Annotated in this window: 388 protein-coding genes, 3 tRNA genes and 10 pseudogenes (2 of these 401 only partly in view); 205 read left to right on the top strand and 196 right to left on the bottom strand. The window is 67.2% G+C overall.

Annotated elements, in window-relative coordinates:
• Positions 1-334, bottom strand: the start of a protein-coding gene (gene wecB, locus ACFPFG_RS05290; RefSeq protein ID WP_183019031.1) for a non-hydrolyzing UDP-N-acetylglucosamine 2-epimerase. It extends 869 nt beyond the left edge of the window; 334 of the gene's 1,203 nt are visible here — the first part of the coding sequence; the start codon lies at positions 332-334; its stop codon lies off the left edge, out of view.
• A gap of 619 nt (positions 335-953) precedes the next feature.
• Positions 954-1,043 (bottom strand) — tRNA-Ser (locus tag ACFPFG_RS05285).
• A gap of 470 nt (positions 1,044-1,513) precedes the next feature.
• Here ACFPFG_RS05285 and ACFPFG_RS05280 point away from each other — a divergent pair.
• Positions 1,514-2,572: a hypothetical protein gene (locus ACFPFG_RS05280; RefSeq protein ID WP_374618030.1), complete on the top strand. Its 1,059-nt coding sequence runs from the start codon at positions 1,514-1,516 to the stop codon at positions 2,570-2,572.
• A 70-nt stretch (positions 2,573-2,642) separates the two neighbouring features.
• Here ACFPFG_RS05280 and ACFPFG_RS05275 read toward each other — a convergent pair whose 3' ends face one another.
• Positions 2,643-3,860 (bottom strand): MFS transporter, encoded by a 1,218-nt coding sequence (locus tag ACFPFG_RS05275; protein ID WP_380105405.1) that lies wholly within the window; start codon positions 3,858-3,860, stop codon positions 2,643-2,645.
• Between the two features lie 106 nt (positions 3,861-3,966).
• On the opposite strand from ACFPFG_RS05275, the gene ACFPFG_RS05270 reads away from it, so the two are divergent.
• From ACFPFG_RS05270 to ACFPFG_RS05255, 4 genes are all read left to right on the top strand, one after another.
• A complete protein-coding gene (locus ACFPFG_RS05270; protein ID WP_013803067.1) occupies positions 3,967-4,923 on the top strand; it encodes a LysR family transcriptional regulator in 957 nt (318 codons plus the stop codon).
• Positions 4,924-5,043: 120 nt separating this feature from the next.
• A complete protein-coding gene (locus ACFPFG_RS05265) occupies positions 5,044-5,592 on the top strand; it encodes an RNA polymerase sigma factor (protein WP_183019036.1) in 549 nt (182 codons plus the stop codon).
• Positions 5,582-6,541, top strand: coding sequence for a FecR family protein (locus tag ACFPFG_RS05260; protein ID WP_183019037.1), 960 nt, complete (start codon positions 5,582-5,584; stop codon positions 6,539-6,541). Before ACFPFG_RS05265 ends, ACFPFG_RS05260 begins: the two co-directional genes overlap by 11 nt.
• A gap of 212 nt (positions 6,542-6,753) precedes the next feature.
• Positions 6,754-9,132, top strand: coding sequence for a TonB-dependent siderophore receptor (locus ACFPFG_RS05255; RefSeq protein WP_380105402.1), 2,379 nt, complete (start codon positions 6,754-6,756; stop codon positions 9,130-9,132).
• A 78-nt stretch (positions 9,133-9,210) separates the two neighbouring features.
• On the opposite strand, the gene ACFPFG_RS05250 is transcribed toward ACFPFG_RS05255, so the two are convergent.
• Positions 9,211-9,474 carry a hypothetical protein gene (locus ACFPFG_RS05250; protein ID WP_063327954.1) on the bottom strand — a complete coding sequence of 88 codons (264 nt, stop codon included), beginning with the start codon at positions 9,472-9,474 and terminating at the stop codon, positions 9,211-9,213.
• A gap of 206 nt (positions 9,475-9,680) precedes the next feature.
• Between ACFPFG_RS05250 and ACFPFG_RS05245 the strand changes: the two genes are divergently transcribed.
• Together ACFPFG_RS05245 and ACFPFG_RS05240 are read left to right on the top strand one after the other, a co-directional pair.
• Complete coding sequence (locus ACFPFG_RS05245) at positions 9,681-9,974, top strand: DUF2789 domain-containing protein (RefSeq protein ID WP_183019039.1); 294 nt, start codon at positions 9,681-9,683, stop codon at positions 9,972-9,974.
• A gap of 86 nt (positions 9,975-10,060) precedes the next feature.
• The gene (locus tag ACFPFG_RS05240; RefSeq protein ID WP_183019040.1) at positions 10,061-12,007 is read left to right on the top strand and encodes a hybrid sensor histidine kinase/response regulator; all 1,947 of its coding nucleotides are present in this window, start codon (positions 10,061-10,063) and stop codon (positions 12,005-12,007) included.
• A gap of 4 nt (positions 12,008-12,011) precedes the next feature.
• Here ACFPFG_RS05240 and ACFPFG_RS05235 read toward each other — a convergent pair whose 3' ends face one another.
• The 3 genes from ACFPFG_RS05235 to ACFPFG_RS05225 form a co-directional block, all read right to left on the bottom strand.
• Complete coding sequence (locus ACFPFG_RS05235; protein ID WP_259649177.1) at positions 12,012-13,115, bottom strand: GGDEF domain-containing protein; 1,104 nt, start codon at positions 13,113-13,115, stop codon at positions 12,012-12,014.
• Between the two features lie 229 nt (positions 13,116-13,344).
• Complete coding sequence (locus ACFPFG_RS05230) at positions 13,345-13,467, bottom strand: hypothetical protein (RefSeq protein WP_013803059.1); 123 nt, start codon at positions 13,465-13,467, stop codon at positions 13,345-13,347.
• A 108-nt stretch (positions 13,468-13,575) separates the two neighbouring features.
• Positions 13,576-15,525 (bottom strand): sigma-54-dependent Fis family transcriptional regulator, encoded by a 1,950-nt coding sequence (locus ACFPFG_RS05225; protein ID WP_312375153.1) that lies wholly within the window; start codon positions 15,523-15,525, stop codon positions 13,576-13,578.
• A gap of 320 nt (positions 15,526-15,845) precedes the next feature.
• Between ACFPFG_RS05225 and ACFPFG_RS05220 the strand changes: the two genes are divergently transcribed.
• Complete coding sequence (locus ACFPFG_RS05220; RefSeq protein WP_183019043.1) at positions 15,846-17,648, top strand: NAD(P)/FAD-dependent oxidoreductase; 1,803 nt, start codon at positions 15,846-15,848, stop codon at positions 17,646-17,648.
• A 69-nt stretch (positions 17,649-17,717) separates the two neighbouring features.
• Complete coding sequence (locus ACFPFG_RS05215) at positions 17,718-18,785, top strand: 2,3-butanediol dehydrogenase (protein WP_013803056.1); 1,068 nt, start codon at positions 17,718-17,720, stop codon at positions 18,783-18,785.
• A 128-nt stretch (positions 18,786-18,913) separates the two neighbouring features.
• On the opposite strand, the gene ACFPFG_RS05210 is transcribed toward ACFPFG_RS05215, so the two are convergent.
• Both ACFPFG_RS05210 and ACFPFG_RS05205 read right to left on the bottom strand, forming a co-directional pair.
• Positions 18,914-19,003, bottom strand: a tRNA-Ser gene (locus ACFPFG_RS05210).
• A gap of 13 nt (positions 19,004-19,016) precedes the next feature.
• A complete protein-coding gene (locus ACFPFG_RS05205; protein WP_197956707.1) occupies positions 19,017-19,994 on the bottom strand; it encodes a LysR substrate-binding domain-containing protein in 978 nt (325 codons plus the stop codon).
• A 185-nt stretch (positions 19,995-20,179) separates the two neighbouring features.
• On the opposite strand from ACFPFG_RS05205, the gene ACFPFG_RS05200 reads away from it, so the two are divergent.
• Positions 20,180-20,584: a tautomerase family protein gene (locus ACFPFG_RS05200; protein ID WP_312375159.1), complete on the top strand. Its 405-nt coding sequence runs from the start codon at positions 20,180-20,182 to the stop codon at positions 20,582-20,584.
• Positions 20,585-20,629: 45 nt separating this feature from the next.
• Here ACFPFG_RS05200 and ACFPFG_RS05195 read toward each other — a convergent pair whose 3' ends face one another.
• Both ACFPFG_RS05195 and ACFPFG_RS05190 read right to left on the bottom strand, forming a co-directional pair.
• Complete coding sequence (locus ACFPFG_RS05195; protein ID WP_183019047.1) at positions 20,630-21,547, bottom strand: SPFH domain-containing protein; 918 nt, start codon at positions 21,545-21,547, stop codon at positions 20,630-20,632.
• 100 nt (positions 21,548-21,647) lie between these two features.
• Positions 21,648-22,073: an NfeD family protein gene (locus tag ACFPFG_RS05190; RefSeq protein WP_197956706.1), complete on the bottom strand. Its 426-nt coding sequence runs from the start codon at positions 22,071-22,073 to the stop codon at positions 21,648-21,650.
• Positions 22,074-22,223: 150 nt separating this feature from the next.
• Between ACFPFG_RS05190 and ACFPFG_RS05185 the strand changes: the two genes are divergently transcribed.
• Positions 22,224-24,827 carry an Orn/Lys/Arg family decarboxylase gene (locus tag ACFPFG_RS05185; RefSeq protein WP_374618034.1) on the top strand — a complete coding sequence of 868 codons (2,604 nt, stop codon included), beginning with the start codon at positions 22,224-22,226 and terminating at the stop codon, positions 24,825-24,827.
• Positions 24,828-24,923: 96 nt separating this feature from the next.
• On the opposite strand, the gene ACFPFG_RS05180 is transcribed toward ACFPFG_RS05185, so the two are convergent.
• From ACFPFG_RS05180 to ACFPFG_RS05170, 3 genes are all read right to left on the bottom strand, one after another.
• Complete coding sequence (locus ACFPFG_RS05180; protein WP_380105397.1) at positions 24,924-25,979, bottom strand: Bug family tripartite tricarboxylate transporter substrate binding protein; 1,056 nt, start codon at positions 25,977-25,979, stop codon at positions 24,924-24,926.
• A 145-nt stretch (positions 25,980-26,124) separates the two neighbouring features.
• A complete protein-coding gene (locus tag ACFPFG_RS05175; RefSeq protein WP_380105395.1) occupies positions 26,125-27,390 on the bottom strand; it encodes a CaiB/BaiF CoA transferase family protein in 1,266 nt (421 codons plus the stop codon).
• A gap of 39 nt (positions 27,391-27,429) precedes the next feature.
• Positions 27,430-28,383 (bottom strand): hydroxymethylglutaryl-CoA lyase, encoded by a 954-nt coding sequence (locus ACFPFG_RS05170; protein WP_380105393.1) that lies wholly within the window; start codon positions 28,381-28,383, stop codon positions 27,430-27,432.
• Positions 28,384-28,541: 158 nt separating this feature from the next.
• Here ACFPFG_RS05170 and ACFPFG_RS05165 point away from each other — a divergent pair, with 158 nt between their 5' ends.
• Positions 28,542-29,273: an IclR family transcriptional regulator gene (locus tag ACFPFG_RS05165; RefSeq protein ID WP_034392130.1), complete on the top strand. Its 732-nt coding sequence runs from the start codon at positions 28,542-28,544 to the stop codon at positions 29,271-29,273.
• Positions 29,274-29,297: 24 nt separating this feature from the next.
• On the opposite strand, the gene ACFPFG_RS05160 is transcribed toward ACFPFG_RS05165, so the two are convergent.
• From ACFPFG_RS05160 to fabI, 4 genes are all read right to left on the bottom strand, one after another.
• Complete coding sequence (locus tag ACFPFG_RS05160; protein WP_183019054.1) at positions 29,298-30,218, bottom strand: ZIP family metal transporter; 921 nt, start codon at positions 30,216-30,218, stop codon at positions 29,298-29,300.
• 35 nt (positions 30,219-30,253) lie between these two features.
• Complete coding sequence (locus ACFPFG_RS05155) at positions 30,254-30,889, bottom strand: superoxide dismutase (protein ID WP_312375182.1); 636 nt, start codon at positions 30,887-30,889, stop codon at positions 30,254-30,256.
• A gap of 61 nt (positions 30,890-30,950) precedes the next feature.
• The gene (locus tag ACFPFG_RS05150; RefSeq protein ID WP_183019056.1) at positions 30,951-31,463 is read right to left on the bottom strand and encodes a hypothetical protein; all 513 of its coding nucleotides are present in this window, start codon (positions 31,461-31,463) and stop codon (positions 30,951-30,953) included.
• Positions 31,464-31,674: 211 nt separating this feature from the next.
• On the bottom strand, positions 31,675-32,475 hold the full coding sequence (gene fabI / locus ACFPFG_RS05145) for an enoyl-ACP reductase FabI (RefSeq protein ID WP_012204820.1): 801 nt from the start codon (positions 32,473-32,475) through the stop codon (positions 31,675-31,677).
• A 124-nt stretch (positions 32,476-32,599) separates the two neighbouring features.
• Here fabI and ACFPFG_RS05140 point away from each other — a divergent pair, with 124 nt between their 5' ends.
• The 4 genes from ACFPFG_RS05140 to ACFPFG_RS05125 all read left to right on the top strand — a co-directional run bounded on the left by ACFPFG_RS05140 (position 32,600) and on the right by ACFPFG_RS05125 (position 38,498).
• Positions 32,600-34,417 carry an extracellular solute-binding protein gene (locus ACFPFG_RS05140; protein ID WP_183019057.1) on the top strand — a complete coding sequence of 606 codons (1,818 nt, stop codon included), beginning with the start codon at positions 32,600-32,602 and terminating at the stop codon, positions 34,415-34,417.
• Between the two features lie 96 nt (positions 34,418-34,513).
• Positions 34,514-35,542 carry a microcin C ABC transporter permease YejB gene (locus tag ACFPFG_RS05135; protein ID WP_380105389.1) on the top strand — a complete coding sequence of 343 codons (1,029 nt, stop codon included), beginning with the start codon at positions 34,514-34,516 and terminating at the stop codon, positions 35,540-35,542.
• Between the two features lie 131 nt (positions 35,543-35,673).
• A complete protein-coding gene (locus ACFPFG_RS05130) occupies positions 35,674-36,813 on the top strand; it encodes an ABC transporter permease (RefSeq protein ID WP_097202741.1) in 1,140 nt (379 codons plus the stop codon).
• A complete protein-coding gene (locus ACFPFG_RS05125) occupies positions 36,810-38,498 on the top strand; it encodes an ABC transporter ATP-binding protein (protein WP_380105387.1) in 1,689 nt (562 codons plus the stop codon). Before ACFPFG_RS05130 ends, ACFPFG_RS05125 begins: the two co-directional genes overlap by 4 nt.
• An 18-nt stretch (positions 38,499-38,516) precedes the next feature.
• Here ACFPFG_RS05125 and ACFPFG_RS05120 read toward each other — a convergent pair whose 3' ends face one another.
• Positions 38,517-39,143: a lipocalin family protein gene (locus ACFPFG_RS05120; protein ID WP_183019061.1), complete on the bottom strand. Its 627-nt coding sequence runs from the start codon at positions 39,141-39,143 to the stop codon at positions 38,517-38,519.
• 245 nt (positions 39,144-39,388) lie between these two features.
• Between ACFPFG_RS05120 and ACFPFG_RS05115 the strand changes: the two genes are divergently transcribed.
• Entirely contained in the window at positions 39,389-39,550 is a 162-nt protein-coding gene (locus ACFPFG_RS05115) for a hypothetical protein (RefSeq protein WP_012204826.1), read from the top strand.
• Between the two features lie 88 nt (positions 39,551-39,638).
• Here the strand turns inward: ACFPFG_RS05115 and ACFPFG_RS05110 are convergent, their stop codons facing one another.
• Positions 39,639-39,974 carry a chaperone modulator CbpM gene (locus ACFPFG_RS05110; protein WP_183019062.1) on the bottom strand — a complete coding sequence of 112 codons (336 nt, stop codon included), beginning with the start codon at positions 39,972-39,974 and terminating at the stop codon, positions 39,639-39,641.
• The gene (locus ACFPFG_RS05105; protein WP_183019063.1) at positions 39,971-40,966 is read right to left on the bottom strand and encodes a DnaJ C-terminal domain-containing protein; all 996 of its coding nucleotides are present in this window, start codon (positions 40,964-40,966) and stop codon (positions 39,971-39,973) included. The genes ACFPFG_RS05110 and ACFPFG_RS05105 overlap by 4 nt, the downstream gene beginning before the upstream one ends.
• Before the next feature lie 168 nt (positions 40,967-41,134).
• On the opposite strand from ACFPFG_RS05105, the gene ACFPFG_RS05100 reads away from it, so the two are divergent.
• The 9 genes from ACFPFG_RS05100 (at position 41,135) to typA (ending at position 52,225) form a co-directional block, all read left to right on the top strand.
• Positions 41,135-41,971, top strand: coding sequence for a c-type cytochrome (locus tag ACFPFG_RS05100; RefSeq protein WP_183019064.1), 837 nt, complete (start codon positions 41,135-41,137; stop codon positions 41,969-41,971).
• Positions 41,968-43,311, top strand: coding sequence for a c-type cytochrome (locus ACFPFG_RS05095; RefSeq protein WP_380105384.1), 1,344 nt, complete (start codon positions 41,968-41,970; stop codon positions 43,309-43,311). The genes ACFPFG_RS05100 and ACFPFG_RS05095 overlap by 4 nt, the downstream gene beginning before the upstream one ends.
• A gap of 9 nt (positions 43,312-43,320) precedes the next feature.
• Positions 43,321-43,722: a thioredoxin family protein gene (locus ACFPFG_RS05090; RefSeq protein ID WP_380105382.1), complete on the top strand. Its 402-nt coding sequence runs from the start codon at positions 43,321-43,323 to the stop codon at positions 43,720-43,722.
• 266 nt (positions 43,723-43,988) lie between these two features.
• On the top strand, positions 43,989-44,567 hold the full coding sequence (rimP, locus tag ACFPFG_RS05085) for a ribosome maturation factor RimP (RefSeq protein ID WP_380105380.1): 579 nt from the start codon (positions 43,989-43,991) through the stop codon (positions 44,565-44,567).
• Positions 44,568-44,654: 87 nt separating this feature from the next.
• Positions 44,655-46,142 (top strand): transcription termination factor NusA, encoded by a 1,488-nt coding sequence (gene nusA, locus ACFPFG_RS05080; RefSeq protein ID WP_012204833.1) that lies wholly within the window; start codon positions 44,655-44,657, stop codon positions 46,140-46,142.
• 23 nt (positions 46,143-46,165) lie between these two features.
• The gene (gene infB / locus ACFPFG_RS05075) at positions 46,166-49,027 is read left to right on the top strand and encodes a translation initiation factor IF-2 (RefSeq protein WP_183021749.1); all 2,862 of its coding nucleotides are present in this window, start codon (positions 46,166-46,168) and stop codon (positions 49,025-49,027) included.
• 6 nt (positions 49,028-49,033) lie between these two features.
• On the top strand, positions 49,034-49,405 hold the full coding sequence (rbfA, locus tag ACFPFG_RS05070) for a 30S ribosome-binding factor RbfA (RefSeq protein WP_012204835.1): 372 nt from the start codon (positions 49,034-49,036) through the stop codon (positions 49,403-49,405).
• 4 nt (positions 49,406-49,409) lie between these two features.
• The gene (truB, locus tag ACFPFG_RS05065) at positions 49,410-50,375 is read left to right on the top strand and encodes a tRNA pseudouridine(55) synthase TruB (protein WP_183021750.1); all 966 of its coding nucleotides are present in this window, start codon (positions 49,410-49,412) and stop codon (positions 50,373-50,375) included.
• A 23-nt stretch (positions 50,376-50,398) separates the two neighbouring features.
• The gene (gene typA / locus ACFPFG_RS05060; RefSeq protein ID WP_183021751.1) at positions 50,399-52,225 is read left to right on the top strand and encodes a translational GTPase TypA; all 1,827 of its coding nucleotides are present in this window, start codon (positions 50,399-50,401) and stop codon (positions 52,223-52,225) included.
• Between the two features lie 154 nt (positions 52,226-52,379).
• Here typA and ACFPFG_RS05055 read toward each other — a convergent pair whose 3' ends face one another.
• Positions 52,380-53,267: a LysR family transcriptional regulator gene (locus ACFPFG_RS05055; protein WP_183021752.1), complete on the bottom strand. Its 888-nt coding sequence runs from the start codon at positions 53,265-53,267 to the stop codon at positions 52,380-52,382.
• Positions 53,268-53,350: 83 nt separating this feature from the next.
• Here ACFPFG_RS05055 and ACFPFG_RS05050 point away from each other — a divergent pair, with 83 nt between their 5' ends.
• The 4 genes from ACFPFG_RS05050 to ACFPFG_RS05035 all read left to right on the top strand — a co-directional run bounded on the left by ACFPFG_RS05050 (position 53,351) and on the right by ACFPFG_RS05035 (position 57,354).
• Positions 53,351-54,547 carry a CaiB/BaiF CoA transferase family protein gene (locus ACFPFG_RS05050; protein WP_183021753.1) on the top strand — a complete coding sequence of 399 codons (1,197 nt, stop codon included), beginning with the start codon at positions 53,351-53,353 and terminating at the stop codon, positions 54,545-54,547.
• 1 nt (position 54,548) lies between these two features.
• Positions 54,549-55,046 carry a MaoC family dehydratase gene (locus ACFPFG_RS05045; protein WP_013803034.1) on the top strand — a complete coding sequence of 166 codons (498 nt, stop codon included), beginning with the start codon at positions 54,549-54,551 and terminating at the stop codon, positions 55,044-55,046.
• Positions 55,047-55,088: 42 nt separating this feature from the next.
• Positions 55,089-56,120: a Bug family tripartite tricarboxylate transporter substrate binding protein gene (locus tag ACFPFG_RS05040; RefSeq protein WP_380105376.1), complete on the top strand. Its 1,032-nt coding sequence runs from the start codon at positions 55,089-55,091 to the stop codon at positions 56,118-56,120.
• A gap of 142 nt (positions 56,121-56,262) precedes the next feature.
• Positions 56,263-57,354 (top strand): enoyl-CoA hydratase/isomerase family protein, encoded by a 1,092-nt coding sequence (locus ACFPFG_RS05035; protein ID WP_374618045.1) that lies wholly within the window; start codon positions 56,263-56,265, stop codon positions 57,352-57,354.
• Between the two features lie 73 nt (positions 57,355-57,427).
• On the opposite strand, the gene ACFPFG_RS05030 is transcribed toward ACFPFG_RS05035, so the two are convergent.
• Positions 57,428-58,105 carry a TetR/AcrR family transcriptional regulator gene (locus ACFPFG_RS05030; RefSeq protein ID WP_380105374.1) on the bottom strand — a complete coding sequence of 226 codons (678 nt, stop codon included), beginning with the start codon at positions 58,103-58,105 and terminating at the stop codon, positions 57,428-57,430.
• A 155-nt stretch (positions 58,106-58,260) separates the two neighbouring features.
• Here ACFPFG_RS05030 and ACFPFG_RS05025 point away from each other — a divergent pair, with 155 nt between their 5' ends.
• Complete coding sequence (locus ACFPFG_RS05025) at positions 58,261-58,956, top strand: DAPG hydrolase family protein (protein ID WP_183021757.1); 696 nt, start codon at positions 58,261-58,263, stop codon at positions 58,954-58,956.
• A 24-nt stretch (positions 58,957-58,980) separates the two neighbouring features.
• Here the strand turns inward: ACFPFG_RS05025 and ACFPFG_RS05020 are convergent, their stop codons facing one another.
• The 4 genes from ACFPFG_RS05020 to smpB form a co-directional block, all read right to left on the bottom strand.
• Entirely contained in the window at positions 58,981-59,820 is an 840-nt protein-coding gene (locus ACFPFG_RS05020) for an anti-sigma factor family protein (protein WP_183021758.1), read from the bottom strand.
• Between the two features lie 10 nt (positions 59,821-59,830).
• Complete coding sequence (locus ACFPFG_RS05015; protein WP_183021759.1) at positions 59,831-60,379, bottom strand: RNA polymerase sigma factor; 549 nt, start codon at positions 60,377-60,379, stop codon at positions 59,831-59,833.
• Between the two features lie 30 nt (positions 60,380-60,409).
• Positions 60,410-60,826 carry a hypothetical protein gene (locus ACFPFG_RS05010; protein WP_380105372.1) on the bottom strand — a complete coding sequence of 139 codons (417 nt, stop codon included), beginning with the start codon at positions 60,824-60,826 and terminating at the stop codon, positions 60,410-60,412.
• Positions 60,827-60,935: 109 nt separating this feature from the next.
• Entirely contained in the window at positions 60,936-61,409 is a 474-nt protein-coding gene (gene smpB, locus ACFPFG_RS05005; RefSeq protein WP_013803027.1) for an SsrA-binding protein SmpB, read from the bottom strand.
• Between the two features lie 168 nt (positions 61,410-61,577).
• On the opposite strand from smpB, the gene ACFPFG_RS05000 reads away from it, so the two are divergent.
• Together ACFPFG_RS05000 and ACFPFG_RS04995 are read left to right on the top strand one after the other, a co-directional pair.
• Positions 61,578-62,030 (top strand): type II toxin-antitoxin system RatA family toxin, encoded by a 453-nt coding sequence (locus ACFPFG_RS05000; RefSeq protein WP_183021761.1) that lies wholly within the window; start codon positions 61,578-61,580, stop codon positions 62,028-62,030.
• On the top strand, positions 62,023-62,367 hold the full coding sequence (locus tag ACFPFG_RS04995; protein ID WP_380105369.1) for an RnfH family protein: 345 nt from the start codon (positions 62,023-62,025) through the stop codon (positions 62,365-62,367). The genes ACFPFG_RS05000 and ACFPFG_RS04995 overlap by 8 nt, the downstream gene beginning before the upstream one ends.
• Positions 62,368-62,400: 33 nt before the next feature.
• Here the strand turns inward: ACFPFG_RS04995 and ACFPFG_RS04990 are convergent, their stop codons facing one another.
• Positions 62,401-62,955 carry a DUF4124 domain-containing protein gene (locus tag ACFPFG_RS04990; protein ID WP_183021763.1) on the bottom strand — a complete coding sequence of 185 codons (555 nt, stop codon included), beginning with the start codon at positions 62,953-62,955 and terminating at the stop codon, positions 62,401-62,403.
• 136 nt (positions 62,956-63,091) lie between these two features.
• Here ACFPFG_RS04990 and guaB point away from each other — a divergent pair, with 136 nt between their 5' ends.
• Positions 63,092-64,567 (top strand): IMP dehydrogenase, encoded by a 1,476-nt coding sequence (guaB, locus tag ACFPFG_RS04985; protein WP_183021764.1) that lies wholly within the window; start codon positions 63,092-63,094, stop codon positions 64,565-64,567.
• 89 nt (positions 64,568-64,656) lie between these two features.
• On the opposite strand, the gene ilvD is transcribed toward guaB, so the two are convergent.
• Positions 64,657-66,354, bottom strand: coding sequence for a dihydroxy-acid dehydratase (ilvD, locus tag ACFPFG_RS04980; RefSeq protein WP_380105366.1), 1,698 nt, complete (start codon positions 66,352-66,354; stop codon positions 64,657-64,659).
• A gap of 103 nt (positions 66,355-66,457) precedes the next feature.
• Here ilvD and ACFPFG_RS04975 point away from each other — a divergent pair, with 103 nt between their 5' ends.
• On the top strand, positions 66,458-67,384 hold the full coding sequence (locus ACFPFG_RS04975) for a LysR family transcriptional regulator (protein ID WP_183021766.1): 927 nt from the start codon (positions 66,458-66,460) through the stop codon (positions 67,382-67,384).
• Positions 67,385-67,404: 20 nt separating this feature from the next.
• Here the strand turns inward: ACFPFG_RS04975 and ACFPFG_RS04970 are convergent, their stop codons facing one another.
• The 9 genes from ACFPFG_RS04970 to ACFPFG_RS04930 all read right to left on the bottom strand — a co-directional run bounded on the left by ACFPFG_RS04970 (position 67,405) and on the right by ACFPFG_RS04930 (position 76,152).
• Positions 67,405-67,860 carry a RidA family protein gene (locus ACFPFG_RS04970; protein WP_183021767.1) on the bottom strand — a complete coding sequence of 152 codons (456 nt, stop codon included), beginning with the start codon at positions 67,858-67,860 and terminating at the stop codon, positions 67,405-67,407.
• A gap of 24 nt (positions 67,861-67,884) precedes the next feature.
• On the bottom strand, positions 67,885-69,210 hold the full coding sequence (locus ACFPFG_RS04965; RefSeq protein WP_380105363.1) for an OprD family outer membrane porin: 1,326 nt from the start codon (positions 69,208-69,210) through the stop codon (positions 67,885-67,887).
• Positions 69,211-69,432: 222 nt separating this feature from the next.
• Positions 69,433-70,101 carry a TetR family transcriptional regulator C-terminal domain-containing protein gene (locus ACFPFG_RS04960; protein WP_183021769.1) on the bottom strand — a complete coding sequence of 223 codons (669 nt, stop codon included), beginning with the start codon at positions 70,099-70,101 and terminating at the stop codon, positions 69,433-69,435.
• A gap of 5 nt (positions 70,102-70,106) precedes the next feature.
• The gene (locus tag ACFPFG_RS04955) at positions 70,107-71,075 is read right to left on the bottom strand and encodes a PDR/VanB family oxidoreductase (RefSeq protein ID WP_380105361.1); all 969 of its coding nucleotides are present in this window, start codon (positions 71,073-71,075) and stop codon (positions 70,107-70,109) included.
• A 53-nt stretch (positions 71,076-71,128) separates the two neighbouring features.
• Positions 71,129-72,169 (bottom strand): ABC transporter substrate-binding protein, encoded by a 1,041-nt coding sequence (locus ACFPFG_RS04950; RefSeq protein WP_183021771.1) that lies wholly within the window; start codon positions 72,167-72,169, stop codon positions 71,129-71,131.
• Between the two features lie 50 nt (positions 72,170-72,219).
• Entirely contained in the window at positions 72,220-73,605 is a 1,386-nt protein-coding gene (locus ACFPFG_RS04945) for an FAD-binding oxidoreductase (protein ID WP_380105358.1), read from the bottom strand.
• The gene (locus ACFPFG_RS04940; RefSeq protein WP_197956689.1) at positions 73,595-74,500 is read right to left on the bottom strand and encodes an ABC transporter permease; all 906 of its coding nucleotides are present in this window, start codon (positions 74,498-74,500) and stop codon (positions 73,595-73,597) included. Before ACFPFG_RS04940 ends, ACFPFG_RS04945 begins: the two co-directional genes overlap by 11 nt.
• Entirely contained in the window at positions 74,478-75,302 is an 825-nt protein-coding gene (locus tag ACFPFG_RS04935) for an ABC transporter ATP-binding protein (protein WP_197956688.1), read from the bottom strand. The genes ACFPFG_RS04940 and ACFPFG_RS04935 overlap by 23 nt, the downstream gene beginning before the upstream one ends.
• Positions 75,303-75,330: 28 nt before the next feature.
• A complete protein-coding gene (locus ACFPFG_RS04930; protein WP_380105355.1) occupies positions 75,331-76,152 on the bottom strand; it encodes a creatininase family protein in 822 nt (273 codons plus the stop codon).
• 308 nt (positions 76,153-76,460) lie between these two features.
• Between ACFPFG_RS04930 and ACFPFG_RS04925 the strand changes: the two genes are divergently transcribed.
• Genes ACFPFG_RS04925 through guaA form a run of 3 tightly spaced genes read left to right on the top strand, consistent with a single transcriptional unit; the run spans position 76,461 to position 78,818 of the window.
• A complete protein-coding gene (locus ACFPFG_RS04925; protein WP_183021892.1) occupies positions 76,461-76,739 on the top strand; it encodes a type II toxin-antitoxin system Phd/YefM family antitoxin in 279 nt (92 codons plus the stop codon).
• Positions 76,736-77,170 (top strand): type II toxin-antitoxin system VapC family toxin, encoded by a 435-nt coding sequence (locus tag ACFPFG_RS04920; protein WP_183021893.1) that lies wholly within the window; start codon positions 76,736-76,738, stop codon positions 77,168-77,170. Before ACFPFG_RS04925 ends, ACFPFG_RS04920 begins: the two co-directional genes overlap by 4 nt.
• A 31-nt stretch (positions 77,171-77,201) precedes the next feature.
• Positions 77,202-78,818 (top strand): glutamine-hydrolyzing GMP synthase, encoded by a 1,617-nt coding sequence (gene guaA, locus ACFPFG_RS04915; protein WP_183021894.1) that lies wholly within the window; start codon positions 77,202-77,204, stop codon positions 78,816-78,818.
• Positions 78,819-78,836: 18 nt separating this feature from the next.
• Here guaA and ACFPFG_RS04910 read toward each other — a convergent pair whose 3' ends face one another.
• A complete protein-coding gene (locus ACFPFG_RS04910; protein ID WP_183022067.1) occupies positions 78,837-79,061 on the bottom strand; it encodes a hypothetical protein in 225 nt (74 codons plus the stop codon).
• A gap of 25 nt (positions 79,062-79,086) precedes the next feature.
• Here ACFPFG_RS04910 and ACFPFG_RS04905 point away from each other — a divergent pair.
• Positions 79,087-79,358: pseudogene (locus tag ACFPFG_RS04905) on the top strand (tyrosine-type recombinase/integrase); the annotation flags it as partial.
• 1 nt (position 79,359) lies between these two features.
• Here ACFPFG_RS04905 and ACFPFG_RS04900 read toward each other — a convergent pair.
• Positions 79,360-80,297 (bottom strand): annotated as a pseudogene (locus ACFPFG_RS04900) (IS3 family transposase); the annotation flags it as partial.
• Between the two features lie 187 nt (positions 80,298-80,484).
• Between ACFPFG_RS04900 and ACFPFG_RS04895 the strand changes: the two are divergent.
• Positions 80,485-80,757 (top strand): annotated as a pseudogene (locus ACFPFG_RS04895) (IS3 family transposase); the annotation flags it as partial.
• Positions 80,758-81,011: 254 nt separating this feature from the next.
• Here ACFPFG_RS04895 and ACFPFG_RS04890 read toward each other — a convergent pair.
• Positions 81,012-81,329 (bottom strand): hypothetical protein, encoded by a 318-nt coding sequence (locus tag ACFPFG_RS04890; protein WP_183021907.1) that lies wholly within the window; start codon positions 81,327-81,329, stop codon positions 81,012-81,014.
• 186 nt (positions 81,330-81,515) lie between these two features.
• Between ACFPFG_RS04890 and ACFPFG_RS04885 the strand changes: the two are divergent.
• Positions 81,516-81,806: pseudogene (locus ACFPFG_RS04885) on the top strand (IS3 family transposase); the annotation flags it as partial.
• 203 nt (positions 81,807-82,009) lie between these two features.
• Here ACFPFG_RS04885 and ACFPFG_RS04880 read toward each other — a convergent pair.
• Positions 82,010-83,059 (bottom strand): IS110 family RNA-guided transposase, encoded by a 1,050-nt coding sequence (locus tag ACFPFG_RS04880; protein ID WP_197956682.1) that lies wholly within the window; start codon positions 83,057-83,059, stop codon positions 82,010-82,012.
• 98 nt (positions 83,060-83,157) lie between these two features.
• Here ACFPFG_RS04880 and ACFPFG_RS04875 point away from each other — a divergent pair.
• Together ACFPFG_RS04875 and ACFPFG_RS04870 are read left to right on the top strand one after the other, a co-directional pair.
• A pseudogene (locus ACFPFG_RS04875) lies at positions 83,158-84,072 on the top strand (IS3 family transposase); the annotation flags it as partial.
• A 271-nt stretch (positions 84,073-84,343) separates the two neighbouring features.
• The gene (locus tag ACFPFG_RS04870; protein WP_197956681.1) at positions 84,344-85,126 is read left to right on the top strand and encodes a hypothetical protein; all 783 of its coding nucleotides are present in this window, start codon (positions 84,344-84,346) and stop codon (positions 85,124-85,126) included.
• On the opposite strand, the gene ACFPFG_RS04865 is transcribed toward ACFPFG_RS04870, so the two are convergent.
• Positions 85,119-85,526, bottom strand: a complete 408-nt coding sequence (locus ACFPFG_RS04865; RefSeq protein WP_183018887.1) for a hypothetical protein — start codon at positions 85,524-85,526, stop codon at positions 85,119-85,121. The two genes, ACFPFG_RS04870 and ACFPFG_RS04865, sit on opposite strands and share 8 nt — an antisense overlap.
• Positions 85,527-85,803: 277 nt before the next feature.
• A pseudogene (locus ACFPFG_RS04860) lies at positions 85,804-86,232 on the bottom strand (ATP-binding protein); the annotation flags it as partial.
• Positions 86,233-86,361: 129 nt separating this feature from the next.
• Between ACFPFG_RS04860 and ACFPFG_RS33585 the strand changes: the two are divergent.
• Positions 86,362-86,833: pseudogene (locus ACFPFG_RS33585) on the top strand (integrase core domain-containing protein); the annotation flags it as partial.
• Here the strand turns inward: ACFPFG_RS33585 and ACFPFG_RS04850 are convergent.
• A complete protein-coding gene (locus ACFPFG_RS04850) occupies positions 86,810-87,241 on the bottom strand; it encodes a WapI family immunity protein (protein WP_380105350.1) in 432 nt (143 codons plus the stop codon). The pseudogene ACFPFG_RS33585 and the gene ACFPFG_RS04850 sit on opposite strands and share 24 nt — an antisense overlap.
• A 144-nt stretch (positions 87,242-87,385) precedes the next feature.
• The gene (locus ACFPFG_RS04845) at positions 87,386-87,775 is read right to left on the bottom strand and encodes a YybH family protein (RefSeq protein ID WP_380105348.1); all 390 of its coding nucleotides are present in this window, start codon (positions 87,773-87,775) and stop codon (positions 87,386-87,388) included.
• Positions 87,776-87,864: 89 nt separating this feature from the next.
• Between ACFPFG_RS04845 and ACFPFG_RS04840 the strand changes: the two genes are divergently transcribed.
• The 4 genes from ACFPFG_RS04840 (at position 87,865) to ACFPFG_RS04825 (ending at position 90,214) form a co-directional block, all read left to right on the top strand.
• The gene (locus ACFPFG_RS04840) at positions 87,865-88,251 is read left to right on the top strand and encodes a winged helix-turn-helix transcriptional regulator (RefSeq protein WP_380105346.1); all 387 of its coding nucleotides are present in this window, start codon (positions 87,865-87,867) and stop codon (positions 88,249-88,251) included.
• A 185-nt stretch (positions 88,252-88,436) separates the two neighbouring features.
• On the top strand, positions 88,437-88,694 hold the full coding sequence (locus ACFPFG_RS04835) for a type 2 periplasmic-binding domain-containing protein (protein WP_380105344.1): 258 nt from the start codon (positions 88,437-88,439) through the stop codon (positions 88,692-88,694).
• A 12-nt stretch (positions 88,695-88,706) separates the two neighbouring features.
• A complete protein-coding gene (locus tag ACFPFG_RS04830) occupies positions 88,707-88,853 on the top strand; it encodes a LysR substrate-binding domain-containing protein (RefSeq protein ID WP_380105342.1) in 147 nt (48 codons plus the stop codon).
• A 74-nt stretch (positions 88,854-88,927) separates the two neighbouring features.
• Entirely contained in the window at positions 88,928-90,214 is a 1,287-nt protein-coding gene (locus ACFPFG_RS04825; RefSeq protein ID WP_374618325.1) for a M16 family metallopeptidase, read from the top strand.
• A 141-nt stretch (positions 90,215-90,355) separates the two neighbouring features.
• Here the strand turns inward: ACFPFG_RS04825 and ACFPFG_RS04820 are convergent, their stop codons facing one another.
• A complete protein-coding gene (locus ACFPFG_RS04820; RefSeq protein ID WP_380105340.1) occupies positions 90,356-92,437 on the bottom strand; it encodes a TerD family protein in 2,082 nt (693 codons plus the stop codon).
• A 427-nt stretch (positions 92,438-92,864) separates the two neighbouring features.
• Between ACFPFG_RS04820 and ACFPFG_RS04815 the strand changes: the two genes are divergently transcribed.
• The 6 genes and pseudogenes from ACFPFG_RS04815 to ACFPFG_RS04790 form a co-directional block, all read left to right on the top strand.
• The gene (locus ACFPFG_RS04815; protein WP_380105339.1) at positions 92,865-93,845 is read left to right on the top strand and encodes a CbrC family protein; all 981 of its coding nucleotides are present in this window, start codon (positions 92,865-92,867) and stop codon (positions 93,843-93,845) included.
• A gap of 39 nt (positions 93,846-93,884) precedes the next feature.
• Entirely contained in the window at positions 93,885-94,907 is a 1,023-nt protein-coding gene (locus ACFPFG_RS04810; protein WP_380105337.1) for an ankyrin repeat domain-containing protein, read from the top strand.
• Between the two features lie 79 nt (positions 94,908-94,986).
• A complete protein-coding gene (locus ACFPFG_RS04805; protein ID WP_380105335.1) occupies positions 94,987-96,402 on the top strand; it encodes an SWIM zinc finger family protein in 1,416 nt (471 codons plus the stop codon).
• An 8-nt stretch (positions 96,403-96,410) separates the two neighbouring features.
• Positions 96,411-99,014, top strand: a complete 2,604-nt coding sequence (locus tag ACFPFG_RS04800; RefSeq protein WP_380105333.1) for a DUF6493 family protein — start codon at positions 96,411-96,413, stop codon at positions 99,012-99,014.
• Complete coding sequence (locus tag ACFPFG_RS04795) at positions 99,011-101,434, top strand: DUF6493 family protein (RefSeq protein WP_380105331.1); 2,424 nt, start codon at positions 99,011-99,013, stop codon at positions 101,432-101,434. Before ACFPFG_RS04800 ends, ACFPFG_RS04795 begins: the two co-directional genes overlap by 4 nt.
• 23 nt (positions 101,435-101,457) lie before the next feature.
• Positions 101,458-101,658, top strand: a pseudogene (locus tag ACFPFG_RS04790) (dihydrofolate reductase family protein); the annotation flags it as partial.
• A gap of 37 nt (positions 101,659-101,695) precedes the next feature.
• Here the strand turns inward: ACFPFG_RS04790 and ACFPFG_RS04785 are convergent.
• The 5 genes from ACFPFG_RS04785 to ACFPFG_RS04765 all read right to left on the bottom strand — a co-directional run bounded on the left by ACFPFG_RS04785 (position 101,696) and on the right by ACFPFG_RS04765 (position 109,183).
• The gene (locus tag ACFPFG_RS04785) at positions 101,696-103,096 is read right to left on the bottom strand and encodes an efflux transporter outer membrane subunit (RefSeq protein ID WP_374618086.1); all 1,401 of its coding nucleotides are present in this window, start codon (positions 103,094-103,096) and stop codon (positions 101,696-101,698) included.
• On the bottom strand, positions 103,093-106,275 hold the full coding sequence (locus ACFPFG_RS04780; RefSeq protein WP_380105330.1) for an efflux RND transporter permease subunit: 3,183 nt from the start codon (positions 106,273-106,275) through the stop codon (positions 103,093-103,095). The genes ACFPFG_RS04785 and ACFPFG_RS04780 overlap by 4 nt, the downstream gene beginning before the upstream one ends.
• 12 nt (positions 106,276-106,287) lie before the next feature.
• Positions 106,288-107,532: an efflux RND transporter periplasmic adaptor subunit gene (locus ACFPFG_RS04775; RefSeq protein ID WP_380105329.1), complete on the bottom strand. Its 1,245-nt coding sequence runs from the start codon at positions 107,530-107,532 to the stop codon at positions 106,288-106,290.
• A 54-nt stretch (positions 107,533-107,586) separates the two neighbouring features.
• Positions 107,587-108,264, bottom strand: a complete 678-nt coding sequence (locus ACFPFG_RS04770) for a hypothetical protein (protein ID WP_380105328.1) — start codon at positions 108,262-108,264, stop codon at positions 107,587-107,589.
• A gap of 400 nt (positions 108,265-108,664) precedes the next feature.
• Complete coding sequence (locus tag ACFPFG_RS04765) at positions 108,665-109,183, bottom strand: MarR family winged helix-turn-helix transcriptional regulator (protein ID WP_183018899.1); 519 nt, start codon at positions 109,181-109,183, stop codon at positions 108,665-108,667.
• A 230-nt stretch (positions 109,184-109,413) separates the two neighbouring features.
• On the opposite strand from ACFPFG_RS04765, the gene ACFPFG_RS04760 reads away from it, so the two are divergent.
• Positions 109,414-109,542, top strand: coding sequence for a hypothetical protein (locus tag ACFPFG_RS04760; RefSeq protein ID WP_374618090.1), 129 nt, complete (start codon positions 109,414-109,416; stop codon positions 109,540-109,542).
• 29 nt (positions 109,543-109,571) lie between these two features.
• Here the strand turns inward: ACFPFG_RS04760 and ACFPFG_RS04755 are convergent, their stop codons facing one another.
• The 3 genes from ACFPFG_RS04755 to ACFPFG_RS04745 form a co-directional block, all read right to left on the bottom strand.
• The gene (locus ACFPFG_RS04755; protein WP_183018900.1) at positions 109,572-110,522 is read right to left on the bottom strand and encodes a LysR family transcriptional regulator; all 951 of its coding nucleotides are present in this window, start codon (positions 110,520-110,522) and stop codon (positions 109,572-109,574) included.
• A gap of 141 nt (positions 110,523-110,663) precedes the next feature.
• Positions 110,664-112,178, bottom strand: a complete 1,515-nt coding sequence (locus ACFPFG_RS04750) for a 4-hydroxyphenylacetate 3-hydroxylase family protein (RefSeq protein ID WP_312378644.1) — start codon at positions 112,176-112,178, stop codon at positions 110,664-110,666.
• Positions 112,178-113,326: a branched-chain amino acid ABC transporter substrate-binding protein gene (locus tag ACFPFG_RS04745; RefSeq protein ID WP_380105325.1), complete on the bottom strand. Its 1,149-nt coding sequence runs from the start codon at positions 113,324-113,326 to the stop codon at positions 112,178-112,180. The genes ACFPFG_RS04750 and ACFPFG_RS04745 overlap by 1 nt, the downstream gene beginning before the upstream one ends.
• A gap of 279 nt (positions 113,327-113,605) precedes the next feature.
• Between ACFPFG_RS04745 and ACFPFG_RS04740 the strand changes: the two genes are divergently transcribed.
• The 7 genes from ACFPFG_RS04740 to ACFPFG_RS04710 all read left to right on the top strand — a co-directional run bounded on the left by ACFPFG_RS04740 (position 113,606) and on the right by ACFPFG_RS04710 (position 119,822).
• On the top strand, positions 113,606-114,523 hold the full coding sequence (locus ACFPFG_RS04740; protein WP_380105323.1) for a branched-chain amino acid ABC transporter permease: 918 nt from the start codon (positions 113,606-113,608) through the stop codon (positions 114,521-114,523).
• On the top strand, positions 114,523-115,704 hold the full coding sequence (locus ACFPFG_RS04735) for a branched-chain amino acid ABC transporter permease (RefSeq protein WP_380105321.1): 1,182 nt from the start codon (positions 114,523-114,525) through the stop codon (positions 115,702-115,704). The genes ACFPFG_RS04740 and ACFPFG_RS04735 overlap by 1 nt, the downstream gene beginning before the upstream one ends.
• Positions 115,694-116,521: an ABC transporter ATP-binding protein gene (locus ACFPFG_RS04730; RefSeq protein WP_380105319.1), complete on the top strand. Its 828-nt coding sequence runs from the start codon at positions 115,694-115,696 to the stop codon at positions 116,519-116,521. The genes ACFPFG_RS04735 and ACFPFG_RS04730 overlap by 11 nt, the downstream gene beginning before the upstream one ends.
• Positions 116,514-117,212, top strand: coding sequence for an ABC transporter ATP-binding protein (locus ACFPFG_RS04725; RefSeq protein WP_197956667.1), 699 nt, complete (start codon positions 116,514-116,516; stop codon positions 117,210-117,212). The genes ACFPFG_RS04730 and ACFPFG_RS04725 overlap by 8 nt, the downstream gene beginning before the upstream one ends.
• A 116-nt stretch (positions 117,213-117,328) precedes the next feature.
• Positions 117,329-118,603: a flavin-containing monooxygenase gene (locus ACFPFG_RS04720; protein ID WP_183019159.1), complete on the top strand. Its 1,275-nt coding sequence runs from the start codon at positions 117,329-117,331 to the stop codon at positions 118,601-118,603.
• Between the two features lie 53 nt (positions 118,604-118,656).
• Positions 118,657-119,091: a RidA family protein gene (locus ACFPFG_RS04715; protein WP_183019160.1), complete on the top strand. Its 435-nt coding sequence runs from the start codon at positions 118,657-118,659 to the stop codon at positions 119,089-119,091.
• 53 nt (positions 119,092-119,144) lie between these two features.
• Positions 119,145-119,822 carry a DUF1028 domain-containing protein gene (locus ACFPFG_RS04710; RefSeq protein WP_160855681.1) on the top strand — a complete coding sequence of 226 codons (678 nt, stop codon included), beginning with the start codon at positions 119,145-119,147 and terminating at the stop codon, positions 119,820-119,822.
• A 67-nt stretch (positions 119,823-119,889) separates the two neighbouring features.
• On the opposite strand, the gene ACFPFG_RS04705 is transcribed toward ACFPFG_RS04710, so the two are convergent.
• Both ACFPFG_RS04705 and ACFPFG_RS04700 read right to left on the bottom strand, forming a co-directional pair.
• The gene (locus tag ACFPFG_RS04705; protein WP_380105316.1) at positions 119,890-122,952 is read right to left on the bottom strand and encodes a diguanylate cyclase; all 3,063 of its coding nucleotides are present in this window, start codon (positions 122,950-122,952) and stop codon (positions 119,890-119,892) included.
• 251 nt (positions 122,953-123,203) lie between these two features.
• Positions 123,204-124,151 (bottom strand): LysR family transcriptional regulator, encoded by a 948-nt coding sequence (locus ACFPFG_RS04700; RefSeq protein WP_312378628.1) that lies wholly within the window; start codon positions 124,149-124,151, stop codon positions 123,204-123,206.
• Positions 124,152-124,269: 118 nt separating this feature from the next.
• Here ACFPFG_RS04700 and ACFPFG_RS04695 point away from each other — a divergent pair, with 118 nt between their 5' ends.
• Both ACFPFG_RS04695 and ACFPFG_RS04690 read left to right on the top strand, forming a co-directional pair.
• On the top strand, positions 124,270-125,520 hold the full coding sequence (locus tag ACFPFG_RS04695) for a serine hydrolase domain-containing protein (protein ID WP_380105313.1): 1,251 nt from the start codon (positions 124,270-124,272) through the stop codon (positions 125,518-125,520).
• Positions 125,517-126,689 carry an MFS transporter gene (locus ACFPFG_RS04690; protein WP_380105311.1) on the top strand — a complete coding sequence of 391 codons (1,173 nt, stop codon included), beginning with the start codon at positions 125,517-125,519 and terminating at the stop codon, positions 126,687-126,689. Before ACFPFG_RS04695 ends, ACFPFG_RS04690 begins: the two co-directional genes overlap by 4 nt.
• Positions 126,690-126,717: 28 nt before the next feature.
• On the opposite strand, the gene ACFPFG_RS04685 is transcribed toward ACFPFG_RS04690, so the two are convergent.
• The 6 genes from ACFPFG_RS04685 to ACFPFG_RS04660 all read right to left on the bottom strand — a co-directional run bounded on the left by ACFPFG_RS04685 (position 126,718) and on the right by ACFPFG_RS04660 (position 132,571).
• Entirely contained in the window at positions 126,718-128,994 is a 2,277-nt protein-coding gene (locus ACFPFG_RS04685) for a putative bifunctional diguanylate cyclase/phosphodiesterase (protein WP_312378625.1), read from the bottom strand.
• Between the two features lie 28 nt (positions 128,995-129,022).
• Positions 129,023-129,763, bottom strand: coding sequence for a GGDEF domain-containing protein (locus ACFPFG_RS04680; RefSeq protein ID WP_183019165.1), 741 nt, complete (start codon positions 129,761-129,763; stop codon positions 129,023-129,025).
• Complete coding sequence (locus ACFPFG_RS04675) at positions 129,763-130,164, bottom strand: DUF1987 domain-containing protein (protein ID WP_183019166.1); 402 nt, start codon at positions 130,162-130,164, stop codon at positions 129,763-129,765. The genes ACFPFG_RS04680 and ACFPFG_RS04675 overlap by 1 nt, the downstream gene beginning before the upstream one ends.
• 68 nt (positions 130,165-130,232) lie before the next feature.
• Positions 130,233-130,805 carry a SiaB family protein kinase gene (locus tag ACFPFG_RS04670; protein ID WP_013802972.1) on the bottom strand — a complete coding sequence of 191 codons (573 nt, stop codon included), beginning with the start codon at positions 130,803-130,805 and terminating at the stop codon, positions 130,233-130,235.
• A 9-nt stretch (positions 130,806-130,814) separates the two neighbouring features.
• Entirely contained in the window at positions 130,815-132,047 is a 1,233-nt protein-coding gene (locus ACFPFG_RS04665) for a SpoIIE family protein phosphatase (protein WP_380105308.1), read from the bottom strand.
• Between the two features lie 260 nt (positions 132,048-132,307).
• Entirely contained in the window at positions 132,308-132,571 is a 264-nt protein-coding gene (locus ACFPFG_RS04660; protein WP_183019168.1) for a DUF2789 domain-containing protein, read from the bottom strand.
• A gap of 211 nt (positions 132,572-132,782) precedes the next feature.
• Between ACFPFG_RS04660 and ACFPFG_RS04655 the strand changes: the two genes are divergently transcribed.
• The 11 genes from ACFPFG_RS04655 (at position 132,783) to ACFPFG_RS04605 (ending at position 146,998) form a co-directional block, all read left to right on the top strand.
• A complete protein-coding gene (locus ACFPFG_RS04655; RefSeq protein ID WP_380105306.1) occupies positions 132,783-133,823 on the top strand; it encodes a ligase-associated DNA damage response exonuclease in 1,041 nt (346 codons plus the stop codon).
• Positions 133,820-135,511: an ATP-dependent DNA ligase gene (locus ACFPFG_RS04650; RefSeq protein ID WP_380105304.1), complete on the top strand. Its 1,692-nt coding sequence runs from the start codon at positions 133,820-133,822 to the stop codon at positions 135,509-135,511. The genes ACFPFG_RS04655 and ACFPFG_RS04650 overlap by 4 nt, the downstream gene beginning before the upstream one ends.
• A 45-nt stretch (positions 135,512-135,556) precedes the next feature.
• Positions 135,557-138,475: a ligase-associated DNA damage response DEXH box helicase gene (locus ACFPFG_RS04645; RefSeq protein WP_380105302.1), complete on the top strand. Its 2,919-nt coding sequence runs from the start codon at positions 135,557-135,559 to the stop codon at positions 138,473-138,475.
• A 16-nt stretch (positions 138,476-138,491) separates the two neighbouring features.
• A complete protein-coding gene (gene pdeM / locus ACFPFG_RS04640) occupies positions 138,492-139,223 on the top strand; it encodes a ligase-associated DNA damage response endonuclease PdeM (protein WP_380105300.1) in 732 nt (243 codons plus the stop codon).
• A 122-nt stretch (positions 139,224-139,345) separates the two neighbouring features.
• Positions 139,346-139,963 carry a hypothetical protein gene (locus tag ACFPFG_RS04635; RefSeq protein ID WP_374618105.1) on the top strand — a complete coding sequence of 206 codons (618 nt, stop codon included), beginning with the start codon at positions 139,346-139,348 and terminating at the stop codon, positions 139,961-139,963.
• Between the two features lie 145 nt (positions 139,964-140,108).
• Positions 140,109-141,152, top strand: a complete 1,044-nt coding sequence (locus ACFPFG_RS04630; RefSeq protein ID WP_380105298.1) for a transporter — start codon at positions 140,109-140,111, stop codon at positions 141,150-141,152.
• Between the two features lie 90 nt (positions 141,153-141,242).
• Positions 141,243-142,166 carry a LysR family transcriptional regulator gene (locus ACFPFG_RS04625; RefSeq protein ID WP_380105296.1) on the top strand — a complete coding sequence of 308 codons (924 nt, stop codon included), beginning with the start codon at positions 141,243-141,245 and terminating at the stop codon, positions 142,164-142,166.
• 137 nt (positions 142,167-142,303) lie between these two features.
• The gene (locus tag ACFPFG_RS04620; RefSeq protein ID WP_380105294.1) at positions 142,304-143,311 is read left to right on the top strand and encodes a tripartite tricarboxylate transporter substrate binding protein; all 1,008 of its coding nucleotides are present in this window, start codon (positions 142,304-142,306) and stop codon (positions 143,309-143,311) included.
• 5 nt (positions 143,312-143,316) lie between these two features.
• On the top strand, positions 143,317-143,715 hold the full coding sequence (locus ACFPFG_RS04615; RefSeq protein WP_380105292.1) for a Zn-ribbon domain-containing OB-fold protein: 399 nt from the start codon (positions 143,317-143,319) through the stop codon (positions 143,713-143,715).
• A complete protein-coding gene (locus ACFPFG_RS04610) occupies positions 143,712-144,875 on the top strand; it encodes a thiolase (protein ID WP_380105290.1) in 1,164 nt (387 codons plus the stop codon). Before ACFPFG_RS04615 ends, ACFPFG_RS04610 begins: the two co-directional genes overlap by 4 nt.
• A 59-nt stretch (positions 144,876-144,934) precedes the next feature.
• The gene (locus ACFPFG_RS04605; RefSeq protein WP_380110231.1) at positions 144,935-146,998 is read left to right on the top strand and encodes a 3-hydroxyacyl-CoA dehydrogenase NAD-binding domain-containing protein; all 2,064 of its coding nucleotides are present in this window, start codon (positions 144,935-144,937) and stop codon (positions 146,996-146,998) included.
• Between the two features lie 112 nt (positions 146,999-147,110).
• Here ACFPFG_RS04605 and ACFPFG_RS04600 read toward each other — a convergent pair.
• A pseudogene (locus ACFPFG_RS04600) lies at positions 147,111-147,474 on the bottom strand (tripartite tricarboxylate transporter permease); the annotation flags it as partial.
• 354 nt (positions 147,475-147,828) lie between these two features.
• On the opposite strand from ACFPFG_RS04600, the gene ACFPFG_RS04595 reads away from it, so the two are divergent.
• Entirely contained in the window at positions 147,829-148,779 is a 951-nt protein-coding gene (locus ACFPFG_RS04595) for a transglutaminase-like domain-containing protein (protein WP_013802957.1), read from the top strand.
• A gap of 36 nt (positions 148,780-148,815) precedes the next feature.
• On the opposite strand, the gene ACFPFG_RS04590 is transcribed toward ACFPFG_RS04595, so the two are convergent.
• From ACFPFG_RS04590 to msrB (ACFPFG_RS04560), 7 genes are all read right to left on the bottom strand, one after another.
• Complete coding sequence (locus ACFPFG_RS04590) at positions 148,816-150,975, bottom strand: TonB-dependent siderophore receptor (protein WP_380105288.1); 2,160 nt, start codon at positions 150,973-150,975, stop codon at positions 148,816-148,818.
• Positions 150,976-151,295: 320 nt separating this feature from the next.
• Positions 151,296-151,982, bottom strand: coding sequence for a B3/B4 domain-containing protein (locus ACFPFG_RS04585; protein WP_380105286.1), 687 nt, complete (start codon positions 151,980-151,982; stop codon positions 151,296-151,298).
• Positions 151,983-152,066: 84 nt separating this feature from the next.
• Positions 152,067-152,894 (bottom strand): AraC family transcriptional regulator, encoded by an 828-nt coding sequence (locus tag ACFPFG_RS04580; RefSeq protein WP_380105284.1) that lies wholly within the window; start codon positions 152,892-152,894, stop codon positions 152,067-152,069.
• Positions 152,895-152,907: 13 nt separating this feature from the next.
• Entirely contained in the window at positions 152,908-154,266 is a 1,359-nt protein-coding gene (gene chrA, locus ACFPFG_RS04575) for a chromate efflux transporter (protein WP_312378597.1), read from the bottom strand.
• Positions 154,267-154,361: 95 nt separating this feature from the next.
• Positions 154,362-155,111 carry a peptide-methionine (S)-S-oxide reductase MsrA gene (msrA, locus tag ACFPFG_RS04570; protein WP_312378595.1) on the bottom strand — a complete coding sequence of 250 codons (750 nt, stop codon included), beginning with the start codon at positions 155,109-155,111 and terminating at the stop codon, positions 154,362-154,364.
• 34 nt (positions 155,112-155,145) lie between these two features.
• Positions 155,146-156,975: a cytochrome c biogenesis protein DipZ gene (locus tag ACFPFG_RS04565; protein ID WP_374618110.1), complete on the bottom strand. Its 1,830-nt coding sequence runs from the start codon at positions 156,973-156,975 to the stop codon at positions 155,146-155,148.
• A 16-nt stretch (positions 156,976-156,991) separates the two neighbouring features.
• Entirely contained in the window at positions 156,992-157,492 is a 501-nt protein-coding gene (gene msrB / locus ACFPFG_RS04560; protein WP_183019290.1) for a peptide-methionine (R)-S-oxide reductase MsrB, read from the bottom strand.
• 168 nt (positions 157,493-157,660) lie between these two features.
• Here msrB (ACFPFG_RS04560) and ACFPFG_RS04555 point away from each other — a divergent pair, with 168 nt between their 5' ends.
• The 6 genes from ACFPFG_RS04555 (at position 157,661) to ACFPFG_RS04530 (ending at position 164,082) form a co-directional block, all read left to right on the top strand.
• The gene (locus ACFPFG_RS04555; protein WP_012204915.1) at positions 157,661-158,377 is read left to right on the top strand and encodes a response regulator transcription factor; all 717 of its coding nucleotides are present in this window, start codon (positions 157,661-157,663) and stop codon (positions 158,375-158,377) included.
• A gap of 2 nt (positions 158,378-158,379) precedes the next feature.
• Positions 158,380-159,885 (top strand): sensor histidine kinase, encoded by a 1,506-nt coding sequence (locus ACFPFG_RS04550; protein WP_183019363.1) that lies wholly within the window; start codon positions 158,380-158,382, stop codon positions 159,883-159,885.
• An 87-nt stretch (positions 159,886-159,972) separates the two neighbouring features.
• Positions 159,973-161,691, top strand: coding sequence for an FMN-binding glutamate synthase family protein (locus tag ACFPFG_RS04545; protein ID WP_374618111.1), 1,719 nt, complete (start codon positions 159,973-159,975; stop codon positions 161,689-161,691).
• Positions 161,692-161,802: 111 nt separating this feature from the next.
• Entirely contained in the window at positions 161,803-162,081 is a 279-nt protein-coding gene (locus ACFPFG_RS04540; RefSeq protein WP_016448165.1) for a hypothetical protein, read from the top strand.
• 17 nt (positions 162,082-162,098) lie between these two features.
• A complete protein-coding gene (locus tag ACFPFG_RS04535; protein WP_380105279.1) occupies positions 162,099-163,772 on the top strand; it encodes a PepSY-associated TM helix domain-containing protein in 1,674 nt (557 codons plus the stop codon).
• Positions 163,765-164,082: a DUF3325 domain-containing protein gene (locus ACFPFG_RS04530; RefSeq protein ID WP_183019293.1), complete on the top strand. Its 318-nt coding sequence runs from the start codon at positions 163,765-163,767 to the stop codon at positions 164,080-164,082. Before ACFPFG_RS04535 ends, ACFPFG_RS04530 begins: the two co-directional genes overlap by 8 nt.
• A gap of 34 nt (positions 164,083-164,116) precedes the next feature.
• Here the strand turns inward: ACFPFG_RS04530 and ACFPFG_RS04525 are convergent, their stop codons facing one another.
• Positions 164,117-166,306 (bottom strand): Ig-like domain-containing protein, encoded by a 2,190-nt coding sequence (locus ACFPFG_RS04525; RefSeq protein WP_232245865.1) that lies wholly within the window; start codon positions 166,304-166,306, stop codon positions 164,117-164,119.
• Positions 166,307-166,753: 447 nt separating this feature from the next.
• Here ACFPFG_RS04525 and ACFPFG_RS04520 point away from each other — a divergent pair, with 447 nt between their 5' ends.
• The 6 genes from ACFPFG_RS04520 to ACFPFG_RS04495 all read left to right on the top strand — a co-directional run bounded on the left by ACFPFG_RS04520 (position 166,754) and on the right by ACFPFG_RS04495 (position 177,476).
• On the top strand, positions 166,754-169,138 hold the full coding sequence (locus ACFPFG_RS04520; protein WP_380105276.1) for an ATP-binding protein: 2,385 nt from the start codon (positions 166,754-166,756) through the stop codon (positions 169,136-169,138).
• Between the two features lie 4 nt (positions 169,139-169,142).
• Positions 169,143-170,354, top strand: a complete 1,212-nt coding sequence (locus ACFPFG_RS04515) for an EAL domain-containing protein (protein WP_183019294.1) — start codon at positions 169,143-169,145, stop codon at positions 170,352-170,354.
• A 20-nt stretch (positions 170,355-170,374) separates the two neighbouring features.
• Positions 170,375-173,623, top strand: coding sequence for a hybrid sensor histidine kinase/response regulator (locus ACFPFG_RS04510; RefSeq protein ID WP_380105274.1), 3,249 nt, complete (start codon positions 170,375-170,377; stop codon positions 173,621-173,623).
• A gap of 18 nt (positions 173,624-173,641) precedes the next feature.
• Complete coding sequence (locus ACFPFG_RS04505; RefSeq protein WP_183019296.1) at positions 173,642-174,295, top strand: response regulator; 654 nt, start codon at positions 173,642-173,644, stop codon at positions 174,293-174,295.
• A 621-nt stretch (positions 174,296-174,916) separates the two neighbouring features.
• The gene (locus ACFPFG_RS04500; protein WP_380105272.1) at positions 174,917-177,076 is read left to right on the top strand and encodes a methyl-accepting chemotaxis protein; all 2,160 of its coding nucleotides are present in this window, start codon (positions 174,917-174,919) and stop codon (positions 177,074-177,076) included.
• Positions 177,077-177,191: 115 nt separating this feature from the next.
• Complete coding sequence (locus tag ACFPFG_RS04495) at positions 177,192-177,476, top strand: immunity protein Tsi6 family protein (protein WP_380105270.1); 285 nt, start codon at positions 177,192-177,194, stop codon at positions 177,474-177,476.
• A 39-nt stretch (positions 177,477-177,515) separates the two neighbouring features.
• On the opposite strand, the gene ACFPFG_RS04490 is transcribed toward ACFPFG_RS04495, so the two are convergent.
• Together ACFPFG_RS04490 and ACFPFG_RS04485 are read right to left on the bottom strand one after the other, a co-directional pair.
• Positions 177,516-178,238: a hypothetical protein gene (locus ACFPFG_RS04490; RefSeq protein WP_380105268.1), complete on the bottom strand. Its 723-nt coding sequence runs from the start codon at positions 178,236-178,238 to the stop codon at positions 177,516-177,518.
• 34 nt (positions 178,239-178,272) lie between these two features.
• Entirely contained in the window at positions 178,273-178,860 is a 588-nt protein-coding gene (locus ACFPFG_RS04485) for a hypothetical protein (RefSeq protein ID WP_380105266.1), read from the bottom strand.
• A gap of 948 nt (positions 178,861-179,808) precedes the next feature.
• Here ACFPFG_RS04485 and ACFPFG_RS04480 point away from each other — a divergent pair.
• Positions 179,809-180,162, top strand: coding sequence for a hypothetical protein (locus ACFPFG_RS04480; RefSeq protein ID WP_380105264.1), 354 nt, complete (start codon positions 179,809-179,811; stop codon positions 180,160-180,162).
• A gap of 272 nt (positions 180,163-180,434) precedes the next feature.
• On the opposite strand, the gene ACFPFG_RS04475 is transcribed toward ACFPFG_RS04480, so the two are convergent.
• Both ACFPFG_RS04475 and ACFPFG_RS04470 read right to left on the bottom strand, forming a co-directional pair.
• A complete protein-coding gene (locus ACFPFG_RS04475) occupies positions 180,435-181,022 on the bottom strand; it encodes a midcut-by-XrtH protein (RefSeq protein ID WP_183019300.1) in 588 nt (195 codons plus the stop codon).
• A 108-nt stretch (positions 181,023-181,130) separates the two neighbouring features.
• Complete coding sequence (locus tag ACFPFG_RS04470) at positions 181,131-181,370, bottom strand: hypothetical protein (RefSeq protein WP_197956646.1); 240 nt, start codon at positions 181,368-181,370, stop codon at positions 181,131-181,133.
• Positions 181,371-181,445: 75 nt separating this feature from the next.
• Between ACFPFG_RS04470 and ACFPFG_RS04465 the strand changes: the two genes are divergently transcribed.
• Positions 181,446-181,637 (top strand): hypothetical protein, encoded by a 192-nt coding sequence (locus ACFPFG_RS04465; RefSeq protein WP_380105261.1) that lies wholly within the window; start codon positions 181,446-181,448, stop codon positions 181,635-181,637.
• Between the two features lie 285 nt (positions 181,638-181,922).
• Here the strand turns inward: ACFPFG_RS04465 and ACFPFG_RS04460 are convergent, their stop codons facing one another.
• The 7 genes from ACFPFG_RS04460 to ACFPFG_RS04430 all read right to left on the bottom strand — a co-directional run bounded on the left by ACFPFG_RS04460 (position 181,923) and on the right by ACFPFG_RS04430 (position 189,346).
• On the bottom strand, positions 181,923-182,690 hold the full coding sequence (locus ACFPFG_RS04460; RefSeq protein WP_183019302.1) for an IPTL-CTERM sorting domain-containing protein: 768 nt from the start codon (positions 182,688-182,690) through the stop codon (positions 181,923-181,925).
• Between the two features lie 39 nt (positions 182,691-182,729).
• Positions 182,730-185,204 (bottom strand): IPTL-CTERM sorting domain-containing protein, encoded by a 2,475-nt coding sequence (locus tag ACFPFG_RS04455; protein WP_380105259.1) that lies wholly within the window; start codon positions 185,202-185,204, stop codon positions 182,730-182,732.
• 45 nt (positions 185,205-185,249) lie between these two features.
• Complete coding sequence (locus ACFPFG_RS04450; protein WP_380105257.1) at positions 185,250-186,539, bottom strand: InlB B-repeat-containing protein; 1,290 nt, start codon at positions 186,537-186,539, stop codon at positions 185,250-185,252.
• A gap of 185 nt (positions 186,540-186,724) precedes the next feature.
• A complete protein-coding gene (locus ACFPFG_RS04445) occupies positions 186,725-186,967 on the bottom strand; it encodes a hypothetical protein (protein ID WP_197956642.1) in 243 nt (80 codons plus the stop codon).
• A gap of 187 nt (positions 186,968-187,154) precedes the next feature.
• A complete protein-coding gene (locus tag ACFPFG_RS04440) occupies positions 187,155-187,592 on the bottom strand; it encodes a helix-turn-helix domain-containing protein (protein WP_374618126.1) in 438 nt (145 codons plus the stop codon).
• Positions 187,593-187,950: 358 nt separating this feature from the next.
• A complete protein-coding gene (locus ACFPFG_RS04435) occupies positions 187,951-188,931 on the bottom strand; it encodes an AraC family transcriptional regulator (RefSeq protein WP_197956641.1) in 981 nt (326 codons plus the stop codon).
• Positions 188,932-189,022: 91 nt separating this feature from the next.
• Positions 189,023-189,346, bottom strand: coding sequence for a winged helix-turn-helix transcriptional regulator (locus tag ACFPFG_RS04430; protein WP_013802924.1), 324 nt, complete (start codon positions 189,344-189,346; stop codon positions 189,023-189,025).
• A 149-nt stretch (positions 189,347-189,495) separates the two neighbouring features.
• Between ACFPFG_RS04430 and gstA the strand changes: the two genes are divergently transcribed.
• The gene (gene gstA / locus ACFPFG_RS04425) at positions 189,496-190,128 is read left to right on the top strand and encodes a glutathione transferase GstA (RefSeq protein ID WP_183019307.1); all 633 of its coding nucleotides are present in this window, start codon (positions 189,496-189,498) and stop codon (positions 190,126-190,128) included.
• A gap of 95 nt (positions 190,129-190,223) precedes the next feature.
• Here gstA and ACFPFG_RS04420 read toward each other — a convergent pair whose 3' ends face one another.
• Positions 190,224-190,766: a MarR family winged helix-turn-helix transcriptional regulator gene (locus ACFPFG_RS04420; RefSeq protein ID WP_380105254.1), complete on the bottom strand. Its 543-nt coding sequence runs from the start codon at positions 190,764-190,766 to the stop codon at positions 190,224-190,226.
• 109 nt (positions 190,767-190,875) lie between these two features.
• Between ACFPFG_RS04420 and ACFPFG_RS04415 the strand changes: the two genes are divergently transcribed.
• The 3 genes from ACFPFG_RS04415 (at position 190,876) to ACFPFG_RS04405 (ending at position 192,990) form a co-directional block, all read left to right on the top strand.
• Positions 190,876-191,727, top strand: a complete 852-nt coding sequence (locus ACFPFG_RS04415; protein ID WP_380110229.1) for an EamA family transporter — start codon at positions 190,876-190,878, stop codon at positions 191,725-191,727.
• Positions 191,728-191,801: 74 nt separating this feature from the next.
• The gene (locus tag ACFPFG_RS04410) at positions 191,802-192,401 is read left to right on the top strand and encodes a dihydrofolate reductase family protein (protein WP_380105252.1); all 600 of its coding nucleotides are present in this window, start codon (positions 191,802-191,804) and stop codon (positions 192,399-192,401) included.
• Entirely contained in the window at positions 192,394-192,990 is a 597-nt protein-coding gene (locus ACFPFG_RS04405) for a TetR/AcrR family transcriptional regulator (protein WP_380105250.1), read from the top strand. Before ACFPFG_RS04410 ends, ACFPFG_RS04405 begins: the two co-directional genes overlap by 8 nt.
• Here ACFPFG_RS04405 and ACFPFG_RS04400 read toward each other — a convergent pair.
• Positions 192,987-193,658: an ArsR/SmtB family transcription factor gene (locus tag ACFPFG_RS04400; protein WP_063326451.1), complete on the bottom strand. Its 672-nt coding sequence runs from the start codon at positions 193,656-193,658 to the stop codon at positions 192,987-192,989. The two genes, ACFPFG_RS04405 and ACFPFG_RS04400, sit on opposite strands and share 4 nt — an antisense overlap.
• Positions 193,659-193,772: 114 nt before the next feature.
• Between ACFPFG_RS04400 and ACFPFG_RS04395 the strand changes: the two genes are divergently transcribed.
• Complete coding sequence (locus ACFPFG_RS04395) at positions 193,773-194,273, top strand: DUF2938 domain-containing protein (protein ID WP_013802911.1); 501 nt, start codon at positions 193,773-193,775, stop codon at positions 194,271-194,273.
• A 19-nt stretch (positions 194,274-194,292) separates the two neighbouring features.
• On the opposite strand, the gene ACFPFG_RS04390 is transcribed toward ACFPFG_RS04395, so the two are convergent.
• A complete protein-coding gene (locus ACFPFG_RS04390) occupies positions 194,293-195,180 on the bottom strand; it encodes a LysR family transcriptional regulator (protein ID WP_310889392.1) in 888 nt (295 codons plus the stop codon).
• A gap of 139 nt (positions 195,181-195,319) precedes the next feature.
• On the opposite strand from ACFPFG_RS04390, the gene ACFPFG_RS04385 reads away from it, so the two are divergent.
• The gene (locus ACFPFG_RS04385) at positions 195,320-196,873 is read left to right on the top strand and encodes an MFS transporter (RefSeq protein WP_374618131.1); all 1,554 of its coding nucleotides are present in this window, start codon (positions 195,320-195,322) and stop codon (positions 196,871-196,873) included.
• On the opposite strand, the gene ACFPFG_RS04380 is transcribed toward ACFPFG_RS04385, so the two are convergent.
• On the bottom strand, positions 196,866-197,225 hold the full coding sequence (locus ACFPFG_RS04380) for a hypothetical protein (protein ID WP_183019313.1): 360 nt from the start codon (positions 197,223-197,225) through the stop codon (positions 196,866-196,868). The two genes, ACFPFG_RS04385 and ACFPFG_RS04380, sit on opposite strands and share 8 nt — an antisense overlap.
• 247 nt (positions 197,226-197,472) lie before the next feature.
• On the opposite strand from ACFPFG_RS04380, the gene nikR reads away from it, so the two are divergent.
• The 3 genes from nikR to ACFPFG_RS04365 all read left to right on the top strand — a co-directional run bounded on the left by nikR (position 197,473) and on the right by ACFPFG_RS04365 (position 200,828).
• Positions 197,473-197,949 (top strand): nickel-responsive transcriptional regulator NikR, encoded by a 477-nt coding sequence (nikR, locus tag ACFPFG_RS04375; protein WP_380105246.1) that lies wholly within the window; start codon positions 197,473-197,475, stop codon positions 197,947-197,949.
• Positions 197,950-198,076: 127 nt separating this feature from the next.
• A complete protein-coding gene (locus tag ACFPFG_RS04370; RefSeq protein ID WP_380105245.1) occupies positions 198,077-200,101 on the top strand; it encodes a TonB-dependent receptor in 2,025 nt (674 codons plus the stop codon).
• A 10-nt stretch (positions 200,102-200,111) separates the two neighbouring features.
• Entirely contained in the window at positions 200,112-200,828 is a 717-nt protein-coding gene (locus ACFPFG_RS04365) for a DUF4198 domain-containing protein (protein WP_380105243.1), read from the top strand.
• Between the two features lie 43 nt (positions 200,829-200,871).
• Here ACFPFG_RS04365 and ACFPFG_RS04360 read toward each other — a convergent pair whose 3' ends face one another.
• Together ACFPFG_RS04360 and ACFPFG_RS04355 are read right to left on the bottom strand one after the other, a co-directional pair.
• Positions 200,872-201,894, bottom strand: a complete 1,023-nt coding sequence (locus ACFPFG_RS04360) for a tripartite tricarboxylate transporter substrate binding protein (protein ID WP_380105241.1) — start codon at positions 201,892-201,894, stop codon at positions 200,872-200,874.
• Positions 201,891-203,213 carry an arylsulfatase gene (locus tag ACFPFG_RS04355; protein ID WP_197956624.1) on the bottom strand — a complete coding sequence of 441 codons (1,323 nt, stop codon included), beginning with the start codon at positions 203,211-203,213 and terminating at the stop codon, positions 201,891-201,893. Before ACFPFG_RS04355 ends, ACFPFG_RS04360 begins: the two co-directional genes overlap by 4 nt.
• Before the next feature lie 150 nt (positions 203,214-203,363).
• Here ACFPFG_RS04355 and ACFPFG_RS04350 point away from each other — a divergent pair, with 150 nt between their 5' ends.
• On the top strand, positions 203,364-204,260 hold the full coding sequence (locus ACFPFG_RS04350) for a LysR family transcriptional regulator (RefSeq protein ID WP_197956623.1): 897 nt from the start codon (positions 203,364-203,366) through the stop codon (positions 204,258-204,260).
• Positions 204,261-204,317: 57 nt separating this feature from the next.
• Here the strand turns inward: ACFPFG_RS04350 and ACFPFG_RS04345 are convergent, their stop codons facing one another.
• Positions 204,318-205,616 (bottom strand): D-amino acid dehydrogenase, encoded by a 1,299-nt coding sequence (locus ACFPFG_RS04345; RefSeq protein ID WP_197956622.1) that lies wholly within the window; start codon positions 205,614-205,616, stop codon positions 204,318-204,320.
• Between the two features lie 114 nt (positions 205,617-205,730).
• On the opposite strand from ACFPFG_RS04345, the gene ACFPFG_RS04340 reads away from it, so the two are divergent.
• Together ACFPFG_RS04340 and ACFPFG_RS04335 are read left to right on the top strand one after the other, a co-directional pair.
• On the top strand, positions 205,731-206,216 hold the full coding sequence (locus ACFPFG_RS04340; protein ID WP_012204957.1) for a winged helix-turn-helix transcriptional regulator: 486 nt from the start codon (positions 205,731-205,733) through the stop codon (positions 206,214-206,216).
• Between the two features lie 547 nt (positions 206,217-206,763).
• Positions 206,764-207,777 carry a DUF11 domain-containing protein gene (locus ACFPFG_RS04335; protein ID WP_380105238.1) on the top strand — a complete coding sequence of 338 codons (1,014 nt, stop codon included), beginning with the start codon at positions 206,764-206,766 and terminating at the stop codon, positions 207,775-207,777.
• Between the two features lie 25 nt (positions 207,778-207,802).
• Here ACFPFG_RS04335 and ACFPFG_RS04330 read toward each other — a convergent pair whose 3' ends face one another.
• From ACFPFG_RS04330 to ACFPFG_RS04300, 7 genes are all read right to left on the bottom strand, one after another.
• Positions 207,803-208,393: an HD domain-containing protein gene (locus ACFPFG_RS04330; protein WP_380105236.1), complete on the bottom strand. Its 591-nt coding sequence runs from the start codon at positions 208,391-208,393 to the stop codon at positions 207,803-207,805.
• A gap of 48 nt (positions 208,394-208,441) precedes the next feature.
• On the bottom strand, positions 208,442-209,311 hold the full coding sequence (locus ACFPFG_RS04325; RefSeq protein ID WP_380105234.1) for a phosphodiesterase: 870 nt from the start codon (positions 209,309-209,311) through the stop codon (positions 208,442-208,444).
• Positions 209,298-210,359, bottom strand: coding sequence for an ABC transporter ATP-binding protein (locus tag ACFPFG_RS04320; RefSeq protein WP_197956619.1), 1,062 nt, complete (start codon positions 210,357-210,359; stop codon positions 209,298-209,300). Before ACFPFG_RS04320 ends, ACFPFG_RS04325 begins: the two co-directional genes overlap by 14 nt.
• Positions 210,349-211,116 carry an ABC transporter permease gene (locus ACFPFG_RS04315; RefSeq protein WP_183019367.1) on the bottom strand — a complete coding sequence of 256 codons (768 nt, stop codon included), beginning with the start codon at positions 211,114-211,116 and terminating at the stop codon, positions 210,349-210,351. Before ACFPFG_RS04315 ends, ACFPFG_RS04320 begins: the two co-directional genes overlap by 11 nt.
• Before the next feature lie 119 nt (positions 211,117-211,235).
• Entirely contained in the window at positions 211,236-212,093 is an 858-nt protein-coding gene (locus tag ACFPFG_RS04310; RefSeq protein WP_197956618.1) for an ABC transporter permease, read from the bottom strand.
• Positions 212,090-213,139, bottom strand: coding sequence for an ABC transporter substrate-binding protein (locus tag ACFPFG_RS04305; RefSeq protein WP_197956617.1), 1,050 nt, complete (start codon positions 213,137-213,139; stop codon positions 212,090-212,092). The genes ACFPFG_RS04310 and ACFPFG_RS04305 overlap by 4 nt, the downstream gene beginning before the upstream one ends.
• Before the next feature lie 79 nt (positions 213,140-213,218).
• Positions 213,219-214,208: a LacI family DNA-binding transcriptional regulator gene (locus ACFPFG_RS04300; protein ID WP_183019328.1), complete on the bottom strand. Its 990-nt coding sequence runs from the start codon at positions 214,206-214,208 to the stop codon at positions 213,219-213,221.
• 319 nt (positions 214,209-214,527) lie between these two features.
• On the opposite strand from ACFPFG_RS04300, the gene ACFPFG_RS04295 reads away from it, so the two are divergent.
• Together ACFPFG_RS04295 and infA are read left to right on the top strand one after the other, a co-directional pair.
• On the top strand, positions 214,528-215,916 hold the full coding sequence (locus ACFPFG_RS04295; RefSeq protein WP_197956616.1) for a GntP family permease: 1,389 nt from the start codon (positions 214,528-214,530) through the stop codon (positions 215,914-215,916).
• Positions 215,917-216,416: 500 nt separating this feature from the next.
• A complete protein-coding gene (gene infA, locus ACFPFG_RS04290; protein WP_012204971.1) occupies positions 216,417-216,680 on the top strand; it encodes a translation initiation factor IF-1 in 264 nt (87 codons plus the stop codon).
• A gap of 161 nt (positions 216,681-216,841) precedes the next feature.
• On the opposite strand, the gene ACFPFG_RS04285 is transcribed toward infA, so the two are convergent.
• The 3 genes from ACFPFG_RS04285 to ACFPFG_RS04275 form a co-directional block, all read right to left on the bottom strand.
• Complete coding sequence (locus tag ACFPFG_RS04285) at positions 216,842-217,126, bottom strand: pentapeptide MXKDX repeat protein (protein ID WP_380105230.1); 285 nt, start codon at positions 217,124-217,126, stop codon at positions 216,842-216,844.
• A gap of 105 nt (positions 217,127-217,231) precedes the next feature.
• The gene (locus ACFPFG_RS04280; RefSeq protein ID WP_183019331.1) at positions 217,232-218,023 is read right to left on the bottom strand and encodes a molybdopterin-dependent oxidoreductase; all 792 of its coding nucleotides are present in this window, start codon (positions 218,021-218,023) and stop codon (positions 217,232-217,234) included.
• The gene (locus ACFPFG_RS04275) at positions 218,020-218,673 is read right to left on the bottom strand and encodes a cytochrome b/b6 domain-containing protein (protein ID WP_380105228.1); all 654 of its coding nucleotides are present in this window, start codon (positions 218,671-218,673) and stop codon (positions 218,020-218,022) included. Before ACFPFG_RS04275 ends, ACFPFG_RS04280 begins: the two co-directional genes overlap by 4 nt.
• A gap of 200 nt (positions 218,674-218,873) precedes the next feature.
• Between ACFPFG_RS04275 and ACFPFG_RS04270 the strand changes: the two genes are divergently transcribed.
• Positions 218,874-219,086, top strand: a complete 213-nt coding sequence (locus ACFPFG_RS04270; protein ID WP_374618332.1) for a hypothetical protein — start codon at positions 218,874-218,876, stop codon at positions 219,084-219,086.
• Here the strand turns inward: ACFPFG_RS04270 and ACFPFG_RS04265 are convergent.
• Positions 219,061-219,609 carry a hypothetical protein gene (locus tag ACFPFG_RS04265; protein WP_380105226.1) on the bottom strand — a complete coding sequence of 183 codons (549 nt, stop codon included), beginning with the start codon at positions 219,607-219,609 and terminating at the stop codon, positions 219,061-219,063. The two genes, ACFPFG_RS04270 and ACFPFG_RS04265, sit on opposite strands and share 26 nt — an antisense overlap.
• Between ACFPFG_RS04265 and ACFPFG_RS04260 the strand changes: the two genes are divergently transcribed.
• The 3 genes from ACFPFG_RS04260 to ACFPFG_RS04250 all read left to right on the top strand — a co-directional run bounded on the left by ACFPFG_RS04260 (position 219,608) and on the right by ACFPFG_RS04250 (position 222,305).
• Positions 219,608-219,907, top strand: coding sequence for a hypothetical protein (locus ACFPFG_RS04260; protein ID WP_016448111.1), 300 nt, complete (start codon positions 219,608-219,610; stop codon positions 219,905-219,907). The two genes, ACFPFG_RS04265 and ACFPFG_RS04260, sit on opposite strands and share 2 nt — an antisense overlap.
• A gap of 71 nt (positions 219,908-219,978) precedes the next feature.
• Complete coding sequence (locus ACFPFG_RS04255; RefSeq protein ID WP_380105224.1) at positions 219,979-221,613, top strand: ATP-binding protein; 1,635 nt, start codon at positions 219,979-219,981, stop codon at positions 221,611-221,613.
• Positions 221,610-222,305, top strand: coding sequence for a response regulator (locus tag ACFPFG_RS04250; RefSeq protein ID WP_183019336.1), 696 nt, complete (start codon positions 221,610-221,612; stop codon positions 222,303-222,305). The genes ACFPFG_RS04255 and ACFPFG_RS04250 overlap by 4 nt, the downstream gene beginning before the upstream one ends.
• A 27-nt stretch (positions 222,306-222,332) precedes the next feature.
• Here ACFPFG_RS04250 and ACFPFG_RS04245 read toward each other — a convergent pair whose 3' ends face one another.
• Both ACFPFG_RS04245 and ACFPFG_RS04240 read right to left on the bottom strand, forming a co-directional pair.
• Positions 222,333-223,643: an NtaA/DmoA family FMN-dependent monooxygenase gene (locus tag ACFPFG_RS04245; protein WP_197956612.1), complete on the bottom strand. Its 1,311-nt coding sequence runs from the start codon at positions 223,641-223,643 to the stop codon at positions 222,333-222,335.
• Positions 223,644-223,662: 19 nt separating this feature from the next.
• Positions 223,663-225,612 (bottom strand): TonB-dependent receptor, encoded by a 1,950-nt coding sequence (locus ACFPFG_RS04240; protein ID WP_380105221.1) that lies wholly within the window; start codon positions 225,610-225,612, stop codon positions 223,663-223,665.
• A gap of 358 nt (positions 225,613-225,970) precedes the next feature.
• Here ACFPFG_RS04240 and ACFPFG_RS04235 point away from each other — a divergent pair, with 358 nt between their 5' ends.
• Entirely contained in the window at positions 225,971-226,762 is a 792-nt protein-coding gene (locus tag ACFPFG_RS04235; RefSeq protein WP_312378519.1) for an IclR family transcriptional regulator, read from the top strand.
• 30 nt (positions 226,763-226,792) lie between these two features.
• On the opposite strand, the gene ACFPFG_RS04230 is transcribed toward ACFPFG_RS04235, so the two are convergent.
• On the bottom strand, positions 226,793-227,608 hold the full coding sequence (locus ACFPFG_RS04230; protein WP_380105219.1) for an ABC transporter ATP-binding protein: 816 nt from the start codon (positions 227,606-227,608) through the stop codon (positions 226,793-226,795).
• A gap of 119 nt (positions 227,609-227,727) precedes the next feature.
• Between ACFPFG_RS04230 and fepB the strand changes: the two genes are divergently transcribed.
• From fepB to ACFPFG_RS04215, 3 genes are read left to right on the top strand one after another with little or no spacing between them, the layout of a single operon-like run.
• Entirely contained in the window at positions 227,728-228,711 is a 984-nt protein-coding gene (gene fepB, locus ACFPFG_RS04225; protein ID WP_183019341.1) for a Fe2+-enterobactin ABC transporter substrate-binding protein, read from the top strand.
• 3 nt (positions 228,712-228,714) lie between these two features.
• On the top strand, positions 228,715-229,785 hold the full coding sequence (locus tag ACFPFG_RS04220; RefSeq protein ID WP_380105217.1) for a FecCD family ABC transporter permease: 1,071 nt from the start codon (positions 228,715-228,717) through the stop codon (positions 229,783-229,785).
• Positions 229,782-230,822: a FecCD family ABC transporter permease gene (locus ACFPFG_RS04215; RefSeq protein ID WP_380105215.1), complete on the top strand. Its 1,041-nt coding sequence runs from the start codon at positions 229,782-229,784 to the stop codon at positions 230,820-230,822. Before ACFPFG_RS04220 ends, ACFPFG_RS04215 begins: the two co-directional genes overlap by 4 nt.
• A gap of 46 nt (positions 230,823-230,868) precedes the next feature.
• On the opposite strand, the gene ACFPFG_RS04210 is transcribed toward ACFPFG_RS04215, so the two are convergent.
• Entirely contained in the window at positions 230,869-230,991 is a 123-nt protein-coding gene (locus ACFPFG_RS04210) for a hypothetical protein (RefSeq protein ID WP_380105213.1), read from the bottom strand.
• Between the two features lie 182 nt (positions 230,992-231,173).
• Between ACFPFG_RS04210 and ACFPFG_RS04205 the strand changes: the two genes are divergently transcribed.
• Both ACFPFG_RS04205 and ACFPFG_RS04200 read left to right on the top strand, forming a co-directional pair.
• Positions 231,174-232,151 carry an AraC family transcriptional regulator gene (locus ACFPFG_RS04205; RefSeq protein WP_183019344.1) on the top strand — a complete coding sequence of 326 codons (978 nt, stop codon included), beginning with the start codon at positions 231,174-231,176 and terminating at the stop codon, positions 232,149-232,151.
• 117 nt (positions 232,152-232,268) lie between these two features.
• Positions 232,269-233,453 carry an FAD-dependent oxidoreductase gene (locus tag ACFPFG_RS04200; protein ID WP_380105211.1) on the top strand — a complete coding sequence of 395 codons (1,185 nt, stop codon included), beginning with the start codon at positions 232,269-232,271 and terminating at the stop codon, positions 233,451-233,453.
• Positions 233,454-233,484: 31 nt separating this feature from the next.
• Here ACFPFG_RS04200 and ACFPFG_RS04195 read toward each other — a convergent pair whose 3' ends face one another.
• Positions 233,485-233,886, bottom strand: coding sequence for a hypothetical protein (locus tag ACFPFG_RS04195; protein ID WP_380110226.1), 402 nt, complete (start codon positions 233,884-233,886; stop codon positions 233,485-233,487).
• Positions 233,887-234,240: 354 nt separating this feature from the next.
• On the bottom strand, positions 234,241-235,176 hold the full coding sequence (locus tag ACFPFG_RS04190; RefSeq protein WP_197956606.1) for a LysR family transcriptional regulator: 936 nt from the start codon (positions 235,174-235,176) through the stop codon (positions 234,241-234,243).
• Positions 235,177-235,329: 153 nt separating this feature from the next.
• Between ACFPFG_RS04190 and ACFPFG_RS04185 the strand changes: the two genes are divergently transcribed.
• The 3 genes from ACFPFG_RS04185 to ACFPFG_RS04175 all read left to right on the top strand — a co-directional run bounded on the left by ACFPFG_RS04185 (position 235,330) and on the right by ACFPFG_RS04175 (position 238,445).
• A complete protein-coding gene (locus ACFPFG_RS04185; protein ID WP_197956605.1) occupies positions 235,330-236,304 on the top strand; it encodes an alpha/beta hydrolase in 975 nt (324 codons plus the stop codon).
• Between the two features lie 46 nt (positions 236,305-236,350).
• On the top strand, positions 236,351-237,355 hold the full coding sequence (locus tag ACFPFG_RS04180; RefSeq protein ID WP_141833273.1) for a tripartite tricarboxylate transporter substrate binding protein BugE: 1,005 nt from the start codon (positions 236,351-236,353) through the stop codon (positions 237,353-237,355).
• A gap of 175 nt (positions 237,356-237,530) precedes the next feature.
• Positions 237,531-238,445, top strand: a complete 915-nt coding sequence (locus tag ACFPFG_RS04175) for a LysR family transcriptional regulator (RefSeq protein WP_065348146.1) — start codon at positions 237,531-237,533, stop codon at positions 238,443-238,445.
• A gap of 27 nt (positions 238,446-238,472) precedes the next feature.
• Here ACFPFG_RS04175 and ACFPFG_RS04170 read toward each other — a convergent pair whose 3' ends face one another.
• The 6 genes from ACFPFG_RS04170 to ACFPFG_RS04145 all read right to left on the bottom strand — a co-directional run bounded on the left by ACFPFG_RS04170 (position 238,473) and on the right by ACFPFG_RS04145 (position 247,085).
• Positions 238,473-239,450, bottom strand: a complete 978-nt coding sequence (locus ACFPFG_RS04170) for a Bug family tripartite tricarboxylate transporter substrate binding protein (RefSeq protein ID WP_012205004.1) — start codon at positions 239,448-239,450, stop codon at positions 238,473-238,475.
• Between the two features lie 52 nt (positions 239,451-239,502).
• A complete protein-coding gene (locus tag ACFPFG_RS04165; RefSeq protein WP_380105207.1) occupies positions 239,503-241,008 on the bottom strand; it encodes an acyl-CoA synthetase in 1,506 nt (501 codons plus the stop codon).
• Positions 241,005-241,910, bottom strand: a complete 906-nt coding sequence (locus tag ACFPFG_RS04160; RefSeq protein WP_183019352.1) for an SDR family oxidoreductase — start codon at positions 241,908-241,910, stop codon at positions 241,005-241,007. The genes ACFPFG_RS04165 and ACFPFG_RS04160 overlap by 4 nt, the downstream gene beginning before the upstream one ends.
• A gap of 221 nt (positions 241,911-242,131) precedes the next feature.
• On the bottom strand, positions 242,132-243,574 hold the full coding sequence (locus tag ACFPFG_RS04155; RefSeq protein WP_380105205.1) for a c-type cytochrome: 1,443 nt from the start codon (positions 243,572-243,574) through the stop codon (positions 242,132-242,134).
• Between the two features lie 5 nt (positions 243,575-243,579).
• A complete protein-coding gene (locus tag ACFPFG_RS04150; protein WP_380105203.1) occupies positions 243,580-244,167 on the bottom strand; it encodes a (2Fe-2S)-binding protein in 588 nt (195 codons plus the stop codon).
• The gene (locus tag ACFPFG_RS04145; RefSeq protein WP_380105201.1) at positions 244,164-247,085 is read right to left on the bottom strand and encodes a xanthine dehydrogenase family protein molybdopterin-binding subunit; all 2,922 of its coding nucleotides are present in this window, start codon (positions 247,083-247,085) and stop codon (positions 244,164-244,166) included. The genes ACFPFG_RS04150 and ACFPFG_RS04145 overlap by 4 nt, the downstream gene beginning before the upstream one ends.
• 433 nt (positions 247,086-247,518) lie before the next feature.
• On the opposite strand from ACFPFG_RS04145, the gene ACFPFG_RS04140 reads away from it, so the two are divergent.
• From ACFPFG_RS04140 to ACFPFG_RS04120, 5 genes are all read left to right on the top strand, one after another.
• Complete coding sequence (locus ACFPFG_RS04140; protein ID WP_012205010.1) at positions 247,519-248,565, top strand: methionine ABC transporter ATP-binding protein; 1,047 nt, start codon at positions 247,519-247,521, stop codon at positions 248,563-248,565.
• Positions 248,566-248,568: 3 nt separating this feature from the next.
• The gene (locus ACFPFG_RS04135; RefSeq protein ID WP_012205011.1) at positions 248,569-249,234 is read left to right on the top strand and encodes a methionine ABC transporter permease; all 666 of its coding nucleotides are present in this window, start codon (positions 248,569-248,571) and stop codon (positions 249,232-249,234) included.
• A gap of 70 nt (positions 249,235-249,304) precedes the next feature.
• Positions 249,305-250,114: a MetQ/NlpA family ABC transporter substrate-binding protein gene (locus ACFPFG_RS04130; RefSeq protein ID WP_197956598.1), complete on the top strand. Its 810-nt coding sequence runs from the start codon at positions 249,305-249,307 to the stop codon at positions 250,112-250,114.
• Positions 250,115-250,118: 4 nt separating this feature from the next.
• Positions 250,119-250,649, top strand: a complete 531-nt coding sequence (locus ACFPFG_RS04125; protein WP_183019356.1) for a cupin domain-containing protein — start codon at positions 250,119-250,121, stop codon at positions 250,647-250,649.
• Positions 250,646-251,746, top strand: coding sequence for a DUF6817 domain-containing protein (locus ACFPFG_RS04120; RefSeq protein WP_380105198.1), 1,101 nt, complete (start codon positions 250,646-250,648; stop codon positions 251,744-251,746). Before ACFPFG_RS04125 ends, ACFPFG_RS04120 begins: the two co-directional genes overlap by 4 nt.
• 59 nt (positions 251,747-251,805) lie before the next feature.
• Here ACFPFG_RS04120 and ACFPFG_RS04115 read toward each other — a convergent pair whose 3' ends face one another.
• Positions 251,806-252,849 carry a bile acid:sodium symporter family protein gene (locus ACFPFG_RS04115; protein WP_380105196.1) on the bottom strand — a complete coding sequence of 348 codons (1,044 nt, stop codon included), beginning with the start codon at positions 252,847-252,849 and terminating at the stop codon, positions 251,806-251,808.
• Between the two features lie 118 nt (positions 252,850-252,967).
• Between ACFPFG_RS04115 and ACFPFG_RS04110 the strand changes: the two genes are divergently transcribed.
• Positions 252,968-253,885: a LysR family transcriptional regulator gene (locus tag ACFPFG_RS04110; RefSeq protein ID WP_183019358.1), complete on the top strand. Its 918-nt coding sequence runs from the start codon at positions 252,968-252,970 to the stop codon at positions 253,883-253,885.
• A gap of 18 nt (positions 253,886-253,903) precedes the next feature.
• Here the strand turns inward: ACFPFG_RS04110 and ACFPFG_RS04105 are convergent, their stop codons facing one another.
• The 5 genes from ACFPFG_RS04105 to ACFPFG_RS04085 form a co-directional block, all read right to left on the bottom strand.
• Positions 253,904-254,308 carry a type II toxin-antitoxin system VapC family toxin gene (locus ACFPFG_RS04105; RefSeq protein ID WP_374618155.1) on the bottom strand — a complete coding sequence of 135 codons (405 nt, stop codon included), beginning with the start codon at positions 254,306-254,308 and terminating at the stop codon, positions 253,904-253,906.
• Between the two features lie 9 nt (positions 254,309-254,317).
• Positions 254,318-254,548 carry a ribbon-helix-helix domain-containing protein gene (locus ACFPFG_RS04100; RefSeq protein ID WP_380105193.1) on the bottom strand — a complete coding sequence of 77 codons (231 nt, stop codon included), beginning with the start codon at positions 254,546-254,548 and terminating at the stop codon, positions 254,318-254,320.
• A 96-nt stretch (positions 254,549-254,644) separates the two neighbouring features.
• A complete protein-coding gene (locus tag ACFPFG_RS04095) occupies positions 254,645-254,842 on the bottom strand; it encodes a class II D-tagatose-bisphosphate aldolase non-catalytic subunit (protein WP_380105191.1) in 198 nt (65 codons plus the stop codon).
• Positions 254,843-254,867: 25 nt separating this feature from the next.
• Positions 254,868-255,599 carry a type 1 glutamine amidotransferase gene (locus tag ACFPFG_RS04090; RefSeq protein ID WP_197956594.1) on the bottom strand — a complete coding sequence of 244 codons (732 nt, stop codon included), beginning with the start codon at positions 255,597-255,599 and terminating at the stop codon, positions 254,868-254,870.
• 150 nt (positions 255,600-255,749) lie between these two features.
• The gene (locus ACFPFG_RS04085; protein WP_312377451.1) at positions 255,750-256,661 is read right to left on the bottom strand and encodes a DMT family transporter; all 912 of its coding nucleotides are present in this window, start codon (positions 256,659-256,661) and stop codon (positions 255,750-255,752) included.
• A gap of 14 nt (positions 256,662-256,675) precedes the next feature.
• On the opposite strand from ACFPFG_RS04085, the gene ACFPFG_RS04080 reads away from it, so the two are divergent.
• From ACFPFG_RS04080 to ACFPFG_RS04055, 6 genes are all read left to right on the top strand, one after another.
• On the top strand, positions 256,676-257,245 hold the full coding sequence (locus tag ACFPFG_RS04080; RefSeq protein ID WP_183019187.1) for a helix-turn-helix domain-containing protein: 570 nt from the start codon (positions 256,676-256,678) through the stop codon (positions 257,243-257,245).
• A 120-nt stretch (positions 257,246-257,365) separates the two neighbouring features.
• Entirely contained in the window at positions 257,366-258,976 is a 1,611-nt protein-coding gene (locus tag ACFPFG_RS04075; protein WP_380105188.1) for an acyl-CoA carboxylase subunit beta, read from the top strand.
• 103 nt (positions 258,977-259,079) lie between these two features.
• Positions 259,080-260,246, top strand: a complete 1,167-nt coding sequence (locus ACFPFG_RS04070) for an acyl-CoA dehydrogenase family protein (protein ID WP_183019189.1) — start codon at positions 259,080-259,082, stop codon at positions 260,244-260,246.
• 14 nt (positions 260,247-260,260) lie between these two features.
• Positions 260,261-262,327, top strand: a complete 2,067-nt coding sequence (locus tag ACFPFG_RS04065; RefSeq protein ID WP_380105186.1) for an acetyl/propionyl/methylcrotonyl-CoA carboxylase subunit alpha — start codon at positions 260,261-260,263, stop codon at positions 262,325-262,327.
• Positions 262,324-264,204 (top strand): acyclic terpene utilization AtuA family protein, encoded by a 1,881-nt coding sequence (locus tag ACFPFG_RS04060; protein WP_380105184.1) that lies wholly within the window; start codon positions 262,324-262,326, stop codon positions 264,202-264,204. Before ACFPFG_RS04065 ends, ACFPFG_RS04060 begins: the two co-directional genes overlap by 4 nt.
• 12 nt (positions 264,205-264,216) lie before the next feature.
• Positions 264,217-265,266, top strand: coding sequence for a Bug family tripartite tricarboxylate transporter substrate binding protein (locus tag ACFPFG_RS04055; protein WP_380105182.1), 1,050 nt, complete (start codon positions 264,217-264,219; stop codon positions 265,264-265,266).
• A gap of 24 nt (positions 265,267-265,290) precedes the next feature.
• Here ACFPFG_RS04055 and ACFPFG_RS04050 read toward each other — a convergent pair whose 3' ends face one another.
• Entirely contained in the window at positions 265,291-266,139 is an 849-nt protein-coding gene (locus tag ACFPFG_RS04050) for a LysR family transcriptional regulator (protein ID WP_380105180.1), read from the bottom strand.
• A 103-nt stretch (positions 266,140-266,242) separates the two neighbouring features.
• Here ACFPFG_RS04050 and ACFPFG_RS04045 point away from each other — a divergent pair, with 103 nt between their 5' ends.
• Positions 266,243-267,106 (top strand): enoyl-CoA hydratase/isomerase family protein, encoded by an 864-nt coding sequence (locus tag ACFPFG_RS04045; protein ID WP_232245851.1) that lies wholly within the window; start codon positions 266,243-266,245, stop codon positions 267,104-267,106.
• 20 nt (positions 267,107-267,126) lie between these two features.
• Positions 267,127-268,338, top strand: coding sequence for a CaiB/BaiF CoA transferase family protein (locus tag ACFPFG_RS04040; protein WP_380105177.1), 1,212 nt, complete (start codon positions 267,127-267,129; stop codon positions 268,336-268,338).
• Here ACFPFG_RS04040 and ACFPFG_RS04035 read toward each other — a convergent pair.
• Both ACFPFG_RS04035 and ACFPFG_RS04030 read right to left on the bottom strand, forming a co-directional pair.
• The gene (locus ACFPFG_RS04035) at positions 268,253-268,789 is read right to left on the bottom strand and encodes a hypothetical protein (RefSeq protein ID WP_380105175.1); all 537 of its coding nucleotides are present in this window, start codon (positions 268,787-268,789) and stop codon (positions 268,253-268,255) included. The two genes, ACFPFG_RS04040 and ACFPFG_RS04035, sit on opposite strands and share 86 nt — an antisense overlap.
• Before the next feature lie 79 nt (positions 268,790-268,868).
• Positions 268,869-269,582: a TetR/AcrR family transcriptional regulator gene (locus ACFPFG_RS04030; RefSeq protein ID WP_380105173.1), complete on the bottom strand. Its 714-nt coding sequence runs from the start codon at positions 269,580-269,582 to the stop codon at positions 268,869-268,871.
• A gap of 169 nt (positions 269,583-269,751) precedes the next feature.
• Here ACFPFG_RS04030 and ACFPFG_RS04025 point away from each other — a divergent pair, with 169 nt between their 5' ends.
• From ACFPFG_RS04025 to fahA, 3 genes are read left to right on the top strand one after another with little or no spacing between them, the layout of a single operon-like run.
• Positions 269,752-271,002, top strand: a complete 1,251-nt coding sequence (locus ACFPFG_RS04025; protein ID WP_197956586.1) for an MFS transporter — start codon at positions 269,752-269,754, stop codon at positions 271,000-271,002.
• Between the two features lie 43 nt (positions 271,003-271,045).
• Positions 271,046-271,855, top strand: a complete 810-nt coding sequence (locus tag ACFPFG_RS04020; protein ID WP_183019198.1) for a cyclase family protein — start codon at positions 271,046-271,048, stop codon at positions 271,853-271,855.
• Between the two features lie 8 nt (positions 271,856-271,863).
• Positions 271,864-273,192, top strand: a complete 1,329-nt coding sequence (gene fahA / locus ACFPFG_RS04015; protein ID WP_183019199.1) for a fumarylacetoacetase — start codon at positions 271,864-271,866, stop codon at positions 273,190-273,192.
• A gap of 33 nt (positions 273,193-273,225) precedes the next feature.
• On the opposite strand, the pseudogene ACFPFG_RS04010 reads toward fahA, so the two are convergent.
• The 6 genes and pseudogenes from ACFPFG_RS04010 to ACFPFG_RS03985 form a co-directional block, all read right to left on the bottom strand.
• Positions 273,226-273,471, bottom strand: a pseudogene (locus ACFPFG_RS04010) (amidohydrolase family protein); the annotation flags it as partial.
• A 191-nt stretch (positions 273,472-273,662) separates the two neighbouring features.
• Positions 273,663-273,992 carry a hypothetical protein gene (locus ACFPFG_RS04005; RefSeq protein WP_197956585.1) on the bottom strand — a complete coding sequence of 110 codons (330 nt, stop codon included), beginning with the start codon at positions 273,990-273,992 and terminating at the stop codon, positions 273,663-273,665.
• Positions 273,993-274,015: 23 nt separating this feature from the next.
• Entirely contained in the window at positions 274,016-275,026 is a 1,011-nt protein-coding gene (locus tag ACFPFG_RS04000) for a tripartite tricarboxylate transporter substrate binding protein (RefSeq protein ID WP_183019201.1), read from the bottom strand.
• Positions 275,027-275,073: 47 nt separating this feature from the next.
• On the bottom strand, positions 275,074-275,967 hold the full coding sequence (locus tag ACFPFG_RS03995; protein ID WP_183019202.1) for an NAD(P)-dependent oxidoreductase: 894 nt from the start codon (positions 275,965-275,967) through the stop codon (positions 275,074-275,076).
• Between the two features lie 14 nt (positions 275,968-275,981).
• Positions 275,982-277,433, bottom strand: coding sequence for an aldehyde dehydrogenase (locus ACFPFG_RS03990; protein ID WP_380105170.1), 1,452 nt, complete (start codon positions 277,431-277,433; stop codon positions 275,982-275,984).
• Between the two features lie 241 nt (positions 277,434-277,674).
• Positions 277,675-278,397 (bottom strand): IclR family transcriptional regulator, encoded by a 723-nt coding sequence (locus ACFPFG_RS03985; RefSeq protein ID WP_380105168.1) that lies wholly within the window; start codon positions 278,395-278,397, stop codon positions 277,675-277,677.
• A gap of 190 nt (positions 278,398-278,587) precedes the next feature.
• On the opposite strand from ACFPFG_RS03985, the gene ACFPFG_RS03980 reads away from it, so the two are divergent.
• The gene (locus ACFPFG_RS03980) at positions 278,588-279,808 is read left to right on the top strand and encodes an MFS transporter (protein WP_183019205.1); all 1,221 of its coding nucleotides are present in this window, start codon (positions 278,588-278,590) and stop codon (positions 279,806-279,808) included.
• A 175-nt stretch (positions 279,809-279,983) separates the two neighbouring features.
• Here the strand turns inward: ACFPFG_RS03980 and ACFPFG_RS03975 are convergent, their stop codons facing one another.
• From ACFPFG_RS03975 to ACFPFG_RS03930, 10 genes are all read right to left on the bottom strand, one after another.
• Positions 279,984-284,303: a DUF4347 domain-containing protein gene (locus ACFPFG_RS03975; RefSeq protein ID WP_380105166.1), complete on the bottom strand. Its 4,320-nt coding sequence runs from the start codon at positions 284,301-284,303 to the stop codon at positions 279,984-279,986.
• Complete coding sequence (locus ACFPFG_RS03970) at positions 284,300-285,157, bottom strand: sulfotransferase family protein (protein WP_183019207.1); 858 nt, start codon at positions 285,155-285,157, stop codon at positions 284,300-284,302. Before ACFPFG_RS03970 ends, ACFPFG_RS03975 begins: the two co-directional genes overlap by 4 nt.
• An 83-nt stretch (positions 285,158-285,240) precedes the next feature.
• Entirely contained in the window at positions 285,241-285,699 is a 459-nt protein-coding gene (locus ACFPFG_RS03965; protein ID WP_380105164.1) for a phage tail protein, read from the bottom strand.
• 9 nt (positions 285,700-285,708) lie between these two features.
• Entirely contained in the window at positions 285,709-286,236 is a 528-nt protein-coding gene (locus ACFPFG_RS03960; RefSeq protein WP_380105162.1) for a phage tail protein, read from the bottom strand.
• A gap of 22 nt (positions 286,237-286,258) precedes the next feature.
• Entirely contained in the window at positions 286,259-286,780 is a 522-nt protein-coding gene (locus tag ACFPFG_RS03955; RefSeq protein WP_183019210.1) for a phage tail protein, read from the bottom strand.
• An 18-nt stretch (positions 286,781-286,798) separates the two neighbouring features.
• Positions 286,799-287,335 (bottom strand): GNAT family N-acetyltransferase, encoded by a 537-nt coding sequence (locus ACFPFG_RS03950; protein WP_183019211.1) that lies wholly within the window; start codon positions 287,333-287,335, stop codon positions 286,799-286,801.
• A complete protein-coding gene (locus ACFPFG_RS03945; protein ID WP_197956582.1) occupies positions 287,325-288,506 on the bottom strand; it encodes a sulfotransferase family protein in 1,182 nt (393 codons plus the stop codon). The genes ACFPFG_RS03950 and ACFPFG_RS03945 overlap by 11 nt, the downstream gene beginning before the upstream one ends.
• Positions 288,499-289,134 carry an aspartyl/asparaginyl beta-hydroxylase domain-containing protein gene (locus tag ACFPFG_RS03940; protein ID WP_183019213.1) on the bottom strand — a complete coding sequence of 212 codons (636 nt, stop codon included), beginning with the start codon at positions 289,132-289,134 and terminating at the stop codon, positions 288,499-288,501. The genes ACFPFG_RS03945 and ACFPFG_RS03940 overlap by 8 nt, the downstream gene beginning before the upstream one ends.
• Positions 289,131-289,817 (bottom strand): adenylyl-sulfate kinase, encoded by a 687-nt coding sequence (cysC, locus tag ACFPFG_RS03935; RefSeq protein ID WP_380105158.1) that lies wholly within the window; start codon positions 289,815-289,817, stop codon positions 289,131-289,133. Before cysC ends, ACFPFG_RS03940 begins: the two co-directional genes overlap by 4 nt.
• 2,160 nt (positions 289,818-291,977) lie before the next feature.
• Complete coding sequence (locus ACFPFG_RS03930) at positions 291,978-292,112, bottom strand: hypothetical protein (protein ID WP_259649190.1); 135 nt, start codon at positions 292,110-292,112, stop codon at positions 291,978-291,980.
• A 172-nt stretch (positions 292,113-292,284) separates the two neighbouring features.
• Between ACFPFG_RS03930 and ACFPFG_RS03925 the strand changes: the two genes are divergently transcribed.
• Positions 292,285-292,515 carry a hypothetical protein gene (locus ACFPFG_RS03925; protein WP_380105156.1) on the top strand — a complete coding sequence of 77 codons (231 nt, stop codon included), beginning with the start codon at positions 292,285-292,287 and terminating at the stop codon, positions 292,513-292,515.
• Positions 292,516-292,664: 149 nt separating this feature from the next.
• On the opposite strand, the gene ACFPFG_RS03920 is transcribed toward ACFPFG_RS03925, so the two are convergent.
• Entirely contained in the window at positions 292,665-292,862 is a 198-nt protein-coding gene (locus tag ACFPFG_RS03920) for a hypothetical protein (RefSeq protein ID WP_197956580.1), read from the bottom strand.
• Between the two features lie 116 nt (positions 292,863-292,978).
• Positions 292,979-293,131, bottom strand: coding sequence for a hypothetical protein (locus tag ACFPFG_RS03915; RefSeq protein ID WP_183019217.1), 153 nt, complete (start codon positions 293,129-293,131; stop codon positions 292,979-292,981).
• Positions 293,132-293,319: 188 nt separating this feature from the next.
• Here ACFPFG_RS03915 and ACFPFG_RS03910 point away from each other — a divergent pair, with 188 nt between their 5' ends.
• Complete coding sequence (locus tag ACFPFG_RS03910) at positions 293,320-293,598, top strand: hypothetical protein (protein ID WP_183019218.1); 279 nt, start codon at positions 293,320-293,322, stop codon at positions 293,596-293,598.
• 309 nt (positions 293,599-293,907) lie between these two features.
• Here the strand turns inward: ACFPFG_RS03910 and ACFPFG_RS03905 are convergent.
• From ACFPFG_RS03905 to ACFPFG_RS03875, 7 genes are all read right to left on the bottom strand, one after another.
• Positions 293,908-293,983 (bottom strand) — tRNA-Thr (locus ACFPFG_RS03905).
• 26 nt (positions 293,984-294,009) lie between these two features.
• Positions 294,010-295,017, bottom strand: a complete 1,008-nt coding sequence (locus ACFPFG_RS03900; RefSeq protein ID WP_183019219.1) for a class 1 fructose-bisphosphatase — start codon at positions 295,015-295,017, stop codon at positions 294,010-294,012.
• Positions 295,018-295,216: 199 nt separating this feature from the next.
• A complete protein-coding gene (gene pepN, locus ACFPFG_RS03895) occupies positions 295,217-297,943 on the bottom strand; it encodes an aminopeptidase N (RefSeq protein WP_380105152.1) in 2,727 nt (908 codons plus the stop codon).
• Positions 297,944-298,020: 77 nt separating this feature from the next.
• A protein-coding gene (prfB, locus tag ACFPFG_RS03890) for a peptide chain release factor 2 (protein WP_013802816.1) occupies positions 298,021-299,125 on the bottom strand; the annotation gives its coding sequence in 2 pieces (ribosomal slippage) (positions 298,021-299,043 and positions 299,045-299,125; 1,104 coding nt in all).
• Entirely contained in the window at positions 299,042-299,239 is a 198-nt protein-coding gene (locus ACFPFG_RS03885; protein WP_183019248.1) for a hypothetical protein, read from the bottom strand. The genes prfB and ACFPFG_RS03885 overlap by 84 nt, the downstream gene beginning before the upstream one ends.
• Before the next feature lie 202 nt (positions 299,240-299,441).
• Positions 299,442-301,301, bottom strand: a complete 1,860-nt coding sequence (locus ACFPFG_RS03880; protein WP_312377510.1) for a methyl-accepting chemotaxis protein — start codon at positions 301,299-301,301, stop codon at positions 299,442-299,444.
• Between the two features lie 232 nt (positions 301,302-301,533).
• Positions 301,534-304,122, bottom strand: a complete 2,589-nt coding sequence (locus tag ACFPFG_RS03875; protein ID WP_197956576.1) for a sensor domain-containing protein — start codon at positions 304,120-304,122, stop codon at positions 301,534-301,536.
• 227 nt (positions 304,123-304,349) lie between these two features.
• Here ACFPFG_RS03875 and ACFPFG_RS03870 point away from each other — a divergent pair, with 227 nt between their 5' ends.
• The 9 genes from ACFPFG_RS03870 to fhuE all read left to right on the top strand — a co-directional run bounded on the left by ACFPFG_RS03870 (position 304,350) and on the right by fhuE (position 316,917).
• The gene (locus tag ACFPFG_RS03870; RefSeq protein WP_312377513.1) at positions 304,350-304,880 is read left to right on the top strand and encodes a sigma-70 family RNA polymerase sigma factor; all 531 of its coding nucleotides are present in this window, start codon (positions 304,350-304,352) and stop codon (positions 304,878-304,880) included.
• Positions 304,877-305,887 (top strand): FecR domain-containing protein, encoded by a 1,011-nt coding sequence (locus tag ACFPFG_RS03865; protein ID WP_380105149.1) that lies wholly within the window; start codon positions 304,877-304,879, stop codon positions 305,885-305,887. Before ACFPFG_RS03870 ends, ACFPFG_RS03865 begins: the two co-directional genes overlap by 4 nt.
• 95 nt (positions 305,888-305,982) lie before the next feature.
• The gene (locus tag ACFPFG_RS03860; protein ID WP_380105147.1) at positions 305,983-308,478 is read left to right on the top strand and encodes a TonB-dependent siderophore receptor; all 2,496 of its coding nucleotides are present in this window, start codon (positions 305,983-305,985) and stop codon (positions 308,476-308,478) included.
• A 119-nt stretch (positions 308,479-308,597) separates the two neighbouring features.
• Positions 308,598-309,104: a sigma-70 family RNA polymerase sigma factor gene (locus tag ACFPFG_RS03855; RefSeq protein ID WP_012205109.1), complete on the top strand. Its 507-nt coding sequence runs from the start codon at positions 308,598-308,600 to the stop codon at positions 309,102-309,104.
• Entirely contained in the window at positions 309,083-310,096 is a 1,014-nt protein-coding gene (locus tag ACFPFG_RS03850) for a FecR domain-containing protein (RefSeq protein ID WP_380105145.1), read from the top strand. The genes ACFPFG_RS03855 and ACFPFG_RS03850 overlap by 22 nt, the downstream gene beginning before the upstream one ends.
• An 89-nt stretch (positions 310,097-310,185) precedes the next feature.
• Positions 310,186-312,660: a TonB-dependent siderophore receptor gene (locus tag ACFPFG_RS03845; protein WP_380105143.1), complete on the top strand. Its 2,475-nt coding sequence runs from the start codon at positions 310,186-310,188 to the stop codon at positions 312,658-312,660.
• Positions 312,661-312,748: 88 nt separating this feature from the next.
• Complete coding sequence (locus ACFPFG_RS03840; protein WP_197956571.1) at positions 312,749-313,252, top strand: sigma-70 family RNA polymerase sigma factor; 504 nt, start codon at positions 312,749-312,751, stop codon at positions 313,250-313,252.
• A 5-nt stretch (positions 313,253-313,257) separates the two neighbouring features.
• A complete protein-coding gene (locus tag ACFPFG_RS03835) occupies positions 313,258-314,241 on the top strand; it encodes a FecR domain-containing protein (protein ID WP_380105141.1) in 984 nt (327 codons plus the stop codon).
• A gap of 141 nt (positions 314,242-314,382) precedes the next feature.
• Entirely contained in the window at positions 314,383-316,917 is a 2,535-nt protein-coding gene (gene fhuE / locus ACFPFG_RS03830; protein ID WP_380105139.1) for a ferric-rhodotorulic acid/ferric-coprogen receptor FhuE, read from the top strand.
• A 103-nt stretch (positions 316,918-317,020) separates the two neighbouring features.
• On the opposite strand, the gene ACFPFG_RS03825 is transcribed toward fhuE, so the two are convergent.
• Positions 317,021-317,401 (bottom strand): hypothetical protein, encoded by a 381-nt coding sequence (locus tag ACFPFG_RS03825; RefSeq protein WP_380105137.1) that lies wholly within the window; start codon positions 317,399-317,401, stop codon positions 317,021-317,023.
• Positions 317,402-317,871: 470 nt separating this feature from the next.
• Between ACFPFG_RS03825 and ACFPFG_RS03820 the strand changes: the two genes are divergently transcribed.
• The 8 genes from ACFPFG_RS03820 to ACFPFG_RS03785 all read left to right on the top strand — a co-directional run bounded on the left by ACFPFG_RS03820 (position 317,872) and on the right by ACFPFG_RS03785 (position 329,215).
• Positions 317,872-319,236 (top strand): sigma-70 family RNA polymerase sigma factor, encoded by a 1,365-nt coding sequence (locus ACFPFG_RS03820; RefSeq protein WP_380105135.1) that lies wholly within the window; start codon positions 317,872-317,874, stop codon positions 319,234-319,236.
• A gap of 132 nt (positions 319,237-319,368) precedes the next feature.
• Positions 319,369-321,864, top strand: coding sequence for a TonB-dependent siderophore receptor (locus ACFPFG_RS03815; RefSeq protein WP_380105133.1), 2,496 nt, complete (start codon positions 319,369-319,371; stop codon positions 321,862-321,864).
• 204 nt (positions 321,865-322,068) lie between these two features.
• Positions 322,069-322,404 (top strand): DUF3649 domain-containing protein, encoded by a 336-nt coding sequence (locus tag ACFPFG_RS03810; protein ID WP_374618211.1) that lies wholly within the window; start codon positions 322,069-322,071, stop codon positions 322,402-322,404.
• A 1-nt stretch (position 322,405) separates the two neighbouring features.
• Positions 322,406-324,121, top strand: coding sequence for a PepSY-associated TM helix domain-containing protein (locus tag ACFPFG_RS03805; protein WP_312377686.1), 1,716 nt, complete (start codon positions 322,406-322,408; stop codon positions 324,119-324,121).
• Positions 324,118-324,495, top strand: a complete 378-nt coding sequence (locus ACFPFG_RS03800) for a DUF3325 domain-containing protein (RefSeq protein WP_312377534.1) — start codon at positions 324,118-324,120, stop codon at positions 324,493-324,495. The genes ACFPFG_RS03805 and ACFPFG_RS03800 overlap by 4 nt, the downstream gene beginning before the upstream one ends.
• Before the next feature lie 49 nt (positions 324,496-324,544).
• On the top strand, positions 324,545-325,732 hold the full coding sequence (locus ACFPFG_RS03795) for an efflux RND transporter periplasmic adaptor subunit (protein WP_312377536.1): 1,188 nt from the start codon (positions 324,545-324,547) through the stop codon (positions 325,730-325,732).
• Complete coding sequence (locus ACFPFG_RS03790; protein WP_046986457.1) at positions 325,732-327,726, top strand: ABC transporter permease; 1,995 nt, start codon at positions 325,732-325,734, stop codon at positions 327,724-327,726. Before ACFPFG_RS03795 ends, ACFPFG_RS03790 begins: the two co-directional genes overlap by 1 nt.
• A gap of 1 nt (position 327,727) precedes the next feature.
• Positions 327,728-329,215, top strand: coding sequence for an efflux transporter outer membrane subunit (locus tag ACFPFG_RS03785; RefSeq protein WP_380105130.1), 1,488 nt, complete (start codon positions 327,728-327,730; stop codon positions 329,213-329,215).
• Positions 329,216-329,285: 70 nt separating this feature from the next.
• On the opposite strand, the gene ACFPFG_RS03780 is transcribed toward ACFPFG_RS03785, so the two are convergent.
• The 4 genes from ACFPFG_RS03780 to ACFPFG_RS03765 form a co-directional block, all read right to left on the bottom strand.
• Entirely contained in the window at positions 329,286-330,560 is a 1,275-nt protein-coding gene (locus ACFPFG_RS03780; protein WP_183019239.1) for an acyl-CoA dehydrogenase family protein, read from the bottom strand.
• Between the two features lie 78 nt (positions 330,561-330,638).
• The gene (locus ACFPFG_RS03775) at positions 330,639-331,724 is read right to left on the bottom strand and encodes a phosphotransferase (RefSeq protein ID WP_183019240.1); all 1,086 of its coding nucleotides are present in this window, start codon (positions 331,722-331,724) and stop codon (positions 330,639-330,641) included.
• A 151-nt stretch (positions 331,725-331,875) separates the two neighbouring features.
• Positions 331,876-332,595 (bottom strand): Crp/Fnr family transcriptional regulator, encoded by a 720-nt coding sequence (locus ACFPFG_RS03770; protein WP_012205125.1) that lies wholly within the window; start codon positions 332,593-332,595, stop codon positions 331,876-331,878.
• A gap of 170 nt (positions 332,596-332,765) precedes the next feature.
• The gene (locus tag ACFPFG_RS03765) at positions 332,766-334,304 is read right to left on the bottom strand and encodes a 3-hydroxyacyl-CoA dehydrogenase (protein ID WP_380105127.1); all 1,539 of its coding nucleotides are present in this window, start codon (positions 334,302-334,304) and stop codon (positions 332,766-332,768) included.
• A gap of 121 nt (positions 334,305-334,425) precedes the next feature.
• On the opposite strand from ACFPFG_RS03765, the gene ACFPFG_RS03760 reads away from it, so the two are divergent.
• A complete protein-coding gene (locus ACFPFG_RS03760) occupies positions 334,426-337,041 on the top strand; it encodes a type IV pilus assembly protein FimV (RefSeq protein ID WP_380105125.1) in 2,616 nt (871 codons plus the stop codon).
• 58 nt (positions 337,042-337,099) lie between these two features.
• Here ACFPFG_RS03760 and thiE read toward each other — a convergent pair whose 3' ends face one another.
• The 4 genes from thiE to ACFPFG_RS03740 all read right to left on the bottom strand — a co-directional run bounded on the left by thiE (position 337,100) and on the right by ACFPFG_RS03740 (position 340,312).
• Entirely contained in the window at positions 337,100-338,023 is a 924-nt protein-coding gene (gene thiE / locus ACFPFG_RS03755) for a thiamine phosphate synthase (RefSeq protein ID WP_380105123.1), read from the bottom strand.
• An 11-nt stretch (positions 338,024-338,034) separates the two neighbouring features.
• The gene (locus ACFPFG_RS03750; protein ID WP_183020401.1) at positions 338,035-338,844 is read right to left on the bottom strand and encodes a thiazole synthase; all 810 of its coding nucleotides are present in this window, start codon (positions 338,842-338,844) and stop codon (positions 338,035-338,037) included.
• A gap of 32 nt (positions 338,845-338,876) precedes the next feature.
• Complete coding sequence (gene thiS, locus ACFPFG_RS03745; RefSeq protein ID WP_183020402.1) at positions 338,877-339,074, bottom strand: sulfur carrier protein ThiS; 198 nt, start codon at positions 339,072-339,074, stop codon at positions 338,877-338,879.
• A gap of 119 nt (positions 339,075-339,193) precedes the next feature.
• Positions 339,194-340,312, bottom strand: a complete 1,119-nt coding sequence (locus ACFPFG_RS03740) for an FAD-dependent oxidoreductase (RefSeq protein WP_380105121.1) — start codon at positions 340,310-340,312, stop codon at positions 339,194-339,196.
• Positions 340,313-340,666: 354 nt separating this feature from the next.
• Here ACFPFG_RS03740 and thiD point away from each other — a divergent pair, with 354 nt between their 5' ends.
• On the top strand, positions 340,667-341,548 hold the full coding sequence (thiD, locus tag ACFPFG_RS03735; protein WP_034392653.1) for a bifunctional hydroxymethylpyrimidine kinase/phosphomethylpyrimidine kinase: 882 nt from the start codon (positions 340,667-340,669) through the stop codon (positions 341,546-341,548).
• A 34-nt stretch (positions 341,549-341,582) separates the two neighbouring features.
• On the opposite strand, the gene ACFPFG_RS03730 is transcribed toward thiD, so the two are convergent.
• Entirely contained in the window at positions 341,583-342,059 is a 477-nt protein-coding gene (locus ACFPFG_RS03730) for an SH3 domain-containing protein (protein WP_380105119.1), read from the bottom strand.
• A gap of 195 nt (positions 342,060-342,254) precedes the next feature.
• Here ACFPFG_RS03730 and ACFPFG_RS03725 point away from each other — a divergent pair, with 195 nt between their 5' ends.
• Both ACFPFG_RS03725 and ACFPFG_RS03720 read left to right on the top strand, forming a co-directional pair.
• Positions 342,255-343,019, top strand: a complete 765-nt coding sequence (locus ACFPFG_RS03725; protein WP_197956555.1) for an ankyrin repeat domain-containing protein — start codon at positions 342,255-342,257, stop codon at positions 343,017-343,019.
• Positions 343,020-343,133: 114 nt separating this feature from the next.
• Positions 343,134-345,329 (top strand): TonB-dependent receptor, encoded by a 2,196-nt coding sequence (locus ACFPFG_RS03720; RefSeq protein ID WP_380105117.1) that lies wholly within the window; start codon positions 343,134-343,136, stop codon positions 345,327-345,329.
• Between the two features lie 178 nt (positions 345,330-345,507).
• Here ACFPFG_RS03720 and ACFPFG_RS03715 read toward each other — a convergent pair whose 3' ends face one another.
• The 6 genes from ACFPFG_RS03715 to ACFPFG_RS03690 form a co-directional block, all read right to left on the bottom strand.
• Complete coding sequence (locus tag ACFPFG_RS03715) at positions 345,508-346,293, bottom strand: foldase protein PrsA (protein ID WP_183020407.1); 786 nt, start codon at positions 346,291-346,293, stop codon at positions 345,508-345,510.
• Between the two features lie 81 nt (positions 346,294-346,374).
• Entirely contained in the window at positions 346,375-346,656 is a 282-nt protein-coding gene (locus tag ACFPFG_RS03710; RefSeq protein ID WP_183020408.1) for a BolA family protein, read from the bottom strand.
• Positions 346,653-347,252, bottom strand: coding sequence for a septation protein A (locus ACFPFG_RS03705; protein ID WP_183020409.1), 600 nt, complete (start codon positions 347,250-347,252; stop codon positions 346,653-346,655). The genes ACFPFG_RS03710 and ACFPFG_RS03705 overlap by 4 nt, the downstream gene beginning before the upstream one ends.
• Positions 347,253-347,371: 119 nt before the next feature.
• Positions 347,372-347,785 (bottom strand): peptide-methionine (R)-S-oxide reductase MsrB, encoded by a 414-nt coding sequence (gene msrB, locus ACFPFG_RS03700; protein WP_012205139.1) that lies wholly within the window; start codon positions 347,783-347,785, stop codon positions 347,372-347,374.
• The gene (locus ACFPFG_RS03695) at positions 347,782-349,320 is read right to left on the bottom strand and encodes a protein adenylyltransferase SelO (RefSeq protein WP_380105113.1); all 1,539 of its coding nucleotides are present in this window, start codon (positions 349,318-349,320) and stop codon (positions 347,782-347,784) included. Before ACFPFG_RS03695 ends, msrB (ACFPFG_RS03700) begins: the two co-directional genes overlap by 4 nt.
• A 69-nt stretch (positions 349,321-349,389) precedes the next feature.
• Positions 349,390-350,406 carry an AraC family transcriptional regulator gene (locus ACFPFG_RS03690; RefSeq protein ID WP_312377558.1) on the bottom strand — a complete coding sequence of 339 codons (1,017 nt, stop codon included), beginning with the start codon at positions 350,404-350,406 and terminating at the stop codon, positions 349,390-349,392.
• 190 nt (positions 350,407-350,596) lie between these two features.
• Between ACFPFG_RS03690 and ACFPFG_RS03685 the strand changes: the two genes are divergently transcribed.
• The 12 genes from ACFPFG_RS03685 (at position 350,597) to ACFPFG_RS03630 (ending at position 368,340) form a co-directional block, all read left to right on the top strand.
• Positions 350,597-352,309 carry a carboxylesterase/lipase family protein gene (locus ACFPFG_RS03685; protein WP_197956552.1) on the top strand — a complete coding sequence of 571 codons (1,713 nt, stop codon included), beginning with the start codon at positions 350,597-350,599 and terminating at the stop codon, positions 352,307-352,309.
• A 58-nt stretch (positions 352,310-352,367) separates the two neighbouring features.
• Positions 352,368-354,203, top strand: a complete 1,836-nt coding sequence (locus tag ACFPFG_RS03680) for a CocE/NonD family hydrolase (RefSeq protein ID WP_183020413.1) — start codon at positions 352,368-352,370, stop codon at positions 354,201-354,203.
• Between the two features lie 111 nt (positions 354,204-354,314).
• Positions 354,315-355,952: a 3-(methylthio)propionyl-CoA ligase gene (locus ACFPFG_RS03675; RefSeq protein WP_183020414.1), complete on the top strand. Its 1,638-nt coding sequence runs from the start codon at positions 354,315-354,317 to the stop codon at positions 355,950-355,952.
• A 169-nt stretch (positions 355,953-356,121) separates the two neighbouring features.
• On the top strand, positions 356,122-357,357 hold the full coding sequence (locus ACFPFG_RS03670) for a branched-chain amino acid ABC transporter substrate-binding protein (protein ID WP_183020415.1): 1,236 nt from the start codon (positions 356,122-356,124) through the stop codon (positions 357,355-357,357).
• A 388-nt stretch (positions 357,358-357,745) separates the two neighbouring features.
• Positions 357,746-358,981 carry a branched-chain amino acid ABC transporter substrate-binding protein gene (locus ACFPFG_RS03665; protein ID WP_183020416.1) on the top strand — a complete coding sequence of 412 codons (1,236 nt, stop codon included), beginning with the start codon at positions 357,746-357,748 and terminating at the stop codon, positions 358,979-358,981.
• A 52-nt stretch (positions 358,982-359,033) separates the two neighbouring features.
• A complete protein-coding gene (locus ACFPFG_RS03660; protein WP_183020417.1) occupies positions 359,034-359,987 on the top strand; it encodes a branched-chain amino acid ABC transporter permease in 954 nt (317 codons plus the stop codon).
• A 4-nt stretch (positions 359,988-359,991) separates the two neighbouring features.
• A complete protein-coding gene (locus tag ACFPFG_RS03655) occupies positions 359,992-361,356 on the top strand; it encodes a branched-chain amino acid ABC transporter permease (RefSeq protein WP_183020418.1) in 1,365 nt (454 codons plus the stop codon).
• 3 nt (positions 361,357-361,359) lie between these two features.
• Positions 361,360-362,184, top strand: coding sequence for an ABC transporter ATP-binding protein (locus tag ACFPFG_RS03650; RefSeq protein ID WP_183020419.1), 825 nt, complete (start codon positions 361,360-361,362; stop codon positions 362,182-362,184).
• A 10-nt stretch (positions 362,185-362,194) separates the two neighbouring features.
• Entirely contained in the window at positions 362,195-362,902 is a 708-nt protein-coding gene (locus ACFPFG_RS03645) for an ABC transporter ATP-binding protein (protein ID WP_183020420.1), read from the top strand.
• 150 nt (positions 362,903-363,052) lie between these two features.
• Complete coding sequence (locus ACFPFG_RS03640) at positions 363,053-365,152, top strand: 3-hydroxyacyl-CoA dehydrogenase NAD-binding domain-containing protein (protein ID WP_380105107.1); 2,100 nt, start codon at positions 363,053-363,055, stop codon at positions 365,150-365,152.
• A 59-nt stretch (positions 365,153-365,211) separates the two neighbouring features.
• Positions 365,212-366,387: an acetyl-CoA C-acyltransferase gene (locus ACFPFG_RS03635; RefSeq protein ID WP_183020422.1), complete on the top strand. Its 1,176-nt coding sequence runs from the start codon at positions 365,212-365,214 to the stop codon at positions 366,385-366,387.
• A 108-nt stretch (positions 366,388-366,495) separates the two neighbouring features.
• Positions 366,496-368,340 carry an acyl-CoA dehydrogenase gene (locus tag ACFPFG_RS03630; RefSeq protein ID WP_197956551.1) on the top strand — a complete coding sequence of 615 codons (1,845 nt, stop codon included), beginning with the start codon at positions 366,496-366,498 and terminating at the stop codon, positions 368,338-368,340.
• Between the two features lie 69 nt (positions 368,341-368,409).
• Here ACFPFG_RS03630 and ACFPFG_RS03625 read toward each other — a convergent pair whose 3' ends face one another.
• From ACFPFG_RS03625 to ACFPFG_RS03615, 3 genes are all read right to left on the bottom strand, one after another.
• On the bottom strand, positions 368,410-368,874 hold the full coding sequence (locus tag ACFPFG_RS03625) for a GNAT family N-acetyltransferase (protein WP_183020424.1): 465 nt from the start codon (positions 368,872-368,874) through the stop codon (positions 368,410-368,412).
• 167 nt (positions 368,875-369,041) lie between these two features.
• Positions 369,042-369,275 carry a hypothetical protein gene (locus ACFPFG_RS03620; protein ID WP_183020425.1) on the bottom strand — a complete coding sequence of 78 codons (234 nt, stop codon included), beginning with the start codon at positions 369,273-369,275 and terminating at the stop codon, positions 369,042-369,044.
• A 14-nt stretch (positions 369,276-369,289) separates the two neighbouring features.
• Positions 369,290-370,144 (bottom strand): hypothetical protein, encoded by an 855-nt coding sequence (locus ACFPFG_RS03615; RefSeq protein ID WP_380105104.1) that lies wholly within the window; start codon positions 370,142-370,144, stop codon positions 369,290-369,292.
• Between ACFPFG_RS03615 and ACFPFG_RS03610 the strand changes: the two genes are divergently transcribed.
• Positions 370,143-371,174, top strand: a complete 1,032-nt coding sequence (locus ACFPFG_RS03610; protein ID WP_197956549.1) for a P-loop nucleotide/nucleoside kinase family protein — start codon at positions 370,143-370,145, stop codon at positions 371,172-371,174. The genes ACFPFG_RS03615 and ACFPFG_RS03610 overlap by 2 nt on opposite strands.
• Before the next feature lie 86 nt (positions 371,175-371,260).
• Here the strand turns inward: ACFPFG_RS03610 and ACFPFG_RS03605 are convergent, their stop codons facing one another.
• Together ACFPFG_RS03605 and ACFPFG_RS03600 are read right to left on the bottom strand one after the other, a co-directional pair.
• On the bottom strand, positions 371,261-373,336 hold the full coding sequence (locus tag ACFPFG_RS03605; RefSeq protein ID WP_380105102.1) for a 2Fe-2S iron-sulfur cluster-binding protein: 2,076 nt from the start codon (positions 373,334-373,336) through the stop codon (positions 371,261-371,263).
• Between the two features lie 46 nt (positions 373,337-373,382).
• Entirely contained in the window at positions 373,383-373,994 is a 612-nt protein-coding gene (locus ACFPFG_RS03600; protein WP_380105100.1) for a glutathione S-transferase family protein, read from the bottom strand.
• A gap of 211 nt (positions 373,995-374,205) precedes the next feature.
• On the opposite strand from ACFPFG_RS03600, the gene ACFPFG_RS03595 reads away from it, so the two are divergent.
• On the top strand, positions 374,206-375,105 hold the full coding sequence (locus ACFPFG_RS03595) for a LysR family transcriptional regulator (protein WP_380105098.1): 900 nt from the start codon (positions 374,206-374,208) through the stop codon (positions 375,103-375,105).
• 161 nt (positions 375,106-375,266) lie between these two features.
• Positions 375,267-375,656, top strand: coding sequence for a hypothetical protein (locus ACFPFG_RS03590; protein WP_380105096.1), 390 nt, complete (start codon positions 375,267-375,269; stop codon positions 375,654-375,656).
• Positions 375,657-375,725: 69 nt separating this feature from the next.
• Here ACFPFG_RS03590 and ACFPFG_RS03585 read toward each other — a convergent pair whose 3' ends face one another.
• Positions 375,726-377,738, bottom strand: a complete 2,013-nt coding sequence (locus tag ACFPFG_RS03585) for a TonB-dependent receptor domain-containing protein (protein ID WP_380105094.1) — start codon at positions 377,736-377,738, stop codon at positions 375,726-375,728.
• A gap of 272 nt (positions 377,739-378,010) precedes the next feature.
• On the opposite strand from ACFPFG_RS03585, the gene ACFPFG_RS03580 reads away from it, so the two are divergent.
• From ACFPFG_RS03580 to ACFPFG_RS03565, 4 genes are all read left to right on the top strand, one after another.
• On the top strand, positions 378,011-378,709 hold the full coding sequence (locus tag ACFPFG_RS03580; protein WP_183020432.1) for a response regulator transcription factor: 699 nt from the start codon (positions 378,011-378,013) through the stop codon (positions 378,707-378,709).
• Positions 378,690-380,048, top strand: a complete 1,359-nt coding sequence (locus tag ACFPFG_RS03575; protein ID WP_312377587.1) for a sensor histidine kinase — start codon at positions 378,690-378,692, stop codon at positions 380,046-380,048. The genes ACFPFG_RS03580 and ACFPFG_RS03575 overlap by 20 nt, the downstream gene beginning before the upstream one ends.
• Before the next feature lie 44 nt (positions 380,049-380,092).
• Positions 380,093-381,427 (top strand): sigma-70 family RNA polymerase sigma factor, encoded by a 1,335-nt coding sequence (locus ACFPFG_RS03570; RefSeq protein WP_380105091.1) that lies wholly within the window; start codon positions 380,093-380,095, stop codon positions 381,425-381,427.
• Between the two features lie 180 nt (positions 381,428-381,607).
• Positions 381,608-383,941 carry a TonB-dependent receptor gene (locus ACFPFG_RS03565; RefSeq protein ID WP_232245848.1) on the top strand — a complete coding sequence of 778 codons (2,334 nt, stop codon included), beginning with the start codon at positions 381,608-381,610 and terminating at the stop codon, positions 383,939-383,941.
• A gap of 13 nt (positions 383,942-383,954) precedes the next feature.
• Here ACFPFG_RS03565 and ACFPFG_RS03560 read toward each other — a convergent pair whose 3' ends face one another.
• Complete coding sequence (locus ACFPFG_RS03560) at positions 383,955-385,487, bottom strand: MFS transporter (RefSeq protein WP_380105088.1); 1,533 nt, start codon at positions 385,485-385,487, stop codon at positions 383,955-383,957.
• A 117-nt stretch (positions 385,488-385,604) separates the two neighbouring features.
• Here ACFPFG_RS03560 and ACFPFG_RS03555 point away from each other — a divergent pair, with 117 nt between their 5' ends.
• The gene (locus ACFPFG_RS03555) at positions 385,605-386,576 is read left to right on the top strand and encodes a LysR family transcriptional regulator (protein ID WP_312377596.1); all 972 of its coding nucleotides are present in this window, start codon (positions 385,605-385,607) and stop codon (positions 386,574-386,576) included.
• A 55-nt stretch (positions 386,577-386,631) separates the two neighbouring features.
• On the top strand, positions 386,632-387,135 hold the full coding sequence (locus ACFPFG_RS03550; protein WP_380105086.1) for a flavodoxin family protein: 504 nt from the start codon (positions 386,632-386,634) through the stop codon (positions 387,133-387,135).
• A 291-nt stretch (positions 387,136-387,426) separates the two neighbouring features.
• On the opposite strand, the gene ACFPFG_RS03545 is transcribed toward ACFPFG_RS03550, so the two are convergent.
• From ACFPFG_RS03545 to ACFPFG_RS03505, 9 genes are all read right to left on the bottom strand, one after another.
• On the bottom strand, positions 387,427-387,558 hold the full coding sequence (locus ACFPFG_RS03545; protein WP_269670920.1) for a hypothetical protein: 132 nt from the start codon (positions 387,556-387,558) through the stop codon (positions 387,427-387,429).
• Positions 387,559-387,769: 211 nt separating this feature from the next.
• Positions 387,770-387,991, bottom strand: coding sequence for a hypothetical protein (locus ACFPFG_RS03540; RefSeq protein WP_380105083.1), 222 nt, complete (start codon positions 387,989-387,991; stop codon positions 387,770-387,772).
• A complete protein-coding gene (locus ACFPFG_RS03535) occupies positions 387,981-388,553 on the bottom strand; it encodes an RNA polymerase sigma factor (RefSeq protein WP_380105082.1) in 573 nt (190 codons plus the stop codon). Before ACFPFG_RS03535 ends, ACFPFG_RS03540 begins: the two co-directional genes overlap by 11 nt.
• Positions 388,550-388,771 carry a YgaP family membrane protein gene (locus ACFPFG_RS03530; protein ID WP_197956539.1) on the bottom strand — a complete coding sequence of 74 codons (222 nt, stop codon included), beginning with the start codon at positions 388,769-388,771 and terminating at the stop codon, positions 388,550-388,552. Before ACFPFG_RS03530 ends, ACFPFG_RS03535 begins: the two co-directional genes overlap by 4 nt.
• Positions 388,772-388,887: 116 nt before the next feature.
• Positions 388,888-390,096, bottom strand: a complete 1,209-nt coding sequence (locus ACFPFG_RS03525; RefSeq protein ID WP_380105078.1) for a tetratricopeptide repeat protein — start codon at positions 390,094-390,096, stop codon at positions 388,888-388,890.
• 140 nt (positions 390,097-390,236) lie between these two features.
• Positions 390,237-390,698, bottom strand: coding sequence for a hypothetical protein (locus tag ACFPFG_RS03520; RefSeq protein ID WP_312377605.1), 462 nt, complete (start codon positions 390,696-390,698; stop codon positions 390,237-390,239).
• Between the two features lie 3 nt (positions 390,699-390,701).
• Positions 390,702-391,310 (bottom strand): peptidoglycan recognition protein family protein, encoded by a 609-nt coding sequence (locus tag ACFPFG_RS03515; RefSeq protein ID WP_380105076.1) that lies wholly within the window; start codon positions 391,308-391,310, stop codon positions 390,702-390,704.
• Between the two features lie 245 nt (positions 391,311-391,555).
• Positions 391,556-392,023, bottom strand: a complete 468-nt coding sequence (locus ACFPFG_RS03510; protein WP_312377610.1) for a hypothetical protein — start codon at positions 392,021-392,023, stop codon at positions 391,556-391,558.
• Positions 392,024-392,119: 96 nt separating this feature from the next.
• Positions 392,120-393,058: a DMT family transporter gene (locus tag ACFPFG_RS03505; RefSeq protein ID WP_380105074.1), complete on the bottom strand. Its 939-nt coding sequence runs from the start codon at positions 393,056-393,058 to the stop codon at positions 392,120-392,122.
• A gap of 145 nt (positions 393,059-393,203) precedes the next feature.
• Between ACFPFG_RS03505 and ACFPFG_RS03500 the strand changes: the two genes are divergently transcribed.
• Positions 393,204-394,136 (top strand): LysR family transcriptional regulator, encoded by a 933-nt coding sequence (locus ACFPFG_RS03500; protein WP_183020572.1) that lies wholly within the window; start codon positions 393,204-393,206, stop codon positions 394,134-394,136.
• Here ACFPFG_RS03500 and ACFPFG_RS03495 read toward each other — a convergent pair.
• From ACFPFG_RS03495 to ACFPFG_RS03485, 3 genes are read right to left on the bottom strand one after another with little or no spacing between them, the layout of a single operon-like run.
• Complete coding sequence (locus ACFPFG_RS03495; RefSeq protein ID WP_380105072.1) at positions 394,133-395,698, bottom strand: PhnE/PtxC family ABC transporter permease; 1,566 nt, start codon at positions 395,696-395,698, stop codon at positions 394,133-394,135. The two genes, ACFPFG_RS03500 and ACFPFG_RS03495, sit on opposite strands and share 4 nt — an antisense overlap.
• Positions 395,689-396,513, bottom strand: a complete 825-nt coding sequence (locus ACFPFG_RS03490) for a phosphonate ABC transporter ATP-binding protein (RefSeq protein ID WP_380105070.1) — start codon at positions 396,511-396,513, stop codon at positions 395,689-395,691. The genes ACFPFG_RS03495 and ACFPFG_RS03490 overlap by 10 nt, the downstream gene beginning before the upstream one ends.
• A 19-nt stretch (positions 396,514-396,532) precedes the next feature.
• Positions 396,533-397,417, bottom strand: coding sequence for a putative selenate ABC transporter substrate-binding protein (locus ACFPFG_RS03485; RefSeq protein WP_380105068.1), 885 nt, complete (start codon positions 397,415-397,417; stop codon positions 396,533-396,535).
• A 586-nt stretch (positions 397,418-398,003) separates the two neighbouring features.
• On the opposite strand from ACFPFG_RS03485, the gene lldP reads away from it, so the two are divergent.
• From lldP to dld, 4 genes are all read left to right on the top strand, one after another.
• Positions 398,004-399,698 (top strand): L-lactate permease, encoded by a 1,695-nt coding sequence (lldP, locus tag ACFPFG_RS03480; protein ID WP_374618275.1) that lies wholly within the window; start codon positions 398,004-398,006, stop codon positions 399,696-399,698.
• Between the two features lie 185 nt (positions 399,699-399,883).
• Positions 399,884-400,645: a transcriptional regulator LldR gene (lldR, locus tag ACFPFG_RS03475; RefSeq protein WP_380105066.1), complete on the top strand. Its 762-nt coding sequence runs from the start codon at positions 399,884-399,886 to the stop codon at positions 400,643-400,645.
• A gap of 198 nt (positions 400,646-400,843) precedes the next feature.
• A complete protein-coding gene (gene lldD / locus ACFPFG_RS03470) occupies positions 400,844-401,983 on the top strand; it encodes an FMN-dependent L-lactate dehydrogenase LldD (protein WP_374618277.1) in 1,140 nt (379 codons plus the stop codon).
• Positions 401,980-403,740 carry a D-lactate dehydrogenase gene (gene dld / locus ACFPFG_RS03465; RefSeq protein WP_380105064.1) on the top strand — a complete coding sequence of 587 codons (1,761 nt, stop codon included), beginning with the start codon at positions 401,980-401,982 and terminating at the stop codon, positions 403,738-403,740. Before lldD ends, dld begins: the two co-directional genes overlap by 4 nt.
• A gap of 43 nt (positions 403,741-403,783) precedes the next feature.
• On the opposite strand, the gene ACFPFG_RS03460 is transcribed toward dld, so the two are convergent.
• From ACFPFG_RS03460 to ACFPFG_RS03445, 4 genes are all read right to left on the bottom strand, one after another.
• Complete coding sequence (locus ACFPFG_RS03460) at positions 403,784-405,292, bottom strand: aldehyde dehydrogenase family protein (RefSeq protein WP_380105062.1); 1,509 nt, start codon at positions 405,290-405,292, stop codon at positions 403,784-403,786.
• A 44-nt stretch (positions 405,293-405,336) separates the two neighbouring features.
• Positions 405,337-406,227: a transporter gene (locus tag ACFPFG_RS03455; RefSeq protein ID WP_380105060.1), complete on the bottom strand. Its 891-nt coding sequence runs from the start codon at positions 406,225-406,227 to the stop codon at positions 405,337-405,339.
• 120 nt (positions 406,228-406,347) lie between these two features.
• Positions 406,348-408,471 (bottom strand): PQQ-dependent dehydrogenase, methanol/ethanol family, encoded by a 2,124-nt coding sequence (locus ACFPFG_RS03450; protein WP_380105058.1) that lies wholly within the window; start codon positions 408,469-408,471, stop codon positions 406,348-406,350.
• Positions 408,472-408,614: 143 nt separating this feature from the next.
• Positions 408,615-410,825 carry a TonB-dependent receptor domain-containing protein gene (locus ACFPFG_RS03445; RefSeq protein ID WP_380105056.1) on the bottom strand — a complete coding sequence of 737 codons (2,211 nt, stop codon included), beginning with the start codon at positions 410,823-410,825 and terminating at the stop codon, positions 408,615-408,617.
• A gap of 125 nt (positions 410,826-410,950) precedes the next feature.
• Here ACFPFG_RS03445 and ACFPFG_RS03440 point away from each other — a divergent pair, with 125 nt between their 5' ends.
• Positions 410,951-412,105 (top strand): helix-turn-helix domain-containing protein, encoded by a 1,155-nt coding sequence (locus ACFPFG_RS03440; RefSeq protein ID WP_232245846.1) that lies wholly within the window; start codon positions 410,951-410,953, stop codon positions 412,103-412,105.
• Between the two features lie 42 nt (positions 412,106-412,147).
• On the opposite strand, the gene ACFPFG_RS03435 is transcribed toward ACFPFG_RS03440, so the two are convergent.
• The 3 genes from ACFPFG_RS03435 to ACFPFG_RS03425 all read right to left on the bottom strand — a co-directional run bounded on the left by ACFPFG_RS03435 (position 412,148) and on the right by ACFPFG_RS03425 (position 415,311).
• Entirely contained in the window at positions 412,148-413,185 is a 1,038-nt protein-coding gene (locus ACFPFG_RS03435) for a hypothetical protein (protein WP_380105054.1), read from the bottom strand.
• A 314-nt stretch (positions 413,186-413,499) separates the two neighbouring features.
• Positions 413,500-414,441 carry a class I SAM-dependent methyltransferase gene (locus ACFPFG_RS03430; RefSeq protein WP_380105052.1) on the bottom strand — a complete coding sequence of 314 codons (942 nt, stop codon included), beginning with the start codon at positions 414,439-414,441 and terminating at the stop codon, positions 413,500-413,502.
• Between the two features lie 75 nt (positions 414,442-414,516).
• Positions 414,517-415,311: a PaaX family transcriptional regulator gene (locus ACFPFG_RS03425; protein ID WP_380105050.1), complete on the bottom strand. Its 795-nt coding sequence runs from the start codon at positions 415,309-415,311 to the stop codon at positions 414,517-414,519.
• Between the two features lie 118 nt (positions 415,312-415,429).
• On the opposite strand from ACFPFG_RS03425, the gene ACFPFG_RS03420 reads away from it, so the two are divergent.
• Together ACFPFG_RS03420 and ACFPFG_RS03415 are read left to right on the top strand one after the other, a co-directional pair.
• Positions 415,430-416,206, top strand: coding sequence for a crotonase/enoyl-CoA hydratase family protein (locus ACFPFG_RS03420; RefSeq protein WP_380105048.1), 777 nt, complete (start codon positions 415,430-415,432; stop codon positions 416,204-416,206).
• Between the two features lie 17 nt (positions 416,207-416,223).
• Complete coding sequence (locus ACFPFG_RS03415) at positions 416,224-417,792, top strand: class I adenylate-forming enzyme family protein (RefSeq protein ID WP_183020465.1); 1,569 nt, start codon at positions 416,224-416,226, stop codon at positions 417,790-417,792.
• A gap of 54 nt (positions 417,793-417,846) precedes the next feature.
• On the opposite strand, the gene ACFPFG_RS03410 is transcribed toward ACFPFG_RS03415, so the two are convergent.
• Positions 417,847-418,161 carry a hypothetical protein gene (locus ACFPFG_RS03410; RefSeq protein ID WP_013802728.1) on the bottom strand — a complete coding sequence of 105 codons (315 nt, stop codon included), beginning with the start codon at positions 418,159-418,161 and terminating at the stop codon, positions 417,847-417,849.
• Between the two features lie 165 nt (positions 418,162-418,326).
• Between ACFPFG_RS03410 and ACFPFG_RS03405 the strand changes: the two genes are divergently transcribed.
• The 5 genes from ACFPFG_RS03405 (at position 418,327) to ACFPFG_RS03385 (ending at position 422,564) form a co-directional block, all read left to right on the top strand.
• Positions 418,327-419,046: a methylated-DNA--[protein]-cysteine S-methyltransferase gene (locus ACFPFG_RS03405; RefSeq protein ID WP_183020466.1), complete on the top strand. Its 720-nt coding sequence runs from the start codon at positions 418,327-418,329 to the stop codon at positions 419,044-419,046.
• Between the two features lie 137 nt (positions 419,047-419,183).
• Complete coding sequence (locus tag ACFPFG_RS03400; protein ID WP_183020467.1) at positions 419,184-419,975, top strand: SDR family oxidoreductase; 792 nt, start codon at positions 419,184-419,186, stop codon at positions 419,973-419,975.
• Between the two features lie 118 nt (positions 419,976-420,093).
• Positions 420,094-420,516 (top strand): PaaI family thioesterase, encoded by a 423-nt coding sequence (locus tag ACFPFG_RS03395; protein ID WP_016446794.1) that lies wholly within the window; start codon positions 420,094-420,096, stop codon positions 420,514-420,516.
• Positions 420,517-420,613: 97 nt separating this feature from the next.
• Positions 420,614-421,630, top strand: a complete 1,017-nt coding sequence (locus ACFPFG_RS03390; protein WP_380105044.1) for an NADP-dependent oxidoreductase — start codon at positions 420,614-420,616, stop codon at positions 421,628-421,630.
• Positions 421,631-421,658: 28 nt separating this feature from the next.
• Positions 421,659-422,564, top strand: coding sequence for an SDR family oxidoreductase (locus tag ACFPFG_RS03385; RefSeq protein WP_183020469.1), 906 nt, complete (start codon positions 421,659-421,661; stop codon positions 422,562-422,564).
• A gap of 3 nt (positions 422,565-422,567) precedes the next feature.
• Here the strand turns inward: ACFPFG_RS03385 and ACFPFG_RS03380 are convergent, their stop codons facing one another.
• On the bottom strand, positions 422,568-423,278 hold the full coding sequence (locus ACFPFG_RS03380) for an Lcl C-terminal domain-containing protein (RefSeq protein WP_374618292.1): 711 nt from the start codon (positions 423,276-423,278) through the stop codon (positions 422,568-422,570).
• A gap of 226 nt (positions 423,279-423,504) precedes the next feature.
• Here ACFPFG_RS03380 and ACFPFG_RS03375 point away from each other — a divergent pair, with 226 nt between their 5' ends.
• The 6 genes from ACFPFG_RS03375 to ACFPFG_RS03350 all read left to right on the top strand — a co-directional run bounded on the left by ACFPFG_RS03375 (position 423,505) and on the right by ACFPFG_RS03350 (position 432,748).
• Positions 423,505-424,743, top strand: coding sequence for a multidrug effflux MFS transporter (locus ACFPFG_RS03375; RefSeq protein ID WP_183020471.1), 1,239 nt, complete (start codon positions 423,505-423,507; stop codon positions 424,741-424,743).
• On the top strand, positions 424,740-426,164 hold the full coding sequence (locus ACFPFG_RS03370; RefSeq protein WP_183020472.1) for an MFS transporter: 1,425 nt from the start codon (positions 424,740-424,742) through the stop codon (positions 426,162-426,164). The genes ACFPFG_RS03375 and ACFPFG_RS03370 overlap by 4 nt, the downstream gene beginning before the upstream one ends.
• Before the next feature lie 166 nt (positions 426,165-426,330).
• A complete protein-coding gene (locus tag ACFPFG_RS03365) occupies positions 426,331-427,686 on the top strand; it encodes an efflux RND transporter periplasmic adaptor subunit (protein WP_183020473.1) in 1,356 nt (451 codons plus the stop codon).
• Positions 427,687-427,704: 18 nt separating this feature from the next.
• Positions 427,705-430,902: an efflux RND transporter permease subunit gene (locus ACFPFG_RS03360; protein ID WP_183020474.1), complete on the top strand. Its 3,198-nt coding sequence runs from the start codon at positions 427,705-427,707 to the stop codon at positions 430,900-430,902.
• Entirely contained in the window at positions 430,899-432,368 is a 1,470-nt protein-coding gene (locus tag ACFPFG_RS03355; RefSeq protein ID WP_380105040.1) for an efflux transporter outer membrane subunit, read from the top strand. Before ACFPFG_RS03360 ends, ACFPFG_RS03355 begins: the two co-directional genes overlap by 4 nt.
• 50 nt (positions 432,369-432,418) lie before the next feature.
• Positions 432,419-432,748 (top strand): antibiotic biosynthesis monooxygenase family protein, encoded by a 330-nt coding sequence (locus ACFPFG_RS03350; protein WP_016446802.1) that lies wholly within the window; start codon positions 432,419-432,421, stop codon positions 432,746-432,748.
• Here ACFPFG_RS03350 and ACFPFG_RS03345 read toward each other — a convergent pair.
• On the bottom strand, positions 432,733-433,845 hold the full coding sequence (locus tag ACFPFG_RS03345; protein ID WP_380105038.1) for a DUF72 domain-containing protein: 1,113 nt from the start codon (positions 433,843-433,845) through the stop codon (positions 432,733-432,735). The two genes, ACFPFG_RS03350 and ACFPFG_RS03345, sit on opposite strands and share 16 nt — an antisense overlap.
• Positions 433,846-434,133: 288 nt before the next feature.
• Here ACFPFG_RS03345 and ACFPFG_RS03340 point away from each other — a divergent pair, with 288 nt between their 5' ends.
• The 4 genes from ACFPFG_RS03340 (at position 434,134) to ACFPFG_RS03325 (ending at position 440,435) form a co-directional block, all read left to right on the top strand.
• Positions 434,134-435,261 (top strand): RCC1 domain-containing protein, encoded by a 1,128-nt coding sequence (locus tag ACFPFG_RS03340; protein WP_380105036.1) that lies wholly within the window; start codon positions 434,134-434,136, stop codon positions 435,259-435,261.
• A gap of 23 nt (positions 435,262-435,284) precedes the next feature.
• A complete protein-coding gene (locus ACFPFG_RS03335) occupies positions 435,285-437,021 on the top strand; it encodes a multicopper oxidase family protein (protein WP_380105034.1) in 1,737 nt (578 codons plus the stop codon).
• 180 nt (positions 437,022-437,201) lie between these two features.
• Positions 437,202-439,562, top strand: a complete 2,361-nt coding sequence (locus tag ACFPFG_RS03330) for a Tex family protein (RefSeq protein ID WP_183020479.1) — start codon at positions 437,202-437,204, stop codon at positions 439,560-439,562.
• A 33-nt stretch (positions 439,563-439,595) separates the two neighbouring features.
• Positions 439,596-440,435, top strand: coding sequence for an HDOD domain-containing protein (locus tag ACFPFG_RS03325; protein WP_183020480.1), 840 nt, complete (start codon positions 439,596-439,598; stop codon positions 440,433-440,435).
• 20 nt (positions 440,436-440,455) lie between these two features.
• Here the strand turns inward: ACFPFG_RS03325 and ACFPFG_RS03320 are convergent, their stop codons facing one another.
• The 4 genes from ACFPFG_RS03320 to ACFPFG_RS03305 all read right to left on the bottom strand — a co-directional run bounded on the left by ACFPFG_RS03320 (position 440,456) and on the right by ACFPFG_RS03305 (position 444,611).
• The gene (locus tag ACFPFG_RS03320; protein WP_380105031.1) at positions 440,456-441,688 is read right to left on the bottom strand and encodes an SEL1-like repeat protein; all 1,233 of its coding nucleotides are present in this window, start codon (positions 441,686-441,688) and stop codon (positions 440,456-440,458) included.
• A 39-nt stretch (positions 441,689-441,727) separates the two neighbouring features.
• Positions 441,728-443,365 carry a DUF4384 domain-containing protein gene (locus ACFPFG_RS03315; protein WP_034392811.1) on the bottom strand — a complete coding sequence of 546 codons (1,638 nt, stop codon included), beginning with the start codon at positions 443,363-443,365 and terminating at the stop codon, positions 441,728-441,730.
• A gap of 239 nt (positions 443,366-443,604) precedes the next feature.
• A complete protein-coding gene (locus tag ACFPFG_RS03310; protein WP_012205216.1) occupies positions 443,605-444,027 on the bottom strand; it encodes a hypothetical protein in 423 nt (140 codons plus the stop codon).
• A gap of 98 nt (positions 444,028-444,125) precedes the next feature.
• On the bottom strand, positions 444,126-444,611 hold the full coding sequence (locus ACFPFG_RS03305) for a hypothetical protein (protein ID WP_183020482.1): 486 nt from the start codon (positions 444,609-444,611) through the stop codon (positions 444,126-444,128).
• Positions 444,612-445,269: 658 nt separating this feature from the next.
• On the opposite strand from ACFPFG_RS03305, the gene ACFPFG_RS03300 reads away from it, so the two are divergent.
• From ACFPFG_RS03300 to ACFPFG_RS03290, 3 genes are all read left to right on the top strand, one after another.
• A complete protein-coding gene (locus tag ACFPFG_RS03300; protein ID WP_012205218.1) occupies positions 445,270-446,049 on the top strand; it encodes a LuxR C-terminal-related transcriptional regulator in 780 nt (259 codons plus the stop codon).
• A 75-nt stretch (positions 446,050-446,124) separates the two neighbouring features.
• Positions 446,125-447,048: a sensor histidine kinase gene (locus tag ACFPFG_RS03295; protein WP_380105028.1), complete on the top strand. Its 924-nt coding sequence runs from the start codon at positions 446,125-446,127 to the stop codon at positions 447,046-447,048.
• A gap of 145 nt (positions 447,049-447,193) precedes the next feature.
• On the top strand, positions 447,194-448,968 hold the 5' portion of the coding sequence (locus tag ACFPFG_RS03290) for an AI-2E family transporter (protein ID WP_380105026.1). Its footprint extends 859 nt past the window's final position; only the first 1,775 of its 2,634 coding nucleotides appear in the window; it begins with the start codon at positions 447,194-447,196; its stop codon lies off the right edge, out of view.

The raw sequence follows: 448,968 nt of genomic DNA, 5'->3' as shown, positions 1-448,968 counted from the left end.
GAATGCGGCGGTGAAACGCCGCCAGCGCGCAGGCCGTGGCCGTGCTGGTGTCGCCGTGCACCAGCACGTAGTCGGGCCTTTCCTGCTCCAGCACGCCATCGGCACCTGCCACCACGCGGGAGAACAGGCCGTTGAGCGTCTGGCTGGGCTGCATGACGGCGAGATCGTGCTGCGCCCGCAGGCCGAACAGATCCATCACCTGGTCCAGCATCTGCCGGTGCTGGCCGGTGACGCACACCACGCTCTCGATGCCCCGCGTCTGCGACAGGGCCGTGACCAGTGGCGCCATCTTGATGGCCTCGGGACGGGTCCCGAAAAACGAAAGAATCTTCATGCCAACCCCTTTTGCGTTTTCCCGTGCTCTTCGCTTGTGCGTTCTTGTGCTGCGCTGTACCCGGCAGGGACGGGACCCGTCTCAGCCCGAAGACGGGCCGGGCAGGCTGCAAAGCGGTGTGAAATATACGGCGGGTTTTTGGAATTCTCGATCGATTGGGTGCAGTCGATTGAAAACTATCGTCAATTGAGAGAAATTGACGGAAGTTAAGAGGACTTGAGGGAGCTTGATGACCTTGCTTTCCATTGGGAACCTCCGTCGAATCTCAAGCGCCGCAAGCCATGCGCGCCATGGGGCTGGATGCACTTTCGCGCTCCGGTGCTGTTGCACAAAGCTGCGCGCCTGGGTGCTTTGTTGCAGCTAGTACATCACCGAAACAAGGGTGTGCTTGTCAGACGCTTGCCTATTGCTGCCAACTGCTGCCTATTGCAAGCCCTGCCGCGGGTCTGCGCAAGGCTTGGAGCGGGCGCCTGTCCTGTCGCTTTCCCTGATGTGCGGCCGGTGCGCGAGGCAGGGGCAGGGGTGGGCGCGGCGGGCGCAAGCCTGGGCATGAACCTTGCCGCAAGCAGGCCCGGAAACGAAAACGGGCCCCGTGTAGGGGCCCGTTTTGCTGGGTGCATGGCGGAGAGGGCGGGATTCGAACCCGCGGTGGGGATTAGCCCACACACGCTTTCCAGGCGTGCGACTTAAACCGCTCATCCACCTCTCCGAAGCCAGCGATTGTAGCAGTGATTTCGGGTGGCCTCGGTAAGAAGCTGGAACCGGCTGCGATGGGGGGCGCCCGGGTGCGCCTCGCAGGTGCAACCGGGCAAGGCAGCGCCCGGTCGTTCAGCGGGGAGTCAATTGGGGTGGTGAATGGTTGCAATATCGTGAAATCCGGCGGGCTTGTGATGCGGGTCCATCAAGAAACTACTCTGTGCACACTATTGGCACTTGGCAAACCATGGCGTATCCGCATTGATTCAGCTTTTCCTCAGCCCGTGCATTCGATGGATGCAGATGCCGGGGGCTGCCATGTATACAAGAAGGTATTTTTCTTGCGCTGTGGAATTGGGGTAAATTTCATGTAAGTCATTGATATGATTGATTTTTGTGCAAATGAATTTATCTTCGGCTGATCCCTCCCGTATTGCGGCGTATCGACAGCCCAGCCCCAATCCATAGAAACCCGCTATCACCATGGCTCACCATTCAATGCGCTCCGATTTTCCCAGCGGCGGGGCGCTGCCATGGCGGGCACCGGCCTTCAGCCTTGTGGCTGTGCTGGGCGCCGCGGCGGCGCTCGCTGCCGGGCCGCAGCGGCAGGTGCTGGAAAGCCTGCCTTCGGGCACGGCCAAGGGAGCGCCTGCCTATGAGTTGTCGCTGCCCGCCTGCGCGGCGGCGCCTTGTCCCTTTGAGCTGAGGCTGGTGCGTGCCGGTGTGCAGCAGGGCCAGCCAGCGGCGCTGTCCTGGCCTGCGTCCAGGGGGCCGGCGCAATTGGCGCAGCCCGATCCGCTGTACGGCGTGGGTGATCCGCTGTCTGCGGCAGCAGGGGTCCAGCACCTCGAGCGCGTGTGGACGACTGGAGAGGAAGAAGACACCGTCACCGCTGCCGTGCGCAGCTTGCGCCTGCCCGCAGTGCAGGGCGGCTCGCGTGCGCTGCTGGTCACGCAGATGGGGGGTTTTGACCACCCCAAGCGCCGCCATGCGCTGTATGTCGCCACCGCCCAGGGCCCGCACCTGGCCTGGCAGTACGACGAGCCCCAGGGCAACTACCAAAGCTGGGTGCTGGCGCCCACGGGCCGGATTCCGGTGTTGCTGGTGCGCTATGCATCACCGCAGGACGATGCGCCCGACCAGATCGAGACCCGCAGCCTGCGCTGGAACAAGGGCCGGCAGGTGTTTGCCGAGCAGGCCTCGGCAGCACCGGCCGCCGTGCAGGCCGTGGTGGCGGCGCGCTATGCCAGCGTGGCCGCAGCGCGTGCCGCACGCGCGCAGCAGTCCGACTGCCTGGGCGCCTATTCGGTCGTGCGCACACGCCCCGCAGGCGCTGCGCCCCACCACGCCCTGGTGCAGGTGGCGGCGGATATGGCGCAGGCGCATGCCGAATCACTGCGGCTGCGTGCCTGCTCGGCCAGTCTGCAGCCGCGCACCGTGCCATTGGTGCACCTGCTGCCGGATGCCGGCCTGAAGCCCGGCAACAAACCCGACCGCAAACCGGACCGCAAACCGGACCGCAAACCCGAGCCCGCCCGCTGAGCCGGTGCTGCGGGCCACATCGACAACCGGAAAGAGGGGAGCTATATGCCTGCCAACGGCCCGCAGAAGTTCAGCGGTTGCGGCCCGCCAGCCGCACGGCCAGTGCTGCCGCCGAAGCCGTGCAGGCCAGGGCCACCACCCCGCTCCAGCCCCACTGTCCCAGGGCCAGGGTGCCCAGCGCCGAGCCCGAGGCCATGCCGATGAACACGCCCGTGAACAGCAGCGCATTGAGCCGGCTGCGGGCAGCCGGGTCCAGGCCATACACCAGGGTCTGGTGCGCCACCAGCGTCGCCTGGATGCCGAAGTCGAAACCGATGGCGCTGGCCACCAGCAGCGGCAGCCGGGCCGCAGCCGGCAGCCAGGGCGACAGTGCCAGCAGGGCAAACGACGCCAGGGCCAGGCCCGCACCCAGGCAGGTCACGCGCTGCGGACCGCTGCAGTCGGCCAGCCGGCCTGCCAGCGGCGCGGCCAGCGCACCGGCGGCGCCCGCCAGGCCCAGAGCGCCGGCTGCGGCGCTGCCCATGTGGAACTGCTGGTGCAGCATCACGGCCAGCGTGGACCAGAAGGCGCTGAAGGCCACCGACAGCAGGCCCTGGGCCAGGGCCGCACGGCGCAGCGCGGGCTGGCCGCGCCACAGCTGCACCATGGAGCCCAGCAGCGCGCCATAGCCCAGTTGCGTGGTGGGCCTGAAACTGGGCAGCCCGCGCCACAGGGCTGCCCCCAGCACAGCCATGGCAGCGGCGGCCAGCAGGTAGACGCTGCGCCAGCCGCCATGCTCGGCCAGCAGCCCGCTGACCACGCGCGACAGCAAAATGCCCAGCAGCAGCCCCGTCATCACCGTGCCCACCACCTTGCCACGCTGGTGCGCGGGCGCCAGCGTGGCGGCGGCCGGCACCACATCCTGCGCCAGGGTGGCGGCCAGGCCCACGGCCAGGCTGGCGGCCAGCAGCGGCGCCAGGCCCGGGGCCAGCCCGCTGGCCAGCAGGGCCAGCATCAGCGCGGCGGTCTTGGCCAGGATGATGCGCCGGCGGTCCATGCGGTCGCCCAGCGGGGCCAGCAGCAAAATGCCCAGCGCATAGCCCAGCTGGGTCAGCGTGGGCACGAAGCCCACGGCGCGCTCGCCCGCGTCCAGGTCGGGGCCGAGCACGCCCAGCATGGGCTGGCTGTAGTAGAGCGAGGCCACGCCCACGCCCGCCGTGGTCGCCATCAGCAGCACCAGCGAGCGGGGCACGCCGGACGCCTTTTCGCCGTTGGCCGCTTGGTTATGCGTAGATTGAATGCAAGACATGTTGATCCGCCGATACGGCGTGTTTGAGAAGCGATGGCCGTAGTGTGGTGCGATGCAGCAACCCACGGTAGTGGCTGCGTCCGCAGAATCGATATACGCTTTGCGTATGACAATCGCCGACCTCTCCCTGCCTTCGGGCGCAGACCGCATCGAACTGCTGCAGACCTTTGTGCGCATCGTCGAAAGCGGCAGTCTCTCGGCCGCCGCGCAGCAGATGTCCACCACCCAGCCCACGGTCAGCCGGCGTCTGCAGACGCTGGAGCGTGCGCTAGGCCTGCGCCTGCTGCGGCGCTCCACCCACGCCATGGCGCTGACCGACGACGGCGAGCGCTGCCTGGCCCACGCACGCGAACTGCTCGATACATGGCGGGCGCTGGAGTCCGACCTGCGCGGCGCCCAGGACACGCCGCGCGGCCTGCTGCGCGTGGTCGCGCCCCACGCCTTCGGCCAGGACCAGCTCATGGCGCCGCTGCTGCAGTTCCTGGGCCGCCATCCGGCCGTCAAGGTCGAGTGGCTGCTGCATGACCGCCAGCCGGACTTCATTGCCGAGGGCATCGACTGCGCCGTGCAGGTGGGCGCCGTGGTCGATCCGTCGGTGGTCGCGCTGCGCGTGGCCGAGGTGCCGCGCATTGCCGTGGCCGCGCCTGCCTTGCTGGGGCAGGGCAGCGTGCCCCAGCACCCGCGCGAGCTGCAGGGGCTGCCCTGGATTGCGCTGCGCACTTTCTACCAGCGCGAGCTGGAGCTGCACCGCGTGGGCGATGAGCGGGTGTGCAAATCCTGGCGCCTGCAGTTCGAGCCCCGGCTCAGCACCGACAGCCTTTATGCGTTGCGCAACGCCGCCCTGGGCGGGCTGGGCGCGGCCCTGGCCTCGGCCTGGATCGTGCGCGACGATCTGGAGGCGGGCCGCCTGGTGCACCTGGCCCCGGACTGGCAGGCCGCGCCGCTGCCCGTGCACCTGGTGTATCCGCCGGCGCGCCACCAGCCGGCGCGCCTGCGCGCCTTCATCGCGGCCATGCGGGAGGTCATGCCGGGACTCACCGGAATGCGCGCGCCGCTGCCCTGAGCCGTTCGCCCGCCGCTGTTGCGGCGGCGCGTCACCGCCCGGTTTGCCAACGGTAAGCATGGCAACTGCATAGGATAATAAGAATCATTTGCGATCTTCTTCGCGATTGACTTTTCCTCCATGCCGTCCCCCTCCACGCTACAACCGCCCGCCGAGCCCCTGCTGGCCCAGCTGGTGCAGCACTATGACGAACTGGTCGGTTTCCTGCGCCACCGCTTCGGCGATGAATGCCAGCCCCGTGAAATCGTCAACGAGCTGTGCCTGCGGTTGATGGAGCGGCCCGTTCCCCAGGGCATTGCCAACCCTCTGGCCTTTCTGCGCCATCTGGCGCGCGACCTGGCCATAGACCGCCATCGGGCCCAGGCGCGCCGGCCCGAAACGCCCTTCGATGGCGCCGAGCTGGAAGAGCGCCTTGCCCCCACCGCAGCCATGCCGCTGTCCCCGCCCGAGCTGGCCGTGGCCGCCGCCCAGCGCCAGCGCGCGCTGCTGGTGGCCATAGAGCAGCTGCCCCAGGCCAGCCGCGAGGCCTTCATCCTCACCAAGCTCTACGGCATGCCGCAGGAAGAGGCCGCACAGCGCATGGGCATCTCGCGCGGCATGGTGGCCCGCCATCTGGCGCGTGCACTGCGCGATGTGCAGCCCGTGCTCACGGCCGACCATGCCGCCTGAGATCACGCGCAGCACAGGCGGCACGCGCAGCGCGCGCCAGGGTGCTTCTGCGCAGTCTTCGGGGCGCAGCGCCCATCTGCCCGTGGATGACGCCCTGGCCCCCTTTGCCGACATGCTGCGCCGGCACCTGCCCACGCCCGAGGAAATCGAGCAGGCCGCCGCCCAGCGCCAGAAACTGCGCCAGCGCAGGGCGCTGCGCGCAGGCACGGCTGCGGCCCTGGCGGCGCTGGCGCTGCTGCTCTGGGTCGACCCCGCGCTGCAGCGCCAGACCCTGGCCACGGCCATGGGCCAGCGCCAGAGCTGGCAACTGGCCGATGGCAGCGAGGTGCGGCTGAACACCGGCTCGCGCGTGCAAGTGGCGCAGCACCTGCGCTCTCGCCGCCTGGTGCTGGACCAGGGGGAGGCGTCCTTCGAGGTATCCCATGCCTTCTGGCACGGCTGGCTGCCCTGGCTGCAGCGGCCCTTCACCGTGCAGGCCGGCGGCGTGGTGGTGCAGGACATCGGCACCGTGTTCGGCGTGCACCGCCATGACGATGGTGCCGACATCACCGTGCTGCAGGGCAGGGTGCGCGTGCATTCCATGGATGGTGGCGGCGCGCCCGTGCAGCTGTCCACCGGCCAGCACCTGCGCACGCGCGCCGGCCGGCCGCTGCCGCAGCTCGTGCTGGCAGAGGCGGGCGACGGCGCCGCTGCCCTGGCCGCCCTGGCCTGGCGGGAGGGCCGCCTGGTGCTGGACGGCACGCCGCTGTCCGAGGCCGTGGCGCAGATGCAGCGCTACCGCAGCGCACCCATCGTGCTGGCCGACCGGCATGCGGCGCAGCTGCGCATCTCGGGGCAGTTCGACCTGGACCGCATCGACCAGCTGCTGGACCTGCTGCCGCGCCTTGCGCCCGTGCAGGTGCGGCATGAGGACGACGGCCGCGTGCTGATCTCCACGCGCCACAGGTAGGCGCAGGTAGGCGCAGGTAGGCCGCCCGGCAGTTGTCCCTGCAGCCGCTGGCCTGATCCAGAAATTTTCCGTGGCCATGTGTACAAACCTGCGCGCTGCAGCGGCTTACAGGCAGACCGGCATCGCGCCCGGGGCCGATCAGGCCCTGGAGGGGCCTGCCGCCACCGCCGTACCCCGTATTCCGTACCCAACGCCTCAGGAGAGATGTCGCCATGAACCCTTCCCCTACCGTCACCGGCCTGCCGCGCCTTCGCATGGCGGCCCTGGCCGCCGCACTGTGCATTGCCGGCCTGGCCCATGCCCAGCCCCTGGCCGTGGACCTGCCGGCCCAGCCGCTGGCCCAGTCGCTGAACGCGCTGGCGCGCCAAAGCGGCGCCCAGATCATCTTCCTCACCGATGTGGCCCAGGGCCTGCAGGCGCCCGCGCTGCGCGGCACGCTGGAAGTGCGCGAGGCCCTGCAGCGCCTGCTGGCCGGCAGCGGCCTGCAGGTGCGTGCGCAGGATGAGCGCACCTTCACCGTGGAGCGCAGCGGCGGCCCGGCTGCCGGCTCCGGCGCGGCGGGCGCCGTCATGGCAGAAGTGCGCGTGCTGGCCTCGCGCGCGGAGGACACGGCCTACTACGCCCCCTCGGCCGCCAGTGGCACCAAGACCGAGGCGCCGCTGCGCGACGTGCCCCAGACCATCAATGTGATCCCCCAGCAGGTCATGCGCGACCAGGCCGCCACCTCGCTGCAGGACACGCTGCGCAACGTGGCCGGCATCGGCCTGTCGCACGGCGACGGCCAGCGCGACCAGGTCAGCATCCGCGGCTTCACCAGCATCGGCGACCAGTTCGTGGATGGCTTCCGCGACGATGCGCTGTATTTCCGCGACCTCTCCAACATCGAGCGCGTGGAAGTCGTCAAGGGCCCGGCCGCCGTGCTCTATGGCCGGGGTTCCTCGGGCGGCCTGGTCAACCGCGTGACCAAGAAGCCGGGCGTCAATGTCTCCGACGTGGCCGTCAGCGTGGGAAGCTGGGCCGACAAGCGTGCCGAATTCGACGTGGGCCGCGCGCCCGAGGGCAGCGACTGGTCCTGGCGCGTCACCGGCGCCGCCGAAGACGCCAACAGCTACCGCAGCCAGCAGTTCCTCAAGCGCGAGACCATCGCCCCCTCCGTCATGTGGAAGCCGGACGGCAACACCTCGCTGACGCTGCAGGCCGAGCTGCTGCGCGACAAGCGCGTCACCGACTTCGGCATTCCCGCCTACCGCGGCCGCCCCGTGGATGTGGCGCCCGGCACCTACTACGGCTCGGCCAATGCGCGCGATGCGGACACCTCCGAATCCACCGTGGGCTCCTTCACCGCCACCTTCAACCACCGTTTCTCGGACACGCTGCGCGTGCGCAACGCGCTGCGCTACTACCACTACGAGCTGGACCGCCAGAACACCTTGCCGGCCGGCACCACCAACGAGGCGGCCGGCACCGTGGCGCTGACCCGCTCGGGCGTGGACCGCAACGAGCACGGCATCTTCAACCAGACCGAGCTGATCCAGAATTTCAGCACCGGCAGCGTGCAGCATGAAGTGCTCTACGGCCTGGAGCTGGGCCAGCAGAACAAGGATGCGCTGTCCTACAGCGGCGGCACCCTGGCCAACGTGAACCTCTGGAACCCCGTGCTGCCCGTGGCCCCGCTCAACGGCGGCGGCACCTTGAGCGGCAGCACGCTCAACCGCTACCTCACGCGGGCCCTGTACCTGCAGGACCAGGTCACGCTGTCGCCGCAGTGGAAGCTGCTGGTGGGCCTGCGCCATGACCGCTTCGGCCAGGAAACCGACAACCGCCTGGCCGGCCAGAGCGACTTCAACCGCACGGACTCCACCTGGAGCCCACGCGCCGGCCTGGTGTGGCAGCCCGATGCCGTGCAGTCCTATTACCTGTCGGTCAGCCGCTCCTACCAGCCTTCGGCCGAGATGTTTGCGCTGTCGGCCATCAATGCCGCCATCAAACCGGAAAGCACCACCAACCATGAAGTGGGCGGCAAATGGGACCTGATGGACGGCAAGGCCATGGCGACGGCATCGCTGTTCCAGCTGGAGCGCACCGACATCAAGACCACCAACCCGGCCCAGCCCACCCAACTGATTCCCATCGGCACGCAGCGCACGCGCGGCCTGGAGCTGTCGCTGTCCGGCGAACTGCGCCCCGGCACCCAGGCCACCTTCAGCTACGCCTACCTGGATGCCGTGGTCACCGAATCCACCACCGTGGACGCCGGCCAGCCCGTGCAGGGCAAGCGCGCCACCATCACGCCCAGGAACTCCTTGTCTGTCTGGCTGACCCAGCGCCTGGGCGATGCCTGGACCGTGGGCGGCGGCCTCAACTACGTGGGCGACCGCTTTGCCAACCCCGGCAACACCGTCACGCTGCCCGCCTACACGGTGGTGGATGCCATGGCCCAGTACCGCATCGGCCGTGCCACCACGGTGCAGCTGAACCTGCGCAACCTGTTCGACCGCCGCTACATCGTCTCGGCCCACGGCACCAGCCCCAACCTGAACCTGCCGGGTGCGCCGCGCAATGTGATGGTGACGCTGCGGCACAGCTTCTGAGGCCGCGCCGGCAGCGCCGGCCTCTGCAAAAGACAAAGGCCCACGCAAGTGGGCCTTTGTCCATCCGGGCCGTGCCGTTTACTCGGTCGCCTTCTTCAGCGATTCCTTGGCGTTGTCTGCCGACTGCTTGGAGCGCTTCTTGTGGTAGTCCGACTTGACGTTGTTCACGGCCTTGCCGACCGGCCCGCTGTCCTTGGCCTTGGCGTCGGCCTGCTTTTCCTTCACCTTGTGGTCCGCGGCGTCGGCTGCCTCGGAGGCGGCCTTGCCCACCTGGGCATGGGCGGGCGACAGGCCTGCGGCGAAGGCAAGGGAAATGGCGGTGGCAAGCAGCAGTTTTTTCATGGAATAGGTGTCCTGTGATGAGGTGGCTGCATGGTGCGCCAGTCCGCTGGTGCCGCCTTGTAGGAGCAGGGCTGTGCTGCGCGCGGGCACTGCGGCCCAAGCGCAGAAGGGCTTCCGACGGCAGCTTGCTTCGGTGTCCGACATGGGGCTGCCGGCCGAGCTTCTAGCCTTGGACCAACCCCCGCCACACCCAAGAAGGACACACCATGATCACAGCCGAACCCACCATGACCAACCTCTTCGATCAGCTGGGACTGGACTCCAGCCCGGAGGGTATCCGTCAGTTCATTCTTTCGCACCGCCTGGAGAAAAATACGCTGCTGGTGGACGCGCCGTTCTGGACCGATGCGCAACGCGCCCTGTTCTCGCAGCAGTGGCATGCCGATGCGACATGGGCGTTGGTGGTGGACCAGCTCAGCGAGGCCTTGCATTCCGAGCCCGACCTGGACGCCGTGCCTGTCCCAGCGGCTTCCGAGCACGAGCAGGAAGCGCGTCCCTGATCCTGTGATGCAACCGCTTGCGATGAATCCGTGCTGCTTACAATTTTCGCGGCGCATTCAACCCATTTGCCTACGGAGTCGCTCACATGCTGACCTCGAATGGTCTGGCGTCTGCCTCTCCAGGCTCCGACGCTCTCTTGCCCCTTGACCCGGGCCACGCCGTTCTGGATGCGTTTCCCGATGCCGTCTTTGTCGTTGGGCTCGATGGTCGTCTGGCCCACTGCAACCGCCAGGCCCGCAGCCTGCTGGACCACTCGGGAGATGCGCTGGAGGGCTGCGTTTTCGAGGAGCGTTTCGTTGCCCAGGCTGCGCGTGCAGGCTGGGCAAGCCGCCAGTGGGAGCCGGCCCAGGCCGCACAGCCCCGGCAGGCCAACTGCTGGCCGCTGCTGACCTGTTCAGGGCACGAGCGGCCCGTGGCTTCGAGCGCATCGCGCATACGGCTGCTGGACGGCAGCCCGGCGTTGCTTTTGTGCGTGCGCGAGGCCGATGCGCACCGGCCTGCAGCGCCGCCGTCCTCCCCGCCGTCCTCCCCGTTGCCCAGCCCGCTTTCCAGCGCCGAGCGCAGCTTTGCCTTGCTGGTGCAAAGCGTGACCGACTATGCGATCTACATGCTCGACCCCGAAGGCCGCATCGTGAGCTGGAACCTGGGCGCCAAGCGCATCAAGGGCTATGAAGAGGACGAGGTCCTCAACACCCATTTCTCGCGCTTTTACACGCCGGAAGACCGGCAGGCCGGCCTGCCGCAGGCGGGGCTGCGCACGGCGGTCAGCGCGGGCCGCATGGAGGCCGAAGGCCTGCGCGTGCGCAAGGATGGTTCGCGCTTCTGGGCCTCGGTGGTCATCGATGCCATCTACGATGACGGCCGGCTGACCGGCTTTGCCAAGGTCACCCGCGATGTGACCGAGCGCAAGGCTGCCGAGGCCCAGCTGCGCCAGGCCTTGAAAATGGAGGCCATTGGCCGCTTCACGGGTGGCGTGGCCCATGACTTCAACAACCTGCTGATGGCGGTGCTCAGCAGCCTGGAGCTGCTGCGCAAGCGCATGCCGCCCGACGAGCGGCTGCGCGCGCTGGTGGAGACCGCCACGCGCGGCGCCCAGCGTGGCGCCTCGCTGACCCAGCGCATGATGGCTTTTGCGAGGCAGCAGGAATTGAAGACGGAGGCCGTGGATGTCGCCGTGCTGCTGACCGGCCTGCAAGGCCTGCTGCAGCAGGCAGCGGGCCCGCATATCTTTCTCAAGATGGCCCTGGCCGCCAACCTGCCGCGCATCCTCACCGACCCCGGCCAGTTCGAGAGCAGCCTCCTCAATCTGGTGGGCAATTCGCGCGATGCCATGCCGGGCGGCGGTGTCATCAAGATCACGGCTGCCGTGGAAACGACGCTGCCGCGCCAGCTTGCGGGCCTTGCCGCAGGCTCGTATGTCTGCGTGCGCGTGGAGGACACCGGCGAGGGCATGGACGAGCAGACGCTGTCCCGCGTGGTCGAGCCCTTCTTCACCACCAAGGGCGTGGGCAAGGGCACCGGCCTGGGCCTGGCCATGGTGGACGGGCTGGTGGCCCAATCCGGCGGCAAGCTCGTGCTGCACAGCACACCGGGCAACGGCACCACGGTGGAGATGTGGATGCCCGTCTCCAAGGACGAGAGCACGGCCTGCCACCTGGGCTCCCAGCGCATGCAGGACGTGGGGCCCATGCACGTGCTGCTGGTGGACGACGACCCGCTGGTGCTGGCCAACGCCTCGGCCCTGCTGGAGGACCTGGGCCACCATGTCACGGCCCTCAGCGCCGGGCAGGAGGCCGTCGACCTGCTCGCCCGCCAGGCACGCTTTGACGTGGTCATCTCCGACTACGCCATGCCGGGCATGAATGGCGTCGAGCTGGCCGAACACATTGCGCAGCGGTACCCGGGCTTGAATTTCATCCTGGCCAGCGGCTTTGCAGACATCCCGGCGCTGCCCCCTGGAATGGCGCGGCTGGCCAAGCCGTATTCGCAGGAAGATCTGAGCCAGTTGCTGCATCAGTTGGTGAGGGCGTGAGCCTTCAGCCGACATGAACCCGGTTGCGGCCCTTCGCCTTGGCGGCGTACAGGGCCGCATCCGCCTGCGATATCAGTTCATCCACCGTGGTGTCGCCGGGCTGGATGGTGGTCACTCCGATGCTGACGGTGCAATGCGGCATATCCGAGGACGCGGGCGATGCGTCCAGCGCGGCCCGCATGCGTTCTGCCAGGGCGCTGGCACCTTCGGCATCGGTCTCGGGAAGCAGCACGATGAATTCCTCGCCGCCGTAACGCCCGAGCCGGTCCGCCGATCGCAGTTGCGATTGCATGAGTCTGACGAAATGGGACAGAACGCGGTCTCCCGTCAAATGCCCATGCCCGTCGTTGATGCGCTTGAAGTGGTCGATATCGAGCATCAACAGTGAAAAGGGCTTGCCATAGCGGTTCCAGCGGGCCAGTTCCTCGGAGCAGGCCGCCAGTGTCGATCGACGCGTCTGCGCCCCTGTCAGTGCGTCGTGCGTGGCCAGGTACTCGAACTCGGCGCGCACCCGTTCACCGGCCATCAGCAAGGCACCGATGCTCACCAGCAGGACCGAGAAGCTGAAAGTGGCAATGTAGAGGGTCTGGACCGTGGACTGCGCAAACCTGTGGGTATCCGCCTGATCCAGCCAAAGGGTGGAAACGGCCCGGCCCATCAGCACCAGGGCCTGCACCCACAGCACTGCGGCGGTGAAGCGTGTGGCGAATCCCTTGCCATGCTGTCCCAGCAGGCGTGCGTGCTCGATGACGATGGCGGCCAGGCAACCGCTGAAAATCAGCACGCGCACGCGGTAGTCCGGGTAGACATGGGTGAGCAGGGCCAGCAGCACCAGGACCCCGGCAATCACCGCGGTCCATTTGCGTGCCGAAGAGGGGCGGCCCAGCGAACGCTCGCTTCCAAGCAGGAAGAGGGTGACGCCCGCCAGCAGCAGCCCGTTGCCGACAGAAGCCACCAGTGCGGTCGGCAGTACGCCATCCAGACCGTAGAAGAGGGTGGAGGCCGCACACAGCAAGGGTGCCGCACCCCAAAGGCCCATGCCTCTTATCGATGGCGGGTAGGTCCGGCGCAGACCCAGGAGCACAACACCCATGACCATGCCGATCATTCCCGCCATGACGGCCAGGGAGCGAAGGTCAAGATGGGGCATCGAGCTCCTCTGGCTTGGGTGTGCGCCTGCGTGGGGTGCCTGTGGGTCTTGGGGCGCGCGGGCTGGGCGATCGGCTCCCCGTCCACGCTGGTCTGTTGCGATTCTAGTGGTGTGCCGAACGGCCGCGATGCCGTCCGCGGGTCAAGGCAACGGCGCCGCGCATGCCGGGCGCGGCGATCTGTCTGGCTCAGACACCTGCCTTCTCGAACAGCCGGCGCAATACCTGCATGGGCAGGAACCTGACCTTTCGCCGTTTCAGTTCCCGCCGGAACAGGCGCTCGCGTTCAATGAAGTTGATCTTGGGTTTCATCTTGTTTTGGGGCTGCAATGGACGAAGCGCAACAATCTACTGGCGAACGCCACCGCTGCTGTAACACCGTGTCAGCGATGCGGCGGGCTTTCCGGTTGCCGCTCGGCCCTATGGCCCGCGCCATTGGGCATGCCGCACGCCAAGCTGCAGCTGCTGGATGCGGCGGTGGATGGTGGAGCGGCTGACGCCGAGCTGGCGTGCGGCCTCTGAGACGTTGCCCTGGCATTGGGCAAGCAGTTGCTCCAGCGCCTGTGCGGCGGGCTCGCTGGTGTTGTGGGCCAGGGTGGCGGTGCAGGGCGGGGTGCCGTGCAGCGCATCGGGCAGGTGGTCGGGCTCGATGCTGCCGTCGCCATCGTGCCCGCACAGGGCTGCGGCGTAGCGCAGCGCGTTGTGCAGCTCGCGCAGGTTGCCGGGCCAGGCGTGCGCGGCCAGCAGGGCGCGGGCCGCATCGCCCAGGTGCAGATGGCTGGCCAGTGTGGCCAGCATCTGGTCGGCAATGGCCTGCAGGTCGCTGCGCTGGCGCAGCGCGGGCAGGTGCAGCTCGGCGGCGTTGAGGCGGTAGAGCAGGTCTTCGCGGAAGCTTGCGCGCCGCACCAGCTCTGCCAGCGGCCGGTGCGAGGCGGAGATGAAGCGCACGGACACCGCGCGTGGCGAGCGGGCGCCCAGCGGGGTGATTTCGGATTCGGACAGGACACGCAGCAGCTTGGCCTGCAAGGCCAGGGGCATGTCACCGATCTCGTCAAGAAACAGCGTGCCTTCGTGCGCCGCGGCGATCAGCCCTTCGCGGCCCTTGCTGGCGCCGCCGGTCCAGGTGCCGGGCAGGTAGCCGAACAGCTCGCTTTCCAGCAGTGCCTCGGGAATGGCTGCGCAGTTGATGGCGATGAAGGCACCGCTGCGGCCGCTGCAGGCATGCAGCGCGCGGGCCAGGTATTCCTTGCCTGCGCCGGTCTCCCCCTGCACCAGGATGGGCAGCGTTTGCGGCGCGAGCCGTGCGGCCTTGCGCAGCAGCGTCTGCAGCTTGGCATCGCCCGTGTCCAGCGCCTGCAGTGCTGCCGGCAGCGGGGGCTGCGCGGGCGTTGCCTGCGCGCGCAGGCGGCGCGTCGGGTGCTGTGGCTCCATGGCATGGGCGAAGAGGATGCTGCCGTCGCGGGCGCGGATGATGCGCTCCTGCGCCGGGCGATGGCGGCGCAGCTCGGGCAGGTGGCGCAGGTCCACGTCGAAGAAGCGCTCCAGCGGCTGGCCGATGAGCTTCTGGCGCTGGCGCCAGTCCAGCTGCGCGGCGGCCACCAGCAGGCGGGCGCCCGCGTGGGTCATGGCGCGAATGCGGCCCCGTGCGTCCACGCTGATGGAGGCGTCGGGATCGACGTCGAGGAAATCGGGCGACTGCGCCAGGCGCACCACCCAGTCCTGGCCGGACTGGGCCATCAGGTTGGCCTGCTCCACGCGCCGCGCGGCGGCCACGACGAGGTTCAGCGCCAGGTTCTGGCTGGCCCGCTCGGCGGGCGAGCGCAGCAGCGACAGGTCCAGCACCGCTGCGAGTTCACCGTGCATGTCGTAGATGGGCGCGGCCGTGCAGGACAGGCCGGTGTGGGTGAAGTCGAAATGGTCGCTCTGGTGCACGGTCAGCGCCTCGCCCGTTTCCAGGCAGGCCCCCACGGCCGAGGTACCCGAGTGGTCCTCACGCCACTGCGCGCCCAGGTACAGGCCTGCGCGGCGCAGGTCGCCGGCGTCGGCCTCGTGCCCGAGGAAGTCCACGGCCACGCCGTGCCGGTCTGCCAGCAGCAGCACGTAGTCCAGGCCCTTGAGCTGCTGGTACAGCCGCTCCAGCGCATGGCGGGCAATGTGGATCAGCGGCTCGGATTCCTCGCGGTGTGCGCGCAACTGGCCATCGGTGACGATGTGGGCTTCGCTGGTATGCGCCGGGTCGAGCCGATGGGAGTCGATGCAGCGGCGCCAGCTGCGCAGCACGGCGCGGTCGCGCTCTTGCCCGCGGTTGGAGTAGCCCAGGCCGAAGGCTTCGATTTCCTGGATGTGCGAGGCGTAGGACTGCAGGGGCATGGCGTGGAGTCGATGCGGGCTTTGAACGTGCCGCAGACGATTCTGTGCCCTGTGCGGTGCAGCGCCAATCAAGACTTACCCACTGCTCCTGTTGCGCTGCAGCACGCCTGGTGCGACAGGTGTCGCATGACTGCCCCACCTGTCGCGGGCGGCAACGCCGGGCAGCGGGGCGCAAGGCGCAGGGTTTGTACCGGAGGGACGCCGGCAACCCCTTGATTTGTCTGGCGCCTCCTGCCGCCAGGTCTGTCTGGCATGGTGATTGCGTAAGAGGGCCTGCCCGAAGAAAAACCAGCGGGCATGACCGCATCAAGGAGACAACCATGACCGATACGACAGCCAACGCCCGCGCCCAGGCGCTGCTTGACCAACTCAACCATGCCCTGGGGGACCGCGACTTCGCGGCCGCCAGCGGCCTGTTCGCCGACGAGTGCTACTGGCGCGATCTGGTGCTGCTGACCTGGAACATCAAGACCATGGAAGGGCGCAGCCAGATCGCCGACATGCTGGCCGCGCAACTGGATGCCGCGGCGCCCGTGCGCTTTTCGCTGGACGAGCGCGAAGCGGTGGAGGAGGCCGATGGCGTGGTGTCCGCCTGGATCGTGATCGACACGCGCCATGCGCGCGGCGGCGGCCATGTGCGCATCAGGGACGGGCGCATCTGGACGCTGCTGACGGCCGCCCAGGAGCTCAAGGGCCATGAGGAACCCATGGGCACGCGCCGCCCGATGGGTGCCGAGCACGGCATCCGGCGCGGCCGCCAGACCTGGCTTGAGCGCCGCCAGCAGGAGGCCGAGGAGCTGGGCCGCGACAGCCAGCCTTTCGTGCTCGTCATCGGCGGTGGCCAGGGCGGCATTGCGCTGGGTGCGCGACTGCGCCAGCTGGGGGTGTCGCACATCGTCATCGACCGCCAGGCGCGCCCTGGCGACCAGTGGCGCAACCGCTATAAATCGCTGTGCCTGCACGATCCGGTCTGGTACGACCACCTGCCGTACATGCCATTCCCGGACAACTGGCCCGTGTTCGCGCCCAAGGACAAGATCGGCGACTGGCTGGAGATGTACACCAAGGTGATGGAGGTCAACTACTGGCCCTCCACCGATTGCCTGAATGCCCGCTTCGATGAGGACAGGCAGGAATGGGAAGTCACCGTGGAGCGCAACGGCGAGACGCAGGTGCTGCGCCCCAGGCATGTGGTGTTCGCCACCGGCATGTCGGGCAAGGCGAATGTGCCCAAGATCAAGGGCCAGGACGTCTTCAAGGGCGAGCAGCAGCACTCGTCCCAGCACCATGGCCCGGACGCCTATGCAGGCAAGAAGGTGGTGGTGATAGGCGCCAACAATTCAGCGCACGACATCTGCGCGGCCCTGTGGGAGCACGGCGCCGATGTGACCATGGTGCAGCGCTCGTCCACGCACATCGTGCGCTCCGATTCGCTGATGGACATCGGCCTGGGCGACCTGTATTCGGAGCGCGCCGTGGCCAGCGGCGTGACGACCAGGAAGGCGGACCTGATCTTCGCCTCGCTGCCCTACCGCATCATGGCCGACTTCCAGGTGCCGGTGTACGACCGCATCCGCGAGCGCGACGCGGACTTCTACCGCAAGCTGGAGGCGACGGGCTTCATGCTGGACTTCGGTGATGACGACTCGGGCCTTTTCATGAAGTACCTGCGCCGCGCCTCGGGCTACTACATCGACGTGGGGGCCTGCGATCTGGTGATCGACGGCAGCATCAAGCTGCAGGCGGGCAAGCAGATCAGCCACCTGTCGGAAAACGCGGTGGTGCTGGCCGATGGCACCGAGCTGCCGGCGGACCTGGTGGTCTACGCGACCGGCTATGGCTCCATGAACGGCTGGGTGGCCGACCTGATCAGCCAGGAGGTGGCAGACAAGGTGGGCAAGGTCTGGGGCCTGGGCTCGGACACGACCAAGGACCCGGGACCGTGGGAGGGCGAGCAGCGCAACATGTGGAAGCCCACGCAGCAAGAGGCGCTGTGGTTCCACGGCGGCAACCTGCACCAGTCGCGCCACTATTCGCTGTACCTGGCGCTGCAGCTCAAGGCGCGCCAGGAAGGCCTGCCAGTGCGTGTCTATGACCTGCAGCAAGTTCATCACCTGCGGTAAGGCCGAATAATCGCCATGGGGCGGCTGTGCCGCCCGCCAACCCAGCCTTGCAAAACAGAAAGTTCAATCATGAAAGCAGCACGTTTCTACGACCGGGGCGATATCCGCATCGAAGACATACCCGAACCCGTGGTGGAGCCCGGCACCGTGGGCATCGAGGTGGCCTGGTGCGGCATCTGCGGCACGGATTTGCATGAGTTCATGGAAGGGCCGATCTTCATTCCGCCCTGCGGCCATCCGCACCCCATCTCGGGCGAGTCCGCACCCATCACCATGGGGCACGAGTTCTCCGGCGTGGTGTACGCCGTGGGCGCGGGCGTCGACGATATCAAGGTCGGCCAGCACGTCGTGGTGGAGCCCTACATCGTGGCCGACGACGTGCCCACGGGGCCGGGCGACCACTACCACCTGTCCAAGGACATGAATTTCATCGGCCTGGGCGGGCGTGGCGGCGGGCTGTCCGAGCGGATTGCGGTCAAGCGCCGCTGGGTGCACCCGATCTCCAATGCCATTCCGCTGGATCAGGCCGCGCTGATCGAGCCGCTGTCCGTGGGCCACCATGCCTATACCCGCAGCGGAGCGAAGGCGGGTGATGTGGCGCTGGTCGGCGGCGCAGGCCCCATCGGCCTGCTGCTGTCGGCCATCCTGAAGGCCAAGGGCCTGACCGTCGTCATCACCGAACTGAGCGCCAAGCGCAAGCAGAAGGCGCGTGAATCGGGCGTGGCCGATCACATCCTCGACCCCTCCGAAGTGGACGTGGTGGCCGAGGTGATGAAGCTCACCGGCGGCAAGGGCGTGGACGTGTCGTTCGAATGCTCCAGCGTGAACAAGGTGCTGGACACGCTGGTGGCCGTGACGAAGGCCACGGGCGTGGTGGTGATCGTGTCCATCTGGAGCCACCCGGCCACCATCAACGTGCACAGCGTGGTCATGAAGGAGCTGGACGTGCGCGGCACCATTGCCTACTGCAACGACCACCAGGAAACCATCAAGCTGGTCGAGGAGGGCAAGATCAACCTCGAGCCCTTCATCACCCAGCGCATCCAGCTCGATGACCTGGTGGCGCAGGGCTTTGACACGCTGATTCACAACAACGAATCGGCGGTGAAGATCATCGTGCAGCCACGGCTCAGGTAGGCCGTGCGGCAGGCCTGAGGAATCGAACCCGCTGCGATCACGCGCGGGTTCGCCTGATGCCTGCCAGGCGGTCACGCTGTACAAAGAAAAAAGCCCTTGATTGAATCAATCAAGGGCTTAGATCATTTTGGCGGAGAGGGCGGGATTCGAACCCGCGGTGGGGATTAGCCCACACACGCTTTCCAGGCGTGCGACTTAAACCGCTCATCCACCTCTCCGAAGACCGCGATTCTAGCATCGATTTTCGGGGGTGGCGGCGAAGTTTCCTGCCTGCGTGATCGGCACGCCTTGGACGGCTGGCACTTGCGGCATGGCCCGCACCTGCGCCTGCAGCCACGTGCAAAGGGTGTCGAGCCGGGCAGGCGCGGCGGTGCTGCGGCGCAGTGCCAGGTAGCGGTAGCCGGAGGCCGTGAAGCCGAAGGGTGCCAGCAGGCGGCCGGCCTGCACGTCGTCCATCACCAGGTGCCATGGAGCAACGGCTGCACCCAGGCCGCGCAGCGCCGCTTCCAGCGTGAAGTAGTAGTGCTCGTAGACGGGGCCGGCCGCTGCGGGCGGGGCCATGTCCATGGAGGCGGCCCACAGGTCCCAGGCGTTGCGCCGGCCGCGCGTGTGCAGCAAGGGGAGGCTGGCCAGGTCCTGGGGCCGCGCGACAAGCCCGGCCATTGCGGGGGACATCACGGGCCCCAGGTATTCGTCGAAAAGCGGCAGGGCCATCTCGTCGTCTGCAATGGCCTGGCCGCTGTTGCCGCTGCTGCCGCAGTCGGTGGGGATGGCCGTGATGAGCAGGTCGCAGCCTTCGCGTGCAGCGTCGGTGCCGGTGTCCGTGGTGCGCAGGCGCACTTCGATGCCGGGATGGTGCGCGTGGAAGTCGAACAGCCGGGGGATCAGCCATTTGACGGTGAAGGTGCTGAAGCAGGCCACGTCCAGCGGGCCCTCGTGGGCGTCGCCCAGGCTGCGCACCGCCTCCTGGATCTGCTCGAAGGCCTGGGTGAGCGCGGGCTGCAGGGTGCGCGCCGCTGCGGTGAGCGTGGGGCGGGCCTTGGTGCCCGCGAACAGCGCCAGGCCCAGGTGCTGCTCCAGCTGCCGTACCTGGCGGCTGACGGCGCCGGGCGAGACGCACAGCTCGTCTGCCGCCGCCGTCATGCGGCCCAGGCGTGCGGCAGCTTCAAAGGCGCGCAGGGCGGCCAGCGGGGGCAGGCGGCGGGTCATGGGTCGGGTCATGAGTCGGGTCACGGGGCGGGTGGAGGGTATGTGAGTTCCAGGTACATAGAACCGGCCAAATCATCGCTTTTCAGGCAATGGGCCGGTGGATAGATTTGCCGCTTCGGCCGGCAATCCTGCGTGGATTCTGGCCGGACTCCCCCTCTCCATTCGATCCTAAAGCACATAGCACCATGCCCTTCGTCCACACCTATCTGCCCCAGTCCACCTCCACTTCCCAGCGCGATGCCGTCGTGCAGGGCATCCACCAGGCGCTGGTGCAAGGCATTGGCATGCCCGAGGACGAGCTGTTCAACATGGTGCACCCGTACGTTCCCGGGCAGTTCGCGTTCAGCCGCAGTTTCAACGGGGTGGCGCGTTCGGATGCGCTGGTGGTGGTCGAGATCACCATGCGGCGCGGACGCAGCGATGCGATGAAGAAGGCCTTGTATGCGGCCATTGCGTGCAACCTGCACGAGGGGGCCGGGGTTGAGCCGGCCGATGTGTTCATCTTCATGCATGAGAACGACTACTCGGACTGGTCCGTGGGCCATGGGCGCTTCGCCATGGCACTGGTGCAGCAGACCGGCGCGCAATGAAGAACGGGCCGCGATGGCCCGTTCTTCGTGGGGTTGCGGCGGATCTCAGCTGGTGCGCTGCCCGGTCTGGATCATCTTCATGGCCGATGTGATCAGGCTCGATACCTCGGTCATGTTGCTGGGAACGATCAAGGTGGTGGTGGCGTCCGATGCCACCTGGCTGTAGGCCTCGACGGCCTTTTCGGCCACCTTGAGCTGCACGGCCTGTTCGCCGCCGGGCTGGCGGATGGCGTTGGCCACGCGTTCGATGGCCTGGGCCGTGGCGTCTGCCACGGCCTTGATGGATTCGGCCTCGCCCTGGGCCTTGTTGATGACGGCCTGCTTCTCGCCTTCGGAGCGTGCGATGAAGGCTTCGCGCTCGCCGGTGGCGATGTTGATCTGTTCCTGGCGGCGGCCTTCGGAGGCTGCGATCAGGGCGCGCTTTTCGCGCTCGGCCGTGATCTGGGCCTGCATGGAGCGCAGGATTTCGGCGGGCGGCGTCAGGTCCTTGATTTCATAGCGCAGCACCTTCACGCCCCAGTTGAGCGCGGCCTCGTCGATGGCCGAGACGATCTGGGCGTTGATCATGTCGCGCTCCTCGAAGGTCTTGTCCAGTTCGAGCTTGCCGATCACGCTGCGCAGCGAGGTCTGGGCCAGCTGGGTGACGGCCATGATGTAGTTGGACGAGCCGTAGCTGGCGCGCATGGGATCGGTGACCTGGAAGTAGAGGATGCCGTCCACCTGCAGCTGGGTGTTGTCGCGCGTGATGCAGACCTGGCTGGGCACGTCCAGCGGGATTTCCTTGAGGCTGTGCTTGTAGGCCACGCGGTCCACGAAGGGCACGAGGAAGTTCAGGCCCGGGGTCAGCGTGCCGGCGTACTTGCCAAGGCGTTCCTTGACCCAGGCGTGCTGCTGGGGCACGACCTTGACGGAGCGTGCGATGAAGATGGCCGCGATGACGGCGATGACGATGGCGATTTCCATGGTGTCTCCAAGCCCGGAGGGCATTCAGTGAAACAAGAGGGTGAGGCGAAGGGGCGCGAGGACTGCATCCCCAGGTGTGCGCAAGAGGCGGGGCGGTGGCTCAGAGCTTGTCCACGAGCAGCCGGTTGCCGACGACCTCGGCCACGCGGTGCATGCCGGCCGAGGGCAGGTTGCCCGGGCGGCCGATCACGGTCCATTGGGCGCCACGGTAGCGGACCTGGGCCGTGCCGTCGGAATTCCATTGCTCCACCATGACGGACTCGCCTATGTCGAGGTTGACATCGCGGTTGCTCGATGCCGGCTGGCGGCTGGGCTGGCGGCGGCGCACCAGATGGCAGGCCAGCACGAAGGCGCTGCCCAGCGCGGCGGCGGTGATGATCTGTGCAATGGGCGCCAGGCCCGCATGCGCGCACAGTGCGCCGACGATGGCGCCCAGCGCCAGCATCAGCAGATAGAAGCTGCCGGTCAGCAGCTCGGCGATGACCAAGGCGCCGGCGACTAGCCACCAGATGGTGGAATATTCCATGCGAGAGACTCCCTTTGTGACAGTTGCTTGTGTTTAGTGCAGCCCATTCTGGGTGAAAATCCGCACGCTTCAAAGGCGCAATAAGGATATTCCTTACACTTCGCGCCTGTTTCGTTTTTTAGGCCCGCTCAGGTTACGGAGGCTGCCCCCATGAAGTTTCGCTTTCCCATCGTCATCATCGACGAGGACTACCGCTCCGAGAACACCTCGGGCCTGGGCATCCGCGCCCTGGCCCAGGCCATCGAGGAAGAAGGTTTCGAGGTGCTGGGCGTGACCAGCTACGGCGACCTGTCGCAATTCGCGCAGCAGCAAAGCCGGGCCAGTGCCTTCATTCTGTCCATCGATGACGAGGAGTTCTCGCTGGGCGATGGCGGAACCGATCCCGTGATCCACAGCCTGCGCAGCTTCATCGGCGAAGTGCGCCGCAAGAACGCCGATGTGCCGATCTACATCTACGGCGAGACCAAGACCAGCCGCCACCTGCCCAACGACATCCTGCGCGAGCTGCACGGCTTCATCCACATGTTCGAGGACACGCCGGAGTTCGTGGCCAAGCACATCATCCGCGAGGCCAAGAGCTACCTGGAAGGCGTGCAGCCGCCGTTCTTCAAGGCGCTGCTGGACTATGCGGAAGACGGCTCCTACAGCTGGCACTGCCCCGGTCACTCGGGCGGCGTGGCCTTCCTGAAAAGCCCCGTGGGCCAGATGTACCACCAGTTCTACGGCGAGAACATGCTGCGCGCCGACGTGTGCAACGCGGTGGAGGAACTGGGCCAGCTGCTGGACCACAACGGCGCCATCGGCGAGAGCGAGCGCAATGCCGCCCGCATCTTCAATGCCGATCACTGCTACTTCGTGACCAACGGCACGTCCACGTCGAACAAGATCGTGTGGCACCACGCCGTGGCGCCCGGCGACGTGGTCGTGGTGGACCGCAACTGCCACAAGTCCATCCTGCACTCCATCATCATGACGGGTGCGATTCCGGTGTTCCTCAAGCCCACGCGCAACCACTTCGGCATCATCGGCCCGATCCCGCAAAGCGAGTTCTCGGTGGAGTCCATCCAGGCCAAGATCGCGGCCAATCCGCTGCTCAAGGGCGTGGACGCCAAGACGGTCAAGCCGCGCGTGCTGACGCTGACGCAGTCCACCTACGACGGCGTGCTCTACAACACCGAGACCATCAAGAGCATGCTGGACGGCTATGTGGCCAACCTGCACTTCGACGAGGCCTGGCTGCCGCACGCTGCCTTCCACCCGTTCTATGGCAGCTACCACGCCATGGGCAAGAAGCGCGCGCGCCCCAAGCACTCGGTGGTGTATGCCACGCAGTCCATCCACAAGCTGCTGGCCGGCATCAGCCAGGCCTCGCATGTGCTGGTGCAGGACAGCCAGACCGAAAAGCTGGACCACCACCTGTTCAACGAGGCGTACCTGATGCACACCTCGACCAGCCCGCAGTACAGCATCATCGCCAGCTGCGACGTGGCCGCCGCGATGATGGAGCCGCCCGGCGGCACGGCCCTGGTGGAGGAGTCCATTCTGGAAGCGCTGGACTTCCGCCGCGCCATGCGCAAGGTGGAGGACGAGTTCGGCGACGACGACTGGTGGTTCGAGGTCTGGGGCCCCGAGAAGCTGGCCGATGAAGGCGTGGGCTCGGCCCAGGACTGGATCATCCGCGGCCATGACGCGGCACCCAAGCGTTCCAAGGCCAAGAACGGCAAGGAGTTCGACAACTGGCACGGCTTCGGCGAGCTGGCCGACGGCTTCAACATGCTGGACCCGATCAAGTCCACCATCGTGACGCCGGGCCTGGACCTGGACGGCGATTTCTCGGACACGGGCATCCCCGCCTCCATCGTGACCAAGTACCTGGCCGAGCACGGCGTGGTGGTGGAGAAGACGGGCCTGTACTCGTTCTTCATCATGTTCACCATCGGCATCACCAAGGGCCGCTGGAACACCATGCTGACGGCGCTGCAGCAGTTCAAGGACGACTACGACCGCAACCAGCCGCTGGCGCGCATCCTGCCCGAGTTCTGCCAGCAGCACCGCCGCTACGAGCGCATGGGCCTGCGCGACCTGTGCCAGCACGTGCACCAGCTGTACGCCAAGTACGACATCGCCCGCCTGACGACCGAGATGTACCTGTCGGACCTGCAGCCCGCCATGAAGCCCACCGATGCCTACGCCCACATCGCGCAGCGCAAGACCGAGCGCGTGGAGATCGATCACCTGGAAGGCCGCATCACCGTGGGCCTGGTCACGCCGTACCCGCCCGGCATTCCGCTGCTGATTCCCGGCGAAGTGTTCAACCGCAAGATCGTTGACTACCTGCTGTTTGCGCGCGAGTTCGCCAAGGAGTGCCCGGGCTTCGAGACCGACATCCACGGCCTGGTGGAACTGCAAGGCGAAGATGGCGAAGTGCGCTACTACGCCGACTGCGTGGCCGGGACCGCGCCGGCCCGCAAGACGCCGGCAGGTGGCAAGCCTGCTGCGAAGAAGGCCGTGAAGACCGCGGCCAAGCCTGCGGCCAAGACAGCCGCCAAGACAGTTGCCAAGGCAGCCGCGAAACCGGCAGCCAAGCCGGCCGCCAAGGTTGCCAAGGCCGCCGCGGTCAAGGCGCCTGCCAAGCGCCCCGCAGCGCGCAAGGCGCAGCCCGCCGCGCCTGAAGTCGGCACGGCAGCCAAGCCTGCGCGCGGCCGCAAGATGGTGCAGGTGGGGGACGATGGTCCCTTCGGCCGCACGATCTGATCGCCGGGCCGGCTGACGGTCCATCAAAAAGGCGCGGGTCCCGAAAGGGGCTCCGCGCCTTTTTCAATGCCCCGCTGCGGTGTCGTTATTCCGTGGTCACTCCAGGCGTATCTTTGCGTCGCGGATCAGCGCGGCCCAGTCCGTCTGTTCCTTGAGCAGGTATTGGGCGGCATCCTGGATGCTGCCGCCCAGGGCCGTGCTGCCCTCGGCCTGCAGTTGCTGCTGCACGGCGGGCTGCTGCAGGGCCGCGTTCACGGCGGTATTCATCTTCTGCACGATGGCAGCCGGCGTGCCCTTGGGCGCGACGATGAGCTTCCAGTCCACGGCCTCGAAGCCTGCATAGCCCGACTCGGCCACCGTGGGCACCTCGGGCAGGATGGACAGGCGCTTGGCCGAGGTCACGGCCAGGGCGCGCAGCTTGCCGCCCTTGAGCAGCGGATAGACGGCCTGGGGCGTGCCGAACATGTAGTGCGTCTGCTTGCCCAGCAGGTCGGTCACGGCCGGCGCTGCGCCCTTGTAGGGCACGTTGAGCACCTGGATGCCGGCCTTGAAGGCCAGCATCTCGCCGGCCAGGTGGCCTACCGTGCCCGTCGATGCCAGGCCCTGGCGGATGCCGCCCGGGTCGGCCTTGGCGGCCTTGACCAGGTCCTGCACCGACTTCCATGGCGAGTCCTGCGGCACGACCAGCACCGTGGGCTGGGCGGCGACCAGGGCCACGGGGATCAGGTCGGTGCGCGGGTTGAAGGGCATGCTGGGCAGCAGGGCGGGGTTGATGGCGAGGTTGGCGGTCTGGCCCATGCCGAAGGTATAGCCATCCGGCGCGGACTTGGCCACGGCATCCAGGCCGATGTTGCCGCCCGCGCCGGGCTTGTTGTCCACGACCACGGTCCATTTGTTCAGCGTACCCACGCGCTCGCTGATCTGGCGCGCGACCGCGTCCGTGCCGCCGCCCGGCGTGTAGGGCACGACCATGCGCACGGCGCGTGAGGGCCAGTGGTCAGGCTGGGCCCGGGCCGCCAGCGGGAGCAGGGCGGCAGCCAGTGCGGGCAGGACGCACAGCAGCCACTGGCGGCGCGGGGCGGAACGAGGGCTGGCCTGGGTCTGTGCCTGTGTCCGGTTTTGGGCGGCCGGGTTGCGGTGGATGGCGGGCATGGTGTTGTCTCCGGGAATTTTTGGGAAAAGGCCTCCCCGCCGGGCGCGCGGCAAGCGGCGTCCGGTGTGGGGTGGATGGGGTGCAAGGTTGCAGGGGCGCCGCGCGCCGGGTGGACGGCGGCGCCTTCAGTGGCTCAGCCTGGCTTCAGTGGGAAGCCTTGGCGTGGCTGTCGGTGGCGTCGCCCCGCGCCAGGGCCTGGGCCTGCTCGCTGCTGTAGCCCAGGGCGGTGAGGATCTCCAGGCTGTGCTCGCCCAGGCGCGGCGGCGACAGGCGCACATCCAGGCGCTTGCCGCCCAGCGTGAAGGGCAGCAGCACGGTCTTGGTCTCGCGGCCATCGGGCAGGGTGATGGGGGCCAGCGCGCCCGTGGCGTTCAGGTGCGGGTCTTCCAGCAGGTCCTGCGGGCGTGCGATGGGCGCGAAGGGCAGGCCGTTCTTCTCGAAGATCTCCGCAATGTGGGCGGCACTGTGCGGGGCCATCTTCTCGCGCAGCAGCGGCATCAGCCAGCTGCGCGCCAGCACGCGGTCGTTGTTGCTGCCAAGGCGCGGATCGTCGCGCAGCTCGCCCAGGCCGAAGGCGTCGCAGAACAGGCGCCAGGCGCCGTCGCTGACCACGGCCAGGAAGATCTGCTCGCCGTTTCGCACCTCGAACACGTCGTAGATGGCCCAGGCCGAGATGCGTGCCGGCATGGGCGCGGCCGGCTTGCCGGTGACGGCGAACTGCATCATGTGCTGGGCGACCAGGAAGATGTTGTTCTCGAACAGCGCGCTTTGCACTTCCTGGCCGCAGCCGGTCTTCTCGCGCTGGGCCAGGGCCGCCATGGCGCCCATGGCGCCGAACATGCCACCCATGATGTCGTTGACGCTGGCACCTGCGCGCAGCGGGTCGCCGGGGCGGCCCGTCATGTAGGCCAGGCCGCCCATCATCTGCACCACTTCGTCCAGCGCCGTGCGGTGCTCGTAGGGGCCGGGCAGAAAGCCCTTGTGGCTTACGTAGATGAGGCGCTCGAAGCGGTCCTTGAGGCTGTCGTAGTCCAGGCCCAGCTTGCGCATGGTGCCGGGCTTGAAGTTCTCGCAGACCACGTCGGCCGTGGCGATCAGGCGCAGCGCGGCCTGCTTGCCCTCCTCGGTCTGCAGGTCCAGCGTCAGGCTTTTCTTGTTGCGGTTGAACAGCGGGAAAAAGCCCGAGCCCGAGCCCAGCAGCTTGCGCGTGGCATCGCCGTCGCGGCCGTGGCCCACGGGCTCGATCTTGATGACTTCGGCGCCCAGGTCGGCCAGCATCATGCCGCAGGACGGGCCCATGACCATGTGGGTGAACTCGACCACGCGGATGCCCGCGTAGGGCAGGGGCGCGGCCTGGCCTGCGGCGCTGTCAGGGGTGCCGGGGGTGCCGGGGGAGGAATCTTGGCTCATGGGAAAACGGTGGATGAATGGGTGGGTGGGCGCTGCCGTTCAGGCCTGCGCGTAGTGGTGGGGCACAAAGCCCTTGGGCAGTCCGGCCAGCGGCGTCATGCCGTGCAGCTCCTCGCCGGGCAGGCCTGCGGCCAGCGGCTGGCGGGCGGTGATCAGGCGATCGATGTCCACGCCGGTGCGTATGCCCATGGCCTCGAACATGAAGACCAGGTCTTCGGTGACCACGTTGCCCGAGGCGCCGGGTGCGTACGGGCAGCCGCCCAGGCCGGCCAGCGAGGCATCGAAGGTGCGCACGCCGGCCTCGTAGGCGGCCAGGCAGTTGGCCAGGCCCAGGCCGCGCGTATTGTGCATGTGGGCCGCGCCTGCATGCCCGCCCAGCTCGGCGCGCAGCCGTGTGAACAGGCGCCGCACCTGGGCCGGGTTGGCCATGCCCGTGGTGTCGGACAGGCCCGATTCATCGGCGCCCGCCGCCACGCAGGCCAGGGCCAGTGCAATCACTTCGTCCTCGGGCACCAGCCCCTGCAGCGTGCAGCCGAAGGCCGTGGAGATGCCCGCCTCGATCAGGGCCTGCGGCGCGATCTCGTCGCGCAGCGCGGCAATCGCCCGCACCTCGTCCACCATCTGCATGGGCGTCTTGCGCACATTGGCCATGGAGTGCGCGGGGCTGGCCGAGACGGGCAGCGTGACCTTGTGGGCGCCGGCGCGCAGCGCGGCCTCGGCACCGCGCAGATTGGGGGCCAGGGCCATCACGGTGACGCCGGGCAGCGTGATGGCGTGGGCGACGACCTCGGCCGCGTCGGCCATCTGAGGCAGCAGCTTGGGCGAGACGAAGGAGCCGACCTCGATCTCCTGCAGGCCCGCATGGGCCAGGGCGGCGATCCAGGCCAGCTTGTGCGCCGTGGACATGGTGGAGGCCACGGACTGCAGGCCATCGCGCGGGCCGACTTCGCTGATGAGTACGTCAAAACGGTGGGAGGACATGGGCAGTTGCATCCGGCGGTGGGTGTCGATGGTGGCGAGATTCGCCTGTTGACATCGGGTTTCGATGTTGTTCTAATAGATAGAACTTTATTCTCTCTATTGAAATATTCTCTGCTGCACGCGCCATCGTCAAGCCTGCGTGCCTGGGGTTTTCCCTTGGATGCCTTTTTATGCCTCGCAAATCAGTGACGGAATCGGTGGCCGATGAGAATGCCGCGCCTGGCGGCGTGGCGGCCGTGGACAGGGCCTTGAGCCTGCTGGCAGCGTTCCGCGACGGTGATGACGGGCTGACGCTGGCCCAGTTGTCGGAGCGCACGCGCCTGTACAAGAGCACGGTGCTGCGGCTGCTGGCCTCTCTTGAGCATGGCGGCTGGGTGCTGCGCATGGATGACGGCCGCTACGCCGTGGGCCCGGCGGTGGCGCGGCTGAACACCGTCTATGCCCGGCATTTTTCGCTGGACAGCGTGGTCATGCCCGTGCTGCGTACCCTGGTGCAGGCCACGGGCGAGAGTGCGGCCTACCACGTGCGCCAGGGCCAGGACCGGCTGTGCCTGTACCGCGTGGATTCGCCCCATCCCGTGCGCGACCATGCACGCACGGGCGATCTGCTGCCGCTGGGCCAGGGCGCAGGCGGGCGCGTGCTGTCGGCTTTCGACACCGAACTGTATGCCGCATCGCGCGGCGGCAGCCGCACGCAGCTGGCCCGTGTGCGCGCCGATGGCTACTGCGCCATGGTGGGAGATCGGCACCGCGAGATCGCCGGGATTTCGGCCCCCGTGTTCAAGCGCGATGGGGAATTGGCAGCGGCACTGACACTGACCATGCCAGCCCACCGCTATGAAGAGCGCCACGCCCGCCATGTGCTGGCGGCGGCGCGGGAACTGGGGCTTTTGCTGCCCTGAGCCAGGAGTGCGCGGTGCGCGGCCTCAGCCCAGGGCCGTGTCCAGCACCATCATCAGCACGAAGCCCAGCATCAGGCCGCCCGTGGCAAAGGCTTCGTGGCCCTTGCGGTGCGACTCGGGAATGATTTCGTGGCTGATCACGAACAGCATGGCGCCCGCTGCAAAGCCCAGGCCCCAGGGCAGCATGGCTGCCGAGCCGCTCACGACGGCTGCACCCAGCACGGCGCCCACGGGCTCCACCAGGCCGGAGGCCATGCCCAGCAGCACGGCAAAGCTGCGCTTGTAGCCTGCGGCCAGCAGGGCCACGGCCACCACCAGGCCTTCGGGCACGTCCTGTATGGCGATGCCCGTGGCCAGCGCATTGGCGCGCAGTCCGTCGTTGCCCGCATAGCCCACGCCGATGGCCAGGCCTTCGGGCAGGTTGTGCAGGGTGATGGCAAAGACGAACAGCCAGGTGCGCTGCAGCTTGCGCGCGCCTTGCGGGTCCAGGCCTTCGCGGCCCTTGATGAAGTGCTCATGGGGCAGGAGCCTGTCCATGAGCATGAGGGCGGCACCGCCCATCAGGATGGCCGAACCTATGATCCCGCCAGCCGCCCAGCCGCCGCCGCCGAGCAGTTCCTGGGTGCGCACGGCCTCCAGTCCCGGCAGGATCAGCGAGAAGGCACAGGCGGCCAGCATGACGCCGGCGCCAAAGCCGAACAGGGTGTCCTGCGTGCGTTCGGACAGGCGCTGGGACAGCATCACGGGCACGGTGCCCAGTGCGGTCGCCAGCGCGGCGGCCGAGCCTCCGGCCAGTGCCTGGAAGACCACCGGATGGTTCTGCGCATAGGCCCAGAACTGGCTGGTGAGCGCCCAGGCGCCGGCCATCATGATGGCCAGGCCTATCCACAGGCGGATGTTGGACCGTACGCTGGTCTTGGAGCGGAAGCGTTGTGGCAGATCCATGCTGGTCGAGGTCAGAGGTTGGCGTTGCAGACCGTTCAGCCGCGTGCGGCGGCGTAGCGGCGGGCCACTTCGGCCCAGTTGACTACGTTGTAGAACGCCGCGATGTATTCAGGGCGGCGGTTCTGGTACTTGAGGTAGTAGGCGTGTTCCCACACGTCCAGGCCCAGGATGGGGGTGGCGCCGGAGCCGATGCCGGCCATCAGCGGGCTGTCCTGGTTGCCGCTGCTTTCCACGGCCAGCTTGCCGTCCTTGCCCACCACCAGCCAGGCCCAGCCGCTGCCAAAGCGCGTGAGCGCGGCCTGGGTGAAGGCGGCCTTGAAGGCATCGAAGCCGCCCAGTTCCCGGTCAATGGCCTGTGCCAGTTCGCCCGAGGGAGTACCGCCGCCGCCCTGGTCCACCGGGGCCATCACGGTCCAGAACAGGCTGTGGTTGGCGTGCCCGCCGCCGTTGTTGCGCACGGCACCGCGAACGCCTTCGGGCAGCAGGGGCAGGTCGGCGATCAACTGCTCCACGGGCTGGCTGCCGTGCGGCGTGTCCTTGAGCGCGGCATTCAGGTTGTTCACATAGGCCTGATGATGCTTGGTGTAGTGGATCTCCATGGTCTGCGCATCGATATGGGGCTCCAGCGCGTCGTAGGCGTAGTTCAGGGGAGGCAGGGTGTAGTTGCTCATGTGGTTTCTTTCAGGGACTACGGGAAAAAATCGTCGCGTTGCGATGTCTGTGCGACAGCAATCAATGCGCAAGCCGGGGCGGCAGGGCCGTGGCTGTGCAGTCGAAGACGCGGGCCGAGGCCTGCAGCGCTGCATCGATCCGGGGCTGGCTGCCGTGCTGGCGCTGCCACTGCAGCAGGGCTGAATGGGTTTCGCGCATATGGCGCCAGGCGGCGCTGCACACGGCGGCCGCATGGTGGCGCGCATCCCCCAGGGCCAGCAGGCCCTGGTGCGCCTCGCACAGATATTCGATGGCCAATGCGGGCTGCTGGCGCAATGCCAGCAGCTCGGCCAGGTTGTGGTGGGAGACCACCCAGGCGGCCATGCAGTGATCGGCATGTTCCGCCGGCAGCGGGCCGGCGATGAGGCGCTGCGCCACATGCAGGGCCTTCATCTGCATGGCGAGCGCGCTTTCGATCTGGCCGGCATGGAAATGCCCATGGGCGCGGCGCGCCAGCTGCTCCCACTGATTCAAGGATGCTTCGGAGGGTGCCGGGACGGGAGAGGGCAGACTGAGGTCAGAGGTTGCTTGCATATCTGCTGGCTCCGAGTTTTCCAGAGGTTCTTTGATATTGATCTGAGAATTGTATTATTCATGAGAATCATTCTCATTCAAAACGGAAATGACCGTATGCAAGCCGATGTGTATTTCCTTTCGCGCATCTGCAGGATGCGGATGCGCGGATTCCAGGCGAAAAAAAAGCCCCGCAGGCGGCAATGCCTGCAGGGCGGGGACTGGCGGTGACTTAGACCTGGTCGGCCGACAGGCCAGCGGTCTGGCTGAAGCCGCCGTCCACGTAGGTGATCTCGGCCGTCACGCCCGAGGCGAGGTCCGACAGCAGGAAGGCGGCCACATTGCCCACGTCCTCGATGGTCACGTTGCGGCGCAGCGGCGATGCATCGGCCACGCGGCCCAGCAGCTTGCCGAAGTCCTTGATGCCCGAGGCGGCCAGGGTCTTGATGGGACCGGCCGAGATGCCGTTGGCGCGGATGGCGCGGCCGTCGGCCGTGCGGCCCACGGCCTCGGCCAGGTAGCGCACCGAGGCTTCCAGCGATGCCTTGGCCAGGCCCATGGTGTTGTAGTTGGGGATGGAGCGCAGGGCGCCCAGGTACGACAGGGTCAGCAGCGAGGACTTGTCGTTGAGATAGGGCAGGGCCGCCTTGGCCATCGCGGGGAAGCTGTAGGCGCTGATGTCGTGCGCGATCTTGAAGCCTTCGCGCGACAGGCCGTCCAGGAAGTTGCCGGCGATGGCCTCGCGCGGTGCGAAGCCGATGCTGTGCACGAAGCCGTCGAACTTGCCCCAGGTCGCGCCCAGGTCGGCGAACAGCTTGTCGATCTGGGCGTCGTCGGCCACGTCGCAGTCAAAGATCAGCTTGGAGTCGAATTCGGCGGCGAATTCGGTGATGCGGTCCTTGAAGCGCTCGCCCACATAGCTGAAGGCCAGCTCCGCGCCCTGTGCATGGCAGGCCTTGGCGATGCCGTAGGCGATGGAGCGGTTGGACAGAACGCCCGTGATCAGCAGTTTTTTACCGGCGAGAAAGCCCATTGTTGTTCTCCAGAGAAAGTGAGTGGAAGTGCGCACCAGCTGGCGGCGATGGCCGGGGCCCGCGTCAGCGTTTGCCAGCGGAAGGGCTGGCTGCGTGGTGCAGAATTGTCGCATGCGCCATTGGATGATTTCTTCGCTGCTGCTGGCCTCGGCGTGTGTGCCGGCCTGGGGCTCGCATGCCTATGCCCTGTGGGGCGAGCCTCGCTACGCCGAGGGCTTCAGCCATTTCGACTATGTCAACGCCAAGGCCCCCAAGGGCGGCGAGCTGCGCCTGGTGAGCAATCTGCGCATCTCCACCTTTGACAAATACAACCCGTTCACCATCAAGGGGTCGTCGCCCGCCTATCTGGCGGAGCTGATGTTCGACACCCTGCTGTGGCCCTCGCTGGACGAGACCGCCACCGGCTACGGTTTGCTGGCCGAGGATGTGCAGGCCGCGGCCGACGGCCTGTCCGCCACATTCCGGTTGCGGCCCCAGGCACGCTTTCACAACGGCAAGCCCGTGCTGGCCGCCGATGTCAAGTTCAGCTATGACACGCTGGTGGGCCCGCATGCACTGCCCGGCTACAGAACGCTGTTCTTCGATGTGGCGGGCGTCGATGTGCTGGACGAGCGCACCGTGCGCTTTCGTTTCAAGCAGCCGAACCGGGAATTGCCGCTGACCGTGGGGGCCATTCCGGTGTTCAGCCGCGACTGGGGCGTGGAAAACGGCAAGGCCAAGCCCTTCGACCAGGTGGTGACGGACACGCCCATCGGCAGCGGGCCCTACAAGATAGGTCCCGTGCGATTCGGCAAGGACATCACCTATGTGCGTGACCCGGACTACTGGGGCCGCGATCTGCCTGTGCGCGTGGGCACGGCCAATTTCGATCGCATCTCCGTCAAGATCTACCGCGACAACACGGCGAGGCTGGAGGCGCTGAAGGCCGGGGAGTTCGACCTCATGCGCTTTTACAGCGCCGGCGACTGGGCGCGGCGCCTGTACGGCAAGCGCTTCGACCGCGGTGAACTGGTCAAGGGCGAGTTCAGCAACAAGCTGCCATCGGGATTCCAGAGCTATGTGCTCAACGTGCGCCGGCCTGTGCTGCAGGACGTCCGGGTGCGCCGCGCCCTGGGCCTGGCCATGGACTACGAGTGGATGAACCGGCAGATGTTCTACGGTTCCTACCAGCGCGTGCGCGGGCTGTTCGGCAACACGGCCTGCGAGACCCATGGCGAGCCCTCGCCCGAGGAGCTGGCGCTGATGGAGCCCTTGCGCAAGAGCATTCCGCCAGAGGCTTTCGGCCCCATGGCCGAGCCGCCACGCACCGATGGCGACAGCTCGCTGCGCGGAAATCTGCGCCAGGCGCGGCAATTGCTGGCCGATGCCGGCTGGACCATTCAGGATGGCGTGCTGCGCAACGCGCGGGGCCAGGCCATGGAGCTGGAGTACCTGGACAGCAGCGAGTCGGGCATACGCCAGGTCTCGCCCTGGATACGCAATCTGGAAAAGCTGGGCATCCGGCTGCGCTTTCGCTCGGCGGACTATGCGCTGTACCAGCAGCGCGTGGAGAAGTTCGACTACGACATCATCTCCATCGCCTACCAGGGCACGAACAATCCGGGCCAGGAATTCGCCGACCTGTTCGGCAGCCAGGCGGCGGCAACCGAGGGTTCCGGCAATTTCCCCGGCGTGAAGAACCCGGCGGTCGACGCCATGATCCGCCGCATGACCGAGGCCAAGACAGAGGCGCAACTGTTGCCTGCCTGCCACGCACTCGAACGCATCATCACGCACGGCCACTATCTGATTCCGCAGTGGAGCGCGGGCACGCACCGCATGGTCTACGACTCCTGGCGCCTGGTGCGGCCGGCCGTGGTTCCGGCCTATGCGAAGGGCGAGAGCTGGGCCATGGACACCTGGTGGGCCCGCATGCCGGTGCTGACCGCGCCACCTCCATGAGCCGGCGTTGCGGCTGTGTCGTTGCGATCCGTTGCATGATGAGGGCGTCCCCCGGCCGGGGGCCCTCCCCGCAATGGACATAATGCAAGACTTCTTATGTGGGCCTACATATTCAAACGCTTGCTGCTGATGGTGCCGACCCTGCTGGGCGTACTGCTGCTGACCTTCGTGGTCGTGCAGTTCGTGCCCGGTGGCCCGGTCGAGCAGTATCTGGCCGAGGCCAAGGCCAGCATGGGCCGTGGCGGCGAGGGCGGTGGCCTGGCCTACCGTGGCAACCAGGGGGTGGACCCCCAGCGCATAGAGCAGATCAAGGCCCTCTACGGCTTTGACAAGCCGGCCCATGAGCGCTTCTTCCAGATGCTCGGGCAGTTCGCGCGGTTCGACCTGGGGCGCAGTTTCTTCCAGAACAAGGATGTCTGGCAGCTGATCAAGGAGAAGCTGCCGGTCTCGGCCAGCCTGGGACTGTGGACCTTTTTCATCAGCTACCTCGTTGCCGTGCCGCTGGGCATTGCCAAGGCCGTGCGGGCCGGCTCGCGGTTCGACTTCGCCACCACGCTGCTGATCCTGGTCGGCTATGCGATTCCGGGTTTCGTGCTGGGCGTGGCGCTGTTGGTGATCTTTGGCGGCCAGTTGCAGTGGTTTCCGCTGCGCGGGCTGACTTCCTCCAACTGGGACGAGCTGTCCTGGGGCGCGCGCATCGTGGACTATCTCTGGCATATCGCGCTGCCGGTGACGGCCATGGTGGCGGGCAGCTTCGCCATCACGGCCATGCTGACCAAAAATGCCTTCCTGGAAGAGATTCGCAAGCAGTACGTGCTGACTGCGCGTGCCAAGGGCCTGTCCGAGCGGCAGGTGCTCTACCGCCACGTGCTGCGCAACGCGCTGATCCCCATCGTCACCGGATTTCCGGCCGCCTTCATCGGGGCCTTCTTCACGGGCTCGCTGCTGATAGAGACACTGTTCTCGCTGGACGGCCTGGGCCTGCTCAGCTATGACAGCGTGATTCGGCGCGACTATCCCGTGGTGCTGGGCACGTTGTATCTGTTCACGCTGATCGGCCTGGTGACCAAGCTGGTCAGTGACCTTTGTTATGTGTGGGTGGATCCGCGTGTACGGTTTGATTGAGCGCCCCCCGAACGGCTGCGCCGCTTCCCCCTCTTGCTTTGCGGGGGGAGCGTTCGGGCCATTGGCGGCTGGCGCAGGCCCTTGCCTGGTATCCCTGACTTTGGGCGGTCGCGCCACTGTGATGCAGCAACATGGAAACTGAGATGCACTCCCTTGCCGCTCCAGGCGCAGGGCTGCCCGGGGCAGCGCCTGCACCGCTGGCTGTGGTGGCAGTGTCGCCGGCGCGTCGGGCCTGGATGCGGTTCAGGCGCAATCGGCTGGGGTATTGGAGCCTGGTCGCTTTTTGCGTGATGGTGGTGCTGAGCCTGGGCGCCGAGCTGATCAGCAACGACCGGCCCCTGGTGGTGCGCTATGAGGGCCAGACCTACTGGCCGCTGTGGAACGATTATTCCGAGAAGACTTTCGGCGGCGACTTCGAGACGGCCACCGACTACCTGGACCCCTTCATCCGTGACCGCCTGAGCCAGGGCGACAACTGGGCGCTGTATACGCTCAATCCCTATGGGCCGCAGGCGCTGAACTACTTTGCGACCTCGCCCAATCCGGCGCCGCCCTCGCGCGACAACCTTCTGGGTACCGATGACCGGGGGCGCGATCTGCTGGCCCAGCTGATCTACGGGTTTCGCGTCAGCGTGCTGTTTGCGCTGGCGCTGACGGCGTCGGGCGTGGTGCTGGGCGTGGTGACGGGGGCCGTCCAGGGTTTTTTCGGCGGCAGGACCGATCTGGCATTCCAGCGCTTCATCGAGATCTGGGGTTCCATGCCCGAGCTGTATCTGCTGATCATCTTCAGCGCGGTGCTGGCGCCCAGCGTCTCGCTGCTGCTGGTGCTGCTGTCGCTGTTCGGCTGGATGGGGCTGTCGGACTACGTGCGTGCCGAGTTCCTGCGCAACCGCCAGCTGGACTATGTGAAGTCGGCGCGGGCGCTGGGCGTGGGCAATGGCGCGCTGATCTGGCGCCATCTGCTGCCCAACAGCATGACGCCCGTGGTGACTTTTTTGCCGTTTCGCATGAGTGCGGCCATCCTGGCCCTGACCTCGCTGGACTTCCTGGGGCTGGGCGTGCCGCCTGACACCCCCAGCCTGGGCGAGCTGCTGAACCAGGGCAAGAACAGCATCGATGCCTGGTGGATCTCGCTGTCCACCTTTGCCGTGCTGGTGGTGACGCTGCTGCTGCTGACCTTCATGGGCGATGCGCTGCGCGATGCGCTGGACCCGCGCAAGGCCGCTGCCAGCGATGCCGCCCCCGGTGTCGATGCAAAGGACGCCGCATGAACGCAGAGCAGCCGGCAATGGAAATACCTTCGCCCCCCGGCCGTGGCCGCACATTGCTGTCCGTGCGCAACCTGCGCGTGCGCTTCGGCAGCAAGGACGTGGTGCACGGCGTGAGCTTCGACCTGGCGGCCGGCGAGAAGCTGGCGCTGGTGGGCGAGTCCGGCTCGGGCAAGACCATCACGGCGCTGTCGCTGCTGCGGCTGGCCGGGGATGCCCAGCTGGGCGGCCAGGCCCTGTTCGACGGCCGCGACCTGCTGCGCCTGCCCGAGCGCGAGATGCGCGCCGTGCGTGGTGGCGACGTGGCCATGATTTTCCAGGAGCCCATGACGGCGCTCAACCCGCTGATGACCGTCGGCGAGCAGGTGGGCGAGGTGCTGCGCCTCAAGCAGGGGCTGACGCGAGCGCAATCCCTGGTCCAGGCTGCCGAATTGCTGGCGACCACCGGCATCGCCGAGCCTGTGCGCCGCGCCCGCGCCTTTCCCCACCAGCTCAGTGGCGGGCAGCGCCAGCGCGCCATGATCGCCATGGCGCTGGCCAGCAGCCCGCGCCTGCTCCTGGCCGATGAGCCGACGACGGCACTCGATGTCACGCTGCGCGGCCAGATCCTGCAGTTGCTCGATGACCTGCAGCGCCAGACCGGCATGGCCGTGCTGATGATCACGCACGACCTGCACCTGGTGCGGCGCTTTGCCGACCGCGTGGCGGTGATGGAGCGCGGGCAACTGGTGGAGCAGGGCGGGGTGTCGGCGGTCATGGCGGCCCCGCGCCATGCCTATACGCGCAAGCTGCTGGCCAGCGTGCCGCGACGCGACCTGATCGAGGTGGAGGCAGGCGCCCAGGCCACGGCTGGCGAGCCGCTGGTGCAGGCACAGGGTCTCAAGGTCAGCTATCCGGTGCCGCTGGCAGGCATGCGCGGATGGTTCGGCCAGGGGCGCTTCGTCGCCGTGCAGTCCGCAGACCTGGAACTGTTGCCAGGGCGTACCGTGGGCGTGGTCGGGGAGTCGGGATCGGGCAAGTCCACGCTGGCACAGGCCGTGCTGGGGCTGCTGCCCCATGAAGGCGGGCTGCGCATCGCAGGCCATGCCTGGCAGCAGCCGGCCACGCGCAACTCGCCCGCCAACCGTGCGCTGCGGCGCAAGGTGCAGGTGGTGTTCCAGGACCCGTATTCATCGCTGTCGCCGCGGCTGACGCTGGAGCAGATCGTTGGCGAGGGCCTGCGCGTGCATGCGCCGGCGCTGGCGGCGACGCAGCAACGCGACCGCATCGTGGAGATGCTGTCGTCCGTGGGCCTGACGCAGGAACAGTTTCCCGGCCTGCTCGACCGCTATCCCCACGAATTCTCGGGAGGCCAGCGCCAGCGCATCGCCATTGCTCGCGCCCTGGTGCTGGAGCCCGAGGTGCTGGTGCTCGACGAGCCCACCAGCGCGCTGGATGTGACCATTCAGCAGCAGGTGCTGGGCCTGCTGCAGCGGCTGCAGCGCGAGCGGGGCCTGGCCTATCTGCTGATCACGCATGACGTGGACGTGATCCGCGCCATGGCCCATGACGTGGTGGTCATGAAGGATGGCGCCATCGTCGAATCCGGCCCCGTCGCCCAGGTGCTGGGCGCGCCGCGCCAGGCGTACACGCAGCGGCTGGTGGAGGCCGCGGGCTTCTCGGGAGACGGCATGCCCGAGGGGTTCTGAGGCAGTTGCCGGTCCGCGCTACCAGCTGCCCGTGGGATTGACCCCGTCCTGCAGGATCCACTGCACCTTGTCCACGGGCACGCCCAGCAGCCGGGCCTGTGCCAGCAGGCGTGCCGCCACGCCGTCGGCCAGCTCGGGCGTGCGCGAAAGAATCCAGAAATAGCGCAGGTCCGATCCCACCACCATGGCCCAGCGGTACTCGGCATCAAGAGCCACCACGTTGTAGCCGCCGTAGAACGGGCCGAAGAAAGAGACCTTGAGTGCCGCAACGTCCGGGCCGTGCACCGTGCGGGCCTTGCCCTCGGCCGATTTCCAGCGCCGGTGGCGGGCGTCGTAGCCCCGGTTCAGCACGTGCACAGTGCCGTCGGGAAGCGGTGTGTACTCGGCCTGGGTGCGCTCCAGGCCTTTTTCGAAACTGTGGTCGATGCGGGCCACTTCATACCAGCGGCCCATGTAGCGCTCGATGTCCCAGCCGCGCACCGGCTCCACGGTAGGGGGGATGGGTGGGTTGCGCAGGCCCTTCCACAGCAATGCTGCTGCGGCGGCGCCAACGGCAAGCCCTGCCAGGCCGGCCGTTGGCAGAACCCAGGCGGGGCGGGGAGTGGATCGGGCAGTTGACTCTGTATCTGGTTGGCGGGGTGACATGGTGCGGAACTCCGTGTTCAGGCAGGCGTGCATGCCAGGGGTCTTGCGCGCTTGGCAGCATGCTCCTACTTTAGGACAGAAAACCGGGTCGCAGTGTAGGCCGGCGCTGCCTGCGCCGGTGCTGTGCGGACCGCGCAACGCTGGAACTTTCCCTATGCCAGAGCAGGCCATGTGTTTTTTTGTGCGCGGTCATGCAGGTCTATGGCCTAATTGCGCGTTCTCATTTTTTTGAAGAAGGAAATGCCATGGGCAACAAGATCGTTACCGAAGCCGACCGCAAGTTCACTCCCCAGCCTCCCCTGCCCAACGGCGTCACCCTGCCCACGCCCGGCCGTGGCCAGCGCGTGAGCCGCGCCCGTGGCGCGCACACCCACACCAAGAAGAACCCCGGCAAGCGTCACCGCTGAGCACGGCGGTCCGCATGCACGCCTGCTGCGGCCACGTTCTGAAAGCAAAAGCCCTCGAAAGAGGGCTTTTGCTTTTGAGGCACCGTGCTCAGTGCTGCAGTGCCTGTAGCTTGCGGCGCAGCATCTGCACTTCCTCGATCAGGTCCGCCGTCAGCGCGGCCAGCTGAGGGTCGGCATCGAAGCTGTGCTCCAGGTGGGCTATGCGGCGCGCGCGCACCAGTGTCTGGCTGCTGAAGCGCCACTGTGCCTGTGGCGCGTCCGCTTCGCCGGCTTGCTCGTTTTCGCAGTACAGCACGCCGGTCTGCACACGCTCCACCACCCAGGCGGTGTTGCGCCGGCAGTGGCGGGCCAGATCCTGCAGGTCCAGAGCGCCTTCGCCCAGCAGTTCTGCCGGCTCGTAGAAGGGGTACAGCGGCGTGCTCATCGCGTGGCTCCTTGGCCCGCTGCGTGCTGGCGGGCATCGAACGAGGGAAAGGCCTGGGCCAGTGCCGCATAGGCCTGGCGCTGGGCGTCGGTCTGGGGCTCGGGCAGGGCGATGCCCAGCACCAGGTACAGGTCGCCCGGCGTGGCGGCGGGCAAGCCCTTGCCCTTGATGCGCAGTTTGCGGCCGGCGCGGCTGCCTGCGGGTACGCTGACCTCGAATTCACCGGCAATGGTGGCCACGCGGACCGGGCCGCCCAGTGCGGCTTCCCAGGGGGCCAGGGACACGGGCTGGTAGACATCCTTGCCCTCGGCCCACCAGCGCGGGTCGTGGCGCAGGTGCACTTCCAGCAGCAGATCGCCTGCCGGGCCGTTGCCCAGGCCCGGCCCTCCCTGGCCGGCCAGGCGGATCATCTGGCCTTCGCGCACGCCCTTGGGAATGCTGACCTGCAATTCCTTGTCGCGCGCCACCGGGTGGCCGTCCTCGTCCAGCACCGTGGTGCGCAGGTGCAGGCTGCGCTGCGCGCCCTGGTAGCTGTCCAGCAGGTCCAGCTCGATGCTGGCGTGCTGGTCCTGCCCGCGCAGGTCAGGCGCACGGCGATGCTGGCCGCCTCCGCCCGCATGGCGGGCACGTGCGCCCTGGCCGAACATCTGTGAGAAGAACTCGCTGAAGTCCGCGTCGCCTTCCGGCATGGCGCCGTCGCCGCTGCGAAAGTGAAAGTCCTGCCCTTCCCAGCCGGGCGGTGGCTGGAAGCCGCCAGCGCCAGGCCCGCTGCGGCGCGGCGCATCGGCCAGGGCGTCATAGGCGGCGCGCTTTTCGGGGTCCGACAGCACGGCATTGGCTTCGTTGACTTCGGCCATGCGCTCGGAGGCGTCCGCCTCCTTGCTGACATCGGGGTGGTACTTGCGCGCCAGCTTGCGGTAGGCCTTCTTGATGTCATCGGCACTGGCCTGCCTGTCCACGGCCAGGATGCGGTAGTAGTCCTTGTAATCCATGAATTTCCGTCCTCCGGCCCTTGCGGGCGATGTTCTGGACAAAACCGGATGCAGCATAGCCCGGTCATGGCAGGGTCTCAACCGATGGGCCTTTTCCTGCTTGACTGGCATCTTGTGACGGGTTCATTACATTCGCGCGTCGGCAGGACGGAACAGGAGGCGTCGGACATGGCACATGGCAGTCGATGGCGGGCTGGGCGGGGGCGCACAGGCTCCAGGGGATGGAGGGCCCTGCTGGGCGCATGGCTGGTGGCCGGCGCGTGTGGAGCCTGCGCGGTGATGGCGCAGACCATGCAGCCAGCACCGGGCGTGCCCATGGCAGACCTGCCGCCGGCCGTGGTCAGCGCCCCGCTGCCCGATGTGGGCTCCATGGCCGCCAGGGTGCTGGCCTGCACGGCCTGCCATGGTCCCGAGGGCCGGGCCACGCCCAGCGGCTACTTTCCGCGCATTGCGGGCAAGCCTGCGGGCTATCTGTACCGCCAGCTCAAGAACTTCCAGCAAGGGCGCCGCAGCTATCCCGCCATGAACCGGCTGATCGAATTCATGTCGGACGACTATCTGCGCCAGATCGCCACGCACTTCGCTGGCCTGGAGCTTCCCTATGCCGCGCCTGTACCGGTGCAACTGCCGCCCGCTGAACTCGCCCGTGGCGAGCAACTGGCCTTGCGCGGCGACGCGCAGCGCAGCCTGCCCGCCTGCGCTGCCTGCCATGGTGAGCGGCTCATGGGTGCCGGGGACGATATCCCGGGCCTGCTGGGCCTGTCGCGCGACTATCTGAACAGCCAGATCGGTGCCTGGCGCTCCGGCCAGCGCAAGGCGGCGGCGCCCGATTGCATGGACCAGGTGGCCAAGGCGCTGACGGCGCAGGAGGTCGTGGCCGTCACGGCCTGGCTGTCATCGCGCCCTGCGCTGGCGGCGCCGGGTGGACACGAAGCCCTGGCCCTGCCCATGCCGCTGCGCTGCGGCGCCGTGGCCGCCATTGCTGGCCAGGAGGGCAAGCCATGAACACCCTGGCAGAAAACGCGGCAAGCGGGAGCACACGCGGGCGACGGCGGCTGGCCAGGGCGGGAGGGCTGGCGTTGCTGATCATCGCCCTGCTGGGCGCGCTCCTGGTCTGGTTCAACCTGCGCGGCGAGCAGGGCGTGCACGCCTATGGCCATGGCGGCTGGTCAGGCGCGCGCGAAACGCCAACTGCCTTGATCGAGCGCGGTGCCTACCTGGCCCGCGTGGGCAACTGCGCAGGCTGCCATACGGCGGCTGGCGGCGCCGAGTATGCGGGCGGGCGGGGCCTGCCCACCTCGTTCGGCACGCTGTACACCAGCAATCTCACGCCTGACAAGGAAAGTGGCCTGGGGCTGTGGACGGCCCAGGACTTCTGGCGTGCAATGCATAACGGGCGGTCACGGGAAGGGCGCCTGCTGTATCCGGCCTTTCCATATGACAGCTACACCCATGTGACGCGTGCCGACTCGGACGCGTTGTTTGCCTATCTGCAAAGCCTGCCCGCCGTGCGCGCGCAGGCGCCCCGGCATGCGCTGGACTTTCCCTATGGCTGGCAGGGCTCGCTGGCCGTCTGGCGCGCGCTGTTCTTCACCCCGCAGGATTGGCAGGACCGGCCGCAGAAGGCGGCTGCCTGGAATCGCGGCGCCTATCTTGCCCAGGGCCTGGGGCACTGCGCGGCGTGCCACGCGCCGCGCAACGGCATGGGCGCCTCGTCCCAGGCCATGTCCGGTGGCTTTGTGTCAGGGCAGGCCTGGTATGCGCCGTCGCTGCTTGATCCGGGCGAAGCCGGCGTGCGCGCGGGCCAGGAGTCCGCCTGGGTGCAGTTGCTGCAGACGGGTTCGGGTCCTTCGGGATCGGCGCTGGGCCCCATGGCCGAAGTCGTGGCGCGCAGCACCCAGCACTGGCAACCGCAGGATCTGCAGGCCCTCGCTTCCTACCTGCAGGAGCAGGGCGCGGCAGCAGGCCCGCCCAGGAGCAGGCCTGCTGCCGCACCCGTGCCATCCGGGCAAATGGCCTTGGGGCGGGCCATCTACGAGCGGCAATGCGCGGTTTGCCACGGTGCCGAGGGCCAGGGAACGCCGGGCGCGTTTCCCGCGCTTGCGGGCAATGCCTCCGTGACCCTGGCCGAGCCGCGCAACCTGTTGCTGGTGTTGCTGGAGGGGGGCTACCCACCCTCCACCCGGCAGCAGCCGCAGCCGCACGGCATGCCGCCTTTCGGCCATGTGCTGTCCGACGCACAGGTGGCCGCCGTGGCCAGCTATGTGCGCAACGCCTGGGGCAACAAGGCAGCGGAAATCGGTAACATGGAGGTTTATCGCGCCCGGGAAGGGCGTGGTTTCTGAGAGGCTTTCATGGATTCAATGGCCGGCAAGCTGCCGGACGACAGCGACGCCACCCGCCCCTGGTGGGTGGTTTGCCTGTGCGCGCAATGGTGCGGCGTTTGCAACCAATACCGAAGCACGTTTGCGGAACTGGCAAGCCAATTCCCGCAGATGCGCTTTGTCTGGCTCGATGTCGAGGACCGCGAGGATGTGGCCGGTGACCTGGACATCGAAACCTTCCCCTCGCTGCTGGTGGCCGATGGCGAGCGTGCACGTTTCCTGGGGCCGGTGCTGCCCCAGGCGGGGGTTGTGGCGCGCATGCTGCAGTCATTGGCCCAGGACCCGGGCGCGGCCCCTGCCGACCCCGCCGAGGCGCAGGCCCTCTTGCGGCGGCTCCAGTCGGCGCAGGCGCTGGAGCGCATTGGCGTCTGAGCCTCGGGCAAGGGCGGGTGGGCGGGCCTGAGGCCCCTCGTCCTGTCCCCGCTTTTGTGCTGGGCGGGCTTGGCCTGAGGGTCGTTTGCGGATACAATGGCATATTCACGACCAAACGGGCGGGTACCAACCGCCCTTTTTTTTGGGCGATCTTCGGGCGACCTTCGGGATTGCCATGGGGCTCGGCGCTGTTGGGACATGGCTGCTGCCAAGGTTTCAGGGGCGTTCCGGGTCTTTTGTGTTTGCAGGACTGAATTTAAATACACGTGGCACTACAGCAAATCGTTGAACAAACCGTGACAGGTCTGGGCTATGACCTGGTGGAAATAGAACGCTCCGCGGGCGGGCTGTTGCGCGTCACAATTGATTTGCCTTGGCAGCCCCCGGTGGAGGGCGAGCCGGTGGTGCCGGAGCAGTTCGTGACAGTCGAGGACTGCGAGAAGATCACGCGCCAGTTGCAGTTCGCGCTTGAGGTCGATGGCGCAGATTACACGCGCCTTGAGGTCTCCTCCCCTGGTATCGACCGTCCCCTGCGGCACGAGCAGGACTTCACCCGCTTCGTCGGGGAAGTCATAGACCTGACCCTCAAGGAGCCCATCGGGGCCGCCGCTGAAGGGCAGGTCAGCGCCAATCGCAAGAAATTCCGCGGCACGCTGGAGCGTGCCGAAGAGGGTGGCTGGCAGATCGTCTGGAGCGACGAGCCACCCGTCAAGCCTGGCCATAAGGTCAGCAAAAAGCGTGTTCCCGCGCCACTGCAGGCGCTGGGCTTCACGCTGGAGGAGCTGCGCGAGGCGCGTCTGGCTCCCATCGTGGATTTCAAGGGACGTTCTGCCAAGCCGGTCTGATCGGAGCAGGCAGGGTACGTCGAATCATTGGGGCAGGAAGGGCATTGCCATCCCCTTCCTGTGTGATTGAAATAGGAGAGTCGTCGCATGAATCGCGAATTGTTGATGTTGGTAGAAGCCATTTCGCGCGAAAAGAACGTGGAGCGCGATCTGGTGTTCGGTGCAGTGGAATCGGCCCTGGCCCAGGCCACCAAGAAGCTGTACCAAGGTGAAGTGGACATCCGCGTGGCCATCGATCGCGATAGCGGTAACTACGACACCTTCCGCCGCTGGCTGGTGGTGCCCGATGATGCGGGCCTGCAAAACCCCGATGCCGAAGAAATGCTGATGGACGCACAGGACCGCGTCCCCGGTATCTCCGAAGGCGAGTACATCGAGGAAGAGATCGAGTCGGTGCCCATCGGCCGCATCGGCGCCATGGCGGCCAAGCAGGTCATCCTGCAGAAGATCCGTGACGCCGAGCGCGAAATGCTGCTCAACGAGTTCCTGTCGCGCGGCGACCGGATCTTCACGGGCACCGTCAAGCGCATGGACAAGGGCGACATCATCGTCGAGGCCGGCCGTGTCGAAGGACGCCTGCGCCGCAACGAGATGATCCCCAAGGAAAACCTGCGCAACGGCGACCGCGTGCGGGCCATGATCATGGAAGTGGACGCCACGCTGCGCGGCGCGCCCATCATCCTGTCGCGCTCGGCGCCCGAGTTCATGGTCGAGTTGTTCCGCAACGAAGTGCCCGAGATCGAGCAGGGCCTGCTGGAGATCAAGAGCTGCGCTCGCGATTCCGGCAGCCGCGCCAAGATCGCCGTGCTCAGCCATGACAAGCGTGTCGATCCCATCGGCACTTGCGTCGGCGTGCGAGGCACCCGTGTCAACGCCGTCACCAATGAACTGGCTGGCGAGCGTGTGGACATCGTGCTGTGGTCCGAAGACCCAGCACAGTTCGTGATCGGCGCGCTGGCTCCGGCCAATGTGTCGTCCATCGTTGTGGACGAGGAAAAGCATGCCATGGACGTGGTGGTTGACGAGGAAAACCTCGCCATCGCCATCGGCCGTGGCGGCCAGAACGTTCGCCTGGCTTCCGAGCTCACCGGCTGGAAGATCAACATCATGGACGCGGCTGAGTCTGCGCAAAAGCAGGCGGACGAGTCCGCTGTTGCGCGCCAGCTGTTCATGGAAAAGCTCGATGTGGACGAGGAAATCGCCAACATCCTCATCGAGGAAGGTTTCGAGACCCTGGAAGAAGTGGCCTATGTGCCGCTGCAGGAAATGCTCGAGATCGAGGCGTTCGACGAAGAGACGGTGAACGAGTTGCGCACCCGGGCGAAAGATGCACTGCTGACGCAGGAAATCGCGCACGAGGAAAACGTGGGCAAAGTGTCGCAGGATCTGCTGACGCTCGAGGGAATGACTCCGGAGATCGTGGACAAGCTGGCCGAGGCCGATGTGCACACCCGAGACGATCTGGCCGATCTGGCCATCGACGAGTTGACCGAGCTGACCGGGCAGACCGAGGAAGAAGCGAAGGCTTTGATCATGAAGGCGCGTGAACACTGGTTCACCGAAGGGCAAGAGTAAGGTCAGGGAGGTTCAGAGCATATATGTCCAGTAATACGGTTGCCGAGTTTGCAAGAGAGCTCAACAAGACCCCTGACACGTTGCTGCAGCAGCTCAAGGCTGCAGGCGTCGCCAAGGACAACGCATCGGATGCGTTGACCGACGGCGACAAGCAGCAACTGCTCAGCCATCTGCAGGCCAGCCACGGAAGTGGCGCCAAGAAGATCACGCTGACCAAACGGTCCACAAGCGAGATCAAGCAGGCCGATTCGTCGGGCCGCGCCCGCACCATCCAGGTGGAAGTGCGCAAGAAGCGCACCTTTGTCAAGCGTGACGAGGCCGCCGAGGGCGCCTCCGATCCCGCTGTCGTTGCCGCTGCCCAGGAGCAGCGCGCGGCATCGGAGCGCGAGTCCCAGGATCTGGTGCGCCGCGAAGGGGAAGCACGTCGCCAGGCCGAAATGATCGGCCGCGAGGAGGAAGAATTGGCACAGCAACGCCGTGAGCGCGAAGAGCGCGAACTAGTTCAACAACGCGAGCGAGAAGCCGAAGAGCGCGCAAGCGCCTATGCGGCTGCAGAAGCCGCAAAGATCCTCGAGGCCAACCGCGCAAAGCAGGAAGCTTCGCGCGAGCAGGCTGCAGGTCAGGCCGCGCGCGCCGAAGCCCAGGTTGCGGCACGCGCCAAGGCCGAGGAAGAGTCCCGTGCCCGTGCGGCCGAGGAAGCCGAACGCGCCAAGGATCTGGAAGACCGCCGCCGCAAGGCGCTGGCCGAGGCCGAAGCCATTCGCGCCATGATGGCTGCGCCCAAGAAGGTGCTCGTGGCCAAGAAGCCCGAGGAGCCCAAGCCCGTGGCCAAGCCTGCAGCGCCTGCTGCCGGCGATGCCAAGAAGACCACGCTGCACAAGCCCGCTGGCACGACCGCCGGCGGAGCTGGCGCGCGTACGGGTGCGCCTGCCGGTGCCGGCAAGGAAGTCAAGTCCGCCAAGCTCTCGTCGAGCTGGGCTGGCGATGGCAAGAAGAAGGAAATCAAGACCCGTGGCGACAGCTCCGGTGGCGTGGGTGGCCGTTCCAACTGGCGCGGCGGCCCGCGTGGCGGCCGTCGTGGCAATGACCGTCATGACGGTCAGCACCAGAGCGCGGCAGCGGAATTCCGCGCCATCGAAGTGCACGTGCCCGAGACCATCACCGTGGCCGAGCTGGCCCACAAGATGTCGGTCAAGGCGTCCGAGCTGATCAAGGTGCTGATGAAGATGGGCCAGATGGTCACCATCAACCAGCCTCTGGACCAGGATACGGCCATGATCGTGGTCGAGGAAATGGGCCACACGGCCAAGGTCGCCGCGCTGGACGATCCCGAAGCCTTCACGGCCGAGGAAGTGTCCCAGCAGGAAGCTGCCCAGGAGTCGCGTGCTCCCGTGGTCACCGTCATGGGCCACGTGGACCACGGCAAGACCTCGCTGCTGGACTACATCCGCCGCACCAAGGTGGCGTCGGGCGAAGCCGGTGGCATCACCCAGCACATCGGTGCCTACCATGTGACGACGCCCCGCGGCATCGTCACCTTCCTGGATACCCCGGGCCACGAGGCCTTCACGGCCATGCGTGCCCGTGGTGCCCAGGCCACCGACATCGTCATCCTGGTGTGCGCGGCCGACGACGGCGTGATGCCCCAGACCAAGGAAGCCATCAAGCACGCGAAGGCGGCTGGTGTGCCCATCGTGGTTGCCATCACCAAGGCCGACAAGCCCGATGCCAACCTCGACCGCGTCAAGCAAGGCCTGGTGGCCGAGCAGGTGGTGCCTGAAGAGTACGGCGGCGAGTCCCCGTTCATCGCCGTGTCCTCCAAGACCGGCCAGGGCATCGACGAGCTGCTGGAGCAGGTTCTGCTGCAGGCCGAAGTGCTGGAGCTGACCGCTCCCGTGGAAGCCGCTGCCAAGGGCCTGGTCATCGAAGCCCAGCTGGACAAGGGCCGCGGCCCTGTGGCCACGGTGCTGGTGCAGTCCGGTACGCTGAAGGTGGGCGACGTGGTGCTGGCAGGCCAGACCTACGGCCGCGTGCGCGCCATGCTGGACGAAGACGGCAAGCAGACCAAGTCTGCAGGCCCCTCCATCCCGGTGGAAATCCAGGGTCTGTCCGACGTGCCCCAGGCCGGCGACGACTTCATGGTGCTGCAGGACGAGCGTCGTGCCCGCGAAATCGCGACCTACCGCGCCGGCAAGTTCCGCCACACCAAGCTGGCCCGCCAGCAGGCTGCCAAGCTCGAGAACATGTTCGCCGAAATGGGTGCAGGCGAGGTCCAGACCCTGCCCATCATCATCAAGGCCGACATGCAGGGCTCGCAGGAAGCGCTGGGCACATCGCTGCTCAAGCTCTCGACCGACGAGATCCGCGTTCAGCTGGTCTACTCGGGCGTGGGCGGCATCAGCGAGTCCGACGTGAACCTGGCGCTGGCCTCCAAGGCCATCATCATCGGCTTCAACGTCCGGGCCGATGCCCAGGCGCGCAAGACGGCCGAGAGCAACGATGTGGACCTGCGCTACTACAACATCATCTACGACGCAGTCGAAGAGGTGAAGGCGGCCATGTCCGGCATGCTGGCTCCCGAGCGCAAGGAAGAGATCATCGGCATGGCCGAGATCCGCACCGTGTTCGTGGCATCGAAGATCGGCACCGTGGCCGGCTCGTACATCACGCAAGGCCAGGTCACGCGCAATGCGCATTTCCGCCTGCTGCGCGAGAACGTGGTCATCTACACGGGCGAGATCGAATCGCTCAAGCGCCTGAAGGACGACGTCAAGGAAGTCAAGGAAGGCTTCGAGTGCGGTATCAAGCTCAAGAACTACAACGACATTCGCGAAGGCGACGTGCTCGAAGTGTTCGAGATCAAGGAAATCGCGCGCTCGCTGTAATTCGCCATGGCAACACGCAAGTCCGCTGCGCCGAATCGCAGCTTCAAAGTCTCTGACCAGATCCAGCGTGATCTGGCAGAGCTGATCGCGCGCGAGTTGAAGGACCCGCGCGTGGGCATGGTCACGCTGCAAAGCGTGGAGGTGACTCCGGACTATGCCCACGCCAAGGTCTACTTCAGCCTGCTCGTGGGCGATCCACAGGCGACGCAGGAAGCGTTGAACCAGGCCGCGGGCTTCCTGCGCAACGGCCTGTTCAAGCGCCTGCACATCCACACAGTGCCCACGCTGCACTTCATCTACGACCGCACCTCCGAGCGTGCGGCCGACATGAACGCCTTGATCGCCAAGGCCGTTTCTTCGCGCGGAAAGGAAGAGTAGCCCCATGAACGCGCCACGCACAAGGGTGCAGCGGCGCCCTGTGCATGGGGTGTTGCTACTCGACAAACCGCTGGAGCTGTCCAGCAACGACGCCTTGCAGAAGGTCAAGTGGTTGCTGCGCGCCGAAAAGGCCGGACACACCGGCACGCTGGACCCGTTGGCCACCGGCGTGCTGCCGCTGTGCTTCGGTGCGGCGACCAAGTTCAGCCAGTTGCAGCTTGAAGCTGCCAAGACCTACGAGGCGATTGCGCGCCTGGGCCAGACCACGACCACGGCCGATGCCGAGGGCGAGGTGCTGCGCGAGCGCGCCGTTGACCCCGCCGCCCTCACGGCCGAGCGATTGGCCGCCGTGCAGGCGCAGTTCACGGGTGCGATCCGCCAGGTGCCGCCCATGTACAGCGCCCTCAAGAAGGACGGCAAGGCTCTCTATGAATATGCGCGTGCCGGCATCGAAGTCGAGCGCCCGGCGCGCGAAGTGACAATCCACGCACTGGAGCTTTCGCTGACGCAAGACAGCGAAGGCCTGCCTGCGATCCGGATGCGGGTGACCTGCAGCAAGGGCACCTACATCCGCACGCTGGCCGAGGACGTGGGCGAGGCCCTGGGCTGCGGCGCGCACCTGCGCGCGCTGCGCCGTATCGACACCGGCGGGCTGGGTGTCGAGCGCTGTATCTCGCTGGAGGCGCTGGCCGCCATGGGCGAGGGCGAGCGTCTGCAGCAGTTGCAGCCTGTCGATGCCTTGCTGGCCAGCCACACGGCTGTCACGCTGGGCGAGCAAGATGCGGCCCGTTTTCTCACGGGCCTGCCCCGCAAGGGCGCTTGGGCCGATGCCGAGGCGGTGGCTGTGTATGGCGAGAACCCGCAGGCTCTGCTGGGAGTGGGGCGCGTGGTGCGTGGGGAACTCATCCCCGGGCGCCTGCTCAGTTCACTGGAAATTCAACAGATTTTGGAAGACACGCCGCGCCCATGACGCTGCGGCAATGGGAAAACACTATGAGCAAACAAATCCGCAATATCGCGATCATCGCCCACGTGGACCACGGCAAGACCACCATGGTGGACCAGCTGCTGCGCCAATCCGGAACCTTCGCCGAACACGAGAAAGTCGTGGACACGGTGATGGACAACAACGCCATCGAACGCGAGCGTGGCATCACCATCCTGGCCAAGAACTGCGCCGTGAGCTGGAACGAGACGCACATCAACATCCTCGACACGCCCGGCCACGCGGACTTCGGCGGTGAAGTGGAGCGTGCCCTGTCCATGGTGGACGGCGTGGTGCTGCTGATCGACGCGCAGGAAGGCCCCATGCCCCAGACGCGCTTCGTGACCAAGAAGGCGCTGGCCCTGGGCCTGAAGCCCATCCTCGTGGTCAACAAGGTGGACAAGCCCGGTGCGCGTCCCGACTACGTGGTCAACGCCGCCTTCGACCTGTTCGACAAGCTGGGCGCCACCGATGAGCAGCTGGACTTCCCCGTGGTGTACGCCTCGGGCATCAACGGCTGGACCTCGCTGGAAGAAGGCGCTCCCGGCGAACAGTGGGGCCCCGACATGTCGGCCCTGTTCGACACCATCCTGAAGCACGTTCCCTCCGTCAAGGGCGATCCTGCCGCCCCGCTGCAAATGCAGATCTCGGCGCTGGACTACTCCACCTTCGTGGGACGTATCGGCGTGGGCCGCATCACCTCCGGCACGCTCAAGCCTTCGACCGACGTGCTGGTCATGGAAGGTCCTGACGGCAAGAGCTACAAGGGCCGCATCAACCAGGTCCTGAAGTTCCAGGGCATCGACCGCGTGCAGGTGACCGAAGCCGGTCCCAGCGACATCGTGCTGGTCAACGGCATCGCCGACCTGGGCATGGGCGTCACGCTGACCGACCCGCTGAACCCCCAGCCGCTGCCGATGCTCAAGATCGACGAGCCCACGCTGACCATGAACTTCTGCGTCAACACCTCGCCGCTGGCAGGTCGTGAAGGCAAGTTCGTGACCAGCCGCCAGATCTGGGACCGCCTGCAAAAGGAACTGCGTTCCAACGTGGCCCTGCGCGTCAAGGAAACCGACGAAGACGGCATCTTCGAAGTGTCGGGCCGCGGCGAACTGCACCTGACCATCCTGCTGGAAGAAATGCGCCGTGAAGGCTACGAGCTGGCCGTGTCCAAGCCCCGCGTGGTCTACCGCGACGTGGACGGCGTGCGCCACGAGCCTATCGAGCTGGTGACGGCCGACATCGAAGAAGGCCACCAGGGTGGCGTGATGCAGGCCCTGGGCGAGCGCAAGGGCGAGCTGGTCAACATGGAACCCGATGGTCGTGGCCGCGTGCGCCTGGAATACCGCATTCCTGCGCGTGGCCTGATCGGCTTCACCAACGAATTCCTGAACCTGACCCGTGGTTCCGGCCTGATCTCCAACATCTTCGACAGCTACGAGCCGCACAAGGGCGAAATCGGCGGCCGCAAGAACGGTGTGCTGATCTCCATGGACGAAGGCGAAATCTTCACCTACGCGCTGGGCAAGCTGGACGACCGTGGCCGCATGTTCGTCAAGGCCAACGATCCCGTGTACGAAGGCATGATCATCGGCATCCACAGCCGCGACAACGACCTGGTGGTCAACGCCACGCGTACCAAGCAGCTGACCAACTTCCGCGTGTCCGGCAAGGAAGATGCCATCAAGATCACGCCCCCGATCGACCTGTCGCTGGAATACGCGGTGGAATTCATCGAGGACGACGAGCTGGTGGAGATCACCCCCAAGAGCATCCGCGTTCGCAAGCGCCACCTGTCCGAGAACGAGCGCAAGCGCGCTTCGCGCGGCGCATAAGCGCTGTTGCGCCAGGGGCGCACGCAAGCCGCATGGCTTCACCGCCCTGACCGTCAAAGGCCGCATCTGCGGCCTTTGTCTTTTGTGGCGCGTCGTTCAGGCGTGCGGGTGCCACGGCAAAGGAACTGCTGCTGCTACTGCTTGCAACTGCTTTCTACTGCAGCTGCAGCAGCAACTCGCGCAGGCGCTGCCCGGCCGCTGCGCTTTGCTGCGGGTTGAGCGCCAGGGCCAGGCCGATGGAGGGCAGGTTCTCGGTATCTGCCAGCGCGCGAAACACCACCCCCGGCGTGCTGCCCTTGGCCACCACGGCTGGCACCAGCGCCACGCCCAGGCCCGCGCCCACCAGGCTGACCAGGGTCTGCGCCTGCACGGCATGCTGCTTGACCTGCGGCATGAAGCCCGCGTTCTGGCAGGCCAGCACCACCAGCGCGTGCAGGCCGGGCACCTCGCTGGGGCGGTAGTTGATGAAGGGCTGGTCCGCCAGGTCCCGCAGCCGCAATACGGGCCGCTGCAGCAGAGGATTGCCTTGGGGCAGCACGGCCACCAGCTCGTCCTTTTCCACGGGCGTGATGGACAGGTCGGTGGCCTGCGTCACCGGGTAGCGCAGCAGGCCGGCATCGAAATCGCCGCTGGCCACCTGCGCGCAGATCTCGCGCGTGGTCGATTCGGTCAGCACCAGGTCGATCAGCGGATATTCGCTGCGAAAGGCCTGCACCAGCCTCGGTATCAGCGAGAACGTGGCCGAGCCTATGAAGCCTATGTGCAGGCGCCCGCGCTCGCCGCCGGCCGTGGCGCGCGAGACTTCCTGCATCTGGCGCGCATGGTGCAGGGCCAGCTCGGCACTTTCCAGGGCCGCCAGGCCTGCCTCGGTCAGCGCCGTGCCCCGGCGGTCGCGCTGGAACAGCTGCACGCCCAGGCTGTCTTCGAGCCTGCGTATGGATTGGGACAGCGGCGGCTGCGACATGTGCAGCTGCTCGGCCGCCTGCCGGTAGTTGAGCGTGCGGGCCAGGGTGACGAAGTGACGCAGTTGGCGCAGGTCCATTGATATCCACCGTGTATCAGAGGTGCTGAATTAAGTCTTAGACGCAGCTTTGAAGATATCAAATACTGGCTCCCTGAAGCAACATGGAGACCACAGTGCAGGCTGCGTTGACAGGGATTCGGGTGCTGGATCTGTCCAGCGTGGTGTTCGGGCCGCTGGCCAGCCAGGTGCTGGCCGACTATGGCGCCGAAGTCATCAAGATCGAGCCGCCGGCCGGCGACTCCACGCGCCATACCGGCCCGGCCGTGGAGCCCGGCATGGCCGCCATGTTCATGGGCACCAACCGCAGCAAGAAGAGCGTGGTGCTGGACCTCAAGCAGGAAGAGTCGCGCCAGGCCCTGCATGCGCTGCTGGCCACGGCCGATGTGTTCATGCACAGCATGCGGCCGCAAAAGCTGGCCCCGCTGGGCCTGGACCCCGAAACGCTGCGCGAGCGCTATCCGCGCCTGGTCTATGCAGGCCTGCATGGCTTTGGGGAGGACGGGCCCTATGCAGGCATGCCCGCCTATGACGACGTCATCCAGGGCATGAGCGGCCTGGCCGACCTGATGGAACGCCAGACGGGCGAGGCGCGCTATCTGCCCACCATTGCGGCCGACAAGACCTGTGCCCTGGTGGCAGCGCATGCCGTGCTGGCGGCGCTGTTCCAGCGCGAGCGCAGCGGCCATGGCTGCTTTGTGGAAGTGCCCATGTACGAGACCATGGTGGGCTTCAACCTGGTCGAGCATTTCTACGGCATGCATTTCAGCCCGGCGCTCAGCGGTGCAGGCTACCCGCGCGTGATGGCGCCCTGGCGCAAGCCCTACAGAACGCTGGACGGCCACGTCTGCATGATGCCTTACACCGATGCGCACTGGCGGCGCTTCTTCGCCGCCGTGGGGCAGCCGCAGCTGGCCCTGGACGCACGCTTTGCCAGCCAGGCCAGCCGCACGGCCCATATTGCCGAGCTGCTGGAGACCGCGGGCGAGCATGTGGCGCTGCACGGCACCCAGTACTGGCTCGATACCTGCCAGCGCCTGGAGATTCCCGCCGCCCCGGTGGCCCGCATGGACGATCTGCCCGCCGATCCGCATCTGCAGGCCACGGAGTTCTTCGTACCGCTGCAGGACGCCGCCATGGGCACCGTGCACCTGCCTCGCTCCTCCGTGCGCATGGACGGCCGGCAGGCACCCATGGGCATGCCGCCGCGCCTGGGCGAGCACACGGCGGCGCTGCTGGCCCAGGCGGGCTGGAGCGCCGAGCGCATCGCCGGCCTGCAGATCACGCAACAGGAGACATGAGATGACAGTGAACACCCCGCAGCCCCACCCTGGCGCCGCCTGGAACGCCGTGCCCCGCATGGGCCAGGGCTTTTTCTGGCAGGACCTGCAGGTTGGCCAGCAGCTGCGCACCTTCCGCCGCACCGTGACCGAGTCCGACCTGGTCGCCTTCATCAACGCCACGGGCATGCTGGAGGCCATCTTCATCGAGGAGGGCTACGACGGCGGCGCCATTGCCGGCCGCCCCGTGCCGGGCGCCATGACCTATGCGCTGATCGAAGGCTTCATCCTGCAAAGCATGATCCAGGGCACGGGCCTGGCCATGCTGGAGCTGCACCAGAAGATCCTCGGCCCCGTGCTGGTGGGCGACACCATCGAGGCCCTGGTCGAAGTCACCGCCATCAAGCCCACCTCCAAGGGCAACCGCGCCGTCGTCACCTCGCGCATCGAGGTCTTCAACCAGGGCCACCAGAAGGTCATGGAATACACGGCCGTGCGCCTGCTGGCCGGGCGCAGCTAGGCGGCCACAAGCATTCCCATAACGACATCAGGAGACAAAAGCATGGACAAGCAGATCGACAAGGCGGCCCGCAATAGAAGGCGCCGCATGGCGCTGGTCACCCTGGCGGCCCCCATTGCGGCGGCTGCGGCGGTGGCAGTGGGTGCGGCACTGCCCGGCGCCGCGCTGGCGCAGCAGCCCTGGCCCAGCAAGCCCATCACGATGGTCGTGCCCTTCCCGCCGGGCGGGCCCACCGACCTGGTGGCGCGCGTGCTGGCCCAGCAGGTCGGCCAGCAACTGGGCCAGACCGTGATCGTGGACAACCGGCCCGGAGCCAATGGCAACATCGGCAATGCCCTGGTGGCCAAGGCCGCGCCCGATGGCTATACCGTGCTCTACAACACCTCGTCCATTGCGCTGAGCCCGTCGCTCTACAAGAAGATGAGCTACGACGTGGGCAAGGACCTGATGCCCGTGGCGCTGACGGCCGTGGTGCCGCTGGGGCTGGTGGTCAACCCCAAGCTGCCGGTGAAGAACATGCAGGAGTTCGTGCACCATGCCAGGGACAAGGCCGGCCAGCTGTCCTATGGCTCGGCCGGCAACGGCAATGTCACCCACCTGGCGGCCTTCCAGGTCGTGCAGCACTACCGGATCGAGGCCAGCCACGTGCCCTACAAGGGCAGCGCGCCGGCCGACGTGGATCTGGTGGCCGGGCAGATCGACTTCATGACCGACACCATCAACTCGGTCGCCCCCTTCATCAAGGAAGGGCGGCTCAAGCTGCTGGCCGTCAGTTCCTCCAAGCGCCTGCCCAACTTCCCCGATGCCCCCACGCTGGCCGAAAGCGGCATGTCCGGCTTCGAGGCCGGTGCCTGGCAGGGCGTGATGGTGCCCGCGAAGACGCCGGCCGCCATCATCCAGCGGCTCAACCAGGAGCTGATGCGCGCGCTCAAGGATCCGGGCGTGGTCGAGAAGCTGCAGCTGCAGGGCGCCGAAGGCCTGGGCTCCACGCCGGAGGAATACGGCGCCTACATCCGCAGCGAGATCAAGCGCTGGGCCGGCGTGGTCAAGAGCACGGGTGTCTCTCTGGACTGAGTGCGGGCCGTTGCGGCACCTGTCGCGCAGTTGCGCATATTGGCACCTGTTTGTCAGGGGCGGGCGCGGTTTTTCAGCTATGGTTGCGGCTCATTGCCCCGGGCTGCCGGGGCAGGGCATGCATAGCAACAAGGAGCAAGATATGACGGGAGCTGCCGGCGAAGTCCTCAGCGAAGTGCGGGGCCGCATGGGCATGATCACCTTGAACCGGGCCAAGGCGCTGAACGCGCTGTCGCTGGGCATGGTGCGCGATCTGCTGGCCACCCTGCTGGCCTGGCAAAAGGATGAGCAGGTACTGGCCGTGGCCATCCGAGGCATGGGCAAGGAAGGGGTTTTCGGCGCCTTCTGTGCGGGCGGGGACATCCGCTTCCTGCATGGCGCGGGCAGCACGGGCAATCCGCAGCTGGAGGACTTCTTCACCGAGGAGTACGCGCTCAACCACCTGATCCACACCTTCGGCAAGCCCTACATCGCCTTCATGGACGGCATCGTCATGGGCGGCGGCATGGGCATCAGCCAGGGCGGCACGCTGCGCATCGTCACCGAACGCACCAAGATGGCCATGCCCGAGACGGCCATCGGCCTGTTCCCCGATGTGGGTGGCGGCTACTTTCTCTCGCGCTGCCCGGGTCACGCGGGTGAGTGGCTGGCGCTGACGGGTGATGTGATCGGCGCGGCCGATGCGCTGGACTTCGGTCTGGCCGATGGCTACCTGCCCTCGGACCAGCAGCCTGCGCTGTGGGATGCGCTGGCCGACGGCAGCTTTGCCGATGCAGCGGCCATCGAGGCCCTGGTGAAGTCGAAGTTCTCGGCCCCTGCCAAGCCCGCTGCCCAGCCCCGCGCCGAGATCGACCGCGTGTTTGCCCTGCCCACGGTGGCTGCCATGGTCGAGGCGCTGGAAGCCACCGATGGCGAGTGGGCCCGGCACACGGCAGCCACGCTGCGCAAGCGCTCGCCGCTGATGCTGCACGTGGTGCTGGAACAGGTTCGCCGCGCGCGCGGCATGACGCTGGCCCAGGACCTGCGCATGGAGCGCGACATGGTGCGCCACTGCTTCTACCTGCGCCCGGGCCAGAGCGAGACCATCGAAGGCATTCGCGCCCTGGCCGTGGACAAGGACCACCAACCGCGCTGGAACCCCGCGCGCATCGAGGATGTGCAGGAGGCGCAGTGGCGCGCCTTCTTCGACAGCCCCTGGCCTGCGCATTCGCATCCGCTGGCGGCGCTGGACTGATCGCGGCGCAGAGCGTTCAGCGTTCAAGCTTCCAAAAGGCCATCCGGCGCCATGCCGGGTGGCCTTTTTTCATTCAACGGTCCGCAGGCTCCATGCTGCAGGCCTGGCCGGCAAGCAGCCGGACCGCATGTTCGATGCGCGGCCCCGGGTCCCATTCGGGCACGGGCGGTGTCAGGCCCAGGGCCATTTGCCGCAGGGGCTCGGCAATGACCATGGACAGCAGCAGGTCGCAGACGGCTTCGGGCTGTTCGGCCCGCAGCAGCCCCTTGCTGCACTGGCGCTGCAGCCATTCCACCAGCATGCCGCGGCCGCGCTCAATGCCGTTGCGCTGGTAGACCTCCAGCAACTCGGGCTTGGCGGGAAAGTCGGTGGTAAGCAGGCGGAACATTCCCACTGCCTCTGCCGACAGCACGCGCGCGGCAATCACGCGCAGGATCTCGGCCAGCGCTGGCGCCACCTCTGCGGCCGATTGCGCATCGGCCGACAGGGCAGGGCGGAAACCGTCGGTCCAGCCGCGCACCACCAGGGCCACCAGATCCTCGCGGTTGGCCGCAAAGCGATACAGCGTCTTCTTGGCCAGCCCTGCGCGCCGGGCCACGGCCTCCATGGTGGTGGCGGCATAGCCCTCATTGAGCAAAAGCCAGGTGGCAGCGGCCACGGCGGCATCGCTGGCCTCGTTCTCGGGCCGGGCCGGCCGGCCGCGCGGCCGGTTGGCGGCAGGCCTGATTGCAGGCGTGATGGCAGGTTCCATTGGATTGCTTGTCGTTGTGTCGTGTTGTGCAAGGCGGGGCCTTGTTGTGCTGCATTTTTGCTGCCCCGGCGAGATTATCCAATTGTTTGGAAACGCTTTGCGTTTCTTTAATATAAGATGGCCTCTCCTCCTCAACCCCATCACGGAAAAAGTCCATGAAAGACCATGCCTTCGAGCCCGACATTTCCCGCATCGACGAGCTGCTGCACATCACGCCACTGAGGCTGGAGACCGGCATTTCCCGCCTGCCCAGCGGCTGCCTGGTGGTGGCCTGCCGCACCGACCTGCATGGCTGCAGCGGCCGCATGCTGGACTGGTGGTTCAAGTTCTTCGAGACCACGCAGCACATCAAGTGGTGGCATCCGCACGACCACATCGCGCACCGCGGCTGGGATGCGCAATGGAAGAAGGGCGAGAGCTACATAGGCGCGTCCATCGAGGCCGTGGAGTCCCTGGCCGACATTCCGCCCGTGGCGGCCAGGCTCAAGTTCCACGACCCGCGCGAACTGTTCGACCCTGCGCAGCTGGAGCTGGCCTTCGCCGAAAAACGCGCCTCGGCCGCCGTGTATGCGCGCATCGGTTTTGGTGAGCATGTGCAGCTGGATGCCAGCGGGGACCCCATGGACGGGCAGATGGTGCACCTGGCGCGTGACACGCCTTTTGGCTGCGTGCTGCGCAGCCGCTTTTTGCTGGGCCAGTCCTGCGCCGACCCGGCCACCGAGCTGCCTGACGCGCTGGGCCTGGGCCTGCTGCGCCATTGCTACACGGAGTTCACCTATCTGTCGCGCTTTCTGCCCTCGCTGTACTACGGCGAACATGGCAACGGCGAGGCGGCACCCCTGCCCTGGTAGCAGCGGCGGTCGTGCCTTCGCCGGTCAGAGCTGCTGGTGCACGGCCGTGGCCAGCTGCAGCAGCCGGTTGCGCGGCAGGGCGCCGCTGAGCGCATAGCCAAAGCCCTGGTCCACCCAGTAGAAGCTGGGCACGGGGCCATCGCTGCTGAAGTGAAAGGCGGTTTCGTCGCGCTTGGCCGCATCGTCCAGTGCGCCCAGGTAGAGGGTGATGCGTTCGCCTGCCGCGTCCTGGTACATGAATTGGGCGCGTGCGCCGCTGTCGCCGGGCAGCAATCGGCCACCTACCAGTTCATAGCCCAGGTCCGTGAGTGCCGGCAGCTTCAGCGGCCGGCCCAGGCGCCTGGACAGCCACTGCAGCAGATGGGCCTGCTGCGCGGCATCGACTTCGACCGGGTGGCGTTGCTCGGGCTGGTAGACCGCGTGGGCGACGGCCGCCTGGTGGGCGAAGCGGGCCGGGGTGGCCGCGGCCAGCGTGGCCGCCGTTGATGGCGCAGCGGCGGGCGCTGCCTGCTGCCCATGCACCAGCCAGCCCAGGCCGAAGGCCAGCATCCAGCCCGCGGCCATGCCACCCCAGCGCCACCATTGCTGCTGGCGCTGGTGCAGGCCCTGCAACTGTTCGGCGGCGGCGCGCATTTCGTCGGGCATGGCGGGTTCATTCCGGGCGGCATGCAGGGCGCGCAGCAACTGGCGTTGGCGTTGCCATTGATCCACGCGCGCGGCACTGTCTTCGTCCAGCCGGTCGCGCAGTGCCTGCGCCTGCTGCGCGGGCAGGCGGCCATCGACCAGGGCGTGCAATTGCTCGTCGGAAATGGGCGGGGGCAAGGGCGAGGAAGATGAGAGAGGGGTGGGGACGGGTGCAGTCATGGCGGCCTCGTCATTTGAGCCGGCGCAGCGCGGGGGCTGCGGCTTGGGGTGTTGCGGCCCCGGCAGTCGGTGCAGGCGGTGCCGAGGTGGCCGAGGGGGCCTCCATCAATTCGCGCAGCCGGGACCGTGCGCGCGACAGGCGCGACATCACGGTGCCCAGGGGCAGCTGCAGCACGCGCGCCGTGTCGGCGTAGCTCATGTCCTCCACGCTGACGAGCAGCAGCACGGCCCGCTGCTCGGCGGGCAGGCGCCGCAGGCAGCGCTCCAGGTCCAGGGCCGCATCGCTGCTGTCCTCGGGGGCGGCCAGGGTCTCGGACAGGCTGTCTATGTCCAGCCACTGCCCGCGCGCGGCCGAGCGCCGCTGGTTCAGGTAGAGGTTGTGCATCAGCGTGAACAGCCAGGCACGCAGATCACCGTCGGGGCGCCACAGCAGCCATTTGCGGCAGGCACGCTCCAGCGTGTCCTGCACCAGGTCGTCGGCGGCCCAGGCATCGCCCGCCAGCAGCCGCGCATAGCGGCGCAGGCCGGGCAGGTGCTCCAGGATCTGGCTGCGGTCCATGGGCAGGTCCGAAGGCGGATGCGGCTGGAGTCAGGGGCGTGCGGTATGCCAGACGCCCATGACGCCATCGCCCGTGGTATCACCGGCCTTGCCGTCCTTCACCCAGTAGTACAGCGGCTTGCCCTTGTAGGCGATCTGGCTGCTGCCATCGTCGCGCTGGACCACGCTGTAGTTGCCGCCAGACGGCGCCTGCTTGCCCATCAGCGGCGGCCAGTTGGTCGCGCAGGGACCGTTGCAGACGGACTTGCCGCTGCCGGCCGTGTCCTTGTCGAAGGTGTAGAGCGTCATGCCGTTGGCGCCGACCAGCATGCCGTTTTGCACGCTGACCGCGCTGGGCGGGGTCTGGCCAGAGGCGTTGGCCGCAGGCGCGGAATAGCAGCCTGCCAGGGTCAATGCCAGGGCTGCCGTGAAGGCACAGGTACCAAGTTTCATGCCGAGCTTCTTCATCGCTGTCTCCGGTGCTTGCCGGCGCGCGAAATTGCGGCCGGACACTGCAATGAACACTGGGCCGTGCCGGTTTATTCCGCAGCAGTGCAAAAAAAGCTGCGGATGCCCGTCAACGGTTGAAGCTCTTCATGGCGCGCTCGACTTCGCGCTTGCCTTCGCGGTCCTTGATCACGTCGCGCTTGTCGTGCTCGGCCTTGCCCTTGGCAAGGGCGATGTCGCACTTGACGAAGCCGTTCTTCCAGTGAAGGTTGATGGGCACCAGCGTAAAGCCCTTTTGCTCGACCTTGCCGATCAGGCGCAGGATGTCGTCCTTCTTGAGCAGCAGCTTCTTGATGCGCGCCGCGTCGGGGTTGACGTGGGTGGAGGCGGTCTTGAGCGGGTTGATCTGGCAGCCGAGCAGGAACAGCTCGCCGTCCTTGACGATGACGTAGCCGTCCGTCAGCTGCACCTTGCCGCTGCGCAGTGCCTTCACTTCCCAGCCGTGCAGCACGATGCCGGCCTCGAAGCGTTCCTCGAAGAAGTAGTTGAACGCGGCTTTTTTGTTGTCGGCGATGCGCGACTGTGTTTCAGGTTTCTTGGCCATGGAGTAATAGATGCGGCGAAAACCTGGAGATGAAAGCTCTCCATACAATACTGGATTGCCGTCTCGCCTCTGTGCGGGATTTTAGTTTCGCCTTGCCGTCATTGTGACAGCCGTATGCGCCATGACCGCGCAGCCGGTGTTTTGCATGCCGTGCAGCCCGTCCCATTCATGAAAAAAGTCAACAAGTCCGTCCTGATCTGGTACAGCCCCCAAGAAATGTTTGCCCTGGTGACGGACGTGGCCCACTATGCCGACTTCCTCCCCTGGTGCGACCAGGCCAGGGTGCTGGAGCAGGACGAGCAGGGCATGACGGCCGAGGTGGGCATTGCATTCGGCGGCATGCGCAAGTCCTTCGTCACGCGCAACACGCACAGCGTGCTCGACGATGGCGGGCGCCAGGTCAGCATCCGCCTGATCAAGGGGCCGTTCTCGCGGCTGGAGGGCAACTGGATGTTCCGCCCCGTGGGCGACGGATCCCAGCGTGCCTGCCGCGTGGAGCTGCAACTGGACTATGGCTTTGACAACATGGCGCTGGCCGCCGTGGTCGGCCCGGTGTTCGACCGCATCGCGGGCTCCATGGTCGAGGCCTTCGTCAAGCGCGCCGAGCAGGTCTATGGCTGAACCCCGGCCGTTTCTGTGCATCACGCTGGCATGCAGCGCGCATGCCAGTGAAGTCGTTGAACTGGCCCTGCAATTGCCGGCCGGTGCCTCGATTGCCGACGCGGTGGAGGCCGCTGGTGGCTGGCAGGCGCTGGGCTTTGCACAGGCCGCGCCTGCGGGCCTGTGGGGCCGCAGTGCCCCGCTGACGCAGTGCCTGCGCGATGGCGATCGCGTGGAGCTGTACCGGCCCTTGACCGTGGACCCCAAGGTGGCGCGCCGCGAGCGTTTCGCACGCCAGGGCGCCCGCGCCACGGGCCTGTTCCAGCGCCAAAGGCCCGGGGCCAAGGCCGGTTACTGAACCGGCCTTGCACTGTGGGGCCGTGCCCGGCGCTCAGCGCGCCGGGCCGCAGTCCGCGGCGATGGTGGCGTCGGCGCGCTTGAGTTCGCTGTCGCGCGTGGCTTCGTCCATGAAGCCACGCTCGCCCTGGGCATTGGTATAGGCCATCAGGCCGCCCGATGACAGCGCCGTCTTGGCCTGTTTTGCCCGCGCGCAGTTGTCCTGGCGCTCCTTGGCAACCCGGTCCTTTTCTGCCTTGGCCTTGGCGGCCTCCTGGGCCTCGGCCTTGCGCTTTTGCTCTTCCAGGGCCTTGTCGGTGCCTGCGGGCTTGGTGTCCTTGGAGCCGGCAGGCGCTGCCTGTGCCGTTGCATCTGCAGCGGTCTGGGCGGCTGCATCCGTGGCTGCTGGTGCACTGGAAGGCGCCGCCGCTGCAGGGGCGGGCGCGCTGCCGCCAGGCTGGCGCAGGATGTTCTTGGCCGGAATGTCAGGGGGTGGCGCGCGGTCGCTGAAGACCTTGCGGCCTGTTGCATCGACCCATTGCCACTGGGCGGCTGCGGACAGTGAACAGGCGGCAAGCGCGGCTAGCAAAACAAGCTTGGTGGCATGCATGGTGATTGGGGTGATCGGGCCGGTTGCAGGTAGCAATAGCAGGAAATGATGGCGGGCAGCGATAGCGGGGAACAATGGCCTACAGCATACATTGTGATCCGGCGCACGGGTACAATCCTTCTTTTGGAGCTCTCACATGCGCCTTCTCGGTAAAGCCCTGACCTTCGACGACGTCCTCCTGGTCCCCGCTTTCTCCCAGGTCCTGCCCAAGGACACCTCGCTCAAGACGCGCTTTTCGCGCAACATCTCCCTGAACATCCCCCTTGTGTCCGCCGCCATGGACACCGTGACCGAAGCGCGTCTGGCCATTGCCATTGCGCAGGAGGGCGGCATCGGCGTCATCCACAAGAACATGACGGCAGAGGAACAGGCTGCCGAAGTGTCCAAGGTCAAGCGCCACGAATCCGGTGTGGTGCACGACCCCGTGGTCATCACCCCCGAGCACACCGTGCTGCAGGTGCTGCAGCTGTCCGAGAACCTCGGCATCTCGGGCTTTCCCGTGTGCGACGGTGGCAAGGTGGTCGGCATCGTCACCAGCCGCGACCTGCGCTTCGAGACCCGCTACGACGTCAAGGTCAGCCAGATCATGACGCCGCGCGAGCGCCTGATCACCGTCAACGAGAAAGACGGCACCACGCCCGTGGAAGCCAAGGCCCTGCTCAACAAGCACAAGCTCGAGCGCATCCTGGTCGTGAACGACGCCTTTGAACTCAAGGGCCTGATCACCGTCAAGGACATCACCAAGCAGACCACCTTCCCCAATGCAGCGCGTGACAGCGCAGGCCGACTGCGCGTGGCCGCCGCCGTGGGCGTGGGCGAGGGCACCGAGCAGCGCGTGGAGCTGCTGGTCAAGGCCGGTGTCGATGCACTGGTGGTGGACACGGCCCACGGCCACAGCAAGGGCGTGATCGACCGCGTGCGCTGGGTCAAGCAGAACTACCCGCAGGTCGATGTCATCGGCGGCAACATCGCCACCGGCGCCGCTGCGCTGGCACTGGCCGAGGCAGGCGCCGACGCCGTCAAGGTCGGCATCGGCCCTGGCTCCATCTGCACCACGCGCATCGTCGCCGGTGTGGGCGTGCCCCAGATCATGGCCATCGACAGCGTGGCCCAGGCCCTGCAGGGCACGGGCGTGCCGCTGATCGCCGACGGCGGCATCCGCTTCTCGGGCGACATCGCCAAGGCCCTGGCCGCTGGCGCCTCGACCATCATGATGGGCGGCATGTTCGCCGGCACCGAAGAGGCTCCGGGCGAAGTCATCCTGTACCAGGGTCGTTCGTACAAGAGCTATCGCGGCATGGGCTCCATCGGCGCCATGCAGCAGGGCTCGGCCGACCGCTACTTCCAGGAATCGAGCACCGGCAATCCCAATGCCGACAAGCTCGTGCCCGAAGGCATCGAAGGCCGCGTGCCCTACAAGGGCTCCATGGTCTCCATCGTCTACCAGATGGCCGGCGGCGTGCGCGCGGCCATGGGCTACTGCGGCTGCGCCACCATCGAGGAGATGAACAACACGGCCGAGTTCGTCGAGATCACGGCCGCCGGCATCCGCGAATCGCACGTGCATGACGTGCAGATCACCAAGGAAGCGCCTAACTACCGCGCCGACTGACCAAGCGCCTTCGCGCCAGCTGGGTGCGAGACGCAAAAAGGGTCCGGGCAATCGCTGCCAGGACCCTTTTTTCATGGGCATGGGTTCGTTCAGCCCTCGAAGCGGTCCAATACCGCGCCCGAGCTGGCGCTGGATGCATTGAACGCGAACTTGGCCTGCGCGCCCCGCGTGTAGCGGGGCGCGGGGGCCTTCCATGCCGCACGGCGCCCGGCGAGCACGTCGTCGGGCACGTTCAGCTGCAACTGCAATGCATGCGCATCGATGGTGATGGAGTCGCCTTCATGCACCAGCGCAATGGTGCCGCCCACGGCGGCCTCCGGCGCCACATGGCCGACCACCATGCCCCAGGTGCCGCCCGAGAAGCGGCCGTCGGTGATCAGGCCCACGCTCTCGCCCAGGCCGGCGCCGATCAGGGCGCCCGTGGGGGCCAGCATCTCGGGCATGCCGGGGCCGCCCTTGGGGCCCAGGTAGCGCAGCACCATCACATCGCCCGCCTCGATGCGGCCCGCCAGGATGGCCTCCAGCGCCGATTGCTCGTCGTCGAACACGCGCGCCGGGCCGGTGATGACCGGGTTCTTCAGGCCCGTGATCTTGGCCACCGCGCCTTCGGGGCTGAGGTTGCCCTTGAGGATGGCCAGGTGGCCCTGCGGGTAGAGCGCGTCGGCGATGGGTCGGATGACCTCGGGCCTGGGTGGCACATCCGGCACGTCCGCCAGGGTCTCGGCGATGGTCCGGCCCGAGATGGTGATGCAGTCGCCATGCAGCAGGCCCGCGTTCAGCAGCAGCTTCATGACCTGGGGGATGCCGCCCGCCTGGTGCAGGTCCACGGCCAGGTACCTGCCGCTGGGCTTGAGGTCGCACAGCACGGGCACGCGCTGGCGGATGCGCTCGAAGTCGTCGATGGACCAGGGCACGCCGGCTGCGTGGGCGATGGCGAGAAAGTGCAGCACGGCATTGGTGGAGCCACCGGTGGCCATGATCACCGAGACCGCGTTCTCGATGGATTCGCGCGTCACGATGTCGCGCGGCTTGAGATCCCTCTTGATGGCCTCGATCAGCACCCTGGCGGATTCCCGGGCCGAATTCTCCTTTTCGTCATGGGGGTTGGCCATGGTGGAGGAGTAGGGCAGGCTCATGCCCAGCGCCTCGAACGCGCTGGACATGGTGTTGGCGGTGTACATGCCGCCGCACGAACCCGTGCCGGGAATGGCGTGCTGCTCGATGTCCTTGAGTTCCTGGTCGCTGATCTTGCCCGCGGCGTTTTCGCCGACGGCCTCGAACACGCTGACGATGTTCAGGTCCCGGCCTTTCCACCGGCCGGGCAGGATGGTGCCGCCGTACACATAGATGGCTGGCACGTTGGCGCGCAGCATGCCCATCATGCCGCCCGGCATGTTCTTGTCGCAGCCGCCGACCACCAGCACGCCATCCATCCACTGGCCGCCCACGCAGGTCTCGATGCAGTCGGCGATCACCTCGCGGCTGACCAGCGAGTACTTCATGCCCTCCGTGCCCATGGACATGCCGTCCGAGATGGTCGGCGTGCCGAACACCTGCGCGTTGCCGCCGGCTTCCTCGATGCCTGCGATGGCCGCGTCCGCCAGCTTTTGCAGGCCCGAGTTGCAGGGCGTGATCGTGCTGTGGCCGTTGGCCACGCCGACCATCGGCTTGCTGAAGTCCTCCTCCTTGTAGCCCATGCCGTAGAACATGGAACGGTTGGCGGCGCGCGCCTTGCCCTGTGTGATGTGGGCGCTTCGGCGGTTGATGGGCAGAGCTGGGGTGGCCATGGCGTGTTTCTCGCTTGTCTCTCGTGGTGGGGTGCGATGAGTATGGGCGCTTTGATTCATCCGATCCAATCCTATTCATCGCCCGGATTGATATGCTGTACATATGAATGAGCCCCCCATCGACCTGCGTGCCTGGCGGCAGTTCCTGGCCGTGGCGGACGAACTGCACTTCGGCCGCGCCGCCGCGCGCCTGCACATGACGCAGCCGCCCCTGACGCAGGCCATCGCACAGTTGGAGCGCAACCTGGGCGTGGCGCTGTTCAGGCGCTCCAGCCGGCATGTCGCGCTGACGCCGGCCGGCGAGGCACTGCTGCCGCAGGTGCGCGAACTGCTGGCGCGATCGGCGGCGCTGCCGGGGCTGGCGCGTGCCGCGGCGGCGGGCGAGGTGGGGCGCGTGCGCCTGGCCTTCGTCTCCACCATCGGCTTCACCCGGCTGCCGCTGTGGGTGCGGGATTTCGGGACGGACACGCCGGGCGTGGCGCTGGAACTGGTCGAGGCCACAAGCGATGTACAGATGCAGGCCTTCGAGCGCGGCCAGATCGATGCCGGGCTGATGCTGCATGCTCCCGGCCATGCGCCGGCCGGCCTCCAATGCCTGGCCGTGGGGCGCGAGCCCATGGTGCTGGCGCTGCCCGCGCAGCACGTGCTGGCCGGCACGGACCGGTTGATGCTGGACGCCGTGCTGGAGCAGCCACTGGTGATCTTTCCGCGCCGCATCATGCCTTCGCTGCATGACGCGGTGATGGACCTGTACCGCCAGCACGGCAAGGTCCCGCGCATCGCGCAGCAGGCGATACAGATGCAGACCATCGTGAACCTGGTCTGGGGCGGCATGGGCCTGGCGTGGGTGCCGGCCAGCGTGATGCAGTTTTGCCGGCCCGGCGTGGTCTATCGCGAAGTGGTTCACGCCTCGGGCACGGGCCGCAAGCCGGTGGCGTTGCCGACCTGCGAGACCAGCCTGGCCTGGCCGGCCGGTGTGCTGTCGCCCGCGCTGGAGCGCTTTGTCGAATTCGTGCGCGCGCAGCGCTGAGGGGCAGGGCTGTGCACCGCTTACCGTGGCAGATGCATGGTGGCCTCCACTTCGACCAGCACCTCGTCGCCTGGCAGAAAGCGCGAGACCTCGACCACCGTGCTCACCGGTGGCGCGCCGGGGTAGAAGAGGCCGCGCACGCGGTTGTAGAGCGCGTAGTGCGGCAGGTGGCGAAAGTACTGCACGAGCTTGAAGACATCCTGCATGGTGCCGCCATGCTCGGCGGCGATCTGGCGGATGCGCTCCAGCACGAACCAGCTTTGCGCGACGATGGCGGCCTCGAACACGTCCACCGACATCTGCCCCGTGGCATAGCCCAGGGCTTGCAGCGCGCTGCGCGCGTGCCCGGGGATGTCGTCGTAGCCGGCCACGGCGCGGCGCGAGGCAGGGTCGACGGCCACCACGCCGCTCATGAAGACGAAGTCGCCCACGCGCCTGGCCGCCGCATAGTGGGCCATTGGTTTGCCCATGTCCATTTCCCGGTCCTTTCATTTGTTGCATTACCAGCGGTATTCCATGGCCAGCCGGTTCTGCCAGAAGTTCGCGGCATGGTTGGGTGACCTGGCCAGTGCAATGAAGTTGGTCACGCGCAGGCCCTTGAGTTTGCCGCTGAACTGGTAGATGGCATAGCCCAGGTATTCCGACTGGCGCAGGCTGGGGGCCGTGGCACTGCTCTTGAGGTCCATGTAGGAGTACCGCAATCCTATGAACCAGCCCGGTGCCGGCGCGCCATTCAGATCCAGCGCCCAGGCGTTTCCGGCGCCCAGGTCCTGCGCGCTGGAAAGAAAGGGCTGGGCGAACATCGGTCCTGAGGCGACATAGTGGGCATAGGGCGTGACCAATGCCCCGTTCAGATAGGAGCCTGCGTTGGGAACGATGCGGTTGTAGCTCAGGGACAGCGTCGCCGAATGGCGCCTGGCACCGACCTGTACGCCGTAGACCTTGCTGTCGACAGGGCCCAGCAGCTTGCGGCCTTCGCCGGTCTGGCGGAACACCTGGCCGGCGATGAAAGGCAGTACGCCAACGCCATCGCCTTTGGCGCTCCATTGCGCCTGGGCATAGGCCATCCTGGCGTAGTCCTGGTAGTTGAAATACCAGGCCTGGCCTCTGAGCTCCATGGTCTGGAGATCCAGGCTCCTGACACCGCCCACGCCATAAAAGCCTGGCGTCTCGGCCATGCCTGCTGGGGAATAGGCGTCTATGGTGGTGTTGTAGGTCGTGAGCTTTCTGAAGCGGTCATCGATATAAGACTTGAAGCGCGTCATGCGCACGGCCGTGATGTGGTTGCCATCGGACAGGCCGTAGCGCGCCGAGATGCCCTGGAACAGCTGGGCTGCCATGCGCCAGTCATAGCTGGCGGCAAAGGGCAGCTCGATGGCCTGGTTGCCGAGGGTCACGCGGGCATGGCGGTTTTCCCAGCGTGCATAGGCCTCGCCCATGGCCGTGATGTCGGGCCCCACATAGCCATCGACGCGCGCGGGATCGCCGGACCGGTGCAGCGGGCGCTGCAGGAATCCGGAAACCCCGAACGAGAACCCCTGGTACCCGGCCGAGCGGAAGCCGATTTTCCCGCCGATGCTGGCCGTATCCTGCCTCAGGCCCGGCACGTAGTACGCATTGCTGCTGTGAAAGTAGATCGTGCGTGCATGGCCTTCGAATCGCCCCTTGGACAGCATCTCCCAGGGATTGCTCGCCGGGCTTTCAGCCGCTGGCGTATCGCCACCGGAATCCGCCGCCTGTGCCGCAACGCCTGAAAGCATGGACAAAGCCACCGCAGCCTGATTCAGGCGATGGCGGCAAAGGGATTTTCCGTGGTGCGTCTTCATGGCTTCTCCTGCCTGTGGGGTGGTTTGAAAAATGCGGACTGGACCGGTTTTTCCCTGGATGCGGGCAAGGCTCTGCCATTCACGCAATAGGGATGCCTGTTGCGTGTTGCCTGCTTCGCGATGGAATGGAAAAAGTGCCTTCCAGAAAGGCCATCACGCCCCATCAGGGCCTGATGCGCAGTGGCATGGCCGCCCGGCTTCTGCGGCGGCCGTGGCTGCCAGCTATCGGACGCCGGAGCCCTTCATCAGGAATGCCATGACCTGTTCGATGAGATAGCGCCGGTCCTTTTCACCGCTGTCGGTCGGCGTGTCGCGGAAATAGGCGGCCTGGGTGGCGTGGTCGGCATAGAACTGCGTCACCGCCCAGATGTGGAACAGCACCAGCATGGGGTCGGCCGGGTCCATCAGCCCCTGGTTCATCCAGTTCTGGAGCACGGCCGCCGCCTGGTGGGTGCGCTGCTTGCTGGTGTCCATCATGCTGCGCAGCACCGGCGCGCCGCGCATCATCTCGGCGGTGAAGATGCGCGAACGCAGAGGGTGCTCGAAGGAGAACACCATCTTGCGGCGGATGAGATCGCCCAGCACCTTGCGCGGGCCGAAGGCCTCGTCGCTGAAGCCGAAGACCACGATCCAGTCGTTGAGGATGTCCTGCAGCACCTGCCGGTACAGCGCCTCCTTGCTGCCGATGTAGTAGTGCAGCTGCGCCTTGGACAGTCCGGCCTTGTCCGCGATGGCCTGCGTGGACGCGCCGGCCAGCCCCTCGCTGGCGAACACCTCGATGGCCGCCTGGTGGATCAGGCCGAGCACCTGCGTGTACTTGCGCGAGCGTCCGCGCGTGGCGGGCGCATCCACGGTGTCTGCGTCGTCGAGGGTGGGGGAGGGAGAGGGCATGGCGGTCACAGCTCGAGCACGAGCGTATGGTTCTTGGCACGCGAGCAGCATAGCGCGATGCGGCTGCGCCGTTCGGTGGCCGTCAGGCAGACATCGCGGTGCTCGGCACCGTCGCCATCGCCGGGGACGACGCAGGTGCCGCACAGCCCCTGCTGGCAGGACACGGGAATGTCAATGCCCACGTCATGCAGCGCATCCACCGCCGTCTGGTCGGCGGCCACGGGCACCTCGATGCCGCGCCGTGCCAGTTTCAGCGTGAAGGGCCGGCCGGTGGCGGCCACGGCGCTGCCGTCGGGCGCCGCGAAGTACTCGGTGTGCAGCGCCTCCTCGGGCCAGTGGGCGGCCGCTTCGCGCACCGCCTGCACAAAGCCGGCGGGACCGCAGACATACACGTGGGTGCCGGGCGCGGGTTCGGCCAGCAGCTGGCGCAGGTCGATGCGCTGCGAGGCCGGGCCCTGGTCCAGGTGCAGCCGCACATGCGGCGCCAGATCGGGTGCGCGCAAGGCCTGGGCGAAGGCCAGGTGCTCCCGGCTGCGGGCGAACACGCACAGCGTGAAATCCGCGCCGCGCAAGGCCAGTTCCTGCGCCATGGCCAGCAGGGGCGTCATGCCGATGCCGGCCGCCAGCAGCAGGTGGCTGCGCGCCTGGGCGTGCAGCGGGAAGGTGTTGCGCGGCGAGCTGATGGCGATCAGATCGCCCTCGCGCACGCGCTCATGCATGGAGGCCGAGCCGCCCCGGCTGGACGCCTCGCGCTTGACGCCGATCACATAGGCCTGCTGGCCCGCAGGCCGCGGCGCCCGGGCCAGCGAGTACTGGCGCGAGAATCCGCCGGGCATGTGCACGTCGATATGGGCGCCGGCCTCGTAGCCGGGCAGGGCGCGGCCCCACGGATGGCTCAGCTCGAATGCCAGGATGTCGGGTGTCTGCCGCGCGATGCGCGAGACGCGGACGGTGAGCGTGCGTTCGAGGCCCATGCTGCGGGATCTCCTTGTAGCGTGGCGGGAGGGCAAGGCGTGTGCTGCGCGGCTCATTGGCCCGTCAGCTGCTTGCGGATGTCGACGCCCGCGCCCTGGTTGACGAAGCGCGTGTCCACCACCTTGGACAGGTCGATCTGGCCGCTGCGGTACAGGCCGGCCTTGACCATCTTGTCGTGGAAGTCCTTGACGCGCGCCGGATCGATGGCGCCTATGCCCCGGGCCAGCGAATCCTCGCTGTCCACGAGGCCGAGCTTTTTGATGCGGTCGATGTAGCCCTGCTGCACGGCCAGCGAGGCGTCGGGGTTGATCTGGAGGATCCTCTGCTTGGCGGCATCGTTCTTGCCGTACAGGAAGTGGTTCCAGCCGATGATCGAGGCCTCGATGAACCTGCGCACGGTCTCGGGCCGGTTCTTCACCATGTCCGTGCGCGTCTCTATGGTGGTCGCATAGGTGGAGAAACCGTGGTCGGCCAGCAGGTGCACGACGGGCTCGAAGCCGGCCGCGTTGCGGATGGCGATGGGCTCGGAGAACGCATAGCCTTGCTGCACCGATTTCCTGTCGGCCAGGAAGGGGCCCATGTTGAAGGTGTAGGGCCTGAGGCTTTTGTCCTGGAAGCCGTGCTCCGACTTCATCCACTGCCAGAAGCTGAACTGGCCGTCCTTGCCGATGAAGGCCACGGGCGCCCCGGCCATGTCCTCGAACCTGTCGTAGCCCTGGCCCGGATGGGCGAGCAGGGCCTGCGGGTCCTTCTGGAAAAACGCGGCGACCACCACGGTGGGGATGCCGTTCTTGACGTTGTCGAAGGACTGCAGCAGATTGCCCGCCATCAGGAAATCGACCTTGCCCGCGGGCAGCATGGGGCGGTTGTTGACCAGGGCGCCACCTTGCTGGATCTCCACATCGAGGCCGTAGCGCTGGTAGGTGCCGTCCACCAGCGCCTGGTAGAAGCCGCCATGGTCGGCATGCGCCTTCCAGTTGGTGGCGAACACCACCTTTTCCTGGGCGTGGGCGGCCAGCACGGCGCACATGAGCGCCAGGCCGGTGACGGCGCTTCGCAGGAGCGATGGGGTTGGGCGGGCGGGCACGGGCATGGCATGTTTCTCCTGGTGTCGGGAACCTGGCAAAGCAGGGCAGGCGTGGCTCAGCCTTCCTGCTCCATGTGGGGCTGCCAGCCCAGCGTCTTGCCGGGATTGAGCAGGCCCATGGGGTCGCTGCGCTGCTTGAAGGCGATCTGCAGGGCATCGATGGTCTTCATGCCACCGTCCTCGATGGTGACCACATGCGGGTTGAAGACCTGGCAGCCGCCCTGGGACTCGATCTCGCGCACGATGGCGTTCAGGTGTTCCTCGCCCTTCCAGCGCACGAGCACGATGCCGAAGGTGGCGCATTCGCCATGGGCGCGCGCGAAATCCTGGTGCTGCAGCACATCGTCGCCAAAGACCGACAGATGGCGCTGCACCACGGCCGGGTCGAAGGGCTGGGCATAGGCCAGCTGCAGGTAGGTCCAGCCGCGGTCGGCCTTCAGCGCCTGCAGCGTCGTGTGGTTGAAGGCGCATTCGTAGGCGGGCGGCAGGCCCTGGGCCAGCAGCTCGGCCTCGGTTCCGGCGACGGAGACCGTGCCGCCATGCGCCCGGGCCAGGGCGCGCAGCGCCGGCATGGATGCGGGCGGCACCATGGTGAACACGGCGTGCCGGTCGGCTGGAAAATGCCGGCCCATGGCCGTGTAGTACGCGGCAAAGCGCGCCTCCACCGTCGACAGCAAAAACAGGTCCAGCGACGGGTCCTGCGCCGCGATGCCGAAATCCAGCGCCCCACCATAGGTGGGAAACAGCAGGGTGCAATGCACCCATTCCACGGCCGGGCTCAGCGCCACTTCCAGGTCCAGGATCACGCCATTGGTGCCGTAGGCGTGGTGCACCTGCTGGATCTCGTCGCCGGCCAGTTCGATGGTGCGCGGCGTGCGCTCCACCGTCATCACGCGTGCGCGCAGCAGGTTTCCGCTGTCGCGCAGAATGCCGTGCCGGAACGAACCTATGCCCCCGAACCCGCCCGCGATGAAGCCGCCAATGGTGGCCACATGCCAGGTCGACGGCCACATGCGCAGCGCCTGGCTGGTCTCGCGCGCGGCGAGGTCGATGTCGTGCATGCGCGCGCCGGCCTGCACGCGGATGCGGCCCGGGGCGATGTCCAGCACGCGGCACATGGGCGTGACGTCGAGCACGATGCCGCCCCGCAAAGGCACGCATTGCCCGTAGTTGCCCGTGCCGCCGCCGCGCACGGTGACGGGCAGCTTCCAGCGCGCGGCCACGGCCAGCGCCTGGCGCACATCCTCTTCGGTGCTGACCTTGACGACGAGGTCGGCCACGCAGTGCGCGAGCTGCGCCGAAAGAATGGGGCTGTACCAGTGGAAATCGCGGGACAGCTGCCGGCGCTGGCCGGGCGCGCTGATCAGGTTGAGGCCCCGCAGGTCGGCGCGCACGGCCTCCCAGTCGACGGGGGGGCGCTGCGGATGTTCTCTAACGTTCATGGCGCATCTCGCTTTCATGCCAGTGGCCGAGCATCAGGCGCGACAGCGTGGCGAACACGGCGAAGATGACGATGCCCAGCAGCGATACCAGCAGCAGCGCGGCGAACATCATCGGGATCTCGGTGCGAAAGCTCGACTCCAGGATGCGCGATGCCAGGCCGGTCTCCCGGCCCGCCGTGCCCGCCGTGAACTCGGCCACCACGGCGCCGATCAGGCTCAGGCCGCCGGCGATCTTCAGGCCCGCCATGAAGTAGGGCAGTGCGCTGGGCACCAGCAGATGGCGGAAGGTCTGCCAGGGCGATGCCCGGTACAGCCGCAGCAGGTCGCGCAGCAGGCTGTCGGCGCTCTTGAGCCCGATGACCGTGTTCGAGAGGATGGGAAAGAAGGCCACGATCCACGCGCACAGCAGCAGCGCCGCCGTGGTGTCGGAGACATAGATCAGGATCAGCGGCGCGATCGCCACCACGGGCGTCACCTGCAGCAGCACGGCCAGCGGGAACAGCCCGATCTCCACCCACCGGGACAGGCCGAAAGCGATGGCCAGCGCCACCCCTCCCACGATGGCGGCGGCCAGCGCCGCCAGCGTCAGCTTGACGGTGAACCACAGCGCGGTGGACAGGGAATCCCAGTGCTCCACCAGCGTGCGCAGGATCAGCGAGGGCGCGGGCAGGATGTAGTGCGCGATGCCGTTGGCGCGCACCGTCCATTCCCAGGCCAGCAGCAGCGCGGCGACCACGGCCAGCGGCACGGCCACGCGCAGCGCGGATTCGCGGCGGTGCAGCCGGTCCTCGTGGGCGCGCAGCGATTCAGCCGTGGGAGTGATGGCCGCAGGCGTAGTGGCTGCCGGGGCCGCTGTGGCCGGGATTGCGGATTCAATGGTCGATGTCGAGGCCATGCAGTGCTCCATGCAGTGAACGGGAGACGGCGGCGCAGTGCGCGTTGTAGCGGGTCGACGTGCGAAACGTCTCGCCGCGCGGGTAGGGTTCGTCGATGCGGATCTCGTCGATCACACGGCCGGGGCGCGCGGCCATCACCACGATGCGGTCGGACAGGTACACCGACTCGTAGACGCTGTGCGTCACGAAGACGATGGAAAAGCGCTGCTCGCGCCAGATGGCCAGCAGGTCGTTGTTGAGCTTGATGCGCGTCATCTCGTCGAGCGCGGCAAAGGGCTCGTCCATCAGCAGCAGGCGCGGGCGGGTGACCAGGGCGCGGGCGATGGACACGCGCATCCTCATGCCGCCCGACAGCTCGCGCGGGTAGACGTCGGCGAAGCGCGAAAGCCCCACCATCTCCAGCGCCTGCTGCACCACCGGCGCGGCGGCGTCGCGGCGCGTTCCCGACAGCCTCAGGGGCAGCCACACGTTGTCGAACACCCGGGCCCAGGGCATGAGGGCGGGCTCCTGGAACACAAAGCCCAGGTCGCGCTCGCCACGCGGCTGGCCTGGTGTGTCATCGCGCCAGTCGATGTCGCCGCCGCTGCTGCGTGCCAGGCCCGCGATCAGGCGCAGCGCCGTGCTCTTGCCGCAGCCCGAGGGGCCGAGAAAACTGATGAAGTCGTGCTCGCCGATGTCGAGCGACATGCCGTCAAGCGCCAGCGTGCCGTTCGCGAACCGCTTGCCGACCTCGCGCAGGCGCACCAGGGGCGGGCCGTCCCCGGTGCAGGTGTGGATGGGGGTGGGGGTGGGGGTGTTCATGGGGGCGGGCTCCCGGGACACGGTGGCCTCACTGCCAGGCGGGCACGTTGGCCAGCCGCTCGACCGGGAAGCGATCGATCTCCTGGAGCAGTTGCACGAAGCGCCGGGCCACATGGTCGAGCACGGCCGCGCCCTTGTCGGCGCTGGCGCGCGACGCATCCCCGGCGGCGCCGGCGGGATTGATGTCGTGCATCTGCCAGCCCAGCTTGCCGCTGGGCGTGATCGACAGGAAGCGGTTCTCCTCGGCCAGTTGCTCCGTCATCGACGGGAAGTTGCGCAACTGGTCGCGCCGCACATGCGCGGGCGCCAGATGCAGCATGACCGAGCTTTCCAGATCGCCGGCGTGGATGCCGTGCCTTTCCTCGTGCGCAGTGAACAGGCCCTCGGGCAGGCCCAGCGTGTACCAGTGGGCTGCGACCACCATCATGCCGTGCGCCTCGCGCAGGTCGCGCGCCACGATGTCCATCACGCTCATCTGCCCGCCGTGGCTGTTGTAGAGCACCAGCTTGCGCACCCCGGCCCTGGCCACGCAGGCGCCAATCTCCGTCCACAGCGCCATCAGCGTGCGCGCCGACACCGTGAGCGTGCCTGGATAGCGTGAATGCTCATTGCTCTTGCCATAGGCCACCGTGGGCAGGAACAGCACCGCCAGGTCGTCGGGCAGCAGGGGAAGGCTGGCGCGGACCATGCCATCGATGGTCGCGGTGTCGGTGGACATGGGCAGATGGGGGCCGTGCTGCTCCGTGGCACCGACCGGCAGCACGGCGATGAGCCGTTCGCGGTCCAGCCGGGAGAACTCTTCGCTGGTCAGGTCCGACCAGAAGCGGGTGCGCAGGGGAGTCGGTTGCATCGGGACGCGCCTTTCTGTGGTGGCATCGATAAGCAAAATTATCCATATGATCAAAAATAATTGGATAAGTGATTACCCATTGGGTAAAAACTCTGTAGTTTTTGATGACAGATAAGAGCATATGGATGAATTTGTGCACCTGGCACACGCCTGCGGCGCGGCACCAGGGAGCGATCCGGCCCCAGGCCGTGCCCCGCCAGCGCCCGGAATGCTCGCAATGTTCTGGCCTGAATTTTGGAAAATTCTGGCCAGAATGATAGAATCCGGCCTGTGCCTGATTCCAGGCCTTTTCCGTTTCCAGCCCAGCCATGCAATCTGTCGGCATCTACGAAGCCAAGACCCGTTTCTCCGCCCTGATCGAACTTGTCGAGCAGGGCGAGGAGGTGCGCATCACCCGCCACGGCAAGGAAGTGGTGCGCATGCTGCCGGTGCGCCGCCGCCCCGTGATCACCGACGAGCAGATCGCCCGCGAGCTGGAGCAGATGCAGGCGTTGCAGGCCACGGTGCGGCCGGCCCAGTCGGCCCCGGCGGCACAGGCGCCGGACTCCACCACCCGACTGCGCCACGCAGGCCGGAGCCAGGCATGACCTCCTTCGTGCTCGATGCCTCCGTCACCGCCGCCTGGCTGCTGCCCGATGCCGCCAGCGTGCACACCCAGCGCCTGTACACCCGCATACGCCGCCACGAAGTGGACCCGCAAGCGCCCAACCTCTGGCAGTGGGAGTGTGGCAACCTGATCGCCTCGGGCGTGCACGGCGGCCGCATTCCGCACAGCTCGGTCGAAGGCCTGTGGAGCGTGCTCGAGGCCATACGCCACCGTGTGGAGCTGCACGAACTGGCGCCCGCCCAGCACAAGGCCGTGCTCGACGTGGCGCTGGACACCCGGCTGCCGGTCTATGACGCGGCCTACCTGTGGCTGGCGCAGTCGCTGCGCCTGCCGCTGGCCACTTTCGACCCGGCCCAGGCCGCCGCCGCCCGCAAGCGCGGCCTGGCGCTGCTGGCCCCTGAAGATTTCTGATTCCCTCCAATCACCTTTGCCTGAGATGACCATGCAACACGACAAGATCCTCATTCTTGACTTCGGCTCCCAAGTCACCCAGCTGATCGCCCGCCGCGTGCGCGAAGCCCATGTCTACTGCGAAGTCCATCCCTGCGACGTCAGCAGCGACTGGGTGCGCGAATTCGCCGCCGATGGCCGCTTGAAGGGCGTGATCCTGTCGGGCAGCCACGCCAGCGTCTACGAAGTGGACGACCGCGCCCCCGACGCCGTGTTCGAGCTGGGCATTCCCGTGCTGGGCATCTGCTACGGCATGCAGACCATGGCCACCCAGCTGGGCGGCAAGGTCGAAGGCTCGCACACCCGCGAATTCGGCTACGCCGAAGTGCGCGCCCATGGCCACACCGAACTGCTCAAGGGCATCGAGGACTTCAGCACGGCCGAAGGCCACGGCATGCTCAAGGTCTGGATGAGCCACGGCGACAAGGTCACCGAACTGCCCCCGGGCTTCAAGGTCATGGCCTCCACGCCGTCCTGCCCCATCGCCGGCATGGCCGACGAGGCGCGTCGCTTCTACGCCGTGCAGTTCCACCCCGAAGTCACGCACACCGTGCAGGGCGCGGCCCTGCTCAACCGCTTCGTGCGCGAGATCTGCGCGGCCAACGCCGACTGGATCATGGGCGACTACATCGAGGAAGCCGTCGCCAGGATCCGCGAGCAGGTGGGCGACGAGGAAGTCATCCTCGGCCTGTCCGGTGGCGTGGATTCCTCCGTGGCCGCGGCCCTGATCCACCGCGCCATCGGCGACCAGCTGACCTGCGTCTTCGTGGACCACGGCCTGCTGCGCCTCAATGAAGGCGACATGGTCATGGAAATGTTCGAGGGCAAGCTGCACGCCAAGGTCATCCGCGTGGACGCCAGCGACCTGTTCCTGGGCAAGCTGGCCGGCGTCAGCGAACCCGAGGCCAAGCGCAAGATCATCGGCGGCCTGTTCGTGGACGTGTTCAAGGCCGAAGCCGCCAAGCTGAAAGCTGGCGACGGTGGCCACAAGGGCGCCACCTTCCTGGCCCAGGGCACCATCTACCCCGACGTCATCGAGTCGGGCGGCGCCAAGAGCAAGAAGGCCGTCACCATCAAGAGCCACCACAACGTCGGCGGCCTGCCCGAACAACTGGGCCTGAAGCTGCTCGAACCCCTGCGCGACCTGTTCAAGGACGAAGTGCGCGAACTCGGCGTGGCCCTGGGCCTGCCGCGTGAAATGGTCTACCGCCACCCCTTCCCCGGCCCGGGCCTGGGCGTGCGCATCCTGGGTGAAGTCAAGAAGGAATACGCCGACCTGCTGCGCCGCGCCGACGCCATCTTCATCGAGGAACTGCGCAACTGGACCGACGAGGCCACCGGCAAGAACTGGTACGACCTCACCAGCCAGGCCTTCACCGTCTTCCTGCCCGTCAAGAGCGTGGGCGTCATGGGCGACGGCCGCACCTACGACTACGTCGTGGCCCTGCGCGCCGTGCAGACCAGCGACTTCATGACCGCCGACTGGGCCGAGCTGCCCTACGGCCTGCTCAAGAAGGTGTCTGGAAGGATCATCAACGAAGTGCGCGGCATCAACCGCGTGACCTACGACGTTTCGACCAAGCCGCCGGCGACGATTGAGTGGGAGTGATTTGACGTCCTTCGGGGACTATCGCCAGCCATCGATAAAGCTGCCGTAACGTGTTGATTTAAAAGCAAATGCGTCGCGGCAACTATCGGTGACTATCGCCGGCCAGCAAAAACGGCTGACGGTAGGGCTGACGGTAAGAATCGAGGCGGAATTAAGACACTCTCGTTCACTATTGAGCCTTTTACCGTCTTTGACGGTAAAAGGCTTCTCAGGAAAGCTTGTTTCATGCGGCTTTCCGGGCATCAGCGGGTCTCCTGGTCCCTGACTCGAGCGCAAGACCTGGACGATTCCGAAGCAGCGAATGAAGGGGCGCAACCCGCACGTGGTCTACCTGTCGCGCCAGGCGCTCGATATCTTCGTCACGTTGCACGCCTGCTCGGCAGGCTCAAGCTTCGTTTTTCCTTCCCGCTACGATCCACGGCGATGCATGTCCATGCGACCCTGAATCGCATCACGATGCTCGTGGCAGAAGGCGCCAAGGCCAAAGGCCTGCCGTTACAGCCGTTCACCGTCCACGACCTGCGCCGCACCGGCTCGACGCCCTGAACTTGCCGTTGAAGCTTTCGATGTAGGCGTTCTGGGGCGGGCATCCGGCATCGTTGAGCAGATGCCGAACGCCGCGTGCCGTTGTCCACGCCATGAAGGCCCGACTGGTGAACTCAGGCCCCTGATCGGTGCGGATGGCCAGCGGGTAGCCGCGGAACTGCGCTGCCTGGTCCAGCAAGCGCACGACGTACTCGCCACCCATGCCGTGGTCCACCGCGATGTCCACACACTCGCGGCTGAAGTCATCGACCACCGTCAGGCACTTGATGCGCCGGCCGTTGGCCAGTGCGTCCATCACGAAGTCTGCGCTCCAGGTGTCATTGACGTGCTGGCTGGCAGCCAGGGGCTGGCGCTCGCCAGTGGGGCGTTTGACTTTGCGGCGCTTGCGCACCGACAGGTTGGCCAGCTTGTACAGGCGCCACACGCGTTTGTGGTTCACCTGGTGGCCTTCAAGGCTCAACAGGTCGTGGATGCGCCGGTAGCCAAAGCGCCGGCGCTCGTGCGCCAACTCGACGATGCGCGTGCTTAGGCTGGCCGTGGACTGGTTCATGCTGAGCGGCTCCCGGTAGCTGGTTCTGGACAACCCCGCATAGCGACAGGCGCGGCGCTCGCTGACGGACAGTCCCTGAACCATCCTGGCAGCGGCCTCGCGCCTGGCCTGCGGGGTCAGCGCTTTACCCCGAAGCCCACCTTCAGCGCTTCGATGTGCAGGTGGGCCTCGGCCAGCAGCTTCTTGAGCCTGGCGTTCTCGCTCTCGATCTCGCGTAGCCGCGTGGCCTCGCTTGCCCGCATGCCGCCGAACTTGGTGCGTCACTTGTAGAAGGTCGCATCGCTGAAACCGCCAAGGCGACACAGTTCCTTGACAGGCATGCCGCCCTCGGCCTGCTTGAGAAAACCGATGATCTGTTCGTCGATGAATCTGCTCTTCTTCATGTCCGTTCTTCCTCTGAAAACGGACTCTACTAACCTTCGACTGGTACGCCCTATGGGGAGCAGGTCAGGACCGTACATCTAAACAACAGGCCACGCAAAACGCTGGGCTGGAGGACACCGGCTGAAGCTTTGCATGGCTACGTAAAATATGCGGCTTGACCCAGTGTTACGATCACCGATTGATTCCACCCAATACGTCAGCATCCGGTACTCGGAGCGACTGGCAGAGGCCGGCATAGAGCCGTCTGTTGGCAACAAGGACAACAGCTGTGACAAAGCGTTGGCCGAGACCATTAATGGCCTCTACAAGGCCTAGTTAATCCATCGATGAGTACCCTGGGAAAAGGAGTCGGTGGAGTTCGCCGCGTTCGAATGGGTGTCCTGGTTCAATCCCCATCGTTTGCTCGGACCCATCCGATACATATCGCCTGTAGAGGCTGAGGAAAACTACTACCGGTAACTCGCCAGTCAAGCCACAGCGGTAGTGGCCTGACTTAAACCAATCAGCCTTCGCGAATCCCGTGATGATTTAGTTCGAACCCGGGGTGGTTCAGCGACAGTGGCAACGTGCCGCTACAACGGTCCGGATATACATTTGCAATTTTGACCTTTCTAGCATTACGAATCGAAGGCTTGGCAAATCGTCCTTCATATACGCGCTTAGCGACTGACATGGGATTGTAGGCATTTTTTTTTGCACTCTAGATATTTCTGTTAAAATAATCTAAAAAACCCGCGAGGAATTTTCAAAGACTCTATTTCATGATCCAACATTTCAAAAGAGGATCGAATAAAAGAATCAAGTTCATCATTGTTGTTTGATGCAATGGTTAATTGCAGAGAGGAAATTCTCTGAATCACTTCGTTAATTCTCCGTAACTTAGCAGGATCTGTGACGCCGTCAGAATTAATTTCATAGGTGTCCCGGCCGGCCATTGATATGGTATGAATTATTTTTCCAAGTTCTAGCATTTTTTTCAAGGAATCAAATTCAATGAATTCTTGGATTTTTTTTTCAAATTCAGTCGGCATATATTACCCTTGGTAGTTTATTGATGTCATACCCACGCTCTTCGAGAATTAGAGTTCTTGTATTGCCTTGCATTATTCGTCCATCTCGCTTGACCGTTAATGGCTCCTTTTGCCCAGGCGCCAGAGATTTGACGATTTCATTGTCGGTCTTCTTCCCCCAATACTCATAACTTGAGCGATTACTTGAAAGAAGGCGTCTCGGCTGGACTGTTGTTCCAGTGGCGCAAGCTCGAACGCCAGGGTGCTTTGACCGCCGTCTCCGCTGGCGAGGAAGTCGTGCCCGCATCCGAGCTGGCGGCTGCCCGCGCGGAAATCGCCAAGCTGCAGCGCGTGCTCGGCAAGAAAACCTTGGAGAATGAAATCCTCAAGGAAGCTGTGGAGTACGCCGCAGAAAGAAATGTATGGTCCGCCTCGCATTTGCCAAGCACTTTCTCTCGGACGAAGGCAGTTTGCACAAATGTATCCGGCCTCTCGCGAGTGGGCTGCGGTTGCAGCCAGGCCATGATGAGATCCGCACGCATCGTTCCCAATAAGTGGACCGGGTTGGAACACCCGTTTTTTTTGTCGGGCTTACGCTGCGTCGATCGACTGTTTCGTCATCAATCCAGAGCTCAGCAAACTTCGGAAAGCAGAAGTGAGATTAATCGTTTGGTGAAAGGGTCAGATGCGGGCTTCATCGGTCAGGTAACCAACTGAGGGACTCGGCGCTCGTAGAGCGCACCCGGTTTGGTCAGGACCACCCACGCAATGCGCGCCAGCTTGTTGGCCAGTGCGACCACCATCTTGTTGTGATGCAGTCGTCCTTCAAGCGCCTCGATCCACAGTCCCAGCCGGTCCTTCGTTCGGTCAAGGTGCATGCTGCAGGATCGTGCACCGTGGATAAGGAGCTTGCGTACGTAGGAGTTTCCGCGCTTGCTGATACCTGTCAGGTGCGTCTTACCGCCGGTCGAGTACTGCGCCGGAGTCAGCCCAAGCCAGGCGCTCAAGTCGCGTGCTGTCTTGAAGTGGCGCGCGTCGCCAACGGCAGCGACGAGTGCGGTGGCAGTCAGTTGCCCCACGCCAGGAATCGTCGCCAAGCGCCGTGCGATGTCGGACGCATCGGCCTGTGCATTGATTTTGCGTGTGAATTGCGCGATCCGATCTTCAAGCGTGGAGAGTTCCTGTGCGAGATCGACCAGCAATTCGCGCATGCCGGGCGTCAGGTCATTGCTCTCGTCGCTCAGCACGGGCGGCAAGGCAACCTTGAATGCCCCAACCCCATTGCGCATGGCGACGCCGTACTCTAAGCAAAAGGCTCGCATCTGGTTGATGAGTCGTGTGCGCGTGCTCACCAGGAGATCGCGGCTGTGGTGCAGTGCCTGCAGGTCAACCTGATCGCATTGTTTGATCTGCACGAAGCGCATGGTAGGCCGGGTAATAGCTTCCGCGATGACTGCGGCATCGATGGTGTCGTTCTTGTTCGACTTCACATAGGGCTTGACGAATTGCGCCGGCACGATACGCACTTGATGGCCGAGGGCCTGAAGCTTACGAGCAAGCCACTGAGAGCCTGGACATGCCTCCATGCCGACGAGTGCGGCGGGTATATTGATGAAGAACCGGATGATGCTGGCACGGTTGAGCTTGGCACGCTTGATCGGATTGCCGGTGTGGTCAAGCCCAACCACGTGGAACCAAGTCTTGCCGAGATCGATTCCATAGGTGACGGCGGTGCATTGCTGGTTGCTCATGACGGTCTCCTGCAGTGGATGGTGGCGGTTCGCGCTTTGTACTCCCGCACAAGCACGATGGCGAGCTGTGGGGAGGAGCGAGGCGGACCATCTCATTAGTGGATTGCGCGCTCGCCCTTGTTGCCCGGGGACGACCAGTGAAGACGGTCTGCCGGACGATGGGGCTGGCGCGCTCGCATGTGCGCGACCTGCTTGGGCGCGGTGAAGGCTGGGCCGATGGCCGCAGCCATCGCACACCCAGCGACGACGCCGGGCTGCTCGCCGAACTGCGCCAGCAAATTGCCGACTTGCCCAGCTATGGCTACCGACGTGCCTGTGCCTTGGTGAACCGCCAGCGTGCGGCACGGGGCGCCCCGAGGGTCAATGCCAAACGCGTCTATCGCGTCATGGCACAAGCCGCTCTGCTGCTGCCCAAGGCGCCTCGCCGGCGCCAGTCCGCACGCACGCATGAGGGCCGTGTTGCGGTCTCGCGCAGCGACCTTCGACGGTGCTCCGATGGTCTGGAAATCAAGTGCGATTCGGGTCAAACCGTGACGGCCGCCTTCGCCAAGGACTGCTGCGACCGTGAGGTGCTGGCCTGGCGTGCATGGGAGGGCAAGGGGCTGCCAGGCGAGCCGGTTCGCGAGATGCTCGTCGAGGCCGTCGAACGCCGATTCGGCTCGGTCGAAGCGGTCCCGCAGGGACAGGAGTTGGAGTTCCTCAGTGACAACGGCGGTGCCTACATCGCCGCCGAAACGAGGGCGCTGGCGCGCGCTCTGGGCCTGAAGCCCATCAACACGCCCGTCTGCAGCCCGCAGAGCAACGGCATGGCCGAGAGCTTCGTCAACACCTTCAAGCGCGACTATGTGGCGCGCATGGACCTGAGTGACGCGCAGACGGTACTGGCACAACTGCCAGCGGCCTTCGAGCACTTCAACGAGGTGCATCCGCATTCTTCGCTGAAAATGCGTTCACCTCGGGAGTTCAGGCGGCAACAGGCTGCAGAGGCTGACCAGCTGCTTTATTGCGAATAGGGTGGGGTCGGGAATACGGGGGCAACATCAGTTGCAGCCATTTCGAGTTTCACATGTGAAGTTGCAATAACTCGTGTAGCGACTGAATCGCTTGCCCCAAATCTTTACCTCGCTGTTAAGGTGTGATAAAATGTTACTAATAGTAAATATATGAGTTCTGGCTATTTAAATTAGGTTCTTCATGAAAACTTCAGCGTCTCTGAAATTTAAGCTCCTCACGTATTTGTTGGCCGTCGGGTTGTCGGGTTGTGTAACGGCTCCGAGAAATACAATGAACTATTATGAAGACAATACGGTTGCGTTTAAGTTCAGTGATTTATCAAAGGGTACGGCCTGGGGTTACACAAACGAACCGAGATATGCGCTTGCAGTTTCGGTGCGTGGTTATGACTATAATATGAAAGATGTTGACCGTATTTATACCCAGAATATGAAGGGTAATACGGGTGAATGGTGGAGAGTCGTTGTTAAATTAAATTCTGGTGAGATAATCGCCGAGAAGTATGTCAATGTATCGTGGCGTGTCTGTGAAAAATCTTCGGGTTGCACGAGCTTGCCATTTTCAGGTAAACCTCAATCCTCTGAGAAATTGAAGACTCGTGCGATTAGTGCGGATTTCTTGAGTAATTCAAATCCCACATCCGATGGCGTTATTTATGATGCATTGCCTTCGTTTGCAAATAGACACGAACTGCAAATTTCACCAGTCAGTAAGACGGAGTTGCAGGATGTAATTTCAAAGTTCTCCACTCTAAGCGCTAGGTGGCATTCGCGAGCGCCTGAGCGTGAGGAGGCTGAGAGAAATAGGATTAGGCAGCGAACAGCGTGGATACGCAACAGTAAGGTGGGAACCCGGGTGATTTGTAAAACCACATTTTCGAAAATTAATCATACAGATAATGAGAAAATAGCCTGCCAAGGTTATGATGGAGTCATTGAACAGTACGATATGAAGGCTTCAGGTTGGCAAGAGGCGGATGTGGTGCCTCAAATGGATAGAGGGGTAGGTTCGGCCTACCATTGGTTGAAAATAACATATCATAAAATTAATTAAAAATAGTTTGCACGCGCTTGATTTTGAAGGTGAGTGTGTAATAACGGGCGTTGTCTTCAAAGTCAGAATCACACCCGGAGTACCCCAGGAAGCCGCGCTCTTCTGGGAGCGGTCGGGAGCCGTTGAGGGCGCGGATGATACCGTGCATGAGAGCGCCGTCGTCACGGTCTGAGGCGGTGGCCCCTCGGCACATCAGTACGACAGCATAGGTCTGCTCTGCAGAGTAAGCATCTTCTGAAATCACTTCGAGGACTTGTTCACCTGCAAAGCAGACAACAGCTGTAGCGCCAGCCGGGGCAGATTTTTGCGTAGCAGCTTGTTCAGCGGTGACAGAACGCAGCGCAGTAACACGCGCCGCGAGGATTGCAGAGATGTTGTTGCAGACAGCGAAGTAGTTCATTTTGAGGCGGCTTTACGTAACTGATAACGTATAGCGTTCAGCAAATATTCTTCGTCTGCGGGTGCTAGGGCACGCTTTCCGCCACGCTGGCTGAAGATGAATGAGCACCGCGGAGTTTTCCTCGAACCTTGTTCATGGTGTTTACCGTATGCAGTGCCAAAACGCACCCACAGCGCCTGTTTTGATGCGACAAAGCGTGTCTCTGTTAATTCCCACGCAAAACTGACCCGCCATTTCCATCTCAAACTGACCCACCCTCTGACTTGAGCCGCAAGGCTCAAGATGTGGATAAGGTTTTGTTTCTCTCCTTCTTCATGGGCGGTTGTTGGACTGCACTGCTGTGCTTGAAGCGGTAGCTGTCGTTGCCTGTTTCCAGAATATGGCAGTGGTGGGTCAGGCGGTCCAGCAGAGCCGTGGTCATCTTGGCATCACCAAACACGCTCGCCCATTCGCTGAAGCTCAGGTTGGTGGTGATGACCACGCTGGTGCGTTCGTAAAGCGTCGAGAGCAGATGGAACAGTAGCGCACCACCAGATGAGCTGAAGGGCAGATAGCCCAGCTCATCGAGTATCACCAGATCCGTATGCACCAGCCTGTGGGCGAGCTGTCCGGCTTTGCCCTGGGCCTTCTCTTGCCCCAAGGCATTAACCAATTCCACGGTAGAGAAGAAGCGCACCCTTTGGCGGTGGTGCTCGATGGACTGAACAACGAGGTGCATCCGCATTCTTCGCTGAAAATGCGTTCGCCTCGGGAGTTCAGGCGGCACCAGGTCGCAGGGGCTGACCAAGCGCTTTATTGCGAATAGGACGGGGCCGGGAATACGGGGCAACATCAAAAATTCACGCGCGTTGCCTTCTTTGATAGAGCAACCAAAGCCAATGCAGCGCAGTTCCTTCGACAGGTACTTGTTGCCTTCCCGTACCGCATACATACCGTTTTGACGGACAACGGCATGGCCTTTACGGGACAATAACGCTTAAGAGGCGGCGTCACCGACACATGCATCGGTCACATCTTCGAGCGCATCTGCAAGTTCAATGGCATCGAGAAAAGGCATGCCAAGCCGTATCACCCCTGGACGAACGGCATGGTCGAGCGCATGAACCGGACCATCCAGGAATCCACGATCAAGGCGTATGAGTACGAGGGCCTGGAGCAGCTACGGCAAGCACTTGAAGGCGCTCAGGTGGAAGACACCATTCCGGGCGATTTGCGAGGCATGGGAAAAAGATCCAAGCCGCTTTAGACTTCATCCGCACCATCTCACTGTGGGACTGAACATATTAATGGCTGCGGAATTCCAGTAACTCATCCAGATCACGGATCCATTCGGGAAGAAAGCTCTGATCCAGCCCGAATGAACCTTTGAGTTCGGGTCCATCCGGGGAATCCTTCATGGTGTATTGGGCTAACAGGTGACCCCATGCGTTCGCCCCCCCGATGGCAAGCAAGAATTGAGGCTCGATCCCGGATAGTTGGACAGGGTCGATATCAAACTTTCCTGCTATCAATGACTGATAGGCCTGCGAAAGATATTGCTTGAATTTCTGGATTTCTGTCGGCATAACCAGCCACTGAACGTTGCCAGAAAAATTACCATCCGTAATTTTTACGTTGATGGTCAACCAGTCCATGTAGGGGCCGCCATCTACTTCAATGGATCGAGAAATGGGCTCGATGTCGAATTTGAAATCATCAAAATCAATGGTCAACATTGTTATTCATATGCAAAATGAGAGATAGTCCAATCTACCTTGCGAACCAATAGTTCAATATTTTTGAGGAAGGTCTGCACGAATCAAATCGAAGTGTGAAGGAAGTGTCGGAGCATTGTGGGGTACGGGTTAGCATCATGGATGCTAGCCTTGGTTGCATTGACCTGCCCCCACTGCATGGTCAATGACATAAAGCCAGCGCCCATCCCCCTGCTTGCGCACCAGCTCGGCGGAGCTGCCGGAGGCCACCACGGCGCCGTCGTCGGTGGTCAGTTCCCAGTCCGCGCGCAGCAGGGCAAGGTCGCCGTGGATGATGCAGAAGTGGTTGCGGGAGGCCATTCGGCCTGGCGCTTGTAGGAGTTGCGACAACGCGCTTGCGATGGCGTCGAGGCCGGTGTGGTTTGTGCAGTCGCCGCTGGTGCGCAGCACTGCGCCCGGTTCGTAGAGCGCGAGCAGATGGGCGAGGCTGCGGCTGTTGAATGCATCGGCGAATGCGCTGTTCATGTGCTCTGGTGAGGTGATGCTGGGTGCCATGCTGTCGTTTCCCTGGGTGTTGGAGCGGGCCATAGTGGATCGCGCTTCCTGGAGTCACCGAATGGGAAGAACTGCACGGAGGTCACCCGATGAGCGAGAACGCCCTGGAGTCGCCCGCACCGCGTCGCCCGGCTGAATGTCCCGTGGAGGACTGGCTGGCTTTTCTCGGTCATGGCTGGAACGCGCTGGTGCTGTGGCATTTGCAGGAGGGCAGCAGGCGGCACAGCGAACTCGTGGCCGTTCTGCCCGGCGTGTCGCCCAAGGTGCTGTCCGAGCGCTTGCAGGGCCTGGAGGGGCGGGGCTTGCTCGAACGCCGCCCCATGCCGGTCTTCCCCCGGGAGGTGGTTTATGGCCTGACTCCATCGGGCAGGGCGCTGGTGTCCATCCTCGACCAGTTGGAGAGCTGGTCTTGCCAGTTCGGCGGCCGGCGCTTGGCCCGCAGCGGCTGGCCGCTCCGGGAGTCCGGGGGCTCATAGCATCCTGAGCGCAGCGTGGGCATCGCTCATGAAGCTGCCCCTGGCCATTGCTCACCTGGCGCCGATGCTGGCGGGATTCGTGGCGAAGTACCCGCGCTGCAAGTGGACGTCGTGACCGATGACGGCCTGGCCGACATCGTGGGCGATGGCTTCGATGCGGGAGTCCGCTTCGGTGAGAGCCTGGCATGGTGCCGGTCGGGCCGCCGCAGCGTTTCGCCTGCGTGGCCGCACCGTCCTATCTCGCCTTGCGCGGCACGCTACGGACGCCGCGCGAGTTGCCCGGCCACTCCTGCATTGGCCGCCGTTTCCCCAGCTTGCACTGCTACGCCTGGGAGTTCCACGTGAATGGCGAGCCACTGGCCGTGGAGGTCAACGGCCCGCTGGTGTTCGACGACGACCTGCCGATGATCCAGGCCGCCTGCGACGGCGCAGGCATGGCCTAGGTCTATGAGGCCATGGTCGGCGAGGACCTGGCCGCAGGCCGGCTGGTGGCGGTGCTGGGGGACTGTGCCGCGCCGCCAGGCCGGTTCTGTCTCTACTACTCCAGGCGACGGCACCTGCCCGCAGCGCTGCGGGCGCTGGTGGATTTCCTTCGGGCTTGACGGTGCAGGCTGCACGACAATAGCCCATGATTCAAGACAAGCCCCTGGCGGCAACCGAACTGGAGCGGCCTGCCATGGCCCTGCGCACTCTCCCGAACGGGGTACGGCTGCTGGCGCTGCCCATGCCGCACCTGCAGAGCGTCAGCGTGGGGGTGTTTCTGCGCGTGGGCTCCCGCGACGAGACCTCCACCAGCAACGGCATCAGCCATGTGCTTGAGCACATGGCGTTCAAGGGCACGCACACGCGTTCCGTGCAGGAGATCAACCTGGATGCGGAGCGTCTGGGCGCGGAGGTCAACGCCTTCACCGGAAAGGACATCACCGGCTATTTCATGACCGGCCTTGGCTGGCATGCGCAGGCCCTGCTGGGCATGACGGCGGATATCGTCCTGAACAGCGTGTTTCCCGAGCATGAACTGCAAAGGGAGCTGCAGGTGATCCGGCAGGAGGCCATCGAGTACGAAGAGGATCCGGAGGACAGCGCCGGCGATCTGCTGGACCGCGCCATCTGGGGCGATGACCCCATGGGCATGCCTGTGATCGGCACGGTCGCCAATATCGAAGGCTTCACCCGGCAGGATCTGGTGCACCATGTGCAGTCCCATTACGTGGGAGAAAAGACCGTCGTCGTCGCGGCCGGAAACTTCGATGTCCCGGCCTGGCTGGAGCAGGCGGCGCAGCTGTTCTCCGGCATGCCTGCGTCGGCCGGTCCGGCCGTGGGGCTGCCACCCCGGCCGGCAAAGTATGTGGGGCAGGCCCTGGCCCGGCGCTTCACGCAGGTGTCCCAGGTGTTCGTGAACCTGGCCTATCCCCTGGTGCTTGATGAAGCGCAGGGCGAGCACCGGCAGCGCGCGCGCCTCGTGGCCTCGCTGGCGGCCCATCTGCTGGGCGAGGGGATGTCGTCGCCCCTGGTCGATACCGTGCGTGAACGGCTCGGGCTGGCCTATACGGCCTATGCGGCGATGGAGGGGGGCGACGTCTGGGCCAACTTCATCGTGCATGCCGTCACGACCCCGGACAAGCTCGAAGCGCTGGTGGCAGCGACAGGCGGCCTGCTGCGCGCCCAGGCGGCCGGCATCGACCCCGTGCATCTGGAACGGGCCAAGAACCAGCTGGCGGTCTCGCGGGTGCGTGCGGGCGAGCGGACCTACGCCACCATGGAGCGGGCTGTCGAGGACCTCTTTGCCCATGGCAGCGTGACGTCTGTGGCCGAGACGCTGGCGATGATCGATGGCATCGGAGCCGAGGAAGTGCGCAGCGTCTTCGAGCGCATGCTGGCCCACCCCCCTGCGGTGGCCATCACCGGCAAGGGCGCCAATGCCCGGACCGTGCGGCAACTGGCCGCAGGCCTGGCGGCCTGAGCCGGCAGCGCGCAATGCGTGGGGCATGGCTTCACGGCCATCCCTTCAATCGGGAGAAGCCATGAAAGGGGCGAGATTTTTCCGGGAAGCAGATCGCCTGCAGCACTGCGCCTGGCCCCGCAGAAGGTCGTCCGAATCGTGTCACCCTTTTACAGAAACTGTGACCGAATCACATCCACATCGAACGGCGTCACTCCCTCGAGGGGGGGAAAACACCGTCTGCGCCCGCTGCGGCTCGCTCACCCGTTCACCCCGTGCACGTGCATGCAGGTCGAACAGGGTCTCCAGATCGGGTCGTGGTGTGTGCACCAAGGCCCGCAGCATCAATGAAACCCCGCTCAGGTTGTTGCGGACGTTGTTCCACCTTGGCGATGCAGTGAGGCCCAGGTCGGCCCAGATCATTCGGCGCTCCTGCAGGTCCATGACGAAGGGCAGGCAGATCCGGGTGTCGGATGCGATGTCGATGCGGTCGATCACGGAACGCGGCTCGAAGACTTCACCCGATGCCAGGTCGGCGCGGGCCATCCAGCCGGCGAAGCATTCCGGCAGATCGCAATACGGCTGCTCGGTATAGGAGTTGATGGAGGTGACCACGTAGCGGATGCCTTTTTCCACGAGGGCGTCAATGTCGAGGTCGATGAACTCCGAGGCGCCCTGGGGCGCGTCGACAATGTCGCCGCTGTGGCAGCCTCCGAAAGCCGTAAGGTTGTAGTAGGCGACCGTCTGCATGAACACGAAGCGGGCATCGAAGAAGGCCGCGGACAGGTCGATGTCCGTGCGGGCTCGGCCGTTCTTCCACCACAGGAACAGGCGGATGAAGCGCGTATCGGGCAGGGGCAGGCGGCTGCCCCGCACCAGGGTGCGCAGGGTTTTCGACGCGGCGCGCTGCGCCAGCGGCACTTTGTAGTCTCGCAGTGCGGGGTCTACGAAGCAGGGGCCAAGCGGCGGCAGCGAGGCAAAGCGTTGGATGAGCGCGTTCTGGCAGATCCGGGCCACACGGGCCAGTATCTCGGGGGCCACGGGCTCACGCCGGTCTTCAGTGCCATAGACCTTGGCCAACGCGCCTTTGGGTGTGAAGGCCCGCAAGGGCAGGGGGCGTGGCGCCCGTGTCTGGGCCAGCACCTGCAGCACGATGGGCGTGGATGCCTGTGCCGCCACCGCCTCGAAGGCGTCGAGCACGGCGTTGGCGTCGCTTGCTCGGCGCAGGCTCACGTCCAGCCGGCGTGCGAATTCGCCCGGGCGCTGCTGCAGAATCGGCGTGAGCGCGGCGATGTGGCGCCGGGCCAGCAGTGTCTCGACACGCGAGCCGAACGAGGGCGCGGCATCATCGCGGCGCGCCGCCGTGATGGCCGCCAGGGCGCGAGGGTACTTGTCGGCATAGTCGCCGGGGTGCAGCACTTCACCCAGGCGCTTCCAGCGCTCGGCGTGCCGCATCACATCCTCCGTGGCGTTGGGGGCACGATCGAGCAGGCGCAGCAACAGGCGGCGCATCGCGCGCTTCATTGGCGCAAAGCGTTTGGAGGCGGTCGTCAGCGATAGGTCGCCCCCGCTCAGCGAGACGGCCAGCCGAAGCACGTCCGTGGCCGTTTCGACATTGCGCTCCAGGAATGTGTCCACCCGCGCATCGCCGGCCACATGCTGGATCAGTGCGCCGCCAACCAGCGCACGAATCTCCCGGAACGGCACGGTTTCCGGCAGCAGACGGAAGACATCGCCTCGGTACTGCCGGATGAACCAGACGACATCGGCAGCATCCACCTCGGACAGCGAGGTGCGTGACGAAACCAGGGGCGCGAGCAGCGACTCGAATTCATCGATGCTGCCCGACTCGATGACCCGGGACATGAAATTGCCCTCAAGCATCGGAGGCCGGGTGTGCCCGCTTGCGGGCAGGCGCCGCAGGGTGAGGTAGTGCATGACGGCCGTCAGGTACAACTGCGCCTTCGACGCCGACAGCACTTGCTCGGGGAAGCCGGGGAACAGCGGCTGGTGTCGCACATGGGCGCCAGCCTGGCGTCGAAGCACTGCGAGCACCTCGCGCAGCCAGCGTGCGAGTTCCTCGGACGACAGCAGGCCGATGCGCTCTATCAATGGCTCGGACAGGACACTGCGGAGGGCCGCAATTTCCTGAACGGCCGAGGCAACCTGGGCGGGTGTGGCTCCGCCGGTGCCGGCAGGGACGTGAACCTTGTTGCGGCGACGCAGGAACAGTTCCTGATTCATGCTTGCTTTTCTCCGTGGGCCGCCGCTGTGAGCCAACTGCAGCGCCACGTCGACGGCCGATATGAAAACGCCTGCAGAAAGCAGGCGCAGTGTGGAGAGCGGGACCCCTAGGTAATCAGAGGTGAGAAGGAAGGTGTCCCATAGCCACGCAGCTATTGTAATGAAGATACTGTTGTTTCATTTTGTTTCTTCGGAGTGATCGTCATTACCTGCAAGCTACTTCCGTCGGCAATCTGTCGTGTCCACGGATTTTCAAGAGGAATCATCGGGGATGACATCGGTGGCGACGGACGTGCTTGACGGAATTGATTTTGATGGTTTCTACGCAAACCATGTCCCACCTGTATGCGATATGTAGCGGGCTATTCGGCGTGGGATGCTCAGGAAGATGACTTCTCCATGAATAGGCCCAATTGCAACCCGATCCATGAATCAGAGAATTGATCCCTCCACTAGCCAGCCCGGCGCCTCCATCTCCGACATCGCCGCCTGCGAAGCCGTCATCGGAGCACGACTGCCCGACTGGCTGCGTGAGCGCCTGCTCGCCGGGAATGGCTGGGAAGTGGATGACACGGCAGGTGCGACGCGCCGGGAATGGCGGTTTCTGCCGGTGCTGGACCGCAGCGACAGAAAGCGGCGTTCACGCACGGCAGAAGACATTGCCTGGCATACGCAGCGGTTGCGGCAGCAGGCGGACGTGCCCGTGGGCGCTGTCGTGGTCGCTCGCGCGTGGTCCGAGACGACGCGGTTGATCCTGTTGCCCGACCTGCAGTCTCCCGGCAGGCTGGGGGCCATGTTGTGGATGCAGAACGGGGTTGCCGTGCCGTTGCAAACGCCGGTAGATCCTTTGCTGCTTGGCGCGCCGCCCGAGCCGGCTGCGCGATTGCGGCTGCGGCCGCGCAGCGAGCTGCCGGTATTTCGTTACCACCCCGATCCGGTGGCAACAGGCTCGATACAGGAAAACCATGCGCTCGCATGTCCTTGCTGTGGGCGGGTGTCGGGATGGGTCTACGCGACCACGCCGTACGGATTGGGGGAGCAGCCGTCCGACCTGTGCCCCTGGTGCATTGCCGATGGCAGTGCGGCAAGCCGATTCGGGTCCGGGTTCGTGAGTGACTTGGCGGGCGAAGTGCCTGGCGAGGTGGCCGATGAAGTCAATCTGCGCACGCCTGGCTTCATCAGTTGGCAGGGAGAGCAGTGGCTGACACATTGTGGCGATGCGGCTGCCTTCCTGGGACCGGTGGGTTGGGAGGCGCTCAAGGACTTGCCGGATGCCCAGGCCGCCCTGCTGGAAGATGGCTGCGATAAAGAGATGCTTGCGCTGATGCGCAAGGACGGCGATCTCACGGCCTACCTGTTCCGTTGCCTGCATTGCGGTGTCCATCTGGCCTATGCAGATGCGTCTTGAGACCCGGTGCATGCACCATACAGACCGAGAGACAAGCCGGTGACCGATACACAGAAAACAGGCTCCAACCACCACCTTCGCCTGGCCGCCCAGCGTGGCGATCTGGCAAGGATCACGGCCCGGCTGGAGGCCGGCGATGCGCTGGAGGGGCGCCACAAGGGGACAGGGCGCACACCGCTGCTGGAGGCGGTGATCGCGGGCCAGGCGCAGGCCGTATCGCTGTTGCTGCAGCAGGGCGGCGATGTCCATGCCTGCTGCGCGGCGGTGGGGCACACCGCGCTGCAGTGGGCTGTCGTGCAGGGCCATGAGCAGATCGCGCGAACGCTGCTGCAGCAGGGCGCTGCTCCCGACCACCGGGGGCCGGATTCGTTTCTGGGGCATACCAGTCTCATGATTGCTGCGGCGCATGGAAAAACGCCACTGGTGCGCCTGCTCCTTGAGGCGGGTGCCGATCCGGGTGCCGTTGACAACCGGGGTGGCACGGCGCTGACCCATGCCGAGTCGAATGGCCATGTGGAGGCTGCGGCGATGCTGCGCGCAGCGGGCACCAGGCCAGCGCCGCAGGCGCCGGCCCTCATCGTGCAGCCATGGCCAGAGCTTCGCTGGGTGCCCTCGTCACTCACCCGCTCAGGGGAGCCTCTCCCCGGCGACGCGGCGGCTGCAGAAATCGTGCGCAGCTACATCGTGGCCAGCCACGACTGGGAGGTGGATGCGTGGCTCCGGTCCAGGGCGGTGCGCGCAGGTGCCGAGCATTTTTCGTGGGAGGAGGCGCTGGCCAGGGCCGGGGAGATCCGTGAGTTGCATTGCACCAGCAGGAAGCGCCAGTACCCTCGGGCCGCCATTGGCGAAACCCCCGAATGGACGCCCGATATCGCACTGATCGAGGTTGTGCAGCCACGGGCTTCAAGGGCCGAGCTTTTGCTGCGCTTCCCGTCTCCCAGCCATTTCCTGCACGAATACGAAACGGTGTTCGTATGCCTGCGAGAACACGGCCTGTGGCGTATCGATTCGGCCCGCAAGCGACTCGTGGGAACCGCAGGCTGGAGCCAGGTGATTCTCTGACGGCAGGCATGGACTGCCTGCCTTGGCTGCAACGAACGCAATGCATCATGGCGCTGATGCGATACCCAGGAGTTTTCACATGACCGAGCTTGCCTACGCCTATCTCACGCCTTCCGGATTCGTGCAGCAGCAGGGCCGGGCGGACCTGAGCCTGGCCACCAGCGGTGGCGTTGCACCAGCGGGTGCGGTGGCGCATCCCTTCTTTTTTTCGGGGTTCGTGGAGCATCCTGCGGTGGTGGCGCAGGCGCTGCTGATGGTGGCACGCGTAGCGCGCACGCGTTTTTATGTACCGCCGAACACGCTGGCAGCGGTGCTGAGGGCCGCCGATCCTGTGGTGACGTCCACGCCGCAAGGCCTGCGCTTCGAGTCATTCAGCGTGTGCTGCGGGGCGTATGCGCGCCTGGACGTGGACGCGGCGGCACTGGATGCCGTGCATTCGGCAGCCGGTGTCACCAATGTGGATGTGAATCCGCCGCTGCGCCAGGCGCTGGCGGGGCTGCGTGCCTCGGAGCCCCTGCACCTGAGCGTGGGCAGCGAGGAGTTGCGGGTGGCCACGCTGGCCGGGACGGTGGTGGAGGAGAAGGTGCCGCTGCCCGGGCGCTGGCTCAAGGGGTTTGCCGAGACGCAGATGCTTTCGGCGGGCATGGCGCTGCGCCATGAGCTGGAGGGACCGGCGCTGCGCCAGTTCGTGCAGGCGCTTCCACGGGCCTCGGCCACGAAGACGGTGATGTGGGCCACGCGCGCGGCGCGTTCGCTGCGGCTGGCATCGCAGCCCGCGCCGGGGGCAGTCTGCGTGGCGGGGCCGGAGCGGCTGCGGGTGCTGGAGCCGCTGCTGCGCTTTGCCACGGCGCTGCGTGCCTATGGGCCGGATGCCGAAGCGGGCTCGGCACCGCTGGCCAGTGCCTGGGTGCTGGAGTTGCCCGGCGCAAGGCTTACGCTGGGGCTGAGCCCGGAGAAGGCCCGGGGGTTCTCGGGCGAGGGCTCGGTACTGCACCTGCTGGCGGGAGGCGATGCAAGCGAGGATGCCGACTTCATCTCGACCCTGCTGGCCTTTGAGCCGCGCATCGACATGGCATGTCTGGCGGCGCGGGCCATGCTGCCGCTGCCACAGGTGGCCTCTGCGCTGAGCGTGCTCGCATCTTCGGGCCAGGTCGGTTTCGACCTGGCGGCAGGTGCCTACTTCCACCGCCCGCTGCCGGTGCAGGCAGGGCAACTGAATGCGCTGCATCCGCGCCTGGCCGATGCGCGCAAGCTGGTGGCCGAAGGCCGGGTGACACCCCAGGGCGAGGGGCGGTTTGCGGTGCAATCCGGGGCGCAGCCGAGTGCGCACGCTTCGGAGCAGTTCTACCGCGTGGTGCTGGGCCCGGAGGCTGGGCAGGACCGCTGCACCTGCCCCTGGTACGCAAAATACCAGGGCACGCGCGGTCCCTGCAAGCACACGCTGGCTGCCCGTATCTCCATCGACCCTCTGAACGCGCACGGAGTTGCCGCTTGACCCAGACCATGACCATGACCCCAAGCCTTTTGCAGCGCAGCGCCCTGCTGCGCGAGGCCTGCCGCAGCAATGATGCAGATGACCTGTCTGCCTATGTCCAGGCGCTGGACGACGCGAGCGAAGCAGACCGCGTGGTGCTGGCCAGGGCCCTGCCGCCCTCGCGCCTGTTCAAGGCCGAGGGGCCGACGCCAAGGGCCTGCTATGCGCTGGTGGCGCTGGGTCGGCCCAAGCTCGTGGCGGAAACGCTGGCTGCCGCGGATGTGCAGCGCCAGCGCGAGTTCAGCCATCGCCATGCGGCAATGGTGCCTGTCGTCATCGATGCGGCGGCTGCGCGGGATGCGCAGTGGCGCACCGAGTTCATCGACCTGCTGGCCCAGCAGTACTGGTGGGGGGCGGACCTGGTATGGCCCGTATGCCAGGCGCTGGTGCGGCAAGGCGGCGCGGTCCCGCACTCCCTGGCCTATCTCGGGTGCTTTGTGCAACAGGTCACCAGCGTGGGGGCCGACGGGCTGCCCGCCGATGAGCATGGCCTGCGCATGGCGGCCCATCTGCAGGCGCATGCCGATCTGCTGGAGCAGGAGTTCCGGGCGCTGTTTTGCGTGGAGGGCATGGGCGTGCACCACTTTCTTGTGGAGCACGCCGCGCCTGCATGGGATGCCGCGGTCCTGGAACTGTGCAAGGCCGATGCCGCATTCCGCCAGCGCCTGCTGGACGAGTCGCTGGATGCACTGCTGCGTGACTTCTCCGCCAAGAACATTGCCTGGTACCTGCGCATGCACCGGCTGCTCGATCCGGTAGCGCAGGAAATCGCCGCCAGGCAGCATGCCTATTTCGCGGTGCTGGGAACGGCACCCAGCACTGCAGCGGGCCTGGCCCAGGAGATGCTGAAGGTGGCGTCCGGGCTGCTGGATGCGGATGGCTTGATCGAGGCTTCGCCCGGCGTGCTGGTGCGCCAGGAAAAGAAGCTGGTCAAGGCGCAGCTCGGGCTGCTGGCGGCGATCCAGGCCGATGCGGCGCAGAAGGCACGCATCTCGCAGATCGTCTCCGAAGCCATTGAGGGCATGGCGCTCGATCTTGCCTCGCTGGCCCGCAAGCTGGTTTCGGACCCCGGCGAACCGGCCGCAGGAGCGCATGCCGTGCAAGCCTTGGCGCCGGCAGTGGCCGTGCCGGCTCCGCGCCGCACGCCCCTGCCCGGTGCAGCCCGTGAACTGCCACCCATACGGGACGATGAAGAGCTGCTCGCGCTGATTGCCGCGCAACTGGAAGACGCCGGGCAGGGCACGGACCTGCAGCGCCTGTTGGGCTGCCTGGCCGGCCAGCCGGATGTCGCCTTGCCCGATACGCTGCAGCAGCGCGCCGCGCAGGTGCTCGAGTCGGTCTGGGATGAGCGCAATGCCTCGCCGCGGCGGCTGCTGGCGGCGCTGCTGCTGGGCCGGGAGGTCGGGTTTCGGGGCTATGCCCGTTTTGTGGTCCTGGGTCCGGGCGAGCAGATTCCTTGCGATGTGGCACTGGAGGAACAGACCCTCACCACCAACCGGTACGACCCGGGGACCGGCGATTGGGCCGTCGATGAAACCTGGACCTCCCGCTCCGGCTACCGGTACGTCCGCACGCACTCGCCCCTGGCCTTGCTGGCCGGCATGTTCCAGCGTCTGCGGCTCGCCGCAAGGCAGGGCCCGCCTTTGCGTCCTCCTTCCGTGCTGCCTGCGCGGAGCTTTCTCTGGAAGAGGGTCCTGGCCCAGCCCGGGGAGGGTACATTTTCCCGCGACCTGGAGGTGCTGGGGGAAGGCGCCAAGCCGTTCTGGGTCGTGGACGGACAGGCCGGCCCAGTCGATGGACATGCCGCGCCGGATGGGCCGGACATGCTGGAGGACCAGGCGCTGGATGTGGCCGGCGTGGCCTCCGAGTTCTCTTTCCGTGCGCAGGAAGCACGGGAGCAGGACGGCTATGACCAGATCGTGCAATGGGCTGCATGGCTGCTGCAGGACAACCCCGATACGCTGGCTGCGCATTTCCACCCGATGCTGTGCGCTGCCGTCGCCGTGGTCAATGTGCGTGGCCTGGGGCCGCTGCTGGCTGCGCTCGGGGCATCGCGGCAGGTGCCGGGCGGACCCGTGTATTCGGCGCTGACGCTGGCTGCATCGGCCAAGATGGCAGAGCAGCGTGCGCAGGCGGCCGAGGCCTTGGCGCAACTGGCCGGCTCGGGCCTGCTGGACCCCGCGCCCTTCGCCGAGCAGACAGCGGCCCATCTGGCAGATGGCTTTGCCCTGGCCGGCAGGCTGGCCCAGACCCTGGCCGATGCCGCCTCGATCAGCGCGGTGGCCGGATACCGCGTATTGCAGACGCTGGGGGAGTTGCTGGCGCGCCTTGTCGATGCCCAGGGCAAGCCGCTGGCCCAGGCGGGCAAGCTGGTGGAGCTTGCCGCACGCCTGTCCGGCGACTATGGCACGCCCCTGCCAATTCCCGCCGCGCTGCTGGCGCGCCGCAAGGGCGCCTCGGCCCTGGCGGTGGCGCTGAAGGTCCTCGAATCCGTGCAGCCGCATCCCACGACACAGGCCCGGGAAGCCGCCACGGCGGCGCAGGCCGCGAACGAAGTTGAATGCCCCGCATGAACACCTACAAGAATGCATGGGACTTCTACCGCGACACGACGCGGCTGGTGGCCGACGGGGCAGACCTGAGGGCCCTGTATGACGCAATGCTCGGGGTGCAGGACAGCGATATGCGCTCGGTGGACGCATCGCCCCGTCGGCTGCGCGAGATGGCGCAGAGCTGGTCGCAGCGGCCGAGCTTTCTGCCCATCCGCCTGAACGAGCTGTTCAACGGACTCAAGGTAGAGCACACGGACGACTATGTGCTGGCCATGGTGGCGGGCCTGGGCGGCAGGCATGAGCAGGAGGTGCGCCTGTCCATGCTGCGCCATGACCATGCGCTGCGCGAGCAGGTGTTCTGGCGCATCTTCGAGGTCGAGGGCGGCGGCGAGATCTCGCTGGCCAACATCGACAAGTTCTCGCGCGAGCAATTCAATTGGCACAATAGCGTCGTCCTGCTGGCCAACGAGGGCACGCTGGACCGAAGCCGCGTGCTGCGCTCCTGCCTGCAGGCGCTGAACCGCGACTTCTCGGCCTACCGGGCTGGCTGGTTTTCGCGCGTCTACGCGGCCCTTGTGCCCAAGCCCGAGGAGGCCGCGGCAGACCAGCATCTGCTGCGCCTTTGCATGGGCTCGCCACTCACGGCCACCGTCTCTCTGGGCGTCAAGCAGCTCGACGTGCTGCACAAGGCCGGCCTGCTGGATGCGGCTGCATTCGTGGAGGCTTGCGGCGGCGCATTCTCCGGGCCGAAGGCGGCGGCGCTGCAGGTGCTGCGAATCCTGGACGCGCTTGCGGCAAAAGGCCTGGTTCCGCACGAATCCCTGGGGCTGGCGTTGGCACCGGGCCTGGGACATTCCCATGCCGATGTGCAGGGCGCGGCGGTGAAGGCTCTGGTGAAGTGGGGGTATGCGGAACTGGCGTACCAGCAGCGCGATTTGCTGGCGCCCGCCGTGGCTGCAGAGTTGCTGCCGGCACCGGGACCTGCGGACTCCGCATGTGGGGAGCACGAGGTCACGGCGGCACCTGGGGAGGCGGCGATTGAATGGGACTGCGGGGGGCTGCAGGCGGGTGTGCCGCCGCCCCGGCCCTTGCACCCCTGGACCGATGAAGATGCCCTGGAGCGCTATGCGGCCCTGCTGGAGGCGCCCGCCGATGCGCTGGAGTTCGAGCTGGCACTGGCATGGCTGGCCCTGTCCGCAAACGTGGCGGCCACGCTGGCCTCCCTGGCCAGGCGGGCTCGCACCCTGGCCGCCCGCGATGAGCAGCATTACCCGGCCGCCTTGCTGGTGTCCGCGGTGGATGGCCAGGCCGCCTTTCTTCCTCGACGGTACTGGCAGCAGACGGCGGTCAGCCTGATGGACGGCAAGCGGGTCGAGGAGAAACTGGGCAAGCCCAGGGCGCTTCCCACAGTCGAAGAGACCACCATGCTGCCCAGCCTGGTGACGCGGCTGCGCGAGGTGGCCGAGGTGGTACAGGGCAGGGCGCCGCGCTGCCCGCTGCTGGCCACGCCTACCGACACCCAGGGCTGGGTTGATGCCGATACGCTGCTGGCGCGTTTTGAAGCTGCAAGGCGCGTTGGCGGGCCATTCCCGGTCGATCAGAGCCAGGCACTGCTGCGCGTGCCGCCGGCGCACCGGGTGCGCGCAGCTGCAGCAATGGGATGCGAACTGCCCGAGGTGACCGATGAACTGCGCATCGAATGGCGCAGCCGGGCATCGGACAGCCTGAAAGCCAATGGCTCCCCGCAGTGGGTGTGGTGGGATCCGGTGGTGCATGCCGCGCCCTTGGCAGCACCGTCTGCCACCCAGCCCGGGCTGATTGCCTCGGGTTTGCTGCGGTACAGCGACGGGCCTGCTGCCTGTGACCTGACTGCAGCCGAACTGGGCCTGGCCAATCCGGCCTCGACGCTTGCGCTGGTCGCAGCCGGCGTGGCCATTCTCCACGGCGCGGCAGGTGATGATGTCGAGCACCGCGCTGCAGGCCTGTTGCGCGCCCTGGCCGCGCATCCGGGCGCATGGAGCGCCGAAACCGTGCAACTGCCTGCCCTGGGCATGGCGGCGAAGCAGGGCGAGGTGCGCGCGCAGGCGGTGGAGCTGTTCGCCGCGGCGGTTCCGGCCCGTGTGGATGCTGCAGCGGCGGCCCAAGGCTTTGCCGCATGCGCTCCCACCATCGTGCTGGCCCGCTGGGCGCCGGCTTTTGCCGATGCCGCAGGCCTGGCTCCCGCAGCCGTGATCGCCGTGCTCACGGGGCTGCTGCCGCGCCTGGAGCACCAGGCGCGTGGCATCGGATCGCTGCTTGCGGTGTTGCTTGATGAGTCGTTGCGCCATGCGCGCCCCGTCACCGATGCCAGCCTGCGAGCGTGGCTTGCCGGCTTCAGCGGTGCCTCCGCCGCCGCCAAGGCGGCCAAGGCGCTGCTGGCCCTGGACGCAGCCGGCGCGTAGCGGCCGGACCGCACCATGCCGGCATGGCCACCCAGCACTTCGCCGCCACCCCCCTCGACGGCTTCCTGGCCACCTACGAATGGATGCTGCGCCACGCGGACACGGTGGCGAAGGAGGCCGGGGCGGCGTGGCCGTATACGCAGCCCGCCTGGGTGTTTTCCAGCCCTGCACTGCCTGGTATCCCGGGCGCCGATATCCGGTTTGTCAACGGCGATGTGCGTGCCAGCGTCGGTGCTTTCATGGGGATGATTCCTCGGAACATCAGATCGGCTGCCAGCCGCCACCCAGTGCCTTGTAGATGGCCACGATGCCCCGATAGGCCTGGGCTTCTGCATTGGCCTGTGCTTCTTCGGCGGCAAGCTGCTCGCGCTGGGCATCGAGCAGGACGAGATGATCGGCGATGCCTTCGCGGTACTGTATGGCCGCCTGCCGCGCAGCGTCTTGGCTGGCTTGGTGCCGCTGTATCAGGGCCCCAAGCTGCTGGTGCCTGTGGCCGTAGTCGCTGAATGCGTTGGCCGCTTCCTCCACAGCCAGCAGCACGGTTTGTTCATAGTGTGCAAGCGCCTGGTCTGCCTGGGCTTCGGCGGCGCGCAGGCGTGCGCGCACGCTGCCCATGTCGAATGCGTTCCAGGAGATCGCTGGCGAAGCGCTCCAGGCGCGTGAGGCCAGGCTGCCAATCTGCGAGCCGCGTGCCGCCGTGAATCCCAGAAATCCGGTAAGGCTGACCCGGGGAAACAAGTCCGCAGTCGCGGCGCCCAGTTCAGCTGTGCTGGCAGCGAGTTGCCGCTCGGCAGAGCGGATGTCCGGCCTGCGCCGGAGCAATTCGCTAGGGTCGCCGATTCGTATCACGGTGTCGATTGCGGGCAACCGGCGAGGAGATAGGTCCACGGCCAGTTGATCAGGGCGCAGGCCCAAAAGCACGGCGATTCTGTGCCGGGCCCGCGTTGCCCCGGCCTGGATCTCAGGGAGGCTGGCGCGGGTGGCGGCCAGTCGGGCCTGAGCACGCAGCAGGTCCAGCTGCGGGCCGAATCCGGCATCGTGCCGCTCACTGGCCAACTGCAGAGTCTGCTGCTGAAGCGAGAGGTGTTCCCTGGCGATCCGCTGCAGCCACTGCGCTGCGCGCAGCGCGCCGTAGGCATCAGCCATTTCCGCTGCCAGGCTGACCTGCAACTGTTGCCAGTCTGCCAGGGCGGTTTCGCTGCGAGCGTCGGCGGCGGCCAGTTGATGACGCAGACGGCCGAACAGGTCCAGCTCCCAGCGGCTGTCCAGACCCAGGTCGTGGCGCTGTGTGTCCACTCGTGCTGTGGTCAGTCCAGGCAGGATCGCCTTGCCTGTCTGGGCGCTGGCGCGCCCGGTCATGGCGGGGTAAAGGTTGCTGGCGCCATCGTCCCGCAGCGCGCGTGATGCACGCCAGCTGGCGAAAGCCATGCGCAGATCGCGATTCTTGGACAGCGCCGCCGCCACCAGTTCGTCCAGCATGGGATCTTCAAACTGTTTCCACCACTGGGTCTCAAAGCCGCGGGCATCCAACTGCGGCAGGACGGGGACTGTGTCCATCACCAAATGCGGTTCGGCGGGCCGCACATAGGGGGGGGCGACGGCACAGCCGCCCAGAAGTGTGCAGCCCAGAAGGAGGAATGCAGTACGGCATATGGTGCTCATGGCTGGATCTCCTGGGGCCGGGCATCGAAGGTGGGGCGCCGGCCCGCGTTGCGCTCTGCCAGGCGGCGCATCAAAACGAAGAACAAGGGTGTGAACAGCAGGCCGAATACCGTCACTCCGACCATGCCGGACAGCACTGCGACGCCTGTTGCGCGGCGCATTTCTGCGCCGGCCCCGGAGGCCAGGGCGAGCGGGAGGACACCCATGATGAAGGCGAGGGAGGTCATGAGAACGGGGCGCAGTCGCTGGCGGCATGCGGCCACGATGGCTGCCGCAGAGGAGGCTCCGCGGGCTTGCTGGTCTTTGGCGAATTCCACCAGCAAGATGGCGTTCTTGCAGGCAAGGCCCATGAGCACCAGCAGGCTGATCTGGGTGAAAATGTTGTTGTCTGCTCCCACCAGCCATACTCCGGCCAGCGCCGACAGCAGCGTCATCGGAACGATCAGCACCACGGCCAGCGGCAGGCTCCAGCTTTCATACAGCGCGGCCAGTACCAGGAATACCAGCAGCACGCACAGCGGGAACATCAGCAGCGCCGTATCGCCGGCCAGCCGCTGCTGGAAGTTCAGTTCGGTCCATTCGTAGGCCATGCCCTGTTCCAGCGCCTCTTGCAGCAACTGCTCCATGGCGGCCTCGGCTTGGCCGCTGCTGTAGCCTGGCGCCGGGCTGCCCATGATTTCCGCTGAGAGAAAACCGTTGTAGTGCATGACACGGTCGGGTCCTGCGGAATCCTGGACCTGCACCAGCGAGGCCAGGGGTACCAGGTCGCCGTGGCTGTTTCTGACCCGGAGCCTGCCTATCTGCTCGGGTGCTTCACGCTGGGCCGCCTCGGCCTGGACGATGACGGGGTAGGTTCGCCCGAAACGATTGAAGTCGTTCGCGTACATGGATCCCAGGGAGATCTGCAGTGCGTCGTGTATGTCGTCGATGGCTACCCCCTGGGATTTGGCCTTGTCCCGGTCCAGGTGCAAGGCGATCTGCGGCGCGTCGATCTGGTAGCTGGAGTAGATGCCCTCAAGTTCAGGGCGCCCGGCGGCCTTGTCCACGATGGACTGGATCTGCCGGTGCAGGGCCTGTGCGCCCTGGTTGCCCCGATCCTCGATCTGCAACCGAAAACCACCTACGGTGCCCAGGCTGGCCACAGGGGGCGGCGGCACCACCATGACATATGCCTCTTGCATGCCTGCGTATTCCTGTGCCAGGGCCCGTGCGATTGCCGTATCGGACAACGCATGCGTGCGCCGTTCTTCAAAGGGCTTGAGAGGGATGAACATCAGCCCTGCGCTGGCGCTGTTGACGAAGCCGTTGATGGACAGTCCGCTGAAGCTCACGGTACTGGCGACGCCCGGGTGCAGGAGTGCCAGTTCGGACATCCTGAGGATGACCGCCTCGGTGCGGTCCAGGCTGGCCCCTTCGGGCAGCTGGGCGAAGGCGACCAGGAACTGCTTGTCCTGTTGGGGGATGAACCCCGTCGGAGTGCGGGCCAGGGCAACACAGGCCAGCATGATGAGCCCGGCATAGAGGGCCAGCATCAACGGGCAGGCCCGCAACGTTTTGCCCGTCAGCCTGGCATAGGCTGCATTTGCCTGCTCGAACCGCCGGTTGAAGGGCTGAAATATGCGCTTGCCGAGCAGCCTGTTCATGGCGCGGGACAAGCGGTCCGCGGGCGCATCATGCGCCTTGAGCAGCAGTGCGGCCAGGGCTGGCGACAGGGTCAGCGAGTTGAAGGCCGAGATCACCGTGGAGATGGCTATGGTCAGTGCGAACTGCCGGTAGAACTGTCCCGTCAGGCCGGAGATGAATGCGGTGGGGATGAACACCGCACACAGCACCAGTGCGGTGGCGATGATCGGCCCGGTGACTTCTCGCATCGCCTGCCGCGTGGCTTGCGCAGGCGTCTTTCCCAAGCCAATGTGGCGCTCGACGTTTTCCACCACGACGATTGCATCGTCCACCACGATGCCGATGGCGAGCACCAGGCCGAACAGGGACAGCGAGTTGATGGAAAAACCCAGCCAATGCATGGCGGCGAAGGTGCCGATGAGGGAGACGGGCACGGCAGCCAGCGGAATGATGGATGCGCGCCAGGTCTGGAGGAACAGCACGACCACGACCACCACCAGGGCAACGGCCTCCAGCAAGGTCGTCACCACGGCCGAAATGGAGCTGCGTACGAAGACGGTGGGGTCGTAGCCTATCGCGTACTCGACGCCCGGCGGAAATTCCCGGGCGAGTTCGGCCATGCGGGCGCGGATGCGGTCGGACAGTTCGATGGCGTTGGCATGGGAGTCCTGGAAGATCTGCAGGGCCGCGGAAGGCTGGCCGTCCAGATGGGCGCGCAGGGCGTACTGGTTGGCACCCAGCTCGATGCGGGCGACATCCTGCAGCCGCACCAGTGCGCCGCCTTCGCTGCTGCGAACGATGATGCGTTCGAACTCCTCCTCATCGACCAGCCGGCCGCGCGCGTCAATCAGCAGCTGAAAGGAGCTGCCGCTGGCGGTTGGCGCTGTTCCCAGCGCGCCGACGGCGACCTCGCGGTTCTGTTCGCGGATGGCGCGCACCACATCCATGGCCGTCAGATCGAATGCGGCCAGCCGGTCGGGCTGCAGCCACACCCGCAGCGCGTATTCGCCCGCGCCCAGCATGCGGATGTCGCTCACTCCGGCGATCTTGTGGAGCTCATCGACGACATGGATGGAAAGATAGTTGCCCAGGTAGGCAGGGTCGTATTGACCGCCCGGGGAGTGCAGGTGCACGACCTGCGCCAGCGCGGGCGAGACCTTGTCGACGGTGATGCCCTGGCGTTGCGCATCGGGAGGCAGGCGGCTGAGTGTCCGGTTGACGCGGCCCTGAACCTGGAGCAGCGCGGCGTCTAGATCGGTCCCGAGCGCGAAGGTCAGTGTCAGCGCCATGCTCCCGTCGGCCGTGGACTGGGAGGACATGTAGAGCATCTGGTCGACGCCGGCGATCGCCTGCTCCAGCGGAGAGGCCAGCGTCCGAGCGAGCTCGTCGGGGTTGGAGCCGGGAAGCTGCCCGCGCACCATGATGGTGGGCGGAACCACTTCGGGGTACTCGCTGACTGGAAGCTGAAGCAGGCCAATGCCGCCAGCCATCAGCATCAGCAGGGACAGCACGATGGCGAATACCGGCCGCCGGATGAAGAACTGTGCAAATTGCATGGGGGGATACCTTCAGCCGCGCGGTGCCGCCGCGGTCGCACTGGCGGCGGTCTTGCCTGTCGCCGCTGGCGCCGAGGTGGCATGCGTCGACCATTGCGCTAGGTTCGCCAGCGTCTGCTCGTCGGCCATCGCGACAGGCTGCGCCATGACACGGTCATCGGGCCGTGTCCGCTGCAGGCCATTGACGACGATCCGTTCGCCTTCCCGCAGCCCTTCGCGGACGACGCGCAGGCCGGCGAGCCTGGGGCCCAGCTTGACCAGGCGGTAGCGGACCCGGCCATCGTCTTCCAGGACGAGCACATAGCGCCGCCCCAGGTCCGTGCCGATCGCCTCGTCCCTTACCAAGGAAGCGGGATAGACGGGGCCGGCCGGCAACTGGATACGTGTCCAAAGGCCGGGTGTGAGATCACCGTTGGCGTTGTCCACTGTGACCCGGGCACGCATAGTGCCCGTACGGGGATTGATCTGATTGTCGAGGAAGTCAAGTTCACCGGTTACCGCGATGCCGGGCCGGTTCACCAGCAACAGCCTCGCAGGCTGGGGGCCCTGGCCGCCGCCTGCGCCTGTCAATGCCAGGGGGCCGATCCTGTTCATGTACGTGCCCTCGTCAATGTCGAAGTAGGCGTGGAGCCTGTCGGTGCCGACCAGGGTGCTCAGCCGGGTCGCACCGGCCGTGACCAGATTGCCCGCTGTCACCTCGGCACGGCTGATCTGCCCGCCTATGGGCGCAGTGATACGGGTATGGGCAAGATTCAGCCGGGCCACTTCCAGCCGGGCCTGCGCTGCGGAAATGGAGGAGCGCGCCTCCAGCAGGGTGGTCTGCCGGGCATTCGCCAGTTCGATGGATATGGCGTTGCTGGCGCGCAGGCGCTCTGCGCGCATGGATTCGCTGTACGCGCGCTGCTCCTGTGCGCGGGCTTGCTGGAGCTGGGCCTGCAGGCGCTCGACCTCGGCCTGGTAGGGGCGTGCATCGATCTGGAACAGCAACTGTCCCTTGGCGACACGGGCGCCATCGCGGAAATGGACCCTGTCGATCATGCCGGACACGCGCGGGCGTAACTCCACGGATTCGGGTGCTTGCAGGCGGCCATGGTACTCGGCCCAGTCGTTGACCGGACGTACCAGCACCTGCGCCACACTGACCTGTGGCGGTGGCCGTTCGGCAGCGGCACCTTTCTCCGGCTGGCTGCAGGCGCCAAGAAGCGCTGCGCCGGATATCGCGGTAGCGAGAAGAAACAAACGGCAAGGTCCGGGCATGGGAGTTCCTTTGAACGCAGGAGTCATATGCAATGGTCAAGGCAGAGGGCGCGCTCAGGCCCGGGGCTTGGATGCAGGCTGGCCTTGCGTCTCCAGCCAGTTGTCGTGCAGCCACTTTTCCGTCTTGCGATGCCCGGGGAAGGAAACCCAGACGATGTCGCGCTCGAAGACCATCACCTGCTCATCGGCCCCGACAATGACCCAGAACCACCGGTTGTCGGCCAGGTTGCGGGCCTTCACTTTCATGCCGGTCAGCTGGATGGTTTCCGCGCTTTCGCCGCGCTGCACGGTCAGCGGCTCGTCGTGGGGCTCGATCCAACTGATCCGCATGCGCGGGAGGAGGTCGGGAGCATGCTGCTGGAGAAAGCTGCGGGCGATCGCCTCGCTGCGCTCCCGGCTGGGCAAATGCCTGCCTGCCAGGTCCATGCTCATGTGTGTGAAGCCCTTGAGAACACCCGCGGCCGAGACGACGGTGCTGAAGTGCTCTCCGCCCAGTGCTTGGTTGCGGCCGTCGCTGCGGACATGGCGGGTCAGTATGGCCGCTTCGCCATCCACCAGGACGTCGCGCAGCCGGGATTGGACATGGGTGGAAGGGACCTTGATGGAAGGTGGCGAGGTTTGCGGCATGGCATGGATCTCCTGGGTCATTGCTCGGGGGCTATAGGCAGTGGCTGCCGCCAGGCAGGCTGTGGTGATGACAGCGGCAGCGATGGCGTGGACGGGGTGTCGCATGGAGAAGCTCCTTTCAAGATCAGGCAGGCAGGGCGGGCAGATTGGCGGCACAGCTGCGAGCGGGGGCCGAGTGGACAAGCGACAAGGCGGCAAAGCTGATGAGAATCAGCAACAGGCGGACGGATTGGATGGCTCCTTGCTTCATCCAGCAGCCGAACCAGAGTCCGCAGCGGATGAGGCAAACCAAAGCAGCAGGAAGCCTCTCGGCGCCATGAATCGCTATGCTTCGGCCTGAACGTACGAGGGCAGTGCCTCGATGATTTATGTGCATTGCTACATATATCCTTAAAAAAATGCATGACGAAGCTTGGTGTCTGCGTTGCCATGGGAAAGGGATCGATCCAATGTGCAGATTGAAATAAAGCATGCTTTGTAGCTTGCTTCATATTTCCAAAAAAAATTAACCCAGCTCATCCTCCAGACGGATTTTCCGCAGGGCGGGCGAAACCTTCATCATGAGATTGACCAGCGTCTTGCGCTCCTTTTCATCGAAGTGGCCCATGAACGAGGCCACCCATGCGTAGTGCCTGGGCAGTACCTTCGAGAGCGCTTCGTCGCCCTTGGGAGCCAAGCGCACGATGGACGACCGGCCATCCTCGGGATCGGCGTGCTTGGTGCACAGCGTTGCAGCCGCCATCTTGTTGATGGCGCGGGTCATGGTCTGGGACGCGACCGCCACTCCGTCCGCCAACGCACCAATGGTCAGTCCGTCCGGGTTGCGCTTGAGCAGCAACAGCACGAAAAACGGTGTCTGAGACAGGCCTTCCCGTGCGAGATTGGCCTCGAAGGCTTCCAGCATCTCGTTGGTTGCAGAAGCCCAGGTCAACCACGCGTGCAGGCCGCCCACATCGGGATTGCCATAGCGTTGTCCGAATTCGGCTAGCGTTTCGGGGGAAGGGAGATCTTTGAGTTCAAACATGGGTTCTTTGACTTTCAGCTATTTACGTAGCTTGCTTTGTAGTTTGCTGCTTAGTTTAGGTGTTTTCTGCGCCCCGTCAAGCCACAAGAGCTAGTGCCGCAGCAAATGACTTGCGGCAAGGACGGCAGTTCGGCGTACGACAGCCCGGCTGGCTGCGGGAGCGACTTGTGGCCTGCCATGGCTGGGCGGTCGACGACCGGGCCGGAGCGAGGCGCCAGGAATGGTGCTTCTTGCCGGTGTTGAACCGCAGCGACAGGAACGAGATGATCCTGGGCGTGGGCTCGGCCACGCTGGGCCGGGACAAGCCGCTGTTTCCGCGCCGGGTGCTGCATTACGAGGTGCGCAAGAGCACGGACTGACAGGCTCCCTGATTCGGTCTGCGCGCCGCTCAGTTCGCCTCCCCGCGCCCAGGCGCCGTCATCCCCGGGATGTATTCATTGGAGATGAAGCTGCGGCAGCGGTGCATGAAGGCTTCCACCACGTGGCGGGGCTTTTGTTCGCGCGCCCAGGCCAGGCCCAGTTTCATGGGGCGGTGGTTGCCGTTCAGGTGCAGGTTGACGATCTTCTTGCCGTCCAGCGCATGGGAGTTGCGCGGGCGCACGTTGACCAGGGAGTAGCCCACGTCGTTGGCGACCAGGGAGCGCACCACGTCGGGGCTGGCGCTGCGGGCCGCGATCAGGGGCGAGACGCCGGCTTCGCGGAACAGGGACATGAAGTATTCACGGCTCAGGGGCAGGTCCAGCAGCACCATGGGCAGCTGGGCCAGCGCCTCCAGCGTGGTGGAGCGGTGGTTGGCCAGCGGGTTGAGTTCGCTGACGATGACCATGGGCGGCAGCTGGGCCAGCGGCTCGAAGCAGATGTCCGATTCGGCCACCAGCAGGTCGTAGGTGATGGCGACATCGATCTGCGCGGTGCGCAGCTTGTGGATCAGTCCTTCCTGGTGGTCCTCGATCTGGGTGACCGCAGCCTTGGGGTGGGCGCGCGCGAATCCCTGGCACAGCTCGGGGGCGACCATGGCCGCCAGCGTGGTGAAGCAGCCCACGCGCACGGGGCCGCGCACCTGGCTTTGCGCGCTGCTGGCCACGTCGTACAAGGCCATGGCCTGGTCGAGCAGGCCGCGGATTTCCCGCAGGACCTCGGCGCCTGCGGGCGTGACGGACAGGCCTTGCGCATGGTGGCGCACGAACAGCGGCACCTGCAGCTCGGCCTCCACCTGGGTGATGGCCGATGAGATGGACGAGGGCGAGACGTGGATGCGGTTGGCGGCCTCGGCAATGCTGCCGAATTCGCCCGCCGCCACGCAGTATTCCAATTGTCTGAAGGTCAGTCGTGTCAGCACGGTGTGCAAGAGGTGGAGAGGGGGAGACGGGGAGGGCTGCCAGGGTGATCCGCCGCGTAGTTGACCAAGCGGCGGACCGCGCTGCAAGAGGCCCTTCCCGCAAGGCGCCTGCATTGTGCGGCGGTCGGGCCCCGGCAGCCTTCAGCCGCTGGCGTTGTGATTGCGAAACCATTGCGCCACCGCACCGTCGCCCTGGGCCGGCGCCTGCGTGGCCTTCACGCGGTCCGTCAGGCCGGCGGACTTGCCCACGAAGTCCAGCGGCGCATCCCAGTTGAAATGCCGGTACACGGCCGCCGTCTGGGCGTAGGGCGGGCATTGCGCAAACAGCTGGAAGCTGAGCCGCTGGCCGGCGTGGTCCGAGTCGAGCAGGTCGCGCGCATAGGCCAGCAGCCTGCGGCGGTCGTCGGCCTGCCATTGCGGGCCGAGGGTGTAGAACTTGCGCAGCCAGGGGCCGGTTGCCTCGTTCTCGAAGCTGGCGTGGTCCGGCGTCAGGCAGACCTGGCCGCCGCACAGCTCGCGCACGGTGTTCATCATGTGGTGCAGCTGGCCGGTGGCCAGCGACCGTCCCGTGAACAGCAGCGACTGGTTGGGCATCATCAGCCCGGCCGGGCTGCGCTCGGCCAGTGCGATGGCGGCCGTGAGGTGGGCGTTGATGCCTTCGCGGTAGCAGGCCAGGCCGGCCAGCCTGTCCTGCACGGCCTGCAGCCTGTCCACGCCGGTCTGGCGCGCGTTGTGCAGGGCCGTGCCTATCAGCATGTCGGCGAGCTTGAGGCTGCGCTGCAGGAAGGTGAAGGCCGAGTAGCGGTGCAGCGTCTCGCGCAGGAAATGGGCGGCCCGGGTGTGGCGGTAGAACAGCACGTTCTCCCAGGGAACCAGCACGTCATCGAAGACCACGATGGCATCCACTTCGTCGAAGCGATGGCTCAGCGGGTGGTCCTGGGCCGATGCGCGGGCGGCCAGGCCCGGGCGGCAGATGAAGCGCAGGCCGGGCGCGCCCAGGTCGCAGATGAAGCCTATGGCGTATTCGGACTGCGCCGCGTCGCCCCAGTGCGCCAGCCCCGGCTTGGTGAAGGCCTGGTTGGCATAGGCGGCGGCGGTCCCGTACTTGGCGCCGCGCACGATGACGCCTGCATCGGTCTCCTTGACCACATGCAGCAGCACGTCGGGGTCCTGGTCCTGCGGCAGGCGCGAGCGGTCGCCCTTGGGGTCGGTGTTGGCCGATACGTGGAACAGGTCGCCACGCACCACGCGGTGGATGTGGGTGCGGATGTTGGCGGAAAAGCGCGGGTCCAGCTCGTTGAGCACGTCCTGGCCGTCGAACAGCGACCACATCTCGCCCACGCTCTCGTCGCCCACGCGCATGACCACGCCGCCCATGTCCTCCAGCAGCAGGTCGGTGGCGCGGCGCTTGTCCCACCAGTCCTGGCGCGTCAGCGGCAGCTTGTGGGCGATGGGGTGGCGCTCGCCGTCGCCTTCGTCGTAGGTGAGCGCGTCGCGCAGCGCGGCCTCGTGCTGCAGGTCGTACATGCGCGCGCGGATGTCCACCAGCGGCTTGAACATGGGGTGGGTGGTCACATCCTTGACGCGCTCGCCGTTCATCCAGACCCGCCGGCCATCGCGGATGGAGTCGCGGTACTGGCTGCCTGTCCTGATCATCAGCGGCTGGCCCACTTGCCGTCTTTGACCTCGTGCAGCTGCAGCTCCACGGGCACCTGCGTCTGGCCGTTGGCATCAAAGGTCACGGTACCGGTCACGCCGTCGTAGCGTATGGCGCGGATGGCCTTGGCCACGGCCTGCCGGTCCTTGGTGCCTGCCGTCTTGAGCGATTGCAAAAGGATGCCGGTGGCGTCGTAGGCGTACTTGGTGTACGGGCTCTCGGAGTCGGCATAGCCCTTGGCGGCATAGGCGCGGCTCATGGCGTCCAGCCGGGGGGTGGTCTGTGATTTGGGCGTGCCGACGATGGTGCCGTCCGCGGCCGGGCCGGCGATCTGGATGAGCTGCGGATCGAAGATGCCGCTGATGCCCAGCATGGGCTGCTTCATGCCCAGCTCGGCCATCTGCTTGCGCACGATGCCGGCCTCGGTGATCACGCCGCCGAAGTAGACCGCGTCGGGGTTCAGGCTCTTGATCTTGGTGAGGATGGAGCGGAAATCCGTGGTGCCCACGGGGTAGCTTTCCTCGGCCACCACGCTGCCTTTTTCCGCCTTGTAGAAGCTGCCGAACGAGGCCAGGTTGGCGCGCCCGTAGTCGCTGGTGTCGGCAATGATGGCTATCTTGCTTGCGCCCAGGCCCGTGGCGGCCCAGGTGGCCAGGGGCTTGTTCTCGTTGACCAGGGTGGGCGTCACGCGCGTGGTGTTGGCGAAGTTCTGGTCGGTGATCTTGGGGCCGATGGCGCCCCAGACGATGAAGGGCATCTGCACGCGGTTGAACACCGGCAGCGTGGCCAGGGCCACGGGGCTGTTCCAGTGGCCGATGGCGCCCACCACGTCGCGGTCGTTGACCAGCTTGAGCGCGGCGGACACGCCGGTCTGCGGGTCGGAGGCATCGTCCAGCACCACGCCCTCCACCTTGAACGGCACGCCGGCCGTGGCATTCCACTGGTCGATGGCCAGCAGGAAGCCGTTCTTCGCCCCCAGGCCCTGCTGTGCGTTGCCGCCGCTGACGGGGCCGATGAAGCCCAGCTTCACGGTGGACTGGGACCAGGCCGCGCCGCAGGCCAGCGTGGCGGCGGCCAGCGCCAGGGCGGATGCGGCAAGGCGCCGGCGCGATGGCAGGAGGGCGGTGGATGTCGTGAAGGCTTGCATGGTCGGTCGGTCCTGTTCAGGTGAAGACGAGGGGCAGCCATGGCGGCCCGGGGGGGCCGGGGCGCCACGGTGCATGGCGGGCTGGCCGGCGCTGTCTGGCAACGCCGCCGGATCAATGTATCGCCGCACCTGCCCGGGACTGGATCGCGTTTTCCGAAGCAGCGCCTCGGCAAAAGCGACGCAGGTTCTGCGCGGTTTCTTGCTTCAATGGCTGCGTGACATGGAGACAAGCGAAGCCCCGCCAACCCGGCCGAACCCGACACAAGAGGAACCCTATCGATGCATGACGCGCTGTTCCAGCAACTCATCAACTGGCTGACCCTGGGCTGCATCTACAGCCTGCTTGCCCTGGGTTTCAGCCTGTTGTTTGGCGTGCTGCAGGTGATTCACTTTTCCCATGGCGACGTGGCCATGGTCGCCCCCTTCATTGCCCTGGCGGCCGTGCAGGCCCTGGCTGCCGCGCTGGGCGGCTCGGCCCCCTGGCTGGTGCTGGGCCTGGCCTGCCTGGTGGCCATTGCGGCGGTGGGAGGGCTGGGCGTCGCCCTGGACCGGCTGGTGATCAGCCGCTTTCGCAATGCGCCGCCCATGATGCCGCTGGTGGCCACGGTGGCGCTGGGCATCGTGATCCGCGAGCTGATCCGCCACCTGTACCCGCAGGGCAGCAATCCGCACGCGTTCCCGGCGATTGCGCAGGGGGCCGTTCCCACCCCGTTCGGGCCGCTGCCCCTGATCAGCGTGGTCTCGGTGCTGGTGGCGGTGGCGCTGGTGGGCGTGCTGCTCTATGTGCTGCACCACACGCCCATGGGCATGCGCATACGCGCCGTGTCGCAGGACCGCGAAACCGCGCGGCTGTTCTCCATTGCGCCGGGGCCGGTGTTTCGCAACACCTTCTTCATTGCCTCGGCCACCGGCGCGGTGGGCGGCATCTTCCTGGCCAGCTATGCGGGCGTGGTGCGCTTTGACTTCGGCGTGCAGGCGGGGCTGATCGGCTTTTCCGCCGCGGTGGTCGGCGGCCTGGGGCGGCTGGGGGGCGCCATTGTCGGCAGCCTGCTGATTGCGGCCATCGAGACCATCGTGCAGGGCTATGTGCCCAATGGCACCTCGTACCGCCTGGTGTTCGTGTTCGCCCTGGTGATCCTGGTGCTGATCTTTCGCCCCGCCGGCCTGTTCGGCGTTCAGAAAATGGAGAAGGTGTGATGCAGACAACGACGATACAGGCGCCGCCGCGGGCGGCTCCACGGAGTGCGGGCTCGGCCGCCATCGTGCTGGGCGTGGCCCTGGCGGGCGCCGTGCTGCTGCGCCAATTCCTGCTGGCCGAAAGCTGGATCACGGTGCTGGCGCTGCTGGCCTGCTTTGCCGTGGCCCTGGTCGCGGTGCAGAAACGCCCGCTGGTGGAAGACCGCATCGTGGCCGCCTTCGGCCAGTGCAGGCCGCTGGCGGCGGGCACGGGCGTGGTGCTGGCCCTGGTCTTTCCGTGGGTGCTGGGCGGTGACAGCTACGCCATGCACCTGATGATCATCGCCTGCCTGTACGCGGTGCTGGCGCTGGCGCTGAACTTCCAGCTGGGCAGCGCCAACATACCGAACTTCGCCACCGGCGCGTCCTACGGCATCGGCGCCTATGCGTCGGCCCTGCTGGCCATCCACTTCGGCGTGAGCTTCTGGATCTGCCTGCTGGTGGCCGCCGCCGTGGCCACGGTCTTCGGCTTTTTGCTGGGCCTGCCGTCCATGCGCACCCGCGACAGCTACCAGGCGCTGGTGACGATCGCCTTCGGCATCGTCGTGCACCAGCTGCTGATGAACCTGGAGTGGACCGGCGGCGCCAACGGCCTGGTGGGCATTCCTTCGCCCACATTGTTCGGCCATTCGTTCAACGACCCCATCACGCTGTGGGGCCACAGCCTGCCGGGCCAGGCCAACTTCTACTACGTGGCCGTCGCCCTGCTGGGGCTGGCCATCGTCTCGGCGCAGCGCCTGCACAGCTCGCGCGTGGGCCTGGCCTGGAATGCCCTGCGCGACGACGAGATCGCAGCGCGCGCCTGCGGCATCAACGTCACCTGGTTCAAGGTCAAGGCCTTTGCGGTGGACGCCTTCCTGGCGGGCTTCGCGGGCACGGTGTATGCGTTCTATGTGAGCTTCATCTCGCCGGACAACTTCACCTTCCTGGTGTCGGTGACCATCATGACGCTGGTGATCGCAGGCGGCATGGACAACACGCTGGGCGTGATCGTCGGCGCCTTCCTGCTGACCATGCTGCCGGAGAAGCTGCGGGCGTTTTCCGACTACCGCATCCTGTTCTACGGCCTGGTGGTGATCGCCTTCCTCATCATCCGCCCGCGCGGCATCTTCCCCCAACGGGTGCGCAACCATGAGCATTGATTCCCATTCCACCCACCATGCCGCGCCCGCAGGCCCGCTGGTCCTGGAGGGGCGTGGCCTGACCATGCGCTTCGGCGGTCTGACGGCGGTGCAGGGCGTGGACATCCACCTGGCGGCGGGCGAGGTGCTGGGCATCATCGGGCCCAACGGCGCGGGCAAGTCCACCTTGCTGAACCTGCTGACAGGCATCTACCAGCCCACCGAGGGCGAGGTGCTGCTGCAAGGCCGCTCGCTCAAGGGCATGGCCGCGCACGACATCGCGGGCGCCGGCATTGCGCGCACCTTCCAGACCAGCCGGCTGTTCGGCTCGCTGAGCGTGCTGGACAACGTGATCATCGGCATGCACGCGCGCACCCGCTGCGGCGTGCTCACCGCGCTGCTGCGCCCGGCCGTCTCGCGCGCCGAGATGAAGCACTGCGCCGAGCGCGCCTGCGCGCTGCTGCAAAGCGTGTCCAGCGACCTGCACCAGCGCCGCAACGTGCTGGCCAGCAGCCTGCCGCAGGCCGACCGCCGCCGCCTGGAGATTGCGCGCGCCCTGGCCGCCGAGCCCCGCATCGTGCTGCTGGACGAGCCCTCCAGCGGCATGGACGACCGCGACACCGATGCGCTGATCGCCGACATCCAGCGCCTGCGCGAGGCCAATCCGGCGCTGGGCTTCATCATCATCGAGCACGACATGCGGCTCATCGCCACCTTGCCGCACCGCGTGATGGTGCTGGACTACGGACGCAAGATCGGCGACGACAGCTTCGAGGCCGTGCGCCGGCTGCCGCGCGTGCAGCAAGCCTATCTGGGCAGAAAGGCCAGCCATGCTTGAATTGGACTCCATCAGCACGCGCTATGGCGTGGTGAACATGCTCAACCAGGTCTCGCTGCAGGTGCCCGAGCACAGCATCGTCTGCCTGCTGGGCCCCAACGGGGCGGGCAAGACCACCACCTTCAAGGCGATTGCGGGCCTGCTGCCCGTGCACCACGGCGCCATCCGCGTCATGGGCCAGCCGCTGGCGCGCATGCGCACCGAAGACCTGGCCGGCCTGGGCGTGGGCTTCGTGCCCGAAGGGCGGCGCCTGTTTGCCGAGCTGACCGTGCAGGAGAACCTGAAGATCGGCCACGACGCGCTGCGCCCGCAGCAGGGCTTTGCCCAGGCGCTGGAGCGCGTGGTGGCCCTGTTCCCCCGGGTGGGCGAGCGCCTGTCGCAGGCGGCGGGAACCCTGTCCGGCGGCGAGCAGGCCATGGTGGCGCTGGGCCGCGTGCTCATGGGCGACCCGCGCCTGGTGGTGATGGACGAGCCCACGCTGGGGCTGTCGCCCAAGCTCATCGAGGAGTACTTCGAGACGGTGCAGCGCATCCACAGCCAAGGCATCACCGTGCTGCTCATCGAGCAGAACGCCGAGGCGGCGCTGTCCATCGCCCACACCGGCTATCTGCTGCTCAAGGGCCAGCTGGTGGCCTCGGGCACGGCCAGCGAGCTGCTGGCCAACGACGTGGTGAAGCACCTGTACCTGTAGCGCCGCACGGGCGGCCTTCACCTTCTTCCCTTTTTTTGTTGCGGACCACGCCAAGGCAGTCGGCACCGCGCCGACGCGGGACGACCTGCGCCTTTTTTTCCTGAGAGACCCACACCATGACAGCTGAAATCCAAACCATCGACACGCTCGTGGTCGGCGCCGGGCAGGCCGGCATTGCGGCCAGCGAACACCTGGGCCAGCTTGGCGTAGAGCACCTTGTGCTGGAGCGCCAGCGCATCGCCCAGGCCTGGCGCACGGGGCGCTGGGACTCGCTGGTGGCCAACGGGCCGGCCTGGCATGACCGCTTTCCGGGCCTGCAGTTCAAGGGCGACCGCGACGGCTTTCCCGGCAAGGACGAGGTGGCCGACTACTTCGAGGACTATGCCCGCCAGATCAAGGCGCCCGTGCGCACCGGCGTGGAGGTCAGGCGGGTCACGCGCAACCAGGGCCGGCCGGGCTTCACGGTGCAAACGTCCGAGGGCGTGATCGAGGCTCGCAACGTGATCGCGGCCACGGGGCCGTTCCAGGTGCCGGTGATCCCGCCGATAGCGCCGGCTGCACCCGCCGATGGCGGTCTGCTGCAGATCCATTCCGCGCACTACCACCGCCCCGCGCAGCTGCCCGAAGGCGCCGTGCTGGTGGTGGGCGCAGGCTCCTCGGGCGTGCAGATCGCCGATGAACTGCAGCGCGCGGGCCGCAGGGTGTTCCTGTCGGTGGGTGCCCATGACCGGCCGCCGCGCGCCTACCGCGGCCGGGATTTCTGCTGGTGGCTGGGCGTGCTGGGCGAATGGGATGCGGCCATTGCCAAGCCCGGCCGCGAGCATGTGACCATTGCCGTCAGCGGCGCGCGCGGCGGCCACACCGTGGACTTCCGTGCGCTGGGCCACCAGGGCATCACCCTGGTGGGGCTGACCGAGTCCTTCGCCGATGGCAGGGTGCGCTTCAGGGACGACCTGGCCGAGAACATCGCCAACGGCGACGCCAACTACCTGGCCATGCTCGATGCGGCAGACGACTACATCCGCCGCAACGGCCTGGACCTGCCCGAGGAGCCCGGGGCGCGCAGGCGCCTGCCCGATCCCGGGTGCATGACCCATCCGCTGCGCGAACTCGACCTGGCCGCCGCAGGCATCACCTCCATCATCTGGGCCACGGGCTACAGGGTGGACTTCAGCTGGCTGCAGGTGGACAGCTTCGAGCCCGGCGGCAAGCCGCGCCACCACCGCGGCGTGGGCCATGAGCCGGGCATCTACTTCCTGGGCCTGCCCTGGCTGTCGCGCCGTGGCTCGTCCTTCATCTGGGGCGTGTGGCATGACGCCAAGTTCGTGGCCGACCACATCGCCAAGCAGCGCCGCTACAGCGACTACGACGCCGCTGCCCGCAGCAGGTAGCAGGTAGCGCGCTCTGAGACACCTTCCCATCCATCCCCTGCAGGAGCCAGACCATGCCCACCCATACCCGCATCCGCATGTTCAACACCAAGGACACCTATCCCAACCAGTCGCTGGACAACGACCTGTGCCAGGCCGTGCGCGCCGGCAACACCGTCTATGTGCGCGGCCAGATCGGCACCGATTTCGAGGGCAATCTGGTCGGCCTGGGCGATCCGCAAAAGCAGGCCGAGCAGGCGATGAAGAACGTCAAGCAACTGCTGGAGGAAGCGGGCAGCGACCTGTCGCACATCGTCAAGACCACCACCTACATCATCGACCCGCGCTACCGCGAGCCCGTCTACCAGGAAGTGGGCAAGTGGCTCAAGGGCGTGTTTCCCATCTCCACGGGGCTGTGCATCTCGGCCCTGGGGCAGCCGCAGTGGCTGATGGAGATCGACGTGATCGCGGTCATCCCCGATGACTGGCAGCCGCAGGCCGGCGCCTGAACGTCGACCACAGCAAGCACCTGGTACAGCCGCATAGGCAGGAGGCAGAAACCATGACTTTTTCGATTGTGGGGCGCTGCGAGCGCACCGGGCAGCTGGGCGTGGCCATCAGCTCGTCCAGCATTGCGGTGGGTGCGCGCTGCCCCTGGGTGCGCGCGGGCGTGGGCGTGGTGTCCACGCAGAACATCACGCTGCCCGCCCTGGGCCCGCGCGTGCTGGACCTGCTGGAGCAGGGCGCCGACCCCCAGGCCGCGCTGCGCCAGGCGCTGGACGACGGCAGCTGGCCGCAGTACCGCCAGGTCACCGTGGTGGACGCGCAGGGCCGCGCCGGCGTCTTCAGCGGCAGCCAGGCCCTGGGCATCTTCACCAGCGCCGTGGGGCGGCAATGCGTGGCGGCCGGCAACCTGCTGGCCAGCGAACGCACCATCGAGGCCATGGTGCCGGCCTTCGAGCGCAGCGCGGCGCTGCCGCTGGCCGAGCGCCTGCTGGCCGCCATGCAGGCCGCCATGGCCGCGGGCGGCGAGGCCGGGCCCGTGCATTCGGCCGCGCTCAAGGTGGCGGGCGAGCACAGCTGGCCCATGGCGGACCTGCGCGTGGACTGGTCGGAGCACGATCCCATCGGCGCGCTGCAAAGCCTCTGGGCCGCCTACGCGCCGCAGATGCAGGACTACCAGACGCGCGCCATCGATCCCACGGCTGCGCCCAGCTACGGAGTACCCGGCGATGAATGAGGCGGCCGGGTAGCTGACACATCGCCTTGCCCCGGCGCACGGGCGTGTCGCGGCACTGGCATCGCGCTCACTTGGCGTCCGAAACCACGGGGGTATCGGGCGTCCAGCACGTGGTGCGATTGCGGCCATTGCGCTTGGAGAAATACATGGCGGCGTCGGCCCGCTCCAGGAAGCACTCGACCGATGCCTCGCCCTCGTCCATGAGGCATACGCCCAGGCTCACGGTGAAGCGGATCGGGCTGTCCTGGCCCTGGACGGACACGGCCAGCGCCGCCACGGCCTCACGCAGGTTCTCCGCGCGCCGCAGTGCGGTGGGGGCGTCCACGTCCGTCAGCAAGACGGCGAATTCCTCGCCGCCCAGGCGGCCCAGCATGTCGCCCTGGCGCAGCTCCTTGGACACCGCGATCACCAGGTGCCTGAGCACCTCGTCGCCCACGCCATGGCCGAAGCTGTCGTTGACGCGCTTGAAATGGTCGATGTCCAGCATGATCAGTGCCGCCGGATGGCTCAGTCCCAGGCGCAGGTGCTCCAGCTCCGACTCCATGCGCGTGATGAAGGCTCGCCGATTGCTGGCACCCGTGAGCGCATCGGTCAATGCCAGGGCTTCGAGCTGCGTTTCGCGCCTCTTGTAGTCGGTCACGTCGTGGAATACCCAGCAGTAGCCAAGCAGCCGCTCCTGCCTGCGAAGCGGCAGCAGCTCCGTTTCTATATGGCGGCCGCTGGACAGGGCAAAGATCGTTCGTTGCGATAGATCGCCTGTCCCAGGTTGCGGCGCAGGTTGCAAGGCCTTTGCCATGGCCGGGGGCAAATAGGACAGCAATGTTTGCAGGCTTTTCCCCACAAGGTCCGTGGCGGACAGCGGCAGCTCGAACAGGTCCACCAGCATTGCGTTGCTTGCCCTGATGCACTGCCCCGCGTCGTCGGTCACCAGGATGCCCGACGGAAACTTCTCGATGATGGCCTCCAGCCGCTGCTGGACCTGGTGCAATGCGCTTTCCGCCTGATGGCGGGCATCTACGTCAAACAGTGTCCAGATCACATTGCCCTGGGGGTCTTCGGGGTCCAGCAGTGCTCCCTGCATGTCGAACCAGCGCATGTGCCCGCCCTTGACCGTCAGTGCCCACTCGGTACGCACCGAGCCCTTCAGGCTGAGGCGCTCGTACAGCGATGCGAAGCTGTCGAAGCTGTCACCGGACGGGTGCAGTTGCCGGAATGAACACTGCGGCTCAAGTGCGCCCGCCGCAAGGCCGAAGCACTCGGCTGCCCGGGCATTGGCGTAGACAATGCTGCGACTATGGCTGGCGACAAGCACCAAGGCGCTTCCGCGCTCCAGCAGGGCGCCCACCATGTGGGTCTGCTCCACCCGTTCCTGGATATCGGTGTGCATTCCCAGCATGCGCAATGCCTTGTCGTCGTCATCGCGCAGGGTGACTTCCCCGCGCGATTCGATCCATCGCCAGGAGCCATCGGCCTGCCTTATGCGCATCTCGACACGGAATGGGTCGCCGTGTTCGAGGTGGCGCCTGAGCCGTTCCTGGACGCGAGGCTGGTCCAGTGGGTGCAGCAGATTCATGAAGCCGGCCACGGTGAACGAACCGAGTGCCTGATCCGGCATGCCCAGCATCTGGTAGCAGCGGGCATCCCACAGCACCTGGTCTTGTTCGCGGTCCCACTGCCAAAGTCCGTCACGCACGGCGCCGATGGTCAGCCGCAGCCGCTCCTCGCTCTCGTGGAGCGCCTTGCGCAGCCTTTCGTCCTGGGTGACATCGAGAATGTAGCCATGCCAGAGCACGGTCGCGTCTTCAGCGCGTTGCGGGCGTGCATGGCCCTGCAGCCAGCGCACGGAGCCATCGGCTGACTGTACGCGGTACTTGCAGGCCCAGTCACCCTGGCTATGCACCGCTTCGTCGATGGACTGCCTGAGCACGGAGATATCTTGTGGATGAACCCGCTGTGCCAGGCCCTGCAAAGCCCTGCCTGCCGTATCCGCATCGATGCAGTGCATTGCATAAAAGCCTGGGTTGGCAAATGACAGAGCGCAATGGCCAGCAGGATCCCGGCTGTACTGGAACAGGCCGCCCGGGACTTCCTCGGACAGGAGATGAAAGCGCTCTTCGGACTGGACCCGCTGGTCCTCCTCCCGCCAGCGCTGGAACGCCAGCCAGGCCGTCAGCATCCCGCCCAGAAAAATCAGCAGCGTGCCTATCCCGTTGCGCCACAGGCTCTGCCGTATGGTCTCGTTGAGCGGGCCGAACACGGCCTCTCGGTCCAGCCCCGTGCTCACCAGGATCGGAAAGCCGCTCACGCGGCTCCAGGCATACATGCGCTGTATGCCGTCGGTGCTCGCCAGCGCCTCGTAGGTGCCATGCGTGACGTCGGGGGCAAACAGCGCCACCCGCGTCGCGGGCAGCTGGCGCCCGAGCACCCGATCCTGGTTCTGCGAGCGCGCAAGATAGGTGCCGTCCTCGCGCAGCAGCATGATCACGTCGCGCGGGCTGTCGAAGATGGCCTGCAGCTGCCGCGACAGGTACTGCGGCGACAGCGACACCACCAGCACGCCCGCAAACGCGCCGCGGTGGTGCAGGGCGCGGCTCAGCTGGATACCCCATTGCCCGGAAACCCGTCCCTGCACCGGACGGCCGATGAAGGTTCCCTGCGTCAGGCCCTTCAGATGCGCCTGGAAATGCTCGCGGTCGAGAATGGACACGCTCTGCGCAGGCGGCTCCGAGGCCGCCAGGCTCGAATACACCACCTGGCCCTTCGCATCGGCCACGGCCACCTGGACGATGGTGCCGGGCGGATAGGCCTCCTGGACGCTGGCGACGGCCCGCCCGAACGCCTGCGAGTCACCCGACTCGTAGTCCCGGGCCAGGTCCCGCAGGGAATAGTTCAGGCCCGACAGCATGGTCCCGGCCTGCGCGGAAACCGCCTGGGACATCTGCGAGACGCGCAGCCATGCCTGATCCCGTGTGTAGCGTTGCATGTACTGGTGGCTGGTCAGCAACGCGGCCCAGTACAGCCCCGCTGCGAGCACCATGAAGCAGACGCCCACGATGACGGCCAATGATGTTCTTGCGTGCGAGCGCGAGGAAAGGGCGGGACGATGGATAGCGGTGGAACGAGAAGACATGCAACGCAGCGAGACAAGAAAAGAGATCTGCAACGCCACTTGCCAACCGCAATGGCCCACCGGTGCGACGCCCCTGCACGCGACAGCGTTGGAGACTCAGGTCCTGCCTGCCGGTGGGCCAGAGCAACCGATACGACTCTGTGAATGCGCTGCTCTGTAAGCATGCTAACCCAGATATGGGCCCGTGCGATAGCCAGTGGGGCCAGTGAGGCAGGGCAGGGGCCTGCAGGCTGCAGCAGCTGGCGCGCAGCCTATCTGCGTGCCCGGGGTGTCTTGGATGCCCTGGCCGCGTCCTGGGCCTGCCCGGGTTGCACCTGTGGAAACACCCGCGCGCACAGGAAATCCACCAGTGCCCGCAGCTTGGGCGAGGGGTGCCTGCTGGCGGGCCACAGCACATGGAAGACATTGGTCTGCTCCATGCAGTCCGCCAGCACGGGCTGCAGCCGGCCGTCGGCCAGCGGCTCTCGGATGGAGAAGTCCGGCAGGTAGGCGATGCCCAGGCCCTGCAGCGCAAAGCACAGGCGTGTTTCGATGTTGTTGCAGATCATGGAGGTGGGCAGTTGCAGCTCGGGCGCGCCCGCTGCGCGCCGCAGCGCCCAGGGCTCCAGCTTGCCGCTGTGGGGGTAGCGGTAGTGCAGGCAGCTGTGCTCCAGCAGATCCTCGGGCACCCGGGGCGTGCCGCGCCGGGCCAGGTAGTCGGGCGAGGCCACCAGCAGGTAGCGGAAGTCGCCCAGCCGGCGCGCGGACAGGCGGGAGTCGGCGGGCGCGCCCGTGCGCACCACGGCGTCGAAGCCTTCCTCGATCACATCCACCAGCTGGTCGGTGAAGTCCAGGTCCAGCTCGATCTCCGGATAGGCGCGCATGAACTCGCCCAGCACCGGCAGCACCAGCGAGCTGACCAGGGGCAGGCTGACCCGCAGCCGGCCACGCGGCGCGGTGCTGGCCTGCGACAGCTCCAGCTGCGCGGCCTCGATCTCGGCCAGGATGCGGCGGCTGCGCTCCAGGAATAGCGCGCCCTCGGCCGTCAGCGTGATGCTGCGCGTGCTGCGGTGGAACAGGCGCACGCCCAGCCGGTCCTCCAGCCGCGCCACGCTCTTGCCGATGGCCGATGCCGATACGCCCAGCAGCCGGCCGGCCGCCACGAAGCTGCGGGTCTCGGCGACCTGCACGAACACCACGAAACCGTTGAGGCTGTCCAAACGCCGCTCCTTCATTGCGGACATCCAGTTCCGCGCAAACCGGAAATCTACCCCACTTTTTCTTTAATCGCGGTCTTTCTATCGTCGGAGCCCTGTTCACTTGATCCCGGGAATTCCCATGACGATTGCCCTTTCTGCAGCGCCTTCAGCACCTGCTGCACCCGCTGCGCTGCCTGCGACCCTGTTGTCCTCGCCCCTGTCCGACCGCATCCAGGCCGTGGTCCGGCAGGCGATTGAGGCGCAGCGCCTGGTCGGCGCCGTGGTGCTGGTGGCGCGTGGCGGCGCGCTGGTCCACCGCCAGGCCGCAGGCTGGGCCGACCGCGAGCGCGGGCTGCCCATGGCCGTGGATGCGGTGTTCCGCCTGGCCTCGGCCAGCAAGCCCATCGTCTCGGCTGCCGCGCTGGTGCTGGTGGCGCGGGGACTGCTGGCCCTGGACGAGGGGGTGGAGCGCTGGCTGCCCCGGTTCCGTCCCCGGCTGGCCGATGGCCGGCCCGCCCGCATCACCGTGCGGCAGCTTCTCAGCCACACGGCGGGGCTGGGCTACCGCTTCTTCGAGGCCGATGCACAAGGCCCCTATGCGCGCGCGGGCGTATCGGACGGCATGGACCGCCAGGACATCGGCCTGGCAGAGAACCTGGAGCGCATCGCCAGCGTGCCGCTGCTGTACGCGCCGGGCACGGCCTGGGGCTACTCGCTGGCCACCGATGTGCTGGGCGCCCTCATTGAACAGGTGCACGGCAGGCCGCTGGACCAGGCCGTGCGCGAGCTGGTGACCGGGCCGCTGGGCATGACCGATACCGGCTTTGCCGTCACCGATGCGCTGGCCGTGCAGCGCGTGGCCACGGCCTATGTCAGCGATGTGCCGCAGCCCCATCCGCTGGCCGAGGGCGAGACCGTGTCGCCCTTCGAGGGGAGCATCGGCATTGCCTTCAGCCCTTCGCGCATCTTTGACGCCCAGGCCTTTGCCTCCGGCGGCGCCGGCATGGCCGGGACGGCAGGCGATTTCCTGCGGCTGCTGGAAGCCCTGCGCCAGGGCGGCAACACCCTGCTGCCCGATGCCCTGGTCGCCGAGATGGCGCGGGACCAGACCGGCGCTCTGGCCCTGCCCAATGCGCCGGGCTTCGGCTTTGGCCTGGGCTTTTCCGTGCTGCGCGATGCGGCGCAGGCGGCATCGCCGGAGTCGGTGGGCACCTGGCGCTGGGGCGGGGCCTATGGGCATTCCTGGTTCGTGGACCGGGCGCAGGAACTCAGCGTCGTGGCCTTCACCAACACCTTGTACGAGGGCATGTCGGGGCGCTTCGTCAACGATTTGCGCGACGCGGTCTACGGGGTTTGTGAGGTCCACGGGGCTTCGGGAGCGCCGCAATGAAAGGAACAAGCCAGGACCGCCTGCCCGTTGCCTCCCTGCTGGCGCTGGCCATGGCAGCCTTCATCACCATATTGACCGAGGCGCTGCCGGCCGGCCTGCTGCCGCAGATGGCCCAGGGCCTGGCCGTGACCGAGGCCTGGGTGGGCCAGACCGTCACCCTCTACGCCATAGGTTCCCTGGTGGCCGCCATACCGCTGACGGCCGCCACGCAGGGCATGCGCCGCCGCCCCCTGCTGCTGGCGGCGATAGCGGGCTTTGTCGTCGCCAACACGGTCACGGCTCTGTCCACGCACTTTGCGCTGACCCTGGTGGCGCGCTTTCTGGCGGGGGTCTCGGCCGGGCTGCTGTGGGCGCTGCTGGCCGGCTATGCGGCACGCATGGTGCCCGGCCATCTCAAGGGCCGCGCCATCGCCATTGCCATGGTGGGCACGCCGCTGGCGCTGTCGCTGGGCGTGCCGGCCGGCACCGTGCTGGGCCAGTGGGTGGGCTGGCGGCTGTGCTTCGGCCTCATGAGCGTTCTGGCGCTGGCGCTCATGGTCTGGGTGCGCGCCCGCCTGCCCGACTTTGCGGGGCAGGCGGCAGGCCGCCACCTGCCGCTGCGGCACGTGTTCACCCTGGCGGGCGTGCGCCCGGTGCTGTTCGTGGTGCTGGCCTTCGTGCTGGCGCACAACATTCTCTACACCTATATCGCGCCCTTCCTGGCGATGGCGGGCATGGCCGCGCGCACGGACCTGGTGCTGCTGGTGTTCGGCGCCATCTCCGTGCTGGGCATCTGGATCACCGGCGTGCTGATCGACCGCCACCTGCGTGCGCTCACGCTGGCCAGCATTGCGCTGTTCGCCTTGTCCACGCTGATGCTGGGCGTGGCCGGTGATGCACCGACCCTGGTGTATGCGGCGGTGGCCGTCTGGGGCCTGGCCTTTGGCGGCGCCGCCACGCTGCTGCAGACCGCCATTGCCCAGACGGCCGGCGAGGCCGCCGACGTGGCGCAGTCCATGCTGGTCACGGCCTGGAACATGGCGATTGCCGGCGGCGGCATCGTGGGCGGCCTGCTGCTGGCGCGCATGGGCGTGGCCGCCTTCGCGCCCGTGCTGCTGGTGCTGCTGGGCGCATCGCTGGCCGTGGTGTGGGCGGCCAGGCGGCATGGGTTTCCTGCGGTGTGCAGGTAGGGCGGGGGCAGGGCGCGACCTGGCCGCCTCAGGGGCGCAGAGAGGGGCCAGGCTGGCCCGGAGGCGCTTCATTGCGCCGGCCCAGCCAGCCCCGCAACTGCTCCTTGTCCATGGGCCGGGCAATGTGATAGCCCTGTCCCTCCTGGCAGCCCATGGCGCGCAGGGCCTGCCAGGCGCTGGCGTCCTCTATGCCTTCGGCCAGGACCTGCAGGCCGAGCTTGCGGCCCAGTTGGGCGATCATTTCGGCGATGCGCGCTTCCTGCGATTCGCCAAGCTGGCGCACGAAGCTGCGGTCGATCTTGATGCGGTCCAGCGGCAGGCGCTCCAGGTAGCTCAGGGAGGAGTAACCGGTGCCGAAGTCGTCGATGGCAATGGTCACGCCCAGCGCGCGCAGGGCGCTGAGCGTGGTCTGCAGCAGCTGGGTGGGCAGCACCGCGACGGATTCGGTGATCTCCAGCTCCAGTTGCGCGCCCTGCAGGCCATGCTCTGCCAGGGCGTTGCTCACGGTCTGCAGAAAGCCCGGGTCCTGCAACTGCACGGTGGAGACATTGACGGCCATGCGCCTGGGGGCGCGGCCGGCGTCCAGCAGTTCGCGCATGGTGCGGCAGGCCGTGGCCAGCACCCATTGGCCCAGCGGCACGATGAGGCCCGAATGCTCGGCCACCGGAATGAAGCGGTCGGGCGGCACGAAGCTGCCGTCCTGCCGGCGCCAGCGCAGCAGGGCCTCCAGGCCGACCAGGGCATGGGTTTGCAGGTCCACTTGCGGCTGGTAGACCAGGAAAAGCTGGGCCCCGTCGATGGCGGCGCGCAGGTCGGACAGCAGCAGGGCGCGGTCGCGCGCCTCCATGCCCATCTGCTCGGAGTACTCCAGCAGCTGGCCGCGGTGATCGCGCTTGGCGCGCTTGAGGGCGATGGTGGCGTCCTTGACCAGGTCGGTGCCGGCCTGGCGCTCATGGGGCAGGTACACGTAGCCGCAGGTCAGCGAGACCTTGTGCGGCACACCGTCCACGGCCAGGGGCTGGCGGGCGCAGTCCAGCAACTGGGCCAGGGCCACCTCGTCGGTGGGGCCCAGGATGCCGAAGGTGTCCGATCCCACGCGCGCCAGCAGCACGCCAGCGGGCAGCGCGCCGGCCAGGCGGCGGGCCATGGCTTCGAGCAGGCGGTCGCCAAAGCGGTGGCCCATCACGTCGTTGGTGGCGCTGAAGTCGTCGATGTCCACCAGGGCCAGTACATGGTCACGCGTGCCGCGCCACACGCATTCGTCCACTTTTTCCACGAAGTGGGCGCGGTTGGGCAGGCAGACCAGGGGGTCGAAGTAGGCGGACTGGTGCAGGCGCTCCAGCAGGCCGCGGTTGTGCAGCAGCGTGCGCAGGTTGGCGCAGAAGACTTCGAGCAGCTGGCGGTCCAGTGCGCTGTGGGAGGCCGGCGCGTCGATGAAGACGGCCATGTCCTGCTCGTCCCCCCGGCCTATGTACAGCGCCACGCCGCGCTGCACGCCGTAGATGTTGCGCCGCGCCTGCAGCGCCTGGCGCAGCAGGCGCAGCCCGCGCGAGGCCAGCACGGTGGCGATGGGCTGGTCGATGAGCCGGGCGAATGGCCCCGTGGCCGCGAGCACGCGGTACGGCTCGGCCGGGTGCGTGCCCTCCGAGCAGACCAGGCCTTCGCTGGCCACGCCCAGCAAGGTGGCCAGCTGGGTGATCACGCCCCGCGCGAAGGCGTGCAGATTGGTTTCCTCCAGCAGCGAGGCGCTGGAGCGCACCATCAGCTCCAGGCTGCGGCGGTTGGCCTCGATGGCGCACAGCTGCTCGTAGGAGCGCACGGCGGTCACCACGATGGCCAGCAGCCGGTCGGGCGTGAGTTCGGTCTTGGTGCGGCAGTCGTTGATGTCGTAGCGCAGCAGGGTTTCCAGGTCGGGGGCCTGGCCCGGGCGGCCGGTGCGCAGCACGATGCGGCTGTTGCGCAGGCCGGCCGTGTAGCGGATGAAGTCCACCAGGTCCAGCCCGGCGCCCGTGCCATCGGTCACGGCATCGAGCACCACCACCGCCAGGTCCTGCTCGCTGCGCAGCAGGTTGCGCGCCTGCGTGCCGGAGCGGGCGTAGAGAAACACCAGCGGCCGGCCGAACAGGCTGTGGCCTTCCAGCGCCAGGCGGAAGGCGGCGTGTACGTCGGGGTCGCTGTCCACGATCAACACCCGCCATTCAGGCCCGGGCACGGGCCCTGGCGGGGGCGGCTGCAGGGGCGTCTGCAGGAGGGCGGAAGCAGGGGCGTGCGCCCTGGGCGCCCGTGCGCGCATCACGAAACTCATGCCTCAGCCCTGTCTCTGTCCGCGCCGCTCAGGCCGTGGCATGGTCTGCCGCGCGCACGACCTGGTTGCGCCCGCTGCGCTTGGCCGCGTACAGCGCCTCGTCGGCCAGGCTGTAGGCGTCGTCGAAGCGGCCGCCGCTCGGGCGCCAGCTCACGCCGAAGCTGGCCGTGATGCAGCTGGCGTCGGGCAGGCCGAAGGAATGGGCCTCGATGGCGGCGCGCACCTGCTCGGCCACGCATACGGCGCCGTCGCTGTCGTGCTGGGGCAGCAGCACGGTGAATTCCTCTCCGCCCACGCGGCCGATATGGGCCGTGGCCGGCACGGCGGCCTTGAGGCAGCGCACCACGCCCAGGATCACGCTGTCGCCCACGGGGTGGCCGAAGCTGTCGTTCACGCGCTTGAAGTGGTCTATGTCCAGCACGATCAGGGCCAGCCCCTGCTGGGTGAAGTGGCGGTTCACGCGCTCGATGATGGCCGCGCGGTTGAGCACGCCGGTCAGCGGGTCGTGCGTGGCGCGGTACTCCAGCTCGCCGGCCAGCTCCTGCAGGCGCTGGTTGAGCTGGGTCATCTCCAGCTCGGCGCGGTCGCTGCGGCGCACCAGCCGACGCGTTTCGCGCAGCAGGCGGTCATAGGCGGTCAGCAGCGCGCCCAGGGCCTGGTGGCAGGCCGGGGCGCCGGCCTCTTCGCCCTGGTCGTGGGCGGCGCGGGCCGCCAAAAGGGCCTGGTGCTCGGCATCGAAGAGGTCCGCGGGAGCGGCCACGGTGTCCATCACGCCGCCTTCACGGGGTGGCCGGTGAAGGCGATGGCGGGAAAGTCGTCGCGCAGCTCCTCGCCGAATTCGCAGATGGTGTCGTCTTCCTCGTCGTGGTACCAGTGCAGGGCCACGGGGCGGCCGGCCTCGGCGGCGCCGCTCAGTGCCTCGATCAGGTTGAACAGCATCTTGGTGCTGGAGCTGTTGAAGTAGGCCAGCGCGATGTGCACCTCGATGCGTGCCTGCTGCTGCGCCGGCTGCGGCTGGGCCAGGTAGTCCTTGAGGCGGGCCAGGATGCCGCCGTAGAAGGCGGCGGCGTTCTCGGGATAGGACTCGCCACGCAGGTGCAGCGTGTGCGTGTCGAACCGGAAGTCCACTTCCGGGGAGCTGGGAGTCGGAGCGATGTAGAGGTTGTCCATGCGTGATCTCGGTGCGTTGTCCGTGCCTGCGGGCCCGGCCTGTTCAGGCCTGGTGCCGGAGCGACGGCTCAGAGCGTGGCTTTCAGGTAGAAGACGGGACGACCGTCCACGGTCTGGGCGGGATCGAAGTCGAACTGCAGCGGCTCGCGCGCATCGCGGGCCAGGGTCAGGAAACCCATGCCGGCGCCCTTGCTGCCTTCGGGCGCGTCATCGCGCAGCGACTGGCGGCAGGCCTTCTTGATCTCGTCCAGGGTCATGCTGCGCAGCGCGTCGAGCTTGGCGCGCAGCGCCTCGCCCATGCCGGGCTCGATGGGGTTGGCGCACAGCAGCACGAAGCTGCCGTCGTCCTCGCGGCGGATGCAGACCGCGCCGTGGCGCAGCTCGCCATCGTCCTGGTGGGGCGGGGTCAGGGCATCGGCCGAGTAGTGGATGATGTTCTGCGCCATCTCCACGAAGGACGAGAACAGCTTGCGCCGCGTGGGGCCGGGCACGCCGGCCACTTCCAGCTGCAGCCGCACGGCCTCGGCCATGGCCGCGACGATGTTCTGCGAGAAATAGCCCACGTAGTAGAAGATCACCTGGTGCTGGCGCGCCAGGTGGAAGAAGCTGCCGTACTTGTCGGCGATCTGTGCGGAGGGCATGGGAGGCATTCAGGTTCTGAAGCAGAAAAAGGTCAGGTCGTCGCGGCGGTGGTGCTCGCCCTGCCAGGTCTGCAGGGCGGCCAGCAGGGCGCGGTTGATCTCGGCGGGCGTGCGGCCGGCCTGCTCCAGCAGCAGCTCGCGCACGCGCTTCTTGCCGAAGGTGATGCCGCGCGGGCCGCCCACCTGGTCGATCAGGCCGTCGGTGGTGGTGAAGACCAGGGTGCCGGCGGGCAGCTCCAGGTCGATGTTGTTCCAGGCGAAGTCGAACTCGCTGTCCACATAGCCCACGCCCTTGCGCTGGCCATCCACCAACTCCACCGCCTCGGCGCCGGGGCGCAGCATGAACAGCGCAAGCCGCGCGCCCGCAAAGCGCAGGCGCCGGTGCGCGGGCTCGAACCAGAAGCAGGCCGCGTCCAGCCCGTCGTCGGAGCCCGGCGTGCCATCCTTGCCATCGAGCTGGCCCAGCATCTGCTTGACGCTGCGGTTCACATGGCCCAGCAGCGCGGCCGGGTCGCGCGGGCCGTGCTCCTTGATGGCCTGGCCCAGGCTGCTGGTGGCGATCAGCGTCATGAAGGCGCCGGGCACGCCGTGGCCCGTGCAGTCGGCCACGGTGGCAAACCAGCCATCACCGTCCTGGCTGAACTGGTAGAAGTCGCCACCGACCACATCGCGCGGCTCCCAGACCAGGTCCGCCCCCGGGCAGGCGCGGGCCAGGGCCTCGCGCGAGCTGCGCAGCAGCGACTGCTGGATCACGCTGGCGTATTCGATGCTGTGCATGATCTGGCGGTTGCGCGCCACCTGCATGTCCGCCACCGCGCGCATCAGCTGCAGACCGTTGCCCACGCCCGCGAACAGGCCGTCGCGCGTGATGATGAAGCCATCGGTCAGCGCCTTTTCGCCGTACTCCACGGTCTTCACGGTCAGGGTGTCTATGTCGGTGGAGGCATCGACCACCAGCGGCTCCTTGTCCATGAAGGCGATGCAGCTCTTCTTGCCGTACAGCTCCATGCGAAACGGCTTGCTGAACTGGGACAGGAAGATGCTGCGGTTGATCAGGCCGATGGGGCGGTCCCCCTCGACCACGGGCAGGCTGACCAAGTCGCGGTGTCGCGTGAAGACCTCGAGCACCTTCTCGTTGGTCTCGTCGGTGGTCATGCTGGGAACGGGGGTACACAGATCCGCGGCGCTGGGTGGGCGGAAACGTGGCCTGGAATCGCTCAGGTAGGCGCGGGACTCATCCATGGAAGGCACATCGCAAAATTGTTAGGGAATGTTACGTTTTCCTTGTTGCAGTTTTGTGACGCGGACGGCCATGGCTGGCATGCTCATCATTTGCGCGCAACCACGCGCCAAAAAGCTGCGTTGTGGCGACAGGTCGGTTCCTGGCACGGGAGTCCCATCCATGCCAGCAACGGGGAGCGAAGCCGTGAACGCTGTCACCGCAGCCAGCCGAGCTTGGCGGCCCGGCCGCCCGGCCGCTGGCCGCCAGAAGACAGCCGGCTTCAGTTCGGCCCGGCAGCGCGCTGCCTGACCGCGTCTTCGTGCAGCGACTCGCTGAGTTGGTCCACGACGATGGACCACGACGCATCGGCCTTGAGCTGCTCGGCCAGGAACTGGCGCTGCGCATCGCTCCAGTAGGGCGCATCCACCACATCCACATCGGCGGCCAGCTGGTGCGCGCGGATGAAATCGGCAATGGCCTGGTCGCTGGCATCCAGGCCCAGCTGCAGGAAGAGATTGGACATGCGTACGACGGAGTTGTTCATGAAGGCGTGTGGATGTGTGTGGGATGAGAAGGCGCTATCTTCCCCGATTCAACCGGCCCTGCGGCCCGGTTGTGTCGCGGTGGCGGTCCGGTTGCTGTCGTTCGTTGCGCGGGTAGGTGCAGGCTGACAGCCTGCCGCGCTGCGGGCCAGGGCGCGCGCGGCGACCGTCCCACTAGCATGGGGCCATGAGCATTCCCGCCCCTGATCCCGCATGGCCGCCGACCTGATCGTGGCCCGCCCCGAAGGCCTGTACTGCGCGGCAGGCGACTTCTACATCGACCCCTGGCGGCCCGTGGACCGGGCCGTGATCACGCATGGCCACTCCGACCACGCGCGCGCCGGCCACGCCCATTACCTGGCCCATGACGACAGCGCAGGCGTGCTGCGCGCACGGCTGGGGTCGGACATCACGCTGCAGACCCTGCCGTATGGCGAGGCGGTGGAACACCACGGCGTGCGCATCTCCCTGCACCCGGCCGGCCATGTGCTCGGATCGGCCCAGGTGCGGCTGGAGCATGGCGGCCAGGTCTGGGTGGCCTCGGGCGACTACAAGACCGAGGCCGACGGTACCTGTCCCCCCTTCGAGCCCGTGCGCTGCGACACCTTCATCACCGAATCCACCTTCGGCCTGCCCATCTACCGCTGGCCCCGCCAGCCCGAGCTCATGGCCGGCATCAACGCCTGGTGGCAGGCCAACGCCGCCCAGGGCAGGCCCTCGGTGCTGCTGTGCTATGCCTTCGGCAAGGCCCAGCGCATCCTGCACGGGGTGGATCGCCGCATCGGCCCCATCGTCGTGCATGGCGCGGTGGAGCCGCTCAATGCCGTGTACCGCGCCGCAGGCGTGGACCTGCCGCCCACGCTGCGCGTGACCGACCCCGGCGTGGATGCACAACTGCTCAAGACTGCCCTGGTGCTGGCGCCGCCCTCGGCGCAGGGCACGCCGTGGATGCGCCGCTTTCCCGGCCATGCCGATGCCTTTGCCAGCGGCTGGATGCAGCTGCGCGGCACGCGCCGCCGCCGTGGCGTGGACCGGGGCTTTGTCATGTCCGACCATGCCGACTGGCCCGGCCTGCAGTGCGCCATAGGTGCCACGGGCGCCGAGCGTGTCTTCGTCACGCATGGCAGCGTGGCGGTGCTGGTGCGCTGGCTGCGCGAGCAGGGGCTGGATGCGCAAGCCTTCCAGACCGAGTACGGCGATGAGGACGAGGCTGCCGCCGCTGAGGCTGCACCGGACGAGGCGCCCGCGCCATGAAGGATTTCGCCGCCCTCTACCGCGCGCTGGACGCCAGCACCGCCAGCCGCGACAAGCAGGCCGCGCTGCAGGCCTATCTGCGCGCCGCCGCGCCTGCCGATGCGGCCTGGGCCGTCTACTTCCTGGCCGGTGGAAAGCCGCGCCAGCTGGTGCCCACCAAGGTCTTGAAGGAGCGGGCGCGCGAGGCGGCCGGCCTGCCCGAATGGCTGTTCGACGAAAGCTACGAGGCCGTGGGCGACCTGGCCGAAACCATTGCGCTGCTGCTGCCGCCACCCGGTGATGCGCACGACCTGGGCCTGGCCGCCTGGGTCACGGACCACCTGCTGCCGCTGCGCGGCATGGCGCCCGACGCGCTGGCGGACACGCTGCGCATGCAATGGGCGCGGCTGGCGGCCGATGAGCGGCTGGTCTACTTCAAGCTGATCACCGGCGCCTTCCGGGTCGGCGTGTCGCGGCTGCAGGTCACACAGGCGCTGGCGGCCGTCAGCGGCGTGGATGCCAAGCGCATCGCCCAGCGGCTCATGGGCTACACCCACATCGGGGCGCGGCCCGGGGCGGCCGACTACCTGCGGCTGGTGGCGGGAGAGCAAGAGGGCGATGACGCGCATGCGGGCGAAGCCCGTGGCCACCCCTATCCCTTCTTCCTGGCCCATCCGCTGCAGCTGCCGCTGCAGCAGTTCGACGCCGTGCTCGGCCCGCCGTCCCAATGGGTGGTGGAGTGGAAATGGGACGGCATACGCGCCCAGATCGTGCGGCGCGGCAGCGGTGACGCGCTGGGCACCTGGATCTGGTCGCGCGGCGAGGAACTGGTGAGCGAGCGCTTCCCCGAGCTGCAGGCCATGGGCGATGCCTTGCCTGCGGGCACCGTGATCGACGGCGAGATCGTCGTCTGGGCCGCACAGCAGGGCGAGGCGCCCGCCCATGTGCGCCCCTTTGCCGACCTGCAAAAGCGCATAGGCCGCAAGACCCTGGGCCCCAAGCTGCTGCGCGAGCTGCCCGTGGTGCTGCTGGCCTATGACTTGCTGGAGGAGGGCGGCCAGGACCTGCGCGCGCTGCCCCAGCATGAGCGGCGCGCGCGGCTGGAGCGGCTGGTAGCCTTGGTGGCGCATCCGGCGCTGCTGCCCAGTCCGGTCCTTGCGGGCGATGGCTGGCAGGCCCTGGCCGAACTTCGCGAGCAGGCCCGTTCCCTGGGAGTGGAGGGCATGATGCTCAAGGCCCGCGACGCCGCCTACGGCGTGGGCCGCACCAAGGACAGCGGCGTGTGGTGGAAGTGGAAGATCGATCCGCTGAGCGTGGACGCCGTGCTCATCTATGCACAGCGCGGCCACGGCCGTCGCGCCAGCCTCTACAGCGACTACACCTTTGCCGTCTGGAACGCGCCGCCCGGCACCGAGGGCCGCGCCCTTGTGCCCTTCGCCAAGGCCTATTCGGGCCTGACCGATGCAGAAATGGCCCGCGTGGACGCCATCATCCGCAAGACCACGGTGGAGAGCTTCGGCCCCGTGCGCAGCGTGCGGCCCACCCTGGTGTTCGAGCTGGGCTTCGAGGGCATTGCGCGCAGCGCACGCCACAAGAGCGGCATTGCCGTGCGCTTTCCGCGCATGCTGCGCTGGCGCGAGGACAAGCCTGTGCAGGAGGCCGACTCCATCGACACGCTGGCCGCCCTGCTGCCGCATTCCGACCCTTGATCAACCCTTGACCGACCCGTGACCCCACCCTTGACGCACCGCGCCATGGCCACCCGTTCCGCCCACCCCCTCGCCACCGCCTGGCTTGCCGCACGGGGCTGGAAGCCCTTTTCCTTCCAGCGCGCCGTGTGGAAGGCACTGGCCCAGGGCCACAGCGGCCTGCTGCATGCCACCACGGGCGCAGGCAAGACCTATGCGGTCTGGCTGGGCGCGCTGCAGGCCTTTGCGCAGGCCTCCAAGGCGCCTGCCCAGGCCCCTGTCCAGGACCCTGCCCAGACCCCATCCAGCAGGAGAAAACCCGCCGCCACGCCGCTGACCGTGCTCTGGATCACGCCCATGCGCGCCCTGGCGGCCGACACGCTCAAGGCGCTGCAGACGCCCTTGCAGGCGCTGGCCCAGGGCCATCCCGCGCTGGCGCGCTGGACCGTGGGCGCACGCACGGGCGATACGGGAAGCGCCGAGCGCAGCGCGCAGTCGCGCCAGCTGCCCACCGTGCTGGTCACCACGCCCGAGAGCCTGTCCCTGCTGCTGGCGCGGGCCGATGCGCGCGAGCTGCTGGGCTCCGTGCGCCTGGTGGTGGCCGATGAATGGCACGAGCTGCTGGGCAACAAGCGCGGCGTGCAACTGCAGCTGGCCCTGGCGCGGCTGCGCGGCTGGAGCCCGCAACTGAGCGTCTGGGGCATGTCGGCCACGCTGGGCAATCTGGACGAAGCCATGCAGACCCTGCTGGGCCTGGACGACCATGGCCAGCCGCGGCCCGGCGTGCTGGTCCAGGGCCAGGTGGACAAGCGCCTGGTGGTGGACACCTTGCTGCCCGACCGGCCCGAGCGCTTTTCCTGGGCCGGCCACCTGGGCCTGGCCATGCTGCCGGCCGTGGTGCGCGAGCTGGAGGCCACGGCAGGCTCCACCTTGGTCTTTGTGAATGTGCGCTCGCAGGCGGAGCTCTGGTACAAGGCGCTGCTGGAGGCCCGGCCCGACTGGGCCGGCCTGCTGGCCATACACCATGGCTCTCTGGACCGGGCTGTGCGCGAATGGGTGGAGGCCGGGCTCAAGGCCGGCACGCTCAAGGCCGTGGTCTGCACCAGCAGCCTGGACCTGGGCGTGGACTTCCTGCCCGTGGAGCGCGTGCTGCAAATCGGCTCGGCCAAGGGCATTGCGCGGCTGCTGCAGCGCGCGGGCCGCTCGGGTCATGCGCCGGGCCGGCCCTCGCGCATCACCCTGGTGCCCACGCACAGCCTGGAGCTGGTGGAGGCCGCCGCCGCCCGCGCCGCCGTGCGCGCGCAGCAGGTGGAAATGCGCGCCAGCCCCCGCCAGCCCGTGGACGTGCTGGTGCAGCACCTGGCCACCGTGGCCCTGGGCGGCGGCTTCGTGCCCGATGAGCTGTATGCCGAAGTGCGCCGCACCGTCGCCTACGCCGGGCTGGCGCCTGCGGTCTGGCAGTGGTGCCTGGACTTCGTGCACCGGGGCGGCCCCTCGCTGGCCGCCTATCCCGACTACCAGCGCGTGCGGCCCGACGGAGAGGGCCTCTGGCGCATGCCCGACGCGCGGCTGGCGCGCAGGCACCGCGCCAACATCGGGACCATCGTCAGCGACGCCAGCATGAGCGTGCAGATCCTGCACGGCGCGCGGCTGGGCCGCATGGAAGAGAGCTTTCTGTCGCGCCTGTCGCCCGGCGATGCCTTTGTCTTCGCGGGCCAGGTGCTGGAGCTGGTGCGCATCGAGGACATGACCGCCTACGTGCGCCGCGCCGCCAGAACGCGGCCCACCGTGCCGCGCTGGGCGGGCGCGCGCATGCCGCTGTCCACCGTGCTGGCCGACTTCGTGGTGCAGCAATTGGCGCTGGCGTCGGCGGGCGACTACCACTCGCCCGAGCTGCGCTGCGTGCGCCCCTTGCTGGAGGTGCAGCAGCGCTGGTCGGCCCTGCCCACGCCCGGCACGTTGCTGGCCGAAACCCTGCGCACGCGCGAAGGCTGGCATCTGTTCCTCTACCCCTTTGCGGGCCGCCATGCCCATACGGGGCTGGCCAGCCTGCTGGCCTGGCGCGCCGCGCAGGGCGAGACGGGCACCTTCTCCATCGCCGTCAACGACTACGGGCTGGAGCTGCTGAGCGCTACCGAGCGCGACTGGGCCGCCATGCTGCCCGAGCTGCTGCGCGCCGAGCCGGCGCAGGCCGTGGCGGCGCCCGGACGTGTCTCTGCCACGGAGGCGGGCGCCATGCGCAATACCGCCAATGCCGACCGCCACTGGGACCAGGCCGCCGACGACGCCCATCTGACCGGCGAGGACGCCCATCACGCCAGCCATGCCCGCCACGCCCTGCTGCACGAGGTGCTGGCCAGCCTCAATGCCACCGAGATGGCGCGGCGGCGCTTCCGCGAGATCGCCCGCGTCTCGGGCCTGATCTTCCAGAGCCACCCGGGCGAGCGCCGCAGTGCGCGCCAGCTGCAGGCCTCGGCCCAGCTGTTCTTCGAGGTCTTTCGCAAGTACGACGACAGCAACCTGCTGCTGCGCCAGGCCGACGAGGAAGTCCTGAGCCAGGAACTGGACGTGGCCCAGCTGCTGGCCGCGCTGCGCCGCATGCAGGCGCAGACCTTGGCGGTGAGCGCGCTGCGCCGTCCCAGCCCGTTTGCCTTTCCGCTGATGGTGGAGCGCTTTCGCGAAAAGCTCACCAACGAGCACCTGGCCGACCGCATCGCGCGCATGCTGGCCCAGCTGCACGAGGCGGCAGACGCCGGCGGTGCAGCCAGCGAGCCGCGCACGCAGGACCTTGTCCCGCCCGATCCACCGCTGCGTCCACGGAAAAAGCCCAAGGCAGACCAGCCCCCCGCCGTGGACGAGGATACGGCCGCCGTGCGCCGCACGCTGGATTTCTCGCTGCAGGCCACCGATGGACCCGAGGCCGATGCCGCCAGCCGCCGCCCGCGCCGCGTGCGCAAGCCCTCGCGGCCCTTGCCGCTGCTGTAGAACCATTGCACCGCTGATGAAAGGCCACGCACCGTTGCCAAGTCCTTTTTCCCCCGACGCCCTGGCCGGCAGCCTGGGCATCCTCCTGGCGGGCGAGCCCGTCCACTTGCTGGCCCAGCACGCCCTGTGGTGGCCCGCCCAGGGCACGCTGTTCATTGCCGACCTGCACCTGGGCAAGGCCGCCACCTTCCGCGCGCGCGGCATTCCCGTGCCGGCAGGCACTACCCAGGGCAACCTGGACCGACTGTCGGCCCTTCTCCTGGGCCTGCCCGTGCATCGACTCGTGGTGTTGGGGGACTTCCTGCACGCGGCCGAGGCGCGCAACCCCTCGGTGCTGGCGGCGCTGGCCGGCTGGCGCAGCCGCCATCCGGCCGTGGAACTGGTCCTGGTGCGCGGCAACCATGACAGCCATGCGGGCGACCCGCCGCCTGCGCTGGGCATGGCCGTGGTCGATGAACCCTGGCGCCTGGGCCCGTTCGCCGCCTGTCATCATCCCCCGCAAGCACTGCAGGCCCCGCAAGCACTGCAGGCCGCGCCCTGCCATGTGCTGGCCGGCCATGTCCACCCCGCCGTCGTGCTGCGCGGCCCGGGGCGCGATGCCCTGCGCCTGCCGTGCTTTGCCGTGCACCCGGGCTTCACCCTGCTGCCGGCCTTCGGCCTGTTCACCGGCATGGCCAGCCTGCCGCCCGGGCCGGGCCGCCAGTGCTTTGCCGTGGGCGGAGGGCGGGTCTGGGCCGTTCCCGGCTGAGGGGCGGGCTGTAATCAGGCGTAATTTTCTGAAGGATCGTTGTTCCCTACAGTGCGCTTGCGCACGCACGGCGGGGCAGCAGAAAGCGCCGCAGCGCTTTTTTGATCCATCAGGAGAGATGCATGGGCGTTCAACTCAACTTCGTCAATCAGTCGAACGACGCGAACAACTCGCAGATCGTCATCTTCCAGAAGAACGTGGCCAGCGATTTCGAGGAGCTGGCCGTGGCCTGGCGGGTCATCAAGTACTGCGGCCAGGGGGACAACCATCCGTTCACCTTCCCGCTGGGCCTGCAGGTCGGTGCCAGCGACAGCTATGGCAACCACACGCCCCAGCTGGAGGCGCAGTTCGGCCAGCAGTTCCAGCTGTCCCTGAGCAGCTGCGGCGATCGCCTGGCGCCCGCAGGCTATGGCGCAAGCTCCAACGAAGTGCAGGTGCTCAACGCGCTGCCCCGGGGCGCCATCAATGCCAGCTGTTACAAGGACGGCCGGCTGCTGGCCGTCAAGACCGCGATTGCCCCCCAGCAAAAGGCCGTCTTCGAATTCAAGCCCTCCATCTGGATCGGGGTTGTCTCGCAGATCGAACAGGGCCAGGTCATGAACTCGGCCATCCTGGGCGACATCAACACCGAGATCTCCCTGCTGGGCGTCTCGCGCGCCGACATCGTGATGCGAGGCGGCGGTGCGGGCGCCGGGTCCACACCGTTCTCGTTCACGCTGGAGAACGTCGTGATGTGCTGAGGCCCGCCCCGCCCCCCGGACTGGGGGGCGGGCACTTCGGATGACGACTCCGTGACAGTTGTCACACCTCTGTCATGGAGGCGGCCAAGAATCCCGCACTTGTCCGGCCCGCGCAGGCCACTCCCCGCAGGTGCCTGACCCATCCATGACTGACGCAGCCTCCCCCCTGGCCCAGGCCAATGAAGACGCAGGCCTGATCTGCGGATGGCGGTTTTTCTGCGACACGCAGCGGCGTGTGGAGGCCATGACGGCGCAGTCGGCCGCGCAGTGGCTGGGCGCGGAGCGTCCGCTCACCGAGCCCGGCCGGCGCGACTTCCTGTGGCTGCACTTCAACCTGGCCAATACCCAGTCCCTGCGCTGGCTGCAGCGCCACGCCGCGCTGCCCGAAGTCTTCTACGCCACGCTGCGCGAGGGCCTGGCCTCCACGCGCATCGAGCGCTCCGATGACTCCCTGGTCGCCGTGCTCAACGATGTGAACTTCGAGTTCAACTTCGAATCGGCCGACATCGCCACGCTGTGGATCTGCCTGGACGAGCGCCTGGTCGTCACCGCGCGAACCCAGCCGCTGCGCTCGGTCGATGCGCTGCGTGCCGGCGTGCGCCAGGGCGACAGCCCCGCCAGCACGGCCGAGCTGCTGGAGCACCTGATGCGCACCCAGGCCGACGTGCTGGTCAAGGTGGTGCGCGAGACCACGGCGCGCGTGGACGACATCGAAGAGGCCATCATCGCGCAGCGCTACCACCATCCGCGCGCCCACCTGGGGCGGCTGCGACGGCTGCTGGTGCGCCTGCAGCGCCTGCTGGCGCCCGAGCCGGCCGCGCTGTTCCGCCTGCTGCAGCAGCCTCCCGCCTGGATGGGCGAGGACGACCGCCGCGGCCTGGCCGCCGCCAGCGAGGAGTTCTCGCTCATGCTGCGCGACATGCAGACCCTGCAGGACCGCATCAAGCTGCTGCAGGAAGAAGTGGCCGCCGCCGTGAACGAGGACAACAGCAACAGCCTCTTCGTGCTGACCGTGGTCACCGTGCTGGCCCTGCCCATCAACATCCTGGCCGGCCTGTTCGGCATGAACGTGGGCGGCATACCGCTGGCAGAGCACGAGCACGGCTTCTGGATCGTGGTGTCCATCGTGATCGCCTTCACCGTCATCGCCGCCTGGCTGGCGTTTCGCAAGAAGCGGTACAGGGATTAGCGTCTCGCCTGTATTGCGGCGCCGGCGTGCTGCCGTGCACCGATTTACCCCAAGGGATGCGCTGCATCCCGGGTGGTATGGTCGATTGCCATGCGCTACGAACTCTCGGATCTCCGCCTTTTCCAGGAAATCGCCCAGGCGCGCAGCCTGACGGCCGGGGCGTCCGCCGTGTTCCTCACGCCTTCTGCGGCCAGCTACAGACTGAAAAATCTGGAGCAGGCTTTGGGCACGCTGTTGTTCGAGCGCACTTCACGCGGCATGGAGCTGACGCCTGCGGGTGAAAGCGTGCTGGCCCATGTACGCGAGCTGTTCGAAGGAATAGCACGCATGCAGGGTGACGTCAGCCGGTTCATCAGCGGTGTGAAGGGCCATGTCCGCCTTATGGCCAACAGCAGTTCGCTCAACGGTTTTGTCACGCCTATGCTGGGCCGTTTCCTCGCGGCCTATCCAGGCATAGATGCCGAAGTGCAGGAGCGCCAGAGCGAGGATATTCCCGGCCTGGTGTTGGCACGCGAGGCCGATGTGGGCATTTTCGCGGGTGGCACCGATGTACAGGGGCTGGCAGTTCATCCCTATGCCGTGGATCGACTCGTCATTGTCACGCCCCGGGACCACATCCTGTCATCACAGGCATCCATCCGGCTGGGGGCGGCGCTGGACTTCGATTTCGTCTGCATGGCGCGGCGCAGCAGCAATTTCCTGTTCCTGCGGGACACAGGCCAGAGGATCGGCAAGGCCGTTCGTGCACGTACCCATGCACATGGTTTCGAGGCCGTGATCTCGCTGGTGGCCGCCGGCGTGGGCATCGCCCTGGTCCCGACCAGTGTGCTGGAGCGCCACCCCTTATCGGACCGGCTCGTGTCCATCCCTTTGGACGAGTCCTGGGCGCTGCGCGAGCTCAGTCTCGTTGTGAGGCAGGATGCGCGGTTCCCGGGATTCATCACGGAGTTCGTAGGCTTCCTGCTGGACGATCCAGTGGTGGTGGCGACACGGGCCGGTTCCGTACAGGCCTGACCCCTTTCCAAATCCTTGAACCGAGCCTTCGAATCTTTCTGATGGAGCTGCCGCAAGGCGGTTCCTACACTGCCTGCATGCTGCATCACAAACGGTGAGAGCGTATTCGGACCCACTCGAAGGCAAGGAGACAGAATATGGCGATTGTCGTGCCGGGATTGACCCGTTTGCCGGTGTGCGCGGCGATGCTGGGGCTGTGGATGGCAGTGTCGTCGCCGGCCACCGCCCATGCCCAGGTCCCTGCCGGCGTCTATCCCTCCAGGCCGGTGACCATGGTGGTGGCTTTCCCTCCGGGGGGCATGACGGACATCGTCAGCCGTGCCCTTGCCAAAGAGCTTTCGCAAAGCCTTGGACAGGCTTTCATCATCGAAAACCGGGCTGGCGTGGCAGGGCAGGTGGGCACGGAATATGTCGCCAAGCAGCCGCCTGACGGCCACACCCTGCTGGTCGGTGCAACCGGCTACGTGATCGCGCCAGCGATGAAGAAGGTGGCCTACGACCCGCTCAAAAGCCTGGAGCCCGTGGCCGTGCTGGCCAAGGCGCCCAACCTCATCGTGGTCCATCCGGGTGTGCCTGCGAAGAATCTCGCCGAGTTTCTCGACTGGGCCAAGACCCAGGACAGTATTCCCTTCGGCACGGCGGGGGCCGCCGGTTCCACGCATTTGGGCGGCGAGTGGCTGCGTAAGCTGACGGGCTATCGGTTCACCCACGTGCCCTACAAAGGGGCGGCGCCGGCAACGAACGACGCGGTGGCGGGCCAGATTCCGATGGCCGTGCAGGACTCCATGAGCGTGTCGGCCTTCATCACATCCGCACGCCTGCGGCCCATTGCCAACATGTCCGCCGAACGCAGCCGGCTGTTCCCTGAACTGCCCACGCTGCGGGAAGCCGGTTTCAAGGATTTCGATGTGTACACCTGGCTGGGGCTGTATGCACCCGCAGGTACGCCGGGCCCGGTGCTGGCCTTGCTCAATCGCGAAGCCAACCGGATCATGAATTCTCCGGAAATGACAGAGCGCCTGCGCCAGCAATACAGCGAGCCGATGGGCGTGATGGACCTGGCCCGCACGCGTGCCTTCGTTGCTGCGGAAGTGGCCAAATGGAAGCGCGTCGTGGTTGACACGGGCGTGAGCGCACAGGAGTGATGGGCATGGCTGATACCGATACGCCGCAGGCCGCTGCGGCAAAGGCTTGCGACCAGCGCTACTTCGAAGCCCTGGCGCAGGGGCGGTTCGAGATTCCGCATTGCAGGGATTGCGCCAGGTTCCACTTCTATCCCCGCGTGCTGTGTCCCGCATGCGGTTCGCAGAACCTGCAATGGCTGGCTCCATCGGGAAAGGGGTGCGTGTACTCCGTCACCATCGTGCGCCGTGGAGACGGCGACTACACGGTGGTGCTGGTAGACCTGCAGGAGGGGCCCCGGCTGATGAGCCGTGTGGTGGGCACGGCCGTGGAGCGGGTCCATATCGGCATGTGCGTTCAGGCAAGAATCGACTCGGTCGATGGCATGCCCTTGCTGGTCTTTGTTCCCTCTGCGGAGTCGTCATGAGTGGCGCGAGCACAAGAGGGTCCCTGGCTGTTTTGGGCACGGGGCTGGCTGGCCTGGGCCATGCCGCTGGTGCCAGCGAGCAGGAAATCACTGCTCAGGCCGCCTGCATGGCGATAGAGCGCAGCGGCCTGCGCAAGGGCGACATCGATGGAATCATGACTTGCAGCCTGACATCGCCCTGGTGGGTGATGCGCATGGCCGAGTACCTTGGCATACGCCCCCGGTTTTCGGACAGCACCATGTTTGGCGGATCGGCCTTCATCGCCGACCTGAAGATCGCCCAGATGGCCATTGATGCCGGGGAGTGCGAGAACCTGCTCATCTGCTATGGCGCCACCCCCCGCAGTGCGCCCAGCAGTTCACGCATCAACCAGATGCGCGCCGAGCTCGATCCCCAGTCCTACGAACATCCCTACAAGGCCTTCAATCCCGTCTCCAGCTATGCGCTGGCGGCTGCCCGCCACATGTACGAATACGGGACCACGCGCGAACAATTGGCGCAGGTGGCGGTGGCCGCGCGCCAATGGGCCCAGTTGAATCCGGATGCGTTCTCTCGCAAGCCCCTCGCCGTGGAGGACGTGATCAACGCCAGGATGATTTCCGACCCTTTCACGGCGCTGGACTGCTGCCTGGTCACGGATGGTGCGGGTGCCATTGTCGTCACGTCCTCGCGGCGCGCGCAATCGCTGCATGCCAGGCCCATCTACGTGCTGGGCAGTGGATTTGCGCACTGGCACCGCCAGATCTCCTGCATGCAGGACCTGACCGTTACGCCTGCCGTGGATTCAGGGCGCAAGGCCTTTGCGCAGGCGGGGCTGGGTCCGGCGGACATCGACGTGGTCCAGTTGTATGACGCCTTCACCATCAACCCCATCCTGTTCCTGGAGGACCTGGGCTTTTGCCGCAAGGGCGAGGGCGGTGCCTTCATTGAAGGCGGCCGCATAGCGCCGGGCGGTGATTTTCCGATGAACACCAACGGTGGTGGCCTGTCCTGCATCCACCCGGGCATGTACAGCATCTTCCTGATCATCGAGGCCGTGGCCCAGTTGCGCGGAGAGTCCGGGGCACGCCAGGTGCACGGCGCCGAGGTGGCACTGGTCCATGGCAACGGCGGCGTGCTTTCCAGCCAGGCTACGGCCATTCTTTCCTCGTCGCTGTAGTGCAAGTCCGTTCATTCGCGAAAAAGGAGGCAGGCTTGAATTCTCTTGCAAAGCAATCCATGCAGTTGACTGCAACCGTGGGCTACGAGGAACGCGACGGCATTGCGCTGATCCTGCTGGATAGCCCTCCTGTCAATGGACTGGGCGACAGCGTCAGGCTTGGTATTGCCCGGGGGCTGGCGCATGCCGGATACAGGGCTGGCGTCAAGGCGATCGTGTTGCTGGGCGCCGGAAAGCTGTTTTGTGCCGGTGCCGACATCCGCCAGTTCAATACACCAGCCGCCACCGCCACGCCCCTGTTGCGCGAGGTTAACCAGAGCACCGAGCGCCTGGCCAAGCCGGTGGTGGCCTGCATCCACGGGGTCGCTCTGGGCGGTGGCTTGGAACTGGCCCTGGCCTGCCACTATCGCATCGCTTGTCGCTCGGCCAGACTGGGGTTGCCGGAAGTGAATCTGGGTCTGGTCCCCGGCGGTGGCGGCACGCAGCGGCTGCCGCGCCTGATTGGCGCGCCGGCCGCTCTGGAATTCGTTGTATCGGGGAAACCCGTGGAGGCATCGCAGGCGTTGACGTGGGGCCTGGTTGACGAAGTGTTCGATGGTGACCCTGTGCAGGCCGCCATCCGCTTTGCGCTGTCCATGGCAGGGCGTGAGGTGTTGCCGGTCCTGGCGAACCGTTCGCCGGCCGCGACCGAAGGTCTGGATTTCAATGCGCTGCAACAGGCCGTTCCTGCAAGGGCGCGCAACGCACTGGCGCAGCGCGCGGCCATCGCTTGTGTCCAGGCAGCGACCTGCCTGGAATTCGAGGCCGGGCTGGACAGGGAGCGTGCGCTGTTCGAAGAGCTGGTGGCGGGAGAGCCTTCCAAGGCGCTGCGCCACCTGTTCTTTGCCGAGAAAGAGGCGGCGAAGCTGCCCGGATCGGTGCCCACCGTTCTGGCCTTGCGCAGTGTGGGCATCCTGGGCGCAGGCACCATGGGTGGCGGCATCGCGATGGCCCTGGCCAACGCAGGCTACGACGTGGTGCTGTGCGAGCGCGAACAGAAGGCGCTGGATCGCGGGCTGGCATTGGTGCGCCGCAACTACGATATATCCGCAGCCAAGGGGGCGTTCTCCCCGCAGGAGGTTCAGGAGCGCATGCTCCGCATACGGCCAACGCTGGACATGCGCGCATTTGCCGACGTGGATCTCGTGATCGAGGCGGTTTTCGAGGACATGGCCGTCAAGCGTGCGGTCTTCGGGCAACTCGACGCCATCTGCAAGCCGGGAGCCATCCTGGCCAGCAATACCTCCCGGCTGGACATCAACGAAATCGCCGCAGCGACGGGCCGTGCGCAGGACGTCATAGGTCTGCACTTTTTCAGTCCGGCCAATGTCATGAAGCTGCTGGAGATCGTGCGGGGTGCTCGGACTTCGCAGGAGGTGGTTGCCCGTTGCCTGAAGCTGGCAATTTCGATGGGCAAAACGCCGGTGCAGGTTGGCGTCTGCGAAGGTTTTGTCGGAAACCGGATGCTCACGGGTTATTGGCGGGAGGCAGGTTTTCTGCTGGAGGAGGGAGCGACACCCGCACAGGTGGATATGGCACTGCGCAACTTCGGGTTCGCAATGGGCCCCCTGGCCATGGCGGACCTGGCCGGCATGGACATCAACTGGGCTGCACGCAGGCGCCTGGCACCCACCAGGCCCGCGCATCTGCGCTATTCCAAGGTGGCGGACCGTCTCTGCGAACTGGGCCGTTTTGGCCAGAAGACGGGGGCAGGCTACTACCGCTACGAGCCTGGCAGCCGTGTGCCGCTTTCCGACCCTGCCGTAGAGGCCGTGGTGGCGCATTGCGCGCAAGAGGCCGGCATCATTCGCCGCCAGATCGAAGAGGAAGAAATCGTCGAGCGCTGCATCCTGGCCCTGGTCAACGAGGGCGCACGCATCGTGGAGGAAGGGGTGGCGCAACGCGCCTCGGATGTGGATGTGGTGTACGTCAATGGCTATGGCTTTCCGGCATGGCGCGGAGGTCCCATGTTTCACGCCCGGTCGATGGGCTGGGCCTTGGTGCTGGAGAAACTGCGCGCCCTGCATGCCCGGCACGGCGAGCATTGGGCGCCAGCGCACTGGATAGAGCAGCAGGCATCCTGATTCCTCCGTCAGAGGCTGAAATGTCGCGCAATAGCCGGCTGGCCACCGCCCAGTGCCGGCATTGCTCAATGCGTGGCCTCAAACGGAGAGGACACGCTGTAGTCGGCTCCCCTCAAGCCGCCACGGCCCGGCTCCCGAACGCCATCGCCCGCAACTTGCCCAGCAGCGGCCACGCCAGCATCAGCAGGGCCAGCGTGGTGATGGTGCTCGACAGGCCGTTGTGCCAGAAGATGCCCGGCGCGCCCTGGCTGGACAGCATGCTCAGGTGGAAGGCGTCTTCCATGCGGTCGCCCAGCACGATGGCCAGGACCATGGGCGCCAGCGGATAGTCCAGCTTCTTGAAGACATAGCCGACCACGCCGAAGACCAGCATGAGCCAGATGTCGGTGGCGTTGCCGTGCACGTTGAAGGCGCCGACGGCAGGTTACGAGGATCATGGGCGCGACGATGGAAAACGGCACGCGCACGATGGCGGCGGGACAGGCCGGGGGCCTGGGCTTCGGTGGCGGGGCGGGACTCGGTGGCCGCTATGGTTGGCTGGATTGGGGCCGTGGCATGGGAAATGGGCGGGGAAAGGTGGATTGCGGTGTCCATGGCGCGGCTCCCCGCCTGGCGGCGGCGGCCACGCTGGCCGTCATGACGCCGGCCTTTGCATCCCGGCGGGCTGGCGACCGGCCTGTCCGTGGAGCTTGCAGGGCGGGCCAGGCGCCTGCCGGGCGCACGCGCTATCCTGCTCCAAGCACTACAGGCTTTTCAGCAGGTGCCTACGGCCTGCGGGCGTGGCTGCCCGCACCATGGTGGCGATCAGACACACCAACCAGGGACAAACAATGGCCAACGCAGCGATCAGGCTGCAGATCCAGGTGGATCTTGCTTATGACATCCGCGATCCGGCCGGGGCCGATTTCGTGTTCAACATCCATGCGGCCCACACCTCGCACCAGACGGTGGAGAACGAGCGTCTGGTGCTCAGCCAGCCCGTGGAGCCCGACATTGCCACCGAGCCCGCCACCTCCACCCGCTTCATGCGCCTGCATGCCAACCCAGGCCCCCTGCACCTGACCTACACGGCCACCGTCTGCATCGCGCACCACCGCGAGGATCCGGCGGCGCTGGGCGAGGTTCCGGTGCGCTGCATCCCGCTGGAGGTCCTGCCGTACATCTACCCCAGCCGCTATTGCCAGTCCGACCGGCTGATGCAGCTGGCCTTCCGCAATTTCGGCCAACTGGCGCCCGGCTATTCGCGCGTGCTGGCCATACAGCAGTGGGTGCAGGAGCTGGTGACCTTCGCTTCGGCCACCAGCAACTCGTCCACCTCGGCCGTCGATACCCTGGTGGAGCAGGTGGGCGTGTGCCGCGATTTCACGCACCTGATGATCGCCCTGTGCCGTGCGCTGAACATTCCCGCCCGCATCGCCACCGGCACGGACTACGGTGCCGACCCTGCGCTGGGCCCGCCCGATTTCCATGCCTACGTGGAAGCCTACCTGGGCGACAGGTGGTATCTGTTCGATGCATCGGGCACGGCCATCCCCATGGGCTTCATGCGCTTTGGCACGGGCCGTGACGCGGCCGACGTGGCCTTTGCCACCATCTTCGGCAACGTGGTGGCCATGGCCCCCATGATCCAGACACAGGCCCTGGAAGACGAGCACAGCCAGCTGCCCCGTCTGTGCAGCGAGGCGCTGTCGACCACCGCGCCTTCGCCCGCCGTGCTGTCGGGCTGCGCATCGTTTGGCAGCACGGCGGACCGAAGGAGCTTCAGGCAGCTGCCTGCCTGAGTTGCCTGCGCTGTGAAAGGCGCGCGGCGGCGGCTCTCAGAAGCGGTGCGTTCCCGTCACCGCAAAGGTGCGCCGCTGGCCGTAGAAACAGTCGCCGCGTGCCAGGCACTGCGTGATCTGCACCTTGTCGGTCAGGTTGACCACGTTGAAGGCCAGGCGCCATGGGCCGGCGTCATAGGACACCATGGCATCCAGCAGGGTGGCAGAGGGCGTGTCCACCAGGCTGGTGCCCGTCCACTGCGAGCCCGTATAGCGCACGCCCGCGCCCAGGCTCCAGCCGCCACGTCCTTCGCTGGCAAAGCGGTGGGTCAGCCAGGCCGACGCCGTGTGGCGCGGCACGCTGGTCACGCGCTGGCCCTGGTCGCCGCCATTGCTGCGCGAAATGACGGCGTCGGTGTACGCATAGGCGAGCGTGGCGTCCCAGTGGCGGGCCAGGCTGGCGGTGAGCTCGGCCTCGAAGCCGTTGACCTTGACCTCGCCGATCTGCAGGCTATTGAGCGGGTTGGCCGGGTCGGTGGTCTTGCGGTTCTTCTCGCGCAGCGTGTAGACGGCGGCAAAGGCCGACAGGCCCTGGCCCGGTGGCTGCCATTTCACGCCGGCTTCCCATTGCTCGCCGCGCTGGGCCTTGTAGGGCGTGCCGTAGACATCCACGCCGCCCAGCGGCTGGAAGGACTCGGAGTAGCCCAGGTAGGGCGCCCAGCCACCGTCCATCTGGTAGGTGGCGCCTGCGCGCCTGGTCCAGGCCTTTTCGTCCACGGCGGAGGCGGGCCGGCCTTCGGTATCGGTCTGGGCGCTGTCGTGGCGCAGGCCCAGGGTGGCGGTCCAGCGGCCCCACTTGATCTGGTCCTGGGCGTAGAAGCCCAATTGCTTTTGCGACACGCCCGGCTGGCGCACCAGCTGCGAGGCCGTGGGCGGTGTGAAATTGCCGTAGACGGGGTTGTAGACGTCAAACGGCGCGGTCAGGCCGCGCCAGGTGGACTGGCTGGTGCTGTTGCGCTGCGCATCCATGCCGGCCAGCACGGTGTGCTCGGCCGTGCCCCAGCGCAGCCGGCCTTCGAGCTGCGTGTCGATCACCAGCATGCGGCCGCCGTTGACCTGCCAGGAGGCATCGCGGTAGACGCTGCGGTTGTCGGGGTTGAAGACCGGGCGCGCAGGGCGGCCCTGGCCGGGGATGGCGGTGAAGCTGGTGTAGATGGAGCGGTAGTCCACGTCGCTGATGGTGCGGCGCAGGTTCTGGCGCACGGTCCAGTCGGCGTTCAGGCGGTGGCTGAACAGGTAGCCCCAGGATTTGTTCTCTGTGTCGAACGAGTCCCAGCCGGGCTCGCCGATGAAGGTGCTGGTGGGAATCTGGCCGTAGGGGTTGGGCAGGCGCGTGCCCTGCCAGGGGAAGAAGCCGATCAGCGAGCCGCTCTTGTCCTTCTGGTAGAGCGCCTGCAGCGTGAGCGAGGTATCGGCGCTGGGCCGCCAGGTCAGGCTGGGCGCGATGACCAGGCGGTCGTCGTTCACATGGTCCACCTGGGTGCCGCTTTCCCGGCCCACGGCCACCAGGCGGTACAGCCACTGGCCGTCTTCGGTGACGGGGCCGGTCAGGTCGGTGGCGATCTGCTTGCGCCCGTAGCTGCCCATCTGCACCTGCACCTCGCGCAGCGCCTCGGCCTGGGGGCGCTTGCTGGTCAGGTTGAGCACGCCGCCCACGCTGCCCTGGCCGTAGAGCACGGAAGAGGGTCCGCGCAGGAACTCCACGCGCTCCAGCGTGTAGGGGTCGGGGCGGCTGGTGTTGTAGGTGCCGTAGGTGCGCAGCAGACCGTCCTGGTACTGGCTCACGCTGCCGCCGCGTGCCGAGAAGCTGTCCACGCGGCTGTCAAAGTAGTTGGACACCACGCCCGCGCTGTAGGCCGTGGTCTGGCGCAGCGTCTGCACGCCCTGCGCCTCGAACTGGTCGCGCGTGACCACGCTGATGGCCTGGGGCGTCTCGATCAGCGGCGTGTCGGTCTTGGTGGCCGAGATGGCGCGCTTTGCGGTGAAGCCCACCACGGGGCCGGTGGGATTTTCCTTCTCGGTGCCTGCGTTCACGGTGACCGGGGCGAGCGTGGCCTCGGGAACATTTTCAGGCTGGGCCTGCGCGTGGGCTGCGCCGCACAGGGCAAGCAGGGCGGCATGCGCAACTGCCGTGCGCGAGAGTCTTTGGATAAGCATGGTCAATGGTCGAGAGCTGGGAAACCTGTGCCGTGGGGCGTGCTCTGGGTGCGTCGGCGCTGCTGCCGGCCAGGGGCCAGCAGCGCAGCCTGTCATGGCGGGTGCGGATTCTAGAATGACAATGAGAATGATTTCTTTTTCTTTTCATTTGTATGTAGCATGCAACGCATCAGTAGCATTTTGATAGCGAAAAAGCATGTCTTGAAGAGATCTGCGAGTCGATGTGCAGGGCGGTGCGATACGCGTGCGGTCTTGCTTGCGGGAAGTCCGCGCAGCGTGTTAGCCCCTTTCACGCCGGGGCGCCAACGGCCCCGGTCGCCTCAGGCCTGGGCGGCCTGCAAGGGGTTGCTTGGGTGTGAAACGGCCTCGGGCCACAGCCGCCCGGCCGCCGCATGCAACTCTTGCACCAGCTGCCGCGTATCCGCCTTGCCCGTGGCGTGCAGCGCTTCGGCCACGATCAGCGCATTGACCGTGGATTCGCGCACTGCCGAGTGGCCGCTTTGGCGGTTGCACCAGCGCCGGGCGTGGGCGCGGCCAGCGGTGTCGGCAAAGATGATTTCGCCGGGCTCGGGATACTCGATCTCGCCCGAGAAGGTCTCGTAGACCTCGCTGCCGGTTGCGGAGCGCACCTGCAGGCAGCCGCTGATGCGGTCCAGGTCGAAGACGGCCACGGGAATGGCAAAGGCCACCGAGGCCGCATTGCACAGGTCCACCAGCGGATGCAGGCCCGGCAGATCTCCTTCCTTGCGCAAGCGGCGCAGCAGGGCCTCGGCGGCGCAGCGGTATTGCGTGGGCTTGAGGCCCATCCTGGCAAAGCCGCGCCGCCAGGCCTGAATGGATGGCATCTCGCTTTCCGGGGTGCAGGCCAGGTTCTGCCTGGCCTGTGCCATGAAGGGGGCGATCACGGCGTGTGCGGGCACGTCGGGTGACAGGCCCCGCAGCAGCAAGGTCTGCGAGGCCAGTTCAGGAAAGTCGCGGGGGATGGAGGGTGCGTAGGAGAACTGCAAGATCAGGCCTTGTGAGTGGAGAGGGGATGTGATCTCCATCCTCGCCAAGCCGGTTTGCGTGGTCTTGAAGGAAATTGCAGCGCGTCACGCAGCGCAGGCCTTGGCTGCCCTGGCGTAGAAGCCGGGTGCCATGCCGAAGCTGCGCACGAACAGGCGCGTCATATGGCTCTGGTCGGCAAAGCCGCTGTGCGCGGCGGCCTCGGCCAGCGGCATGCCGCTGGCGATGAGCCCGCGTGCCCGGTGCAGGCGCCGCTGCAGCAGATAGGCATGCGGAGTCATTCCCGTGGCGCGCGCAAAGGCACGCAGGAACTGGTAGCGGCTCAGGCCGGCCTCCCGGGCCAGGGTTGCCAGGGTCAGCGGCGCACCGGGGTCGTCGTCCATACGGGCGCGGGCCAGGGTGATGGGTGCCGGTGCGCGCGGCGCCGGGGCAGGCCGCTGCAGCATGCCGCCCAGCAGTTGCAGCAGTGCTTCGTCCAGGTCCAGGGCGTCAGTTGCCTCGCCGCTGCCGGTCATCCTCCGGTACAGGGTTTGAAAGAGCGCGGCCATGCGCGGGTCGCGCACGGCGGGCTGGCGGAACTCGAAGCCGGCCGCCGGCCCGGCGCCATCCATGTCCGCCATGAGCGCAGCCACTACCGTGGGCTCCAGGTAGAGCATGCGCCATGCGCGACCGCCATCGCCCAGGGGCATGCCGTCATGCAACTCGCCGGGGTTGACCATGATGAGGTCGCCGGCCTCGGCCTCGTAGAGGCCTCGCCCGCTGGCGGACTTCTGCGCGCCACGCTCGATCAGGCCGATCCCGTACTGCTCGTGGGTGTGTCGTCCAAAGTGCCGCGCCGTGTCTGCGGCCACGGCCTCCACGCCTGCGGTGCGGCAGCGCAGCCAGCTGAAATGCCCATCCGTGCTCGAAACCATGCCGCAGCCTTTCCTACCCAACCTGGCGCACCAGCGTGATCGCCAGGCCTGCCAGCCCCGCGCCTACCACCACGGGGATCACGCCGACCTTCCAGCGCAGCAGCGCGGCTGCGGCAGCCAGGCCCAGCAGTGCGGACGGCCAGTCGAAGTGTCCATCCAGGCCCCGGGGCCACAGCACGTGCCAGGCAAAGAACACGGCCAGGTTGGCGATGACGCCCACCACGGCGGCCGTGATGCCCGTCAGCGGCGCGGTGAAGCCCAGCCTGCCATGGGTGGACTCGATGAAGGGGCCGCCCAGCAGGATGAAGGCGAAGGACGGCAAAAAAGTGAAGAAGGTCACGACCAGGGCGGCGGCGGCGCCGGCCGGCAGCAGCGCATCGGGGCCGAACACCTGCGTGCTCCAGCCGCCCAGGAAGCCCACGAAGGACACCACCATGATCAGCGGCCCCGGCGTGGTCTCGCCCAGGGCCAGCCCGTCCATCATCTGCGTGGCCGTGAGCCAGTGGTAGTGGTCCACGGCGCCCTGGTAGAGGTAGGGCAGCACGGCGTAGGCGCCGCCAAAGGTCAGCAGCGCCGCCTTGGTGAAGAACCAGCCCATCTGGGTGAGCGCGCCCTGCCAGCCGAAGGCGGCGGCCAGCAGGCCCAGCGCCAGCGCCCACAGCCCCAGGCTGGTCGCCAGCACCTGGCTGAAAAAGCGCCAGCTGAACCGTGCATGGGCCGGTGCGGGCGTGTCATCGTCGATGACGGCCGGGCCGTGGCTGCCGCCGCGCGGGCCGTGCCCGCCCGCAGGGGCGAAGTGGCGCGGCGCCAGCCTGCCCCCCAGGTAGCCCAGTGCGCCGGCCGCCAGCACGATCAGCGGAAAAGGCAGCTTCAACGCGAAGATGGCCACGAAGGCCGCTGCAGCAATGCCCCACAGCCAGCCGTTGCGCAAGGTACGCGAGCCCACGCGCCAGGCCGCATGCACCACCAGCGCCGTCACGGCCGGCTTGATGCCATAGAAGATGCCGGCAATGGCCGGCACATGGCCGAAGGCCACATAGATCCAGGACAGGGCGATGAGCAGCAGCAGCGAGGGCAGCACGAACAGCCCGCCGGCCACGATGCCGCCCCATGTGCGGTGCAGCAGCCAGCCGATATAGGTGGCCAGCTGCTGCGCCTCGGGGCCGGGCAGCAGCATGCAGTAGTTGAGCGCATGCAGGAAGCGACCCTCCGAGATCCAGCGCCGCCGCTCCACCAGGTCCTCATGCATGATGGCGATCTGCCCGGCCGGCCCGCCAAAGCTGATGCAGCCCAGCTTCAGCCAGTAGCGCAGGGCTTCGGCGCGGGTGGGCGGGAGGGGGGCAGCGGGTGCATCAAGCGAACTGGGAGGCATGCCGCAAATGTCTCATACGGCAGCCGCCGCCGACGCCTGCAGGCACCTGTACCGCATCCGTACCGCAACTGCACCGCACCCGCGCTGCGCAGACGCTACATCTGCCGGGCGGCCTGCTTGACCAGCACCGGCTCGGCGCGGTAGCTGCCCGGGAACAGCTGCTTGAGCTGCTCCACCTTGGGCAGGTCGTTGATGACGATGTAGGGATGGCGCGGGTTCTCGGTCATGAAGTCCTGGTGGTAGTTCTCGGCCGGGAAGAAACTGGGCTTGTCTTCCAGCCGGGTGACGATGGGCTTGCCGAAGACCTTGGCGGCGTCCAGCTGGGCCACGTAGGCCTGGGCGGTCTTGAGCTGGGCCGCGTCGGTGGCGAAGATGGCCGAACGGTACTGCGTGCCCGTGTCCGGCCCCTGGCGGTTGAGCTGGGTCGGGTCATGGGCCACGGAAAAGTAGATCTGCAGCAGCTGGCCGTAGCTGACCTGGGCCGGGTCATAGGTGACCTCGACCGACTCCGCATGCCCGGTGCGGCCGCTGCTCACCGCCGAATACGAGGCCTGGGCCGCCGTGCCGCCGCTGTAGCCCGAGACGGCGCGCTGCACGCCCTTGACATGCTGGAACACGCCCTGCACGCCCCAGAAGCAGCCGCCCGCAAAGATGGCCTTTTGCGGGCCCTGGCCCGTGGCGGGCGCATCCTGCGCGGGTGGTGGAATGCGCACGGCCTGCTCGGCCGCCTGCAGGTGGCTGCCCTGCCACAGCAGGGTGCCGCCCAGCAGCACGGCGCTGCCGGTCAGCAGTTGGAGAAGGCCGCGGCGGCGGGGTGCGGTGGCGAGGGTGGAATCGTTGGTCATGGTGTCTCTCCGGTGAAAGTGAAGTGGCCAGGGATCAGCCAAAGGTGAAGGCATAGGCGGAGATGCCGGGATCCAGAAATTCGATGCTGAAGGTGCGCTCGGCCGCGCCGCCGTCCTGGCGCACCAGCTGGTACAGGCGCTGCTCGGTCACGCTGCCGCTGCCGTCGGCGGCCACGTCCATGCCGCGCGAGGCGCCGGGCGCCTTGCCGTCGATCAGCACCTTGAAGCGCACGGGCTTGCCATCGCTGCCGGGGCCCAGCACCAGGTGCAGGTCGCGTGCCTGGAAGCGGTAGGTGATGCGGCCGGTGGCGCCGTCCAGCGTGGCGCTTTCCGGGCCCACCGTCCATTGGCCGCTCAGGCCCCAGGCGTTCAGCGGCAGGCGCTCGGGCGTGGCATAGGCGGTGGCCTGGTTGTGCACGGCGGCAGGCGTGGCGGCAAATTGCTCGGCGCGCTCATAGCCCAGGTAGGTCTCGTGCGAGCGCACGGCTGCCATGTCGGCGGCCTGCTGCACGCCCTTGGCCTGCACGTCGATCAGGCCCTGGTCCACCTGCTTCGATCCGGCTTCCTGCAGCAGTTGCTGGATCACGCGCTCGGACTCGGCATAGCCGCCCTCGCCAAAGTGGTGGTGCCGGATGCGGCCCTGGGCGTCGATGAAGTAGTGCGCCGGCCAGTACTGGTTGTTGAAGGCGCGCCAGATCTTGTAGCCGTTGTCCACGGCCACGGGGTAGCCGATGCCCAGGTCCTTGATGGCCTTTTCCACGTTGGACAGCTTGCGCTCGAAGGCGAACTCCGGCGCATGCACGCCCACCACCACCAGGCCCTGGTCGCGGTACTTCTCGGCCCAGGCCTTCACATAGGGCAGGGTGCGCAGGCAGTTGATGCAGGAATAGGTCCAGAAATCCACCAGCACCACCTTGCCGCGCAGTTGTTCGGCCGTCAGCGGCGTGGAGTTGAGCCAGTCGGTGGCGCCGTCCAGCGCAGGGGCCAGCCCTTCGTCCGGCAGGGCGGCGCGGGACGGGCCGCCGGCCATGCGCATGGCGCCGCCTGCGGCCATCATGGCCGGGCCAGCACCCTCACCCCTGTCCACGGCGGCCATCATTGCGGGACCGGCCTGCATGGCCATGGCGCCACCCTCGGGCCTGCCGCCCAGGCGGTCCACCAGCCTTTGCTCCAGGCCGCCGGTGGAGGCCGTGGACACTTGCGCCAGCACGCCCGTGTCCAGCCCCAGCGCAATCGCGCCCACACCGGCCAGCATGGCAGCGCCCAGCCCGCGCCGCACCCATTCGCCCGCGCCCAGCATGCGCTTGAGCGCCGCAAACACCTTGCCGCCCAGCAGCAGGGCCGCCGCCATGGAGGTGGCCGCACCGGCCGCATAGGCCAGCAGCAGCAGGCTGGAGGTGGTGTTGGCGCCCTGCAGTGCAGCGCCCGTGAGGATCAGGCCCAGGATGGGGCCCGCGCAGGGCGCCCACAGCAGGCCCGTGGCCACGCCCAGCAGCAGCGAGGCGCCGGGGCGGGCGCCGCCGTCCGTGCCCTGGGCACGCTCGGAAAGGCGCGAGCCCGCCGCCACCAGCGGCCGCGTCAGCCGTTCGGACAGGCCGGGCCACAGCAGGGTCAGCGCAAACACGGCGACCAGGCCCAGGGCCAGCCAGCGGCCGTATTCATTGGCGGCCACCACCCAGCCGCCGCCCACGGCGGCCAGCGAGGCCACCAGGGCAAAGGTCAGCGCCATGCCCGCCAGCAGCGGCAGGCCGCTTTTGGCGAAGGGCTGGTCGGCGCGTGCAAAGACGAAGGGCAGCACGGGCAGGATGCAGGGGCTGACGATGGTCAGCACCCCGCCCAGATAGGCCAGGACGATCAGCAGCATGGCGTGGCTCCCGGGGTCAGGCGGGCTGGGGCGTGAACGTCAGGGACAGCCCGTTCATGCAGTAGCGCAGGCCCGTGGGCTTGGGGCCGTCGTCGAAGACATGGCCCAGGTGGCCGCCGCAGCGGCGGCAATGCACTTCGGTGCGCAGCATGCCGTAGGCGCGGTCCTGGCGCGTGGCCACGGCCTTGTCCAGCGGCTGCCAGAAGCTGGGCCAGCCCGTGCCGCTGTCGAACTTTGTCTTGGACGAGAACAGCGGCAGGGCGCAGCCCGCGCAGGCAAAGGTGCCGGCGCGGTGCTCCTTGTTCAGGGGGCTGGTGCCGGCGCGCTCCGTGCCTTCCTTGCGCAGGATCTGGTACTGCTCGGGCGTGAGCCGGGCACGCCACTCGGCGTCGCTGTAGCTCACCTCGAAGATTTCGCTGGAGGCGGCAGCCGGTGCGCTGCGCGGGAACAGGCTGGCCGCCAGCACGGCGGTGGTGCCGGCGCCTGCAGCCCACAGAAGATGGCGTCTGGTGGTCATGGTGTGCTCCTGAAGGTTCTTTGCGTCTGAAAACGATGCGATGCCAGTCAGGTTAGGGCGGTGGCCTCCCGAAGTCTTCACGCAGAGTTCAAAGATTCGTGATAACTCCCGGCCCCGGTATTGCGCACAATGGCAGCCACTCCCGCCACTTCCAGGAAACCGCATCCGATGACCGCCACGCGCCGCGTACTTCTCGTCGAGGACGACGCCCATATCGCCGACCTGCTCACGCTGCACCTGCGCGACGAAGGCCTGGAAGTCATGCACTGCGCGCGTGGCGACGACGGCCTGCGCCAGCTCGAACGCGGCGGCTGGGACGCGCTGGTGCTGGACATCATGCTGCCCGGCGTGGACGGCCTGGAGATCTGCCGCCGCGCCCGCGCCATGGCGCGCTACACGCCCATCATCATCATCAGCGCGCGCTCCAGCGAGGTGCAGCGCATCCTGGGCCTGGAGATCGGCGCCGACGACTACCTGGCCAAGCCGTTTTCCGTGCTGGAGCTGGTGGCGCGCGTCAAGGCGCTGCTGCGCCGCGTGGAGGCGCTGGCCCAGAATGCCCGGCTGGAGTCCGGCAGCCTGACCATCGCCGGCCTGGCCATGGACCCCGTGGCGCGCGATGCCCGGCTTCATGGTGCCCGGCTGGACCTGACCCCGCGCGAGTTCGACCTGCTGTATTTTTTTGCGCGCCAGCCCGGCAAGGTGTTCTCGCGCATGGACCTGCTCAACGCCGTCTGGGGCTACCAGCACGAAGGCTACGAGCACACCGTCAACACCCATATCAACCGCCTGCGCGCCAAGATCGAGGCCGACCCGGCCCAGCCCGCGCGCATCCTCACCGTCTGGGGGCGCGGCTACAAGTTCGCCGAAGCGGGTGAGGGCGCATGACCATGAAGCTGCGCCTGACACTGACCCAGCGCCTGTCCCTGGTCTTTGCCGTGCTGCTGCTGGTGTGCAGCGGCACCTCGGCCTGGATGCAGCTGCGCGCCAGCCGCATGCACGAGCTGGAAGTGGTGCAGGGCCTGTCGCGCGACGTGGCCGAAAGCATTGCGCGCGATGCCCAGCTGACCGACGCCAACGGCCTCATGCCCGGCGCCGTGCGCAGCTTCTTCAACCAGCTCATGCTGGTCAACCCCAGCGTGGAGGTCTACCTGCTGGACGCTGACGGCCGCATTGCCGGCCATGCCGCCCCCGATGGCCGCGTGCGCCGCGAGCGCGTGGACCTGGCGCCCGTGCACCGGCTGCTGGAAGGCGGCACCCTGCCCATCCTGGGCGACGACCCGCGCAGCGTCGAAGGCCGCAAGGTCTTCAGCGCGGCGCCGCTGCGCGTCAACGGAAAGGACGTGGGCTTCATCTATGTGGTGCTGCAGGGCGAGGCGCATGACCAGCTGGTGGCGCAGGGCTCGGCCAACTCGGTGCTCAGCACGGCGCTGTGGTCCATCGGCATGGTGGCGCTGCTGTGCCTGGTGGCGGGCCTGGTGGCCTTTGCGCTGATCACGCGGCCGCTGCGCCGGCTCACCGAAGAGGTGGCCGGTTTCGACATCCATGGCGCGCCCCCGGACCTGCCGGCCCCCCAGCCCGGCGCCGCACAGGACAGCCGTGACGAGATCGCCGTGCTGGACTCGGCCTACCGCCGCATGGTGGCGCGCATCGGCGAGCAGTGGCGGGCGCTCACGCGCCAGGACCAGGAGCGGCGCGAACTCATCGCCAACGTCTCGCACGACCTGCGCACGCCGCTGTCGTCCCTGCACGGCTACCTGGAAACGCTGCTGCTCAAGGACGCGGTGCTCGACGCCACCGAGCGCCGCCGCTACCTGGGCATTGCCCTGGCCCAGAGCCAGAAGGTGGGCGAGCTGGCGCAAAGCCTGTTCGAACTGGCGCGCCTGGAATACGGCTTTGTCCAGCCCGAGCCGGAGCCGTTTTCCATGCCCGACCTGGTGCAGGACGTGTTCCAGAAATTCGAGCTGCGTGCCGAAGCGCGCCAGGTGGCGCTGCGGGCCGACTTCCCGCCCCGCCTGCCCGTCGTCCAGGCCGACCTGGGCATGATCGAGCGCGTGCTGGGCAACCTGCTGGACAACGCGCTGCGCCACACGCCCGGCGGCGGCAGCATCCAGGTGGCGCTGGCGGCAGCGGGCAACGCGGTCGAAGTCACCGTGGCCGACACCGGCCCCGGCATCTCGGCCGATCTGCGCGAAGGCCTGTTCGAGCGCCCCTTCACCGTTGGCGGCGCCCGCCGCGGCGGCGGCCTGGGCCTGCGCATCGTCCACCGCATGCTGGAGCTGCACGGCTGCCGCATCGAACTGGTGGACCAGCCGGGGCAGGGGGCGAGCTTCCGGTTCGCGCTGCCTGCTGCCGTGCAGGCAACGGGCGCTGGCGCGCGGCCGCGCCAGGGCTGAGGCGGGTCGTGGGTTACCCTTGGGCACAGCGCGCCCTTGAAGGCGCGGCATGCACAAGATCGTCAACTCGTTCCGAGGACCCACGCCATGTCAACGTCTGCCTCTCCCGTTCATCGCCTGCCTGCATGGGTGCCGCTGCGCTACACCACGTTCTGCCTGAGCCTGGTCGGCAGCGCGGGGCTGCTGTTGGCGGCGCTGGCGTGGGGCGGGCTGTGGTGGTGGCTGGGCTTCGGCGTGTGCGCCGCGCTGGCGCTGCTGGGGGTGAGGGACATGACCCAGGTGCACCATTCGGTGCTGCGCAACTACCCCATCATCGGCCACCTGCGGTTTCTGCTGGAGTTCATCCGGCCCGAGATGCGCCAGTACTTCATCGAGTCCGACCACGAGGCGCTGCCGTTCTCGCGCGCCCAGCGCTCCCTGGTCTACCAGCGCGCCAAGGGCGACCCGGACAGCCGGCCGCTGGGCACGCAGCTCAATGTCACGGCCCAGGGCTATGAATGGGTGAACCATTCCATGCAGCCGACCAAACTGGCCTCGCATGACTTCCGCATCACCATCGGCTGCACCGATGAAGGCACCTCGCCCTGCACCCAGCCCTACAGCGCCAGCATCTTCAACATCTCGGCCATGAGCTTCGGCGCGCTGTCGGCCAATGCCATCCTGGCGCTGAACAAGGGCGCGAAGATGGGCGGCTTTGCGCACGACACGGGCGAGGGCTCCATCAGCCAGCACCACCGCGTGCATGGCGGCGACCTGATCTGGGAAGTGGCCTCGGGCTACTTCGGTTGCCGCAATGACGATGGCACGTTCAACGAAGAGAAATTCATCGCCAACGCCACCGACCCGCAGGTCAAGCTCATCGAGATCAAGCTCAGCCAGGGCGCCAAGCCCGGCCACGGTGGCATGCTGCTGGGCGCCAAGGTCACCCCCGAGATCGCCGCCGCGCGCGGCGTGCCCGTGGGCGTGGACTGCATCAGCCCGTCCAGCCACAGCGCCTTCAGGACACCCGTGGAGATGATGCACTTCATCGCCCGGCTGCGCGAGAAGTCGGGCGGCAAGCCCACGGGCTTCAAGTTCTGCGTGGGCCATCCCTGGGAGTGGTTCGCCATCGTCAAGGCCATGCAGGAGACGGGCATCACGCCGGACTTCATCGTGGTCGATGGCGCCGAGGGCGGCACGGGCGCGGCGCCGGTGGAGTTCACCGACCATGTGGGCGTGCCGCTGCAGGAAGGGCTGCTGCTGGTGCACAACACGCTGATCGGCGTGGGCCTGCGCCACCGCATCAAGATCGGCGCGGCGGGCAAGGTGATCACGGCCTTCGACATCGCGCGCATGATGGCGCTGGGCGCCGACTGGTGCAACGCCGGGCGCGGCTTCATGATGGCCCTGGGCTGCATACAGGCGCAGAACTGCCATACCGGCCACTGCCCCACGGGCGTGGCCACGCAGGACGCGGCACGCCAGAAGGCCCTGGTCGTGCCCGACAAGGCCACGCGCGTGGCCAACTTCCACGACAAGACCCTGCATGCGCTGCTGGAGCTGGTGCAGGCGGCGGGCCTGGAGCACCCTTGCGACATCACGGCCCACCATATTGTTCGGCGCATCTCCGACACCGAGGTGCGCCAGCTCGCCAACCTGGTCCTGCGCGTGGAGCCCGGCGCGCTGCTGGGGCCGCTGGACAAGCAGCACAGCGTGTTCAAGCTCTACTGGCCGGGCGCCAGCGCCGACACCTTCCAGTTCGCGCCGCCCACGCTCAAGCCTTCGGCACCGCAGGCCAAGGCGCAGGCGGCAACCCAGGCTGCATAGAGACGCCGCGCAGAGACAGGCGCCACAGAACACAGCCGACTACAGGCTTTAACAACCCTCGGGGATAATGTGCCCCGAGAACTTGGTGCACAACTGTATTTTTCCGTGTAAATGAAAACTATTTTGGTTCGCATTGCAGCTGCCGTCTTCGGCGGCTATGCCTTCACCTGGGGCTTCATCGCCCTGGGCGTGGCGCTGATGTTTGCCGCCGGAATGGAGTTCCACGATGCCGAGCATCTGGGCTACATCCTCGGCTTCCTGGTGTTTCTGACGGTGTTTCTCTGGGCCTTTGCGGCGCAGAGCCTCCCGCGCGTCTGGGCCGTGCTGGCCGGTGGCGGCATCGTCATGACCGGCTGCGCATCGCTGCTCCAGCAGATGCTGCTGCCCTGATCCGGAGATCGCTTCCCATGTTCCAGAATTTCCGCCTTTCCATGGCCTGGCTGCATACCTGGTTCGGGCTGGTGCTCGGCTTCGTGCTCATGGCCGCCTTCTTCTTTGGCGCGCTGTCGGTGTTCGACCGAGAGATCGACCGCTGGGCCATTCCGGCCTCGCGCTTCGAGCCCACGCCCATGCCCTCGTACGACCAGATCCTCAAGCCGGTCTTCGAATCCATGCAGCCCAACGCCCAGGCGCGCGAGGCCATGCGCGGCGAGGTCAACGGCCCGCTGCCCGAGCGTTTCGACACGCCCCAGCGCTGGGGCGCCTACACCACGCACCGCGACCCGGTGCTGGGCTTGTTCGCCGGCTACGAAGTGGCCAACGCCAAGAAGCCCGAGACCCTGATCTGGGCCTTGCGCACCATCGACCCGCGCAATGGCGAGTCCCTGCCCGATGACCACCTGAAGATCGGCAGCCAGTTCTTCTACCCGCTGCACTACAGCCTGACGCTCGACTGGATGGGCCTTGGCTACTGGATCGTGGGCTTTGCCGCCCTCATCATGCTGGCGGCCCTGGTCAGCGGCGTGGTCATGCACCGCAAGATCTTCCGCGAGCTTTTCACCTTCCGTCCGAAGAAGGCCACCCAGCGCAGCGTGCTGGACCTGCACAACATGACGGGCGTGGTGGCGCTGCCCTTCCACTTCTTCTTCGCCTTCACGGGGCTGGTGATCTTTGCGGGCATCTACTTCCCCATCACCCACACCCAGCTGGAGCCCCTGCACGAGCTGCACGAAAAAATGGAGGCCGAGGAAACCGGCCTGCCGCACGACCGCTCCGGCGTGGCCGCGCCCGTGGCCTCGGTGGACGCCATGGTGGCCGAGGCCCGGCGCCGCTGGGCCGCCAAGGGCATGGCTGGCGACGTGGGCTTCCTGTCCGTCACCCATGTGGGCGATGCCAATGGCTACGTCAGCGTCTACCGCGCCGGCACCGACCGCATCGCGCTCACGGGCGAGGGCATCCACTTCAAGGCCAGCACCGGCGCCCTGCTGCGCGAAGATCCGCCGCGCACCGCCGTAGACAGCCTCAACACCTTCCTCACCGGCCTGCACCTGCAGCATTTTCGCCACTGGCTGCTGCGCTGGCTGTACGTGCTCGGTGGCCTGGCGGGCTGCGCCTGCATTGCCACCGGCTTTGTCTTCTTCGTGGAAAAGCGCAAGAAGCAGCACGCCAGGCAGGGCGTGCAGGGCGCGCGCGTGGTCGATGCCCTGGCGGTCACCACCGTCGCCGGCATGCTGGTGGCGGCCCTGGGCATGCTGATTTCCAACCGCCTGCTGCCCGAGGCCATGCCCCAGGGCTGGCCGGGCCGGGGCGACATGGAGCGCTATTTCTTCTGGGCCACCTGGGTGCTGGCCATGGCGCATGCCTTTGTGCGCAGCGGACCCGTGGCCCGGGGCCTGCCCAATCCCGCCTGGCGCGAGCAGTGCTGGGCCGTGGCCGCCATGGCCGTCACGGCCGTGCTGCTGAACTGGCTGACCACGGGCGACCACCTGCTCAAGACCCTGGGCGCGGGCTACTGGCCCGTGGCCGGCGTGGACCTGTTCATGCTGGCCAGTGCCGCGCTGGCCGTGGTGGTGGCGCGCAAGCTCAAGACGCGCGCAGCGCCCGCCATGTCCTCGCGCGCTGCGGAGGTGGCCCATGTCTGAGGGACTGATGGACGCACTGCTGCTGGCCGCCGCCTTTGCCGCCTCGCTGCTGGGCATGGGCTGGTTTGCGCTGGCCAAGGACGTGCACTGGGAGCAGGTGCACGGCGACATGCCCCAGCCCGATGGCAGGGGCAGGCTGCTGCGCTGGCTGGGTGCCTCGGGGCTGGCCGCCTCGCTGGGCCTGTGCCTGGCGGTGGACCATGCCTCCATGGCCTCCCTGGTCTGGATCATGACGCTGGCCGCCTCCGCCCTGGCCATTGCCTTCACGCTGACCTGGCGGCCTGGCTGGCTGCGCTGGCTGCCTGTCTGAGGTTCCTGCACAGATCCGTGTCCGTGGGGCAGGTTCAGGCCTGACTTTTTCTCATCCTGCGGCTCGCCAGACAGGCCACGCCACACAGCAGTACCAGTACGCCGCCGGTACTCAGGCCGGGAATGGCCTGGACATTTCCGGGGCCGTTGCCCGTGCCTGGACCGGGGCCTGGGCCGGGAGGATCGGCAGCGAGCACGTCGATGGACACGGACGCAGGTGCGGCAGCGCTTTGGTGCCCGTCGGATACCGTGAAAGCGAAGGCATCGGGCCCGGAGTAGCCGGCCGCCGGCGTATAGACCAGCGTGCCCGTCTGGGGGTCGAATCCGCTGATGCCGCCGTGGCTGGGCCCGGCGGTGATCTCGAAGCGCAACGTGTCCGACTCGAAGTCCGTGCCAGCGAGGGTGATGGACAGCGCCGTATCCTGCGGGGTCGTGACGGCCTGCGGCAGCGCCACGGGGGCGGCGTTGGCCGCCATCGCGTTGGAAAAGCGCGAGGTGTCGCCGGTGGAGATCCGGGTGGCGGTCGCCGTGACGGCGGCCTGCTCGCCGGGCGGCATGGCGCCCTTGAACGCCAAAAGTGCACGGCCGGAGGCATCGGTGGTCACGGTCTGCATGCCCAGCAAAACCTTGCCGGCAGCGCGCTCCACCAGCCCGCCGGGCAGCCTGGGCGTCGAGAAGTACTCGATGCGCATGCTCTCGTTGGCGACGCTGTCCAGCGTGCCGGACAGGCCGTCGTGCGTCACCGTGAGCAGCACCGGCTCGGCAGCAGCTCCATTGGCCAGGCTGGTTCGTGCGATGCCTCCCTCGGTATTGCCGTAGATGGAATTGCCGAACATGGAGATGCCCTTGATTTCGTCCCCCCGCAATCCCACGCCGAACAGCCTGTTGTGCGCAATCACGTTGGCATGTGCCGCGTCGTCACCGCCGACCAGGGTGTCATGGGCCTTCTGAAAAAAGGAAACGCCTTCGCCGTTGGGCAGGGCGGTTCCCTGGGGACTGACGCCCACGTAGTTGCCCTGCACGAGGTTGTTCTTGCTGGCGCCCTGGAACTGTATGCCGGACGCCTTGCTGCCACCGACGATGTTTCCGCGCACGGTCACCTCGTCCGAATCCTTGATGACGATGCCCCATTCATTGGGCAGCATGGTGCTGGCATCCAGACTGGTTCCCACGATATTCCCGGCAATCAGGGTATTCGAGTTGCGTGCGCCGTAGTTTCCATTCAATTCAATGGCCGCTTCCTTGCTTCCGGCAACCAGGTTGCCGTCTTCAGGGCCTGTGCCAATGCGATTTCCGCCTTCCACTGAAAAGAATACGGCAATGCCTGGCCCATTGTTGGGAATCATGGCCGTGCCGGCTGCATTGGTCCCGACACGGTTTCGGGTCACCAGCGTGTTGGCGCCGGAAATGGAAATCGCGGAGGAACCACCGGTTTCCTTGACGTTGCCGGAGACGAGGTTGCTGTCGATCAGCGTGCCGGTAAATTCGGATGCCACGCTGATGCCGTTTCCCTGGTTTCCCAGGGCCACAGTGCCGGTGATATCGGTGCCTATGTAATTTCCCTGAATGATGTTTCCTGTACCGACGCCCGGCCAGGAAAGCGTTATTCCGGAATTTTCCGCCGTGGAAATGACATTTCGTCCGCCAACATCCAGATTCCCGAAGCGGTTGCGACTGCCGGAGGTGACAAAGATGTTGCTGCGATTGCCCAGGGCAACCGTTCCCGATGCGTCAACGCCAATATGGCAGCCCAGCACGGTGTTGCCGTCGCCGGTCACCGTCAGGGCCGTGTTGAAGTCGCCTATCGCCAGACCGCGCAACGTGACGCCGCCTTCCAGTTGAAATGCCGTGCCCATGCCGGGAAAGCCGGATCGCAGTGTGACCAGGGGGCGGCGTGGCGAGTGCTCCGCATAGCCGGGTTGGGTGCTGGCGTCCACTGTCAGTGATCTGGCCGGTGCAAGGGGCTGCATGAGCCTGCCATCCCAGCCGGCCTGGGTGGTGATGGTGTGTTCTCCCCCTGTGCCGATGCTGAACTCGATGCGGTTGTCGCCCCCCGTATTGCGGTGGGAATTTGCGTAGGCGATGGCGTCGCGCAGTGTGCACGGCCCAAGGCCGGTGCTGGCGCACGGTCCGACTTCGTCGGCATCACGGTCAACCACGACGGTCCATGCGTGGGCCGTGGCGATGCAGCCTTGCATCAGCATCGCCAGGGCGAGCAGGCGCAAGGGCCTGCTCGCCGCCGTGGGAGTGAATCGTTGCCTGTATATTGTCAGTGCCATTTTATCTTCCCTGGATGTGGCTGCCGGAATGCCTTCTGGACATTGCGCACAGGAAGACCTGCCGGCGCGCTGGCATGCTGAATGCGCGATGCCCTTGTCCCATATCACCGAGATGGATCAGAAAAACGGAGCAGCCGTTGTCGATGAATCAATTCGGCAATGGTCTCCCGTATATCCTGGGAATGGTTTAAGAATTTTCTTAAAGCGCAGCGATCACTTGGAATATCGAGTGGGTTGGACGAATTTACCCGGTGGCGGATAAATGCTCGCGATATCCATTGCGATATCCATTGCGATATCCATTGCGATATCCATTGCGAAGTGGCATGCGCCGGATTTCAAAATTAAGAAAATTCTTAGACCCATTTTTCTGCCGCTTCCTATGATTCGGCAATGCGCCAGTTTCAAGCTCTCTCGTTTTATCCCAGTGCGATGCAGCACAGGCTGTGCCTGTCCATGGTGCTGCGTGATTGGGTGGTATCGCTGCGTGATTTGATGGTGTTTTCACTGGCCATCCTGGTCATGCTCGGCTGTGCCTTCCTCGACGGTAGAGACGATGCCGTCCCGGGGGGGCCGTCCCGCAGCCGGGTCCATGTGCCCGTGCGAGAAGTGCAGCTGTTTTTCATGGATCGCTATTTCCCGCTGCTGGACGCCGCGCTGGGGGCAGCGCACGCGGCCATCCACCCTCAAGCCGGCTTGGCATGGCCGTGGCGCGCCAGCGCACCGCAGGGCCACCTCGGACCGCTCCACTCACTGATGCAGGCAGGCCGGAATCTTCCCGAGTCCCTGTTGCTGCGCAAATCCGCGAACAATGCCGGATGGCTTGCAGACCGTTGGGAGCCCGTGCGGCAGCTGGCCAGGGCCCATGCCTGGCCGCTGCTGTGGTCCGTGTTGCTGGGACTTGCCTGCATGGCTGTCCTTGCATGGTGCGTGCGCCGGCTGCGCCGCGGCGTGCCGGCTTCGGCCTGGAGCCGGGCAGGCGCCTGCGCCGCCGGTGATGCGCTCTGTCGAAAGCTGCTGGACACGGCTCCCGTGGGGCTGGCGCTGGTGCGGTGCAGTGATCGCAGCCTGCTGCTGTCCAACGAGCTTGCACGGCAGTGGGTGTGCAGTGATCCCTCGTGGTTCGAGCATGCCGTTGCCGGGGGCGCGCAGGAGGTGCCGCGTGAGCTGGGGCTGGAAGACGGAAGGTTGGTGGAGGTCAGCACCACGCCCACGACCCACGCAGGCGAGCCGGTGGTTTTTTGCCTGGTCAGCGATGTGACGGCGCTCAGGCAGGTCCAGACAGCGCTTGTCGATGCCAAGCTGCGCGCCGAATCGGCGAGCCTGGCCAAGACGCAATTTCTGGCGACCATGAGCCATGAAATACGGACACCGCTCTTTGGCATCCTGGGAACGCTGGAGCTGCTGGCGCTGTCCAGGATTCCTGCCGAACAGACACGCTACCTGGGAGCCATGCAGCAGGCATCGGCCTCCTTGCTGCGCATCGTCAACGACAGCCTGGACCTGTCGGCCATCGAGGCTGGCCGGCTGCAACTGGAGGCCCAGGCGTTCTCGGCCACCGAATTGCTCGACAGCGTGGCCGCAGGCCTGCTGTCGCGTGCCGAGCAAAAGGGGCTGCAGCTGTATGCTGTCTCCGATGTGAAAACGCCCCCACTGCTGGTGGGCGATGCCTTGCGGCTGCGGCAGATCCTGGACAACCTGGTGGGCAATGCCATCAAGTTCACGTTCTCCGGCCACGTGGCCATCCGCCTGCAGGTCATGGGCGACAGCGAGGACGGCACCGACCTGCGGTTCCAGGTGCAGGACACCGGCATTGGCATCGATCCGGAGCAGCAGCCCTTCCTGTTCGATCCCTACTTCCGGGCCCATTCGGCCACGCAGCAGCAGGTCCAGGGTGCGGGCCTGGGGCTGTCCATCTGCCTGCGCCTTGGCCAGGAGATGGGCGGGCGGCTGACTGCCGCCAGCCAGCCGGGACTGGGGACCTGTGTGTCATTCGAGCTGCGCCTGCCGCGCGAGCCCGCAGCGGGCCATGGACCGGCGCCCAGGCTGCTGCCGCAGACCGTCTACGTGGATGGTGCCATTCCGGAAGTCGTGCACAACCTGTGTGCCTGGCTGCGGCATTGGGGGGCCATGGCCCAGCCGTACCGGGATCAGGTGCAAAGCCTCAAGGAGCAGGCTGTGCTGGTGCAAGCTTGGCCACGGTCGGTGCGCCGTGTGCAATGGACGGGCAAATGCGTGCTGGCACTGGGGCCGGGCGAGGGCCCCCGCGAGAGCCTGCCCGCCCGCGTATGGGAAGCCGGCACGCATGGCGTGCTGGCCGTGGGCCAGGCGCTGGGCCTGGCGCAGCAGGGCATTGCGCCGGGGGCGCACACCGACCTGTGCGCCGCCGTTCCCCATGGCCAGGAGCCGATGGGACTGCGCGTGCTCATCGTCGAGGACAACCCCATCAACAGGATCATCTTGCAAGAGCAGCTGCAGATGCTGGGCTGCGAGGTCCAGCAGGCCAGCAATGGACAGGACGCGCTGTCCGTGCCCGGCCTGCTCGAATTCGACGCCGTTCTCACCGATCTGCACATGCCTTTGCTGGACGGCCTGGCCCTGGCTCGTGCGCTGAGAAAGCGCGGGTACAGCCGCCCGATCGTCGGGCTGACGGCCAATGCCCAGCCGCAGGGGCAGGGTGACGGATTGCCCGCCGGCCTGGACAGCCTGCTGTGCAAGCCGTTTCCATTGGCAGTGCTGCGCACCACCCTGAACAACCTCAAGCAAAGCAGGAGCTGAACCCATGCTGTCGGCATTCAAAGTACTCATTCTTGACGACCATGCACTGTGCTGCGAACACGCCCGCAGCCTGCTCATGGAGGCGGGAATCGTGGACACGCACATTGCCTACAACGCACGAGATGCCCTGGAAAAGCTGCGCAATGGCGGATTCCATCTCGTCATCACCGACCTGAAGATGCCCGACATGGATGGCCTGCAGTTCATCAACGAACTGAGCCGGCGCGGCCTGCACCCCATGCTCGTCATATCCACCTCCTGCTCGCGCCGGTTGATGAACAGTGTCAGTCTCATGGCCAAGGAATCCGGCTTTGCGGTCATCGGCATGTTTCAGAAGCCGTTCGGTGCGGACCATGTCCGGATCCTGGCCAGCCAGCTCAGGTCTGCCCATGCGCGCAAGAAGAAAACCGCGCCCGGCATCGAGGAGCGGCCGATTTTCGACAAGGCAGACCTGGTCCGGGCGCTGGAGAAGAAAACCATACAGGCCTGGTTCCAGCCCAAGAAATCCCTGCTCACGGGCCACACCGTCGGGGTGGAAGCGCTGGCACGCTGGAGCAATCCGCAATTCGGGTTCATGATGCCGGGCTCGTTCATGTCCGCCATCCAGTTCCATGGCCTGGACCATGCCTTGCTGGTGCGGATGATGGAAGATGCCATGGCAGCGCACCTGGCCTGGCGCAGTTCGGGATATGTGATTCCTGTATCCGTCAACCTGCCGATACCGTTGCTGGACGATATCGGGCTGCCGGATCAATTGCACGGCATGGCTGCCCGGTGCGGCATCGCCGCGGAGAACATCACGTTCGAGCTGCTGGAGGACCAGGCCGTCGGCATACCCGCCAACTACTACATGTGCGCGAGCCGCTTGCGGCTCAAAGGCTTTGGCCTTGCCCAGGATGACTATGGGCGAGGATACAGCTCGATGTACAGCCTCATCTCCACGCCCTTCACCGAATTGAAGATAGACCGGGCCTTCGTGGCCGGCGCCGCGGATGACGAGGTGCGGACTGCGGCCTTGACGTCGTCGGTGCAACTGGGGCGGCAACTGGGCCTGACGGTGACGGCGGAAGGGGTGGAGACCACGCAGGACCTGGAGTTGTTGCGCAGCATCGGTTGCGACTGCGTGCAGGGCTATCTGGTGTCCGCCGCGGTGCCCGCCAGCGAATTTGCCCTTATGCTGGCATCCGAACCCCGACACCAAGGCAACCCCACCTGACCCAAGCACGCAAGGCGTCCATGCCCGACTCCCCGTTCAGCAAGATCACACGCACCACACGCTGGCAGAACCGGGTACTTTTTGGAGTGCTTCCCCTGGCGATCTTCCTCATCGCCGTGCTGCTGTGGGGCTCGGAGAGGATCTTCGAGCAGGAGCAGGGCCGCCTGGCCCTGAACTTCTCCGCCATCGTCGGCTCGCTGGACGAGCAGGAGATCTTTCTTCGGCGGCTGAAGACCGGCAACGAATCCTTGAAAACGCTGCCGGACCAGAGAATAGCGACCTTCTTCGACGCGCCCGCCCCTGCGCAGGCGGGCTACCGCATGTTCCGGGGGCGCGAGTCCATCGGCGGCATTCCCTTTTCACTGCAATGCTCCCTGCGCATTGCCTGCGACACGCTCCCGGACCGGCTTTTCTCGCTGGGCAGCTACCTGGCCGCGGGCTATTCCTCCTTCTGGGCAGGCTCCTACTTCCCGGCAGCCGCTGCATTCTTCACCAAGGAGGATGGGGCGATCAGCATCGGCGTGCCGGCCATCGACGTGCCCCTCGGCAATGAGAGCGTCACGCAGGAAATGTTCGACAGCACGATTGCCGCAGTCAAGGCCTATCTGCGGGCAAGGACGGTCGACGCCCGGCAGGGCGCCGGCGCGACGGCGCCGGCGCAGGAGGTCGTCTGGCTTCGGTCGCCACAGTTTCCGGAGAAGATGATCGGCATGGCTGCAGCCGGCTTTTCCAGCCATATCAATGCCGACGACGAAGCCGCCACAAGCCAGGTCTACGCCGCCATACTTTTCAGCCGCCAGCGCATCAGCGCCATAGAAAGAACCATCCATACGTTGCCCAGGCATCGATTCTGGCTGGAGCATCGGGATTTCGGCGTGCTCATGGGCTCCGGCCCGGTGCCGCAGGTGGATGAGGCGGGGATGCGGTACACGCGCAATGGCCTGATCCTCAAGACAGAGGATGCCTCCGGCCGGTGGACCGGCTACTACCAGGTGGACTACGCCACCTTTTTCCAGGGCCGGCTGTTCGCGCCCTCTGCCGGCCTGGTGCTGGCCCTGCTGCTCAGCATCCTGGCCGGTGTCGCCTATACCCGCTGGTTCAACCGCAAGGTGATTGCCCCCGCGCAGGAGGCGCAGCGGGTCATCGTCGAGAGCAATGAATTCAATCGTACGCTGATCGAGACCGCCCCCGTGGCCATCTGCCTTGTCGCCCACGGCAGTGGAAAGATCATCTTCAGGAATTCGCTGGTGCAGGAGTGGCTGCACTCGGCCGATGGCTACCTGCGCCCCGGCTCGCCGGAAAACAGGGCGGCGCTGGACGAAATCGTCCACGCCCGGGCCGCGGGAACCATTGAGCGGCTGGTCACTGCGCAGGGCCGAACGCTTTACGTGGCCTATGCGCCCACCCGCTACCTGGGGCAGGATGTGACGCTGTGCATCTTTGCCGACGTCAGTGCGCGTGCAGAAATCGAGAGCAATCTGGAGCGGGCCAGAATCGCGGCGGACGAGGCGAACGAGGCAAAGTCCACCTTTCTGGCGACCATGAGCCACGAAATCCGCACGCCGCTGTATGGCGCGCTGGGCACGCTGGAGCTGCTGGGCATGACCGAGCTCACCCAGTTGCAGAGCAAATATGTGGACCGCATCGAAGCCTCCTCGTCCATCTTGCTGCAGATCATCAGCGACATCCTGGACACCAGCAAGATCGAGGCGGGCCAGTTGCAGCTGGAAAAGGCACCGTTCAATCCCCGGGAGCTGGTGCAAAACTGCACCAGCTCCTATGCCGCCATGGCGCAGCAAAACGGCCTGCTTGTGTTTTCCTGCGTGGACGCGCAGGTGCCCGTGTCGGTGCTGGGCGATGCGGTGCGCATCCGCCAGATACTGGGCAATCTCATCAGCAATGCCATCAAGTTCACCGAGGCCGGCCATGTGATCGTCCGCCTGCGCAGCGTGCCGGGCACGGCCTCCCAGGCCAGGCTGGTGTTCGAAGTCAGCGACACGGGCGTGGGCATAGAAAAATCCCTGCATGGCGAGCTTTTCACGCCCTTTTATCTCGTCAAGAACAGCAACCGCACTGCCCGTGGGGCGGGCCTGGGCCTGTCCATCTGCTGGAGCCTGGCCCGGATGATGTCCAGCTCCATCGAGGTCTGGAGCGAGCCCGGCCTGGGCAGCCGGTTCTGGTTCGAGCTGGGGCTGGAGACCGTCCCGCAGGCGCAGGAGGACGCACCTGCGCTCAACGGTGTCCGGGTCGCGGTGCGTACCCCCCACCCGGAACTGACGGACAACATCTGTGCCTGGCTGCAGCGCTGGGCTGGCCAGGCCCGCGCGGCGGGCGCCGCCCCGGTTGCCACGGACAAGGATGAACTGCTGCTGGATGTCCTGTTGCCGGCGGACAGCCCCGCGCCCGGATGGACGGGGCGACACCTGAACCTTTCCTCGCCGGACAACCGAGGCATTGACGGGCACGACGTCCGGAGCATCGGTTTGGGCATTGCTGAAGTGCTCGGCGGCGCACAGCGCTCGGCCGGCTCCGGCACCGACCTGCCCCTGTTCGAGCTGCGCGTGCTGGTCGCCGAGGACAATCCCGTCAACCAGGTGACGCTGCGCGGCCAGCTCGAGAGCCTGGGCTGCGAAGTCACGGTCGCCGACGATGGGGAGGAGGCGCTGGCGCTGTGGGACATCAGCCCGCACGATCTGGTGCTGACGGACGTGAACATGCCCTACCTCAACGGCTACGAACTGGCAGAGCGGCTGCGTGCGGAGGGCGTTGCCTGCCCCATCGTCGGAGTGACCGCCAATGCCATGCTGGACGAGGAAAACCGCTGCCTGAATGCCGGCATGAATGCCTGGCTGGTCAAGCCCATCCAGTTGCGCACGCTGGTCCGCACCCTGGAGAAGTTCGCGCCGAAAAAGCGGCTCCGTCCGGCGCCTGCCCAGGCTGGCTTTCCTGTCGCGGACACCCCGCAGCCTGCGGCGCTGTCGGAGCCCAACGTACTGCAAACGCACCGGCCGGTCTTCATGCAGTGCATGAACGATGACATCGCAATGCTGGCCCGTGGCCTGGATGAGCGACGGACCGATCTGGCCGCACAGGCACTGCATCGCATGCGCGGCGCCTTGCTGCTGGCCAGGATGCTGGAGCTTGCCGCCCGCACCCAGGCACTGGAGGACCAACTCCTGAACGGCACCCGGGAGCCTGTCCTGCAGGCCGCGCTGTCAGTCCTTCTGGCCGACCTTCGCGCCATGATGGTGCAATTGCCCCAGCCCTAACCCTTTGCTTGCGATCCCATGAAACTGAAACTGCGCATTGCTGTCGTGGACGACCACGCCGTGGTCCTGCTTGGCGTCAAGGACTTCCTGGAGCAGGACCCCAATCTCCAGGTCGTGGCCACATTCAGCACGCCATCGTCCTTGATGCAGTACGCCAGATCGAACCCGCTGGACGTGGTTCTGACCGACTACTCCATGCCGGGCGATGATGTCTATGGAGATGGGCTGCGCTACGTGAACTATCTGATACGCCACTTTCCGGACATCAAGGTGCTGGTGCTCACGACCGTCTCCAACCCCATGATCATCTCGGCCCTGTATGACGCCGGCGTCGCCGGTGTGCTGCTCAAGGAAGATCCGCTCACCCAGATCATGGCGGCGCTGCAGTGTGTCCGCCTCGATACCCGCTACTATTCGCCCTCGTTCCAGGCCGACACGCCCAGGCAGGAGCGGTCCGTTTTCCTGAGCGAACGTGCCAACAGCCTCTCGCCGCGCGAGTTCGAAGTCCTCAGGCATTTCGCCAATGGTGAGTCCATCACCGAGATCGCCGCACGCCTGAGGCGCAGCGTCAAGACCGTCAGCCTCCAGAAGAACTCCGCCATGCGCAAGCTGAACGTGGACAGCAACCAGGACCTGGCTGCCTTCTGCGCCGAACACCATCTTTTCGATTGACCGGCCCACCGGGCTGGAGAAGCCGGTGACGCCTTTGCGCTTGTCTTTGCGCCTGCATCTACGCCTGCATTTGCGCCTGCATGCCGTCTTCACCGCTCCCCTCTCCCAGGGGATAGTGCGGTGTGGACGGCATGAGGCGAAACCCCAGGAGTGCCCCGCGCCGGCTTGCCTTCATCGCCAGGGGCGCCTGGCAATGCACGCAGCAATAGTTCACAAAATTGGCGTCCTGCTCCAGTGAGTAAAAGCTGAACCTCAGTCCGGGGTGGGGCTTGGACAGGGATGTATCGCTCACCAATTCGTAGCATGGATCGCACAATTTACGGGATGTTCTCTGCTGCTGCATTTCTGGAAATAAGACGGATCGATGTACCGCTTCCAGTCTTGCCAGAACCTGCGCAATCCAGGCTAAGACGATTCTTATTCCCGCCCCCTGATTTTTTGCCAGTGTTGCAACACTTGGTTACTACTTGACCCATCTCAAATCCCGCATGCGGCAGCGCCGATACGCTTCGGCCCTTGAACCGCCACGGCTTGACCTTGGTCAGCATGGCTCGGCACGCAGCACTCCCTGGCGCGTGCGCATACAACAGCGGCGCACAACGCCGCACAGGAGATGCATCAATGCACATCGGTCAACGTTTCTGGCGCCGCCAAGGATTGGGCGCAAAGCTGTCGCTCACCAATTTTGTCTGGGTCGCCGCCATCCTGGCCCTGCTGGTGCTGGGCATTGCCTGGGATGTGAGCAAGTCCCTGCAGAAAAAAATGCACAACGAGATGCAGCAGGGCGTCCAGATGCTGCACAACTTCGTCGAGTCCACCGACAAGGAACTGCGCCAGCGCACCCAGTTCCTGGCCGACAGCCTGGCGCACAGCCTGCAGGGAACGCTCAGCCTGGACACCAGCGGCGGCGAACCCGTGCTGAGCCTGGACGGCCAGCCGCTCAACGGCAACGATGCGCACCTGCAGGCCTTCACGCGCAGCACCGGCGCCGTGGCCACGGTGTTTGCGGCCCAGGGGCAGGGCGACTTCGTGCGCATCGCCACCACGCTCAAAAACGAGAAAGGCGACCAGAGCGCGGCCGTGCTGGGCAGCCGGCTGGACCGCGCCCACCCCGCCTATGCCGCCATCCAGGCCGGCCGCAGCTACATGGGCCTGGCCCACCTGTTCGGCCGCCAGTACATGACGCAATACCGCCCGCTCAAGGACGCTTCCGGCGCCACCGTGGGCATCGCCTTCGTGGGCCAGGACTTCTCGCAACTGCTGGAGCACTTCAAGGACTCCATCCGCGCGCTCAAGGTGGGCCAGACCGGCTACTACTACGTGCTCAATGCCGAAGACGGCCCCCAGCGCGGCCAACTGGTCGTGCATCCCGCCCTGGAAGGCCAGAACATGAGCGATTCCAAGGACGGCGATGGCCGCTTCTTCATCCGCGACATGCTGGACCGCAAGCAGGGCAGCATGGCCTATCCCTGGACCAATCCGGGCGAGACCCAGGCCCGCGACAAGCTGGTCGTCTTCAGCCAATACGCACCCTGGAACTGGGTCATTGCCACCAGCGCCTACGTGGACGAAGCCGTGTCCGAGACCCGCAGCCTGATCCTGCAGTTCGCCCTCATGGGCCTGGGCGCCGTGCTGCTGCTGTCGGCGGCATGGTTCTGGCTCATCCGCCGCATGATCGTGCGCCCCCTCAAGCAGGCCAGCCATATGGCCTACGCCATTGCCGATGGCGACCTGACCGTGCGCATCGCCAGCGACCGCCAGGATGAAATCGGCCACCTTCTGGACGCCATGAACACCACCAGCACGGGCCTGACGCGCGTGGTCGGCAGCGTGAACGAACAGGCCCACAGCGTGGCCCTGGCCAGCGCGGAAATCGCCCAGGGCAACCAGGACCTGGCCGCCCGCACCGAAAGCGAGGCCAGCGCGCTGGAGCAGACCGCCGCCGCCATGGAGGAGCTGGGCTCCACCGTGGCCCACAACGCAGACCACGCGCAATCGGCCGACCGCATCACGCGCGAGGCCCAGCGCGTCGTCACGGAAGGCGGCCAGGCCGTGCGCAAGGTCGTGCAGACCATGCAGGGCATAGACGCCAGCAGCAAGAAGATCGCCGACATCATCGGCGTCATCGACTCCATCGCCTTCCAGACCAACATCCTGGCCCTCAACGCCGCCGTGGAAGCGGCCCGCGCGGGCGAGCATGGCCGCGGCTTTGCCGTGGTGGCCGAGGAAGTGCGCGCCCTGGCAGGCCGCAGCGCCGAGGCTGCCAAGGAAATCAAGCAGCTCATCAGCCACAGCGTGGCCGAAATCCACACCGGCAACCAGGAGGCCGCGTTTGCCGGGGAAACCATGGAACAGGCCATGGAGGAAATCCGCAAGGTCACCCAGCTGATATCGGACATCAGCCACGCCAGCGCCGAGCAGAACAACGGCGTCGCCCAGGTGGCCGAGGCCATCACCCACATCGACCAGACCACGCAGAAGAACGCCGCCCTGGTCGAGGAAATGGCCGGTGCCGCCGCAGGCCTGCGCCACCAGTCCGATCAACTGGTGCGCGTGGTCTCGGTCTTCAGGCTGCCGGGCGGCAGCGGTGCGCCGCTGCAGACTGCGGCCCGCGCAGCGAGCGCCGCGCCAACCACCAGCGACGCAATCCACCGTGCCCCGGCGCTGGCGCCCAGCGCTGTCGCGGCCAAGCCTGCGGCCCCGGTAGCCCCAGCAAAAACGGCCGCCGCCAAGCCCGTCGCCATGGCCTCCACGGCCGATGACGACCGGGACAGTTTCTGAGAGCCACCGGGTGAGGCCAGGGGAGCCTGGAGCCCCTGGCTCCAGCGGCCCGCCCTCTCGGGTCCGCGGCGCTCTGGCATGCTCTGCAGCCACTCCATGAACCGGTCGAATCCCATTGACGCCCCTTGAGTACATCGATCGCGCCCTGGCGCTGGTGGCCCAACGTGCCCTGGCCCTGCCAGGGCACGATGTCTTCCAACACCTGGCGCAACAGCTGCAGTACGTGCGTGCGGTGCTGCTGGACCTGGGCCTGGATCGCTCCAGGCTGCACCAGATCACCATCGGCAGCATGGCGGTCAAGGAGTTCGACGAGACCGATCCAGAGCTGGCCCGGGCCCTGAAGGATGCGCACTACGTGGCCGTGCAGACCGGGCGCGGGCGGAAGATCGATTTGCCCTGAGCGCGCTTCAGCAAAGGAGATGGCGGTGGCAGTTGGGCGCTACGCCAGCGGAGTCTCGAAGACCACCCAGCCCAGGCGGCTCTTGGCGATGTAGCTGTTGCCGCTGATCTCGGCGGTCTTGAAATAGTCGCGGCGGTCAATGAAACCGGGCACATCGCTCATCCACAGTTTTTGCGGGGTGCTCTGGCCTGCCCTGGTCACTTCGCAATACCAGGCCTCACCCACTTCGGAATCAAGGCGCCGGAACACTTCCACCCGCGACTTTCTGTCCTTGCTGCGCTTGCCCAGCTTCTTGATGGGCAGCGTCAGCTGGAATTGGCTTTGCACCACCGCATCCGCTGCTGCGTTGATGGCCTGCACGGCTTGCAGGTTCGGTCCCTTGCGATGGGCGATGTCCATCAGGCACTGGCGCAGGAGCTCCAGCAACTGCTGGTTCTGGGCAGCGCGGTCCTGCGCCAGAAAATGCGCAAAGTCGAAATCTTCAACAAAAACCGCAGTCACTCCAAGCACATTGTCGAACGCCTCCGCTTCGCCCTGGGGGCCAAGAACCACGGCAATCTTGCTGCTGCCATTGATCTCAACCGCAGGCAGCAGGGCCATGAACATCTCGGTGATGGGGTGGGTCAGGCGGCGAATGTACACACCATCAGGCAGCGTGGCCAGGTCACTTTCGTGCAGGGTGAGCAGGTTCAATTTCATGGGAGTCTCGCTATATGCGCCATTGTCCCTGCCCGAGTCACTGCCCTGCCAGCCGCTGGCCATTCCTGGGGTAAAGGAATGACATTTGACGCCCGCGTCAGTCGTGCCGCGCCATCAGGTCACGGCGGCGGCGCTCGTAGTAATGCCGCTGGCACTCGGCCGCCTCCTGCCAGGCCTGCCTGTCTATGGCCTCCTGCACATGGGCTGGCAACGGCCGGGGCGCAGCCGCAGTCGCCAGCATGGACTCCATGCCCTCCAGCGGCGCAAAGCCCAGGCAGGGCAGCTCGAATGGCAGCGCAGGCTCCTGCGCATTGGCAAGAATGGCCCCCAGCGCCCAACGTGCCATGCGGTCAAAGAACCCGTCAGAGTGCCCATGGTTCCAGTACCGCGCCATCTCCGGCCCCGCAAACCGCATGGCGTCATAGGCATGCCTGGGGTTGTGGCGGGCCAGCTCCACCACCTCGCTGAACCAGATCTCTCCAATCCCGTGGTGCTCATGCCCGCTGTTCACGCGCGGCGGCACAAACCACTGAATACGCTCCCCCTTCGCATTGCGCCGCGTGAAAGACAGGTCATCGCAGGTGCGGATGCGGCGCAAGACCTGGGGCGCAGGCCCAGGGATCAGGCTTTGGGGCGGATGCTTGGCCTTGTGCTTGGGTTTGTGGTCTTTGGCCGATGCATCCATGCTGGCCAGGACCTTGTATGGCCTCCTATGTCAACACGGTCATGGGGTTGCCCGTCTGTCTTCGCCTTGATGGCTTTATGCCGCGGCGGGCAGCCCGGCCATAAACAAGACTTGCCCTGGGTTGCAGGGCAAGACAAAGCGTATGGGCGAAATGCCACTGACTTTCGGGAGTGACTTCCGCCTATGAGGGTGTGTTGAGCACCGGGGGATCGTAGCAGGTGTGGGCGCGCGGGAACTGCCAAAGCGGTTACGTAGGCGTGCTGGATGAAGGGTGCAGGGACGTGTTGAATGAGGGGCTTTGCAGTGAATTGCGAGGGCAACGTCACCTGTTTTGGTTTCTTCGCAGTTCAGTTGTTCAAGGCCTGTGCGTCAGCAGTAGGCCACCGCAGACGTTTGAACGACGGCTTCAGGCTGATTGCAGTCGGTCAACTCAACAAGGTCAATGATTGCTGCCACCTGAAGCAGTCATTGCAGTGAATAATGCTTGTAGGTCAGCTCAACACCTTGAAACTGGCATTGACAATCCCCCGAATATCAAATCCTCCAGAGTTCATAATAACCCCATGATGCTATCCATGGGTCTCCGGCAGTGCCTCCGTTGGGCTGCTATGCGCCTTCTTCGATGATGCCGATTCCCGCTTACCTGCTGGCGGTTGCTGGACCCCAGTGACGAAACGCCAGACCTACTCCACGCATTGTCGAAACGCGAGGTTCTGGTCCATATCTTCGATGAGCAGAACCGGGAGCTCCTAGGCTACTGTGCAGAAATCGACGCGCCACTAACCCTCCAAAGTCCGCCTGGAGCATGTTGCCTACCCCGAATTAGACCAGAAGAGCTTCCATCTCGCCTATGAACAAGCAGCCGCCTGGATTGGCCTGGGAAGTGCGCAAGATGATGCGGATGCGATTAAAGTCCATTTCACGGAATCGCTCATCCCTGAAGACCTGATGGTCCTGGACCTCCGCTACGATCAGTACACCTTCCATGGCAGCAAGGGATTTGGATTCACCTCCTTGGAAAGGGAGGATGCAGGCCGCTACCAGGAAATGGACATCATTAACCTCATCCACAGAGTGTTCAGATCCGACCAGATTTATCACGCACCGAAACGCTTCTATGGCATGGAAGAGATTGCCGACATCGTAGTCATCACCGACTCAACCTGTCAGGAAATTTCAATCGACCTCGGCAAGAGCCACATACTCTCTCTGGCCGTTGTCCTGGAAAGTTTCTCGATACCTATACCGAGTACAGCCATGAGCTTTTTTCACTGTTCGATGACATCAACTTCCCATGCATAGCTCTCGACTACGCCGAGTTGCACAGTTACACAAGCTACTGTGGTGATGAGCACCGCTTTCTGGGCGCCTACTTCCAAATCTTCAACTTTGCCCGCTCCAACGGCAACTTCCCACGACTTCGCTTCGGCTTAGAGGACGCGGCGATCTTGATGCGTGAGTCAGGTGCAGGCGGCGCGTGATGCCCCCACTCCAGAGCGTGTGCAGCCAGTCTTTGGCTCTTCGCAAGGGGTTGCGTGCCGGCGAGCCAAGGGCCGCCGCACACATCCCCGTGCTCAGCGCGGCTTGCTCACCATCAGATGGCAGACCGCGCCGGGTGCCAGCATCCCACCCACCGCGCAGGGCGGGTTGCTCATGGTGCTGCGTTGGGCGTGCCCAGACGTGAGTGTGATGCCGGTCACGCGCAGCGCCTGGCCTGTCGTGTTGCGAACTACGTACGGGCTCATGAAGTCGCTGTGCGGCGTATCCAACGCCGCGTCGTAGGGGATGTCGGCAGTGCCGCCAGCGGGGCTGTCGAGCAGCACAGCAACGGCCCCTTGCGCTTCGGCCTTCCCGCTCCAGGATACGGCCACCAGCAAGGCTGCGGCCAGCACCCCAGGGCTCGCTGCCAGCACCAGGCTGGCCAAGCGCCCGCGTGCCGCTCGCCAGGCCAGGGGCGCCATCAGCAGCGACAACACCACCACACCCCACTGCGCCAGCGTGGGCACCGGCTGCGCCGCGCCGGCCAGGGCGGCTGCGTACGTCATGGCGCCCACTGGCGGCTGTACCTGCGCCCAGGCCGTGTGCGGGCAAGTGGCAGCGGCAGCGGCAGCGGCCCATAACCACGGTGTGAAAGTGCGAGGCAAGAGGGAGGGCAAGATCATTATGATTCCTGGACGTTGAGGGAAAACGGTTGCAAGCGCTTGCTGAGCAAGCGCGGTCGGCTGTGAAAAATGGAGCAAGCAGGTGCCGGCAGCGAAAGGCGCAGGGCGTCAGCGGAACAGTGAGAAGCAGACGCTGAGGGCCTGGCCCGCCGTGAATTCGTTGTCCACATTGACGGTCAGGGTCAGATGGATGGGGCTGCCACGCTGCACCTTGATGGGTATGCCGCGGCCCGTCGTGCTGTTGCGCGCATCCAGCAGCACGGTGGAGTCGAAGCCGCCTGGAGGCGTGTCGAACATGACGAAGTACACCCTTTTCTGGATGTCGTAGGGGTCGGAGGCCGCGTTCACGAAATAGCCATTTCCGCTGGTCTTAGTGGCGATTGCTAGGGGGTTTCCAAGCGGGTTTGTCACCGAAAAGCAGCCGTGACGGAGGTCAGCCACACCCGCCACGGTGCCCGCAGGCCCGGCGGGCCCAGCGTCACCCTTGGGCCCAACGTCACCCTTGGGTCCGGCGTCACCCTTGGGCCCAGCGTCACCCTTGGGCCCAGCGTCACCCTTGGGTCCGGCGTCACCCTTGGGGCCAGCGTCACCCTTGGGGCCTTGCAACCCCTGTGATCCTGCGGGGCCGACCGGCCCTGCCGCGTCCACTGACAAAACCCCTTGGGCATCCGCACGCACAAAGCCCGCTCCGCCGAGTTGGGGCAGAGAGACCTTGCCGTCATTGCCGAAGTTGGAGATGGTCTGTCCGGTGGTGGGCGACTGGATGAGCACGCCACCAGACCCCGACAGGGTGACTTGCGCGCAGGCGGCGCTGGCCGCCATCAGGGCGGCGGTGAAAAGGAGATGGGATTTCATGGTTGACATGGATGGATCAGCAAAAAAAGCGCGGAGGCCGTGTGGCTATCTAGCGGTCGGTGTGGTGGTGCCGCGTGGCGCCCGCAACCGGCGCCAACCCAGCAGGCCAGCCAATGTGGACAGCAGCAGTACGCTCCATTCGCCGAGCGAAGGCACCGCCACGGCACCCAGGGTGGGCGGGCGCGCGAACCAGCCTGGCGCGCTGCTGCCCCCCGGCCCGTTCTGGCCGGTGGGTGCCAGCCACTGGCCGCGCGAGGCATCGACGCCCGCCACGGTCACGGCGCCGATCTGCTGCGCGCCGCCGGGCAGCAGGGTGAGAAATGCCGTGCCGCCCTGGCCCTGCGGCGCCACATCGCCCAAGGTGAGCGTGCCACCCACCTGTTGCTCGCTGCCCGCTGCGAAGCGCAGCACCTGCCCGGCTTGCGCGGCACTCAGGTGGCTGAAGGTGGTGTTGCCCGTGATGTCGGTGGCCCCGCCGCTGCTGCAGCGCCCCACCACGGCCACAGTGCTGGCTGCGCCGGTGAAGCCACCCGGGCCGGCCGCGTTGTGCCAACCCGCGCCCAGTTCGATGCGCGCGCCCGCAGCGGCGATGGAGCCCGCCGCACCGATGCGCACCATGCCCACGCCGGTGAAAGTGGCGCCCGCCGCACTCAGCGGGCCGTTGACTTCCAAGTCGCCACAGGCGAGATCGATGGTGCCGTGGTACGCCCCGCCGCCCGCGCCCACGGTGAATGCCGCTGCCTGAGCGGCCGCCGCGCCCGCCAGCAGCAGCGCGGCCAGCGCGGCGCGCAAGGATCTGTTGAATTCATGCATGAAATCGTCCTCTGGCGCTTGTTGTGCAAGCACTTTCTGCTATCGAAAAAAATGCTTTCTGCGCGCTGCCAGCAGCGTCAGCGCCGCCACCAGCAGCGCCAGCGCCCAGGCCGACAGCGTGGGAATGGCGTGCGCGCCGTCGGCGGGCGCGGCGGCCAGCAGCACGGGCAGGCCGGGGTCGGTGATCTGGCCGGGCACGGTGTCGCTGTCGCCTGCGCCGCCGTCGGTGAGGGTGAAGGTCACGCCCAGGCCGTCGGGCGCGAACTGTGCGCCGGGCAGCGCATACCAGTGCGGCTGCGCGCAGGCGGCGGTGCCGCTGCAGCCCAGGCCTTCGGGGCTGGGGCCGTATTTGAGGTAGACGGCGCCGGGCGGTACGGGCTGCGTGTAGTTCACCGTCACGCGGGCGCTGGGCGTGCTGCCCGTGAGGGTGAGCGCAAGCGGCGTGAAGTCTGTGCGCGCACCCTCGGGCAGCGGCGCAGGCAGGCCGGGGGTGAATGCGGCGCGGTCGATCCGCCAGCCGGGGACTTGCACGGCGGCCTGGCCTGAACCCGCATCGGCCCAGGGGGCGCTGCACTGGCTGGTGTTGCCGCCATGCGTGCCTGCGCAAGACCAGGCCCACGCGCCGTTTGCTGCGTCCACGCTGCTCGCCTGGCCCGCGCTGCACAGGCCGGCTGTGGGCGTGGCGATGCGTGGCTGGCCTTGTGCGCTGCCACAGGCGCCGTCGGTGCGTGCCACGTAGGCGAGCAGGTCCGAGCGCGTCATTGTGCCGCCCGCGGTCGTGACGGCCACGGCCACGGGGCCTGCGGCGTGGGCAGGCGCGGTGGCGGTGATGCGCGTGTCGCTCTCCACCGTCAAGGCCGTTGCAGGCACACCGCCGAAGGTGACGGCGGTGGCGCTCGCCAGGCCGGTGCCAGTCAGGCTGACCTGCGTGCCGCCCGTGGCCAGCGCCTGGGCGGGGCTGATTGCGCCCAGAGTCGGAGCGCCCACGTAGCGCAGGGCGTTGTTCAGTGTGGCGTCGCCCGCCTGCGTGGTGACCTGCACGGCCACGCCGCCTGGCGGGAGGGCGGGTGCGACAGCGGTGATTTCGTCATCGCTCGCTGCCTGAAAGGCAATGGCAGGCGCCGTGCCGAACCACACCTGCGTGGCGGTCTTCAGGTGCTGGCCGCTGAGGGTAACGGACCCGCCGCTCAGGGGCATGAAGCCCGGGGCCGCGCGCAGCACCTGCGGCGCGCCCAGGTATTCGAAGGCGTCGGCCATGGTGGTGGTGCCACCGGCCGTCTCGACGGTGATAGGGACGATGCCCTGCTCTCCGACCGCGAAGGGCGAGGGCGGCGCCGTGGCCTGGATGATCGGAGTGCCCGCGAGCGGGTCGGACACCATGGCGAAGCTGGCTGCGGGCTGGCTGCCGAAGTGCACGGCCTTCACGTTGGCAAGATCGCTGCCGCTGATGCGCACCGGTGTGCCGCCCAGCCCGTAGGCAGGTTGAACGCCAGCCACGGTGGGCGCTTCCTGGAAGAGATAGGGTACGGAGTCCGTGCCGTAGGCGGTCTCCACCGTCACCATGGCACTGCCCGCTCGCGTGCCGGGCAGTTGCACTTGCAGGCGGGTGCCATCCTGCGGGTCTGGCGTGAACGCGGCGGGATTGCCGCGCACGCTCACTCCTGCCACACCGTGGAAGTGGTTGCCCGTCAACACCACGGTAGTGCCTCCGTCGGCCGGACCGATGCCCGGGTCGATGCCGCTGAGGGCGAAGGCGGGGTGGTCGGCGTAGGTGTAGCTGCCCGCATCGATGGCGCCGTAGGTGCCCTGTGCCGTGACGGGCACGCTGCCCATGCCCGGTGGGGCTGTGGCGATCAGTTGCGCGTTGTTCCGTCGGGTAAAAGAGGCCGTCACGCCACCGAATTGCACCGCGTCGATGTAATACAGATTGCGCCCGGTGATGATCACCTGCGTGCCCCCGGCCGTGGGCCCGGTGGGAGGTTGCAGTGCGCCGCCCGCGGGAGGGTAGGCCACCTCGACCTCCACGCGCATGCCGATGTTGGTGTGCCCTGTGCTCCAAGTGGCGCCGCCGTCCGAGCTGCGAATGCCGTTGGCGTACTGGCGGTTGTCGGCAATCACGTTGTAGCCCTGGGCGCCGGGCGCCACGCCCACCATCACCCACAGATAGGAATTTGCCTGGGCGTCGAGCCGCCCGGTGAAGATGGGGTAGCCCGCGCCGGGGTAGTCCGGAGTGAAGTTGGCGCAATGTGTGCCGGGCGCGTCCTGCTCGCCCTGGCACACGCGCATCAGCAACTGCGGATAGCCGTGGGACATGGCGACATTGAGCGTTACTTTCTTCACGCGGAAGTTCTCGTTGAGGAAAAAGCGATTGCCCCGCCACTCGTTGTTTTCCAGGGACTGCCCCGCCTCGTAGCGGAGGTCGTCATACAGCATGTACGCATACGCCGGCATCCAGGCCAGCGTGCACGACAGCGCCAGCACCAGTGCGGCCAGCGGGGAGAGGACACAGGTCATGGCAGTCGTGCCTTTCATGTATGCATCGGATCGGGTTGCGATTTGCTATCGCGCCACGCCGCCGTGCGCGCCCGCGCATTCCCAGGCGTACTGGCCGTTGGTGGACTGCACGCCGCTGGCGGTGCCCGTGGCGCAGAGGTTCGCGCTGGGCGCAGTAGCGGCGGGGACGCTGGCCGCCGCGCCGCAGGTGCCATCGACAGGCGCCAGGGTGAACTGCGCGCCGACGCTGCGCAGCCCGGTCACGTTGGCAAGCGCGCAGGCGCCGTTTCCGCTGCAACTGCCGGACCAGCTGGTGAATTGGTAGCCCGTATCCGGTGTGGCGGTGCAGTGGGCATCCTGGCCGTGGGGTACGGGGTTGGGCGTGCAGGTGACCGTGCCGTGCGTGGCGTTGGTGGCGATGGGGTAGGTGATGGGCGTGAAGGTGGCGGTGATAAGGCAGGTGTTGCTAATGGCCGCCGTGGTGAACTCGTCGCCCACCAGCGCGCCGCCACACCCGCTGGCCGACGCCGTGTAGCCCGGCGGGATGCTCAGGCGGAACGCTGCCGTCTGTCCGGCGGCCACCAAATGGCCCGACTCGATGGATCCGCCGCCGCTGGCCTCGGTATAGACGTTGTACCCGCGCGGTGCGCTGCACTGCGGCGAAGTGCCGCCGCCCGCTTGGCCCAGACATTGCCATGTGAAACGGTTCCAAGCAGTCGCCATGCCATCCAGCGCGCCTGGGTTGCACGCATTGGTGCCGCTGGGCGCGTATTGGATGGCGGCGTTGCCGTTGGCGCTGCCGCAGGTGCCTTGCACGACTTGCGGTGTGCCTTCCACGCGCATGCCAAAGGTGATGCTGCGGGAGGCATTCCAAGTGGCACCATCGTTAGTGGTCCAGCTCAGCCCGGTGAAATCGCTGTGGCTTTGCACGAAGACGGTGCTGCTCAGGGGTCTCGCGGAGCGGCTGCGCATCACCACCCATGCGGCGTTGCCCCAGCCGATGGTGCGGCTCCCGGAAAACGTGCGCCTGCCGGAGGTGGCCGCGTCGGGCGTGAAGTCGGCGCAAGCGCCGGTGTACGGCGTCTTGCTGTCGGCGGTGGTTTCGCACACCTGCACTTCAAAGCCGTTGAACGTCTCCACGACCATCTCCACGGTCTCGATACGCAAGGGTTTGGTGCCGATGGTGATGCGGTTGGCGAACCGGCGATCCGTATAGTACGGCGGGTACGCCTCGCCCCATGTCTGACTCAGGCTGGTGGCGTCGATGTTGTCAAACAGAACATCTGCGCAGGCAGGCGCGGCAGCAGCCGCCAGCAGCAGGGCGGCCATCCGAAGTGCAAAGGGCGTCATGGGCATGTGGGTGAAACTGCGGTCCACCCACCGGCACTGGGCATTAAAACCGCTGCCAGCGCTTGCTCTGCAAGCGCTGGCAGCTATCTTTTGGAAGCATCCGGCGCGGGTGGGTGTGTGCTGCGGCTATCTTGTTGCAGCCGCGCCCCGGCGGCTTGACTGTCCGTGTGCCCGGCGCTTGACTGGGCGTGTCAGAGGCCGTTCAGAAAGGCGCCCATCACGCCCATGATTTCAGTGCGGCGATGGGCCAGCGAGTCTGCGGACGTTTTTAGGAACCGCGCGGCAGGCGGTTCCGCCAGATGCGGCGCCGGCACCAGCGGCATGGCCCGCCGGGTGCCATGCTGGTCGGTCAGCGCGCTTTGCACGTCCAGCACGCAGGAAACAAAAAGGCGCGAATCGGGCTGCGAGTTGGCATCGAAACCAAACGGCGCCATTCAGGTCGGCCGCCATGCCGTCATACCACGGCCATGCGTTTCATGGCACGCGTTCTGGAACACTATGGCGCCGAGTCAGGCGGTTGCTTTTGCAGATTCAGACGTGCAGGCTCAAGAGCCAATCCGCATATTCCACCGATGCGGCCGTGGACTGCGCCAGCGGCGCCCTGCCGGCGGCGTGCGCCGCCTAGGCCATGGCGCGCACGTCGCTGGGAGTGTGGCCGAAGGCGGTGCGGAAGGCGCGGCTGAAGTGCGCTTCGCTGGCAAAGCCCAGGCGAGCGGCTACTTCGGCTACCCGTAAACGGAGGTATGCGGGGTTGGCCAGACACTGGAAGGCACGGTGCAGCCGGCGCTGCTGCACGTAGCGGGCCACCCCGCCCAGCGGCGCGAAGAGCTGGTAGAGCCGGTGGTGCGAGATGCCGAAGGCGCGGCAGAGCGCGTCGGGCGTGAGCGGCGCGCCCAGTTGGCTGGCGATGTGGCGTTGGATGCGTTCGAGCGTGACGGCCTCGACCTGCGAGCGCGCTTCGGCCAGCGTGCGCTGGCTGGGGCGCAGGCAGGCGGCCAGCATGTGAGTGGTGGCGCACACCACATCGTCGGCCTGGTCCATGCCGATCAGCGCACACACCAGGTCTCTGAATCGGTCGCTACGCTCGGTTGTACTGGGCAGCTTTCTTTGATTCGCTTCAGGTAGAGCAGTGCCGACCGCATTTCTAATACAAAAAACATCTCCCGAAGGCATTCCGCAGCAATATTGACGACGCGCGTCCAGTTCCACTTCCAGTTTCAACGCACTGTCTACGCTTTTTGGCAACATCTCTGCCTGTCTGGGGTTCGCATATAGCTGCCGCATGACTGCTCCGGTTGGCCGACGGCAACCGCTGCGAAGCCGACACCTGACGGCAAAGGTCGAACGGCTGCAGCGGGGTAGTGGATTCAACCGGCCAACCCAACACATCGTCAAACCTTCACCGGCTTGAGTCGCTTTAAAGCGCCCGAACTGGAATGCAGATGTCGCAGCAGAACTCCCCGGTCTCGGCATCCATTGCGGTGACCGCAGAAAACATCTCAAAGCAAGGCCGGTCGTCACATTGCATTCCGCTGGACGGCATCCATTCGCGCGTCAGCCACATCCAGGCATTGGCCAAGCCCTCGGGTTTTCCTTTGAACTTTGCCACGGCGTAACGGCCGCCCGGCAAGGCTTGGGTATCCACCTTGCCGCTGGCAACAAAATGCGCGGGGACTTCCACGCAGGCGTCATAGCGGCATTTGCTGGCGGGCGTGAGAGAGGGGTCGTCATAGCCTATGCCGTAGCACGTCTGATCGCTGAGGCCATTGGAGTGCATCCACGGTGCAATGGTGCCTCGCCAGAATTCGCCTATGGCTGGCCCATAGGGACCGATCAAGCGTTGATAGGCGACATGTGCTTTGGGTAGATCAATGATGCGTACGTCCATGGTGATTTTTTCCTTCAGGTGACAAGAGCCCTGAGGTTCGCCGAACGCGCGCAGGTCTTCCTGATGGAGATTGCCGAAGACCTGATCAGGATTGCTCTCCTGGCCGCCTGGCTGCTGCCCGATCGCAGCCGCCTGTGCTTTCAGCCGCTCAAGCGTCGTGGAGCGCCAGGCCGATGGCGTGCAGCCAAACTTGAGCTTGAAGGCGCGCGCAAATGCTTCGCCCGATTGGAAGCCGGTGGCCAAGGCGGTTTCAAGCACGGTTTCCTTGCTGCCGCAGGACAGCCGGAAAGCCGCCTTCTCAAGCCGTCGACGCTGCGCATAGCTGCCCAGCGTTTCTCCCATCCATGCGGCAAAAATTCGGTGAAAGTGGAAGCGCGAGAAATTGGCGATGTCGGCCAGATGTGCGCCGTCCAGAGGCTGATCCAGGTGGGCATCGATGTAGTTGAGCACGCGATTGATCCGTCGCGCGTACTCGGCGCGGGATGCCTGCTCGGAAGGCTTGTTCGTCATGGTCGTTGTTCTGGAAATCACCGTTCATGCGGCGATGGGGCCTGCCTGTCAGCAGGGGGCGGATGGAGACAACCAGCCGGCGCAGTTCTCGTCAGGCCGGCGCCTTCCCCTTCACCCACAACCCAAACTCCTTCATCACCCCCACCACCGGCTTGAGCCGCTCCCCATCCTGGGTCAATTCGTATTCCACCTTGATCGGCGCGGTGGGGTAGACCGTGCGCTTGACCAGGCCCGCTTCCTCCAGCGCGCGAAGATCCAGGGTGAGGGAGCGTTGGGATATGCCGGGCATGTCGCGGCGCAGGTCGTTGAAGCGCCGGGGGCCGTCGATGAGGTAGGAGGCGATGAGCAGCCTCCAGCGGCCGCCCAGCAGCCGCATGGCTTCTTCCACGGAGCAGCCTGAGATGTTGGATTTCATAGCACATCCATCATAGGCAGGCGGCAGGTATATTTTTTAACCTATGGGCAGTTTTATTGCCTTCTTCCAGATTTATCCCTGGTGCATAGCATTTGCGAGGGGCTGTGCCTGAACGCGCAGGCCCCTTGTTCCATCACCAGAGAAATTCCATGAAGCTGTACTACCTGCCGGGCGCCTGTTCGCTGGCGCCGCACATTGTCCTGAACGAGCTGGGGCTTGATTTCCAACTGGTCCGGGTGGACCACAAGACCCACCAGACGGAAGACGGCAGGGACTTTCGTGCGCTCAGCCCGTTCGGCTATGTCCCCCTGGTGGAGTTGGACGATGGCAGCCTGCTGCGGGAAGGGCCCGCCGTCCTGCAGTACCTGGCGGACCTGCGGCCTGCATCGCTTCTGGCGCCGGCCCAGGGCAGCCTGGAGCGCTATCGGCTGCTGGAGTGGCTGGCCTTTCTGAATTCGGAGATCCACAAAGGCTTCATCCCGCTGCTGTATGCGGTGGCGGCGGGAAAGTACGGCGTGGAAACGGCCAGGCCCAAGCTGGAGCAGCGGTATGCCTGGGTGAACGCGCAACTGGCCGGCAAGTGCTACCTGATGGGCGATGGCTTCACCGTGGCCGATGCCTACCTGTACGCGCTCACGCAGTGGGGGCAGGCGCCGTGGCTGGAGTCGGTCTACAAGACGAGCATTCGCTTTGATGGCCTGGAGCATCTTGCAGGATGGTACGCGCGGATGCGGGAGCGGCCTGCCGTGCGCAAGTCGCTGCAGGCGGAAGGGCTGCGATAGGGCTGCGATAGGGCTGCGATAGGGCTGCGATAGGGGTGCGATAGGGGTGCGATAGGGGGAGGGCACAGGGCAAGGCCCTTGCGCCGAGCGCCAGTTCAAGGGGCAGGGCTGGCACCATCCCCCAGCCCGCCCTCCAGCACCCGCAGCAGCAGGGACAGCTGCTGGTCCAGCGCGGCCAGTTCGGCGACGGGCATGGGCGCCAGCATGGCGCGCTCGTTGTCCAGATGTGCTTCCACAGCGCGGTCTATCAGCTCCAGCCCCTGGGCGGTGAGCTGCACCAGCATGCTGCGCGCGTCCTGCGGGTTGGGCAGGCGCTGCACCAGGCCGCGCGTCTCCAGACTTTTCATGCGGTGGGTCATGGTGCCCGAGGTGACCATGAGCGTGGAAAACAGGGCCGTGGGCGTGAGGCAGAACGGCGCGCCCGAGCGGCGCAGCGTGGCCAGCACGTCGAATTCCCACATGGTCATGCCGAAGCGGGCAAAGCACTCTTCCAACCGCTGCTCCAGCAGGGCGGCGCAGCGCTTGATGCGGCCTATGGGGCCCATGGGGCTGGCGTCCAGGTCGGGGCGTTCGCGCGCCCATTGTTCGAGGATGGTGTCTACCCGGTCTGGAAGGCGGGGGAGGGTGGGTTTCGGCATTTGTCTTGATTTTAAGATAAGTCATGCATAATGGATTTGTCTTGAATTGAAGATAAATGCCATGTCCTCCTCGCCATCCTCTTCCGCCTCACCCTCGGCCAGCCCCGCCATGTCCTGGCGTGACATCCTGCTGACCGCGCTGGCGCCCGCCATCTGGGGCTCCACCTACATCGTCACTTCCGAACTGCTGCCGCCAGACCGTCCGTTCACGGCTGCGCTGATCCGCGTGCTGCCGGCCGGGCTGCTGCTGGTGCTGTTCACGCGGCGGCTGCCCGTGGGCTCGGGCTGGTGGCGGCTGCTGGTGCTGGGCGGGCTGAACATCGGCGTGTTCCAGGCGCTGTTGTTTGTGGCGGCCTACCGGCTGCCGGGCGGGCTGGCGGCCGTGCTGGGTGCCGTGCAGCCGCTGCTGGTGATGGCGCTGGCCTGGGGCGTGGACGGGCGGGTTCCCGCGCGGCTGACGCTGTGGGCCGCCGTGGCCGGCATTGCGGGCATGGCAGTGCTGCTGCTGTCGCCGCAGACGGTGTTCGAGCCTGTGGGCATGGCGGCGGCGTTGGCGGGTGCGGTGTGCATGGCGGCCGGCACCTGGCTCACGCGGCGCTGGCGCGTGGACTTGCCGGTGCTGGCGCTGACGGGCTGGCAACTGCTGTTTGGCGGGCTGATGCTGCTGCCGCTGGCCTGGTGGGTGGATGCGCCGCTGCCTGCGCTGACTGCAACCGAGCTGGGCGCCTATGCCTACCTGTGTCTTGCCGGGGCGCTGCTGGCCTATGTGCTGTGGTTTCGCGGCATCGGGCGCCTGCCTTCGGTGGCCGTGTCGTCATTGGGCCTGCTGAGCCCGCTCACCGCCGTGGTCCTGGGCTGGGCGCTGCTGTCGCAGTCCATGACGGGCCTGTCCTTCCTGGGCCTGCTGGTGGTGCTGGCCAGCGTGCTGGCGGTGCAGTGGTCTGCCTCGCGCAGCACCTGAGCGGGGGAATGGTTGGCAAGGGGTTGCGGATTATTTATCATACGGTGTATGTTTAATTGGATGGAGAGATCGCCATGGCACCCGCAAAAGCCCTCAGCAATGCATTCGGCAAGGTCTTCATCGCCACTTCGGTGGATGGCTTCATTGCCCGGCCCGATGGTTCGCTGGACTGGCTGCCTGTTGGCGGCGATGGGGGCGAGGACTACGGCTACGCGGCCTTCATGAGGACGGTGGATGGCATCGTCATGGGCCGCTCCACCTATGAAAGCGTGCTCGGCTTCGAGTCCTGGCCGTTCGACAAGCCCGTGGTGGTGATGAGCCGCACGCTGGGCGCGGGCGATGTGCCTGCCCACCTGCGCGGCAAGTTGCGCATCACGTCCGCCCAGCCTGCCCAACTGGTGGCCGAACTGCGGGCCGAGGGCTGGGGCAGCGCCTATATCGACGGCGGCGCCGTGATCCGCGCCTTCCTGGCGGCGGGTGAGGTGGGCGAGATGACCATCACCCGCGTACCCGTGCTGATTGGCGCGGGGCGGCCGCTGTTTGGCGATATCGGCTGCGATCTGCGGTTGACGTGCCTGGCCTCCCAGGCCTATCCCAGCGGCATGGTCGGCACGCGCTACCGGGTGGAGGCGGGCGGCCGGGTCATGGCGCGCAACGGTGGTGGCGATGAGTGAGCCGGCTGTATCGGCTGTACCGGCTGTATCGGCTGCACAGGCCGCACGGCGCGGGCGCCCCTCGGCCGGGCGCTCGCTCAGCCGCGATCAGGTGCTGGACGCCGGGCTGGCCTTGCTGGAGGCCGTGGGCGCGCAGGGCTTTGGCCTGCGGCCGCTGGCGCGGCAGCTGGGCATTACGCCCATGTCGGTGATCCACCATGTGGGCGACCAGCAGGAATTGATGCGCAGCCTGGTGGAGCGCGTGCATGGCCTGCCGCTGGCCGAACCTCCGCCCGCGCTTGCGCCCGTGCAGCGCGTGCAGGCGCTGCTGGCGGGCTACATGGAGCGCGTGCGCCGCCATCCGGCGCTGACGGTCTGCATTCTGGGCGACCCGGCCCTGTTCACCGATTCGCTGGCCGCCTTCACGCAGCGGCTGCGCGGCGAGGTGCAGCAGTGCGAGCCCGGCGAAAACGAGGGCGATGCTGCCGTGCTGCTGGACCTGCTGATCGACTACACGCATGGACATGCGCTGGCGCTGGCCTTGTCGGGCGAGGGCGCGCAGGCCTTGCATGGCCGGTTCGAGCAGGGGCTGGCGAGGCTGTTGCGCTAGGCGCCGGCCTCCACGCGCAGGCCGGCCTGTTGCCAGCCGGTGAAGCCTGCCTCGAAGCGCCGCGCCTCCCGGCCGCTGGCGCGCAGCGCCGTGACGGCATTGGCCGAGAGCACGCAGTACTGGCCACCGCAATAGGCCACGATGTCCTTGTCGGGCGGCAGCGCGCCCAGCTCGCCTTCCAGCGCTTCCAGGGGAATGTTGACTGCCCCGGGCAGGTGGCCCTGGGCGAATTCCGCTGGCGGGCGCACGTCCAGCACGATGGTGTCGTCCATCTGCATGCGCTGCAGCAGCTCGTCCAGCGCAACGGCTTCCAGACGGTCACGCTGGCGCAGGCTGTCGGAGACCACGGCGCGGATCTCGGCGTGGCGGAATTGCAGATAGTCGTGCAGCGCATCGATGATGCCGGTGATTGGCCCGTCGCCCAGCCGGTACAGCACATGCTTGCCCTCGCGCCGTGTGAGCACCATGCCCGCGCGCTTGAGGTGCTGCAGGTGCTGGGAGGTGTTGGCCACGGACAGCCCGCACAGCTCGGCCAGGCGCTCCACGGGCTGCTCGCCTTCGGCCGCATGGCTCAGCAAGGTGAGGCGGTGGGCATGGCCCAGGGTGCGCGCCAGGTCGGCCAGGTCGGGGAAGGCCTCGATCGGTACAGGGCTGCTTGACGGATTCATGGGGGATAGCCTAGCATTGCGCAAACATTCAATCAATTAATTGAATGTATTGTTCATTGTGCATGCGGTGGCATCCAAGAAGGCCGCTGCAAACCTGCAAGAGAGTGAAAAGACATGCTGGATGTGCCGGAATTCCTGCTGCGCGCCGTGCTGACGGGCGCAGGCGCGACCTTGGTGATGGATGTGTGGGCGCTGCTGCTGCAGCGTCTGTGGGGCGTGCCTTCGCTGGACTACGCCATGGTGGGCCGCTGGCTGGGCCATCTGCCGCGCGGCCGTCTGGTGCATGCCGGTATCGGCCGGTCCGCGCCGGTGGCGGGTGAGAAGGCCCTGGGCTGGGTGGCGCACTATGCGATCGGCGTGGCCTTTGCGGCGGCCCTGCTGGCCCTGGCGGGTGAGGGCTGGGCCCGGGCGCCCACGCTGTGGCCGGCCCTGGCCTGGGGCGTGTTCACCGTGGCCGCACCCTTCCTGGCGCTGCAGCCGTGCATGGGGGCGGGGCTGTTTGCCCGCAAGACACCCAAGCCCGCCGTGGCGCGGCTGCGCAGCCTGATGGCGCACACGGTGTTCGGCCTGGGCCTGTTCATCGCGGCCTGGGCCGTCTCGCAACTGCGGGGCTGAGCGGATGCGCTGACCCGGTTCAGGCAAACAGCCTGTGCGCCATGAATTCGAGAAAGGCCCTGACCTTGGGCGAGAGGTCGCGGCCCGGGGGCCAGACCATCCAGACCGTGCCCTGGGCGTTGGCGGTGAACGGGTCGAGCACGGTCTGCAGCAGGCCCTGCTCCAGCTGGCGGGCCACGGTGAAGTCCGGCAGGCAGGCAATGCCCTGGCCGCGCAGCGCCAGGAAGATGCGCATCTCCACGCTGTTGCAAACCACGCTGGAGGGCAGCGCGGGCGGGGCGGTGTCGTCGTCATTTCCCAAGGGCCAGCGCTCCAGCCGGCCGGTGGCCGGATAGCGGTAGTGCAGGCATTGGTGGCGGGCCAGGTCGGCAGGTTGCGTCGGCCTGCCATGGCGCTGGAAATAGGCGGGCGAGCCCACCAGCACGCGCCGGAAGCCGCCCAGCCGCCGGTGCTTGAGGCCCGAGTCCTGCAGCGGCGCGGCGCGTATGGCCACGTCAAAGCCGTCGCCGATCACATCGACCAGATGGTCCGAGAAGTTCAGGTCCAGTTCGACCTCGGGGTACTCCAGCAGGAAGTCCGAGAGCGCCTGCTCGAACAAACCGCAGTGGCGTGGCAGGCTGACCTTGAGCCGGCCGTGCGGTCGCTCGCCCGCATGGCGCAGTTCCTGCTGGGCGGCCTCGACCTCGCAGAGGATGCGCCGGCAGCGCTCCAGAAAGCGTTCGCCCTCGGCCGTCAGTGCCAGCGTGCGCGTGCTGCGGTTGAACAGGCGCACGCCCAGGCGCTCCTCCAGCCGCGCCACGGCCTTGCCCACGGCCGAGGGCGACAGCCCCAGCTCGCGCGCCACGGCAGAGAAGCCCAGCCGCTCGGCCACGCGCACAAAGAGGCCGATGCTGCCCAGGCTGTCTATTTCCATGCGCTGTGTGAAGAGGTGTGTGAAGAAGATGATTTGAGACTCGGGTGTCTCAAGTATTCGGAAATGAAGATGGATTGTCTCAGATGAAGGAGGGCCTACGCTGGCGGTCGTTTCATGAAATGGCGCACAAACCATGTCTTCCCTCTCTCGCGGCAACCCCCTCAAATGGCTGCAACTGCTGGCCGTCTGCCTGACGGGGCTGCTGATTCCCCTGAGCTTCACGGGCCCGGCCGTGGCCCTGCCTTCCATCCATGCCGAGCTGGGCGGCACGCCCTCCCAGCTGGGCTGGATCATGAATGCCTACATCCTGAGCTACGGCAGCGCCATGATGGTGGCCGGCAGCCTGACCGACATCCATGGCCGGCGCCGCCTGTGGCTGCTGGGGCTGGCCTGGTTTGGCCTGCTGAGCTTTGGCGTGGGCCTGGCAACCGATCTGCGCTGGGCCGATGGGCTGCGCCTGCTGCAGGGGCTGGGCGGGGCGGTCGCCTTTGCGGCGGCCATGTCCTCGCTGGCGCCGCTGTTCGAGGGCGCGGCGCGCATGCGGGCCTTCAGCCTGCTGGGCACGACCTTTGGCCTGGGCCTGGCCTTCGGCCCCTGGGTGTCGGGCCTGATGGTGGACAGCCTGGGCTGGCGCTGGGTGTTCCATGGGACGGGGCTGGTGGCGCTGCTGGGCCTGCCCATGGTGATGGCCAGCGCGCGGCGCGATGAAGCCGCGTCTGCCGACCGGCCCGACTGGTTGGGCGCAGCCCTGTTCACCCTGGCCCTGGGCGGCTTCACCTACGGCGTGCTGATGGTGCCCGAGCGCGGCTGGCTCCATGCCGAGGTGCTGGGGCCGCTGGCGCTGTCCGCCGTGCTGTTCGTGGTCTTTGTGGCGGTGCAGCGGCGCGTGGCCCGTCCGTTGCTGGATCTGTCGCTGTTCTCGCAGCCGCGCTTTCTGGGCGTGCAGTTGCTGGCGGCGTCACCGGCGTTTCTGTTCATCTCTCTGGTGGTCATGCTGCCCGGGCGCTTCATTGGCGTGGAGGGGCTGAGCCCGCTGGCGGCGGGCCGCATGATGGGCTGGCTGGCGGCGCCCTTGCTGGTGGTGCCGCTGCTGGCGGCCCTGCTGGTGGGCCTGCTGTCGCGCTGGATCAGCCCGGGCCGGCTGTCGGCGGCCGGTCTGCTGCTGGCCGCGGCGGGCCTGTGGTGGCTGGCGGCTGCCTTCGGGCAAGGCGCCGGTCCGGCGTTGGCGCTGCCCTTGCTGCTGATAGGCACCGGCATTGGCCTGCCCTGGGGCCTGATGGACGGGCTGGCCGTGAGCACCGTGGCGCCAGACCGCGTGGGCATGGCCACGGGCATCTTCAACACCGTGCGCATCTCGGCGGACGGCGTGGCCCTGGCCGTGGCGGGCGCCGTGCTGGCGGTGCTGGTGGAGGGGAAGCTTGGCGGGCTGTCGCCCGATGCAGGCCTGCGGCGCGAGATGGCCGGGCAGCTGGCCCAGGCCGATCTGGCGCGCGCCGCCCAGGCGCTGCCGGGGCAGGACGGCTTGCTTGCGCAGGTGTACGGCGCGGCCTTCCACGATCTGTTGCTGCTGCTGGCGGGGCTGGCGGTGGTCACGGCGCTGGCCGTGCTGTGGCTGCTGGAGCACAAGGGCCGGGCCGTGTCTTCCCCGGAGCAACTGGCCCCGCTGGCCGGGCGCAGGCTCAGCTAGCAGGCTGCAACTGCACGCCCAGGCGCGAGAACAGGATCTGCCGGCCATCGCCCTGCAGGCGCTGTATCACCATGCCGCCATCGCGGTGCAGGTAGATGCGCAGGGCGCTGCCGTTGCCGGGGTCGTGGTCCAGGTGGCAGGGGTCCTTGTCCAGATCCCTCCAGCCGTGGAGTTCGACCAGCCGGCGGCCGGCGATGCGGCGCAGTTCGGTCTCGGGGGCCGCGAAATAGCTGTGGGTCTGAAGCCACAGCGTACGCAGCTGCTCGAAGGACTGTTCGCGCGAGGAACAGGCGGGCGCAGCCTCCAGCAGGGACAGCAGCATGTCCAGAAGCTGATCGAATGAATACTGCATGCCGCGCCCCTTTCAGCGATCGACGGTGCGCACTGCGCAACCTTGACCAGGGTAACCGGATATTGCGCGAATGTGAACAAAGCAAGACCGTGGTGGTTTGTCGCTATTGCCAGCCTGTGCCGACAGTGATTGGCGCGGGTGTTGCATGCAGTGCACCCGGCCAGGATGGCCGGACAATGGCCGGGCACATCCTGCGTGATGCCGACCTCTTTTGTTCCCGCCACCTGTTTCCCCACTTCTGCTGCCCATGGAACGCTTCACCATCTCCATCGACGACGACCTGGCCCGTAGTTTCGACGCCTGGATCGCCGCGCGCGGCTACGACAACCGCTCCGAGGCCATCCGCGACGTGCTGCGCGCCCACCTGGCCCAGGTGCGCGAGCGCGAGGACGCCGACGGCCTGTGCGTGGCCAACCTGTCCTATGTCTACAACCACCACGAGCGCGACCTGTCCGAGCGCCTGGCCAGCCTGCAGCATGACCACCACGAGCTGCACATGGCCACCACCCACGTGCACCTGGACCATGAGCAGTGCATCGAAACGGTGATGCTGCGCGGCCCGGCCAGCGCCGTGCGGCGTTTTGCCGACACCATCACGGCCGAGCGCGGCGTGCACCATGGCCAGCTCAACGTGGTGATGGCGCGCCGGGGGGAGCCTGGCGGGCATGAGCACGCGCAACCCGATCCGCATCCACATCCCCATTCACACGCCTACGGCGACTGATTGAAGCCAGGGCGGGCGCCTTGCCCAGCCTCTGTCACGCAGGTCGGTATGAAGTTTGCTTTTTTCTTCATACAACTCCTGGACCTGCATGACACATCCTCTGAAATTTCCTTCTCGGCCCTGCGCCTTGCACCAGATTGCGGCGGCCGGCCTGCTGGGCCTGGCCGCCATTCCCCAGGCTGGTGCACAGCAGGCGACGGATGCCGCGGCCAGCCTGCAGCCCGTCGAGGTCAAGGGCCAGACCGCGCGCGGCGCCTCGGCCGCCTACACCACCACGGTGATCGAGGCCGAGGACATCGCCAACGCCCATGCCAGCCATCCGCAGGAGCTGCTGCGCCAGGTGCCCGGCATGAATGTGCAGAACTACCAGCTGTCCGGCGTGGGTGACGCCATCGTCATGCGCGGCTTCGGCGGTGGGGGCCATGGCGGCGATGTGGGCGTAGTGCTGGACGGCATTCCCCTGAACGAGGCCATGTCGCATGCCGACGGCTATGTGGACCTGGGCGTGATCGTGCCGCTGGAGATGGAGCGTATCAGCATCTACAAGGGGCCGGTGTCGGCCCTGTACGGCAACTTCAACCGCGCGGGGCTGATGGCGATAGAGACGCGCAAGCAGGGCGACTACACCCCCTACCGCGAGGCCGACGTGAGCCTGTCCTCCCACGGCACGCTGGACGCTCAGGTGGCGCTGGGGCTGAAGCCGGGCGAGGGCGAGTTCCTGAACCTGGCGGCCCAGCACTACCGCACGGACGGTTTCCGCGCGCAGTCGCAAATGCAGCGCAGCACGGCATCCCTGCGTTGGAGCAAGCGGCTTACGCCGCAGCTGGAAGTGGCGCTGTCGGCACGGCTGCACCACGGCGAGGGCGATTCGCCGTCGTACCTGACGACGGGGCAGTTCGCGCGCGCTCCGCAAGGAATGGACCCGCGCGCCATGAACGATGGCACGCGCAAGAACTTCGCAACGCTTCGGGCCGATGTGCAGTACGCGCTTTCGCCCCGGCTGACCTGGCTGGGCCATGCCTACACCACGCAGCAGAGCTTCACGCGCTGGTTCAGCCGGCCCATCGACGCACTGCAGTGGCGCCAGCGCGAGGAAAGCTATGACCGCGCCGTCTACGGCGCCGGCACCAGCCTCAATGGCCGCCATGTCACGGCGCTGACCCCGCTCAACTGGGTGGCCGGGCTGGAGGCCGTGCGCGAATCCACCGACTACCAGTTCTACGACGGCCTGCAATGGCGCGAGCGCACGGGCGCGGCCATTGACGACCGCAATTCCAGGCTCGACACCCTCTCGGCCTTTGCCGAGGTGGATGCGCCCATCCACCGCCTGCTGCAGCTGTCCGCCGGCCTGCGCTGGGACCGCTTCACGGGCGGCTGCCGTCCCAATGGCCCCGAGACGGGCAGCGACCCCTGCGGCCCGCTGGCGCGCACGGCGCATGCCAGCCCCAAGCTGGGCCTGCGCTCGCAGGTGGCTCCGGGCCTGCTGCTGCGCGCCAGCTGGTCCGAAGGATTTGCGCTGGCCAGCGATTTCGCCAAGTACGCGCTGGGCGCCGCGCGGCTGGACCCCAATATCTTTCGCCAGACCGAAGTGGGCGCGCAGATCAAGCCCATGCCGGGCCTGGTGCTGGATGTGGCCGCCTATCGGCTGCAGTCCTCGGGCGAGATCCGCAACGTGGCGCCTGGCGTGTACGAGAACTTCGGCGCCACGCGCCGCACGGGCGTGGAGGCCAGCGTGCAGTGGGCGGTGCGCAGGAACCTGGACCTGCAACTGGCCTGGGGCAGCGCCCATTCGCGCGTGACCGAGAACGGCAACCCGGCCCTGGTCGGCAACCAGGTGGCCGGCGTGCCACGGCAGACCGCCACGGTGGGCCTGGCCTGGCGTCCGCTGGCGCAGTGGGAGGGCACGCTGACCTGGCGCCGCGTGGGCCGCTATGCCGTCACGGCCGACAACAGCGTGTTCTATGGCGGCTACGCCACCTGGGACCTGGGCCTGAGCTGGCGCCTGCCTTCGGCGCGCAGCCGCATCTACGCCGTGGTCTCCAACCTGGGGGACAAGGCCTATGCCACGTCGGCCTCGGTCATCCGCGGCGTGCCGCTGTTCGCGCCCGGCGCGCCGCGCACGCTCAAGGTCGGCGTGCAGACCCAGTTTTGAGGAGGAAAAAATGAAATCCAACCCCTGTTTCGTATCCGTCGCGTCCGCCGCATTCGCGGCCCTGCTGGCCTGCGCACCGCTGGCCCAGGCCCACAACGTCTGGCTGGAGCCCGATGCCGACGGCGCCTACACCGTGCAGTTCGGCGGCCATGAGGGCCAGCTGGAGAACTTTGCCGCTGGCAAGCTCAAGAGCGTTGAGGCCTATGACGCGCGCGGCCGCCGCATCGACGTGGCCGTGCAGCCCGTGCCCGGCGGCGCCCGCGCCACGCCGGCCCGCAAGGCAGCGCTGCTGGCCGCGCATTTCGACAATGGCTTTTTCAGCCGCGTGGGCGAGGGGCCGATGGTCGAAAAGCCCATGACCGAGAACCCCGGTGCCACCAGCGGCGTGCATGCGCTCAAGTTCCACAAGACCATCCTCGAATGGGGCCCCGTGGCGCGCGAGAAGCTGGGCCAGACCCTGGAGATCGTTGCCAGGACCCGCCGCTCGCCCCACGCGGGCGAGCCCCAGCAGTTCCAGGTGCTGCTGAACGGCCAGCCCCGGGCCGGCGTGCGCGTGTCGCTGGGAGAAAGCGGCCCGCCACTGGCAACCGATGCCGACGGCCTGGTGACCGTCACACCGCGTGCCGGCATGAACCAGCTGCTGGCCATCGTGCGCCTGCCCGTGGCAGGCGACGCGCGCACCACCAGCCTCAGCTACGAGTACCTGCTGGGGTTCTCGGCGCATTGAAAGGGGATGGCGGCGCGGCCCGGCGCGGCCCGGCGCTGCGGGGTCAGTCCAGCGCCAGGCGCCGGTCGGCGGCCAGCTTCTTCCACTTGGCGTTGTCCTGGGACATGAAATGCTGGATCTCGGGCAGGGACATGGGCGTGGCCACGGCCCCGGCGGCCTGCAGCGTGGGGCGCAGCTCGGGCGACTGTATGGCCTGGTTGATCCACTGATTGAGTTGGGCCAGCCGCTCGGGGGGCGTGCCGGAGGGCACGGCCACGGCATACCACTGGGTGGCCTCGTAGCCGGGCACGCCGGCCTCGCGCATGGTGGGCACGTCGGGCAGGCTGTCTATGCGCGTGGCGCTGGTCACGGCATAGGCCTTCAGCCGGCCCGACTGGATGTGCGGCAGCACGGGCGTCACGCCCAGCATGGCCAGGGGGATCTGCCCGCCCACCACATCGGTCACGGCCTGGCCGCCGCCCTTGTACGGCACATGCACCATGCTGGTGGCAGCCAGGGCGTTGAGCAGTTCGCCCGCCAGATGCTGGGAGGTGCCCGTGCCCGAACTGGCGTAGCTCCATTGGCCCGGTTTGGCTTTCATGGCGGCTACCAGTTCGCCCAGGCTGCCGGCCGCACCCGGGGCAGGGCCCACCAGCACCATGGCGCCCCGGGCCATCACGGCCACGGCGGTCAGCTCGCGCCCCACCTCGGGCTGGCGCGGCCCGGACAGCTGCGGTCCCGGAATGGAGACCAGGGTCAGGCCATCGGCAGGCGCCTTGGCCGCCGCCTGCAGGCTGATCGCGCCCGAGGCGCCCGGCCGGTTCTCCACCACCACGCTGACACCGGCCCTGGCCTCCAGTTGCCGGGCCACATGGCGGGTCAGCACGTCCAGGCTGCCGCCGGGCGCAAAGCCCACGATCCAGGTGATGGGCTTGCCCTGCGGCGCGTGCGCCGGGGGATCGGCCGCGCGGGCCGTGGGCAGTGCAAGGGCCAGCAGGGCTGCGGCGGCCAGGGGGCGCAGTGCATGGCGGCGGGTGGTCGGCAGGCGGCCGCTGGCCTGCGGGGCGGGTAGGGGTGCGCAGGTCATTGGTCGGGGGCGCCGGGCGCGGTGTTGGGGTGTGCCTTGCAGCTTTCGTTGAAGCGCTGGACCATGGTCAGCATGGGGTTGAGCACCCAGGTGTTGAAGATCAGCACGTCATGCTCCTCCTTGGGATCGCGCACGATGTTGAACAGGTAGGGGGACTCCAGCTTGCCCTTGCTCTCGTTGACCTCGGGCTCCCAGTAGAAATGCAGCTTCCAGTCGCGCCACTTCGCGGCCCGCAGCTGGTCCTTGATGTAGAAGAGAAAGCCCTCGCGCGCGGACCGGGGCTCGCCCAGCAGGAAGGCCGTCTGGTCCAGGCCGTCGATGGGCCGGTCCTGTGGCACGGCAGCGCCCGCCACCGCCGCCAGGGTGGAGAAGATGTCGGTCACGTGCATGATTTCATTGCTGGTGCGCCCGGCCTGGATGCGGCCCGGCCAGCGTGCGATGAAGGGCACGCGCAGGCTGCCCTCCATGGCCGTGTGGTAGGTGCCGCGCCAGGGGCCGGCCGTGCCGCGGTAGGGCTGGCGGAACTCGGGGCCGTTGTCGCTGCAGAAGATGAACAGCGTGTCCTCGCGCAGGCCGAGCCGGTCGATCTCGTCCGAGATCTGGCCCACGCGGTGGTCCATCTCCACCATGGAGTCGGCAAAGTCGCCCTGGCCGGTGCGGCCCGCGAAATCCGCATGAGGCAGCGTGGGAAAGTGCAGGTGCACCAGGGGCAGATACAGGAAGAAGCGGCGGTCCCGGGCGTGGTTGCGGCGCATGAAGTCCAGCGAGCGCTCCACCAGCTCGGCATCGATGTTGCGCCGCGATTCCAGGTCATAGACCTTGACATCGTCCGAGGGGCCGCCCGCGCGGCCTTCCATGATGTGGGGCAGGGGCGCCACCAGGGGGTCGTAGCCCGTGGTCGCGGTGAACTGGCTTTCGTCCGTGGTGCGCGGAATGCCGTACCACTCATCGAAACCCCGGTCCGAGGGATAACGGCCCGGAATGTCCCCCAGATGCCATTTGCCGAAATGCGCCGTGGCATATCCCTGGGTGGACAGCAGCTGGGCCAGCGTGGTCTCGCCACGCGTCAGGCCCTGGGGCAGCCCGGCCGGCACCGATTGCAGGGCACCCGTGCGGATGGGATGGCGCCCCGTCATCAGGGCCGAGCGCGTGGGCACGCAGTCGCTTTCCACATTGAAGTTCTGCAGCAGCAGTCCCTCGGAGGCCACCTGGTCGATGCGCGGAGTGGGCGCGCCGCGCAGCGCACCGCCGCCGTAGCAGCCCAGCTCGCCCCAGCCCAGGTTGTCCGCGACGATGAGCACGATGTTTGGTGGGTTCATGATGTGGCTCAAAAAGTTTCCATGCCAAAACTCTAGCCACAAGCCCTGTCTTGGTGATAACCAAACCAGCGAAAATCGATGAACATCTGGAATGGCTTTGCTCGGCAAGCCGGCAAGCTTTCTCGTTTTTCTTCGTTGACAAGGAATGGCATGACGGGATTTGCCTATAACGAGCTGGCCTGCTTTCTGGCCGTGGCCGAGCATGGCCATTTCGGGCGTGCGGCAGCTTCACTGCAACTGACCCAGCCGGCCGTCTCCAAGATCGTGCGCCGCGTGGAGCAGGGCGTGGGAGCGGCGCTGTTCACACGCGGAACGCATGGCGTGGCGCTGACCAGCAGCGGCCAGCTGTTCATGGAGCCCGCGCGCCAACTGGTGCTGCGGCATGAGGAGACAATGCGCGCCGCCAGCGACATCCAGGCCCAGCATGTGGGCCTGATCCGCCTGGGCTTCACGCAGGCCACCTCGGAAAGCCGCGCCACCCGGGCCGTGGCCGAGCTGCTGCGCCGCCGCCCCGGCCTGCGCGTGCGGCTGACCGTGGGCAAGTCCGACGACCTGGAGCGCGCCCTGCTCGACGGCAGCCTGGACCTGGCCGTGGTGCCGTCCTACCCGGGCCATGCCACGCGCTGCGCCCAGGTGGTCATCGGCGAGGACGAGCTATGGGCCGCCGCACGGCCGCGCCACCCGCTGTTCCAGCTGGCGCTGGAGCAGGGCCTGAGGTTCGGGCATTTGCAGGGCTACTCCTGGGCCTTGCCGGCTCCGGGCACCGCCGTGCGCAAGGTGGTGGCCGAGGCCTTCGCGGCCCAGGGGCTGGGCGTGCCCACCGTGGCCCTGGAGATCCAGCACAACACCGAAGCCGCCATCGACATCGTGGGCCAGACCGACCTGCTGTGCTACGTGCCCAGCCATGTGCTGCGCAGCAACCCCGAGCGCCTGCAGTCCCTGCCCCTGCCCGAGCTGCGCACGCGCCGCAGCTGGCTGCTCATCAGCCACCCCAAGGCCCATTGGTCGCCGCTGATGTCCGCGTTGCGGGACCTGACGCTGGGGTAGCGGCCCTTCTGGCAGGGTAGGTGCCAGCCGGCCTCAAGTGCTCAGGGTGTCTCGCGTTCAGGCGGAGATGGGGTTGGAGCCGGCCCCCAGGTGCCGGGCCGGCCGGTGCGTGTAGCGGTCCAGGGCCAGACCGTCGGTGCTGATTTCCGGGCTGCGGCCGGTGATCAGGTCGGCGATCAGCCGGCCCGAGCCGCAGGCCATGGTCCAGCCCAGCGTGCCGTGGCCGGTGTTCAGGAAGAGGTTGGCATAGCGCGTGGCGCCGATGATGGGTGTGCCGTCCGGCGTCATGGGCCGCAGCCCGGTCCAGAAGCTGGCGCGCGCCACGTCGCCGCCCGGGAACAGGTCGTTGACCACCAGTTCCAGCGTGGCGCGGCGGCGCGGATCCAGGCGCAGGTCGAAGCCGCCCAGCTCGGCCATGCCGCCCACGCGGATGCGGTCGTCAAAGCGGGTGACGGCAATCTTGTAGGTCTCGTCCAGCACCGTGGACTGCGGCGCCAGCGCCGGGTTGCCCAGCGGCACGGTGAGCGAATAGCCCTTGACGGGGTAGACGGGCAGGTCCAGCCCCAGCGGCTCCAGCGCCTGGCGCGAATAGCTGCCGAAGGCCATCACATAGCGGTCGGCGGTCAGCAGCTCGCCATTGACGCGCACGCCGGCAATGCGGCCGCCTTCGACCACCAGGCCATCCACATTCTGGTTGAAGCGCAACTCCACGCCCAGCCCGCTGGCGACGCGGGCCAGCTCGTTGGTGAAGCGGTGGCAGTCGCCGGTCTCATCCTTGGGCAGGCGCAGGCCGCCCGTCAGCCGGTCGCGCGCCTGGGCCAGGGCGGGTTCCACCTGGGCCAGCTGGTCGCGGTCCAGCAGCTCGAAAGGCACGGCGCATTCGCGCAGCACGGCCACATCGCGCTCCACGGCGTCCAACTGGGCCTGGGTGCGGAACAGTTGCAAGGTGCCGCCGGTGCGCTGCTCGTAGGCGATGCCCGTGTCGGCGCGCAACTGCTGCAGGCAGCTGCGGCTGTACTCGGCCACGCGCATCATGCGTTCCTTGTTGACGGCGTAGCGCTGGGCCGAGCAGTTGCGCAGCATCTGCGCCATCCAGCGCAGCTGGAACAGGCTGCCGTCCAGGCGCACGGCCAGCGGCGCGTGTTCCTGCAGCATCCACTTCAGGGCCTTGAGCGGAATGCCGGGCGCCGCCCAGGGCGTGGAGTAGCCGGGCGAGACCTGGCCCGCGTTGGCAAAGCTGGTTTCGGACGCGGGCGCATCCTGCCGGTCCAGCACCGTGACCTCGGCACCGGCCCGCGCCAGGTAGTACGCACTGGTCACGCCGATGACACCGCCGCCAAGAACAAGGACTTTCATGGGATTCACCGCCAAGTCAACAAGATGAAATCAAAGTCTATTGACGATGAGGCAGTGGAAATCACTGAAATATTGCTACTCTCCAGTGATTGATAAGACCCAGGAGTCGCCGCCATGGCCGCCAAAAGTGAAAACCGCGTGCTTGACCGCACCGATCGCAAGATCCTCGACATCCTGCAGCGCGACGGCCGCATCTCCATGACCGAGCTGGCCGAGCAGGTCAGCCTCTCGGCCACGCCCTGCTCGGAGCGCGTGCGCCGCCTGGAGCGCGATGGCGTGATCACGGGCTACCACGCCCACCTCTCGCCCGAGGCGCTGGGCAAGACGCTGCTGGTGTTCGTGGAGATCAAGCTCTCGTCCAAGTCGGGCGAGGTCTTCGACAAGGTGCGCCAGGAACTGCTGCACGTGCCCGACGTGCTGGAGTGCTTCCTGGTCTCGGGCAGCTTCGACTACCTGGTCAAGGCCCGCCTGGGCGGCATGCGCGAATACCGCCGCCTGCTGGGCGACATCCTCAAGAAACTGCCCGTGCCGGCCGAGTCGCACAGCTATGTGGTGATGGAAGAGGTCAAGGAGACGCTGGCGCTGCCTGTGGATCGGTGAGGGTGCCGTCCTCGGCGTTCCAGGTTCGCATCTACCGCCATTCATCACTGTCATTTACTGTTTGAAACGTTTGTCACAATAGATTCGATTCAAATTGGGTATTGTGCATTCCAATCAAAAAATATATTAGGGGTAGATGGGGTGTTATGCAGTTCGGCATTCATCTGCGTTCTCCGTTGAAAAGTAGGCAGGACGACAGCCTGGAGTTCAATTCCAATGGCGGGATTGCAAATATTTGTCATTGGATGGTGGCTGTAGGGGATTGGTGATTTTTAAAGTTCAATACCGGTGATACCTTGATAGCGTAAATCTATTTATCACTGGGAGTTCTATGAAAAATCACGCCCTCATGGCTGCCTTGATGGCCGGCGCAGCACTCTCGCCCTGCCCCCCCGCCAGCGCCCAAGCGACGCGTTATTACGGGGAGATGAGAACCGCCTACTCGGATTTCCAGGATCGCACGGCGTGTCCCCTGGGGTCTCACGGCTCATGCCAGGATTTTCCGAGGACCGCCCGCCTGGCCGGCTGGTTTGAAACGGCCGCACCCTTGCAGCCCGACCTGGACGAGAGCGAAATAAGGGCGCTGGTCACTTCCTATAGTTTCTCGGACGGATTGAACACCTACAGCAGTTCCGATCCGGATGTGCGCGCATTCATATTCAGGGTTTCCACGGACAGTGGGTCCAATATCGTGAAAAACAGAATCCACCTTCAACGCTGGCTGACGGGAAACAATCCGCACCGCTCCATCAATGAAATGGGCCCGGGTGGATCTCCCAATGATGTGGATATGCTCAGCCGGTTTGAAATGGCCACAGAACAGGTGGGTGCCATGAACAACGCGATGTGCGCTTCCTTGTTCTCGGAAACATCCCTGCAGGTCAGTTATTCGGGTGAGAGCGACACCTGTCTGGGGACCTATGAGGTGCCAGACAACGGCGTGTCCGTTGCGTGGACCGGGGCGCCCGTGCAAAACCAGAACGTCATGTCCTGGCACAGGGAGGCCGTGCATCCTGCCCTGTCGTTGACCCACAGCATCTCGCCCGCAGGCCAGGTGCAGGCGGGGCAGGAGGTGCGCTACACCATCACCGTCAGGAATACGGGGACCGTGGCCGCCACCCAGGCGCAGATTGCCGACAGCCTGCCTGCCGGACTGGAGCGCGCCACCTGGATCTGTACGCCCGGCGCCAGCACGCCATGTCCCGTGGCGTCAGGCTCCGGATCGCTGGCAGTCACGGTGCCCGTGTTCGCGGCAGGAGACTCGCTGGTTTTCACCGTGATGGCCAGCGTGGCCAACCCGGCGCCCGCAACCATTACCAATGTGGCCACCGTGGATGCCGGGGACCCGTCGGTGCAGTGCATGCAGGCAGGGCAGGTCGTGGGAACGGTGCCGTGCATGGCTTCCGCGTCCATCAATACGGTGGCGGCTTTCCCCGGCGGTGGACAGGTGACCCCCGTGCCGACGCTGCAGCACACAGCCCTTGCGGTCCTGAGCCTGCTGGCTGCAGCCATCGGATGGATGGGGCTGGGGCGGCGCCAGCGGATCGGCGCGGGCCGCTGACGCGGCCACAGGGGCGCTGGCGCAGCTAGGTCGCGCTGGCGTCCTGCGCGGCGGCGCCCATTTTCTGGCGCGTGTCCTCGTCGAGCAGGCTGCGCACCTGGGCGAACAGAGGATCGGCGCCCGTGTACTTCCTGCCGTAGCCCAGGTTGAACCCGTAGTCGAAATCCTGCGGATTGATCCCCTGATTGTGCTGCAGGATGGTCTCCAGCTTGTCCAGGGCCTTGACGGCGCGGGCCTCGGGGGTGGCGGCGTCTTCGTACTCCTGCCACAGGGCCATGATGGCGTCGCGGTGCTCGGGCTGCAGCGAACGGGTCAGGTGCAGCAGGTCGGCCTTTTCCTGCGCGCTCTTGTCGGGGTGCTGGTTCTTTTCCACGGCGGGGATGTCGCCGTGGATGGCCTCGCCCAGGTCGTGGATCACGCACAGCTTGAGCAGCTTGAGCATGTCCAGCTGTGCCAGCTGGTCCTCGAAGGCGATGGCCATCAGGCACAGGCGCCAGCTGTGCTCTGCCGTGCTTTCGGTGCGGCCGGTGGAGGTGTGGGCGCTGCGCAGCACGCTCTTGAGCTTTTCCGCCTCGCGCAGGAAGTCCAGGCGGCCCTTGATGTTGTTGATATCCATGGCGGATATTCTCGTCGGCTTTCACCAGGGCCGCGCGCGCGTCCGGGCTCAGTCGATCAGCCGCCCCTGTGCATCCCAGAACGGGTGCGGGCCGTCAAACCGGCCGCTGGCCACGGCATGGCTGACCAGCCGGCCGCGGGGCGGCAGTGCATGCAGCATGAAGCCGGGCGGCTCCAGCGTCCAGGCCGATGCGGCGTCGGGCGCCAGGTCCAGGCAGACCTGGTGGGCGGGTGCGGGCGAGGTCATGGCCACCGTGCCGCCGAAGGCGACCTGGATGCTGCGGTGCAGGTGGCCGCAGATGACGCGCTGCACGTTGGGGTGGCGGCGCACCAGCTCTTCCAGCGCCTGGGCGCCCTGCGGCAGGCCGATCTTGTCCATATGGCCTATCAGGGTCTCGAAGGGCGGGTGGTGCATGGCGATCACCACGGGGCGGCCTTCGCTGGCGGCCATCTGCAGTTCCAGCCACTGAAGGCGCTCCTCGCACAGCGCGCCCTCGCTGTGGCCGGGCACCACGGTGTCGAGCGCGATCAGCCGCAGCGCGCCAATGTCCACCGCATACTGGATGAAGCCTTCGCTGCGCAGCCAGGCGTGCTCGGGAAAGGCGGCGCGCAGCGCGTCGCGGTCATCGTGGTTGCCGGGCAGCAGGTAGACGGGCAGGGTACCCAGAGGCGCCAGCAGGCTGCGCAGGTGGGTGTATTCCGCAGGCCGGCCGAAGTCGGTCAGGTCGCCCGTGATCACGACGGCGTGCGGCCGCTGCGGCAGGGCCAGCACGCTTTGCACGGTGCGCTCCAGGTATTGGGCGGTATCGATGCGGCGGTAGGTCAGGCGACCGGGTTCGCGGATATGCAGGTCGGTGAGCTGGGCCAGGAAGGTGGTCATGGAAGTGCGGGAAGTGCGATGGCTTTCAGGCGTGGGCATGGTTGGGCATCCATTGGTGGGGGGCGATGCGCAAGGCCACGCGGTCGCCCGATTGCGCGGCGTGGTCGCGGGCCACGTCGGCCATCAGCGGCGTGTGGCCCGCCAGTTCCAGCGTGAGCTGCAGGCGGTCGCCCAGGAAGACGCGGCGCGCCACCGATGCCGGCACGCCGCCCGGCGTGCCGGCGGCGCAGACCTCGATGTCTTCAGGGCGCAGCAGCAGCCGGGCCGCGCCCGTGCATTCGGCCGGGCAGGCCAGCTCCATGCCGGCCAGCGCCAGCCGGTTGCTGCGCGCATCGTCTTCGCTGCGTTCGACCTGGTTCACGCGCCCCAGGAAGGTGGCGACAAAGGGATGGGCCGGTCGGCGGTACAGGCTCTCACCGTCGCCCACCTGCAGGATGCGGCCTGCCTGCATCACGGCCATGCGGTCGGCAATGGCCATGGCCTCCTGCTGGTCGTGCGTGACATGGACGGCGGTGATGCGCAGCTGGCGCAGCAGCTGTGCCAGCTCGTCGCGCAGGGTTTCCTTGAGCTTGGCGTCCAGCGCGGTCAGCGGCTCGTCCAGCAGCAGCACGCGCGGGCGCGATGCCACGGCGCGTGCCAGGGCCACGCGCTGGCGCTGGCCGCCGGACAGTTCGGCCGGGCGCTTGTGCTCCAGGCCGTTCAGGCGCACCAGGTCCACCAGTTCACCCAACACGCGGCGCTGCTCCTGCTCGGACGCGCCGCGTATGCGCAGGCCGTAGGCTATGTTGGCCTGCACGCTCATCTGCGGGAACAGCGCGTAGTGCTGGAACACCATGCCCACCTGGCGCTTTTCTATGGGCACGCGGGTGACGTCGGTGTCGCCGAAGGCGATGCGGCTGCCCGCATCCGGCGTCTCCAGCCCCGCAATGATGCGCAGCAGCGTGGTCTTGCCGCAGCCCGAGGGGCCGAGCAGGGCCAGCACCTCGCCGGGCTCCACGCGCAGGTCGGTGGCCTGCAGGCCGCGGGTGCCGTCGGCATAGGTCTTGGCGCATTGCCGGATGTCGATGGCGACGCTGTTACTTTCCATAATGCTTCTCGATGAAATGCCCCAGCGCCTGCAGCAGCCACATCACGGGCAGGATGACGATGAGGAAGATGAGGGTGTAGGCCGAGCCCACCTCGATGCGCATGGACGCATAGCTGTCGGCCAGGCCCACGGGCAGGGTGCGTGTCAGCGGCGTGTGCAGCATCCAGGTCAGGTTGAACTCGCCCATGGACAGGGTGAACACCATCAGGCAGGCGGCCACGATGGCGGGCAGCACGGCAGGCACCAGCACGCCCAGGAAGCGCTGCGTGAACGAGGCGCCCAGGCTGCGCGCAGCCTCCTCCAGCGCCACCAGCTCCTGGCGGCGCAGTGCCGAGCCCACCATGCGCACCATGAAGGGCAGGGTGAACACCACATGGCCCACCAGGATGAAGGCAAAGCTCTGGCGGAAGGCGGCCACGCTGCCATAGGCCAGCAGCAGGGCCAGGGCGCTGGCCAGGCCCGGAATGGCCACGGGCAGCGTCAGCAGCTCCTCGAAATGCCGGGCCCAGGGCGAGCGGCTGCGCGCCAGCGCATAGGCGCAGGGCACGCCCAGCACCAAGGTCATGGCCACGCAGGCGCAGGCCAGCAGCAGCGACATCAGCACGGTATTGCCGTAGCCGGCCCAGACCTCGGCCAGCCAGCGCGTGGTCAATCCGCTGGACAGGCCCTGGCCGTAGTTCTGCACCAGCCCGGCCAGCACCGACAGCAGCATGGGCGCCAGCATGAACACGGTGACGGTGGCCGTCACCAGCCACATCAGCGGCGGCATTTTTGGCCGCCGGGCCGCTCCAAGGCAAAAAGCGGCCCCTTCGGGGGGCAGCGGACCTTGCGCTGCAAGGGCAGCGTGGGGGCTATTTTTTTGTGTGGTCCGCATGTTCAGACTCCCGAGGCGGCCGGACCCGCCCAGCGCCGCGACAGCCACAGCACCAGCCAGGTGATCAGCCCCAGGCTGATCGACAGGCTGGCGGCCAGGGCGAAGTTGGCGTAGTTGGTGAACTCGTTGTAGATGGTGATGGGCAGCACCTCGAACTTGCTCGACAGCGTGAAGGCCGTGCCGAAGGCGCCGACCGACGTGGCGAACACGATGGCGCCGCAGGCCAGCGTGGTGGGCAGCAGCTGCGGCCACCACACATCGCGCGCCACGCTCCAGCCGTTGCCGCCCAGCGAGCGCGCGGCCTCTTCCAGGTGCGGGTCCAGCGCCTCGGCCGCCGCCGTGTAGGAGGCAATGGCGCGCGGCAGCGAGAAATACAGGTAGCCCAGGAACAGGCCCAGCAGCCCGTAGGCGAAGGTGATCCGCTCGCCGCCCAGGGCCACCGACAGGTCGGCCAGCGCGCCCTGGCGCCCGCCCAGCAGGATGATGAAAAAGCCGATGATCACGCCCGGAAACGACAGCGGCAGCGTCAGCAGCGACAACAGCAGGCCGCGCCCCGTGAAACGGTGGCGCGCCAGCGCAATGCCCATCACCGCGCCGATCAGCAGCGTGGCCAGGGTCACGGCCAGCGACAGGGCCAGTGTCTGCAGCAGGCTTTGCAGGTAGAGCGCGTCGGTCAGCGTGGCGAAGTAGGTGCGCCAGCCTTCACGCGCCGGCAGCGCCAGCAGCAGGCCGGCCGGCAGCAGCCAGAACGCGGCGAAGAAGGCCACGGCTGGCGCGCTGCAGGCCAGCAGCAGCGCGCGGGCGCGCCAGTCGCCTGGCGCTTGGGAGGTAATGCCCACGATGCAGTCCGCCTGGCTCAACGCACTTCACGCAGGTAGCGCGTGGAGAAGCCCTTTTGCACATCGGCCATCTTCTGGTAGTCCACCGAGGTGGCGCGTGCGTACTCGCTGGCGGGCAGGAAATGGCCGGCCACCTCCTTGGGCAGGGCCACGTCGCGCACGGGGCGCAGGTAGGCGTTGGCCCAGATGGACTGGCCCTTGTCGGACAGCACATAGTCCAGCACCTTCTTGCCGTTGTCCATGTGCGGCGCCTTGTTCACCAGGCTCATCACATAGGGCATGACCACGGTGCCTTCCTTGGGGATCACGAAGTCCACGTCGGCCTTGTCCTTGTAGCGGGCGCGGTAGGCGTTGAAGTCATAGTCCAGCAGGATGCCGATCTCGCCCGACAGCAGGCGCGCATACGAGGTCTGCTTGGGCACGATGGGCTCGTTCTTCTGCAGCTTCTTGAAGTAGTCGATGGCCGGCTGGAAGTTGTCCAGCGTGCCGCCCATGGCCTGGTTCACGGCCACGGCGCCCACATAGCCCACGAAGGCCGAGGCCGGGTCCAGGTAGCCGACCAGACCCTTGTATTCGGGCTTGAGCAGGTCTGCCCAGGATTGCGGCACGGGCTTGCCGCCCAGTGCCGCCTTGTTGACCATGAAGCCCAGCGTGCCCGAGTGGATGGTCACCCACTCGCCCTTGGGGTCCTTGAGGCCGGCGGGAATCTGGTCCCAGTTGGCGGGCTTGTAGGCGGCGACCACGCCGTCTTTCTGCGCCTGGATGGCGAAGGTCACGCCCAGGTAGGTCACATCGGCCACGGGGCTGGCCTTCTCGGCCACCAGCTGGGCCAGCGACTGGCCGGAGTTCTTGTTGTCGGGCGGCACGGTGATGCCGGTATCGGCCTTGATGGCCTTGATCTGCGTGCCCCAGTCGGCCCATTCGGGCGGGCAGTTGTAGCAGATGGCGCTCTGGGCCAGCGCCGTGCCGCAGACGGCGGTGGTGGCGGCCAGCAGGGCAAGGCGCTTGAAGGAGGGCTTGAAGGAGAGCTTGAAGGAGAGCTTGAAGGGGAGGGCAGTCAGTTTCATGGTGCGTACTCGAAGAGGTTGGGGAGCGTGGGGAAGGGAAGGGCGCGGCCTTGGCTTGCGCGGGCCGCTGCTGTTGGTTTCAGAGCCGGCAGGACTCGCCGCTGCGCCAGCCATGCGGCAGGCACAGGCTGTCCTGCGGGGCCAGGGTTTTCTTGTTCGCCAGTGCATCGCACAGCAGGCGCACGCAGGCCGAGCCGATGTCGTGGTTGGGTTGGGAAATCGAGGCCAGCGAAGGCGTGAGATCGCCCGCCATGGCAATCCCGTCAAAGCCGACCACGCTCAGGTCCGCAGGCACGCGGAACCCGGCCAGCGATGCCGCGCGGATGGTGCGTATCGCCAGCAGATCGTTGCTGCAGACAATGGCCGTGGGCGGGGCCTGCTCGCTCAGGTGCTGCTGCAGCATCTGCACGGCGGTGGCGGCAAAGGGCACCTCCCAGACCGGCAGCGGCGCCAGGCCTGCGGCCTGCATGCCCAGCGCATAGCCGCGGCAGCGCTGCTGGGCGCGGTCGGACGCGCGCAACTGGCCCGTGACCATGCCGATGCGGCTGTGGCCTGCCGCAGCCAGGCGCAGCACCAGCTCTCTGACGGCGCCCGTGTTGTCCACGCCCACGCAGGCATGCTCATGGGTGTGGTGATAGGCCAGCACATAGGGCTTGCCGGCCTGGCGCACACGCGCCAGCGCTGCCGAATCGCCAGGGTTGGAGACCACCAGCACCAGCGCATCCACCCCGCTGGCCAGTAGCCGCGTGGTGGCCGCGTCTTCACCGGCGTGGTCGTATTCGGTGGTGCAGGGCGAAATCGCATAGCCGCGCAGCGCCGCCTGCGAGGCAATGCCCTGCAGGCACTCGGCAAACACCGGATTGGTGAGCGTGGGCAGCACCACGCCCAGCACCTTGCTGCTGCGCGTGCGCAGCGTGCGTGCGCTGGCATTGGCCACATAGCCCACTTCCTGCGCCACGCGCAGCACCGTGCTGCGCGTTTGCGCATTGACCACCTCCGGCGAATTGAAAACCCGCGAAACAGTGGCGACGGACAGTCCCGCGCGGCGTGCAACCTCGGTGATGCTCATGGATGTAAACGATTTCCTGAAAACGTTTACATTGCACCCGCCGCGCGTGACAGGGAGGTGACGAAGGTTTGAAGCTTTTGTGGCAGCCAGGCGTTTGGCGGCTGAGGCCCTGGCCTTTGCAAGGCGCCGATGCTTTGCCGGTCTGTGGGCTTTGTCTTGGCAGTTGAGTTGCCCCGCTGCGCATAGCGGCTGCCCGTGCGAACAAGCCCGGAGCCTACAGCTCCCCCCTCAGGGCCAGGCATACGATTTGCAGCGATCGGAAACCGCATGCCGCCAGCGTGCGGGCGTCCGTCGCAAGAATCACAACTCCAAGCCTCCCATGTCTTCATTCGATACCCAACTGCTGCTCATCGCGCTGGCCAGCGTGCTGGTCCTCGTCGCGCTGATCGTCTCGCGCATCCGTCTTCATCCCTTGCTGGCCCTGCTGGTGGTTTCCATCGGCGTGGGATTTGCCACGGGCATGGCGCCGGGCGAGATCGTCAAGAACCTCACCAATGGGGCCGGCAAGACGCTGGGCGCGGTGGGCGTGGTGATTGCCCTGGGCGCCATGCTGGGCAAGATCCTGGCGGACTCCGGCACCACCGAGCGGCTGGCCAGTGCCATCCTGCAGCGCACCTCCGAGCGCATGATTCCCTGGGCCATGACCCTGGTGGCCTTCGTGATCGGCATCCCCATGTTCTTCGAGGTGGGGCTGGTGGTCATGCTGCCGCTGATCTTCAGCGTGGCGCGCAAGCTGGAAAGCAATGAGCGCTTCAAGGGATCGGCCTATGTCTATGTGGGCGTGCCCGTGATCGCCGCGCTGGCCGCCATGCACGGCATGGTGCCGCCGCACCCCGGCCCGCTCACCGCCATTGCCACGCTGCACACCACAGTCGGCCCGACCATGCTGTACGGCTTTCTGGCTGTGGTTCCCGCCATGGTGCTGGGTGGCCCGCTGTACGGCGCCTTCATCACGCCGCGCATGGGCACGCGCCCCGATGCAGCCCTGCTGGAGCAGTTCACATCAGGCAAGAAGGAAGGCGGGGAGGGCAGTGCGCCCAGCATCGGCATGGGCGTGCTGTGCGCCTTGCTGCCCGCGCTGTTGATGCTGGTGCATGCGCTGGCCGAGGTGCTGCTGCCCAAGGATTCGGGCCTGCTGCATGCGGCGGCCTTCCTGGGCAATCCGCTGGTGGCCATGCTGCTGGGCGTGGTGTTTGCCTCCATCACCCTGGGCTATCTGCGCGGCGCCGATGCAGAGAAGCTGCGCGACGCGCTGGGCCAGAGCCTCAAGCCCATCGCCGGCATCATGCTCATCATTGCGGGCGGCGGTGCCTTCCAGCAGATCCTGACCAGCGCCAAGGTGGGCGATGCCATCGTCCACATGACCCAGCAGTTCGCCATGCCTCCGCTGGTGCTGGGCTGGATGATCGCCATGCTGCTGTCGGTGTCCACCGGCTCGGCTACCGTGGGCATCGTCGGCGCGGCGGGCCTGCTGGCGCCGCTGGCGGCCTCCGATCCTTCGCTGAACGTGCCGCTGCTGGCGTTGGCCATCGGCTGCGGCTCGCTGTTCTTCAACTATGCCAACCACGCGGGCTTCTGGATGGTGAAGGAGTCCTTCGGCATGAGCATGGGCGAGGCCACCAAGACGATTACCGTGGTCCAGTCCATCGTGTCCTTTGTGGGCCTGCTGATGGTGCTGCTGTTCAATCTGCTGCCCAAGCTGGGATAGGTGAAAGGCATGAGGCGGGCTGCCGGCGGCCGCTTCGATGCCGCGGCAACCACCAAGAGAGGGCACTACTTCCGGTTCGACTGCGAATTGCCCCAGTCGCGACAGGGAAAATGCCGCCCCGTACAGGTGCGGTACCCGGCGCCGCTTCAACGCACGGCCGGCAATTCACCTATACTGATGGAGGTGCTGTCCTTGTTGTTCGCCTCCTCAGTGCCCGTCTGACACCTTCTCGGTCTCCGGGCTGCCGTTGGCCGCCCACTGTCACGAAGTCTGTGACGAGGTCCGCAACTGTCACCCTCAACGGCGAGCACCACGCGAATCCAACCCACTTCCCGGGTCCGCACTCTCCCTGCCACCTGCAGGGTCCTCTTTTTCCCTTTTTCGATGCTCCGCTGCCTGCGTGCAGCGGTCATCCTGCGCTGGCCCAAGGCCGCAGCATGGTGCTGCACCAGCAACTTGCGGCGACGCAACCCTTTCAACATGTACTCACAGGAGTCCCATTGGCTAAAGAAGAACTGATCGAAATGCAAGGCCGGGTAGACGAAGTGCTGCCTGATTCCCGCTTCCGCGTAACGCTGGAAAACGGCCACCAGCTCATCGCCTATACCGGCGGAAAAATGCGCAAGCACCGCATCCGCGTGCTGGCCGGCGACAAGGTGACGCTTGAAATGTCGCCCTATGACCTGAACAAGGGTCGCCTCACGTTCCGCCACATCGAGCAACGCTCCGGCGCACCGGGCCCGCGTCCTCCGCAGCGCCGCTGAAGCCCGCCGGCCCGCTTCTGTTGCAGAGCGGGCATTCGGGGCGCAGGCAGGACCGGGCTCCGTGCCTGGTTGCCTGATCGGCAGCCCCAGTCAGCTTTCCAAGCAGCCCCGACGGCCCGACCGCCTGGAGGGCACCAGACGGATCAGGCGAGTCCGTCTGCTTATTTGGACATGGCGTCCTTGCCCATGGAATCCTTCTTCATTCCATCCTTGGACATGCCGTCCTTGTGCATGCCATCTTTGTGCATGCCGTCCTTGGACATCGAGTCCTTCTTCATCCCGTCCTTGGACATGGAGTCCTTCTTCATTCCATCCTTGGACATCGAATCCTTGGACATGGCTCCTTTGGACATGCCGTCCTTCGCCATCTCATCCGCAGCGAATGCCGTGGTGGCACCGGCCAGGGCGAGGCAGGTGGCGAGCAGGGTGGTGGTGAGCTTGGTCATTTGAGTCTTCCTTTGGATTAGCGGTTTGCGGGATTGCAAATCGGCCGGCTTTGGATGGGCCCGGCCTCGCACCTTCGTTGGCGGCCCAGCGGCTTGGAAGGCCGCTCAGCTGCCTCCGAACCAGTTGTAGCCCTGGTCTTCCCAGTAGCCGCCGGAGTAGGTGTTGGTGACGAACATGGCCTGGATGTGCTTCGGGTTCTTGTAGCCCAGCTTGGTGGGCATGCGCAGCTTCATCGGAAAGCCATATTTGGGCGGCAGGGGCTGCCCGTCGTAAGTCAATGCCATCAGCGTCTGCGGATGCAGGGCCGTGGCCATGTCGATGCTGGTGAAGTAGTCGTCCACGCACTTGAAGCCGACGTACTTGGCACTGGTGTCGGCGCCTATGTGGCGCAGGAAATCGGCAAAGCGCACGCCGCCCCAGCGGCCTATGGCGCTCCAGCCTTCCACGCAGATGTGGCGCGTGATCTGTTCGTCCTGCGGCATGGCGCGCAGCTCGGCCAGGGTCCATGCATGGCGGTCGGCGACCATGCCGGTCACTTCCAGGCGCCAGCTGGCCCCGTCCACCTCGCGCACCTCGTCCTCGCCGTAGTAGGCATTGAAGGGGAAGGGGCGCGTGATCTCGGCTGCGGTATAGGTGGGCGCCAGCCGCGTGGGACTGAAGAGCAGGCCCTGCATGCGGTCGTTGAAGCGCGATACCTGGCTGAGCGCGGCCTCGACGTGGCTGTCATCGCTGATGCTGCAGCCCGTGAGCAGGGACAGGCCGCCCAGCGTCAGCGAGCGCTGCAAAAAGGCGCGGCGTGCGGGCTGGTCGAGCTTGCGGGCGATCAGCGAGCGTGCCTCGTGCACCACGGCCGCGCCATCGACGCCGGGCAGGGAAGGGGCTTTGAAGATTTTCATGGGGACTTGGGCGCACGGCCGTGGATCATGGTCAGGAAGGTCCGGGGCACCAGGGCGACCATCGCCAGGTGCACCATCACGAAGGCCACCAGCGCGGACATGCCGAAGAAGTGCACGCGCCGTGCGGATTCATAGCCGCCCAGCAACTCGCGCAGCAGCGGGAACTGCACCGACTTCCACAGCACCAGGCCCGACAGCACGATCACCACCAGGTCCAGCACCACGAACAGGTAGGCCAGCTTTTGCACATGGTTGTAGCGGGCCGGGTCGGCGTGCGACAGCCGGCCCTTGAGGGCGGCCACCAGGTCCTGGCGCACGCCCTGCATGCTGACGGGAAAGAACTTGCGCAGCCACCGGCCGCTGGCGATGTTGAGCAGCAGGTACAGCAATCCGTTGAACACCAGCAGCCACATGGCCGCGAAATGCCATTGCAGCGCCCCGCCCAGCCAGCCGCCCAGCGTGATCGAGCCCGGAAAGCTGAAATCAAAGAACGGCGCCGCGTTGTAGATGCGCCAGCCGCTGGTCACCAGGATGACCACGGCGAGCGCATTGAGCCAATGCGTCAGGCGCAGCCACAGCGGGTGGATGCGCTGGCCATCCTTGGGCTGTGCCGGTTGGGGGGTGATGAGGGCGGTGTTCATGGATCCCATTGTTGGAGGGACCCTGTAGCGGATGTATCACGCAAACTTCAATTAATCGTGACAACTCCCAAGAACTCCCAAGGCCTGCTCAGCCCGCCTGGGCACACCCGGCCAGGCGCGCTATGGCGTGCCGGCCTGCCGCGCAGCGAGGCCGCAGCGGCAACCGCCGCAGCTGCATGAATCCCTTGCCTTCCCGCGAGCACACCTGTATGGCCGCCGAACCCCTGCTGCCGCTGTCCGGCATCCGCGCCATCGAATTCACCCACATGGTTATGTACCCCACTTGCGGCCTGATCCTGGCCGACCCGGGTGCGGCCCGGCTTGCAGCGCAGCTGGAGGCCGAAGGCACTCCCCTGCCGGCCGCGCCGGCCGGCGAGTTGCAGGCGCTGGCGTGGCTCAGCGGGGTGGCGCTGGCGTTGTGAGCGACGGGCCTGCAGCTGGTTGGCCGGACGACATCACCGCCTCCAGCCCGCTTCTCGGGAAGACCGGGCTGTAGTTCACCTGGATCTCGGAGAGCTTGTCATTCACCCGCGTCGTCATGAAATAGCGCGGCATGCCGAATCCCACCTTCATCACCAGGCCGCGAAGCTCGGAGAGGGCGCCGACCTTCACATCGGGATCTACCAGCACGGCAATGCGTGCCGTGCTTTTGGCGTCGGGGGCTGCGGTCAATTTTCTGGAAAGCGCGTTTTTCAACTGGACCAGGCTGAGCTGCTGGCCATCCAGGCTGTACGGGCGATCATTGCCGCTTGCAGCATGCATTTCGATCACGGTCAGATCTGCAGCAAGAGCGGGTGGGCCGAGCAGGGCGGCCAGCAGCAGGAATCTTGTTGGTTTCATGGTTTTGTTGTGCGATGCAGAGCTTGTACCAGCTCGTCCCCACTTCTCCCAATTTCCCCCCATATTGGTCGCAAGAATTCCTTGGCAACTCCAGGAAAAGACCATGATTGATTTCTCGCAAACCAACGCTTCACGCATTCGCCCGGCCCTGGTGCTGGCTGTGGCGGCCTTCGCGGCGGCCTGCAGCCATGCCCAGGGCCACGGGGGACACGGCAATCCGCCGTCGCCGCCGCCCGAGGCCTATACGGCCTGCCAGGGCAAGGCCGAGGGTGACAGCGTGACCCTGACAATGCCCGACGGGAAGACGCTGGCCGGCACCTGCCGCAGCCTGAACGGGCAACTGGTGGCCATGCCGGCCGGCGGGCCCGGCGCAGGCGGGCCGCCGCCCCATCCGCAGCAGTGATCACCGGAGACACCACCAATGGCCACACCGCCACGATTTCCATCGGCATTGCCGTCTGACGCAGCAACTGAATGAGCCTCCGCCTCCCACGCCTGAAGCTGCAGCACAAGGCCTTCTTCGCCCTGGCCGTGCTGCTGGTGGCCCTGCTGCTGGTGTTTCTCGGGTTCTCGCGCCTGGGGCTGCAGCGGGGCCTGGGCCCGTACATGGCCGAGGTGGAGCTGACCGGCATGGACGGGCTGGCCGAGCGGCTGGTCCAGCAACACGAGCAAAACGGCGGCTGGGATGCGGCTCGCGCCAACCCCGGTTTCTGGCGCGACATGGTGCGCCCGGGCGCAGGCATGGGCCGGGGCTTTCCTGCGGGCGAGCCCGGGCCACGGCCCCCCATGCCCATGCCCATGCCGGAGCCGAGGCCTGGTTTTGAGGGAAGCCACGGTCCGGGGCCGGGCCCGGAGTTTCCGCCGCCACCTGGGCCGGAAGGCGGAGAGCCTGCCGATCGCTCAGAGCGCTCCGACCTTACAGACCGTACAGACCGCCCAGGCCCGCCGCCGGATCGCCCCTTCGGCGGCCCGTGGGCGCGCGTGGGCCTGCTGGATGCCCAGGGCCAGCTCATCTCCGGCATGGCGCCGCAGCCCGGTGCGGCGCACCGCGTTCTGCGCGCCGCCAACGGGCAGGCCATTGGCGAGATCGTGCTGTCCCCCGTGCAGACCGGGCAGGGCATGCAGCGCGACCTGGACCGCGCCTTCCTCGCGCAGCAGATGGACTTCGTGGCCTGGACCGGGCTGGCCGGCCTGCTGCTGGCGCTGCTGCTGTCGGCCTGGCTCACGCGGCGCTGGCTGGAGCCGCTGACCGCCTTTGTCGACGGCCTGCGCGGCATTGCGGCCGGGCGGCTGGATACGCGCGTGGCCATCAAGGGCGATGCGGAGTTGGCCCGCCTTGCGGAAACCTTCAACGACATGGCCGTGCAGCTGGCCACCATGGAGGCCTCGCGCCAGCGCTGGCTGGCCGACGTGGCGCATGAGCTGCGCACGCCCCTGTCCACCATGCGCGCCGAGGTCGAGGCCGTGCAGGACGGCGTGCTGCCGCTGGACGACCGCATGGCGCTGCGCCTGCACCGGCAGATCATGCGGCTGATACGGCTGGTCAGCGACCTGCGCGTGAGCCTGGACGACCCGCAGGCCCTGCACGGCTCGGGCCATGTGCCCGTGCATGTGCTGACCCTGCTGGGCGAGGCGCTGGACGGCGCGCGGCCCGGCTTCGAGCAGGTGGGCATCGGCCTGGACCGCTCCACCGTGGACCAGCTGGCTGCGCGCATTCCGCCGCCGCTGGTGCAGGGCGATCCGCACCGGCTGCACCAGGTGTTTGCCAACCTGCTGGAAAACAGCCTGCGCTACACGGCTGCGGGCGGGCGGCTGCAGGTGTCTGCCGAAATCGTCCAGATGCAGGACCGCAGCATGCTGCAACTGCGCTGGGACGACACGGCTCCCGGCGTGGCCAGCCCGCACCTGCCGCGCCTGTTCGACCGCCTCTATCGCGTGGACGCCTCCCGCGTGCGCGATGGCGACGGCCTGGGCGGCTCCGGCCTGGGGCTGGCCATCTGCCGCACCATCGTCCAGGCCCATGGCGGCAGCATCGAGGCGGCCGCCTCGCCGCTGGGCGGCCTGCGCATCACGCTGTGGCTGCCCTTGCTGGAAAATCCCGCGCCATGAAGCCTGCCCGCATCCTCCTGGTCGAAGACGAGACCGACATGGCCGCCATCGTCATCGACTACTTGCGCCATGCAGGCTACGAAGTCGAGCACATCCGCCACGGGCGCGAGGCGCTGGACCGCATGCTGCGCTCCCCGCCCGACCTCACCGTGCTGGACATCATGCTGCCGGGGCTGGACGGCCTGGACATCCTGCGCCAGTTCCGCCCCCACAGCGCCAGCCCCGTCATCGTGCTCACCGCGCGCGTCGAGGAAATGGACCGCCTGCTGGGCCTGGAGCTGGGCGCGGACGACTACATCTGCAAGCCCTTCGCCCCGCGCGAAGTCGTGGCCCGCGTCAAGGCCGTGCTGCGCCGCAGTGCCGGCCCCGGCCCGGCCCAGCAGCGCCTGACGCTGCTGCCCGATCAGGGCCGCGCCATGCTCAACGGCAGCGCCCTGCCGCTGACCAAGCGCGAGCTGGCCTTGCTGCAGGCCCTGATGCGCCAGCCCGGCCGCCTGTACTCCCGCGCGCAGCTGCTGGAGCTGGCCTGCGCCGACACGCTGGACGTGAACGAGCGCGCCATCGACAGCCACATCAAGAACCTGCGCAAGAAACTCAAGGCGGCGGACGACCGCCATGAGTGGATTCGCTCCGTCTATGGCGTGGGCTTTGCGTTCGAGCCCGATGGCGGGTCCGACACGCGGGCGCAGTGAAGGCCAGGCGAGGGCAGGGCGCAGCCCCTACCTCGACTCGTCGAGGTGCTCCATGAACGTGGTGCCCGTGTAGCGGGAGCGGAACAGGCCGGCCTCCACCAGGCGCGGCACCAGCTGCTCCAGCACGCAATGCAGGGACTCGACGGAGCCGCCGGGCGCGGCCAGAAAGCCGTCGATGGCGCCGGCGGCGCTCCACTCGGTGATCTGCGCCACGGCATCGTCCACCGTGCCCACCACCTGCCAGTGCGCGGCGGACAGGATTTCCGGTCGCAGCAGCAGCTCGTCGATGCGCAGTGATTCGCGCTCCATCAGGCGCCTGAGCAGGCCCGCATGCGTGCGGCTGGACGGGGTCGCCACGGGCGGCGGAAGGTCGGCCGCGGTGATCGGCCGGTCTGCGGGCCAGTCCGTCAGGTCCAGGCCGACCATGGCCTGGATCGATGCCAGCTTGCGGCCCCTGTCCACCCGGCCGTGCGTCTGCTGGAACATCTCCCGGGCCTGCTCGCGGGTGTCGGCCAGGTACAGGCTCAGGCCGGGCAGCAGGCGCACATCCTGCGCCTGGCGGCCATGGCGCTGGGCGCGCCGAGACAGGTCCCGGCGCAGCTCCAGCGCCGCGTCCAGGTCCGGCGTGGGCGCGAAGACGATGTCTGCCACCGATGCGGCAAAGTCGCGCCCGGTGCTGGACGCGCCCGCCTGCACCAGCGGAATGCGCGGACCGCCGAACTCCGGCAGGTTCAGCGGGCCACGTACCTTCAGGTGCGGTCCCTCATGGTCTATGGGGCGCACCAGCGAGGCATCGGCGTAGCGGCCGCTGTCCCGGTCGATCTTCAGGGCCTCGTTGGGGAAGCTGGCCCACAGCCGGCGCACCACGTCGGTGAACTCTGCGGCCCGCGCATAGCGTTCATCGGCATCGGGCATGGCCTGCAGCCCGAAGTTCTCGTGGCCCTGCAGGGCCGTGACGATGTTCCACCCGGCGCGGCCGTTGCTGATCCAGTGCAGCGACTGCAGCTGGCGCGCCACCGCATAGGGCGGGAAAAACGTGGTCGATACCGTGGACACCAGGCCGATGCGCGAGGTCTCGCGCGCCAGCGCGGCCATCAGCACCGTGGGGTCCAGGCTGGCGAAGCCCGCGCCCGTCTCCAGCGCCTCCATGGGCAGAAAGCTCACGTCCGGGCGGAAGACGAAGTCCAGGTGCGCGGCCTCGGCGCGCCGGGCCAGGTCCAGGGCGAAGTCGCTGGAGTACAGCCCTTCGATATTGCTGCCGGGCCGCCGCCAGGCGTCGCCGCTCAGCCAGGTGGGGGCCAGCGAAAGGCCGATGTGCAGGGGTTTGCGGGTTGTCATGTCTGCTGTCATTCCCATCTCAGAACGTTCCGCGCACGCCCACGCCTATCATGCGCGGCGCGGTCATGCTGGCCTCGATGCCGCCGATGCCGCGGTTTTGCTGCAGGTACGTCGGTGCGCGCCTGTCGAACAGGTTCTTGATATAGCCGTACAGCTGCACGCGCGCGCTGTAGGCATAGGTCATGCGCAGGTCGGCGATGGTGTTGGAGCCGACCGCATAGGCGCGGGTGTTGGCGGTATCGGAGTAGTAGCCGTCCAGGTGGCGCACCTGGCCGGAGACATTGAACCGGGGGCTGGCGTCCCAGCTCACGCCCAGGCTCAGGTTGTAGCCGGGCGAGCGGGCGAAGCGGTTGTGCTCGTAGCCGGGGTTGCTGCCCATCTCCTCGATGCGGGTGCGCAGCACGCCCACGCCGGCCTTGATCCGCAGGTTGTCCAGCGCGCGGTAGTCGGCACCCAGCTCGAAGCCGTAGGCATGGGCCTTCTCCGCGTTGATGGTGTAGGACTGGGCCACGCCCGGGGAGATGACCACGGGGATGTTGTACTGCGCGTCCCGCATGTCCATGTAGAACAGGTTGGTGTTGAGCATCAGCCGGTCATCGAGCAGGCTGGCGCGGCTGAACAGCTCGTAGTTCCAGATCGACTCCTTCTTGAAATACGCCCACTGCCGGCTGGTGAGGTTCAGCGACACACCGCCCGGGTTGTAGCCCCGGCTGACCAGCGCGCCCACGGTCCAGCGCGGTGTGGCGGCATAGGCCAGGGACAGCTTGGGCAGCAGTGCCGAGAAGGTTTTCGTGTAGTCGAGGGCGGTGGGTGCCAGCACGGAGGTGCCGGTGCGCACCACCTCGTCGTGCTGGTAGCGCAGGCCGCTGGTCAGGGTCCAGCGGTCGGCCAGGCGCCAGTTCAGCTCGCCGAAGACGCCCAGGTTCTTCTTGGTGTCGTCGAAGGCGGACAGGCCGCGCAGCAGCAGGCTTTCGTCCGTGCCGGTGCGCGCGTAGTAGACGCCGCCGAAGCCGCTCAGGCGGTCCTTGTCGCTGCCCACCAGGGCGCGGAACTCATTGGAGACATTGTTCTGGCGGATATCGGCATCGCCCTCGCCGGGAATGCCGGTATAGCGCTGCACGGACGAGCGCGAATACTGGGACTGGTTGACCAGCCGCACGCCGTTGCCCAGCTCGTAGCTGAGGTCGAGGATGCCGGTGTCGGTCTTCTGCTTCCAGCTGGGCATGGTCGTCGTCCAGTGCTCCAGCGCGCTGAACGGAGCGGAGGCCGCCTCCTGGCTGGGGCGGTTGCTGTCGTTGTGGGAATAGGTGAACTTGGCCTCCAGGCCGGGAATGCGGCTGGGCAGCCACAGGAACTTCAGGCGTGCGTTCAGCGCGCGGAAATCCTGATCGGCCTGGCCCCGCTGGAACTGCGGATTGGTGTAGTCGATGAAGGTATCGCGCCCCGAGTAGTCCACGGCCAGCCGCGCGGCCAGCTCCTCGCCCACGGGGCCGGAGACGGCGATGGACGCACGCCGCGATTGGTAGTCGCCCGCCTCCAGCTGGTAGGCCCCTTCGCGCTTGAAGCTGGGGTCCTTGGTGTTCACGACGATGGCGCCCGCAATGGCATTGGCGCCCTGCGAGGTGGTCTGCGGGCCGCGGAACACCTCGATGCTCTCCACATCCCAGACCGAGGTCGCGCCGAAGAACATCTCGTTGTAGTTGAGGTAGTGCCCATCCAGGTTGATGGTGGCGCGCGGCACCGTGCCGCCCCAGAAGACGTTCTGGCCGTTGTTGGGGCCCTGCGTGTCCTGCCCGCGGATGATGGGCGCGCCCACCGTGTCGGTGTAGACCACGTTGGGCACGTCGTGCAGCACCTCGTGGACCGAGGCGTTGCCGGACTCCTGCCGGGCCAGGTCCTTGCCGGCCTTGACCGACACGGAGGACGCCGTGTCCTTGAGTTCGCGCCTGACCTTTTCTCCGCTGACCACGACCGCTTCAAGCGCGTTGGACTCCCCCCCGGAACCCGACGCGCCCTGTGCGAAGGCGCCGGCCGGCGCCATCAGGGTAGAGAGTGCGATGGCGCCCGCCCGGGACGGTAGCCTGCGATGGAAACACAGCTTCACAGCATCTTCCTTTGATGAGAATGATTCGTATTTTTCAAAGGTCGCCATCATGCATGGAAATTCCACAGTAGGGAATGCATTCCCACATGCGGAAGGAAGAAACAACGGAGAAATGGTGCGAACGCACCCGTGCAGAGCCTTCGGCAGAGCCGGTATCATCGACACCGGCGGCGCCCGCGCCCCCACCTGCGATGCGCCTGGTACAGGCAAGAAAGCCCAGCCCTTGAAAACAACAACACCTCAGACGACAGCCGGCGAGAAGCGCTCCGGCACCATCCAGTCCGTCTCCATCGCCACCCGGTTTCTCATGGTCCTGGCCAATGCCGAAAGCGAGCTGGCGCTGGGCGAGGTGGCCCGGCGAACGGGAACGGGGGGCTCCACGGCCCACCGCTACCTGCAAAGCCTCGTCAAGGAAGGCCTGGCCAAGCAGGACCCGGCCAGCGGCCTGTATGACCTGGGCAGCGCGGCGCTGAGCATCGGCATTGGCGCGCTCAAGCGTGTGGATGCGGTGGAGATTGCGGCGCAGCGCATGAAGGCGCTGACGCACAGCCATGCGCTCAGCGGCGGCGTGGCCATCTGGACCGACCGCGGGCCCACCCTGGTGCGCTGGTACCGCAGCGCCTACTTCTCGATCAACCCGTTGGCGCTGGGCGACATCCTGCCCATAGACAACACCGCCTGCGGCCTGGTGTTCCAGGCCTTCCTGCCCAAGGCCACCATCGACGCCGCGCGCCGCCAGCAGCCCGCCCATTTCCGTGGCAAGCCGCCGGCCAAGGCCGTGCTCGACGACGTGCGCGAGCGCTGCTGGTCCGAGATGACCAGCCACCTGCTGTCCAACGTCACGGGCCAGGCCGCCCCGGTGTTCGATGCGCAGCATGAAATCGCCTGCGCGGTCACCACCGTCTCGGACCTGGGCCAGCTCAAGTCGCCGCAAGACCGGGTCGCGCTGTTCCGCGAGGCCAGCCTGATCAACCAGTCCACGGGCGGGCGGGCCTTCAGCGCAGATTCGCCTTGAAAGCCGCGCCGGGAAGAATGGCCGGGCGCCTCAGTTCCCTGCGGCACGCTCCCTGGCATTCACGGCCCTGCGCCCCCTGGGCACCACCAGGGGTGTCCCCGACACGGGGTCTGCAATGATCACGGCCGGCAGGCCGAACACCTCCTGCACCAACTGCTCCGTGAAGATCGCCCCGGGCGCGCCCTGCGCGGCAATGCGCCCGTCGCGCATGGCGATCAGGTGCGAGGCATAGCGGCAGGCCTGGTTGAGATCGTGCAGCACCGCAACCACCGTGCGGCCGGCGTCGTTGAGATCCGCCAGCAGCTCCATCAGCTCGATCTGGTGGGCGATGTCCAGGAACGTCGTGGGCTCGTCCAGCAGCAGGATCGGCGTCTGCTGCGCCAGCACCATCGCAATCCACACCCGCTGGCGCTGGCCGCCTGACAGCTCGTCCAGCAGGCGGTCGGACAGCGCTGCCACATCGGTGGCCTGCATGGCCTCGGCCACGGCCTGCTCATCCGCGTCCGTCCACTGCCTCAGGAAGGATTGGTGGGGGTAGCGCCCCCGCGCCACCAGGTCCGCCACCGTGATGCCATCGGGCGCCATCGCGCTTTGCGGCAGCAGGCCCAGGCGCCGCGCCACCTCCTTGGCGGGAAATTGCGAAATGTGCCGGCCATCCAGGATGACCTGCCCGGCAGCTGGCACCAGCAGCCGCGACAGCGCGCGCAGCAGGGTGGACTTGCCGCAGGCGTTCGGCCCCACGATGACGGTGAAGGAGCCATCGGGAATGGCAAGGGACAGGCCCTGCGAAATCGTGCGCTCGCCGTAGCGCAGCGTCACCGCATCAGCACTCAGGCGCTGCGTCATGGCCGGTCATTTCCCACAATCGATAGGTCCTTCGGTGTTTGCAATGTGGAATGAATTCTACAATACGGAATACGCTGAAGACGCCGCCCTGGCGCCCGGCCCCGTCGCTTCGGATCGAGATGAACAGACTCCAACTTGCCGCCCTGGGCGCGGCCGCCGCACTGGCCGTGCTGGCCTGTTTCGCATGGTTTCCACGCGCCGCCGTTCCCGTGGCGGGCGCCGCACCGCATACGTCGGATACATCGGATACGCCGGCTGCAGCACACGCAGACCATGCACCGCTGCCCCGGCGCATCGTCTCCACCTCGCCCAGCGTGACCGGCATCCTGCTGGCCATCGATGCGCCGGTCGTCGCGACCGCCGCGACCACGCCCAGTCGCATGACCGACGACAAGGGCTTTTTCTCGCAATGGGCCGCGGTTGCCGACAAGCGCGGCGTGCAGGTGCTCTACCGCAACCTGCAATTCGACATCGAGGCCGCCATCGGCGCCAGCCCCGACCTGCTGGTGGCCTCCGCCACCGGGGCCGACAGCGTGGCCCAGCACCGCACCGAACTGCAGGCGCAGGGCGTGCCCATGGTCGTGGTCGACTACTCCAGCCAGTCCTGGCAGGACATCGCCACCGAGCTGGGCCGCATCACCGGCCATGCGAAGCAGGCCGCCGCAGCCATTGCCCGCTTCGATGCCCATGTGGCGCAGACCGCCGCCTCCATCACGCCACCGGCCCAGCCCGTCAGCATCGTCGCCTACAACCTGGCCGGCAGCTACTCCATAGGCCGCGCTGCCAGCCCCCATGCGCGGCTGCTGGCCGCACTGGGCTTCAAGGTGGAGGGCTTGCCGCCCGCGCTGGCCGCCCAGGTCACACGCGCCTCGGACTTCGAATTCATCTCCCGCGAGAATCTATCGGCCGCCATCACCGGCGACTCCGTCTTCCTGCTCGGCGCCTCGCAGGGCGATGTGCAGGCCTTCCTGGACGATCCGCTGCTGGCCAACCTGCCCGCCGTTGCCGGCCGGCGCGTCTATCCGCTGGGCCCGACCTCGTTTCGCATCGACTACTACTCGGGGCAGCAGATGGTCGACGCCGTGGCAAGCCATTTCCGCTGAGCCATGCATGCACGGCTCCAAGGCGCGGTGGCGCGGCCTGCCTCGCGTGCTCCGCGCGCTCCCCTGCGCCGCAGGCGTTGGCTGGGCCTTGCAGGCGGGCTGCTTGCGCTGGCCATCATCGCCGTGCTCGGCATCACCGTCGGCTCGCGCGACATTGCGCTGGCCGACATCCTCGGCGCGCTGCGGGCTCCGGACCTGCGTGATGACCAGCACCTGATCGTCAGCCTGCTGCGCATGCCCCGCACCGTGGTGGCCATCCTCGCCGGCATGGCGCTGGGCGTGGCGGGCGCGCTCATGCAGGCCGTCACCCGCAATCCCCTGGCGGAGCCGGGCCTGCTGGGCGTCAACGCGGGCGCGGCGCTGGCCGTGCTCATCGGCATGACGGCCTTCGGCCTGACGTCCGTGCTCCAGTACGTCTGGTGCGCCTTTGCGGGCGCGGGGCTGGCGGGCGCCGCCGTCTTCGCGTTCGGCCAGTCCCGGGGCGCGGGTGCGGCGGGTGCGCACCCGGTGCGCCTGGTCCTGGCCGGGGCCGGCCTGTCGGTCATGCTCACCTCCAGCGCCGGCATCATTTTGCTCAACGCGCCCCCGGAAGTCTTCGACGGCTTCCGGCACTGGGCGGCCGGCTCCCTGGAGGGCAGCGGCTATGCCAGCGCTGCCGTGCTGGCGGCCGCCGTGGCGGCGGGGCTGGCGGCGGCCTGGGCCATCGTCGGCCAGCTCAACGCCATGGCGCTGGGGCATGACGTGGGCCTGGCGCTGGGCGTCAATGTGCGCGCCACCGCGCAACTGGCCTGCCTGGCGGTCATGCTGCTGGCCGGGGCGGCCACGGCGGCCGTGGGCCCCATCGCCTTCGTCGGCCTGGTGGCGCCGCATCTTGCGCGTCTCTCGTCCGGGCCGGACTATCGCTGGATATTGCCGCTGTCCGCGCTCTACGCGGCGGTGCTGCTGCTGGGGGCCGATGTGCTGGGCCGCGTCGTCGCGGCGCCTGCCGAAGTGGCTGCGGGCATCGTCGCCTGCCTGATCGGCGGGCCGTTCTTTGTCTGGGTGGCGTGCAGATACCGGTTGAGCAGGCTATGAAGACCTCCGTGAACACATCGGTTGTGCGCTGGGGAGCCTGTTCGTTTCTCTGGCGGCCCAGGCCGCTGGCCGTGGGCATGGCGCTGGTCGTGCTGGCCCTGGTGCTGGGTGTGCTGCTGCTGGGCACGGGAACCCTGTCCCTCAGCCCCGCCGAAGTGCTCGACAGCCTGCTGGGCACGGGCTCCAACCCCGCAGCAGAGCGCATCGTGCAGCGGGTGCGGCTGCCGCGTGTCCTCACGGCCGTCTTCGTGGGCGCGTCGCTCGGCATGGCGGGCGCCATCTTCCAGTCCATCTCCCGCAACGCGCTGGGCTCGCCGGACGTGATCGGCTTCACCACCGGCGCGGCCAGCGGGGCGATTGCGCTCATCGTGCTGGGTGACGCCGGGCCGCTGTGGACATCGCTGGCCGCCGTGCTGTCGGGCATGGCCACGGCGGCGGTCGTGCTTGCGCTGTCCGGGGGGCGGCGTGCTGGCGGCGGCTACCGGCTGGTGCTGGTGGGCATAGGCATGGGGGCCACGCTCTCGGGCCTGAACACCATCTTGCTGGTCATGGGGGACCTGGACCGGGCCGTCGCCGCGCAGCGCTGGCTGGCCGGCTCGCTCAGCGCACGGACCTGGGCCCATGTCGTGCCCGCCGCGCTGGGCTTCATCGCCATCGTGCCCGTCGTGCTGTGGTGCGCCCGGCGCATCAACCTGCTGGAGCTGGGCGACGATGCCGCCACCCAGCTCGGCGTCAACGTGCCGCGCACGCGGCTCACCATGGTTATGGCTGCCGTGGCCCTGACCGCCATCGCCACGGCAGCGGCGGGGCCCATCGCCTTCATCGCGCTGGCCGCGCCCCAGGTGGCCAGGCGCCTGGGCCTGTCGCCCGACGTGCCCCTGTTCACGGCGGCAGCCATGGGCGCCGTTCTGCTGCTGGCGGCCGACATGCTCAGCCAGTGGGCACCCGTGCGCCTGCATCTGCCCATCGGATTGGTGACGGGGCTGCTGGGCGGGGTGTATCTGCTGTGGCTGCTGTTTCGCACACGCAAGGGATAGACGGCCGTGCAGGGTGCAACGGGGCGCAGACCCAGTGCCTCCGGGACTACCTGACGCCGCGCGCCACCCCAGGCCCCACCACGGTGTACACATGCCCGGCCTCTTCGGCAGCCACCTTGGCCGCCTCGCTGCGGCGCACCTCTGCCTGGTCCTCGTACTCGTAGCTCATCACCCGGGCTTCAACTGCCTGTGAACTCCGCCAGCGATTCAGCGCTGTTTCGTATGGTCACCAGCCGTCTGCTCTCGGCCAGGAGTTCTCGTTTGAACTGGACTGCACCGGCGACTGGAACAAGTCATGAGAGACGCTGAACTAAAATTCAACATCTCCGTTGTATCCCCTTCATCCAGACGATGACACAAGGACCACGTGACGTCCTGAGCCGCATTCTTTCCGCATGCAAAGCCGAACGTGCCGTGACGGCCAGTTTCCGGCTGCACGCGCCTTGGGCGATGCACTCGTCTGGAGCCGAGGGGGCGTTGATTCGCATGTGTACCGGATCTGGGTACTGGATCTGCACCGATCGAGGTACGCCCATCGAAATTGGTCCGCGCGATATTGTGATGCTGCCGCGCGGAACTCCACACACGGTGTCATCGATGCGGGACCCCGGTGATCGTGTCGAGCCCTTCGCCAAGCTGCTGAATGCGCACATGATCGGCACCCATGGCGACCATCCGATAGAGCTGGAATATGGCGCTGATGATAGGGACACCCAGCCAACACATCTGTTCTCCCTGCACCTGTGGATGCCAGCGCTCGACTTAGGGACTATCCCTGCGGAATTGCCCCCTCTGATCGTGTTGCGTGTCGATCAGCAGCGACTGGCACATACGTTGGCAAGCACGATGGAGCTGCTGGTACAGGACTCGCTTGCCCAACGTCCAGGCTGGCAGTTATCAGCGGCACGTATGGGTGACCTACTGCTTGTGCACATCCTGGGCGAGTATCTGCGTATGCCCGCTGCCGCACGCCAGGATGCGCCCAGCATCCTAGACGATTCAGGCATTGCCCGTGCCGTTGCGGCAATGCACGAGGCTCCGCAACAGCAATGGGACATCGCCCAGCTCGCAGCCTTGGCTTACTTGTCGCGCACCGTATTCACGGAGCGCTTTTGTTCGCTGCTAGGTGTTCCTCCGATGCAGTATCTGCGCGCATTTCGCATGAACCTCGCCGCTGAACGACTCCGCCAGCCGCGCGCACGGATCGCCGAGGTTGCCGAGGCAACAGGCTACGCGTCCGAGAAGGCTTTCTCCCGCACTTTCCAACGTTGGATAGGTGTGTCGCCCTCTCGGTACCAGCGTGACGCATCTCGACCTGATGCTTTGTAGCACGGCCGATCCGGACGATCAGTACCCAAATCCGGTGTTCTGGAGGTTGAGCCTCCACCGACCTCAACCCAATAATCCTGCTCAAACGCCAGCAGCGGCGAGTAAGGAGACTCAGGTATGAAGTATGTGAAAAACGCCCTGATCGTGGGCGGGGGCATTGCAGGCTGTGCATCGGCCATTGCATTGGCACAAGCTGGAGCGAAGGTGACGATTCTGGAAAAGCAGCAGGAATGGAGATTCCAGAGTTCCGGCATCTTTATCTATCACAATGGACTGGCGGCACTAGGCAGCCTCGGGGTATTGCCGGAGATCATGGCGAGTGGCTTTGCTATCACCGATGGCCGAAATATATACATGGACCAGCACGGCGAGCCTATCGTCGATACTTTCTACCCGTCCTGTCATCCGGGCGTTGCGCCGATTGTTGGTATCCGCCGAGCTGAATTGCATCGCATCCTTGCTGGTCGACTTAGAGCACTGAGCGTTGATATACGCCTGGGCACCACTGCCTTGCATATCGATCAGGATGGAGTGGATCATGTGTCCATTGATTTCTCTGATGGCAGTTCGGGCCAGTACGACCTCGTTGTTGGAGCGGACGGAATTCGTTCGGAGATTCGCCGAATGGTTGCAGGCACGCTGGAGCCGGTCTACACCGGGCTCGGCGTCTGGCGTAGCGTGCACCGGCGGCCAAAAGACCTCACAGCCAAGATCATGATGATGGGCACCGGCAAACGCCTGGGCATCATGCCAATCAGTGATGAGCAACTGTATCTGTTCGGCACGGTAGCCGAGCCTGCCGGACAATGGTATGGGCGGGAGGACTGGCCAAGGCTGATGAAAGCCCGCTTTGCAAAATTCGGTGGGCCAGCGCGTCAATTCTTGGATACCCTCTGCGCCGAATCTGAGGTCTTGTACACGGCAGTAGAGGAGGTGGCAGCTCCACTGCCTTGGCATCGTGGCCGGATCATCATGATCGGTGACGCCGCACACGCATCCACGCCCTTCATGGGGCAAGGTGGAGCAATGGCTCTCGAAGATGCGGTGCTGCTGGCAAAGATGCTATTGCAAGACGACCGCGTGGAGGAGACTCTGCGCAACTTTGGTGAAGTGCGCTACCCCCTGTGCAAGTTCGTGCAGGACACCTCGCGCAAAGTCGGCGAAGCTGGAGCGCAGGAAGATGAGACTGTTTTGAACCTGCGCAATGAGACAATGCGACGCACCGCGCAGCGGCAAGTGGATGACTTCTACGCGCGGATGGATGCTTTACGCGGCCAATTGCCGTTGGTGGAGTGCTCCTGACAGAGGTTCACGCCACCAACCGCCAGAACCCTCACCCAAACAACCCGCCCTCATCCAACAACTCGAACGCCACCTCCGGCGTCCTCTCCATCCCCCGCCGGATCGCCGCAGGAATCGCCTGCCGCGTCTTGCTGCACAGCCCGCGCATGGGCAGGACCTCGATCTGTATGCCGCGCACCGTGCGCACTTCGCTGGCGCCGGGCTCGATGCGCACGCGGATGCCGAGCTGCTCATGCATGCGCTGCTCCACATGGCGCAGGTCTCTCAGGCTGGTGATCTGTTCGAGCCGCTGCAGCAGGCGTTTTTCCTCTTCCCTGGTGAGCCGCAGGATGCGCTGGTCGGCCATGGAGTCGGCGAGCAGCGCATCGTGCTCGCAGATGCAGGCGCCCGGAGGGCAGGGGACTCGGATCGGAATCTGAACGGGAAAGCTCATCGATGCCCAAAGGAGAGCCGCCCCGGCCGGGGCGGTGCAGGCCATGCTAGTTCAAGGCTGCGGCGGGGCCAAGGGGAAAGTCCTGGGCGCGCCCGCTGCCTGCGCCTGCTGCCTCTTCCCCCTCCCGTTTGTCCGCGCAGGTTGCCCCGCAGCGCAGCGAAGGGGTCGCGGACATCCGGGTTGCCTTCTTAGATCTGCCCTTGCTTGGCGAATCAAGAAAGGGCAGTCGGCTGCCGGGCCGAGACCCGGCCTCTAAAAGAAACCGCCCGGCAGGGTGAACAAGTGCGCGCGGCGTTCAAATTTACAGACGTTCAGAGCCGCAACAGCGAAGTCGCATGGGTTGGGCCACCCGCCTCACGACTTCTGACTCCTCCCATAAAGATTCTCCAACCCCGTCCACACCCTGCGCGTGAGCGGCTTGCTCTGCGCCGCAGGCCGCCGGTAGAGCCGCACGTTGATGGGCACGTCCTTGTCGGGCCCGGCCGCGCGGGCCAGGCGGCCCTGGGCCAGGTCGGCCTTGACCAGGGTGAGCGGCAGCCAGGCCAGGCCCAGGCCCTGGTGGACCATGGCGTGCAGGGAGTCGGCCAGGTCGGCCTCGTAGACGGTGCGCAGGCGCGTGGTGTCGCACAGTTCGTGCAGGTGGCTGCGCAGGATCTTGCCCAGGGACATGCTTTGCGCGTAGTCCAGGTAGGGCAGCAGCGGGCCGCCGCCGTGGGCGGGCAGGGCGTACTTGGGCAGTTGCGGGACCAGGGGGATGCTGACGGGGATCAGCGTGTCCTGGCCCACGGGCAGCCAGGCCAGGTGGTGGCCCTGCAGGCTGCCTTCGATGGCGGGCTGGGCGTGGCACATGAGCAGGTCCACCTTGCCTTGCAGCAGCATTTCCACGCCGTAGTCCAGGCTGGTGGTGACCACTTTCCAGCACAGCTGGGGCATGGCCTGGTTGAGGGCGGTGATGATGCCCGGCAGGACGGTGTGCGAGAGCGTGCGGCCCGCCGCGATGGTGATGGTCTCGTCGCGCGTGCGGTGCGGGCGCTGGAGCAGGCCATGGGTCTGCTCCAGGATGCCCAGCACTTCATGGGCCGAGGCCAGCAGCGTCTTGCCGGCTGCCGTGAGCGTGGTGGACTGGTGGCCGCGCTCGACCAGGGGCGTGCCCGCCCATTCCTCCAGCGCGCGGATGCGGCGGCCGAAGGCAGGGTGGGTGATGTGGCGGCGCTCGGCGGCCTTGTAGAGGCTGCCGGTGTCGGCCAGGGCCTGCAGGTCCTGCAGCAGTTTGAGGTTGAGTTCGTGCATGGCAAAGGCGGGGTCGGGGCAGCGTGATGGGTGGATAGGGCTGTGCTGATCCGGCACAGCCCCGCCGCAATCGGCACAGCGCCAAGGCGGGGCCTGCCTAGCATGGCGGTATGCGAGAGAAGCCCTGTTATGCCTGAAGTTTGCCTCAGGAAGATGCAAAGCCATTTCATTGGCGGTGCGCAGCGCACGGTGCGGGATCTGCCGATCCAGCACAGGGAAGTGGTGCGCAATGGCGGCGAGCGGCCGCTGGACATGAATGGCAGCTATGCCGTGGGCCAGATGTATGCCATGGAGTACCGGCTGGCGCACCCGCGCAGCCCTCTGCCCGTGCTGCTGTGGCATGGCGGCGGCATGACGGGTGCGCAGTGGGAGTCCACGCCCGATGGGCGCCAGGGCTGGCTGTGGCGCCTGCTGGAGGCCGGCCATGACGTGGTGGTCTGCGATGCCGTGGAGCGCGGCCGGGCGGGCTGGGCGATGTTCCCCGAGATCTATGCCGAGGCGCCCGTGTTCCGCAGTGCCGAGGAGGCGTGGCAGCTGTTTCGCATAGGCCATGCGACGCGTTCAGGCGTGGACCTTGGCCTGGGCGAGCCTTTCGCGGGACAGCGGTTTCCACATGAGAATTTTGGTGCCCTGGTGCGGCAGATGGTGCCGCGCTGGCTGGGGCACGAGGCCATGGCCATGGCCGCCTATGACGCCTTGCTGGAGCAATTCGGCCCCTGCGTGGTGATGGGCCACAGCCAGGGCGGTGGCTTTGCCGCGCATGCGGCCAGCCGCAAGCCGCACCTGGTGCGCGCCGTGGTGGGCGTGGAGCCTACGGGCATGCCGGTGGTGCAAGAAGGGCAGCAGGGGCAACAGGGGCAGGAGGGGGCGGATGCCTTCGCGCCTGCCTCGGCCATCCCGCACCTGGCGGTGTGGGGCGACCATTTCGCGCACAGCCCGCAGTGGCAGAAGTACCGCGCGCAGACCGATGTGTATTGGCAGCTGCTGCGCCGCCTGGGCGGCCGTGCCGAGGTGCTGGACCTGCCGGCCGCAGGCATCACCGGCAATTCGCATTTCTGCATGCTGGACACCAATGGCGACGAGGTGCTGGGCCGGGTGCTGGCCTGGCTGGAGCGCCTGGGCCGGTGACTGGAGAGTGCTGGTCCCGAAGAATTTCAACGAGGAGAAAAATCCGATGCAACGCCGCAATTTCATGATCCGCAGCCTGTCTGCAACCACGGCGGCCCTGGCCCTGGGCGCCCTGGCGCCCGCGCAGTCGGCCCTGGCAGCCGATGCAGGCTGGCCCACGGCCGAGCCCATCCGCCTGATCGTTCCGTTTCCGCCCGGCGGCACGGCCGATGTGGTGAACCGCCTGTTCGCGCAGCAGCTGGGCAAGGTGCTGGGCGCTTCGGTGATCGTGGAGAACAAGGCCGGTGCCGGTGGCTCGCTGGGCACGCGCTTCGTGGCCGATGCCAAGCCGGACGGCTATACGCTGCTGGGCGCCACGTCCAGCACGCACGGCACGAATCCGGCCGTCTACACCAAGCTGCCCTATGACGCGGTGAAGGATTTCACGCCCATCACCCAGGTGATCACGGTGCCGGGCGTGCTCAGCGTGCACCCCTCGGTCAAGGCGGCCAATCTGAAGGAGCTGGTTGCGCTGGCCAAGGCGCAGCCGGGCCATCTGTCGTATGCGTCCTCGGGCGCGGGCGGGCTGGGCCATCTGGCCATGGAGCTGTTCAAGGCCAAGGCGGGCGTGCAGATCATGCATGTGCCCTACCGTGGCGCGGGCCCGGCCTTCACCGATCTGATCGGCGGCCAGGTGTCCATGCTGTGGGAGCCGCTGCCGGCTTCGCTGCCGCACATCAAGTCCGGCAAGATCCGCCCGCTGGCCGTGGCCACGGCCCAGCGCAGCAGCGAGCTGCCCGATGTGCCGACCTTTGCAGAGTCCGGCGTGCCCGGCTACGCCGTGCAGGCCTGGAACGGCCTGCTGGCGCCCAAGGGCCTGCCCAAGGACATCCGCGACAAGCTGCACAAGGCCAGCGTGCAGGCCCTGGCCGATCCGCAACTGCGCCAGCGCCTGGCGGAGCTGGGCGGCACGGTGGTGGCCAATACGCCGGAGCAGTTCGGCGCGGTGATCCTCAAGGATGTGACGACCTGGAAGCAGGTGGCCTCTTCGTCGCAGATCAGCCTGGACTGATGCGGCGGGCACCGGGGAAAGCCCTGTGTCCCGGCGCCCACGGGTGGCGGGGCCAGGCGTCGTGACGGTGCCATAGTCCGAGGGTGGCGGTCCGGGCGCGTTGCCTGCGGCCGCGCACAAGGCCGCGAACAAGGCCGCGAACAAGGCGGACCGCCTGACCTGCCGCTCTCAAGCCATGGACATCAACCTCATCCGCAATTTCGTAGAGATCGTGGACGCCCGAAGCCTCAGCGCTGCGGCGCGCAAGCGCGACATCACGCGCTCCAAGGTGAGCAAGGAGCTCAAGTCGCTGGAGACGGCGCTGGGCGTGACCCTGCTGCACCGCACGACGCGCAGCTTTTTGCTGACGGCGGCGGGCGAGGTGCTGTACGAGCACGGGCGCAGCATCATCCAGGAGGTGGAGGCCGCGCAGGGCGCCATCGACGCGCTGCAGCATGTGGTGACGGGCTCGGTGCGGCTGAGCATTCCCACGGGCCTGGGCGAGCTGTACCTGGCCGACATGCTGCTGGCCTTCCAGAAGCGGCACCCGCAGGTGCGCATCCGCGTGCTGTTCTCCAACCGGGTGAGCGATCCCATGAGCGCCCAGGTGGATGTGGCCGTGCGCGTGGCGCGCGACGTGCAGGAGCACCTGGTGGCGCGCGACCTGGGGCCGGTGGGCTTTGGCCTGTATGCCAGCAGCGCCTATGCCAAGGCGCGGCCGTTCCACGACCCCGCCGAGATTCCCCACGGCGTGCTGCTGACGCCGCCCGGCGACGGCAAGACCTATGCCGTCTCGGTGAAAAAGGGGCAGCAGGAGATTGCGCTCAAGTGCGAGCCCTGCATCACCAGCGAGCATTTCCCCTTCCTCAAGCAGTCCATGCTCCGTGGCAGCGGCGTGGCCACCTTGCCCAACTACATGGTGATGGACGAGCTGCGATCGGGCGCGGTGCAGCGCGTGTGCCCGGACTGGACGGTGTCCGGCCTGGGCGACCGGCTGTACATCATCACGGCCGAGGACCGTCGGCCCTCGCATGCCGTCAAGGTGATGACCGAGTTCCTCAGGGCCAGCCTGCTGCGCTTCGTGGAGCAGGCCGAGGTGTCCGGCCCTTAGGTCCTTAGTTCATCACCTTTTCGGTCTTCAGTTCTCCAGCGCAATCGCGTTGTCCGCGATCACCTTGCGCCACATCTGGCCGTCTGCGGCCAGGAAGTCGTCGAGCTGTGCCTGGGTCTGGGGCTTTCTGGCGGCCAGGGTCTGGTTGCCCAGGGCGCTGGCGAACTCGGGGTTGAGCATGACCTTGTTGACGGCGGCCTGCAGGGTGTTGCGCGCGTCCGCTGGCGTGCCTGCGGGCACGGCAATGCCGAACCAGGTGGAGGCCCTGAAGCCCGGCACGCCCGATTCGGCAATGGTGGGCGTCTGCGGCAGGAACTGCGAGCGCTCCGGCCCGGTGGTGGCAATGGCCACCAGCTTGCCGGCCTTGATGTGGGGCAGGGAGGTGCCGGCCACGTCCACCATGAGCTGGGTGTCGTTGGCCATGAGGGCGGTCAGGGCCGGCGCGCTGCCGTTGAAGGGAATGTGGGTGGCGGCCACGTCCAGGCGCGACTTGATCAGCTCGGTGGTCAGCTGCAGCGGGTTGCCCAGGCCGACCGAGCTGTAGTTGAGCTTGCCCGCGTGGGCCTTGGAGTAGGCCTTGAGGTCGGCCACGTTTTTGATGCCGGTCTGGCTGTTGGTGACCAGCACCAGCGGGGCCTCGGCCAGGATGTTGGTGAGCTTCAGCTCCCGGTCGGGGTTGTAGCTGAGCTTTTTGTAGAGCAGCGGGTTGAGCACCATGCTGGCATTGCTGGCCAGCAGCAGGGTGTAGCCGTCGGCCGGCGAGCGCGCCACGGCCGAGGCGGCAATCATGGTATTGGCGCCCGGCCGGTTTTCCACGACCACGGACTGCTTGAGCTCGGTGGACAGGTGCGTGGCCAGGGTGCGGGCCAGCACGTCGACCGAGCCGCCCGGCGCATACGGGGCGATGAGCTTGATGGGCTTGCTGGGATAGTCGGACTGGGCGAACCCGGGGGCGGCGGCTGCGGTGGCCGCAGCGGCAAGCAGCAATGCGATGGCCTTGTTCATGCGTTGTCTCCTTCTCTGTCGTTTCTGCCGTTATCTGCCGGTGGTGGCAGGTTCAGATCTTGCGCTGCGTCGCGCCCCAGTGGGCGTCGCGCAGCTTTCTTTTGGCGATCTTGCCGTTGTCGTCGCGGGGCAGGCGCTGGAAGACAAAGCTGCGCGGCAGCTTGTAGGCCGCCAGCCGGCCGCGCAGCCATTCTTTCAGCTCGGCCTCTGATAGTTTGCCTGACTGGCCGGGCTCGACCAGGGCCAGCAGCCGCTCGCCGTACTCGGCATCGGGCACGCCGATGACGGCGCAGTCGGCAATGCCGGGGTGCTTGAGCAGCTCGTTCTCTATCTCGGCCGGGTAGATGTTCACGCCGCCGGAGATCACCATGTCCGAGTCGCGGTCGCAGACGTAGAGAAAGCCTTCTCCGTCCAGGTAGCCCATGTCGCCCAGGGTGATGAGGCCGCCCTGGTCCATCTTGCGGCGGGCCTCTTCGTTGCCCTTGTAGGTGAAGTCGGCATAGGCGGGCTGGCGCACGTAGATCAGGCCCACCTCGCCCGTGGGCAGGGCCTGGCCCTGCCTGTCGAGGATGCGGACTTCGGCGTCATGCAGCGGCAGGCCCGCGCTGCCGGGGTGGGTAAGCGCGTCGGCCGAGCCGATGAAGGTGACCAGGCCCGACTCGCTGGAGGCATAGGTCTCGTTGATGATGGGCCCCATCCACTCGATCATGGCCTTCTTGACCTCGGGCGCGCAGGGCGAGCCCGTGGAGGCGATGAAGCGCAGCGAGGAGATGTCGTAGCGCTCGCGCACCTCGCGCGGCAGCCTGAGCAGGCGCACGTACATGATGGGCACCATGTAGGCGGTGTCGATGCGGTGCTCCTGCACCAGCTGCAGGAAGCGCTCGGGGTCGAAGCGCTGCTCCAGCACCACCAGCTCGCTGAGCATGAGCGCGTTCTGGAAGTACAGGCTGGGCGCGCTGTGGTAGATGGGCGCCGTCAGCAGGGTGCGCGCGCCGGGCTGCAGGCCGTAGGCGGTGGCGATCAGCGCCTGGTTCACGGCCAGGCGCCGGGGCAGTTCTTCCACCGGAAACGCCTTGCGCAGCACGCCCTTGGGGCGGCCCGTGGTGCCGGATGTATAGGCCATGTGGCCGCGCGGCGCCACGGGCGGGCCCTCGTAAGGAGCCTGGGCGGCCAGCCAGGTTTCGTAGTCCTGCTCCGGCTCGCGTGCGTGGGCGACGCGCCGGGGCAGGTCCGCATAGAGTTCGCCCTTGAGGCCGTCGAGCAGGTCCTGGTTGGTGATGAGGGCGCGGGCGCCGCTGTCGGCCAGGATGTAGTCGATCTCCGTGGCCGTGAAATGCCAGTTGATGGGGCAGTAGTAGATGCCCGCGATGCGGCAGGCATGGACCACGTCGGCGTATTCGATGCCGTTGCGCAGGAAGACGGCGAGCACGTCGCCCTCGGCCAGGCCCAGGCTGCGCAGGCCCTGGGCCAACTGGCGGCCGCGTTGCAGCTGGTCGGCGGGCGTCAGCGTGCGCTGCTCGAAGACCAGGATGGATTGGGGCGTGGCGGCAGTGCTCATGTGGGCGATGCCTCCTGCTCCGCATCCTTGACGTGGGGCTGGTTGGCCGCCTTGGCCATTTGCCGGGCATGCGCCCAGTCGGCATCGTCCCAGGCCTGGTATTCGGTGAAGTAGGCGCCGTTGGCCAGGGCATCGCCGCCGTCCAGCGTGATGGTCTGGCCATTGAGCCAGGTGTTGGCAGGGGCCAGGATGAAGGCGGCCATGTTGCCGATGTCCTCGTCCGTGCCCAGGCGGCGCGTGGGGTTGTCCAGGCGGCGCCGGTCGGCCGAGTCCTCGTTGCCGTCGATCCTGGGGCGCAGGCGCTGGCTGGCGCCTGGGGTGGGGATCACACCCGGCGCAATCGCGTTGAGCCGTATGCGCTTGGGACCCCATTCCACGGCCAGCGATTTGGTCATGGCGTCCAGCCCGGCCTTGGACATGGCTGAAGGCACGACAAAGGGCGAGCCCGTGTCCACCCAGGTGACCACGATGGACAGCACCGAGCCCGGCAGCCCTTCGGCGATCCAGCGGCGGCCCACGGCCTGGGTGACGTAGAAGGTGCCCCGGAAGACGATGTCCGAGATGGCATGGAAGCCGTTGATGCTCAGGTCCTCGGTGCGGCTGACGAAGTTGCCGGCCGCGTTGTTGACCAGGCCGGTCAGCGGGCCGTGTTCGGCCCAGATGCGGTCGATGACGGTGTGCACGGCCTCGGGCTGGCGAATGTCGAGTTCATGCGCAAAGGCCTGTGCGCCCGTGTCGTTGCTCAGCATCTCGCAGGCCTGCTGCACCACGGAGCGCCGCCGGCCGCACAGGTGCAGCTCGGCGCCCAGCTCCGCCAGCTTGGCCGCCATGGCCAGGCCCAGCCCCGTGCCGCCCCCCGTGATCAGGACGCGCTGGCCCTGGAATAGATTGGCTTCGAACATGCTTGTCTCCTTTTGCTTTCACTCTAGGGAGACAGGGGCGGCTGGCAAAGGACGGTGGTGGAACGCGGTTGGTTCCGTGGTGGAAACAATGGGCGGGGTTTCGGGCCGTGATCACAGCCAGTTGACGAAGCAGTCCTGCCCTTCGGCAGGACTGCAACCCCGCAACCGCCACGACGCAGGCGCGGGCATGCGGGCTAGGGCCTGCAGAGCAGGCCGGGGTTTCAGGGCGCTGGCCTGTGTCCCGCCTTGCCCGCTGCGCTGCGCAGGTCTGCCACCTGGGCGGCCGTCACGTCGGCGGGCTGGCCGCCCATGGTGGCGCGGGTGTAGTTGGCCAGGGCGGCGACTTCGCCATCGGTCAACTCCTGCATGAAGCCGGGCATGCCGGGCAGGGGCGTGGGGCCCTGCCGGGTGGCCGGGTGCTTGGGCAGGCCGACGAGGATGGCCAGCACCAGGTTGCGGGCGTCGGCCTGGCGCACGGTGCTGTTGCCCTTGAGCGGGGGCATGGTGAGGCTGCGGCCCAGGCCTTCGCTGCCGTGGCAGCTGGCGCACAGCGCCATGTAGTGGCCCCGGCCCGCGTCCAGCGTTCCCGCGCCGTTGCCCGCGCTGTTGCCGGTGCCGGAATCCGGGGGCGCGGCGGCCGGCAGCGGCTGGGGCGCGGGCGGGTTGTCGCCCAGCAGGAAGGTGGACAGCGCCGTCATGTCCTCGGCTGTGAGGTATCGGGTGCTGTTGGCGATGACCTCGTGCATTTCATCGAAGGCGCTGCCGTGGGCCGAGAAGCCCGTCTGCAGGAACTGGGCCATGCCCTCGCGCGTCCAGCCGCGTGCGGCCAGGGCTTCGGCGGTGATGCCGGGGGCCGTGAACAGCGACAGCGTGCCGCCCTGCAGCCAGCGGTCCTTCTGCATCTGGCCGAACATGCCGCGCGGCGTGTGGCATTCGGCGCAGTGGCCCATGACATTGCCCAGATACTGGCCGCGCAGCCAGGCCGGGCTCTGGCCCTGAGAGCCCACAGGCAGCGGCGCGCTGGACAGGAACAGCGTCTTCCAGCCGAACATCAGCACGCGCAGGTTGAACGGGAAGGGCAGGGCGGGCTTGGTGTTGGGCTGGGCCACGGGCCGGATGTTCATCAGGTAGCCGTAGATCAGGTCCGAGTCTTCGCGGCTCATCAGGTGGTAGGAGGCATAGGGCATGGCCGGGTAGAGCTGGCGCCCGCCCGGCGCCGTGCCGCGGGTGACGGCGGCGTGGAATTCCTCGGCCGTCCAGCGGCCTATGCCGTGGTCGGGGTCGGGGGTGATGTTGGTGCCGTAGAGGGTGCCGAAGGGCGTGGGCAGGGGCTTGCCGCCCGCAAAGGGCTGGCCTTCCCGGGCGCCACCCACGCCGCCTACCCCGTCATGGCAGGCCATGCAGTCGGCGGCGCGCGCCAGGTACAGGCCCTGGGCCAGCTGCTGGGGGCTGCGGTGCACGGCCTGCGGCTCGCGCTGGGGCACATGGGGCCGGTTGCCCCAGACGGCGGCAATGGCAAACAGCACGGCCAGCAGCAGGAGGACGAGCAGCAGCCCGCGCCAGCGGCGCCTGGGCCTGCGCGGTGGCGGGGGGCGGGCACCGCTGTAGTCGGCAGGTGGCGCGGTGGCGGCGGGGGTGGCTGCGCTGGGGTCGGCGGCGGACATGGCGCTCATCCTTTCAAGGTCAGCCCGGGCGTGTTCAGGACCAGGTCCTTCACGGCCGCGTAGTAGCGCACATAGCCGGTGCAGCGGCACAGGTGGGGCTGCAGCGCCTCGCCCACGACCTGTTCCACATCGGCCGCGCGGATGGGCGCCTTGGCCAGGCGCTCGACCAGCACCGTGGCCGCGATGACGAAGCCTGGCGTGCAGTAGCCGCACTGGAAGCTGAAATGCTCCAGGTACTTCTGCTGCACGGGGCTGATGGCGATGACCTTGCGCGGCTGGCCCGGGGCGCCGGGCGAGGGCGGGGGCGCGGTGTCCGCACCGGCCGGGTCGGCAATGCCTTCGATGGTGCGGACCTTGCGGCCCTGGAAGTAGTGGGCGCCGGTGATGCAGGTGCGCATCTCGCGGCTGCCTTCGGGCCCGTCCACGATGATGGTGCAGGCCCGGCATTCGCCGATGCCGCAGCCCAGGCGCGAGCCGGTGAGGTTCAGGTATTCGTGCAGGAAGTCGATCATGGGCATGCCTTCGGGCACGTCCATGGGGCCGACGCTCTGGCCGTTGACGGTCAGCGACAAGGGGCGCGGGACAAGGCTCATGGTGCGAGTGCCTCCCTGATCTTTTGCGGGGTCACGGGCAGGTCGTGGAAGCGCTTGCCAATGGCGTGGTGCAGTCCGTTGACGATGGCGGCGACGATGGGAATCATCACCACCTCGGCAATGCCCTTGGGCGGATCGGTGTCCGACAGCGGTGCCAGCAGCTCGGCCGTCTGCTTCCAGACCGCCACCTCGCTGCCGCGCGGCAGGTGGTAGCGGTGGAAGTTCCAGTTGCCGTCGCCGGGGCCGCCCTCGTACAGCGGCATGGTTTCGTACAGCGCATGGCCTATGCCCATGGCAATGCCGCCTTCGAGCTGGCCGTGCACCAGCTCGGGCACGATGGGCCGCCCGCACTCCATGATGGAGTGGTGGGCCAGCAGCTCGACCGCGCCCGTGCCCGTGTCCACCGCCAGCTCGACCAGGGCCGCATTGGCGCTGTAGTAGGTGACGCCCGCGTTGTTGCGCTGCATGGGCGGATAGAACAGATTGCGCCGCGCAACCATGCGGTAGCCGGCGGCGCTGCGCCGCGCGGTGACAGAGGCCTCGACGGGCGTGGCCGCCTGCGGCGTGTCGGTGGTGTCAGGGGCCGGCGTGACGGCGCCAGCATCGGGCGCGCTGCCCAGGCGCACGGCCAGCGCGTCCAGCGGCCGGCGCGCGCTGGTGCCCAGGATGTCGAAGTCGGCCTCGGCCCATTGCCAGCGGTTGAAGGTATGGCCCACGGCGCCTGTGACCAGCTGCATGGCATGGGCCTTCTGGGCCAGGGCCTGCAGGGACAGCGGCTGCATGCCGTTGGCCGTGAGCATGCCGTTGACCCAGCGCGCGTCCTCGCGGCGCACCACATAGGGCGCCTTCTGGCCGCCGCCCGTGCCCTGGCTCCAGATGGCGACGGCGGCAGGCCACAGGCCGTGCTCGAAGACCACGCGCGCCGTCTCGCTGGTGGCGTGGCTGTAGTAGTAGGCCGAGTTGCTGGCGCTGGCCGGCGAGGCGTAGACCGGCGTCCACAGCGGCCGGGTGGCGAAGCGGTCCTGGTCGGCCTGGGGCATGGTGTAGTTGTCGCCCTCGGCCTTGAGCGGCAGCTCCGGCCAGTCCAGGCAGGCGGTCTGCAGCTCGTCGGCGGGCTTGCCGAACCATTGCACGCACAGCTGGGCCTGCGAGGTGCCCATGCCCGTGCCGATCTCGGTGCCCGAGTGGTGCAGCAGCACGCGACCCTGGGGCGATATCTCGATGCGGGCGAAGGCCGCCTCGCCGCCCGTGCCGAAGTCCTTTTGCACGCAGGCAAAGCCCACGCCGTAGCGCTGGCCCGGGTGGCCGGCCTCGTAGGCGGTCTTGCGCTTGGCGCGCTCGGTCCACAGCGGATGGCGGCGGGCGCGCTCCAGCACCTCGTCGGCGCGCAGGGCACCGGCGGCAATGGCGCCCTGGGTGTTCTTGGCACCCGAGGTCAGCACGTTGCGCAGGCGCAGCTCGATGGGGTCGATCTGCAGCAGCCCGGCGATTTCGTCCACCATCATCTCGGTGGCCGCCATGCTCTGCAGCGTGCCGTAGCCGCGTGCCGAGCCCGCGTCCAGCGCGCGGCTGGCCAGGGCCACGGCGGTGATGTCGTTCTTGGGAAAGTAGTAGATGGACTGCGCTGCCGTGCCGCCGACCATGGCGACCGAGGGCGAGAAGTTGGCCCGGCCGCCGCCATTGGCCGTCATGCTGGCCACCAGGCTCTGGAAAAGGCCGGTCTTCCTGTCGATGGCCATGGTGTAGTCGATCTCGAAGGCATGGCGCTTGAGCGAGGACTGGAACTGCTCGAACCGGTCATTGGCCAGGCGCACGGGCTTGCCGTCCGCATACAGCGCGCAGACCAGGCCGTAGTAGGGCATGGGCGCGTGGTCCTTGGAGCCGTAGCCCACCGTGTAGCACGGGTGCACGAAGAGGTTCTTGAGCGGGAACCTGCTGGCCTGCACCATCTGCGCAGCCCATTCGGCCACCTCGTGCGGCGACTGCGTGGCCAGCACCATGTGCAGGCTTTGCGTGGCCGCGTCATACCAGCAGTTGGCGTTGTCGGGCTCCAGCGCGGCCGTGTCCACCGATTGCGTGGCGTAGTGGCGCTGCAGCACCAGCCAGTCGGCGGGCGGCGTGGCCAGCTCCTGGGCGATCTGCTCGGCCGCGCGCAGGCCGCGTGCCGTGACCGCGTCGGCCTTGGAGATCTGCGGCCAGACCAGCGGCTTGCGTTCGGCGGGGAACAGCGGGGCGTCGCGCAGGCTGGAGAACACGTCGTCGTCAAAGGCCGTGGCGCCGCCCTGGCGCACGTAGCGGAACACGCCCCAGGGCGGACGGTCCAGCGCGCCCGTGACGCGGCCGTAGCGGATGACGCCGGCCGTGGCCTGCAGCCTTTCCTTGGCAAAGCGAAAGCGCGCGAAGTCGTGGTAGATGAGGATGGCCACGGCCTGGCCCAGGTAGGCGGGGGTCTTGCCTGCGGGCAGCAGCATGTCCTCGCCATAGAACTCGGGAAAGGCCAGGCCGTCGCGCGCCAGGTCTTCGGCCGTGACCACGCGGTCGGGCGCCAGTTCGCCGTCCAGGGACGACAGGTCCATGCCGTCGAACAGCCGGTCGGCCAGCGTGGTGCGCACGATGAAGGCATGGGATTGCTGCTGGGGCCAGTGCGGCATGTCGCGTGCGCGGATGTCGCGTGCGAAGACCTTGGCGCCCATGACCTTGGAGCGGCCATCGAGCCGAAAGCGCGGCATTTGGGTGGCGGGCTCGCGGGGGACGCTGCCGAGTACGCGCTCCTCGAACAGGGCTGCATAGGCCTGGCTGGCCAGCGGCGCCACCCAGACGCTGACGCCCGCGATGCTGGCGGCCTGCAGAAAGCCGCGCCGCGACAAGGGAGCCGCGCCGGCCTGGCTGCCGGCGCCGGAGTGTTGTTCTGGGCGCATGGCGCTCTTCTCCTGTGGGGTTGAGCCCACTGTAGGAGGGCGCATGCCGCGCGGCCTGTCAGCAAAGGCTGCTTCTGGCGTCAGCGCGGCGGCAGCGGCGGCTTCCCGCCAGCGTCAAAAGCAGGAGCATTCCAGGTCCGCCGGGCCGCAAAAGCAGCGGGGCGGAGGCCCTGTCAATCAGACGCCAACGCGAGATGGCCTGCACAGGAGTGCCCCGGGGCACCGCGCATAGCCCGGCAAGGCGATGGCGTGTCCACATTCAGGCATAGTTGAGGGTTATGCAGAAAGTGGCGAGAACCCGGACATTACCGGGGCTTCTTATTACTTTCGTTTTTTATAGTTTGCGTTTTTATACGCGCAACCTATATTTGCTCCCACTTCCCAACAATGCGCAGCGGCGTCCCCAGGCCGTCCTGCGCCGTGGCGTTTTTTCATGATCGAGATTCGGGATCTTTCCCTGACCTACAAGGGCCCCACCGGGCCCGTCCATGCCTTGCGGGGCATCAATCTGCAGATCGAGTCGGGCGAGGTGTTCGGCATCATCGGCCGCAGCGGCGCGGGCAAAAGCTCGCTGGTGCGCTGCCTGAACCTGCTCAACCGCCCGACCTCCGGCCAGGTGCTGGTGGGCGGCCGTGACCTGATGCAGCTCAGCGATGCCGAGCTGCGCACGGCGCGCCGCGACATCGGCATGGTGTTCCAGCATTTCAACCTGCTGTCCTCGCGCACGGTGTTCGACAACGCCGCGCTGCCGCTGGAGATGGCGGGCATGTCGGCCGACGACATCAAGAAGCGTGTGGACCCGCTGCTGGACCTGGTGGGCCTGAGCGCGCTGCGCGACCGCTATCCGGCGCAGATCTCGGGCGGGCAAAAGCAGCGCGTGGGCATTGCGCGCGCGCTGGCCAGCCACCCCAAGGTGCTGCTGTCGGACGAAGCCACATCGGCCCTGGACCCGGAGACCACGCGCTCCATCCTGGACCTGCTGCGCAAGGTCAACCGCGAGCTGGGCCTGACCGTGGTGCTGATCACGCACCAGATGCAGGTGATCAAGCAGATCGCCGACCGCGTGGCCGTGATCGACGGCGGCGAGATTGCCGAGCTGGGCCCCGTGATCGACGTGTTCACGCGCCCGCAGCAGGCCATCACGCGAAGCCTGATCGACGAGATCGTTCCCCAGCAACTGCCCGAGTCGGTGGCCGTGCGCGTGAATGCGCTGGCCGCCCAGCTGGCGCCGGGCCAGCAAGGCCGGCTGCTGCGCCTGTCGTATGCGGGCGAGAGCGCCTACCAGCCCATCCTGTCGCACCTGATCCGCGAGCTGGGGCTGGACCTGTCCATCCTGCATGGCCAGATCGACGAGATCCAGGAGCAGACCTTCGGCTCGCTGGCCGTCTTCGCCAGCGGCGACGCGGCCAAGATCGATGCCGCCGTGGACCATCTGCGCGCCACGGGCGTGCAGGTGCAGATCGTTTCCACCAGGGATTGAGCGATGTTTGAGAATTTTTCGGAAATGATGCTGGAGCTGTTCGTCAGCTCGCTGTGGGAGACCATCATCATGGTCGGCGTCTCTGGCCTGGTGGGCGGCCTGATCGGCATTCCCCTGGGTGTGTTCCTGCGCCTGACCGACCACGGCGGCGTGCTGCAGAACGGCCCGGCCAACAAGATCGTGGGCTGGATCGTCAATGCGCTGCGCTCCACCCCCTTCATCATCCTGCTGGTGGCCATCATCCCGCTGACGCGGCTGATCACGGGCTCGTCCATCGGCACCTGGGCGGCCGTGGTGCCGCTGACCATTGCGGCAGCGCCCTTCGTGGCGCGGCTGGTGGAGACCGCGCTGCGCGAGGTGGACAACGGCCTGGTGGAAGCGGCCCAGTCCATGGGCGCCACCACGGGCCAGATCGTCTGGAAGATCCTGCTGCCCGAGGCGCTGCCCGGCATCGTGGCGGGCCTGACCATCAGCTTCGTGAGCCTGACCGGCTACTCGGCCATGGCCGGCGCCATCGGCGGCGGCGGCCTGGGCGACCTGGGCATCCGCTACGGCTACCAGCGCTTTTTGCCCGACGTGATGCTGGCCGTGGTCATCATCCTGATCTTCTTCGTGCAGGCCATCCAGAGCCTGGGCGACTGGGCGGTGCGCAGGCTCAGCCACCGCTGATCCACACACCCCGGTGGCCGGCGCGGCCGGGGCGGCAAGCTGCCGCGAGATTGTCTGAAAGAGGGATTCCATGAAAAAGCGCGCATTGCTTCAATCGCTGGCCCTGGCCGCCGTCCTGCCCCTTGCCGGGCTGGCCGCGCTGCCGGCCCACGCGGCCGACGGCTCGGTCACCATCGGCGTGACCTCGGGCCCGCATGCCCAGATCGCCGAGGTGGCCAGGAAGGTGGCCGAGAAGAACGGCCTGAAGGTGAAGCTGGTCGAGTTCGGCGACTTCATCCAGCCCAACGCGGCGCTGTCGCAGGGTGAGCTGGATGCCAACATCTACCAGCACCAGCCCTTCATGGACGCCCAGAACAAGGACCGCGGCTACAAGCTCGTGCCCGTGGCCCGTGCGGTCAACCAGCAGATGGGCGTGTACTCCAAGAAGATCAAAAGCCTGGCCGACCTCAAGAGCGGTGCGCGCGTTGGCATTCCCAACGACCCCACCAACGGCTCGCGCGCACTGATGGTGCTGGCTGCGCAGAAGCTGATCGAACTGAAGTCCGGCGCGGGCGCCCGTGCCTCGGTGCTGGACATCACCGCCAATCCGAAGAAGCTGCGCTTCGTCGAGCTGGAGGCCGCCCAGTTGGCGCGCTCGCTGGACGACCTGGACGCCGCCGCCGTCAACAGCAGCTATGCCGTGGCCGCAGGCCTGTCGCCGCAAAAGGATTCGCTGGCGCTGGAAGCCACGGACACGCCGTACGTGACCGTGCTGATCGCCACGCGCGCCGGCCATGAGAAGGACGCCGGCCTGCAGGCCTTCGTCAAGGCCTACCAGTCGCCCGAGGTGCGCCAGTTCATCGACACGCAGTTCAAGGGCGCCTACACGGCGGCCTGGTAAGACCATGGGTGCCCTCGAATCCCCCCGGGTTTCCGACGCGGACTTCGTGGCCGCCATCGGCGTGCAATGGCAGCACCGCCCGCTGGCGCCCGAGCCCGGCCTGGCCGCGCTGCTGGCGCAGGCCCAGCTGGACGACGGCGGCAAGGCCACCGTCGTCCAGGCCGTGGGCATGCTGGTGGTCGACGAATGCGTGGCCCATGGCTACCACAGCATGGACCTGGTCGTGCTGCACCCGGACACGCCGGGCCTGGACCAGGCGCTGGACCGCTTCGACAAGCCCCACACCCATGCCGATGACGAGGTGCGCTACATCCTCGAAGGCGAAGGCCTGTTCGGCTTTTTCGATGCCCACGGCCAAGAGCGCGTGCTGCGCGTGCAGCCCGGCGACTACCTGCGCATACCGGCCGGCGTGGAGCACCGCTTCACGCTGACCGCCACGCGGCGCATCAAGGCGCTGCGCTTGTTCGCGGACACGGCTGGCTGGGTGGCGCAATATACCCAGCGGCCCGCCGCTGCCATGGAGGTGCCCGCATGAGCCTGCCGGTCCCGACACTGTTCCAGACACTTGACGAAGCGCTGTTCACGCGCGCCCAGGGCCTGCTCGACGAGGAATGGCTGGCCAAGGATGCCGACCTCGCCCCCGTGCTGCCCGTGGTGCTGGCGCGCGGCGTGGGCCAGGACTGGCACAAGGCCGGCACCTTCCGCCACCACCTGGCGGGCGTGGCGCGTTCGCTGGCGCTGTGGCGCCAGCCGCGCGACGTGCGCCTGCTGGGCCTGCTGCACAGCGTCTACGGCAACGCCTTCGTGGACCTGGTCAAGTTCGACGCGGGCAGCGAGCGCGGCCGCCTGCGCGAACTGGTGGGCGAGGGCGCCGAGCACCTGGTCTACCTGTTCTGCACCATGAGCCGCACGCAGTTCATGCAGAAGATCCTGGCCGGCGACCTAGCCGAAGACGGCTCCATGGCGCTGGAATCCGCCGGCCGCAGCCAGCGTCTTAGCGCCTATGAGGTGGCGGCCTTCACCATCGTGAGCATGGCCGATGCCATGGAGCAGTGGTTCAGCTGGCAGGAAGACATCTATTCGCAGTTTCCGCAGGTGCAGAACCAGCGGCAGCAGGGCGTGCACTGGGCGGCCTCGCTGTGGCCCGGTCCCATGCGGCCTGCCAGCCGCATGCTCAGCCAGATCAGCGACCTGGGCCGTGCGCTGCAGCACCCGGCGCTGCGCGCCCAGCTGCCGCTGCCGCCGGTGTTCGACCATTGCAGCCGGCAGCTGTCGCCCGGCGACGAGGCCGCTGCCGTGTCGCTGTACTGGTCGGTGATCCAGCTGGACCAGCCGCTGGTGGACCTGGACGCCGCCACGGCCGTGCTGGAAAGCGCCGTGCGCCTGAACCCCTGGGTGGGCGAGCCGCAGATGGTGCTGGCCCAGCTCTACCTGTCTGCCGGCCGCGCAGACGACGCCGCGCGCGCAGCCGCCAGCGCGCTGCAGTGCTTCTGCGGCTGGGGCAATGCCTGGGACAAGCGCGTGCAGTGGGACGCCTGGATCGCCTGGACGCGCATCCTGCTGCAGTCGGCGCAGCAGAGAAGCTGGCCCGAGCGCCTGGACAAGCTCAACAACCTGGCCCTGAAGGGCTGAGATGCAAAAAAGCCTGGCGCGAGAGCCAGGCTTTTTTGTGATGGGAGCGCGTCCGCGCCTTATTTGGCCGGCGCCGTTCCGGCCTTGGCGGCCGGCGCAGCGCTGGCGGGCACGGCGCCGTCCTCGATCGCCTCGGGGTGCATGGGCCGGCGTGCATAGCGCTGTGCCAGCACGGCGCAGACCATGAGTTGCAGCTGGTGGAAGATCATCAGCGGCAGCACGATGGCGCCTACGGCGCTGGACTCGAACAGCACCTTGGCCATGGGCACGCCGCTGACCAGGCTCTTCTTGGAACCGCAGAACACCAGGGTGATCTCGTCCTCCTTGGAAAAGCCCAGGCGGCGCGCCGTCCACGACGTGATGACCAGCACCAGGGCCAGCAGGATGGACGACAGCAGCAGCAGGCCCAGCAGCGCGGGCAGGGGCGTCTGCTGCCACAGGCCGCTGATGACGGCGGCGCTGAAGGCCGTGTACACCACCAGCAGGATGGAGCCCTGGTCCACGAACTTCACGCGCTTGGCATGGCGCGAGATGAAGCCGCCGATCACGGGCCGCAGCAGATGGCCCAGCACAAAGGGCAGCAGCAGCTGCAGCGCGATCTTGCCGATGGCCTGCAGCGCGTCGCCGCCCTCGGCGCTCTTGTGCAGCAGCATGCTGACCAGGATGGGCGTGATCACGATGCCCATCAGCGTGGAGGCCGATGCGCTGCACACGGCAGCGGGCATGTTGCCGCGCGCCATGGCCGTGAAGGCGATGGCCGATTGCACCGTGGCCGGCAGCGTGCACAGGAAGAGCACGCCCATGTACATCTCGGGCGTGACCAGGGGCTCCAGCACGGGGCGCAGCGCCCAGCCCAGCACCGGGAACAGCACGAAGGTTGCGGCAAAGATGGTCAGGTGCAGGCGCCAGTGGCCTATGCCGGCAAAGATGGCCTCGCGCGAGAGCTTGGCCCCGTGCAGGAAGAACAGCAGGCTGACCATGAGCGTGGTCGCCACCTCCAGCCATTGCGAGACGGTGCCCGAGGCGGGCAGGAAGCTGGCCAGTGCCACGGTGGACAGCAGCATCAGCGTGAAATTGTCAGGGGCGAAGCGGGGGCGTGCCATGGGAAAACTCTCTCCAACTAACTATCGGTTCGTGCAGCCAGGCTGCAAGGCCCCGATTGGACGACACGGCTATTGAAAAGAGAAATGGATTTATCTGATGGTTTTATAATTTTTCCGTATGAATATCAGCCTGCGCCAGCTGCGCGCCTTCCTGGCCGTGGCGGAAAGCCGCAACTTCAGCCGCGCGGGCGAGCTGATGGCGCTGACCCAGCCCGCCGTCAGCCGCAACGTCACCGAGCTGGAGCAGGCCCTGGGCGTGCAGCTTTTGCACCGCACCACGCGCGAGGTGGAACTGACCGACGCCGGCCGCCTGCTGCAGGGCCATGCCACGCGCGTGCTGGACGCGCTGGATGAATGCCTGCTCGAAGTCAGCGGCCTGGCCACTCAGCGACTGGGCAAGGTGCGCGTGGCCAGCAGCCCCACGCTGTCGGCCCACCTGATGCCGCGCTGCATTGCGCGCTGCCGCGAGCAGGCGCCGGGCATCGAGCTGCTGCTGCTGGACCGCATCCAGAGCGATGTGCTGCAAAGCGTGCGCAGCGGCGAGGTGGACTTCGGCGTGGTCATCGACCCGCAGGGCCGCGACGACCTGCACTGCGAAACCATACTCAGCGAGCCCTTTTGCCTGGTCTGCCCGGCCACGCACCGGCTGGCCCGCAAGCGCCAGGTGGCCTGGAGCGACCTGGCCGGCCAGCCGCTGGTGCTGCTGGACCACGCCTCCGGCAGCCGCCGCCTGATCGACGCCGCGCTGCAGGCCCACGACGCCGAGGCCGCCGTGGTCCAGGAAGTCGGCCACACCACCACCATCTTCTGCATGCTCCAGGCCGGCCTGGGCCTGAGCGTGGTGCCGGAACTGGCCGTGCCCCAGGAATGGCGAACTCCCGCGAGTGGCGCCACCACCCCCGACGCCCTCGCAAGCCGCCCCCTGCTGCCGCGCGTGCAGCGCGACATCATGCTGGTGCGCCGCCGCCAGCGCGAGCTGTCGCCCGTGGCGCAGAGCGTTTGGGATTTGATCAGGGGGGAGGCGGGGCTGCTGTGAGGCTGTGGTGGGCGAGGATCAATCCATGTGCCAGTTCAAGCACTGCAAGTCGGGCACACGAGAAAACTCCCGGATATTGCGGGTGACCAGCGCTGCCTGATGGCGCAATGCAGTTGCTGCGATCAAGGTGTCATGCGGTCCTATCGGCGTGCCCTTGGCCTCCAGCGCTGCGCGTATGCGGGCGGCATGAGTCGCGCATTCGCTGTCGAATGCCAGCAACTGCATGGGGCGCAGGAGTTGCACCAATGCCTCAAGACGAGGCGCGGAGGCGGCTGGCGGCAAGCGTTGCAGTCCATAACGCAGCTCGTACTCCACGATGGCCGGTACGCCGATGTCGGTGGGGCGCAAAGCCTGCAGGCGAAGCACTACCTGCGGGTCTCCGCGAAAGTAATAGCTGATGGTGTTGCTGTCGAGGATCAGCATGGCCGCATGTCAATAGCCGACTCGAGGCACATCGGCGGCAACTGGAGCGTTATGTTCGTTCGCAAGAGGGAAATCGGCGAAGCGACCTGCCAGCTCAATGCAATCCTGAGGCCATTCATGCGCTGCGTACTTGCGAATGATCTCGGCGACCCAGCGGCTCTTGGACATGCCATTGGCTCTGGCCGCCTCTTCCACCAGAGCTTGGGTGGTGTCGTCCAAATAGAGTGTGATTTGCGGCATGGCAGTTACTCCTTGAGCGGGGGAACGGGTTCAAAAAGTATATGTGCAAACATAATTGCCCAGTTCAAGACCCAGTTCCCCTACGAGGCTGGCGCATCACACAACACCCCCACAGGCCGCCGCATACGGCCTGATCGCCTCGCGCACGCGGTCCAGCACCAGCGCGTGGGGCGAGGGGGCCAGCCGCCCGGCGCGCACGGCCTGGTATTGGGCTGGGAGGAACTGGCTGAGCATGTTCTCGGGCAGGGTGCAGGTGGACAGGTCGTCCGGCAGCCGCGCCACGGCGGCGTTCACCGTGGGGTCGGCTGGTTCGGAGAGGCTACCGGCTGGCCGCGCCCAGGGCCACGACCACGGGCCGCTGAAGCTGCGCCGTCCAGGCCCGGTAGGTCCGGTGGGCCAGGGCGTTCAGCACGGGAATGCGCAGGTCCAGGTGACGCAGGATCTCGCTCTCGGTCTGCGCCGCGGGGCCGCGTGCGCGCAGCAGCTCGTCATGGCCTTCGGTGCACCAGGCAGCCACGCTGGCGGCGGTCACCTCCATATGGCCCTGGAAGGCCCAGTGCCGGCCATGTCGAAAACCCTTGTTCAGGCAATGGCTGCCGTACATGGTGCGCACGGCGCCGCGCGGGATCTCGAAGGTGTCGTAGTGCCAATGAAAAATCGTGGCCTCGCGCGGCAGATCCATGATCTGCTGCGCGGCGGCCGTCACCCAGATGCGGCTCCAGCCAATGTTGGGGCAGGGGTTGCGCCAGACCCTGGCGCCCATGGCACGCGCCAGCATCTGTGCGCCAAAGCAGTGGCCGAGCACGGGGATGTCGCTGCGCAGCGCATCGACCAGCAGGGCTTGTTCATCCTCCATCCACGGCAGGCCCTCGTTCACGCAATGGTTGCTGCCCAGCACCACGATGCCGCTGTAGTCGGCGGCATGCAAAGGGGCCTTGCCGTCGAGAGCCGGTTGCAGCAGGCGGTAGGGGATGCACTGCTGCTCCAGGTGTTCACGCAGAACGCCGGGGCCCTGGGCGGATTCGTGCTGGAGGATGGCGACAGGTCTCATGGTATGGGGCTGCCTCTGGCAGGCCCTGTGGTTGCGAGACCTTCACTGTAGGAACGGCCGTCTCAAGGGCGGGTTGAGTTTGCCGGGATGCCCATCAAGACGGCATCAAGGCCGCACCGGGCAACACCACGGATGCCGCCATCGTCCCTCTCAAGCGGTGGATGCGCCAGCCTTGCGCCGGGTCCATTTCAGCTCGCTGACCAGCACCCCGCCCACGATCAGCGCGGCCCCCAGAATCGCCAGCCCCGGCAGCCGGTCGCCGGCCATGCGTCCCACGATGCCGGCCCAGACCGGCTCGCTGGCATAGATCACGGTGGCGCGTGTGGGCGACAGGGATTTCTGGGCCCAGTTCATGGTCAGCTGGATCAGGATGCTGGCGCAGGCCATGGCCACGGCGGCCGTCAGCCAGACCCACGAGAAATCAGGCACCGACTCGCCAGCCACGGGCATGGCCAGCAGCGCCATGGTGCCGGCCGCCAGCAACTGCACCGTGGTCACGCGCCGCGCATCGACCTTGCCCGCGAAATGCCCGATCAGCAGCACCTCGGCCGCAATCGCCAGCGTGCTCAGCATGGTTGCCATCTCGCCCACGTTCAACTCCATGCCGCCGGACTCCGGCCCCGCCACCAGCATGAGTCCCGTGAAGGCCAGCCCGATGCCTATCCAGCTCATCAGGCGCGGTGGCTTGCCCATGACCAGCCATTGCAGCAGCGGCACCAACGGCACATACAGCGCCGTCAGGAATGCCGACTTGCTGCTGCTGATGGTCTGCAGCCCGAAGGTCTGCAGGCCATAGCCCAGGAAGATGCTGGCGCCGATGGCGATGCCTGCCACCAGTTCGGTGCGCGTGAGCCCGGCCATGGCCTTGCGGAACACCAGCAGCCCGATCAAACCCGCCGTGACAAAGCGCAGGCCCACAAAGAACAGCGGCCCGCTGTACTGCATGGCCAGGTGGACCACGAGAAAGGTGCCGCCCCAGACCATGGTGACGGCGATCAGGGCCAGCTCCTGCCGGCTCAACAGCGGCGTGCGCGAACTGTGAGAAGATGATGTGTGCAACATATTGCGCACATCATATGAGAAGTATATTGCACAGCGCTGGCGAGCGCTCCGATGTCCTGGCTTTCGTCAGCGAAAACCTGCGCCGCCTGCGCCAGCGTGCAGGCCTGAGCCAGGCGGCCCTGGCCGAGGCCGCGGGCCTGAGCCGGCGCATGGTCGTGCAGCTGGAAGGGGGAGACACCAATATCAGCCTGTCCAGCCTGGACCGGCTGGCCGACGCGCTGGGCGCCAGCTTCATCGAAATCGTCAGCGACCCGGCCGCGCAGCGCCTGCGCATGGACGCCATGGCCTGGCGCGGCAGCCGGCCCGAAAGCCAGGCCATGCTGCTGGGCAGTGTGCCCGCTACGCGCGAGGCCCAACTGTGGTCATGGTCCCTGGGCCCCGGCGAACGCTACCAGGCCGAACCCGATCCCGAAGGCTGGCACGAGATGATCGTGGTGATCGAGGGCCGCCTGCTGGTGGACCTGAGCGAAGGCCCCATGACCATCGAGGCCGGCGACTACGCCATCTACGGCAGTGCCCAGGACTACGCCTATGTGAACCTGCACGAAGGCGTGACGCGCTTCATCCGCAATGTGATCTCCTGAGTGGGCAGGGAGTCCGATCCATAAGAGTTTCTTATCCTTGCAGCCCTGAACTTGTTGTTGGAACTGCGCGCAAGCCTCTGACATCATGGCCATCCATAAGCAGAGCAATGGAGACAAGCCATGGATGCCAAAGTGCAGCCCCCCGGGCTGGAAGACGCAGCGCAGCGCAACCGCCGCCATATGCAGGAGCGCCTGGACGAGGTGCGGCAGCTGGAGCAGCGCGCCGTGCAGCGTTCGGCGCGCGCGGCGCGGCAGTTCCATGCCCGTGGCAAGCTGCTGCCGCGCGAGCGGCTGGCGCACCTGCTTGATGCCGACAGGCCTTTCCATGAACTGATGTCCCTGGCCGGCTACTGCAGCCTGGAGGACCCGGACCCCGCCACCAGCGTGCCCGGCAGCGCCTTGATCACGGGCATAGGCCATGTCTCGGGCGTGCGCTGCATGGTGGCCGTCAATGATGCGGGCATCAGCGCCGGCGCCATGCAGTCGCTCACGGGGCAGAAGCTCATGCGGGCGCAGGAGATCGCGCTGGCGCAAAAGCTTCCGCTGATCCAGCTGGTGGAGAGCGCGGGCGGCAATCTTCGCAAGTACCGGGTGGAGCGCTTCCTGGTGGGCGGCGGCATGTTCTACAACCTGGCGCGGCTGTCGGCGGCAGGGCTGCCCGTGGTGTCGCTGATCCATGGCTCCTCGGCGGCTGGCGGCGCCTACCTGCCGGGGCTGTCCGACTATGTGGTCATGGTGCGCGGCCAGGCCCGCGCCTACCTGGCAGGGCCCTCGCTGCTCAAGGCCGCCACGGGCGAGGAGGCCGGCGACGAGGAACTGGGCGGCGCCGACATGCATGCCGCCACCTCGGGCCTGGCCGATTACCTGGCCGACAACGACCTGGACGGCATCATGCGGGTGCGCGAGATCATGGCGCGCATAGGCTGGACCGATGCGCCGGCCCCCGCCTGGCGGGCACCGCGCCACGATGCCGAGGAGCTGCTGCAGATCATGCCGGCCGACACGCGCACGCCGGTGGACATGCGCGAGGTCATCGCGCGGCTGGTGGACGGCTCGGACTTCCATGCCTTCAAGGAGGCCTTCGGCGCCCAGACGGTCTGCGGCTACGCGGCCATCGAAGGGCGCGAGCTGGGCCTGCTCACCAACAACGGCCCGCTGGACAGCGACGGCGCCAACAAGGCCGCGCAGTTCATACAGCTGTGCGCCCAGCTGGGCCGGCCCCTGGTCTTCCTGCAGAACATCACGGGCTTCATGGTGGGGCGCGGCCATGAGGAGGCCGGAATGATCAAGCATGGCGCCAAGCTGATCCAGGCCTTGTCGAATGCGCCCGTGCCGCGCTTCACGGTGATGTGCGGCGCCTCCTATGGAGCGGGCAACTACGGCATGTGCGGGCGCGCCTTCCGGCCCGACCTGCTGTTTTCCTGGCCCAACGCGCGCACGGCCGTGATGGGCGGCGAGCAGGCGGCCATGACCATGCGCATGGTGGCCGAGGCCGCCGCACGGCGCGCGGGCGCCGAGCCCGATACGCAGGCGCTGGATGCCCAGGACCGGGACATCGTCCATGCCTTCGACTCGCAGTCGGGCGCCATCCACACCAGCAGCCTGCTGCTGGACGACGGGGTGATCGACCCGCGCGAGACACGCGCCTGGCTGGCCATGGCGCTGGCCACCGCGGCCGGCGCGCGGCAGCGCGACCTGCATCCCGTGCAGTTCGGCGTGGCCCGCCTTTAGAGCGCTGAGGGCGGCCCTGCCATCCCTTCCTGCCCGGTGGCGCGGCGCCCATGCCGCGCGGGCCCGGCTTCGCAAGTTCACAGCCCACCAAGGAGAGCACAGCATGATGACTTCCGACCATATCGCCCTGCAGGACAGCGTGCGCAGGCTGATCGCCAGGGAGATAGAGCCCCATGTCGAGGAATGGGAGGCGGCCGAGATCTTCCCCGCCCACGAGGTGTTCAAGAAGCTGGGCGCGGCGGGCTTGCTGGGCGTGAACAAGCCCGTGGAATATGGCGGCATGGGGCTGGACTACAGCTACGAGATCGCGTTCTGCGAGGCCATAGGCGGCATCAGCAGCGGCGGCGTGGGCATGGCCATTGCGGTGCAGACGGACATGGCCACGCCCGCGCTCACGCACTTCGGATCGGACGAACTGCGCCAGCAATTTCTCAAGCCCACGGTGGCGGGCGACATGGTGGTCTGCCTGGGCGTGTCCGAGTCGGGCGCGGGCTCGGACGTGGCCTCGCTCAAGACCACGGCGCGCAAGGACGGGGACGACTATGTCATCAACGGCTCCAAGATGTGGATCACCAACGCCACCCAGGCCGACTGGATGTGCCTGCTGGCCAATACCAGCGAAGGCGATGTGCACCGCAACAAGTCGCTGATCTGCGTGCCGCTGCGCGAGAACGGCAGGCTGCGCCCCGGCATCAGCATGCAGAAGATCCGCAAGGTGGGCATGTGGGCCTCGGACACGGCCCAGGTCTTCTTCGACGATGTGCGCGTGCCCCAGCGCTACCGCATCGGCGAGGAGGGCAAGGGCTTCACCTACCAGATGCGCCAGTTCCAGGAAGAACGCCTGAGCGGTGCCACGCGGCGCGTGACGGCGCTGGACAAGGTGATCGACGACACCATCGAGTACACGCGCCAGCGGCAGGCCTTCGGGCGCTCCATCCTCGACAACCAGTCCGTGCACTTCCGGCTGGCCGAACTCAGGACCGAGGTGGAACTGCTGCGCTCGCTGATCTATCGCGCGGCCCAGGTCCACATGGGCGGCGGCGACATGACGCAACTGGCCTCCATGGCCAAGCTCAAGGCCGGGCGCCTGTGCCGCGAGGTCACGGACTCCTGCCTGCAGTACTGGGGCGGCATGGGCTTCACCTGGGACAACAGCGTCTCGCGCGCCTGGCGCGACCTGCGGCTGATCTCCATCGGCGGCGGCGCCGATGAAATCATGCTGACCATCATCTGCAAGCACATGGGCACCTTGCCCCGGCGTGCGGATTGAGCGGGGAGCCAGCCATGCGCTTCGACACCCTGCTGATCGCCAACCGTGGAGAGATCGCACTGCGCATCATGCGCACGGCGCGGCGCATCGGCCTGCGCTGCGTGGCCGTGTATTCCGATGCCGATGCATACAGCCCCCATGTGCGCTTTGCCGACCTGGCCGTGCACATAGGCCCTGCGCCTGCCGACCAGAGCTACCGCGACGGCGCGGCGCTGATCGCGGCCTGCCGGCGCGCGGGCGCCCAGGCCATCCATCCGGGCTATGGCTTCCTGTCCGAGAACGCGGACTTCGCGCAGGCCGTGGCCGATGCGGGGCTGGTGTTCGTGGGGCCTTCGCCGGGCGTGATCGACCTGATGGGCAACAAGGCCCGGGCCAAGCAGGCGATGGAGGCCGCAGGCGTGCCCACGGTGCCCGGGGCGGCGGCCCATGGCGATGCGCGCCAGGTGCTGGAGGCCGCGCGGCGCATCGGCTATCCCGTGATCCTGAAGGCTGCGGCGGGCGGTGGTGGCCGGGGCATGCGCGTGGTGCGCCGCGAAGATGAACTGGAGGCGCTGCTGCGCCAGGCGCGGTCGGAGGCGGCCAGCGCCTTCGGCTCGGACGAGATCATCCTGGAGCGCGCCATAGAGAACGGCCGCCATATCGAAGTGCAGGTGCTGTGCGACGAGCATGGCCGCTGCCTGCACCTGGGCGAGCGCGACTGCTCGACCCAGCGGCGCTTCCAGAAGCTGATCGAGGAAGCCCCGTCGCCCGCCGTGGACGAGGCCCTGCGCCAGGCCATGGGCGAGGTGGCGCGCAAGGCCTGCGAGGCCATCGGCTATACGGGTGCGGGCACGCTGGAGTTCCTGCTGGACGCGCAGCGGCGCTTTTACTTCATGGAGATGAACACGCGCCTGCAGGTGGAGCATGGCGTGACCGAGCTGGTCACGGGGCTGGACCTGGTGGAGCAGCAGATCCGCATCGCCCAAGGCCAGCCGCTGGCGCTGGCACAGCAGGACGTGCGCCTGCGCGGCCATGCCATCGAGCTGCGCCTGTGTGCCGAGGATCCCTGGCAGGGCTATCTGCCCCAGGTCGGCACGGTGGGCCTGTGGCGCGCGCCGCCCGAGGTGCGTGCCGACACCTGCCTGGAAGATGGCACCGAAATCGGGCCTTTCTATGACTCCATGGTGGCCAAGCTCATGGCCTGGGGCGACAGCCGCGAGGCCTGCCTGGCCAGCCTGCGCCAGGCCTGCGAACGCACGGCGCTGCTGGGCGTGCGCAGCAACCTGGGCTTTCTGCGCCGCTGCCTGGCGCATCCGCAGTTCGCCGCAGGCGAGGTGACCACGGACTTCCTGGGGTGCCAGGACCTGGGGCAGGACCCCTGGCGGCGCACACCCTCGCCCCATGCGCGCGCGGCGGCCGCGCTGCTGCTGGGCGGCGGCATCAGCCCGGCGGCAGGCGCCATCGCTGCGGGCCGGATCACAGGCCGGATCACGGACCGGTTGCCGGGCCGGTCGCTGTGGCTGCGCGATGCCAGCCACCCGGCATCGCCATCCCCGGCGCAGGGCTACACGCTGAGCCACGCCGGGGGCGGGCTGCAGCTGGCCTGTGAGGATGGCCCGCCGCCCATGGCGCGTGGTGCCACCGATCCTGCGCCTGCGGCCGCTTCTGTCTCCGCTTGCTGGCAACTGGGCCATCTGCGCTGGGAGCCCCGGACGGGCCTGCTGGGGCTGGAGGTCGACGGCCTGTACCGGCCGCTGCACTGCCACCAGGACGCCAGCGGGCAGCTCTGGGTACAGGACGGTGCGGACAGCTTCGTGTTCGAGCGCCTGCTGCGCTTCGAGGCCGGCCACGGCAGTGCGGGCGGAGGAGGGCAGGTGCGCGCGCCCATGAGCGGCCGTGTCATCGCCGTGCTGGTGGACGAGGGCCAGCGGGTGGAGCGGGGCGACACCCTGCTGGTGATCGAGTCCATGAAGATGGAAATGCCGCTGGCCGCGCCCGGCGCGGGCCGCATCGCGGCGCTGGGCGTGCGCCCGGGCATGCAGCTGGCCGCGGGCCAGGTGCTGCTGCAAGTGCGTGCCGATGAAGACAAGGAGCTGTCATGAACCCCTCCATCCTCCCGGACCGGCCCGCGCAGCACACGGTGCTCATCGGCGGTGCATCGGGTTTCTGGGGCGACTCCCAGATGGCCGTGCCCCAGCTTTTGCAGCAGCCGGGCCTGCAGTACCTGGTGTTCGACTACCTGGCCGAGACCACCATGTCCGTCCTGCAGCGCGCACGGCTGCGCTCGCCCGAACTGGGCTATGCCACCGACTTCGTGACGGCGGCGGTCGGTCCGCATCTGAGGGCCATCCGCGACCAGGGCGTGCGCCTGGTCTCCAATGCGGGGGGGCTGCATCCCGCAGGCTGCCGCGATGCCATCCTGGCGCTGGCGCGCGAGCAGGGCGTGCAGGTCAAGGTCGCCATCGTCACGGGCGACGATGTGCTGGAACGCCAGCCGGACTTCGAGCCCTGGCTGCAGGAGCCGCTGCCCGCGCAGCTGCCGCCGCTGATGTCGGCCAACGCCTATCTGGGCGCCGGGCCCATTGCCCGTGCGCTTGACGGCGGCGCCGACATCGTGGTCACGGGCCGCTGCGTGGACAGTGCGGCGCTGCTGGGCATTGCCATCCACGAGTTCGGCTGGCGCATGGACGACTACGACCGCCTGGCCCAGGCCAGCCTGGCCGGCCACCTGGTCGAATGCGGCGCCCAGGCCACGGGCGGCCTGTTCACCGACTGGGAGTCCGTGCCCGACTGGGCCGACATCGGCTATCCGCTGGTGCGCATGCAGGCCGATGGCGGCTTCGAGCTGTTCCAGCCCGCAGGGCGCGGTGGCCTGGTCACGCGCCAGACCGTGGGCGAGCAACTGCTCTACGAGATAGGCGATCCCTGCGCCTATGCGCTGCCCGACGTGGTCTGCGACTTCTCGCAGGTGCGCATCGAGGACCTGGCTGGCCATGGCGGCGAGGGCGGGCGCGTGCGCGTCGGCGGTGCACGGGGGCGCGCGCCAGGGCCGGGCTACAAGGTCACGGCCACCTACCAGCAGGGCTGGCAGATCGCCATCATGATGGCCATCCGTGGCCAGCGCGCCATGGACAAGGCCCGCCGCACGGCCCAGGCGCTGCTGGCGCGCACCCGTGTGCAGATGCGTGCGGCGGGCTTTGCCGACTATGGCGAAACGCTGGTGGAACTGCTGGGCGCCGAGTCCATGTACGGCCCCCACCGCCGCGTGGCCGACAGCCGCGAGATCGTGCTGCGCATTGCCGCGCGGCATGCGGACCGGCGCGCGCTGGGCTTTTTGCAAAAGGAAGCCTCCTCGGCCGGTACCTCCATGGGGCCGGGCACGCGCAGCCACTTCGGCGGCCGGTCCGAGGTGCAGAGCGTGATCCGCACCGCCTCCTTCCTGCTGCCCAAGGCGGCCGTGGCCGTGCAATGCCAGGCGGCGGCCGATGCCTTGCCGGTCCCGGTCCCGGTCCCGGTCCCAGTTACGGCGGATGGGGCGGCGTCAGCCATCGCTGATGAGGCCGCCGTGGCGGAGGCTCCCGCCGCGATGCCGTCCGACGAGGACACCGTGCGTGTGCCGCTGGGCTGGATCGCCCATGGCCGCAGCGGCGACAAGGGGGACGACGCCAACATCGGCCTCATGGCGCGTGCACCGCAATGGCTGCCCGTGCTGCGCGAACAGGCCAGCGCCGATCGCGTGCAGGCCTACTTCGCCCACCTGGCCAGCGGGCCGGTCACGCGCTACGAACTGCCTGGCCTGGGCGCATTGAACTTCGTGCTGCGCCAGGCGCTGGGCGGCGGCGGCTCCTGCAGCCTGCGCTCCGATCCGCTGGGCAAGTGCTATGCCCAGATGCTGCTCGACATGGAAATCGACTGCCCGCGGGCCCTGGCTCCCCAGGGCCCGCCCGTGGCCGCCCGCGCGCCCGGCGCATCACTGTGAAGGAGATCGATCATGCAGACGCAGGAACTGGAAACCCCAGAGGGCTGCGGCCCGAGCACGTTCAGGCCCATGCCCATGCCCTGGTCCCGCCGCGCCTGGCTGCGGGGCGGCTGTGCCGCGGGCCTGGTGGCCGCGCTGCCACCGCTGGCCCTGGCGCAGGGCAGCCGGCTGGACAAGCCCGTGCGCATCGTCGTCGCCTACGGAGCGGGTGGCGCCTCGGACAGCATTGCGCGCTATGTGGGCGAGGCCATCGCCCAGCGCGGCGGCAAGCCCGCCATCGTGGAGAACCGGCCCGGCGCGGACGGCAACATCGCCGCCGAGTATGTGCTGCGCGCGCCCGGCGATGCCTACAACCTGCTGGTGTCGGGATCGTCCACGCATGCGGCCAACGCCACCATCTACCGCAAGCTGGGCTATAGCCCGCAGGGCGATTTCACGCCGCTGGCCACCATGGCGACCACGCCCTATGCCATGCTGGTCAACCCCCGGCGCATCGCCCAGGCCACGGCGACCGACTTCCTGGCCTGGGCGCGCAGGGAGGGAACGCAGCTGTCCTTTGCCAGCGCCAATGTGGGCGGGCGCATCGCGGGCGAGCGCTTCAAGCAGCTCACCCGGATCAATGCCGTCAACGTGCCCTACAAAAGCAGCGCCCAGGCCATGACGGACCTGATCGGCGGGCAATTCGACTACTACTTCTGCGACATGCTCACGGCGCTGCCCCAGGTCAAGGCCGGCACGGTGCATGCGTTGGCCCTGTCCAGCGCCCAGCGCATACCCAGCCTGCCCGATGTGCCCACCGTGGCCGAGCTGGGCTACCCCGACTTCGACGTGAGTTCCTGGATCGCCGTCTGGAGCGCCAGGGCCGCCACGCCGCCCGCCGTCTCGGTCCTGCTGTCGCAATGGGTGGGCGAGGCCCTGTCCGGCGCGGCGGGCAAGGACTTCCTGGTCGGCAAGGGACTGGTGCCCACGCCCGTGTCGCCCGAGCACCTGCTCTTCCTGCAGGAGCGCGATACCCGGCTGTGGGGGCGGATCATCACCGAGGCGGGCATGACGGCCCCCTGAGCCGGGGCAATGCGCCATGGCGACTCAACGCGGAGCGATCAGATGAAGCACCTTTCTTGCACTGTCGTCCAGCGCGTCGGCGCGCCAGTAAAGGTGAAACCGCATGGGGGCGAGGGCGGGCAGGCGGACCTGGGGGTCGAGCACGCGCACGTCGGGGGCCAGCATCTCCACCGTGCGGGCCGTGATGCCCAGGCCCGCACGCACGGCGGCACGCACACCGGCCAGGGTGGAAGTCTGGAAGGCCGCATGCCAGCCGATGCCGGCCTCGTCCAGGGACTGCACCATGCTGCTGCGAAACGGGCAGGCGTTGTCCATGAGGATCAGCGGCACGGAGCTGCCGGCCTGGTGGTGGTAGCGCGCACCCGCGATCCAGGCCACGGGCGAGGTACGCAGCACCAGCTGCTCGAAGCCCGCATGGGCGGCAATGTCCACCAGCAGGTCCACGTCGCCCCGGCGCAGCGCCGAGGCCAGCCAGCGGCTGCGCCCCACCTGGATGTCGATGCTGAGCTTGGGAAAGTTCTCGGCGCACAGCTCCAGGTAGGCGGGCAGCAGGGCGTCCAGCGCGTCGGCGCAGACGCCTATGCGCACCGGGTGGGAGAAGGTCTCCTCGGTGATGGCGCGGTAGGCCTCGTCGTTGAGGCTGACCATGCGCCGCGCGTATTCCAGCAGCCGCGCGCCCTCGGTCGTGAGGCGCTTGCGCCGGCCCACGCGCTCGAACAGCGCGCAGCCCAGCAGGGCTTCCAGTTTTTGCATCTGCTGCGAGACCGCTGCCTGGGTGCGGTAGACCTTCTCGGCGGCATTGGTGAAGCTCTCGCGCTCCGCCACGGCCACGAAGGTGCGCAGCAGGCTGATGTCGAGGTTGCGGGCCGTCATCGCGTGGCCGCTCCCTGCCATGTGGTCGGGTGCACCTTGTCTCCTTGCCGGCCTTCAAAGGCCTTCTTTCTTGTCTGAACGCCGCATTCCATCGGAGGAAACCATGTCCGACGCCATCCTAGACCAGGCCGCGCCCGCCTGCGTGCTCCGCACCATAGACGGGCCTGTCTGCACCATCCACCTGAACCGGGCCGAGGCCCGCAACCCGCTGGGCGCGGACACGGTGCAGGCGCTGTCCCAGGCCGTGCGCGAAGCCTCGCAGGCGCCAGGCGTGCGCGCCATCGTGTTCACGGCCGCCGGGACGGCCTTCAGTGCCGGAGGCAACCTGGGCAATCTCCAGGACCGGCTGGACGCGCCGGCAGGACGCGATGGCCGCGACCCCATCGCGGCCGGCAATCGCCGCTACGGGGACTTCCTCACCGAGCTGTCCCGCGTGCCCCAGGTCACCATGGCCTGTGTGCAGGGGCCGGCCATGGGCGGTGGCGCGGGCCTGGCCTGTGCGGTGGACATCGCGATAGGCTCGCCACTGGCCCGGTTCGGTTTTCCCGAGGCGTCCATCGGCCTGGTGCCCGGGCAGATCCTGCCCTTCGTGGCCGCGCGCCTGGGCCTGCAGGCGGCGCGCCGCCTGGTGCTGACGGCAGAGCGCATCGATGCCGCCGAGGCCCATCGCATCGGCCTGCTCGACTACCTGGCCGAATCGCCGCAGGAACTCATGCCCCTGGTCCGGCGCGTGTTGCGCTCCATCGTGGCCACCGCGCCCCAGGCTTCGGCCGCCACCAAACGCCTGCTGGGCGGGCTGCCCGTGGCGCCGCTGCCGGCCAGCGAGGCGCTGCAAGGCTACCTGGACGCGGCCGCCGACCTGTTTGCACGGCAGATGCGCTCGGAAGCGCCCGAAGGCGTGGCTGCCGCACGCGAGCGCCGGCCGGCCAGCTGGAACCAGGCTGCTGGCTTGAACCTGGGCATTTGAAACACTCAAGGAGACTTGCGATGGCTGCCATGGACGGACTCAAGGTGATCGATCTCTCACGCGTGCTCGGCGGGCCGCTGTGCGCGCAGATCCTCGGCGACCACGGTGCCGACGTGCTCAAGATCGAAGGCCCCGACGGCGACGAGACGCGGACCTGGGGCCCGCCCTTCGACGCGGCCGGCATGGCCTCCTACTTCGCGGGCATCAACCGCAACAAGCGCACGGTCTGCCTGGACCTGTCGCGGGCCGAAGGGCGCGAAGTCGTGATGCGGCTGCTGGAAGACGCAGACGTGCTGATCGAAAACTTCAAGGTCGGCACGCTGGAGCGCTGGGGCATGGGCTACGCGCAGGTGCTCAAGGACCGCTTTCCGCGCCTGGTCCACTGCCGCGTGACAGGCTTCGGCGCCACCGGCCCGCTGGGCGGCCTGCCAGGCTACGACGCGGCCGTGCAGGCGCTCAGCGGCCTCATGAGCATCAATGGAGACCCCGATGGCGTGGCCACGCGCATGGGCGTGCCCATCGTGGACGTGACCACGGGCCTGAACGCCGTCATCGGCATCCTGATGGCGCTGCACGAGCGCGAGCGCAGCGGCCTGGGCCAGTCGGTGGAATCGGCCCTGTACGACAGCGCCATCTTCTCGCTGTACCCGCACTCCATCAACACCTTGTTCACGGGCCGTGCACCCCAGCGATCGGGCAACGGCCATCCCAACATCGCGCCCTACGACACCTACGCCACGGCCACCGACCCCATCTACCTGGCCGTGGGCAACAACGGCCAGTTCCAGCGCCTGTGCGAAGCCGTGGGCCATGGCCACCTGTCCAGCGAACCACGCTATGCCACCAATGCACAGCGGGCCGTGCACCGCTTCGAACTCAAGCGCGACCTGGAGGCCGCCTTTGCCCGCTTCGATGCGCAGGCGCTGTTCGAGAAGCTGGTCGCCACGGGCGTGCCCTGCGGCGTGATCCACAACGTGGTCGAGGCCCTGGACCATCCCCACACCGCCCATCGCGGCATGGTGGCGGAGGTGGACGGCTTCCGTTCCGTGGCCTCACCGGTCAAGCTGGACCGCACCCCGGCCAGCTACCGCCTGCGGCCCCAGGAAATAGGCAAGAGCAGTGTGCAGGTGCTGGCGGAGGCCGGGTTCACGGCCGGGCAGATCGGCCAGTTGCTGGACAGCGGGGTGCTGCGGCAGTCGGCAGGCCCTGCAGCCGCTCCGGCTGGTGGTTGAAAAATTGCACAAGATCCGAAACGGTATGGACACGCCCGTAGCAGGGGTTGGTCTGGGTGTCATCCAGGCAGCGGCCCGTGCGGCGGGCGATGGCGGGGACAAGCTCCATGTCGAGGGTGTCGTCGTCGATTTCCAGTTCCTTGCCGAGCCGGTCCGATGCGCGTACGGGAAAGCCCGCTCGGCTGCCACGCAGTTCATGCTGGATCTGTTCATGGACGGCGCGCACCACCAGTGGGTCCGTGCTGCGCAGGTCAAAGGAGCGCGCAAAGCCGCAGATCGACTCTCCCTCACGCATTGCGGCAATGGCCTGCAGCCTGGTCTTGTGGCGGCTGCTCGTCCAGGCCGCGAAACCAGCCACCACCGTGATCACCACGACTGTGCCGAACGGATGGCGCACCATGGCCGCGCCCATGCCGCAGGCAAGGGCGGCAATGAAGGCTCCACATGCCATGCGTTGCCAAAGGCGCGCTGGAGGCTGTTCAGGTGGTGGCAGCGGCTGCCGTCGGGAGGATGGGCGCATGCCGGCCAATTCAGTGGCTTCCTCCAGAACACGGCAGTGTTGTGCCTGTGTCCGGATTGAGGCTTCCCGCCCGGATGCCGGCCACGATGAAGGTCACCAGGTATTCGGCCTTGTGCTCTATGTCACCCGCGCGGATGGTGCCGGCCGACAGGCGTTCAATGCGCCGATCGAAGACGCTCATGACCAGGGCGCCCACGGCGAACAGATAGGCCCAGTGCGCGTAGTCGTGGTTCTGTCGGGGCAGGGCCTGTTCTATGGCGCGTATGAACTCCATGCCGAACGGGTCGAAGTAGTCCTGCACGATACCGCGATCGGCCTCACGCGGATCGGAGGTTTCGCGCGCGATCAGCCTGGCGTAGGCCAGCCCGGCCTCGCTGCCCTGGGCCTGCATGACGGGCAGCACAAAGGCGCGCACGATGTGCACCAGCGGGTCCCCACCGGGCGCCAGGGGCTGGCGCAGCGCGGCCAGGCGGGCATCCAGCACGGCCTTGTAGCGGTCGAACAGGGCGCGGTACAGGTTCTGCTTGGTTTCAAAGTGGTAGACGATCAGCGGCAGTCCGACCCCGGCCGCCGCGGCGATGTTCCGCATGGACACACCGTCGAAACCGCCTTCGGCGAACAGGCGCTCGGCCGCGTCCAGTATGCGTTCGCGCTTGCTCACGGAGGTGCCGCTTTGCAGGGGCTCCGGGGCTTTTCTCGTCTTCGGCGTCGATCTGCCTTGCATGCGTCTTCCTTGGTGCAGGCGCGATTGTAGGGAAACGGGAGCATGCGGGCCTGACGGCGCCCGACTTGAGCATGCGTGGCAGAGGCTCATGGTTGTCCCTATGAAAAAACTGACTGTACGATCGTACAGTTTGCACAAACAAGCCACTACCTCATCGGGAGACAAGACCGTGAACTCTTCATCCAGCGCCCTGAAGTGGCGTGTGCTGATCGGCTATTTCCTCAGCTACATGTTCGATGCCGTGGACATCATCATCCTGGCCATTGCCATGCCCTCCATCACGGCCTCGCTGCAGATCGGGCCCACGCAGGCGGGGCTGCTGGTGACGGCGACGCTGCTGGGCATAGGGCTGAGCGGCGTGGTGATGGGGCCGGTGGCCGATGCCCTGGGCCGCCGCAAGGCGCTGCTGCTTTCGCTGGCCAGCTTCGGCCTGCTGACCATGGCCATCGCAGCCGCCACGGACTGGCGCCAGATTCTGGTGCTGCGTTTCCTGGCGGGCCTGGGCCTGGGCAGCGTCTGGAGCACGGCGGCCGCCCATGTGAACGAGACCTGGCCCGCGCACCAGCGCGGCCGGGCCACGTCCTTCGTGCTCAGCTCGTTCTCGGTGGGCGCGGCACTGGCGGCGACAGCCGCGGCCTATGTGCTGCCCGCGCATGGCTGGCGCGTGCTGTTCTTCGTCTGCGGCGCGGCGGTGCTGATCGCCATCGCCTATGTCTGGCTGCGCGTTCCCGAGTCCCAGGCCTGGCTGGAGCAGCGCAGGCAGCGCGGCGGTCACGGCCTGGCCACCGCTGGTGCGTCGGGCGCCGCCGCGCCGGGGCTTGCGGCGCTGTTCGCCCCGGACCTGCTGCGCGTCACGGTGCTGGGCACGCTGACGTCGGCCCTGGCGCTTGCGGCCTACTGGGGCGCCAGCACCTGGCTGCCCACCTTCCTGGTCAAGGAACGCGGCCTGGACGTGGGCACCATGGCGCGCTTCATGGCCTTGCTCAACGTGGGCATGTTCGTGGGCTACAACGCCTTCGGCCTGATCGCCGACCGCATCGGCAAGCAGCGGGCCGTGATCCTGTCGCTGGTGGGCACGGGGCTGGCGTTGCCGCTGTACATCCAGGCCACGGACCACACGGTCCTGCTGTGGCTGGGCCCGGCGTTCGCCTTCTTCATGGCCTTTGCGGGGCTGATGGGCTCGTATTTCGCCGAGCTGTTTCCCACGCAGTTGCGCGCCACGGGCACGGGCTTTTGCTTCAACGTGGGGCGCGGCATTTCCGCTTTTGCGCCGCTGGCGCTGGGTTCGCTTTCGGCCAGCCTGGGCTTTGCCATGGGGATTGCGCTGTGCGGCGGCCTGTTCCTGGTGGCCGCCGTGGTGGTGGCCCTGCTGCCGCGCGACGGCGCCGTGGCCGTAACCACAGCCTTGCCCGCGCGTTGAGTTCCAGACCTTTTCTTTTATTCCAACCCGAGGAGACCCCACCGTGCCACGCCGCTTTGTAGACCTGTCCATCTATCTGGAGAACGATGTCGTTTCCGATCCGCCGGCCTTCAGGCCCGAGATCCAGTACTTCACGCACGAGAACACGGTCGAACAGATCGAGCCCTTCTTCCCGGGGCTGCGCAAGCAGGACCTGCCCGACGGGGAGGGCTGGGCCGTCGAGAAGGTCACGCTGTCCACCCACAACGGCACGCACCTCGATGCGCCCTTCCACTTTCACAGCACCATGGACAAGGCGCTGGGGAAGAAAAAGCCCGCCATCACCATTGACGAAGTGCCGCTGCAGTGGTGCTTCCAGCCCGGCGTGAAGCTGGACTTCCGCCATTTCGAGGATGGCTATGTGGTGACGGCCGCCGACGTCGAGGCCGAGCTGCGACGCATAGGCCATGCACTGCAGCCGCTGGAGATCGTGGTGGTCAATACCCGAGCGGGCAGTCGCTATGGCGGCAATGACTATGTCTCGTCCGGCTGCGGCATGGGCTACGAGGCCACCATGTACCTGCTGGAGCGCGGCGTGCGGCTGACAGGCACCGACGCCTGGAGCTGGGACGCGCCCTTCGTCCACACGGCCGAGAAGTACGCGGCCACGCACGATGCCAGCCTGATCTGGGAAGGCCACAAGGCCGGGCGCGACATCGGCTACTGCCACATAGAGAAGCTGCACAACCTGGAGGCGCTGCCGCCGGACGGCTTCTACATCAGCTGCTTTCCGCACAAGATCCGTGGCGCCTCGGCCGGCTGGACGCGCGCCGTGGCGATCTTCGACGAGGCGCTGCAGGCGCAGACTGCCTGAGGGGTGCCATGATCGAGCTTGACCCCACCCATGAAGCCGGCGCGCGCAGCTGGCTGGAGTCGGCCCAGGCGGCCGGTACGGACTTTCCCCTCCAGAACCTGCCGTTCGCGGTGTTCCGCCCGCAGGGCACCGGGCAGGCCTTTCGCGGCGGCGTGGCCATAGGCGACCAGGTGCTGGACTTGGCCGCGCTGGGCTCCGCGGGCGTGCTGGACGGCCTGGCGGGGCAGGCGCTGGGCGCGGCGGCGCAGCCGGCCCTCAACGACTTCCTCGCGCTCGGGCCGCAGGCCTGGCGTGCGCTGCGGCATGCGCTGTTCGGCCTGCTCCACGAACAGGCCGGGGCCGCGCGCGTTGAACAGGTACGCCGCTGCCTCGTGCCCCAGGCCGATGCCGAGTACACGCTGCCCGCGCGCATAGGCGACTACACGGACTTCTACACCTCGCTGGACCATGCGCTCAACTGCATGCGCATCATGTATCCCGATGCGGACGTGCCCGCCAACTTCCGCTGGCTGCCCCAGGCCTACCATGGCCGGGTGTCCTCCATCGGCGTCAGCGGCCAGCGTTTCCACCGCCCCATGGGCCAGTTCCTGCCGCCTGGCGGCTCCACCCCGGTGTTCCAGCCTTGCGCACGCATGGACTATGAGCTGGAGCTGGGATTCTGGATAGGGCAGGGCAACGCGCAGGGCCGGCCCATCCCGCTGGCGCAGGCCGAGCAGCATGTATTCGGCATCAGCCTGCTCAATGACTGGTCTGCGCGTGACATCCAGGTCTGGGAGATGGCGCCGCTGGGGCCTTTCCACGCCAAGAACTTCGCCACCACCGTGTCGCCCTGGATTGTGACGCTGGATGCACTGGCGCCCTTTCGCACGGCCTGGACACGGCCTGCCGGAGATCCGCAGCCGCTGGCCTACCTGGAGTCGGCAGGCAACCGTGCGGCCGGCGCGCTGGACATCCAGCTAGAGGTGTGGATTCACAGCGAGCAGGCGCGCGCCCGGGGCCGAGGGCCGGCCCGGCTGTCCGGCACCAGCTTTCGCCACCAATACTGGAGCATGGCCCAGATGGTGGCCCACCACACGGCGGGCGGCTGCAACCTGCAGCCGGGCGACCTGATAGGCAGCGGCACGATTTCGGGCCCAGGCCCTGGCGAGGCGGGCGCCATGATCGAGCTGGCCCGGGGCGCGCAAAGCCCCGTGGACATCGGCGGTGGAGAGCAGCGCGGCTTCCTGCACGATGGCGACACGGTGCTGCTGCGCGGCTGGTGCGAGAAGTCCGGAGCCGCGCGCATCGGGTTCGGGGAGTGCCGGGGGACGGTGCAGGCGGCGAGGGAGCAGGGATAGCTGCCGCAGGGACGCTGGCACAGGAACGGCTTGTTCGAGCCGGTACACCCTCGCCGCCGTCCCGCTGAACAGCAGGGCCTTCTCGTCCGGCGACATGCCCGTCGCAATGCGCTTGAAGGCATTCCACAGCACCTGGTAGCTGCAGGTTCCCTTGTCCACGGGGAAGTCGCTTTCGAACATGCAGCGTTCTGGGCCGGAGAGGTCGATGCAGGCGCGGATGTACGGTCCCCAGGCCATGGCCAGTTCCAGGGAGTTGGGTGGCTGGTGGCGCAGGTCGAAGGCGATGACGCGAAAGCGCCGCGTGATCTCCTCGTCGCACATCAGGTGGCGGAACAGGCGCGCGTCGGCGCCGGCGGTGTGCAGGCATAGCAGGGGCGCGCCCTGGCCGCTTTCCTCGAAGTGGATGCGGTGCGACTGGCCGAGGATGTCCACATGGACGTATCGACCGACGATGGGTTCGATGCATGCGTTCATGGCTGGCCTTCCACCTGCATCTCGCCGCGCTTGGTCAGCGCGAACAGGTCGTGCCAGCCGGGCTCGGGCACGGGCTGCCACAGCGCCTGCCAGGCGCGGGCGCTGCCGCAGATGGTGAGCAGCCGCTCCTGGAACAGCGGAAAGCGGCGCTGCACGGCGGCGATGCGGCCAGCTTCCAGGCGCAGCAGATGGGGTGTGTCGCCGATCTCGACGAGCAGCGCGCCCGTCAGCGTGCGGCCACGGTGGACCAGGTGGGCGTCGGCATTGACGGCCGGTGCGATGTGCGCAAAGCGCTGGTTCAGCAGATGCGTGTCAGGCGTGTCCATGGCGTGTTGTTCCCGGTGGCCCGTCAGCCGATGGCGGCGCCCGACTGCCTGACGATGTCCTGCCATTTGCGGGTTTCGGCCTGCATGAAGGCATCGAACTCGGCCGGCGTGCTGGACACGACTTCGCCGCCCAGGTCGATCAGCCGTGCGCGCAGCTCGGGCTGGCCGACCACGGCGCGCAGGTCCTGGGCGATGCGTTCGCGCAGTGGCGGTGCCAGCGAGGCCGGCGCGAGCACGCCGAACCAGGTGGCGGCCTCGAATCCGGCCAGGCCCGATTCGGCAAAGGTGGGAATGGCGGGTACCTTCTCCACGCGGCGGCCGTTGGCCAGGGCGATGGCCTTGAGCCGGCCCGAGGCGATATGCGGCAGCACCACGGTGAGGGTGGCGAACATGGCGTCCACCGAGCCGCCCATGAGGTCGGTGATGGCCGGGGCGTCGCCCTTGTAGGGCACATGGACCAGGCGCGACCGCGTGGCCGTGTTGAACATTTCGCCGGCCAGATGCTGGGCCGTGCCATTGCCGGGCGAGGCAAAGCTGGCCTTGTCCGGTTGGGCCTGCGCATGGCGGATGAAGCCGGCCAGGTCGCCGACGCCCAGGTCCGGGCGCACCACCAGCACCAGGGGCACCTTGGCGATCAGGCTCAGCGCCGCAAAATCCTTGAGCGGGTCGTAGTCCAGCTTCTTGTAGAGGGTGGAGCTGATGGTGTGGGCCGAGGTGGTCATGTACAGCAGATGCCCGTCGCCCGGGCCGCGCGCCACCTGGGCCGCGGCCAGCGTGGTGCCGGCGCCGGGGCGGTTGTCTATGACCACGGGTTTGCTCCAGCGCGCATGCAGCTTCTCGGCCACGGCGCGGGCCACGATGTCGGTGGCGCCGCCGGCCGCATAGGGCACGACCATGCGCACGTTGTCCGTGGGGTAGCTGGCGATGCGGTCCTGCGTGCGTTCCTGGGCGTGGACCAGGGCCGGGTGCAGTGCAGGCGCCAATGCGGCGGCCAGACCGCAGCGCAGTGCGCGGCGGCGTGTGGGGAATGGCATGTCTGTCTCCTTGGGGTTCTTGTCTTTTCCGTGCTGCCGCCCTGCGGTCAGTGCTGGCCCGCGATCAGCCGGCTGATCACAGGGTGGTACTGCTCGCCCAGGCCGCTGTCCAGGGCCTGGGCAAACCAGGCATCGACCACGGCGGCGCCACGTGCGTCCACGCCGGCTTCCCGGGCGAGCTGCAAGGCATACGTCAAGTCCTTGCGCGCGTAGCGCACCGAGAATGCGCGCTCGGGGAACTCGCCCGGCAGCACGGCCTTCATTCCGTGGTTGCGCAGGGCAAAGCTGTCGGCCGAGCCCTTGGACAGGGTCTCGAACAGCACGGCGGGATCGACGCCAGCCTTCTCGGCAATGGCCTTGGCCTCGCTGAAGGCCACCACGGTCTCGAACAGCACCATGTTGTTGAGGATCTTGAGCACCTGGCCGCAGCCCACGGGGCCGCACAGCGCGATGTCCGAGGCGAAGGTGGCGATCAGCGGGCGCAGGGCCTCGAAAAGGGCGGGCTCGGCGCCTACCATCACGGCCAGTGTGCCGGCCTCTGCCGCGGCGCGCGTGCGGGCCACGGGCGCGTCGGCAAACTGCACGCCGCGTGCCTTGAACTCCAGGGCCAGGGCGCGCGTGGTGTCCACGGGGGAGGTGCTCAGGTCCACGAGGGTCTGGCCTGCGCGGGCGGATTCCAGCAGCCCGCCCGGCTCGCGGCACAGCCGGGCCACGACCTCGCCCGAGGGCAGGGACAGGAAGACGGTGGCGGCGCACGCCATCACTTCGGCCGCGCTGGCTGCGGCCTGCACGCCATCGGCGGCCAGGCGCTGCAGGGGCGCGGGGTCCAGGTCGAAGGCGACCACGGGGGCGCCGCTCTTTTTTGCCAGGTTGCGGCAGATGGGCTCGCCCATCACGCCCAGGCCGATGAAGCCGATGGTGTTCTTGTCGTCGGGGGTCATGTGCTTGTCCTTGCTCATTCCATGGCGAAGTAGATGCCCTTGGGCTGCTGGTACAGGCGCATGCCGCCCACGCCTTTTTCGCGGCCCAGGCCGCTGTCCTTGAAGCCACCGAAAGGCGTGGCCACCGACAGCTGCTTGTAGGTGTTGATCCAGACCGTGCCCGCCTCCAGCGCGCGCGCCACGCGCCAGGCGCGCCGGTAGTCGGCCGTCCATACGCCCGAGGCCAGGCCGAAGGCACTGTCGTTGGCCTGGGCGACGAGGTCGTCCTCGTCATCGAAGGGCAGCACGCACAGCACGGGGCCGAAGATTTCCTCCTGGGCGATGCGCGCGCTGTTGGAAATGCCGGCGATCACCGTCGGTAGGTAGTAGGCCCCCGCACCCAGGTGCGATGCGTCGGGCCGTGCTCCGCCCGCAAGAATCTCGGCGCCCGCTGCGCGTGCCGCTTCCACCATGCGCTCCACCCGGTCGCGCTGGGCAAAGCTGGCCAGCGGCCCCATCTGGGCGCCGGGGGCATCGGGCCGGTCCACGCGCAGTGCGCGGGCACGCTCCAGCAAGCGGCCCACCACCTGATCCAGCACGGTTCGCTGCACGAACAGCCGCGAGCCCGCCACGCAGGACTGGCCGCTGCCCTCGAAGATGCCGTCGGCCACGGCTGCCACGGCGGCGTCCAGATCCGCATCGGCAAACACGATGTGGGGTGACTTGCCGCCCAGCTCCAGCGCAACGGGCATGAGCTTGCGCGCCGCCACCTCGGCGATGCGCCGGCCGCTTTCCGTGCCGCCCGTGAACGACACCATGCGCACCAGCGGATGGGCGACCAGGGCGCCGCCGGCCTGGGCGCCCGTGCCCGGCAGCACATTGAGCAGGCCCGGCGGGAGACCTGCCTCCAGCGCAATGCGACCCACGGCCAGGCCCGTGGACGGCGTGACCTCGGAGGGCTTGAGCACCACGGCATTGCCGGCCGCCAGTGCCGGGGCGATCTTCTGGGCCTCCATGGTCAGCGGCGAGTTCCAGGGGGTGATGGCGGCCACCACGCCATAGGGCTCGTAGGCCGTCATCGACAGGTAGCTGCCGCGCGGCGGCGTGACCTCGGCGCCCGTGGCCTCGCAGACCGCGCCATAGTAGCGGAAGGTGGCGGCAGCGCTGTGCACCTGCTTCACGCACTCGCTCCAGACCTTGCCGTTTTCCTGCATCTGCAGCCGTGCCAGCCGCTCGCTGTCGCGCTCCATGCGTTCGGCCATGCCGTGCAGGATGCGCGCCCGGTGCATGGGCAGCATCTGCGCCCAGCTGCGCTGGCGCACGGCCTGGGCAGCATTGCAAACGGCTTCGTCAACCAGCGCCGCGCCGGCCGCGGCCACCTCGTGGTTGGGAGCGCCCGTGGCCGGGTTGACCGAAAGCAGCGCAGCGATGCCTTGCTCGCCGCCGCGGTCCTGCCCGGCGATGAGCAAAGGGTGGGGTTGTGTCATAAAAGTTCTTTCAGAGAAAACAATGGTTCTGTTTTTGCGAATTCTAGGGTCGATGTCGCAAAAATCAGTATTGGTGTTTTCACTGTCAGAACTTTTGTTCTGTTTTATGAATATTCCTGGCGGTAAAAGCGGCAGGCAGGCAAGCACGGGCAGCGCACCGGGCGCCAGGCCGGGTGCGCAGGAAAGACGGGAAGAGGAGGAGGGGAGAAGCTGCGCCGCGTGCGCAGAAAGGCCGTGGTCGTCAGGCCAGAGGCCAGTTCCCGCCCAGGCTTTCGGTGGCGCGCCGGGCAGCGCCCATCACCAGGGATTTCATGCCTTCAACCGCCAGCTCGGAAAAGCGCTCCAGCGGCCCGGACACCGAGATCGCACCCAGCAGCGAGGCCGACGGCCCGAACACCGGCGCCGCAATCGCACCACACAGCGGATCGCGTTCGCCGAACGAAGTGAAGATCAGATCGGCCTGCGTGGGGGACGCCGGCAGGCCCGCCTCCAGCGTGGTGATGACCTTGCCCGCCGCACCGCGCGCCAGCGGCAGCAGATCCCCCACGCGCACGCGGTCCAGCGTGGAGTGGTGGGAGTCCAGGCGCATGACGCAAAGCCGGTGCTGCTGATCATGACGCACGTGGAAGGACGGGCTTTCCGTTCCCTGGTCCACCAGCCACTGCAACACGGGCTCGATGGCGCCCTGCAGGCCATGCGTCTGCTCGAAGGAGCGTCCCAACACAAAGGCCAGCGGTCCCAGCGCGTACTTTTTGTCCGCCCGGTGCATCACCAGGCCCGCGCGCTCCAGCGAGGCCAGCAGGCGCAGCAGCGTGCTCTTGTACATCTGCGTGATGTGCGACAGCTCCGTCAGCGTCAGCCCCCGGTTGGCATGGGCCAGGGCCGTTGCAATGTGCAGCGCGCGGTCTACGGCCGCGACGCCGTCGTTCTTTTCGGTGGCTTCGGCGGGGGCAATGGTGGACATGGAGTGTCAAAAAAGCGGGGTGTTTGCACAAGGTACGGAAGGCCGATCGTATGCCGGCTTTGGAGCGCTGCAGGCCTTGCAGGTGCGCCGTCCTGGCCAACTCCGTTCTTTGTTCTGTAGTCCTGGGGTTGATACCTAATGTCTAAGCATGTATAGACAACTAGAGTCATGCCACACCAAGGAGATGCAAATGAGGCGAGACAGACTGTTCCGGGGCTGGTACATCGTGGGCGCCGTCCATGTGCTGCTGGCGCTGATCTTTGGCGCGGCCTATTCGTTCGGGGCGTTTTTCGCCAGCATCCAGGCCCAGTTCGGTGCCAGCAGCTTTTCCACGGCCTCCATTTTTTCCCTGACGGCCCTGATCTACTACGGCGTAGGCGTGTTCTCGGGCGCATGGAGCGACAGGACCTCGGTGCGCACCGTCACCTCGGCCGGCATCGTGCTGCTGGCGCTGGGCTTTGTGGCCAGCAGCCTGCTGTCGTCATCGCTGGTCCTGTTCCTGGGCGCCTTCTGCATTCTGGTCGGCCTGGGCGTGGGCCTGGTGTATGTGCCCGCCGTCTCCACCATTGCACGATGGTTCGTGCTGCGGCGCAGTTCTGCCTCCGGCATAGCGCTGGCGGGCACCGGGCTGGGTACCCTGCTCGGTCCCGTGGTGGCGGGCGCACTCATGGAGCACCTGTCCTGGCAACTGACCATGCAGGTCTATGCCGCAGCCATTGCACTGGCCGGCCTGGCTGCTGCGGCCAGCCTGCGCGACCGGCCTGAGGAACTGGGGCTGCATCCCGATGGCGTGCCGCATTCGGGTGTCCCTGCTGCCGGGCAGTCCGCCCCGGGCATGGACCTGGCCCAGGCGGCGCGGCAGGCCCGGTTCTGGTGGTATTTCGCGGCCATCTTTCTGGGCTCCATCGGCCTGTTCCTGGCCCTCATCCACATCAACCCGCTGGCACGCCAGCAGGGGTTGTCTGCCGCGCAGGCCAATGGGTTGATCGGACTGATCGGCGTGGGCAATGTGCTGGGGCGCCTCGCGCTGGGCCGGCTGGGCGACAGGATGGGGGCGCTGCGCTTTCTGCTGGTGCTCACCGTGTCCCTGGCCGTGCTGTGCGGGCTGTGGTCCATGGCGCGGGGCTTCGTGGCCCTGGCCGGTTTTGCGCTGGTGTTCGGCGCGGCCAACGGCGGCTGCATCGCGCTGTATCCCGCCGTGGCCGCGACCTGGTTCGGCACGCGGAACCTGGGCGCCATTTTGGGGGCGCTGTATGTGGCGGTCGGTATCTCGGCCATGGCCGGGGGCAGCCTGGCGGGCTGGCTGTTCGATATCTGGGGTGGCTACACGCCGTCCATCCTGCTGGCCGGAGCCAGCGCTGCGCTGTCGGCCCTGGCGGTGTGGCGTGCCGAATGGGCCGGGCGCGGTTAAGAAAACCTTGCGCAGGCGTGGCTCGCAGGGATGGCCTCCTGCCGCAGTTCCGGGCGATACATGCTCTGCGAACGGCCGTCGCCGCACCTGCACCGGAGGCGGCCTGGGCTCTTCATGGGAAAGGCCCTGGCTCTTGCGAACCAGGGCCTGCCAGGCTGCCAGGGCAGCTTGCGCGTCAGCGCCGTGCCGTGAACACCTTCCTGCTGCGCAGGGCCAGGCCTCCCAGCAGCCCGGACAGCATTGCGAGCGCCCATCCACCCAGCGAGGGAATGGCCTGCGCGCCGCCGGGTGCCACTGCAGCCACCACGGGAACGAACGGATCGCTGACGGAGCCCGTGGCCGGGTTGGTGTCACCCAGGCCGTTGTCGGTGATGGTGTAGCTGATCGTGGTGCGGGCGGGGTTCATGTGCACGTTCAACGAGGTGGCGGCGTTCATGGGGTCGAACCAGCCGCCGGCCCCATCGGGCTTGCGGAACTGCACGCCCAGGGGCAGGGGGCTGGGGTAGACCAGGGTCATCGTCACGGCGCCCGTGCATTGCTCGGCCGTGAAGGCGAACTGGCCATTGGGCGCCTGCAGGCCGGGCGGCGTGGCAGCGGCCGGGCCGAAGCCGCCGCTGGCCTGCAGCGTGCAGGTGGAGCCGCCGCCGGAGAGCGTGGCTGTCGGCGTGCCGGACATTCCGGGCACGCTGCCGGGAGCACCCACCAGTTCCAGCTTGCGCGGCGTGCCTTGTACCGCTGCGGAGTCCGCGCTGGTCTGTGCGCCGTTCGTGGCCTTGACGGTGAAGCTGTAGGCAAAGCCATTGGCCAGCCCTGTCACGACGATGGGCGATGCCGTGCCTGTCTGGGTGGTCACGGCGGGCGCACCGGGCACCACCAACGGCGTGGCCGTCACGGTGTAGCCCGTGATGGGCGCACCGCCGCTGCCGGCGGAGGCCGTGAAGTTCACCGTGGCCTGGGCATCTGCGGTCGTGACGGTGCCGATGACGGGAACATCAGGCGCGATGGCGTTGACGTTGAAGGTCTGCGAGACCTGGGGTGCGGCGCTGGTGGCCGCGTTGCCGGGCTGGTTGGCGTTGATGGTGCAGCTGCCGGCGGTCACGAAGGTCAGCGTGCCTGTTGGCGTGATGGTGCACACGCCCGTGGTGGTCGATGTGAAGCTCACCGGATAGCTGCCGCCTGCGCTGGAGGTGGCAGTCAACGTGGGCGTGGTGCCGAAGTTGTAGCTGGCAGCGGGCGTGAAGCTGATGGTCTGCGACGCCTTGGGCGTCACGGCGTTGGATGCAGCCGAGGGAGAGCCCGGTCCGGCTGAGTTGGCGGCCGTGACCGAGAAGGTGTAGGCCGTGCCATTGATCAGGCCGGGCACGGTGATCGGGCTGCTGCCCGTCGCCGTGAAGCTGCCCGGGCTGGATGTGGCGGTGTAGGTGACGGCGGCTCCCCCGGTGGAGGCGGGTGCGGTGAAGCTCACCGTGGCCTGGGCATCGCCGGCTGTTGCCGTGCCGATGGTGGGCGCTCCCGGCGCGATGGCGTTGACGTTGAAGGTCTGCCCGACCTGGGGTGCGGCGCTGGTGGCCGCGTCGCCGGGCTGGTCGGCGTTGATGGTGCAGCTGCCGGCGGTCACGAAGGTCAGCGTGCCTGTTGGCGTGATGGTGCACACGCCCGTGGTGGTCGATGTGAAGCTCACCGGATAGCTGCCGCCTGCGCTGGAGGTGGCAGTCAACGTGGGCGTGGTGCCGAAGTTGTAGCTGGCAGCGGGCGTGAAGCTGATGGTCTGCGACGCCTTGGGCGTCACGGCGTTGGATGCAGCCGAGGGAGAGCCCGGTCCGGCTGAGTTGGCGGCCGTGACCGAGAAGGTGTAGGCCGTGCCATTGATCAGGCCGGGCACGGTGATCGGGCTGCTGCCCGTCGCCGTGAAGCTGCCCGGGCTGGATGTGGCGGTGTAGGTGACGGCGGCTCCCCCGGTGGAGGCGGGTGCGGTGAAGCTCACCGCGGCCTGGGCATCGCCGGCTGTTGCCGTGCCGATGGTGGGCGCTCCCGGCGCGATGGCGTTGACGTTGAAGGTCTGCCCGACCTGGGGTGCGGCGCTGGTGGCCGCGTCGCCGGGCTGGTCGGCGTTGATGGTGCAGCTGCCGGCGGTCACGAAGGTCAGCGTGCCTGTTGACGCGATGGTGCACACGCCCGTGGTGGTCGATGTGAAGCTCACCGGATAGCTGCCGCCTGCGCTGGAGGTGGCAGTCAACGTGGGCGTGGTGCCGAAGTTGTAGCTGGCAGCGGGCGTGAAGCTGATGGTCTGCGTGCTCTGGGGGGTAACGTTGTTGGACGTGGCCGCAGGGCCGGTCAGTCCTGCCGAGTTGGTGGCCGAGACGTTGAAGCTGTAGCTGATGCCATTGGTCAGGCCGGGCACGGTGATGGTGCAGGCCGCCGGCCCTGGGCAGGATCCGGTCTGGCCTCCGACCCCGCTGGCCACGGCCGTGTAGGTGGCGATGGCCGTGCCGCCATTGCTGGCGGGTGCGCCAAAAGTCACCGTGGCCTGGCCATTGCCCGGCGAGGCCGAGGCAACCGTTGGCGCGCTGGGCGCCACCGGAACGGCCACGGTGTGCGTGGCTCCGGCGCTGAAGGCTGCCGGTGAGGCATTGCCCACGCTGTCGGAAATGCCGTTGGCCCCGCTCAGGTTGAGCTTAAGGGTGCCATTGCCCGTGATGCCGGTAATGTTGACGTCGAAGGAGATGCCCGAGGCTGTGAAGACGCTGGCGATGGTGCCGCTGGCGGACCCGGTGGAGGCAAGTGCGAAGTCGCTGGCAAATACATTGGAGACCTGCTTGTTGAAGGTCACCGTGAACTCCATGCTGGCATCGCCCGGGGCTGGCGAGCCTTTGAAGGCGATGCTGCTGACGGCGGGGACCAGGGTGTCCACCGTGGCGTTGGCCGTATCTGCCGTCGTGGTTGATCCGTTGCCATTCGTGGCGGTCACGCTCACGTTCCTGTTGGTGCCCTGATACCCGGCGGCAAGAACGTAGGCGGCCGTCCAGATGCCACTGCCGTTGTTGGTTGCAGGCGCTGCGGCAGGTCCACCGAACTGGCTGAAATCCACGGTCACGCCATTGACGCCATTCTCTTCGCTGACGTTGTCTCCTGCGCCTGTGTTGTTCCAGGTGACAGTTACCGTATCGCCAGCCTTGAAGGCTCCCAGCAGGCTGCTGGCACCGCTCAGGCCGATGTTCGCATCCGTCACCACTGGAAGCGGCAAGGGAGTGTTGACGGCATTTTGTACCGTGAAGTTACGCAACTCCATGTAGGCAGCGCACTGCGAGGAGCCCGGCGGTTTGCAATCGAAAAGCAGCCGGAAACTCTGGAAGCGTTTGTTCTGGAAGGCGCTCAGATCGGCTCCGCTGAAGTTGAAGCTGTCCGCCGAGCCGGTGCCGTCCTTCGGCGCAGTGACGATGGTCGAAACTCCGTCCGCGCGCAGGCCTTCGATGCGCACATTGGTGAGGTCGGCGTACTGCATGCCTCCGCCGCCGGGGATGAGGGCTTCACCTGTATTCACTGCCGTCAACTCGAACAGCGTGGTGTTCGGTGCGTTGGCGCGCAGGCGCATGGCGTTCCCTGTATACGTGCCATCCATCATGCCCACGGCACCTGCATACATGTAGAGTTTCCGGATGGCGTCGTCGCCGTCGCGGGCTGTCAACTTGAAATGTGCGGAGGTCAGCTCCGGTGTCTTGTCACCCGACCAGTTGGTAACGGGAACGAAGCCGTAGGTTCCGTTGGCGGCCTGTAGCACGCCCGAGAAATCAGCCAAAGCCTTGTCCGAAAACGCCAGCTGCGTATCGACGTGGCCACGCCGTACCTCCAGCTGCCAGTCTCCACCCTGGGCCAGGTTGCCTGTGGCATTGCTGGACGCCGCCATGTCCAGCTGCGTTGCATGCTGCACGATGTCCAGCAGTTGCTCGCCCTCGGGCGTGGCTGCGAGATCGCAGCCGTAGAACAGCAGGTCACCGCCGGGACGCACGGCATTGCGCAGGGCGGCCAGCGATTCGATCTCGCCCTTGATACTTTCGGCCGTGATGCGGCTGCTGCCCAGCAGCAGCACGCCGGCCTCGGCATGCGAGACCACGTGGACGGCGGACAGATTTTTGAACGAAGCCAGGGCCTGGACCAACTGGGGCAGGCCGGGGCGCGAGGCATCGATCTCCACCATCTGCACGCCGGGCTTGAGCGCACGCTGCAGCACGGCCCGGTCCTGCACGGCAGAGTCCACGATCACCAGTTCGCTGACGGGCGATGCCACGACGATCTCCAGCTCTCCCGGGGGGCGAGGCCGCAGGTCGCGCACCGGCGCGGCACTGCGGGACAGGGGCAGGGCGGTCTGCTCGCCAGAGTCCTGGGGCGATCTCAGGTACGAGCGCAGGTAGGAGCCCGCTGCCGGGCCTGCGGAACCCAGCAGGCCCAGCGGAAGCAGTGCGGCGGAGAAGCCGCCAAGGAATGTGGTGCCTATCATGGTGTTCCTCTCTGTGTTTCGGCGTCCGTCGCGGACGCTCTCTTGCTGGCAATGATGTGGGCCGAGGTGCCGGTGGTGTCCTGCCAGAAGTCCATGGCCTGGTACTTGGCAAACAGGTCGGGCGGCAGGATGCTGCGGCGCGGCGTGAAGGCCACCTTCCGGCGCACGTCGTGCAGGCCCTTGACGCCCAGTTGCAGGTCGAACTCGCTTTCGGAGTACTCGACGGCATCGAAGTCGTGGGCGAAGGCCTCTTCGCCGAGAAATTGGTAGATGAGTTCCACCGTGCGCCGGGGGTGATGGGTGAGCAGGTCGTAGTCCACGATCAGCAGGCGCTCGGAAAACTCGCCGTAGTAGGCTTCCTTGAGCGCGGTCCATGCGCTGCCCACGGCACCGGCCACATGGATGAGCGATTCGCAGCGGCTGTACACCGTCTGGCGCGAGGCCGCGTTGAACATGCGGCTGTAGTCGAAGGGGTTCCTGCGGTAGATGGCCTCGAAGCTGTCCATGACCCATGCCGGATTGCGCACGCAGCACACCATCCTGAAGTCGGGTACCAGCTCCACGAGCTGGTGCATGCGTGCCGTCCACTGGCGGTTGGTGTCGAAGAGGACGGGCTGCTGCTGGCCGGCATAGTAGGCATCGACGATGGCCCGGCAGATGGCCTTGCGCCGGGCCTCATCAAAGAAGGCGTGGGATTCGCTGCCGGCGCCCATCTGCTCGAGGGCTCCGTTGACCAGCCCCGCCACGGGACTGCTCATCGCGGCGTGAAAGCGCGGGTTCTGCCGCAGGATGCCCGCGAGCAGCGTGGAGCCCGAGCGCGGCAGGCCGGAGATGAAATGCAGTGTGCGTGGCATGGGCTGCGGCACGTCAGTTACGTGGGGGGAAGACGCCTTGCAACGCAATGCAGAAGTTCAGCACGAGAAAGGGCTGGCGATTCTCATGCGCGGTGTTGCCTCCGGCCGGAGTCAGCATGTTGGGAGCCATGGCGGCGCTGGGCGTGCCGTTGGTTCGCATGTACCGCACGACCCCAGTACCCCCCCCGACCGTCGAACGCCAGGAAGGACGTGCTGTCGGGCGCTGCCTGGGTGCCTGGATTGTTCAGCCCGGTCAGCAAATGTTTGTGCTGGGGCATTTCAGTGGCCAGCAGCGTGACGGAATCAGTGCCTGCCGTGGAGCCTATGTTCCAAGACTGCTGCGGGTCGGCTCCGGTGACGACATGGCCTCTCAGATCGGGCAGGCCGAAGGTTGTGGTTCCGTTGCCGCCATAGAAGGTTCCGATGATGGAAAACAATGCGGGGTTGGACTGGATGGCCAGCAACTGGCCATCGCACAGCGCCCAGTTCTTGGGGGCGAAGTTGAACGGAAATTGGCGAATTTCGCCGATGAAAGCGTCCATGGTGCTGTCCTAGTTCCTGGAGGGGTAGATGCCTTGGAGCGCAATGATGTAGTTCATTGCCATGCTGGGCATGATGTTGTCGTGCGGTAGGTTGTTGCCTGCGACGGTGACCGATGCGGGTGCCATGGTCTGTGGGTTGGCCCCTGCCACCGGCTGTGGCGCATAGAAGAGATCGGAACCGTTTTGTGCAGGCACCAGCCCTGTGGCCTGTGCTGCGGTAGCCAGGGAGGTGCTGGCGACAAGACCGTGGGAATGGATGGGCATCTGGTTTGTCGTGAGCGAGACCTGTGCCACTCCGAACTGCTGACCCAAGGAGCGACTGGTCAGCCCCAGGCCTGTTCCCTGCCCCACGGGCACGCGGGATCGAAGGTCCGGCAGCTTGAAGGTGGTTTGCCCGTCTCCGCCGTAGTTCGTTCCCAGCAGCGAGTACAGGGCGTCGTATGCAGAGATGTTGAGCGTCGTGCCATCGCACAGGTGCCAGCCTGCGGGCGCAAAACTGCCTGCGAACAGGCGGATCTCTCCAAGGTAATAGTCCATTGCGTATTCCTGTGGGCGCGAGTCAGTTGCGCGAAGGGTAGATGCCGGTCAGCGCGATGCACGGTGTCAGCACCAGCGAGGGCTGGCAGTTCTCGTGCGGCTGATTGCCGCCGGTGTTGGAGACGCTGGCCGGCGCGATCGGCTGCTGGCCAGCGGTGCCTGGTGCATAGAAATTGGTGGGGGCGCTGGTGGCCACGAGCGTGGCCGTGGCCATGCTGTTGTTGCTGAACGCGGGCGCATCCCCGCTGTCCGTGCTTGCCATGACGACGTGGGTGTGCTGGGGAAGATTGTTGGCGACCAAGGTGACGCTTTCCACGCCACCCGGCAAGCCTTGCTGCAAGTCGCCGCCCGTGTGCCGTGCGACCCGGCCACGAAGATCGGGAAGCGCGAAGGTAGTGAAGCCGTTTCCGCCGAATTGCGTACCCAGCAGCGAGAACAGTGCCTGGTTCTGGTTGATGGCGAGAAGCTGTCCGGCGCACATCGCCCATCCCTTGGGAGGCCAGCCATAGGGATACAAGCGGATTTCTCCAATGAAGTTTTCCATGGAAGCGTTGCCTTTCTGTTATCGCTTTGTGGGGGTGCAGGAGGGGTATGAAGGTGTCCAGGGGGCAGGGGGATGCCAGGCCATGCCCAGTTGAACGGCATCGATGCCCGATGACGCGAAGCCCAGCCGTTCATAAAGTCTTTGGGCTGCCGGATCGGCAGCATCGACGCTCAGCGTGACCCTGCGGCCCAGCACGGCGGCACTGCCTTGCACCCAGCGCAGCAGGGCCGCGCCGTATCCTTGTCCGCGTACGGCAGGCGTGATCACGATGTCCACGATGTGCAGGTCCGCTCCGCTGTCATGCACCGTCAGTGCGCCTATGGGCACCCCCCTTTCCTGCACGATGAGGCGGGATGCTCCGGCAAAGCGGCGCTGGTAGTCGGCCTGCTGGAAGTCGTACTGCTGGTCCATCAGCTGTGCGAGCGCGGCCTCGGGCAGCGGCAGGGATTGCAGGTGCGGGCGCGCCGAGAGAAACAGTGCGCTCTGGAAGTCGCGGTCTTCGGGTTCAGCGGGGCGGGTGAACAGGCCGGGGGGGCGCAGCGCTTCAAGCAGCATGCAGGGCCTCCGCATCCATCAGGGGGTGTGCGCACTGCAGCAACTGTGCGTGCAGCGGACCCAGGCGCGCTTCGATAGCCTGGCGATCACCTTCGCCAAAGACGGCTGCCTTGTCCTGCCCGTCAGGCGAGAAGCGCTGGTCCAGCGCCTTGGCATGCCGGCCGAGGCGCACGGCGATGCGCTGGCGTGCTGCCTCGCTCGCATGAAGGCCGAAACGCCGGGCTATCTGCTCCATGGCCCCGGCACCCAGCTGGCTGTAGTGCAGCACAGGAACGCCCCGGCTTTCGTGCAGGCCCCGCATCCGCTCCATCATTGCCTGCAGCACGCGCATGCGATGGTCGAGCATGGAGACAAAAGGTTGGCTGCTCCTGCCGCAACGGAACACCGGACTGGCACCAGCCAGCGACGGGTCGCCCGACATGTGCCGGCCGGCCTGCCTGTGGTGCGAGGCCAGGATCTCCACGGGATCGCGCACCAGCATCAGGCTGGGCACCTCGGGGTAGAGGTCCTGCAGCAGCTCCCACTGGAAGATATCCCAGGCATTCCACTTGACCACAAGGTCCTGGCGCCCAGGCACGGCGACGGTGATCGCCGACACCAGACCGGCAATGCCCTCGCGCTTTTGCGTATGGTCCAGAGAGGTGTCCAGCAGCAGCTCGGTGAACACCGGCGGCTCCGACAGGACCAGCGTGCTGTCCAGCTCGGAAAGGCTGCCCGAGACCAGGGTGGAGCCGCAGCGCGAGAGGTGGAAGATGAAGCCGGCAGGCCGATGGCCCAAGTGCCTGGGAACGGAGTCCGCGCACAGGCCCGCCAGCGGCGTGCGCGGCCGGATGAACTGGTTCAGCAGCCTGCGCTGCAGGCAGCGGCTGATGTACTCGTCATGAAACGGCTCGGTGGCCGGTCCGTCCGGCAGGCACCACTGGATGCTGCGCGTGCGTGCCTCATACCTGTGGGGCAGCCAGCCGCCGGCCAGCAATGCGGTGGCCGGCACGGCGGCCGCCTGGCTCGCCTGCTCCAGCGCCTGCATGAGCCGGGCATCGCTCCAGGCGGGAAGAGACCACAGCCGGCGCAACCGGGCCAGCAGCGACTCCACGCTCCTGGCCTGCTGGAGCAAGGCCTGTTGCCGGGGGCTTGCAATCAGTTCGGCAAAGGCTGCCTGCAGCTCATGCATGGACCTGCCCCTTGCCGATGCGGTCGGCCAGCCAGGCGTTGGCCATGCAGTCGATGACCAGATGGGTGCGGTCCTGCGTGCCCCGGTTCACCACTTCATGCGTGGCATCGGCATTGAAATACCAGAGCTCCCCTGCGGCCATGGGGATCACGCGGCCTTCCACGATGAACTGCACATCCGGATGGGTGTGCACGGGCACATGCAGGCGGGCCTGGCCGTGCGCCAGGCCCAGCCCATGGTCGCGATGCGGCCTGATGGATGAGCCGGCCTTCAGCTGCATCAGGCGCACGGAGCGCAGCGGGCATTGCAGTTGCTCCAGCACCTGGCGTATGGCGGGGCATTGCCGCAGCAGGGGCAGGTCTTCCCAGTCCTCCTCGGGTGCCTCGATGGAGAAGCTCTGGAGCAGCGGATGGGCCGCCACATGCTGGCGCTGGCAGCGCAGCGGCATCACCCGCCATACCCCTTCGTAGCCGCCGTGGTTCACATGGTCACACCATGGCATGGACAGCAATGCATCGGCCTCGTCGCGCAGTCCCTGCAGCGCAACCTTGGCATCGAGCCGCGCAAACAAGGGCGTGGCGGCGCATACGACCTCATGTGCGCAGGACAGGTCGGGCCTGGCATTCATGGCATTGCCTTGGCCAGCGGCAGGGCGTAGGCATTCAGCGGTGCCATGGCAGGGGCTGGCGCACCCGGCCCGGTTTGCTGCTCTTGCTGGAACAACGCCTGCATGCGCGAAACACAGGCTGCCACGCTGAGCTGGTCCGTGCGCAGGGTCAACTCCGCTGCCACAGGGGGTTCATAAGGCGAGTCGATTCCGGTGAACTGACGCAGCTCGCCGCGGCGCGCTTTGCTGTACAGGCCCTTGGGGTCGCGCTGCTCGGCAACGGACAGGGGAACATCCACGAAGACCTCGAAGAAGTCGCCCTTGTCGAACAAGGCCCTGGCAGCATCACGCTCGGCCCGGAAAGGCGAGATGAAGGCGGCGATCACGATGGTTCCCGCATCCACGAACAGCCGGGCGACCTCTGAAACCCTGCGGATATTCTCTGCCCGGTCTTCGTTGGAGAAGCCCAGGTCGCGGTTCAGGCCCTGGCGGATGTTGTCGCCATCAAGCACATAGGTGCATCTGCCGGCGGCATGCAAGCGGGTCTGCAGCGCATTCGCAATGGTCGATTTGCCAGATCCGGAAAGACCGGTGAGCCATATGGCGCATGCCTTGTGTCCATGCAGATTTTCTCTGTCTTGCCTGGCAATGCAAAACGGTTGTGCATGTACGTCGGGCGGTGGGGTATGGCCGGCAAATGGCATGACTTCGGTGGGAATTCGGAAAAACGAAAGACGGGTCTATGGGATAGGGCGAATATCTACGAATTGTTAAGAAATTTCAAGAAAAATTACGGGCCACGGCATTCGTCCATCAGCAGTCCCGGCGCACTCGTCTCCACTGGAAAACGCGTGCCGCATGCCTTCTTTCACAGGGGGGCAACAACCATCAGCAATGGCTGTTTGTCATTTTTCTGTTTCGAGATGGTGTTTTCAATAGCTTTTTGAAGACGCCTATAGGCCCGCAGGCGGATTCAAATCCTGGTGGAATGATTTTTCATTCTCGTTAATATTTTTTCTCTCGTGAATACCGCTGTCACGGGAGGATGTGGCAATCATAGGAGGGGCACGGAAAATGGAATATCACTGAAAATAGGTATTTTTCGAAATGTTCCATTGTCGGCGTCAAGTCCATATCGGGCGTATAGCGGGCGTATAGCGGGCCTGCGCGTGCATGGGGCGGCACCCTTTTTGCCGTCCGAGACGGCGGCAGGACGCGTGTGATGAGTGTTGGAAGCAGGGCCGCTGCGTGCATGCCGCCCGACCGGGCTGCATGTGGCTCCAATTGCGAATGTCTGGCCCTGGCTGCCAAGCTTGGATCTGTTACCCATGTCCTTGTACTGATGTGTCCCCTATGAGTGTGAGTCGTACCCTGGGGCCGTACATCTCAGGACTCATCCCAGAGCGGGGGAGTACACATGTTCGCACAGTGGTTGGGCCACCTTCGGGTGGCTTTTTTGTTTCCGCCCGAACCAGCCGGGACGCGCGCTGCTGGATTGGCGCGCGGGAATGTCTCGCCACAAGCTGCGGAGCTGGTCAGCGAACGGCATCCCCCCAGCGCCCCAGCAGGCGTAGGTCCGATGGGGTGACCAATTCAGTGGAGTGCCAGAGATGGCCGAATGGTGACTCGATGCAAGAGGAACTGCGTGGCGCCGAGAGCCGATACGCCGGTCTGCCTGAGTTGGAATCCCTGCTCAGCTACCTGCACCAAGCCTCGATTGCTTGTGCAGTCGGGGCTTTTCCTCTGGCTCCCGTGAGCTAGTGGCGAATCAACGGCACCGCATAGGTGACAGGACCCCTGGTGTTGACTGTGCTCACGCAGTTCGCATCAGCGCATGTGCCGTAAAGCGCGATGTATGCCAGTAGACCTCCGGTGAAGTCGCGACCGTGGTTGAATTTCAGAACGCTCATGCCAGTCAGATCAGACCTGTTCGGCTGATCGATCGCGGACTGAGCATTCGGCTGGCATCGGCCTTCGCAAGAGTACCTGAGTTGCCTCTCAACCGTGGCGTCGGGAGCGAAGAGGTCAATCTGTATGTCGCTCATCGATTGAGTTGTGGTGTCGTATACGTAAGAGCCGGCAGCGGTGCTGCCGTCAGCGAATTGCACTCCTGAGAACGAGAGTGTGATCATTTCGGCTTGTGCCGTGGGTGCCAAAAGAATAGGCGCAATAGCTAACAGCAATCGAAAATTCATAGATAAATTGGCTTGGTTGATATGGCAGCTTATCCGAGCACTATGACAGATGAAGATGCTCAGATTTCTCGAGAGCGAATGGTTGACTTGCTAGCATTCAACAAACCGTAAGGTTAGGTCAGGCGCTGCACTGATGGCCGAGCGGAAGAGCCGGCGCGCACTGCTGACGATGCCCGCCGCCGTGGCCGCGCATGCGAGCGTGCCTACGACGCCGGACTCGCCATGACACATGGCTGCTCGCAATGGTGCAATCAACTGACGGCTACGCCGTTGACCCCGCATCGATGAGGGCGCGTGGAGATGGCCCTCGACGTTGCCCGCGTCGCTGGTCATCCAGCATTTCCTCGAGCAACTGGATCCGGCCTTCTATGCGGCGCACGTCCCATGCGAGCTCTGGGTTCCTGCTCGTGGATGAGCGGAGCTGTTCTTCTGCCAGAGCCTTCTTCGCTCGAAGATGGTCCAGCATGTCTTCCATCGCTCTGATGTCCGGGGCGCCCTGACAGCGGGAGAATCACTCTAGGTTCTGTATTTGGTCGCGTGCCCGCTGTGCGACTGCCGGTCGCACGCGTGCCTTCTCGCGTCTGAGGCTGTTGTGATCCATTTGACCAAAAACGCCTTGCGCACGAGTACGGAAGGTGTCAGGTGCGCTCGCCAGTATTCCAGCGAAAGTCAGGGCACTGAACCGCGCTGGGACTTGATGGCGCCACCGATTTCATCGGCCGTCGGGGCGGCAAGACGGATTGCCGGCAATCGGTCTTTTTGCTCCTTGTGGAACAGCCAAACTGCACTCACGATGACCAGCATGGCCAGGATAACCAAGCATGTATGCAGCTATACACAGGCTGCGAGCCCGTACAGCAAGGGGCGACCAGTCAAGGCTGGCTCCTACGCCCAGCGTCGCAACCTGACCACAGTGCATCGATGCGGTTCAGAGCAACGTCAATCACACGCCCAGCACTTTCCTGGAGTAGCAGATATGAAAAATTCCATCCAAGCTCCATGCCCTCTGTGCAGCCTGACCAGCACGGCCTACCTGGAAAACTATGCCAAGTGGACGCACTTTGTGTGTCCCTGTTGTCGTGAGTTCAAGGTGAACAAGCTGGTCATGAACACGCTGCGTGCTGAACCTGTTGATGTTCGTGAGCGGCTGTCACAGCAGGCTCGGGCGTTGACGGGGGGGGAACTATCTTCATATCACTGCGGCTGAGGGCAAGTCATTGCAGCCCAATGGGCTGACCCCTTGGCGCGCAGATGTGCGACAGCGGCCGGTCTAAGGTCCAGCCGTCCAGTCCATGCCCAGGGTTTGCCGAGAACGCGATACCAGGGAACACTGGGGCCCTTGCCTCACCCCTGCTGTTATGTCAGCCTGCAGGTCAGGCCACCTAAAAGATCCTGCACGTCGTTTCTAGCTTTCTCAGCGTATCCTTCGCCGATATAGCCCAGATTTATTAACGTCTCGAGCATGGATAAGGCTCCTGCATTCCATGCTTCCGAAATGGTTAGGCTTGTGCGTATCTCCTCTGGCAGGGATTTTGCCCAGTCATCGAATTTCATATAAGTGCCTTGTCTCCGGTATTTATGCGGTGACTTTCAATGCCTTCCAGCCCGACTTAACTGCTCAGCGAGTAAAAAAGGGCCCTGTGGGCCCTTTGGTTTTTTAGCCAGCAGATTTATTGCTGAGCTTGTTCTTGCTCAGACCGTTTTTTTTGCTCCTCGGGAGCGTGCGTTCCCTCTTTCTGAGGGCGGCTTTGCTCCTGCTGCGAGGGTTGCGGCTTGTTGCCTTGTTGCTGGTTGTTGCCAGGGGTATTTTGGAAAACGGACATGAAGAGCTCCTTGGTTATCAAAAGCCAAGATAGGCTCCTGAAGTCCAACGATGCTCCTTTTCCTAATTCTCTGCTGTAGTCAAATCGGCCGATGATTATTTAATGTGTAAGCAGCATGCCGTAAGGCTTTTGTTTTGTAGGTTAAAAATGGGCCTGGATAGGTTTCTGGCTTCACGTAATATGCAGATATGACGCTCGATCAGATCGCAATTGCTTTGCTGGGCGCCTTGGCGGCCTGGCTCTCCCAGGCCCGAGGAGACAGTTCGCGCAAGTGGGCGCCGGTGTTCGGCATGCTGGGCCAGCCGTTCTGGTTTTATGCCAGTTGGCAGGCCGAGCAGTGGGGCGTCTTCGCCATGTCGATCATCTACGCCTGCGCGTGGTTACGGGGGCTGTGGGTTCACTGGATATCGCCGCGCCGAGCGCATGGGACGGGCTCCATCCAACTGGTGCCAGGTCGCAAGCCATGATCTACACGCTTCACATCGACAAAGAGGGTCCATGCCTGTACACAGCCCGCGTGCTCGACGGTCGCGCCGAGGTTGCCGAATTTCAAGCCGCCACCCTCTCCGGACCTATCAGGGACTGTGTAGAAGTAGGAGAAGCCTGAGGTAGAAGCGCCGCTGCGGGCCAACCAGCTGCAAGCTCCGTGGGCTGAACAGGTGGCTTGAGTTGCCGAAGTTCAGGTGTGCTTTGGCCGCTGCAAAACAAAAAGGGAAATTGAGTTTCCCCAATTTCCCTCCAGAATCCTGGCGGAACCCGCATGGATGCTATGTTCTTGGTGCCGGAGAAAGGAATCGAACCCTCGACCTTCTCATTACGAATGAGCTGCTCTACCAACTGAGCTACACCGGCGACAGACAAAAATTATAACGGCAAATTCATGCCTCGGAATGGTATTGCGTCACTTTTTCGACTTCGTTCTTCGAGCCGAGGATGACGCTCACACGTTCGTGCAGCTGGGTGGGCTGGATGTCGAGGATGCGCTGCTTGCCGTTGGTGGCGGCGCCGCCGGCCTGTTCTACGAGCCAGGACATGGGATTGGCTTCGTACATCAGGCGCAGCTTGCCGGGCTTGTTGGGCTCGCGGCGGTCCCAGGGGTACATGAAGATGCCGCCGCGGGTCATGATGCGGTGCACGTCGGCCACCATGGAGGCGATCCAGCGCATGTTGAAGTCCTTGCCGCGCGGGCCTTCCACGCCGGCCAGGCATTCGTCCACGTAGCGCTTGACGGGCGTATCCCAGTGGCGCATGTTGGACATGTTGATGGCGAATTCCTTGGTGTCCTCGGGGATGCGGATGTTTTCCTGCACCAGCACGAAGGAGCCTTGCTCGCGGTCCAGCGTGAACATGGACACGCCATCGCCCACGGTCAGCACCAGGGTGGTCTGCGGGCCGTAGATGCAGTAGCCGGCCGCGACCTGCTGGGTGCCGGGCTGCATGAAGTCCTGCTCGGTCACGCCCGGGTGGCCTTCGGGCTTCTTGAGCACGCTGAAGATGGTGCCGATGGAGACGTTGACGTCGATGTTGGACGAGCCGTCCAGCGGATCGAACATCAGCAGGTATTCGCCGTGCGGGTAGCGGTTGGGCACCAGGTAGATGCCTTCCATTTCCTCGGAGGCCATGGCCGCGAGGTGGCCGCCCCATTCGTTGGCCTCGATCAGCACCTCGTTGGCGATGATGTCCAGCTTCTTCTGGACTTCGCCCTGCACGTTCTCGCTGCCGGCGGTGCCCAGCACGTCGCCGATGGCGCCCTTGTTGACGGACTGGCTGATGCGCTTGCAGGCGCGGGCCACGACTTCCAGCAGCAGGCGCAGCTGGCCGGGGATGAGGCCGTCCACGCGCTGCTGCTCGACCAGGTAGCGGGTCAGGCTGACGTTTTTCTTCATGGGTTCAACTCCTAAAAATCCGGGAGCAGATGCGGTGTGGAGTATGCATCTGCTGATGAACAGCATTTCAGTGATTCCTGGCTCGCAGCATGAAACCGGCGTTGCTCAGGCCAGGGACACCGAGGAAGAGCCGCCTCGCACCGAGGGTGTCGTCCCCCTGCAAGGGGGAAGGCGCGAAGCGACTCAGGGGGGTGGCTCGTCAATCGGCCAGGGCGCGGGTGACTACCTCACGCACATCGTTGCTGAGTTCAGCGCGGGCCGCCACGCGGGCGACGGCTTCGCGTGCGGCCGTGCGGTAGGGCTCGGCCAGCTTGCTCCAGCGGTCCAGGGCGCGCGCCAGGCGGGCGGCGACCTGGGGGTTGATGGCATCCAGCTCGATGACGCGCTCGCTCCAGAATACGTAGCCCGCCGCGTCGGCGCGGTGGAACGCGCCGGGGTTGGCGCTGCAGTAGCTGAAGATCAGGCTGCGCGCGCGGTTGGGGTTCTTGATCTGGAAGTCGGGGTGCTTCATCAGCTGCTTGACGGCCGGCAGCACGTTGCCGCCACGGTCGCAGGCGCCACCCTGCAGCGCGAACCACTTGTCCAGGACCAGCGCATCGTGCTGGAACAGCTTGTGAAAGCGTGCCAGGGCCTGGGCTGCGAGCGGATGGCCGCTTTGCACCAGGGCCGAGAGGGCGCTCATGCGGTCGGTCATGTTGCCGGCATCCTTGAAGCGCTGCAGCGCCTTGCCGGGCCAGACACTGTCGCCCGAGGCGCGCGCGGCCAGGCACAGCATGGACAGGGCCAGGCCTGCCAGCGCACGGCGGCCGGAGCTGACGGGGTCTGGGCGGTAGGCGCCGGTGTCGCTGTGCTCTTGCCAGGCCTGCTGCCAGTCGGCCTGCAGCTCGGTCGCCAGTTGCTGGCGCATGGCTTCGCGCACGGCGTGCACGCGCTGCGGATCGACCACGGCCAACTGCTCGGCGATGTAGCTTTCGCCGGGCAGGGCCAGCATCAGCTCCTTGAAGGCCGCATCCAGCTGGGGATGGCGCAGCACGCCGCGCATGGCCTCGATGAAGGAGGCCGGCAGCAGGGCGGCCGTGATCTGGCCGCTGGCGTCTGCCGTGATGGAGGTGTCGCCAATGGCCTGCAGCGCGATGCGCAGGCCCAGGCGCTGGCCGGCTTCCCAGCGGTTGAAGGCGTCGCTGTCATGGGCCAGCAGGGTCAGCAAGGCGGCATCGCTGTCGCTGTGCTGCAGCACCACGGGGGCGCTGAAGCCGCGCAGCAGCGAGGGCACGGGCTCCTGGTCCACGTCGGTGAAGACGAAGCTGTGGCTGGACTCGGACAGCACGAGCAGGCGGCTGTCGTCCGCTGCCGCCTGGTCCTCGCCCTGCAGGCGCAGGGTCAGCGCGCGGCCGTCCTGGCCCAGCAGGCCCATCTGCACGGGAATGACGAAGGGCAGCTTCTCGGCCTGGCCGGGCGTGGGCGCGCAGCTCTGGCTCAGGGTCAGCGTGTAGGTGCGTGCGGCGGCGTCGTAGCTGCCTTCGGCGCGCAGCTGGGGCGTGCCGGCCTGGCTGTACCAGCGCTTGAACTGCTCCAGGCGCTGGGCCAGTTCGCTGCCGGGGTTGGCGTCGGCCATGGCCTGGGCGAAGTCGTCGCAGGTGACGGCGTGGCCGTCATGGCGCTCGAAGTACAGCTTCATGCCCTTGGCAAAGCCTTCGCGGCCCACCAGGTTGTGCTGCATGCGCACGACCTCGGCACCCTTTTCGTAGATGGTGACGGTGTAGAAGTTGTTGATCTCGATGTAGCTGTCGGGCCGCACCGGGTGGGCCATGGGGCCCGCATCCTCGGGGAACTGGGCGGTGCGCAGCACGCGCACGTCCTCGATGCGCTTGACGGCGCGCGCCGAGGGGCTGCCCGCCATGTCCATGCTGAATTCCTGGTCGCGGAAGACGGTCAGGCCTTCCTTGAGCGACAGCTGGAACCAGTCGCGGCAGGTGACGCGGTTGCCGGTCCAGTTGTGGAAGTACTCGTGGCCGACGACGGACTCGATGTTGGCGTAGTCGGTGTCGGTGGCCGTGGACTGGCTGGCCAGAACGTACTTGGTATTGAAGACGTTCAGGCCCTTGTTCTCCATGGCGCCCATGTTGAAGTCGCTGGTGGCGACGATCATGAAGCGGTCCAGGTCCAGGGACAGGCCGAAGCGGGCTTCGTCCCAGGCCACGCTGGCCATGAGGGAGTTCATGGCGTGCTCGGTCTTCTCCAGGTCGCCGGGGCGCACGAAGACCTGCAGCAGGTGGTCGCGGCCTGCGCGGCTCTTGATCTTTTGCTCGCGCGCAACCAGATTGCCGGCCACGAGGGCGAACAGGTAGCTGGGCTTTCTGTGCGGATCGGCCCACTTGGCGAAGTGCCGGCCGTCTTCCAGCGTGCCCTGCTCGACCAGGTTGCCGTTGGACAGCAGCACCGGGTACGCGGTCTTGTCGGCGCGCAGCGTCACGGTATACATGGCCATCACGTCGGGACGGTCCAGGAAATAGGTGATGCGGCGAAAACCCTCGGCCTCGCACTGGGTGAAGAACGTGCCCTGGCTCACATACAGGCCCATGAGCTTGGTGTTCTTGGCGGGCGCGCAGGTGGTGAAGATCTCCAGATCGACGGGGTCGCCGCCCTCGGGCAGGTTCTCCAGCACGAGCTGGTCGCCGTCCATCTTGAACGAGGTGCCGCCGCCGTTGACCAGCACGCGCGCAAGGTTCAGTTCGTCGCCGTCCAGGCGCAGCGGCTGCGCCGGCACCTCGGTGTTGCGGCGCACGCGCATCTTGTTGAGCACGCGGGTCTTGGCCGGATCGAGATCGAAGGTCAGGTCCACGGTGTCGATCCACCAGGCAGGAGCCTGGTAGTCGGCGCGGTGGATGGCGGTGGCAGGGGCCTGCCCGTCACGCAGTTGCAGCATACAGATTCCTTCCTATGCCAGTATCAGGGGACAGAGTTCAAGCCCCTGTGCGGCCGGTGCCGCCCAGGGGCTTGAAATCAGAGGCCTTGCTTGAGCGAGGCTTCGATGAAAGCGTCGAGGTCGCCGTCCAGCACCTTCTGGGTGGCCGAGATTTCGACGTTGGTGCGCAAATCCTTGATGCGGCTGTTGTCCAGCACGTACGAGCGGATCTGGTGGCCCCAGCCCACATCGGTCTTGGTGTCCTCCAGCTTTTGCTGCTCCACCATGCGCTTTTGCATCTCGTGCTCGTAGAGCTTGGAGCGCAGGCGCTGCCAGGCCACGTCGCGGTTGCTGTGCTGGCTGCGGCCGTCCTGGCATTGCACGACGATGCCGGTGGGCATGTGCGTCAGGCGCACGGCCGAGTCGGTCTTGTTGATGTGCTGGCCACCGGCGCCCGATGCGCGGTAGGTGTCGGTGCGCACGTCCGAGGGGTTGATCTCGATCTGGATCGAGTCGTCGATCTCGGGGTAGACGAACAGCGAGGCAAAGCTGGTGTGGCGGCCACCCGAGCTGTCGAAGGGCGACTTGCGCACCAGGCGGTGCACGCCGGTTTCGGTGCGCAGCAGGCCGTAGGCATACTCGCCTTCGATGTGGATGGTCGCGCTCTTGATGCCTGCGATGTCGCCCGGCGTTTCTTCCTCGACCGTGGCCTTGAAGCCCTTGCGCTCGGCGTACTTCAGGTACTGGCGCAGCAGCATGCCGGCCCAGTCGCAGGCTTCGGTGCCGCCGGCGCCGGCCTGGATGTCCACGAAGCAGTTCAGCGGATCGGCTTCCTTGCCGAACATGCGGCGGAATTCCAGCTCCTCGATCAGCGGCTGCAGCTTGGCGGTTTCGCCTTCGATGGTGAGCAGGCCGGTTTCATCGCCTTCTTCCTTGCTCATCTCGAACAGTTCGGCGTTGTCGGCCAGCTCGGTGGTGAGCTTTTGCAGCGTCAGCACGACGCCGTCGAGCAGCTTCTTTTCCTTGCCCAGTTCCTGGGCCTTCTTGGGATCGTTCCAGACGCTGGGATCTTCCAGCGAGGCGTTTACCGTGCGCAGTCGTTCGTACTTTGCATCGTAGTCAAAGATACCTCCGTAGATCTGCCGCACGCTGCGACAGATCTTCGAGGGTGTTGCCGATGAGGTTGATGCGTTCTGCTTCCATGATGTGTTCCGTTCTTCTGATGAATGTGTTCTTGGCCGAATCGCCGATTTTCTCATGCTGGGGCCCCGTGCCGGGGCAAGCGCCTGCCGCGCGGGTCTGCAGGGGCGCCGCCATGTGACTATGGCTTTCAAAACAAAGGCTTGCAGCGGCCGATCATGGCAGATTTGAAGGGCTTGGCCATGGCAATGGCGCAGGTTGCAGCGTGGGCCCCGGCGTGATCTGCCTGCAGGCGTCCCGGAAAAAAGGCCCGGCCAGCAGGAGCTGGTCGGGCCTTGGCAGGCATGTCCGCCCCCGGCGGGGCGGGCGAAAACCTGGCTCAGAAGGTTTCCCAATCGTCGTCGGAAGCCGTGCTGGCCGCCTTGGCCTTGGCTTTGGCCGATGCCGTCACGGCGGGCCGGGCCGGCTGTGCTGGCTGGGCCGGGCGCGCGGCGCCAGCCGGAGCAGGGGGTGCACCGGCCGCACCGGTCGCACCGGCCACAGAAGGCAGGGCGGCCGAAGCACGTGCGGGCACCGCGCGTTTGGGAGCGGAAGGCGCCAGATGCGGACGGGGCGCCGTCGGCGCTTGGCGGGGCGCTGCCACGGCAGCGGCGTGGTTGCCGCCACGGCTGTTGCCCAGCATGCCGGTGGACGGCGAGAGCTTGAACACGCTGACCACTTCGGCCAGCGCCTTGGCCTGGGCCTGCAGCGCGCCGGTGGCCGCCGCCGATTCCTCCACCAGCGCGGCATTCTGCTGGGTCATCTGGTCCATCTGCGTGACGGCCTGGTTGACCTGCTCGATGCCGGCCGTCTGCTCATGGCTGGCAGCCGAGATCTCGCCCATGATGTCGGTCACGCGGCGCACGCTGGCCACGATCTCCTCCATGGTCTTGCCGGCCGAATCGACCTGGGCGCTGCCTTCCTCGACCTTGCCCACCGAGTCGTCGATCAGCTGCTTGATCTCCTTGGCGGCAGCGGCAGAGCGCTGGGCCAGGGTGCGCACTTCCGAGGCGACGACGGCAAAGCCCCGGCCCTGGTCGCCGGCGCGGGCCGCTTCCACGGCGGCATTCAGCGCCAGGATGTTGGTCTGGAAGGCAATGGAGTCGATCACGCCGATGATGTCCACGATCTTGCGCGAGGCATCGTTGATGGCGGACATGGTCTGCACCACCTGGGCCACGGCCGAGCCGCCGCGCACGGCGACCTGGGAGGCGGCGGCGGCCAGCTGGTTGGCCTGCTGGGCGTTGGCGCCGTTTTGCTTGACGGTGGAGGTCAGCTCCTCCATGGAGGCGGCAGTCTGCTCCAGCGAACTGGCCTGTTCCTCGGTGCGGGCCGACAGGTCCTGGTTGCCCGAGGCGATCTGGCCGCTGGCCGTGGCAATGGAGTCCGTGCCCTGGCGCACCTGACCGACGATGCGCTGCAGGCTCTCGTTCATGTGCTGCAGGGCCAGCAGCAGCTGGCCGGTCTCGTCCTTGCCATGCACCTCGATGCGGCTGCCCAGGTCGCCTGCGGCCACGGCCTGCGCCAGGCTCACGGCCTGCTGCAGGGGGCGCGCCACGCTGCGGGCGATCAGCAGGGCCATGGCCAGGCCGAAGGCCACGGCGCCCACCAGCAGGGCGATCACCCACCAGCGCGCAGCCGTGAAGATGTCGTCACCGGCCTGGTTGGCATCTTCGATGCCCTGGGCGTTGAGCTTGACCAGTTCATCGAGCTTGTTGTTGATGGCGCGGCTGGTCTTGACCGAATCGCCGCGCAGCACCTCGGAGGCCTCGTCTGTGCGCAGGGCGTGGGACAGGTCCACGATCCTGGCCGTGTGCTGCGCGTACTGGCCCAGGTCGTCCTTGATGCCGGCCATCAGCTCGCGCTCACGCGCGGTGTTGGCATAGCGCTCGAAGGCCTGCTGGTTCTTGAGCAGCTCGGACCACAGCGCCGGCATGCTCTTGTCGTAGATGGCCATTTCATCCATCGAGGTGGCCAGCACATGCTGCATGGTCTGCGAGCGGTAGCGCTGCAGCTGGTAGCGCATCTCCAGGAGCACGCGCTCGGCGGGCATCCAGTGGTGGGCAAGGTCGGTGGCGGTCTGGTTGACGCGGTCCAGCTGGACCACGGAGAACAGGCCCAGGCCGGCGGTCAGCAGCAGCAGGGCGATGAAAGAGGCCAGCAGCTTGGGGGCCAGCTTCAGATTGCGGAAAAACATCATGGTGGGGGAGTGCCGTACGGCGAAGAGCGAAAGCGGGTGAGCGGCTGGGGCGGGCAGTCAGGGGAGTCGGGGGCGATCTGTAACGATCGGCGGGGCCGACACTCAGCCGCCGCCATGCCGCAGTTATCGGTCACTTGTCGATGAGGCTTAGGGAAAAATAGATCCAGTCCGAATATTTATTACTGGTCGTTACTTTTGCCGGCCCGGGTTTCCGCGCCAGCCCCCGCTGCCTTCACATGTCCGTTCCCGGGCCGGCTTGCAGGCTCGATGCCTGCAGCCAGCGCTCCAGATCAGCGGCCGGCAGCGGGCGCGAGAACAGATAGCCCTGCGCGACCGGATAGCCCTGCTCGCGCAGGATGGTGTTCTGCGCTGCCGTCTCCACGCCCTCGGCCACCACGGTCAGGTGCAGGCTGCGGCCTATGCCCAGGATGGCGTTGCTCAGGGCCTGGGCGGCTTCGTCGTTTTCCAGGTCGGCCACGAAGCTGCGGTCCAGCTTGAGCTCGCTGACCGGCAGGCGCCGCAGGTAGCTGAGGCTGGAGTAGCCGGTGCCGAAATCGTCCATGGACAGGCGCACGCCCTGGGCGTGCACGGCTTGCAGCGTGCGCATGGTGCCGGGGTTGGTGTCCAGCAGCAGGCTTTCGGTGATCTCCAGCGTGAGGTCCTGCGGCTTGAGCGCGTTGCGGTCCAGCGTGTCGGCAATCATGCGCGGCAGGTCCAGGTTGTGGAAGCTGGTGGGCGAGAGGTTGACCGACATGGCCGGCACATCCAGGCCGCGGCTGCGCCACTCGCCCAGCTGGCGGCAGGCTTCGCGCAGTGCCCAGGTGCCCAGCTCGCCGATCAGGCCGCATTCCTCGGCCAGCGGGATGAAGCGTGCGGGAGAGACATCGCCGAATTCGGCATGGCTCCAGCGCGCCAGGGCCTCGACGCCGTACAGGCGGCCGTCCTTGAGATCGAGCTGGGGCTGGTAGTGCAGGTGCAGGCCGCCGCTGCGCAGGGCGTCGCGCAGCGCCGTCTCCAGCACCAGGCGCTCCTGGGCCAGGCGGTTCATCTCTGGGCTGAAGAAGCTGTAGAGCCCGCGCCCGCCCGATTTGGCCTGGTACATGGCCATGTCGGCGCGGTGCAGCAGGGTCTCCATGTCGCGCCCGTCGGCGGGAAACACGGCAATGCCGCAGCTGGCCGTGCTGGCCAGGGCCACGTCGTCGATCATGCAAGGCTGGCCCAGGGCCGACTGCAGCCGCTCTATCACCTCGGCCGCCTGCGCGCCGCCGCAGTGTGGCAGCACGATGACGAATTCATCGCCCGACAGGCGCCCGGCAATGTCGCCCGCGCGCAGCTCCGCCTGGATGCGCTGGGCCACGCTGCACAGCAGCCTGTCGCCGGCCGGGTGGCCCAGCGAATCGTTGACCTGCTTGAAACGGTCCAGGTCGATGAAGACCACGGCCAGTTCGGAGCCCTCTTGCGAGGCCGCGGACAGCGCCTGCTCGGCCTGGGCCAGCAGCAGGCTGCGGTTGGGCAGGGTGGTCAGCCCGTCGTAGAAGGCCAGCTGGCGGATGCGGCGGCGTGCTTGCTCGCGCTCCAGCGCCAGCGCGCACAGGTCGGTGCAGGCCTCCACCAGCCGCTGGTGGAAGGGATCGGGGCCGGGCCGGTCGAAATGGCGGTAGTAGAAGGCAAAGGTGCCGGCCACGCCGCCCTGCAGCCCGCAGATGGGCGTGGACCAGCAGGCCGTATACCCCAGCGGCAGGATGAGCTGCTTGAAGTCGGCCCACAGCGGGTCGGTGGCGATGTCACGCACCAGCACGGGCCGGTTGTGGAAGGCGGCCGTGCCGCAGGAGCCGATATTGGGGCCGATGGGCACGCCGTCCAGTGCCGCCGAGTACGAGGCCGGCAGGCTGGGCGCGGCCAGCGGGTGCAGGCGGTTCTGGTCATCGACTTCCAGCACCGACACCGCAATGTCGGGCGCAATGCGCTCCACCTCGCGGCACACCAGGTCCAGCACCTCGGTCAGCGGCTGGTCGCGCGCCATGGCCTCCAGGGCGCGCCGCTGCAGCACCTCGTGCATCTTGGCCTCGGTGATGTCGGTGATCACGGTCACCGTGGTGTGGAGGCGGCCGTCGGGGCCCATGACGGGATTGGCCTGGGCGCTGACCCAATACCGCTCGCCGTCCTTGCCGACGAGGATCTCCTCGCGGTACACCGGCTTGCCTGCGTCCAGTTCGGCGCGGTAGGCGGCCGTGAATTCGGGCGAGGCATGGGGCACCAGCAGGGCGATGGGCGCACGGCCCACGACCTCTTCGCTGCTCCAGCCGAACATGCGGGTGAAGCCTGCGTTGACATAGGAGATGGTCCAGTTGCCGTCGGCGATCACCACGGCCGCGTCGGTGGCATCGGCCACCAGGGACAGGCGCCGCAAATGCTCCTGCCGGCTGCGGTCGGCCTGCACCCGGGCCGTGATGTCGGTGGCAATGCACAGCACATGGCTGAGCGCGCCCTGGGTATCCAGCACGGGGGCATAGGTGGCCTCCAGCCAGCAGGTGCTGCCGTCACGGCGCCGGTGTTCGCCCACGCGCGAAATCGTCTCGCCCGCGCCCCAGCGCTGGCGCCACTGGCCGTAGGCGGCCGGATCGGCCTGGGCCTGCGTGCACAGATCGCTGTGAAGCAAACCTTCAGTGCCCGTGGCCGGATAGCCGAGGATGGCCTCGTAATTGGCATTGGCGCGCATCAGCCGGCCTTCGGGCGTGAATTCCGCCAGCGCCATGGCCTTGTCCAGCGTGCTCCACAGCGCCTGTTGTCCTGCCGTGCCTGCTACCCGCGTTTCGAACATGGTTCGCTCTCCTCATGGATGCTGAGCTGATGATTGATTGTTTCTAAATGATACCGATCCGGCGCAGTACCTGGATGTCAGCCACGCCTGGTCGCGCTTGCTCCCACTGGTCGCCCTTGGATGGTCCGACTGATGGCGGGCCAGGCAAGTGCTGCCGCTGGTTACAATAATTTGAGAATGATTCTTGTTTGATGGTGCCTCCCGCCTTCAAGCCATCGGGTCCTACCATGCCATCCGCCCCAGCCTCCGACGCCGCCTCCAGCCCTTTGCACCGCGAAATCTCCGCCCTCTACGCCGGCCACCACGGCTGGCTGCAGGGCTGGCTGCGCCGCCGGCTTGGCAACGCCTGCGACGCGGCCGACCTGGCGCAGGACACCTTCATCCGCCTGCTCACCGCGCCTGCAGGCGACATTCCCCCCCTGCGCGAGCCACGCGCCTATCTGGCCACGGTGGCGCGGCGCCTGCTGATCAACCACCTGCGCCGCCAGTCGCTGGAGCAGGCCTGGCTGCAGGCCCTGGCCGCGCTGCCAGCGCCGCAGGCGCCGTCGCCCGAGCAGCAATTGCTCATCCTGCAGGCGCTGCAGGAGGTCGATGCCATGCTCGACGGCCTGCCGCCCAAGGTGCGCGCGGTCTTCATCCTGTCCCAGGTCGAGGGGCTGACCTATGCGGCCATTGCCGAGCAACTGGGCATGGGCCTGCGCTCGGTCAAGCGCTACATGGCCCAGGCCATGGCCGAGTGCATCCTGCTGTCGGCATGAACGCCGGGGACGCGCAGGCCGCTGTGCCGCTGTCGCGCGAAATCGCCTTGCAGGCCGCCGAATGGTTCGTGCTGCTGCACTCGGGCGAGGCCAGCGAGGCCGACCACCGCGCCTTCGAGGCCTGGCGCACCCGTGCCGATGTCCATGAGCAGGCCTGGCAGCGCGCCCTGGCCGTGAGCCAGCGCGCGGGCAGCCTGCCGCCCGCACTGGGGGCACCGGCCCTGGGCCGCAAGCAGCGCCGCCTGGGCGCCATGGGCCGCCGCGACACCGTGCGCGCGCTGGCCCTGCTGATCACGGCCGTCCCCGCAGGCTGGCTGGCCTGGCGCACCGTGCCGTGGATGCAGTGGACCTCCACCCATGCCACCGCCACGGGCGAGCGCCGCGAATGGACGCTGGCCGATGGCAGCCGCATCGTGCTCGATACGGGCAGTGCCGTCGATGTGTTGTTTGACGAGGCGCTGCGCCGTGTCCACCTGAGTGAGGGCGCCGTCTTCATAGAGACCGCGCCCGACCCGCAGTCCCGGCATCGGCCCTTCGTGGTCACCACAGGGCAGGGCAGGGTGCGCGCCCTAGGCACGCGCTTTGTCGTGCGCAGTGTCCGGGAGCGCAGCGAGGTGGCCGTGCTGCAGGGCGCCGTGCAGATCACCACCCGTGGCGGCGCCGCGCAGCAGCTGCAGGCAGGCCAGCAACTGTGGTTTGACGCCATGGGCATAGGCCGTGCCGAGCCTGCGGACGCAGGCGCCGCCCAATGGGCGCGCGGCCTGCTGGCCGCAGACAACATGCGGTTGGCCGATTTTGTGGCCGAGCTGTCGCGCTACCGCTCCGGCTGGCTGCACTGCGATCCGTCTGTGGCGGATTTGCGCGTCACCGGGGCCTTTCAACTGGGCGATGCCGATACCGGCACGGACGCCGTGCTCGCCAACCTCGTGCACCTGCTGCCCGTGCAGGTCCACTACCGCACGCGCTACTGGGTGACGGTGGCGGCGCGCGGCACACCACCGACTTGAAATTTCTTTCGGAATCTGGCCCCTTTCTGCGGCAGGCCGTGTCCTGTTCGATGGCAACCGATTTCATCGAACGACTTCCGAAGGAAAAACAGACCATGGCTCTCCGGCCCGGCATGCGCAGCGTGGCGCGCACTCCCTCCCCCTTGCTCTTTCCACTGTCCCAGACGGGCCTCGCCGTGCTCATGGCCGCTGGCCTGGTGGCAGGCTCCGCCTTGCCGCGCGCCGCGCTGGCCCAGGCCGGTGCGGCGGCCACCAGCGCGGTGCAGCGTCCGTTCCAGGTGCTGGCAGGCCCGCTGGCCGCCGCGCTCACGGCGTTTGCCGCCGACGCAGGCGTGAGCATCAGTGCACCGCCCGCCCTGGTGCAGGGCCGCCGCACCCAGGGCGTGGAGGGCCGCCTCACGGTGCGCGAGGCGCTGGACCGGCTTCTGGCCGGCACCGACCTGCAGGCGCAGGCGGCGGGGGCGGGCGGTTTTGTGCTGCGTGCGGTGCCCGAGGCCACCCAGGCATCGACCGTGCTGGGTGAGGTCAGGGTGACCGCCGCGGCCCAGGCAGAAAGCCCCTGGGGCAGCACCAGCGGGTATGTGGCGCGCCGGGCCAGCACGGCCACCAAGACCGATGCGTCGATTCTGGAGGTGGCGCAATCGGTGTCCGTCATCACGCGCGACCGCATGGACGACCAGGGCGTGCGCACGCTCAACGACGCCGTGCAGTACACGGCCGGCGTGCGCACCAATGCGGGTGGGGCAAATCCTGCGGATGACAGTCTGTCGGTGCGCGGCTTCAGCCAGTTCTCGGGCAATTTCTACCTGGACGGGCTGCGTCTCATGCCGCTGGGCACGCTGGGCTTTTTCGGCATGGAGCCCTACGGGGCCGAGCGCATGGAGGTCCTCAAGGGGCCGGCCTCGGTGCTGTATGGCCAGAACTCGCCGGGCGGTATCGTGAACTTCGTGTCCAAGCGGCCTTCGGCCGATGCGCTACGCAGCATGGAGTTGTCCGTGGGCAGCCATGCTCGCCGACAGGTGGCCTTCGACCTCGCAGGGCCGGTGGGTGACGATGGCACGGTGAGCTACCGCCTGGTGGGGCTGGCCAGGGCGGCCGACCAGCAGATCGACTTCATGCGCGACGACCGCGTCTACCTGGCGCCCAGCCTGACCTGGGCGCCGGACGCACGCACCAGCGTCACGCTGCGCGGCTTCTACCAGAAGAACCACGCCATGATGTCCACCAACGTGCAGTGGGATGCGCTCAACGGGCGCAATCCCAATGGCCGGCTGCCCCTGAGCCGCTTCCTGGGTGAGCCGGGCTTCGACCGCGAAGAGACCGAGGTCGCATCGCTGGGCTACGACGCACGGCACGAATTCGACAGCGGCTGGACGCTGCGGCAGAACTTCCGCTACCTGCACGCACGCAACCACGAGCAGTACATGTTCCGCTACGGGCCGCTGATCGACGGCTCCATCACCAACCGGGAGATCGATTCGCGCGATGGCAAGGGTGGTGTCTACACCGTGGACACCAGCCTGTCGGGCCAATTCGTGGCGGCCGGCCTGCAGCATGAACTCATCGTGGGGCTGGACTACAACCGCAGCCGCTCCAGTTTCGACTCCTATATTGCCGACGGGCCGCAACTGGACATCTACCGGCCCATCTACGGCAGCTTCATCGACACCTCGCTACTGCAGCCCGATGCGCTGCGCGACGAGCGCGCCCAGCAGGTAGGCCTCTACGTGCAGGACCGCATCCGCAAGGACCGCTGGGTGCTGGCCCTGGGCGGACGCCACGACTGGAGCCGCCTGGAGCAGTCCAGCCGCCTGGCCGACCCCGTGTCCACCACCGTTCGCAAGCCAAAATCCTTCACGGGCCGCGTGGGCCTGACCTATCTTGCGGACCACGGCGTGGCGCCCTATGTCAGCTACAGCGAGTCGTTCGTCCCTCTGATGGGAGCCGACCGCAACGACCGGCCCTTTGATCCCGAAACCGGCAAACAGGTCGAGGTCGGCGTCAAGTACTCGCCCGACGAACGCAGCAGCTTCACGCTGGCCGCCTTCGAGCTGCGCAGGCAGAACGTACTCACCACCGACCCCGAGAACGTCCGCTATTCCATACAGCAGGGTGAAGTGCGTTCTCGCGGCATCGAGTTCGAGGCGGCAGTCCAGCCCACGCGCGGGCTCAAGCTCCTGGCCGCGCTGACCTACAACCCCGTCAAGGTGACCAGGGCCCAGCCAGACCAGTGGGGTGGCAACGTGCAGGGCAAGTCGCCTTACGAAATTCCCCGCAAGATGGCGTCGGCCTGGGTGGACTATGCCTTCGGGGGCGACCTGCTGGGGCTGGGGGCGGGCGTGGGGGCACGCTACATCGGCTGGAGCTGGGGCGACGCGGACAACAGCTTCCGCGTGCCGTCGTTCACCCTGGTGGATGCCTCGCTGCGCTATGACCTCGGGAAGATGCGCAGCGACTGGCGCGGGGCCAGCGTGAGCCTGACGGTCAAGAACCTGTTCGACAAATACCACACGGCGTCGTGCTTTTCCGCCAATGCCTGCAACTACGGCGAAGCCCGCAACATGGTGGTTCGGTTCGGGTACATCTGGTAGGCCTTGCGGCATCAGGCCGGTCGAAAGCGCGGTCGCACGCTCCCTGGCATGGATACAATCGAATAAGAATGATTCTTGTTTGATTGCGGGCCCCGCCCCCAAGGGAATCGGAACCCGCCATGCCATCCGCCTCCACCCCCCAGCACCGAGAAGCCGCCTCCCTGTACACCGCCCACCATGGCTGGCTCCAGGGCTGGCTGCGCCGCAGGCTGGGCAACGGGGCGGATGCGGCGGACCTGGCGCAGGACACCTTCGTGCGCATCCTGGGCGTGCGCGACCTGGCCGGTGTGCAGGAGCCGCGTGCCTACCTGACCACGGTGGCCAAGGGCGTGCTCGTCAACTGGTACAAGCGCCAGGCGCTGGAGCGCGCCTACCTCGAAGCCCTGGCCGCCTTGCCCGAGCCCGTGGCGCCTTCGCCCGAGCAGCGCGCCCTGGTGCTGGAGACCCTGCACGAGATAGACGCCATGCTGGACGCGCTGCCGCCCATCGTGCGGCGCACGTTTTTGCTGTCCCAGCTGGACGGCATGAAGTACGAGGACATCGCGCAGCAGCTGGAGGTCTCGCTCACCAGCGTCAAGCGCTACATGGCCCAGGCGTTTCGCCAATGCCTGGTGGCAATGGCGTGATGGAGACGCCCCTGCAAGCGCGCGTGCTCGACGAGGCCGCCGAATGGCTGATGCGCCTGCACGACAGCGGCGCCACCGAGGCCGACCGCGCCGCCTGCGAACGCTGGCGCCAGGCCGACCCACAGCATGCCCTGGCCTGGGAGCGTGCCGAGCGGCTGCTGGGCAAGTTGGGCGGCCTGCCTGCAGCACTGGCCATGCCGGCGCTGGACCGGCCCCGAAGCCACCGCGCCCAGCGCCGCGCCGCCGTGGCCCGGCTGGCCGCGCTGCTGGCCGTGGCGCCTGCAGGCTGGCTGGCCTGGCAAGCCTGGTATGCGGCGGACCAGCGCGGCTGGGGCGCCGACCTGCGCACCGCCACCGGCGAGCGCCGCACCGAGCATCTGGCCGATGGCAGCCGCCTCCTGCTGGACACGGCCAGCGCGGTGGACATCCGGTTTGATGGCGCACTGCGCCTGCTCACCCTGCGCCAGGGTGCGATTTCCATAGAAACGGCGGCCGATACCGCCACACCGCACCGCCCCTTTGTCGTGGACACCGCCCATGGCCGGCTGCGCGCGCTGGGCACCCGCTTCACCGTGCGGCAGGAGGGGGGCAGGGCGGACGGCGGCCCCGTGCGCCTGACCGTGACCGAGGGCGCCGTGGAGGTCACGCTGCGCGGCGCCGCCAGCCCGGCGCTGGGCGTTCAAGCCGGTCAGCAAACGGTATTGCGAGCAGGGGAGGTGACCTCGCCCCAGACCCTGCAGCCCGAGGCCACGGCCTGGACCCACGGCATGCTGATGGCTGACGCCATGCCGTTGGCCGCGTTCTGCGCCGAACTGTCGCGCTACCGGCCCGGCCTGCTGCAGTGCGCGCCCGAGGTGCGCGCGCTGCGCGTGTCCGGCTCCTTCCCGCTGGGCGATACGGACCGGACGCTGACCATGCTGGCCTCCACCTATCCCGTCGATGTGCAGACACGCATGCGCGGCTACTGGATCACCGTGGTCGCCAGGAACTAAAAAAATCGAGGCAGGCTGGTACTTTTTCGGATCTCGGTTGGCAACGGGGAAAGAGCTTCTTTCTTCACCGTCTCCAAGGACCGATTTCCATGCCTGCCGTACCCATGCCGCATCCCGTCTTCCATCCCCTGGCGCATGCCGCCCGACTGGCCCTGCTGGGCATGGCATTGGCCGCAGGCGCCTTGCAGGCGGCCGAACCGGCCCCCGCTTCCGTACCTGCTCCCGCACCTGCTCCCGCAGCCCAGACCTACCAGATCGCGCCCGGGCCGCTGGGCCGCACGCTGGCCGGCGTGGCCACGGCGGCGGGTATTTCGCTGTCCTTCGATCCTGCGCTGACCGAAGGGCTCACCAGCCCGGCCCTGTCCGGCCTCTACGCGCCGCAGCAGGCGCTGCAGCGCCTGCTGGCCGGCAGCGGGCTGGACATGGTGGCGCGCAGCGACGGCAGCTACACGCTGCGCAGGCAGGCGACCCAGGCAGGCCAGGCGGCAGGCGCCACCGCGCTGGGCGAGGTGCTGGTCACGGCGCAGGCCGAGCGCAGCGCCGTGACGCAAGGATCGGGCAGCTATGCGGCCACCGGACCCAGCAGCACGGCGACACGGCTGGGCCTTTCGCAGCGCGAGACCCCGCAATCGCTGAGCGTGATCACGCGCGAGCAGATCGAGGACCGCGGTTTTCAGTCGCTGGAGGAGGTTGCCCTGGATGCCACGGGCCTGAGCACACGCCAGATCGGAGGAGGCGAACGCACGCAGTTCTTCCTGCGCGGCTTCGAGGTCAACTCCTTTCTGGCCGATGGCGTGCCGCTGGCCTTCGACTACGACACGCAGGGCCTGGCCACCATGGCCATGTACGACCGCGTGGAAGTGCTGCGTGGCGCTGCCGGAATGATGACGGGCACGGGCAATCCGTCCGGCACCATCAACCTCGTGCGCAAGCGCCCCACGGATGCCCCCCAGGTCTCGCTGACGGGCAGCCTGGGCTCCTGGAGCAACCTGCGCGGCGAAATCGACGCGTCCGGCCCGCTCAATGCGGCCGGTACGCTGCGCGGCCGCGCCGTGGTGGCCCTGCAGGATACGGACACCTTCAAGCGTGCCTACCGCCATGAGCGCCAACTGGTCTACGGCACGCTGGAGGCCGATATCGCCCCGCGCACGCGGCTGAGCCTGGGCGGCTACTACAACAGGGAAGACAACCCCGGCGCCGACTGGAACGGCCTGCCCACGCGGCGTGACGGCAGCTTCTACCCGCTGCCGAGATCGGCGCGCGTGACGCCCGACTGGGCCTACTGGAACAAGGAAAACGCCAGCCTCTTCGCTGAACTGGAGCATGGCCTGGGCAACGGCTGGAAGACCCAGCTGACCGCACGCGTGCTGCAGGCGAAGATGGACATGCTGGGGACCTACCTGTATCCGCTGGAAGATTCCGCCGACTTCGGCCAGGGCGTGGGAACCTATGCCTACAAGAAGACCCAATACAGTCTCGACGCCTTCGCGCAGGGGCCCTGGCAATGGTTGGGCCGCACCCATGAAATGGTCTTCGGCGCCAGCGTGAGGCAAAACAGCGACGACGACGGACCTGGCGGGTGGCCGTCGGACTACCAGCAGATCGTGGACCCCATGACCTGGGACCCGGGCTCCGTTGCCCGGCCGGCCATCGACACCCTGTGGTCGCGGCGCGGCCACCAGCGGCAGCTGGGTGCCTACGGAACACTGCGCTTGAGCGTCGCGCAGCCCCTGACCGCGCTGCTGGGCGCGCGCGTGGATTCCTACTCCTACGACATGCTCACGCGCTCGGGGGAATGGAGCGATTCCAGCGGGTACCGGGTCCATGACCGCATCACGCCCTATGCAGGCCTGGTCTATGCGCTGGACAGCCGGCATTCCGCCTATGCCAGCTGGACCAGCGTGTTCCAGCCCCAGAGCAACCAGGGCGCCAGAGGCGCGCTGCTGGACCCGGTGACGGGACGCAACCTCGAGCTTGGCATCAAGGGCGAGTACGCCCAGGGCCGGCTGCAGGCCAGCGCGGCGCTGTTCCAGATCAACCAGAAGAATCTGCCGCTGCAACTGCCGCAATCGCAGTGCAGTCCCAATGTGGCGTCCTGCTATGCGCAGACCGGAGAGGTGCGAAGCAGGGGGGCGGAGTTCGAGGTGGCGGGTGCCGTCACGCCCTCCCTGCAGCTGATGGCCGGCTACACCTACAACAGGGCGCAGCATGTCCGCGACTCGGACGTCGCCAAGGCCGGCACGCCCTATGACACCCAGACCCCGCGCCATCTGCTCAAGCTGTCGGCCCGCTACCAGCTGCCGGGCGCCTGGCAGCGCTGGTCGCTGGGCGGATCCGTGCGCACGCGCAGCGAGACCCGCTCGGCCGGCTACGGCGTGCGCCAGGGGGGCTATACGCTGGTGGACCTCATGGCGAGCTACCAATTCAGCCGGCAGCTGGATATACGGCTGAACATCCACAACCTCACGGACAAGTACTACTACCAGGCCATTGGCAGCACCCAGGACAACAACCATTTCGGGGCGCCGCGCAATGTGCTGCTGACGGCACGCTACCGCTTCTGAATCAGAGACAGGTTGGCATGGATACAATCGAATAAGAATGATTCTTGTTTGATTGCGGGCTCCGCCCCCAAGGGAATCGGAACCCGCCATGCCATCCGCCTCCGCCCCCCAGCACCGAGAAGTCACAGCCCTGTACCTGGCCCACCACGGCTGGCTGCAGGGCTGGCTGCGCAAGAAGGTGGGCAATGCCTTCGACGCGGCCGATCTGGCGCAGAGCACCTTCCTCAAGGTGCTGGGCGCCCAGGGCCTGGACCAGCTCCAGGAGCCGCGCGCCTACCTGACCACCATTGCGCGCAACCTGCTGATCAACCAGGTGCGGCGCCGCGCCATCGAGCAGGCCTATCTCGATGCCCTGGCCGCCATGCCCGAGCCCGTGGCGCCGCCGCCCGAGGTCCGGCTCATGGTGCTGGAGACCCTGGTGGAGATCGACCGCCGCCTGGGCCGCCTGCCCGCGCTGGCCAAGCAGGCCTTCCTGCTGGCCCAGCTCGAAGGGCTCGGCCATGGCGAGATCGCTGCCGAGCTGGGCATCTCCATCTCCACGGTCAAGCGGCATCTGGCCAAGGCGGCCATGCGCTGTTTCTTTCCGGAGTAGGCGGCATGCAGGCGTTCCCGTCCGCTTCTTCCCCCATTTCTGCCGAAGTGGCCCGCCAGGCCGTGCAATGGTGGCTGCAACTGAACTCCGGCAAGGCCCAGGCCCGGCAGCACGATGGCCTGCAGCGCTGGCGTGCGGCCAGCCCCGAGCATGAGGCCGCCTGGCAGCGCATCGAATCCATGGGCAGCCAGATGGCCGGCATCCCCATGCCGCTGGCGCGGGCCGTATTGGCCGCACCCGGCTCGGCCGGCAGGCGCCGTGCGGTGCAGGCGCTGGCCGTGCTGCTGGTCTCGGGCGCAGGCTCCGCGGCCGTGGTGCGCTCGCAGGCCTGGCGCGGCTGGACGGCCGACCAGGTGGCTGCCGTGGGAGAGCAGCGCCGGCTGCCGCTGCCCGACGGCGGCAGCGTGGTGCTCAACACCGGCAGCGCCCTCAATCTGCGCTACGGCGCGGCCGAGCGCGTGCTGGAGCTGGTGCGTGGCGAAATCCTCGTGCAGACGGCGCCGGACAGCCAGCACCGGCCCTTTATCGTGCAGACCGCCATGGGCGCCGTTCAGGCCCTGGGCACGCGCTTCACGGTGCGCGAGCGCGAGTCCGGCGTTGAAGTGGGCGTGCTGCAAGGTGCCGTGCAACTGCGGCCCGCGCATGCCCCGCATGCCGCGCAGCGCATCGATGCGGGAGAGCAGGGCACGTTCACGGCCCAGCAGGCCGTGCACTCCGGCGCGCTGGACACGGCGGCCAGCGCCTGGGCCGAAGGCATGCTGGTGGCCTCGCGCATGCGGCTGGAGGATTTCCTGGCCGAGCTGGGCCGCTACCGGCGCGGGCGCCTGGGCTGCGACCCGGCCGTGGCCGGCCTGCACGTCTCCGGCGCCTATCCGCTGGCCGACACCGACCGCGTGCTGGCCGCGCTGACTTCCTCGCTGCCCGTGGAAATCCACTCCTTCTCGCGCTACTGGGTGATGGTGCGGCCTGCCGGGGCGGGCAAGGCATGAGCGGCACGGCCTGTATGAAGGCCTTCGCACTTTCCTGAAAAAAATTTGAGCTGATTTGCCGGCGATGGCTGTCAACAGAGACAGGAGCGCACCGCAGCGTGCGCCAACGCTTCTCTACAACCATTGCAACAAGGCCTTTCCATGCGCCCTCAGACCATGCGCCAGAACTCCATGCGGCAGGCTGCCGCCCCCACCCTACGCCCATCCCCGGCGGCCCCGGCGTTGCGCCCCGTGGCGCTGGCGCTGCAGGTGCTGTGCGCGGGCACGCTGGCGGGGCTGGCTGCTGCGGGGGCGCTGGCTCCTGCCCAGGCCTGGGCGCAATCCGTTGCCGGTGCGCAGGAGCAGCGCCAGTACACCATTGCAGCCGGCCCGCTGGAAAGCGTGCTCAACCAGCTCGGGCGCGAGGCCGGCGTGCTGGTCACCTTCGGCTCGGCCGTCACCGAAGGGCTGCGCAGCGGCGGCGTGAGCGGGCGCTTCACCGTGGAGCAGGCACTGGACCGCGCCTTGCTGGGCACGCCGCTGGCGGCCGTGCGCTCGGCCGGTGGCGGCTACACCCTGCGCGAGATGCCCGTGGTGCCTGCCACCTCCGGCGCGGCGGATGCTGCGGGTGGGGCAGGCGCGGGGTCCTCCCAGACACTCAGGACCGTGCTGGTCACGGCCTCGGCCCAGGCCAGCCCCACCACCGAAGGCTCGGGCTCCTACACCACCCCGGCCACGGCGGCGGCCACGGGCCTGAGCCTGTCGCTGCGCGACACGCCGCAGTCCGTCAGCGTGCTCACGCGCCAGCAGATCGAGGACCAGGGCCTGCTCTCGCTCAACGACGCCATGCGCAGCGTCACCGGCATCCATGTCGTCAGCTCGGACAGCGACCGCTCGGACTTCTACTCGCGCGGCTTCTACGTGGACAACCTGCAGTACGACGGCGTGCCCACCTCCATCGGCCTGTCGTTCTACGGTGACTCGGGCACCGATACCACCATCTATGACCGCGTCGAAGTGGTGCGCGGCGCCACGGGCCTGCTCACGGGCGCGGGCAATCCGTCGGCCTCCATCAACATGGTGCGCAAGCACGCCAACAGCAAGGTGTTCACGGGCTCGGCCTCGGCCAGCGTGGGCTCGTGGAACCACCATCGCGGCACGGTGGACCTGTCCATGCCGCTGACGCAGGACGGCCGAATCCGCGCACGCGTCGCAGGCATGGCCGAAGAGCGCGACTCCCATGTGGATCTCTACCACGCGCGCAAGCAGGTCTTCTACGGCGTGATCGATGCCGACCTCACGCCCGACACCACGCTCAGCGTGGGCGCCGACCACCAGTCCAACCGGCCCACCGGCTCGACCTGGGGCGGCCTGCCGCTGGTCTTCACGAACGGCATGCCGGCCGACTGGAGCACCTCCAAGACCACGGCCGCGAACTGGACGCGCTGGAACAGCACCAACAAAAACATCTTCGCCAACCTGCAGCACCGCTTTGGCAACGACTGGAAGCTCAAGGCCAACTTCGTGCACCGCGACAGCGCCTACGACGCCAAGCTGCTGTACCTCATGCGCCAGCCCGACATCACCACCGGCCTGGGCATGGCAGCCCTGCCCAACTACTCCGAATACAGCTTCCAGCAAAACAGCGCCGACCTGCAGGTGACGGGCGGCTGGGAGCTGGGCGGGCGCCGCCACGAGGCCGTGGTGGGCCTGACCAGCAGCCGCGCCCGCGAGCACAAGGCCGGCCATGCCCGCACCAGCCCGTTGCAGGACGTGGGCAACTACTACCAATGGGACGGCTCCTATGCCGAGCCCACCTGGGGGCCGCTGACCACCAGCAGCCTGGACCACACGCGCCAGGACGCGCTGTACGGCGCGCTGCGCCTGTCGCTGGCCGATCCGGTCAAGCTCATCGTGGGCGGCCGCCAGAGCAGCTGGAAGGTGCGCAGCCTGAGCGAGGTGCGCGACCACAACGTCTTCATCCCCTACGCAGGCCTGGTGCTGGACCTGAGCGATGGCTTCTCCGCCTATGCCAGCTACACCGACATCTTCCAGCCCCAGAACTACCGCGACCGTGCCGGTTCCTACCTCGACCCCGTGGCCGGCAAGAGCCTGGAGATCGGCATCAAGGGCGAGCACCTCAACGGCAGGCTCAACAGCTCGCTGTCCGTCTTCCGCATCCAGCAGGACAACGTGGCCCAGTTGGACGAAGGCCAGGTCGTGCCCGGCACCACCGACTTCGCCTACTACGGCGCCAAGGGCGTGACCAGCAAGGGCTTCGAGGCCCAGGTCTCGGGCGAGCTGGCCACGGGCTGGAACCTGTCGGCCGGCATTGCCCGCACCGTCGCGCGTGACGCCCAGGGCCTGTCCATCAACGCCTGGGCGCCCAAGACCCAGGCCCAGCTGTTCACTTCCTACCGCCTGCCCGGTGGATGGAATCAGCTCACCGTGGGCGGCGGCCTGCAATGGCAAAGCCGCACCCGCGCCAGCGTCTTCGTGGCGGGCAGTGACCTGCTCTTCGAGCAGAAATCCTTCGCCACCGCCAGCCTCATGGCGCGCTATGCCTTCAGCCCCAGGCTCTCGCTGCAACTGAACCTGAACAACCTCTTCAACAAGAAGTACTACGTCAACATCGACGGCCAGGGCCAGTTCGGCACGCCGCGCCAGGCCATGGCGGTGCTGAACTACAAGTGGTGAACCTGTCTCTGCGAGAGTGGGGTGGAGTCGGCACGGCAGCATTCGGGCGCGGCGGTGCAGGCCGCTGGCGCCCATTGCGGAGCCAGCGGCCTTGCAGAGTCACTCAGCCCTGCGGGCGCACCGGCTCATGGGTGCGGCAATCGAGCAGGTGCGCCATGGCCTTGGCAGCCGCCTCGGCCGCTTTGGCGCGGCGCATCTCGGCCGGGTCTTCGAACCCGCAGCCCATGGCCTGGGCCTCGGTGCCGGCGTAGTCGGCCAGTGTCTCGGCGCTGTCGCGGATGCTTTGCAGTGCGCGGGCCACCACGTCCATGTGGCGATGGCCCTTGGGGGTCTCCAGCCAGGCCAGGGCCAGTTGGGCGATGGAGGAGATCTCTGCACAGCCTTGCTGCACCAGATGGTCCACCTGGGTGAGGGCATTGGACAGTTGCCGGGTGCTGTGGCTGCCTGTGGCGGGGGTGGGCTGGTTTGGCTGGGTGGAGGTCATGCCTTGGCCTTCCGTATGGAAGGAGCGGCGCCAAAAGAGGGCGCGCAGGCGAGTGCGAGAGAAACGGCGTTCATGGTTCCGTACTCCTGTGTGAGATTTGAAACCGCCAATCCCGCGTTTTGAAGCACGGAAAAGGTGGACGGGATGTTCAAAACACGCACACAGACGTGCGGGCAGCCTTGCGGACAGCCCCATCCCGCCCGTGATCGTTTGGACGAGCGGGCGGCAGCCCACTTGCCAGGTGTTCAGACGTGACGAGGCCTTCTTTCGGGAAGGCTCAGCCGCTGTGTGGTGAAGGTGTTTTGAAGCACCGGCCCCGGAACAGGGGGCTGGTGCGGATGATAGCGCGTGCGGCCCGCTGCACCTTGCGATCGCGCCCTTTCAGGATGGCCCAGGAACCGCTGAAAGAGCCCGGCATGCATTGCGTTTATTGAGAATGATTCTTCTTTGCGCGGTTATGATCCAGCCCCATGGATTTGTCCGCCTCCTTCACCCGCGCTCTGCTTTCCGGCTTCGACCGGGCCTATGCCGACCTGGTGCGTGCCGCCACGCGCAGCACGGGCAGCCGCGAGGAGGCGGGCGACCTGGTGCACGACACCTGGCTGCGCCTGGCGGAACACGCGCGCAGCGCCCCGGCCGAGGCCGCAGACCTGGCCGGGGCCGCGAATCCGGCCCAGATGCCGCGCGACGCCACGGCCTATCTTGCCGTGATGGCCCAGCACATGGCGCTGGATGCGCACCGCCGCCGCCAGCGCCATGCCCGCTACCTGGGCGAGGCGGCAGTCCATGAACAACTGGCGCCCAGCCATGCGCCCGATGTGGCCGATTCCGTCATGTACCGCCAGGCGCTGGCCGTGCTGGAGTCCGCCTTGCACAGCCTGCCCGAGCGCTGCCGCGCCGCCTTCATCGCCCACCGCGTGCAGGGCGAGCGCCAGCCCGAGATTGCCGAGCGCCTGGGCGTCAGCCTCAACACCGTGGAGCGCGACCTGATACAGGCCAATGCCTGCATAGAGGATGCACTGCACCGCTGGCGCGGCACGCGGCCCGGCAGCATGGGTGAACGGCGTGCGGGGCGTGCGGGGCGGCGGCGCAGCCTGGCCGCGCTGCTGGGCGTGGCCGGGTTCGGCCTGGGCGGCAGCCTGGGCTGGCAGCAATGGCGGCATTACCGCGACACGCATGTGCAGTGGCAGGCCGGCTGGTCCAGCCTGCGCGGCCAGCAGGTGCGCCATGGCCTGCCCGATGGCTCCAGCCTGCTGCTGGACGCGCTCAGCAGCGCGCAGGTGGAGTATTTCGCCACGCGGCGCGCGGTGCAGCTGACGCAGGGCGCGGCCTTCTTCGAGGTGGAGCGGGATGCGCAGCGGCCCTTCACCGTGCAGGCCGGCGGCGTGCGCGTCACCGTGCTGGGCACCCGCTTCGGCGTGGAACTGGCCACGGGCGCCCAGGGGCAGGAGCAGGTCACGGTGCAGGTGGAGTCGGGGCGTGTGCGCGTGGAATCCGGTGCGCATGGCGGCCGCTTCTATGAATTGTCTGCAGGCCAGGGCCTGCGCCTGGAAGGCACGGTGGCCACGCAGACCCGGGGCGATGCCGGGCAGGCCGCCTCCTGGCGGCATGGCGAGCTGGTGTTTGCCGACGCCACGCTGGGCGAGGCCCTGGCGCGACTGTCGCGCTATGCGCCGTTCGACCTGCAGGCCACGCCCGAGGCCGCGCGCCTGCCCCTGAGCGGGCGCGTGCGCATCGCCAAGGCCCATGCCTGGGTGCGGGCGCTGCCCCATGCACTGCCGGTGCAGGTGCGCAGGCAGGCCGACGGCGGCCTGCTGGTGGCCACGGCGGGCTGAGGCGTGACGGTGGCAAGAGCAACTGCATGCGCACGGCAGCGGGGCGCACATTATTTTTCAGGAGTCTTCCTGGCCAGTCGTCATGGCAGTGATCCCTGTGGGTCCCTTCCATCACTGTCAAGGACGATTTCCATGCATCCGCTTTTCCCTTCTTCCGGCGCCTGCCGCGCCGCCCTCCATCCGCTGGCCCATGCCGTGCTCTGTCTGGGGCTGGCCATGCCGCTGCAGGCGACGCTGGCCCAGCCGGCCGCACAGACGCTGCGTTTCGACATAGCGGCGCAGCCGCTGGCCAGCGCGCTGGATCAGTTCGCGCGGCAGGCCGGACTGCAGCTGGTGTTCACGCCCTCGCTGGCCGCCCAGCGGCAGGCGCCGGCCGTACGGGGCGAGCTGCCGCTGCGCCAGGCGCTGGATGATTTGCTGGCCGGCAGCGGCCTGCAGGGCCATGTGCAAGAGGGCACGCTGACCGTGCAGCCCGTCGCCACCATCGAGAAGACGCTGGCCGAAGTGCGGGTGAGCGCGCGCCGGGCCATCGACGGCACGACCGAGGGCACGGGCTCGTACACCAGCCGCGTGACCAGCATCGCCTCCAAGACGGACCAGTCGTTCCGCGAGATCCCGCAATCGGTGTCGGTGATCACGCGCCAGCAGCTCGACGACCGCCGCATGACCGACATCCGCGACGCGCTGGCCGCCACGCCCGGCATCACCACCAGCCAGATCAATTTCGACTCCACCTATTTCTATTCGCGCGGCTTCCAGATCGACAGCATGCAGATCGACGGCGGCGCGCCGCTGAACATCGCCCAGTACACCTACAGCGTCAACCAGAGCATGGACTTCTACGACCGCGTGGAGGTGATGCGCGGTGCCTCGGGCCTGCTGGGCGGCGTGGGCGACCCGGGCGGCATCATCAACATCGTGCGCAAGAAGCCGCTGGCCGAGCCGCGCTTCGTGGTGCAGCAGTCCATCGGCAGCTGGAACAACTACCAGACCATGGTGGATGCCACGGGGCCGCTGGCCCTCGATGGCCGGGTGCGCGGCCGGGCCGTGCTGTCCTACCAGGACACGGACCAGTTCGTGGACATCAAGCACACGCGCGCTCCCCAGTTCTACGGCGTGGTCGAGGCGGACCTGACGCCCGACACCCTGCTGACCGTGGGCATGAGCCGCGGCAAGATCCGCACGCGCGGCGATGGCGGCGGCGATGTGCCGCGCTACAGCGACGGCAGCGATATCGGCCTGCCGCGCCACACCAGCTTCACCCAGCCCTGGGCCACGGGCCGCAAGGACAACAGCGAGCTGTTCGGCGCACTGGAGCACCGCTTTTCCGCACGCTGGAAGGGCAAGCTCAACCTGACCCGCACCAAGTCGGACTATGACGGCACCACGGCCTTCGGCTACGGCACGCTGGACCGCGCAACCGGCCTGGGCGTGAACTGGAACGGCGGCGGCCACTACCTGTACGAGAACAAGCAGACCGTGCTGGACGCCAGCCTGGCCGGCAGCTTCGACCTGGGCGGGCGCACGCACGAAATCCTGCTGGGCATGGACCGGCAGAAGGTCGAGAGCTTCTGGAACGTGGGCTATTCCACCGATCCCACGGGCGTGGAGCCCATCGATGTCCAAAACCCTGGCGCCTGGCGCCCCGCGCCGGCCGGCCAGATCTCGCGCCGCTACAACCCCTGGGGCCAGGACCAGTCGGGCGGCTATGGCGTGCTGCGCCTGCATCCGACGGACCGCCTGCATGTGATCGTGGGCGCGCGCTATGCCAAGTACCGCTTCAACCAGGTCTATGAGTCGCTGAATGCGGCGGGCCAGTGGGAATTGGCATCGGGCAGCCGCTTTTCCGAGCCGGCCAAGTTCACGCCGTATGGCGGGGTGATCTATGACTTGAACAACCAATGGTCGGCGTATCTGAGCTATTCCTCGATCCTCAAGCCGCAGGCGCTATCCAAGGCGGGGCCTCCTCCGGGCAATTCGCTGGACCCTGTCAAGGGCAAGAGCTACGAGGCCGGGTTCAAGGGCGAATTGGCCGACGGCCGGCTCAATGCCACATTCAGCCTTTTCAACGTGGTGCGCACGGGCACGGCGGTGACGGATACGCGCTATCCGAGCAATCACGAGGAATGGTCGGGCAATTGCTGCTATCTGCCGCAGGGCAAGGTGACCAGCCGCGGCCTTGACGCCGAGATCGGCGGCGAGCTGCGCCCCGGCTGGCAGGTCGCGGCCGGCTACACCTACACCACCACGCGCGACAAGACCGAGGATGCGCCCTACAGCAGCATCACGCCGCGCCATCTGCTCAAGCTGTCCACGGCCTATGTGCTGCCGGGCGAGCTGTCGCGCTGGAAGATTGGCGCCAGCGCCCATATCCAGAGCAAGCACCATGTGCGCGATACGCTGTATGACGCCGACTGGGATGAAGTCGGCCGCTACAACTTCACCCAGGGCGGCTATTCGGTCGTCAATGCCATGGTGCAGTACCGGATCGATCCGCGCTGGACGGTTTCCCTGAATCTCAACAATATCTTTGACAAGACGTACTACCAGACCGTGGGCTATGCGAGCGGCGGCAATTTCTATGGAAAGCCGCGCAATGCGGTGCTGACGCTGCGCGGCACCTTCTGAGGGCCGGGGTGGGGTCCAGGAGAGCCCGCCCCAGTCCGACCCAGGCCACTGGCCGCAATGGCGAAAACCATTGCGGCTGGCCTTTTTTTCGATCTCGTTTGTCATGTATGAGGAGGGCCTTGACGGCCGCCGCATCACGGCATCCGTCTGGCCCCTTGTTTGCACGCATTCGTGCGTTCCTGTGCTTATCCGAATACCCATTACATGCCCCAATCCCAACCCGCTGATCCTGCAGATATCACCCATGCCGACAGGCCCGTCCATCCGGGCCTGCTTGTCCTGTCCCGCCTGCTGGCTGCCGTCTTCGGCGGCTATGCGCTGGCCAGCGCGCTGGCGGCCTTCCTGGCCGCTGCGCTGCCCGGCGCGCGTGTCGATGCCGTGATCGCCGGCATGCAGTGGAGCTTTGCGCTGCACGCGCTGGCGGTGATCTGGGCGTTCTCGCCGGTTTCGGCGGGCCGGGTCTGGCTGGGGTTGCTGGTGCCTGCGGCCCTGATGGGCGGCGCCGCGCTGCTGCTGGCGCGCAATGGCGGGGGCGTTTGAGATGGCCAAGGCGCAGATCAGCAAGGTCCCCGGCAGCGGCGCTGCCACGGGCGGTTTCCGCCAGGCCCAGGCCTGGCTCCATACCTGGTGCGGGCTGTGGTTCTCGTGGCTGCTGTTCGCGGTGTTCCTCACGGGTTCGCTGGCCGTGTTCCAGGAGGCCATCACGCACTGGATGACGCCCGAGCACCATGCCCAGGAGGCGGCCGAGGCGGCAGCGCGCGCCGCCGCGCCGGCCGGGCAGGGTGCGGACCTGGGCCAGCGCCTGGCCTGGGGCGCGGCCTACATGCAAAAGCACCACCAGGGCGCGCAGATGTGGGAGATCTGGCCGTCCGACGACAAGGGCGGCGGCGACCTGCACGTGTACTGGTTCGACGCCAACCGCCAGTACGCCGATGCCGAGCTGGACACCGTCACGGGCGAGGAAATGGCGGCTGGCCACGGCCACGGCGCCGCGCGCGCCACCATGGGCGGCAACCACTTCGTGGACTTCCACTATGAACTGCATGCGGGACAGGTGGGGCTGTGGGTGATCGGCATTGCCGCCATGGCCATGCTGGTGGCCCTGGTCAGCGGCGTGATCACGCACAAGCGCATCTTCAAGGACTTCTTCACCTTTCGCGCACGCAAGGGCCAGCGCAGCTGGCTGGACGCGCACAACGCCGTGGCGGTGCTGACGCTGCCCTTCCAGTTCATGATTGCCTATACCGGCATCGCCATCTCCAGCCTGAGCTTCATGCCTGTTGGCGTCTGGACGGTCTATGGCACGGACCAGGCGGCACGCACGGCCTTCATCGCCGACATGAACGAGGCCGGACCGCCCGCGCTGTCCGGCAAGCCCCTGGCGGTGCCCGATCTGGAGCCGTTTGCGCGGCGTGGCCAGGAGCTGATGGGCCAGGCCGTGCGTGCCGTGGTCATCAACCATCCCGGCGATGCATCGGCACGCATCGGCGTCTACGGCTGGAACAGCGATGACCGTGCACATCAGCGCCTGAGCCCCAATTCGGGCATGGCCATGTTCTCGGCCGCCACGGGCGAGGTGCTGCAGGTACGCCTGCCCGGCGGCGCCGACGGCGGCACCCCTTCGCTGGCCCAGGCGGTCATGGGCGGGCTGCACATGGTCAAGTTCGGCGGGCTGGCCATGAAGTGGCTGTACTTCCTGTGCGGCCTGGCGGGCGCGGCCATGATGGCCACGGGCGCCATTCTCTTCATGGTCAAGCGCCGCAGCCGCCACCAGGGCGAGTTCGGCAGCGCCACGGCGCGCGTGTACCGGCTGGTAGAGGGGCTGAACGTGGCCGCCATCGCCGGCCTGGGCCTGGGCTGCATAGGCTACCTGTGGGCCAACCGCCTGGTGCCGGTGGGCCTTGCGCACCGGGGCGGCTGGGAGCTTGGGGTGTTCTTCGGACTGTGGGCGCTGGCCCTGGTGCATGCGCTGGTCTGCGCGCCAGCCACCGCCTGGCGCCAGCAGATGGGCCTGCTGGCACTGATGTGCCTGCTGCTGCCGCTGCTCAACTGGATCACCGTGGGCGAACCGCTGTCCGCCCACATGCTGGAGGGCGACTGGGAGAGTGCCGGCGTGGAGCTGTTCTCGCTGGCCACGGGGCTGGCGGCTGCCTGGGCCTGGCGCTGGCTGGGGCGGCGCGGCGAGGGTGCCACCGCCAAGGCCAAGGCGTCCAGTGCCCAGGCCGCCGTGGCCGGCCAGTCGGAGGTGCAGGCATGAACACGCTGCACGCATCCCTGGTCGCGCTGGCACTGGCCTTTGCGGGCATGGCTGCCCTGGCCTTTGCCATGGACCGCCATTACGAACAACTGACGGGCGCGCGCGAGCTGCCGGCCCGCCGTGGCCCGCAGTTGCGCGGCCTGGGCACGGCGCTGCTGGCGCTGGCCCTTGTGCCCGTCCTCTCGGGTTGGGGCGGCACGGTGGGCACGGTGGCCTGGCTGGGCTTCGTGTCCGCCGGCGCGCTGATGGCCGTGGCCCTGATCAGCGTCCATGCACGCTGGGCGGCGCGGCTGGCCTGGTCGGCCGGCGTGCTTGCCGTGGCGGATTTGGCGTGGATTGTTTTCAGTTTCGGTACTACGGGGTTTTTCAGATGAGTTTCCTGCTTTCGTTCCAGTTCGGGGTGTGTGTGATCGGGAGGCAAGCATGACGCGCACGCAGCAACGCTGGAGAACCATTGCCGTCGCGGCGGTCCTGGTGGCGGTGGCCGGTGGCGCGGCCGCCTGGTGGGGCAGCCGCCCGGCCGTGGCCTACCAGACCGAAAACGTGGCGCGCACCGATATCGAGTCCACCGTCACGGCCATCGGCACGCTGCAGCCGCGCCGCTATGTGGACGTGGGCGCCCAGGTGTCGGGACAGGTCACCCGGCTGCGCGTGGAGCCCGGCGCCCAGGTGGAGAAGGGCGCGCTGCTGGTGGAGATCGACCCCAGCGTGCAGCGCGCCACGGTGGATGCGGGGCGCGCTTCGCTGGCCGGCCTGCGCGCCCAGCTGGCCGAGCAGCAGGCGCTGCGCAAGCTGGCCGAGCAGCAGCTCGCGCGCCAGCGCCAGCTGGCCCGCGATGGCGCCACGCGCGAGGAAGACCTGCAGACGGCAGAAGCCAACCTGGCCGCAGCCGGCGCCCGCATGGAGCACCTGAGGGCCCAGATCGACCAGACCCAGGCCACGCTCAAGGCCGACGAGGCGCGCCTGGGCTATACGCGCATCTACGCGCCCATGGCCGGCACCGTGGTCTCGGTGGAGGCGCGCGAGGGCCAGACGCTGAACGCCACCTACCAGACGCCCAACATCCTGCGCATTGCCGACCTGTCGGCCATGACGGTGTGGACCGAAGTGTCCGAGGCCGACGTGCGCCGCGTGCGCGACGACATGCCGGTGTACTTCACCACGCTGGGCGGCGCCGACCAGGCCAAGCCCCGGCGCTGGTCCAGCAAGGTGCGCCAGGTGCTGCCTTCGCCATCGGCCAGCCAGGCGCCGGCCGGCGGCAATGCGGGCCAGGCGCCTGCGCCCGCCACGAAGGCCGTGGCCTATACCGTGCTGTTCGACGTGGACAACGAAGACGCCGAGCTGATGCCCCAGATGACGGCCCAGGTGGTCTTCGTCACCGGCCAGGCCGCGCAGGCGCTGACCGTGCCGCTGATGGCCGTGGCTGACAAGGGCGGCAGCGCGCAGACAGCGCGCGTGCTGGACGCCAGGGGCCAGCCCGAGGAACGCACCGTGCGCCTGGGCGTGCGCAGCCGCCACCAGGCCGAGGTGCTGGAGGGCCTGCAGGAAGGCGAGCGCGTCATCATCGGCGAGACGCCGCTGGACCGTGGCCCGCGGTGGCTGCAATGGTGATGGCGCAGGGCATGCAGGCCGGCGCGCCGCTGACCGCACCGCTGATAGAGCTGCGCGGCATCACCAAGCACTACGGCGGCGGCGACAGCGGCCAGCCCGCCGTCACCGTGCTGCACGGCATCGACCTGGAGATACGCGCGGGCGAGTTCGTGGCCGTGGTGGGCAGCTCGGGTTCGGGCAAGTCCACGCTGATGAACATCCTGGGCTGCCTGGACCGGCCCAGCGAGGGCAGCTACCACTTCCAGGGCCAGGACGTGGCCACGCTGGACTCGGACGCGCTGGCCTGGCTGCGGCGCGAGGCCTTCGGCTTCGTCTTCCAGGGCTACCACCTGATAGCGAGCGAAAGCGCCAGCGAGAACGTGGAAATGCCCGCCATCTACGCGGGCCTGCCCAAGGAAGAGCGCGTGCGGCGCGCCCGTGCGCTGCTCGAGCGCCTGGGCCTGGGCTCGCGCCTGGGCAACCGGCCCAACCAGCTGTCGGGCGGGCAGCAGCAGCGCGTGTCGATTGCCCGCGCGCTGATGAACGGCGGCCAGATCATCCTGGCCGACGAACCCACGGGCGCGCTGGACTCGCACAGCGGCGCCGAAGTCATGGCCCTGCTGCGCGAGCTGGCCGATGCGGGCCACACCATCATCCTCATCACCCACGACCGCACCGTGGCCGCCCAGGCGCGCCGCGTGATCGAGATCAGCGACGGCCGCATCACTAGCGACAGCCAGCGCGACGATGCCGCAAATGGGGTGAATGCGGGCGCTGCCGCCCTGCCGCTCACGCCGCAGCGCGGCAGCGCCGGCGCGCCCTGGCTGGCGGAATTGTTCGAGGCCGCGCGCAGCGCCTGGCGCGGCATGCGCATGAACCGCGTGCGCACCAGCCTGACCTTGCTGGGCATCGTCATCGGCGTGGCCTCGGTCATCGTGATGCTGGCCATCGGCGAGGGCGCGCGGCGCAAGGTGGTCGAGCAGATGGGGACCATGGGCACGGCCATCCTCTACATGGGCAGCAAGCCGCCGGCCACAGGCGGGCCGGCCGGCCAGATGACCGAGGAAGACCTGGCCGCCGTGCGCGAGCTGCCCGAGATACGGCGCGTCATGCCCGTGATCGGCGACCCCATCACCGTGCGCTACGGCAAGGCCGACAAGCAGATCTACGTCTTCGCCGCCAGCGAGGAGATGCCCCTGGTCCACCACTGGAAGGTGGCCCAGGGCCGCTACTACACCGAGGCCGAGGACCGCGACCTGGCGCCCCTGGTGGTCCTGGGTCACAAGGCGCACCAGCACTTCTTCCCCGACACGCCCAACCCGCTGGGCCGCCAGCTGATCATCGGCACCTCGGCCTTCGAGGTGATCGGCGTGATGAGCGAGCGCGGCGCGGACTCTGGAGCGCAGAACTATGACGACATGGTCTTCATTCCCTACCGCTCGGGCCGGGCGCGCGTCTACCAGTCGCAGACCCAGCCCGACTATGTGGTGATCGAGGCCATGTCCTCCGACGTGGTGCACGAGGCGGAGGAGGCCATGCGCAAGCTGCTGCTGGCGCGCCACGGCGGGCGCGAGGACTTCGGCATCGGCAATGCGGCAGCGCGCATCCAGGCCGAGGCGGCCACGCGCCAGAGCATGGCCGTGATGCTGGGCCTGATTGCTGCCGTTTCCCTGGTGGTGGGCGGCATCGGCGTGATGAACGTGATGCTGATGACGGTGCGCGAGCGCACGCGCGAGATCGGCATCCGCATGGCCACGGGTGCGCGCCAGCGCGACATCCTGCGCCAGTTCCTGACCGAGGCCAGCCTGGTCACCTTCGTGGGCGGCACCGTGGGCCTGCTGGCAGGGCTGGCCGTGGGCGTGGTGCTCATCGTGGCGGGCGTGCCCGTGGTGTTCTCGGTGCGCGCCATGCTGGGCGCCTTTGCCTGCGCCGTGGTGACGGGACTGGTGTTCGGCTACATGCCGGCGAAGACGGCGGCGCGGCTGGACCCTGTGCGTGCGCTGGCGGGAGAGTGAGATGAAAGACATGAGCAACAAGACAATGTGCTGGGCGCCAATGCGTCGGGAGCCTGTGCGCCATGCCCGCCTGGGCTGCATCGCCCTGGCCCTGGCGGCCCTGGGCGGATGCGCCGCGCAGCAGACGGTGCCGGACAGGGAGGCGCCTGCGCTGGCCGCTTCCTGGAAGCAGCAGGGCGAAGCCGTCCCTGCCTCCGTCTCGCCGCAGTGGTGGCAGGCCTTTGGCAGTGCGGAGCTGGGCGGCATGGTGCAGGCCGCCCAGGACCAGAGCCTGGACATGGCCGCCGCCATGGCCCGCGTGCGCCAGGCCGAGGCGGCCACGCGCCAGGCGGGCGCGGCGCTGCTGCCCTCGCTCAATGGCGAGCTGCGCGCCCAGCGCATGAACCATGCACAGGTGTCAGGCGGGCAGGCCAGCGTCTACGGCGCCGCGCTGACGGCCTCGTACGAGGTGGACTTCTGGGGCCGCAACCGCGCCACGCGCGATGCGGCGGCGGCGGCCTGGCAGGCCAGCCGGTTCGACCAGGACACGGTGCGCCTGACGGTCACCGCCCAGGTGGCCCATGGCTGGCTGCAGGCCGTGGCGCTGCGCGAGCGCCAGGCCATTGCGGCGCGCAACGTGGCCAATGCCGAGCGGCTGCTGGGCCTGGTGGACTCGCGTGCACGTGCCGGTGCCGCCACCCAGCTGGAGCTGGCCCAGCAGCGGGGCCTGGTGGCCAGCCAGCGCCAGGCCCTGGCCACGCTGCGCCGCCAGGGCGAGGATGCCGATGCCGCGCTGGCCGTGCTGCTGGGCCAGGCCCGGCGCCCTGCGCTGGCCACGGACTCGCTGCAGGCCCTGCAACTGCCCGAGATCGGCGCAGGCCTGCCCACGCAACTGCTGCAGCGCCGCCCGGACGTTGCCAATGCCGAAGCGCAGCTGGCCGCCGCCAGCGCCAACCTGCAGGCTGCGCGCGCTGCACTATGGCCCCGGCTGACCCTCACGGGCAGCGCGGGCACCAGCGCGGGCCGCGCCAGCGACTGGCTGCGCGAGCCGGTCTATTCGCTGCTGGCCGGACTGGCCGGCCCCATCTTCGACGGCGGCCGTCTGGCGGCAGAGCGCGATGGCGCCCAGGCCCGGCGCGAGGAGCTGCTGGCCGGCTATTACAAGTCCATCGTCGCGGCCTATGGCGATGTGGACCTGGCGCTCAACGCCGTCCACGGCCTGAAGGCCCAGGCCGAGGCCCAGGCCGAGGTGCTGGCCCAGGCCCGCCAGGCCGTGTCGCTGGCCGAGCTGCGCTACAAGGCCGGGGCGGAAAGCCTGCTGTCCCTGCTGCAGGCCCAGACCACGCTGTACGCGGCGCAGGACGACGCCGTGCTGCAGCGCCTGCTGCAGCTGCAGGCGCGCGTGGCGCTGTACCGGGCGCTGGGCGGTGGCTGGGAGCCGCCTGCCCTGGGCACTGAAATGCCGGAAAGGCAGGCACAAAAAAGCCAGGGGGCATTGCCACCTGGCTGAGAGGGGAGGGCCAGGGCCGCCACCCGGTCCTGCCGGGTGTGCGGCCTGAGGCCTCAGGCTTGAAGCCTGCTCAGCTGCCGCGCGTGATGGGCACGCCGGCATCCTTGCCGTAGGCGCCGTACTTGCCCAGCTCCCACTTGGCGATGGCGTTGCGGTGCACTTCGTCCGGGCCGTCGGCAAAGCGCAGCGTGCGCGCGTGGGCGTAGGCGCTGGCCAGCGGGAAGTCGTCGCTCATGCCGCCGCCGCCGTGCACCTGCATGGCCCAGTCGATGACCTGGCAGGCCATGCTGGGGGCCACGACCTTGATCATGGCGATCTCGCTGCGTGCCACCTTGTTGCCGGCAATGTCCATCAGCCAGGCGGCCTTGAGCGTGAGCAGGCGCGCCATGTCGATGCGGCAGCGCGCCTCGGCGATGCGTTCCTGCGTCACGGTCTGCTGGGCCACGCTCTTGCCGAAGGCGATGCGCGAGCTGGCGCGCTTGCACATCAGCTCCAGCGCGCGCTCGGCCAGGCCGATCAGGCGCATGCAGTGGTGGATGCGGCCGGGGCCAAGGCGGCCCTGGGCGATCTCGAAGCCACGGCCCTCGCCCAGCAGGATGTTGCCCACGGGCACGCGCACGTTCTCGAAGTACATCTCCATGTGGCCGTGCGGCGCATCGTCATAGCCCATGACGTTGAGCGGTCGCACGATGCGGATGCCGGGCGCGTCGCCGGGCACGATGATCATGCTTTGCTGCGAGTGCTTGGGCGCATCGGGGTCGGTCTTGCCCATGGTGATGAAGACCTGGCAGCGCGGATCGCCGGCACCCGAGATCCACCACTTGTGGCCGTTGATCACGTACTCGTCGCCCTGGCGCTCGATGCGGGTGCAGATGTTGGTGGCGTCGGAGGAGGCAACCTCGGGTTCCGTCATGGCGAAGGCCGAGCGGATCTTGCCCTCCAGCAGCGGCTTGAGCCAGCGCTCCTTGAGTTCGGTGCTGCCGTAGCGTGCAATGGTCTCCATGTTGCCGGTGTCGGGCGCCGAGCAGTTGAACACTTCGCTGGACCATGGCACGCGGCCCATGATCTCGGCCAGCGGCGCGTATTCCTGGTTGGTCAGGCCGCCGCCCTTGTAGCCTGCGGCCTCGGCGCTGTCCACGGGCAGGAACAGGTTCCACAGGCCTTGCTCCCGGGCCTTGAGCTTGAGCTTCTCGATGGTCTGCAGCGGCGTCCAGCGCTTGCCTGCGGCGGTGTTGGCCTCCATCTCGGCGGCATAGTCCTTTTCGCCGGGATAGATGTGCTCGTCCATGAACTTCAGCAGGCGTTCCTGCAGGTCCTTGGTCTTGGGCGAATATTCAAAGTCCATGGATGCGCTCCTTCTCTTGGCTTGTCGCTTGTGGTGGAAACGGGGTGATCGGTGAGTGATGGGGCAGGTCTGGATGGCTCAGCTGCGCTGGGCAAAGGACCAGGCCAGCTCGGCCATGGGCCGGGCGGTGTCGCCCGAGGCCTTGGCCTGGGCGCTGGAGGCCGTGCCGGCCTCCACGCGCTTGGCGATGCCTTGCAGGATGGCCGCGATGCGGAACATGTTGTAGGCCATGTAGAAGTTCCAGTCGGCGCGCAGCGTGTCCACGTCCTTGAGGCCCGTGCGCTCGCAGTAGCGGCGGATGTATTCCTCTTCGCCCGGAATGCCCAGGGCCGCCAGGTCCTTGCCTGCGATGCCCCGGCCCAGCGTGGCCGGGATGTGCCAGCTCATGCAGTGGTAGCTGAAGTCGGCCAGCGGGTGGCCCAGGGTGGACAGCTCCCAGTCCAGCACGGCGATGACGCGCGGCTCGGTGGGGTGGAACATGAGGTTGTCCAGGCGGAAGTCGCCGTGCACGATGGACACGCGCGAGGCATCCAGCGCGCTGGCCGGCATGTGGGCGGGCAGCCACTGCATGAGCTTGTCCATCTCGGGGATGGGCTGGGTGACCGAGGCCACGTACTGCTTGCTCCAGCGGCCGATCTGGCGCTCGAAGTAGTTGCCGCTCTTGCCGTAGTCGGCCAGGCCCTGGGCCGCGAAGTCCACGGTGTGCAGGGCCGAGATCACGCGGTTCATCTCGTCGTAGATGGCTGCGCGCTGTGCCGGCTCCATGCCGGGCAGGGACTGGTCCCAGAGCACGCGGCCTTCCATGCACTCCATGATGTAGAAGGCGCGGCCGATGATGGACTCGTCCTCGCACAGCGCATACATGTGGGGCACGGGCACGTCGGTGCCGGCCAGGCCCTTCATCACGCGGAACTCGCGCTCGATGGCATGGGCCGAGGGCAGCAGCTTGGCCACGGGGCCGGGCTTGGAGCGCATCACGTAGCTGCGGCCCGGGGTGATCAGCTTGTAGGTGGGGTTGGACTGGCCGCCCTTGAACATCTCCACCTGCAGCGGGCCGGCAAAGCCCTGCACATGGCCCTGCATCCAGGCGGTGAGCGCGGGCACGTCGAATGCGTGCTGGTCGGAGACGGGGCGCGTGCCTACGAAATGGTCGAAAGTGCTCATGGGGCAGTCAGTCCTGTGATCGGTTCGGAAACCGGTTCTAGAAAGGGGAGCAGCCGCGCGGCACGGGCGCGGCAAGGCACCGGCCGGCGCGAGCGTCCGGTCGGTGAAGGAAAGGGTTGTGTGTACGCGGCGCGGTGGGGGCCGCGCAGGTTCAGGCGTCGGGCGCGGCGATGCGCAGCAGCGTGTCGCGGTCGCAGACCACCAGGCCGCCGGGCTCGATGCGGATGGCGTTCTCGCGCTCCATGGCCTTGAGTTCCTGGTTCACGCGCTGGCGCGAGGCGCCCAGCAACTGGGCCAGTTCCTCCTGCGCCAGGTGCAGGCCGATGCGGATCTCGCTGCCATCCGACAGGCTGGTCACGCCGTAGCTGCGCACCAGGTGCAGCAGCTGCTTGGCCAGGCGCGCGCGCAGCGGCAGGGTGTTGAGGTCCTCGACCAGGCCGTAGAGCTGGCGGATGCGCCGTGCATGCAGGCGCAGCATGGCTTCCGAGAACTCCACATGCATGGACAGGATTTTCTTGAAGTCGGTCTTGGACACGCACAGCAGCGTGGTCTCGCCGTGCGCATAGGCATCGTGCGTGCGCTTGTCCCCGTCCAGGATGGCCACGTCGCCGAACCAGATGCCCGGCTCCACGTAGTCCAGCGTGATCTGCTTGCCCGTGATCGAGGTCGAACTCACGCGCACCGCACCCCGGGCGCAGGCGATCCATTCCTCGGGCGGTTCTCCGCGTGCGCAGATGAGCGTGCCATCTTTGAACCGTTTGACGTAAGCGCATCGAAGAATGTCGTGCCGAAGCGATGGAGAAAGTGATGAAAACCAGCGACCGGAATTGATCGCTTCACGTTCTTCGATGGTAAGAATCGGGTCGTCCATGGCCTGTCTTTTGCGTGACTGATGACGGTCACATTGTCGCGTGTGGGACCGCCGCGGCGCAGCATGCCGCCAGCGGGCCTGTCACTTCGGTGTCTGGGCCTGCCGAAAACGGGGCAGGGCGGCGAAAAAAAGGCGACCCGTCGTGCGTCGGGTCGCCGGCTTTGCAGGGCTTATGGCTCCTCGTGCGTGAGGCTCAGCCCCAGCGCGCCACGGCGGCGCAGCCAGGGGCTGGGGCGATAGCGCGGGTCGCCGTAGACGGTCTGCAGGTTGAACAGGACCTCCAGCATGTTGGTGGGGCCCCAGCGGTCGCCCATGGCCAGCGGGCCCACGGGATAGCCCAGGCCCAGGGTCACGGCCTTTTCCAGGTCGGCCGGGCTGCCGATGCCCTGCTGGCAGATGTCGCTGGCGATGTTGACGATGGAGCCCACCACGCGCTGCGTGACGAAGCCGCCGCTGTCGCGGATCACGCTGACGGCCTTGCCGTCGCTCGCAAAAAGCGCATGGGCCGCATCGCGCATGTCGGTGCGCGTGGCCGGCGTGGTGGCCAGCACGCGGCGGCGCGTGTCGGTGTCGGCGATCAGCATGTCGATGCCCATGGTGCGCGTGCAGTCCAGCCGCTCCACGGCAGCCACCGTGGTCACGTCCAGGCCCAGCGGCGCCACCAGGATCAAGGCCTGCTCGGTCGGTGCCTGCGCGGTTTCAATGCGTGCGCCCAGGCTCTTGAGCAACTGGTAGATCTCGTTGCGCCGGGCCGCGCGTGCGGACACCCAGACTGGTGGCAGCGTCTGCACCTGCGGCACGGCAGGCTCGGCAGGCTGCTCGGCGCGGCCTTCGGCATAGCGGTAAAAGCCCTGGCCGGTCTTGCGGCCCAGCAGGCCGGCCGCCACGCGCTGCGCGGCAATGGGGCTGGGGCGGTAGCGCGGTTCCTGGTAGTACTGGTGGTAGATGTGCTCCATCACGGCATGGGTGACATCCAGGCCGGTGAGATCCATCAGCTCGAACGGGCCGAGCTTGAATCCCACCTGGTCACGCAGGATGCGGTCGATGGTGGCGAAGTCCGCAATGCCTTCCTGCACGATACGCAGCGCCTCGGTCACGTAGCCGCGGCCCAGGTGGTTGACCAGAAAGCCCGGCGTGTCCTGCGCCCGCACCGGCGTGTGGCCGAAGCTGCGTGCAAACTGCGCCAGCGTGGCGCAGGTGGCTTCGTCCGTGGCCAGGCCGCGCACGATCTCCACCACCTTCATCAGCGGCGCCGGGTTGAAGAAGTGAAAGCCGGCAAAGCGCTGCGGATGGCGCAGCGCCGTCGCTAGCGTGGTGATGGACAGGGCCGAGGTGTTGCTGGCGATGATGGTGCCGTGCGGGACGATGGTTTCCAGCTCGCGCAGCAGCGCCTGCTTGGCGTCCATGCGCTCGACAATGGCCTCGATCACCAGATCGCAGTTCTTGAAGGCATCAAGGCCATCCGCCACCGTCAGTCGGGCCCTGCAATCTGCGGCCTGCTCACTTGTTATTTTTTGTTTCTTCTCAAGCATGTCCCAAAGCGCAAGCAGCTGTTGCTGCGCTTGCGCGGCAGCGCCCGGGCGCGCGTCCTGCAGCAGCACGCTGACGCCTGCCTGGGCGGCCAGCTGGGCAATGCCTTGTCTCATGATGCCTGCGCCTATCAATCCGATGTTCCTGATAGTAGAAATGTTGTTTTGGATCATATACATAGAGGAGGTGTCCTACAGGTGTCTATGCAAAAATGCAAGCGTTCAAAGAAAGGCTGATGTGAGAATTTGTAGCACCATTCTCGGCGTCGCCCTGTCCTCCATGGCCTGGAACGCGTCCGCATTGTCGTTGGGCAGTCCCCGGGGCAACGTGGTGCTGGGCGCTCCGTTCGACCTGGTGGTGGGCCTGCAGCCCGACAGCGGCAACGATGCCGGCAGCTCCTGCGTGCGCGCCGAGCTGCTGGCCGGTGACAGGCCCATCGAATCCTCGCGCGTGCGCGTCAGCCCGACCTCGTCGGGCAAGGCTGTGCGGGTGCAGTCCAGCTATACGGTGGACGAGCCCGTCGTGACGCTCAAGCTGTGGGCGGGCTGCGAAGGTGGCATCAGCCGCAGCTACACGCTGCTGGCGCAACTGCCGGATTCGGTGGGCGCCGCAGGCAACCAGCCGATCAACGTGCGTGAACTGGCAGCGGCGCAGCCTGCGCTGCCGGCCGTGGGCGCCGCTGGTGTTGCAGGCACCGCTTCTGAATCTTCTTCGACGCCCTCCCGCGCGGCCACTGGCCGCAGTGCGCGGTCGGATGTCCGGCCAGCCACGGCGCCCGCTCCCAAGGAGGCGCAGCTCCAGCCCAAACCAAAGCCCAAGCCGAAACCCAAGGCCGTGGCCGAAAAGTCCAAGCCTCCCGTGGGCGTGACCGCCCAGGCCCAGGCCGGGCAATTGCAGGCGGGCCTGCGCATCGAGCCGCGGCTGCGCATGGAGCCGGTGGAGGAGTGGCTGGGAACGGGCGGCACGCCGGGTGCCCCTGGCGCAGCCGCTGCAACGGGTGCTGCCGAAGGCGGCGCAGCGCCTGCGCCCTTCATTCCCGATGCCAACAGCGAGCAACTGGCCGAGGCCAACAAGCGCGTGCAGGCGCTGGAGGCCGAGATGGCGGCCTTCAAAAAGCGGGACGGCGTGGACCGCGGGCAACTGGCCCAGTTGCGGGCCGAACTGGACGCAATGCGCCAGGAATCCGGCGGCTCATCCTGGCTGTTCAATGCGCTGTTGCTGGCCCTGATTGCCGCCGTGGCCGTGATCGGCTGGATGGCCTGGCGCATGCGCTCGGGCGCTTCGCTGTTCTCGCGCGAGCAGAACGCCTGGCGGGAATCGGTGGAGCGTTCGTCGCAGGACCCCGTGCCGTCGACCCCGCCGCATTCGCGCGATGACGAGATCAACACCCTGCCGCATTCCCTGGATCCCCATAGACCCACGCGGCCCATGGCCCCCAGTCTGCGTGATCACCGGCCTGCGGCACCGCAGCAGGACGACCGCCGGGGACCGGATACCCTGGCTTCGCCCTATGTGCAGCGCGGCGCCCAGATGCGCCCCGGCGTGACCTACGAGCTGCATGAGGATGTGGACCCCGGCGACTTCGGCCCGGCCACCGTTCCCGTGCCTGTGTCCGTGCATGCCGAGCTGGGAACCGAGCCTGCGCCGCAGGCCCCGGCACTTGCGTCCATGTCTGCGCCCGAGGCCATCAAGGCCAGGCGCATGGTGCAGCCCGGCGAACTGTTCGACGTGCAGCAACAGGCGGAATTCTTCATCTCGGTGGGCGAGCACCAGCAGGCCATCGAACTGCTGCGCTCGCATATCGACACGCATGAGGATTCCTCGCCGCTGGCCTATCTGGAGCTGCTGCACCTGTACTACACGTTGAGCCGCCGCGACGATTTCGACCAGCTGCGCGCGCGTTTTGCCAAGCATTTCAACGCCCGTGTGCCGGCCATGCCGGGCTTCACCGACAAGGGCAGCAGCCTGCTGCAGGGCTATCCCGAGCAACTGGCACGCATCGAGGCCCTGTGGCCCGTGGACGAAGTCGAAGTCTGTCTGGCGCACTACCTGTTCAAGCAGGACGGTGCCCCCGACCCCGATGCGCCTGCCCCCTTCGATCTGGCCGCCTTCGACGACCTGCTGCTGCTGCTGTCCATTGCGCGCACCTCTCCTGCCGGGACGCGCGGCGAACCCGGCCCGCGCGAGCGCACCACGCCGCGCATGGTGGCGGCCACTGCAGCGGCCTTCACGCCGGCCGCAGAACCTGCGCAGGCTCCTGCATCCACGCCCACGCCCACGGGCGTGGACTGGATGGCCGAACTGCGGCCGCCGATAGAACCTGCACAGCAGCCGGCCTCCCTGACGCCGCAGGAGCCGGGCCTGGAGTTCACCCCCATGGACACGCTGCCGCTGTCCACGGGTGCCGTCGGCGGCGGCGACAAGCCTGCGGGCAGCAGCGCACCGGACTCTTTGTCCGCACCGCTGCACTTCGAACTGCAGCCCCTGAACTTCGATCTGGAGCAGGCCGGCCAACTGCCCGCAGGCCAGGTGCGTGCCCTGCCCCTGGGCGAGGCGCCTTCCTTCATCCACGATGAGTCGGCACCGCTGCTGGACATAGACCTCACGGACCTGGGCGAGAATGAGCTGCCGCATGTCGATGTGCCCTCGCGCTTTCCGCCCGTGGCGCTGTCGGTGCCCGGCTCGGGTGCCGTGGGTTTCAGCAGTCACAATCTCAAGGCGCCGCTGGACATGGACCTGGCGCTGGACCAGTGGGAGCTGGAGCCGCCCGGCACCGTGCGTGAGCACCGTGGCCTGGACGAGCCGCTGGGCCGCTCGGTGGACATGCTGCTGTCGCGCGAGACCGATCCGGCCTTTCGCACCTCACCACAGGCCCCGTCGCCGCAGGCAGACGACAAGGAACCGCCCAAGGGATGAGGCAGTGCAAAAAAAGGGAGCATCTGCTCCCTTTTTTGTTGGGGTGCCCAGCAAGAACTCAGTCTGCAGCGTGCATGCCTGCGAGCAGCTGATGCGCCGCCGCTTCCGGATCCTCTGCATTGACCAGCGCCCGCACCACGGCCACCGAGCCCACGCCCGTGGCGCGCACGGCCGGGAACTGGTCGGCCGAGATGCCGCCTATGGCCACCAGCGGATAGCGCTGCATCAGGCGCACATAGGCGCCCAGGCGCGCCAGGCCCTGAGGGGCCGTGGCCATTTTCTTGAGCGTGGTGGGGAAGACTGCGCCCAGTGCGATATAGCTGGGCTGCACGGCATGGGCACGCACCATTTCGGCATAGCCATGCGTGCTCACGCCCAGGCGCAGGCCCGAGGCGTGGATGGCCTGCAGGTCGGCGCCGGCCAGCGCGTCCAGGTCTTCCTGGCCTACATGCACGCCATAGGCGCCGGCATCGATGGCCTCGCGCCAGTGGTCGTTGATGAAGAGCAGGGCGTCCGTGCCTTCCACGGCGGCCACGGCGGCGCGCACTTCGCGCGCGATGGCGTCGCGGTCCTCGGACTTGAAGCGCAATTGCACGGTGGGGACACCGGCGCGGGCCATGCGGCCCACCCATTTCGCATCGGGCAGCACGCCGTACAGGCCCAGGGACCTTGGGCAGTCCGGGAAGGCCAGTGCCGCATCGGCGCCCTCCAGGCCGAAGTCGCGCGGATCGTCGGGCCATAGCGAGGCCTCGAAGCGGCCCCTGCGCAGCGTCTGCGCCTGCCAGGCGCAGGCCAGCGTCTCGGCGTCGATGGCGATGAAGCCCAGCGCGCTGCAGGCCTGCAGCGCCGCAAGATAGGCCGGCTCCTGGCTCCGTGCCTGCGGCACGGGCTGGGAGGGCAGGGCGGAGCCTTCAGGGGCGAAGGTGGCGCCGTGCAGGCGCACGATGGCATCTGCCCAGGACTGGATGGAGTCGTTGCTCATGGCCGGTCTCCTCAGCCGTGGTGCCAGAACGGCGTGCCCAGCACGGGCGTGCTGGGCTGGGCGGCAGATTGCTCGGCCATGGCGCCGGCGCGGTGGGCGGCGTGGCCGGCGTTCACGGCATCGGCAAAGGCGCCGGCCATGGCCACCGGGTCTTCGGACAGGGCCACGGCCGTGTTCAGCAGCACGGCGTCATAGCCCCATTCCATGACCTGGCAGGCATGCGAGGGCCGGCCCAGGCCCGCATCCACGATCAGCGGCACCTTCAGTCGCTCGCGCAGCGTCTGCATGGCGTAGGGGTTGACGGGGCCGCGGCCCGTGCCGATGGGCGCTGCCCAGGGCATGACGGCCTGGCAGCCCGCATCCACCAGGCGCTGGCACAGCACCAGGTCCTCGGTGGTGTAGGGCAGGACCTGGAAGCCGTCCTTGATGAGGATGGAGGCGGCCTCGACCAGGTTCAGCGTGTCGGGCTGCAGCGTGTAGTCGTCGCCGATCAGCTCCAGCTTGATCCAGGGCGTCTCGAAGACCTCGCGCGCCATCTGGGCCGTGGTCACGGCTTCCTGCACGGTCATGCAGCCGGCGGTGTTGGGCAGCACGGGCACGTTGAGCTTTCTGAGCAGCTCCCAGAAGCTGGCGCCGGTCTCGGCGGCATTGCTGCCCTGGCGGCGCAGCGAGGCCGTGACCATGGCCGGGCGGGCACGCTGCACGGCAGCTTCCAGCACGGCGGGCGAGGGGTAGCGGGAGGTGCCCAGCAGCAGGCGGCTGTCAAAGCGCTGGCCGTACAGGACCAGGCTGTCGTCGGAGGGTGAGGCGGAAGTCGTCATGGCGTGAGGCAATGGGAGAGTCGGATGGGGCATCAGCCGCCGGTCACGGGCGAGATCACTTCGAGGCGGTCGCCGTCGTTCAGCGCCTGCTCGGCATAGCGGGCCTTGGGCACGAAGACGGTGTTGATGGCCACGGCAAAGGGCGGGCGCGGCGCAAGCTGGGCCAGCGCGTCGGCCACGGTAGCGCCGTCGCGCAGTTCGGTCGCTTGCTGGTTGATGGTGATGTTCATGGCGGCTGAGGGGAAACGAAAGGCGGGTACGGAGGCTTGTTCGATCTTAGGCAGGGCCGGGTCTGGCGACCCTGCGTGCATGTCCGGTCTGTTGTGCGTGAAAGTGCCGTGCGTGCCGTTCAGGCGGCTGCCCTGTGCTGCGATGGCGCATGCTCGACGGCAACATCGAAGCGGCGGGCCAGTTCGGAATCACCGCCGTCGAGCAGCTCCAGCACCACGTCCAGCATGGCCGGCGCGATCATGAAGCCATGGCGGTACAGGCCGTTGACCTCCATCACGCGCGGCGCGCTCCAGCGCACGGCTGGCAGATTGTCGGGCAGGGTGGGGCGGCACTGGGTGGCGATCTCGACGATGCGGCCCTCGGCAAAACCCGGATGCACGGTGTAGGCGGCACTGAGCAGCTCCAGCGTGGAGCGCACGCTGGCCGGCGACATGTCGTCGGACTCGATCTCGGTGGCGCCGATGACGAAGAGGTGGTCCTCCTTGGGCGCAATGTAGATCGGGTAGCGCGGATGGATCAGGCGCGTGGGCCGCTGCAGCGTGACCTCGGGCGCATGGATGCGCACCACCTCTCCGCGCACGCCGCGCAGCGCAGGCCACTGGCCGCGTGCGCCCAGGCCCCGGCAGTCCAGCACCCAGTCGGGCTGGCCCGGCGTGCCGGGTTGGAAGTCGGCCAGCTCGCGCGGCTGGTTCCAGTGCTGCTCCACGCCCAGGCGGGTCAGCGTGGCGTGGAGCGCGGCCAGCAGCTGGCGATTGTCCAGCTGGCCCTCGCCCTGCAGGTACATGGCCTGGGCAAAGCGCCGCTCCAGCGCGGGCTCGCAGTCGTGCAGAGCCTGGTCGGCCAGCGGCTGCAGCGCGGGAAGGCTGGAGTTGATGCGGCGGTTTTTCTCCAGCAGGCCGAAGAAGCGCTGGGCATCTCCCGCGTCCTGGCGGTGCCAGAGGATGAGGGTGCCGTTTTGCTGGAAGAACACGGGCGCATCGAGCTGGGCCAGCAGTTCGGGCCAGCGCGTCAGGCCGTGCTGGCCCATGCGTACCACGCCCGGCTCGGTGATGGCCGATTCGGCCAGGGGCGCCAGCATGGCGGCTGCCACGCGGGCCGCTGCGCCATCGCCTTCTGGGCCGTGGGCGTCGTATACGGCAATGCCGTGGCCGCGACGGGCCAGCGCCAACGCCAGCAGCCGGCCCATGAGGCCGCCGCCCAGAATGGCGATGCGGGAAGAAGCTTGTAGAACGGACATGTGCATCTGGTGGTCAAGTGCGCCCATGCCCGTGGGACTGCCGGCCGGCTGTCCGCGCACAGGGCATGTGCTGGACAAAACGCGGCGTACCACCCCGATTGATTGAAACTCCCCACGCCAGCATGACCTGGATCGGGTGCAGGGGCACTGCGCGGCAAGATGCCTGTGGTGCAGGCTTGTGCGGCAGGGGGCTGGTCGCCCCGGGGCCCCAGGGTGTTTCTCAGTCACGCATCGGCGAGGCGGGCCAAGCCCTGTTTCACCGACGGGACACCCCTGTTTCGTCCGTCAGCAGGCATTACAGCACATCCCGCAGCTGCCGGTATTGACCATGCGCATGGGTGATAATTTTCGCCCATGACTGCCGACCACTCCCCTTCGACCGCCGCATCCCCCGAACCGGCTCCCGCCGCGCGCAAGCGCTATGCCCGCGTGCTCATCATCGCGGGCTCCGACAGCGGTGGCGGCGCCGGCATACAGGCCGACCTCAAGACCTGCAGCGCCCTGGGCTGCTACGGCATGACGGCCATCACGGCCATCACCGTGCAGAACACGCTGGGCGTCAGCGGCATCCACGGCATTCCCGTGGACATACTGCGCGGCCAGATCGATGCGGTGGTCGAGGACATCGGCGCCGACGCCGTCAAGATCGGCATGCTGGCCACGCCCGAAGTGGTGCAGGTGGTGGCCGATGCCATCCGCCGCCACCAACTGCGCAACGTGGTGCTGGACCCCGTGATGGTGGCCACCAGCGGCGACCGTCTGATCGCGCCGGAAACCGCCTCCGTGCTGGTGCGCGAACTGTTCCCGCTGGCCACCGTGGTCACGCCCAATCTGGACGAGGCGGCGCTGCTGCTGGGCCACTCCATTGATGGCATAGACGCACTGGACGGCGCCGTGCAGGAACTCCTGGCGCTGGGCGCGCCTGCCGCCTTGCTCAAGGGCGGGCACTTGTCGGGCGATCTGGTGGTGGACCTGCTGGGCCATGGCAACGGCCAGCGGCTGCGCCTGCAGTCGCAGCGCATTGCCACGCACAACGGGCACGGCACGGGCTGCACGCTGTCTTCGGCGATTGCCTCTCACCTGGCGCTGGGCCTGCCGCTGGAGGCGGCCGTGGCCCAGGCGCGCGAGTACATCCTGGGCGCGATCGCGGCCGGCGCCGATGTGTTCACGGGCGCCGGCCATGGCCCGCTGAACCACGGCTATGCGCCGCGCGCGCAGGTCGTGGTCAACGGCTGAACGTCCAGCCAGACGTCCAGGTAATCAGCCCAGGTCACCAGCCCCAGGTCAGGCTGCGCGCCACCCAGCCCTTTTGGCCGTTGTCGCGCTGGACCTGGGCCCAGGGGCCCTGTTTCCTGAGCGTGCGCACCACTTCCATTTCAGCCAGCTTGCCCACCACGCGATGGTTCTGGCCCGGGCCGGCGCGCAGGTTGGCGGTGCGCCCGGTCACCACCATGTGCGGGGTCTTGCCGGTCAGCGGCGCATGCACCCAGCCCAGCGTGCTCTCGTTGTCCTTGACGCGCAGCCACTGGCCCTTGCGCTGCACCACCTGCAGCGGATAGCCCTTGCCCAGTTCCCACAGCGTGGCCGAGCGGGTGGTGGGCTGCTGCCGCACATTGACGCTGGCGCCCTTGACGCTGACGAACTCGCGCGCATGGGCGACGGCCGGGGCCAGGGTGGTGGTGAGGACGGCGAGGGCGGTGGCGGCTGCGGCCAGCCAGCGGGTGGCACGGCGTTGATTGCAAGGCACGGGAACGGGTCTCCTTTCGTTTGAGGATGGCTGGCACGCGGAGACTTCCGGCGCGAGCCCATGGAAAGCGCGTGGGATCAGGCGCTGTAGCTATAGTTCCTGAATGAAACTGACGTGCGGCGCCCCGACCTCATGGGGAAGCGGGCAAGCTTGCCTTAAGCTTGCCGCACAACCGTGTTTTCCAGGAGGGCTTGTATGCACCATGCTGTTTCCCGATCCGGCGCCCAGGGCCGGCACGCGGCGATCCTGACGGCCTGTCTTGCGGCGGGACTGGCGGATGCGCAGGCGCAGGAGGCCCAGGCCGTTGCCGCAGCCGCCGAGGGCCGCGATGCGGCCAGGGCGCAGGAGGGTGCGGTGAATCGCCCTGAATTCGGCCCTGCGCTGCTGGCGGCCGCCCAGGCCGGCGAAGCGCTGCAGGTACGCGACTGGCTCAAGCGCGGCGCACCTGTTGATGTGCGTGATCCGCAGGGCAATACGCCGCTGCTGCTGGCCGTGCGCGGCAACCATGTGGAAGTCGCGCGCTCCTTGCTGGTCCACGGGGCCAATCCCAATCTCAAGAACGACCTGCAGGACAGTGCCTATCTGCTGGCCGGCGCCCTGGGCCGGCTGGAGATACTGCGCATGACACTGTCGTATGGTGCCGACCTGCGAAGCACCAACCGCTACGGCGGCACGGCGCTGATCCCCGCCTGCGAGCGTGGCCACGTCGATACCGTGCAGGCCTTGCTGGCCGCTGGTGTCCGGGCCGACCATGTGAACCGGCTGGGCTGGACCTGCCTGCTCGAAGCCGTTTTGCTGGGCGATGGCGGCCCGCGCTACCAGGACATCGTGCGCCAGCTGATCACGGCGAAGGCGGACCTCAGCCTGCCTGACAAGGACGGCATCACTGCCCTGGCCCACGCCCGCCAGCGCAGCCAGCATGAAGTGGAGCGGCTGCTGCAGGAGGCGGGAGCGCGCTGAGCGGCGCCTGCGAAACGCCGCAAACCGGGTCTGGAGCTGCAGAACCGGACGGGTCTGATTGTCCTGGATGTCTATTGATGCAAATGATTGTCATTTACATCAAGGGCCATTGCCATGCGCACTTCAAGTACCAGACCGTTTGTCTCCACCCCTCACTCCTGTCTGTATTCCGCCCTTGCTGCGGCGCTGGTCACACCCGCGCACGCGCAGGAGGTGATCCCTGAGGATCGCCAGGTCCAGCTGGCGCCGGTCACCGTTTCGGGACCGCGCAACACGGGCTCGCGTACCGAGGCATCCGGCTCGGCCAAGTACGCCAAGCCGCTGCTGGATGTGCCCCAGACCATCACCGTGGTGCCAGGGCAGGTGCTCCAGGAACAGAACGCCCTGAGCCTGCAGCAGGCGCTGTCCAATGTGTCCGGCATCACCTTCAACGCGGGCGAGGGCGGTGCTGGCTCGGGCGACAGCATCAACATCCGCGGCTTCAGCGCCAATGCCAACCTGCAGATCGACGGGCTGCGCGACAGCGGTCAGAACAACCGCAGCGACCTCTTCAACATGGAGTCGGTCGAAGTCATCAAGGGCCCCAATTCGGTCTTCGGCGGGGCCGGCACCTCGGGCGGCAGCATCAACATGATCAGCAAGCAGCCCAAGGCCCATGACTTCACCGAGGCCGATGCAGGCCTGGGCATGGCCAGCTACCGGCGCCTCACGCTCGACGCCAACCGGGTGCTGGCTGGCGGCAAGGCCGCCATGCGCCTGAACCTCATGGGCCATGACAGCGACGTGGCCGGGCGCGACACCATCTTCAAACGGCGCTGGGGGGTGGCACCCTCGCTGGCTCTGGGATTGAATTCGCCCACGCGCGTGACTCTCGGCTTCTTCCACCAGAACGATGACAACCTTCCCGACTTTGGCGTGCCGGCCTTTCGCGGCAAGATGCTCGATGGCGTCTCGCGCAATGCCTATTTCGGCTGGCGCAACCTTGACCGGGAAAAGATCAGCCAGGATGCCTTGACCGCGAAGATCGAGCATGACTTCGGCTCGGGCGCCAGGCTGCAGAACCTCACGCGCTACTCGCGGCTGAGCCGCGACACCGTGATCTCTGCCTCGCATGTCGATCTCCGGGGCATGCAGCCCGGCTACTACCGGCCCGCAGGGCCGCAGGCCTACGGCCGCGATGCGGCCACCACCCTGTGGATCAACCAGACCAACCTGACGCGGCACTTCGATACCGGCGCCCTGGGCCATACGCTGGTCGCGGGCTTCGAGATCGCGCGCGAGACCTATGACCGCACCACCTCTTCCTACAACATCACCCGGCAGTTCCCTGGCGGCGGCTACCCGCTGGTCCGTCCGCCCGGATACTGGGCCGGCACCACGGATCTGCAAAACAGCGGAAGGAACGAAACCAGCCTGGACACCCGCGCTCTGTATGCCACCGATTCCATTGCTCTGGGTCCGCGCTGGGATCTGGGCCTGGGCCTGCGCTACGACTGGATAGACGGGCGCTCCCACGCCACCAATGCCGCTGGCGTGCGCACTTCGGTGGACAGCTCCGACGGCCGGCTCAGCGGGCGCACCGCCCTGAGCTTCAAGCCCGCCGACAACGGCCGCATCTACCTGGCCTACGGCACGGCCTTCAACCCTTCCGCGGAATTCCTGGTCTCCACGGGCTCGGGCCTGGATGCGGCCACGGCCTCGCTGGCACCCGAGAAGAACACCAGCCTGGAACTGGGGACCAAGTGGGATGTGCTGGACCGCCAGCTGGCGCTGACCGGCTCCCTGTTCCAGGTGGACAAGACCAATGCCCGCGAGCAGATGGCCGATGGCAGCTATCTGCTGGCCGGAGAGCAGCGCGTGCGCGGACTCGAGCTTGGTGCCGCAGGCAAGGTGACGCCGCAATGGGATGTCTTCGCCAACTACACCTTCATGGCCAGCAAGACCCTCAAGTCACTGAACGAGCCTGCGCGTGTGGGCCAGGCGCTGGGCAATACGCCGCGCCATTCACTGAACCTGTGGACCACTTACGCGCTGCCCGAGGGCTGGACGGTGGGCTATGGGGCGCGCTTCGTGGGCACCCGCAACGTGACCTCGTCTGGCGATGGAAAGCTGTCCGCCTACTGGGTGCACAGTGCCATGGTCGGCTATGAACTCAACCGCCAATGGAAGCTCAGGCTCAATCTCGACAACATCGGCAACAAGGCCTATGTGGCCGGCGTGCGCCAGCGCCTGGGCGAGCAGTCGCGCTCCTCGGCCATCGAATACGGCGAAGGCCGCACGGTCCGGTTGACGGCGCTCTACCAGTTCTGAACTGCCGGATTGCCGGGGCCCGACGCTCAGCGTATCGGCCGCAGGTAGCAATGCTTGCAAGCTGCCCCTCCGAGGGCAGCTTTTGTTTTCTTCAGGGTCGTCGGACAAAAAAAGAGCCCGCACAAGGCGGGCTGGTGATGGTCAGGCCGGCGGCAAAAACCGCCGACTCGTACGCATCTTACTGGATCTTGGCCTTTTCGCGCAGCGATTCCTGGAATTGCGCCAGCTTTTGCTGTTGCAGCTGCTGCACGATCTGGGGCTTGACTTCCTCGAACTTGGGCAGCTCTGCCTGACGTGCGTCGTCCAGGCGGATGATGTGATAGCCGAACTGGGTCTTGACCGGCTCCTGGGTCATGCCACCCTTTTCGAGCTTGACCAGGGCTTCGGAGAACTCAGGCACGTAGTTGCCGGGGTTGGCCCAGTCGAGGTCACCGCCACGGGCGCCGGATCCGGGGTCCTTGGACTCCTTCTTGGCGATGTCTTCAAACTTCTTGCCGGCCTTGATCTCGGCAATGATGGCCTTGGCGCGGTCTTCCGACTCGACCAGGATGTGGCTGGCCTTGTATTCCTTGCCGCTGTTGGCAGCGACGGCCTTGTCGTACTCGGCCTTGGCTTCGGCATCGGTCACGGGGTTCTTCTTCTGGAAGTCCTCGAACAGCGCGCGGATCAGGATGGTCTGGCGGGCCAGTTCCATCTGCTGCTTGTAGGCTTCGCTGTTGGCCAGGCTGCGCTTGTTGGCTTCCTGCATGAAGATCTCGCGGGCGATGACTTCTTCCTTGATCTGCCCTTCCAGCTCGGGCGTCACGGGGCGGCCGCTTTGCTCGATCTGTTGCTTGAGCGCTTCGGCGCGTGCCTTGGGCACAGCCTTGCCGTTGACGACGGCGATGTTCTGGGCCGAGGCGGACAGGGCTGCGGTGCTCAGCACGGCGGCAGTCACCAGGCTGGTCAGAAGCTGTTTTTTCATGCGAATTCCAGATATGAAGGAAAAATTGATTCTATAGCGCGGATACGCAACAGGCTCCGAATCGTCGGAGCCTGTAAAAGTTCAAAGAACCTCGATGGCGATGGCGTGTGCGCCCTGGTCGATGAAGTCTTGCAGCGCATCATACACAAGGCGATGGCGTGCCACGCGCGGCTTGCCTTGAAACAAAGGTGACGCAATGCGCACGCGGAAATGCGTGCCGAAGCCGGTGCCATTGGCGCCCGCATGGCCGGCGTGCTGGTGGCTCTCGTCGATCACTTCCAGGTGATCGGGGGCCAGGCGCTCGTGCAGCACGGCCTGCATGGCTTCGGCGGTGATGGGCAGCGGATGGGCGGGGGTGCTCATGGCTGCTTGTCCTGCTGCACGCCGGACGGGGGCAGGACGTCGGGCGTGGCGGCTGCTGCCTCGCCCTTGTCTTCCTGCATGAAGCGGCTCATGTAGATGGCCTGGCCGATCACGAAGACCAGCATCAGCCCCATGCCGCCGAACAGCTTGAAGTTGACCCAGGTGTCGGTGTCGAAGCGGTAGGCGATGACCAGGTTGAGCGCGCCCATGACCGCGAAGAACGCCGCCCAGCTCCAGTTCAGGGTGCGCCATGCGTTGTCGGGCAGTTGCAGCTGTGCGCCCATGACCGAGCGCAGCAGGTTCTTGCGGAACACCAGCTGGCCTATCAACAGTGCGCTGCCCATGAGCCAGTACAGCACGGTGGGCTTCCACTTGATGAAGGTGTCGTTGTGGGCCAGCAAGGTGGCTCCGCCGAACAGCACGATCACGCCCAGGCTCACCCATTGCATGGGCTCGACCTTGCCGTGGCGCACGCGCAGATAGGCGATCTGGGCGATGGTGGCGACGATGGCCACGGCCGTTGCCGTATAGATGCCCCAGACCTTGAAGGCGACGAAGAACAGGATGATGGGGAAAAAGTCGATCAGTAACTTCATTGGAAGGTTTCGATGGGCTTGGAGTCAGGCATGGGGCCTGAGCTTGGCAGGCGCATTGTGGCGCAGCGGGCTGGCCAGGCATGGGTGCCGGGCCGCGCCTGCCTGGGGTTTTTGCGTGCCTAGGCCTTTGGAGGCTCGAATTCCAGGGATGCGGAGTTCATGCAATAGCGCAGTCCCGTATCGGACGGGCCATCGGGGAACACATGGCCCAGATGGGCGCCGCACTGGCTGCAGACGGTTTCGGTGCGCACCATGCCATGGCTGCGGTCCACGATTTCGGTGATGGCGCCGGGGATGGCGCGGTCGAAGCTGGGCCAGCCGCAGCCGGCGTCGAACTTGGTGTCGGAGTCGAACAGCTTGCTGCCGCAGCAGATGCAGTGGTAGCTGCCATCGGCCCAGAACTGTTCATAGCGGCCCGTGAACGGGCGCTCGGTGGCTGCATGGCGGGTCACCTGGAAGGCGGCCGGTTCGGCGCCCTTGGCCTGCAGCTCGGCCTGCCATTCCTGTTCGGTCTTGTGGATGGGAAAGCTCATGATGAACAGCTGATCTCGATGGAGGAAGCCCAGTCGGGCGGGAAGCCTGCCCATTCGGCATGCTCGGCGTGGGGGGCGAACGGAGTCTGCAGCACGGCCAGCAATTGGCGCACGGGATCGAAGTCGCCCGCCTTTGCGGCGCGGATGGCCATCTCGCCCAGGTGGTTGCGCAGCACGAATCGCGGGTTCGATTCTTGCATCAAAGCGGCGGCCGCCGCGGCATCCGTGCCTGCCAGGTGCCGTGCGTAAAGGTTTGCCCAGCGGTCGAAGGCCTCGCGGTCCAGCACCAGGTCGCGCACGGGCTCGAGGTCGAGGTCCGTGCCGGCACCGGCACCGGCAGCCACCGCATCGGTCAGGCGGCTGAAGAAGATGGTGTAGTCCACCGCGTTGTCGGCCATGAGCTGCAGCAGCGGGTTCACCAGGGCGGCAAAGCGCCCCTCGGCGGGCGGGGTGCCCGGTGCGTCTTCGGGCAGGCCCAGCTTGCGCAACATGAGGGCGCCGTAGGCCTGCGGGAAGACCTGCTTGTACGACTCCAGCGCCGCAATGGCCAGTTCCTCTTCGCCGATCAGCGGCAGCAGGGCCTGGCCCAGGCAGTAGAGGTTCCAGTAGGCCACCTGGGGCTGGCGGTTGAAGGCGTAGCGGCCCTGGGTGTCGCTGTGGTTGCAGATGTGGCCGGGGTTGAAGGCATCGAGGAACTGGAATGGCCCGTAGTCGATGGTCAGTCCCAGGATGCTCATGTTGTCGGTGTTCATCACGCCATGGCAAAAGCCCACGGCCTGCCAGTGTGCCAGCAGCCGCGCCGTGCGCTCGCTCACGGCCTGCAGAAAGTTGGCGTAGGCGTTGCCGGCCAGTGCCTCGGCCGTGCGGCATTCGGGGTAATGGCGGTCGATCACGTAGTCGGCGAGTTGGCGCAGAGGCGCTATCTGGTCGCGTGCCGCAAAGTGCTCGAAGTGGCCAAAGCGTATGAAGCTGGGCGCCACGCGCGCCACCACGGCGGCGGTCTCGATCTCTTCGCGGCGAATGGGGGCGGGCGATCCGGTGAGGCTCAGCGCGCGCGTGGTGGGAATGCCCAGGGCGTGCATGGCCTCGCTGCACAGGAACTCGCGGATGGACGAACGCAGCACGGCACGTCCGTCGCCCATGCGCGAATAGGGCGTGCGGCCCGCGCCCTTGAGCTGGATCTCCTGGCCCGAGGTCGTTTCGCCCAGGAGGATGGCACGGCCGTCGCCAAGCTGGCCGGCCCAGACGCCGAACTGGTGGCCGCTGTAGACGCTGGCCAGCGGTTGGCTGCCGGGCAGTACGGCATTGCCGGTGAGCGCCTGCAGGGCCTCGTCGGAGGCCAGCCATTGCGGGTCCAGGCCCAGCAGCTCGGCGGTGCCGGTGCTGGCGGCAATCCAGTGCGGCTCAGGCAGCGGCGTGGGGCGCAGATGGGTGAAGAAGTCCGGGCCCAGGGCGGCGAAGCCGTCTTGCCAGGAGATGTGAGGGCGTGGGGAGGTCGCCGGAGCCTGGCCTTCGGCGGCAGCATGCAGGTTCATGCGGGAATTGTCCCCCAGCGCCTATGCCCCGTGGGGCGCAAGGTTCATGCGCGCATTCACCCCATGCATTCACGCACGCAGTTGCTGCCGGTACTGGCCCGGCGGCATGCCGAACCAGCGGCGGCAGGCGCGAAAGAGGTTGCTCTGGTCCACAAAGCCCAGCAGGTCGGCCACCTCGGCCAGGCTGCGGCGTGGCTCGCCCAGGTACTGCAGGGCCAGCTCGCGCCGGGTTTCGTCCAGCAGTTGCTGGTAGCTGGTGTCTTCGGCCTGCAGGCGGCGCTGCAAGGTGCGGTCGGTCAGGCCCAGCAGGCCGGCCACGTCTTCGCGGCGCGGCTCGCCCTGGGGCAGCAGGCGTGCAATCTCATGGCGCACGCGCGCGCCCACGCCGGCCTGGCCCAGGTGGTCGAGTTCGGTTTCGACCAGCTTTTCGTGCAGTGCCAGCAGTTCGGGGTTGTGCGTGGGAATGGGGGCGAGCAGGTCGGCCTCGGACAGCAGGAAGCGGTTCGCGTCCTCGCCGAAGCGCGGCAGCAGGCCGAAGGCCGCGCGGTAGGCGGCCTCGTGCGAGGGGGCTGGCGCCTCGGCCATGAATTCCACGGCCAGCGGCCGGACATCGCGCCGCGTCAGCCAGTTGCACAGCACCAGCAGCGTGAGCACGGCGAACTCCACGCGCTGGCGCGGCACGGGCCGTGTGGCGCCGATGTGGTGTATGGACAGCCAGTAGCCGCGCGCATCGCGCTCCAGCGTGAAGGACGTTGCGTCCGAGATCACGGCCATGTGGCGTTCCAGGTCGCGGAAGCCGGCCAGCAGGTGCGGGCCCGAAGCCAGCGAGTAGCCGACCAGATCGATGTTGCCGTAGCGCGCGGCCAGTTGCCGGTCCAGCCCCAGCGTGGGATTGGCGGACTGGGCCACGGCCAGTTCCCAGAGCCGGCTCACTCGGTCCACATCGGTACGGGCCTGCGAATGCTGCAGTGCGGCAAGGTCGATGTCGGCTGCGGCGCACAGGCTTTGCGGGGCCAGCCCTTCGGTGGCCATCATGTCCAGGATGCCGCGCACCCAGGCGGCGGAGCTGCTGCGCTGCGTTGTCATGGCCGGGTTTTCCTGGGCCATTCGGGGCGCTGTTTGCGTTCTGAAGTCACTGTTTTGGCGTGGTTGCGATAGCGGCGTTTTGCCGCGCTGTTCCTAGAATTTTTGCAGCGCGGCGAACGACTGCGCAGTGTGACCCATGGGCCCGGCGCGGCCCATACGGGAAACCCCAAAAACCATTCAGGAGACAAGCATGCGCACAGGACAGCGGTGGATGGCCGGCGGCATACGCCTGGCCGTGGCTTCAATGGCATTGTGGCTCGCGGCCTGCGGCGGCTCGGGCGGCGGCGGACCCGAACTGCGCGAGACGGCCTACGGCCCCTTGCGCGGCGTGGACGACGGCGCCGCCACGGGCACCTATTACTGGAAGGGCGTGCCCTTTGCCCAGGCGCCCGTGGGCGCGCTGCGCTGGCAGCCGCCGGCCGAGCCCAAGGCCTGGGAGGGCGTGCGCGAGGCGCGCCAGTTCGGCAATGCCTGCCTGCAGATCGGGCGCATGTACGGCCCGGGAGCCAACAACCGCTTCGACGACACCATCGCCTCCACCCTGGGCCAGCCCGTGGGCAGCGAGGACTGCCTGACGCTCAACATCTGGCGCCCGGCCAGCGGCGCCGAGAAGCTGCCGGTGCTGGTGTTCATCCACGGCGGCAGCGCCATCTCGGGCTATACGGCCGATCCGCTGTATGACGGCGCGGCCCTGGCGCGCGCCGCCAATGCCGTGGTGGTGACGGCCAATTACCGGCTGGACATCCTGGGCTACATGCACATGCCGCAGATGCAGGCCGGCGCGCCGGCCACGGGCAACTTCGCGCTGCTGGACAACCTGCAGGCGCTGCGCTTTGTGCAGCGCAACATCGCGGGCTTTGGCGGCGATCCGGGCAATGTCACCCTCATGGGCCAGTCGGCGGGTGCCACCAATGTGCTGGCGCTGCTGGCGGCAGAGTCGGCGCGCGGCCTGTTCCACAGGCTGGTGCCGGTCAGCGGCGGGCTGTCGCTGCCCTCCAACCTGCCGGCCGGCGTGCTGGCCACGCTCAAGCCGGCTTCGGCCTACGCCACCCAGTCCGCGCTGCTGCTGGCCCATCTGATGGTGGCCGATGGCCTGGCTGCCGATGTGGCGGCTGCGGCCGCGGTGTCCGCCGGCTGGACGCCGGCACAGGTTGCGTCCTATCTGCGCGGCAAGGATGCGCGCGTGCTGCTGCAGACCCTGGTGGCCAAGGGCCTGACGGGCGCGGGACCGATTCCCGACGGCCTGCTGCTGCCCACCGACCCCATGGCCGCGCTGGCTGCGGGCCGATACAACCGCATGCCGGTGATGGCCGGCTACACGGCCGAGGAGGGCAAGCTGTTCGCGCCGCTGCTGGCGGCGCTGGGCGGCAGGCCGGGCTTCAGGATCGACGATGCGGCGCGCTTTCGCATGATGCAGTCCTTCGATGCGCAGTCGCCGAACGCGCCGGGCCTGGCCGACATCATCGATGCCGCCTACCTGCCCGTCGATACGCCGGTCACCGGCTACAACGCCCGCATGGCGCAGCTTACCCATCTGTTCGCCGATCCCAGCCGCGACCAGTTGCTCAATACGCTGCGCACCCAGCAGGCCGAGGTCTGGAGCTACCGCTTCGACTGGGCGCGCCAGCCTGCGCCCTGGAACACCGTCTACGGCGCGGCCCATGCGTTCGATCTGCCCTTTCTCTTCGGCAACTTCGGGCCCTCCGTGTTCTCCCGCGTGACCAACAGCACGGCGAATGCGCCGGGCCGGCTGGCGCTGTCGAACGCCATGATGGCCAGCCTCAAGGCCTTCATGCAGACGGGCAATCCGCAGAACGCGGCCCTTGGCCAGACCTGGAAGCCCTGGCCATCCAGCCTGATCTTCGACGCCGAGCCGGGCGCGACCAGCATCCGATTGCAGTGAGAGGGCAGGCGAGCAAGCCCCAAGAGATAGCCAACAACAACGAAGGAGACAAGTACCCATGACAGTCAAGACCGTTTTCACACATGCCTGGCGCTGGCCGCTGGCGGGGGCCATTGCGGCCGCCGCCGTGGGCCTGGCCGCCTGCGGAGGAGGCTCGTCCGGCATGCCCGCGCCCATGGGGCCGGGTCAGCAATCGGGCTACATCACCCTGCCGGACGGCAGCAGGATGCGTTACTCGCTGCTGCTGCCCGAGGGGCAGGGCCCGTTCCCGCTGCTGGTCGAGTACGACGGCTATATCTCGGGCTCGTACCCCAACATCAGCAGTCCCTGGACCAGGGAAGGCTATGCGGTCATGGGGCTGAACGTGCCGGGCACGGGCTGCTCCACGGGGGAAGACCGGGTGTTCGACGCCACCGTGGGCGCGGCCGGGGCCTTTGCCATCGAGTGGGCCGGGCGGCAGGCCTGGTCCAACGGCCGCATCGGCATGATCGGCTACTCTTACTCGGGCTACAACCAGCTGTGGGTGGCGGCACACCGGCCCAAGGGGCTGCTGGCGATCACGCCCAGCAAGAACGTGGGCGATCCCTACCGCGACGTGGGCTATCCGGGCGGCATTGCCAACATCGGCTTTCCGGCGCAGTGGTGGAACGGCTTCCCTCGCATCTGGCGCACGGCCGCCGACCTGGCCGTGAAGAACGGCGGCGACACGGAATGCGCCAAGACCGTGGCCGACAACATCGAGAAGATCAAGCGGCCCGAGCTGGACCTGATCAAGTGGCTGGACAACCCCTATGCCGATGGCCTGTACCTGGAGCGCAGCGCCATGTTCCAGAGCGGCAAGATCAATATCCCCACGCTGGGAACGCAGTCCTGGCAGGACGAGCAGATCGGCCCGCGCTCGGGCTACTACGAGGACACCATTGCACCCGACAAGATGTGGCTGGTCAGCTCCAACGGCGACCACCATACGAACATCACCTCGGACCATATCGACCAGACCCTGAAGCGCTTCCTGGCGCGATTCGTCAAGGGCGAGGACAACGGCTTCGACAAGGAGCCGCGCGTGCGCCTGCTGCAGGAGATGCAGACCACGGACGCCAAGGCCCCCAATGGCGGCGCCAAGCTCATGCCCACGGGCGAGGCACGCTTTGACCGGCTGCCCGTCCCCGTCAAGCCGCTGCGCCTGTGGATGCAGCCGGGCCAGGTGCTGGGCGACAGCGTGCCCGCCTCAGGCACGGCTTCGTCCAGCTACCGCTATCCGGCCCTGAGTCCGCAGGTGAACAACCCGGCGGCTGAAGGCTGGCCCGCCGTGCCCGCCTCGGAAAAGGATGGCCAACTGGTCTTCACCACGGCGGCCCTGCCGCAGGACCTGAGTTTCTATGGCGAAGGCTCGGCCGACCTGTGGCTCAGCGCCACGGCCGCCAATACCGACATCCAGGTCACCGTGTCCGAGGTAAGGCCGGACGGGCAGGAAATGTTCGTGCAGCGCGGCTGGCTGCGTGCCTCCAAGCGTGCGCTCGACGAGAGCCGATCCACGGCGCTGCGTCCCTGGGGTGCCTACACACGGGACAAGGATGTGCCACTGGTTGCCGGCCAGCCCCAGTTGATGCGGGTGGAGATCCAGAAGTTCGCGCATGTGTTCCGTGCCGGTTCAAGCATTCGCGTGACAGTCGATTCGCCATCTCAGACCGGATACTGGATCTTCGGCAACGACAAGACGCCGTCCACGAACACGCTGTGGCATGACGCGGCGCACGCCTCCAGCATCGTCCTAGGGTATATCCCATACGAGCATGCGAGGACGCTGCCGAGTTGCGACAAGACAATGCGTCAACCATGCCGGAAAAACGATGCGCCTGTCCCTGCCGGGATCGGCCCCAGGGCGCCGGCCTGAGCCACCCTCCATGCGGACAGCGGCATCGCGCACCGGGGCCCCGGCCTCGTGCGGATCCGCGGTCCGCAGTTCACGACGTTCACGAAGTTCAATCACCTTAGGAGCCTTTAGATGCTGGGTCTGATGCAAAGCCAACCACTGTTGATCTCGTCGCTGATCGACTTCGCCGACCGCCACCATGGCGATGCGGAGATCGTCTCGCGCAGGGTGGAGGGCGATATCCATCGCTACACGTACCGCGACCTGGCACGGCGCTCGCGCCAGCTGGCGAACACGCTGGACGGCCTGGGCCTGCAGCCCGGCGACCGCGTGGCCTCGCTGGCCTGGAACGGCTACCGCCACATGGAGATGTACTTCGGCGTCAGCGGCTCGGGCCGCGTGCTGCATACGGTCAATCCGCGCCTGCACCCCGACCAGGTGGCGTGGATCATCAACCACGCGGAAGACCGCGTCATGTGCTTTGACCTGACCTTCCTGCCCATCATCCAGGCCGTGCATGCCAAATGCCCCACGGTGCGCCAGTGGGTGGCGCTGTGCGATGCGGACCGCCTGCCCGCCGACAGCGGCATTCCGGGCCTGGTCAGCTACGAGGCCTGGATCGCCGGCCAGTCCGACCAGTACCAGTGGCCCGAATTCGACGAGAACACGGCCTCCAGCATGTGCTACACCAGCGGCACCACGGGCAACCCCAAGGCCGTGCTGTACAGCCACCGCTCCACCACGCTGCACGCCTACGCGGCCGCGCTGCCCGATGTGATGTGCATATCGGCGCGCGACTCGGTGCTGCCCGTCGTGCCCATGTTCCACGTCAACGCCTGGGGCATTCCCTACTCGGCCGCGCTCACGGGCTGCAAGCTGGTGTTTCCCGGCCCGGCGCTGGACGGCAAGTCGCTGTTCGAACTGATCGAGGCCGAGGGCGTCACCTACGCGGCCGGCGTGCCCACGGTCTGGCAGATGCTGCTGGGCCACATCAAGCCCAACGGGCTGCGGTTTTCCACGCTCAAGCGCACGGTGATCGGCGGCTCCGCCTGCCCGCCGGCCATGATCACGGCCTTCCAGGACGACTTCGGCGTGGAGGTGCTGCATGCCTGGGGCATGACCGAGATGAGCCCGCTGGGTACGCTGTGCACGCTCAAGAACAAGCAGCTGCAGCTGCCCAAGGACGAGCAGATGAAGATCCTGCAAAAGCAGGGCCGCGCCATCTATGGCGTGGACATGCGCATCGTGGACAGCGACGGCACGGACCAGCCCTGGGACGGCAAGAGCTATGGCGACCTGCTGGTGCGTGGCCCCTGGATCGTGGACAGCTACTTCAAGGGCGAAAGCCCGCTGGTCAAGGACGCGCAGGGCCGCGGCTGGTTCCCCACGGGTGACGTGGCCACCATCGACCCGGACGGCTTCATGCAGATCACCGACCGCAGCAAGGACGTGATCAAGTCCGGCGGCGAGTGGATCAGCTCCATCGACATAGAGAACATCGCCATGGCCCACCCGGCCGTGGCCATGGCCGCCTGCATCGGCATGCCGCATCCCAAGTGGGACGAGCGCCCCATCGTCGCCGTGGCGAAGAAGCCCGGTGCCGAGGTGACGCGCGAGGAACTGCTCAAGTTCTACGAAGGCAAGACCGCCAAGTGGCAGATCCCCGACGACGTGGTCTTCGTCGATGCCATTCCGCTGGGCGCCACCGGAAAAATGCTCAAGACCCGGCTGCGCGAGCAGCTGGCCGGCTACCGGCTGCCGGGGCTTTGAGCCGTTGCGGGCGGCCACCGGGCCAGGGCATGCGGGGGCATGTCCTGGCCGGGGCGGCCGGTCCGAGTCTCGTCGGCGATAGCCGCTAGGGGCAATCACCGATCAGGGCAGGGCACATGGGCCATTACCCTGGGCCTCGCCCAGAAACCACCACAAGAGGAGACGCTTCATGAAGTTTGCGATCAAGGCATTGACGGCATCCCTGGCCCTGGCTTGCGCCACGGGCGCCATGGCCCAGAAGGGCGAGACGGTGAAGGTTGCGTGGATCGACCCGCTGTCCGGCCTCATGGCCGCGCTGGGGTCCAACCAGCTCAAGAGCCTGCAGTACATCGCCGAGGAGCTCAACAAGGGCACGGCCTCGGGCGTGAAGTTCGAGATCATCGGCATCGACAACAAGCTCAGCCCGCAGGAAACCACGGCAGCCCTGCGCTCGGCCATGGACCAGGGCGTGCGCTACGTCTTCCAGGGCAATGGCTCGGGCCCGGCCCTGGCCATCATGGATGCGCTGGAAAAGCACAACGCGCGCAACAAGGGCAAGGAGGTCGTCTACCTCAACTACGCGGCCGTGGACCCGGACCTCACCAACAGCAAGTGCAGCTACTGGCACTTCCGCCTGGATGCCGATACCTCCATGAAGATGGAGGCCTTGACCACCTACATGAAGGACGTGCCCGAGATCAAGAAGGTCTACCTGATCAACCAGAACTACTCGCACGGCCAGCAGGTCTCCAAATACGCCAAGGAGATGCTCAAGCGCAAGCGCCCCGACGTGGAAATCGTGGGCGACGATTTCTCGCCGCTGGCCCAGGTGCGCGACTTCGCGCCCTACATCGCCAAGATCAAGCAGTCGGGTGCCGACTCGGTGATCACGGGCAACTGGGGCTCGGACCTGGCGCTGCTGATCAAGGCCGCCAGCGACGCAGGCCTGAACAACGTCAAGTTCTACACCTACTACGCCATCGCCACCGGCGCGCCCACGGCCATGGGCGCGGCCGCCGCCGACAAGGTCTACATGGTGGGCTACGGCCACATGAACCTGCCCGGCCCGCTGGACCGCATCACCAAGGGCTACAAGGCCAAGTTCAACGACGACATGTACACGGGCTCGCTGTACTCGGGCCTGACCATGCTGGACCAGGCCTTCCTGCGCGCCAAGACCACGGACCCGGCCAAGGTGGCGGCCACCATGGAAGGCATGAAGTTCAACAGCCTCAACGGCGAAGTGGAGATGCGCAAGAGCGACCACCAGCTGCAGCAGGGCCTGTTCATCGCGCGCTGGGAAAAGGCCGGCGGCAAGTACCCCATGGATTCGGAGAACACCGGCTACACCTTCGTGCCCGTGAAGTACTACGAGCCCTATGTGGCCAGCACGCCGACATCCTGTGAGATGAAGCGACCCTCCTGAAATGAAAAGCCTCCCCCTGAGCGGCTGCGCCGCTTCCCCCTCTCTCGCTTCGCGGGAGGGGGACGGCACCCTCGGTGCGGGGCGGCCCTTCCTCGGTGCCTCATCGTTGCGACAGGCCTGTTTCTGGCTGATCGCCATGGCTCATTGATATACGGGAGAACGCATTACTTCGCAAAGGGGCGCGAGGCGCCCCTTTTTTTGCCCGAAATCAGGCAAAACACGGCTTTCTGGCCTGATCGATGGCGATCTGTCGCCAATGTGTCCAGGGCCGCAGCCAAGTCGCATGCGCGATAGTTTCTAAGGCATTCCCCAGAGGGAAATTGTCATTCAGGCGTTAGTCTGGCGCCAATACAGATATACGAATCAACCGGAAAAAGGAGACAGAAAAATGAAGTGGATCGTGCATTCGGTGGCCGCCTCGGCCATGCTGGCCTGTGCATCGGGCGCCTGGGCGCAAAAGGGCGAGACGGTGAAGATCGGCTGGATCGATCCGCTGTCGGGTCTGATGGCCGCCGTGGGCACGAATCAGCTCAAGACCTTCCAGCTGATGGCCGAGGAGTTCAACAGGAAAAATGCCTCGGGCGTGAAGTTCGAGATCATCCCGCTGGACAACAAGCTCAGCCCGCAGGAGACCACGGCCGTGCTGCGTTCGGCCATGGACCAGGGCGCACGCTACGTGGTGCAGGGCAACGGCTCGGGCCCGGCCCTGGCCATCATGGATGCGCTGGAAAAGCATAACGCGCGCAACAAGGGCAAGGAGGTCGTCTACCTCAACTACGCGGCCGTGGACCCGGACCTCACCAACAGCAAGTGCAGCTACTGGCACTTCCGCCTGGATGCCGATACCTCCATGAAGATGGAGGCCTTGACCACCTACATGAAGGACGTGCCCGAGATCAAGAAGGTCTACCTGATCAACCAGAACTACTCGCACGGCCAGCAGGTCTCCAAGTACGCCAAGGAAATGCTCAAGGCCAAGCGGCCCGACGTGCAGGTGGTGGGCGACGACTTCGCGCCGCTGGCCCAGGTGCGCGACTTCGCACCCTACATCGCCAAGATCAAGCAATCGGGCGCCGATACGGTGATCACGGGCAACTGGGGCTCGGACCTGTCGCTGCTGCTCAAGGCCGCCAACGACGCGGGCCTGAACAACGTCAAGTTCTACACCTACTACGCCTTCGGCTCGGGCTCGCCCACGGCCATGGGCGCGGCCTCCGACGGCAAGGTCTATACCGTGGGCTATGGCCACTACAACATGGGCGGCGCCATCCAGCCGCTGATGGCCGAGTTCAAGAAGAAGATGAACGACGACCTCACGCAAAGCTCGATCTACCACGTGTTCGCGCTGCTGGACGCGGCCTTCGTCAAGACCGGCGGCACCGACCCCGTCAAGGTGGCGGCCGCGCTGGAGGGCATGAAGCTCAAGAGCTTCAACGGCGAAGTGGAGATGCGCAAGAGCGACCACCAGCTGCAGCAGGGCCTGTACATCACGCGCTGGGAAAAGGCCGGCGGCAAGAACCCGTATGACGCAGAGAACACGGGCTACACCTTCGCCCCGGTGAAGTACTACGAGCCCTACGTGGCCAGCACGCCCACCTCCTGCCAGATGAAGCGCCCGTCCTGAGAGCGGCCCGCACCGCTCCCTGTCCCCAACGCACCGAGACCAAGGCCTTTCGATGACGCTTGAGTTCTTCACCATATCGCTGCTCAATGGCGTGAGCTATGGACTGCTGCTGTTCATGCTCAGCTCGGGGCTGACGCTGATCTTCAGCATGATGGGCGTGCTCAACTTCGCCCACACCAGCTTCTACATGCTGGGCGCGTACTTCGGCTACACGCTCAGCGGCATCATCGGCTTCTGGGGCGCGCTGTTCGTCGCGCCCCTGCTGGTGGGCGCGCTGGGCGCCATGTTCGAGCGCTACAGCCTGCGCCGCGTGCACAAGTACGGCCATGTGCCCGAACTGCTCGTGACCTTCGGCCTGTCCTATCTCATCCTGGAGATGGTGCAGCTGGTCTGGGGCCGGGGCACCGTGCCCTACGGCCTGCCGCCCGCGCTGCAGGGCCCGCTGTTCACGCTGTACGGCACGCAGTTCCCGCGCTCGCGCTCCTTCGTGATGCTGCTGGCGCTGCTGATGCTGGTGGCCGTCTGGCTGCTGCTGACGCGCACGCGCATCGGCCTGGTCATCCAGGCTGCGCTCAAGAACCCCGAGATGGTGGAGGCGCTGGGCCACAACGTGCCGCGCGTGTTCATGATGGTGTTCGGCGGCGGCTGTGCGCTGGCGGGGCTGGCCGGCGTCATCGGCGGCAACACCTATGTGACCGAGCCGGCCATGGCCATGTCGGTCGGCTCCATCATCTTCGTGGTGGTGGTGGTCGGCGGCATGGGCTCGCTGGCGGGGGCTTTCGTGGCCTCGCTGCTGATCGGCGTCGTGCAGACCTTTGCCGTGGCCATCGACTGGTCGCTGGCCAGCGTGCTGACCTCGCTGGGCAGCCCGGTCGGCGAACAGACCTTTGGCTGGCCACTGCTCAAGCTCACCATTTCCCAGGTGGCGCCCATCCTGCCCTACCTGTTCCTGGTGCTGATCCTCATCTTCCGGCCCAAGGGCCTCCTGGGCACGCGGGGAGATTGACGCCATGTCCTCGATCACCAAAACGACCATGACATCCACTGCCGCAAAAGGCGTTCCGGGCGCTTCGGGGGCTGCGGGCGCAGGGCGCCACTACAGCTTCCAGCCGCTCAACATCGGCCGCATCCTGATCTGGGGCGCCTTCGCCCTGGCGCTGATCGTCGCGCCGCTGGTGTTCACCAGCAGCCTGGCGCTGACCATGCTCAGCCAGATCGGCTATCTCATCATCATCTGCCTGTCCTACAACATCCTGCTGGGGCAGGGCGGCATGCTGAGCTTCGGCCATGCGGTCTACACGGGGCTGGGCTCGTTCATCGCCATCCATGCGATGAACCGGGCCAGCTCCGGCGACTGGGGCATTCCGCTGGTGCTGATTCCCATCATCGGCGGCCTGGGCGGCATGTTCTTCGCGGCCCTGCTGGGCTATGTGACCACCAAGAAGTCGGGCACCACGTTCGCCATGATCACCATGGGCATCGGCGAGCTGGTGGCGTCCATGGCGCTGATGTTCCCCGAGTTCTTCGGGGGCGAGGGCGGCATCACCACCGACCGCGTCTATGGCAAGCCCTTCTTCGGGCTGACCTTCGGCTCGGGCATGGAGGTGTACTACCTGATCGCCGCCTACTGCTTCATCTGCACGGCCGCCATGTTCGCCTTCACGGGCACGCCGCTGGGGCGCATGCTCAACGCCGTGCGCGACAACCCCGAGCGCGTGGAGTTCGTGGGCTACAACACGCAGCGCGTGCGCTACTTCTCCTTCATCATCGCGGGCTTCTTCGCGGGCGTGGGCGGGGGGCTTGCGGCCATCAACTTCGAGATCATCACGGCCATGGACAGCGTGAGCGTCATGCGCTCGGGCTCGTACCTGCTGTTCACCTTCCTGGGCGGAGCCACCTTCTTCTTCGGACCCATCATCGGTGCCGTGCTGCTGGTGCTGGCCTCGGTGCTGCTGTCGGAGCTGACCAAGGCCTGGCTGCTTTACCTGGGCCTGGTGTTCCTGCTGATGGTGATGTATGCGCCCGGCGGCGTGGCCAGCCTGATCATGATGAACCTGCGCGTTGCGCGCTTCGGCAAGTGGCGCCGGCTGGCCCAGCCCTACCTGGCCATTGCGGCCAGCGCCCTGGTCATGATCGTGGGCGGCGCAGCCATCGTCGAGATGATCTACCACCTGCAGCTCAATGCGGCCCTGGGTCCCCAGGTCTCGTTCATGGGCGTGCAGCTCGATACCAGCTCGGCATCGACCTGGACCGTGGCCGTTGCCATCTTCGTCGTGGGCCTGGGCCTGCTGGAAGTGACCAGGCGCTGGTGCCTGCGGCGCTGGGAGCGCATCCAGGAAGAGATCGAAGAAGCCATCAAGCGAGGGGAGGGCTGAGCCATGTCCAGCATTGCAATCGAACGACCAGGCACCGCCGCCGCGGCGGCCGGCGAGGCCACCTATGCGCTGGAGCTGCGCGACCTGCACAAGCGTTTCGGCAAGGCCGAGATCATCCGCGGCGCCCAACTGGCCGTGAAGCCCGGCGAGCGCGTGGCCATCATCGGCCCCAACGGCGCGGGCAAGAGCACGCTGTTCAACCTGATCAGCGGCCGCTTCGAGCCCACCAGCGGGCAGGTGCTGCTCAACGGCCAGCGCATCGACGGCAAGAAGCCCTATGAAATCAACCGCATGGGGCTGTCGCGCAGCTTTCAGATCACCAACATCTTTCCCAAGCTCAGCGTGTTCGAGAACCTGCGCTGCAGCGTGCTGTGGAGCCTGGGCTACCGCTACAGCTGCTGGCGCTTCCTGTCGAAGCTGCGCGATGCCAACGCCCGCGCCGATGAGCTGATGGAGATGATCGGCCTGCACAGAAAGCGCGACACGCTGGCGGTGAACCTGACCTATGCCGAGCAGCGCGCGCTGGAGATCGGCATCACCATCGGCGGCGGCGCCGGCGTCATCCTGCTTGACGAGCCCACGGCCGGCATGAGCAACAGCGAAACGGCCCATTTCATCCAGCTGATCAAGAAGGTCACCGAAGGCAAGACCCTGCTGACCGTGGAGCACGACATGGGCGTGGTCTTCGGCCTGGCCGACAAGATCGCCGTCGTGGTCTACGGCGAAGTCATCGCCTACGACACGCCGGAGGCCGTGCGTGCCAATCCGCGCGTGCAGGAGGCCTATCTGGGCTCGTCCGTGGCGGATCAACAAGCTGGTGCACATTGAGGGAGCACGGATGCTGAACATCAACAACCTGCATGCCTATTACGGCAAAAGCCATGTGCTGCATGGCGTGGAATTTTCCGTACAGCCCGGCGAGATCGTCGCGCTGCTGGGGCGCAACGGCTCGGGCCGCTCCACCACGGCCAAGGCCATCATGGGCCTGGTGCACTGGGAGGGCTCGCTGGACTGGAAGGGCCAGAGCCTGACCGGCCGCAAGGCCTACGAGATCGCCCACCTGGGCCTGGGCTACGTGCCCGAGAGCCGCGACGTGTTCCCCAACCTCACCGTGCACCAGAACCTGCTGCTGGGCCAAAAATCCAAGCACCGGGGCAAGGGCGGCGGCAGCCGCTGGGGCTTTGACGACATGTACGCCATGTTCCCCCGCCTGAAGGAGCGCCAGCACACCGAGGCCGGCGTGATGTCGGGTGGCGAGCAGCAGATGCTGACCCTGTGCCGCACGCTGATGGGCGACCCCGACCTGATCATCATCGACGAGCCCACCGAGGGCCTGGCACCCAAGATCGTGGAACTGGTGGGCGAGTACCTGCAAAAGATCAAGCAGCGTGGCGTGTCCGTGCTGCTGATCGAGCAAAAGCTCACCATTGCCATGAGCATCTCGGACCGGGCCCTGGTCATGGGCCACGGGCGCATCGTCTTCGACGGCACGCCCGACGGGCTGCGCGCCGATCAGAAGGTGCGCAAGGAGTGGCTGGAGGTGTGATGCCGAACAAGGCCGGGCATGCTGCCAGGCAGGCGGCCCGGACCACGGCGCTTGTCCCGCCTGGGACAAACCGCAGTGGCGCCGGCCCGCATTTTTTTTACAATCAAAATCGCACGATCGTTCTTTTTCTATCGCATAGGGGACAACAGCATGACTGCTGAATACAAAGTGGACGGTGCCATCGCCGTCATCACCTTGAACAATCCGCCGGTCAACGGCCTGGGCCTTTCCACGCGGCGCGGCATCGTCGAGGGGCTGGACAAGGCCTATTCCGACCCGGCCGTCAAGGCCATCGTCATCACGGGTGCCGGCAAGGCCTTCTCGGGCGGCGCCGATATCAACGAGTTCGGCAAGGAAGAGGCGTATCGCGAGCCGCACCTGGTCTCGCTGATCAACTCCCTGGACCAGGGCAGCAAGCCCGTGGTGGCGGCCATCCACACCGTCTGCATGGGCGGTGGGCTGGAGCTGGCGCTGGGCTGCAACTACCGCGTGGCAGCCCCCGGCACCCTGGTGGCCCTGCCGGAAGTCAAGCTGGGCCTGCTGCCCGGTGCTGGCGGCACGCAGCGCCTGCCGCGCGTGCTGGGCGTGGAGACCGCGCTGAACATGATCGTCAGCGGCGAGCCCGTCAAGAGCGAGCTGCTGGCCTCCATCCCCGGCCAGAAGCTGTTCGACAAGATGGCCGCCTCGCCCGAGTCCCTGCTGGACGAGGCCAAGGCCTTCGCGCTGGAAGTGGCAGACAAGCGCCCGCTGCCGCGCGTGCGCGACCTGCCCTGCAAGCATCCCCAGGGCGACGCCTACTTCCAGTTCGCGCGCAACATGGTCAAGGGCATGGCCAAGAACTACCCGGCCCCGGCCCGCTGCGTGGATACGGTGGAGAACGCCGCGCGCAAGAAGTTCGACGAAGGCATGGCCCTGGAGCGCGAAGCCTTCATGCAACTGATGTGGTCGCCCGAGTCGCGCGCGCTGCGCCACCTGTTCATGGCCGAGCGCGCGGCCTCCAAGATCGCCGACGTGCCCTCGGATACGCCTGTGCGCGACATCAAGACCGTGGGCGTCATCGGTGCCGGCACCATGGGCGGCGGCATCTCCATGAACTTCCTGAACGCGGGCGTTCCCGTGACCATTCTGGAGACCAAGCAGGAAGCGCTGGATCGTGGCGTGGCCACCATCCGCAAGAACTACGAGGCCCAGGTCAAGAAGGGCAAGCTCACCCAGGAAAAGTACGACCAGCGCATGGCGCTGCTGAGCACCACGCTGTCGTATGACGCGCTCAAGAATGCCGACCTCATCATCGAGGCGGTGTTCGAGGAGCTGGGCGTCAAGGAAACCGTGTTCAAGCAGCTGGACGAGGTTGCCAAGCCCGGCGCCATCCTGGCCTCCAACACCTCCACGCTGGACGTGGACAAGATCGCCGCCTTCACCAAGCGCCCGCAGGACGTGGTGGGCATGCACTTCTTCAGCCCCGCCAACGTGATGAAGCTGCTGGAAGTGGTGCGCGGCAAGCACACCGCCAAGGACGTGCTGGCCACCGTCATGAAGCTGGCCAAGAAGATCAAGAAGACCGCCGTGGTCTCGGGCGTGTGCGATGGCTTCATCGGCAACCGCATGATCGAGCAGTACTCGCGCCAGGCCGGCTTCCTGCTGGACGAAGGCGCCACGCCCGCCCAGGTGGACAAGGCCATCGAGAAGTTCGGCTTCGCCATGGGCCCGTTCCGCATGGGCGACCTGGCCGGTAACGACATCGGCTGGGCCATCCGCAAGCGCCGTGCCGTCGAGCGCGCCGACATGAAGTACAGCCGCACGGCCGACAAGCTGTGCGAGCTGGGCCGCTTCGGCCAGAAGACCGGTGCGGGCTGGTACGACTACCAGGCGGGCAAGCGCGATGCCATCCCGTCCGAGCTGGTCAACCAGATGATCGAGTCCCACCGCAAGGAGCTGGGCATCACCCCGCGCAAGATCTCCGACGAGGAAATCGTCCAGCGCCTGGTCTTCGCCCTGGTCAACGAAGGCGCCCACATCCTGGAAGACGGCATCGCCGGCAAGTCGGGCGACATCGACATGGTGTATCTCACCGGCTACGGCTTCCCCATCTGGCGCGGCGGCCCCATGCACTACGCGGGCGAGGTCGGGCTGTTCAACGTGGTCCAGGCCATGAACCGCTTCGCCAAGAACCCCAACGACGACGCCGATTTCTGGCAGCCGGCCCCGTTGCTGGCGAAGCTGGCGGCCGAAGGCAAGCAATTCAGCTGAGACGTGCGGCGCACGAACTCCTTGCGAACCACCGCAAACCCGCCATACAAGGAATATCCATGACATCCGCCGTGATCGTTTCCACCGCCCGCACGCCCCTGGCCAAAAGCTGGAAGGGCTCCTTCAACATGACCCATGGCGCCACGCTGGGCGGCCATGCCGTGCAGCACGCCGTGCAGCGCGCGGGCATCGACCCCGCCGCCGTCGATGACGTCATCATGGGCTGCGCCAACCCCGAAGGCGCCACCGGCATGAACATCGCGCGCCAGATCGCGCTCAAGGCCGGCCTGCCCATCACCGCATCGGGCATGACCATCAACCGCTTCTGCTCCTCGGGCCTGCAGACCATTGCCACCGCATCGCAGCGCATCATCGCGGGCGAGGGCGATGTCTACGTGGCCGGCGGCGTGGAGTCCATCTCCTGCGTGCAGCAGGAAATGAACCTGCACATGATCCAGGACCTGGCCCTGGCCAAGCAAAAGCCCGAGATCTACTGGAGCATGCTGCAGACCGCCGAACAGGTCGCCAAGCGCTACGGCATAGCCCGCGACGCCATGGACGAATACGGCGCCGCCAGCCAGCAAAAGGCCTGCGCGGCCCAGGCCGCCGGCCTGCTGGACGCCGAGATCGCGCCCATCACCGTGACCATGGGCGTGGCCGACAAGGTGCGCGGCCTGATCACCAAGGAAGTGACCTGCAGCAAGGACGAGGGCGTGCGCGAGGGCACGACCAAGGAAGGCATCTCGGGCATCCGCCCCGCGCTGCCCGGCGGCGTGATCTCGGCCGGCAATGCCAGCCAGTTCTCCGACGGCGCAGGCGCCTGCGTGGTGGTCAGCGAGGACTATGCCGCGCGCAACAACCTCAAGCCTCTTGGCCGCTTCCTGGGCTTTGCCGTGGCCGGCTGCGAGCCCGACGAAATGGGCATCGGCCCCGTCTTCGCCGTGCCCAAGGTGCTCAAGAAGCTGGGCCTGACGGTGCAGGACATCGACCTGTGGGAGCTCAATGAAGCCTTTGCCGTGCAGGTGCTGTACTGCCGCGACAAGCTGGGCATTCCCAACGACCGCCTCAATGTCAACGGTGGCGCCATCGCCCTGGGCCATCCCTATGGCGTGTCGGGCCAGCGCCTGACGGGCCACGCCCTGATCGAAGGCAAGCGCCGCGGTGCCAAGCGTGTCTGCGTGACCATGTGCATCGGCGGCGGCATGGGTGCCGCCGGCGTGTTCGAAGTGCTGTAAGTGCAGGTGGCGGCTGCGGCCGCCACCGCCTGTTCCCGTTACTCCTGTTGGCCGCACGCGCTCCCTCTGGCGGCGCCTGCGGCTTCTTTTTTGATTCCGGACATCACCATGCGCCTGCGTTCCACCATCGATTTCCTGCTCTATGAATGGCTGCGCGCCGATGCGCTGGGCGAGCGCGAGCGCTTTGCCGACCATTCGCGCGACACCTTCGATGCCGTGCTCGACACCTGCGAGCGCATCGCCCGCGAGAAATACGCCCCCTTCAACCGCACCGTGGACACGCAGGAGCCGCAGTTCGACGGCGAGAAAGTCATCCTGCCCCAGTGCACCCACGATGCGCGCCAGGCCTATGCCGACTCGGGCATGCTCAGCGCCGCCCAGGACTACGACATCGGCGGCATGCAGCTGCCCTACACCGTGGAGGCAGCAGCCAACAGCTTCTTTGCGGCGGCCTCCATCAGCATCGGCTCCAACATGCTGACCTCGGGCAATGCCAACGCCATCATGGCCCATGGCACGGACATGCAAAAACAGGTCTTCGCCACCAATGAATTCAATGGCCGCTGGGCCGGAACCATGTGCCTGTCCGAACCCCAGGCCGGCTCCTCGCTGAGCGACATTGCCACCCGCGCCGAGCCCGATGGTGCCGACTTCGAGAGCGACGCCCTGGGTCCGCGCTACCGCCTCAAGGGCAACAAGATGTGGATCAGCGCGGGCGACCATGAGCTGACCGAGAACATCGTCCATCTGGTGCTGGCCAAGATCCCCGGCCCCGATGGCAAGCCCGTGCCCGGCGTGCGGGGCATCTCGCTGTTCATCGTGCCCAAGAAGCTCGTGGATACCGAAGGACAACTCACCGGCGAGCGCAACGACGTGGCCCTGGCCGGCCTCAACCACAAGCTGGGCTGGCGCGGCACCACCAACACGCTGCTGAACTTCGGGGAAGGCCGCTTTCCCGTGCGCGGCGGCGCCGGGGCCGTGGGCTACCTGGTCGGCAAGCCCGGCGAGGGCCTCAAATGCATGTTCCACATGATGAACGAGGCCCGCATCTCCATCGGCATGGCTGCCACCATGCTGGGCCTGGCCGGCTACCACGCCAGCCTGGAGTACGCGCAGAGCCGCCCGCAGGGCCGGCCGATCAAGGGGGCGCCGGGTGCAGCCGGCAAGGATGCCACGCGCCCCCAGTCGCGCATCATCGAGCACGCCGACGTCAAGCGCATGCTGCTGGCGCAGAAGTCCTATTGCGAAGGCGCACTGGCGCTGAACCTGTTCTGCGCGCGCCTGGTCGATGAGCAGCACACCGGCACGCCCGAATCCGTGGCCGAGGCCCGGCTGCTGCTGGAAGTGCTGACCCCCATCTCCAAAAGCTGGCCCAGCGAGTTCTGCCTGGAGGCCAACTCCCTGGCCATCCAGATCCACGGCGGCTACGGCTACACGCGCGACTTCCCCGTGGAGCAATACTGGCGCGACAACCGCCTGAACATGATCCATGAGGGCACGCACGGCATACAGGCCATGGACCTGCTGGGCCGCAAGGTGCTCATGGAGGGCGGCAAGGGCCTGCAACTGCTGGCCACGCGCATCAACGACACCATCGGGCGCGCCATGGCCCGGCCCGAGCTGGCCGGCCATGCCAATGAACTGGCCAAGGCCCTGCAGGAAGTCGGCGCCGCCACCAAGGCCGCATGGGCCACCGACGACCCGCAACAGGCCCTGGCCAATGCCGTGCCCTACATGCAGGCCTTCGGCCACACGGTACTGGCCTGGACCTGGCTGGACGTGTCCCTGGCCGTGCTGGACAAAGACCCGGGCCTGACCGCTCCCGCCAACGCTGGCCGCATGGCCGCCATGCGCTACTTCTTTGGCTACGAACTGCCGAAGATCGGCGCCTGGCTCAAGGTCGTGCGTGAGCGCGACATGACTTGCGCGCAGATGAGTGAAGAGGCGTTCTGAGGAACGCCGGCAGAACAGCTGCCGGAGGATGCAAAAGGCGCAGGCTTGGCGGCCTGCGCCTTTTGCTTGTCAAAGATCCAGCGCCAGGTACCGTGTCCCCGGCACAGGGTTGAAGCTCACCGGTTCCGCATCCACAAAACCCAGGTTTTCATACAGCCGCTGCGCAGCCTGGAACTCGGGCAGCACGTCCAGGCAGATGCGGCTGTAGCCTGCGTGGCGCGCAGCGTCCAGGATGCCTTCCACCAGGCGGCGACCCAGGTTCTCGCCGCGTACCGTGGGGCGCACGTAGACGCGCTTCATTTCGCCTGTCTGCGCATCCACTTGGCGCAGGGCGGCGCAGCCCACGGGCTGGCCGTCTTTCCAGGCCAGCAGCACGCAGCCCTGGGGTGCGGCGTACTTGCCGGGCAGGGCGGCGAACTCGGTCTCGAAGTCCTGGAAGTCCAGGCTCACGGTGGGACTGGCCACGTATTCCCGGAAGATGCGGACCACGGCGTCGAGGTCTTCGGGAAAGCGGGCGGGGCGTATATCGGTCATGGGTGGCAAGGGGTCAAGCCCTGTTCAAGGGCGCTGCTCAGTTGGAATGAAAGCGCACAAGGATAGGGCAAGACGCCCGGGCCACCGCCGATCCGCTACAGCATGAGCACCACGCCCAAGCACAGGGCATCGTCGTGGGCCAGGCGGGCAACGGGACAGCCCGCAAGTCACTCCTTCGGGGGCGCCTGTTCAGGGCGTTCGCACCTGCCGGTTTGCCTGGAGATCTGTGCTCCAGCTGTCAGGCATTTGTCCTTCTCGGCATGATTCAGGATCAGCGGCGCCAGCCACGCTGCCAGCAAGGCAAGCGCCAAGGGCAGCACGCCAAGCACCCACAGCATCCACTTCGCCTCACGCCGGAAATGCCCGGAGATTCCTGCGGTGGGCGATGCGGGATCCTTCATGGCGATGGCTCCGCTCAACTGCACAAGCGCAGATTGGTGCGCGCTGCCTTGAGCATGGGCAGCACCACATCGGCATCGGTGGGCGGATAGGCCTCGCGCAGTTCCTGATCCGTCTTGCCGGCTTCCTCGGCAAGCGGCGCCAGGGTCTGGCGGCAGGCGGCTGCATCGCCCGAGCGAAGCTGCGCCAGCGCCAGGTCGTTGCGCAGCCAGCCTTTGGCGACGCCGGTCAGCACCTCATCGCAGTCCTGCAGCACCGGCGCCAGCGTGGTCAGCGCCAGGCGGTAGTCCTTGGCGTCGTACGCGCGCTTGAAGTTTCTGCGCGATGCGGCAATGGCTTTGTCCGTGCAGCCGGGTGTGGGCCGAAGGTAATCGCCACCGAACCAGGCCCGCATGCCGCAGAAGTCCCGGCATGCATCGGCGGTGGCCGTGTCGACCCCGACACGCTGACCGGCAGGCGTGAAGTCCACGGCGCAGGCCGAATTCGCCATCCTGGCCCGGCCGTTGGTGATGGTGCCTTCCAATTCGCAGGTATGACCATTGGCGCCCACGGTCTGGATGTGGAACTTGCCGCCAGCCTGCACCACCAGATCGCCGCCCCCGCCTTTGCGGACATAGGTGCCTGGCGCTGGTGTGGTTTGCTGTGCACTGGCTATGCCGATGTGGCAGGCAAGAACCAAGGACGGCAGGCGAAGCAGGTGGACGGCGAGTTTCATGGGTAGGGGCTTGGGAATTGCGGTGTAGATGGTCGGCGCCGGAATTGCAGCGAGTGTATCGATGAAGACCAATGGTCTTGGCAACGCCGTTTGTCTGGTGACCGTTTGGTGCGGCGCACAGTTACATTGCTCCTCCATAAAGCCTTGGCCATTCATGGAAACCACAAAGCACATCAATCCAGACCACTATCTGGAAACCGAACAAGGTCGCCTGTTCACCCCGGAACGCAGTGCTGCCGCATGGGAGTTGGCGTACCGGGACTTGGACAAAGCACTGTCTGCCAGCTCGCCCGCGACCAAGCTCTATGTGGTGGTCGGGGTGCAAGCTGCAGGCAAGAGCAGCTGGATTCAACAGAACGCCGTAGCGTTGGGCGGTGATGCGGTGTTCTTTGATGCAGCCCTTCCGAAGGCGGTGCATCGTGAGCGTTCCATTCAGATCGCCAGATCACATGGGGTGCCGGTAGTCTGTATTTGGCTCAAAGCCGATTTGCAGACCGCCTTGCGGAGGAATACGCAGCGGCGAGCCGATCACCAAGTGCCGGAGCAGGCCATTCGCAGCGTGTTTGCCATGTTCGAGCCGCCGAGTGAGCAGGAAGGGTTCGCGGTAGTCCATATCGATGACACCGAGCCGGCCCCCGGGAGCTCCATCCAGCCCATGGGGCCGCGCCAGTTCCCGTCCCTTCAGGATCTCGACCAGCAGGTGATTGTGGGCTGGCGAGCTTGCGAGATGGCGTTGGCCGAAGGCGGCCGCTGGGATATGGATGAATCAGGTCGGCAGCACTGGGTACCTGGCGAAGCAGTCTGGAGCCATCCGCAGGTGCCCTATCTCCAGTTCATCGAGATTTGGATCCAACTGGTGGACGGACGTGTCTGGTCAATGCTTTCCCGTATCGACGATGGCAGCGGTTTTCACGGCCTGTACCTTGTGACTCCAGAGGCGTCTGAGTCGGGTCCCGGCGTGCCTGCATCCATTGGTTACCGTGACCGACTGCTGGCTGAGTTGCCCTTGGGTCTTGTGCGGATAAAAGACATGCGCCGGGATGCAGATGGCTTTGTCGTGGAGATGTGCATGCACATCGGCCAGAAAGTGGTTCGGTTCCTGTCAGGGGAGGTCTATGAGCGGGGTCAGGGCCTGTTTGAAGTCATAGAGCTTGATGAATCGATACTCGTCCAGATAGAAAGCTAGATGCAGCCAAGCATTGGGCAGCAATCGCTGATGTGTCTTTTGCCGTCGGTATGCCCTGATGTGGAAAGCGCGCGGTGACAGGCTCCTCACAACGCCAGATGCAAAGCCTCCCCCGTCCCCTGCGCAGGCACCGCACAGCAGATCAGGGCCTCGCCCGCCGGCACGGCGAAGGAGGGTGGGGATGCATAGGTCACGCCGCCTTCCAGCACGCGAGCGCGGCAGTCGCCGCAGCTGCCGCCCCGGCAGCCGAAGGCGGGCTCCAGCCCCCGGGCCTCGGCCACTTCGAGCAGGCTGCCGTCGCCGGGCTTCCAGCGCGCTTCCTTGGCCGAGTCGGCAAAGAGGATGCGGACAGGCTGTGTGGCGGGTGCAGGCAGTTCGGCGGCGGGGGCCGCACCGGCCATGGAGCGCTTCAGGGCCGAGGGACCGAAGGCTTCTGCGTGGATGCGCTCGTCGGGCACATTGCGTTCGCGCAGGCCGTCATAGGTGGCCTGCATGAAGGCGTCCGGGCCGCAGAGGTAGAAGTCGTAGTCGTCCCAGGGCAGGGTGGCTTTCAGCAGGGCCATGTCGATGTGGCCCTCATGGTCGTAGTCGCGGCCGGCCTTTGCCGCGCGAGGCTGGCTGAGCGTGCGGATCCAGTGCAGATCGCCATTGCCTGCCTTCAGCAGTTCTGCGATTTCCGCGTCAAAGGCCCGTTCGCTGCGCGTGCGAGCCGCCTGGAACAGCCAGGTGGGCCGCAGGCTGCGGGTGCGCAGGCCTTCGTGGACGATGTGGCGCAGCATGGCCAGCAAGGGCGTGATGCCTATGCCCGCGGCCAGCAGCACGGCGGGGCGGCGCAGGGCCGCATCGGCGGTGAAGCTGCCGGCGGGCGGGCGGGCCTCGACCAGATCGCCGGGCTTCAGGCCATGCAGATGGCTGGATGCGCGGCCTTGCCTCTTGACGCTGATGCGCAAGCGCCCGTCCGACGGCGCCAGCGACAGCGTATAGGTGCGCTGCAGATGGCTGCCGTCCGCCAGCGTGAGGCGCAGCGGCAGGTGCTGGCCGGCCAGGGGTGGCACCGTGGCCATGCCATCGGCAGGCTCCAGGTAGAGCGAGCGGATGGTGGAACTCTCGTCCACGGCCTGCGCCACCCGGAACGGCCGCCACTGCTGCCCCAGCCGGGCGGCGGCCAGGCGCTGGCCGGCATCGGCCCAGCTTCCGGTCATCTGCAGGTGGGGCGACCAGCCGTCGGCCGCCATGCTCCAGCGCAGCGGCAGGGCGTCGGGCCTGCGCACGATGCGGCGGGGCTTGAAGGTCCACAGCCGCTCGGCGCCCTCGAAGGCCGCGATCTCCGGGGAGTCGAGGATGACGCTGGCCTCGCCTGTCATTTGCAGCATCTCCCCGGTTTCGGAGTCGATGAACAGCAGGCCCGCCTTGGGATTGACCAGGAAGTTGCCCAGGGTCATGAAGAACAGGTTGCCCGAGAAGTCGGGGATGGTCAGCGTTCCATCGGCGTCGATCCGCACAAAGCCCGGCTTGCCGCCACGGTGGGAGACATCGACCTGGCGCAGGCCATCCTCCCCATCAACGTAGGACGCCACGTAGAACGTATCCGCCTGCGTAATCAGGGCCTGTGCGCGCGGGTCCAGCGATGCCAGTTCGACCGCCGGCACCTGCGTAGGCTCCCCGGCAGGCCGGACAAACCGGACGCTGCGGTTCTGGATATAGCGCGGGCAGTTGCCGAAGCTCTGGACCACGCCGATGTCGAAGCCACCGGCCCCATCGGCGCCTGCCCTGCGCCGCACCGAGCCGTTGAGCCGGTTGCGCCGGCGCGTCAGGGGGTCCATGCCCAGCAGGCCCACGGCATGGCCGTCGGCCAGGCCCGGCTCGGCCGGGTCGGCCGCATCGCGGCCTGCCGCCACACGCAGGGTCGATGGATCGGGAGAGCGCAGGAAGCCCGGCTCGCCGGCCCGTACCGTGGCCCAGGCGTCGCCTTGCGCATCCACGCTGCCCAGCACCACGAAATGCAGCAGTGGATAGAACTCGCGGTGCTGGTCCAGCAGGAAGGGGCGCAGGAACTTGCGGCCCGGCATGTCCATGCGGCCCACGACGCCAACGCTTTGCTGGATGGCCAGTTCGCCCGCATGCCAGGGCGATGCGGGGTTTTGCAGGGGTTGCGGGTGCATGGTGCGCTCCTTTGCCGGGGTTTCAGGGGAGGTGTGGCTCAGGCACTCAGGCCCGCAGGCCGGCCGGTGTCCGGGCAAAGGCCACAAAGCCGGGCAGCGCCTCGATGCGGACCAGCCAGGCGCGCACTTCGCGGTAGGGTTGCAGGTCCACATTGCCCTCGGGCGCGCTGGCGATGTAGCTGTACAGGGCCACGTCGGCAATCGTTGGCGTGGCGCCGGTGAGGAAGGGGCGGGTGGCCAGTTGCGCCTCGATCTTGCCGAGGATGGCGTGGGCGCGGGCTATCACTTCCTCGGCCTGGAAGGGCGCCTTGAACACCGTGACCAGCCGGGCCGCCGCCGGGCCGAAGGCAATGGGGCCGGCGGCGATGCTCAGCCATTTCTGGATCTCGGCCTCGGCCCGGGCGCCCAGGGGCATCCAGTCCTGGCGGTCCAGCTTGCGTGCCAGGTAGACCAGGATGGCGTTGGAGTCGGCAATCACCGTGCCATCGTCGTCCAGCACCGGCACCTGGCCCAGCGGGTTCAGCGCCAGGAATTCGGGCTTCTGCTGCGCGCCGCTGGCCAGGTCCACATGGACCAGCTCATGCTCCACGCCCAGCAGGCCGAGGAAGAGGCGGGCGCGGTGGGCGTGGCCGGACAGGGGAAAGTGGTAGAGCTTCATTGCGGTTCCTTGGGGTTGGTGAAGGCGCCGGTTTTCGGCGCCACGGGACGTATCCTCCTTCCCCGCCCGCATCTTTAGAATCCCTGGCGGCGGCAAGTCACTCTTGCGGGAACGCGAACAAAGCGCCGGCGCAAACCTGGGCAAACCTGGGCAGTCCTGCGCGGGCCGCCCGCAGCCGGGCAGACATACGACACAGACAAGGCAGGCACAGATGGATCGCTTCCAGTCCATGACGGCATTTCTCGCAGTGGTGGACACGGGCGGCTTCGCCTCGGCCGCACGTCGGCTCAAGGTCTCGCCCTCGGTGGTGACGCGGGCCGTCTCCGACCTGGAGGAGCGCCTGGGCGTGCGCCTGCTCACGCGCACCACGCGCTTCGTGCGCGTGACCGAGGCCGGCACGGCCTATGCCGACAGCTGCCGCCGCATCCTGGCCGAGCTGGAAGAGGCCGACGAGCATGCCGCCAGCGCCGATGCCGCACCACGCGGCCGGCTCACGCTCACGGCGCCGGTCAACTTCGGGCGCATGCACGTGCTGCCTGTGGTGCACGACTACCTGGGCCGGTTTGCCGAGGTGGACGTCAACTGCTGGTTTGTGGACCGCGTGGTCAGCTTGGTGGACGAGGGCGTGGACGTGGCCGTGCGCATAGGCGAGCTGCCCGACTCCTCGCTGCAGGCGATCCGCGTGGGCAGCGTGCGGCAGGTGCTGTGCGCCTCGCCCGCATACCTGGCCAGCCACGGCGTGCCCCAGCGGCCCGAGGAGCTAGCGCAGCACACCACCATCACCGCATCCGGCCTCACCTCCACGCCCGAATGGCGGTTTCTCGAAGGCGACAAGGCCCTGGCTGTGCGCCTGCAGCCGCGCCTCATGTCCATGACCAACGAGGCTGCGGCGGACTGCGCCCTGGCCGGGCAAGGCATCACGCGCCTGCCGCTCTACCAGATCGCCAAACCCGTGCAGGACGGCGCACTGCGCCTGGTGCTGGAGCCCTTCGAGCGGCCACCGCTACCGATTCATGTGGTGCACAGGGAAGGGCGCCATGCCGCGCATCGCGTGCGGGCCTTCATCGACATGGCGGTGGATGCGCTGCGGGAGGCCGCGTCGAGGTGGTAGCGGGCCCGGGCCGGGTTTTCCTCGGCATACTGCCGGCAAGTCCGCCTATTGAAGTCACTGCATAATCCGGACGGCTAGTCATCTTTCTACAGGCAGGCACTTTCATTCAATGACCATTGATGAATGGGCGTTAAGAGCCGGTGCAATTTCTCGATGGATCCATGAAATCCCTTGTTGCTTTTGTTTTAGTGGCGGGCAGCGCATGCCTTGTTCGTGCTGAACCGGTTTTGGACTGGAATGTTCTTGGATTCGATGCCCAGGGCAATCCCACCAAGAGTTCTCGTCACTCATCTCACAGCAGTGCTCAGAGAAAACTGAACCTGCTATGCGGCGCTGAAGCGGCAAACGGGTCTCCTTTGCCTGAGACCTTAAGCGTGCGCATTGAAGTGAGGCCCTTCTCCAGCGGTGGTCCGCAGGGAAAGCGCATCTTCCGCAGCGCTGAAATCACCTGCAATGAAGTCCGGCGCGAAAAAGATGCCTTGTCCAAATATATTCCGGTTCCCAGGGCGAGAAAGGCCGAGACCCTGCACGTTCCCAGTGTCTGGGACTGATTAATGCTCGTGCCCGTAGCTTTCTCCACCTGATGCGATGAAATCGCTCGGTCTTCTATGCCGCTACCCTCAAAACTGCGCCGTCACCCCCAAATACAAGCGCCGTCCATCCAGCGTCTTGCCGTAGTCGGCGAGGTTCACGGTCTTGTCCAGCAGGTTGTACAGGCCCGTGAACAGCTGGATGTTGGGCGTTGCCTGGTAGCTGGCGCCTATGTCCACCAGGGTGTAGGCGGGTAGCTGGGCCGTGCCGCCGTCTATGCTCCTGCTCTTGTAACGGGCCTTGCCCCAGAGCTTGATCTGGCCCGTGATGTTCCAGTCCGCGCCCAGATTGAGCATGTGGCGGGGCAGGTTGTTGAGGGGCCTGCCGGCGTCCGGTCCGCTGGCCACGTCGCTGGAGGTGAAGGTGTACGAGGTGTTGAACCGACCCCGGCCCAGCGGCAGGGCGATGGGCATGCCGTAGGCCAGCTCCAGTCCCTTGATAGTGGCCGAGCTGACGTTGACGTACTGGTTGATGCGCGAGCGCACTTCGCCGTTGTATTCGCAGGCGGGGGCGGAGGTGGGGCTGGTGCAGATGGTCTGCGTGCTGATCTTGTCCTTGAAGTCGGTTTGGTAGGCGGTGATGCTGGCGTTCACGTCCTGCGCGGGCGTCCAGTTCAGGCCGATTTCGTAGTTGGTGCTTTTCTCGGGCTTGAGGTTTTTGTTGCCCATGTCCCAGGCCGCGCCACGCGCAGCGATTTCCACGATGTTGTCGTCGGCCTGCTTGAGGGTGGGTGCCTTGTAGCCGCCGCTGATGCCGCCCTTGAGGGTCAGTGCACTGCTCAGGCGGTAGATGCCGTAAAGGCGCGGAATCCATTCGCTGCCGTAGTGCTGGTTGCGGTCGTAGCGTATGCCGCCCACGACGGAGAAGCGGTCGGTCAGGAAGTATTCGTCCTCGGCAAACAGGGCCATCTGCCAGCGTTCGAGGTTGATGTTGCGCGATCCCGGAAAGCGGCTGCCGTCATGCGCAGTCTCTTCGTTCTTGTACTCGGCACCGAACGAGACCATGTGCCGGTCCAGCGGCACGACGGTCTTGGACTGCAGGTAGGTGGCCCGGTATTCGGACTGGTAGGCGCCATTGGTTATCTGCACGTTCTCCCGCGTGATGAAGGAGCTGGTGCGGATGCGCGAGCCCCATTCGATGTCATGCGTCAGCGCGTAGTAGTTGCGTTCGTTCTGCACCGAGCCTGCGGCGCCCGTGCGGGCCGTGCGCTCGTTGTCCCCGGTGCCGCGCGTGGCCTGCAGGCCCAGGGTCTGGTTGCCGGTGAGTTTCCAGGCCAGCTTGGCGGTGATGTCGCGGTTCTCGCGGGCGGCGTAGCCGCCGGTGAACCGGTCCTCATGGCGCTTGAAGCGCGAGCCGTACAGCGTCAGGCCCAGCCGGTCCTGTACCAGCGGGCCGCTGAGGTAGAAGCGCTGCTGGCCCTCGCTGCCGGCCTGTGGGTTTTCCTGCATCGTTCCGTCCACGGTGACGCTGCCGGTCCATTGCGTGGACACCTTCTTGGTGATGATGTTGATCACCCCGCCCAGCGCGCTGGATCCGTACAGCGACGACATGGGGCCGCGAATGACCTCGATGCGTTCGATGGCCGACATGGGTGGCAGCCAACTTGTCTGCTGCGCGCCGCCGAAGCCGTTGTAGTAGGCCTGGGAGGAGCTGCCCAGGGGCTTGCCGTCCACCAGGAACAGGGTGTAGTCCTCGCCCAGGCCGCGGATATAGATCTGCGTGGATTCGATCTTGCCGCCCGCACCGCCCTCGATGGTGACGCCTGGAATGTCGAGCAGGGCATCGGTCACGTCGCGGTAGCGCTTGCCTTCCAGCTCCTTGGCTGTCACCACGGTGATGGAGGCAGGCGCGTCGGCCAGCGATTGCTCGAAGCCTGTGGCGGTCACCACCACTTCGGACAGCTTGCCTTCGCCGGCCGCCTGCTGTGCATGGGCCAGCAGCACGGTGCTGCCGCTCAGCAGACAGGCTAGGCCTTTGCCGATGAGGGTGAGCGGGTGGGCAGGGGTGCAGGCCCTGGCCGGCTGCAGGAAAGAGTCGATCACTGGTTGGCTCCGGTCGCTATTGAAAATGGGGTTGTCCGTACACGACGGCACGCGCCGCCGGGCAGGCGGTGCGGGTGATGGGTTGGGGCGCCCTCGCCCGGGCAACGGCCAGGCGGGGGCTGCGCTGCAGGCGGCTGGCTAAGCCGGCTCAGGGCTTGCGGGGGGCGCAGGTTCTGGATCTTGCGGCGTCATGGCGCTGGCCTTGCAGCTTTCAAATTTAAAATACGTCTGATTCGTATTTGTATCCGACATTCCTGATCAACGTCTGACCGATGAAGCTGCTCGTTGTTGAAGACCACCAAGATTTGCGAGCGCTGTTGCAGGCCCATCTGGAGCGCATGGGGTTCGCGGTGGATGTGGCCGCCACCGGACGGCAGGCGCTGGACGCGCTTGCCGTCGCCGACTATGAGGCCCTGATCCTGGACCTGGGGCTGCCCGACATGGATGGCATGCAGGTGCTGGCCCGCTGCGATGACCGCCGCCGCAGAACCCCCTGCATCATCCTCACGGCACGCGACGCGCTGGAAAGCCGCCTGGCCGGGCTCAATTGCGGCGCCGATGACTATGTGCTCAAGCCCTTTGACATCTCCGAGCTGCAAGCGCGCGTACGCGCCGTGCTGCGCCGTGCCCAGGGCGGCCGCGAGCCTCGGCTGAGCCTGGGCAATCTGGCCTTTGAAACCGATTCCCGCCATGCGACCGTGGATGGCAGGCACATCGATCTGCTCCGGCGCGAGGCCATGCTGCTGGAGGAGATGCTGCGCGTGTGGCCCCGCATCGTGGTCAAGGAACGCATGGAAGAGCACCTGTACGCCTCGCGCGAGAGCGTGACCCTGAATGCCGTGGAGGCGCTGATCTCGCGCCTGCGCCGCAAGCTGCGCGACGGCGGCGCCAATGTGCTGATAGATACCGTGCGTGGCGTGGGCTACCGCATGGTCTTGCCCGCTGCCGCGCATGAAGAGCACCAGTCTTGAGCGGCGCGTGCTGTTGGGGCTGGCGCTGGCCTTTGCGGCTGGCGCCGGAGCACTGTCGCTGTCGCTGTACGACACGCGCGACCAGCTGCGCCGCGTGGCGATGGTGATCCAGGCGCGGGAGATCGCCGAAGGCTTCACCATGCAAAGCGATCCGGCCCGCCTGCCCAAAAGCCATGCGGGCGGCGAGCTGTCGTACACGCTGTATTCGCCCGAGGGGAGGGTGCTCTGGTTCTCCGACAACCTCCAATCCCCGCGCCGCCTGCGCCTGCCGCCGGACGATGCGCGGGCGCCGCTGTTGCGGCTGCCCATCTACAGCGGCCAGGTTGTCAACGTGGCCGCACCGCTGGCCGATGGAGCCACCCTGATGGTGGCCAAGCGCGATGTGCTGGAGCGCCAGGCCATTGGCGATCTGCTGCACGCCAAGCTGCTGCAAAGCCTGGTCATGCTGGTGCCTGTAGGCCTGCTGGCGCTGCTGCTCATCTACTGGATGATGCGCTGGACGCTCAGGCCCGTGCAGCAGGCCGCACGTTTTGTGCAGGGCATGAAGCCAGGCCAGGTCCAGCCCATTCCGACCGCCCGGCTGCCGCGCGAACTGCTGCCGCTGGCCGAAGCCGTCAACCGCGCACTGGAGGATCTGGCGCAGTCGCTGGCCAACGAGAAGCGCCTGGTCGCCGACGCGGCGCATGAACTGCGCACGCCCCTGACCGTGCTGGACCTGCGCCTGCAAAAGGCGCGCACGGACCCCAGCCCCGATTGGCAGGCCGTGGACGGCGATGTGCGCTACCTGCGCCGCGTGGCCGAGCAGCTGTTGCTGCTGGCGCGCCAGGAGCAGGACCTGGGCGCTGGCGAGGCTGCTCGCGCCGCAGCGTCCACGCATCTCACGCGGCTGGTGAGGGAGGCCATCGCCGCAATGCTGCCGTTGTTCGAGGCCGGCTCGCGCCGCATGGAGGTGGACCTCATCGATGGCGTGCACTGCCAGGGCGACGCAAGCCTGCTGCACACCGCCATCTCCAATGTGCTCGAGAACGCCTTTCACCATGGCCAGGGAGATGTCTTGGTAGCCATGACGGCGGTTGAAGGTGACGTGATCCGCCTGACGGTGGCCGACCAGGGGCATGGCGTTCCGCCCGACCGCCAGGAAGCCATGTTCACCCGCTTCAGCAAGGCGCGGCCTGGCAGCAGGGGCGCCGGCCTGGGACTGGCCATCACCCGCAAGATATTGCGCAATGCAGGCGGGGACATCCGCTTTCTGGGCAGTCCCCATTGCGAACTGGAACTGTGCTTCAGGAGTGCATCGCATGGGGCTGTTGCGCCAGGGGCCATTGGCAAACAAAACTAGAATGATAGTCATTCTCGTTGTCGATTCCCCACCTCCCCCCGGCCATGCCCACCCCTTCCGCTTCCTGGACCGCTGCGCGCTGGCACCAGCTTTTCTGTGCCTGCCAGCAGCAGCTGGTGTCCTATCTGGCCGGCAAGACCGGCAGCCGCGACGAGGCGCAGGAACTGGCCCAGGAAACCTGGCTGCGCCTGGCCGATGCGCCGCCGCAGCTGCCCGATGGCAGCTCGCCCACGCTCGAAGCCGCGCGGGCCTACCTGTTTGCCACGGCCAAGCACCTGGCGATAGACCGGCTGCGCCAGCGTGGCGCGCAGCAGCGCTGCATGGACGACTGGGCGCAATTGCAGCCCGAGGCCGAAGGCGATGTGGCCGACCGCGCCATGTACCGCCAGGCACTGGCCGTGGTGGAGCGCACGATTGCAGACCTGCCCGAGCGCATGCAGGCCGCCTTGCTGGCCCACCGCCTGCATGGCGAGCGGCAGGCCGACATCGCCCGGCGCCTGCAGGTCTCCCTGAACACCGTGGAGCGTGACCTGATGCAGGCCGATGCCTGCCTGGAAGCCGCCTTGCTGCGTTGGCGCGGCGGGGTGGAGGCGGGCTTGCAGGCCTCTTCCAGAAAGCGGCGGCGGCGTGCCCTTGGCGCACTGCTGGGCGTGGCCGGCATGGCCTGCGCGGCCTGGCCCGCCTGGCAGATGTGGAGCCGCCGCGTGCTGTGGCAAGGTGAACTGGCCAGCGCCACGGGCGTGCAGCGCAGCCTGGAACTGCCCGATGGCAGCGTGCTGCGCGTGGACGCCGCCAGCCGCGTGGCACTGACCTACCGTGCCGACCTGCGACAGGCACGGCTGCTGGAAGGCGCCGCCTTCTTTGCCGTGGCCCGCGATGCGGCACGGCCCTTTGTGGTGGAGGCCGGCCCCCTGCGCGTGACCGTGCTGGGCACGCGCTTTGGTGTGGAACTGGAGCCCGATGCGGTGCGGGTGCAGGTGGAGTCGGGCCAGGTGCGGGTGGAGCATGCAGCCACCGGGCGCAGCCAGTTGCTGCAGGACAGCCAGTCGCTGCGCATTCCCCTGGACGGCGGGGCAGGAGATGCCGACGGCGCTGCCTGGCAGCCGCAGCTCCAGCAACGGCCCGCGGCCTGGCGCGAGGGCGAGCTGGTCTTCGAGCAGGAACCGCTGGGCCGCGTCGTCCACCGTCTGGGCCGCTACACGCGGCGCCGCCTGGTGGTGGAGGAGGGCGCGGCGCAACTGGCCATCAGCGGCCATGTGCGCATTGCCCAGGCCGAGCGCTGGCTGCGCGGGCTGCCGCAGTTCGCCCCGGTGCAGGTCAGCGTGCTGGACGACGGCGGGCTGCGGATTGCGCGGCGCGGCGGGCGCGCGGAGCCGTGAGGTTTTTTTCAGGGTTTTTGGGAGTGACTCGTATTTGCATATGAAAGGCCGGGCGCCCTGCCTGTGCCGGCGATTCGCAATGAGCCTGTCTTCCAGAAAGTCCTTATGTCCGCTCCCAAGTCCTCCCGATTCCGCCTCCGTCTCCGCCGCACAGCGGTTTTTCATGCATGTGCAGGCCTGGTGCTGGGCCTGCAACTGCAGTTGGCCGCCGCGCAATCGGTGTCCTTCGACGTGCCGGCCCAGCCGCTGGCCCAGGCGCTGAGCCAGTTCGCGCGCCAGGCGGGGCTGCAGCTCACCTACTCCTCCGAACTGGTGCAGGGCCGGCAGGCCCCGGCGCTCAACGGCAGCCACGATGTGCGCCAGGGCCTGGCGGCATTGCTGCAGGGCAGCGGCCTGCAGGGGCGCATCGAGGGCGGCACGCTGACCCTGCTGCCTGCTGCCGCCAACGCGCCGGAAAACGCGCACCGCCTGTCCGAGATCACCGTCACGGCCGGCGACCAGTATGTGAGCCTGCTGCCCGCACCCTACGCCGGCGGGCAGGTGGCCAAGGGCGTGCGCCTGGGCGTGCTGGGCAATACCGGCAACATGCAGGCGCCGTTCAGCACCACCAGCTACACGTCCGAGGCCGTGCGCAACCAGCAGGCCGGCACCATTGCCGAGGCGGTGAACCGCGACCCTTCCGTGCGCTATACCGTGCTGCCGGGCGGCAACGTGGACAACCTCTACATCCGGGGCTTTCCGATCTGGGAAGGCAACTCGGGCGAGATCGCCTTTGACGGCATCTACGGCATTGCCCCCAACTACCGCGTGCGCACCGAGTACGTGGACCGCATCGAGGTGGTCAAGGGCCCGGGCGCGCTGCTGTTCGGCATGTCGCCCAACGGCTCGGTGGGCGGCGTGATCAACATCGCGCCCAAGCGTGCCAATGAAGACGTGGCGCGGCTGACCACGGGCTGGACTTCGGACAGCCTCTGGCGTGCCCACGCCGACGTGGGCCGGCGCTTTGGCGACGAGGCCCAGTACGGCATCCGCGTGAACGCCAGCAAGTACGGCGGCGATACGTCCATGGACCATCAAAGCACCGACGGCCATGTGCTGGCCGTGGCGCTGGACTACGAGGTGGAGCGCTTCCGTGCCACGCTGGACCTGCTCTCGCAGGACGAGCGCATCGACGGCGTGGGCCGGCCCATCATGCCCACGGGGCTCACCTCCATGCCTGCTGCGCCGGATGGCCGGCGCAACGTGACCCAGCCCTGGGAATGGTCGAGGAACCGCGAGCGCGCCGTGCTGCTGCGCACCGAACTGGACCTCACGCAGCAGCTCACGCTGTTCGCCAACATCGGCCAGTCGCGCGCCGATGTGGACCGCATCTATGACTCGGCCCCGCGCCTGACCAGTGCTGCGGGCGCCACCAGCATCACGCCCACCTACGCGGTGTTCGACGTGGATCGCAGCACCATCGACGCGGGCCTGCGCTCGCGCTTTGCGCTGGCCGGTGTCCAGCATTCGGTCACGCTGCAGCTGGCCAGCTACCGCGAGGATTTTCACCGCGCGCTGCAGGCGGGCTCCACCGTGGCGTCCAACATCTATGCGCCCATTGCCCATGCGCCGCAGAGCATTGCGCGGCCTTCGGCCATTCCGCGCATCCATGACAACCGCAACACCAGCCTGGCGCTGGTGGACACGCTCTCGCTGCTGCAGGACAGGCTGCAACTGTCGCTGGGCCTGCGCCACCAGGCCATCAAGTCCACCAACTACAACGTGCTCACGGGCGGCACCGCCAATGTCTACGACGAGAGCGTGACCACGCCGGCCGTGGGCGTGGTCTGGCGCCAGGCGCCCAACTGGAGCCTCTACGCCAACTACATCGAAGGCCTGAGCAAGGGCGACATCGCGCCGCCCGCGGCCAGCAACTACGGCGAGGTGCTGCGCCCCTACAAGAGCCGCCAGTACGAAGTGGGCAGCAAGTACGACTTCGGCAGCTTCATGGCCACGGCCGCCCTGTTCAGCATTGAAAAACCCAGCGGCGGCCTGGACCAGGGCGTCTACAAGACCAACGGCGAGCAGCGCAATCTGGGCATGGAGCTGTATGCCTACGGCGAGGCCGCGCGCGGCCTGCGCCTGCTCGGTGGCGTGACCTGGCTCAAGCCCGAGATCACGCGCTCGGCCACGCCTGCGCTGGTGGGCAACCGGCCCATCGGCACCTCGCGCCTGCTGGCCAACCTGGGCGTGGAATGGGATGTGCCTGCCGCGGAAGGCCTGACCCTGGTCGGCGACCTGGCCTACACCGGCGCCCAGTTCGTGGACCAGGCCAACCGCCTGCGCATCCCGGGCTGGACACGCACCGACCTGGGCCTGCGCTATGCCACCCGCATCGCAGGCCGCAAGACCACGCTGCGCGCCACGGTGCAGAACGTGGCCGACCGCAAGGCCTGGGCCGGTGTCACGTCCTGGGGCGCCGTCTCGCCGATGATTCCGCGCACCTTCGTGGTGTCGGCTTCGGTGGACTTCTGAGGCACCGGGCGGCCTAGGCGCCTTCCGCACCTCGGCGAATGGCGGCGCTTTGCGCCGCAGGGGTTCCCTGGCCGTCACGCGCTGCGGCCTTGCGCACCGGCAGCCATCGGCAGGCAGCCAACGCCGCCAGAACCGCCAGCGCCGCGCAGCCGAAGATGGCCTGCAGCCCGTGGCCCAGCGCGGCGGTGACGGCATCGGCGTGTGCTGCCAGGGGGCTGGCCGCAGCCAGCTCCTGTTTCATCAAATGGGTGAGCAGGGCTGCCAGCAAGGCCACGCCGGCGGCGCCGCCCAGGCTGCGCAGCATGACGGGTGCCGCCGTGGCAATGCCCAGGTGCCGGGCCGGCGACACACGCTGCGCCACCACGGTGATGATGGGAAACATCAGCCCCAATCCCAGGCCCAGCGGCAGCAGTCCTGCGGAAAGGGCCAGCGGCGCCTGCGGCAGCCAGTGCAAGGCCGCAGTGATCAGCCCGAACGACAGCAGCATCAGCACGCAGGCCACCCGGGCGAGCGACGCGGCTGGCGTCTGGGCGCGCAGGCGCCGGCCGCTGCCAATGGCCCCTGCGGTGATGCCGGCCATCAGTGGCGCCAAGTGCCAGGCGGAACCGGTAGGCGACAGGTGCAGGCCGATCTGCAGATACTGCGGAAGGAAGACAACGGCCGCATACAGCGCAACGCCCGTGGACAGGGCCAGGAAACTGACCGCCGCGTAGGCCGGGTGGGCAAACAGCGACAGGGGCAGCAGCGGATGGGCGGCGCGGCGCTGGCGCACGAAGAATGCCAGGGCGAACTTGGCGCCCAGGGCCAGCAGCACCCACAGCGACAGCTGCTCTGGCAGATTCAGGTGGCTGTGCTGGGTGGCCAGCAGCAGGCTGACCAGGGCTGCGGCCAGCAACACGGCACCCAGCCAGTCGATGCGCTGCCGGGGCCGGGGCTCGGCGGCAGCCTCCGGCGCAGCCGCCCTGGCAGGCAGTGCCCATGCCAGCACCCCCCAGGCCAGCCCTGCGAGCGGCACATTCAGCCAGAACGCCCAGTGCCAGGACAGATGCTCCACCAGCGCCCCGCCCAGCAGCGGGCCGATCATGGTCGATACGCCATAGGCGGCGCCCAGCAGGCCCTGGTAGCGGGCCCGTTGTTCAGGTGCAAACAGGTCGGCAAGGGTCAGCATCGTCAGCGTCATGAGTCCGCCGCCGCCTGCGCCCTGCAGGGCACGCGCCAGCACCAGCTGCTGCAGGTCATGGCTGGCGCCACAGGCCAGGGAGCCGGCCAGGAACAGGCCGATGGCCAGCAGCAGCATGGGCTTTCTGCCCAGCACATCGGCCAGCCGGCCGTACAGCGCAATCACCACGGTGGCCGCCAGCAGATAGGCCGAGAACACCCAGGCCAGCGGCCAATGGCCCGGCAGTTCGCGGGCCATCACGGGCAGGGCCGTCGAAAGAATGGTCTGGTCCAGGGCCGCGAGGACGAGCGTCAGCACGAGCATGGCGAAGCAAAGCCGGGGCAGGTTCCGCCGACCGGGCGGGGAAGTCAGCGAGGTTGTGGGCATGGGCGTCATGGGTGTCATGGGCGTGCAGCGGCGAGGGCTTGCGTTGAGGCAACGGCCGCCAGTGTCGGGAGCGGTGTGGGTTTTGTACAGTGCAATGTATTGAACGTATGATTTCGCATGGCGAACACATACGACCTCAACCTGCTGATTGCACTGGATGCCTTGCTCAGCACCGGCAGCGTGACGCAGGCGGCCGGGCGCATGCACCTGAGCACTCCCGCCATGAGCCATACGCTGGCACGCATCAGGGAGGCGTTTGGCGATCCCATCCTGGTGCGTGCGGGCCGCAGCCTGGTGCCCACGCCGCGCGCCCTGGCCCTGGCGGAGCCGGTGCGCGCGCTGCTGGCCCAGGCGCGGGCGCTGCAGGACCCTGTCGATGCGGGAGGACTGGCGGGCCTGCGCCGCCGCTTCGTGGTGCGGGCGCCCGAAGGCATTGCCGTCGTCTTCGGTGCCAGCCTCTCGCGTGCGCTGGAGGCGGAAATGCCGCTGGCCAGCCTGCAGTTCCTGCCCGAAACCCATGCCGACCCGGGGGCCCTGCGCGAAGGCCGCATCGACCTGGATGTGGGCAGCTTTCGCAGCATGGACCCGGAAACCGAGAGCCTGGTGATATCGGAGCAGACCTTGGTGGGCGTCGTGCGCGCCGGCCATCCCCTGTTGAAGTCCGCCAGAAAGTCGCAACGGCCGAGCGCCGCGCAGTTCGCCGCCGCGCGCCACGTCGGCATCACCCAGCGCCCGGGGGAAGGCTCGCCCGTGGATGTTGCCCTGCAGGCGCTGGGCCTGCAGCGGCAACTGGCGCTGCTGGTGCCCAGTTCGTTCTCGGCACTGATTGCGGCCTCCCGCACCGACCTGGTGGCCTGCGTGCCGACACGCACGGCGCATGGCATGGCCGCATCGCTGGGACTGGTGGTGTTTGCCTTGCCCATCGACGTGCAGGTGCAGCCCATGCGCATGGCCTGGCATCCGCGCCATCAGGCGGATCCCGCGCATCAATGGTTGCGCGACTGCATTCAACGGCAGCTCGATGATCCGCAATGGATCAGGCCTTCCGTGGCGTCGCTGACGGATGGGGCCGGCAGGGGGGTTACCTGAGCCGTACCGTTGCGGGAGCGGCCCGGTTCTCCCACCATCGGTCTATGCTCGCGGTATGAACGCAAGCAAGACCCTGCTGATCGTCTACCACTCCTTGACCGGCGGCACCCGCCAGATGGCCGAGGCCGCGCGCGACGGCGCAGCGGCCGAAGGCCAGGGCGTGCAGGTGCGCCTGCTGCACGCCTCCGAGGCCGGCCCCGACGATGTGCTGTCCGCCGACGGCTACCTCTTCGCCACCCCGGAAAACCTGGCCGCCATCAGCGGCCAGCTCAAGGACTTCTTCGACCGCAGCTACTACGCGGCGCTGGATCACCTCAATGGCCGGCCCTATGCCAGCCTCATCTGCGCGGGCAGCGACGGCCAGAACGCCGCCCGCCAGATCGCCCGCATCGCCACCGGCTGGCGCCTCAAGCCCGTGGCCGAGCCCCTGATCATCTGCACCCACGCCCAGACCACCGAAGCCATACTGGCGCCCAAGCGGATTGTCGCAACTGAGCTGGAACAGTGCAGGGCGCTGGGGGAGGCGATGGGGGCGGGGCTGGCGCTGGGGGTTTTCTGAGGGTTGCCAGCATCTTGGGAGGCCTACATTTTCAGTGATCGCAATGCGGTCTTCAACTGGGACGTGGTGCGTCGGGTGAATTGCCTGAATCAGGGAAAATGGATCGCCTACAACCCACGTCATGGGCAATAAATGAACGCGAACGCGCTGAAGCGTGCGGTGCTTGGCGGAATTGTCATTATTCGGCTGAATTTTCGGGGAGCATGGTGTGAAATATGCGTGTCAAGATTGCGGTGCAGTATTTTCCAGATTGACGCAGTGGTTCGGCAGCGAATTGAAGTGCAGGGTATGTCATGCAAAATACGCCAAGAAGATGACTTTTGTTTCTTTTTTATTTATTGGTCCTCTTGCTTGGTTTTCTATCTGGCTTGGAATATGGAATAATAATCCGCTGGGGATAGTTATTTTTTTGGTGTCATGCATTGGTTATGAGTATTTCTGCATAATACAGAAAAAGATTGAATACGATGATTTTCTCGAAAGAAAATAGCCAAAAGGTTTATTTCTTGCGATTTGCATGCTGCTGTGGCTGGTATCAGATGAATTTCACCATGCAATCCACGGTTGGGCTCCTGGATATGGTGCGGGCACCTGATAACCAGTGTTTTAGGAGCGCTTTTAACAGGTCGGGAAATCAGCGTCCGGCGCCGGGGTCCTTGCCGGCTTCTTGCTGCCATGTCTGGAAAAGGCTCACCAGCCAACACGCAGGGCATCCGCGCATCAGCAGTAACGCACCGCCGAAGGCGGCCAGCCTGGGCAGCAGCGGCAGACCGTCCAGCAGCATGGCTGCCAGCAAAAGGGCCATGGCGGCTGCGCCGCGCAGCAGGTGGATGCCCACGGAGCGGCTACAGAACATCGCGTGGCTCCTGCGGCATATCGTCCTTGACCCAGTAGCCGCTGGCCAGCAGGTGCTCGCGCACCTTGGCGCGTGCGCGGTGCAGGCGGCTTTTCACTGCTTCCACACTGAGGCCGAGCTGGGCGGCGGTTTCGGGAGCGGTAAGTTCGTGCACGTCCCGCAGGATCAGCACTTCGCGGTAGGGAGGGCTCAAGCGTTCCATGGCGCGGGCCAGGTCCAGCCGCAGGCCGTGGGGGATGGGCGCAGCGGCGAGGTTCATCGGCGGTGCATCGGGCGCATCCAGCGATTCGGTGCGGCCACGGCCGTGCAGCAGGCGCCAGCATTCGCGCTCGACGATGCGGAACAGCCAGGTGGCGAAGGCCGCCGTGGCGCGCAGCGCTCCCACGCGGCGGTATAGCTGCCACAGTGCCAGTTGCACGGCGTCTTCTGCGTCCTGGGCATTGCTGCAGGTGCGCCTGGCAAAGCGCTTGAGGTCGGGTTGACAGACCGACAGCAGGCGGACTATGGCATCCCGGTCGCCCTGGCGCGCGGCCTCGATCAGAGGGGCGTCGGCGCGGATCATGGCGCAGTGTCCACGGGCTTGCGGCCGAACAGGGCGCAGGCCGGGCAGAACCCGGCCACGCCCGTGATGGCCAGCGTCGCCGCGCCGGCGATCAGCAGCCAGAACGAGGCGCTGCCGAGTGGGGTGACGCCCAGCAGTGCCACTGCGATCAAGGCGATTGCACCGGTTGCGCGCAGTGCGCGTTCCCATATCGGCAGGTTGCGTTTGAGATAGAACATGAACAGGCTTTCTGAAGGGTTGAGTCCTTGCCAGGAGACGCTGGCCGCCTAAAAGGATTCGACACTGCCTGATTTTTTAGGGTGGCTGTCTTGGTGGCCCGGTCGCCCGGTGTGGCTCAGCCGAACAGGCGCGACCAGAATCCGCCTTTTCCACCCACCTGCTGCCGGGCTCCCTGCATGTGGGCGCGTATGCCGAGCAGCTGGGCATCGTCCGGATCGTGGCGCAGGGCGATCTCGACCAGTTCAGGCTGAAGGTGCGAGGCCTTGAGCTGGCCCAGGGCCCTGAGGGCGGTGACCTTGTGCGCATGAACGAAGCTCATGCTGCGAACTTCCCATTGCGCTTGCCGTTGCTGCGGCGAAAGCTGCGCATAGCGGCGCTCGGCTTCGGCCACGATGTCGAGGACGTCCTGGTGGTGGCTGGTCTCGTTGAGATAGGCGCATGCGGTCTGCGCGCAGTCAAGATACAGGCCGGTGTCAAGCGCGTAGTCCTCCATCAGCAGCAGGGACAGGTCGGTGGCCTGCTTGCGGTTGCCCAGTTGCCGATAGGCATGGCGCAGGTTTTCCAGCAGGGCCTGGAAACGGGTCTGCTGCAGCCCGGCTTCGAGGACGGCTGCCGCCTGCTCGTACTGTTCCTGTGCGTTGTACAGCACGCCCAGGTTGTTGCAGCACATGGCATAGGTGTGGATGTCCAGCGCGGCGGGCGCGGCCTCCTGGCCGCTTGCCGGCGTGCCGGCGCTGGCGAAGCGCTCCAGACAGCGTTCGTAGAGTGTGGTCTGCAGGCGCTCGATTTCCTGCAGGGCCGCTGCATCCGTGTCGGGGCGCTTCCACTTGCCCACGGTCACGCCGGCCGTGTAGTAGTCGGGTGCCGCCGGGCCATCAGCCAAGTCGGGATAGGAAAAGATGCTGCGCCAGGGCACGGCATGCTCCATCTCGAAAATGCGGGCTTGCAAGTCCACCTGGGGCTGCAAGGCATGAGACTTGCGGTAGGCGGCCAGCGCGGGCTCGGGTTCGTCCAGCCAATAGTGGGCACTGCCCAGATAGCGGTGTCCATACGCATTGCCTGGTGACATCGCCAGTGCGCGCTGCGCCCATTCGCCCACCCGGCGCAATGCCGCACTGCGGTCCTCGGTGAATTGGTCACTGGAATCGAGATACACCAGGCACAGCATCAGCCATGACCATTCGCTGCCCTGGCCTGATTCGGCAGTGGCCTGAATGCCGGTAAAGAGGCTGGCAATCGCTTCGTTGTCCAGGTGGTTGAAAACCGTGGTGCCGGACCATAGCGCATGCATGCGCGCATGGTCGCCCTGGCTGAAGGAATTCATTCCCTGGGAAATCAGTCGGTCCATGGTCTGTTGGGGATATTGTGGAAGGCGCCATCGTATCCGCTGTTTTTGGCAGGAGGATGGGGAAGCGATCAATGGGAGTGACAAGACGCCCGTGTAGACAATGTCTGAACAACAGGTCAAAGCCCCGTCAACTGCGGCAATGCCTTCTCGCAGGCCTTGCGGCACAGGTAGCGCAGGTCGTGATCGCCATCTTCACTGCGCAGGTAGCCGGCACCGGCGGCGTTGATGTTCCATTCATAGACCTTGCCCGAACGCAGCAGCCGTCCGCTGAAACTGCAGGGCAGGATGATGGATTCCTCATGGAAGCTGCCAGCCGAGACTTGCTTTGCCGTCGCGAAATAGCGGGCCACGTCGGCGGCGTCCAGGCTGACTTTCTCGCATCCCATGGTCTCGCCCGTGCCTACGGAACGGGTGACCGGGCCGATGACGGAAACGGGCGCAGCCTTGGCCGCGTGTTTGTGCGTGGATGTGGAAGTAGATGAGGCCTGCAGCGGCGCATGCAGGCACAGCATCACGGCAGCCCAGGCGGCAATGCGCAGGCTGCGAGAGGGATTGTTGAAAAGCTGGCTGGATGGCATGGCTCAGGCTCCCGTGAAGATGTAGCGCAGCAATTGGGCGCCTTCGGTCGCTTCCTTGCGGGCAATGGCGCCGTGGGAGTAGACATCGGACAGAAGCTTGAGCTTGTAGTGGTCCACCAATTGCTGGGTCAGCCATTTGGTCTGGAACAGCTGCGATTGGGTGGGCGCCTCGTAATCCTTGTTCGATGGCAGGAAACGGCCCACCACCTCGATGCCCACGGAGTCGCTGTTGGCCGGATAACGCAACGGATAGGCCTTTGTGTTCTCGTGCGATGACACATTCTTGGCCCGCTTGCTGAAGCTCAGGCCCTTTTGGTGCAGCAGGGCATTGATGTTCTTGAGTTCCGTGGGATCGCAGGTGCTCTCGTTGACGCAGCGCGGCTGCAGGATGCCCACATGCCAGCAGATGCGCTCAAGGCTGGCCGTCTGGTAGATCTTCCCGTCCTTCTCGATCAGAAAGTGCGCCCCCGTTTTCTGGCCACTCTTGTAGGCATTGAGCACGCTGGCGGCCGTGGACGAGTCAGTGCGGTGTAGCACGATGGATGTGACGGACAGCAAGGCGCCGTGCTCTATGGACGGATAGGTCTTGACTTCGACGCTTTTGTCTACCATCAATCCTTTTTCGATAGTGGCCAATTATTTCTCCCTCTGTATTCCGGCTGAATGAATGCGAATGGCGGAAAGCCGGGAGAGCATACGTGGCAGAGGGATATGAATGATTCAAAATGTACAACTCATGCCTGATTGGAAATATCTTGAAACAATTAAGGGAATTTATGAAGTCTTGATGAATGGTGAGCGCATGTGTTCATGTCTTTGCATCGGCCATGAAGTACCTCATGGCCTTGTACACCTGTCTAATGGGTTTTGATTTCGATGATCATTCCGAAGATAAACGCAATCCCCAACCCAAAAATAGTGCCAAGAGAATTCAGGAAAATGTATTCAAGATCCGTAGAAAACGGACCATTCATTGAAAAAATCAGAGAAATTCCAAGATATGGAATGGAGCCTGCGATGGCTCCATAAATCGAAAGATTCAATAGTGTCAAACGGTTGTGTTTATTCAACATGAATATGCCAGGCAGACCCAGAATGACGAAGCCTGTGTAGCTGCAGGCCCAAATCGGGAAGATCAGCAAGCCGATCCAACTGTCCCCGCTGATTCTTGCTGCGGCAAGAACTGCCAATATCACCGCGGGGAAAAATGGCGCAGCCAAGCATGCGACAAGCATTCTGGGCGTAATGCAGATAAATGATTGAGTCTGCAGCTCATGGGCGTCTGGCCTGACGGAATTGATCCGTTGCGGAATCATTTTTTCCATGATGTAACGGTGGATTCACAGTGGGAAATGGCTGAAAGGAGTGGCCATCGTATTTGCCCTCTGTGAAGTCAGTGAGAAGTGGCTTGGAACGGTAATTCACGACTGGCCCGTGAGCCGGTGCCCCAGCACCGCCACCACAATGCAGCCCATTCCCGCCCACTGTTCCGCCGACGGCACGGCGCCAAACCAGGCCAGGTCCACCAGCAAGGCCATGGCGGGGTAGACGAAGGACAGTGCCGCAATGGCGGGCGCCGGCAGCCGCTGGAATGCGGCATACATCACCGTGTACATGAAGGCCGTATGGACCAGTCCCAGGGTCAGCACCATGGAGGCGGCCCGCGCTGACAGCAACTGGGGGCTGGCTGCGGCGACATGGGCGAGCAGGGGCAGGGCCCACAGGCCCAGCACCAGTCCGCCCGCGAGCATCTGCAGCATGGCGATCTGGGCCGGGGGCATGTGGCCCAGGCGGCGCGTGGCGACCGTGGTGCCTGCGTAGAGTGCGGCGGCCAGCAGGGCCAGGGCCACGCCTATCCAGGCGCCTGTTCCAGCATGCGATGCATCCATGCCATCCAGCCCGACCAGGCCGCTGCTCAGTGCCACGCCCAGCAGGGCCAGCAGCAGCCAGGGCAGCTTGCGGCGTTCGACGGGCTCGCCCTGCAGCGCCGAAAGAGCCAGCAGCATGAAGGGCTGCACGTGGTAGACCACGGTGGCCACGGCGATGGAGCTGTAGTGGTAGGCGCTGAACAGCGCGACCCAGTTGAGCACCAGGGCGATGCCGCCCCCGGCCAGCCACAGCCATTCACGGCCTTGAGGGGAGACCCATTCGCGCCGCCAGGCCAGCCACAGGCCCAGGCCCAGTGCGCCCAGCACGCACCGGGCGAATACGACCAGCAGCGGCGGCAGCGCGCTTTCCACGACGAGCAGGCCGATGGTGCCCGACAGCGCCATGGCCAGCAGCATGCGCCAGGTGCCGCCCTGGCTGGTTCGGGGCCGTGTAGGTGAGGTTGCAGAGGTGAGGCTGGGGCTGTGGGACATGGTGTCGATTCCTGGGCGCGCTTCGGTATGGAGCGCATGGCCGTATCTTGCGGACCCTGCAATCAATCAACAATCCACCAGTCATTCAAATTAATATTGCCTGCCATGCAACAAAGACCGGAGTAGCGCCTTGCCCGATACCGCCATGCCCCTGGATGAAATGCTGGTCTTCGCCCGCGTGGTGGAGCACCAGAGCTTTGCGGGCGCGGCCCGGCAATTGGGGCTGACGACCTCGGCCGTGAGCCGCAGCGTGGGGCGGCTGGAGGCGCACTTTGGGCTGCGGCTGCTGCAACGCACCACGCGCTCGCTGTCGCTGACCGAGGCGGGGGCCGAGATCCACCAGGCCTGCCTTCGGCTGGTGGCGGATGCCCAGGCCGTGCAGGCGCTGGCCGGCCAGCTGCGCCAGCAGCCGCGCGGGCTGCTGAAGATCAGCGCGCCGGCCGTGCTGGGCGATATCTGGCTGTCACCACTGCTGCCGGGCTTTTGCGCGCGCTGGCCCGAGGTGCAGGTGCAGGTGGACATGACGGACCGCATGGTGGACCTGGTGGCCGAGGGGCTGGACCTGGGCCTGCGCATCAGCGTGCCGGGCCAGATCGCGCCGGGGCTGGTGGCGCGGCCGCTCAAGACCATCCGCTATGTGCTGGTGGCCACGCCCGGCTACCTGGCGCGGCATGCGCAGATCATGGAGCCCGGGCAACTGCTGGCGCATCCCTTCATCAGCCTGGGCTACGGGCAGTTCCAGAACGAGGTGGAATTGCGCCCGCTCCACCCTGCGGCCGCGCCCGCCATGCGTCTGCTGGTGGATACGCCCATCACCATTGCCAGCAGCCTGGGCATCATCCACGCGCTGCAGCAGGGGCCGGGCATTGGCGTGGTGGCCGACTTTGCGGCGCAGGCGGCGCTGCAGGCCGGGCAGCTGGCGCCCGTGCTGCCGGGCTGGGCGCTGTGCGGCAAGTACGCGCCGCGCGTGGTGCATGCGGTCTATGCGCCCACGCGCCATGTGCCGCTGAAGCTGCGGGCGCTGATCGACTACCTGGTCGAGATGGAAGGCGAGGGCGCCGCGGCCTCCACCACCTAACCCATGCGCCTTCGCAGCGCCGCGCTGGCCCAGTCCACGGCCACGGACAGCGCCAGCATGGCGATGATGACGGTGCTGGCCTGGGCGTAGTGGAACAGCGACAGCTCGAAGTACAGCAGCTGCCCCAGCCCGCCCGCGCCCACAAAGCCCAGGATGGCGGCCATGCGGATGTTCATCTCCCAGCGGTACAGCGTATAGGCCAGCAACTGCGGCGCGGCGCCGGGCAGGGTGGCGTAGAGGAAGGCCATGGCGCGGCCGCTGCCGGACAGGCGCAGCGCCTGGGTGGGGGCGGCGGGCTGGTTCTGCAGGGCCTCGGCATACAGGCGCCCCAGCACGCCCGCCGTGTGCAGCGCCAGCGCCAGCGCGCCTGCGAACGGGCCCAGGCCCACGGCCAGGGCGGTGATGGTGGCCCAGACCAGCTCGGGCACGGAGCGCAGCACGTTGAGCACCAGGCTCCAGGGGGCGCGCCAGCGCGGCAGCGCCAGCAGCAGGCCCAGCACGGCCGCCAGCAGGGTGCCGACCACGGAGATGGCCAGCGTCTCCCACACGCCCACGGCCACCTTGCGCAGCCATTCGGCGCTGGTGTCGGGAGGGAAGAAGCTGATGACGAATTCCAGCATGGACCGGCCCGCCGCGCCGGTGAACAGCGAGGGCAGGTCCATCTCCAGCATGGCAAAGCTGGCGGCCACGCCCAGCGCCAGGGCGGCGCAGGTGAGGGCGCTGCGCCAGCCCCAGGCGCTGGCACGCGCGGCGGGCGGCGTGTCCAGCGCGCGGCGCAGGCCGCGCGAGAGCAGGTTGGCGCCCCAGACCAGCAGCATGAAGGTCAGCAAGATGGTGGAGGCCTCGCCGCCGTTGAGCATCTTCATGGCCTGGTCCATGAGCTGGCCCAGGCCGCCCGCGCCCACAAAGCCCATGACCACCGAGGCGCGTATGGCGCACTCCCAGCGGTAGACGGTGTACGAGGTCAGCTCGCGCGCTGCCTGGGGCAGCAGGCCGTAGAGCATGGCCAGCGGCCGGCGCGCGCCCGCCTGCGCCAGGGCACGCGCAGGCGCGGGGTCGGCCGATTCCAGGATTTCCGCATAGACCTTGGCCAGCATGCCGCCATAGGTCAGGCCCAGGGCCAGCACGCCAGCGGCCGGCCCCAGGCCGAAGACGCGCACGAAGACAAGGGCCCAGACCAGCTCGGGCACGCCGCGCAGGATGGTGAGCAGGCCGCGCGTGACGGGGTTGAGCGCCCGCCGCTCGCGCGCGGCGCCCGTGACCAGGTAGGCCAGCGGCACGGCCAGCACAAAGGCCAGGGCCATGCCGGCCGTGGCAATGGCCAGGGTCTCCAGCGTGGCGCGGCCCAGGTAGCCGAGGAAGTCGCGCCCGGTCTCGGGCGGCAGGAAGGTGGCCAGAAAGCGGCCTATGACCTGCAGGTTGCCGGGATCGAACAGCGCACCCAGGCTGAAGCCTGCGCCCTGGAACAGCGGCCACAGCACGACGGCGGCCAGCACCAGGGCGCCGAGGCGGCGAGGCGCGGCGGGGTCACGCAGCGCGTGCAGATCGGAACTCAACGGCATGCGGATGCGGACAGCGGTGCGGCAAAGGCGGCGGGCGCGGGTGTCCACGCAGGGCGGGAGGGATCATCGCCAGGATGCTCGGACCCATACAGCGCACGCAGGTGTTCCTGCGTGACTTCGGCCACCGGCAGGTCGAAGGCGATGGCGCCATCGCGGATGCCCACGATGCGCGCAAAGCAGGCCAGCGCCAGGTCCACGGCATGCAGGCTGGCCACCAGGGTGGCGCCGCGCGTGGCCGCTTCTTGCACCAGCAGTTGCACGGTGGACAGGGCCAGGGCCGGGTCCAGCGCGGCCACGGGCTCGTCGGCCAGGATGAGCTCGGCCTGCTGGTAGAGCACGCGGGCGATGCCCACGCGCTGCAGCTGCCCGCCAGAGAGCTGGTCGCAGCGCGCGAACAGCTTGTCTGCCAGCTGCACGCGGGCCAGGGCCTCGCGCGCGCCGGCGGTGTCCTGTGGGTACAGCAGCGAGGCCAGCGCCTTCCAGGCCGGCCAGCGGCCCAGGCGCCCGGCCAGCACGGCCGTGACCACGCGCTGGCGCGGCGGTATGGGCGGCGCCTGGTGCACCGTGCCGATGCGCGCGCGCAGCAGCCGGGGAGCCCCCGCGCTGGACGCAGGCACCTCGTCGCCCAGCACGCTGCGCCGGCCCTGGCTGGGTGCCAGCGCCGTGCCGATGACGGACAGCAGCGTGGTCTTGCCCGCGCCCGAGGGGCCGATCAGCGCAATGGCCTCGCCCTGGCGTGCGGCCAGCGTCACGCCGCGCAGCGCAATGCCGCCGCCGGCGTGGGTCAGGCCCACGCCTTCCAGTTCAAAGCTCATGGAGCGCGCCTGCCGCGACTTACTTGAGCAGGCCGGCCGACTTGGCGGCAGCCTCGATGCCTTCGTAGTTCGAGGCCTGGGTGGGCACGAAGCGCGCGGCGCGCTGCAGCTCCAGGATGGCCTTGTGCTCGGGCTTGGCCGGGTCCAGCGCCAGGAAGGCGTCGGTCAGCTTCTTGACCAGGGCCGGGTCCAGGTCGCCGCGCACGGTCCAGTTGTAATCGAAGTAGGGCGGTGTGGTGGCGAACACGCGCACCTTGCTGGTATCGATCTTCTTGGTCTCCACCAGCTTGTCCCATACCGATGCGTTGAGCACGCCGGCCTCGGCCTTGCCTGCGGCCACGAAGGCCACGGTGGCGTCATGCGCGCCGGAGAAGGCCACGGTCTTGAAGTCCTTCTCGGGGTTGATGCCGTCCTGCTGCAGGAAAAAGCGCGGCATCAGGCTGCCCGAGGTGGACGAGGGCGCGCCAAAGGCAAAGCTCTTGCCCTTGAGGTCGGCCAGGGTCTTGATGGCGGGGTTGGCCGTGATGAACTTGGAGGTGAACCTGGCGTCTTCCTCGCGCTGCACGATGGGGATGGCCGTGCCGTTGGTGCGGATCTTGGCCTGCACGAAGGTGAAGCCGCCCAGCCAGGCGAGGTCCAGCTTGCGCGTGGCCAGCGACTCGACCACGGCGGCGTAGTCGGTCACGGGCGTGAACACCACCTTCATGCCGGTCTGGGCCGAGAGGTACTTGCCCAGCGGCTCGAACTTGCGCTGCAGCTCGGTGGGAGCTTCATCCGGGATGGCCGAGACGCGCAGCACGGCGGATTCGGTGGCCAGCGCGGGCAGGCTGGACAGGGTGGAGGCGGCCAGCACGCAGGCAGCCGCCTGGCGCAGCGCCGAGCGGCGCGCAGGAATGTGGTTCATGGATGGGCTCCGTTCAATCAGCCACCGCCGTCCGGATACACGGCGGTTTAATGGGCGCCCGGGATGACCGGGCGCCGAAAGTACAAGGGCGGTACACCGACCGCTGAGGCTGCATTGTAGGGAGCGGGCTTTTCCGTTGGGGGCGTCAGGCATGGGCGCCGGACCTGCGGGCACAGCGCTGCCGCCGATCTTTTTCCAGCTTGCGCCGCGTTTGTGCACCGCCTGGGGCCTTGCCTGGCCGAAGACTTGAGCATGCGTCGCACCAAAATATCCATGATTGGTATGACCAATAAATGTCCTGGTGCATTATCTGCACTATTTTAGGTGTTTACCCTGTTCAACTGATGGCTTGAAAGCTCTGAGAATCGCACCACTTCGCGCAATGGTCTGAATTTTGACTTAATTGGTTGGACCAATTTTTCAATAGCCCACAAGGCACCAGCGCGGGGAACACTCCCGGTCACCGTTGCAACCAGCCAGCCAGCAGACATCAGTGCGGATCGCACCGCATGCCAACGCTGCAACGAGAGGGAGTGGCCGACAAGGGGCGCTCACCGCGCCCTCCCCATCATCTAGAGACACGGTCATGCAAACCATCTGGCAGCAGAACTACGATCCCGCCGGGAACATCTGGATCTCGGCGCTGATCGCGCTGATTCCCATCATCTTTTTCTTCCTGGCGCTGACCAGGTTCCGTCTGAAGGGCTACCAGGCAGGCACCGTCACCGTGGCGCTGGCGCTGGGCGTGGCGCTGCTGTTCTACAAGATGCCCGTGAGCGCGGCACTGGCCTCGGCCGTGTACGGCTTCTTCTACGGCTTGTGGCCCATCGCCTGGATCATCGTGGCGGCCGTGTTCCTCTACAAGATTTCGGTCAAGACGGGGCAGTTCGACGTGATCCGCTCGTCCATCCTGTCGGTCACGCCCGACCAGCGGCTGCAGCTCATCCTGGTGGGCTTTTGCTTCGGTGCCTTCCTGGAGGGCGCGGCCGGCTTCGGCGCGCCCGTGGCCATCACGGCCGCGCTGCTGGTGGGCCTGGGCTTCAAGCCGCTGTACGCGGCCGGCCTGTGCCTGATCGCCAACACGGCGCCCGTGGCCTTCGGCGCCATGGGCATTCCCATCATCGTGGCGGGGCAGGTCTCGGGCGTGGATGCATTCGCCATCGGCCAGATGGCCGGGCGCCAGCTGCCCTTCATGACCGTGCTCGTGCTGTTCTGGCTGATGGCCATCATGGACGGCTGGCGCGGCGTCAAGGAAACCTGGCCTGCCGTGCTGGTGGGCGGCGGCTCCTTCGCCGTGGTGCAGTTCCTCACGGCCAACTTCATCGGTCCCGAGCTGCCGGACATCACCTCGGCCATCGTCTCGCTGGTGGCGCTGACGCTGTTCCTCAAGGTCTGGCAACCCAAGCGCATCTTCCGTTTCGACACGGAAGGCGAGGGCGGCAAGCCCGCTGCAACCGCAAAGGCGGCCAAGGCTCCAGCCGTCAACTCCGGTGCACCGCTGACGGCCGGCGCCGTCATCAAGGCCTGGTCGCCCTTCATCATCCTCACGGCCATGGTGACGGTCTGGAGCATCAAGCCCTTCAAGGCGCTGTTCGCCGCAGGCGGGCCGCTGGCCTCCACCGTCATCAACATCCCCGTGCCCTTCCTGCACAACCTGGTGGAGAAGACGCCGCCCGTCGTGGCCGCCGCTGCGCCCTACGGCGCGGTCTACACCTTCAACTGGCTGCTGGCCACCGGCACGGCCATCCTGATCGCGGCGCTGATCACCATCACCTTCACGCGCCTGTCGCCGGCCAAGGCCGTGGCCACGCTGGGCGAGACCTTCAGGGAACTGGCCGTGCCGATCTACTCCATCGGCATGGTGCTGGCCTTCGCCTTCGTGGCCAACTACTCGGGCCTGTCGGCCACGCTGGCCCTGGCGCTGGCGCACACGGGCCAGGCGTTCACGTTCTTCTCGCCCTTCCTGGGCTGGATCGGCGTGTTCCTCACGGGCTCGGACACCTCGGCCAACGCGCTGTTCGCCGCGCTGCAGGCCACCACGGCGCAGCAGCTGGGCCTGCCCCAGGTGCTCACGGTGGCGGCCAACACCACGGGCGGCGTGACGGGCAAGATGATCTCGCCCCAGTCCATCGCCATTGCCTGCGCGGCCGTGGGCCTGGCAGGCCGCGAGTCGGACCTGTTCCGCTTCACGGTCAAGCACAGCCTGATCTTCGCCGTGATCATCGGGGTGATCACGACGCTGCAAGCCTATGTGTTTACGTGGATGATCCCGGGGTATTGACATGAAACACCCCCTGAGTCGCTGCGCGCCTTCCCCCTCTCTACCCGCTTCGCGGGGGAGGGGGACGACACCCTCGCGGCGGGGCGGCCCTTGCTCGGTGTCCCTGGCTTGGGCAGTGCGGGTTTCATGCGATGAGGCTGGCGCATAGCGCCGTGAATCACTGAAAACCAATTCTGAGAATCCCCATGCGCGTTGCCGATCAAGTTGTCGAGAAATTGCTTGCCCTGGTGCAGGCCAGCGGAGTGCAGCCCGGACAGCGGCTGCCCGCGGAACGGCAACTGGCGGCCGAGCTGGGTGTCTCGCGCACCTCGGTGCGCGAGGCCATACAGAAACTCACCAGCCAGGGCGTGCTGGCGGCGCGGCGCGGCGATGGCACCTACCTGCAGGAGCCGGCGCCGGCTGCCGAGCCTGCGGACTGGCTCAAGGACGCCATGCGGCCGCTGGCCGGCCTCATGGAGTCCGACTCCCACTACCGCTACGACGTGCTGGAAACCCGCCATGCGCTGGAGACCAGCACGGCCTGGCTGGCCGCCCAGCGCGCCACGGAGCGCGACAAGGACCATATCCAGCGCTGCTTCGACGTGATGATCCAGCATCAGCAAAGCGGTCACGCCGAACTGGCGGCGCGCGCCGACGCGCAGTTCCACCTGGCCATTGCCGAGGCCTCGCACAACCTGGTGCTGGTGCAGGTCATGCACAGCCTGTTCACCGTGGTGCTGTCCACGGTGGAGCGCAACCGCCATGACATGTTCCGCCTGAGCGCGCCCCAGACCCTGCAGGAGCTGACCGTGCAGCACCAGAGCCTGATGCAGGCCATCCTGGACGGCGACCCGCAGCGCGCCCGCGAATGCATCGGCGAGCACCTGGAGCATGTGCGCACCACCATCCAGCGCCTGGACGAGGACCGCGCGCGGCGCGAGCGGTCCATGCGGCTGCCGCTGAAATGAAGCTCCCCCTGAGTCGCTGCGCGCCTTCCCCCTCTCTGCTCGCTTCGCGAGGGAGGGGGACGACACCCTCGGTGCGGGGCGGTGCGGCCGGCGTAGGCCCTTCCTCGGTGTCCCTGGGTTGGGGTGCGCCAGTCTCATGCGAGATCGCCCCAGGCCAGCGTCCTGTTGACCTATTTTGAAAGACATGAGACCACCATCATGATCATCTCCTCCACCTCCGACTACCGTGCGGCGGCGCAAAAGCGCCTGCCGCCTTTCCTGTTCCACTACATCGACGGTGGCGCCTATGCCGAGCAGACGCTGCGCCGCAATGTGGAAGACCTGGCCGCCGTGGCGCTGCGCCAGCGCGTGCTCAAGGACATGAGCCGGCTGGACACCAGCATCGAGCTGTTCGGCGAGAAGCTGTCCATTCCCGTGGCGCTGTCGCCCGTGGGCCTGACGGGCATGTACCGCCGCCGCGGCGAGGTTCAGGCCGCGCGCGCGGCCGACGCCCATGGCATTCCTTTCACCATGTCCACGGTATCGGTCTGCCCCATCGAAGAGGTAGCGCCCAAGATCAAGCGCCCCATGTGGTTCCAGCTCTACGTGCTCAAGGACCGGGGCTTCATGCAGAACGCGCTGGAGCGTGCCCAGGCGGCCGGCTGCTCCACCCTGGTCTTCACCGTGGACATGCCCGTGCCCGGCGCGCGCTACCGCGATGCGCATTCGGGCATGAGCGGCCCCAACGCGGCCCTGCGCCGCTACTGGCAGTCGGTCACGCACCCGGCCTGGTCCATGGACGTGGGCCTGCTGGGCCGCCCGCATGACCTGGGCAACATCTCGGCCTACCGGGGCAGCCCCACGGGCCTGGCCGACTACATCGGCTGGCTGGGCGCCAACTTCGATCCCTCCATCTCCTGGAAGGATCTCGAATGGATACGCGCCTTCTGGAAGGGCCCCATGGTCATCAAGGGCATCCTGGACCCTGAGGACGCCAAGGATGCCGTGCGCTTTGGCGCCGACGGCATCATCGTCTCCAACCATGGCGGCCGCCAGCTCGACGGCGTGCTGTCCTCGGCCCGCGCGCTGCCGGCCATTGCCGATGCGGTCAAGGGCCAGATCAAGATCCTGGCCGACTCCGGCATCCGCAACGGACTGGACGTGGTGCGCGCCATCGCCCTGGGCGCCGACTGCGCCATGATCGGCCGCGCCTTCATCTACGCGCTGGCCGCTGCCGGCGAGGCCGGCGTCAAGCACCTGCTGGAACTATTGGAAAAGGAAATGCGCGTGGCCATGACGCTGACCAGCGTGAGCAAGGTATCCGACATCACCGGCGACCTGCTGGTGCGCCAGCCATGAGCGCGCTGCAGACCCCGGCCGTCTCCCGCGAGACCCTGCTGCTGCAGTTGCGCGAAGCCGTGGGCGCCGCCCATGTGCTCACCGACGACCAGGCAACGCGCCGCTTCCGCAAGGGCCACCGCACGGGCGAAGGGCCGGTGCTGGCCGTGGTACGGCCCGCGACGCTGCTGGAGCAGTGGAAGGTGGTGCAGGCAGCCGTGGCGGCCGGGCGCATCGTCATCATGCAGGCCGCCAACACGGGCCTGACGGGCGGCTCCACGCCAGACGGCGCGGACTACGACCGCGAGATCGTGCTCATCAACACCTTGCGCATCACCGGCGTGCAGGTCATCGGCAGCGGCGCCCAGGTGGTCTGCCTGCCCGGCGCCACGCTGGACCGGCTGGAGCAGGCGCTGGCGCCGCTGGGGCGCGAGCCGCATTCGGTGATCGGCTCGTCGTGCATCGGCGCCTCGGTGCTGGGCGGCATCTGCAACAACTCGGGCGGCGCCCTGGTGCGGCGCGGCCCGGCCTATACCGAGCTGGCGCTGTACGCGCGTGTCTGCGACGACGGCTCGCTGGAACTCGTCAACCACCTGGGCATCGCCCTGGGCCGCACGCCCGAGGAAATCCTCACGCGGCTGCAAAACGGCGACTACACCGAATCCGACATCGCCCACGATGCGCAGCGCGCCGCCTCCGACCCGCGCTATGCCGAGGCCGTGCGCGCCGTGGACGAGGACACGCCCGCGCGCTTCAATGCCGACCCCTCACGCCTGTTCGAGGCCTCGGGCTCGGCCGGCAAGCTGTGCCTGTTCGCCGTGCGGCTGGACACCTTTCCCAAGGAGCCCAGCACCGTGTTCTATATAGGCAGCAATGCGCCCGACGACCTCACGGCCGTGCGCCGCGAGCTGCTGACCGCGCTGCCGCGCCTGCCGATCGCGGGCGAGTACATCCACCGCACGGCCTACGACATCGGCGAGAAATACGGCAAGGACACCTTCCTGCTGATCGACCGCTTCGGAACGGCCAGGGTGCCGGCCGCCTTCGCCCTCAAGAGCCGCGTGGACGGCTTCTTCGAGCGCTTCGGACTGCGCGGCGTCACCGACCGCGTGATCCAGGCGCTGACCAACCTGCTGCCCAGCCATCTGCCCGCGCGCATGCGCCAGTGGCGTGACCGCTACGAGCACCACCTGCTGGTGCGCGTGTCCAACGACACGGCCGAGGCCACGCGTGAATTCCTCACGCGGCACTTCAGCGGCAGCACCACGGGCGGCTGGTTCGAGTGCGATGCCGACGAGGGGCGCAAGGCCTTCCTGCACCGCTTCGCCATCGCAGGCGCGGCCATCCGCTACCGCGAGGTGCACCGCGCCCAGGTGGAGGACATCGTCGCCCTGGACGTTGCCCTGCGCCGCAACGACCGCGAATGGGTGGAGCAGCTGCCCGCCGAGGTCGAGCGCGACATGGTCCACAAGCTCTACTACGGCCACTTCTTCTGCCATGTCTTCCACCAGGACTACATCGTCAAGAAGGGCGTGGACCCGCTGGCCATGGAGCACCGCATGTGGGAGCTGCTGGACGCGCGCCGCGCCGAGTACCCGGCCGAGCACAACGTGGGCCACCTGTACGTGGCCAAGCCCGCGCTGGCAGGCTTCTACCGTGAGCTGGACCCGACCAACACCTTCAACCCCGGCATAGGCCACACCTCGCGCAAGCTGGGCTGGGAGGAATGCTGCGACCGGCCGGGGGGATGGCCCAAGGGGTATTCGGAGGCCTCCTGAAGCCAGGTGCAGGCGGGCCAGGGAGCGGCCCGCCGTATCCGGCTCACAGATTGATGAACACCGACTTGGTCTCCAGATAGGCATCCAGCGCGGTGCGGCCCATGTCGCGGCCCATGCCGGACTGCTTGTAGCCGCCGAAGGGCATGCCCGGGTCCAGCGTGCTGTGGCAGTTGACCCAGACCGTGCCGGACTGGATCTTGGGGATCAGGCGGTGGACCTTGGACAGGTTGTTGGACCAGATGCTGGCGCCCAGGCCGTAGGGCGTGTCGTTGGCCCAGGCGGCGACTTCGTCGAGGTCGTCATAGGGCATGGCCACGAGCACGGGGCCGAAGATTTCCTCGCGGGCGACGCGGTGGTCGTGCTGCACGCCGGTCATCACCGTGGGCTGCACGAAGTAGCCGCGCTGGCCTGCGCGGGCGCCGCCCGTCACCACCTCGGCGCCCTGGCCGCGGCCAATGTCGATGTAGCTGCAGACGCGCTCCATCTGCTCCTGCGAGACCAGCGGGCCCATCTGCGCGCTGGGGTCCAGGCCATGGCCCAGGGTGAGCCTGGCGGCCTGGTCGGCCACGTCGGCCACCACGCGGTCGAACATGCTCTTGTGCACGTACAGGCGCGAGCCCGCGCAGCAGACCTGGCCGTGGTTGAAGAAGATGGCATTGGCCGCACCCGCTGCCGCCGCGGCGGGATCGCAGTCATCCAGCACGATGACGGGGGACTTGCCGCCCAGCTCCAGCGTGATGCGCGTCATGTTGTCCATGCAGGCATGGCCGATGAGCTTGCCCACCTCGGTCGAGCCCGTGAAGCTGACCTTGTTGACCAGCGGGTGCGAGACCAGGGGCGCACCCGTGCCGGGGCCGTCGCCCGTGACGACGTTGAACACGCCGGGCGGAAAGCCCGCTTCCTGGATCAGCTCGGCCAGCATCAGCGCGGTCAGCGGCGTCTGCTCGGCGGGCTTGAGCACCAGGGTGCAGCCTGCGGCCAGCGCGGGCGCCAGCTTCCAGGTGGCCATGAGCAGGGGGAAGTTCCAGGGCACGACGGCGGCGACCACGCCCACGGGCTCGCGCCGGGTGTAGGTGAACATCTGGGCCTCGGGCGCGAAGGGCACGGAGTGCTCGTGCGTCATGCCTTCGATCTTGGTGGCCCAGCCGGCCATGTAGCGGATGGAGTCGATGGCCATGGCGATGTCCACGGCGCGCGCAATGGCGGCGGACTTGCCGTTGTCCAGCGATTCGACCTCGGCCAGGGCCTGGGCATGGGTCTCCATGAGGTCGGCCAGGCGCAGCATCAGGCGCTCGCGCTCCACGGGGCGCATGCGGCCCCAGGGGCCCAGGTGCAGCGCGCGGTGGGCGGCGCGCACGGCCAGGTCCACGTCGGCAGGGCCGGCGCTGGCGACTTCGGCGATCACGGCCTCGGTGGCCGGGTTGACGGTGGACAGGCGCTGGCCGGTCCGGGCCGCCACCCATTGGCCGTCGATGAAGAGGTCATGCGTGCCCCGGTTGAGGAAGGCGCTGGCGCGCTCGGTGATCTGGTGCTGGATGTCGTTGAGGTTCATGGTTCGCTCCTTGGTGGATGGGCAGAGGTCGGGGGACCGGGGGGTCAGAACACTTGCAGTAGACGAAGGTTGATGCGGGCGTTCTCCTTGAAGCCCTGGCGCACATGCAGGTCGCGGCCCACGGTGGCCAGCAGCTGCGTCTTGGGCGCGACAAACACCGCGCCGCCGAACGAGACCTTGGTGGTGGACTGGCGGTCGCCTTGCGCCACGCCGTTGACCTGGGTCTCGCCGCCCGTCAGGTGCGACAGGCCCAGGCGCAGGTCCGAGGTCTCCGACAGGTGGTAGCGCAGCAGGCCCTGGAACTGGAACTGCGCCTTTTGCTTGAGCGTGGCGCTGTTGGCGCCGAAGTCGTCGTTCTTGCCGAAGACGGTGACATCGGCCGCCAGGTCCATGGTCACGCTCTTGCCCAGCGGCTTGATCCAGCCGGCCTGCAGGGCGGCCTTCCAGCGGTTCTCGCCCAGGCTCAGCGGGTCGTTGCGGTTGTACTGGCCCGTGGGCAGCCAGACAAAGGGGGTGATGCCGAAGTGCTCCTTGTCGCCGGGCTTTGTCAGCCACAGGGTGGCGGCCAGCATCAGGTCGCCCACGCCGGTATTGCTGCCCATGGCCGCGATATCGCGCGAGGCCGACAGGCGCCCGAAGGGCAGCAGGAACTGCGGGTCGATCACATAGTCGCCCAGCTTCATGAAGTGCACGCCGCGCGCTATGCCGATGTCCGAGGTCAGCCTCGGCCGTATGGGCGCCTGGTCGCCATTGGCATAGAGGCTGTCCCGCGTGGCGTGCTGGTAATAGACCATGCCCAGCGTGGTGCCCGGAGGCAGGGCGGTGTAGTCGCCTGCGTCGATATCGACGGCGTGGGCGTTGAAGGCCGTGCTGGCGGCCATTGCGGCCGCAGCTGCGAGGGCCAGTGATGCGCGTTGACGGGGTTTGAATCGCATGGCGGGATTCCTGTTTGGGGGTTTTCAGGCAAAGGCCGTCCCTGGCCTGCTGCGGGGCAGCAGGGCCGGGGATATGCCTGTGAGAGGTGGGGGAGGGAGAGGAAGCGGGGCGGGAGCCGCCTACTTGGGCCGCACCGCGTCGGCCGTGCCCTGGATGAAGGCCTTGATCTTTTCCACGTCTTCCATGCTCAGCTTGCCCGTGAAGTCCGGCATGCCGCGCGACATGGCCGGGCCCTTGAAGATGAACTTGTCCAGATGCTCGATATAGGCCGGGTCCAGGTAGCCGAGGTTGGGCAGGTTGCCGCCCCGGTCCACGCCGGGCACGCCGTGGCAGAAGGCGCAGTTGCTGACGTACAGGGCCGTGCCTTCGGCCACCAGGCTCTTGTCGTAGGGCACGCCCTGCAGCAGCTTGCCCTGCTGGTAGGCGACGAAGGCGGGCGCCTCGGCCTTGCCGTCCAGCGCGAAGGTGTAGACCGTGCCCGGGCCCTTGCGCTCGGTGTGGCGCGCGGCCAGGCCGTAGACGCCGCCCCAGCCCACGGCAATGGAGACGTACTGCCGGCCATCGACCTCATAGGTGATGGGAGCGGCCACCACGCCCGTGCCCGTGGGCTTTTCCCAGAGCTTCTTGCCGTTGCGCGCGTCATAGGCCACGAAGCGGCCGTCGGCCGTGCCCTGGAACACCAGGTTGCCCGCCGTGGCCAGCGTGCCGCCGTTCCAGGGCGAGGCATGCTCCACGCGCCAGCGCTCCTTTTGCGCCACCGGGTCCCAGGCGATCAGGCGGCCGAAGGGCGTGCTCTTGGGCGGCTCCATGTTGATCAGCGTGGCCGTGTTCCAGCCGATGTTGCTGTGCGGCTCGGGCAGGGAGCCGCCGTTGAACTTCCAGTTCTTGTTGTCCTGCAGCGTCAGCGGCACATGCTGGGCCGGCAGGTAGGCCAGTCCCGTGTCGGGGCTGTAGGACATGGAATGCCAGTTGTGAGCGCCGAAGGGGCTGGGAATCACGTCGCGGGCGCGGTCGCCGCTGCGCGCGATCGGTGTCTCGATGGGCCGGCCCTTGGCGTCGTAGCCGCTGGCCCAGTTCACATCGACGAAGTTCTTGGCCGAGATGAACTGGCCGTTCGTGCGGTCGATGACGAAGAAAAAGCCGTTCTTGGGCGCATGCAGGATGACCTTGCGCGGCTTGCCGCCGATCTTGATGTCGGCCAGCACCATGGGCTGGGTGGAGGTGAAGTCCCAGCTGTCGCCCGGCGTCTCCTGGTAATGCCAGACGTACTCGCCCGTATCGGGGTTCAGCGCCACGATGCTGGCCAGGTACAGGTTGTCGCCACCGGCCGGGCTGCGCTTGGCTTGCGCCCAGGGCGAGCCATTGCCCGTGCCGATGTACATGAGGTTGAGCTCGGGGTCATAGGCCATGGTGTCCCAGGCCGTGCCGCCGCCGCCGGCCTCCCACCACTTGCCGGCCGGATCCCAGGTCTTGGCGGCGCGGGCCATGGCCTCGTTCTCGAACGGCTTGGACGGATCGCCTGGCACGGTGAACCAGCGCCACTGCTGCGCGCCGGTCTCGGCGTCATAGGCCGTGACATAGCCGCGCACGCCGTACTCGGCGCCGCCGTTGCCGATCAGCACCTTGCCCTTGATGACGCGCGGCGCGCCCGTGATGGTGTACGAGTAGGCACGGTCGATGATGGTGTCCTGCTCCCAGACCTTCTGGCCCGTGGCCGCGTCCAGCGCCACCAGGCGGCCATCGAAGGCGCCCACATACACCTTGCCCTTGTAGACCGCCACGCCCCGGTTGACCACGTCGCAGCAGCCCTTGAAGCCGTTGGCGCGGTCCACGCCGGGGTCGTAGCTCCACAGGCGCTTGCCGGTGCGCACGTCCACCGCATGCACCACGCTCCAGCTGGCCGTGACGTACATGATTCCATCGACGACCACGGGCGTGGACTCCACGCCGCGCGTGGATTCCAGGTCATACGACCAGACCAGGCCCAGCCGCTTCACATTGGCCGTGTCCAGCTGCCTGAGTTTGGAAAAGCGCGTCTCGCTGTAGTCCATGCCGTGGCTGGGCCAGTCCTTGGAGCTGCGTGCGTTGTCGCGGATGCTCTGCGAGTCGATGCGCGAGGTGACGGCGCGTATGTGCTCGGGCGAGCCTTTGCTCGGCAGGCCGGCCTGCGCCAGGGCGGCGCCCGGCAGGGCCAGCGCCAGGCCGGCGGCCAGCAGCGTGGAGGAAAGCACCTGGGTCTTCATGTTGTCTCGTCTCCTGTATGGTTTGTTTTTGCGTGCATGGCGCTGGGGGGCAAGGGCACCATGTGGGAGACGATAAAAAAAGCGGCCTCGTGTAACAACATTCGGATTTTCCCGGGGGCGGATCTGTACCGCCGTGGAACAGCTCAGAACGTCCGGCTGACCGTCACCCCGGCCGACAGCCCACGGCCCGCACCCGGTTCGAAGAACCGCTGGTTGCCCTCGTTGACGATGACCGACCCTGCAAAGCGCCGGTCGAACAGGTTGTCCAGCCGTACAAAGGTCTGGGCGCTCCATTGCTGCCATTGCCGTGACCAGCGCAGGCTGGAGCCCCAGACGGTGTAGCCGGCCGCGCGGTCGGTGTTGCGGTCGTTCACGGCCACGGGGCCGCTGTGCAGCATGTCCACGGTCCAGGTCCATTGCGGCGACAGCTGCCAGGCCAGCTCGCTCCACAGGCGGCGCGGCGCGGTGCCGGCCAGGCGCGCGCCGGCATCCACCGGGGCGGTGGGCGTGGTGCAGGGCGTGGCCTCGCAGGTCAGGAAGCTGTCGCGGTAGCGGGCCTGCAGCAGGGTCAGGGCGGTGCTGGCCGTCAGCCGTCCCCATTGGGCGTTGCCCGAGAATTCCAGCCCCCGGCGCAGCGTGCGGCCTGCGTTCTGGTAGGTGGCGCGTCCGCCCATGTTGGACAGCACGGTGAGTTCGCGCTGGGTATGGGTCTCGAACAGCGTGAGGTTCCAGCCCGCGTTGCCGTGGCGCCCGCGCAGGCCGACCTCGACGGTGTTGTGGGCGCTGGCGGCCAGGCCGGTGTTCAGGCCACTGCTCATGCCATTTTGGCCACCGGGCCGGTAGGCCATTTCGTTGAGCGTGGGCGTCTCCATGCCCCGGCCCACCGATGCGTGGGCCACCAGGTCCGGCAGCAGGTTGACGCGCAGGCCCAGCGAGGGCAGCCAGCCGCGCCAGGCCATGCTGCCGCTGTCGTCGCCATTGCCGGCTGCGATGTAGTGGTCCTCGGAGCGGTAGCGCACGCGCGCCTGGCGCAGGCCGGCGCTCAGGGCCAGGTTCTGCGTGCTCCATTCGGCCTGCAGGTAGGGGTCGGCGGAGCGTGCCTGGTTGCGTTCGTCGCGGCGCAGCCGGCCCTGCACGCCGAGCTGGCTGCCGATGAAGTTCTCGTAGCCGCGCCGGGTTTCGCCCTGCCAGTCGTAGGCCAGGCCCGCCGACCAGTCCAGCCGGCCGCCGGCCACATCCTCATGGGTGCTGCGCCAGCGCAGGTTCATGCCTGCGTAGTCGCGGTCCAGGTCGATCACGCCGCCTGAATGCGAGGGCGGTGCCTGCGTGGCCACGGGAATGGACTGGTACTGCAGCACGGAGCGCGTCCCCGCATAGGCCATGAGTTCCAGGCGCCGGCCCGCGCCGAACTGGTGCTGCCAGGCGGCACCCAGCTGGCGCTGGCGCACGCTTTTGCGCGTATTGAAGCGCAGCGCGCTGGCCGTGGTCTGGCCGGGGTCGGCCTCGAACTCGGCGCGTGTCAGGCCCAGCGGGTCCTGGGCGCTGGCGCGCTGCTCCTGGTACTGCAGCAGCCACTGGTCGTCGCCCTGCTTGCGCGACAGCTTCATGTGGGCCGTGCTGCGGTCGGCGGCCGACTGGGGGCGCATGCCGTCGGTGGCGAAGCGCTCGATGTGAATGGCATAGCGCCAGGGGGCGGAGCCGCCATCCGCCTGGTCCGGCTTTCCGCCCCCGATCGTGCCGCGCAGCTGGGTGGACAGGCGCCACAGCCCGTCCGGCCCCACGGCCATGCCGCTGCGCCACAGGCCGGGTTCCTCGCCATCTTCGGTGTACAGCAGCAGCGCACCGCCTGCGCTGTTGCCGTAGAGCACGGCGGCCGGGCCGCGTACCACGTCGATGCGTGCCGCATTGCCCAGCGTGAAGTTGGCGGCCTGGCCCTGGCCATCGGGCGCGCCTGCCGGAATGCCGTCCACGTACAGGCGCAGCCCGCGCACGCCAAAGGTGGAGCGCGCGCCGAAGCCGCGCACCGAGATCTGCAGGTCCTGGGCGAAGTTCTGGCGGTTCAGCACCACCAGGCCCGGCACGCGCGCCAGGCTCTCGGACAGGTTGATCTGCATCTGCCCCTCGCGCAGCACCGTGCCGTCCACGCTGTCGATGGCGGCCGTGGCGCCCCACAGGTCGGGGCCGGCGCCGGGCTGGCTGGCCGTGATGACCACGGGGGCGAGCAGGGCCTCGCTGGAGTCCCGCGCTGCGTCCGCCGCGTGGGCGGGCAGGGCGTGCAGCGTACAGGCCAGTGCGGCGCCCAGGGTGGGCAGGGCGGGGAGGGTGTGTCTTGTGCTGTGTGGGGAGCGTGTCATTGCGGGCGGGCCTGTGGCGATGCCCGAGGTTACCGAGCCCGGCAATCCGTTCCAACACGGGTGATTTCCCTAGTGCTGTCCTGTGCCGTGGCGGAACAACAATCGCGGCAGTTTTGATCTCCGTCATGCAACAGCCGCCTCCCGCCCCACTGCCCTCCAACCCCTTCTATGCCACGCGCCAGGACCGGGTGGCGCTGGCGCGCGAGCGCTATTTCGAGCGTGGCGAGCGCCCCTCGGGCCTGGTGTCCGAGCCCGTGCTGCAGTCCTGGACGCGCTGCCTGGGCGCCAGCCGCAGCCCCGACGAGAAGATCAGCTTCGACCCGGTCAGCAAGATCCGCACGGCCACCTTGCTGACCCGCAACCGCGCGCTGATCGAGGCGGCGCGCGACCCCATCGCCGAACTCGAGACCGTGATCGCGGGCAGCCAGGCGCGCGCCATGCTTACCTGCAGCGAGGGCGTGGTGCTGATCGCCTCGCGCCCCACGCCGGGCGACGGCCCGCTGCTGCTCACTGCCGCGCGCGTGGGCGTGAACATTGCCGAGGATGCCGTGGGCACGGGCGCACCCGGCGTGGCCGTGCGCACGGGCGAGGTCTGCCATGTGCGCGGCGGCGAGCATTTCTTCCGCTGCCTGGCCTCGCTGCACTGCGCGGCCGCGCCCGTGCGCGACGCCAGCGGGCGCACCGTGGCCATGCTGGACCTGAGCAGCGAGGCGGGCCCCTTTCGCTTCGATGCGGGCGCCATGGCCCACATGTACGCCACCTGCATCGAGAACCGGCTGCTGGTGGGCGCCGCACGCATGCACCTGCTGCTGCGCTTCCAGTCCAGCCGCAGCATGTTCGGCACGCCGCTGGAAGGGCTGGCCGCCGTGGATGGCGAAGGCATGGTGCGCTGGTTCAACGGCGTGGGTGCCCAGTTGTTCGACTGCCCGCGCCGGCCTCCCGAAGGGCTGGCGGCAGAGGAAGTCTTCGGCCTGGGCCTGAACCGGCTGCTGGAGCTGGCCCACCACGGCCAGGCACGCCCGCAGATGCTGCCCACGGGGCTGACGCTGTGGATGGAGGCGCGGCTGGATGAGGGATCTTCCCAGGTCGAGGAGGTGCTGCCGGCCATCGAGGCCCTGCCGCCACCCGCCGAGGCGCCGTCCTCCCTGGGCGAGGCCAGCCGCGAGCTGATCGAGCAGGCCCTGGCCCGCTGCCAGGGCAATATCTCGCAGGCCGCCCGCATGCTGGGCGTCTCGCGCGGGCTGCTGTACCGGCGCCTGCGCGAGTGGGGGCGGCTGTAGTGGCCTGTCCGCCTGCTCATGGCTGGCCGGGCGTGGATCGCTTCAAGCGGGGTTTGCTGCGGGGGGCGGGCCTGAGCGCACTGCCGGGCATTCATGGATGCCCGTTACCACCGAGCGAGGTATGAAATCCACGCGCTTGCTTTTCTCGCCTATTGCACGAACCAGGAAATGACCATCGGACTCGACCAGAATGCGTAGAGGAAGGGTGTCATTGGGAAAGGCGTTGTCTTTGAGTCGAGGCAGGGCCTTGGCCCCCTCGGGCGTCCACGATAGCACCGCACATGTTCTAGCACCTGATGCTGTTATCTGTAGTGCCGCCCCCGCCAGCAGGGCGCCCGACGGCGGATAGATGCCAAGGAGCGCGACAAGGCCTATGCTCAGCAGCGCAGCTCCTGCCAGAGAGTCGCCTGGCTTCGTTACGACGGCGATGAGCCGGGCTCCGGCGAGTTGGAGCAAGCCCAAGCCGACAGCGCCTGTCAAAGTACACAGTGCCAGTATTCCGAGGCTGCCTCCATTGCCATGGGTCGCGCGCGCGGCCAGCATGACCACATAGGTCATGAGCACGAGCTGGGGCAGCATGGTCGCCATCAGCAGGCCCCGAAAGCTCCAAGATGTCTCGCGCCATTTCGGCACCTGTGGATGGAACCGAATGGCGACCCACAGGATCAGGACGGCCAGTGCGGGGCACATGAGCAAGAACGCCAGTTCCAGCCAGATCGAATACTCGTCGAGCCACTGCATGGGTAGCAACTCCACCATTCCCAGGGCCACTCCGGGAGGCGCGAGAGACAGGAGCCAGCCGCCAATGATGGCTTTGGAGACAGCAGGCTGCCGGCCTTGGCTGGGCTTATCGTGCTGTCCTTGCAGCAGATCGATCAAGCGCTTGGAACCCTGCGGCGTCATGGGGGTGAACAGTGCCAGCGTCGGGGACAGCAGAAAGCCGGTCAACAGAGCGATGAGCAGGACCAGCAGCACGAACAGCGATGGCAGGGCCGTGATCATCGTGGAGGAGGTGATGCTCAGCGGAACCTTCTCTTCCTGTATGAAGGAGAGCATGTAGAGCATGGCGATGGACAGCATGAGGCCTGACATAGGCAGGGCCCTGTCGTTAAGCCACAGTGATGCTCTGCTGAACTGCTGCCAGTGTCCCTGCGCGTCCGGCGGTACCGACCCTGGCTCTCGCTGTATCGCAGCGGCCACTTGCGGCGGCGCTGGTGCCGCCTTTCGCACAGTCTTTCTGGACGCCACTTTCTCCTCCTTCTCGATGAATTCTATGGAGGCCGCGCTCCTGCCCCCACGCTGCTTTCCTTGTCAGCACCGCCAACGGGCAGCATGGCCTGCCTGTGGAATGAGGACGCGAGATACCAACCTGCTCCAGGAAAAGAGCCCGGCGATCAGGCCGTGGACGCGGGTGCGCGGTAGGCCAGCACCTTGAGGCTGCGTTCGGGATCGATGTCGGCGAAGGCGCCCGGGTTGGCCACGCGCTCCACGAATTCCAGCTCGGGCGCATGCTCGCGCATGTGCTCGCGCAGGAAGGACGTGCCCATCTCGGGCGCGTTCAGGCACAGCAGCACATGGCCGCCGGGGCGCAGCAGGCCGGGCAGGCGGCGCATCAGGCGGGCATAGTCCTTGGTGGCGACGAAGCTGCCCTTCTGGTAGCTGGGCGGGTCCACCACGATCAGATGGTAGGGCCCGCCGCGCGTGATCTTGCCCCAGCTGCTGAAGATGTCGTGGGCCAGGAAGCTGGCGCCCGACAGATCGTTGAGCCGGTGGTTCTGCTGGCCCGTGGCCAGCGCGCCCTGGGCCATGTCCATGTTCATCACATGGCGGGCGCCGGCCTGCAGCGCCACCACCGAGAAGGCGCAGGTGTAGGCGAACAGGTTGAGCACCTTGAGGCCGTGGCGATGCTCGGGATGGGCGGCCACATGCGCGCCCACCCAGCGCCGGCCCTCGGCCATGTCCAGGAACAGGCCGTGGTTCTGGCCCCGCAGCACGTGCACGCGATAGCGGGTCCCGGCCTCGGTCACCACATGGGGGTCGGGCACTTCGCCGGCCATGAGGCGTGTCTCGGCGGGGGCGGCGCTCTGGCGCAGCTGGTAGACCCAGTTCAGGGGCTGGCCGGCAGCGATTTCACCCCAGCGCCGGCCCAGCGCGTCGCCGATGGCGGCCAGGGCATCGGCGTCCAGTGGCGCGAAGCTGGTCAGCACCAGCACAGGGGGGAAGATATCCAGCGCCAGATGTTCGCAGCCAGGGTGCAGTCCTCCGCGTCCATGGAAGATGCGTTGGGCGTCGGTGGAGGGTTCCATCCGGGCGATGGCGTCGAGCAGGGCTTGCATGGGAGATCGAAGACAGGGGGAAGGCGCTGGCCGCTGCCGGCGCGAAGCCCGCAAGTGTATGCAGTTTGCAAAGCCTCAGGACGCCCCGCCGTCTTGCAGCCAGCGCAGCCACAGTTCCAGTGCCTTGTCCTGGTAGGTCCGCAGGGCCTGATGCAGCGCCTGGCGCGCGTTCGAAGGCATCAACTCCTCGGGCAGCAGCGGGTCGCGCAGCAGGTGGGCGATGGCCTGGCGGCCCAGCAGCAGGGATTCGCGCAGGGCCGAGGGCAGGGGCATGCCGTCCAGGCGCGCATGGCTGGCCTGTACCACGCCCAGCCAGTGGCGGTGGGCCGACTGCAGCGCCCGCACATCCCACAGAGCGCGCGCCCGGGCCAGCGTGGCCTCGTCGAAGTCCTGCGCCAGGAACATCAGGGCCGATCCCGACAGGCCCAGGGCGTGCAGTTCCTCGCGCTGGACCGCCAAGCCCCCGGCGAGATTGTCGGGGCGCACCAGCAGGCCCTGCTCCAGCATGGCGAAGCCGCGCAAGCCCAGGGCCAGCTGGTGGTGGCGCCAGCGTGTCTTGTCCGAGCGCGGCACGGCCGCATCGTGCACGGCCAGCCATCGTCCCTGCCAGGGCGTGCGCCGCGACTCGCGCAGCCGCCAGCCATCCACCGTGCGCGACAGCGACGGACCCTGGGCCTGCGCCTGGTAGCTGCCGCGCCCGTGCCGCGCGATCTTGCCCTGGGCCACCAGCCGCGTGAGGCTGACGCGCACCGTGGTTTCCCCAAGGCCGAGCAGCGCGCCCGCGCGCAGCAGGGCCGAGGCCGGCAGCGCCTGGCCGCGCGCCATCAGCAGGTCCAGCATCAGGTCGGGGCCGCTCGGGCGCGGCGGCACGACATTACATGACTTGTCCATCGTTGTGAAACCTTGCAATGCTTCCTAGCATGCATTGCAGCATGTCCCGGACCTGGCATCCGGCGCGGGCGGGACAGCGTTATTCAGGAGCTGAGGCATGGAATTCGTGGATTTCGCGGTCGATGGTGCGGTATGCGTCATCACCATGAACCGGCCGGGCAAGCGCAACGCGGTGCACCGGCCCATGGCGCAGGAACTGCGCCAGGCCTTCGAGCGCTTTGAAGAAGACCCGGCATTGCGCGTAGCCATTCTGGCGGGGGCGGGCGGGCACTTCTGCGCAGGCGCGGATCTGGGGGCCGTGTCCGATCCCGACCTGCGCAACGAACTGGACCCGGCAGGCGGCGGTGCCGGGCCCATGGGCCCGACGCGGCTGGCGCTGTCCAAGCCTCTGATCGCGGCGGTCAACGGCTACGCGGTCGCCGGCGGCCTGGAACTGGCCTTGCTGGCCGACCTGCGCGTGGCCGACGAGGACGCGGTCTTCGGCGTGTTCTGCCGGCGCTGGGGCGTGCCGTTGATCGATGGCGGCACGGTGCGCCTGCCGCGCATCGTGGGCATGGGCCGGGCCCTGGACATGATTCTGACGGGCCGTGCCGTGCCTGCGCCCGAGGCCCGGGCCATGGGCCTGGTCAACAGCGTGGCGCCGCCCCAGGGCGCCTTGGTCGAGGCGCTGGCGCTGGCGCGGCAGATCGCGGCATTTCCCCAGCAATGCATGCTGGCAGATCGCGCATCGGCCTATGCGCAATGGGACCTGCCGCTGGCCGAGGCCCTGCGCAACGAAGGCGCGCGGGGCACGCCCATGGTGGTGGCCGAAGGCCAGGCCGGTGCGGCCAGTTTTGTGGGAGGAGCGGGCCGCCATGGCCGCTTCGAGGATTGAGGCAGCAGGAGATCTACATGCATTCGAACACCGTGCCGGGCGGCGCACAGGCGCGCCAACCCACCTATCTGGAATTGATCCGTCGGGGCGCGCGCCAGCACGGGCCGCGCACCGCCGTCACCTATGGGGACCAGAGCCTGAGCTTTGCCCAGGTCGATGCCCTCAGCAGCCGGCTGGCGCATGCGCTGCACGCGGCGGGCGTGGGCCAGGGCTCGCGCGTGGCCCTGCTGCTGGGCAATGGCCTGTACAGCGTGCCGCTGGATTTCGCCTGCGTCAAAGGCGGGCTCAACCGCGTGCCGCTCAATGCGCGGCTGTCGCTGGCCGAGCATGTGGCCATGCTGGGGGAGACCGGCTGCACGCACCTGATCTTCGGCGAAGGGCTGGCGCCGCGCGCGCAGGCGCTGCGCGAAGCCATGGGTGGCCTGGACTGCCTGGGGCTGGGAGCGGCCTTTGACGGATCGGCCGACCTGCTGGCGCTGGCCCAGGGACAGCCGGAACAGGGGCCCGACATCGAGGTCGGGCCCGACGATGTGGTGCTGACGCTGTTCACCTCGGGCACCACGGGCACGCTCAAGGCGGCCCAGCACACCCAGGCCTCCTATGCGGGCATCTGCCGCAACGTGCTGCTCAACCTGCTGCCGGCCACGCCGGGCGATGCCATGCTGCACGCGGCGTCCATGATCCATGCCAGCGGTGTCTTCGTGCTGCCGTTCTGGCTGCGTGGCGCGCGCACTGTGATCCTGCCGGGGTTCGAACCCGGCCAGTTCCTGGCCACGCTGCAGCGCGAGCGCGTGACGGCCATCAACCTGGTGCCCACCATGCTGCAGATGCTGCTGGAGCACGCGGACTTCGCAAAAGCCGATGTGCCTGCGCTGCGGTATGTGATCTATGGTGCCTCGCCCATGCCGCGCGCCGTGCTGGAGCGGGCCATGGCCCATTGGGGCAGGCAGCGCTTTTGGCAGTACTACGGACAGACCGAGGTACCGCTGTGCCTGGCCGTGCTCAGGCCCGAGGACCATGTGGACGAACTCATCGGCTCGGCCTGCGGCCAGCCCTGCATCGATGTGGAAATGCGCCTGCTCGACGACCAGGGCCGCGATGTGCCGGCTGGCGAACCCGGCGAGATCACCGTGCGCGCGCCCTCGGCCGTGGCCGGCTATCACGGCGCGCCCCAGCTCACGGCCGAGACCTTCACGCCCGATGGCTGGGTGCGCACGCGCGATGTGGGCGTGCTGGATGCGTGCGGCTTTCTGCACCTGAAGGACCGCAAGTCCGACATGATCATCAGCGGCGGCTACAACGTCTATCCGCTGGAGGTGGAGAACGCGCTCATGACCCACCCGGCCGTGCGCGAGTGCGCCGTGGTGGGCACGCCGCATGACAAATGGGTGGAGACGGTCACGGCCGTGGTGGTGCTCAGGCCCGGCCAATCGGCCGAGCCCCAGGCGCTGATGGACCATGTGGCTGGCCAACTGGCCTCCTACAAGAAGCCGCAGCGCGTGGTCTTTGCCCAGGAGATCCCCAAGACCGCCGTGGGCAAGCTCAACCGCCGCCTGCTGCGCGAGCAGCTGCGCGGGCAGGCCTGAGGCCTGCCGACGCATCTTGCGCAGGCCGCGTTGCGGGTTCCCCGGAGGCGGGCCTCAATGCCGCCAGCCGCGCCGCACCTCGAAGAAACTGCATTCGCCGTCGCCCAGGCCCTGCATGCCGGCCTCGGTGGCGGCGCGCGCGGCCTTCATCCAGCGGGCGAAGGCGAGCTTGGCGTCGTCGCTGATTTCTTCAGGGGGCGTGTCTTCCAGGCCCTCTACCAGGTACAGGGTTTCACTGACCTGCTCGGCGCTGCCGAGCTGGCGTTCGAGCACGCGGGCATAGCGTGCCTCGGCCTTGTTGCGTTCCTGCTCGGGCAGGTTGGGGTAGTCACACAAGGTGACGGTGAAGGCGGCTTCTTGCATGTCCATGGTTCACGAGGTGAGGAATGATGACTGGTGAAATATACAGTAATAACTGGCTGCGCATCCAGTATTAGACCAGTGTTTTTTTACAGTGTTTTCCCGAATCGGATGGCAGCGGGGCGCAACCGGCCGCATCCGGCCACAATCGCCTGCCAGGAGAAAAGCACTGCCATGACGAACGAATCGAGCACCGGCCATCCGGCATGGGACCCCGAGGCCACGGGCCATGCGCTGTTTGCCACGCGCGTGGGGCCCTGTGGCGTGGCCTGGGGCGCCTGCGGCCTGGTGGCCTTTCAGTTGCCCGAGGTGGACGGCCCCGCTGCCACGCGCACCCGCATGCTGCGCGGCGTGCAATTGCGCAGACCGGGCAGCTACGCCGCAGCGGCGCGGACCGAGGACCTGCCGGTCAGCGTGGCACAGGCCATCGCCGGCGTGCAGGTACTCATGGCGGGCCATGGCGAGTGGACCTTGGAGCCTTCCGCGCCCAGCGCGCGGCAGTTGCGTGACGGCCCGGTGCTGCCCGATCTGCGGGCACGGCACATGCTGCCCGCAGGCGAGGCACTGCCGGATCTGGCCGAGCTGGCACTGGACTGGCACGGCGTGTCGGACTTTCACCGCCGCGTCTATGACCTGACGCGCGCCATTGCGCCCGGCCATACGCGCACCTATGGCGAGATCGCGCGCGAGCTGGGCGAGGTGGGCCTGTCGCGCGCCGTGGGGCAGGCGCTGGGCCTCAACCCTTTTGCGCCCGTGATTCCCTGCCACCGCGTGCTGGCTGCCGGCGCCCAGCCGGGCGGTTTCTCGGGCGGCGCAGGTGCGCTGACCAAGCTGCGCATGCTGGAGATCGAAGGCGCGGCCTGGGGCGGCACGCGCTCGCTGTTCGGGGATTGACGGGCCGGACACGCATGTGACATGCGGCACAGCAGGGCGGCTTGCACAATCGCCGCTGCAGGCTGTTCCGCTTGGGGATGGCCGCCCTCCATTCCAACCATGACCGGAACACAAGACCCGGCGCAGGAGACAGACGAATGACTCGCAATGTGCAGCAACTTTTCGACCTCACCGGCAAGACCGCCCTGGTGACCGGCGGCTCGCGCGGCCTGGGCCTGCAGATGGCCCATGCGCTGGGCGAGGCGGGCGCCAGGATCATGCTGAGTTCGCGCAAGGCCGCCGACCTGGAGGAAGCCGCCGCCGAGCTGCAGGCCGCAGGCATAGACGCCCGCTGGATTGCCGCCGACTGCGCCAACGAGGCCGACATCGAGCGCCTGGCCGCCGAGACCCTGGAGCGCCTGGGCCAGGTGGACATCCTCGTCAACAACGCGGGCGCCAGCTGGGGCGCGCCGGCCGAGGAGCACCCGGTGGCCGCCTGGGACAAGGTGATGAACCTCAACGTGCGCGGCTACTTCCTGCTGAGCCAGCAGATCGCGCGGCGCAGCATGATCCCGCGCAAGACCGGGCGCATCATCAACCTGGCCTCCATTGCCGGGCTGGGCGGCAACCCGCTGGGCATGAAGACCATTGCCTACAACACCTCCAAGGGCGCAGTCATCAACTTCACGCGCGCGCTGGCCGGCGAGTGGGGCGTGCACGGCATCAACGTCAACGCCATCTGCCCGGGCTTCTTCAAGACCAAGATGGCCAGCGTGCTGATCGAGACCCTGGGCGAGGATGAAATGAAATCCCACGCCCCCCTGCGCCGCCTTGGCGACGACGAAGACCTCAAGGGCCTGACCCTGCTGTACGCCAGCGACGCGGGCAAGCACATCACGGGCCAGTGGGTGGCCGTGGACGGCGGCGTCAGCGCCCTGGTGGGCGGTTGAGCCGCAGCGGCGCTGCTGCCGAGGTGACAGTTTTTCCCGCAGATCGGGCCGCCGCGCGCGGTGGCGCCTGCCGGCGCCCTTATGCTCGGCTCCATTGCGATCCGAACTGGAGAATTTCGTGCTGGATTTTGGCCACCCCATCCCCTTCGTCGACCACCTGGGTTTCACCCTGCACCGCATGGAGGACGGGGAGTCCGAGCTGCGCTTCGAGGCGCGCCCCGAGCACCTGAACACCTTTGACGTGACCCACGGCGGCGCCACCATGACCCTGCTGGACGTGACCATGGCCGTGGCTGCACGCAGCCTGCAGCGCGACATGGGCTGCGTGACCATAGAGATGAAGACCAGCTTCATGCAGCCGGCGCGCGGCCCGCTGGTGGCCAAGGGCGTGGTGCTGCACCGCACGCGTTCCATGGCCTATACCGAGGCGCGCGTGTTCGATGCCTCGGGCCGGCTGTGCAGCCATGCGACCGGAACGTTCAAGTACATGCCGCGCGTGGCCAAGCCGGCCGCCGCCGAGACAACCCTCGCCACGGACTGATCCGCACGGCGATTTGCCAGATACCCAATGCCACACGCCAGCCCCGGCAGCACCGGGAACTGGTTCCATTGTTTGTGATGCCACCGGAGGTTTTCCCATGCCCGTGAACCAGCAGATCCTGCTCGACAACCGCCCCGAGGGCGAAGCCGTGGAAAGCAATTTCCGCCTTGTCAGTACCGAGACCCCCGCGCTGGCCGAAGGCCAGGTGCTGGTGCGCCACCACTACCTGAGCCTGGACCCCTACATGCGCGGCCGCATGAATGACAGCAAGAGCTATGCCCAGCCGCAGCCGCTGGGCGAGGTGATGATCGGCGGCACCGTGGGCGAGGTGGTGGAAAGCCGCCATCCCAAGTTTGCGGTCGGCGACAAGGTCGTGGGCATGGGCGGCTGGCAGGAGTACAGCGTGGTCGATGGCGATGCGCCCGGCATGCTGCGCAAGGTGGACACCACCCACGTGCCGCTGTCGCACTACCTGGGCGCCGTGGGCATGCCCGGCGTGACGGCCTGGTACGGCCTGGTGAAGATCATCGCCTCCAAGGCCGGCGAGACCGTGGTGGTCAGCGCCGCCACGGGCGCCGTGGGCAGCGCCTTCGCGGCCCTGGCCAAGGCACGCGGCTGCCGCGTGGTGGGCATTGCGGGCGGCCCCGAGAAGTGCCGCTACGCCACCGAGGAGCTGGGCTTCGACGCCTGCATCGACTACCGCGAACACCCCGACACCAAGACCATGGCCAAGGCGCTCAAGGACGCCTGCCCGCAGGGCATCGACGGCTACTTCGAGAACGTGGGCGGCTACATCCTCGACGCCGTGCTGCTGCGCACCAATGCCTTTGCGCGCATCGCGCTGTGCGGAATGATCGCCGGCTACGACGGCACGCCGCTGCCCATGGCCAATCCCGCGCTCATCCTGATCAACCGCATCCGTATCGAAGGCTTCATCGTCAGCGAGCACATGGAAGTCTGGCCCGAGGCGCTGCAGGAACTGGGCCGTCTGGTGGGCACCGGCAAGCTGCGCCCGCGCGAGAGCATTGCCGAAGGCATTGCCTCCGCACCTTCCGCTTTCCTGGGTCTGCTCAAGGGCAAGAACTTCGGAAAGCAACTCGTCAAATTGATCTGAACCACCACAAAAACCAGGAGACAAGGGAATGATCAAGAACTTCAAGGGCAAGACGGCGGTGCTGACGGGCGCGGGCTCGGGTTTCGGCCTGGAGTGCGCGCGCATCGGCGCGAAGCTGGGCATGAACCTGGTGCTGGTCGATGTGCAGCAGGAAGCGCTGGACAGGGCCGCCGCCGAGTTCGAGGGCCAGGGCGTGCGCGTGCTGGCACGCCGCGTGGATGTGTCCGACGCAGCCCAGATGCAGGCCCTGGCCGATGAGGTGCGCCAGCAGTTCGGCGCGCCGCACTTCGTGTTCAACAACGCGGGCGTGGGCGCGGGCGGACTGGTCTGGGAGAACACGCTGGAAGATTGGCAGTGGGTACTGGGCGTCAACCTCTGGGGCGTGATCCACGGCGTGCGGCTGTTCACGCCCATGATGCTGGAGGCGGCCAAGGCCGACCTGTCCTTCGAGGGCCACATCGTCAACACGGCCAGCATGGCCGGCCTGCTGGCGCCGCCCAACATGGGCATCTACAACGTCAGCAAGCATGCCGTGGTCAGCCTGACCGAGACGCTGTACCAGGACCTGGCCCTGGTCTCCGACCAGATCAGCGCCAGCGTGTTGTGCCCCTTCTTCGTGCCCACGGGCATCAGCCACAGCGAGCGCAACCGGCCCGGCCATCTGGCCGCCCAGCCGCTGACGGCCAGCCAGAAGATCGGCCAGGCCATGAGCGAGAAGGCCGTGGGCTCGGGCAAGGTCACGGCCACCGATGTGGCGCAGAAGGTCTTCGACGCCATTGCGGCCAACCAGTTCTACATCTACAGCCATCCGCAGGCGCTGGGCTCGGTCCAGACCCGCATGGAAGATGTGGTGCAGGGGCGCAATCCCACCGATCCGTTCGCGCACAAGCCCGAACTGGGCGCCAGCTTGAAGGCCTCGCTGCGCGCGGCCTGAGCGTCAGTCCTCCTCGTCCGGGTCCGGCCTGTGGGGGGCCGGCCTGGTGGGAGCCTCGGCCTTTTCATCGGGCGGCGCGGAGGGCAGGGGCCGCACCAGCCGCACCATGAGCTGGTTGCCGCGCCCCATGTCGGGCCGCGTCTCCAGGCTGTCGAGGTCGATGGCCCAGGCCTGCTGGGCCGACAGCTGCGTACCGGCGCTGCCCGAGATATTGCTGTAGTTGTAGGGGTTGACGGGCCGCGCGTTCACCGCTGCCGTGCCTGTCCAGTGCCAGCCGCGCGGTGCGCCCGGGAACAGTTCGGGCGACAGGCCTTGCGGCCGGATGTCGCGCGAGATCAGCCGGCGCATCTCGTTGACGCGCGGCAGGCGCCAGCGCACGCCGTCCTGCTTGGCCCGCTCGGCGGCCAGGGCCTGCGCCTGCTTGTGCGTGAGCAGCTCCGGCAGGCCCGTGCAGGTCTTGCCATTCCAGTGCATGCCTTCCACGCAGCGTGGCCACAGCAGGCGGGCGCGCCGGTCGATCACGTCGCGGCCGTCTTCGGATACTTCCAGCACAGGAGCGGCGCCGGGCCTGGGGCTGCGCTGTGCCTCCTGCGGTGTCTCTCGCTGCGCTGCCTGGACAGAACCCAGCGTGCAGACACCGAGCAGCAGGGCGGCGAGCAGGGGCCCCGGCAGTGCATTCAGGGCCGGTGGAAAGGAGGGCAGGGATGGGCGCATGGTGTGTTGCAGTGGCGATGGCGGTGGCAGTGGCAGCGATGAAAAGGTGGGTTGGCCTCTTGGGTGGCAATCTCGTATCGGAGCGTAACAGGATTGCGGGCTTCTGAATTTGTGCCGCGGCAAGCCGCCAGCGCCAGGTGCGCTGGGCTGCATGCCCAGGAAATGTGAGCAGCCCCCTGCAGCCCCGCGCGCTTGCCGCCACAATGGCGCGTCTATGTCTGCGTCTATGCCTTCCTCTTCTTCTCCCGCTTCCCCTGATTCCCACACGCTGCGCCTGGTGCTGATCCTGGGCCTGCTGTCGGCCATCGGCCCGTTTGCCATCGACATGTACCTGCCCGCGCTGCCCCAGATCGGCAGCAGCCTGGGCGCCCAGGTGGGCGCGGTGCAGGCCAGCCTGACGGCCTTCTTCCTCTCGCTGGGCGTGGGCCAGCTGCTGTACGGGCCGGTCTCGGACATGGTGGGGCGCAAGCCGCCGCTGTACTTCGGCCTGACCGTGTTCGCGCTGGCCAGCGTCGGCTGCGCCATGGCCACCAGCATCGAGACCCTGGTGGTGCTGCGCTTCATCCAGGGCCTGGGCGCGGCCGCCGGCATGGCGGTGCCGCGCGCCGTGGTGCGCGACCTGCACACCGGCCACGCGGCGGCCCGCATGATGTCGCTGCTGATGCTGGTGTTCAGCGTCTCTCCCATCCTGGCGCCGCTGGCCGGCAGCGGCGTGATCGCCGTCAGCAGCTGGCGCGGCGTGTTCTGGGCCGTGGCCGTGGCGGCCGTGATCGGCCTGGTGGCCGTGTTCATGGGCCTGAAGGAAACGCGCGGGGCCGCCGCGCGGCTGGACAGCAGCGTGGCCGGCGCACTGCGCGCCTACGGCGTGCTGCTGCGCGACTGGCATTACCTGGGCCTGGTCTTCATCGGCGGCTGCGCCATGGCGGGCTTTTTCGTCTACCTGGCTGGCTCCCCCTTTGTGCTGATCAATTACTACGGACTGAGCTCCACCCAGTACAGCCTGGCCTTCGGGCTGAACGCCATCGCCTTCATCGGCGCGGCGCAGTTCACGGGCTGGCTGGGCCAGCGCTTCGGGCTGGTGCGCGTGGTCAAGGTGGCGGCCACCGGCTCCGGCCTGGTGATGCTGTCGCTGCTGGCCTACTACCTGCTGGGCGGTGAACGGCTGGCCGTGCTGATCGGCCTGTACTTCGTGGCCAGCGCGCTGATGGGGCTGGTGATACCGACGACCTCGGTGCTGGCGCTGGAGGAACACGGCGCCATTGCCGGCACGGCCTCGGCGCTGCTGGGCACGCTGCAGATGCTGTCGGGCGCCGCGGCCATGCAGATCGTGGGCCTGTTCTCCACGGGCAAGCCCCTGCCCATGGTGGTGGGCATGGCCACGGGCGCGCTGATCGGTGTGGCCCTGGCCTGGATCACGCTGGGCGGTGCGCGTGCCCATCGCGTGGGCGCAAAGGGCCATTCATGAGCCTGGCACCCGCGGCAGAGGCTGCGCCTGTCCACGATGGACTTGCGTCAGGCCCCCGAGGCCAGGCGATGCTGGTCATCATCCTGGGGCTGACGCTGTCGGTGCTGGACAGCACCCTGGTCAATCTGGCACTGCCGGCCATGGCGCGCGAGCTGCAGGCCAGCTCGGCCCATACGCTGTGGGTGGTCAATTCCTACCAGCTTGCCAGCCTGGTGCTGCTGCTGCCGCTGGCGGCCCTGGGTGAGCGCCTGGGCTACCGCCGTGTGTATCTGGTGGGCATGCTGGTGTTTTCCGTGGCCTCGCTGGCGGCCATGCTGGCCACGTCGCTGCCCACGCTGGTGGCGGCGCGTGCGCTGCAGGGCCTGGGCGCTGCGGGGGTGATGAGCGTCAACGCCGCCCTGGTGCGGCTGATCTATCCGCGTGCCCTGCTGGGCCGGGGCATGGCCGTGAATTCACTGGTGGTGGCCACGGCCTCCATGGCCGGGCCCTCGGTGGCGGCGGCGATCCTGTCGGTGGCCAGCTGGCCCTGGCTGTTTGCGGCCAATCTGCCGCTGGGCCTGTTCACGCTGTGGCTGGGGCGCCGCGCGCTGCCGGTCAATGCCGTGGCCGGCCATGCAGGGGCGCGGCTGTCGCCGCTGGACGTGCTGCTCAACATCCTCATGTTCAGCCTGATCTTCCTGGGCGGCGAGCAACTGGGCGTGCGCGCCGGCGGTGCCGATTCCTCCCTGCCTTCGGGCTGGTGGCTGCTGGGCGCGGGCCTGCTGGTGGGCGCATGGTATGTGCGCCGCCAGTGGCGCCTGCCCGCGCCGCTGCTGCCGGTGGACCTGCTGCGCATTCCGGTGTTTGCGCTGTCCATGTGCGGATCGGTCAGCGCCTTTTGCGCGCAGATGCTGGCCTATCTGGCCCTGCCGTTCCTGCTGCTGGAGTCGCACGGCATGTCGCCCATCGAGGCCGGGCTGCTGATCACGGCCTGGCCGCTGGCCACGGTGCTGACTGCGCCCATCGCGGGCCGGCTCATCGGCCGCTATGCGGACGGGCTGCTGGGCGGCATCGGCATGGCCATGTTCGCCTGCGGGCTGTGGGCGCTGGCGGCCATGCCCGATGCGCCTTCGACCGTGGACATGGTCTGGCGCATGCTGCTGGCGGGCAGCGGCTTTGCGCTGTACCAGTCGCCCAACAACCACACCATCGTGACCACGGCGCCCCTGGCACGCAGCGGCGCGGCCGGCGGCATGCTGAGTTCGGCGCGGCTCACGGGGCAGACCCTGGGCGCCGTGGTGCTGGCCACCATCTTCACCTTCGCGGGCGGGCATGGCGGCCATGCCGAAATCGTGGCCCTGGCCGTGGCGGGCTGCTTTGCGGCCATGGCGGGCGTGTTCAGCCTGCTTCGCGTGCGCACGGCACCCGCACCTAAGCACTGAACAGGCCGGTAAATGGCATTGAACTTGCGTGTGTCGGCGCGCTCCGACACATGCATCATCCTGGATGGACTTGCCAGGAGATTTAGGTGGCATGCCATCCGCTTTACAAACAAGAAATATGGGCACTGCACAATCGTGCGATGCCCCAAACGACTTCGCTGTTCCTATGAATTTTGACGTGCCTTTTTCGCCGAGCCCGCGCTTTGCCGCGTCTTCCGATTCCCAGCCCGGCGCAGGGCACGCACAACCTCCTGCCTTGCTTGCACGCAGCAAGCGCCCCGGTGCTGCCGTGCTGTGCGCGCTGGCGCTGGCCGCCAGCCTGGCTGCCTGCTCCAAGAAGGATGCAGCACCTGCCGCCACGGCCAAGGCTGCGACCGAGGTGGGCGTGGTCACGCTGCAAAAACAGAGCCAGCAGCTTGACGCCACGCTGCCGGGCCGCACGCGCGCCTCGCTGACCGCCGAGGTGCGGCCCCAGGTGTCGGGCATCGTGCAAAAGCGTTTGTTCACCGAGGGCGCACTGGTGCGCCAGGGCCAGCAGCTCTACCAGATCGACGCAGCCTCGCTGCGCGCCACCGAGGCCAGCGCCCAGGCGGCCGTGGCCAAGTCCGAAGCCAGCGCCCGCACGCTGGAGGCCACGGCGCGGCGCAATGCCGAGCTGGTCAAGATCGATGCCATCAGCCAGCAGGCCTTTGAAGAAAGCCAGGCAGCGGCCGCCCAGTCGCGCTCGGACGTGGCCGTGGCCAAGGCCAATCTGGAGACCGCGCGCATCAACCTCAAGTACAGCCGCATCGAGGCGCCCATCAGCGGGCGCATCAGCCTGTCCACGGTGACGCCGGGCGCGCTGGTCACCGCCAACCAGACCGAGGCGCTGACCTCCATCGTGCAGCTGGACCCCATGTATGTGGACTTCACCCAGTCCACCAGCGAGCTGCTGCAGCTCAAGCGTGACTGGGATGCCGGGCGCTTCCAGAAGGTGGAAGGCGACAAGGTGGCCGTGCGCATCCGCCTGGACGATGGCACGGACTACAGCCACCAGGGCAAGCTGCAGTTTGCCGGCGTGATCGTCAATGCCACCACGGGCAGCGTGACGCTGCGCGCCGTGGTGCCCAACCCGCAGGGCGTTCTCATGCCCGGCATGTATGTGCAGGCCCTGCTGCCCACGGGCCTGGCGCCCGAGGCGCTGCTGGTGCCCCAGCAGTCGGTGACGCGCGACCTGACCGGCAAGGCCAGCGTGCTGGTGGCCAAGGCCGACGACGTGATCGAGCGCAGGCCCGTGAACATCGACCGCGCCGTGGGCAATATGTGGCTGCTGCAGGATGGCCTGTCGGCCGGCGAGCGCGTGGTGGTCGATGGCTTCCAGCGCATCAAGCCCGGCGACAAGGTGCGCGCCGTGGAGGTGGACCTGCGCGCCAAGGCCCAGGCCCGCAAGGGCAAGCCGGCCGACGGGCCGGCAGCACCTGGCGCTGCGGACAAGGCGCCTGCTCCAGCACCGGCAGCGGCTCCTGCCCCGGCCGCCGGCTAAGCCGCAGGAACCCGTCACATGGCTCAGTTCTTCATCAACCGGCCCATCTTCGCGTGGGTCATCGCCATCGTCATCATGCTGGGCGGCGCGCTGTCCATCTTCACGCTGCCGCTGGAGCAGTACCCCGACATCGCGCCGCCGCGCGTGACCATCGGCGCGCAGTACACGGGCGCCTCGGCCGAGACGGTCGAGAACTCGGTAACCCAGATCATCGAGCAGCAGCTCAAGGGCATCGACAACATGCTCTACATGAGCTCCACGTCCGACGCCTCGGGCCGTGCGCGCACCACGCTGACCTTTGCGCCTGGCACCAACATCGACGTGGCCCAGGTGCAGGTGCAAAACAAGCTGCAGTCCGCCGTGAACCGCCTGCCCGACGCGGTCAAGAGCCGGGGCGTGTTCGTGAACAAGGGCGGCCAGGACTTCCTGGTCACCTACAGCTTCTTCTCCAAGGACCCGGCAATGACCGCGGTCGATATCGGCGACTACCTGACCAGCAACCTGGTCGATGTGATCGGCCGCCTCGACGGCGTGGGCGATGTCAACGTCTTCGGCACCAACTATGCGATGCGCATCTGGATGGACCCGGCCAAGATGGAGAAGTACGCGCTGATGCCGTCGGACCTGGTCAATGCGCTGAACTCGCAGAACGCCCAGGTCTCGGCGGGCCAGCTGGGCGCGCTGCCCGCCGTCTCCGACCAGCAGCTGAACGCCACCATCACGGCGCGCACCAAGCTCAAGACGGTGGAGCAGTTCGAGGATATCGTGCTCAAGTCCTCGCTGGACGGCTCGGTGGTGCTCATGAAGGACGTGGCCCGCGTGGAGCTGGGCGCCGACAACCTGACCATCAAGGCCAAGCTCAACGGCCTGCCCGGCGCGGGCATGGGCATCGTGCTGGCCGATGGCGCCAATGCCATGAAGGTGGCCGACACCATCGCCGCCAAGCTGGCCGAGCTCAAGCCGTTCTTCCCCAACGAGATCGACTACTTCGTCAGCTCGGACTCCACGCCCTTCGTGCGCGCCTCCATCAAGGAAGTGGTCAGCGCGCTGGGCGAGGCCATGATCCTCGTGGTCATCGTGATGTTCATCTTCCTGCAGAACTTCCGCGCCACGATGATCCCCGCCATCGCCGTGCCCGTGGTGCTGCTGGGCACCTTCGGCGTGCTGTCGCTGGCCGGGTACTCGATCAATACGCTGACCATGTTCGCCATGGTGCTGGCCATCGGCCTGCTGGTGGACGACGCCATCGTCGTGGTGGAGAACGTCGAGCGCGTGATGCACGAGACGGGCATGTCGCCCAAGCAGGCCACGCGCCAGTCCATGCGCGAGATCACGCCGGCCCTGGTGGGCATCGGCGTGACGCTGTCGGCCGTGTTCGTGCCCATGGCCTTCTTCGGCGGCTCCACGGGCGTGATCTACCGGCAGTTCTCCATCACCATCGTCGCGGCCATGGCGCTGTCGGTGTTCGTGGCGCTGACGCTCACGCCTGCGCTGTGCGCCACGCTGCTCAAGCCGCCCGCAGCGGGCGGGGCAGGGCATGACCGCCCCATCCGCAGCGGCATCCTGGGGGTGAACGACAGGTTCTTCCGCTGGTTCAACCACCATTTCGACGCCACGGCCGCGCGCTACCAGGGCACGGTGGCGTACTCGCTGCGCCGTGCCAAGCGCATGATGCTGATCTTCCTGGCCGTCTGCGGCGTGGTCTGGCTGCTGATGGCGCGCCTGCCCACCTCCTTCCTGCCGGACGAGGACCAGGGCTTCGTCTTCGTCAACATCAACCTGCCCTCGGGCGCGGCCGATACGCGGCTGCAGGGCGTGCTCGACGAGGTGCGCGACTACTTTGCCAAGCAGCCAGACGTGCTGAGCTTCTACCAGGTCTCGGGCCTCAACGGTGACCAGGCCTCGGCACGCGCCTTCGTGCGGCTGAAGACCTGGGAGGAGCGGCCGCTGCCCAGCCAGTCGGCCTCCGAGATCGCGCACCGCGCGACCAGGGACCTGTCCTCCATCCGCGATGCGCGCGTGCTGGTCGTGCTGCCCCCGGCCGTGCGCGGCCTGGGCTCCAGCTCGGGCTTCAACTTCATGATCAAGGACATGAACGGCCTGGGCCACCAAGCGCTGCTGGAGGCCAAGGAGAAATTCCTGACCGAGGCCCGCAAGCGCCCCGAGCTCACCAATCTGCGCATGACCAACCTGGAAGACGCCAGCGAGCTGCGCCTGGACATCGACGACCGCAAGGCCGCCGCGCTCGGCCTGTCGTACACCGACATCAACAGCGTGCTGTCCAGCGCCATGGGCGGCACCTATGTCAACGACTTCCTGAACAACGAGCGCGTCAAGCGCGTCTACATCCAGGGCGATGCGCCGCACCGCATGCTGCCCCAGGACATCGCCAAGTGGACGGTACGCAACGCCAAGGGCGAGATGGTGCCGTTCAGTTCGTTCTCCAGCAGCTACTGGGCCTACGGCTCGCCCCAGCTCATGCGCTACAACGGCAACCCGGCCTACGAAATGGAAGGCCGCGCCGCCTCCGGCGTCAGCTCGGGCACGGCCATGCAGATCGTGGAGGACATCCTGCGCACCCTGCCTGCCGGCATAGGCTACGAGTGGACCGGCGCCTCGCTGCAGGAGCGCCAGTCGGGCGCCCAGGCGCCGCTGCTGTACGCCATCTCCATCCTCTTCGTGTTCCTGTGCCTGGCGGCGCTGTACGAAAGCTGGACCGTGCCGCTGTCGGTGATGCTGGCCGTGCCGCTGGGCGTGGTGGGCGCGCTGGCCGCCACCTACACGCGCGGGCTGACCAACGACGTGTACTTCCAGGTGGGCCTGCTGACCACGGTGGGCCTGGCATCCAAGAACGCCATCCTGATCGTGGAATTCGCGGTGCAGCTGCAGGAGCAGGGCAAGAGCATCTTCGACGCCGTGGTCTCGGCCGTGCGCCTGCGCCTGCGTCCCATCTTGATGACCTCGCTGGCCTTCGGCTTCGGCGTCATTCCGCTGGCCATCGGCACGGGTGCCGGAGCGGGCGGGCGCAATGCCATCGGCACGGCCGTGCTCGGCGGCATGCTGGCCTCCACGGTGCTGGGCATCTTCCTGGTGCCCGTGTTCTTCCTGCTGATCCGCAGCTGGTTCAAGAGCCACTCGCGCACCGAGGACGACGCGCCCCAGCCCACGGCCGGATCACCTGATTCACCGCATACCGCAAAGGAGAGCGCAGCATGAGGCGCCGAATGAACCGTTCCACCCTCGCCGCAGCGGCGGCGCTGGCGGCGCTGCTGACCGGCTGCAACCTCGCGCCGCAGCACCGCACGCCCGACATGCCCGTGCCCGATGCCGTGGGCAGCACGGCCACGACGCCGGCCCAGGCCGACGAGGCCAGCCTGCAGGCCGCTGCCGCGCTGGGCTGGGTGCAGTCCCGGCAGCTGCGCGAGGTCATTGTGCTGGCCCTGGCCAACAACCGCGACCTGCGCGTGGCCGTGGAAAGCATCGAACGCGCGCGCGCCCAGTACGGCATCACGCGCGCCGACCTGCTGCCCAGCGTCAACGCCCAGGCCCAGGCCAGCCGTGCGCGCACGGCCGCCGGCATGACCAGCGCCACCCAGGCGGCGTCGGTCAGCACCCAGTACACGGCCCAGCTGGGCTTTGCCAGCTACGAGATCGACCTGTGGGGCCGCGTGCGCAACCTCAGCGAGGCGGCGCTGCAGCAGTTCCTGCAAAGCGAGCAGAACCGGCGCAATGTGCAGATCGGCCTGGTGGCCGACGTGGCCAACGGCTGGCTCACGCTGGCGGCCGACCAGGCCCGCCTGCAACTGGCGCGCGAGACCCTGGCCAGCCGCGAGAAGGCCTATGAGCTGACGCGGCGCATGCACGAGATTGGCTCGACCTCGGGCCTGGTGCTGGCGCAGAACCAGACCACGGTGGACACGGCGCGCGGCGACGTGGCCAGCTTCACCTCCCAGGTGGAGCGTGACCGCAACGCCCTGCAACTGCTGGTGGGCGGCCCGCTGCCCGAGGCCCTGCTGCCGGGCGCCGCCACGCTGCGCGCCGATGCCCGGCCCGCGGCCGCGCTGCAGCCCGTGCCGGCGCCCTTGCCCTCCAGCGTGCTGCTGGTGCGCCCCGACATCCAGGCCGCCGAGAACAACCTGCGTGCCATGGAGGCCAACATCGGCGCCGCACGCGCCGCCATGTTCCCCTCCATCAGCCTCACGGCCAGCGTGGGCTCGGGCAGCCGCGAACTCGATGGCCTCTTTGGCGGCAGCAGCAGCACCTGGAGCTTCATCCCCCTGGTGCGCCTGCCCATCTTCGACGGCGGCCGCAACCGCGCGGGCGTGCAGGTGGCCGAGGCCAACCAGCGCATCGCCATCGCCCAGTACGAGAAGGCCGTGCAGACGGCCTTCCGCGAAGCCGCCGACGTGCTGGCCGACCGCGCACAGTGGGACGAGCGCCTGGCCGCCCAGACCAGCATGGTCGCCGCCACGCAAAAGGCCTTCGACCTGTCGGAGGCCCGCTTCAAGGCCGGCGTGGACAACTACCTCACCGTGCTGGATGCGCAGCGCAGCCTCTACACGGCCCAGCAGACCCTGATCGGCCTGCGCCTGTCCGAGCAGCTCAACCGCGTCACGCTGTGGAAGGTGCTGGGCGGCGAGCAGGTGCAGGCGTCGTCCGCCTCGGCACCGGCGAATTCCTGAGCGCGGGCGGTGTATTGCGCGGTCCCGCAGAACATGCCGCCCCGACCACGATGAGCCCCTTTGCCAACACCCCCGAGCCGCCTTACTACGCCGTCATCTTCTCGTCGCGCAGGACGCCGGACGACGATGATGGCTACGGCCTCATGGCCCAGCGCATGGTGGACCTGGCCGCGCAGCAGCAAGGCTTCCTGGGCGCGGAAAGCACGCGCGGCGAGGACGGTTTCGGCATCACCGTGTCGTACTGGTCCACGGCCGAATCCATAGCGCGCTGGAAGCAGGACGCCGAGCACCTGGTCGCCCAGCAGCTGGGCAAGGACGCCTGGTACGAGCACTATGAATTGCGCGTGGCCCGCGTGGAGCGCGCCTACGGCAAGCGCTGAACCCGGGCCGCCTCCGCTTGCACCACGGCCTCGGCCAGCAGCGCGATGGAGCGCGGCGCGCAGCCTTCGGCATCGTTGCTCACTGTCACAAAGGCGGGCAGCCCGCGGCTGGTGATGCCATCGATGGTCTTGGCGAGGATGGCGCGCGTGTGCACGTCGGGCGTGCGGATCTCGTCGAAGGGATCGTGCTTCTTTTGCGCATCGGGGTAGCCGTAGGCCCCGAATTCGCGGTTCAGGTTCCAGCGGCAGACGAGCGGGGTGGGCCACAGCCCGCGCAGAAAAACCAATTGCTCTTCGATGGGCGGCATCTTGCCGTGCAGCCCCAGGCAGAATGTGGCGCCCGCAGCGCGCAGCGTGTCCGCCAGCTCGGGCGTCAAAAGCTCCGGGTCGCGCACCTCCACCGCCACGATGATCTGTGCGCCCAGCGGATGGGCGGCCAGCGCCGCTCGCACCGCGTCCAGCATGGCCTGCAGCCGAGCCAGCAGTTCGGTGGGGCGGCTCAGCAGGCCCCAGGTCATGGGACTGAGCTGGAACACCAGCACGCCGAGCTGCTCGCCCAGCCCTTCGAGCGTGGGCTCGACGAAGCTGGTCACGGCCAGATCGGGTTGAAGGAACACGGGGTTCAGCGACATGCCCTTGCCGTCCTCGTCGCGGACCTGCGCATCGGTGACCACCGAAGGGCACTTGACCACGAAGCGGAAATCGGCCGGCACCTGGCCCGCGAAGGCCAGGTACTGGCTGGCCGTCAACGGCCTCCAGAAGCTGCGGTCCACGCAGACCGTGCGCATCAGCGGATGCCGGCCATAGGCCTCCAGTCCCTTCTTGGCGAGCACGCTTTTGTCATAGGCGCCATCCCAGATCAAACCTTCCCAGCCCGGATAGGACCAGGTGGAGACCCCCATGCGCAGGCCCGGCGGAAGCTGGTCCGCCAGCGCCTGCCATTGCAGGGCCTGGGGCGCCAGCTGCACTGCACCGACGGCCTTGCGGGATGCCGGCTTGCGGCCGCCAGGCGGCGCGCTGGCGGCAGGCGGGACCGGGGCTAAAGAGGGTGGGGACGGCGGCGGTGAGGGCGGCTCGCCAAACAGATCGTCTTGCATGGGCTGGAGCATGGATTGTCCATGATGCCGCTGCGCCAGCGCAGCCCGCGTAGGCACGCACGCCACGGCCGCCTTTGCGATGTGCCTGGAGGCCAATGCCGCGTCGCAGGCCTGGGGCGGGAACGATTGACGGAGCCCAAGGCGCTCTTGAGGAATCACAGTTTTCAGTGATTGCCGCCCACCGGCTTCCTTTGAACAATCCGCACTGACACCTCACGGGCAGCCGTACCGCCGTGTCGGGATGCCCCAAGACACGCGAAACACGCAAAACACGCAAAGGAGAGGGTGATGCCGACCATAGAACAGGTAGTGGCGGGCCCGCAGCGGTCCGTGCTCATCACATCGGAGGGCGTATTCGCCTGGGGCAATCTGGAGGTGTTGCGCACCCTGCCCGAAGGCGTGGATGCTGCCGAGGTCTGTGCGCCCGATGCCACGCGCATCGGCCACCGCAGCTTTTCCCAGCCCGTGCCCCAGCGCCTGAGCCCCCGTGGCACGCGTTGGGAGGGGCTGGTGGACGCGGGCCATTCGCTGCTGGCCTGGGCGGATGGCCAGGCCTATGCCGTTGCGCCCCAGGTTCGCGATGCCGCGGGCGCCGTGCCCAGGCCTTTGGCCTTGGGCCGGCAGGATGCCGGGGTGCGGCACATCTGGGCGGGTGAGCAGCAGGCCTATGTGCAGGACCGCGAAGGCGCACTCTGGGGATGGTCGGATGCCATGCCCGGTGCGCAGCGCGTGCAGGGCCTGCCCTCCGTGCGCAGCGTGGCCGTGGGCATGGGTCATGCGCTGGCGCTGGACGCCAGGGGGCAGGTCTGGTCCTGGGGCGCCAATGCGGCCGGCCAACTGGGGCAGGGCGATCTGGTGCAGCGCAGCCGTGCGCAGCGCGTGGTGCTGCCGCAGGGCGCTGCAGCCGTGGTGGCGGTGGCGGCGGGGGCCACGCACAGCCTGGCGCTGGACGAGAAGGGGCGGCTGTGGGGCTGGGGCTCCAACCACCAGGGCCAGCTGGACCAGGGGCTGCAGGCTGCCTACAGTCCCGGCCCCGTGCGCATCGCCGTGCCTGAGCGCCTCAGCAGTCTGGCGGCGGGCCTGCACTTTTCGGCGGCGACCACGCAGGGCGGGCAGGTGCTGGCCTGGGGCTGGAATGGCCTGGGCCAGCTGGGCCAGGGCGATGCGGCACCCCGCGCGGGCTTTCACGCCGTGCCCGGCCTGGCGGCGGTGCAGCAGATCAGCGTGGGCGGCATGCATGTGCTGGCGCTGGAGCACGGCGGGCGCTGCTGGGCCTGGGGCGACAACCGCCATGGCGCCTGCCAGGGCGAGGACGGGGCCCAGGCCCAGTCCCGCCCCCATGCGCTGGCCTTGCACGCCCTCAATGACCTGACCGAAACCAATGCATTCGCCGGCAGGGCAAAGGAGGCCCTGTGAAGCATCTGCACCAGGAGCATTCAATGCCTGCCCCGGGCCTGAACCGCAGGGCGCTGCTGCAATGGGGCGCCCTGCTGACGGCAGGCGCCGTGCTGCCCGGCTGCGGCGGTGGAGGAGGTCCGCGCGACGATCTGCCCGAGCCGCAGGCGCTGCGCTCCGTCAACGGCGTGCTGGAGCTGCACCTGAACGTGGGCTATGCGTCCATGGACATGGACCTGCCGGACAGCGACATTGCGCGCTGGGCCCGCTATCCGGCCGATCGGCAGCCCGGGCGGCGTCTGGAGCTGCGCAGCTTCAATGGGCGATACACGGCGCCCACGCTGTGGCTGCGCCCCGGCGACACGCTGAAGATGTGGGTGCACAACCAGCTGCCGGCCTCGCCCCAGGGCTCGGACTGGGCGCTGCTCAACCACCAGAACAGCACCAACATGCATTTCCACGGCCTGCACGTGGACCCGCGCGAGATACGGCCCGGCGTGTTTGGCGACTACGTGGTGGACGGGCCGGATGCCGGCATCGCACCCGGCGCCACGCGCTACCACGAGATCCATCTGCCCGACGACCACAGCTGCGGCATCTACTGGTACCACCCGCATCTGCACGGCGCCACCAATGCCCAGGTCTCCAGCGGCATGTTCGGCGCCATCATCGTGGCCGATGCGCAGGACCCGTTCCGTGCCAGCGTGAACATGCGCGAGCGCGTGCTGTTCGCCCACAAGCTCACCGTCAACGCCAAGGGCCGCACCGATACGCTGGAAGACTCGATGCAGAATCCGGCCGGCGCCTTTTTGCTCAACGGCGCCTACCAGCCCACCATCGTGATGCGGCCCGGCGAGGTGCAGCACTGGCACATCGTCAATCCTTCGTCGTTCTACCCGCTGCATCCCGTGCTGGACGGGCATGTGATGAATGTCTATGGCCGCGACGGCAACCATTACGGCGGCATCTACCGGCCGCTGAGCCGGCAGACGGCCGGGCAGCCGCTGGACATGCGCGACTGGCCCGGCAACTACATCTACCCGGGCGGGCGCCTGTCCATGGTGGTGCAGGCATCGATGGCGCCGGGCGAGTATTTCCTGCGCGCGGCCGCGTGCCCGTCATTTCACCGGCCAAGCGGCAACGAGCCCTTCGAGGAGGTGCTGGCCCGGGTGGTGGTGCAGGGCGAGCCCGTGCAGGCCCGCGTGCCCGACCCGGCCCTGCTGCGCCGGCCCGGCGACTACACGCCCATCACCGATGCCGAACTGGCCAGCCATGGTGGCGTGCAGCGCGTCCTGCGCCTGGCCGTGCTGGCCGACGACGAGGACAAGGGCGTGCGCGACCCGGCCCTGGCGCCCATGCCGGCCGGCGAGAGCTGGGTGCTGAAGGTGGGCGGCAACCGATCGGTGTTTGCAGTGGGCACCGAGGCCATGCCGCTGGGCATGTCGCCCATCCATTCCAGCCTCACGCCTGTGCAGACCGTGCCCTTCAATGCGGTGGAGGAGTGGACGGTCTACAACTACAACGGCTACCCGCATCCCTTTCACATCCACGTCAACGATTGCTATGTGGTCAGGGTCAACGGCGCGCCGGTGACGCCGTTCTGGGCCGACACCCTGCCCGTGCCGCCGGGCACGGGCAGCAGCGGGGCGGCGGGGCTCACCAAGGGCAGCATCACCTTTCGCATGCGGTTCGCGGATTTCCACGGCAAGTTCGTCTGGCATTGCCATGCGCTGGACCATGAGGACCTGGGAATGATGCAGATCGTGGATGTGCGGCCCTGAAAGCCGGGCTTGTCCCATCGGCCATTCCCGCGCCCTTCCGGCGTCATGCTGCAAGCCCTTGAATTCATTGGCCTGCAAGAAATGCTTGCATTTGCGGGCGGGCCGTGAGCGGCCCGGCCCGAATCGCGTGTGGCACACTTGGCCGCTTTTCCGGATTCCACGCCACGGGGCGCCTCTCGAATGCAAAAAATCATTGGCCAAATCGCCGCAGAACTGAATGTCAAGCCGCAGCAAGTGGGTGCTGCGGTCGAATTGCTTGATGGCGGAGCCACGGTTCCGTTCGTCGCCCGCTACCGCAAGGAAGTGACCGGCGGCCTGGACGACGCGCAATTGCGCCAGCTCGACGAACGCCTGGGCTATCTGCGCGAGCTGGAGGACCGCCGGGGCACGGTGCTCAAGGCCATCGACGAGCAGGGCAAGCTGACGGATGCGCTGCGCCTGGCCATCGCCAATGCGCCGACCAAGCAGGAGCTGGAGGACATCTACCTGCCCTTCAAGCAAAAGCGCCGCACAAAAGGCCAGATTGCCAAGGAATTCGGCATCGAGCCGCTGGCCGACAAGCTGTTCGCCGACCCCACGCTGGACCCGCACAAGGAGGCCGAGGCCTTCTGCAAGCCCGCCACCACCCTGGACGACGGCAAGCCGGGCCCCGATTTCTCCACCACCTTCGCCGTGCTCGATGGCGTGCGCGACATCCTGTCCGAGCGCTGGGCCGAAGACCCGGCGCTGGTGCAGAAGCTGCGCGAATGGCTGTGGGAAGACGGCCTGCTGCGCTCCAAGAAGATCGAGGCCAAGAACGAGAACGACCCCGAGGTCGCCAAGTTCCGCGACTATTTCGAGTACGACGAACCGATTGGCCGCGTGCCCTCGCACCGCGCCCTGGCCGTGTTCCGTGGCCGCGCGCTGGAAATCCTCGAAGCCAAGCTGGTTCTTCCCGTGGAGCCCGAGCCCGGCCAGCCCAGCCTGGCCGAAGGCAAGATCGCCCTGCACCTGGGCTGGAGCCACGCCAAGCGCGCCAGCGACGACCTGATCCGCAAGTGCGTGGCCTGGACCTGGCGCGTCAAGCTGAGCCTGTCCACCGAGCGCGACCTGTTCTCGCGCCTGCGCGAAGACGCCGAGAAGGTGGCCATCAAGGTCTTTGGCGACAACCTGCGCGACCTGCTGCTGGCCGCGCCTGCGGGCCAGCGCGCCGTCATCGGCCTGGACCCGGGCATCCGCACGGGTGTCAAGGTGGCCGTGGTGGACAGCACGGGCAAGCTGGTGGACACCACCACCATCTACCCGCACGAGCCGCGCCGCGACTGGGACGGCTCCCTGGCCGTGCTGGCCCGCCTGGTCGAAAAGCACCAGATCAACCTGATTGCCATCGGCAACGGCACGGCCAGCCGCGAGACGGACAAGCTGGCGGCCGACCTGATCAAGATCGCCGGCAAGGCCGACCGCCAGATCGAGAAGGTCGTGGTCAGCGAGGCCGGCGCTTCCGTGTATTCCGCCAGCGAGTTCGCCTCGCAGGAAATGCCCGATGTGGACGTGAGCCTGCGCGGCGCCGCCAGCATTGCGCGCCGCCTGCAGGATCCGCTGGCCGAGCTGGTCAAGATCGACCCCAAGAGCATCGGCGTGGGCCAGTACCAGCACGACGTGAACCAAAGCGAGCTGGCGCGCCAGCTCGACGCCGTGGTCGAGGACTGCGTGAACTCCGTGGGCGTGGACCTGAACACGGCCTCGGCGCCGCTGCTGTCGCGCGTCTCGGGCCTGTCGGGCAGCGTGGCCAAGTCGGTGGTGCGCTGGCGTGATGCCAACGGCTCCTTCAAGAGCCGCAAGCAGCTGATGGACGTGGCCGGCCTGGGCGCCAAGACCTTCGAGCAGTCCGCAGGCTTTCTGCGCATCCGCGGCGGCGACAACCCGCTGGACATGACGGGTGTGCACCCGGAAACCTATCCCGTGGTCGAACGCATCATTGCCACCACGGGCAAGAGCGTGGACCAGCTCATGGGCCGCTCCGAAGTGCTCAAGGGCCTGAAGGCCGAGCAGTTCGTGAACGAGCAGTTCGGTGCCATCACCATCAAGGACATCCTGGGCGAGCTGGAAAAGCCCGGCCGCGATCCGCGCCCGGACTTCGTCGTCGCCCGCTTCAATGACGGCGTGGAAGACATCAAGGACCTCAAGGAAGGCATGACGCTGGAGGGCACGGTCAGCAACGTGGCCCAGTTCGGCGCCTTCGTGGACCTGGGCGTGCACCAGGATGGCCTGGTCCACGTCAGCCAGATGAGCCACAAGTTCATCGAGGACGCGCGCGAGGTCGTCAAGACCGGCCAGATCGTCAAGGTCAAGGTGCTGGAGGTCGATGTGGCGCGCAAGCGCATCAGCCTGACCATGAAACTGGATGCGGCGCCCGCACGCCGCGATGGCCCCCGTGACAACCGCTTCGAGAGCGCAGGCCGTGGCAGCCAGGGCCATCAGGGCGGCCAGCGCCGCGCGCCCGAGCCGGCGCAGCAGTCGGCCATGGCCTCGGCCTTCGCCAAGCTGCAGACCCGCAAGTAAGGCCGGGCAGGGCAAGGCAAGGCAGGAAACGCTATGGCTGCGCACGCACTGGATCTGCAGACGCTGTTGACCCAGACGCTGGCCCTGCCGGCGCAGCCGCGCATTGTGGCCCTGCTGCTGCGCGAACTGGTGCCCGAGCAGCCCAGCCTGCGCCGGCTGAGCCAGCTGTTTGCGGCCGATCCCGCGCTGGCCGCCGGGCTGCTGGCGCAGGCCAACGGCCCGGTCTTCGGCATGGCGGGCCGTGTCACCGGTATTCCGGAGGCGCTGGCCCTGCTGGCGCCCGCGCAGTTGCGACAGATCGTGCGGGGCATGCCGCTGGGCGTGGGCACGCATGCCGTTCCGGGCGTGGCCATGCCGGCCTTCTGGCGCTACAGCGTGGATGCCGCACGCGTGGCCCGCGCGCTGGCAGGCACCGTGCAGGCCAGCCCCACGGCGGCCTATGCGGCAGGCCTGCTGCACGGGCTGGGCGAGCTGGCCATGCACATGATCGATCCCGGCCGCGCGGCCACCATCTCCGAGCTGGTCGGTCCGCTGGACCCGCGCCGTGCCGAACTGGAGATGCGGCTGTGCGGCTACGCATACAGCCATGTCAGCGCAGGCCTGGCACGGCGCTGGAGTCTTCCGCCGCTGCTGGCCGACGCGCTGCAGCACCTGCACGCGCCGCTGGCCCAGCCCGGCTTCGATCCCCTGGCCTGCGTGCTGCACATCGCCGCATGGCGCGCCCGATCGCGCGAGGCGCAATGGGGCGAGCGTGCGCTGGCCGTGAGCTTTCCCGGCGAAGTGGGGGTGGCCCTGGGCCTGGACATCGACATGGTGCTGCGCCAGGACCCTGTGGACTGGATGGCCGACGCGGGCCTGGATGTGCTGCTTTAGGGCAGGGCCCAGGGCCTGTGTCAGTTCCGGTGCCAGGGCGCCGGCACCATGTCGAAAAGCGGCGTGGGGTCGCGCCGGTAGGGCGCGGGGCTGATGGGGGCCATGGGCTGCATGGTCATGGGGTCGATGCGTGCCAGCTGCTGCATCCAGCCAATGTCCACACCGCCGCCCTGCGCGGGGCGCGAATAGATCAACTCCAGCATGCGCCGCGATGCCACATGGCCGTGGGCCGCCGCCTGCTGGTACAGGCGCAGGGCCTCGGTGTAGTTGGCAGGCACGCCTTCGCCACGGTGATAGCGCTGGGCCTGCTCCCACTGCTGCTGGGCCGTGACGGGCTGGCGCACCTGGATGTCCTGCTCGCTGGGCGAGCCCCGCAACTGCGGCGTGCGCTGCAGTCCTTGCGGCCCCTGCGCCGCAGGCGGGGCAGACGTGCCCTGGGCCGACACCAGCTGGCCTGCGGGCCGCATGCGGTCGCCCAGCATCTGTGCATTGGTCGCCGCGCTGGATGAGCGTGGCGCCGCCGCGCGGAACTGGCGCAGGGCGGCCTCGGGCTCGTCCTGCGCGAGCAGGGCCAGGCCCCATTCCAGCTGGGCACCAGGGCTGCCCGAACGCGCCGCGCGCTGCAGCAGTTCCTGGTCGGGCGTGCCTGCCACGGTCAAGGCCTCGCCCACGGGCTCGGCCGTGGACAGCGGCGCCAGGCGCCGGGCCAGCAGCCATTCCAGGTATTGCGCACGGGCCGGGTCGGTCTTGGCCAGCTGGGCGATCCAGGGCCTTGCGGCCGGTGGATCGGGGGGCTGGCCGCAGCCGTCCATGGCGCACCAGGCCAGTCCCGCGCTGGCCAGCGGATGGCCGGCCCGCTGGGCACGCTCGAACCAGGTCCTGGCCTGTGGCCCGTCCTGGGCCATGGCAATGCCATGCAGTGCCAGCAGGCCCATGACCCATTGCGCCTCGCGCTGCGTGGCCGGACTCACGCCCTTGCCTTCGGCGCGGCTGCGCAGTTGGGACAGGGCCCGTTGCTGGGCGGTATCCGAGGTCGAAGTGATGTTGCTGGTGCCCGGCTGGGAGCCGTACACGCTGGCCGTCGCCACCCGGATGGGCATGACCGGCGTGAAGCGGGCTGCCGCCTGCACATGCGGCAGCACGGCGGGCGCCAGACCGGGCAGCAGCACCAGCAGCCCGGGCAGAACGAGCCTTGCGGTCAGGCGCAGCCCGCGGCGGCGCCGTGGCGAGGTTTCATGAGCGCTGGAGGGCATGGCAGGTGCCTCTGGTTGGCTTGTGGTCCGCACCGTGCATCAGCGCTTGGCCTGGGCCGGCACCACCTGCCAGAAGCGGGCCGAGCCGGTGTACCCGTCTGCGCCCAGCGAGCTGGCCATGTACTGGTTGACATCCTCCAGGGAGCGCATGCCCGGGATGGCGATGAAGGCCTTGCCCTGGAGCAGCGTGGGCAGCTTGTCGGTCATGTTCTGCTCGGTAGCGAAGCAGGCCACGCCTTCCTTGCCGGGAGGGCCGGCGTTGATCACGTAGCCGGGGTTGGGGCTCATCCAGTCGGGCAGGCGCACGGACTGGGCGGCGGTGATCCAGCCCGAGCGGTTCACGTCGTTGGGCACCAGCCGGGTGACCTCGCCATCGGCACCCGCCATGAAGCAGGACAGGTAGGAGGCACGCGACACGGTGGTGGACAGGAAGAGCTGTTCACCCGTCTCGAAGGAGGTGCGGGTGGGCGTGATGTTCTCCACCCACAGGTCCAGCTTGCGGTCGGGCGCGGGGGCGCCGTAGCGGTAGTCGCCCGTGCCTACGGCAACGTTCTCGGAGGCGGTGGTGACCGGCGCTGCGCTCTTGGTGTTCCAGCCAATGCGCGTGATGTGCCCATCGGCGCCCACGGCCACGAAGTCGCGCAGTGCGCGTTCGTAGGTATTGAAGTCCACCACGCCGCTGACCACCATGCCGCTGTCGGCCTGGAAGCGCCCTATGGCCTCGCGCCACTGCGGGTTGCCTGCGGTGAAGGCCGGAGCGTCCGGCGGCAGGTAGCCCTTGCTGATCAGCGACTGGCGCACCAGTTCCTGGTGGATGCCGGCTTCGCCTTCCTCGTACCAGTCGCGCAGCTGGCGCTGGAAGTCGGGATGGGTCTGGTCCAGCGTCAGGCACTGCCAGTAGGGCAGGCGCGACCATTTGCCCAGCAACTCGATCATGCCCAGCTCGACCAGGGTGCGCACGGCCGGGCCCGATCCCTGGGCATAGTCGCGGCCCACGCTGAACTGCACGCCGTAGGTGCCGATGCGGCCGGACAGGTCCAGGCCCTGGCTGCCGTTGCCGATGACGACTTCGTTGGCCGAATCCAGGCCCGGGATGATGGTGCGCGTGCGAAAGTCGCCCAGGTGCAGTTCCATGCCCAGCACGGCGCCGCTGCGGTTGGCGCTGTAGCCGGTTTCCAGGCGCGAGGCGCTGGTGCCTATGTCCACGTTGTTGCGCAGCACGTTCTGGTCCATGAAGGATACGGCGCCCGACACATACAGGGCAGGGCGCTGCAGCTGGATCTGGTTGTTGTTGAGCAAGATGGTGGTGAGGTTCTGCACCGTATCCTGGCGGGCGATGTCCACCTCATAGTCCACGTAGCGGAAGGCACTGCTGACGCGCGACATCTGGGACAGGGCGGTGACCACCATCTCCTTGGCGGCCACGGCCACACGGCCCGAGTAGTCGGGCAGCTGCTTGCTGGTGATCAGCACCGTGGGCATGTGGCTGTTGCGAAACATCCTGTCCATGCACATCAGAGAGTCGGAAAAGCTCGAGATCGAGCGCACCGGCCGCACCACGGGGCGGTCGGCCGCATAGACCTTGTCCAGGTACTTGGCGTCCTTGCGCGCATCCAGCGGCGCGCAGCCCGACAGCAGCACGATGGAGGCCGAGACGGCGCAGGCAATGGCCCGCATGCAACCCTGTCTGCCGGACCATCGCTGGCGGAAAGTCCCACGGTCGTCCGCATGGCCGCCGAGTGCCGGCTGCAGCGCGGCATCGGGGCGGGGAAGTCCTGGCGATGGAAGGCGGTTGCGCATGATGGACCTCTGCTGGAAAACGGCGAGCCAGGGCACAGGCGCGCACGGGCGTCGGCGCCGGAAATGGGGGATCGAGAAATGGTGGGCGGCCCGAAGGCTGGCCGCCCTGTGTCGCGCTAGCGGCAGACGTTGACCAGGTCGCCCTTGAGGACCACGATCTGGTCCTTGGTCTGGGGCCCGTAGCGGTTGAATGCGCTGGCGTTGGTGTTGCTGGCCAGGTCCTGGGTGCAGGTGCGCTGCATGCCCGTGCTGCTCGTCGTGGTCGTGGTCACCACGTTCGCCTCGGTGGAGATGCCGGGCGCATTGGTCATGGACATGGCTTCGTAGCGCGCGATCTTGGCCTTGACATTGATGGGGATGTCGGTGACGGTGTCCAGCCCCGACGATGTCGGCTGCTTGGCCGTGGGCAGCCTGAGGTAGTCGACGGGCTTGTTCAGCACCACCGGGTCTTCGCCGGGGGCCGCTGCATGAAGGGGGTTCGCTCCGAGGGCGAGCCAGGCCAATAGGGCAGCCGAACAGAGATGGGCGGCGGTGTGCATGGTGGGCTCTCCTGGTGCGGTGAGCTGGGTCTTCGCCGGGAAGGTGCCGCCGGGTGGCCTGGGGCCACCCGGCAGTTTCCTTCGTCCGGCAGCCAGGCTCAGTGGTTGTTGTAGCAGGTCACGCAGCCGTTGTTGCTGGAGATGTTCTGCACTGCCATGGAACCGTTGCCGGCATAGTTGATGATGCCGGAGTTCTTGGCAGCCACCACCTGGATCGAAGTGCTCTTCACGTCCACTTCGCCATAGTTGGAGGCCAGGTTGTTGACGGCCACTGCGCTATAGCCATCGGCCTTGTTCAGGATGCCGCTGCCGGTGGCTGCGACGACCTGCAGCGAGCTGCCATTTTTGTCGATGGTCACGTTGCCTGCATTGCTGGCCAGGTTCTGGGAGGCCTTGCCACCGCCCGTTGCCACGTTCAGCACGCCGCTCCTGTTCAGCAGGGTGACCTGAACGCTGGGGCCATTGATTTCGATCTGGGAGCTGCTGCTGCCGCCGCCGCTGCCGCCACCGCCGCCACCGCCCATGGGGCCTGCCATGGCAGCTGTTGCGATCAAGCTCAGGGAAAGAATTGCAAGCGATTTCATGATGGCTCCTTGATGAAGAATCGGACTATCAGGAAGAGGTGTGTGAGCACCCGTTTTGCAGACACTTTGCGGAGGTTTCCGGCTTTGTCTCCCTGGACCCCTGCTCGTTGTCTGGACTCCAATGTGCTCGGGGAGATCCGTCCGTTCCATCTCTTGTCCGGGGTAGCCATGAGCGCTGATCCACCTGGCGGGTACTTACCCGCACAGGCCGTTTGCAGACAGGCTGCATCGCGTTAAAGCGGCAGCCGTGCGCTATGAATGGATCTGGGTAGTTTCAGTGTGTAACGACAGAAAATTTACGGTTGCAGCTTCGTCCGGGGTCGCTGTTTCGGCGCGCTCGGGGGCTTTGGGGCAACCTGGTGTATCGAAGTGCACGCACCTGATGCCGGCGGCGGCGACAAAGGCAGGATCGGCCCCGGTCGCAGGGCGGGATCGAAGGCGTGGGTGCATGGTGTCTGGATCAGCAAGATCTGCCGGACTGGCGCCCGGGAAACTTCGAAGTCGATTCCTCACACAAATGTGTTAATTTGTAATCTAAGCAATCTTTCACAAACTTCGTCAAAGATTGTGGATATCGGTTGCGATTTCTCTTAATGTGGAAAGGCAAGTCTGTGATCGGTTGCGCCATATACATGGCGTGACATTTGAGGAGAGCAGCATGAATCCATCCGACGTTCCCGCCGATGCCCGTCCCCTGATCGCCGAGTCCCCTCGCGCCCAGGGCATGCTGGGCACGGGTCTGAGCTCTGCCATGTGGCCCGACTACCTGGCGGGCCAGCCCGACAAGCCCGTGCGGGTGCTCCTGGTGGACGACGATGCCCATATCCGCATGGTCATCGCGCAGGAAATCATGAACGACCCGCGCACCCTGGTCGTGGCCCAGGCCGGCAGTGTGCGCGACGGGCGAAAGGCCATCCGCCAGCATGAATTCGACGTGATGCTGGTGGACCTGAACCTGGGTGACGGCGAGGGCTTCGAGCTGCTGGACATGATGAAGACCGTGCGGCCCACGGCCGAGGCCGTCATCATCTCCGTGATGGAAAACGACGAACAGGTGCTGCGCGCCTTCGAGTTGGGCGCCACGGGCTACCTCGTCAAGAACTCCTGGTTCGGCAACTATCCGCAGGCCGTTCTGCAGGTGGCCAATGGCGGCGCATCCGTCACCCCCAGCCTGGCGCGCAGATTGCTGCAGCGCTTCGACAAGACCCAGGGCGCCGAGCCCAAGCGCCGCACGCCCGACGAGGCAGACCGCCTGTCCACCCGCGAGCGCGAGGTGCTGCGCATGGTCGCCAGCGGCTACACCAGCGCCGAGATCGGCTCGCGCCTGATGATCAGCGCCATGACGGTCAACACGCACATCAAGAACATCTATCGCAAGCTGCAGGTGCGCACGCGCGCCCAGGCGGTGCGCTTTGCATCGCTGCGCGGCCTGTTCTGATCCTGGGGCGGCGTCCTGCCCGCAGCGGCCTGCCGCCGCCCGGGCCATGGCGACCGCGCCTGGCACGGCCTGGCCATGAAAGATCCCCTTCGCACGCTGGCCATCTGCCTGGCCCTGGGCCTGCTGCAGATGCTGGGCCTGTGCGCCTGGCTCTGGCAGGCGGGCGCCCAGGCCCCGCCGTGGCTATGCCTGGCCAGCCTGGCCCTGCTGATATCCACGGCGCTGCCGTGTGCCATTGGCGCCTGGCGACTGCACAGGCTGCTGCTGTGGCGGCGCCGGCGCAGTCCCCGGCCCTCGCGCGAAGTGCAGGCAGAGCGTCGGCGCATTGCCGCCGACCTGCACGACGGCGTGGGTGGCCTGCTGGTGCATGCCATGGCCTTGCTGGACCCGCGCGAGACCCGCCAGCGCCAGGCGCAGGAGCTGCTGGAGCAGGCCTTGCTGGAACTTCGGCTCATGGTGGACGCCATGGACGCCATGGAAGACGCCTTGCCCGTGCGGCTGGCACGCCTGCGCCACCGGCTGCAGCCCGTGCTGGACCGGCGCGGCATGCGCATCTGCTGGAGCGTGGCAGATCCGCATGCCGCCGCCGGGCTGCGCGCGGTGCCAGACCTGCCCGACCTGCCAGACTTGCCGCGTGGCCAGCCGTCCCAGCAGTTGCTGGCCATCGCCCAGGAGGCCGTGAGCAATGCGCTGCAGCATGCGCGCGCCACTACGCTGTGGCTGGTGCTGGAGCCGGTGGAACCGGTTGATCGTGTGGATGCGGCAAGCCCTGGCCGCGATGCCCGGCGTGCATTGCACTGGGAACTGCGCGTGGAAGATGACGGCTGCGGCCTGCCTTCCGATCCTGGCCCTGGCCCTGGCCCTGCGCAGGATGCCATCCCGCCTGGCCTGCGGGGCATGGGCCTGGCGGGCATGCATCGCCGCGCCCATGCCATCGGGGCTGTGCTGGATATCCTGCCGCGTGCCGGTGGCGGCGTCGTGGTGCGTGTGCGCTGGTGACCGGGCCGATGCGCCAGCGGCAACGGCGTTCCGGCAATCGCGGTGCCCGCTGACAGTGCAGGCCTGCGGCGCGCTGTGCAATCCCCCGATATGCGGATGCGATGCACTATCCATGCCTGCATCCAAGCCCTGACACCCCGTTTCCATGAACCCACATTCCGACCCTGCGCCGGCGCCTTCACGGCAGGCGGCTCCTGCCGCCACCGAAGGCGCCAATGCTGCCAATGCAGCCGCTAATTCCGCCACCCATGCCGCCACCCATGCCGCCACCCATGCCGATTTCGCGCGCAGCGTGCGTTCGGCCCTGCCGGGCCTGGCCCAGCTGGCCGACATGGTGCCCGCGCTGCGCCTGCTCACCGGGCTGCTGGTGGCCAGCATCGTCATCGCCGGCCTGTATTTCGGCCAGGGCCTGCTGATTCCGCTGGCGCTGGCGCTGTTGTTCGGTTTTTTGCTGGATCCGGCCGTCTCCCGGCTCAAGCGCTGGGGCATGCCGCGCATGGCGGCCACGCTGCTGGTGGTGGTCATGGCGCTGGCGACCCTGGCGGGAATGGGTACCTATCTGGGCAGCCAGGTGCAGCAGCTCAGCGCCGATCTGCCCACCTACCAGAACACCATCCGCGACAAGCTGCGCAGCCTGCGCAGGAATGCCAACATGCCCAGCGCCTGGGACGGCGCGCTGCGCACCTATGACACCGTGGAGCGCGAGATATCGCGCGGCGCGGCGGGCACGCCCCGCGTACAGAAGGTGGAGATACAGTCGCCCGAGCAAAAGCCCACGGCGCGCATGCTGCAGTGGCTGGGCCGCGTGGCCGAGCCCGTGACCACGGCCGGCATCGTGCTGCTGTTCGTGATCCTCATCCTGCTGGACCGCGATGACCTGCGCGACCGGCTGCTGCGCCTGATGGGCGGCAACCTGCACGTGGCCACCGACGCGCTGGACGAGGCCTCGCAGCGCATAGGCAAGTACCTGCGCATGCAGTTCGTCGTCAACATCACCTACGGATTGCCCATGGCGGCGGGGCTGTGGTTCATCGGCGTGCCGGGCGCCATTCTCTGGGGCGTGCTGGCGGCCATCATGCGTTTCGTTCCCTATGTGGGTGCCATGATCTCGGCCGCCTTCCCGCTGGCGCTGGCCTTTGCCGTGGACCCGGGCTGGCAGATGCTGCTGATGACGCTGGGGCTGATCATGGTGCTGGAGCTGATCAGCAACAACCTCATCGAGCCCTGGCTCTACGGCAGCAGCACGGGCCTGTCCACTCTGTCCATCATCGTGTCGGCCACCTTCTGGACGGCGCTGTGGGGGCCGATCGGGCTGATCCTGTCCACTCCGCTCACGGTCTGCCTGCTGGTGCTGGGCCGCTACATACCGGCGCTGCAGTTCATGGAGGTGCTGCTGGGCAGCTCCCCCGTGCTGGGCCCGGCCCAGCGCCTGTACCAGCGCCTGCTGGCCGACGATGTGGAAGACGCCGTCACGCTGGCCCATGAACTGGTGGACGCGCGGCTGCCTGCCCGGCCTTCGGCAGCCGAGCGTTCGGCGGCGCTGGCCGGCTTCTATGACGACGTGGCGATTCCCGCTCTGCGCCTGGCCACGCAGCAGCACCTGGAATCGGCCACGGCCGAACACCGGCTGCGCCTGTCCAGCGGCATGGATGCCCTGATCGAGGAGCTGCGCGAAAGCCATCCGGCGCCCGCTGCGGCCCTGGCCACGCGCGCCCTGCGCATCCATTGCGTGGGCGCGCGCTGGGAGGTCGATGCCCTGGCCGCCGCCATGGTGGCGCACAGCGAGGCGCTGCGCGGCCATGTGGTCAGCTGCTCGGACTGGGCGCTGGCAGCCGACCCGCAATGGCGCCAACTGGGGCCGGGCCAGGGCAGCGGCCTGCCGCAGGGCCACGCAGGCGCCCTGGCCCTGGCCGAGGCGCA

It is taken from the genome of Delftia deserti (assembly GCF_042653485.1).
GTDB classification, from domain to species: Bacteria; Pseudomonadota; Gammaproteobacteria; order Burkholderiales; family Burkholderiaceae_C; genus Comamonas; species Comamonas acidovorans.
This window is presented reverse-complemented; position numbering and strand designations above follow the sequence as displayed.

What these genes read in the sequence shown, in the direction of transcription:
- ACFPFG_RS03870 (WP_312377513.1), top strand. Translation starts at nt 304,350, where the DNA reads ATGCCATCCGCCCCAGCCTCCGACGCCGCCTCCAGCCCTTTGCACCGC.
- ACFPFG_RS03435 (WP_380105054.1), bottom strand. Translation starts at nt 413,185, where the DNA reads ATGCTGTCCATCGCCATGCTCTACATGCTCTCCTTCATACAGGAAGAG.
- ACFPFG_RS03875 (WP_197956576.1), bottom strand. Translation starts at nt 304,122, where the DNA reads ATGTTCGAAACGCGGGTAGCAGGCACGGCAGGACAACAGGCGCTGTGG.
- ACFPFG_RS03725 (WP_197956555.1), top strand. Translation starts at nt 342,255, where the DNA reads ATGCACCATGCTGTTTCCCGATCCGGCGCCCAGGGCCGGCACGCGGCG.
- ACFPFG_RS03310 (WP_012205216.1), bottom strand. Translation starts at nt 444,027, where the DNA reads ATGCACACCGCCGCCCATCTCTGTTCGGCTGCCCTATTGGCCTGGCTC.
- ACFPFG_RS03350 (WP_016446802.1), top strand. Translation starts at nt 432,419, where the DNA reads ATGAGCCCCTTTGCCAACACCCCCGAGCCGCCTTACTACGCCGTCATC.
- guaB (WP_183021764.1), top strand. Translation starts at nt 63,092, where the DNA reads ATGCGCCTTCTCGGTAAAGCCCTGACCTTCGACGACGTCCTCCTGGTC.
- ACFPFG_RS03915 (WP_183019217.1), bottom strand. Translation starts at nt 293,131, where the DNA reads ATGTCCGTTTTCCAAAATACCCCTGGCAACAACCAGCAACAAGGCAAC.
- ACFPFG_RS03420 (WP_380105048.1), top strand. Translation starts at nt 415,430, where the DNA reads ATGGAATTCGTGGATTTCGCGGTCGATGGTGCGGTATGCGTCATCACC.
- nusA (WP_012204833.1), top strand. Translation starts at nt 44,655, where the DNA reads ATGAATCGCGAATTGTTGATGTTGGTAGAAGCCATTTCGCGCGAAAAG.
- ACFPFG_RS03595 (WP_380105098.1), top strand. Translation starts at nt 374,206, where the DNA reads ATGGATCGCTTCCAGTCCATGACGGCATTTCTCGCAGTGGTGGACACG.
- ACFPFG_RS04100 (WP_380105193.1), bottom strand. Translation starts at nt 254,548, where the DNA reads ATGCCGCAAATCACACTCTATTTGGACGACACCACCCAAGCTCTGGTG.
- ACFPFG_RS03975 (WP_380105166.1), bottom strand. Translation starts at nt 284,303, where the DNA reads ATGATAGGCACCACATTCCTTGGCGGCTTCTCCGCCGCACTGCTTCCG.
- ACFPFG_RS04210 (WP_380105213.1), bottom strand. Translation starts at nt 230,991, where the DNA reads ATGAGCTACGAGTACGAGGACCAGGCAGAGGTGCGCCGCAGCGAGGCG.
- ACFPFG_RS04305 (WP_197956617.1), bottom strand. Translation starts at nt 213,139, where the DNA reads ATGAAACTGACTGCCCTCCCCTTCAAGCTCTCCTTCAAGCTCTCCTTC.
- ACFPFG_RS05040 (WP_380105376.1), top strand. Translation starts at nt 55,089, where the DNA reads ATGGACAAGCAGATCGACAAGGCGGCCCGCAATAGAAGGCGCCGCATG.
- ACFPFG_RS04045 (WP_232245851.1), top strand. Translation starts at nt 266,243, where the DNA reads ATGTCCGACGCCATCCTAGACCAGGCCGCGCCCGCCTGCGTGCTCCGC.
- ACFPFG_RS04595 (WP_013802957.1), top strand. Translation starts at nt 147,829, where the DNA reads ATGGCCAACGCAGCGATCAGGCTGCAGATCCAGGTGGATCTTGCTTAT.
- ACFPFG_RS05280 (WP_374618030.1), top strand. Translation starts at nt 1,514, where the DNA reads ATGGCTCACCATTCAATGCGCTCCGATTTTCCCAGCGGCGGGGCGCTG.
- ACFPFG_RS04625 (WP_380105296.1), top strand. Translation starts at nt 141,243, where the DNA reads ATGCGCTACGAACTCTCGGATCTCCGCCTTTTCCAGGAAATCGCCCAG.
- ACFPFG_RS05200 (WP_312375159.1), top strand. Translation starts at nt 20,180, where the DNA reads ATGCCCTTCGTCCACACCTATCTGCCCCAGTCCACCTCCACTTCCCAG.
- ACFPFG_RS03640 (WP_380105107.1), top strand. Translation starts at nt 363,053, where the DNA reads ATGACTGCTGAATACAAAGTGGACGGTGCCATCGCCGTCATCACCTTG.
- ACFPFG_RS04140 (WP_012205010.1), top strand. Translation starts at nt 247,519, where the DNA reads ATGATCGAGATTCGGGATCTTTCCCTGACCTACAAGGGCCCCACCGGG.
- ACFPFG_RS03460 (WP_380105062.1), bottom strand. Translation starts at nt 405,292, where the DNA reads ATGAACCTCAACGACATCCAGCACCAGATCACCGAGCGCGCCAGCGCC.
- ACFPFG_RS04170 (WP_012205004.1), bottom strand. Translation starts at nt 239,450, where the DNA reads ATGAACAAGGCCATCGCATTGCTGCTTGCCGCTGCGGCCACCGCAGCC.
- ACFPFG_RS04510 (WP_380105274.1), top strand. Translation starts at nt 170,375, where the DNA reads ATGCCCGACTCCCCGTTCAGCAAGATCACACGCACCACACGCTGGCAG.
- ACFPFG_RS04245 (WP_197956612.1), bottom strand. Translation starts at nt 223,643, where the DNA reads ATGACAACCCGCAAACCCCTGCACATCGGCCTTTCGCTGGCCCCCACC.
- ACFPFG_RS04850 (WP_380105350.1), bottom strand. Translation starts at nt 87,241, where the DNA reads ATGTTGACCATTGATTTTGATGATTTCAAATTCGACATCGAGCCCATT.
- ACFPFG_RS04945 (WP_380105358.1), bottom strand. Translation starts at nt 73,605, where the DNA reads ATGAACGTTAGAGAACATCCGCAGCGCCCCCCCGTCGACTGGGAGGCC.
- ACFPFG_RS04655 (WP_380105306.1), top strand. Translation starts at nt 132,783, where the DNA reads ATGGCCGCCGACCTGATCGTGGCCCGCCCCGAAGGCCTGTACTGCGCG.
- ACFPFG_RS04730 (WP_380105319.1), top strand. Translation starts at nt 115,694, where the DNA reads ATGAGCATTGATTCCCATTCCACCCACCATGCCGCGCCCGCAGGCCCG.
- ACFPFG_RS03400 (WP_183020467.1), top strand. Translation starts at nt 419,184, where the DNA reads ATGACTCGCAATGTGCAGCAACTTTTCGACCTCACCGGCAAGACCGCC.
- ACFPFG_RS03990 (WP_380105170.1), bottom strand. Translation starts at nt 277,433, where the DNA reads ATGACACAACCCCACCCTTTGCTCATCGCCGGGCAGGACCGCGGCGGC.
- ACFPFG_RS03500 (WP_183020572.1), top strand. Translation starts at nt 393,204, where the DNA reads ATGCCCCTGGATGAAATGCTGGTCTTCGCCCGCGTGGTGGAGCACCAG.
- ACFPFG_RS04725 (WP_197956667.1), top strand. Translation starts at nt 116,514, where the DNA reads ATGCTTGAATTGGACTCCATCAGCACGCGCTATGGCGTGGTGAACATG.
- ACFPFG_RS03590 (WP_380105096.1), top strand. Translation starts at nt 375,267, where the DNA reads ATGAAATCCCTTGTTGCTTTTGTTTTAGTGGCGGGCAGCGCATGCCTT.
- dld (WP_380105064.1), top strand. Translation starts at nt 401,980, where the DNA reads ATGAGCGCGCTGCAGACCCCGGCCGTCTCCCGCGAGACCCTGCTGCTG.
- ACFPFG_RS04955 (WP_380105361.1), bottom strand. Translation starts at nt 71,075, where the DNA reads ATGGGCCTCGAACGCACGCTCACCGTCCGCGTCTCGCGCATCGCGCGG.
- ACFPFG_RS03910 (WP_183019218.1), top strand. Translation starts at nt 293,320, where the DNA reads ATGACGCTCGATCAGATCGCAATTGCTTTGCTGGGCGCCTTGGCGGCC.
- ACFPFG_RS03940 (WP_183019213.1), bottom strand. Translation starts at nt 289,134, where the DNA reads ATGAATGCCAGGCCCGACCTGTCCTGCGCACATGAGGTCGTATGCGCC.
- ACFPFG_RS03980 (WP_183019205.1), top strand. Translation starts at nt 278,588, where the DNA reads ATGAGGCGAGACAGACTGTTCCGGGGCTGGTACATCGTGGGCGCCGTC.
- ACFPFG_RS03920 (WP_197956580.1), bottom strand. Translation starts at nt 292,862, where the DNA reads ATGAAATTCGATGACTGGGCAAAATCCCTGCCAGAGGAGATACGCACA.
- guaA (WP_183021894.1), top strand. Translation starts at nt 77,202, where the DNA reads ATGCAACACGACAAGATCCTCATTCTTGACTTCGGCTCCCAAGTCACC.
- ACFPFG_RS03650 (WP_183020419.1), top strand. Translation starts at nt 361,360, where the DNA reads ATGTCCAGCATTGCAATCGAACGACCAGGCACCGCCGCCGCGGCGGCC.
- ACFPFG_RS04350 (WP_197956623.1), top strand. Translation starts at nt 203,364, where the DNA reads ATGACGGGATTTGCCTATAACGAGCTGGCCTGCTTTCTGGCCGTGGCC.
- ACFPFG_RS05105 (WP_183019063.1), bottom strand. Translation starts at nt 40,966, where the DNA reads ATGGATTACAAGGACTACTACCGCATCCTGGCCGTGGACAGGCAGGCC.
- ACFPFG_RS03810 (WP_374618211.1), top strand. Translation starts at nt 322,069, where the DNA reads ATGCCCCAATCCCAACCCGCTGATCCTGCAGATATCACCCATGCCGAC.
- ACFPFG_RS03580 (WP_183020432.1), top strand. Translation starts at nt 378,011, where the DNA reads ATGAAGCTGCTCGTTGTTGAAGACCACCAAGATTTGCGAGCGCTGTTG.
- ACFPFG_RS03375 (WP_183020471.1), top strand. Translation starts at nt 423,505, where the DNA reads ATGCCTTCCTCTTCTTCTCCCGCTTCCCCTGATTCCCACACGCTGCGC.
- ACFPFG_RS03835 (WP_380105141.1), top strand. Translation starts at nt 313,258, where the DNA reads ATGCAGGCGTTCCCGTCCGCTTCTTCCCCCATTTCTGCCGAAGTGGCC.
- ACFPFG_RS03800 (WP_312377534.1), top strand. Translation starts at nt 324,118, where the DNA reads ATGAACACGCTGCACGCATCCCTGGTCGCGCTGGCACTGGCCTTTGCG.
- ACFPFG_RS04765 (WP_183018899.1), bottom strand. Translation starts at nt 109,183, where the DNA reads ATGTTTGAACTCAAAGATCTCCCTTCCCCCGAAACGCTAGCCGAATTC.
- ACFPFG_RS03320 (WP_380105031.1), bottom strand. Translation starts at nt 441,688, where the DNA reads ATGCCCTCCAGCGCTCATGAAACCTCGCCACGGCGCCGCCGCGGGCTG.
- ACFPFG_RS04360 (WP_380105241.1), bottom strand. Translation starts at nt 201,894, where the DNA reads ATGACCTGCGCACCCCTACCCGCCCCGCAGGCCAGCGGCCGCCTGCCG.
- ACFPFG_RS05025 (WP_183021757.1), top strand. Translation starts at nt 58,261, where the DNA reads ATGAAAGACCATGCCTTCGAGCCCGACATTTCCCGCATCGACGAGCTG.
- ACFPFG_RS05120 (WP_183019061.1), bottom strand. Translation starts at nt 39,143, where the DNA reads ATGTCACCCCGCCAACCAGATACAGAGTCAACTGCCCGATCCACTCCC.
- ACFPFG_RS04720 (WP_183019159.1), top strand. Translation starts at nt 117,329, where the DNA reads ATGACAGCTGAAATCCAAACCATCGACACGCTCGTGGTCGGCGCCGGG.
- ACFPFG_RS04195 (WP_380110226.1), bottom strand. Translation starts at nt 233,886, where the DNA reads ATGAGCTTTCCCGTTCAGATTCCGATCCGAGTCCCCTGCCCTCCGGGC.
- ACFPFG_RS04385 (WP_374618131.1), top strand. Translation starts at nt 195,320, where the DNA reads ATGTCTTCCCTCTCTCGCGGCAACCCCCTCAAATGGCTGCAACTGCTG.
- ACFPFG_RS04530 (WP_183019293.1), top strand. Translation starts at nt 163,765, where the DNA reads ATGTCTGAGGGACTGATGGACGCACTGCTGCTGGCCGCCGCCTTTGCC.
- ACFPFG_RS04975 (WP_183021766.1), top strand. Translation starts at nt 66,458, where the DNA reads ATGAATGAGCCCCCCATCGACCTGCGTGCCTGGCGGCAGTTCCTGGCC.
- ACFPFG_RS03635 (WP_183020422.1), top strand. Translation starts at nt 365,212, where the DNA reads ATGACATCCGCCGTGATCGTTTCCACCGCCCGCACGCCCCTGGCCAAA.
- ACFPFG_RS04330 (WP_380105236.1), bottom strand. Translation starts at nt 208,393, where the DNA reads ATGGATATCAACAACATCAAGGGCCGCCTGGACTTCCTGCGCGAGGCG.
- gstA (WP_183019307.1), top strand. Translation starts at nt 189,496, where the DNA reads ATGAAGCTGTACTACCTGCCGGGCGCCTGTTCGCTGGCGCCGCACATT.
- ACFPFG_RS04405 (WP_380105250.1), top strand. Translation starts at nt 192,394, where the DNA reads ATGAGTGAGCCGGCTGTATCGGCTGTACCGGCTGTATCGGCTGCACAG.
- ACFPFG_RS03655 (WP_183020418.1), top strand. Translation starts at nt 359,992, where the DNA reads ATGTCCTCGATCACCAAAACGACCATGACATCCACTGCCGCAAAAGGC.
- thiD (WP_034392653.1), top strand. Translation starts at nt 340,667, where the DNA reads ATGACTGCCGACCACTCCCCTTCGACCGCCGCATCCCCCGAACCGGCT.
- ACFPFG_RS03620 (WP_183020425.1), bottom strand. Translation starts at nt 369,275, where the DNA reads ATGAAGGATCCCGCATCGCCCACCGCAGGAATCTCCGGGCATTTCCGG.
- ACFPFG_RS05205 (WP_197956707.1), bottom strand. Translation starts at nt 19,994, where the DNA reads ATGACCCGCCGCCTGCCCCCGCTGGCCGCCCTGCGCGCCTTTGAAGCT.
- ACFPFG_RS03385 (WP_183020469.1), top strand. Translation starts at nt 421,659, where the DNA reads ATGATCAAGAACTTCAAGGGCAAGACGGCGGTGCTGACGGGCGCGGGC.
- ACFPFG_RS04590 (WP_380105288.1), bottom strand. Translation starts at nt 150,975, where the DNA reads ATGCTTATCCAAAGACTCTCGCGCACGGCAGTTGCGCATGCCGCCCTG.
- ACFPFG_RS05045 (WP_013803034.1), top strand. Translation starts at nt 54,549, where the DNA reads ATGACAGTGAACACCCCGCAGCCCCACCCTGGCGCCGCCTGGAACGCC.
- ACFPFG_RS04830 (WP_380105342.1), top strand. Translation starts at nt 88,707, where the DNA reads ATGGTCGGCGAGGACCTGGCCGCAGGCCGGCTGGTGGCGGTGCTGGGG.
- ACFPFG_RS04500 (WP_380105272.1), top strand. Translation starts at nt 174,917, where the DNA reads ATGCACATCGGTCAACGTTTCTGGCGCCGCCAAGGATTGGGCGCAAAG.
- ACFPFG_RS04785 (WP_374618086.1), bottom strand. Translation starts at nt 103,096, where the DNA reads ATGAGCACCATATGCCGTACTGCATTCCTCCTTCTGGGCTGCACACTT.
- ACFPFG_RS05165 (WP_034392130.1), top strand. Translation starts at nt 28,542, where the DNA reads ATGCCTCGCAAATCAGTGACGGAATCGGTGGCCGATGAGAATGCCGCG.
- ACFPFG_RS05140 (WP_183019057.1), top strand. Translation starts at nt 32,600, where the DNA reads ATGATTTCTTCGCTGCTGCTGGCCTCGGCGTGTGTGCCGGCCTGGGGC.
- ACFPFG_RS03645 (WP_183020420.1), top strand. Translation starts at nt 362,195, where the DNA reads ATGCTGAACATCAACAACCTGCATGCCTATTACGGCAAAAGCCATGTG.
- ACFPFG_RS03520 (WP_312377605.1), bottom strand. Translation starts at nt 390,698, where the DNA reads ATGCCATCCAGCCAGCTTTTCAACAATCCCTCTCGCAGCCTGCGCATT.
- ACFPFG_RS04645 (WP_380105302.1), top strand. Translation starts at nt 135,557, where the DNA reads ATGGCCACCCGTTCCGCCCACCCCCTCGCCACCGCCTGGCTTGCCGCA.
- ACFPFG_RS03505 (WP_380105074.1), bottom strand. Translation starts at nt 393,058, where the DNA reads ATGTCCCACAGCCCCAGCCTCACCTCTGCAACCTCACCTACACGGCCC.
- ACFPFG_RS03315 (WP_034392811.1), bottom strand. Translation starts at nt 443,365, where the DNA reads ATGCGGGCCATTGCCTGCGCCGTCTCGGCCTCCATCGTGCTGCTGTCG.
- ACFPFG_RS05225 (WP_312375153.1), bottom strand. Translation starts at nt 15,525, where the DNA reads ATGCCCCTGCAGTCCTACGCCTCGCACATCCAGGAAATCGAAGCCTTC.
- ACFPFG_RS04035 (WP_380105175.1), bottom strand. Translation starts at nt 268,789, where the DNA reads ATGGCATGTGGAGCCTTCATTGCCGCCCTTGCCTGCGGCATGGGCGCG.
- ACFPFG_RS04055 (WP_380105182.1), top strand. Translation starts at nt 264,217, where the DNA reads ATGCAGACGCAGGAACTGGAAACCCCAGAGGGCTGCGGCCCGAGCACG.
- ACFPFG_RS04535 (WP_380105279.1), top strand. Translation starts at nt 162,099, where the DNA reads ATGTTCCAGAATTTCCGCCTTTCCATGGCCTGGCTGCATACCTGGTTC.
- ACFPFG_RS04795 (WP_380105331.1), top strand. Translation starts at nt 99,011, where the DNA reads ATGAACACCTACAAGAATGCATGGGACTTCTACCGCGACACGACGCGG.
- ACFPFG_RS04485 (WP_380105266.1), bottom strand. Translation starts at nt 178,860, where the DNA reads ATGGATGCATCGGCCAAAGACCACAAACCCAAGCACAAGGCCAAGCAT.
- ACFPFG_RS03545 (WP_269670920.1), bottom strand. Translation starts at nt 387,558, where the DNA reads ATGCATGACACCAAAAAAATAACTATCCCCAGCGGATTATTATTCCAT.
- ACFPFG_RS04890 (WP_183021907.1), bottom strand. Translation starts at nt 81,329, where the DNA reads ATGCCGACTGAATTTGAAAAAAAAATCCAAGAATTCATTGAATTTGAT.
- ACFPFG_RS04695 (WP_380105313.1), top strand. Translation starts at nt 124,270, where the DNA reads ATGACGATTGCCCTTTCTGCAGCGCCTTCAGCACCTGCTGCACCCGCT.
- ACFPFG_RS04065 (WP_380105186.1), top strand. Translation starts at nt 260,261, where the DNA reads ATGCGCTTCGACACCCTGCTGATCGCCAACCGTGGAGAGATCGCACTG.
- fhuE (WP_380105139.1), top strand. Translation starts at nt 314,383, where the DNA reads ATGCGCCCTCAGACCATGCGCCAGAACTCCATGCGGCAGGCTGCCGCC.
- ACFPFG_RS05170 (WP_380105393.1), bottom strand. Translation starts at nt 28,383, where the DNA reads ATGCAACTGCCCATGTCCTCCCACCGTTTTGACGTACTCATCAGCGAA.
- ACFPFG_RS05090 (WP_380105382.1), top strand. Translation starts at nt 43,321, where the DNA reads ATGGATTCAATGGCCGGCAAGCTGCCGGACGACAGCGACGCCACCCGC.
- ACFPFG_RS04620 (WP_380105294.1), top strand. Translation starts at nt 142,304, where the DNA reads ATGGCGATTGTCGTGCCGGGATTGACCCGTTTGCCGGTGTGCGCGGCG.
- ACFPFG_RS03540 (WP_380105083.1), bottom strand. Translation starts at nt 387,991, where the DNA reads ATGTTCTGTAGCCGCTCCGTGGGCATCCACCTGCTGCGCGGCGCAGCC.
- ACFPFG_RS03960 (WP_380105162.1), bottom strand. Translation starts at nt 286,236, where the DNA reads ATGGACTATTACCTTGGAGAGATCCGCCTGTTCGCAGGCAGTTTTGCG.
- ACFPFG_RS03720 (WP_380105117.1), top strand. Translation starts at nt 343,134, where the DNA reads ATGCGCACTTCAAGTACCAGACCGTTTGTCTCCACCCCTCACTCCTGT.
- ACFPFG_RS03950 (WP_183019211.1), bottom strand. Translation starts at nt 287,335, where the DNA reads ATGCTGCTTGAAGCGCTGCGCCCCCCCGGCCTGTTCACCCGCCCCGCT.
- rbfA (WP_012204835.1), top strand. Translation starts at nt 49,034, where the DNA reads ATGGCAACACGCAAGTCCGCTGCGCCGAATCGCAGCTTCAAAGTCTCT.
- nikR (WP_380105246.1), top strand. Translation starts at nt 197,473, where the DNA reads ATGGAACGCTTCACCATCTCCATCGACGACGACCTGGCCCGTAGTTTC.
- ACFPFG_RS03300 (WP_012205218.1), top strand. Translation starts at nt 445,270, where the DNA reads ATGAATCCATCCGACGTTCCCGCCGATGCCCGTCCCCTGATCGCCGAG.
- ACFPFG_RS04665 (WP_380105308.1), bottom strand. Translation starts at nt 132,047, where the DNA reads ATGGATGAGTCCCGCGCCTACCTGAGCGATTCCAGGCCACGTTTCCGC.
- ACFPFG_RS03845 (WP_380105143.1), top strand. Translation starts at nt 310,186, where the DNA reads ATGCCTGCCGTACCCATGCCGCATCCCGTCTTCCATCCCCTGGCGCAT.
- ACFPFG_RS04630 (WP_380105298.1), top strand. Translation starts at nt 140,109, where the DNA reads ATGACTGACGCAGCCTCCCCCCTGGCCCAGGCCAATGAAGACGCAGGC.
- ACFPFG_RS03485 (WP_380105068.1), bottom strand. Translation starts at nt 397,417, where the DNA reads ATGAACCACATTCCTGCGCGCCGCTCGGCGCTGCGCCAGGCGGCTGCC.
- ACFPFG_RS04490 (WP_380105268.1), bottom strand. Translation starts at nt 178,238, where the DNA reads ATGGCCAGCGGCTGGCAGGGCAGTGACTCGGGCAGGGACAATGGCGCA.
- ACFPFG_RS03740 (WP_380105121.1), bottom strand. Translation starts at nt 340,312, where the DNA reads ATGTCCGTTCTACAAGCTTCTTCCCGCATCGCCATTCTGGGCGGCGGC.
- ACFPFG_RS03365 (WP_183020473.1), top strand. Translation starts at nt 426,331, where the DNA reads ATGAATTTTGACGTGCCTTTTTCGCCGAGCCCGCGCTTTGCCGCGTCT.
- ACFPFG_RS04870 (WP_197956681.1), top strand. Translation starts at nt 84,344, where the DNA reads ATGAACTATTATGAAGACAATACGGTTGCGTTTAAGTTCAGTGATTTA.
- ACFPFG_RS03680 (WP_183020413.1), top strand. Translation starts at nt 352,368, where the DNA reads ATGACAGTCAAGACCGTTTTCACACATGCCTGGCGCTGGCCGCTGGCG.
- ACFPFG_RS05095 (WP_380105384.1), top strand. Translation starts at nt 41,968, where the DNA reads ATGAACACCCTGGCAGAAAACGCGGCAAGCGGGAGCACACGCGGGCGA.
- ACFPFG_RS03430 (WP_380105052.1), bottom strand. Translation starts at nt 414,441, where the DNA reads ATGCAAGCCCTGCTCGACGCCATCGCCCGGATGGAACCCTCCACCGAC.
- ACFPFG_RS03985 (WP_380105168.1), bottom strand. Translation starts at nt 278,397, where the DNA reads ATGTCCACCATTGCCCCCGCCGAAGCCACCGAAAAGAACGACGGCGTC.
- ACFPFG_RS04685 (WP_312378625.1), bottom strand. Translation starts at nt 128,994, where the DNA reads ATGAGTTTCGTGATGCGCGCACGGGCGCCCAGGGCGCACGCCCCTGCT.
- ACFPFG_RS03515 (WP_380105076.1), bottom strand. Translation starts at nt 391,310, where the DNA reads ATGGTAGACAAAAGCGTCGAAGTCAAGACCTATCCGTCCATAGAGCAC.
- ACFPFG_RS04775 (WP_380105329.1), bottom strand. Translation starts at nt 107,532, where the DNA reads ATGCCCGGACCTTGCCGTTTGTTTCTTCTCGCTACCGCGATATCCGGC.
- ACFPFG_RS03630 (WP_197956551.1), top strand. Translation starts at nt 366,496, where the DNA reads ATGCGCCTGCGTTCCACCATCGATTTCCTGCTCTATGAATGGCTGCGC.
- ACFPFG_RS04205 (WP_183019344.1), top strand. Translation starts at nt 231,174, where the DNA reads ATGACACAAGGACCACGTGACGTCCTGAGCCGCATTCTTTCCGCATGC.
- infB (WP_183021749.1), top strand. Translation starts at nt 46,166, where the DNA reads ATGTCCAGTAATACGGTTGCCGAGTTTGCAAGAGAGCTCAACAAGACC.
- ACFPFG_RS05160 (WP_183019054.1), bottom strand. Translation starts at nt 30,218, where the DNA reads ATGGATCTGCCACAACGCTTCCGCTCCAAGACCAGCGTACGGTCCAAC.
- ACFPFG_RS03570 (WP_380105091.1), top strand. Translation starts at nt 380,093, where the DNA reads ATGCCCACCCCTTCCGCTTCCTGGACCGCTGCGCGCTGGCACCAGCTT.
- ACFPFG_RS03575 (WP_312377587.1), top strand. Translation starts at nt 378,690, where the DNA reads ATGAAGAGCACCAGTCTTGAGCGGCGCGTGCTGTTGGGGCTGGCGCTG.
- ACFPFG_RS04340 (WP_012204957.1), top strand. Translation starts at nt 205,731, where the DNA reads ATGGCCGCCAAAAGTGAAAACCGCGTGCTTGACCGCACCGATCGCAAG.
- ACFPFG_RS04515 (WP_183019294.1), top strand. Translation starts at nt 169,143, where the DNA reads ATGCTGTCGGCATTCAAAGTACTCATTCTTGACGACCATGCACTGTGC.
- ACFPFG_RS05030 (WP_380105374.1), bottom strand. Translation starts at nt 58,105, where the DNA reads ATGGAACCTGCCATCACGCCTGCAATCAGGCCTGCCGCCAACCGGCCG.
- ACFPFG_RS05000 (WP_183021761.1), top strand. Translation starts at nt 61,578, where the DNA reads ATGAAAAAAGTCAACAAGTCCGTCCTGATCTGGTACAGCCCCCAAGAA.
- ACFPFG_RS04705 (WP_380105316.1), bottom strand. Translation starts at nt 122,952, where the DNA reads ATGTCTTCTCGTTCCACCGCTATCCATCGTCCCGCCCTTTCCTCGCGC.
- ACFPFG_RS03605 (WP_380105102.1), bottom strand. Translation starts at nt 373,336, where the DNA reads ATGCACCCGCAACCCCTGCAAAACCCCGCATCGCCCTGGCATGCGGGC.
- ACFPFG_RS04345 (WP_197956622.1), bottom strand. Translation starts at nt 205,616, where the DNA reads ATGAAAGTCCTTGTTCTTGGCGGCGGTGTCATCGGCGTGACCAGTGCG.
- fepB (WP_183019341.1), top strand. Translation starts at nt 227,728, where the DNA reads ATGAACAGACTCCAACTTGCCGCCCTGGGCGCGGCCGCCGCACTGGCC.
- ACFPFG_RS04815 (WP_380105339.1), top strand. Translation starts at nt 92,865, where the DNA reads ATGAATCAGAGAATTGATCCCTCCACTAGCCAGCCCGGCGCCTCCATC.
- ACFPFG_RS03790 (WP_046986457.1), top strand. Translation starts at nt 325,732, where the DNA reads ATGGCGCAGGGCATGCAGGCCGGCGCGCCGCTGACCGCACCGCTGATA.
- ACFPFG_RS04320 (WP_197956619.1), bottom strand. Translation starts at nt 210,359, where the DNA reads ATGGAAAGTAACAGCGTCGCCATCGACATCCGGCAATGCGCCAAGACC.
- ACFPFG_RS05015 (WP_183021759.1), bottom strand. Translation starts at nt 60,379, where the DNA reads ATGGACCGCAGCCAGATCCTGGAGCACCTGCCCGGCCTGCGCCGCTAT.
- ACFPFG_RS03665 (WP_183020416.1), top strand. Translation starts at nt 357,746, where the DNA reads ATGAAGTGGATCGTGCATTCGGTGGCCGCCTCGGCCATGCTGGCCTGT.
- ACFPFG_RS04550 (WP_183019363.1), top strand. Translation starts at nt 158,380, where the DNA reads ATGAAGCTGCGCCTGACACTGACCCAGCGCCTGTCCCTGGTCTTTGCC.
- ACFPFG_RS04715 (WP_183019160.1), top strand. Translation starts at nt 118,657, where the DNA reads ATGCCCACCCATACCCGCATCCGCATGTTCAACACCAAGGACACCTAT.
- ACFPFG_RS04410 (WP_380105252.1), top strand. Translation starts at nt 191,802, where the DNA reads ATGGCACCCGCAAAAGCCCTCAGCAATGCATTCGGCAAGGTCTTCATC.
- ilvD (WP_380105366.1), bottom strand. Translation starts at nt 66,354, where the DNA reads ATGGCCACCCCAGCTCTGCCCATCAACCGCCGAAGCGCCCACATCACA.
- ACFPFG_RS04520 (WP_380105276.1), top strand. Translation starts at nt 166,754, where the DNA reads ATGCGCCAGTTTCAAGCTCTCTCGTTTTATCCCAGTGCGATGCAGCAC.
- ACFPFG_RS05260 (WP_183019037.1), top strand. Translation starts at nt 5,582, where the DNA reads ATGCCGCCTGAGATCACGCGCAGCACAGGCGGCACGCGCAGCGCGCGC.
- ACFPFG_RS04220 (WP_380105217.1), top strand. Translation starts at nt 228,715, where the DNA reads ATGCATGCACGGCTCCAAGGCGCGGTGGCGCGGCCTGCCTCGCGTGCT.
- truB (WP_183021750.1), top strand. Translation starts at nt 49,410, where the DNA reads ATGAACGCGCCACGCACAAGGGTGCAGCGGCGCCCTGTGCATGGGGTG.
- ACFPFG_RS04355 (WP_197956624.1), bottom strand. Translation starts at nt 203,213, where the DNA reads ATGAACCCACCAAACATCGTGCTCATCGTCGCGGACAACCTGGGCTGG.
- ACFPFG_RS03825 (WP_380105137.1), bottom strand. Translation starts at nt 317,401, where the DNA reads ATGACCTCCACCCAGCCAAACCAGCCCACCCCCGCCACAGGCAGCCAC.
- ACFPFG_RS03625 (WP_183020424.1), bottom strand. Translation starts at nt 368,874, where the DNA reads ATGACCGATATACGCCCCGCCCGCTTTCCCGAAGACCTCGACGCCGTG.
- ACFPFG_RS03550 (WP_380105086.1), top strand. Translation starts at nt 386,632, where the DNA reads ATGAACGCAAGCAAGACCCTGCTGATCGTCTACCACTCCTTGACCGGC.
- ACFPFG_RS04365 (WP_380105243.1), top strand. Translation starts at nt 200,112, where the DNA reads ATGAAATCCAACCCCTGTTTCGTATCCGTCGCGTCCGCCGCATTCGCG.
- thiE (WP_380105123.1), bottom strand. Translation starts at nt 338,023, where the DNA reads ATGAGCAACGACTCCATCCAGTCCTGGGCAGATGCCATCGTGCGCCTG.
- ACFPFG_RS04750 (WP_312378644.1), bottom strand. Translation starts at nt 112,178, where the DNA reads ATGATCAGGACAGGCAGCCAGTACCGCGACTCCATCCGCGATGGCCGG.
- ACFPFG_RS03970 (WP_183019207.1), bottom strand. Translation starts at nt 285,157, where the DNA reads ATGCCACGCACACTGCATTTCATCTCCGGCCTGCCGCGCTCGGGCTCC.
- ACFPFG_RS04910 (WP_183022067.1), bottom strand. Translation starts at nt 79,061, where the DNA reads ATGCCCGGAAAGCCGCATGAAACAAGCTTTCCTGAGAAGCCTTTTACC.
- ACFPFG_RS04450 (WP_380105257.1), bottom strand. Translation starts at nt 186,539, where the DNA reads ATGCCCATGACGCCCTTTGCACTTCGGATGGCCGCCCTGCTGCTGGCG.
- ACFPFG_RS04505 (WP_183019296.1), top strand. Translation starts at nt 173,642, where the DNA reads ATGAAACTGAAACTGCGCATTGCTGTCGTGGACGACCACGCCGTGGTC.
- ACFPFG_RS03455 (WP_380105060.1), bottom strand. Translation starts at nt 406,227, where the DNA reads ATGCGATTCAAACCCCGTCAACGCGCATCACTGGCCCTCGCAGCTGCG.
- ACFPFG_RS04105 (WP_374618155.1), bottom strand. Translation starts at nt 254,308, where the DNA reads ATGCTGATCCTCGACAGCAACACCATCAGCTATTACTTTCGCGGAGAC.
- ACFPFG_RS03855 (WP_012205109.1), top strand. Translation starts at nt 308,598, where the DNA reads ATGCCATCCGCCTCCACCCCCCAGCACCGAGAAGCCGCCTCCCTGTAC.
- ACFPFG_RS04835 (WP_380105344.1), top strand. Translation starts at nt 88,437, where the DNA reads ATGGTGCCGGTCGGGCCGCCGCAGCGTTTCGCCTGCGTGGCCGCACCG.
- ACFPFG_RS03360 (WP_183020474.1), top strand. Translation starts at nt 427,705, where the DNA reads ATGGCTCAGTTCTTCATCAACCGGCCCATCTTCGCGTGGGTCATCGCC.
- ACFPFG_RS04610 (WP_380105290.1), top strand. Translation starts at nt 143,712, where the DNA reads ATGAGTGGCGCGAGCACAAGAGGGTCCCTGGCTGTTTTGGGCACGGGG.
- ACFPFG_RS04780 (WP_380105330.1), bottom strand. Translation starts at nt 106,275, where the DNA reads ATGCAATTTGCACAGTTCTTCATCCGGCGGCCGGTATTCGCCATCGTG.
- ACFPFG_RS04125 (WP_183019356.1), top strand. Translation starts at nt 250,119, where the DNA reads ATGGGTGCCCTCGAATCCCCCCGGGTTTCCGACGCGGACTTCGTGGCC.
- ACFPFG_RS03815 (WP_380105133.1), top strand. Translation starts at nt 319,369, where the DNA reads ATGCATCCGCTTTTCCCTTCTTCCGGCGCCTGCCGCGCCGCCCTCCAT.
- ACFPFG_RS04840 (WP_380105346.1), top strand. Translation starts at nt 87,865, where the DNA reads ATGAGCGAGAACGCCCTGGAGTCGCCCGCACCGCGTCGCCCGGCTGAA.
- ACFPFG_RS03710 (WP_183020408.1), bottom strand. Translation starts at nt 346,656, where the DNA reads ATGAGCACCCCCGCCCATCCGCTGCCCATCACCGCCGAAGCCATGCAG.
- ACFPFG_RS04395 (WP_013802911.1), top strand. Translation starts at nt 193,773, where the DNA reads ATGCTGGATGTGCCGGAATTCCTGCTGCGCGCCGTGCTGACGGGCGCA.
- ACFPFG_RS05275 (WP_380105405.1), bottom strand. Translation starts at nt 3,860, where the DNA reads ATGTCTTGCATTCAATCTACGCATAACCAAGCGGCCAACGGCGAAAAG.
- ACFPFG_RS04660 (WP_183019168.1), bottom strand. Translation starts at nt 132,571, where the DNA reads ATGAACAACTCCGTCGTACGCATGTCCAATCTCTTCCTGCAGCTGGGC.
- ACFPFG_RS04430 (WP_013802924.1), bottom strand. Translation starts at nt 189,346, where the DNA reads ATGAAATCCAACATCTCAGGCTGCTCCGTGGAAGAAGCCATGCGGCTG.
- ACFPFG_RS03305 (WP_183020482.1), bottom strand. Translation starts at nt 444,611, where the DNA reads ATGAAATCGCTTGCAATTCTTTCCCTGAGCTTGATCGCAACAGCTGCC.
- ACFPFG_RS03440 (WP_232245846.1), top strand. Translation starts at nt 410,951, where the DNA reads ATGCAACAGCCGCCTCCCGCCCCACTGCCCTCCAACCCCTTCTATGCC.
- ACFPFG_RS03840 (WP_197956571.1), top strand. Translation starts at nt 312,749, where the DNA reads ATGCCATCCGCCTCCGCCCCCCAGCACCGAGAAGTCACAGCCCTGTAC.
- ACFPFG_RS05250 (WP_063327954.1), bottom strand. Translation starts at nt 9,474, where the DNA reads ATGAAAAAACTGCTGCTTGCCACCGCCATTTCCCTTGCCTTCGCCGCA.
- ACFPFG_RS03850 (WP_380105145.1), top strand. Translation starts at nt 309,083, where the DNA reads ATGCCTGGTGGCAATGGCGTGATGGAGACGCCCCTGCAAGCGCGCGTG.
- ACFPFG_RS05270 (WP_013803067.1), top strand. Translation starts at nt 3,967, where the DNA reads ATGACAATCGCCGACCTCTCCCTGCCTTCGGGCGCAGACCGCATCGAA.
- ACFPFG_RS05240 (WP_183019040.1), top strand. Translation starts at nt 10,061, where the DNA reads ATGCTGACCTCGAATGGTCTGGCGTCTGCCTCTCCAGGCTCCGACGCT.
- ACFPFG_RS04230 (WP_380105219.1), bottom strand. Translation starts at nt 227,608, where the DNA reads ATGACGCAGCGCCTGAGTGCTGATGCGGTGACGCTGCGCTACGGCGAG.
- ACFPFG_RS05175 (WP_380105395.1), bottom strand. Translation starts at nt 27,390, where the DNA reads ATGAGCCAAGATTCCTCCCCCGGCACCCCCGGCACCCCTGACAGCGCC.
- ACFPFG_RS04180 (WP_141833273.1), top strand. Translation starts at nt 236,351, where the DNA reads ATGCAACGCCGCAATTTCATGATCCGCAGCCTGTCTGCAACCACGGCG.
- msrA (WP_312378595.1), bottom strand. Translation starts at nt 155,111, where the DNA reads ATGACCAACGATTCCACCCTCGCCACCGCACCCCGCCGCCGCGGCCTT.
- ACFPFG_RS04120 (WP_380105198.1), top strand. Translation starts at nt 250,646, where the DNA reads ATGAGCCTGCCGGTCCCGACACTGTTCCAGACACTTGACGAAGCGCTG.
- ACFPFG_RS04680 (WP_183019165.1), bottom strand. Translation starts at nt 129,763, where the DNA reads ATGGACACCGTGGCCGCTCCCGCGGACCTCTTCGATGCCGAGCACCAG.
- ACFPFG_RS04865 (WP_183018887.1), bottom strand. Translation starts at nt 85,526, where the DNA reads ATGAACTACTTCGCTGTCTGCAACAACATCTCTGCAATCCTCGCGGCG.
- ACFPFG_RS04735 (WP_380105321.1), top strand. Translation starts at nt 114,523, where the DNA reads ATGCAGACAACGACGATACAGGCGCCGCCGCGGGCGGCTCCACGGAGT.
- ACFPFG_RS05215 (WP_013803056.1), top strand. Translation starts at nt 17,718, where the DNA reads ATGAAAGCAGCACGTTTCTACGACCGGGGCGATATCCGCATCGAAGAC.
- ACFPFG_RS03965 (WP_380105164.1), bottom strand. Translation starts at nt 285,699, where the DNA reads ATGGACGCTTTCATCGGCGAAATTCGCCAATTTCCGTTCAACTTCGCC.
- ACFPFG_RS03750 (WP_183020401.1), bottom strand. Translation starts at nt 338,844, where the DNA reads ATGACGACTTCCGCCTCACCCTCCGACGACAGCCTGGTCCTGTACGGC.
- ACFPFG_RS04295 (WP_197956616.1), top strand. Translation starts at nt 214,528, where the DNA reads ATGTCTTCATTCGATACCCAACTGCTGCTCATCGCGCTGGCCAGCGTG.
- ACFPFG_RS04260 (WP_016448111.1), top strand. Translation starts at nt 219,608, where the DNA reads ATGATTGATTTCTCGCAAACCAACGCTTCACGCATTCGCCCGGCCCTG.
- cysC (WP_380105158.1), bottom strand. Translation starts at nt 289,817, where the DNA reads ATGCCATTTGCCGGCCATACCCCACCGCCCGACGTACATGCACAACCG.
- pepN (WP_380105152.1), bottom strand. Translation starts at nt 297,943, where the DNA reads ATGCTGCAACTGCGTGACGGGCAGGCCCCTGCCACCGCCATCCACCGC.
- ACFPFG_RS03715 (WP_183020407.1), bottom strand. Translation starts at nt 346,293, where the DNA reads ATGAAAAAACAGCTTCTGACCAGCCTGGTGACTGCCGCCGTGCTGAGC.
- ACFPFG_RS04050 (WP_380105180.1), bottom strand. Translation starts at nt 266,139, where the DNA reads ATGACGGCCCGCAACCTCGACATCAGCCTGCTGCGCACCTTCGTGGCC.
- ACFPFG_RS04110 (WP_183019358.1), top strand. Translation starts at nt 252,968, where the DNA reads ATGAATATCAGCCTGCGCCAGCTGCGCGCCTTCCTGGCCGTGGCGGAA.
- ACFPFG_RS04155 (WP_380105205.1), bottom strand. Translation starts at nt 243,574, where the DNA reads ATGTCCGCCGCCGACCCCAGCGCAGCCACCCCCGCCGCCACCGCGCCA.
- ACFPFG_RS04650 (WP_380105304.1), top strand. Translation starts at nt 133,820, where the DNA reads ATGAAGGATTTCGCCGCCCTCTACCGCGCGCTGGACGCCAGCACCGCC.
- ACFPFG_RS03495 (WP_380105072.1), bottom strand. Translation starts at nt 395,698, where the DNA reads ATGCCGTTGAGTTCCGATCTGCACGCGCTGCGTGACCCCGCCGCGCCT.
- ACFPFG_RS03325 (WP_183020480.1), top strand. Translation starts at nt 439,596, where the DNA reads ATGGCTGCGCACGCACTGGATCTGCAGACGCTGTTGACCCAGACGCTG.
- ACFPFG_RS05020 (WP_183021758.1), bottom strand. Translation starts at nt 59,820, where the DNA reads ATGACTGCACCCGTCCCCACCCCTCTCTCATCTTCCTCGCCCTTGCCC.
- ACFPFG_RS04270 (WP_374618332.1), top strand. Translation starts at nt 218,874, where the DNA reads ATGGCCGCCGAACCCCTGCTGCCGCTGTCCGGCATCCGCGCCATCGAA.
- ACFPFG_RS03490 (WP_380105070.1), bottom strand. Translation starts at nt 396,513, where the DNA reads ATGAGCTTTGAACTGGAAGGCGTGGGCCTGACCCACGCCGGCGGCGGC.
- ACFPFG_RS04175 (WP_065348146.1), top strand. Translation starts at nt 237,531, where the DNA reads ATGGACATCAACCTCATCCGCAATTTCGTAGAGATCGTGGACGCCCGA.
- ACFPFG_RS04160 (WP_183019352.1), bottom strand. Translation starts at nt 241,910, where the DNA reads ATGTTCGAAGCCAATCTATTCCAGGGCCAGCGCGTCCTGATCACGGGG.
- ACFPFG_RS04145 (WP_380105201.1), bottom strand. Translation starts at nt 247,085, where the DNA reads ATGCGCCCAGAACAACACTCCGGCGCCGGCAGCCAGGCCGGCGCGGCT.
- ACFPFG_RS05150 (WP_183019056.1), bottom strand. Translation starts at nt 31,463, where the DNA reads ATGCAAGCAACCTCTGACCTCAGTCTGCCCTCTCCCGTCCCGGCACCC.
- ACFPFG_RS04255 (WP_380105224.1), top strand. Translation starts at nt 219,979, where the DNA reads ATGAGCCTCCGCCTCCCACGCCTGAAGCTGCAGCACAAGGCCTTCTTC.
- ACFPFG_RS03795 (WP_312377536.1), top strand. Translation starts at nt 324,545, where the DNA reads ATGACGCGCACGCAGCAACGCTGGAGAACCATTGCCGTCGCGGCGGTC.
- ACFPFG_RS04940 (WP_197956689.1), bottom strand. Translation starts at nt 74,500, where the DNA reads ATGGCCTCGACATCGACCATTGAATCCGCAATCCCGGCCACAGCGGCC.
- ACFPFG_RS04800 (WP_380105333.1), top strand. Translation starts at nt 96,411, where the DNA reads ATGACCATGACCCCAAGCCTTTTGCAGCGCAGCGCCCTGCTGCGCGAG.
- ACFPFG_RS03370 (WP_183020472.1), top strand. Translation starts at nt 424,740, where the DNA reads ATGAGCCTGGCACCCGCGGCAGAGGCTGCGCCTGTCCACGATGGACTT.
- ACFPFG_RS04275 (WP_380105228.1), bottom strand. Translation starts at nt 218,673, where the DNA reads ATGGGATCCATGAACACCGCCCTCATCACCCCCCAACCGGCACAGCCC.
- ACFPFG_RS04040 (WP_380105177.1), top strand. Translation starts at nt 267,127, where the DNA reads ATGGCTGCCATGGACGGACTCAAGGTGATCGATCTCTCACGCGTGCTC.
- ACFPFG_RS04060 (WP_380105184.1), top strand. Translation starts at nt 262,324, where the DNA reads ATGAACCCCTCCATCCTCCCGGACCGGCCCGCGCAGCACACGGTGCTC.
- ACFPFG_RS04165 (WP_380105207.1), bottom strand. Translation starts at nt 241,008, where the DNA reads ATGAGCACTGCCGCCACGCCCCAATCCATCCTGGTCTTCGAGCAGCGC.
- ACFPFG_RS03995 (WP_183019202.1), bottom strand. Translation starts at nt 275,967, where the DNA reads ATGACCCCCGACGACAAGAACACCATCGGCTTCATCGGCCTGGGCGTG.
- ACFPFG_RS03525 (WP_380105078.1), bottom strand. Translation starts at nt 390,096, where the DNA reads ATGAATTCCTTCAGCCAGGGCGACCATGCGCGCATGCATGCGCTATGG.
- ACFPFG_RS04215 (WP_380105215.1), top strand. Translation starts at nt 229,782, where the DNA reads ATGAAGACCTCCGTGAACACATCGGTTGTGCGCTGGGGAGCCTGTTCG.
- ACFPFG_RS03820 (WP_380105135.1), top strand. Translation starts at nt 317,872, where the DNA reads ATGGATTTGTCCGCCTCCTTCACCCGCGCTCTGCTTTCCGGCTTCGAC.
- ACFPFG_RS05125 (WP_380105387.1), top strand. Translation starts at nt 36,810, where the DNA reads ATGAACGCAGAGCAGCCGGCAATGGAAATACCTTCGCCCCCCGGCCGT.
- thiS (WP_183020402.1), bottom strand. Translation starts at nt 339,074, where the DNA reads ATGAACATCACCATCAACCAGCAAGCGACCGAACTGCGCGACGGCGCT.
- ACFPFG_RS05185 (WP_374618034.1), top strand. Translation starts at nt 22,224, where the DNA reads ATGAAGTTTCGCTTTCCCATCGTCATCATCGACGAGGACTACCGCTCC.
- msrB (WP_012205139.1), bottom strand. Translation starts at nt 347,785, where the DNA reads ATGAGCTTTCCCATCCACAAGACCGAACAGGAATGGCAGGCCGAGCTG.
- ACFPFG_RS04615 (WP_380105292.1), top strand. Translation starts at nt 143,317, where the DNA reads ATGGCTGATACCGATACGCCGCAGGCCGCTGCGGCAAAGGCTTGCGAC.
- ACFPFG_RS03885 (WP_183019248.1), bottom strand. Translation starts at nt 299,239, where the DNA reads ATGGCGGCGCCCCTGCAGACCCGCGCGGCAGGCGCTTGCCCCGGCACG.
- ACFPFG_RS04935 (WP_197956688.1), bottom strand. Translation starts at nt 75,302, where the DNA reads ATGAACACCCCCACCCCCACCCCCATCCACACCTGCACCGGGGACGGC.
- ACFPFG_RS04130 (WP_197956598.1), top strand. Translation starts at nt 249,305, where the DNA reads ATGAAAAAGCGCGCATTGCTTCAATCGCTGGCCCTGGCCGCCGTCCTG.
- ACFPFG_RS04080 (WP_183019187.1), top strand. Translation starts at nt 256,676, where the DNA reads ATGAGAAGTATATTGCACAGCGCTGGCGAGCGCTCCGATGTCCTGGCT.
- ACFPFG_RS05195 (WP_183019047.1), bottom strand. Translation starts at nt 21,547, where the DNA reads ATGGAAATCGCCATCGTCATCGCCGTCATCGCGGCCATCTTCATCGCA.
- ACFPFG_RS04805 (WP_380105335.1), top strand. Translation starts at nt 94,987, where the DNA reads ATGACCGAGCTTGCCTACGCCTATCTCACGCCTTCCGGATTCGTGCAG.
- ACFPFG_RS04265 (WP_380105226.1), bottom strand. Translation starts at nt 219,609, where the DNA reads ATGGTCTTTTCCTGGAGTTGCCAAGGAATTCTTGCGACCAATATGGGG.
- ACFPFG_RS03955 (WP_183019210.1), bottom strand. Translation starts at nt 286,780, where the DNA reads ATGGAAAACTTCATTGGAGAAATCCGCTTGTATCCCTATGGCTGGCCT.
- ACFPFG_RS04540 (WP_016448165.1), top strand. Translation starts at nt 161,803, where the DNA reads ATGAAAACTATTTTGGTTCGCATTGCAGCTGCCGTCTTCGGCGGCTAT.
- ACFPFG_RS04690 (WP_380105311.1), top strand. Translation starts at nt 125,517, where the DNA reads ATGAAAGGAACAAGCCAGGACCGCCTGCCCGTTGCCTCCCTGCTGGCG.
- ACFPFG_RS03685 (WP_197956552.1), top strand. Translation starts at nt 350,597, where the DNA reads ATGCGCACAGGACAGCGGTGGATGGCCGGCGGCATACGCCTGGCCGTG.
- ACFPFG_RS04930 (WP_380105355.1), bottom strand. Translation starts at nt 76,152, where the DNA reads ATGCAACCGACTCCCCTGCGCACCCGCTTCTGGTCGGACCTGACCAGC.
- ACFPFG_RS04190 (WP_197956606.1), bottom strand. Translation starts at nt 235,176, where the DNA reads ATGCACGAACTCAACCTCAAACTGCTGCAGGACCTGCAGGCCCTGGCC.
- ACFPFG_RS04420 (WP_380105254.1), bottom strand. Translation starts at nt 190,766, where the DNA reads ATGCCGAAACCCACCCTCCCCCGCCTTCCAGACCGGGTAGACACCATC.
- ACFPFG_RS03535 (WP_380105082.1), bottom strand. Translation starts at nt 388,553, where the DNA reads ATGATCCGCGCCGACGCCCCTCTGATCGAGGCCGCGCGCCAGGGCGAC.
- ACFPFG_RS03785 (WP_380105130.1), top strand. Translation starts at nt 327,728, where the DNA reads ATGAAAGACATGAGCAACAAGACAATGTGCTGGGCGCCAATGCGTCGG.
- ACFPFG_RS04400 (WP_063326451.1), bottom strand. Translation starts at nt 193,658, where the DNA reads ATGAATCCGTCAAGCAGCCCTGTACCGATCGAGGCCTTCCCCGACCTG.
- ACFPFG_RS04075 (WP_380105188.1), top strand. Translation starts at nt 257,366, where the DNA reads ATGGATGCCAAAGTGCAGCCCCCCGGGCTGGAAGACGCAGCGCAGCGC.
- ACFPFG_RS04445 (WP_197956642.1), bottom strand. Translation starts at nt 186,967, where the DNA reads ATGGCGCCGTTTGGTTTCGATGCCAACTCGCAGCCCGATTCGCGCCTT.
- ACFPFG_RS03860 (WP_380105147.1), top strand. Translation starts at nt 305,983, where the DNA reads ATGGCTCTCCGGCCCGGCATGCGCAGCGTGGCGCGCACTCCCTCCCCC.
- ACFPFG_RS05265 (WP_183019036.1), top strand. Translation starts at nt 5,044, where the DNA reads ATGCCGTCCCCCTCCACGCTACAACCGCCCGCCGAGCCCCTGCTGGCC.
- ACFPFG_RS04960 (WP_183021769.1), bottom strand. Translation starts at nt 70,101, where the DNA reads ATGCCCTCTCCCTCCCCCACCCTCGACGACGCAGACACCGTGGATGCG.
- lldD (WP_374618277.1), top strand. Translation starts at nt 400,844, where the DNA reads ATGATCATCTCCTCCACCTCCGACTACCGTGCGGCGGCGCAAAAGCGC.
- ACFPFG_RS03880 (WP_312377510.1), bottom strand. Translation starts at nt 301,301, where the DNA reads ATGATGTTTTTCCGCAATCTGAAGCTGGCCCCCAAGCTGCTGGCCTCT.
- ACFPFG_RS05100 (WP_183019064.1), top strand. Translation starts at nt 41,135, where the DNA reads ATGGCACATGGCAGTCGATGGCGGGCTGGGCGGGGGCGCACAGGCTCC.
- ACFPFG_RS03930 (WP_259649190.1), bottom strand. Translation starts at nt 292,112, where the DNA reads ATGCTGGTCATCGTGAGTGCAGTTTGGCTGTTCCACAAGGAGCAAAAA.
- ACFPFG_RS04415 (WP_380110229.1), top strand. Translation starts at nt 190,876, where the DNA reads ATGTCCTGGCGTGACATCCTGCTGACCGCGCTGGCGCCCGCCATCTGG.
- ACFPFG_RS03510 (WP_312377610.1), bottom strand. Translation starts at nt 392,023, where the DNA reads ATGGAAAAAATGATTCCGCAACGGATCAATTCCGTCAGGCCAGACGCC.
- ACFPFG_RS04970 (WP_183021767.1), bottom strand. Translation starts at nt 67,860, where the DNA reads ATGGACATGGGCAAACCAATGGCCCACTATGCGGCGGCCAGGCGCGTG.
- ACFPFG_RS04925 (WP_183021892.1), top strand. Translation starts at nt 76,461, where the DNA reads ATGCAATCTGTCGGCATCTACGAAGCCAAGACCCGTTTCTCCGCCCTG.
- ACFPFG_RS03410 (WP_013802728.1), bottom strand. Translation starts at nt 418,161, where the DNA reads ATGGACATGCAAGAAGCCGCCTTCACCGTCACCTTGTGTGACTACCCC.
- ACFPFG_RS03445 (WP_380105056.1), bottom strand. Translation starts at nt 410,825, where the DNA reads ATGACACGCTCCCCACACAGCACAAGACACACCCTCCCCGCCCTGCCC.
- ACFPFG_RS03415 (WP_183020465.1), top strand. Translation starts at nt 416,224, where the DNA reads ATGCATTCGAACACCGTGCCGGGCGGCGCACAGGCGCGCCAACCCACC.
- ACFPFG_RS03295 (WP_380105028.1), top strand. Translation starts at nt 446,125, where the DNA reads ATGAAAGATCCCCTTCGCACGCTGGCCATCTGCCTGGCCCTGGGCCTG.
- ACFPFG_RS03660 (WP_183020417.1), top strand. Translation starts at nt 359,034, where the DNA reads ATGACGCTTGAGTTCTTCACCATATCGCTGCTCAATGGCGTGAGCTAT.
- ACFPFG_RS04740 (WP_380105323.1), top strand. Translation starts at nt 113,606, where the DNA reads ATGCATGACGCGCTGTTCCAGCAACTCATCAACTGGCTGACCCTGGGC.
- ACFPFG_RS03340 (WP_380105036.1), top strand. Translation starts at nt 434,134, where the DNA reads ATGCCGACCATAGAACAGGTAGTGGCGGGCCCGCAGCGGTCCGTGCTC.
- ACFPFG_RS04250 (WP_183019336.1), top strand. Translation starts at nt 221,610, where the DNA reads ATGAAGCCTGCCCGCATCCTCCTGGTCGAAGACGAGACCGACATGGCC.
- ACFPFG_RS04880 (WP_197956682.1), bottom strand. Translation starts at nt 83,059, where the DNA reads ATGAGCAACCAGCAATGCACCGCCGTCACCTATGGAATCGATCTCGGC.
- ACFPFG_RS03610 (WP_197956549.1), top strand. Translation starts at nt 370,143, where the DNA reads ATGGAAACCACAAAGCACATCAATCCAGACCACTATCTGGAAACCGAA.
- ACFPFG_RS03945 (WP_197956582.1), bottom strand. Translation starts at nt 288,506, where the DNA reads ATGCATGAGCTGCAGGCAGCCTTTGCCGAACTGATTGCAAGCCCCCGG.
- ACFPFG_RS04085 (WP_312377451.1), bottom strand. Translation starts at nt 256,661, where the DNA reads ATGTTGCACACATCATCTTCTCACAGTTCGCGCACGCCGCTGTTGAGC.
- ACFPFG_RS04555 (WP_012204915.1), top strand. Translation starts at nt 157,661, where the DNA reads ATGACCGCCACGCGCCGCGTACTTCTCGTCGAGGACGACGCCCATATC.
- ACFPFG_RS04000 (WP_183019201.1), bottom strand. Translation starts at nt 275,026, where the DNA reads ATGCCATTCCCCACACGCCGCCGCGCACTGCGCTGCGGTCTGGCCGCC.
- ACFPFG_RS03775 (WP_183019240.1), bottom strand. Translation starts at nt 331,724, where the DNA reads ATGAGCACTTTCGACCATTTCGTAGGCACGCGCCCCGTCTCCGACCAG.
- ACFPFG_RS04825 (WP_374618325.1), top strand. Translation starts at nt 88,928, where the DNA reads ATGGCCCTGCGCACTCTCCCGAACGGGGTACGGCTGCTGGCGCTGCCC.
- ACFPFG_RS04135 (WP_012205011.1), top strand. Translation starts at nt 248,569, where the DNA reads ATGTTTGAGAATTTTTCGGAAATGATGCTGGAGCTGTTCGTCAGCTCG.
- ACFPFG_RS04950 (WP_183021771.1), bottom strand. Translation starts at nt 72,169, where the DNA reads ATGCCCGTGCCCGCCCGCCCAACCCCATCGCTCCTGCGAAGCGCCGTC.
- lldR (WP_380105066.1), top strand. Translation starts at nt 399,884, where the DNA reads ATGCGCGTTGCCGATCAAGTTGTCGAGAAATTGCTTGCCCTGGTGCAG.
- ACFPFG_RS05245 (WP_183019039.1), top strand. Translation starts at nt 9,681, where the DNA reads ATGATCACAGCCGAACCCACCATGACCAACCTCTTCGATCAGCTGGGA.
- ACFPFG_RS04480 (WP_380105264.1), top strand. Translation starts at nt 179,809, where the DNA reads ATGGTCCTGGACCTCCGCTACGATCAGTACACCTTCCATGGCAGCAAG.
- ACFPFG_RS05235 (WP_259649177.1), bottom strand. Translation starts at nt 13,115, where the DNA reads ATGATCGGCATGGTCATGGGTGTTGTGCTCCTGGGTCTGCGCCGGACC.
- ACFPFG_RS03380 (WP_374618292.1), bottom strand. Translation starts at nt 423,278, where the DNA reads ATGCGCCCATCCCTGCCCTCCTTTCCACCGGCCCTGAATGCACTGCCG.
- ACFPFG_RS03450 (WP_380105058.1), bottom strand. Translation starts at nt 408,471, where the DNA reads ATGAAGACCCAGGTGCTTTCCTCCACGCTGCTGGCCGCCGGCCTGGCG.
- ACFPFG_RS04675 (WP_183019166.1), bottom strand. Translation starts at nt 130,164, where the DNA reads ATGGACAACCTCTACATCGCTCCGACTCCCAGCTCCCCGGAAGTGGAC.
- ACFPFG_RS05055 (WP_183021752.1), bottom strand. Translation starts at nt 53,267, where the DNA reads ATGGACCTGCGCCAACTGCGTCACTTCGTCACCCTGGCCCGCACGCTC.
- ACFPFG_RS03390 (WP_380105044.1), top strand. Translation starts at nt 420,614, where the DNA reads ATGCCCGTGAACCAGCAGATCCTGCTCGACAACCGCCCCGAGGGCGAA.
- ACFPFG_RS04285 (WP_380105230.1), bottom strand. Translation starts at nt 217,126, where the DNA reads ATGACCAAGCTCACCACCACCCTGCTCGCCACCTGCCTCGCCCTGGCC.
- ACFPFG_RS04580 (WP_380105284.1), bottom strand. Translation starts at nt 152,894, where the DNA reads ATGGTTTCGAGCACGGATGGGCATTTCAGCTGGCTGCGCTGCCGCACC.
- msrB (WP_183019290.1), bottom strand. Translation starts at nt 157,492, where the DNA reads ATGACCACCAGACGCCATCTTCTGTGGGCTGCAGGCGCCGGCACCACC.
- ACFPFG_RS03865 (WP_380105149.1), top strand. Translation starts at nt 304,877, where the DNA reads ATGAACGCCGGGGACGCGCAGGCCGCTGTGCCGCTGTCGCGCGAAATC.
- ACFPFG_RS04435 (WP_197956641.1), bottom strand. Translation starts at nt 188,931, where the DNA reads ATGACGAACAAGCCTTCCGAGCAGGCATCCCGCGCCGAGTACGCGCGA.
- ACFPFG_RS04670 (WP_013802972.1), bottom strand. Translation starts at nt 130,805, where the DNA reads ATGCCCTCCGCACAGATCGCCGACAAGTACGGCAGCTTCTTCCACCTG.
- ACFPFG_RS04150 (WP_380105203.1), bottom strand. Translation starts at nt 244,167, where the DNA reads ATGAGCCTTGTCCCGCGCCCCTTGTCGCTGACCGTCAACGGCCAGAGC.
- ACFPFG_RS03695 (WP_380105113.1), bottom strand. Translation starts at nt 349,320, where the DNA reads ATGAACCTGCATGCTGCCGCCGAAGGCCAGGCTCCGGCGACCTCCCCA.
- ACFPFG_RS04005 (WP_197956585.1), bottom strand. Translation starts at nt 273,992, where the DNA reads ATGGACACGCCTGACACGCATCTGCTGAACCAGCGCTTTGCGCACATC.
- ACFPFG_RS04300 (WP_183019328.1), bottom strand. Translation starts at nt 214,208, where the DNA reads ATGAGCATCACCGAGGTTGCACGCCGCGCGGGACTGTCCGTCGCCACT.
- ACFPFG_RS05190 (WP_197956706.1), bottom strand. Translation starts at nt 22,073, where the DNA reads ATGGAATATTCCACCATCTGGTGGCTAGTCGCCGGCGCCTTGGTCATC.
- ACFPFG_RS04770 (WP_380105328.1), bottom strand. Translation starts at nt 108,264, where the DNA reads ATGCGACACCCCGTCCACGCCATCGCTGCCGCTGTCATCACCACAGCC.
- ACFPFG_RS03405 (WP_183020466.1), top strand. Translation starts at nt 418,327, where the DNA reads ATGACGAACGAATCGAGCACCGGCCATCCGGCATGGGACCCCGAGGCC.
- ACFPFG_RS04990 (WP_183021763.1), bottom strand. Translation starts at nt 62,955, where the DNA reads ATGCATGCCACCAAGCTTGTTTTGCTAGCCGCGCTTGCCGCCTGTTCA.
- ACFPFG_RS04090 (WP_197956594.1), bottom strand. Translation starts at nt 255,599, where the DNA reads ATGAGACCTGTCGCCATCCTCCAGCACGAATCCGCCCAGGGCCCCGGC.
- ACFPFG_RS04820 (WP_380105340.1), bottom strand. Translation starts at nt 92,437, where the DNA reads ATGAATCAGGAACTGTTCCTGCGTCGCCGCAACAAGGTTCACGTCCCT.
- ACFPFG_RS05050 (WP_183021753.1), top strand. Translation starts at nt 53,351, where the DNA reads ATGGAGACCACAGTGCAGGCTGCGTTGACAGGGATTCGGGTGCTGGAT.
- ACFPFG_RS04070 (WP_183019189.1), top strand. Translation starts at nt 259,080, where the DNA reads ATGATGACTTCCGACCATATCGCCCTGCAGGACAGCGTGCGCAGGCTG.
- ACFPFG_RS04380 (WP_183019313.1), bottom strand. Translation starts at nt 197,225, where the DNA reads ATGCAGTATTCATTCGATCAGCTTCTGGACATGCTGCTGTCCCTGCTG.
- ACFPFG_RS03530 (WP_197956539.1), bottom strand. Translation starts at nt 388,771, where the DNA reads ATGTTCTATCTCAAACGCAACCTGCCGATATGGGAACGCGCACTGCGC.
- ACFPFG_RS03555 (WP_312377596.1), top strand. Translation starts at nt 385,605, where the DNA reads ATGGCGAACACATACGACCTCAACCTGCTGATTGCACTGGATGCCTTG.
- ACFPFG_RS04280 (WP_183019331.1), bottom strand. Translation starts at nt 218,023, where the DNA reads ATGAAAATCTTCAAAGCCCCTTCCCTGCCCGGCGTCGATGGCGCGGCC.
- ACFPFG_RS03330 (WP_183020479.1), top strand. Translation starts at nt 437,202, where the DNA reads ATGCAAAAAATCATTGGCCAAATCGCCGCAGAACTGAATGTCAAGCCG.
- ACFPFG_RS04845 (WP_380105348.1), bottom strand. Translation starts at nt 87,775, where the DNA reads ATGGCACCCAGCATCACCTCACCAGAGCACATGAACAGCGCATTCGCC.
- ACFPFG_RS04115 (WP_380105196.1), bottom strand. Translation starts at nt 252,849, where the DNA reads ATGGCACGCCCCCGCTTCGCCCCTGACAATTTCACGCTGATGCTGCTG.
- ACFPFG_RS04200 (WP_380105211.1), top strand. Translation starts at nt 232,269, where the DNA reads ATGAAGTATGTGAAAAACGCCCTGATCGTGGGCGGGGGCATTGCAGGC.
- ACFPFG_RS03675 (WP_183020414.1), top strand. Translation starts at nt 354,315, where the DNA reads ATGCTGGGTCTGATGCAAAGCCAACCACTGTTGATCTCGTCGCTGATC.
- pdeM (WP_380105300.1), top strand. Translation starts at nt 138,492, where the DNA reads ATGAAAGGCCACGCACCGTTGCCAAGTCCTTTTTCCCCCGACGCCCTG.
- typA (WP_183021751.1), top strand. Translation starts at nt 50,399, where the DNA reads ATGAGCAAACAAATCCGCAATATCGCGATCATCGCCCACGTGGACCAC.
- ACFPFG_RS04185 (WP_197956605.1), top strand. Translation starts at nt 235,330, where the DNA reads ATGCAAAGCCATTTCATTGGCGGTGCGCAGCGCACGGTGCGGGATCTG.
- ACFPFG_RS03900 (WP_183019219.1), bottom strand. Translation starts at nt 295,017, where the DNA reads ATGAAGAAAAACGTCAGCCTGACCCGCTACCTGGTCGAGCAGCAGCGC.
- ACFPFG_RS03335 (WP_380105034.1), top strand. Translation starts at nt 435,285, where the DNA reads ATGCCTGCCCCGGGCCTGAACCGCAGGGCGCTGCTGCAATGGGGCGCC.
- ACFPFG_RS04315 (WP_183019367.1), bottom strand. Translation starts at nt 211,116, where the DNA reads ATGTGGCTGGTGACGGCCACCGTCACCGTGTTCATGCTGGCGCCCATG.
- fahA (WP_183019199.1), top strand. Translation starts at nt 271,864, where the DNA reads ATGATCGAGCTTGACCCCACCCATGAAGCCGGCGCGCGCAGCTGGCTG.
- ACFPFG_RS04475 (WP_183019300.1), bottom strand. Translation starts at nt 181,022, where the DNA reads ATGATCTTGCCCTCCCTCTTGCCTCGCACTTTCACACCGTGGTTATGG.
- ACFPFG_RS03670 (WP_183020415.1), top strand. Translation starts at nt 356,122, where the DNA reads ATGAAGTTTGCGATCAAGGCATTGACGGCATCCCTGGCCCTGGCTTGC.
- ACFPFG_RS04030 (WP_380105173.1), bottom strand. Translation starts at nt 269,582, where the DNA reads ATGCAAGGCAGATCGACGCCGAAGACGAGAAAAGCCCCGGAGCCCCTG.
- ACFPFG_RS05135 (WP_380105389.1), top strand. Translation starts at nt 34,514, where the DNA reads ATGTGGGCCTACATATTCAAACGCTTGCTGCTGATGGTGCCGACCCTG.
- ACFPFG_RS05110 (WP_183019062.1), bottom strand. Translation starts at nt 39,974, where the DNA reads ATGAGCACGCCGCTGTACCCCTTCTACGAGCCGGCAGAACTGCTGGGC.
- chrA (WP_312378597.1), bottom strand. Translation starts at nt 154,266, where the DNA reads ATGCCTCCCAGTTCGCTTGATGCACCCGCTGCCCCCCTCCCGCCCACC.
- ACFPFG_RS04745 (WP_380105325.1), bottom strand. Translation starts at nt 113,326, where the DNA reads ATGCAAGCCTTCACGACATCCACCGCCCTCCTGCCATCGCGCCGGCGC.
- ACFPFG_RS05230 (WP_013803059.1), bottom strand. Translation starts at nt 13,467, where the DNA reads ATGAAACCCAAGATCAACTTCATTGAACGCGAGCGCCTGTTCCGGCGG.
- ACFPFG_RS05035 (WP_374618045.1), top strand. Translation starts at nt 56,263, where the DNA reads ATGACGGGAGCTGCCGGCGAAGTCCTCAGCGAAGTGCGGGGCCGCATG.
- ACFPFG_RS04325 (WP_380105234.1), bottom strand. Translation starts at nt 209,311, where the DNA reads ATGCCCACGCCTGAAAGCCATCGCACTTCCCGCACTTCCATGACCACC.
- ACFPFG_RS04605 (WP_380110231.1), top strand. Translation starts at nt 144,935, where the DNA reads ATGCAGTTGACTGCAACCGTGGGCTACGAGGAACGCGACGGCATTGCG.
- ACFPFG_RS03770 (WP_012205125.1), bottom strand. Translation starts at nt 332,595, where the DNA reads ATGGACGACCCGATTCTTACCATCGAAGAACGTGAAGCGATCAATTCC.
- ACFPFG_RS04710 (WP_160855681.1), top strand. Translation starts at nt 119,145, where the DNA reads ATGACTTTTTCGATTGTGGGGCGCTGCGAGCGCACCGGGCAGCTGGGC.
- smpB (WP_013803027.1), bottom strand. Translation starts at nt 61,409, where the DNA reads ATGGCCAAGAAACCTGAAACACAGTCGCGCATCGCCGACAACAAAAAA.
- fabI (WP_012204820.1), bottom strand. Translation starts at nt 32,475, where the DNA reads ATGGGCTTTCTCGCCGGTAAAAAACTGCTGATCACGGGCGTTCTGTCC.
- ACFPFG_RS05155 (WP_312375182.1), bottom strand. Translation starts at nt 30,889, where the DNA reads ATGAGCAACTACACCCTGCCTCCCCTGAACTACGCCTACGACGCGCTG.
- ACFPFG_RS04995 (WP_380105369.1), top strand. Translation starts at nt 62,023, where the DNA reads ATGGCTGAACCCCGGCCGTTTCTGTGCATCACGCTGGCATGCAGCGCG.
- ACFPFG_RS04455 (WP_380105259.1), bottom strand. Translation starts at nt 185,204, where the DNA reads ATGACCTGTGTCCTCTCCCCGCTGGCCGCACTGGTGCTGGCGCTGTCG.
- ACFPFG_RS05220 (WP_183019043.1), top strand. Translation starts at nt 15,846, where the DNA reads ATGACCGATACGACAGCCAACGCCCGCGCCCAGGCGCTGCTTGACCAA.
- ACFPFG_RS05130 (WP_097202741.1), top strand. Translation starts at nt 35,674, where the DNA reads ATGGAAACTGAGATGCACTCCCTTGCCGCTCCAGGCGCAGGGCTGCCC.
- lldP (WP_374618275.1), top strand. Translation starts at nt 398,004, where the DNA reads ATGCAAACCATCTGGCAGCAGAACTACGATCCCGCCGGGAACATCTGG.
- ACFPFG_RS03765 (WP_380105127.1), bottom strand. Translation starts at nt 334,304, where the DNA reads ATGTATATGATCCAAAACAACATTTCTACTATCAGGAACATCGGATTG.
- ACFPFG_RS03355 (WP_380105040.1), top strand. Translation starts at nt 430,899, where the DNA reads ATGAGGCGCCGAATGAACCGTTCCACCCTCGCCGCAGCGGCGGCGCTG.
- ACFPFG_RS03805 (WP_312377686.1), top strand. Translation starts at nt 322,406, where the DNA reads ATGGCCAAGGCGCAGATCAGCAAGGTCCCCGGCAGCGGCGCTGCCACG.
- ACFPFG_RS03925 (WP_380105156.1), top strand. Translation starts at nt 292,285, where the DNA reads ATGAAAAATTCCATCCAAGCTCCATGCCCTCTGTGCAGCCTGACCAGC.
- ACFPFG_RS03615 (WP_380105104.1), bottom strand. Translation starts at nt 370,144, where the DNA reads ATGAATGGCCAAGGCTTTATGGAGGAGCAATGTAACTGTGCGCCGCAC.
- ACFPFG_RS03780 (WP_183019239.1), bottom strand. Translation starts at nt 330,560, where the DNA reads ATGGACTTTGAATATTCGCCCAAGACCAAGGACCTGCAGGAACGCCTG.
- ACFPFG_RS04635 (WP_374618105.1), top strand. Translation starts at nt 139,346, where the DNA reads ATGGGCGTTCAACTCAACTTCGTCAATCAGTCGAACGACGCGAACAAC.
- ACFPFG_RS03705 (WP_183020409.1), bottom strand. Translation starts at nt 347,252, where the DNA reads ATGAAGTTACTGATCGACTTTTTCCCCATCATCCTGTTCTTCGTCGCC.
- ACFPFG_RS05180 (WP_380105397.1), bottom strand. Translation starts at nt 25,979, where the DNA reads ATGCCCGCCATCCACCGCAACCCGGCCGCCCAAAACCGGACACAGGCA.
- ACFPFG_RS04920 (WP_183021893.1), top strand. Translation starts at nt 76,736, where the DNA reads ATGACCTCCTTCGTGCTCGATGCCTCCGTCACCGCCGCCTGGCTGCTG.
- ACFPFG_RS04545 (WP_374618111.1), top strand. Translation starts at nt 159,973, where the DNA reads ATGTCAACGTCTGCCTCTCCCGTTCATCGCCTGCCTGCATGGGTGCCG.
- ACFPFG_RS03600 (WP_380105100.1), bottom strand. Translation starts at nt 373,994, where the DNA reads ATGAAGCTCTACCACTTTCCCCTGTCCGGCCACGCCCACCGCGCCCGC.
- ACFPFG_RS04565 (WP_374618110.1), bottom strand. Translation starts at nt 156,975, where the DNA reads ATGCTGCTGATCGTCCTGGCCTATCTGGGCGGGGTGCTGACCATCGTC.
- ACFPFG_RS05010 (WP_380105372.1), bottom strand. Translation starts at nt 60,826, where the DNA reads ATGAAGAAGCTCGGCATGAAACTTGGTACCTGTGCCTTCACGGCAGCC.
- ACFPFG_RS05255 (WP_380105402.1), top strand. Translation starts at nt 6,754, where the DNA reads ATGAACCCTTCCCCTACCGTCACCGGCCTGCCGCGCCTTCGCATGGCG.
- ACFPFG_RS05115 (WP_012204826.1), top strand. Translation starts at nt 39,389, where the DNA reads ATGGGCAACAAGATCGTTACCGAAGCCGACCGCAAGTTCACTCCCCAG.
- ACFPFG_RS04965 (WP_380105363.1), bottom strand. Translation starts at nt 69,210, where the DNA reads ATGAAGACGCACCACGGAAAATCCCTTTGCCGCCATCGCCTGAATCAG.
- ACFPFG_RS03690 (WP_312377558.1), bottom strand. Translation starts at nt 350,406, where the DNA reads ATGACAACGCAGCGCAGCAGCTCCGCCGCCTGGGTGCGCGGCATCCTG.
- ACFPFG_RS03345 (WP_380105038.1), bottom strand. Translation starts at nt 433,845, where the DNA reads ATGCAAGACGATCTGTTTGGCGAGCCGCCCTCACCGCCGCCGTCCCCA.
- ACFPFG_RS03560 (WP_380105088.1), bottom strand. Translation starts at nt 385,487, where the DNA reads ATGCCCACAACCTCGCTGACTTCCCCGCCCGGTCGGCGGAACCTGCCC.
- ACFPFG_RS04460 (WP_183019302.1), bottom strand. Translation starts at nt 182,690, where the DNA reads ATGCATGAATTCAACAGATCCTTGCGCGCCGCGCTGGCCGCGCTGCTG.